We start from the raw sequence: 450,321 nt of genomic DNA, 5'->3' as shown, positions 1-450,321 counted from the left end.
GGGCTACGGCGACCGGCGGTGCAGGCGGGGGCGCGGGGGCGGGAGCCGGGTCCGGCGCGGCCTCGCCGGGTGCGGGCAGCAGCTGCAGCGGGGCATCCTCGCTTGCCTCGGCTTGCGGTGTGACCGGATGCAGGGGGCGGCGGAACACCAGCAGCGTCTGAAACCGGGTCGTCTTGGAGGTCAACCCGCTCCGCTCCTCGCAGGGCAGCGTATCGGCGCGCACATACTCCCAGCCCTCGCTTGCTGCAGTGTTCATCGCCTCGGAAATGGTCACGGCAAATCTATCCTCGACCGTCTTCACGCCCTTGCGTTTGAGAGGCTTGGTCGGAGCCGGAATGGCCTTGTATTCATACATCTCCGCTGTTCCTTTTCTGCGCCGCGGCGGCACGGTATCAGGCCCGTTTCCGAGCGCAAGGGGAGGCGACATTGTCACGCTGCGTCGCCGAATCATCCGCGCGGTTTTCCGCAGATGCACAGCACATGCCGCGGACCTGTCCGCATCAGTCGTGCATCAGTGCAAAACAATGCCAGACCGCCTCGGGAATTGTTCGTGAGCTGGGACGCAGATCTCCCAAAAATTACGCAGTTGTAGAAAATTTGCCCCGATTCCCATTTACACGACGTTAGCAAACTTGTTCGAAACCTCGCGTTAACCTAAAGTGCCCTTAGCAGGTGTGTCACTTGTGAGTAACTAAGAGGGTAACCGATGAACTTAAAACCTTTAGCAGTTGCTGCTTTAGGTCTGGCCTTGCCTGGTGCGGCAAGCGCTCTGACTGAAAGCGGGAACATCAATTCCGGCGATACCGTGGATCTCCTCGCGTCGGGCTATTCCTACAATGCTGTCTTCACTGATGCAGACACGGCAGGCGTTCTGACCTTTACGTTCGAGAACACCTCCATGAGCAACGCGGCATTCGCGCTGAAGTCGACGACGATCAACCAGATCTCGCTGTTCTCCAGCTCTGCCATGTTCATGGGCGGCGTCACCACGACGTTCGGTTCTGACGTTGCAGTGACCGCAGAAGCTCAGTCCGATGACATCGACTTCACGGCCGTTGTGGCTGCGGGCGAAAGCATCACGCTGACCTATACCTATGGCGATCCGGAAATCGTGGGCACTGGCGTTGCGCCGGAGATCGACTTCCTGATCCTGGCAGAGATCGTTCCGATCCCGCTCCCGGCTGGTGGTCTGCTGCTGGGCGGCGCGCTGCTGGGCGCAGGTGCTCTGCGGAGCCGTCGCAAGGCTGCCTAAGCGCAAGCTGCGAAGTATATAAGAATAGAAAGAGGCGGGCCCGAAAGGGCTCCGCCTTTTTTCATGAGCGCGTCGGCGGTTCAGGGAAGGGCGTCCAGATCCGCGAGAATACCGTCGCGCAGACGGGTCGCTTTGCCATAGTGATATGGCGTGTTCTCTGGGGAATAGACCGTGAGCGCGTCCTCCACATGAGAGAGTGCGGCCTCCAAGGCACGCCGCGCGGCATCCCCCGAAAGCAGACGAGACCGAGACCGCTTCGCAATTGCCAAATTTACCGTCGTCATCGCCCATTTTACTGGGAGGGCATCACGTCTAAATACTTCCAACGCGGCCAAATAAGCCAATATCGCGCGGGTTAGGGCCTCTGGGTCGCCTTGCCGCTTCCCTATGACTTGGAGGGCATTCCCGAGATTGTTTTGTGTCGTGGCCCAATCGAAGGGGAGGGTATGGCGTGTTCGAATCTCTAAAGCGGCCTCATAGGCTGAAATCGCACGGGTGATGGCTTCCGGGGCGTCCTGCCGTTCCCCGAGGGTTTGCAGATCTGCGCCGAGATTGTTCTGCGTCGTGGCCCAGCGTCTTGGGAACGCTTCACGCGTAAATACTGTTAGGAGTTCTTCGTTGGCCTCGATTGCCAAGGTCAGATGGTGAGATGATTGCAACCGTTCTGAAAGTATCCCCAGGGCAACGGCTTTGTTTCCGAGGGCCTTGCCACGCTCCTCGTCGCCGCTCGCGCAGTTTTGGAGGGTGTCACCCAAAGCGATGGCAACTTCCAGATCGAAGGCGAGGCCCTTGTCGCAACCCAAGTCCTGCCGTTTTTGACGGATGGTATCGAGGGCATCATAGAGGGCTGCCGGGTCAGATGTCTCAAGCGTGACGCGCTTGACTTCATAAGAGACCGCAAGATCGACATTCCGGGTTAGAACCGCCTGAGCGAGACCTTTGTCATAGAGCCGGGCGAGACCGGCGGACGCGCGCTCTTCTTCGTCTTGCAGGGCGGCGGTGGCCGCCTCGATCTCGCCAGCGTCGTTGAGGGCATCCACGCGGGCGATGATTTCTGTCAGCGCGTCGTCCACATTGCTTGGCAGCCGTCCTTTGGCGCGCGCGTCCGCCGCCACTTTCAATGCGTTGCGCAGACCGGCCATGGCCGCATCGAACTCCGTCGGTGTGCCTTCGGCGTATTCATAGGCGAGGGCAATAACGAGGGCTTCGGAGAGCTTGAGTTGTTCCGCCAGTGCCGCGTTTTCCCGCAAGAGGTGCTCTGCATTGGTCTCGACCTGCTCGTCGATGGCGGTTTTGAGTTGGCGCACCTGATCCCGGCTGATCGAGAGGGTTTCACAGATAGGCATATAGTTGCGCGGTTGAGGGCGATCTACGGTCCCGGATTCAAGCTCACGGATACGTCTTTCTTTTCCCTCGTGATCCTCGAGATCGGGAAAGGATTGTTCCGCCAACTCCCTTTGCGTGAAGCCGCCTGCCTCTCGGCGCTCCTTGATCAGCGCACCGAGGCGTTTTCCGAAAGAAGACACCAATTCCGCCTGTTTCCGCCTGTTGTTCCGCCGGAGGCCGCCTCACGTGGATAAGGCAAAACCTGTCAATCTGATCCCATCGCGATGCCGGAGTAGCCCTCCGGTGGGATCCCGCTCAGCTTAACCGTGGAGAACGGCAATGAAAGAGTGGTTTGAAGATCAGGTGAGGAAAGCCTGCGGTGCCTTGTGGTGTCACCGGGCCGGGTATGTGGGACTGGCGCTGGCCTATGGTGCCGGATGTACCGGGCTGTTGGACAAGGAGGCGGTATCGCAGGTGGTTACGGGCCTCTATGTCGCTATGTCGCGCTCGCGTCGCAGAGGGGGCACTGACCAGAAAAAGAGGGGCTTCTCGGGTTACTCGGCGGCGTGTTGGCGGGCGAGTTGGGTGTCGAGCTTGCGCCGTTCCCGTCGCAGCACGAAAGCGCCGCCGGCGGCGAGGGCCAGGGCGAGCACGGGTATGATGAATTCAAAGAGCGTCATGGATCACGCGTCTCCTTCTTCAGGTACCCTAGTATATAGTGCGAAATGCCGTGCAATACCAGTCCTGCGAGCCCCCACCACAGGCTGGAGGCTGTCATCCCGGCGGAAGCGCCGGTCAGCGGGCGCAGAATGGCAAAGCCGATCAGCCCCAAGGCGAGCGCATTGGTGAAGGTCGCAAAGAGCTTCACCCGCTCGTTATAGACCAGCACCGCATCGCGGTTCGGGCGAGGGCGGCGCAGGCCCATGGGCGGGTTACTGCTGGCTCAGCTTGGCCGAGACGAGCTGGTTCACCGCCTTGGGGTTCGCCTTGCCGCCGGTCGCCTTCATGACCTGACCCACGAACCAGCCCGCGAGCTTGGGGTTCTCCTTGGCCTTGGCGACCTGGGCCGGGTTGGCAGCGATGATCTCGTCCACAGCCGCCTCGATGGCGCCGGTGTCCGTGACCTGCTTCATGCCACGCGCCTCGACGATCTCCGCTGGATCGCCGCCTTCGGTATAGACGATTTCGAACAGGTCCTTGGCGATCTTTCCCGAAATCGCATCGGCCTTGATCAGCTTGATGATCCCGGCGAGCTGCGGCGGAGAGACCGGGCTGTCCGCGATATCGTGATCTTCTTTCTTCAGCCGACCGAAGAGCTCGTTGATCACCCAGTTGGCCGCGAGCTTGCCATCGCCCGCCTCACCGGCCACGGCCTCGAAATAGGCGGCGTTGGTGGTGTCGGCGGTCAACACGCTCGCATCATAATCCGACAGGCCGAACTCCCCCATGAAGCGGGCCTTCTTCGTATCGGGCAGCTCGGGCAGGGCAGAGGCGATGTCATCGACCCAAGCTTGCTCGATCTCCAGGGGCAGAAGGTCGGGATCGGGGAAGTAGCGGTAGTCATGCGCCTCTTCCTTGGAGCGCATGGAGCGCGTCTCGCCCTTATCCGGATCATAGAGCCGGGTCTCCTGATCGACGCTGCCGCCATCCTCGATGATCGCGATCTGGCGGCGGGCCTCGTGCTCAATCGCCTGCTGGATAAAACGCAGGGAGTTCATGTTCTTGATTTCGCAGCGCGTGCCGAGATGGGAGAAATCCTGCGTCGCCTGATACTTCTCGTAGTCGCCGGGCCGACAGACGGAGACGTTCACATCCGCCCGCAGGTTGCCGTTCTGCATGTTGCCGTCACAGGTGCCGAGATAGCGCATGATCTGGCGCAGCTTCGAGACATAGGCGGCAGCCTCTTCGGGGCCGCGAATGTCCGGGCGCGAGACGATCTCCATCAGGGCGACGCCCGTGCGGTTCAGATCCACGAAGGACATGTGCGGGTCCATGTCATGGATCGACTTGCCCGCATCCTGCTCCAGATGGATCCGCTCAATCCGCACCACGCGGGCCGTGCCATCGCCAAGTTCCACCAGCACTTCGCCTTCGCCCACGATCGGGTGGTAGAGCTGGCTGATCTGATAGCCCTGGGGCAGGTCCGGATAGAAGTAGTTCTTGCGGTCAAAGGCCGAGCGGAGATTGATCGCCGCCTTCAGGCCCAGACCCGTGCGCACCGCCTGGGCCACGCATTCCTCGTTGATCACCGGCAGCATCCCCGGCATGCCCGCATCCACGAAGGCCACGTTGGAATTCGGCTCGGCGCCGAACAGGGTCGAGGCCCCGGAGAACAGCTTGGCATTGGTGGCGACCTGGGCGTGGACTTCGAGCCCGATCACCAGTTCCCAATCCTCCCGCGCGCCCGCGATGACCTTGGGCTTCGGGGTGTCATATGTGAGGTCGAGCATGGTTTGTCTCCGCCAGTGAACGCAGCGGTTTTAGGGGAGGCGCGGGGGCGGGGCAAGGCGCATTGCGCGGCTCTGGGCGCGCTGTCGCCTTGCAAGGCGGAGCCCGCCGACCACACCGAGCGCGCCGATCAGCAACCCGCCCCCGGCGGGCAGGGGCACGGGCGCAAGAATGCCGTTGATCGTGAGCGCCGCGCGGGTGGCCGTGCTGTCATTGCCGAGGCCGAAATTGACGATGCTGTCCCGGTTCACCGCCCGCAGGATGTGATCGGCACCATAGAGCGCCAGGAGGTCCAGCTCGACCGTGAAACTGTCGAAATTCGCAGGTCCGCCGAACGGGTTGGAGATGAACTTACCATCGAGGAACAGGCGATCCGTCACCGGGGCGTCGCCACCGGTCTTCGCATCAAGAACCAACGTCGCGGACAGCACCTGGCTGAGCTCGCCTCCGTTCAGTTGCGCGGAGAGGTCATAGGACCAGCTCGTGCCTTCGTCTGTTACATCATTCAGGCGGCTCGGGCCCGGATTGCCCCCGATATCGCTGATCAGGAAATCGCCATTCGTTGTCGTCTCGGCAACCACTTGCGCCGGGTTCGGATCCCCGATCGCCAGACCGGTCAGGGTGATTGGCGTGGCATGGGCGGCGCTGGCCATTGCGGCGCAAAAAAGACAAGAGATCAGGGATGGGAATTTCATAAGGAAAGCTCTCGTTAAGGAAACAGTTCAGTAACCCTAACACAGCTCAGCCAAACCGCCGCGGGAAATCGCGGGTCGAGGGAGGCACCTTTTTCTAACTCTGCTCTAACGCCCTTTCGCTCAGCCTTCCGGACATGGTTTCAGCAAAAGGAGTTTAGCAATGCGATTTCCTCAGATGTTTCACGCACGGACCGGGGCCGTTCTTACCCTTCTCCTCCTCGGCATGCTCTCGCCGCAGCTGGCAATGGCCCAGACCCAGTTGCAGATGCAGGCCCGCCCGGAGGCCTCGACACGCCCCGGGCCGCAATCCTTCGGCACACAGGAGAGGCGGCAGCGGGCCGTCATGGATCTTGATTGCGGGAACAAGACCTATCGGCTGGATACGGGCAACGACACGGGCAGTTGCGGGGCCTACACCAATGAGGCCGGGGTCGTTGTGGTGACCTGCACCGATGGTACCGAGATCCTGGTGGAGGCGAACTGCACGGGCGGCTGCGTGCAGGCCAGCGGCACCGGCTCCTGTACGATCAATCCCTGACGCGGCTGGCCGATCTTTGCCATATCCGCGCTTGGTGCTGGCCTTGTCCCCCGGGATCGGTCAGCTTTGGCGCATAATCGGACAGGGGATCGGATCATGGCTTATCTCGCGCGGCTCTTGGGGCTGATCAGCCTCTGCCTTGTGGCGGCCTGCAGCGGGCGGGCCGAGCGCGGGACCTCGGATCTGCCGGTGACGCAATGGGATTTCCGCCCCGATGCGGAGGTTCTGACCGAGGCGGCGCTGGCCGCGCTCGCCACCCATGGCGCGGCGCTGCCAGCGGGAACCCCGGCGGATGTCCGCGACTGGTGCCCGGCCTATCTGCGCGCAGATACCGAGGATCGCGCAGCCTTCTGGACCGGATTTCTCTCGGCGCTGGCGAAATACGAGAGCACCTGGAACCCGGAGGCCGTGGGCGGGGGCGGGCAGTGGTTCGGCCTGACGCAAATCTCCCCGGCGACGGCGCGGGGCTATGGCTGCCGGGCGACCACGGGTAGCGCCTTGCTCGATGGTCCGGCGAACCTGTCCTGCGCGATCCGCATCATGGCGGTAACCGTGCCGCGCGATGGGGTGATCGCCGAGGGGCGCGGGGGCGTGGCCGCCGATTGGGCGCCGTTGCTGAGCGCCTCCAAGCGCGAGTCCATGCGGGCCTGGACCGCCACGCAACCCTATTGCCGGTAACTGTCCAGAGCGCGTGACACTCTAATGTGATGGACGGCAGACGGGCTTGGGCCTATTTTATTTCCTGCACGGAGCAACTGGGGAGGGGAGCCGCGTGCTGGAGGTGTCCCATAATGGATGGCTGGTGGCCGCGTCCTTGGCGGTCGCGCTCATGGCCGGGTTCACGGGATTGTCCCTGACGAAAGGGGCGTCGTCCCTGCCTGCGGGGCCGCGCAAGACACGGGTCGCCATGGCCGCCGTCGCCTTGGGGGGCGGGATCTGGGCGATGCATTTCGTGGCCATGCTGGGGCTGCAACTGCCGATCCTGTTTTACTACGACCCTCTGATCACCCTGATCTCGGCCTTGGTGGCGATCCTCATTGTCGGGGTGGCGCTGCTGATCCTGCATTTCCTCCCGAGGTCTCGACGAACGATCACCCTGGCCGGGCTCTGCGTCGGGATCGGCATTCCGGTCATGCACTATATCGGCATGTCGGGGATGCGCCTGTGCCAACCGGACTACACCCTGATCGGATTGCTGGAGGCCGGAGCGGCTTCGATCCTGCTCGGGGTGGCCGCGATTTGGATCGCCTATGGGGAGCGGACCTATCGCAACATCCTGCTCGGCACGCTCTTCTTCGGGCTCGCAGTCTTCGCGGTGCATTTCGTGGCCATGTATGGCACCTCCTTCACGGCGATCGAGGGCGCGTCCGCCGGCGGCCCGCTGATCAGCAACGCGACGCTGGCCCTGATCGTGGCGGTGATCGCCTTCGTGATTTGCGGGGCGTTCCTGCTGTCCAGCGTGACGCTCCTCCCAGCGGTGGAGGGGCAGCAGCGCGCGCCCTTGGCAGAGCCGGATCACCCCCTCGAGGAGGAGCCGATCCCCGCACCCGTGGAGGTGACGCAAGACATCAAGTCCGTTCCTTATGAGCTTGATGGCAGGACGCTTTTCGTGGACAGCCAGGACGTCACCGCGATCCGCGCTGAAGGGCATTATACGATCCTCTATCGCGGCGCGCAGAAGCTCTTTTGCCCCTGGTCGATCTCCGATGCGGAGGCACGCCTGCCCAAGGGGCGCTTCGTCCGGGCCCATCGCAGCTACCTCGTGAACCCGGCCCATGTCACCGGATTCGAGCGCAAGAAGGATAATGGCGTCGTGTTTTTCGACGCATCCGGCGCGCTCGAAAAGGTGCCAGTCAGCCGCTCCCGGCTGCAGGATGTGCGCCTCGCCCTCGGCCTCGTCTGACCCCGCGCGGCCCTTTCCTTTCGTCACACCACCGCATCGCAGGTCCGCCCAGACCCGCTTTCGCCTCATGCGCGAGGGCCCTCGCAACTCGTGCGCCATATGCGCAACTCGTGAAATGCGCCTCTCGATCCATGCGTCGGCGGTGGGTCTGCGGCAGGGCGCCGCACTAGCGTCGCAACCCACGGCAGATGGGCGCCCAAGACGCCCCCGACCCAGAGGAGGACCCCCGCGATGATACCATCGGGTTTTGAATACCACCGGCCGACGGACCTGGCCGCAGCGCTCAGCGTGTTGCAGACACATGGTGACGAGGCGCGCTGTCTCGCGGGCGGGCACAGCCTGATCCCGATGATGAAGCTGCGCATGGCCGCGGTTGAGCATCTGGTGGATCTGCAGGACATCGCCGAGCTGCGCGAGATCTCGGTCGAGGGCGCCCGGATCACCATTGGCGCGATGGTCACCCAGCATGCGCTGATCACCTCGGACGCGCTCAACGCTGCGGCACCGCTCCTGCGCGAGGCGGCAGAGCAGATCGCGGATCCGCAGGTGCGCTATATGGGGACCGTGGGCGGGAACGTCGCCAATGGTGATCCGGGCAATGACATGCCCGGCCTGATGCAGGCGCTGGATGCCACTTTCACCCTGTTGGGTCCGGACGGGTCCCGCGAGGTTGCGGCGCGGGAGTTCTTCGAAGGCGCCTATACGACCCTGCGCGAGGACGAAGAAATCCTGACCAAGATCGCCTTTGACGCCCATGCCAAGGGCTTCGCCTATGAAAAACAAAAGCGGAAGATCGGCGACTATGCCACCGCCGCCGCCGCCGTCCTGATCGAGAAGGATGGGATGGTCGCGGGCAAGGTGGATATCGCCATGACGAACCTGAGCGATACGCCGGTCTATTCCGAGGCCGCTGGGGCCGCCCTCTCGGGCACTTGCTGCGATGCGGAGGCGGTGAAGGCCGCTGTGGCTGCGATGCTGAACGATATCGACCCGATGCCCGACAATCGCGGGCCGATCGAGTTTAAACGCCATGTGGCGGGCGTGATCCTTGGCCGGGCGATTGCCCGCGCCTGGTCGCGCGCGTGAGGGAGAGAGACATGAGCAAGATGCACATCAAGATGACCGTGAACGGCAAGCAGGAAGAAATGCTGGCCGAACCGCGCGAGCTGCTGATCTACGTGTTGCGGGAGCGGCTGAACATCACCGGCCCCCATGTCGGGTGCGAGACTTCCCATTGTGGGGCCTGCACGGTGGAGATGGACGGCAAATCCGTCAAAGCCTGCACCGTGTTCGCGGCCCAGGCCAACGGGGCTGACATCACCACGGTGGAGGGGCTGGGCGATCCCGATGACCTCCACGTGCTGCAGCGGATGTTCAAGGAGCATCACGGGCTGCAATGCGGCTACTGCACGCCGGGGATGATCACCCGGGCGCATCGGCTCCTGCAGGAAAACCCGAACCCGACCGAGGAGGAGGTGCGCTTTGGCATGGCCGGTAATCTCTGCCGCTGCACCGGGTACCAGAACATCGTCAAATCCATCCTGGCCGCTGCGTCCGAGATGAATGCCGCGAAGGAGGCTGCAGAATGAATGATATGTCTCCCACCCGCGAGGAGCGGGTCGAAAAGCTCAAGGGTCTCGGGTCTTCGCGCAAGCGGGTCGAGGATGCGCGGTTCACGCAAGGCAAGGGCAACTATGTCGATGACGTGAAGCTGCCCGGCATGTTGCACGGGGATTTCGTGCGCTCCCCCTATGCCCATGCGCGGGTGGTTTCGATCAATATCGAGGCTGCCATGGCGCTGCCCGGCGTGGTCGCGGTGCTGACCGCCAAGGATCTGGAGCCTCTGAGCTTGCACTGGATGCCGACGCTCGCAGGCGACAAGCAGATGGTGCTGGCCGATGGCAAGGTGCTGTTTCAGGGGCAGGAGGTCGCCTTTGTCGTGGCCGAGGACCGCTACATCGCCGCCGATGCGGTGGAGCTGGTGGAGGTCGAGTATGAAGAGCTCGACGTGCTGGTCGATCCGTTCGAAGCGCTGAAATCGGACATCGTCCTGCGCGAGGATCTGGAGCCCGGGGCCGATGGCGCCCATGGCCCCCGCCGTCATCACAACCACATTTTCCTCTGGGAGGAGGGCGACAAGGCCGCCACCGAACAGGTGATCGACAATGCCGAGGTCGTGGCAGAGGAGATGGTCTATTACCACCGGACGCACCCATGTCCGCTGGAGACCTGCGGCTCCGTGGCGAGCATGGACAAGGTGAATGGCAAGCTTACCCTCTGGGGCACGTTCCAGGCCCCCCATGTGGTGCGGACCGTGGCGTCGCTCCTGTCCGGGATCGAAGAGCACAATATCCGCGTGATCTCGCCCGATATCGGTGGCGGGTTCGGCAACAAGGTCGGGGTCTATCCGGGCTATGTCTGCTCCATCGTGGCCTCGATTGTCACCGGCAAGCCGGTGAAGTTCATCGAGGACCGGATGGACAACCTGATGGCCACGGCCTTCGCCCGGGATTACTGGATGAAGGGCAAGATTTCGGCGACCAAAGAGGGCAAGATCACCGGGCTGCACTGCCATGTGACCGCCGACCACGGGGCCTTCGACGCCTGCGCCGACCCCACCAAGTTTCCCGCCGGGTTCTTCCATATCTGCACCGGGTCCTATGACATTCCGGTGGCCTATGTGGGCGTCGACGGGGTCTATACCAACAAGGCCCCGGGGGGCGTGGCCTATCGGTGTTCCTTCCGCGTCACCGAAGCCGCCTATTTCATCGAGCGGATGATCGAAGTGCTGGCGATGGAGCTGGATATGGACGCGGCAGAGCTGCGCCGGATCAACTTTATCAAGACCGATCAGTTCCCCTATCAGTCCGCGCTCGGCTGGGAGTTCGACAGTGGCGACTACCATACCGCCTGGGACAAGGCGCTGGCGGCGGTCGATTACGAAGGGCTTCGCAAGGAGCAGGCCGAGCGGGTCGAGGCCTTCAAGCGCGGCGAGACCCGCAAGCTCTTGGGCATTGGCCTGACCCATTTTACCGAGATCGTCGGCGCGGGGCCGGTGAAGAACTGCGACATCCTCGGGATGGGCATGTTCGACAGCTGCGAGATCCGCATTCACCCGACCGGCTCTGCGGTCGCGCGGCTCGGCACGATCAGTCAGGGGCAGGGGCATGCAACAACCTTTGCTCAGATCCTCGCGTCGGAGACCGGCATCCCCGCCGACAGCATCACCATCGAGGAGGGTGACACCGATACCGCACCTTACGGTCTCGGGACCTACGGCTCTCGCTCGACCCCGGTGGCGGGGGCGGCGACCGCGCTGGCGGGGCGCAAGATCCGCGCCAAGGCGCAGATGATTGCGGCCTATCTGCTCGAGGTTCATGACAACGATGTGGAATGGGACGTGGATCGCTTCGTGGTCAAGGGCGCGTCGGAGCGGTTCAAGACGATCCAGGAGGTCGCCTATGCGGCCTATAATCAGGCCATTCCAGGCGTCGAGCCTGGGCTCGAGGCGGTCAGCTACTACGACCCGCCCAACATGACCTATCCGTTCGGGGCTTATATCTGCGTCATGGAGATCGACGTGGACACGGGCGAGCATGAAATCCGGCAGTTCTATGCGCTGGATGATTGCGGCACCCGGATCAACCCGATGGTCATCGAGGGGCAGGTCCATGGGGGCCTGACCGAGGCGCTCGCCATCGCCATGGGCCAGGAAATTGCCTATGACGATATCGGCAACTGCAAGACCGGGACGTTGATGGATTTCTTCATCCCGACCGCCTGGGAGACGCCGAACTACACCACCGACTTCACCGAGACCCCGAGCCCCCATCACCCGATCGGGGCCAAGGGTGTGGGCGAGAGCCCGAATGTCGGGGGCGTTCCGGCCTTCTCGAACGCGGTGCATGACGCTTTCCGGGCCTTTGGCCTCCGGCAGAGCCACATGCCCCATGACCATTGGCGGATCTGGAAGACCGCCAACGATCTCGGCCTCCACGGCTGAGGAGCGAGGGGACGCGAGGGAGGCGTGCAAGCCGTCCTGCCCTCGCGGACCGTCGGTGATGACATGACCAATTGGACCGACTTGCAAAGGGCCATGGGGGAGACGGGCTATGTGGCCTCGGATGATCTCGCCATGGCCCTGCATATCGCCGGGCGTCTCGGGCGACCCCTCCTGCTGGAGGGGGCGGCGGGCGTTGGCAAGACCGAGGTCGCGCGTGTGCTGGCCGCCGTGCAGGACACGCGCCTGATCCGCCTGCAATGCTATGAAGGGCTCGACGCCTCTCACGCGATCTATGAATGGAACTACCAGCGGCAGCTCTTGGCGATCCGCGCTGCCGCCGAGGATGGGGCGGGCGCGCGCGCTGCGGAAGAGCGCGTCTTTTCCGAGGAGTTCCTGCTGGAACGGCCTCTGCTGGCCGCGATCCGGCAGGAAAAGTCCCCGGTTCTGCTCATCGACGAGATTGACCGGGCGGATGAAGAGTTCGAGGCCTACCTGCTGGAAATCCTGTCCGAGTACCAGATCACCGTGCCCGAGCTCGGCACCCTGAAGGCCGTCACGCGCCCCACGGTGATCCTGACCGCGAACGGGACCCGAGACCTGAGCGATGCGCTGCGCCGGCGCTGCGTCTATGCCTATGTGGACTATCCCAGCCGCGAGACAGAGCTTGAGATCCTCATCGCGCGTTGTCCCGAGATCGCCGACCATCTGGCGGCGCAGATCGTGGGCTTCGTGCAATCCGTGCGGCGCGAGGATCTGGAGAAGAAACCGGGCATCGCCGAGATGCTCGACTTTGCTGCCGCGCTCTCCGGGCTGGGGATCGCTGATCTCAACGATGATCCGCAGGTGCTGGGCGCGACCCTCGCGACCTTGCTGAAAACCCGGACGGATCGCGATGCTCTGCCGCTTGAGGTGGCCCAGCGGCTCGCGGGGAAGGCGGCATGAGCCGCGTCACCCGCTTTGCCGCCCGGGACGAAGGGCCTGCGGCGCGGATGGCCGGGTTCATGGCCCATCTGCGCAGCCATGGCATGACGCTCGGCGTGGGGGCTACCGAGCTGGGGATGGAGGCGCTGTCTTGCGTTGACTGCACCACGCCCCGCACCGCCCGGGCCGCTCTGCGCGCGGTTTGCGCGGGCAATCAGGCGGAGGTCGCGGAGTTCGACGCACTCTTCGACGCCTATTGGCTGAGCGGCGGGCGGGTGCGGGAAAAAGCTGTCCCGAGCCCCAAGGCCCCCACGCCGCAAAACAGTTCCTCGGAGTTTGCCGAAGGACCCCAGTCCGGAGGACGGGGCCGCGCCGAGAGCCCGGAAGACGGGCAGGGCGAGGCCGAGGCCGATGGCGAGGGCAAGCTTGTCGCCTCCGGTATCGAGAACATGATGAAGAAGGATCTGCGCGAGGTCGTCTCGGCTGCGGATATCCGCGCCGCCGAGCGGGTCGCCGAACGCTTGGGGCGAGCCCTGCGCGACCAACGCTCCCGCCGTCGAAAGGCCGCGACCCGTGGCCCGGGCGTGGATTTCCGGCGGACGATCCGCCGGTCTCTGGCCACGGGCGGGGAGCCTTTGCGCCTTGCCCGCCGCCGCCGCCCAGATCGTCCGGTGAAGATTGCAGCACTCTGCGACGTGTCGGGCTCCATGACGGTCTATGCCCGGGTCTTCCTCGCCTTTCTCGCGGGGCTGATGCGGGCCGATCCCGCCTCGGACGCCTATCTCTTTCACACGCGGCTGGTGCGGATCACCGGCGCGCTGCGCGACGACGACCCAATCCGCGCCCTGAACCGGTTGAGCCTGCTGGCGGACGGGTTCGGGGGCGGCTCGAAGATCGGCGCGGCGCTTGACACCTATGCCAGCACCTATGCCCGCCGCTTCGTGGACAACCGGACGGTCGTGCTGATCCTCTCCGATGGCTACGACACCGGCGAGACCGGGCAGACCGGCGCAGCGCTGGCGCGTCTGAAGCGCCGCGGTTGCAAGGTGATCTGGCTGAACCCGTTGAAATCATGGCGGGACTATGCGCCCGTCTCAAGCGCGATGGCGGCGGCCATGCCCCATCTCGATCTCTTCGCACCGGCGGCCACGCTCAGCGATCTGGCCGCGCTTGAATCACATCTGGGAGGGATCTGATGGACGCTCTGGACCGTGAGATCGCAGGGCTGCGCGCGGAGGGCCGCGCCTTCGCTGTCGCCACCGTGGTGCGCACGCTCGAGGCCACCTCGGCCAAGCCCGGGGCCAAGGCGCTGGTCTCAGCCGACGGCGAGATCCTCGCCGGTTGGGTCGGCGGTGGCTGCATCCGGGGTGCCATTGGTCGCGCCGCGCGGGAGGCCGTCGCCGATGGCGAGACCCGCTTTCTGTCCCTGCGCCCCGAAGAAATCCTCGAGGCTGAGGGCGTCGCCCCCGGCGAAGAACGCGCGGGCGTCCGGTTCGCCCGTAATGGCTGCCCTTCCAAAGGGTCGATGGATGTGTTCGTGGAACCTGTCTTGCCGCGACCGGTCCTGCAGATTTGCGGCGCGGGGCCCGTGGCGCGGGCGCTGGCCCGGCTTGGGGCCGGGTTCGATTTCGACCTTGCCCTCGCCGCACCAGGCCTGTCGGCCGAGGAAGCGCCCGAGGGCGTGCGCCTCGCTGACAGCTATGCCTTTGACACGGGCGCCGATGCGGCGCGCTTTCTGGTGATCGCGACCCAGGGGAAGGGCGACGAGGCGGCCCTGCGCGCGGCCCTCGCCGCCGGAGGCAGCTATATCGCCTTTGTCGGCAGCCGCCGGAAATTCGCCACCCTGCGCGCCCGGCTCGAGGCCGATGGCATCGCGCCTGACCTGCTCGACCGGGTCAAGGCGCCCGCCGGGCTCGACATCAAGGCCATCACGCCGGAGGAAATCGCGCTCTCGATTCTCGCGGAGATCGTCGCGGCCCGCCGCAGCCCCCAACGGGAGGCGGGCGCATGAGGGCCCTGCGCCGGTTTCTGGCCCGCTTGCGGCCCACCAAGGCTCAGGCCGATGTGCTGAGCCGCATCAAGTTTCCCTGTTGCTGAGAGGAGCACGCCATGTCCTTGAACCTGATCGATGAGATCGAGATCCCCGCGCCCCGCGCCACGGTCTATGCCGCGCTGAACGACCCGGAGATCCTGCGCGACTGCATCCCGGGATGTGAAGAGCTGATCCAGCATTCGGAAACCGAGCTGGAGGCAAAGGTCGTGCTCAAGATCGGGCCTGTCAAGGCGCGTTTCACGGGCCATGTGACCCTCGATCCCAGCGGCGCGCCGGAGCGGTTCTCGCTCGCGGGCGAGGGCTCGGGCGGGGCGGCGGGGTTTGCCAAGGGTGGCGCGGATGTGGTGCTGGAAGATCGCGGGTCCGAGACCCTGCTCAGCTACACCGCCAAGGCCGAGATCGGTGGCAAGCTGGCGCAGCTCGGCTCGCGTCTGGTGGCGGCCACGGCGAAAAAGCTCTCTGCCAAGTTCTTTGCCAGTTTCAAGGACAAGGTCGCCGAGACGGCCGACGCCTGAGCCCACTCACGGAACCAGGCCCCTCAGGGCGCGCGGGCTGCGCGCCCTTTTTCGTGCTTAGTAGAGCCCGGCGGTTTTGCCACGCAAGGCCACGAGCGACAGCACCGTGTCGATCGTCGGCGTTGGGGTCTCGGTCAGACGCCCGAGCTCCTGCACGGAGGTGACCAGCGCGTCGATCTCCATGGGTCGCCCCTGGTCGAGATCCTGCCACATGGAGGTCCGGTGTGCCCCCACCGCCGCGCCGCCATCGATGCGTTTCTCCACATCGATCGGGAACTTCACGCCCAGCTTCTCAGCGATCTCCTGCGCTTCCAGCATCATGCCCTTGGCCACCGCGCGCGTGCCGGGATCGGTGCAGAGCACATCGAGCGTCGCATGGGTCAGCGCCGAGATCGGGTTGAACGAGAGGTTCCCCCACAGCTTCACCCAGATCTCGTCACGGATCCGTGGCCGCACAGGCGCCTTCAGACCCGCCGAGGACAGCGCCTTGGAAAGCGCCATGGCCCGCTCCGACCGCTCGCCCGAGGGCTCGCCCAGGGAGAACCGATTGCCCTCGATATGGTTGATCACGCCGGGCTCAATCACCTCAGCAGCGGGATAAACCACACAGCCCAGAACCCGGTCGGGGCCGAACCCGTCCCATTGGGCATTGCCCGGATCCACCGAGGCCAGCCGTGTCCCCTCCAGATCCGTGCCGACCTTGTGGAAATACCACCAGGGCACCCCGTTCACCCCTGACACGATGGTCGTCTCCGGCCCGATCAGCGGCTGCATCTTGGGCACAACGGGTGGTACGGAATGGGCCTTGAGCGTGACGATCACATAGTCCTGCGGGCCCAGATCCTCCGGGTTGTCCGAGGCGGTGACCGACACATTGCTGCGCTGGTCGCCCTCCTCGATCAGGGTCAGCCCATTGGCCTGCATCGCCGCCAGATGCGGGCCGCGCGCCACAAGGCTCACATCCGCCCCGGCCTGCGCCAGTTTCACGCCCATATAGCCGCCAATGGCGCCAGCGCCGAATACACAGATCTTCATAGACCTCTCCCACGCCCGCCTGCTCGCGCGCGTTCTTCTTCATTGTTCCTGAAATACTCCCGCCGGAGGCGTCCCGCAGGCGCCACCGGCGTTCCGTTCGGACCAGACGCGGCTCAGGCCGCCTGTTCCACCAGTCCGAGCTTCTCGGCCATCCCGATGCGCTGGATCTTGCCCGTGGCCCCCTTGGGCAACTCATCGAGCAGCACGACCTTGCGCGGCACCTTGAAATCCGCCAGCCGCGAGGCGGCGAAATCGCGGATATCCCGCTCGGTCATCTCGGAGCCTTCGGTCAGCACCACGGCAGCCGCGACCTCCTCGCCGAGCTTGGGGTGGGGCAGGGCGAAGGTGACGACCTGGGCAATCTCCGCGTGGTCCAGTAGGATCGCATCGACCTCGAGCGGCGAGACCTTCTCGCCACCGCGATTGATGATCTCCTTCAGGCGTCCGGTCAGGGACAGATAGCCATCCCCATCAAAGGCCCCCTGATCGCCGGTCCGGAACCAGCGCGCGCCCTCGGCCTCAAAAAAGCTCTTGGCATTGGCGTCCGGATTGCCCTCATAGCCTGGCGTCACATTCGGCCCCGAGATCACGACCTCGCCAATCGTGGCGCTGTCGATCAGAACATCCTCGCTCTCATGGGCGATCCGCACTAGCGGTCCGGCGGGCACACCCACGGATCCGGCCTTCTGCGTGTCAAAGCCCAGCGGGTTGGAGCACATCTGATGGGTCGCCTCGGTCATGCCGTAACCCTCGATCACCGGCGCGCCAAAGGTCTCTTGCAGCTCGGCCATCACGGGCGGGGGCAGGGAGGCGGAAGAAGACCGCAGGAACCTCAGATTGGCGCCCTCGATGATCTCGGCATTGCGGCCCGCGCGGCTCAGGATCGCCTGATGCATGGTCGGCACAGCGGTGTACCAGCTCGGCTTGCAGGTCTCGAGCTGCCCAAAAAAGGCCAGCGCATTGAAGCCCGGCGTACACCAGATCGACGCGCCCGCCTCCAGCGAGGCCGACACCGCCGCGATCAGCCCATGGATATGGAAGAGCGGCATGACATTCATGCAGCGATCCGCCGGGGTCAGCTCCAGCGAGGCGCGGATATTGGCCGCCGAGGCCGCCACATTGGATTGCAAAAGCGGAACGATCTTGGGCCGCGACGTTGTTCCGGACGTGTGCAGGATCAGCGCCACATCGCCCGGCTCGGGCGTCGCAGTATCCGCTGTCCCGGCGTTGCCTTCTGGCGTCAGGGTAAAGGTCCCCGCCGGCTGGGCCGCGTCAAAACTCAACCGGATCACAGTTAGGCCAGAGCTTTGCGCCGCCGCCAGAGCCGGGCCGTCATAACCCTCGGCCAGAACAATTGCCTTGGCGTTCAGATCGCTCAGGTAGAACTCGTACTCTTCCTGCCGGTAGCTCGGGTTCAAGGGCGCGGTGGTCGCCGTCTGGGCGATGGTCACAAAGGCCGAGGCCATCTCGGGACCGTTGGGCAGCACGATCGCCACCCGGTCGCCGCGACCGACCCCTGCGGCGTGCAGCGCATCGCGCGTGGCCGCCGATTGCGCACGCAGCCCGCCATAGCTCAGCCAGTCGCGCTCGGGGGCGCCAATGGCGGGCGCATCCTCCCCATGGGTTGCGATGAGCTCAGAAACCGTCTGTGCCATGAAAACTCCCCTCGTCTTTCTGCGTCGCACACGCGGGCGCCGGGGTTGCTCCGGCGGGTTGGTCCGCGATGGGTCTGAGGGGCCCGCTCCCGAGGGCCCCTGGATTGGGTTCGGCTTACTCCGCCGGAACCTGGTTCTTGCCCGGCTTTCTGACATATTTCAGCAGCGGAAGCAGGAAGAAAATCAGCGCCAGCAGCATGAATGTAGCCGAGAGCGGACGCTCGACAAATGCAAACACATTGCCTTGCTCCATCACCAACGTCTGGCGGAAGCTTTTCTCCATCAGCGGCCCGAGCACCAGCGCCAGCACCAGAGGCGCGAGCGGATAATCCGCCTTGCGCAGGATGTAGCCCGCAATGCCGAAACCTGCGATCAGCCACACATCATGGAGCTTCTGGCTCGGGGCAAAACCGCCCACGATGCAGAGCACGATGACAATGGCGCAGAGCACGGTGAAGGGCATACGCAGGGCCCAGACAAAGAGCGGGATCAGCGCGAGATTAATCAGAACCGCCGCCGCATTGGCCGTATAGAGCGAGCTGATCAGGCCCCAGACGAAATCCGGCTGCTCGATAAAGAGCATCGGTCCGGGCACGAGGCCCCACATCACCATGCCCCCAAGCAGCAGCGCGGTGGTGGGCGAGCCCGGGATGCCCAGGGTCAGCATCGGCAGGAGCGAGCCGGTCGAAGCCGCGTTATTTGCGGTTTCCGGGGCGGCGACGCCCTCGATCTCGCCCTTGCCGAAATTCTTGCCCTTCTTCGAGGTCGTCCGCGCAATCCCATAAGCCATGAGAGAGGCGGGCGTCGCCCCGGCGGCGGGCAGCATCCCCACGAAGAACCCGAGGAAGGAGCCGATGGACATGGTCCTCCATAGCTGGTTCATCCGCGCGAGACCCGCGCGCAGCTCCGAGAATGTGATCTTGGCGGGCGTAACTTGCGGCGCGGATTTCGAGGTCTCGATCGTGTGGAGCACCTCGCCAATCCCATAAACGCCGATGGCCAGCACCAGGAAGGAGATCCCGGCATAAAAGCCCGGCATATCCCCGAAGATCAGGCGCGGCTGGCCGGAAATCAGATCAAGGCCCACGGTGCTCAGCACGAGACCCAGACAGATCATGATCACCGTTTTCAGCGGGTCGTCTCCGCCCAGTCCCACGAAGGTGGTGAAGGCCAGAAGGACGAGCGCGAACTCCTCCGCTGGTCCAAAGGCGAGCGCCAGATCCGCAAGCGGTGCCGCAAAGGCGGTGAACAGGATGACCGAGATCGTACCGCCCACGAAGGAGGCCACGGCCGCCGCGATCAGGGCGAGACCGGCCTGACCCTTTTGCGCCATGGGGCGTCCGTCAAAGGTGGTGGCGACCGCCGTGGATGCGCCGGGGATCCCCAGCAGGATCGAGCTCACCGCGCCGCCATACATGGCGCCATAGTAGATCGCGGCGAGAAAGATGATGGCGGAGGCGGGCGGGACCACGAAGGTCAGGGGCAGCACAATCGCCACCCCGTTCACCGAGCCGAGCCCGGGCATCGCGCCGATGAAGAGGCCCACCGTCACCCCGATGATGACGATGAAAAGGTTGAGCGGGCTCAGGGATGTGGCGAACCCGTCGGCCAACAGAGCAAAGATATCCATGTCCGGGGTCCTTTAGAAAAACGCAGCATAGAGCGGCAGGAACAGCGGTTCCGTCACGCCCTTGGGCAGCAGGATTTTCAGGGTCACTTCGAAAAAGAAGAAGATGAAGACCGGCACGCTGATGGTCAGGATCGCCGTCAGCCGCCAGCCATGGCCGCCAAAGATCCGTAGATACCACAGCATGAAAAGCGGCAGTGCCACATAGGCCCCGACAAAGGGCAGGATCGCGATGGTCAGGATCACCGATGCCGAGACCGCAAAGACCGAGCGGCGGGTTTCGGGGTCAAAGAAGGGCTCTGCGTCGTCGGGCTCTGCCGCGCGCAGGGATTTGACCAGCACGCCCGCCGAGGCGAGCAGCATCACGCCCGAGAGCCAGAAGGGAAACGCCCCGCCCCCGGGGCCCTCATATTCGACCCATCCGATGGGCAAGACCAATGCGTGGATCATGAAATATCCCGACAGACCCATCAGGGCCATCGCGATCAGGCTTTCGGCTTTCAGCATACCCCAACCCCTTGTGAATGCTTGTTCTTATGCGCAAGCGCGGGCCGCCTCCGGGGCCGCCCGCGCTCTGTCCGGCGTAGGGGATCTTACGAGCCGGTTTCACCTTCCATTTCCTTCAGGATCGCGGCGTGCTTGTCGCGCTCCTCGAGGAAATAGGCCTGCAGGGCGTCCCCGGTGAGGAAGTCGGACATGAGCGCCTTCTCCTCGGTATAGGTCTTCCACTCCTCGGTCTGGGCCAGGCCTTCGAACATGGCGGTGTAATAGGCCACGGCCTCGGCGGGCATGTCCTTGGGACCGACGAAGGAGCGCTGCATCCAGTAGACGATGTCATGGCCAAGCTCGGTGGCCGTCGGCACGTCCGGGAAGACCGCGAGACGCTCGGGCGTGAAGGCGGCGATCGGACGGACCTTGCCGGCCTTCCAGAAGCCCATCTGCTCGGACGGGTTGTTCACGGTCGCATCGATATGCCCCCCCACGAGGTTTTTGGCCACGGTGCCGCCCCCCTTGAAGGGCACATAGGTGTGCTTGATGCCGAACTCTTTCTCGAGCATCGCGGTCACAAGGCTGTCCTCTTGCCCGGTGCCGGTGCCTCCCATCTTCCATGTGCCGCCTGCTGCCTGCACGGCGGCGACGTAATCATCGAGGGTCTTGATGTCGCTATCGGCATTGACCCAGAGCACGAAGGTGTCGAGCGCCATGCGCGCCAACGGGGTGTATTCGGAGATGTCGACGCCGATATCCGTGCGGATCGGGGTGGTGTAGTAGCTGTTAAGCGTCGCCATGATGGTGTGGGCGTCACCGGGCTTGTCCTTGAGGTACCGCAGCGCCTCGGCACCGGAGCCACCGCCCTTGTTTACGGGCAGGACGGGCATGGAGGCCAAGTTTTCCTTCTGAATGATCGACTGGAACAGACGCGCGAGGCGGTCCGCACCACCGCCCTGACCGGCCATGATGACCATTTCGATGGGCTTGTTCGGCTTCCAGTCATCATCGGCCACGGCAGGGGCGGCAAGGGATGTCGCGGCGGCGGCGGCAACGGCCATAGCGGCGCGGCGGGTGAAGTTGAATGTCATATGGTGTCCTCCCTGATGACCTTTGAGCGACCCGTGAGGGCCGCGCCCCGTGCTGGGCGTGAGGTGCAACATGGAGCGCTGTTCCGGAGATTTCACTGGATTTCGGGTTGGCGTGTTATATGTCTGAGTAACAGAGCTGATATTTGTAAACTTGTTAGGTTTCGCCATGCGCAAAACCCTGGTGGGCCCCCGGTTGCGGGCCCTGCGGCGTGAACGCAATCAGACACAGGCGGAGATGGCCCAGGCCCTCGGTGTGTCGGCGGCCTATGTGAACCTTCTGGAGAATAACCAGCGCTCGCTCTCGGTTCAGATGCTCATGGCGCTGACCGAGACCTACAACGTTGATTGGCGGGATCTGGTCAAGGACGACGCGGCCACGCAGCTCACGGATCTGCGCCACGCGATGCAGGATCCTGTCTTTGACGATGGGGCGCCGGATCTGACCGAGCTGCGCGCGGCACTGGATCATGCGCCCAAGCTGGTGACCCGGTTCTTACAGCTTCATCAGTCCCATCGCGCGACCCTGGAGAAGGTGATGCGCATGGGCTCCGATGGGGGCTTACCCGATCTTGTGGCGACCTCGCCCGAGACGATCATCCACGACTTTTTTCGCAATCATCGCAATCACTTCGATGAGCTGGAATGCGCGGCCGAAGCTGTTCGCGCTGCCATGCCGGGCGGGCCGGATGATGTCTATTCCGACCTCAAGGAGCGGCTCAACCGGCAGCATGGGATCACCGTCACGCTGGAGCGGATCCATGATATGCCCGACAGTCTGCGGGTCTATGATGAGGAGGCGAAACGGCTGCGCCTGTCCGAAGCGCTGGACCATCCGAACCGGATTTTCCAGCTGGCCCATGTGCTGGGGTTGGTAGAGTTTCCCGAGATTTTTGACAGTCTGACGGCGGGTGCGGGCCTGTCGGAGAAGTCCGGTCTGGCGCGCTGCCGGGTGGAGCTGGCCAACTATTTCGCGGCGGCCCTTTTGATGCCCTATGAGGCGATTCTCGAGTTGGCGGAGCGCACGCGATACGACGTGGACCGGATTGCGGCGGCGTTTTCCGTCGCCTTCGAGCAAGTCTGCCATCGGCTCACCACTTTGCAGCGGGACGGGGCCAAGGGGGTGCCGTTTTTCTTCATGCGGATCGACAAGGCGGGAAATGTTACGAAGCGATTCAACTCCACGTCGTTTCATCTTGCCGAGTATGGCGGGGCCTGTCCGGTCTGGAACATCCACAATACGTTCACCTCGCCCGGCGTGATCCTGCCGCAATTCGTGGAACTGCCCGATGGGGAGCAGTTCTTCACCATCAGCCGGACCACGGATCGCCCGGTCTTCAGCCGCGATACGCAGGAGCGGCGGCTGGCGGTGGCCTTGGGCTGCGAGCTCAGCCATGCGGAGCGGATCGGTTATGCGGCGCCCTATCGGCTGAGCGATGCAAACCTCTTTTGGAAGATCGGGATCAATTGCCAGATGTGCCCGCGCCAGAGCTGCTCCCAGCGCGCGCATCAGCCCTTGCATATGGATTTGCCGCTGGACACGAACCGGCGCGGCAACACCCGTTACGAAAGCTGAATTGGCTTAGCGGAGCCGGGCTCTGCCCGGCACGTGAGGGTTTGCGCCGCGCTCCGCGCGTCGCGGTGGGCGAGAGGGGCCAGCCCCTCTCGCGCTCTCCCCGGGATATTTACAGACTTAAGGAGGTTAGCGCCCGCCCGCCACATCGAGGAGCGCGCCGGTGGTGTAGCTGGCCTCCTCCGAGAGCAGGTGGAGGATGGCGCGGGCGACCTCTTCGGCGCTGCCGGGACGGGCAAGGGGGACAGTGTGGGCGAGATCTGCGGCGCGGTCGGGCAGGCCGCCCTTGGCGTGGATCTCGGTGGTGATGATGCCCGGGCGGACCGCGTTGACGCGGATGCCTTCCCCTGCAACCTCGAGGGCGAGGCCCTTGGTGAAGGTGTCGATCGCGCCTTTGGAGGCGGCGTAGTCGGCGTATTGGTTCGGGGAGCCGAGGCGCGCGGCAGCGGAGGAGAGGTTCACGATGGCGCCGCCGGGTCCGCCATGGCGGGTGGACATGCGGCGCACGGCAGCGCCCGCCACAAGGATCGCGCCCACGGTGTTGACGGCGAACATGCGCGTGACGCGCGCGGCGCTCATCTCATCGACCCGGGCAGGCACATCCACGATCCCGGCATTGTTGATCAGGCCGGTGAGCGGATGGTTCACCGCGTCGATCTCGTCAAAGAGCCGGGTGATCTGGTCCGGATCACCGATATCGGCCGCATGGAGCGATGTGGTGGCGCCCGCCGCCTGACACTCGGCAGCCACAGCCGCCGCGCCCTCGGCATCGGAGCGGTAGTGGAGCGAGAGGTGCAGGCCCGGTCGGGCCGCGAGCCGGGCGCAGGCGGCGCCGATGCCCGCGCTGGCGCCGGTGATGAGGAGATGGGACACGCGGTCCTCCGTCTTTGGCGTTGGGGTCAGGCGGCGAGGATGCGCCCGACCATTTCGGTGACGTCCCGCGACAGGCCCGGGGTGGCGGCGATCCGCTCCAGCTCGATCTTGATCAGGCGCTGGCGCTTCTCGTCATAGCGCGTCCAGCTGTCAAAGGCGCTCGACATGCGGGCGGCGGTTTGCGGATTGAGCGGATCGAGCCGGATCAGCCAATCTGCCAAGAGTTCATAGCCTTCGCCCGTGGCCGTGTGGAAGCCCGCTGTGTTCATGGTGAGTGCGCCGAGGGTGCTGCGGAAGCGGTTCGGGTTTTTCCAGTCGAAATCCTGATGCGCGGTCAGGGCCTTGCAGGCGCGCACGGCCTTGTCGGGGGCGGCAAGCGAGATCTGCAGGGCGAACCATTTGTCCATCACGAGCCGGTCGCCGGACCATTGCTCGTAGAAGGTGCTGACCGCATTGGTGCCCTTGCCGATGCTGAGGAGCGCGCCGAAGGCCGAAAGCTGTTCTGTCATGTTGTCCGCGCCGAGGAACTGCGCCTTGGCCCGCGCGCCGTCATCGGTCTCCGACAGCAGGCGCAGCGCCGTGCCGCGCAGGGCGCGCTGGCCGGCGGCGGTGGCATCCGGGGTATAGGGACCGGGCACGGCCATCTCTTCGTAAAGCTTCGCAAGGGGGGCTTCGCCATGGGTTGCCATAGCCTGAAGCAGGCTCTTGCGGGCAGCATGGATCGCATCCGGGTCCGGGGTGACGCCGCTGCTGTGCAGGGTTTGGGCCAGATCGTCCTCGGAGGGCAGGGCGAGCGCCAAGGCCCGGAAGGCCGGGTCGAGGCTGCCATCCTGGGCGACGGTCATCAGCGCATCGAGAAACGCCTCGGGGGGCGCCGTACCCTTGGTGACCATGGTGATCAACGTATCCTTGGCGAGGCTGCGCCCGGCCTCCCACTTGTTGAAGGGATCCGTGTCATGGGCCAGCAGCAGAAGGCGGTCTTCGCGGCTCATCCCGTGCTGCAGGATCACTGGCGCGGAAAACCCTCGTAGGAGCGACGGGACCGGGCGTTCCGGCAGGCCCTCGAAGCGGAAAGCCTGCGTGCGCTCGCGCAACACGAGGGTCTGGCTCGGCACAAGCTCCGCCCCATCGCGACCCAAAAGGCCCATGGTCACGGGGATCACTTGCGGAGACTTGCCGCTTTGCCCCGGCGTCTCGGGCAGATCCTGGCGCAGGGTGAGCGTGTAGGTGCCGTCGGACCAGGCCTCCGCCACGTCCAGCTTGGGCGTGCCGGCCTGCGCGTACCAGAGGCGGAACTGGCGGAGATCCTCGCCCGTGGCCTCCTCGAAGACCGCGATCCAGTCCTCGATCGTGCAGGCCTCGCCATCATGGCGCTCGAAATAGAGATCGCAGCCCTTGCGATAGGCCTCGGCCCCGATCAGGGTGCGCAGCATCCCGATCACCTCGGCACCCTTTTCGTAAACGGTGGCGGTGTAGAAGTTGTTGATCTCGATATACTCTTCGGGGCGCACCGGGTGCGCGAGCGGCCCCGCATCCTCCCGGAACTGCCGCGCGCGCAGCATTAGCACATCGTCTATCCGCTTGACCGCGTGGGAGCGCATGTCGCCTGAGAACTGCTGATCGCGGAAGACCGTCAAGCCCTCCTTGAGGCAGAGCTGGAACCAGTCGCGGCAGGTGATCCGGTTGCCGGTCCAGTTATGGAAATACTCATGGGCGATGATCCCCTCGATCAGCTCGTAATCGCGATCCGTCGCTGTCTCGGGCGAGGCCAACACGTATTTCGAGTTGAAAATGTTGAGGCCCTTATTCTCCATCGCGCCCATGTTGAAATCATCCACGGCGACGATCTGAAAGATATCGAGGTCGTATTCCCGACCGTATTCCGTCTCGTCCCACCGCATGGAGCGTTTCAGGGCGTCCATCGCATAGGCGCATTTGCCCTCGTCCCCCGGACGGACCCAGATCTTGAGGGCCACGTCGCGACCCGAGGCGGTGGTGAAGCTGTCCTCGACGGCGACAAGTTCCCCGGCCACGAGGGCAAAGAGATAGGCCGGTTTCGGCCAGGGATCGGTCCAGCGGCCATGTCCGCTCGGGTTGCCGTTGGACAACAGAACCGGCGTGCTGCCCTGCTCATCCGCAAAGATCCGCACATCGAACGGCGCCATCACATCCGGGCGGTCCGGGTAGAAGGTGATCTTGCGGAACCCTTCGGCCTCACATTGCGTGCAATACATGCCTTTTGACATGTAAAGCCCTTCAAGCGCTGTGTTTTCCGCCGGGGCGATCTGCACCTCGCATTCCCAAATGAAGGGCGTCTCCGGCAGTTCGGAAGCCGGGACCGTCAGCCCGGTCGCATCCGGTGTCAGGTCGAGCAACCGCCCATCCACCGTCGCCCGGATCAGGCGCAGGTCTTCGCCATCCAGACGCAGATCCGCCCCCGGCTGCAGCGGGGTGATCTTGAGCGTCGCCATGACCCGCGTGCTGAGCGGCGCGAGGCGGAACTCGAGCCCCACATGATCAATGCGAAACGGATAGGGCGTGTAGTCGGCAAGACGGATGGTTTGGGGGGCGGCGTCGCGCATGGCGGGCTCCTGCTGCTGGGCGTCTTTGCAATTTGCGACAGTTTCCCGGGAATGGCCAGTGGCCGCCGGGTGAGAATTGCGCTCTTTCTGCGGGGCGGCTGCGCGCGGCCGGTCGCGAGGCGACGTCGCGCGAAATTGCCGGAAAATCCGGCGCCTGCGGGAGGGTTCGGTGCCCGCAGCCCTTGACCCGGGGCAGGGCGCGCCGATCTCTTGGCCATGACCGATCCCGCTCCGATCCTTGTCTGGTTCAAGCGCGACCTGCGCGTGGCTGATCACCCGGCCCTGACGGCCGCTGCGCGGCTGGGGCCTGTTCTGCCGGTCTATGTGGTTGAGCCGGGCTATTGGGCGCAACCTGAGTGCTCCGCCCGGCAATGGGATTTCACTCGGGAATGTGTGGCGCGCCTGGCCGAGGATCTGGCCCGGCGCGGCGCACCGCTCCGGGTCGAGACTGGGGATGTCGTCGCCGTGTTCGAGCGTTTGCGCGGCGCACACGGCATCACGCAGATGGTCAGCCATGAGGAAACCGGATCGGGCTGGACCTATACCCGCGACCGTGCGGTCGCCGCCTGGGCCCGCGCGCAAGGGGTGCATTGGCAGGAACTGCCGCAATCCGGTGTGGTCCGCCGTCTGGACGGACGGGACGGCTGGGCGCGCAGTCGGGACCGGTTCATGGCGCAGCCGCAGCTTGACACGCCAGCGCTGCGCGGCATTGCCGGGGCAGGCGGCGGCGCGCTCCCAGACGCGGCGACGCTCGGGCTCGCCGAGGATCCCTGTCCGGACCGACAAACAGGCGGGCGGGACGCGGCGCTCTCTCTCCTGGGCGGGTTTCTGACCGAACGGGGTCAGACCTATCGCGCGGCCATGGCCAATCCTCTGGAGGGGGCGACAGCCTGCTCCCGGCTCAGCCCGCATCTGGCGCTCGGCACCCTATCGGGGCGCGAGGCGACCCAAGCCGCAGGCGCTCGCAAGGCAGAGGTCAAGGGCACGCGCGAGGGCTGGATCGGTGCGATGAAGAGCTTCGAGGCCCGTCTCGCCTGGCGCGATCACTTCATGCAGAAGCTGGAGGATGAGCCGAGCCTCGAGCATCGCTGCCTTCATACCGCCTATGAGGACCTGCGCCCCGCCACGCCCGATGCTGCGCGGTTGAATGCCTGGGCCAAGGGGGAGACAGGGCTGCCCTTCGTGGATGCTTGCATGCGGTCCCTGATCGCGACGGGCTGGCTGAACTTCCGGGCCCGGGCGATGCTGGTCGCGGTGGCCTCCTACCATCTCTGGCTGGACTGGCGCGCGTCGGGGGTCATCCTCGGGCGCTACTTCACGGATTTCGAACCGGGGATCCACTGGCCGCAGGTACAGATGCAATCGGGCACGACGGGGATGAACACTGTGCGGATCTACAACCCGGTCAAGCAGGGCCATGACAACGATCCCACAGGCGCGTTCACGCGCCGCTGGCTGCCGGAACTGGCTCCAGTGCCCGATCGCTATCTGCAGGAACCCTGGCGCTGGGAGGGGGCTGGCCAGATCCTCGACCGGAATTACCCCGCGCCCATCGTGGAGCCCAAGGCGGCCGCAGCCGAGGCGCGCCAGAAGGTCTGGGCGATCCGCACAGGCGCGGCTTTCCGCGCCGAGGCCGCGCAAGTGGTCGAGAAACACGCCAGCCGCAAGGATCCCCAGGGCCGGTTTGTGAGTGACCGCGCGCCTCGCAAGGCGAGGCGCGCCACGGCGTCGCGGAAACGCGGCGCAAAATCCCCGCCGGACCAGCTGAGCTTCGATCTCTGATGGGACGTATGCGCAAGAAATCCGACCTGCCCAGCAAGACCTGCGCCACCTGTGGTCTGCCCTTCACCTGGCGCAAGAAATGGGCGCGGGATTGGGAGCAGGTAAAATACTGCTCCGAGCGCTGTCGTCGGAACGCGCGCGACCTAGCTTCTGACCAAGACAGGCTCCCAACCGGGCGCTCTGCTTAACAAAGCTGCGCACCTGCGAAAAACCGTGCGCATTGGTCGGTTTTTCGAACCGATTTAACGAAGCCTTGTTGCCTATCGGAAACTTCTTCCCTAGTTCGTGTACGAACGCATACAATGGGGTACAGGCCCGGGTCTTGGGGACTTGCGGGCCAAAGGAGGACGTAAGGTATGGAACGGGTTGATCGCCAAGGGCTCCGGGTGGCCGCCGATCTGGCGCAGTTTATCGAAACGCAAGCGCTCCCGGGCACCGGTGTCGCGGCCGAGGCGTTCTGGTCTGGCCTCTCGGCGCTGGTCCATGAAGAGGGGCCGACCAATCGCGCCCTGCTGGCCAAGCGGGAGGACCTGCAGGCCAAGATCGACGCCTGGCACGTGGCCCATCGCGGCGCGCCCCATGATGCGGCGGCCTATGAGAGTTTCCTGCGCGAGATCGGCTATCTCGTGCCGGAGCCCGCGGATTTCGCCATCGAGACCGCCAATGTAGACCCGGAGATCGCGACCATTCCCGGCCCGCAGCTTGTCGTGCCCATCACCAATGCGCGCTACGCTTTGAACGCAGCCAATGCGCGCTGGGGGTCGCTCTATGACGCGCTCTACGGCACGGATGCCATGGGCGATGGACCTACGGGCAAGGGCTATGACCCGGAACGCGGTGCCCGTGTGATGGCCTGGGCGCGCCAGCACCTCGATGCGGCTGCACCCCTGGCCGGTGTCTCCTGGGCGGATGTGACCCGGGTGGATGTGGCCGATGGCGCGTTGGAGCTTGTGGCGGGCGATCTGCGCCCGCTCGTCGATCCGGCGCAATTCGTGGGCTACACCACGGGGCCTGCCGGCGATGTCACCTCGGTCCTCTTGCAGAAGAACGGTTTGCACCTGCGGGTCATGATCGACCCGACCAGCCCCATTGGCGCGGCGGACCCGGCGGGGATCTCCGATGTGCTGCTGGAGGCGGCGGTCTCGGCCATCATGGATTGCGAAGACAGCGTCGCCGCCGTGGATAGTGAAGACAAGGTGCAGGCCTATGGCAACTGGCTGGGCCTGATGAAAGGCGATCTGGCCGAGGAGGTCACGAAGGGCGGCAAGACCTTCACCCGCGCGCTCGCCGAGGACGTCACGGCCACGGCGCCCAATGGAGATCCGCTGGTCCTGAAGGGCCGCGCGTTGATGCTGATCCGCAATGTCGGGCATCTGATGACCAATCCGGCCATTCTCGACCGGGACGGGGCGGAAATCGGCGAGGGGCTGATGGACGCCATGGTCACCACGCTGATCGCCATGCATGATCTGGCGCGGGACGGGGGGAACTCGGTCCATGGCTCGGTCTATGTGGTCAAACCCAAGATGCACGGGCCCGAAGAGGTCGCCTTTACCGATGCGATCTTCACGCGTGTCGAGGCAGCGCTCGGCCTGCCGCGCAATACGGTCAAGATCGGCGTCATGGACGAAGAGCGGCGCACATCGGCCAATCTCAAGGCCTGTATCCATTCTGCAAAGGCGCGGGTCGCCTTCATCAACACGGGCTTTCTCGACCGCACGGGAGACGAGATCCACACCTCCATGGAGGCAGGGCCCTTCCTGCCCAAGGGCGATATGAAAGGCACGGCCTGGATCGCCTCCTACGAGGATCGCAATGTGGATATCGGGCTTGCTTGCGGGTTGCAGGGCAAGGCGCAGATCGGCAAGGGCATGTGGGCCATGCCGGACCTGATGGCGGGCATGCTGGAGGCCAAGATCGGCCATCCGCAAGCCGGGGCCAATTGCGCCTGGGTGCCGTCGCCCACGGCGGCGACCTTGCACGCCACGCATTATCATCAGGTCGATGTCTTTGCCCGGCAGGATGAGATTGCAGCAGGCGGGGCGCGGGGCACGCTCGAGGATCTGCTGACCATTCCGCTTCTTGAGGGGCGGAACCTGAGCGATGCGGAGATCGCTGCGGAGATCGAGAACAACGCCCAGGGCATTCTCGGCTATGTGGTGCGCTGGGTCGATCAGGGCGTGGGTTGCTCCAAAGTGCCAGACATTCATGATGTGGGCCTGATGGAGGATCGCGCGACCTGTCGGATCAGCTCGCAGGCACTGGCCAACTGGCTCCACCATGGGGTGGTCTCGAAGGACCAGGTCATGGAGGGGATGCGCAAGATGGCCGCCGTGGTGGATGCGCAGAACGCGTCGGATCCGAGCTATCAGCCCATGGCACCGGGCTTTGACGGGGTAGCCTTTGCCGCGGCCTGCGATCTGGTCTTTGAGGGCCGGGTACAGCCCTCGGGCTACACCGAACCGGTGCTCCATGCCCGGCGGTTGGAGCTGAAAGCCTCCTCCGCGCAGCCCACAAGCCTCAGCGCCTGAGGATCGGGGGCGGCGGGCCCATGCGCCCGCCGCGGACCCGCCTGGCCCAAGCCTTTGGGGCAAGTGCCCCTGTTTCCTTCTTTCCAAGCCCTCGGCGGCGCGCTGCGTCCGCCTCACCATCAGGATCTGTCATGATTTCCATTCGCAAAGCCCGCACCATCATCAAAGCCACCCTCGCCAAGGGGAAAGAGATGGAGCTCAAACCCCTCACCGTCATCGTACTGGACGCGGGCGGTCACCCAATCGCCTTCGAGCGCGAGGATGGCGCCAGCCCGGGCCGGTTCGAGATTGCCCGGGGCAAGGCCTATGGCGCTGTGATGCTCGGCCTGCCGGGCTCTGCCCAGATGGCGCGGGCCGAGAGCCAGGCCTATTTCATGGCTGCCATGAACGGCGCCTTCGAGGGCAAGGTCGTGCCCGTGCCGGGCGGCGTTCTGGTCAAGGACCGCAAGGGCGCGATCATTGGAGCCGTGGGTGTTACCGGTGACACGTCTGAGAATGACGCGGCCGCCGCAACCGCGGCTATCGAGGCCGCTGGCTTCTTCGCCGACGCCTGATCCTCAATGCGCGCACAGGGCTGCACATGCCCTGTGCGGACCTGTGCGCCCCTGTCTCTCGACCCGGTTCGGGAAATGCCATATATCCAGCGCTGTAGCACAGTTTCACAGGATAGGTCATGGCGCGCCCGGTCGTTGGGATTATCGGCAATTCATATCTGATCAACGATCAATACCCGGTCCATGCCGGCGGATCGATGAACTCTTGCGCCATCAGCCATGTGGCGGGCGCGATCCCCTTCATCGTCCCTTCTGACCCCGAGCTTGTGCAGGTCGAAGAGCTGCTGGAGGTCTGTGACGGCTTCGTTCTGACCGGGGCCCGCGCCAATGTGCATCCCGAAGAGTACGGGCATATTCCCACGGAAAAACACGGTGATTTCGACCGGGCCCGGGACCGGATCACCTTGCCGCTCGTGCGGGCCTGCGTGGATCGTGGGCAGCCCTTTCTCGGCATCTGCCGTGGGTTCCAGGAGGTCAATGTCGCCATGGGCGGGACGCTCCACCCGGAGATCCGCGAGATCCCGGGGCGCGAGAACCACCGCATGCCCCCCGACGGGACGCTGGAAGAAAAGTTTGAGATCCGTCAGACCGTCTCGGTCTCGCCCAACGGTCCCTTCGCGCGAGTCTTTGGATCTGCCGAGGTGCGGACCAACACGTTGCATGGCCAAGGCATTATGGAGGCGGGCCCGCGCGTGATCATCGACGGGCACGCGCCCGATGGCACGCCGGAGGCGATCTATATCGCCGATGCGCCGGGCTTCACGCTTTCGGTGCAGTGGCACCCGGAATGGAACGCCGATCAGGACCCGGTCTCGCGCCCGCTCTTCACCGCCTTTGGCGATGCGGTCCGCGCCTGGGCCGATGGACGCCGCCCGGTGCCCGTCGCGATATCTGCCTAAGTTAAAGGGGCGTCGGCGTGCCCTTTCGTTTTGTTCCACTGTTCTCGATGCGCGCGCCGGAGCGGCTGCTCTGCCAACATAGTCTCGCTGCCAGCCTGGCCGGAGTAGCACCCAAGTAAGTCTGTCATTCTTGCTGCTCTGGTTCTGCCACGGATGCCTTCTCAACAAGTAGATGTGTCTTGGAGTTCCCCAATGCACCTGGCTTCGGCTTAGTTGTAAATCCGGCTTTCTCTACATGTTCGATGAGGCAAGCCATGACCTCTTGGTGGGTTGGTTTCACGAGCCCCAATTCTTCGGTGTGCTTTTTCCCTGAATGCGACTGTAAAAAGAGGTATGTTGTTTTGATCCCCTTGAATCTGATGGTTTGAACGGCGAATTCGGACATTGAATTCCAGGGAAACTTTCGGATCTCGGCCTTGGAAAGGAATTTCAAGCCCGTGTAGAAAACCGTCACGCCTTCCAGATCTATGACAAAAGCAGGCCCGCTATCATGGTATTTGGGGATGGTCTTAGCCACGGACAACAAACCGATAGCTGCAAATAGCAGCGCGCACAGCAAGGCTAGAGTGTATTCGGTAGAGGTAACATGTGTACCCGCATTCTTTGCCACGACGACAAAGCCTATTGCTCCTGCAGCGGCGACAGAGCCGTTCTGCAGAAGCTGTAGTCCGAGGCGATACTGATCTCGTTCGACGACCATAGAGCGGTCTCCTGTCGCTATGCTGACGCTGCCAAATTCAGCGTATGTATTTCAGGTGGCAGAGCAACAGGCTGGACATTACATTCACAAAATGGAATGTTTTGGGCAGGAGGAAACACCATGCCCAAATTGCCCAGTCTCTTGGCCTGTGCGGCGATCGCCTTGCCCCTTGCGGCCCATGCCAGCGAGGACATTCCCGATCAGTACCCGCAGAGCCCGCTCTATTCCAAGCCGGTGGAGGTGATCCCCCATGTCTGGTCCGCGATCGGGGCGACGGCGCCGCCGACCTATGAGAATGCCGGGCATAACAACAATCTCAGCTTCATCCTGACGGGCGCCGGGGTTGTGGTCATCAATGGCGGGGCCTCGGCGCAGCTGGCCGAAGCGCTCCATGCGGAGATCCGGACGATCACCGACCAGCCCGTGGTGCTGGTGATCAACGAGAACGGGCAGGGGCACGCGATGCTCGGCAACTCCTATTGGCGCGATCAGGGGGTCGAGATCCTGGCCCATGCGGACGCGGCCCATGAGTTCGAGGAATACGGCGCGCAGATCCTCGAAGGGATGAAGCGCTACAACCGCGACCGGGCCGAGGGCACGCGGCTGGTCGCCCCCGACCGGACCTTTGAAGAGCGCGAGGTGATCGAGCTCGGCGATGTGCGGATCGAGGTGCTCCATCTCGGCCCGGCCCATAGCCCGGGCGACATTCAGGTCTGGCTGCCCGATTGGGACATCGTGATCGCGGGCGATATGGCCTTTCACGAGCGGATGCCGCCGATCTTTGCCGACACGGTGACCTCGGAATGGGTCGAGACCTGGGAGACGGCCTTCGAGCCCCTCGGTGCCACCTATGTCATCCCCGGCCACGGGCACCCGACCAACATGGCGCAGGTCCGGCGTTACACCCGGGACTATCTCGTCTATCTGCGCGGTCAGATCCGCGCGCATATCGATGAGGGCGGGGACCTGAGCGAGGCCTATTACGTGGATCAGTCCCCCTATGCCCATCTCGACACCTATGAGGAGCTCGCCACCAAGAATGCCGGGCGCGTCTTTGAGGAGATGGAGTGGGAGTGAGCCGGGCGCGCAAGGCCGCCTGACGCGGGTTCCCTGCATCGGACGCCGCTCCCGCGCTGCGTGCTGAGTGAAATCCGGGCAAAAACCCGCCGCGCATCTTGACGCAGTGTCATGGCATCGCTTTGCACCGAGCTTGCATCAATTTCGCGCTTGAGATGTGCTGCGGGGCTCGCCTAACTCGGCACGACAAAGCGGCCCGCGCCGCGCAGGAGACCGCCATGAGCAACCCGTTTCGCGACCTGACACTGGACCAGATGCTGGACATCCCGCCGCTCTGGCTGCTGATCTGTGCGCTGCTCGGCTGGGCCCAGGCGGAGTTTCTGCCCATTGGCCCTCCGGGGGGCGCGGTGACGCAACTGCTGGGCGGTGTCCTGGTCGGGGGAGGGATCCTGCTGATCCTTCTGGCCGCTCTGGAATTTCGTAAGCATTCCACAACGATAGTGCCCCATCTTACGCCGGATCACCTGATCACGGAGGGGATTTTCCGGCGCACGCGCAACCCGATCTATCTCGGGGATGTGCTGATCCTGACCGGCCTTTTCCTGCGCTGGGAGGCGTGGATTTCGCTGCCTCTGGTTGTGGCTCTGGTCTATATTATTGACCACCGCTTCATCCGCGGGGAGGAAGAACGGGCCCGCGCGGCCTTTGGTCCGGCCTATGACGCCTATTGTGCACAGACCCGGCGCTGGCTCTGATCCCTGCTGCAATTGTATACGAAGGTATGCTTGTATCGCACAGCAAGCTATGCGCCCATTGCATGGGGGCGTCTCTAACTGGTGGCGCTAACAGCCTGTTGCGGCAAATCAAATCCGAGTGTTAAGAGGCCATTTGAACGAAAAGCCCGCTTGGGTGGAAACGGGAAAGGAAGACACGTGAAGATCGGGGCACCGAAGGAAATCTTTCCTGGCGAAGCACGAGTTGCGATGACGCCAGACTCTGCACTTCAGTTGCAGAAACTTGGATATGAGTGTGCAATCGAGTCCGGCGCGGGGGACGCGGCCGGGTTTGCAGACGCACTTTACGAGGCCAATGGGGTAGAGGTCGTCAAGACCGCCGCCGCGCTGTTCAAGGCGGTGGATATCGTCGCCAAGGTGCGCCCCCCCAGCGAGACCGAAGCCAAGCGTCTGCGCAAAGAGCAGCTGCTGATCAGCTTCTTCTATCCGGCCGCCAATGAGGCGCTGATGGATCTGGCCAAGGACAAGGGCGCGAGCGTCATTGCCATGGACATGGTCCCGCGCATCAGCCGCGCCCAGAAGATGGACGCGCTGTCGTCGATGGCCAATATCGCCGGCTACCGCGCGGTGATCGAGGCAGGCAACAACTTCGGACGCTTCTTCACCGGTCAGATCACGGCGGCTGGTAAAGTGCCGCCCGCCAAGGTGCTGGTTGTGGGCGCCGGTGTGGCCGGTCTGGCCGCGATCGGGACCTCGACTTCGCTGGGTGCGATCACCTATGCGTTCGACGTGCGCCCGGAAGTGGCCGAGCAGGTTGAATCCATGGGCGCCGAATTCGTCTTCCTCGATTTCGAGGAAGAGCAGCAGGATGGCGCGGCCACGGGCGGGTACGCCTCGGTCTCCAGCCCGGAATTCGCCGCGGCCCAGCTCGCCAAGTTCCGCGAACTGGCCCCTGAGATGGACATCGTGATCACCACCGCGTTGATCCCGAACCGCGAAGCCCCGGAGCTTTGGACCAAGGATATGGTCGAAAGCATGAAGCCGGGCTCGGTGATCGTCGATCTCGCGGCGGAAAAGGGCGGCAACTGCAAGCTGACCGTCATGGACGAGAAGATCGTCACCGACAATGGCGTGACCATCATCGGTTATACGGACTTCCCGAGCCGCATGGCCGCCCAGTCCTCGACGCTCTATGCGACCAACATCCGTCACCTGATGACCGATCTGACGCCAGAGAAGGACGGTCAGACCAATCACAACATGGAAGACGACGTGATCCGTGGGGCAACGATCACCCATGCGGGCGAGATCACCTTCCCGCCGCCCCCGCCGAAAGTGGCGGCGATCGCGGCGCAGACCAAGGAAAAGCCCAAGGAGAAGACCCCCGAGGAGATCAAGGCCGAGGAAGCCGCAGCGTTCAAGGCGCAGACCAAGAACCAAGTCACGCTTCTGGCCGTTGGCGCGGCGCTGCTGCTGGGTGTGGGCCTGATTGCCCCCGCCAGCTTCATGCAGCATTTCATCGTCTTCATCCTGTCGGTCTTCATCGGCTTCCAGGTCATCTGGAACGTGGCACACTCGCTGCACACGCCCCTGATGGCGGTGACCAACGCAATTTCGTCGATCATCATTCTCGGCGCGCTGATCCAGATCGGATCGAGCTCGCTTCTGATCACCGTGCTCGCGGCGGCGGGCATCTTCATGGCCTCGGTGAATATCTTCGGCGGCTTCCTCGTGACACGGCGCATGCTCGCCATGTTCCAGAAATCCTAAGGAGCTCCGGACTATGGAATTCGGATTTACGATTGCGGCCTACGCGGTTGCAGCAGTTCTTTTCATCCTGTCCCTGGGTGGTCTGAGCGGACAAGAAAGCGCCAAGCGCGCTGTGTGGTATGGCATCGCGGGCATGGCGCTGGCGGTTGTGGCAACGATCACCGGCCCCGGTCAGGGTCTGGCCTGGGCCTCGATCATCCTGATCGCTTTGGGCGCGGCTGTCGGTTATCAGCTCGCCACCAAGGTCCAGATGACCCAGATGCCCGAGCTTGTGGCCATCATGCACTCGCTCGTCGGTCTGGCTGCGGTCTTTGTGGGCTTCAACGCCGACATCATGATCAACTCGGTTTCCGCCCTTTATGAGGCCAATGGCCAGGTGCTGGGCGCGGTGGGCGCGGATGGCTATACCGCCATCGGTCTGCCCAAGGAGATCACCGACGGTCTCTCGTCCTTCGGCAAGCTCATCGCCAAGAAATCCGGCGTCGAGATCGGCATCCTCCGGGTCGAGCTGGTGCTCGGCATCTGGATCGGTGCGGTGACCTTCACCGGCTCCGTGATCGCCTATGGCAAGCTCGCGGGCAAGGTGAACTCCGCCGCCAAGCAGCTGCCCGGTGGGCATATGCTGAACGCGGCAGCGGCAGCAGGCTCCCTGGTGCTGACGGCCATGTATCTGGGCGGCGCAGGCAGCTGGACGCTGGTTCTGCTGACGCTTCTGGCGCTCTTCATCGGCTATCACCTGATCATGGGGATCGGCGGCGCGGACATGCCCGTGGTGGTCTCGATGCTCAACAGCTATTCCGGCTGGGCCGCTGCTGCGATCGGCTTCTCCCTGGGCAATGACCTCCTGATCGTGGTGGGCGCGCTTGTGGGCTCCTCCGGTGCGATCCTGTCCTACATCATGTGTAAAGCCATGAACCGCGCCTTTGTCAGCGTGATCCTTGGCGGCTTTGGTGGCGCCGGTGGCCCGCAGATGGAGGTCGAGGGCGAGCAGGTGGCCATCGATGCCGACGGCGTTGCGACCGCTCTGAACGAAGCTGACAGCATCATCATCATCCCGGGCTACGGCATGGCCGTGGCACAGGCCCAGCAGACGGTTGCCGAGCTGACCCGCAAGCTGCGTGCCAAGGGCAAGGATGTGCGGTTCGCGATCCACCCGGTTGCCGGTCGTCTGCCGGGGCACATGAACGTGCTTCTGGCTGAGGCGAAAGTGCCCTATGACATCGTGCTGGAGATGGACGAGATCAACGAGGATTTCCCGGATACGGATGTGGCCATCGTGATCGGCTCCAACGACATCGTGAACCCTGCGGCACAAGAGGACCCGAACTCCCCGATTGCCGGGATGCCGGTTCTGGAGTGCTGGAAGGCCAAGCAGGTCTTCGTCTCCAAGCGGGGGCAGGGCACGGGCTACTCGGGCATCGAGAACCCGCTCTTCTACAAGGAGAACACGCGGATGTTCTACGGCGATGCGAAGGCGAGCTTCGACAAGCTCCTGCCGCTCATCGACTGAGAGCTCTGAGATCAGATCTGGAAAAGGCCCGCCTCGCGCGGGCCTTTTTCGTTGCGGCAGGGGGCTCGGCCCAATACCCAAGGGAAACGGCGCAGGCGCTGTGCTGCGGCGCGGTCCACATGTGGACCGCGCTTGGCGGCGGCTGAAAGGGGGAGCCCATGTATCTCGGTCTCGATATCGGCACATCGGCGGTCAAGGCGCTCCTTTGGGATGGGCAGGCGGTCTGTGGCACGGCCAGCGCGCCTCTGCAGGTTGCGACCCCATCTCCCGGAGCGAGCGAGCAAGACCCGGAGGATTGGTGGCGCGCGGTCTGCGCCGCCTGCACAGAGCTTCGGACGCGACCCGGCTGGGACGGGGTCAAGGCCATTGGTCTGTCGGGTCAGATGCATGGCGCGGTCTGTCTTGGGGCCGATGGCGCGGTCCTGCGCCCGGCCATGCTCTGGAACGACAACCGTGCGGAGGCCGAGAGCACAGCCATGACCGCGGCTCTGCCCGGGATCGGCGCCCGCGGGGGTGTGCCGCCGATGCCCGGCTTCACCGCGCCCAAGCTCGCCTGGCTGGCCCGCGCCGAGCCCGAGACGCACCGCGCGACGGCAATGGTGCTCCAGGCCAAGGATTGGCTGGGCTACCGGCTCCATGGCGGGTTCCTCTCCGAGATGTCTGAGGCCGCAGGCACGCTCTGGCTCGATCAGGCGGCACGGGACTGGGACGAGGCGGCTCTTGCCTTCAGCGGGCTCTCCCGCGCTCAGGTGCCGACCCTCGCCGAAGGCACCGAGTTGGCTGGTCCGCTGACCCGCGCCGCAGCTGACACGCTGGGGCTTCGACCTGGCGTGCCAGTGGTCCGTGGGGGCGGGGATGCCATGGCGGGCGCGGTGGGCGTGGGGGTCGTCCGCCCGGGGCAGGCCATGGTCTCGCTCGGCACCTCCGGGCAGTTCCTGCTCGCGAGCGACCGTCACGCACCGAACCCGGAGCGCCTGTTGCACAGTTTCGCCCATTGCCTGCCCGGCGGATACATCCAGATGGCGGCCATGCTCAACGGCGCGGCCCCCATGGCCTGGCTGGCCCGCGCGCTTGGGCAGGAGCTGCCCGCGCTGCTCGCACTGGCTGAGACCGCAGATCCAGTCCACACGCCGCTCTTTCTGCCCTACTTGACCGGGGAGCGGACGCCCCATGGCGACCCTAGCGCCCGGGCGGGGTTCCAGGGGCTCAGCCACGGGACTGGTCCCGGTGAGATGATGCGCGCTGTGATCGATGCCATCGCCTATAGCTTTGTCGATGCGCAGTCAGCGCTCCGCGAGGCCGGGCTCGACACGCCGTCGCCCATCGTAATCGGGGGCGGCGCGCGCAGCGATCTGGTGTTGCAGACCCTCGCGAATGTGCTGGGGATCCCGATGCAGCGCCCCGCCGGGGCGGACCAGGGGCCCGCGCTGGGGGCAGCTAAACTGGCCGCAGTGGGGATCGGCGACCTCTCTGTGGAGGAGCTCGCAGCGCCGCCAGAGATCGGCGCGGTGTTCGCGCCGCGGCAGGAGGGGCGTCACGCGGAACGGTTGCCGCGCTACCGCGCGCTCTATGCGCAGCTCAAAGAGGTCTGCGCGCGGCCCTGAAGGGCCGCGTGAGAGGATCAGGCCGCGCTGACCGCGTTCTGATCGCGCCCGTAATAGAGCCCGACCACATGCTCGGCTTCGGCAAAGAAAAGCCAGCGTGCCACCAGCACCCCCGCGAAATGGGAGATCACGGCGAGCCCGACCACCAGATGCTTGTCATTGAGCAGGATGAGCACCAGCGGCAGCACCGCCATGAGACCCAGGGCAATGACCCGGAGCTTCACCGCGTGCTTGCGACCGACCTCATAGACCATCTCGCGCATCAGGTAGTTGCCGCCCGTATGGGGCGGCTCGAAGGCGCGGACCTGGGCGCCGAGGCCGGTGGCGGTGGAGAGGGACGTTGCGCCGCCTGAGAAGGCCTTGTCGCCGGCCATCCAGGCCCAGAGCTGTACCACTCCGATCGCAGCCAGCAGCCAGAGCGCCGTTGTGATATGACCTGCCAGTAGTGCACCGCCGCCGAGGCTCAGGAGGCCGAAGAGAACGGGCGTAGCGGGCTGATTCCAGCGTGGCACGGTCTTCAACTGGGTGTAGATCATCGCCGTGGCGAGCACGGTCGCGAGGCAGAGTGCTGCGCCCAGAACGCCAAGGAAGGCGGGTTGGTAGCCGAGGAATACCGCCGCAGCCCCGTGGAGGCCCATGATCGTCAGTGCTGCCACGGCCAGTACCGCCTCACGGCTGAGCCAGCTGGTTTTCCACTGGGTGAAGGCGCGCCAGGCGCGCTGCGGATTGCCCAGATGGAAGGTCGAGGCGATGAGCCCGCCCACGGAAAGCGCAAAGGCCAGCGCATAATAGACAAAACCGACCCAGCCCACAGCCTTGGGGATGCCGAGCCCGAGCCAGATCAGGAGGCCAAAGCCGATGCCCGAGAGCGAGGTGAAGAGAATGACAGATTTCGCGGGATGCATGGCTCAGATCCGATCCAGAGTGCGGTCGAGCCAGCCGAGAAAGCCCGTGGGCTCGGTCGCGACCGGTTCGAGATAGGGGGCGAGCACGTCAAACTCCGGCACGTCGTCCTTGGGACGGGGCGGCAGGTATTTGTTGACGGGCTTGGTGCCCTGCTCGGGCATGAGGTCCATGCCGCCGCGCTCGGCGACAAGCTGGCTGACGTCGCTGTCGGGATCGCCGAGATCGCCGAAATGACGCGCGCCTGCGGGACAGGTGCGCACGCAAGCGGGCTGGCGGTCTTCTTCGGGCAGGGCCTCGTTATAGATCCGGTCGACGCAGAGCGTGCATTTCTTCATCACGCCGGCGGCCGCATCCATCTCACGCGCGCCGTATGGGCAGGCCCAGGCGCAGAGGCCGCAGCCGATGCAGGCATCCTCGTTGACCAGCACGATCCCGTCTTCGGAACGCTTGTAACTGGCCCCCGTGGGGCAGACTGTCACGCAAGGCGCGTCCTCGCAATGGAGGCAGGATTTCGGGAAGTGGATCAGCTGGGCCGGGCCTGCCTCGGGCGTGACCTCGTAGCTGTGGACGCGGTTGAGGAAGGTGCCCGTGGGCTCGGCGCCGTAGGGGTCCTGATCGCTGAGCGGGACGCCATAGCCCTGATCGTTCCAGCCTTTGCAGGCGACCACACAGGCATGGCAGCCGACGCAGGTATCGAGATCAATGACGAGGCCGAGCTTCTTTTCGGTGCTGGCGGGAAGCTCGGTCATGGCGTGCTCCTTGGCTGGCGGCAGGATATGGGGGGCCAGCCCCCCAGACCCCCCGGGATATTTGAGGACTTAAGATTGGGGGTCATGACCGGCCTCCGAGCGGCGGGAAGCTGGGCTGGCTTTCGGGTTGGCTGCCGGTTTTGGCGATGTTGACGCGGAGGTCGAACCAGGCGGCTTGGCCCGTGACCGGGTCGGAGTTCGACCAGCGCATCCCGTCGGAGCGGGCCGGGAGCAGCTCGGAGATCAGGTGGTTGAGCAAGAAGCCCTTGGTGGCTTCGGGCGCGTCCTTGTCGAGACCCCAGGCACCCTTGCGCTTGCCGATCGCGTTCCAGGTCCAGACGGTTTTCGGGTTGAGCGCAGCCATCAGGGCGACGGGGATGGTGATCTGGCCGTGCCGCGAGGTGAGCGTGGCCCAATCGCCCTCGGCAAAGCCGTGTTCCTCCCAGACAGCGCTGGGGACATAGAGCGGGTTCACCCCGTGGATCTGGCGCAGCCAGGCGTTTTGCGAGCCCCAGGAGTGGTACATCGCCATCGGGCGCTGGGTCAGGGCGTGGAGGGGGAACTCGTCTGTGCGGGCATCGGTGCTCTCATACCAGATGGGCAGGGGGGTGAGTTTCTCCTTGATCTGGTCACGCAGATGGTCGGGCGGCTGACGCTCCCCATGGCCTTCGGCGGCCAGCTGGAACCGGCGCAGGGGTTCGGACCAGAGGTTGAAGATATAGGGCTGGGGTTTGTCGTAGAAGGCCATCTCGACCGCCCAGTCCTGATAGGCGCTGTTCCAGGGCTTGTAATAGCGGGCCTCTTCGGGGACCTCGGCCTCCCAGAAACCGCCATTGTCGATATAGCGCTGAAGCTGGTCCGGGTTCGGCGCGCCGCGCCCCTCCGCATCGCCATTGCCTCGGAAGCCCGAGAGCGGACCGACGCCCGGGCGGCGCTCATGGTTGACCATGTAGTCGGCGTAATCCGCGTAGAGCTGCTTGCCGTCGGCATCGACAAAACCCGGCAGGCCAAGCCGCGCGCCAAGCTCCACAAGCACCGACTGGAAGCCGCGCACATCGCGGTCCGGCTCCACCACGGGCCAGCGGATCGCATCGGCCACCGCATCGGGTTCGCAGATCGGGCGGTCGAGCAGGGAGATGCAGTCGTGACGCTCCAGATAGGTGGTGTCCGGGAAGATCAGATCCGCATAGGAGACCATCTCGGAATTGTAGCTGTCGGCATAGATGATGCGCGGGATCTTGTACTCGCCGTTCTCATCCGTATCCGTAAGCATCGCCATGGTCTCGGCGGTGTTCATCGACGAGTTCCAGGCCATGTTCGCCATATAGAGGAACAGCGTGTCGACCTTGTAGGGATCCCCCGCATGGGCGTTGGAGATCACCATATGCATCAGCCCATGGGCCGACATCGGGTTGTCCCAAGAGAACGCCTTGTCGATCCGCGCCGGGCTGCCATCGGGTTTGAGGGCCAGATCGTCGGGCCCATGCACGAAGCCCAGATGCGGGCCGTCGAGCGGGGCGCCGGGCGTGACCTTGCAGTGGGGCTTGGGATGGGCCTCGGGCGGTTTGGGGTAGGGCGGCTTGAAGCGGAAGCCACCGGGGACCTCGACCGTGCCGAGCAGGATCTGCAAGAGATGCAGTGCCCGCGCGGTTTGGAAGCCGTTGCCATGGGCGGAGATCCCGCGCATGGAGTGCATCGCGACTGGTCGGCCCTGCATCTTGGCGTGTTTGTTGCCGCGAAAATCGGTCCAGGGGATGTCGAGCTCAAAGGCTTCGTCAAAGGCGGTCTTGGCGAGCTCGGCGGCAAGCCCGCGGATCCGCTCGGCGGAGATCCCGCAGCGCTCGGCCACAGCCTCGGGCGCGTAGTCCTCGCTGAGATATTTCTCGGCGATATGCTGGATCACGGGGCGGTGGCTGACCCCGGCATGGCGGTGGGAGCCTGCGAGATCCGGTTGCACCCCTTGTGTGTCGAAGGGCACGGGCTTGCCCGTGGCGCGGTCGAGGATCAGGAGCTTGCCCGCCTCGTCACGCAGCAAGAGCCCATGCTCGGGGCTCGCCGGGTCCTCATTCACCAGCACGGGCGCGTTGGTGAAGGCCGCAAGATAGTCGAGATCGATCCGACCCGCGCGCAGCAGGCAGTGGATCAGTGACAGGATCAGCAGACCATCGGTGCCCGGTGTGATCCCGTACCAATCGTCCGCCACGGCATTATAGCCCGTGCGGATCGGGTTGATCCCGATCACCTTGGCGCCGCGCTTTTTCAGCTTGCCGAGGCCGATCTTGATCGGGTTGCTGTCATGGTCTTCTGCGACCCCGAAGAGAAGGAACATCTTGGTGTGTTCCCAATCGGGCGAGCCAAACTCCCAGAACGCGCCGCCCATCGTATAGATGCCTGCCGCCGCCATATTCACCGAGCAGAAGCCGCCATGGGCTGCGTAATTCGGGGTGCCGAAGTTTTGCGCGAAGAAGCTGGTGAAGCTTTGCGACTGATCGCGCCCGGTGAAGAAGGCGAGCTTGTCCGGGGCGTCCTTGCGCAGGGGAGCGAGCCAGTCCGTGGCGGTCTGCAGCGCCTCTTCCCAGCTGATCTCTTCGAACTGGCCGGAGCCGCGCGGGCCCACCCGTTTCAGCGGCGCGCGCAGGCGCGAGGGGGCGGTGTGCTGCTTGATGCCCGCGGAGCCCTTGGCGCAGAGCACGCCCTTGTTCACAGGGTGGGCGCGGTTGCCCTCGATATAGGCGACCTTTCCGTCTTTGAGATGCACGTTGATGCCGCAGCGGCAGGCGCACATGTAACAGGTGGTTTGCCGCATCTCGTCGAAACGCGGGGTGGGGATCTCGGGTGCGACATTTTTGTTCATGGGGCCAATTTCCACAGCAGGCCCGCCGGGGGCAAGAGGTCGTCTTCGAAAATACGGGGTTCTGGGGAATAATTTACCACCAGACGACGGGATCCCATGACGCGCTGGCGCACACCCGGGGGCATTTCGGTCGTCGCGACGCCGGCCCGTGCACAAAGATCCCGCAGGATCCGGTCCAGGGCGACCGGGTCGGGCCAGGCCCCAAGGTAGTGCTGATGCTCTGCGCGGAGAAGGATCGGCGCGCCGTCCTCGGTCGTTAGCGCGGTCTCAGCACGTGTCTCGACGGTTTCGATCCAGCGCTCCGCCGAACCTCCGCCCGCGAGGGGACGCCCGGCCCCGGGAGGCAGGCTCTCCACATGGGTGACGGTCACGTCAAGGTCGCACAGCCCAGGACCAAGCGGCAGGGCCATGGTCAGCTCCGGTGTCTTCGAGCCTGCTCTTGGGCCCACCAGCACCTGCGCCGGGGTCTCGGAGAGAAAGCCCGCCATCTCGGGGCTGAGGCTCAGGAGGCCGGGCACCAGCAGGAGGTCATAGCCCGCGAGCCGCGCCGGATCCGCAGGCAGGATATCCACCGACAGGCCCAGCTTGCGCAGCCCGCGATACATCTCGAAACAGAGGGAGAAGTAGTCGAAATCCGCCCCTTGCGGCTGCACCTCCCACGCCCATTGGGACGGGTAGTCAAAGACCAGCGCCACCGGCGCGCGGGTCGCGCGGGTCTCCGGTAGGGTGGCGATTTCCGCGGCGACCTCGCGCGCCTCGGCAAGGCCCGGGGCCTCGACATCATCGGCGCGCAGGAGGCCCGCGTGCATCTGCTCCTGTGCAAAGGGGGCCTGGCGCCAGCGGAAATAGCACACGGCCTCGGCGCCATGGGCAAAGGCCTCATGGGACCAGAGCCGCACCATCCCGGGCAGCGGTGCCGGGTTCCACGGCGCCCAGTTCACCGGGCCTGGCTGCTGCTCGATGATCCACCAGCGCTGATCCTGCCCGACCCCGCGATAGAGATCATGGTGAAAGGCCTGAAAATCCGGATCGCCCTGGCGCAGATAAGTCGCCTTGTGCGCCGCATCCCCCTCGATGCGGTCCATCAGGAACCCCATCGGATAGCTGTCCCAGCTCGCGATCTCGAGATCCGCGCCGAGGTCATGGTGATCGAATTCCGTGACCCGGCCCATGTAGTTGTGGATCAGGGGCGCATCCGTAAGGGGCCGCAGGGCGTAGACCTGGGTGCGGTTGAACGCCACCACCATATCCGAGGCAAAGCGTCGGAACGCCATGGCGTGGGACGGGTTCGGCTCGGTCACGGTCAGGTTCGGCAGATCGATCTGATCGAAGTTGGCATACTCCATGGACCAAAACACATTGCCCCAGGCGCGGTTCAGGGCGTCCGTGGATTGATAGCGCTGCGCCAGCCAGTCGCGGAACTGGTCGCGGGCGGCGGGCGAATAGCTGAGCGTGGTGTCGTGGCAGCCATATTCATTATCTATCTGCCAGGCGACCACGCGCGGGTCGCGGCCATAGCGTTCGCCCATGATGCGGGCGATCCGTGCGGCCTCCGCCCGGTAGCCGAGATGGGCAAAGCAGTAATGGCGGCGCGATCCGAACCCGCGTGGCCTCCCCTCGGCATCTAGGGCCAGCATGTCCGGATGCTTGTCGAGCATCCAGCGCGGCGGGGTGGCCGTGGGCGTGCCCATCACCACCTCGAGCCCGGCCTCGGCCAGCACGGCCACCGCCCGGTCGAGCCAGTCGAATTGCAGGTCTCCCGGGCTGGGCTCCAGCCGGGACCACGCAAACTCGCCGATCCGTACAAGGGTCAGCCCGGCGTCTTTCATCCGCTGCGCATCGCGCGGCCATTGATCCTCGGGCCAGTGCTCGGGGTAGTAGCACACCCCCAGCTTGCGGCTCACAGGATCACCCGCGGTTCCGGGCGGCCCTGAGCGACGGCCTCGGCGGCAAAGACGCAGCCATTCTCGGGGGCCTCCTCCAGCGTCTCGGTGCTGAGCCCTTCGCGCGCTGTGGTGATGAACAATCGGTCAAGCGCCTCACCGCCAAAAGCCGGGCAAGACGCATGCCGCCCTGGACAGTCAACGGCCCGAAGGAACGCGCCCTCGGGACTGTAGCAGGCCACGCGGGACGCGCCCCATTGGGCAATCCACAGATTGCCCTCCTTATCGGTCACCGCCCCGTCCGGGTTCAGCGCGTCGGCGCGCAGATCCACGGCAAGCTCCGCCGCCCCGGCGGGCCAGCCATCGGTACCGAGCGGCAGGCGCATCACCTGCCGCGTGGGCGTGTCGGTGTAATAGGCACAGCCGCGATCCCGGTCGAAACAGATCGCATTGGAGATCGTGATCCCGGGCACAAGCTTCTGCACCTCGCCGTCGAAGTAGCGGTAGATCGCACCGGCCCCGGGCTCCGCCCCCTTGCCCATGGTCCCGATCCAGAACCCGCCCCAAGGGTCCGCCCGTCCGTCATTTGAACGGGTTGCGGGGTTATCCGCCTCCAAAGGCGCGAGAAACTGGCTCTCACCCTCGGTCAGATCAAATGTGGCCAGCGCGGTCTCCGACGCGATCAGCAGCGTGTCGTGATCCACCCAGCCCGCCGCCGAGACCATCTCGTCAAACTGCCATTCCAGCGGCCCGCTCCCATCGCGGGACAGCATCCGCTGCCCGGTGATGTCGAACCAAAAGAGCTGCTGCCGCTCGGGATGCCAAAGCGGCCCCTCGCCAAGCGCGCAGGGTCGGTCGTCATAGAGCGTCGCGGTCACGAGATGGCCGCCCCGTAATGGCGCACGATGCTGAGCGCCTTGAGATAGACCTGCTCATCACTGTCGCCGGGCGCGTAGAGCGAGCTGCCGAGGCCGAACCCTTTTGCGCCCGCCGAGAGCCAGGCCCCGAAATCCGGCCCGTCGATCCCGCCCACGGCATAGATATCCGTGCCCTTGGGCAGGACCGGCACCAGCGCCTTGAGCAGTCCGAGCCCGCCCACGGAGGCCGGGAAGAGCTTCAGCCCCGTCGCCCCCGCACCGAGGGCTGCGAAGCATTCGGTCGGGCTGAAGACGCCGGGAAAGCTCAGCATGTCCCGGGCGCGGGTCTCGCGGATCACCTCGGTATCGGCATTGGGGGAGACGATGATCTGCCCGCCTGCGGCCTTCACATCGCGCACCTCGTCGCGGGTCAGGACCGTGCCCGCCCCGATCAGGGCGCTCTCACCCAGGGCGTCGACCATCGCGGCAATGCTGTCGAGCGCGTCCGGCGAGTTCAGCGGCACCTCGATCCGGTCGATCCCGGCGCTGACAAGGCGCGTGGCCACGGGGACAGCCTCAGGCGGGGTGATGCCGCGCAGAATGGCGATCAGGGGACGGCTCATGCGGTTTCCTTCAAACTGGCATAGGCGGCGGCGAGGCCGGCGCGGACCATCTCGGACCCATCGGCGATCCGGGCGGGGACGGCCTGGGCCTCAAGCGCGGTTTGGTAAGGCGCGGTGACCTTGGGCGCCCCGATCAGGGCGACATTCTGGCCGAGCCAATAGGGGCGGGCGGCCACAAGCTCCGCCCCGATCAACAGGCCCGAAAGCCGGGCGCGGGTGGCATCGGGCGATGTCCCTTCGAGCAGGTCCGCCGCGCGCAGCCCAAAGAGCCGGGCCGCGATCCGTTCGGGCCGCGCCATGCCATCGCGGAGCCCCTCGACAAAGGCCTCCGCCTCCCAGCCCGCATCGGCGAGGGAGTGGCGGAGCACCGAGTGCCGGGCGAGGGTGAAGTAAAGCTCCCCGGTCATGAAGGTCTGGAAGCTCACGACCTCGCCCGCGCTGATATGGGCCCATTTCGTATGGGTGCCGGGCAGGCAGATCACCCCGTCCCAGCCGGGGTTGCGCGCAAGAAAGCCCGCGATCTGGGTCTCTTCCCCGCGCATCACATCGGCCGGCTTGGGCTGCTTGAGCCCGGGGATCACATGGACCCGCAGGCGCGGATCGGCGCAGGCTGCGCGCACGGGCGCGGGGCCCAGGGGCGCGCAGGGCACAGCGGCATAGGGCGCCTCGACCCAGCCTTGCCGCGAGCCGACCATGCCGCAGGCCAGCACATCCGTGGGCCTGTCGAGCCAATCGCCCACAAGCGCCAGAAGTGCGGGCTCGAACCCTGTCCGCTCTAGCGAGCCCATCCCCGCATCGGAGCTCGCCTCGGCCAGCACGGTCTCGCCCGCCATGCGCCAGGCGCGCAGATGCGAGGTACCCCAATCAACTGCGATCCAGTTCTCTGTGCTCATCCCGTCACCACCACGCCACCATCCACGACCATGCATTGCCCGGTCATCATGCGGCTGCTGGCCGATGCAAGAAAGAGGGTCGCGCCAACAATATCCTCGGGAGCGAGATGCTCCTTGAGGCAGGCGCGCTCCAGATGGGCGTCGAGATCCTCGGGGGTGGCCCACATGTCGAGCTGCTTCTGGGTGAGCACCCAGCCCGGGGCGAGCGCGTTGACGCGGATCTTGTCGGGCCCGAACTCGCGAGCGAGGGAGCGCGACATGCCGGTGATCCCCGCATTGGCGGTCGTGTAGGCCGGGTAACCCGCATTGCCCATCATGTAGCTGATCGAGCTGAAATTCACGATGGATCCGCCGCCCGCCGCCGCCATGCCCGGCGCGACCGCCTGGGCGGCAAAGAAATAAGCCTTGAGATTGACCGCTTGCATCCAGTCCCAGAACTCCGGCGTGACCTCTGCCGTGGTATGACGCTTGTCATTGGCGGCATTGTTCACCAGCGCGGTGACAGGCCCATGAGCCTCGACGGACTGCGCGATAGCGGCGCGCAGTCCGTCCGTATCGGTGATGTCGCCCTGGATGAAAAGCGGGGCGCGCCCGTGCTTTTCGGTCATCTCGGCCACGAACTCACTGGCATCGGAGCGGCCGATGAAGGCCACCTGCGCGCCCTGATCCATGAACCCGTCGGTCAGCGCCGCGCCAATGCCGGAGCCGCCGCCGGTGATGAAAACGGAGGCGCCGTCGAGGTCTGAGTATCGCGCGGTCATCAATGGCTTTCCCGTGTTACGGGGCGGGTGTCCTGACCCACCAGAAAATCGAGATCCGCGCCCTGATTGGCCTGCAGGACGTGATCCACATAGAGCTTGGCATAGCCGCGGGTGTAATGGGGCGGGTCAGGGGTCCAGGCCGCGCGGCGTGCCTCCAGCTCCGCCGCATCGACAAGCAGGTCGAGCACGCCGTCCTTGGCCGAGACGCGGATCCGGTCGCCGGTCTTGACCAGCGCCAGCGGGCCGCCTGCCTGCGCCTCGGGCGCCACATGGAGGATCACCGTGCCATAGGCCGTGCCCGACATGCGGGCATCCGAGACCCGGATCATGTCACGCACACCTTCGCGCACGAGCTTGGCTGGGATCGGCATATTGCCCACCTCCGGCATGCCCGGATAGCCCTTGGGGCCGCAGCCTTTGAGGACCAGGATCGTCTCGGGTGTCACCGGCAGGTCGTCGCGGTCGATATTGGCCTTCAGGTCCTCGATACTCTCGAAGACGAAGGCCTCGCCTTCATGTTCCAGCAGGGCATCCGTGGCTGCCGAGGGTTTCACAATGGCCCCGTCCGGGGCGAGCGAGCCCGTGAGCACCCGCAGCCCGGCGGCGGGTTTCACCGGCGTCTCCATGGAGCGGATGACATCGCTGTTGAAACATTCGGCCCCCTCCGCATAGGCGGAGATATCCTTGCCCAATACCGTGGTGGCAGGGCGCAAATGCTCCTTGAGTTCCGACAGCACCACGGGCACGCCGCCCGCATAGGCGAAGTCCTCCATCAGATACTTGCCCGAAGGCATGCAGTTCACGAGAAGCGGGATCTCGCCCCCGATCTCGAAATCCTTGAGGCTGAGATCCACATTCGCCCGGCCCGCCATCGCCAGCAGATGGACAACCGCGTTGGTCGAGCCGCCGACAGCGGCATTGGCGAGGATGGCGTTCTCGAAGGCCTCTTTGGTCAGGATCGCGCTGGGGCGCAGGTCTTCCTCGACCATTTCGACGATGCGCTTGCCGGTCAGATGCGCCAGCGCCATGCGCCGCGCATCCACCGCCGGAAGGGCGGCATTGGTGGGCAGGGACATGCCCATCGCCTCCACCAGCGAGGCCATGGTAGAGGCGGTGCCCATGGTCATGCAGACCCCTGCGGAGCGGGACATGCCCGCCTCGGCATTCATGAAATCCGCTAGTGTCATCTCGCCCGCGCGCACAGCCTCGGAAAACTTCCAGACATCCGTGCCCGAGCCGATATCCTGCCCGCGATACTTGCCGTTGAGCATCGGCCCGGCGGAGACGACGATGGAGGGCAGATCGACCGAAGCCGCGCCCATGAGCTGGCCCGGGGTGGTCTTGTCACACCCGCCCAAGAGGACGACGCCATCCATGCCATAGGCGCGGATGGATTCCTCAACATCCATGGCCAGAAGGTTGCGAAAGAGCATGGCCGTGGGCTTCATCTGGGTCTCGCCCAGGGACATGACCGGGAATTCGACCGGAAAGCCCCCGGCCTCCCAGACGCCGCGCTTCACCCCTTCGGCCAGGGTCCGGAGCCCGTGGTTGCAGGGGGTCAGCTCCGACCATGTGTTGCAGATCCCGATGACCGGACGGCCATCGAAGACATGATCGGGGAACCCCTGGTTTTTCATCCAGGAGCGGTGGATGAACCCGTCCTTGTCGAGCTTGCCATACCAAGCGCGATTGCGGCGTGTGTCGCTCATGGGGCGGACCTTTCGCCGTGAGTATTTTGGGAACAATGAAGGGGGGCGTTGCGCATCAGGCGGCTTTCCTCGGGCGGGCCCAGGCGGGAACCCAGTCGCCATGGGCGGCGAGCAGGTCGGTGACGAGGCTGCGGATCTGGCGCAGGTCCAGCTCGGCGGCGGTGTGCGGGTCCATCATCGCGGCGTGGTAGAGATGCTCGGGGTTCTCATCGAGCAGCGCGCGCACCACCAGTTCCTGCACGTTGATCTGGGTTCGCATCAGCGCCACGAGCTGCGGCGGGATGTCGGTCACCACGCTGGGCTGGACGCCGTTGCTGTCCACGAGGCAGGGGGTTTCCACCACCGCGCCGAGGGGCAGTTGCGGGATCTGGCCCGTGTTCTGCAGGTTGCCATAGATCCGGTAGGGCTGGTCCGTGACCATGGCGTTCATGATCTCGGCGGCGAACTCATGGCTTTTCTCCACCGGGATCTCCGCCGCGCCGGTCAGCCCGGCGGCCTGGGCGCGCCATTCGGCGATCTGCTCGACACAGCGGGTGGGATACTCGTCCAGCGGGACGGCAAATTGCGCGATCAGATCCTCGCGCCCCTCCTTGATGAACCAGGGGACGTATTCGGCGAAATGCTCGGAGCTTTCGGTGCAGAAATACCCCAGATGATCCATCACCTCATAGCGCACCTTGTTGGCGCAGCGCGGCATGAGAAGCGGGTCCTTGGGCAGCGCGCCGCCCGCATAGCCCGCGCGCAACGCCGGATAAAGGTCGCGGCCCTGATGGGTCAGGTCGAGGAAGAAGGCCACATGGTTCACGCCCGCGACGCGGTAGCGGATCTCCTGCTCGGGGATCTCCAGATCATGGGCGAGCTCCTGCACGGTGTTCTGGACCGAGTGGCAGAGCCCGACATTCCGCACATGGGGGTAGCGTTCGGCCAGGGCCCAGGTGTTGATCGCCATGGGGTTCACATATTGCAGCATCACTGCATCGGGGCAGACCTGCGCCATGTCCTCGGCGACGGCCCAGAGATGGGGCACGGTGCGCAGGCCCCGCATGATCCCGCCAATCCCCAGCGTATCGCCAATGGTCTGACGCAGACCGTAAGCCTTGGGGATCTCGAAATCCGTCACGGTGCAGGGCTCGTATCCGCCGATCTGGAAGGCGGTGACCACGAAATCCGCGCCTTCCAGCGCTGCGCGCCGGTCCGTATGGGTGCTCACACTCGCGGCGGTGCCCATGGTGCGGATCATGGCCCGCGCCACCAGCTCGCTCTCGGCCAAGCGCGTGGCATCGATATCCATCAACGCGAAATGGCCATCCCGCAGCGCCTCGAAATGCAGGGCATCTCCGAGGATGTTTTTCATGAAGATTGTCGAGCCCGCCCCGACAAAGGCAATTTTGGTCATTTCACAGCTCCAAGAGTGAGACCAGCGATGAAGTGTTTCTGCATCAGGAAGAACATGGCCACGGGGGGCAGGGCGGCGATGATGCTGCCCGCGCTCATCATGTGATAGGCGGCCGTGTATTGCCCGTTGAAGGAGGTGATCCCGGCAGTCACCGGCTGGGCATCGACCCCTTGGGTCAGCACGACGGCCCAGAAATAGTCATTCCAGATGAAGGTGAAGATCAGCACCGAGAGCGCCGCAATCGCGGGTTTCATCAGCGGCAGCACCACGAACCAGAAGATCCGCCATTCCGCGATCCCTTCGACCCGCGCAGCCTCGATCAGCTCATAGGGCAGGGCGCGGATGAAGTTGCGCATGAAGAGCGTGCAGAACCCGGTCTGGAACGCGATGTGGAAGAGGACGAGCCCGGTCTTGGTGTTGTAGAGGCCCAGATCCAGGGTCAGGTCGCGCACGGGCACCATGAGGATCTGGAAGGGGACGAAATTGCCCGCCACGAACATGAAGAAGATCCACAGATTGGCGCGGAACTTGTAGATACCCAGGGCAAACCCGGTCATGCAGGAGAGTGCCACCGCCCCGATCACCGTGGGCACGGTGATGAAGACCGAGTTGATCAGGTAGCGCGGCATGTCGGATTCCAAAAACACCCGCCCGTAGTTTTCCACAAAGCTGATGGACGAAGGCCAGGTCCAGTAATTGCCCGTGGCGAAATCCCCGGCCGGCTTGATGGAGAACACTGCCACGGCGATCAGCGGCAGCAGCCAGAAGATCAGTGCTACCGGCAGCAGCGTCTTATAGGCGATTTGCTGACCCCGTGGGGCCGTCTCGATGGGGGCTGGAAACATCTCAGGCTCCTTTCCGGGAGGGCAGGCCGTCGCGGACCGATTTCGGCAGCTTCGCGCGGATCAGATCGTAAGAGGTCGTGACCCGGTGGGTGACCTCATCCGGGGCGGCGTCATCGGGCAGCCGCACCCAGCTTTTGTGGAAATAGGGCGCGCGCTCGGCCACCCCGGCCTCGATCAGCATAGTCGCCGTCTCAACCGTGTCGCATTTCACCGCGACGCCCGGGTATTTATGGCCAAAGCAGGCGAACATCTTGCCGCCCACTTTCCAGGACGGGATCTCGTCCTCGGCCAGGGCCAGTTCGGCCCCGGGCAGCTCGGCGCAGATCGCATCGACGCTTTCGCGCAGGAGGGAGGCCGTCCGCATCACCGGGCCCGCTCTTCGCGGTACATGGAGTAGAGGAAGTAGGCGATGAAGCAGAGCATGATGGCAAAGAGCACCACTGCGATCGCAGCCCCATATCCCATGCGGAAGCCGTATTCGCTGAGGGCAACCTCGAACATGTAGAAGGCGAGCACCCGGCTGGAGCCGAAGGGGCCGCCTGCGGTCATCACCGAGATCATGTCGAAAGAACGGAGTGCGCCGATGATTGTCACCACGAAGGCGATGAAGGTGGCCGGGCGCAGCTGCGGGATGATGATGTACCACAGCATCTTCCAGCGCTTGGCCCCGTCCAGACGACCCGCCTCGATCTGCTCGGGGTCCACGGCATTCAGGCCCGTCAGATACAGGATCATGCAATAGGCCGTCTGAGGCCAGAGACCGGCGATGATGATGCCATAGGTCACGTAGCGCTCATCGCCGAGCACGTTGATCGGCGCGATCCCCACGGACCCCAGAAGCGTGTTCAAAAGGCCAAAGGTCGGATCGTAGAACCACGTAAAGACGAGCCCCACGACCACCTGGCTGATCACGAAGGGGAAGAAGAACATGGACTTGTAGAACCGGATGCCCGTTACCGTCTGGTTCAGGAAGAGCGCGATGAAAAGCCCGGCCGGGATCGCCAGCAGGTAGAGCACCAGCCAGATCACGTTGTTCTTCAGCGAGGTGTAGAAGGCGTCGCGATCCACGAACTCCCAGTAGAGATCCTCGTAATTGCGCAGGCCCACATATTCCGGCTGGCCCAGGCCGTCCCACTCGTAAAGCGAGATGTTGAAGGACTGGAAGATCGGAAAGATCACGTAGACCGCGAAGAACAGGATACCCGGGGCCAGGAACAGCCACGGGGTCAGCGCGAACTGGTTGCGGTGAAACCAGGAGCCGCCGCCATTCACGGCGCGAACATCGGAAAGGGCTGTCTCGGACATGGCTAGGTGCTCATTTCTGGGGCAGGGAGGGCGGACCCGCATGGGGTCCGGCCAAGGGGCAAGGGCGCAGATCTCGCGCGGCCGCGAACCTCAGGATGCGGTGACACAGCGCCGGGCGCACCGGGAAGAAGGCTCAAAGGGTCAGGCATTGAGGGCTCCTTTTGGGACTGCGCCGCCGGGCCGGGCCGGTGCGATCGCTTGCTATGGTATGGGCCCGGAACGGGCAGGGGTCTTGGCGCGAGGCCGCCCGGAAAAGCGGGGCAGCTCGGGCCAGGGGCGGGGTCGGAAAGGCTCCGACCGCGCCTGTCTTGGTGCCCCGTTGCCGGGGAGAGTGTCCGCGCCGTCGGGGGACCGACGGCGCTTGGCCTGCTCTTAGTAGATCCGCTTCCGCGCGCGCTCGAGACGGCTCAGGATCCGGTCAATCTCATCCGGCTTGACCATGAATTCCTGCATGCCTTCCATGGCAACCTTCGCCATCTCGGCCGGCGCATCCCTGTCGAAGAACTGCGCCAGGGCATAGGCGTTGTTCAGCAGCTCAAAGCCCTCGACGATGAATTCGTCATCGGACACGGAGGAGTTCTTGTTCACCGGCAGCTGGCCGAGCGTGATATTCGCCTCGGTCTGCTGACCTGCTTCGGTCACGAATTTCAGGAAGGCCTTCGCGGCTTCCTTGTTCTGCGCGCCCGAGGGGATGTGGAACGTATCCGTGGGGGCCTCTTCCGCCATTGGGACGCCCGGCGTGATCTCCGGGAACTGGTGGAAGCCGATCTGGTCATCGCCCAGACCGCCCTGACGATAGAGATCCACGGCAAAGTTGCCCTTCACCATCATCGCGGCATCGCCCTGGGTGAAGAAGGGCACGGATTCCTGCCAGGAATAGGCGGTGTGGTTGTCGATGAAGCCGCCCATATCGATGAGTTCGCGCCAGCGGGCGAAGACATCCTTCACGCGGTCATCGGTCCACTCGATCTCGCCATTTGTGAGCGCCATGTGGAATTCATAGCCGTTCTGGCGCAGGTTCAGGTAGTCGAACCAACCCGCTGCGGTCCAAAGCCATTTGGTCCCGATCGAGTAGCATTTGCGCCCGGAATCCAGCACCGCCTGGCAGTTCGCCTTGAACTCTTCCCAGTTGCTGGGCTCGCTCAGCCCGAGCTCGTTGAAGATGTCCTCGCGGTAATACACGCCCCACTGATAGTAGGTATAGGGCACGCCCCACTGCTTGTCGTCGATGGTCATCGCCAGTTTGGTGGAGGCGAGATTGGCCGACAGCTCCGCATCCCAGACATCGGACACGTCCTCGAAAAGACCCGCCTTCACATAGGGCAGCATCCGGTTGCCCGCATACCAGTTTGCCACGTCGGGCGGGTTGGCGGCGAGGAAGTTGCGGATCTGGGTCTTGTACTCTTCCCGGTTGATGATCGTCAGATCCACCTCGAGGTTCGGATGCATGGCGTCGAAATCGGCGGCGAGCTTCTCCATGGTCGCGCGCGGGGCCGGATCGTGCATGTCCGAGAAGATGACGAGCTTGCCGCTCAGATCCTCGGCAAGGGCTGGCCCGGCCAGAACGGCAGCACAGGCCAGCGTCGCAACGGACGCTTTCAGTGTGGATTGCATGATGTCCTCCCTATGGTCTCATGCGGTTTTTGGTTCCAATATTTGAAACCAAGTTTTATATATTGAAATGATGACCTGACGTCGCCTATGCTGTCAACAGGTTTTCGCCGCCAAGAGCGGAGCCAAGGGAGGAAGAACGCATGACCGGAGATGGTACCGTCGGCAAAGCGCTGGCTGTTCTGGACCAGGTGGCCGCCTATGGCCGCCCGGTCCGCTTCGGCGAGCTGCTCGCGGATAGTGAATTCCCCAAGGCGACGCTTTATCGGTTCGTGCAGACGCTGACCAATCAGGGCATGCTGCAATACGACCCGGACCGGCAGACCTATGCGCCCGGCATGCGCCTTGTACGCTTGGCCCATGCGGCCTGGACGCAAAGCTCTCTGGCGCCCCTGGCACGCCCCCATGTGGATGCGCTCAGCGCGGAGCTCGGCGAGACGGTGCATCTGGCCCAGCTCGACAATGCGCAGGTGCTTTATGTGGACAAGCGCAATGCCGCGAAACCGGTCGAGATGTTCTCACAGGCGGGCAAGGTCGGGCCGGCCTATTGCACGGGTGTGGGCAAGGCGATGCTGGCCTTCCTGCCCGAGGCGGAGCTGGCGCGAATCATCTCGCAGCAATCGTTTCACCGCTTCACCGAGCACACCCATACCAGCGGCGAGAGCCTGCGCGCGGATCTCGCCGAGATCCGGGCCCGCGGCTACGCCTTTGACCGCGAAGAGCATGAACCAGGCATCATCTGCCTCGCCTTGCCGATCCTGGCCGGGGGCGGGCGCGTGCTGGGCGCGCTCTCGATCACAAGCACAACCGCGCGCATGGCGCTGCCAGCCCTTGAGGCACATGCACCGCTGATCCGTCGCGCGGCGGAACATATCGCAACTGACGCGCAGGACTGGCACTTTCCAGGTGCCACGGACGCGTTGCCACATACAGGAACCTGAACGGAGGAGGGGCCGGGCATGTCCGGGATCGTATTGGAGCAAGCCATCAAGCGCTATGGGGACACGCAGGTGATCCATGGCGTGGATCTGACTGTGGAGGATGGTGAGTTTTGTGTCTTTGTTGGCCCGTCCGGCTGTGGCAAGTCCACGCTGTTGCGGATGATCGCCGGTCTGGAAGAGACCAGCGATGGCACGATCTCCATCGGGCCGCGGGATGTGACCCGCATGGATCCGGCGGAGCGGGGCGTGGCCATGGTGTTCCAGACCTATGCGCTCTATCCCCACATGACCGTTGAGGAAAACATGGGGTTCGGCCTCAAGATGAACGGGGTGCCCAAGGACGAGATCAAGCAGAAGGTCTCTGGCGCATCGGAGATCCTGAAGCTTGACCAATACCTCAAGCGCAAGCCCAAGGCGCTTTCCGGTGGGCAGCGGCAGCGGGTTGCCATCGGGCGCGCGATTGTTCGGGGGCCGGAGGTGTTTTTGTTCGACGAGCCGCTCTCGAACCTCGACGCCGAGCTGCGTGTAGAGATGCGGGTGGAGATCGCGCGTCTCCACAAGGAGATCGGCGCGACGATGGTCTATGTGACCCATGATCAGGTCGAGGCGATGACGCTGGCCGACAAGATCGTCGTGCTGCGCGCGGGCAAGATCGAGCAGGTGGGCGCACCGCTGCATCTTTACCGCGATCCGGACAATGTGTTTGTGGCCGGATTTATAGGCTCTCCCGCGATGAACTTCTTGTCGGGGGAGATCCGCGACGGGATGGTCCATGTGGATGGGATCGCCCCCTTGGCCGTGCCTGCCGCCGAGGGGCGGTCCGGTAAGGTGATTGTCGGTGTCCGGCCGCAGCATCTGAAGCTGGATCCGGCAGGGGAGACCCATCTGGTGGATGTGACCGAAGCGCTCGGGGATGTGTCCTATCTCTACCTCAAGGCGGCGGATGGATCGCGTCTGACCGTGGAGGCCGGGGAGGAAGACCCGCTGCCGGAAGGCAGTCGCGCCGGGCTTGTCCTGTCCTCGGACCGGGTCATGCTGTTTGACGCGGAGACGGAAGAGCGCTTGCGCTAGGTGCTGTGGATCGGCGGGGCAGGGCGCCTCGGCGACGCGGCACGCCGCGCCACTCGGCGCCCTGCGGCGCAGCCGGGTCCTGCGGGACCCGTCCGCGCTGGCGCCCGATGCGCGGGGACGGTCAGTGCGGGGAGGGTGGGTCCTCTGCGCGCTGACGGTCTGTTGGTGATCTGTGCTCCGTGCTTTGCGTCGTGCTCCGCAGGACGCTGGAGAGATGGTGGGCCGTGATCAGGCCTGCCAGCAGCAGGGTGCTTTGCAACGCTGTGAGCGTCAGGCTGAGGCAGCTTTCATCGCTGCGCTGTCCCAGCCAAAATTGGACGGGGCCAAGGCGCGTCTGACATTCGAAGACCAGCAGGTCCATTCCACCCTCCCATTCGGTTTTGTTTTGCGGCTGTTCCGCAGAAGACGCTGCCCGCCGAACGCGACAGGAATGGGGCCGTTTCACGTCAGTGATGGGCGCGCGTGTCGATGTCCATCAGGCGGAATCGCCGCGTGGACCTATCCCCCGGGGGAGGATAGGATTGGCGTATGACGGAGCCGCACAGACACACCTCCCACCCGGCCATTGCCAAACGCCTGAAGCGCGCGGAAGGGCATCTGAGATCCATCGGTGGCATGTTGGAAGAGGGCCGCCCCTGCGCCGAGATTGCCCAGCAGCTGCACGCGGTGCAGAAAGCCGTGGAGCAGGCGAAACGGGTTTTGATTCAAGATCATATGGATCATTGCTTAAGCACGCCTGCGCCGGGTCCCAAGGTTCTGCAGGCCGCGCTCGATGAGATGCGCGCGTTGACGAAGTACCTGTGATGACAGACCAGACAGCCCCTCAAACGCGGCTCACCGGGAGGGCAGCATGGATCTGAGCGGGATGATTGCGGCAGGCGGGGCCAACCCCTTGGTGCTCTTTGCTCTGGCGCTTGCGCTGGGCGCGCTGCACGGGCTGGAGCCCGGGCATTCCAAGACCATGATGGCCGCCTATATCATCGCCGCCAAAGGCACGGTGGGGCAGGCGGTGCTGCTCGGGCTCTCGGCGGCGCTGTCCCATTCGCTGATCGTCTGGGTGCTGGCGGGGCTGGCGCTTGCCTATGGGGATGCGCTGATTGGCGAGGCGCTGGAACCTTTCTTCATGATGTTGAGCGGTGGGATCGTGATCGCGATCGGGCTCTGGATGGTGGCCCAGCAAGTGCGCGCGCGAAGGCTTGCAGGACGGCAGGCGGCTGCCGACGATCCTCACGGACACGGACACGGACACGGACACGGACACGGACACGGACACGGACACGGACACGGACACGATCATGCCGACGCTCATACCCGCGCCCATGCGGCCGAGATCGAGGCGCGCCTGGCCGATGGGCGGACCGGAACGTTTCAGACGATCCTCTTTGGGCTGTCTGGCGGGCTCATCCCGTGTCCGGCGGCGATCACGGTTTTCCTGCTTTGCCTGCATCTGGGGCAGGTCGCCTTGGGGATCACTCTGGTCTCGGCCTTCTCGCTGGGTTTGGCTGCGACGCTGGTGCTTGTAGGGGTCGTGGCGGCCACGGGACTGTCCGCCCTGCGCCATCGGAGCGGGCGGTTCGACGCGGTTTTCGCAGCGGCGCCTTACCTTTCGGGCGCGCTGATCTGCCTTGTGGGGCTCGCGATTCTCTGGTCCGGCTATAGCCATCTGAGCCATGCCCATGGCTGAGCGATACTCAAAATGCCGTCAAAACAGGCATTTGGCTCTGGAGGCGCTTTCGGGAAGCGCAGCGCGCGAAAGCCGTTGCAAAAACACTGATTTTGCGCGCGCCAAATTCCACAAAAGTGGACGGACCCTGAACTTGGCGTAATGTGAACTCACAGTGACGATCGGTTGTGTCGCTGTCACAAAGACCTCGTCTGGCAATGCCCGTTTCCGTCGGCCTCCTCCTCCCCTCGACGGCGCGGGCATTGTTCCAGCGGGGCAGCTCTCACCAAGACATCGCTACCAGTGCAAGGGCATGCGCGGCCTCTCGGCCCGGATCGGCGCGTCGCTCATCAAGGCGCTGCCGGAGGCCCGAAGCGGATAGCGTTGGATCAGGTGGAACCAGCCGGTGGCATCCTCGCCCACGAGGCTGAGGCTGCGCAGGTGGAAGGGCCGCGGTAGGTTCGGTTCGATGATTGGGCGCATGGCCGCCGAGAGAGCGACGAGCTCCGCCCGGGGCAAGGGATCGCTCAGTTGAAAGCGGAAGGGCGGCGCTGCGGGGATTGCAGGCGCCGGGGCCACGTCGCCGCGTTCCGCCGGGATCTGCAGGTCGCGAAAGCTCCGGGCGACGATGACGCAGAACCGCTCAAGCGCGGGACTGTGGAGGCGAGGCAGCAGGGCGACTGTCTCGGATTGGGGATCGAGCCGCAAGCCGGAGAGGGTCACCTCGGAGCAATGCTCCGCAATGGCCCGCGCCCGGTGATGCAGATCGAGGGGCGAATGCCCGGCCGCAAGACGGAACGGCGGCACCAGGATCGCCTGACAGCCATAACGCCGGCGGCGCGCCGCGATCTTCGAGAGGGGCAGGGGCAGCCGGTCGATCTTGAGCAGCGGGACCTCCTGTCCCCGCTCGAGATCCCAGCCCAACCAATGCTTGCCCAGCACCGCGAGATCCGTCTCCGGATCCGGTGTGTAGCTGAGCGCAAAGCGGCTGTATCGATGCATCTCCGTCCCCCCAGCGGCGAGATGACCTCCCTATGCTACGTCAGCTTGGCCAGATTTGCAAAAAGCCGTGCGCGTCCCTCGGCAGGGTCTTGTTAAGTTCCATAATTCATGTATTCACGAATTATGGAATTAATGGAAGCCACAGATGCGCTGGACGCGCTGAGCCATCCCGGACGCCTCGGGGTCTTTCGCCTGCTGGTACGGCGGGGCCCCGAAGGGGTGCGCCCGTCCGAGATGGCCGATGCGCTCGCGCTCAAGCCCAATACGCTGTCAGTGTATCTCTCGGCGCTGCAACATGCCGGGCTGATCCGGTCCGAACGCAAGGGGCGGGCGGTCTATTATGCGGCCCAGATGGCCCATATGGGGGCTCTGGTGGACTACCTTGTGGCCGATTGCTGCCGCGGGCGTCCGGATCTTTGCGCGCCCGGTGCGCAACCCGAAGCGCCGCCGATCGCGCAGGACATCCCCTTCCACGTGCTCTTTCTCTGCACCGGCAACTCGGCGCGCTCGATCTTTGCCGAGCGGCTGTTGGCTGATCTGGGCGGCGCGCGCTTCGTGGCCCATTCAGCGGGGTTGGATCCGGCCTCGGGCTTGAACCCCCATGCGGTGGACCTTTTGGAGCGCAACGGCCACAGCCTCGACGGGTTGCGGGCCAAGCCCATCGCAGAGTTTCAGGATGCCGAGGCCCCTCAGATGGACTTCGTCTTCACGGTCTGCGACGCGGCAGCGAATGAAGACTGCGCGCCCTGGCCCGGGCAGCCGATCACGGCCCATTGGGGGCTGCCGGATCCGGTGAAGGTCACCGGAACGCAGGCTGAGAAATCCCTCGCCTTCGCAGAGACCTATGCCCAGATGCGCCGCCGGATCGAGAGCTTTGTCACCCTGCCGTTGCAAGAGTTGGACAGGCTGGGTCTGCAGACACGGCTCGATGAACTTGGCCGTGCAAACTGAGACATTCACCCGAACACGGAAAGACGACGACATGACTTCTTCGCGCCCGAAAATCGCGCTCAACGGCTTGGGACGGATCGGAAAACTGGTGCTGCGGGCCTTCTTCGACGAGGGGCTCGAGGCGGATCTGGTCCTGCTGAACGATCCTGTGGGCACGCCGGAGCAGCATGCGCTGCTTCTGGAGTTTGACACGGTCCATGGCCGCTGGGATGCGGAGATCGGGCATGGTGCAGACAGCCTCACGATCAACGGGCAGGAGATCCGCTTCACCCAGGAAAAAGACCTCGACACGCTGCCGCTCACGGAGCTGGGGATCGACCTTGTGGTTGATTGCACCGGGGTCTTCAAGACCGGGGCCAAGACCGCGCCCTATTTCGACGCGGGCGTCCGCAAGGCCGTCGTCTCGGCCCCGGTCAAGGATGGGGGGGCGGTGAACCTCGTCTACGGGGTCAACCACGACATTTACGAGCCGGACCAGCACAATCTGATCACCGCGGCGAGTTGCACCACCAACTGCCTCGCGCCGGTGGTCAAGGTCCTGCATGAGGGGCTGGGCATCAAGCATGGCTCCATGACGACGATCCATGACGTCACCAACACGCAAACCATCGTGGACAGGCCTGCCAAGGATATGCGCCGGGCGCGCTCGGCCCTGAACTCCCTGATCCCGACCACAACGGGCTCGGCCACGGCGATCACCCTGATCTATCCCGAGCTCAAAGGGCGGCTGAATGGTCACGCAGTGCGGGTGCCGCTGCTCAATGCTTCGCTGACCGATTGCGTTTTCGAGGTGGAGCGCGAAACCAGCGTCGAGGAGGTCAATGCCCTCTTCCAGGTGGCCGCCGAAGGGGAGCTCAAAGGCATTCTCGGCTATGAGACGCGCCCGCTTGTGTCCTGCGACTACACCAACGATCCGCGCTCGGGCATCATCGACGCCCAAAGCACCATGGTGATCAACGGCACGCAGGTGAAGGTCTATGCCTGGTACGACAATGAATGGGGCTATGCGTGGCGTCTGGCGGATGTGACCCGCATGGTTCTGGCCAGCCTATGAACGCCGCGGCCCCCTCTGGCCTGCGCGCCTATCTGGCGGTGACGGCGGCCTATTGGGCCTTCATGCTGACCGATGGGGCGCTGCGGATGCTGGTGCTCCTGCACTTCCATACGCTGGGCTTCACGGCGCTGCAGCTTGCCTATCTCTTTCTGCTCTACGAGTTGATGGGAGTGATCACCAATCTCAGCGCAGGCTGGATCGCGGCGCGGTTCGGGCTGACCTCGACGCTTTATGCCGGGCTCGGCATCCAGATCGCAGCGCTGGTCGCCCTGGCGCAGCTTGATCCGGGCTGGAGCGTGGCGGCCTCGGTCGCCTTCGTCATGGCGGTGCAGGGGGCCTCGGGGGTCGCGAAGGACCTGTCGAAGATGAGCGCGAAATCCGCCGTGAAGGTGCTGGCCCCCTCCGGGGACGGCGCGCTTTTCCGCTGGGTGGCGGCGCTCACAGGGTCGAAAAACGCGGTGAAAGGGCTCGGCTTCTTGCTGGGGGCTGCGCTCTTGGCCGTCGCCGGGTTTGTTCCTGCGATCTGGGCCATGGCGGGGGCGCTGACGCTGGTGCTCGCGGCGGTGGGGCTCTTCATGCCGCCGGGCCTGCCCCAGGGCGCGAAGGGCGCGAAGTTCAAGGATGTCTTCTCCAAGGATCCGCGGATCAACTGGCTGAGCGCCGCGCGCCTGTTCCTGTTCGGTGCGCGAGATGTCTGGTTCGTGGTCGGGATCCCGATCTATTTCTACAGCGTGCTGTCGGATGGCAGTGTCGAGGGCAACCGCGCAGCGTTCTTTCAGATCGGCACCTTCATGGCGCTTTGGATCATTGGCTATGGAGCGGTGCAGGGCTTTGCCCCGGCGCTCCTGAAGGCGCGGGACAAGAGCGATGCGGAGATCACCGGGCTCGCGCGGCTCTGGGTCGGGCTGTTGGCACTGATCCCGGCCGGGCTCGCGCTCCTCGTGGCGCTGGCCGGCGCACCTGCGCCCTGGCTCACGGCGGCGCTGGTCGGGGGGCTCATGCTCTTTGGCGTGGTCTTTGCCCTCAACTCCGCGCTCCATTCCTACCTGATCCTCGCCTTCACCAAGGCCGAGCGGGTCACCATGGATGTGGGTTTCTACTACATGTCCAACGCGGCGGGGCGGCTCGTCGGCACATTGCTCTCGGGGCTCAGCTATCAGCTGGGCGGTCTGCCGCTCTGCCTTGGGACGGCGGCGGCCATGGCGGCGGCAAGCTGGCTGGCGGCCTCGCGCCTGCAGCGGATTTCCCCCGCGCGCCTTGCATAAACCCGCCGAAGGGCCATCTGTTGAAGAGGGCCGCAGGGGCGGTGTTACGGGGTGTGAGCCAGAATGACCGATGCCAGCGTGTCGCCACAGGATGTCGAGGAGGATGACGACTGGTCCATGACCCGCGTCCTCGATTGCGCGATGGATGTGGCCGAGCGGGATGATGTCTCGATCGGGGATCTGATCACGGCCTTCGGGCAGGCAAGTTTCCTGCCGCTTCTGTTGTTGCCGGCGATCACGCTGGTCTCGCCGCTGAGCGGAATTCCCCTGTTTTCAAGCTTTAACGCGCTGATCATCATCCTCGTCGCGGTGCAGATGCTGACCGGGCGCGGCTGCCTCTGGCTGCCCGATTGGGTCAAGCGGCGCGGCATCGCAGGCCACCGCCTGCGTGCGGGGCTGGAGCGGGTCCACCCGGTCGGGCGCTGGTTTGACCGGCATGCCCATCGCCGGGTCGGGATCCTCTTCCGGCGCCCGATCTGGTACGTGCTGCCCCTGAGCTGCATCGCCATGGCGGCACTCATCCCGTTCTTTGAGCTGGTGCCGTTCTCTGCCTCGCTGCTCGGTGCTGCGATTGCACTGATCACCCTGGGCATGCTCACCCGGGACGGGGTCTGGGTGCTTGCAGGCGCCGTGCCATTTCTGGGCGCGATCCTCGTGGTGGCGAAGGTCTTTACCTAAACCCTAGTCATCCGTGGTGATCGGGCCGTCCTTGGCCTTCCAGTCCTTGAACCCGTCCCGCAGGTGTGCGGCGACAAAGCCCATATCCTGCAGCGTGGCCACGGTCAGGGCCGAGCGCCAGCCCGAGGCGCAGTGAAAGACATATCGCTTGTCCTGGGCAAAAACCTCCTTGTGATAGGGGCTGTCCGGATCGACCCAGAACTCGATCATGCCACGCGGGGCATGAACGCTGCCGGGGATATAGCCGTCGCGCTGGCGCTCGCGGATGTCGCGGATATCGACGATCACGACCTCTGGATCACTGGCCATGGCGATCAGCTCTTCGGTGCTGATCTCTTCGATCCGGGCGCGGGCATCGGCGACCATCTGGGCGGCGGTTTTGGTGAGCTGTGGCATGGGGGTCTCCGGTTGCTATGGTGCGCGGGAGGCTGTCATGATCCGCAGGCGCGGGCAATCTGGCCATATGCCCCGCCGCATTCCCCGGGACGGGCGCGCCCGCTTGGCCTATAGAAGAGGCAGAACAGGCGCCGAAACGGCAAAGGGGAGCGCAGCCAATGACATATTCCATCGCCCTGGTGGCCCATGATCAACGCAAGGATGCCATGGTGGCCTGGGCCAAGGAGCATCGCGCGCTGCTGGAGCCCCACGCCCTCTATGCCACGGGCACCACCGGCGGGCGCTTGCGCGAGGAGGCCGGGCTCGACATCACGGCGCTCAAAAGCGGCCCCTTGGGCGGCGATGCGCAGATCGGTGCGATGATTGCCGAGGGCAAGCTCGACGCGCTCGTGTTCTTCATCGATCCGCTCTCGGCGCTGCCTCATGATGTGGATGTGAAATCCCTGCTGCGGCTGGGGATCCTCTACGACACGCTCATGGCCACCAATGCGGCCACGGCATCTGCAATTTTCCGAACCGCTGACACGCCTGCACCGGGCCAGTAATCCGCAACCAGGCGCGGCATTTTCGCGGGCCTCTTGAGCTTCCAGTGGCTGGAAGCCTTATATGGGATCCATCCGAGAATGAGTCCCGCCATGTCTGATCCAGCCCCGCAAAGCTTTGCTCTCTCTCTGACCGGCCTGAACTGCGCCTCCTGCGCGGGCCGGGCGGGGCGTGTTCTGGACGCGTTGCCGAGCGTGTCGGAGAGTGTCGTGAACCTCGCCACCGAAGAGGCGCGCGTGACCCTCGCGGATCCGCAGGCGCTTGGCGATGTGTCCGACGCCTTGGCCAAGGCAGGCTATGCGCCGCGTGTGGCCAGAACGACCCTGACCGTGACCAAGATGTCCTGCGCCTCCTGCGCGGGGCGGGTCGAGCGGCTGCTGCAAGCCCTCCCGGGGGTGCAGGAGGCATCGGTGAACCTCGCCGCAGAGACCGCGACCCTGCGCTATCTCGAAGGGGCCACAAGCCCCGCGCAATTGATGGCGACCGCAACCGAGGCGGGCTTCCCGGCGAGCCTCGCCTCCGGGGACAGCCCGCCTCAGCGCGCCGAGCGGCAAGCCGTCGAGGCGCAGGAGATGGCCCGCCGTACACGCATCGCCGCCGCTCTCGCCCTGCCGGTCTTCGTGCTGGAGATGGGCAGCCATGTCATCCCCGCCTTTCACCATTTTCTCGCCGGAACGATCGGGATCCAGACCTCCTGGATCCTGCAATTCCTGCTGACGACGCTGCTCTTGGCGGGGCCGGGGCGGCTTTTCTTCCTGCGCGGCTGGCAATCCCTGCGCCATGGCGCCCCGGATATGAACGCGCTGGTGGCGCTGGGGACCGGGGCGGCCTGGGGCTTTTCCGTAGTGGCGACCTTCGCGCCGGGCCTGCTGCCCGAGGCGACGCGCGCGGTCTATTTCGAGGCCGCGGCGGTGATCGTCGTGCTGATCCTGTTGGGCCGTTGGCTGGAGGCGCGGGCCAAAGGGCGCACGGGGGCGGCGATCCAGAGCCTTCTGAGCCTGCAGGCGCCCACCGCGCGGCTCCTGCGCGACGGGGTGCCCGTGGAGGTGCCGGTCGAAGCGCTGGGGCGGGGCGATCTCGTCCGCATCCGCCCGGGGGATCGGATCCCCGTGGACGGGATTGTGGCCGAGGGCAGTGGTTTTGTGGATGAGAGCATGATCACCGGCGAGCCGCTGCCGGTGGCGAAAACCGATGGGGATGCGGTCACCGGCGGGACGGTCAACGGCGCCGGCGGCCTATCCGTCCGGGTGAGCCGCACCGGAGCCGACACCACACTCGCTCAGATCATCCGCATGGTCGAGGAGGCGCAAGGCGCCAAACTGCCGATCCAGGGTCTGGTCGATCGGGTCACCCGCTGGTTCGTGCCTGCGGTGCTGGGCATCGCGGTCCTGACCGTGGCGATCTGGCTGGCCGTGGGGCCAGGGCCGGGTCTCGCGCTGGTCGCCGGGGTGTCTGTGCTGATCATTGCCTGCCCCTGCGCCATGGGGCTGGCCACGCCCACCTCGATCATGGTGGGCACCGGACGCGCAGCCGAGATGGGCGTGCTCTTCCGCAAGGGCGACGCGCTGCAGAGCCTCAGCCAGGTGACGGTGATGGCTCTGGACAAGACCGGCACGGTGACGGCGGGGCGGCCCGAACTGACCGATATCGTGGCGCTGCCGGGTATCGAGCGTGCCGCGCTTCTGCGCGATGTGGCGAGTGTCGAGGCCGCCTCCGAGCATCCGATTGCGACCGCGATCCTGCGTGCGGCGGAGGCCGAAGGGGTGACGCTCAGCCCGGTCACCGGGTTCGACAGCGACACGGGTACCGGCGTGCGCGGCGCTGTGGACGGGGTCGCGATCCAGATTGGCACCGGCCGCATGATGGCGCAGGCGGGCATCCCCACCGAAGCCCTCGACGCAGAGGCCGCCCGGCTCGGCGCCGAGGGGCGCTCCGTCGTCTATGTGGCCCGTGACGGCGTGCTTGCCGCGCTCATGGCCGTGGCCGATCGGGTTAAGCCCGGAAGCCTCGAGGCGATTGCCGCCCTGCAAGCCCAAGGCCTGCAGGTGGTCATGATCACCGGGGACAGCCAGGCGGCTGCCGACGCCATCGCGCGAGAGACCGGGATTGACGAGGTCGTGGCCGAGGTTCGGCCCGATGGCAAGGTCGCGGCGCTTGACGCCCTGCGCGCGGCGCGGCCCGGCGCCACGCTCGGCTTTGTCGGGGACGGGATCAACGATGCCCCCGCACTGGCCCATGCGGATGTGGGGATCGCCATCGGCACGGGCACGGATATCGCCATCGAGAGCGCGGATGTGGTCCTGATGTCCGGGGATCTGCGCGGCGTGGTGAATGCCCGCCATATCTCGCAGCAGACCTTGCGCAATATCCGCCAGAATCTCGGCTGGGCCTTTGGCTACAACGCGGCCTTGATCCCGGTGGCGGCCGGTGTGCTCTATCCGGCCATGGGCGTACTGCTTTCGCCGGTTTTTGCCGCCGGAGCCATGGCGCTCTCTTCGGTCTCGGTGCTGAGCAATGCCCTGCGCCTGCGCCGTCTCGCACCGGTCAGCGCGGCCCCGCGCGCCCAGACCGCGCCCACGCGCCCCGCACCGCAACCGGCGGAGTGAGCCGATGAATATCGGAGATGTCGCCGCCCGCGCGGGCCTGCCGCCCAAGACCATCCGCTATTACGAAGAGATCGGCCTGATCCGCCCGGTGCGCAGCGCCAATGGCTACCGGGTCTTTCGCGACAGCGATCTGCACAAGCTCGCCTTTCTGGGGCGGGCGCGCACGCTGGGCTTCTCGATTGAGGATTGCCGGACCCTCCTTGCGCTTTACGAGGATGACCACCGGGCCAGCGCCCAGGTCAAGGCCGTCGCCGAAGAGCACCTGTCGCAGATCGAGGAGAAGATCGCGCAGCTTCGCGCTATGGAGGAGACCCTGCGCAATCTGGTCACGGCTTGCCATGGGGATGACCGCCCCGATTGCCCGATCCTGAACGATCTGGCCGGGCCCGGGCCGTGCAAGGACCCTGACGCGGCTTAAGTGCCACGCTTGCAATCTCGCGCGGGCAGGGCGACACCGGGGCGCGCGCCGCCCCACAGGACCCCCCGCCATGCCCGAGATCTTCGTCCCCGCCTTCATTTCCGTCACGATTGGCCTTCTGGTCTATTTCATCGGGGCGTTCCTGACCCGCAGCGTGGGGATCCTGAAGGACTACAACATTCCCGAACCGGTCTCGGGCGGGCTGGCGGTGGCGCTTCTGACCTGGGCGGTCTTTGCCCTGAGCGGCCGGCAGATCGTCTTTGATCTGGCGGTGCGGGACTACCTGCTGGTTTTGTTCTTCGCCTGTATTGGCCTGAATGCGCGTTTTGCGGACCTCTTGCGGGGCGGGCGGTTGCTGGGCCTTCTGCTGGCGCTGACGCTGGTCTTCATGGTGCTGCAGAACGGGGTCGGCTATCTCGGTGCGCTGCTCTTTGATCTGCCGACACCTGTGGGGGTGCTTCTGGGCTCGGCGGCCCTGATCGGCGGGCATGGGACGGCCATCGCCTGGGGGCCGCAGATCGAGGAGATGACCGGGTTCGCGGCGGCCTCCGAGCTGGGCATTGCCGCAGCCACCCTCGGCCTCGTGCTGGCGGCGACCATCGGCGGGCCGATCGCCAAGCGGCTGATCGACCGGCACGGGCTCCGGGGGGAGGCGGATGCCGCCCCGGTCGTGGGGCTCGAGTTCGAGGATCCCGGCGCGCCCAGCGAGGTGGTCAACCATATCAGCCTGATGCGTTCGATGCTGGCGGCCCATGTGGCGATCCTGCTGGGCTATATCGCCCATGTGATGATCCTTGAGGCCGGGCTCCAGCTGCCGCTCTTTGTGCCCTGCCTCCTGGTGGGGATCGTGATGTCGAACACCATTCCCTATCTGCTGCCGCGGCTGACCTGGCCTGCGGGCAGTCGGGCGCTCGCGGTGGTCTCCGACTATAGCCTGTCGGTGTTTCTGGCCATGTCGCTCATGAGCATGCAGCTCTGGACGCTTGCCGAGCTGGGCGGGCCGATCCTCGGGGTGCTGGTGCTGCAAGTGGCGATGACGACCGCCTTCATCTTCCTCGTGGTGTTCCCGGTGATTGGCCGGACCTTCACCGCCGCCGTGCTCAGCGCCGGGTTTGCGGGCTTTGCCCTCGGCGCCACGCCCACGGCCATCGCCAACATGTCCTCGGTGACGAAACGCTACGGGGCAGCACCGCTGGCCTTCATCGTGCTGCCCCTGGTCTCGGCCTTCTTCGTGGATCTGGCCAATGCGGTCGTGATCCGGATCTTCGTCGGCCTCTAGCCAGCCGCGCCTTCGGTCTCTTCCGCGCGGACGCGGAAGAAGATCGTGTAGAGGGTCGGCACGATGATCAGCGTGAGGATCGTCGCAAAGCTCAGACCGCAGATGATCACCACCGCAAGGGATTTGAAGAACGGATCCCAGAGGAGCGGCACCACCCCGAGCACGGTGGTCAGCACGCCGAGCACCACCGGGCGCACCCGGCTGACCGCCGCATCGACCACGGCGGACATGCGCGCCTTGCCGCCATCGATCTGACTGTCGGTCTCGTCGATCAGAACGATCGCGTTCTTGATCAGCATCCCCGTCAGCGAGAGCACCCCGAGGATTGCCATGAACTCCAGCGGTGTGCCCGTCAGCGCCAGCCCCCAGATCACCCCGATCAGCGCCAGCGGCACAGTGAGCCAGATGATCAGCGGTTGCTTGACCGCATTGAAGAGCAGGATCACCACGAGGATCATCGCCCCGAAGCCCAGAGGCATGGTCGAGGCGAGGCCGGCATTGGCCTCCTGCGAGTTGCCATACTCCCCCTCCCAACTGAGCGTGTAGCCCGGGGGCAGGGGGATCTCTTCAATCGGGCCGCGTACCTGTTCGAAGAGGTCCCCAGACAGCACGCCGGGCGCGTTGTCCGACTGGGCCGTGATGGTGAGCTGCCGGTCCACGCGGCGCAGATTGCCTGCCTCGAAGACCACGTCAAAGCTTTCCACCACTTGCGAGATCGGGATATAGCCGCCGGTCACCTGACTGAAGACCTGCACATTGCGCAAGCCGCCCACATCATTGCGGTCGGATTCCCGCGGGCGCATCACCACATCGAGCAATTCGTCGCCCTCGCGGAACACTCCCAGAGTAATGCCGTTGAGATGGCCGTAGAGCGCGGTGGAGATATCGGCCTGTGACAGGCCCAGCCGCCGGGCGCTGTCCGTGTCGATCCGGGGCTCGATCACCGGGACCTGCTCGCGCCAGTCATCCTTGATCGCGATCGCGCCGTACTCGGCCATGACCTCCTTGGCCTGTTCTGCCAGCGCGCGCAGGGTTGCCGCGTCCGGCCCGCTGAACTGCGCCTCAATCTTCGAGCCGCCCCCGGGTCCGAGGGTGAACTGCCAGACCTTGGCCGTGGCCTCGGGATAGCGCTCGTCGATCCAGCCCTGCAGCTCGTCCACAAGGCCCGAGATCTGATCGAAGCTTTCCACATCCACCAGAACCTGCCCGTAGGAGCTGTCCGGATCTTCGGATTCGTAGATCAGCATGAAGCGCTGGTGTCCGCTGCCCACGGCGGTGTTCGTGCCGGTCACCCCGGCAAGGGTGCGGGCATGGGCGTCGATCTCCAGCACATCCTCGCGGGTGCGGGTGATATCCGTGCCCTTGGGCAGGAAGTAATCCACCACGAATTGCGGCCGGGTCGAGGTCGGAAAGAAGCCCGGCGGCACCTGGCTGAACATGGCGATGGCCGAGGCAAAGAGCGCCACCACCAGCACCACCGTGCCGTAGCGAAAGCGGATCGCCTTGGCGAGCAACGCACGATAGGCGCGCAGGGCCGTGTTCTCGGGCTTGGGGGGCGGGGCCCCGGTGCCGTCTTCGGCGGGGGCAGGCGGCTTCAGCAGAAGCGAGCAGAAATAGGGCGTGAGCCAGATCGCCACGAGCCAGGAAAAGAGGAGCGAGATCGCGATGGTCCAGAACAGGCTGCCCGCATATTCCCCGGTATTGTCGGGCGAAAAACCCACGGGCGAGAAGGCAAGAAAGCCCACCACGGTCCCCCCGAGAAGGGGCCATTTCGTCTGGTTCACCACTGCCACGGCGGCCTTCGCAGTGCTCTCGCCTTTCTGGACGCGCACAAGGGTCCCTTCGACGACCACGATGGCATTGTCGACCAGCATCCCCAGCGCGATGATCAGCGCCCCGAGCGAGATCCGCTGCATATCGAGCCCGTAAAGCAGCATGCCAAAGAGCGTGCCCGCCACGGTGACCAGCAGGATCCCCCCCATCAGGAGGCCCGAGCGCAGGCCCATGAAGATCATCAGCGTGCCGACCACGATCACCAGCGCAAGCACCACGTTGCTCACGAAGTCATCGACCGAGACCTTGACGCTGTCGCTCTGGTCCGAGATCGCCAGCACCTCGATCCCGATGGGCCTTTCCGAGATGTTCTGCGCCATCCGCTCTTTCACGGCGACGCCCATATTCACCACGTTGCCGCCCAGCGTGTTCGAGATTCCGATCCCGATGGCGGGCCGTCCATCGCGGTAGATCAGGCCCGCAGGGGGATCGATCAACCCGCGCGTGACTTCGGCAATATCGCCCAGCCGGAACAGCGCGCCATTCTCCGGGTTGGTGATCACGAGGTTCGAGATCGCTTCGGTTGAGGACACCCCATCGGGCACGCGGATCTCCAGCCGCGTCTGTCCAGCCTGGATCGAACCGCCGGGGATCACAAGGTTCTGCCCCTCGAGGATCTGGGAGACCTGCTCGGAAGTCAGGCCCAGCTCGATCAGCCGCGCGGAGGAGTATTCCACATAGATCACTTCGTCCTGAACCCCGTTCAGAACGACTTTGGACACACCATCCACTGTCACAAGAAGGCGCTGTAACTCCTTGGCATAGTTGTAAAGATCCGTGATCGAGTAACCGTCGCCCACCACCGCGAAATAGAGCGCGTAGACATCGCCGAAATCGTCAAAGACCTGACTGGTCAGCGCATTCGGCGGCAGGTTCGGCTGCGCGTCGTCGATCTTGGCCCGCATCTGCGCGAAGCGTTGATAGAGTGTGTCGTAATCCGGCACGGACGGGATGGTGAACTCCACCATCACATTGCTCAGCCCCGGGGAGGAGACCGAGCGCACCTCCAGCACGCCCTGAAGCTGCTGCAGCGCGTCCTCGATCACCTCGGTGACCTCTTCGGCCACCTCCTCGGCGCCCGCGCCGGGATAGGGGGTGATGATCTGGGCCTGTCGGATGATGAATTCCGGGTCCTCGAACCGCGGCAGGGTCGAATAGGCGTAATAGCCGGCAATCAGGATCAGGATCGTGGAGACCGCTGAAATGATGCGCTTTTTGAGCGCGAAATCTGCGAGATCCACTGGCTCAGCCCCCGATCTTCGTCACGGGGCGGATTTTCATGCCTTCCATGATCTGGCTGACCCCGGCGGCCACGACCGTGTCGCCCGCCGCGAGGCCATCGGCGACCGCGACCTTGTCGCCCTCTGCCTCGCCCAGGGTGATAGGCTGGCGGCGCACGGTGTTGTCCTCCTGCACCTGCCAGACAAAGGGGCTGCCATCGGGGTCGGCGGCGAGGGCTGTCAGCGGGATCAGCAGCTTCTGCCCGTTGCCCGGAGCCGAGGACAGGACCCGGCCCACCATGCCGGGCAGGATCGCCGCGTTCTCCGGCGGAACCACTGCCACGCGCCCGCGATAGGTCTGGGTGGCCGTGTCGGCCTGAACGGAGAATTCGACGATCTCGCCATCGAAAATATCCTCGGGCAGGGCATCAAACGTCACCTTGTTGCGGATGTTCTCCTGCCCATTGGCAGTGAGCGCGGTCACATCCGGCCCCGGCACGTCAAAGAGAAGGTGGACGATCTGCAGGTTCTGCAAAAGCGCCACGCTTTCACCGGCCTGCACGATGGTGAAGCTGTCGATATCGCGCCGGGCGATGATCCCGTCGAACGGCGCGCGCAGGGTGGCGTCGTCAAGCTGGTCCTGGGCGATCTGGATCTCGGTTTCGAGCCCGCGGAGCACGGCCTCCGCCGCTTCGATATCCTCGGGGCGTCCGCCGGATTGGCCGATGGCGAGCTGTTCCTGCTGGGCGCGGAGATTGGCCTGGGCCACGCGCAGGTTTGCCTCATCCCCCTCAAGCTGCGCAGTCGAGGCCACGCCCCGCTCGGTCAGCTGCCGGGTCCGCTCTGCCTGTTCCTGGGCCTGGACGAGCTGCGCCTCGGCAGACGCCACGGCCGCTTGCAGGGCTGCCACTTCCTCAACCCGGGCACCGATCCGCAAGGCATCGAGCTGGGCGGCGGACTGGTCGCGCTGGCTTTCGAGCTGGGCGACCCGTCGTTCGAAATCCCGCGGGTCGATCCGGGCGATCACATCGCCCTTGGCCACGCTGGTCGCCGCCCGGATCGGCAGCTCGACCACCGGCCCGCTGACCCGGAACGAGAGCTCCACCTCGTCGGAGGGCAGCACGATCGCCGGATAGGTCCGTGTGACCTCGCCGGAGGTCTGCTCGACCACGGCCACCTTGGCCGGGCGGGGGATATCGGGGGTGGTGGTTTCTTGCGCCGTCAGGCCCAATGGCATCCCGGTCAGCGCGACCGCCACAAGGGCGCGCGCGATTAGCTGGTTCATCATCCGGGGCTCCATCGCTATACAGTTTCCAATACGCTTGCAGTGTTTCACGCAGCAGTCAAACCGGAAAGGATGCCGATGTCGATGACCGCACAGGTTCTGTTGGGAAGCTGTTTCCTGACGGTTTGCACCCTTGTCCATGTGGGGTTAATGGCGCTGTGTATCCCGCTGATGACACGCGCGCACAAGCAGTTCTCCCATAGCGGAAAAGTGTTTCGTTCCGCGCTCTTACTGTCTCTTGCGCTGATGACGGTGCTGGTGGCGCATACGGTGCAGATCTGGACCTGGGCCTTCGCCTTTCAGAGCGTCGAGGCTTTTGACGACATCGCCACCAGCTTCTACTTCGCGACGGTGACCTACACGACCCTGGGCTACGGGGATCTCACTCTGGGCGAGGGGCTGCAGATCTTTGCAACCTTTGGGGCAATCACCGGGCTTTTGACCTTTGGAATCAGCACGGCGTTTCTGATTGCGATCATCGGACGGCTGCTGCCGCCGGAGGATATCGGGACAAGCCGGCTCTGACGCGGAGCTGAGGGGGCGCAGAGAGGGGGCGCATGAAGGTTCACATTCTCGACGATTGGTTCGATACCCTTCGGGGGCTGCCCTGTTTTGCCAAGCTGGCCGGGCATGAGGTCACGGTCTGGACGGATCACGAGGCAGATCGGGAGGCCCTCGCGGCGCGACTGGCCGAGGCGGAGGCGCTGGTGCTCTTTCGCGAACGCACGGCGATTGATCGGGCGCTTCTGGCGCGCCTGCCGAAACTGCGCCTGATTTCCCAGCGCAGTGCCTATCCCCATATCGACGTGCCCGCCTGCACCGAGCATGGCGTGCTTCTCTGCTCCAAGATGAAGGGCGGGGGCGGGCCGAACTATGCGGCCGCCGAGCTGACCCTGACCCTCATGCTGGCCAGCGCGCGCGATCTGCCGGCGCAGAGCGCGTCTCTGCGGGCGGGGGCCTGGCAATCCGGGGTCGGGCGGACCCTGCGCGGGCGCAAGCTGGGCCTTCTGGGCTATGGACGGATCGCGCAGGCCGTGGCGGGCTATGCCACGGCGCTGGGGATGGAGGTGCAGTGGTGGGCCTCGGAGGCCAGCCGCGCCCGGGCCGAGGCGGACGGCGCGCAAGTTGCCCCGTCGCGCCATGCGTTCTTTGCGACCTCCGATGTGGTGAGCCTGCATCAACGTCTGACCCCGGCCACGCGCGCCGGTGTCACGGCGGAGGATCTGGCGGCCATGTCCCCGGGGAGCCTTCTGGTGAACACCGCGCGGGCGGGGCTGATCGCGCCCGGCGCGCTCGAGGCCGAGATTGCCCGCGGGCGGATCCGCGCGGCTCTGGACGTGTTCGACACCGAACCCCTGACGGATCCGGCCCATCCTCTCCTGACCCATCCCAACGTGATCGCCACGCCTCACATCGGCTTCGTCACCGAAGACGAATACGAGATCCAGTTCAGCGATATCTTCGATCAGGTGGCGGCCTTCGCGGAAGGCGCGCCAATCCACATGATCAACCCGGAGGTTTGGGGCTGAGCCAACGCGCGGCAACCGGAGCTCCGATGATCACCGTGACGATCCGCAGGATGTGGTGGGCAATGACAAAAGCCATATCCGCACCGGTGAGCAGGGCGAGCACCGTCATCTCGGCCTGACCGCCCGGGGCGAAGGTCAGCAGCGCCTCCAGCGGCGGGGCGAGGCCCAGCAGGATCACCGCCTCGGTGAAGATCAGCGCGAGAACCAGCAGCACGATGCAGAACCCCAGGGCGGCAAGCACATCGCGGCGCACTTCCGGCCCGGTCACGCCCGCGTATTTCGCACCCACGGTCATCCCGATGAAGAACTGCGCGGCCCAGATCGCCTCGGCGGGGGGGCGGTATTGCAGGATGCCGAGCATGGCGAGGATCCCCGCGGCGATCATCGGCCCGAGGATCGAGGCGCCAAAGAGCCCCACGCGCCGGGCGACCTGCCAGCCGACAAGGCCTGCGGCCACCATCAGGGCTAGCTGGCTCAGAGGGATGCTCGCCGCCGGCGCGCCGGGCGGGTTCGACAGGTCCAGCGCCCAGCCCCATTCCAGCACGAAAGGCAGGATCGTGACGATCACCATCACCCGCGTCGCGTGGATCAGCGAGAGCGCGCGCACATCGCCGCCCGCCTCCTCACCAAAGACCAGCATGTCCTGCAGCCCGCCTGGCATGGCCGAATAGTAGCTGGTCGCGAAGTCAAAGCCCCAGAGCCGTTGGAAATAGGGCACCCCGATCACCGCCGAGAGGGCGATCAGCACCGGGATCATCATCAGGGTCGGCCACATCGCCGCCATGGAGAGCACCACCGAGAGGCTGAGCGTCGCCCCCACGGCCACGCCGAGCACGGCCCGCATCGCCTCATTGACCGGCTTCAGCCCGCGCAGATCGAGGCCGAGCAGCCCTGCGAGCAGGCAGGCCGCGATGGGCCCGAGCAACCAGGGCAGGGGCAGGTCCAGCCCCGTGAAGACCCCGACCCCGGCGAAAGCGATCAGATATGTGCGCAGCAGGATCATAGATCGCGCATCACGGAGAGGCGGTGGCGCAGGGAGGTTTGCAAATGGGCCTCGGCGGCCGCGCCTGCCTCAGCCGCATCACCTGCGCGAATGGCGGCGATGATCGCGTCATGCTGACGGCAGACCGTCTCGATCCGCGCCTCATCAGCGAGCGTCGTGGGACCGAGCAGGAGAAGCGCGTTGTTCAGGGCCCGCGCGGCCTCCAGCAGGAAGCGGTTGCGCCCGGCGCGGTAGAGCACCTCGTGGAATTGCTGGTTGATCGCGGCGGCGCGCTGGCTGTCCTCGTGGCAGGCGGCGATCTGGGCGTTCAGCGCCTCCAACTCGTCGGCCTGGGCGGGGACGGCGTGCTTGGCCGCAAGCTCCGAGGCCGTGCGTTCCAGCACCAGACGCATCTCGTAGAGCTCGACCACCTCCCCATGGCTCAGCTTGCGGATCACCGCGCCGATCCGGGCACGATGTTCGACAATGCCATCGGCCTCCAGCCGTCGCAGGGCCTCGCGAATGGGGGTGCGCGAGAGGGAGAGACGCTCCGCAATCTCCACCTCGCGCAGGCGGTCGCCGGGGGCGTAGTGCCCCGCGCGAATGGCGTCGAGCAGGGCCGCATAGGCCGCGCCGCCCTGGTTGAGTTCTGGATTGTCCTTGCGGGTCACGTCCCGGTCCTTCAGTATTGTATCCGATTGGATACAAGATTCGTAGCGGATGGAGGAGACGATGTCAAAGCATGTGATCGTGGTGGGGTCGGGAAATGCAGCGCTCTGTGCGGCTATGGCTGCGCTGGAAAAAGGGGCCGAGGTTCTGGTGCTGGAAAAGGCCGACGAAGCCCTCGCAGGCGGCAATACGAAATACACCGCCGGGGCCATGCGGTTTGCCTATGACGGGACGGAGGACCTGTTGCCCCTGATCCGCGATCGCGCCGATCCGCGGCTCGCCCGGACCCGCTTTGGAAGCTATCCACGCGCGCAGTTCGCCGACGATCTGCTGGGCTTCAATGGCGGCAGGCCGCTCTCGCCGGAGCAGACGCGCCTTGTGGACCAGTCCCTCGACACCCTGCATTGGCTCGCCAGCCATGACGTGACCTTCGAGCCGATCTGGTCGCGCCAGAGCTTTGAGCGGGATGGCGAGATCGTGTTCTGGGGTGGGCTGACCCTTGCGGCACAGAACGAAGGGGTGGGGCTCTTCGAGATGGAGCTTGCCGCGGTGGAGCGCATGGGCGGGCGGCTGCGCTGCGGGGCCGGGGTGACCGGGCTTGTGACCGAGGGCGACCGGGTCACCGGGGTGCGGATCGGGGCGGAGACCCTTGCAGCCGATGCGGTGATCCTGGCCTGTGGCGGGTTCGAGGCCAATCCGGATCTGCGCGAGGCCTGGATGGGCGGCAATTGGCGCAAGGCCAAGGTGCGGGGCACACCGCATAACACGGGCGACGGGCTGCGCATGGCGCTCGAGCTCGGCGCCGCCCAGCGCGGGCTCTATGACGGCTGTCACGCCACGCCCATGGACCTGCATATGGCGGATTTCGGCGGGCTGCATCTGCCCCCGGCAGAGCGCAAGAACTTCCGCAAGATCTGCTACTTCCTGGGGGTCATGCTGAACGCGAAGGGCGAGCGCTTCGTGGATGAGGGCAAGACCTTTCGCAACTACACCTATGCCCAGTTCGGGCGGGCCGTGCTCGACCAGCCGGGGCATTTCGCCTGGCAGATCTTTGACGCCAAAGTCGATCCGCTGCTCTATGGCGAATATCATTTCGAAGAGGCGCATTTCGTCGAGGCTGACAGCCTCGTGGCCCTTTGTGCCAAGCTCGAGGGTGTAGACCAGCTCGCAGCCCTTGCGACCCTGAATGCCTTCAACGCGGCGGTCGACCAGGACACGCCCTTTGATCCGACCATCCTCGATGGCAAGGCCGCAACCGGTCTGCCAGTGCCCCGGTCCAACTGGGCGCAGGTGCTCGATACGCCGCCCTTCCGCGCCTATCCGGTGACCGGTGGGATCACCTTCACCTATGGCGGTCTCTCGGTCTCCGATCGCGGTGCGGTTCTGCGCGAGGATGGGACAGAGATCGAAGGGCTCTTCGCCTGTGGCGAGATGGTGGGCGGTGTCTTCTATGAGGGATATCCGGGGGGCTCAGGCCTGACCTCTGGCGCGATCTTCGGGCGGTTGGCAGGCGCTTCTGCGGGGGCGTAGGGTGGTGATCTGACGTGGTCGCGGGACCCGCGCGGCGAGGAGGCGCGGCCTTCGCGCTCTGCGCCGAGTGTCCGAGGCGAAAGCCCAGGGGCCGCTCTCTCCTTGGCCGAAACGCCGACGCCAGCGAGGCAAACGCGGTTGGCTATGCCGGCTTGTGTGTCGCGAGCAAGTCCTCGGTCTGCGCCCTCGGGGCTCGGGGCTCGGGGCTCGGGGCTCTCGCGAAAACGAGGGGCGACCTGGCGAGGACTGCACCGTCAGCCGGCTGCCTGCCGACCCATCTTCATCTTGACCGCAAGACCCGCGCGCCGTCGAATGCGGCTCTGACCCAGAGCGTGGCGTGACGCCTGCGCCGCTGCCGGGCGGAGGAGGGCGGACGGACATGAAGGCAAAACATGTGGAACTGATCGCGGTGGTCGCGGAGGCGGGCAGCCTCGGGGCCGCGGCGCTGATCCTCAAGAAGTCCCAGCCCGCGGTCTCCAAGGCCCTGCAAGCCGCGGAGGCGGAGATCGGCTGTCAGATCTTTCAGCGCAGCCCCACCGGGGCCGTGCCCACGGTGGAGGGGCGCCGCGTGGTCGCCCGGTGCCAGAGCATCCGGCGGGAGCTGGACCTGCTCACCGAGGATGTGGCGCAGATGCAGGGCGAGGTGCGCGGGACGCTGAACCTCGTGGTCTCGCCCCTTGCGGCCACACGGATCGTGCCCCGGGTCCTGACCCGCTATCTGCGCCGCTACCCGGAGGTGCAGGTCCAGATCATCGGCGGCCATGCCCGCGCGGCGTTTCAGCGTCTGCGCGCGCGGGAGGCGGATTACGTGATCGGCCCCGCACCGGAAAAGGGGGAGGAGCTGGGCTTGCGGTCCAAACGCCTGCTGCAGACCGGGCTGACGATCGGGACGGGACGGGGCTCGCGCTATCTTGGCGAGACGGATCCAGAGGTCCTGCAGGCGGCGCCCTGGCTGATGATCGGGCCGCGCAATCGGCGTCCGCTCTATGAGGGCTATTTCAATCGCCATGGGCTCGAAGCGCCGCGTCCACGCATCTGCTCGGATTCGATCCTGACGATCATGTCTCTGTTGGAAGGCTCGGATTACCTCTGCTCCTTCCCTTCCGAACTCTTTCCGGACCTCGCCTCGAAATGGGAGATGGCCGAGCTCACCCTGCCGCTCAATGACGTGGAGATCGCCCTCGCGCTCACCGCCGAGCTGGGCCGTGTGCCGACCCTCGCAGCACTGGCCTTCGAGGACATGGTCGAGGCGGTCACGGCCGATATGTAGCGCGGGCCGGGGCCGGGTTCGGGTCATAACCAGAATTTATGTCTCTAAGAAGCGACCGGTTGCGGGGTTAGGCCCTGCGCGGCTAGCCTGCGAGAACGGCCCATGGGGAGACGGGCCAAGGGAGGGAGGCATCGATGAACATCCTGTTCATCATGTATGACCAGCTGCGCTTCGACTATCTGTCCTGCGCGGGGCATCCACATTTGCACACGCCCAATTTCGACCGCGTCGCGGCGATGGGGGTGCGGTTCACCCGCGCCTATTGCCAGTCGCCGGTCTGTGGGGCGAGCCGGATGAGCTTTTACACCGGGCGATATGCGTCCTCCCACGGGGCGCAGTGGAACGGCTATCCCCTGCGCGTGGGCGAGCACACCATGGGGGACCATCTGCGCAAGGCGGGGATGGCCACATGGCTGATCGGCAAGACCCATATGAAGGCCGATGCGGAGGGGATGGCGCGTCTTGGGCTGGCACCGGACAGCGTGATCGGCGCACGTCAGAGCGAGTGCGGCTTTGACGTCTGGGTCCGGGATGACGGGTTGTGGGGTGAAGGACCGGATGGGTTTTATGACGAGAAAAGATCGCCTTATAACGAATATCTCAAGTCCAGGGGCTATGAGGGGGCGAACCCATGGGCGGATTATGCGAATGCCGGTGTGGCGGCGGGCGAGAAGGCCTCGGGCTGGATGTTCGACAATGCCGACAAGCCCGCCAATATCCGCGAAGAGGATAGCGAGACGCCCTGGCTGACGGATCGGACCCTGGACTTCATTGATCAGGCGACCGGGCCCTGGTGTGCCCATGTCTCCTATATCAAACCCCATTGGCCCTATATCGTACCGGCCCCCTATCACGCGCTCTACGGGCAGAACCATGTGCCCGCTGCGACCCGCGCCGAAAGCGAGCGGGATGGGGCCCATCCGGTCTATGGCGCGTTCATGGGCAACAAGATCGCCCATGCCTTCCAGCAGGAGGAGGTCCGCCGCAAGGTCATCCCCGCCTATATGGGGCTGATCAAGCAATGCGATGATCAGCTGGGCCGGATCCTCGATCATCTGGAGGCACGAGGCAGTCTTTCGGAGACGATGATCGTTCTGACCTCGGATCACGGGGATTATCTCGGCGATCACTGGCTGGGGGAGAAGGACCTTTTCCACGACCCTTCGGTGAAGATCCCGATGATCGTCTATGATCCGCGCGCCGAGGCGGATGCGACCCGGGGTACGACCTGTGACGCGCTGGTAGAGGCCATAGACCTCGTGCCGACCTTCCTGGAGGTCGCGGGCGGTGCACCGGCGGGACACATCCTCGAAGGGCGCAGCCTGCTGCCATGGCTGCGCGGGGAGGACCCCGACTGGCGCGATGCGGTGATCAGCGAATACGACTATTCCGTCACGCCCATGCGCGATGTGCTGGGCATGTCGGATGCGGATGCGCGTCTCTTCATGGTCTTTGACGGCCGCTACAAGCTCATGCATGCGGAGGGCGGGTTCCGCCCCATGCTGTTCGATCTTGAGACCGATCCCGACGAGTTGGATGACCTGGCCCGCCGCGATGGGCACGCAGAGGTCATTGACCGGCTCTATGATCGGCTGGCGCAGTGGGGGCGGCGCATGGCGCAGCGGGTGACCCGCTCCGAGGCGGATATCGCGGCCATGCGCGGGCGGTCGGCCCGGCGCGGGATCCTGCCCTTCCTCAAGGATGGCAGCGAAGTGCCCGCCGCGCTGACGGAGAAGTATCGCGGGCCCGTGGGACAGGTCTATGTGCCCGACACCCCGGCCCGCGAGACGGGATCCGAACGCGATGTCTGAGCGGGCCGACCTGCAGACGCGTCTGGCGGATCTCCTCTGCGTTGTCTTCACGCTGGTGATCCTGCTCTACGCGGCGGGCGGGCCGATCAATGACGCGGTCCGCTGGATCATCGAGAGCACGGCGGCCGATTTCGAGGACCTGTCCCGTCGCGAACAGCGGCTCTTGATGCGCGAGCACTGGCTGGGAGCGTCCTGGCGCGCGGTGGAGCGCGCGATGCTGCAGCCCACGGGGCTGATCCTCGGCTTGCCCATCGCCTTTGGCCTCGTGATCTCGGCGCTGACCCTGCATCGGGCACCAAACCTGCGCTGGGCGAACTGGGCGCTGGCGCTTGCGGCGGGTGGAACGTTGATCTTCTGGATCCTCGGGATCTTTGCCACGGATGCAGGGCTCTTGCCCTCCGCTGATCCGATTGATTTCGTGGTGTTTCCCCTGGCGGCGTTTGTCACGCTCTATCTCACATGGCGGATGTTCGGCGGGTTCATCGCGGGGTTTTGCCTCTTCTGGGTGATCTATCTCTTCGTGCGGGGGGATCTGCCGAGTTGGACCGGGATCCTCCTGGGCTCGGATGCGACCTTCGAGCAGAACCTGCGCGCCATGGTGCAGAATTTCTGGGCCCAGACCGGGGGCATGTTTGGCCAGCCGATCCAGGTCGTGGCGGGCAATGTGCTGATCTTCATCGTCTTTGGTGCCGTGCTCATGGGCTCCGGGGCAGGGGATCTTCTGATGAAGCTCGCCAATCGGCTGACCGGGCGCTTCACGGGCGGGGCCGCCCATGCCTCGGTGGCGAGCTCTGCGCTTTTTGGGACCCTCTCCGGGGCGGCGATTTCCAATGTGGTGTCCACCGGGGTGATGACCATCCCGGTGATCAAGAAGGCCGGGTTCCGGCCCGCCTTTGCCGGCGCCGTGGAGGCTGCGGCCTCCACCGGCGGGCAGGTCATGCCGCCGGTCATGGGGGTGGTCGCTTTCTTCGTCGCGGGGCAGATCGGGCTGGAGTACCGCTACATCGTCGTCGCGGCGATCCTGCCTGCGCTGTTTTACTATCTCGGCACGTTCATGGCGGTCTATTTCGAGGCGCGCCGGGCGGGGATCGGGGCCTTGCCCGCAGAGCAACGCCCGCCCCTGAACCGGGCCGAGTACCGGCAATGCCTCGTGTTCATCATCCCGCTCGGGGTGCTTTCGACCTTTCTGTTCATTCAACCCTCGGTTCCCAAGGCGGGGTTCTACGGCTTTCTCGCGGCCTTCGGGTCGGCCTTCGTGCTCTTTCCCGAGTTTCGCAACCGCTCCCGGATCTGGCGGGCCTTTGTAGAGGCCGGACGCATGTCGGCCTCCATCGTGGTGATCGTGGCGGCGATCGGGTTGATCGTGGGGCTGATCCAGATCTCTGGCTTTGCCGGGCGGCTCTCGCTCCTCTTGGCGCAACTGGCGGATGGTCCGCTCTGGATCGTGCTGGCGGTTGTGGCGCTGGGCTCCATCGTGCTGGGGATGGGGCTGCCACCCGGGGCGACTTATTTCATCATCGTCATCGCGCTGAGCTCGGGCATCGAGGCCGTGGGCATTCCGGAGCTGACCCTGCATCTCTTCGTGGTGTTCTTTGCCGTGATGTCGACGGTGACCCCGCCCGTGGCGCTGGCAGCCTTTGCGGCGGCCCCCATTGCGGGGGCGGATCCGATCCGTACGGGGTTTGCCGCGGCACGGATCGGGCTTGCGGGGTTCCTTATCCCCTTCGTCTTCGCCTACCACCCGGCGGTGCTCTACAAGCTGCAGGCGGTCTTTGCGCTCTTTGGGGCTGAGGTGTCGAACTCGGCCGCGATGATCCATCCGGATGAGATCTCCTGGCTGGCCTTTGGCTGGATCATCCTTGCTTTCACCCTTGCGCTCTGGCTGTTGTCCTCGGCCCTGGCGGGGCAGGACGCGGCACCGCTCTCGCCGGTGCAGCGCGGGTTGCGCGGGTTGGCGGGGCTTCTGGTGCTGGTGCCCCAGACTTTTGTTGCGGGGCCCGCCCTGATCCTCGGGATCGCGCTTCTGGCGCTGAACCGGATCGGGCGACCGCGCTCGGACAATTCACCGGCAGTTTGAGCGCTGCCTGACAACGGGACGAATGGGAGGAGACCGAATGAAACATCTTATGACGGGAGCCGCGCTTCTGGCGCTGGTCTCGGCCGGGCCGGTCAACGCGCAGGACACCCTGCGCATGGCCACCATCGCGCCGAGCCTTGGCCAGGCGATCACCATGGCGACCTTCGCCAATATCGTGAATGACAATCTCGACGATGTCAGCATCGAGGTTGCGGGCGGCGGGGCCGCGACCCTGCACCAGCTTGAGGTCGGGCGTGGCAATCTCGAGATGGCGATGACCTCGCCGGTGATCTACAACTTGATGGCTGCGGGCACGCGCATGTATGCCAAGCAGGAGGACGCGGCCCAGGCGGCTGAGAATGTGCGGCTTCTGATGTGGTTCCCGTACGGCCAGTATCATTTCGCCGTGCGGGGCGAGAGCGACATAGAACTGCTCGACGATATCGAAGGCGCGACGGTGTTTCTCGGCCCCCAGGGGGGCGGCGCCTTCAACGCAGCGCGGGGTTGGATCCAGGCCACCACGGGGCTCGTTGTGGGCGAGGATTATGACGCGATCACCGCCAATTGGCAGACCGGGTTTCAGGCCTTTCTCGATGGCACCATCGACATGTATGTGAATGGCTGTCTCGATCCCTGCCAGCAATTCCTGCAATTTACCGAGACGGAGACCCTGCGCTTCATCGGGCCGGAAAGCCACACGCATGAGGAGGTGGATACCTATCTCGGCGCCTGGCGCTACCGGGCCGAAGTGCCTGCTGGCATGTATGAGGGGCAGCTCAACGATGCGGCGGTGATGTCCTTTGACACTTCGGTCGGGATCGCCGTGCGCGCAGATCTGGACGAAGAGCTGATTTACCAGGTCACCAAGGCATTCTGGGACAATCTGGATCAGGTCACGTCCGATGCGCCTTGGGCGGCGGCGCTCGATGTGGGCTTTGCGGCCCAGCAGCGTGGCAAGATGCAGCTGCATCCGGGTGCTGCGCGCTACTACCGCGAAGCCGGGGTGTTGAACTAGGCCCCGAAACCGCGTCCGCGGCCCTGCACTTCAGGGCGTGGACCACCACCACGGGAGCGAGGGGCCCATGTCCGGTCGAAGTCCTGCTTCGGCCGGGCTAGGCCTTCTCCGCCTGTTTCGCACAATGCAGAAGGTAGTTCCGCGCGCAGGCATTCTCCTGCTGGCGGGCGAGGGCGCGCAGGGCCGCAATCCGCGTGGCGCCCGCCTGTGCCTCCGGCAGATCAAGCCGCAGAACTGCAGCGCAGAGCTTCAGGGTCCAGATCAGATCGCCCGCCTCAAAGGCCCGTGTCGCCGCCGCGTCGAGGGCGCTGGGCCCCCCGGCCAGTGCGGCCAGACGGTCGGCTTCTTCCGCCGGGGGGAGGGAGAACAGCGTCGCGGGATCCCCGTCAAACCACCCCAATGTCCCCGCGAAATAGGCGCGCACGGCCCAGGCCACCGTGCCGTAGTATTCTTGCAGATAGGGCTTTGCGCGGAGCGGCTCGGGCAGGGCGACCGTCTGGACCAACGCATCCGGGGTCAGCCCGGCATTCATCCCCGCGGCGGTCTGCTCGATCACGCTGCGGATCGCGGCCTCGTAATCGGCCAGCGCGGTCTGGATCTCCGCCGCGCCGAGGATCGGGCGCGTGTGCCCCGGAGCCAGCACGGTCGGTTTCAGGGCGGCGAGCTTGGCCAGACTGTCGGCCCATGTGGTGAAGTCGCGATAAGGCGTGCCGCGGATCGCATAGAGGTTGGGAAAGCTGGCGTAAAAGTTGTCGCCGGAGAAGAGCAAACCCTTGGCGGGCAGCTCCACCGCGATCGTGTCGGCGCATTCGCCCGGCGCGAAATGGAAGCGCAGGCGCGTTCCGCAGCGATCCAGCACCTGCCCATCCTCGGTCACCGCGCGCGTCGGCGGCAAAAAGCCCTGACCCATGCCCTTCATGGGACGATCCCCGGGGCCGAGACCGAGATTGATCCGCTCGGTCCCGGCTTCAAGCCCGATCCCGAACTGCCGGGCCGTGCGCTGCAGCAGGATCTTGTTCGGGCCGGGCCGCGTCTCGGCGCCAACAAGATCGCTCTCGAATTCGGGATGGGCGATGATCTCGACCTCTGCACCTTCGGCAAAGACCGTGGCGCCCGAGATATGGTCGCGGTGGGAATGGGTGTAGATGATCGTGCGGACCGGCTTGTCGGTGATCTCGCGAAAACCGGCGAGGATCTGCTCGGCGGCGGCGGTGCTTTCGGTGGTATCCACGATGATCAGCCCATCCGTGCCGATGATCAGCCCCACATTCGAGGCCGCATAGCCCACGGCCAGATAGACATCCGGGGCCAGTGGATAGATCCGCTTTTCGAATTCCACATCATGGGCACGCAGCTTGTCCTCGGGGGTCACGATATCCTCCTGTCTTGGCCCATGCGCGGGGCCAGAGCCGCCTCGTTGGCCGCATTCGGCAGATCCGCGCATTCGGTGAAGATCCGCCGGGTGCAGCTTCGGCAGATCCCGAGATCCAGCTCGGCCATGGTCGCGGCCAGCGCGTCCCCCTTGGAGATATGCAGGTGATCCTCGCCGATCTCGTCGATCACATGGAAGCGGCGCAGGCATTCCAGAAGCGGCGGAAAGAGCGCCACGATGTGGAATTGCCCGCCCGCCGCGCGCACCTCGCGGATCGCCTGGATCAGGAAATCCGCCCCTGAGAGGTCAATCTTGCCGACCCCCTTGAGGTAGAAGATCACGCGCGTCTGGCCGGGGCGCGCGGCGCGCATCCGCTCCCATTCCGCCTCCACATGCTCGACGGACCCGAAATAGAGCGGCCCGTCCAGGCGCACGGTCACGACCTGCGGGCATTCCGGGATGTGGTGCAGGTCGGCATTGCGGAACTTGCGGCGCCCGCTTGCGGTTTCCACCGGGGCCGAGACCCGGAGCGAGGGATGCGCGCTGTCATAGATGAAGACCGAGAAAGAGGCGATCACGCCGATATAGATCGCGAAGTCGAGCTCGATCAGCAGGCCGGAGCCGAGGGTCGCCACGAGGATCAGCGTCTCGGGCCTGCTGGTGGTGAGGATATGGCGCAGCTCCGCCCGATCGATGAGCCGCCAGGCCACATAGAGGATCAGCCCCGCAATCGCCGGCATGGGGATCACCGAAATCCACGGCCCGAAAAGGAGCAGGATCACCGCGAGGGTCACGCTGGCCAGAATGGCCGAAAGCGGCGTGCGCGCCCCGGCTTCGGCATTCACCCCGGAGCGGGTGAAGCTGCCGGAGCCCGCATAGCATTGAAAAAACCCGCCCACCGTATTCGACAACCCTTGTCCAACCATCTCCTGGTTCGGGGCGAAACGCTCCTGTCGACGGACGGCGAAACTGCGCCCGATCGAGATCGCTTCGAGCAGGCCCACCAGCGCGATCGCCGCCGCACTGGGGGCGAGTAGCACCACATCATCGAAGCTGAGGCCCGGGGGCGCAAAGCTCGGCAGGGCGGATCCGATCGGAGGCAGCATGGCAACGCCATGGGCCTCGGCACCCAGAAGGGCAGCCAGCGCACTGCCCGCCATCAGCGCGATGAGGAACCCCGGCGCCCTTGGCGCGCGCCATTGGACCAGCGCCACCGAGGCGAGGGTCACGCCGGCAATGGCCAGCGCTGTAGCATTGGTGGCGCCGAGCTCGGATGCGAGACGGATGACCCGCTCCACCACATTGCCGCCACGCTCGACCGTGATGCCAAGGGCGGCCGGCAGCTGACTGAGCGCGATCAGAATGGCCGCTGCCGCTGTGAAGGCCACGATCACCGAGTGGGAGACAAAGCTCACCAGCCCGCCCAGCCGCGCAAGACCGGCGCCGATCTGAAACAGCCCGACCAGTACCGTCAGCAGCAGCGCGAGCTCGATGAAACGCGCGGAGCCCGGCTCGGTAAATTCCGACAGCGAGGCGAAGACAAGCGCCGAGATCGCCGTGGTCGGCCCAGAGACCATGACCATGGACGAGCCCCAAAGTGCCGCGATGATCGGCACCAGCATGGCCGTATAGAGCCCATATTCCGGGGGCAGCCCGGCGATGATCGCAAAGGCCACGCCCTGGGGCAGGACAATCGCGGCATTTGTGAGCCCGGCCACTGCATCGGAGCGCAGGGAGCTGGCATCCATGCGCGACAGCCAGCGCGCGGCGGGAAAGAGACGCGGAGGGATCTGGGACATGGCGCGCGGGTCAGACCGGGGCAGGGGTGGCGCAGAGGGCGCCAAGCCCGAGCCGATCGGCCATGTTGAACCCGCCCATCCCGCCATCCACGGCCAGATCGATGCCCTTGATCCAGGCGCTCTCTTCCGAGAGCAGGAAAGCCGCGACTTGCGCGATCTCGGCCGGGGTGCCCGCCCGCCCGGCACGCGCCACATTGCGGGTCATCTTGTCGCCAAAGGCCCGGGCGAAATCGTCGAGGATCCCCGTGGCCACGGCACCCGGGCTGACCGAGTTGATCCGCACGCCGCGCCCGATCATCTCGTCCGTAAGGGCGGCGGTCCAGAGGATCACCGCTTCCTTCGAGAGGTTATAGGCTCGGGTCGGGTCCAGTCCTTCGCTGTCCACGAAGGCCTCCAGCGCCGCGCGGTCCCGCACGGCGCCGAGTCGCAGCACCTGCTCGAGGTTCTCAGCCCATTTCGCCCCGGCCCGGGAGGCGATATTGACGACGGACGCCCCGGCACGCAGATGCGGGACCAGCCCTTCGGAGAGGCGGCGCGTGCCAATGAAATTGACCTGCAGCACCTGAGCTGCCATGCCGTCCCGCGGCGGCAGGCCCGCATTGTTGCACAGACCATCCAGCGGGCCATCCAGCGCTGCGATGGCCGCGTCAATGGAACCCGGGTCGTTCAGGTCCAGCGGGATGAATTGGGCGATGTTTTCGGTGGTCGGGCGGATGTCGAACCCGACGACCGTGTCCCCTCGGGCCGTCAGGCGCGCGGCAAGCTCGGCCCCGATCCCGCTGGCCACGCCTGTCACGGCAATTCTGCGTCTCATGCTTGCCTCCCCTCAACCCTGACCGGGTCACCATAGGCCCATGAATCGATAACGGACAGGTGGAGAATGCCGAGGGCCATAATCCGATGTTATGACCCTAAAGGCAGCGCGGGCGCGACACGACGCGGATGCGCTCTAGCTTCTGGAAGCAACAGGGATCTGAGGGAGCCGGTCATGCGATCTGTCATTCTGGCCACGGCCATGGGCCTCACAGTGCTCGGTAGCGCAGCACGGGCGGATTTGCCCGCCGGGACGCTCTCGGCGGCGGAGTCCGATCCGCGCGCGATGGGCTGGATGCAGGGCTTTCCACCGCCCCCGGAGAAGCAGATCACCCAGCCGGATTCGGTGTATTTCAGCTTCCCGCGTCTGCGCTGGTCGGTCTGCCATCTGCGGGAGTTTCTGCCCACTGAAGAGATCAGCCGGGGCCTAGGCGCGCCGCGCCCCTTGCCGGTGCTGGCGCCCGAGGCCCTGAGCGCCAGCATGGCGGAGATCGACGTGCTCAGCTTCCGGCCCATGGGCGATGATGGGCCGATGAGCTTCGATGCGGCCTTTGACATGATTTACACCGACGGCCTTTTGATCCTGCACCGGGGCGAGATCGTCTATGAGCGCTACGCGGGCTGTCTGGCCGAGGATGGCAAACACGCGATCATGTCCATGACCAAGTCGATCACCGGGCTTTTGGGCGAGATCCTCGTGGCCGAGGGCGTTTTGGACGACACCGCCCTTGTGCGCGACATCATCCCCGAGATTGGCGAGAGCGCTTTTGCCTCCGCCACGGTCCGACAGGTCATGGATATGACCACAGGCGTGGCCTATTCCGAGGATTACGCGGATCCGCAGGCCGATATCTGGCTCTACTCCGCGGCGGCCAGCCCCTTGCCGAAACCGGCGGATTACACCGGGCCCAACGGCTATTGGGCGTATCTGCAACAGGTCGCGCCCGAGGGCATCCATGGCGATGCGTTCCACTACAAGACCATCAATTCCGACATGCTGGGCTGGCTGATCAGCCGGGTGACCGGAAAAGCCGTGACGCAGCTTGCCTCCGAGCGGCTCTGGCGCCCCATGGGGGCGGAGCAGGACGCCTATCAGACCGTGGATGGGCTGGGCGTGCCCTTTGCGGGTGGGGGAGTGACGGCGGGGCTGCGGGACCTCGGGCGGCTGGGGCAGTTGATGCTCGACCAGGGACGCGTGGGGGAGGCGCAGCTCTTCCCGCCCCAGGTGGTCGAGGCCATCGCCGCCGGAGGGGATCGGTCAAAGTTCAGCGGGTTCCCGACGCTTGAGGGCGGCAGCTATACGAGCCAGTGGTGGGTGTTCCACAATGACCATGGGGCCTACGCGGCGCGGGGTGTCCATGGGCAGACGATCTATGTGGACCCGACGGCGCAGATGGTGCTGGTGCGGCTGGCCTCCTATCCCCTGGCCCAGAACGGGTTCATCGACCCGACCTCGCTGCCCGCCTACCAAGCGGTGGCCGAGCATCTCATGGCGCGCTAGGGCGCAGGCTCAGAAGATCACGCCCTTGCGCAGGATGAAGCAGCCAAAGGGCCGATCCTCGCTGCATTGTACCACGGCGAAGCTGCCGCCCGCGCGCTGGTAGAACGCCTGTCGCTCGATGCTCTCGAGAATGCCGCCCTCGGGCAGGCGCGGGCGCAACAGGTCCCAGACCGCCTTATGGGCCTCGGAGAGCGTGTCGGGCTGATCGTCGATCTGCATCCGCAGGGCGGAGTGGCTGTGGAAATTGTCGAGCGGCATGAGCTGCGTGATCAGATCCGCCACCTCCAGCGCGTCATGGCCCGGATACTGGATGACATCGGGCTCGATACAGCCCGCCGCGGACCATGTGGCGGGATAATTGCGGTCGGCGATCACGATCTCATCCCCATGGCCCATGCGGGCGAGGGTCGAGATCAGCTCGGGCGTGGTGCGGGGGTCAATTCCGATCAGCATGGCGCACTCCGGTCAAAGGGTCAGGCCCGGTCCCGCGCGGCGCGGATCCGGGCCGAAGGTCAGGGGAGGATCAACGGGCGGGCAGGGGCATCCAGTCTGCCATGGCCACATCCGCATGCTGGAACTGGGGCATCTTTGCGCCGAGATCCTCCATGTTGCGGATATTCTCGTCGTTCAGGAAGCTTTGGGTGATCAGGGTCGGCGGCACGATGACAGACGCGCCCGGATCCTCACCGGCGAGCATCAACGCCAGCGCCCGAACCGAGACCTCGCCCACAACGGCAGGGTTGGTGGCGACAGTGGCCTTCCATGCACTGCCCGGCTCCCGCATCAGCGCGATGTCGGCGGTCGAGATATCGGCGGAGTAGATGCTCATATCGCTGCTCATCCCAAGCTCATCCGTGGCGATCTTCACCCCCTTGGCGAACTCGTTATAGGGCGCGAAAAAGACCGAGATCTTGGGATTGGCCTGCAGGGCCGCGCGGGCCTGATTGGCGTTGGAATTGGCAATCGGGTTGTCGAGCGTGCCGATCCGCGCGGTCTCGGAGATGCCGAGATTGGCGGCTTTCACCTCTTCCCAGGCCACATGGCGACGATCGAGCGGCGCGATCCCGGGCACATAGACATAGCCCGCATCAAATGTATCGCCGTTATCGGAAATGGCCTGCTCCAGGGCGAGCTTGCCCAACAGGTAATCGGACTGCTCGATCTGCGGGATGGCCGGGTTTTCCACGTTCACATCGAAGGCCACGACCTTGATGCCCGCATCCACGGCCCGCTGGGCGGCCTCGCGCATGGATTCCGTCAGCCCGTGCTGGATCACGATCCCGTCCACGCCGAGCGCGATGGCCTGATCGACCATATCCGCTTGGAGGGCCGCATCCTGACGGCTGTCAAAGACCCGCAGGTTCACGCCGAGGGCGGCGGATTGCTTCTCTACTCCCGAGAGATAGGCCTGAAAGAAATCGCCCGTGGACAGGTAGCGCACGAGCGCAATGGTGACGTCCCCGGGATTGTCGAGCGGGGCAGGCGCGGTCTGCGCCGTGGCAGCGCCCGCGCCGAGGGCGAGGCTCGCCGCACCCGTCAGGGCCATGAAGTGACGTCTCAGCATGTTAAATCCTCCCGATCGCTGATGGTCAGTGTCCTGCTCCGCTACGGCGCGAAGACAGGTAGAATGTGAAGACAAGCGCTGCGACCAGCACTGCGCCTTTCACGAAATCCTGTGTGTAATAGGGCGCGTTCATCATGGTCATGCCTTGCAAAAGGATCCCCACAAAGAGCGCGCCGATGGCCGTGCCAAAGGCGTTGGGCCGGGCCGCGCCCAGCACCGCAAAACCGATCAGGGCGGCGGCCACGCTGTCCAGAAGCAGGTTGTTGCCGCTCGCGATGTCTCCGCGTCCGAGCCGGGCTGCGAGCAGGATGCCCCCAATGGAGGCCGTGACGCCCGAGATCATGTAGGCCGCGATCTTGTAGCGGTTGACCGGCGCGCCCACGAGCCCGGCGGCGCGTTCGTTGGAGCCGATTGCGTACATCAGCCGCCCATGTCGGGTGAAGCCGAGAAAGAGCCAGATCAGAACCGCGATCCCGAGAAAGACGACCACGGGCATGGGCAGGAGCCGGTCGATGAAGAGGTCAAACCGGTGCCGCCCGAGCCAGAGAAACGCCGCCGAGAAGGTGCCCTCGGCGAATTTGCCGTCCCCAAGGCTCATGCCCGTGGCGATGGAATTGCCCTGGGTCGGGATCCGCTGCAGCCCGATCAGGAGGAACATCATCCCCAAAGTGGCCAGCAGGTCCGGCACCCGGAATTTCACGATCAACAGCCCGTTGATCAGTCCCACCAACGCCCCCATCCCGAGGCAGAGCGCCACGGCGACAAGGGTTGGATGCTCCAGGATCACCATGGAATAGGCCGAGAGCATCAGGGCCGAAGTCGCCACCGCGCCGATGGACAGATCGAACCCGCCCACCACCAGCGTGCAGGTCACCCCAAGTGCCAGGATCCCCGTGATCGCCACGGATTGCAGCACGAAAGCCGCCGAAAGCGGGCCGAAAAACCCCGGCGCCGCGACGCTGAAATAGACGATCAGCCCCACGAGCAGAATGAGAAAGCCATACCGGATGGCGAAATCGAGAAGTCGGTCGGTCATGGAGCAGAGCCTGATTGAGGGGCGGCGGCCCCCGAGATGTTCGAGACGAGGGCGGCGAGGTCGATATCCTGATTGCGATGCTCGCCGACGATCTCGCTTTCATGGAGGACGACGATCCGGTCGGCGATCTCCAGCGCCTCGTCGATCTCGGCAAGAAAGACGAGCGTGGCACGGCCCTGGGCCGTGGCGCGGATATGGCGGCCGATATCCCGGCGCGCGCCGATATCCACACCTTGGAACGGCTCATCGAGTAGGAGCACGCGCGCGGGCTGCAAGAGCCAGCGGGCGATCATCACCTTCTGTTGGTTGCCGCCCGAGAGCGTGCCGATCCCGTCGCTCACCGATTGGCAGACGATGCCCAGCTGATCGACCATGCTGTCGGCCCGGGCGCGCTGGCGCTTTGCGCTGAGAAAAGACGCGGCGCTGAGGCTGCGCAGGAAGGGCAGGGTCATGTTGTCGGCGATGTCGAAATCCGGGATCACCGCATTGGCGCCGCGATCCTTGGGGGACATGAAGACCCCCTCCGCAATGGCATCGGGGACCGAGCTCGGGCGATAGGGGCTGCCCGCGATCTCCATCTCGCCACGTGCCGGGGGGCTGATACCGAAGAGGATCTCGGCAAGCTTGCTCTTGCCGCTGCCGAGCAGGCCGACAAGCGCCACGACCTCGCCATCGCGAGCCTCCAGCTCGATCGGGGCCGCGCCGGGGGCCAGTTGCAGCCTGCGCAGCTGCAGGATCGGGGCGGTGCCGGGGGCGACCTCCACATCCACCTCGGTCATCCGGTGGCCGAGCATGGCCGTGACAGCGGCCTCGTAATCCAGTGGCGCGGTCTCGAAACTGCCGGAGATCGCGCCGTCGCGCATGACGATGATCCGGTCCGCGAGGCGGCGAATATCGGACATCCGGTGCGAGATATAGAGGATCGCGACCCCTTGATCCCGCAGCCGGTCGATCAGGGCAAAGAGCCGGTCCGCCTCGGTCGCCGAGAGGGATGAAGTCGGCTCATCCAGGATCAGCACCTTGGGCGCCCGCGCCATGGCGCGGGCAATGGCGATCATCTGGCGATCCGCGACAGAGAGGTCCGAGACCCGCGCGCGCAGATTGACCTCGATCCCCATGGCAGAGGCGACCTTCGCGGCCTCCTCCCGCAAACGTTTCTCGCGTACGAACAACCCATGCCCCCGCTCCACCAGCCGGTCGAGCATCAGGTTGTTGGCCACGTCCAGATCTGGGATCACACCGTCATCGATGGATTGGTGCACGGTCACCACGCCCTGGGTGATCGCATCCGCCGCATCCGTGGGGGCAAAGGGCGCCCCGGCGAGCGTCATGGTCCCGCCATCCGCCGCGTGGTGGCCGCAGATGATCTTCACCAGCGTCGACTTGCCCGCGCCATTCGCCCCCATAAGCACGGTCACCGAGCCTGTCCGCAAGGACAGGTCGATCCCCCGGATCACATGGTTCTTGCCGAATGATTTCTGCAAGCCGATCACGTTGAGCGCGTCACCCGCCACCGTCTCCTCCCCCTTGGTGTCGGTCACGGTAGGCGCGGAGAAATACATTTGTCAAACGAATTGACATAAGTATAAATTGAAAGCTACGCAGGAGCTCAGACAGATCAGAGCGAAACGGGGAGGGCGCTGATGAGTACAGGCGCGGCGTATGAGGCGCTGACGGTGGAGACGCTGTCGGACCGGCTCGCAGGGATCGCGGTTCTGGCCGCCAAGGTGGGGCCGGAGGCCAGCGCATGGCAGGTCGAGGAGGTCGGGGACGGCAATCTCAATCTCGTCTTCATCGTTTCGGGCCCGTCGGGAAAAGCCATTGTGAAACAGGCGCTTCCCTATGTGCGGCTGGTCGGGGACAGCTGGCCCCTGCCGCTCTACCGCGCGTTCTACGAGCATCACGCCCTGACCCGGCAAGCCGCGCGCGATCCGGGCTCGGTGCCCGAGATCTACCACTTTGACGAGGCGCAGGCGCTGATCGTGATGGAGTTTCTCGCCCCCCATGTCATCCTGCGCCGCAAGCTCATCGCGGGGGAGCGGGTCGAAGGTCTCGCGGGGTTTCTCGGGCGGTTCTGCGCGCGGACGGCCTTTCGCGGCTCCGAGCTGTCCATGGCGGGCGGGGACAAGAAGGCGGATGTCGCGCTCTTTGCCGGCAATGTGGAGATCCCGGCCATCACCGAGGCGCTGGTCTTCACCGACCCCTATTTCGACGCGGAGATGAACAACCATACCGAGGGGCTCGACCCGGTGGTTGCGCAGTTGCGCGCGGACACGATGCTCAAGGTCAAGGCGCAGCGGGCGCTGCAGCGTTTCGTCTCCAATACCGAGACCATGCTCCATGGCGATCTGCATTCCGGCTCGATCATGTCGACCGACAGCGACAGCCGGGTGATCGACCCGGAATTCGTGCAGTATGGGCCGCTCGGTTTCGACATCGGCATGCTCTGCGCGAACTTCCTCATGGCCTATTTCAGCCAACCCGCCCATCGCGGCGCGGATCTGGACGCCTATCAGGACTGGATCCTCGGGGTGATTGACGAGGTCTGCGCAACCTTCGAGACCGAATTCCGCCATCTTTGGCAGACAGAGCGGACGGGGATCCTCTATCCCAAATCGCTCTTTGAGGATCAGGGGCAGGACAGCATGCCCGCATGCGATGCGGTGCTCGCCGGGATCTGGCAAGACGCTTGGGCGGTCTGCGGGATCGAGATGCATCGCCGCTGCCTCTCGCTCGCCCATAACGCGGATTTCGAAGAGATCGCCGACCCGGCGATCCGCGCCCCGCTTGAGGCGCGCAATCTGACGATGGGGGCGGCGTTGATCCACGCGGCCGATGGCGGGCTGACCGCCGCCGAAGTCTGTGCCATGGCGCAGGAATTCAATGGAAAGGACGTTCTATGAAGATCGACGGCACGCATTACCGATCCCTGTGGTGGAACGCCGAGAAAGGCCTTCTGGAGATCATCGACCAGCGCTGGCTGCCCCATGACTTCCGCGTGGCGCCCGTGGCCAGCATGCAGGATTACGCAGATGCGATTTTCCAGATGCGGGTGCGGGGCGCGCCGCTGATCGGGGCGACGGCAGCGTATGGCATGGCCTTTGCCATGGCCGAGGATCCGTCCGATGCCAATATGGATGCGGCCTGGACCTTTCTGGAAAAGACCCGCCCCACGGCGATCAACCTGCGATGGGCGTTGGATCGGTGCCGTGCTGCCTTGCGGCCTCTGGCCGAAGGGGATCGCGCGGCCGCGGCGCTGAACCTCGCCCATGAGATCGCCGACGAGGATGTGGAGATCAACCGACAGATCGGGCTGAACGGCCTCAAGCTGATCCGCGAGATCGCCGCGAAGAAACCGGCGGGAGAGCCGGTGCGTCTGCTCACCCATTGCAATGCCGGCTGGCTCGCCACGGTGGATTGGGGCACGGCCACGAGCCCCATGTATCACGCCCATGACGCGGGGATCCCGCTCCATGTCTGGGTGGATGAGACGCGGCCCCGAAACCAGGGCGCGTTGACCTCCTGGGAGCTGGGCAAGCATGGCGTGCCGCACACCTACATCACCGACAATGCGGGCGGGCATCTGATGCAGCACGGCATGGTCGATATGGTCATCACCGGCACGGACCGGACCACGCGGCAGGGCGATGTCTGCAACAAGATCGGCACCTATCTCAAGGCGCTGGCGGCCCATGACAACGGCGTGCCCTTCTATGTGGCGCTGCCCTCGCCGACCATCGACTGGACCGTCACGGACGGTGTGGCCGAGATCCCGATCGAGGAGCGGGACAGCCGCGAGATCACCCATATCCAGGGCGTCACCGAGGCGGGGGAGATCGGCGCGGTGCAGGTCACGCCCGATGGCACGCCCGGCGGCAACCCGGCCTTTGACGTGACGCCGAACCGTCTGGTCACCGGGCTGATCACCGAGCGTGGGGTCTGCGCGGCCTCCGCCGAGGGTCTCGCCGGTCTTTTTCCGGATTTCGCGCAGGCGGCGCAGTAACGCGTGCCGGCCCAGGCCCTTCCACCGGCAAAGGCGCGCAGCGGGGCGGATCCCGCCCGGCTCACGCCCCGGGACGATGCGCCCTTCATCGAGGCGGCCTGGCTCTATTACCATGACGGTCTGAACCAGACCGAGATTGCCGAGCGGATGCGGATCAGCCGCGCCTCGGTGGTCAATTACCTCAACGAGGCCCGGGCGCGGGGCTGGGTGCGGCTGCATCTGGACAGCGACGTGTTTCGCGGCCACCGCCTCGCCGCTGAGCTCTGCGCGGCCTATGGGCTCGCCGAAGCGCTGGTCATCCCCGACGATCCGGCGGAGCCCGAGGGGGCCGCCCGCGTGACCGCCGCGGCGGCGGATTGGCTGCCGCGCCTGCTGGAGCCCGGAGATCGGCTCGGCGTGTCCTGGGGGGCGACGGTCTATCAGATGGCGCAAAAGGTGCTGCCCCATCCCATTCCCGACCTGACGGTGATCCAGCTTCTGGGCTCGCGCCCCGCGGCGCTTGGATTTGCCGCCGAGACCTGCACGGCCATGCTGGCCCAAAGGCTGGGCGGGCAATGCATCAACCTCCATGTGCCGCTCATCCTGTCGAACAAGGCCCTGCGCGACGCACTCTGTGACGAGCCCGTGGTGCGCGCGCAGCTTGACGCGCTGGCGGGCTGCAACAAGACCGTGCTGGCCTGCGGGACCTGCGACGCGGATGCCCATGTGGTGCGCGCCGGGATCCTGAGCGCGGAGGCCATCGCGGGCCACCGCGCCAAGGGGGCCACCGGCGTGATCTGCGGGCGGCTGATCGATGGCGCGGGTGCGCCCATGGTCAGCGAGGTCGAGGACCGGATGATCGGCGTCACCCTTGATCAGATGCGCGGCAAGGATATGGCCCTGCTCGTGGCCGCCGGCGCCGGGCGTGCCGCCTCGGCCCGCGCTGCCCTGCGCGGCGGCTTTGTCACCCACCTCGCCACGAGCACCCGCATCGCCCAAGACCTGCTGGAGAGCCAGATATGAGCCCGACCCCCGCCGCCCCGCTGCCGGACACGACCGAGACCCGCCAGGCGCTGATCGATGCCTGCCTGTGGATGAATGCGCGCCACCTCAATCAGGGGACCTCGGGCAATATCTCGGCCCGCATCGAGACGGGCATCCTGATCACGCCCTCTGGTGTTCCTTATGAGGAGCTGACGCCCGAGGCCATGGTCACGATCCCGTTGGAGGGGGAGCCCCCGGCCACGGGCGCGAAGCCGTCTTCGGAATGGCCTTTCCATCAGGGGATGCATCAGGCCCGCCCGGATATGCCCGTGGTCCTCCACGCCCATCCGCCCTATTGCAGCGTGCTCGCGGTGCAGCGCCGGGCGATCCCGCCCTGTCACTACATGATCGCGGCTTTTGGCGGCCATGACGTGCCGCTCGCGGATTACGCGCTCTTCGGCAGCCCGGAGCTTTGCGCGAACATGGCCGAGATCATGGCCGACCGGCATGCTTGCCTGATGGCCAATCATGGCGCGACCGTGCTTGGGGAGACCGTGGCCAAGGCCCGCTGGCGGCTGGAAGAGCTCGAAACGCTTGCGCGGACCTACCTCTTCAGCAGCATGGGCGGCGAGGCCCAGCTTCTGAGCGAGGCAGAGATTGCCGAGGTGCTCGTGGCCTTCCAGAGCTACGGGCCGCGCGACGCATCGGAGACAGCAGACTAGGGGGAGGGGATCATGGAATATCGCACGCTGGGACGGACGGGGCTGAAGATCTCGGTCATCACCATGGGTACATTCACCTTTGGCGGGAAAGGGGCCTTTGGGCGCACGGCCAGTCAGGAAGTGCCCGAGGCCCGCAGGCTGGTCGATACCTGCCTCGATCACGGGGTGAACATGTTCGACACCGCCAACATGTACTCCACGGGCCTGTCCGAAGAGATCCTCGGCGAGATCCTCGAAGGGCGCTATGACGACGTGCTCGTCACTTCCAAGGCACGGATGCCGATCGGGGCGGGGCCCAATGACGAGGGGGTGTCGCGCTGGCATCTGATCCGGGAATGCGAAAGGTCCCTGAAGCGGCTGGGCACGGATCATATCGACCTTTACTACATGCATGAATGGGATGGGCTCACCCCGGTTGAGGAGAAGCTCGCCGCGCTCGACACGCTCATCCAGCAGGGCAAGGTGCGCTATGCGGGGTGCTCGAACTACTCCGGCTGGCAGGTGATGAAATCCCTCGCCGCCGCGCCGAGCCATGCCAGCCGCTTTGTCGCCCAGCAGATCCACTACACGCTTGAGGCGCGGGAGGCGGAGTATGAGCTCCTGCCGCTCTCGGTGGATCAGGGTCTGGGCGTGCAGGTCTGGTCGCCTCTGGCCGCGGGGCTTCTTTCGGGCAAGCATCAGCGGGGCAGCGGACCTGCCGAAGGCTCCCGCCAGGCCCAGGGCTGGGATGAGCCGCCGATCCGCGATATGGAACGGCTCTGGTCCATCGTCGATGAACTGACCGAGATCGGCGAGGTCCATGGGGTCGAGGCTGCGCAGGTCGCCTTGGCCTGGCTCCTGACCCGTCCGGCGGTGGCCTCGCTCGTGGTCGGCGGGCGAAATACGGACCAGTTCGAGCGGAACTTCCGCGCCGTGGATCTGGTGCTGTCGGAGGAGGAACTGACCCGGCTTAACGATGTGAGCCGCTTGCCGCTCCTTTATCCCTATTGGCACCAGCACAATTTCGCGCGGCCCCGGTTCGGCCCGGCGGATCAGGCGCTCCATGCGGATTACCCGGACCGCCATTATGGCGGCGAGGATGGTCTGATCTAGCAGGCCGTCGCGCTATTCGGCGGGCAGGATCTCCAGCCCCACATTCGCGTACCATTCCGCCAGGGCGCGGATCTCTTCATTGCTGAGATCGGCCGAGATCTCGGTCATGATCTCATGCTGGCGCTTGCCGCTGCGAAAGGCCTTGAGCTGCGTGTCGATATAGATGTTCACCTCGCCCGCGAGATTGGGCGCGTCGAGCAGGACCGAGATCCCGTCCGGCCCGTGGCAGGACACACAGGCCGCTGGCGCCTGATCGGCGCTCACCCCTTCGGGCAGGGTCGCCACGACCCGGTGGTTCGCATACCAGGCGGAGACATCCGAAATCTGCTGCGCCGAAAGCCCGGAGGCCACGACGCTCATCATCTCATGTTGCCGTGCCCCGGTCTTGAAGGCCATCAGCTGCGCCTCGAGATACTCCTTGGGCTCGCCCCCGATATGGGGCGCGATGGGGATCGCGGCATAGCCATCCACCCCATGGCAGGTCCGGCACATATTGGCGATCTTGCGCCCCTCCGCCGGATCGCCCCCATGGGCCGGGAGCCCCCCGGCGAGCATCAGCCCGCCGAGAAGCGTGATGGCGACAAACCTCATTGAGCGGCCATGCCCACATAGGCGATCCGCCAGATGGCCCCCGCGAAGTCATCGGAGACCAGCATGGAACCATCGGGCAGGAACTCGATATCCATGGGCCGTCCGCGATACTCGCCGGTCTCTTCATTGAGCCAGCCATCGGCGAAGACCTCGGCCCCGACCGCATCGCCGGTTTCCGGATCGAGTGCGGTGAACATCACGCGCGCGCCCACGGGCGTCGTGCGGTTCCAGGACCCGTGCTGGGCCCAGAAGATGCCGCCGTGATATTGCTCGGGATAGCTGCTGTCATGGTAGAAGCGCATGCCCAGATCCGCCGCATGGGCGGTCAGCTCGAGCTGCGGCTCGACAAAGCTCACGCCTTCGGGGCGCGGGAAGTCATCATCCGAGACGATCTCGACCCGGCTGTTTGTCCAGGGGAAGCCGAAATGCTGGCCCGCCTCGGTTTGCCGGTTCAGCTCGCCCGGCGGGATGTCATCACCCATGCCGTCGACCTGATTGTCCGTCCACCAGAGCTCGCCCGTGGCCGGGTTGAAATCCTGCCCCACGGAGTTCCGCACGCCGCGGGTATAAACCTCGCGCTCGGACCCGTCGGTATTCATGCGGATGATCCCGCCGATCCCGATCTCGTCATAGAGCTCGATCTTGTCCACGGGCTGCACATTGTGCGGCTGGCCGAGGGAGACATAGAGCTTGCCATCCGGGCCGATATCGCAGACCCGCGCGGAGTGGTTGAAGCTCTCTTCCTCCACCGGGATCAGATCGCCCTGGGCGACCACGGTGCCCACGGCGATATCCGGGCTCTCGAAGAAGAACTCGGCCGCCGGGAAGACGAGGATCCGGTTTCGCTCGGCGATATAGAGGAACCCGTCGGGCGAGAAGCAGGGGCCGTTCGGGATGTCGAACGTCACCGAGGGGGCGAAATCCTTGACCTCGTCGGCGACCCGGTTGCGGTCGCGATCCACGATGGACCAGACCTTGTCCTTGCGCGTCCCGGCAAAGAGCACGGTGCCTTGCGGCGCCATGGACATGGAGCGCGCATCGGGCACCACCGCATAAAGGCTCACCTCGAACCCGTCAGGCACATTGATATGCTCGAGGATATTGCGCAGGGATGCGGCCCGGTCTCCGTCCTGATCGACGAAGGTGAAACTCGCGTCGGTCTTCTGCATATTGCTGAGCTTTTCCATGTTGTCCTGGGCCAGCACCGGGCCCGCCAACATGGTGCCGAGCAACAGCCCGGCAACGCCGAATTTATACGTCATAATTTCCTCCCAAAATGGCTCATCGAAGCGCGCCGCTCTCTGTGGTGTGGTCGCGCTCTTTGAGCCTCCATGATCGCTTTACGCAGGGCAATGTGTCAACTTTTTTGAGATTGTTTCTGTCTATAAAGTATTACAATCTCACGTTGAATCCCAAGCGCTTAGACACTTGGAGGGGCAGGTCTGCGCTCAGCCCTTGCCCACAGCGGCCAGAACAATCGCGCGCATGGCGAGCATCCCGGGATCGTCCATGCCGATGCTCTTTTCGCCAAAGATCCGGGCGCGGCCCACGGTGGCTGGCTTGTCGCGGAAGGCGTCCAGCGCCTCCTCCACGGCCTGAGCCGCCGCAGTGGACGGGTCCCCGGCGCCGACGAGCCCCTTTGCCACCGCGTCGAGACTGTCGAGCACGGTCTTGCCGCCGAGTTCCGCCTTGCCGCGCTCCTGCATCTTGTCGCGCGCCCCCGCGATCAGATCCGCCACAGCCTCCGGTGCGAGCTCGGTCTGGCCGCGCAGGGATTTGGCCGCCGCCATGAGCCCCGTGGCCATGAGCGTGCCATAAGAGGAGCCCGAGGATTCGGTGAAGGCCTTGGCGCAGCTCAGCAGCGCCATGCCCAGATCCTCGGGCAGGTCGCCCTTACGTTCGGAAATCGCCCGCATCCCCCGGGTCATGGTCACCCCCAGATCGCCATCCCCGAGCGCCCCATCGGCGCTGTTGAGCATGTCGAAATCCCGCTCCATCGCGGCGGCGATCCGGTCAATGGCCTCCAGAAGCGTCTCCCGGGTGATGGTCATCAGACCCTCCAGAAGGCGCAGTCGCACGGCGCGGTCAGCAAGGCCTCCAGCTCCGCGTCCAGTTTGCACAGGGTGAAGGAGACGCCCGCCATTTCCATCGAGGTGGCGTAGCGTCCGACGAGCGGCATGACGATGCTCGCGCCTGCCTCCTCAAGCCGTGTCTTGACGATGCGGTAGAGGATATAGAGCTCCTCGGGCGGGGTCGCGCCGAGGGAGTTCACCATGATCGAAACCCGGTCGCCCGCCTCGAGCGGCATATCGGCGAGCAGGCGGTCCATCATCTCGGTCGCCACCTGATCGGCGCTGCGCAGCTTGCCGCGCCAGACCCCGGGCTCCCCATGGATGCCCATGCCCATCTCCATCTCGTCCTCGGCGATCTCGAAGGTGGGCTTGCCCGCTTGCGGCACCGTGCAGGGCGAGAGGGCCGCGCCGATGGAGCGGCAGGCATCGGCGGCTTTCTGGGCCACGGCGGTGACGGCGGCCAGATCCTGTCCGGCCTCGGCTGCCGCCCCGGCCATCTTGAAGGCATAGACCATGCCGGCCACGCCCCGGCGTTTTTCATGCTCTTCGGGCGGGGCAGAGGCCACATCATCGGCCAGCAGCACTGTGGTGCATTCGATGTCGTCGAACTCCACCAGATCCCCGGCCATGTCGAAATTCATCACGTCGCCGCCGTAGTTCCCATAGAGCCGCAGCACGCCCGCGCCCGTATCCGCCGCCCGGATCGCATCGGCCATCTGCTCGGCGGAGGGGGAGGCGAAGACATCGCCAATCGCGCAGGCATCGAGCAGCCCGGTGCCCACATAGCCCGTGAACACCGGCAGATGCCCCGAGCCGCCGCCGGTCACGATCCCGACCTTGCCCGCCTTGCCCGGCGTGGCGCGGGCGACGACCTTGCCGCTCTCTCCATGGAGCCGGTAATACTCTGGATGCGCCGCGGTCAGGCCCGCCAGCATCTCATCCACGTAATCCTCGGGTCGGTTGAGTAGCTTTTTCATGTCGTCCTCCTCCCGGTCAGACTGTCTCGCTTATTTGGGGGCCTTGGCGAAGCTGTTGCGCAGGGTGGCCAGGGCGTTGGTGTTGATCACCATCACGAGGATCAGAAGCGCGCCCCAGATCAGCTCGCGCGCGAAGTTCGAGACCTGCAGCATGTTGAGCCCGCTCGACAGGAACTGCATGGACAGCACCGCGAGCACCACGCCGATCACCCGCCCATAGCCGCCATAGGGGTTCACCCCGCCCAGCACCGCGATTAGCACCGCCAGCAACAGGTAGGACGAGCCGTAATCGGCCTTGGCGGAATTTGCGCGGCTCATGATGATCAGCCCGGCCACCGAGGCGAACATGCCCGCGATCACATAGACCTTCAGGAGCATCCGGTTGATGTCGATCGCCGCATAGAGCGCGGCCAACGGGTTCGCACCATACATGGTCACCTTCAGGCCGAACGCCGTGCGCGTCAGGATGAAATGCAGGACCACCGCCAGCAGTGCGAAGAGGATCAGCGGGACGGGGATGCCCATCACCTGCGCGTTGCCGATCAGGGCGACGGTGCCCGGAAAGCCCATCACCGCACTGCCGCCGGTCATGGCGATGGCAAAACCCGTGAAGACGAGGCCCGAGCCCAGGGTCGCGAGGATTGGGGGCAGGCCGAAAAACGCCACGAGGCAGCCATTGGCGAGCCCGGCAATGGCGCCGATGCTGAGCGCGGCCGTGATCGCGAGGGCAAGCCAGAGGGCCGATTGCCCAGCCGCCATTTCGGGGCTGGTGAATTGCGTAAGGATCAGCGCTGCGACCACCGCCGAGAGGTTGGCGATCCCCACAACCGAGAGGTCAATTCCCCCGGTCATCATGGCCAGGGTCATTGCCAGCGCGAGGATCGCGAATTCCGGGAACTGGAACGCCATGGAGGTCAGGTTCTGCGACGACAGAAACCGGTCCGGCGACAGCACCGCCATCAGGCCGAAGACGAAGACCGCGATCACCATGAGCCGGAATTCCGGCGCTGCGGTGAGGGTTGATCTGGAGGCTTGCTTGCTCATGAAATCCTTACCCCGCCCGTGCCGCGGCCCGCTTGGCGCGATATGCGGGAACGCCCGTGCCCAAGAGGATCAGAAGACCGATGGTGACCGATTGCCATGTGGTCGGAATGCCGATGACGATCAGGCTGTTCTGGACGATCACGATGAGCGCCACGCCCAGCAGCGTGCCCGTCAGCGTGCCATAGCCGCCGATCAGCCGCGCGCCGCCCAGCACCACGGCGGCAATGACCGACAGCTCCAGCCCCACGAGCGAGAACGGGTCCGCCATCCGCCCGACCGAGCCATGGATGATCCCCGCCAGACCCGCCAGCGCGCCCACATAGACATAGACGAAGAACTGCGTCCATTTCACGTTGATCCCGATGCGCCGCGCGCTCTCGACCGAGCCGCCAATGGCATAGATCGACCGGCCCAGCATGGTCTTTTGAAGGATGAACCAGGTCAGGATGATCACGCCGACGAGGGCGAGCACGGACCAGGGGATCGAGTAGAAATTCCCGGCCTCCGTCGTGCCCCGGGCCAGCACCCCGCGCGAGAAATCCCGCATGGAGGGGGGCAGGGCCGAGATCCGCTGCGAGCCGACGAATGTCAGCAGGAAGCCGCGAAAGATCGACAGGGTGCCGAGCGTCACGATCAGTGTGGGCAGACCCAGAAAGGCGATGAAAAACCCGTTTATCGCGCCCAGACAGGCGCCGAAGAGCACGGATATGACAAAGATCAAAGGCCAGGGCGCCTCGGGCCAGATGGCGAGAAACACCACAGAAGAGGCATACATCGCAAAAACCGCGATGGCCGTGAAACTCACATCGATCCCGCCGGAGACCAGCACCAGCATGGCGCCCACGGCCAGGATGCCGATGACGATCGAGGCGCGCAGCAGGTCCGAGACCGTGGTGATCGTGAAGAACCGCGGATCCGACAGGGTCGCGATGATGCAGAAGAGCGCGATGACGCCGGCGACGAGCGTTTCGTTCCGGGTCCAGAAATCTTTGGGCAGCCAATTCATCATGAGGCCAGCCTGCGCGCGAGATCATCCTCGGTGGCCACGCGCCCGTCCAGCGCGTCGATGATCCGCCCATCGCGCATCACGAGGATGCGGTGGCAGGTCGCGAGCAACTCAGGCAGGTCGTCCGAGATCACGATGATCCCGATCCCCTGGCTGGCCAGATCGCGGATGATGTCATGGATATCCGCCTTGGAGCCCACATCCACCCCCACGCTCGGCCCATTCAGCACCAGCACCCGGGGCGCGCGCGACAGCCAGCGCGCCAGCGCCACCCGCTGCTGATTGCCGCCTGACAGGGACTGCACCGGCGCGGCCACATCCGGGGCCTTGACCTTGAGCCGTTTCAGCCAGCCCGAAGCCTCCTCCACAAGGCTGCCCATATTCAGGAACCCGTTCGTTGTATGGGCATCGAGCCGCCCGATGGCCACATTGCGCAGGATCGACTGGCTGAGGAACAGTCCCTCGGTCAGCCGGTCTTCGGGCACATAGCCGATCCGCGCCATGGAGGCCGCTTGCGGATCACCCGTCGGCACCTCGCGGTTCTCCACGGAGATCGTGCCTGCATCCGGCGCGACCAGACCAAAGAGCGCCTTGGCCACCGAGGTCCGCCCGCTGCCCAGAAGCCCGGTGATCCCCAGAACCTCGCCCGCGCGCAGCTCGAAATTGATATCCTCGAAAGAGCCTTCCTTGCTCAGCCCGCGCACCTCCATCAGCGCCTCGGCTCCGGCAGCATGGTCGCTGGGCGGCACTTCGGGCACGTCCCGGCCCGTCATGTGATAGGCCAGCGATTGCGTGTCGAATTCCGAGGCAGGCCCCTCGGCCACCTTCTTGCCATTGCGCAGCACGACGACTTTTTCCGACACCTCCAGCACCTCGGCCAGCTTGTGGCTGACAAAGATCACGGCGACGCCTTCCTCCTTCAGCATCCGGATGATGCCCTGTAGGCGGCGGACCTCCTTTTCCGTCAGGGCGGTGGTGGGCTCATCCATGATGATGAGCTGCGCTTCCGAGGCCAGAGCCCGGCAGATCGCGACGAGCTGCTTCTGCGCCACGGGCAGGGTCTCGACCCGGGCGTCGAGGTCGATCTCGACCCCGATCCGGTCCAGCGCCTTGCGCGCGATCTCGCGGCTGGCGCGGGGGTTGAAGAACCGCTGATGGGTCGACAGCTGCGTGGCGAAGGCGATGTTCTCGGCCACGTTGAGGTTCGGAAAGAGCGAGAAATCCTGAAAGATCACCATCACGCCTGCGGCCGCCGAGATGCGCGGGTTGAGATCCGGGTGATCCTCGCCCGCGATGCGCACCATGCCTTCGGTGGCAGGCTCCACGCCGGAGATGATCTTGATCAGGGTCGATTTGCCGGACCCGTTCTCGCCGGCCAGACAGACCGCTTCGCCGGGTTGGACGGTGAAATCGACGGAGTCGAGCGCGGTCACCCCCGCATAGCGTTTGGTAATCGCACGCAGGTCGATAAACGCGGTGTCACGTGTCGGGGACATGAACAACCAACTTCAATGAGGATGTCTTGGAAAAGGCGGGACGGCCCGGAGGCCGCCCCGTCTCGGGAGTGATCAGAACGGGTATTCCGCCATGTTCCCCGCATCCACATTCACCCAGGCCTGGCCATAGATGACCTTGCCGTCGAGGGTGATCTTTTCGTAGCCGGGCAGGCCGAGATCCATGCCATCGGTGACCGTCTCGCCATTCATCACCATGACGGCGAGCTTGTTCATGGCTTCGCCCGCGACCGCCGGATCCCAGAAGCCGATGCCGTCCACGGCGCCGGTCTCAAGATATTGGCCCGCGATGGAGGGCAGGGAGGTGCCGAAGACGCAGGTTGCATCCTCCATCCCACGCTCTTCGATCGCGCGCCCGATCCCGGCCACATCTGTGGAGGCGGACCCTTGCATGCCCTTGATGTTCGGGAAGGCGCGCAGCACCTCCTGCGCCTTCGTGTAGGCCTGCTCTGCATCGTCGAAGGTCTCGTTCTTGTCGCCGACGAGCGTCATGTTCGGGTAGTTGGCCTTCTGATGCGCAATCGCGCCATCGACCCACTGGTTATGGGTCTGGGAGGTCAGCGAGCCCACATAGACCGCATACTCGCCCTCACCGCCCATGCAGGTGGCGAGCTGTTCCATCAGGTTGGCGCCGAAATCCTCGTTCACGAAGGCTTCGAGGTCATAGGCCGTGTTCTGCTGGGCTGCGGCCTCATGGGTGATCACGGCGATGCCTGCCTCCATGGCGCGGCCGAGCACGGGCTCCAGCGCTTCGGGCGACATCGGCACAACGGCGAGCGCGTCCACGCCTTGGGCGATCATGTCCTCGATCAGTGCGACCTGCTGCTGCGGGTCGGCCTGGGCGGGCCCGACCTGGAAGGCGTTCATACCGGATTCACCGGCGAATTTCTGGACGCCTTCCTCCATGCGGTTGAACCACTGGATGCCCGCGATCTTGACCACGGTGGCGATGTCCTTGGAATGACCATCCGCCGCCACCTGCGTGCCCAGAAGAGCTGCCGAAGCAAATGCGGCACTGGCCAGCAATGTAATCTTGGTCTTCATCTATTCCTCCCTAAGCCCGCGGATGCGGGTCCTCCTTCCGTCCGGCGCGTATGGCGCTGGCGCAAAAAAACCTGTGATAAATCAGCGTCCTGTCCATGCTTGAGCATATGTCTCCGGGCGCTTCGATCACACTTGTGCATTGACTGCACGTTTGTGACTATATAAGCACGAAAGCCTCGGTCAAGCCATTTTGTCGCAGGTCGCGGGGAGGCCCCGGAACGCCCATGTTGATGCAGAAACGCCAGGCGGATAACGACATCGCCCAGGCCGCATGGCTTTATTATGTTGGCAATCTCAGCCAGCAGGAGGTCAGCAAACGGCTCGGGATCTCGCGGTTCAAGGTGCTGCGGATGCTGGCGGATGCGCGGGCGCAGGGGCTGGTTCGAATCGCGGTCGAACACCGGACCTCCCGCACACTCGAACTGGCCGACCGGCTGGTTGCGGCCTTCGATCTGCAGGAGGTGCAGGTCGCGCCGATCGGGGCCGAGACCGATGATGAAGCGCTCGCTCGCAACGCGGTCGCGATCCTCGCCAGCAGCTATCTCGCCCGGATCGCGGGGTCGGATCGGCAGGCCACCGTGGGGCTCGGCTGGGGCCGGACGTTGTCGTCCATGGCCGATAATCTGACCGGCGTGCGCAATTCCGGGCTGACCTTCGTGTCGCTCATGGGCTCCGTGACCTATGCCTCGCACACCGCGCCCGGCGATGTTTGCGTCCGGCTCGCGGCTCAGACCGGCGGGCGCGCGATCCTGATGCCTGCGCCCTTTGTGACCGACAGCGCCGAGGCCTGCGAAGGGATCATGTCCCAGCGCCTTGTGCGCGAGGCCATGGATGTGGCGCGCATGGCGGATCATGCGCTGATGAGCGTGGGCGAATGCCGCGAGGGATCGATCCTCTTTGACAGCGACATTTTCAGCGCCGACCAGATCCAGCAGTTGCGCGATGCGGATGTGGTCGGGGATTGCTGCGGAGTGTTCTACAAGGCCGACGGCACCGTGGCGGATATCGAGCTCAACAGCTGCACGCCCTGTGTTCAGCCCGCGGATATGGCCGGAATGGATACGGTGCTGCTGGCGGCGGGGCTCGGCAAGCTCGCCGCCACGATTGCCGTGCTGCGCGCCGGGTTCGTCAAGAAGCTGTTGGTGGACGAGCGGCTGGCCACGCGCCTTGTGGCCGCCAGCAAAAAGGGGGAGGCGTGATGGAAGGCTTCGGGGTGCATACCAGCATGTGGACCATGTCCTGGGACCGGGCGGGCTGCGAACGCGCGGTGGCCAAGGCGCAATCCTATGGCATGGATTTTCTCGAGATCGCGCTACTTGATCCACCCAGCGTGGATGCGGATCACAGCCGTCAGGTGCTCGAGGCCGCCGAGATGCGCTCGGTCTGCTCCCTCGGTCTGCCTCAGGCGGTCTGGGCGTCCCACAATCCGGACGGCGCGGTGGCCTTCCTGACCCAGGCGCTCGACAAGGCCGCGGCCATGGGGTCTGAGGCGCTTTCGGGGGTGGTCTATGGCGGGATCGGGGAGCGTTCGGGCAAGCCGCCCACCCAAGCCGAGCTCGACAATGTAGCCGATGCCCTGACCCGCGCGGCAGCCCATGCGAAATCCCTCGGGCTGCTCTTCGGGATCGAGCCCGTGAACCGTTACGAGACCCATCTGCTCAATACCGGCTGGCAAGCGGTCGAGATGATCGAGCGGATCGGGGCCGAGAACATGTTCGTCCATCTCGACACCTATCACATGAATATCGAGGAGAAGGGCGTCGCTCAGGGCATCATCGATGCGCGCGAGCATCTCCGCTATATCCATCTGTCGGAATCCGACCGGGGCACGCCCGGGGCCGGCACCATCGCCTGGGACGAGATCTTTGGCGCCCTGCGCGCCGTGGGCTTCACTGGCGGGCTCGCCATGGAAAGCTTCATCGACATGCCGCCCGAGATCGCCTTCGGCCTCTCGGTCTGGCGGCCCGTGGCCTCCGGCGAGGCGGAGGTTATGGAAAACGGTCTGCCGTTCCTGCGCAACAAGGCACGGCAATACGGGCTGATCTGACGGGATCCGAGGACAAAACACATATGAAAAACTCAACGCTGCCCGAGCTTTATGCCGAGATGCGCCGCGTGCGCAGCTTTGAAGAGCGCGTGGGCGAGCTCTTTGTGCGCGGCCAGTCGGCGGGCTCCATGCTGCATCTCTCGATCGGCGAGGAAAGTGCCGCCGTCGGCGTCTGTGCGGCCATGGAGACCGGCGATACCTTCACGACCCACCATCGCGGCCACGGGATTTTCCTCGCGCGCGGGGCCGATCCCAACGGGATGATGGCCGAGATCGCGGGCAAGGAGAGCGGCTATTGCCGGGGCAAGGGCGGCTCCATGCATATCGCCGATATGGGGCTCGGTCATCTGGGCGCGAACGCCATCGTCGGCGGCGGCATCCCGGCGGTCGTGGGGGCGGGCCTCTCGGCGCGCCACCAGCAGAGCGGCGCGGTCTCCATCGCCTTCTTTGGCGACGGGGCGACTGGGCAGGGGATCCTCTATGAGAGCATGAACATGGCGGCGCTCTGGTCCCTGCCGGTGGTGTTTGTCTGCATCAACAACCAATACGGCATGGGCACGCGCATCGATCAGGCCACCGCCAATCCGCGCCTCCATGAGCGGGCCGAGGCCTTTGGGCTCGCCGCCCGCACCGTAGATGGGCTCGCGGTCGAAGACGTGGCCGAGGCGGCCGCCGAACTGATCGCCGGGGCCCGCGCGGGCAAGCCCGCCTTTCTCGCGGTGGATTGCTACCGGTTCTACGGTCACGCCCGCAAAGACAAATCCCCCTATCGCGATGCCGCCGAGGAGGAAGAGGGCCGCCAGAAGGACCCGGTCCAGCAAGCCCGCGACAAGCTGATCGCCTCGGGGCAGATGGGGGAGGCCGAGCTCGACGCGCTCGACGCCAAGATCGCCACGGAAATGGACGGGGCGATCGACTTTGCCATCGCCGGGGAGGAGCCGCAAATGGCCTCCATGTTCCGGGATGTCTACGACCCGTCCCAGCCCGAGCCGGAGCCCGTGCGCACCCGTCTCGACCGCGTTCTGGCGCAGGAGTGAGCGGCATGGCGCAGATCGAGACGACCTATCGCGATGCTCTCCGCCTGGCCCTGTCCGAAGCGATGGAGGCCGATGACAGCGTGGTCATCATGGGCGAGGAGGTGGGCCGCTATGGCGGCGCCTATGGCGTGACCAAGGACCTGATCAAGAGTTTCGGCGCCGAGCGGGTGATCGACACCCCGATCTCGGAGGCGGCGATTGTCGGCACGGCCGTGGGGGCCGCCATGACCGGCCTGCGCCCGGTGGCTGAGCTCATGTATGTGGATTTCATCGGCATGACCATGGATCAGCTTGCCAATCAGGCCGCCAAGATCCGCTATATGTTCGGGGGCCAGATCGGGGTGCCCATGGTGCTGCGGACCCAAGGCGGCACGGGTCGCTCAGCAGGGGCGCAGCACAGCCAGAGCCTTGAGGGCTATGTCATGCACACGCCGGGCCTGCGGCTCGCCATGCCCGCCACGGTCGAGGATGCCTATCACCTGCTGCGCCAATCCCTGCAGCAACCCGATCCTGTGGTCTTCATCGAACATAAGGGGCTCTATACTCAAAAAGGCAGCCTCGACCCGGCGGTCGAACCCGCGCCCTGGGGGCGGGCCTCAGTGTTGCGCGAAGGGGGCGATCTGGTGATCGTCACCTATTCGCGGCAGGTCCATCACGCGCTCGCCGCCGCCGAGACCTTGCAGACCGCGCACGGGCTTTCTGTTGCGGTCGTGGATCTGCGCACGCTCAATCCGTTCGATTTCGACACGATCCGCCCACTGGTCGAGGCCGCGGGGCGCGCCATGGTCGTCTCCGAAGGAGTGATGACCTGTGGCGTGGCAGCGGAGCTGAGCGCGCGGATTACCGAGGAATGCTTTGATTTCCTTGAGGATCCCGTTGTGCGCGTGGCGGGCGAAGACATCCCGATCTCGGTCTCGCCTCTGTTGGAGGCGAACTCGGTCCCCACGCCGGATCTGATCGTCGCGACCGCGCGCAGGATGTTCCCATGACCACGCTGGCCAAGCTGACCCTGCCCATGCCGCGTCTGGGCGAGACCATGGAGGAGGCAACGGTCGCCGAATGGCTTGTGGCCCCGGGACAAAGCTTCAAGCGGGGCGATCCGCTGCTGGAAGTCGAGACCGACAAGACCATGGTGGAGTATCCTGCGCTCGGAAACGGAACCTTGCTGGCGATGCTCGTGGCGCCCGGCGATGTGGTCACGGTTGGCACGCCGATTGCCGAGATCGAAACGGCGGATCCCTGGGACGGGATTGAGGGGGAGGCGGATCCTGAGCCCCCCGAACCGGCGCCTGCGATGGCCAGGCCGATAATGGCACCGGTCACCGCAGCCCCCGCCAACCCGGCTCGCCTCCGCGCCACGCCGCTCGCCCGGCGGATCGCGCGGGAGAGCGGGCTCGCCCTCGACGGGATCCCGGGCACGGGGCGGCGCGGTCGGATCGAGGCGGCGGATGTGCGCGCCCTGATCCCGGGCGCGATCCCCCTCGCGGCCCCGCGAAACACCCGCGCGGCGGCCACCGCCCCGGTCTATTGCGTCCACGGCTTTGCAGGCCTCGGCGCGAACTGGGCGGCGCTCCGCGCGGATCTGCAACGCTCCGGCCTCAGCTCCTCGGCGCCGGACCTGCCGGGCCATGGCCGCAACCCGGCGGAGGTGAGCGCAGCGATGGACCTCGTGGACTGGCTGGCGGAGGATCTCGCGCGCCAGCCCGCGCCCGTGCATCTGCTCGGCCATTCCCTCGGCGCCTGGGTGGCGGCCCGGGCCGCGCAACGCGCCCCGGAGCGGGTCGCGCGCCTGACGCTTCTGGCGCCGGCAGGATGCGGGCTCGAGATCCATGGCGGGTTCCTTACCAGCATGGCCGCGGCCCCCGGTCCCGGAGAGCTCGCGCACCTGATGCGGCTCCTCGGTCCCAAGGCGTCGGCCCTCGACAGCGCGGCCCTCAGCGCCATGGCGCAAGAGCTGCGCGGTCAGCGCCTCGCGGCCCTCAGTCGCGACATGGCGCGGGGCGACACGCAACGGATCGACACGCTCGGCCCCCTACGCGCGTTGGCGGGGCAGATGCCGATCACCGCCATCTTCGGGCTTGCCGACCGGATCATCCCGCGCGCCCATGCCTTTCACTTGCCGCCCCATGTCGCCTGCCACATGGTAGAGACCGGGCATATGCCGCATTGGGACGCCACCGCAGATGTGGCGGCCATTCTCGCGGCACCCTGAGACACCACAGACGACCCAAGGGAGGAGGGGAGTATGGCCTATGTCTTGACCGCCGATGGCGGGACCGAAAGCCTGCGCGTCCGCATCTATGATTTGGAGGGGACCTGCGTCGGCTCCCATGCGGAACCCTATGAGACGACCTTCGCGCCCGGCGCCCGGGCCGAACAGAATCCCGAGGATTGGTGGTCCAGCCTGTGCGTGGCGACCCGCGCGAGCCTTGCGGAGGCAGGGATCTCCGGTGATCAGGTCGAGGCGATGGCGTATGCCACCACCTGCTGCACGGTTGTGGCGCTCGACAAGGCCGGAGCCCCCCTGCGCCCGGCGCTCATGTGGATGGATGTCCGCGCCGACAAGGAAGCCGAGGCCGTGCTCGCCACGGGCGATCCGCGGCTGCGACTGAACTCGGACGGGGCCGGGCCGGTCTCGGCGGAATGGATGATCCCCAAGGCGCTCTGGCTCAAACGGCACGAGCCCGAGATCTACGACGCGGCGCACACGATCTGCGAGTATCAGGACTACCTGACCCTGCGCCTGACCGGAGAGCGCTGCGCCTCTCTCAACAATGTCGGCCTGCGTTGGCACTACGCGAACCGCGATGGCGGCTGGGCGTCGAGCCTCGTGACCGCGCTCGGCATGGGCGATCTGGTGGAGAAATGGCCGGGCCGCGTCGCCGCCCCGGGCGAGGTTGTGGGGACACTGACCCCGGAGGCCGCCGAGGCGCTGGGTCTCTCGACTCGCACCAAGCTCGTCCAAGGCGGGGCCGACGCGCTGATCGGGATGATCGGGCTCGGCGTGGCGCAACCCGGGCAGCTCTGCCTGATCACCGGCTCCTCGCATCTGCAATTCGGCGTCACCGAGGCCCCCTTCCACGCGCCGGGCATGTGGGGCGCCTATGCGGATATCGTTTATCCGGATCGCTACATTATCGAAGGCGGCCAGACCTCCACCGGGTCGGTGATCAACTGGCTGCGCCGCTTCGTCGGCGGTGAGCTTGATTTCGACGAGATGAACCGCAAGGCCGCTGCCCTGCCGCCCGGGGCCGAGGGGCTGGTGGTGCAGGACCACTTCCAGGGCAACCGCACGCCCTATACGGATGCGCTTTCCCGCGGGGCGATCACCGGGCTGACCCTGGCCCATGAACCCCACCACGTGTTCCGTGCGATCATGGAGGGGATCTCCATGGGCACCCGCGCGATCCTCGAGGCCTTTGCCAAGGGCGGCTACCAGGGCAGCGAGATGGTGGCCGGGGGCGGGGCGACGAACTCCGAGCTCTTCATGCAGATCCACGCGGATACCGCCGGGATCCCCGTGCGCATCCCGGCCTCCACCGATGGGCCGACGCTGGGCTCGGCGATCCTCGCGGCCCACGGCGCCGGGCACTTTGCCAGCATCGATGAGGGGATCGCGGCTATGGTCAAACCGGGCCGGGTGATCGAGCCAAACCCGCAAGCGGTCGCCGCCTATGACGAGATCTACGCCCGCTACCACGCGCTCTATCCAGCCCTGAAAGACGCGCTGGCGCGCTAGCGCGGCGCACGGCTTGCGTTAAGATCCCGGGGCCAACGCCGAAGAGGGAGGTGCATGCCTTGCAGCGTCGCCACAGGAGCTCGCGTGGCGCGTGTCCGCCCGTAGCAACCGCGCCAAGCAGATATCGAAGAACTGCGATAAGGCACGACGCGTTTAATGCCCTGTGGCGCCAGTCGAGAATTTGAGATCTGGACCGCGGCAAGCGCCCTTGTCGGCATGCAGGCAGTGTGAAGCGGGAGCCGCTTCCCGCCGGCACCGATAATGGACGGGTTCAGCGAGAAATTTTCCAATTCAGAACAGTTGGTTATATCAGATATGTCTGTTCGGTCCGGCAATTCCAAGAAAAGCAATTCTATTTGCCATCGAACAGCAGCTTTGCGGGACGAAACTGCTGTTCGATGATCAGATTTGAATGTCGGCTCTGCGTGCTTTGTTTAGAAACTAGAGTTATTTATCAAAGACAAATGCTACGATACACTAGCGTCGATCAAAGCGAACTGTTTTGAGGCTGCCTCAAGAGCGAACGTTATAGATATGGATACTTTCTCTGTTTGTTTGTCCGGTGAAAAGATTGAAGTGGAAGCGCTTGATCTGACTTTGAAAAGACTTGCCTTGACCGCTTTCCATTTGAAAGGTGAGCCAATTGTTCGACGACCAGGCCATACTTATGCAGAATGTTTAATCGCGTTTGACGCTCCAGGCTTCAGATTATTGGAGTTACTTCAATACCTGCTGAGTGTGAACTACGAGTTAAGAAAACTGGGTGTGCAAGATTTAGAAGTTCATACGCTGATGGAAAGAAGCGACCAGATCAATGGCGAACTAAGTGCCAAGGAGATTGCGATTTTGTCTGAGCTTGGTGCAGATTTCACGTGGTCAGTCATTGCAAGCGACGTTTCGAGAACACTCTAGCGTTGAAATTCAAACCGGCCATTTGGTCACTCGGCAGCATCGGTCGCTATGGGTTCAAAGAAGTCATGCCATAGCAGCGCACGTATCGACCTGTTCGCCCAGACTTGCTAAGGCGGGCCATGGCCCGCAAGCTCGACCACCACGCACGTCTTTCTATCGCCCCCATGATGGACTGGACCGACCGCCACTGCCGGATGTTTCACCGGCAGTTCTCGCGCGAGGTTTTGCTCTATACGGAGATGGTGACTGCCCCGGCGCTGGTGCGGGGGGATGCGACGCATCTGCTCGAGTATACCGCAGCCGAGCATCCGCTGGCCCTGCAGCTTGGCGGCTCGGATCCCGTCGAGTTGGCCAAGGCGGTGCGGATCGCCTGCGGTTTCGGGTATGCGGAGATCAACCTCAATGTGGGTTGCCCCTCGGACCGGGTGCAGTCCGGTTGCTTCGGGGCGATCCTGATGGAGCGCCCGGCGCTTGTCGCCGAGTGCGTTTCGGCGATGATCGCGGCCAGCGACGGGCCCGAGATCACCGTGAAATGCCGGATCGGCGTGGATGATCAGGACCCCGCTCAGGTTTTGCCCGATTTCCTGCAGCAGATCTCCGAGGCGGGAGTGCGGCGCGTGACGATCCATGCCCGCAAGGCCTGGCTGCAGGGGCTCAGCCCCAAGGAGAACCGGGATATCCCGCCCCTCGACTACCCGCTGGTTCACGCCATGAAGGCGGCCTTTCCGGACCTGCACCTGTCGATCAATGGCGGGATCACGGATCTCGATCAGGCCGAGGCCCATCTGGCCGACGGGCTCGATGGCGTGATGATCGGGCGCGCGGCTTATCACGAACCTTCCCGCATCCTGAGTGCGGCCGATCGCCGGATCTATGGCCGGCCCGGCCCGGATGTGAGCGCCGAGGAGGCGGTCGAGGCCATGCGCCCCTATATCGCCGCCTATCTCGCGGCAGGGGGCAAGCTCGCCCAGGTCACGCGGCATATGCTTGGCGCCTTTGCCGGACGGCCCGGTGCCCGAGGCTGGCGGCGCATCCTGTCGGAGCAGGGGCATCGCAGCGGCGCGGGGCTCGAGGTGCTCGACGCTGCCTTGGCGCAGATCGCGGATCCCCATCGCAAGGCTGGCTGAGCCCGGCGCTCAGGCGTCGCGATAAAGGCTGCCCTTGTGGCGCGTCCAGTGATCCTTATGGGTCTGGCCGAGCCCATCGCGGGACATGAAGGCCTCAAGCTCCGGCCCCGGGATTGTGGCGATTTGCGCGAAAGCGGCACGCAGCTTGGCATGGTCATGGGCTGCGGTGACCTCAGCCACCATATCCAGCGACCCGCGCACGTCATGTCCGAAGAACGTTTTGCCCCCAAGTGCTTGCAGCGCATCGAGATAGGCATCGCGCCTCTCGAAATTCCGCAGGAAGAGCACCATACTCATCACGCCGCTGCCCGCAGCAAAGGCGATCTGCTCGCAAGAACGGGCTGCGATATTGCGCCCGTTGATCTCGGCGCAGAGCGACAGGAAGAGATCCTGTGGCGCGCTGGCATAGACAAACCCGTTGAGAAGCATCTCGCAGCCCATCTCCAACGCGGCATCGGTGAAAGGATCCCCGAACGAGGCGCTGAGCGCGGTGATATCGGCGATCAGACCGGATTGCCCCGACGCGTGTACCCGGTCGAGAAGGGGGCGGATCGGTGTGATCTGTGCCCAGTTGGCATCCACATAAAGCCCGCCGCGCACAAGCAGCAGGTGCATCCGCAGGACATCCGATGCCATGGCATAGGGCGCGCAGGTCTCGAAATGCTGGCGCACCTCCGGCCCGCAGCTGCGGTCGAGAAAAGCGCGGGCCTCGGCAAGGCTATAGGGTGTTGCGTGCAGACCGGGATGGGCGTTCCAGCTCGCCATGCAGTCCTGCACTTGCGGCGGAACATCCGTCTGGTACCAAAACAGCGAGACGGGGATGGGCGCGTCGGACGGATCTGCGGACATGGGACCCTGTTAGAGCCAGGGCCTGTCCCGCGCAACCATGAAGGCAGGAGAAGGCATGGCCGTGCAAACCGACCGCGACACCGCGCTGGAGCACCAGGGCTGGCAGGTCTTCGACCCAGAGCCCGCGGTGCTGGACTGGGTCGCACAGATCCGGCCGGTTGCGCTCGGGCTTGCGGCGGATCCCGACTTGCGGGCCCAATGGCTCCGCCATGGCGGGACCTGGTTTGCCGGGGTCAACGCGCTGCCCAATGACGGGGCCGGGCGGGTCGGGGAGGGGCCCGCCTTGTCCGGAGCGGCCCTGGCCGCAGCGCAGGGCATTGCCGGGCCCTTGCCCCTCGATCCGGCGCAGATTTCGGTGACCTATCCGGGCTATCCCCGCCGCGATCCCGGTGAAAGCGAGAGCGCTCATCGCTTCCGGCGCAATAGGGACGCGGCCCATCTGGACGGGCTCTTGCCCATCGGCCCCGAACGGCGCCGCTTTATCGCCGAACCCGCGGCCTTTGTGCTGGGCTATCCGCTCACCGAGGCCGATTCAGGAGCCAGTCCGCTGGTGGTCTGGGAAGGCAGTCACCATCTGCTGCGCGCCGCCTTGCGCCGCGCCATGGCCACCCTGCCTCCGGCAGAGTGGCGGACCCGCGATGTGACCGAGATCTATACGCAAACCCGGCGAGAGGTCTTCGCGCAGTGCAAGCGCGTGCCCCTGCACGCGCCCCCGGGCGGCGCGATCCTGCTGCACCGCTTGATGCTGCACGGCGTGGCGCCCTGGGCCGAGGGTGCGCGCGCGGATCCCGCGGGCCGCGCCATTGCCTATTTCCGACCCGATCTGCCCGGCGGGGCAGAGGCCTGGCTCGCGGAGCCCTGAGCCCGGCCCCTAGAACCGCCGCTCCAGCCCCAGTTGAAACCCCGTCTCCGTATAGCTTAGGGCGTCAACATCGGATTTTGTGCGCTCATAGCTGATCCGGGCGAAAGGGGAGAACCCATCGCCAATGAAGATATCGCTCTTTTGCACCGTCAGTTCGATCCCGATGCCGCGCTCGTTGGGGTTCGCCGTCAGGACCGGGCTCGGCGCATCATAGTCGCGATACCGCGCATAGAGGGTCGGGCTCAGCGTCAGGCCAAAGGCGACATCGATGCTGCCGAAAACCCGGATCTGGCTGTCCTTGTAATCGGCAAAGCTGTCCTCCAGCCGGTTGTCCTCATAGCGGAGAGCCGTACCGATCGAGGCGCGTCCCCCCAGCGAGCGGCGAAATCCCAGTTCTCCGGTGACCACGCGACCGCTGAGCGCGATGGCGCGGGCGCTTTCCAGCTGCGCGACCGAGGCGGAGCCAAACACGGAACCACCGAGCAGGTTGCGCCGCTCAAATGTCAGCCGCAGCCCATAGCGGTCCTCCGCCTTGCGACCTGCGATGTAGCGCGTGCGGCCAAACAGGCTCAGCCCCACGGATGTCCGGTCGCCAAGAAACCGCAAGCCGGTCTGCAGGCCAATGCTCGTATCGTCGAACTTGCTGCCCGGCCCATCCTCGAGGTCCAGCGTCGTCCCGAGAAACGCCACCGTATCCGCATGCGCCATCAGCGAGGTATCAAGCGCCTTGCGATAGGTGGCATCCCCGACCACCCGCAGACCCAGTGCCGTCTCGCCATCGCGTTGGAACGTGAAGGGAACGACGCCGTCGCCGAAATTGAGATCCGCTTGATCCGTATCGAAGTCCCGCCCATCTCCGACCGATGTCAGCCCCACGGACAGGTTCCAGTCGAAACCCCGACGTGCGTCGATCGCGCGGATGAAAGACAGGATCCTGAGGCGCACAGGCTCCGGCAGATCGCCAGAGAGCACCGTGAAAAACTCCTGCCGCGCACGGGCCCAGAGCTCAGCCTCGAAATAGGCCCGCGCCAATTCCAGCCGGACGCGCACAAGCGTGGGATCCGCAGCCAGCAGGTCGAGAAAGAACGGAATGGCGTCATTCGGGCGCCCGGTATTGAGCAGGGCGAGACCGATCAGAAACTGACGTTCCACGGCCATGAGCGCGGCCTCGGAGCCCGCCGCAACGGGCCGGGCGGTGCCAGGCGATGCCGGGCGCTCGGCCCTTTCCTGTGCCAGCGCACCCGTTCCCGCCAAGCCCAGCGTAAGGCACAGGAGGCCACAGCTAACCCGACCCCAGCGCGATACTCGCCGGGCGCGCTTGAGGATCTCCGTCGCTGTCATCCCAGACGCGGATCCTCTGTGCGGACTGACCCGTCGTCTTTTGGGCAAGCGTCTCTACTTGGCACCGAAAGCGCCAATATAGGTGATGGAGTCGGGGCCAGAGAGGCTGAAGGTTCCGCCGACCTCCTCCGCGTTCGGCCCATTGAACACCCCGTCCGCTGTTCCGATGACAACAGGACCGGAAACGAACGCGCTGAATTCGCCATTGATCACAGCGCCGCCACCCGCGAAGTCGAGTTCATTGGCTGCGATCACTTCCGCCGTGCGCAAGTTTACGGCTTCCGTATTCATGCTGGTGATTGAGGCGGTTGAAAAATCCGTGCGGACCTCGATCACGGACAGCGTTGTGTAACCTTCCCCATCGCTGAGCGTGGCAATGCCCGAGGATAGTCCTTCGTAGGTGGCAGTTTGCCCTTGTGGGATGTTTGCGAGCGGGGTGCGCGCACCGTAGATCCCAGCGCCAGCGGTGCCCCGGCCAGATTGCAGCCCTGATACCCAGGAGCCAAAAACCTGGTGCTCAAACGGCTCGAACCCGCCATCCAAGAAAAACGCGATCCGGTCACCGTCTACGCTGGTGAACGCGGCAATCGGGCCCGAACCGCCTACCGTAGAGTCCGTATCAAGATTGAAGACAACTTGGGAGCCGTCGGCCCGATACTCGAGAATGAAGCCGCGCCCGTCATCGCTTGTCACGAAGGCGAAACTGCGACCCGGACCAGAGACATTGGACAGTACCGTGCTTCCATTGCCCGGCGAGAAGCGTACGTCGCTTGTGACCGCTTCGCCTGGGATCTCCACGGTCCCGTCCCCAAACAGCTCGCTGTTGTTGGTGTATGGCGTATTGCCTCCACCGCCACCGCCACCGCCACCGCCACCGCCACCGCCACCGCCGCAGGCGGACAAGAATGCGGTCGTCAGGCAGATGAATATGGGATAAGCGGTATTTCCAAGCATTCTTCTCTCCGGTGTACTTTTTCGCGTGATTTCTTTGGGTGCCCGATTTTGGTGGAAATAAAGGCATGATTGAAGGGTATTAACTGCACCCAAGATCCGTGTAGGCGAAAGAGCAGTGTCTTCGCGTCGTTTTTCTTGATCGCGACCCAATAATCGTTGCACCTCGACAGGTTATGGAAGACATATTGCGTAACCCCATGACTTCCTGGGTTATACTTAATCTGCTCCAAACGCGCCGATATAAATAGCGCCATTTTCTCCTGTGAGTTGGAATGTCCCGCCGACCTCATCTGCGCCGGGGCCGTGGAACGCACCGCTGGCTTCTCCGCTCAGGGTTGCGCTTGTAACGACTGCTTTGAAACGCGAACCGGATACTGGCCCGTTCCCGCTAAAGTCCAGATCGGGCAAGCTTGCTACCGTCCCTGGTTGGAGAGCAATTCTCTGCTCGGTATTCCTGCTATCAATGGTCACTCGACGAAAATCGGTACCCAGCGTGATGTCGGAGACGGTTACGCGCACAACCCCGGTTTCGTCCACACTATAGCCGGTGCTTTTCCCAACGTAAGCAGCTCTTTGACCTATTGGAATGTCGGAGTGAGGCGTCTCAAAGCCATAAGCTCCTGCGCCCAGTATAGCAGTGCTTTCAGTAAGGTTTTCTGCCCAAAACCCAATGGATTGATGCTCAAACCGACCTGTTTCGGTGTTTACGATTGCAAGGTAGGTCCCATCTTCTAGTGACCAATACTCAGAAATGGGAAGAATGTTGGGGGTTGTTGCACCCGCCGACAGATCAATTTCAACGTCTGATCGAAGCGACAAGATAGCGACCTCAACAATCTCGCCGTCCTCCGTGGTCAACTTTACCGAGCTTGCATCCGTCCCAGATAAGTTGAACAGAACAACTTCGTCGCTGTCGAAATCAATCTCAGCGTCAACTGTCACAGCCTGACCTTGCAAAAGAGTTTCGCCGTTTTCAGGCAAATCATTTAGGGAATCCAGACCGCGAGCTGTCGTGCTGCTGCTTCCACTTCCACAGGCCGCAAGCAATAGGCAGATACCGCAAATCTGCATGGCATTTTTTGCGGGCCGTTTCATACGATATCCTTTTGCAACGCGGCCATAGGGAATCGAAGTCGACCCTAGGTGACGCCACTGTGGTAGCACGGCATGCCCCGCAACAAATTGCGATATGACAAGATTTTCGATTTGTCGCAGCTGGTTGATTAACTATGCCAGCGAATTGCGGCAATCTCGCGCGGAATGCAGGATTGTCCGCCCGGCGCGATGACGATCTAAAGCTTCGGCGCGATCCGGGCTGCGCGGCCGCCGCGGCGTTTGGCGAGTTGGGGGCGGCGGTCTTCCAGGGTGTCCATGATCTCGCGCCGTTCCGCGCGGCTCATCCGGGACCAGGATCCGATCTCGTCGATCGTGCGCAGGCAGCCCGTGCAGAGGCGGCTCTCCGGGTGGATCACGCAGATCTTCACGCAGGGGCTTTCGATCTCTGCGCGCTTCCAGACCTCGTCACTCATCGGCGTCCTCTCCGATCATGTGCCCGAACCGGTCGAGCACCCCTTGCAAGATGTAGCCCGCGGCCACGTGGTCGATCACATCCGCCCGTTTGGCCCGCGAGGTGTCCGCCTCCAGAAGCGCGCGCTCGGCGGCCACGGTCGAGAGGCGCTCGTCCCAGAACCCGATCGGCAAGGGACAACGTGCCGCGAAGTTCCGGGCGAAGGCGCGGGTGGATTGCGCCCGCGGCCCCTCGGAGCCGTCCATGTTGCGCGGCAGGCCAAGCACGATTCCGCCCACTTCGCGCGCGGTCAGGATGGCTTCGAGCTTGGTCGCATCCAGACCGAACTTCTTACGCTTGATCGTCTCCAGCGGCGTCGCCACGGACCAGAGCCGATCCGACAGGGCCACGCCAATGGTCGCCGTCCCGAGATCCAGCCCGACCAGAGGCCGCCCCTGGGGCAATACGGCGCGAAATGCCGCCAAATCATCGAAGATCAGATCGCTCATATGGCCCCATATCCCGCGGGCGCCCCAAACGAAAGCCCAGAACGAAGGCCCATAACGAAACCCTGCAACGAAACTCCGTACGACGGCCCCGAATGCGGGTGCACCGCTATCGGCAGTATTCTTCGATGGGCTGAAGGCCCGACAACTCGTCCGAGCAATCATTGGTGTTGCCGGTTGGGCAGTCGCATCCCGGGCGCAACCCCGTGCTCTGACCGCCGGTGGTGGGCGTTGAGAGCCCCGCGGCGATGCCCGTCAGCAGCGCGGTCGCATCCGCGGTGAGTTGCTGGTTGGCGCGCCGCTGCTCTGCGGCTTGGCGGGAGAGCTGCGCACCCTTCTGTGCCGTGTAGATGCGTACCATCTCCTCCCAGACCGATTGCCGGGCACGGGCCTGGGCATCGGTCTGATACCAGATCCCGGCGCGAAACGCGCTTTGCCCGCCCGCTTGAGGGTCGATCAGCGCGCTGGCCGAAACCGTGGCGAGATCCTGTGTGTATTGACCGTTTGGCAGAAACGTCAGGCTCTTACGGCTTCCGTCAAGGGCATCGAACTGGCATTCGAGCACCCGCTGCGTGCGGCCATCCCCGAACCAGCTGCACTCTATGGGCGTTCCCCCATCCACAAAGCTGCAGGCCGAAGCGAAGCTGCCGCAACTCGACGGGAGCGCCAGGCTGAGCTCCCGCGCCGAGCTCTGTGCGGGCGTGGCCCCGGGCTGCAGCTGCTTGAGGATCGCCACGTCGCCGGAGGCGATGATGCCCTCGACCACCGGTGTCTCCGCCGCCTGGGCGTAGGCGCTGCGCTGCGCCGCGGCCTCCACCTGCGAAGACGGGCTCAAGCTCGGGGTCACGCAGGCGCTGAGAGCCATCAGGGCCAGGGACAAAGAAAATACCTGTTTCACGCGGGGACCTTGATCTGAGAAATGCGGCGATCGTAGCTGTGAGCGCCGCGAACCGATAGGCCCTTTGGACCCCGCCTACGCGCCCCATGCCCGGCCAGATCCCCCCCAATGTCGCAAACCGACAGAATGCGGCGGATTTGGTTTTGGCAAACGCCCCGACACTTGCCACAAATGGCACGACCAAGGAGCCCGCATGAAACGCTATTCCGCTTTTGCCATCGTCCGCGAAGCTGTCCGCTACCACCAGGGGTGGGAGCGCGCCTGGGCCGCCCCGGAGCCGCGCAAGCAGTATGACGTGGTCATCGTCGGGGCAGGGGGGCACGGCCTCGCCACCGCCTACCATCTGGGCAAGAACCACGGCATCACCAATGTGGCCGTGATCGAGAAAGGCTGGCTCGGCGGCGGCAATACGGGCCGCAACACCACGATCATCCGCTCGAACTACCTGCAGGACCCCTCGGCCGCGATCTACGAAAAGGCCCGCAGCCTCTACGAGACGCTCTCTCAGGACCTCAACTACAACGTCATGTTCAGCCCCCGCGGCGTGCTGATGCTCGCCCAGACCCATCACGAGGTCCGCGGCTACCTGCGCACGGCCCAGGCCAACGAACTGCAAGGGGTTGCCACCGAATTCGTCGGCCCCGAGCGCGTCAAGAAGCTCTGCCCGATCATCGACATCACCGGGCCGCGCTACCCGGTGCTCGGCGCCCTCTGGCAGCCCCGGGGCGGCACGGCGCGCCACGACGCGGTGGCCTGGGGCTATGCGCGGGCCTGCTCGGATATGGGTATGCATATCCTGCAAAAGACGGAAGTCACCGCGATCCGCTCCGAGAACGGCCAGGTCACCGGGGTCGAGACCAATCGCGGCGAGATCGGCTGCTCCAAGCTCGGCATCGTCGTGGCGGGCCATTCCGGCGTGCTGGCCGAGATGGCGGGCTTCCGCCTGCCGGTGGAAAGCGTGGCGCTCCAGGCGCTCGTCTCCGAGCCGATCAAGCCCTGCATGGATGTGGTCGTCATGGCCAACACCGTCCACGGCTATATGAGCCAGTCCGACAAGGGCGAGATGGTGATTGGCGGGGGTGCTGACGGGTATAACAACTACACCCAGCGCGGCTCCTTCCAGCATATCGAAGAGACGGTCCGCGCCCTGATCGAGACCTTCCCCATGCTCTCGCGCCTCAAGATGCTGCGCCAATGGGGCGGGATCGTGGACATGACCGGCGACCGGTCCCCGATCATCTCGAAAACCCCGCTCGGTGGGTGTTTCATCAATTGCGGCTGGGGTACGGGCGGGTTCAAGGCGATCCCCGGCTCCGGCTGGGCCACCGCCGAGATGATCGCGAACGGAGAGCCCGGCCCGCTTGCCGCCGAGTTCGGCCTCAACCGCTTCCGCGAAGGCCGCTTCATCGACGAGAGCGTCGCGGCAGGGGTGGCGCATTGATGGCTGGAGCGTTCATCGTCGATTGGTGGAGCGCTGTTATTGCGCTGGGTGCTGCCGGTATCGGGGGTCTTTTTACCATGGCGGCAACGCGCACAACACTCAAACAAACCCTTAAGAATGAACGGACGCTGCGAGTTGAACAGGACAATCGTCGAGACGCCGAATACGCGTTTTCCGCGCTTTTAAAGCTCTTCAGCATGGCCAACGAAACCAGCTCGCTCTATGATCACATAGCCCTGCAACTTAAAGAGGCCGAGCAAAAGAACGACGGTCGTCGCTCCTTGACGGAAGATGTTGGCGTAATTTTTTACGATGACTTTCATGGCGAACCGGTGCTTTCGCGTGAGATTTCCTTTCTCGCCCGCGCAGACCGCATAGATCTTCTTCATCAGATCCACTTATTCCAACGCAACTTTGATACAAACCGCGTGTCTTTGCGGCGTTACAACGCTCTTCGAAGTGAGTTGACGCAGCTTATGCGTAGCGAGGCTGAGTATAAGGATTTTCGCTTCGGCGAAGGCGCCAAGGCCGTTTTGACCGGGCAATCCGCACAAGCGGGAAAGCTGATGCTGGCCGAAGCCGACGAATTGTTGAAGACGATTATCCTGGCACTGCAGCGAGAACAAGAACGGGCTGACATGGTCCGTCTGGCGTTCTCGGAAGAAGCCCGCATGTTTTTTGGCGATGCCTTCCCGGTGCTTGATTACGATGCAGTTTAGAACCCCAATCAGAAAACGTCGCAATCTGGTCCTGCAAACCGCGATGCCATCCCTCACCTTGTGCTGTGGGTGGCAGGGTTTGGCAAAGCTTGGCCGACCTGCAACAGGCGTTTTCGCAGACTCCAGCCCAAACCGACCGGGGATTTCCGCTCAGGTTGTTTGGCCGCCCCGGCTCCCCCAGATCTGTCCTCTCATAGTGGAGGACAGTTCATGTCAGACTACGAAAACCGAACCACATCTGCACGTCACGCGGTCGGGCGCGCGCCCGGCGGGGGCAGCAAGGCCATCTTCTGGGTGCTGGGCATCGTCTTGTTGCTCATCTTCAGCATCCTCTTCTTCGCGGGCAGCGAGCCGGGCCCGGCCATCGGACCCGATGGCACACCGGCACCCGCAGCTGTGCCGGACGCGCCGATCGCTCCGGATGTGCCTGGGCAATCGCCCGTCGCACCGCAGTAACCCACACGCACCGTCACCCGCGGCGCATCCCTTCGGGGATGTGCCAGTCGCCGCCAACGCCCCGGCTCGGGCAGGGGGGCGGCCATGATCACCCATTTGCGCAATCGGCTGCCGCGTGCCGTCGCAGTGCTTGGCCTCGCGGTCTATCTCCTCGGCAGCCTGCTCAGCCTGACCTCCGGCCATCCGGAGCTCTTTCAGCGCTTCGGCGCCCTCGGCGTCGCCGCTGCCATCCTCTTCTTTACCGACCGGCTCACCCAGATCGAGCTCACCCGCCAACGCGCGGTGGAGGCGATGCTCCACGAATACGGGCTGCGGTTTGAGGCCATCGCCTCGGGCACCAAACCCGAGGACCTGCCGAACGAGGGCTACACGCTCGACTTCCTCGATGAGGAATCCGCTTTCACCCGTCTGCGCCGCAAGGCCGAGGCGATCAACTCGGGCAATACCGGGCTGCTCTCCGTCGCCACCCTGCAATGGGGCTTTGGCGACCTCGCGGTGGAGGCCCTGCGATGACCGCTCTCTCTCGCGCGCGCCGCCGCCTGATCCTTACCGGGGCGTTACCCCAGCGCGCGCCCGTGCCCGACACTTGCCCGACACTTGTCCGACACCTGTCCGACGGGGCGCCGACGCCCTGCCTGACCCGTTTTCCGCCCCGTTCTCTGGAGGTCCCATGCTCCTTTTGACCTGCCCCAATTGTGGCCTCACCGTCGAGGAAACCGAGCTCGCCCCGGGCGGACAGGCGCATATCTCCCGCGCCGGGCCCGAGGCCGATGACGCCGCCGTCGAGACCTATCTCTTCCATCGCGACAACCCCAAAGGCGTCCATTTCGAACGCTGGCGCCATGCCTATGGCTGCGGGAAGTGGTTCCACGCGGCCCGCTGCACCGTGACCCTCGAGGTGTTCGGCACCTATTCCGCGCAAGTCGCTGAACCGCCTCAGGAAATCCTCGACGCCATCCGCGCCCGCCGCCCCGATTGGAGCCCGAGTTCGTGACCAATCCCCGTCTTCATTGTTCCAAAAATACTCATAACCCGACTCTCTCCACCGGCGCAGGATCCGCATCATGAGCACACGTCTCGCCACAGGCGGCCGCCTGATCGACCGCGCCGCTCCGCTCGAATTTACCTTCAACGGCAAGCGCCTGCGTGGCTATGTGGGCGACACGCTCGCCTCGGCCCTGCTGGGCGCAGGCCAGACGCTCATGGGCCGGTCTTTCAAATACCACCGCCCCCGCGGCGTGGTCGCTTCCGGCGCCGAAGAGCCCAACGCCCTGATGTCATTGGGAAAAGGCGCAACGCTGGAGCCCAATCAGCGGGCCACGACGACCGAGCTCTTTGACGGTCTCGAGGCGCGCAGCCAGAACCACTGGCCCAGTCTCGAATTCGATGTGGGCGCAATCAACTCCAAGCTCTCGAAATACCTGCCTGCCGGGTTCTACTACAAAACCTTCATCCACCCGCGCCCCTTGTGGAAACACCTCTTCGAGCCCGTGATCCGCCACTCCGCCGGGCTTGGTCCGGCCCCGACGGAGCGGGATGTGGACCGCTACGAGCATTTCTACTGGCACACGGATATTTTGATCATCGGGGGTGGCGTGGCCGGGCTGCAAGCGGCCCTGAGCGCTGCCGCGACCGGGGCGCAGGTGACCCTGATTGAACAGACCGCCCATTGGGGCGGGCGCGCGCCCGTGGATGGCGGCACGCTGGATGGCGAGACGCCCGAGGCCTGGATCGCAGCCGCGCTCGACAAGTTGCGCGCGGCGGAAAACGTCACCCTGCAGTCCCGGACCATGGGGGCCGGGGTCTATGACCATGGCTATGCGTTGGCCTACGAACGGATCAAGGACCATGCCCCGGATCCGGATGCGCCACGTCACCGGCTTTGGCGCATCCGAACCAAGCAGATCATCACCGCGACAGGCGCGATCGAGCGGCCTTTGTCCTTTGCTGGCAATGACCTGCCTGGCGTGATGCTGGCCTCCGCCGTGCGGGATTACGCTGTCAATCAGGGGATCAGCCCCGGGGATCGTACGGTGGTTGTGACCAACAATGATGACGCTTACCGCACGGCGCTTGCCCTGCTTGATGCCGGGCTTTCGGTGCCCGCCGTACTGGACGCGCGCGACGAGGCCACGGGCGCGCTGCCCGAGGCGGTACGCGCGCGTGGGGTCCCGATCCATTGCGGCACCGGCATCGCGGCCACCAAGGGCAAGGCCCAGGTCACGGGCGTCACGACTTGCCTCCAGGCGGGCGAGGGCGCAGCGTTGGAAATGATTCCCTGTGATTGCGTGGCCATGTCCGGCGGCTGGTCGCCCGTGGTGCATCTCTGGTCCCATTGCGGTGGTAAGCTTGCCTGGGATGCCGAGCGGCTCTGTTTCAAGCCGGACCCAGCCAAGGCGCCCACTGGCGCCGATGGCTTGCCTTTCGTCCTGCCCGCCGGGGCGGCCTCCGGAATCAGCCACCTGGCGGCGGTCCTGACCGATGCAGCCGAGGCCGGCGCTCTGGCCGCGCAGCGCGTCGGCGCGGAGGACATGTCCTCCGCGCGCCCGCACCCTGTGCCCGAGGTCAGCGCCCCGGAGGAGAACGCGATCGCGCCGGTCTGGCTCATGCCCCAAGGGGCGAGCATCGAAAAACGCGGCAAGATGTGGCTCGACTACCAGAACGACGTGAAGGTTTCCGATGTCCAACTCGCCGCCCGCGAGGGTTTCGAGAGTGTCGAGCATACCAAGCGCTACACCACGCTCGGCATGGCCACGGACCAAGGGAAACTCAGCAATATCAACGGCCTCGCGGTCCTTGCCGGGGCGTTGGACGCGGATATTCCGGATGTGGGCACCACCACCTTCCGTCCGCCCTACACGCCGATCTCCATGGGGGCGATCGCGGGCGAGGCACGGGCCGAGATCTTCCAGCCCCTGCGGCGCACGCCCATGCATGCCTGGAACGATGCCAACGGCGCCGATTGGGAGCCTGTGGGCCAATGGCGGCGGCCCTATTGCTACCTCCAGCCGGGGGAGACCCAGGAGGAGGCCGTGGCGCGCGAGGTGTTGGCCACGCGCAACGCAGTCGGCCTCCTTGATGCCTCGACCCTCGGCAAACTGCTGGTGCGCGGGCCCGATGCGGGCGTTTTCCTCGACCGGCTCTACACCAACATGATGAGCAGCCTGAAACCCGGGCGCTGCCGCTACGGCCTGATGTGCAACGACAATGGCTTCCTGATGGATGACGGCGTGGTGGCGCGGCTCGACGACCAAAGCTTCCTCTGCCACACCACCACGGGCGGGGCGGACCATATCCACCAGCATATGGAAGAGTGGCTGCAGACCGAGTGGTGGGACCTCAAGGTCCATGTGGTCAACCTGACCGAGCAATTCGCCCAGATCGCCGTGGTCGGCCCGCAAGCGCGGCAGGTCCTCAAGGCTCTGGGCGGGCTCGATGTCTCGGCGGAGGCGCTGCCCTTCATGGGCTGGGTCGATGGCACGCTGGCGGGGCACCCGGTGCGGGTCTACCGCATCAGCTTCTCCGGGGAGCTCAGCTATGAGATCGCCGTGCCCGCCGATCAGGGCCGCACGCTTTGGGACAAGATCCTCGAGATCGGCGCGCCCATGGGCATGACACCCTACGGGACCGAAGCGCTCCATGTGCTGCGCGCCGAGAAAGGCTTCATCATGATCGGTGATGAGACCGACGGCACCGTGATCCCCCAGGATCTGGGGCTCGACTGGGCGATCTCGAAGAAGAAGGACGACTTCCTCGGAAAGCGCGCCCAAAGCCGCAGCCACATGGCCGACCCGAACCGCTGGAAGCTCGTGGGGCTCGAAACGCTGGATGCCTCGGTCCTGCCGGACGGTGCCTATGTGCTGGGCGAGGGCAAAAACGCCAATGGCCAGCGGGTAACGATTGGTCGTGTGACCTCGACCTATCGCTCGCCGACCCTGAAGCGGGGCATCGCCATGGGGCTCGTGCTGCACGGGCCGGAGCGGATGGGCGAGATCGTCGAGGTCGGTTTGATCGGACAGGGTCAGGTCAAGGCGCGGATCGTCGATCCGGTCTTCTATGACAAGGCGGGGGAGAAGCAGAATGTCTGAAACCTATGCACCGCAGGTCGCCGAAGTCACGGGGCAAGGGATGATCACCCTGCGGGGGGATTTGACGGCAGCCGAGATCACCACCGCGATCCAGAGCGCCACGGGCCTTGCCGTGCCCGCCCCGCGCCAGATCACCAGCGACGCGGAGCGCGCCCTCGCCTGGATGTCCCCGGATGAGGCGATGCTCTTTTGCCCGCGGGCCGAGGTCGCGGATGTGCTTGCAGCTCTGACGGAGGCCTTTGGGGAGGCTTTTGCCACCTGCGTGGATGTCTCCGATGCACGCCGGATCTACGAGGTCTCGGGCCCCGGGGCGCGGGAATGTCTGGCGAAGATAACCCCGGCGCCCATGGCCCCGGAGCGTTTCGCGCCGGGCGAGATGCGCCGGACGCGGCTCGCGCAGGTCGCCACCGCGCTCTGGATGCCCGCGCCGGATCGGATACGGCTGATCTGCTTTCGCTCCGTCGCGCAATATGTCGAGGATCTGCTTGCGGTCTCGGCCAACCCGGGGGGCGGGCTGCGGGTCTTTGCGGACTGATCGCATGAGGGAGTGGCGGCGAGGTCGGACGGGGGTGGCAAATCCCCCACCGATCCGCCTCCGGCCCTTGACCTTGGGGAGTGAAGGCCTCTTATACCTCCTACACTAATCCAACGTGCGAGAGGGGCCGCCATGGCTTTTGAACTTCCCGATCTTCCCTATGCTCATGACGCGCTCGCGTCCAAAGGCATGTCCGCTGAAACGCTCGAGTACCACCACGACCTGCACCACAAGGCCTATGTGGACAATGGCAACAAGCTGATCGCCGGCACCGAGTGGGAGGGCAAGACCCTCGAAGAGATCATCACCGGCACCTATGCCAAGGACGCTGTGGCCCAGAACGGGATCTTCAACAACATCAGCCAGTTGTGGAACCACAATCAGTTCTGGGAAATGATGGGTCCGGGCGATGCGGGCATGCCCGGCGAGCTGGAAAAAGCGATCACCGAGAGCTTTGGCTCCGTCGATGAGTTCAAGTCGCAGTTCTCCGCCGCAGGCGCAGGCCAGTTCGGGTCCGGCTGGGCCTGGCTGGTGAAGAATGCCGATGGCTCCCTCGCCGTGACCAAGACCGAGAACGGTGTGAACCCGCTCTGCTTTGGTCAGACCGCGCTGCTCGGCTGCGATGTGTGGGAGCATTCCTACTACATCGATTTCCGCAACAAGCGTCCGGCCTACCTGTCGAACTTCCTCGACAATCTGGTGAACTGGGAAAACGTCGCCTCCCGCCTCTGAGCGCGCGCGACATTCCAGACTTACAAGCGCCCCGGTTTCGCCGGGGCGTTTCGCGTTTCAGAAGGGGTTTGGGGTCAGGGGCGCACGCTGCGGGAGTTTGAGTTCGAGTTCACCACGATCCGGTTCACGCCCTGGAGCTGGATATCGCTGATGAACCGTGCCGCCACGATCTCGCGGGAGCGCTCGGTGCCGGGTGGGGTCGGCAGCACCGGCTCGGCCACGCGGAACTCGAAGGTCAGCTCGCCATTGACCGGACCATCCTCGGTGAGGGGCACGAGCTCCGCATCCCAGAAGCCTTGCACATCCGGGCGGCCCACTGCGGTGACCACGATCCCGCCGGGCAGGCGGTCGCGGCGCACGGAGGAGACCGACCGCACCGATTGGCGGCGATCCTCGACAAACACCTCGGGCGCGGGCTCCAGCCGCTCGATCTCGGGCTCGTTGGAAAACAGCTCGGCACATCCGGACAGCGCAAGCGCCATGCCACCCAACATAACAAACGATCGCACGTGGAGCGTCCTTCCCTTGATCCGATCTTCTCTGCCTAGCGGATCGACAGCGCGTTGAAAACCCTGTCCCATTGCGACAATCGGGGCATTTCCGCTGGACGCTCCGCGCGCGGGCTCCTAGGTGGAAAGCACCAGCGACTGACGAGGATCCCATGGCCACTGAAGCTTTTGAAGATATCGCCGAGACCTTCGAGTTTCTCGAGGATTGGGAGGATCGCTATCGCCATGTGATCGATATGGGCAAGGCGATGCCACCGCTGGATGAGGCGTTTCGCGTGCCCGCCACCAAGGTGGATGGCTGTGCCAGCCAGGTTTGGCTCCTGCCGCAGATCGATGGGGCAGGGCCGGGGGCGACCTTCGATTTTCAGGGCGAGAGCGATGCGATGATCGTGCGCGGGCTGATCGCGGTGCTCCACGCGCTTTATGGCGGGCTGCCGGTGAAGGATGTGCTGGCGGTGGATGCGCCCGCTGAGCTTGCCCGGCTCGGCTTGCATGACCACCTTTCGGCGCAGCGCTCGAACGGGGTGCGCGCCATGGTCGAGCGGATCCGCAAGCTGGCCGCCGAGGCGCAGGCCGCCTGATCCTGCGGATCCGGCGGGATTTTGGGCCTCCGGCGGGGATATTTCCGGACTTAAGATGGGGCGCGCTCAGGCCCGTGCGAGGGCTGGGGCGAGATCACCGTACCCGGTGAAGCGTCGCTCGAAGGGCAGGCTGAGCCGCTGGGCGCAAGCCCGTGCCTTTTCCGTAAGGGCGGGATCCTCCGTCTGGGCCTGATAGACGAGCTTGGTGTAATTGCCGAAATACATGTCGCGCAGCTCGGGGTGGCGGTCGAGCCCCATAGGGCGCCAGACAAATGCATCGAACTGCCGCACGAGGAAGTCCGTGAGGAAGAAGGCGGTGAATTCCTCATCCGCGAGCTCGGCGAAACGGTCATTGCCCTCGAAAAAGCTGTAGCAATGGGGGCCTTCGACCATCTCCACGCCGAGGGCGGCGCAGCGCGCCTGCAACAGCCCACCCGTGCCGCAATCGGCATAGACCACGAAGATCCGGGCGTATCTGTCTTTTGCTGCTGTCACCGCGGCCTCGACTGCATCGGGGATCCCCTCCGGGTGGAGGTGCAGCTTGGCGGGCAGGCAGCTGAGCGTCATGTGATCCCAGCCATTGGCCCGTTTGAGCGCGAGGATCTCATGGGCGAGCGCGCCGCAGGCGATCAGCAGGACCTGCCCCGGGCCGACGGGGGCGATCCCCTCTTCGGTCAGAGTGGCGTCGTCGGGGATCATCGCAGGCGCACGGCGGTGCCGTAGAACACCACTTCGGAGGCAGCCTGCTGGATCGTGGAGGTCTCCATCCGAGTGGCGACGATGGCATCGGCGCCAAGCTCATAGGCCTGTTCGATCATGCGGTCATAGGCTTGTTCGCGCGCGCCGGCGAGCAGGCTGGCATATTCCTTGACCTCCCCGCCTACGAGGTTGCGCAGGCTCGCCACGATATCCGAGCCGATATGCTTGGCCCGCACTGTGGAGCCGCGCACGAGGCCGAGCGCGGCCTCGATCTCGCGCCCCGGGACGCCATCGGTGGTCACAACGAGGATGTCACTTTTCGAGGCGATCATATTTGTCATCCTCCGTATTGCGCAGCCGCTGGGCGATCACCCGCCAGAGCACGAAGGCGATCAGACCCACGGGGATCAGCGTTGCCAGACCGAGCCCGGGGGCGTCGAGCGTGGCCAGGCCGAGGCTCGCCACGAAGATGGTGATCCCGGCGGCCGCGATCACGACCACCAGAAGCAGCACGAGTTTCTCAAGGGGCATGGGGACCTCCTGTCCGCTATGTCCCTTTGAATATGGCGATCCCGGTGCCCGGAAAGAAGGGCTCAGCTCGCCGCAAGCTGGTTATGCTTGCGGGAAATGAACTCCTTGGCGGTCTCCACGGCCACGGCTGCATCCCGGCAATAGGCGTCCGCGCCGATGGCTTTGCCGAACTCCTCGTTCAGGGGCGCGCCGCCGACCAGAACGATGTAGTCGTCACGGATACCTTTCTCGACCATCGCGTCGATCACCACCTTCATGTAGGGCATGGTTGTGGTGAGCAGGGCGGACATGCCGACGATATCGGCCTCTTCGCGCTCGGCGGCTTCGAGATAGTTTTCGACCGGGTTGTTGATCCCGAGATCGACCACTTCGAAACCCGCGCCTTCCATCATCATCGACACGAGGTTCTTGCCGATATCGTGGATATCGCCTTTCACGGTGCCGATCACCATCTTGCCCATGCGCGGCGCGCCGGTCTCGGCCAGAAGCGGCTTGAGGATCGCCATCCCGCCCTTCATGGCATTGGCCGCCAGAAGCACCTCGGGCACAAACAGGATCCCGTCGCGGAAGTCGTTCCCGACGATGGTCATGCCCGCCACGAGCGCTTCGGTCAGCACGCGGTAAGGCGCCCAACCCCGCTCGAGCAGGATGTTCACGCCCTCTTCGATTTCCTCCTTGAGGCCATCATAGAGGTCGTCAAACATCTGGAGCACGAGGTCTTCGTCATTGAGCTCGGAGAGGATGATGTCGTCGTCTTGGTCTGCCATGGGATCCTCGGTGGCCAGAAAGTGATGAGAAATCCTGTCCCGATCCGGCCGGGCAGGCTGTTTGAATTGCGACATCGCGCGGACGCGCAACGACGCGCGGGGGGCAGTGAGCCTAGGCGCGGCGGCGCCGGCGGTTCCGTTCCGGACGTTTCGGCGCGCCCTCCTCGGTGCCATCCACAGCGGAAGAGAACCCGCCCAGTGTCTCGGCAATCACCTCGAGCGAGGGGCGCGGCTGGTCGGCGAGGCTCTCATCCAGGGCGGCGCGCATATGGCGCAGATGCTCAAATGTCGTACCGCAACAGCCGCCGATCACCGTGGCGCCGGAGGCGCGGGCGAGCTTGGCATACTCCGCCATCAGCTCAGGCGTGCCGTCATAGTGGATATGGCCGTCGACATATTTCGGGATGCCCGCATTGCCCTTGGCGATCAGGGGGCGCTCAGAGCCCGCCGCGCTGAAGCCCAGCACTGTCCGCAGGAGGTCCGACGCCCCCACGCCGCAATTGGCGCCGTAGGCCACGGGCGGGTGATCCAGGGTCTCGACCATCTGGGCCATCGCCGCCGAGGTCGTGCCCATCATCGTGCGACCCGCCGTGTCGAAGCTCATGGTGCCGCACCAGGGCATGCCAGCCAGCAGGGCGGCTTCGGAGGCGGCCTTGTATTCTTCAGGCGCCGAGATCGTTTCGACCCAGAGGATATCGGCGCCGCCCGCCTTCAAGCCCTCGGCCTGCTCGTGGAACATCTCGACTGCGAGCTCATGGGTGAGCGGACCCATTGGGGCCATGATCTCGCCCGTGGGACCCATGGAGCCTGCGACCAGCACGTCGCGATCCGCTGCATCGGCGACCTCGCGACCGATTTCTGCGGCGCGCTTGTTCAGTTCCGTCACCCGGTCCTGGGCGTCGTGCAGTTTCAGACGCGCGGCGTTGCCGCCAAAGCTGTTGGTGAGAAAGAGGTCGCTGCCTGCTTCAACAGCCCCCTGATAGAGCGCCGTGATCTTCTCCGGCGCATCCGTGTTCCACAGCTCGGGCGCATCCCCGGAAGACAGGCCCATATTGAACAGCGTCGTGCCCGTCGCGCCGTCGGTCAGAAGCACTCCGCGCTCGGCAATCAATCGGGATAGCGGATCGGTGGTCATGGGCGCGGGGCCTTTCGGGCAAAACGGGATGGCATTGGGCGAGGGACTCCCCTCGGGTGCCGGTGTCTCGCATGTCCCGGGTTATGAGGCAATTTCATAATTCTCATAATGGTGTTCAATCCTGCGCATGTTCTTCGCGCCATGCTGCATGCTCTGCGGCCTGGCGCGCGCAGCGGATCGCAGCACTCGGACGGATCTGCTGGACGACGTCGAACATCGCGAGGGTCAGACCCGCAACGCTGGGCGCTGCGATATAGCGGGTCTCCCAACGGGGGTCGAAACAGGCCTTGAACTGGCACAGACCCGGGGCGTTGGCCCGGCGCAGAAGGCTGCTGGCAAAGCGGGCGATCCTTCCATCCGGTGCGTCCGGTGCCAAGCGGAGCGGCACTGCCGCGAGGGAGAAGCGATCGCAGCCTTCGCGTTTTGCGGTTTCAATCGCCTCCAGCACGAGGCGATGGGTGGTGCCGTCGGGTATCTCGCGGGCGGAGCGCACAAGGTCGAGCGCCCAGCCTCTCCGCGTTGTGTTGAAGGTGACGAAGGCGACAAGCGTGCCGTCCTGCCGAGCGGTGAAGATCCGCTGTGCGGAGAGGGGCGCATCCTCGAACCGGCTCATGGAGAATCCGCGCTCGCCACCATTGCGCGCGGCCCAATCGACCGAGAGCGCGGCCATCTCTGCATAAGGCGCCTCTGCGTCGATCTCTTCAAAGGAGAGCCCGGCCGCTTCGGCCTTGCGAAGTTTGCGCCGCAACTGACGGCAGCCGCGGCTGGCCAGGTCGAATGCGTTTGGATTGATCACCGCATCCTCCGCGAGGGCGCGCACGGTGTAGCCTCGGGCCCGGGCTGCGCTGGCGAGACGGGCATCGCATTTATAGAGCACCGGCACCGTGCCATCGCGATGGGCCTCTGCCTCCAGCGCGTCGAGCGCCGCCTCGGGCCGGGCACGGGCGCAGAGCGGATCGAAGAGCGCCACGAGAGCTTGCGGCGTGGGCGCTACCATCCAGCCAGTCTGCGTCTCCGGAGACCAGAGCAGGGATTTGCCCGCCTGATGATGCAATTGCACCTCCGCATGGGGGTTCTGCACTGCCGCGTGTTGTCCGGGGCAGGGGCCGAGCTGGAAGCGCTCGGTTTCAAGCGGTGTAATGTGGCGCCAGATCAACGCGCCACCGGCCAAGGTTGCGGGAAGGGCGTAGTAGACAAGCCGAAAGGCGATACAGGCGGCCAGAAGATCGAGCTCTGCCGAAGCAGGTAGCAGCGTCAGAAGCGTGACCTCGAATGGGCCCACACCCCCCGGCGTGCCCGAGATCAGGGCCGCGCCGAGGGCCAGCAGATAGACCGGCAGCAATGCGACAAAGCCGAGCCCCGTGCCTTCGGGCAAGAGCATCCAGAGCGCTGCGGCCGCGAGGATCGTGTCCACCGCTGTCAGACTGAGGAGCCGGAACATGGCGCGGATGGAGGGCCAGCGTAGGGGAAGTGTGCGAAACCCGGGCTGAAACAGGCTGACGCCCAGCAGGGCGGCAAGTCCCAGCCCTGCCGCGAACGCCCAGAACCCGGACGCGCCGGGCAGAACAGGGGCGAGGCTCAGCGCGGCGAGGGTCACGATCCCCCAGCAGGCGAGAAAGAGCACGGTGACCGTGAGCGTCAATTGCCCGGCGCGCAGCAGGGACATGCGCGGCTCGAACCATTTCCAGCGCACCAGCGCGCCGGTGATCAGGCCAAAGCCGATCGTTTGCCCGATGGCGATGGCCGCGCGCCCGGCATGGGCGGCCTGCCTCGGGTCCTGACCCGTGCGCAGATGACGGTGCAGCACCACGTCATAGCGGCCCACGGCCCAGAAACTCCCGAGCGTGGCCAGGCATGCCACCGCCCAGGCCTGCGCGGGCAGATCGACAATCGCAAGGCGCAGATCGGCCAGGGAGATCGCCTCGCAGCGCAGCCAGACGAGATAGAGACAGAGCCCGCCCAGCAGAAACGGCAGGCCGTGTTTGAGTGCAGAGTGCGGCACCCACCGCCGCACCCCCGATACAGGTTGTCTGGACATGTTTTTCCCTCGCCTCCAGAGCCGCAGGCTAGGAGGGGAGGGTTTAGGATCCGGTTAAACGGGCACGGATCTGTCCGATGCGACCCGCATCCCCGCGCGCCGCGTCTCAGATCCGGACAGGGTGGGCGATCAGACCTCGCTCATCACCTGGTTTTGCGCCTCGACCAGCAGCTCCGCCATCTTGGCGCGGATCGTGGCTTCATCCGCCTTGTCCCCGAGATCGCCGGAGACCTTGCGGAAGACATCCTCATGCCCTGCTTCCTCGAAATCCGACTTGATGACCTCGCGGGCATAGGCTGCGGCGTCCTCGCCGGTCTTGCCCAGAAGCTCTGCCGCCCAGAGGCCGAGCAGCTTGTTGCGCCGGGCATCGGCTTTGAACTGCATCTCCGCATCATGGGCGTATTTTGCCTCGAATGCGTTCTCACGGTCGTCAAATGTAGTCATCTCAGGTCCTCTGGCGCTGAAAACATAGCCCTAAAAGATATGGCGTTGCGCAGTTCGCCCTGCAAGACCCCCGCGCGGGTTTGCGGCGTCTTGCAGCATGGAGAGGCTTGCCCTATAGCGGGCGCACCCTGTCGCAGCGCTTGGACGACCGGGCCCCGATTTCTATCCCGGAGACAGTTCATGGCACGCCGCAAGAAGATTTACGAAGGCAAAGCCAAGATTCTCTATGAAGGCCCCGAGCCGGGCACGATTGTGCAATACTTCAAGGATGATGCGACCGCGTTCAATGCCGAGAAAAAGGCCACGATCGACGGCAAGGGCGTCCTGAACAACCGTCTGAGCGAGTTCTTCATGACCGGTTTGAACGGGATCGGGGTGCCGACTCACTTTCTCAAGCGGCTGAACATGCGCGAGCAGCTGGTCCGCGCGGTGGAGATCATTCCGCTCGAAGTCGTGGTGCGCAACGTGGCCGCAGGCTCGATTTCCAAGCGTTTGGGAATTGCCGAGGGCACGCCGCTGCCGCGTCCGATCGTGGAGTTCTACTACAAGGACGATGATCTGGGCGATCCGATCGTGAGCGAAGAGCATATCATCGCGTTCCAATGGGCGACGCAGCAGGATCTCGACGACATGGTGGCCCTCGCCCTGCGGGTGAATGATTTCATGTCCGGCTGCATGCTCAGCGTCGGGATCAAGCTGGTGGACTTCAAGATCGAAGTTGGCCGGATCTTCGAGGGCGATTACCAGCGCCTGATCGTGGCCGATGAGATCAGCCCCGACAGCTGCCGCCTGTGGGATATCGAGACGGGCCAGAAGCTCGACAAGGATGTCTTCCGGCGGGATCTGGGCAATCTGGCCGATGCCTATACGGAAGTGGCCCAGCGGCTCGGCGTGCTGCCGAAGAACGCCACGCCCATGACCAAGCCGACCCTGATCAACTGATCCGCGGCACCGCTTGGATCCGCACAAAGGCCCGCTGACATCCGGCGGGCTTTTTACTGCCCGGACGGCACAGAATGCCCAACGTCGCAAACGCCCAGAAGGGTTGAGCCCAACGGACCAATGCGCTAACCGGGCGGTGTCATTCAAGAAGGAGCCAGCCCGTGAAAGCCACCGTCCATGTGATGCTGAAAGCCGGCGTGCTTGACCCCCAGGGCGAGGCCGTGCGCCACGCATTGGGATCCCTCGGCTTCGACGGGGTCGAAGGCGTCCGACAGGGCAAGGTGATCGAGCTCGATCTGGCCGAAGGCACCACCGAAGCGCAGGTGACCGAGATGTGCGAGAAGCTGCTCGCCAACACGGTGATCGAAAGCTACCGGGTGGAGATGGCCTGATGCGCGCCGCCGTCCTGCGGGCCTATAACGAAGACCTTGCGCTCGAGGACGTGGCGGATCCGACCTGCCCCGAAGATGGGGTCATTCTCAAGGTTCTGGCGTGCGGCGTGTGCCGCTCGGACTGGCATGGCTGGGTGGGAGAGCATCCCAAGGTGCTGCCCGGCCAAATCGGCGGTCATGAGTATTGCGGCGAGGTGATCGAGGCCGGACCGCGCGCCACCCACAAGGTCGGGGACCGGGTCGTTGCACCCTTCATCCTGGCGTGCGGGGCGTGCCCCTCCTGTCAGGCGGGGGTGCAGAATACCTGTCCGAACCAGCGCTTGCCGGGCTTTGTCGAGCCGGGCGCTTTTGCCGAATACATCGCGGTGCCCTTTGATCACAACCTGTCGCTCCTGCCCGAGGCGCTCTCGCCCACGGTGGCGGCGGGGCTCGGCTGTCGCGTGACGACCGCCTGGCACGCGCTCACGGGCCGCGCTGCATTGCAGGCCTCGGAATGGGTGGCGGTGCATGGCACGGGAGGCATCGGCCTCTCGGCGGTGATCCTCGCCAATGCGCTCGGCGCGCGGGTGATAGCCGTGGATGTGGTCGACGAGAAGCTCACCCATGCGGCTGAGCATGGCGCCGAGCTGACGCTGAATGCCCGCGAGGGCGATGTGGCAGCGAAGATCAAGGAGCTGACCGGCGGCGGGGCCCATGTCTCGATCGAGGCGCTTGGCATCGAAGACACGGTCAATGCCTCGCTGGAATGCCTGCGCCCGCTGGGCCGCCATGTGCAGGTCGGCCTGCCCACGGGCCATACGGCGCGGATGGATGTGAACATGTCCGCGATCTATCAGGGCAACCTCGCTGTCTATGGCACCCGCGGCATGCCGTCCTGGCGCTATCCGAGCCTGCTCAGCCTGATCGAGACAGGCCGCGTGGACATGTCCCCGCTCATCGCGCGCGAGATTGGTCTTTCGGGCACCTCGGAAGAGCTGCGCGCCTTTAACGGGCCCACCCCGCCGGGTGTGGCCGTCATCACCGATTTCCTCAGCTGAAGGACCGATCCCCATGAAAGCTGCCATCATTGTCTTCCCCGGATCCAATTGCGATCGCGACCTGGCCGAGGCTTTTCGCAAGACCACGGGCGTCGACCCGGTGATGGTCTGGCACAAGGACACGGCGCTTCCCGAGGGGATCGACATCGTCGGCGTGCCCGGCGGGTTCTCTTTCGGCGACTACCTGCGCTGCGGCGCGATTGCGGCCCAGTCGCCCATCGCGCAATCGGTCAAGGGCTTTGCCGAGAAGGGCGGGCCGGTGCTCGGGATCTGCAACGGGTTCCAAGTGCTCTGCGAGACCGGGCTCTTGCCCGGGGTTCTGATGCGGAACGCCTCCCTGAAATACATCTGCAAGCCCGTTGGCCTGCGGGTCGAGAGCAGCCAGACCCCCTATACCAGCGCCTATGCGGATGGGGAGGAGATCACCGTCCCCATCGCCCATCATGACGGCAACTACCGGGCCGATGCCGAGACCCTCGACCGGCTCGAAGGGGATGGCCGGGTCGCGTTCCGCTATACCGACAATCCGAACGGGTCGGACCGCGATATCGCGGGGATCCTCTCGGCCAATCGTCGGGTACTCGGCATGATGCCCCATCCGGAGCGAGCCTTCGAGCCGCTCCATGGCGGCACCGATGGCGCGCGGCTCTTCTCGGGCCTTCTGGACGTGCTCAGCCCCGCCTGACAGGGCAGGGCGTCGCCGGGCGCGGCACCCGTGGCAAGCGAGGCCTCGCCTGCGGCGCAGGCAGCCCGCTTGTGACAGATCCGGAACCCGCGTATCCCTAGTTCATGACGGTTACGCCGGACGATCCCTCCAGCTCCCTCAGTCGCGCCTCCAGCGCGGCGCGGGTCGTGGCGCTGCTTCTCGCAGCGGTCGCGGTGGCTGTGGTCTGGATCACGAATATCTGGCTTACGGACCGGTTCACCGAGACCACGCGGGACCGGGCCGAGCTGCGCCTGTCACTCTATTCCAATGCGATCGTGTCCGAGGTGCAGCGGAACTCCGTGGTGCCGCTGCTGCTGTCCCGCGATCCGGTGATCATCAGCGCGCTGGCGCGGGATGACCATCTGGCGACGTCGCAACGTCTGATCAGCCTGCGGGAAGAGATCGGGGCGGCCTCGCTTGAACTGCTCAACGAATCCGGACGCACGGTGGCGGCCACGGACCGAACGCAACTGGGCACCCAACACCGCAATGCGCCTTATTTCGTGGAAGCTCTGCGCTCCAGTGGGACTGTTTTCACGATCACACCCACGGAAAGCGGGCGGTTCGATTTCGCCTATTCCCGGCTGATCGAGTTTGACCAGCGGGTCCTCGGCGTGATGGTGGTGGAGGTGGATCTCCGCAAGCTCGAGGAGCGGTGGTCCGGCGGCTCCGACGCCATTCTGGTCACCGACAGTCAGGGCCGGGTCATCGTCGCCACGGAGCCGCGCTGGCGCGGGCTGAGCGTGGATGACGCGCTGGGGGTGCAATCGGCGCCCTCGGCCATTGCCCGGGCGATCCAGAAGACCGGCGAATGGACCGGGCGTTTCCCGGAGACCTATCTGAGCGGGGAGGCGGTGCTGCGTCTCGACATGCTGGTCCCGTTCCGCGGCTGGCGACTGACCTCTTTCGTGACCTATTCCTCGGTCCGAGAGCGGGTGAACTCGGTCCTCGCGCTCGAGATCATGACCTTCTCGATTCTCATCGCGGTGGTGTTTTACCTCCTCAGTCGGAGGGCGGTGTCGACCTCGGTTTTCTTCCAGCGGGAGTCGGCAGAACTCCGCCAGTTGAACGACCGCCTACAGCAGGAAATTGCCGAACGAGAACGGGTTGAAAAGACACTGGAACAGGCCGAACAGACCCTTGCGCAGAGCCAGAAACTGGCCGCTCTGGGGGAGATGTCGGCGGCGGTGAGCCATGAGTTGAACCAGCCGCTCGCGGCGATGAAAACCTATCTCGCGGGGGCGCGTCTGCTGCTTCAGCGCAAGCGCATGGACGAGTCCCTCAGCTCCTTTGCGCGGATCGATGACCTGATCGACCGGATGGGCAAGATCACCCGCCAGTTGAAGTCCTTTGCCCGCAAGGGAGAGGACGCGTTTCAGCCCGTGGATCTGCGCGAGGCGCTGTCTTCGGCGCTTGCGATCATGGAGCCGCAGCTCAAGCAAGGTCTTGTAAAGATTGAAAGAACCATGCCGAAACAGCCGATCCTCGTCATGGGGGACCGGATCCGGCTGGAGCAGGTGATCGTCAATCTCTTGCGCAATGCGATGGACGCGACCTCCGGCGAGCGCGCCCCGGTGATCGAGCTCGATCTGAGCACGGGAGAGACCGCGCGTCTCTCGGTGCGCGACAATGGTCCGGGGATCACGGATTTCGATCAGCTCTTCGAGCCATTCTACACCACCAAGCAGCCCGGCGATGGGGTCGGCCTCGGCCTCGCGATCTCGTCGGGGATCGTCTCGGATCATGGCGGGCGGCTCATGGCGCGGAACCGCACGGGTAACGGCGCCGTGTTCGAGATGCGTTTGCCCCTCTGGACGGCGGGCAGCCAAGCGGCAGAATAGGCGCCGCAACCAAGGAGAGTCCCATGCCCAAGGCCATGAAGATCGCCATCGTTGATGACGAACAGGATATGCGCCAGTCTATCAGTCAGTGGTTGGCCCTGTCGGGCTATGACACGGAAACCTTCCCGAGCGCTGCGGATGCGTTGAAGGGGATCGAGACCGGGTATCCCGGGATCGTTGTGTCAGACATCAAGATGCCCGGCATGGACGGGATGGCCTTTCTCAAGCGGCTGATGAGCGTCGACAGCGCGCTGCCCGTGATCATGATCACAGGGCATGGGGATGTCCCGATGGCGGTGGAAGCCATGCGTCTGGGCGCGTTCGACTTTCTGGAAAAACCCTTCAACCCGGATCGGATGACCGAGCTTGCCAAGCGCGCCACGGATGCAAGGCGTCTGACGCTGGAGAACCGCGCCCTGCGGCGTGAGCTGGGCGATGGCACGGTCCTGATGCGCAAGCTGATCGGGGCCTCCCCGGCGATGGAGCGGCTGCGCGAGGATATTCTCGATCTGGGTCAGGCCGATGGCCATGTGCTGATCGATGGCGAGACGGGGACGGGCAAGACGCTCGTGGCCCATGCGCTCCATGCGGTGGGGCCGCGGGCCGGGCGGCCGTTTTTGATCCAGAGCTGCGCGGCGACTGAGGAAGATCTCGCGCGCAAGCTCTTTGGTCCGGTGGAGGAGGGGATGCCCCTCCCGTTGGTGGAGCAGGCCCGGGGCGGGACCCTGTGTCTCGAAGATATCGAAGCGCTGCCGCCCGAGGTGCAGACCCGGCTTCTGGGGCAGCTCAATGACAGTGCGGCCGGGATCGAGACGCGGATCATCGCGATCTGCAATCTGGCCGAGGATGGCAAGACGGTCGAGGACACGCTGCGTCCGGATCTGTTTTACCGGCTGGCGGCCATGCGGATCACCCTGCCGCCCTTGCGCCAGCGGGGCGAGGATATCCTGACGCTCTTCTCCCATTACGCGGATCTTTACTGTGAGGAATATGGCTGCGACGCGCCCCAGATCGCCGCGCAGGAGGCCGCGCAGTTGCTGCAAGCGCCGTGGCCCGGCAATGTGCGCCAGTTGATTCATGTGGCCGAGCGGGCAGTGTTGCAGAACCGGCGTGGCTCCGGATCCATCGCGTCGCTATTGATGGCGGATAATGCCGAGATGGGGCCAGCGATTACGACCGAGGGCAAACCGCTCAAGGAGTATGTCGAGGCGTTCGAGCGGATGCTCATCGACAACACCATGCGGCGGCACAAGGGCTCCGTGGCGGCGGTCATGGATGAGCTTTGCCTGCCGCGGCGGACGCTCAACGAGAAGATGGCGAAATACGGGCTGGCGCGCGCCAACTACCTCTGAGGGAACAGGCTCTGAGGGAACAGGCCAGGCGGCGACCACATGTGGTCGCCGCGGACGCGCCCCGAGATGGGTCTCGCGCCGCGCATAACGCTCAGCTTTCATACACAGGCTTGATGCAGAGAGTGTCCTCCGGGTCCGCATGCGGACCCGGCCACGTGCCGGAGACACGATGCCAAAGACCGGGTTCCGGAAACCCAGCCTTTCGCGCACTCTTCGCGTTGTCGCTTAACTGCCGCGCCGATCCGTCGGTAGTGTATCCGGCAGGTTGATCTTCGCCACCTGCTCGGCAATCGGATCCACGTTCAGCGGGTGGGTGTCCTGGCTGTGGCTTTCGGGATCCCCGATCGGCTGCCAATCCCCGTTCTTGTAGATCTCCAGTCCAGAGAACCCGGACTTATAGCCCATCTTCGGGCTGCCGGGCACCCAGTAGCCCAGATAGACGTAAGGCAGACCTGCCTCCCGCGCGATCTCCACATGGTCCATGACCATGAAGGTGCCCATGGAATTCCGATGCAGCACAGGGTCGTAGAAGGAGTAGACCATGGACAACCCGTCATCGAGCACATCCGTCAGGCACACCCCCGCCAACCGCCTCTGCGCGCGGCTGCGCAGATCCTCGGCACCCTCCGTGTGGCGATACTCCACCACGCGCGAGCGCACAGGGGTTTCCTCGATCATCGCGGCGAATTCGAAGATATCCATATCCGCCATCCCGCCCTCGGCATGGCGCGCATCGAGATACTTCCGAAAGAGCGCGTATTGGTCCTCCGTCGCCCAGGGCGAGGTCGCCTCGCGCTGCAGGTTCCGATTGCGGGCAATGGTCTTGCGCTGGCTGCGCGAGGGCTTGAAGGCCGACACATCGATCCGCGCGGACAGGCACGCGGTGCATTCCGCGCAGCTCGGGCGGTAGAGCACATTCTGCGACCGCCGGAATCCTTGCTTGGAGAGCGCGTCATTCAACGTCTCGGCGTAATCGCCTTGCAGAGCCGTGAACAGCTTTCGCTCCATGCGGCCCTCGATATAGGGGCATGGCTGCGGCGCTGTGACATAGAACTGCGGCGCTAGGGGAAGCGTATGGCGCATGGGTACCGATGTGAGTGACGTCCGAGAAAACGGTAGCAAGCTCCGTCCGTCCCGCCAAGACACTTTTGGCCGCGCCCCGGCGTCAGAAGCTTGACCCATTGGTCTTATAAGCGGATCGTCAGCCGGAACTGAGACGAATTGACGACGCCCGGAGAGCTAAGACTGTGAATAATCCCGAGATTTCGAGCTCTTTGTTGCGATTCGGTCCCGGGATTGGCGCAATCTGCCTGACCATCGGCGGACCGGCCCCAGCTCAGGATCTACCGATTGTCGGGGTGCTGGGACGCGCGGTGGAGGAGCAGGCCGCTGAGGCGCTGGCCATCTTCGGACTGATCGCGGTGCCCAATGACGCGGCCTCGACGATCTCGCTGGACGGGGCGGGCGGAGCCACGGACCTCCTGAGCATCCAGACCGGCGGCGGGTTCCGGGTGTCGGAAGAGTTTCCCCTCTATCTCGAAGGCTTCGCCGGGTTCCAGCGCTATGACCCGCGCTTCGTGCTGTCCAACGGCACGGACAGCTCCGAGACCTTCGCGCGCTGGAACGCGGCGGCGGTGACCGGTGGGGCAGGCTGGGAGTTCGATATCAGCGAGCGCTTCGTGATCCGCCCCATGGTCCACCTGACCCTCGGCACGGTGGTCAGCGATCTGGAACTCGGGGCAAAATTCATCGGCAACCAGGTCGACAAGGATCTCGATTTCCTGATCGATGGCAGCCTGACCGCGGGCGGCTATGGCGCCTCGATCAGCGGGGTCTATGAGCTCTTGCGCGAGGATTACGAGTTCGAGTTCAGCGCCCGCCTGTCCCATATGGAGCTTCGGACAATCTCCAGCTCCTCGGATGTGGACGCGTCTTCGGATGTCTCCGTGGCGAGCTTCTGGACCCGCTACCGTCGGCCGATCGACGGCTGGCGCGCCTTTGACCAACCCGTGCGCTGGGTGGTGGATGGCTCCCTCGGGATTTACGAGGGCGGGCCGAATGAGTTTCCCGGCATCGACTGGCTCGCGGGGATCGGCGCGGGGCTGGAGCTGGATGTCTCCGAGACCAAGCTCATCTTCACGGAGCGAGCGCGCCTGATGGCGCGCTACTATTTTGGCGAGAAATATCGAGGCTACGGTCTGGGGATCAGCATCTCGTTCTGAGCCCCGCCGGTCCTAGCCCATCCGGGCGCTGCGGTTCAGGGCCACCGTACCCAGGATGTGGTCGGTCAGACCCTGCTTGCGCTCGCTCATCAGCATCAGCGCGATGGAGACCAACTGCAGCGGGAAGATCGCGATGGACACGTGATAGCCCAGAGTGTGGAAAAACGCGCTCATCATGTCGAGCCGCTGGCCATTGCCCTCGCGGATCTCGATGCTGGCAAAGCGCATCCCCCAGGTCGCGCCATCCCCGCTCAGGGTGACCCAGCGATAGAGAAAGCTGACCATGAGCCACAGGAAGGGAATGTAGAACAGCGCCGTGAAGAGGGTGATCGGCACCAACACCGCAGTGATCGCGGCGATGACCAGAAAGTCCACGCCCCAGGCGATCAGACGCTTGGTGGGCACATCCGCATACATCTCGGCATTCGTGTATGGGTCGGGCAGGGCGGTGGTCATCGGGGTCGGGTCCTTTGTCAGTCTGTACTTGGTATATCGGGAGATAGCCCGGCCCGGACAAGCCGGGCAGGGCGTTTATGCGTCGCGGGCAGGGATCAGGCGTCTGCCGGGGCCTCAGACACGTCAGAGCGCGTCTTGGCGTTCTTCGCGCGTTCGTCCATGAACTGGTCGAACTCGGATTTGTCCTTGGCGGAACGCAGGCGCTCGAGGAAGGCCTCGAAGGCGTCTTGCTCATCCTTCAGGCGCTGCAGCGTCTCGGCCTTATAGGCGTCAAACGCGGTGTTGCCGGAGGATTTGAACCCATGGCTCGCGTGGCGGGTGCGGTGTTTGCAGGACGATTTGAACATTTTTTTACCCCAGATCATGTAGAAGAGAAGCGCGAGGCCGATGGGCCAGAAGAAGATGAAGCCGAGGACCATTGCTGCGATCCAGGCGGGCTTCCCTTTACTGTCAAGCCACGTCTCAGCTTGAGAGGGCCAGGTTGCAACGGTACTCATGTGTGTTTGCTCCATGTTGTGTGTCTATGTGAATTCCTTTCACATCACACCAGATGGGAGCCTCACAGGGCCGTGACAAGGGTCAATGTTAAAAAAGTTTACTTTCCGCGTCGCAGCGCGATCTGGGGTCGTTTTGCGGGTGTGGCCTTGGGCCTAGGCCGTGAAATCCGCAAGCTCAGCCCCGGAGAGGCGGAGCAGATCCGCAGGTGAAATTGGGAAGATATGGCGCGGGGTACCCGCGGCCCCATAGACCAGATCGAATTCCATCAGGCGCGGGTCGCACCAGGCCCGGATCGGGTTGAGATGCCCCACCGGGGAGACGCCGCCAATGGCAAACCCGGTCTGGGCGCGGATCAGACCGGCATCCGCCTTGCCCAGGGGCGCGCCCGCCACCGCGCTCGCCTTGGCCGCATCCACCTGATTGCCGCCCGCCGTGAGGAACAGAACCGCGTCCCCGGCGGTCTCGTCGCGAAAGATGATCGACTTGGCGATCTGGTCCAGCATGCAGCCCGCCGCATCCGCAGCTTGCTGCGCGGTGCGGGTCTCGGTCCCCATCTCGAGCACTGCGCCCTCCATCCCTGCGGCCTGCAAAGCGGCCACGACCCGTTTCAAGCTTTTGCTCATCTGCGCATCCTTTTGTCTTGCCACCGGCATGCCGGAGCGGTCGGGCAATCGCAAGCCTGACCTGCGGCAGGCCCCGGTTGTGGAGCGCAGGCCGCAGACCTGCCGCCAGACCCTTGACCCCGCGCGGCAAGGGGGCTCGACTGACGCCATGCGCAAACCACGCTTCAACCGCGAAGGGAGACCCCATGGCCCAGAGCTATAATCCGCCAAATGTCTGGCGCCCCTTTGGCGCCTTCTCACAGGCCGTGATCACGGGCGCGGGGCAGAGGGTTTACCTCAAGGGGCAGGTCGCCCTATCCGCCGATGGTGAGATCGTCGGCGAAGGGGATATGGCCGCACAGGTGACCCAGATCCTGGCCAATATCTCGGACATCCTGGCCTCCATGGGCGGGCGGATGAGCGATCTGATCTCACTGCAGCAATTCACGACCGATATTCAGGCCTTCATGGCCTGCGGCGAAATCCGGGCGCAAGTCTTCGACGCGCCTTTCCCGGTGACGACCACGCTCGAGGTCTCGGCGCTCTATGACCCCAGGTTGATGGTCGAAATCACCGGGATCGCCGAGATTCCGCCGGAGCGGTTTGTCCGTCCGGAGGACGCGCAGGACATGCACGGGCCCACCTGACCGGTCGCGGTCGCCTGGTATTTCCACCGACTTTGGCGTGGTGCATGAGGCGATCTTGCGTCTCGTGTTCCGCAGCTACCTCCAACAGCACTCTCAGGAGCTGGTCAAAAAGACGGAACCACGCAGTGCCCCCACGCTCTGTGAGCTGGCACATCGTGGTTCCAACCCCGGTCCGCTCGTGTCGCGCCGGAGCAGTGTCGTTCAGACGCGCGAGCTGCGTCGTGCCAGACCCAAACCGCCAAGGCCCGCCAGCAAAAGCCATCCGGCGGCGGGCAAAGGGATCGCGGCAGGCACATCAAAGGACGTTGCCTTGATTTCGCCCGTCAACAACACGTCCGCGATGGTGTCCCCGAGTATCTCGAAAAAGCTCGCATCTGCTGACAAAAAATCGAGCGCAGCGAGCTCGGCGAAACTGGATCCGACCATGCTGTCAAACGCCCATTCGGCAACGACGATGCCCAGGTCCTCACCGGAGGTGATGCGGGTCTCGCCCCCACCGACAAACAGCAGGATATCTGTGTCGCCACTGGCCTTTTTCGTCACGTCGAGGAATGCGCTGTTGCTCGGGGTGATCAGGGAAATCGTCTCGAACCCGACCTCCGCCGTCAGGGCATCGATCGTATAGGAGGTCATGGTCGGGCTGACGAAAACCGGCGGCTCCGAGATCTCGGCCGTGATCCGAAAACTGTCACCGGCGCGAATGCCAGCGCCACCGATCTCGGAGAAAGTGATCGTGCCAAGGACCGTGAGGGTGGCGGCGATGGTCGGAGTCGCCCCAAAAACGAGAAGAAGCGCAATCGCGAGTGATCTGATCATGGAGGGAGGCCTTTTTGCGGGGGAATTCCCAGGGATGAGATGGCGCTTGGTCCAAGCGGGTGCGTGCGGCTGGTAGCTGCGAGACCAAGTTTCAGTTACGCAGCGTCGACGGGGCGGGGCTGTCTGTCAAGCTGCGGGCCTCTCCGCGCGCTGCCCGCAGACAGCCGAGTGCGGGTATGGGCCGCCTGGGGCAACGCCTGCATTTCAGAAAGGGCTACCCGCGCCCGCTGTGTCCGGGCTTGGGTGCAATGTGGCGTCCGCACCGCTTTTCAGCGGGCTCGCGCACGCGTCTGAGGGGAGGGCGTGATAAGGTGGAACGCAGGATGTTCGTGACCACTCAGGCGCGCATCTGCGGCGCGTGGCGGACCGGCGTTGCGTTACACACTCCGTCGCCTTTAAACCTGACTTGTTGCCTATACTTCCCAAAGAACCAGCCAAAGGTTCCCCTGTGACCCAAGAGATTGCCTTCACCCGCCTGACCGAAGTCGCGCCGGAAGAAATTGCTGCACATATGTCGGACCCGCGGGTGGCGGAGCATATGCCGCTTCTGACCGGGGCTTGGGGGCTCAAGGAAGTCGCGGGTTTTGTTGCCCATAAGGAGGCCTGTTGGACGCGGGACGGGCTTGGCCATTGGGCGATCCTGTCAGGCGGGCAGTATGTGGGCTGGGGCGGGTTTCAGAAGGAGGGCACAGAGTGGGACTACGGTCTGGTGTTGCGGCCGGATGCCTTTGGTCTCGGCGCGCGCATCTCCCGCAAGGCGCTGGCCTTCGCGCAGGGGGATGACCGCATTCCCTTTGTGACCTTCCTGTTGCCGCCCTCACGCAAGAACCTTGGCGCTTTGCAGCGCATGGGCGCGGTGCAGATCGGAGAGGTCAATTATGACGGCGCGCGCTTCCTGAAATTTCGGCTCGAGACAGCCTGACGCTCTGCGGTCGGGCCGTGCAGGATGCTGAACCACAAAGCGGCGCCCCGGGCCAATCCCGCGCATAGCCCCGATCCTGCCTGCTATCCGGGCACTGCCCGGCCCGTGGCACAACCGGGACGGGAAAATCTTGAAAAGGGCGTATTGTCCGCTTCCCAAAGCCTTTTTGTGTCCGTATGCCGAGAGAAGTTTGCTCGTACCCCAAGACCTTGCCGCTTTCCATGTCCAAGCCGACCCAGACCCTGAGCCTGCGCCTTGCAGAGCTGTTGTCGCAGATCTATCCCGATCTCAGCGCTGATATCCTGAGCACGCAGGTGCTCGACGCGTTCTTCCCCGAAGACACGCCGCGCCGCAAACGGGCGCGTACGCCCGGCAACAACCTCTGGTCCGAGAATGACGCGGTGCTGATCACCTATGGCAACTCGCTGGTGGACGGGACCCATAAGCCGCTGGATCTCTTGAACGATTTCCTGCTGGAATACCTCAAGGGCGTGGTCAACGGCGTGCATATCCTGCCGTTTTTCCCCTTCACCTCCGATGATGGGTTTGCGGTCACGGATTATCGGGCTGTGAACCCGATGCTGGGGGATTGGCCGGATATCAACCGGATCGCGGATGAGTTCCTGCTGATGTCCGATCTGGTCCTGAACCATGTCTCGAGCCAGGGCGCGTGGTTCAACGCCTACCGCCAGGGGCACGAACCCTATGACCGGTTCTTCTTTGAGGCCTCGCCCGAAGATGACGTCTCGGAAGTCGTCCGCCCGCGCACCACCCCGCTTTTGCAGGAGGTGGAGACCTCCGCCGGGCCGCGCCATGTCTGGTGTACCTTCAGCCATGACCAGATCGATCTGGATTTCCGCAATCCGGAGGTCCTGCTCGAGTTTCTGCGGATCATGCGTCTGCATATCAACAACGGCGTGCGGATCATCCGGCTCGATGCGGTTGCCTTCATCTGGAAGGTGATCGGCACGAAATCGATCCATATGCCGGAGACCCATGCCATCGTCCGGCTGATGCGGCTGCTCTGTGACTTCGCACAAGAGCCGGTGATCCTGCTCACCGAGACCAATGTGCCCAATGCCGAGAACCTGAGCTATTTCGGCAACCGGAACGAGGCCCACGCGGTCTATAACTTCACTCTGCCGCCGCTGGTCCTCCATGCGATGATGTCGGGCAGTGCGGAGTATCTCAATCGCTGGCAGGTGGGCATGCCGCCTGCGCAGCTCGGCTGTGCCTATCTCAACTTCACCGCCTCCCATGATGGGATCGGGATGCGCCCGGCCGAAGGTGTCCTGCCGGAGGAGGAGAAGGCCAAGGTCATCGACACGGTGCGCGATCTCGGCGGGCTCGTCTCCATGCGCGCTCTGCCGGGCGGGGGCGAGAGCCCCTATGAGCTCAACATCACCTTCTTCGAGGCCATGGGCGGCACTTTCAAGGGGCGGGACGATTACCACATCGCGCGCTTTCTGTGCTCCCAGACCATCGTGATGTCGCTGGAGGGGATCCCGGCCTTCTACATCCATTCCATGCTGGCCACGCCAAACGACCATGAGCAGGTGGAGCGCCGGGGCATGAACCGCGCGATCAACCGGCATAACTGGGAGTATCCGACGCTGAAGGAGGAACTCGCGAACCCTGACAGCGTCCATGCCCAGGTGCTGGGGGCGCTCTCGGACCGGCTGCGCCTGCGCTCGGGGCAGAGCGCATTCCACCCGAACGCCACGCAATTCACTCTGCAACTCGACCCGCGGATATTCGGGGTCTGGCGCCAAAGCCTCGACCGCGACCAGTCGATCTTTGCCCTGCACAATGTGAGCGACGAGACCGTCTTCATCTCACCGGGAGCCATCAATCTGATCGAAGGCGCCGACTGGACCGACCTGCTCAGCGGCGAACGCATCCGCTCCGACGGCACCGAAATCCCACTCGCCCCCTACCAATGCCGCTGGATCACGAACCGGGGCCAATCTCGCGATAGGCGTTTGCTGCGTGCTGGCTTCTGGAGACACCGGTAGAGGCAAAATCCAAAGCGACGCGGCTTTCCAGCACGACGAGGTGGGTTTTCTCATTACCTGCTCCTGTGACCTTTTAGGGCTGTCTAAGCTGCGCCGTCCTTCATGGTAGATGGATTTGATCGCGTTGCGTAGCCGGCCGGGTCCAATCTCTTCGTCCTGTGAGCCAATTGTCCGAAGCTCGTATCCCTCGTTGAGGCGTGTCCTGCGTGCGGGCAGAGAAGCTCGCCTCGTGTTCCTGCGAGTTGCGCCAAAGGGTTTAGTCGTCCTAACACTGGAGCTCAGTTTTGGCGCACGGAGCGTAGGTGGAGCGATCAGCACGACGTTGAAAGCCTGTTCTCAGCGTCTGATGCGGTACGCTGCATAGGCCCAGCTGCAAACGATAATGATCACCGCGAATTTTGGTTCGATCACGGTAATGACAATATCAATAGGTGATCTTTCCGCCAGCCATTGTTTAAAAAAGGTGTCGCCTCGCAGAGCAATTCCAAGGACAGCGAATGCGCTGAAAAACAGTGTTGTGACAACAGCGTCTTCGATTTCTTTGCGATTGTCTTGATAAAACGACTGGGGCAACAGCCAGCCAACAGCGATCAGGATTTTGCCGAGTGTCCAAGCGACGAGCCAAACAACGACAACGAACAAAAGGAAGGCAATCCCGGATCTGGGACTGATGGAGAGAGCCAGCAGCCCGGGAATCACCAAAGCGAAGACCAGCCATGCTCTGTAATTGGTGGTGAAACGCTCAATCCTTGCGCTGGCCAGATCTGCTTCTTTTTCAGACAACTCCAAGTCCCACTAGTTTGTTTGATGAGAAGCTGATTGATAGCGCACGATCAGTCAAACCGGCAGTGTGGCGTCAAACCTACTGCGACGCCAATAACCGCAGCTCATGACAGTGCAAACGCGAGGGATTCTGCCCGAATGCAACGACCCTTGGAACACTTGGGCCGGAGCCACTAAGACGATTTGGGGAACCAGTCGCGTGTTCGGTTCGCGAAGGCCACGAGCGACAGCATCACTGGCACTTCCACCAGCACGCCGACCACTGTGGCGAGGGCGGCGCCTGAGCCGAGGCCGAAGACGCTGATCGCGACGGCCACGGCGAGCTCGAAGAAGTTCGAGGTCCCGATCAGGGCGCAGGGGGCCGCGACCTTGTGGGGCACGCGCCAGGCCTTGGCGGCGTAATAGGCGATGAAGAAGACACCGTAGCTCTGGATCAGAAGCGGTGCGGCGATCATGGCGATGACCAGCGGCGTCTCGAGGATGACGCGTCCCTGAAACCCGAAGAGCAGCACCACGGTCAGCAGCAGACCCGCGACGGAGGCGGGCTTGATCCGCGCCTGAAACGCGGCGAGCGCGGGCTCTCCGCCTTGATCCAGCATCCGCTTGCGCACCACCACGCCTGCGGCCAGCGGGATCACCACATAGAGCGCGACCGACAGGAGCAGTGTCTCCCACGGGACCACGATATCGGTCATCCCGAGCAAAAAAGCGACGATGGGAGCAAACGCAAAGACCAGCACCACGTCGTTCACGCTCACCTGTACCAGCGTGTAGGTCGGATCGCCCCGGGTCATGTTCGACCAGACAAAGACCATCGCCGTGCAGGGGGCGGCCCCCAACAGGATCACACCGGCCAGATAGGCCTGCGCATCTTCGGGCGGGATGAAAGGCGCGAAGACATAGTTGAAAAACAGCACTCCGAGGGCCGCCATGGAAAATGGCTTCACGAGCCAGTTCACCACCAGCGTGATGACCAGCCCTTTGGGCCGCGTCGCCACCTGGCCGAGCGCACCGAAATCCACTCCGAGCATCATCGGGAACACCATGGCCCAGATCAGGATCGCCACGGGCAAGTTGACGGAGGCGACCTCAAGCGCCGCAAGCCCGGCGAACACGCCGGGCATCACACTCCCGAGAAGCAGCCCCGCACCGATGGCCAGGGCCACCCAGATCGACAAGAACCGCTCGAACCGCCCCATGGGGCTCGGGGCGGGGGAGGCGGTGTCGCTCATGGGTCCGAGAACTCGGCGACATCCGCGGCTGCGGCCTTGCGGAAATCCTGCAGGAAGGCGGGATCCGCCGCATGGACCCGGTTCCAGGTCGGTATGAAGGGCGTCTCGGACGGGTTGTCGAGGAAGGCCTGACCGGCCCGCATGATATTCTCGGCAAAGAGCTCGATCGATTGCTCTTCCCGGTGCCGGTCAATCGACAGGCCGTTCATCTTGGCGTCGGAGTAGTACGCCTCCAGAAGGTCGAGCGCCGAGCGGTAATAGGTGGCCTTCAGGGTGCGGAAGACATGGGTCGTGAAGACCGTGCCATCAGCGGCCAGCTTGCGGAAGATCGACTTGCAGATATCCGTCGACATGCGGCTGAGCCCGGTGGAGGCGTCCTCTTCGCTGAGGTCTTGGTGTTTGTGATCGTAAGCGTCCGAGATCTCGACCTGACAGACTGCCTTGGGCGCGAGATTGCGCCATGCCTCGGACAGAACCCCGATTTCGAGCCCCCAATCGGACGGGATCCGCAGGTCCGGCAGGATCCCCGTGCGCATGGCGAACTCGCCCGAGAGCGGGTAGCGGAAACTGCGCAGGTAATCGAGGTAGTCGCGATCCCCGATCACCCGTTTCAGGGCGATCAACAGCGGCGAGACCAAGAGGCGCGTGACCCGCCCGTTCATCTTGTCCTCGCCGATCCGCGGATAGTAGCCTTTGGCCACCTGATAGGGGAAGTTCGGGTTGACCACCGGATAAACCAGACGGGCCAACATATCCCGGTCATAGGTCAGGATATCGCAATCATGGATCGCCATCACCGCGCTGTCCTGACAGGCCATGAGATAGCCAAGGCAGGACCAGACATTCTTGCCCTTGCCTGCCTCTTGGGGATAGAGGCCCATCCCCTCCAGCCGGGCGCCCAGCTCCAGCATGCGGGGGCTGTCATTCCAGATGACGATATGCTCCTGCGGCAGACGGCTGAAGAACTGCCGCGCGTGGCGGTATTGCGCCTCATCGGCGCGGTCGAGCCCGATGATGATCCGGTGCAGATAGGGCACCTCAGCGAGCTCATCGAGGATGTTCGGCAGGGCGGGTCCCTCAAGCTCGGAATAGAGCGAGGGCAGGATCAGGCTGATCTTGCGGGTCTGGGCATAGACCGAGAGCTCATAGGTGATCTCATCGACCGAGCGCGTGCGCAGATTGTGCAGCGTCGCGATATTTCCGTTCTGGTGAAAGTCTGCCACGCCTCTAGCCCTTTTTTCTTTGTCTCTTACGCCCCTAAGGAGGAAACTACGGCGCGCACCGCAATGTTCCAACCGGAAGGGCCTGTTTTTTCGGTGCGGCGGATGGGCCCATCGGGGCCGGTCTCGCCGCGCAAGCGGGGCAGGGGGCGGCTATGGGGGTTGGCCACCACGATGCCGATATCTGCGGTCTCCAGCATCTCCACGTCATTCGGGGCATCCCCGAGCGCGAGGGTCAGGCCCGGGCGGTAGGTCGCGATGATCTCGGCCATGCGATCCGCCTTGGTGCCGCCAAAGGACAGGGTCAGGAAGCGCCCGCCGCGCCGGGCCTGGATACTGTGTTCCGCAAGCGCGGCGATGAACGCGTCCTCGCTGGCCGCGTCGCCGTCCCAGAGCCCCGGTTCCGAGAAGGCGCGCTGCCGGGCCAGGGCGGCCTCCGACATGCGGAGGCCGGTGACCCGCGCCACCTCGCTGTCGTCCATGTCCCCAAAGCCCCGGAACCTGCCGCGCAGATCCCCGGGCAGCGCTTCCAGCGCCGCCCTCAGGCGCGCATAGGTTTCCGCATTCGGATCCGGCGCGGCATTCGGGGCGAGCAGGCCCGCACCGTTCTCGACAATTGCCGGGCAGTCCGCGCGTCCCAATGCGGCGCGCAGGGGCGCGATTTCGGCCGCGGTCTTGGAACTGGCCAGCACCAGGGGCGCGCCAATCTCGGTCAGAGCGTCCAGCGCGGGCTGCGCCGCAGCATAGCTGTAGTTGTCGTGGTCCAGCAGGGTGCCGTCGAGATCGGTGAAGACAAGCAAAGGGACAGGCGGCGTCATGCCTCTTGGTTAGCGGCTGCGCGCGGGCCTGCCAACCGCCCGCTTTGCCGCGCTGCAGAGCTGTTGCGCCCGGGGCGCGGCGGTCCCGAGCATACCGCTCGCGCAGGCCCTTGCCATCCGGCAGGGAACTGCGCTAGGAGGCGTCGGACGGGTGATTAGCTCAGTTGGTAGAGCGCTTCGTTTACACCGAAGATGTCGGGAGTTCGAGTCTCTCATCACCCACCATTCCCCTGCATGTCTGGCTGGTTTTCGCGCTCTTGCGTGCCGGGCCGTTGGGCCCAGCCTTGGCTGTGGTACCCAGAGCGGCACCAACGCGTCAGATCGCACACTGCCCATGCGCAGAAACCATCAAACCCCGCCCATCATCGCGCCAAACCGCACCGCCCGCCCCGGTTTCTTCCCAACCCCGCGCCTTGCCCCTTGCTCGCGGAGGTTGCACCGGGCTACCCTTAGGTCACCTTAGTGCCCCGAGGGAAGCCAGGGACCATGACCCGACTGGAAACCTATATGAAGGGCGTTGCCGAGGCTCAAAGCCCGGAGCGGATCTGGGACGCGGTTCTGCCCTTTGCCCAGTCCTTTGGCATCGACAAGGTCAGCTATCACCACAACCGGGCCTTCGGATCCGCACAGCAGCCGGACACGGCGGTCTTCACGCGCGGGTTTCCCAACGAATGGGTCTGCACCTATGTGGATGAAAAGCTCTACGAGGTGGATCCGATCCCGGCCTATGCCAGCCACGCGACCCAGCCTTTTCGGTGGAGCGACATTGGCAAGCTCACCCCCTTGAAGGAGCCCGAGACCGAGTTCCTCAAGCGTCTCATGGCCGAGGGTCTGGGCGATGGGCTGGCCTTGCAGGTCTTTGGTCCCAACATGCGCAACGGCTATGTGGGGGTGGGGTTTTCCAAGCCCAATCCTGATCTCAGCGCGAGCGACATTCGCGAGCTCCAGGCCGCCGCCCAGGCCGCCCATCTGCGCTATTGCACCCTTGTGCCCGATGAAGCCCCCGCGTCCCTGACGCCCCGCGAGGCCGAAGTGCTCACCTGGATCGCCCGGGGCAAGAGCAACTCGGTGATCGCCGACATCCTCGGCGTCTCGCCCCACACGGTCGATACGCTGGTGCGCCGGATCTATGGCAAGCTCGAGGTGGCCGATCGCACCACCGCGGCGATCCACGGCATCGGCGCGGGTCTGATCCAGCCCTCGCGTCTCGCCTGACCGGATTTTGTCACGGACTTACGTGACAGTCATCGCGCACAGCCTGTGGCACACACGGCGCCTTTCCCGGGACCCAACCTGGAGCACATGAAAGGAGTACGCGCCATGGAATCCCCCGATACCAGTCATTTTGTCCGTTTCCACATCCATACCTCCATGGATGCGCTGTCGCTGCTGAGCGAGAGTGAGCGGGCCGAGTTGGCCTTTGATCTCGCTGCGGCTTTGGCCGAGCGGGCCCATGCCTCGATCGAGGCGACCCTCCCTCCGAGCACAAGCCTGCGGATGCTTTCCGCGGTCTCGGATCTACGTGCGGCGAGCCTGTCTGAGCGCAATCGCCGCGAAAGCCTGACCTTCTGCGGGGGCCTCTAGGGCCCGCGCTCTCTATCTGAGGAGCGTGTGCGCCCTCAGGACCCGACGACCGAACTGGCCAGGCTCGTCCCCATCCGAGCCCAGCACGGACTTTCCCCTTTCGATCTGGATCTGTGCATTCTTGCGCAGAATCTGCTTTCCAGCGCGTGATGCATTGCGCGGGTGCACGGTGTAGTCTTCTGTGGAACCGAAACACAGGAGGCCGCCATGAGCTGGAACCCCGCCCTCGATCCCCATTGCCCCCTCGGCGACGAGGTGGACGCCATCGACACATTGATCATCCCCCGCGCCCGGGATCTCGGGGCGTTGGAGGTGCGGCGCGCGCTGCCTGCCCCCAAGCGGCAAATGGTCGGACCCTTCATCTTCTTTGACCAGATGGGCCCGGCGGAGTTTCTGCCGACCAAGGGGCTCGATGTGCGGCCCCATCCCCATATCGGGCTCGCGACGATCAGCTATCTCTATCGCGGGCGCATGCATCATCGAGACAGTCTCGGCACCGATGCCTGGATCGAACCCGGCGCGGTGAACTGGATGGTGGCCGGCCACGGCATCACCCATTCCGAGCGGACCGATGACGAAACACAGACCCAGCCCATGCCGTTCTTCGGCATTCAGACCTGGGTCGCCTTGCCCAAGGATCACGAGGACCGCGCGCCCGAGTTTGAGCACGCGCCCAAAGAGGCGCTGCCCTTCATGGAGGGCGAGGGCAAGGAGGTCCGCTTGATCCTCGGCAATGCCTATGGCGAGCGCGCCCCGGTCAAGACCGCCTCCGAGATGTTCTATGCGGATGCGGTGCTGCAGCCCGGCGCGAAACTGCCGCTGCCCGATGATCACGAGGATCGCGGGATCTATGTGGTCGAAGGCGCGATCACCGTGGCGGGCGACACCTATGAGGCGGGTCAGATGATGGTCTTCCGTCCCGGCGACCGGATCTCGGTCACCGCAGGCGGGCAGGGGGCGCGGCTGATGCTGCTCGGGGGCGAGACCCTCGAAGGGTCGCGTTACATCTGGTGGAATTTCGTCGCTTCCTCGCAGGAGCGGATCGACGAAGCCAAGGAGGCCTGGCGTGCCGGAGACTGGCAGCACGGCCGTTTCCAGCTCCCGCCCGGGGATGATCAGGAGTTCATTCCAGCGCCGGAGCGGTAAGGTCCCGGGCAGATAATATGGGGCCGCCTGTCTTGAGGTGGGCGGTCTACGATCTTGAAAGTCATTTTATAACAGTGGGCTGTGGAGAGAAACTCAAGTTACTTGTGAGCTTTCTCAAAGCTGGTTCTCCGGCTTGACATTGACCCGGTAAATCGAGATATCTCGATATATGGACATCGAATCCGCGCTTGCCGCACTGAATAACCCGACCCGACGGAAGATCCTTGAATGGCTCAAGGACCGCTCCAATTTCCCGCCTGCCTTGCCCGAGCATGCGCAGTTGGACGGGGTCTGTGTGGCCTATATTCAGGAAAAGGCGCAGCTCTCCCAGTCGACCATTTCGACCTATATGGCCGCGCTGAAAAAGGCGGGTTTCGTACGGGCCGAGCGCCATGGGCAATGGACCTTCTACCGCCGGGACGAGGCCGCGATCGCTGCGTTTCTCGAGGCGTTTTCAACCGAACTCCACAAGCCCTAGCGGTCGGATCTCCACTGTTGCGTACCCATTTACACCGAAATATCGAAATATCGCGATGAAAGGATGAAGCATTGATCCATGCCCCCATCTCCCCCGCAGAGATCCTTGGCGCCCCGCTCGAATTGCCCTGCGGCCTGCGGCTCAAGAACCGCCTGATCAAATCCCCCATGTCCGACAGCCTCGGGGACGGGGCGGGCCAGCCGACCGCAGCGCAGACCCGGCTCTATGAGCGATGGGCGGAGGGCGGGACGGCGCTCTCCCTGATCGGTGAGGTGCAGATCTCGCCTGACGGACCGGAAAGCCCGGGCAATCTTGTTCTTGCGCCGGGCGGGGCCGAAGGACCCTGGCGCGCGCTGGCCACCCGGGGCGCCGCCCAGGGCGCGCAGATCTGGCCGCAGCTCGGCCATGGCGGCGCGCTGTCGTATCGCGCGCTCAGCCATCCGCGCGGGCCGTCGCCCCTGACGCTGGACGGGCAGCCCGTCCGGGAGATGACGCAAGCAGAGATCGCCGCGCTGCCCGCTGCCTATGCGGCGGCGGCGCTGCGGGCCAAGCTGCTGGGGTTTCGCGGGGCGCAGATCCATGCGGGTCACGGATTTCTGCTGAGCCAGTTCCTCTCGCCCTTCTTCAACCACCGCAGCGATGGCTATGGCGACTCCCATGCCGGACGCTTCCGGCTGATCGGCGAGATCATCTCCGCCACCCGTCAGGCGGTCGGACCGGGTTTCGCCCTCGGCATCCGGATCAACGCGACGGATCAGCTTGCGGGCGGGGTGCGCGAGGCGGATGCGCGCGAAACCCTCCGCCTGCTTGCGGGCACCAGCATCGACCTGATCGATATCAGCGGCGGCAGCTATGTGCCCGGTGCCGCCGCCAGTTCCGATGGAACCGCGCGGGAGGGGGCCTATTTCGCGACCGTTGCCAAGGCAGCCAAAGAGCTCACGCGCATCCCGATCATGCTGACCGGGGGGCTCAAGACCCGCGCCCAGGCGGCGGGGCTGCTCCGCGATGGGGGCGCGGATGCGATCGGCCTCGCCCGCGCCTTGGTGCTGGATCCGGACCTTCCGCGCAAATGGGTGAGCTCCGCGGGTGGAGATCCGGCCTTCCCGCGCTTCGAGACCGCCCCGCCGGGCGGCATCACGGCGTGGTACACAACGCGTCTGGCCGCTCTGGCCAAGGAGGAGGAGGGGACCTACGAGCTCGATCTCACCGAGGCACTGGCGGCGGTGGCATCTCGCGACGCCGCCCGGGTGCCACAGTGGCATGCGCGCTTCGGTCCCCCCCGCTGAGCGCTAGCTGGCCCGGGCCCGCGCCTCACTGACCAGCCGCGCGTTTTCCAGCGCGATCACGCTTTGATCGGCAAACATCCGGGCCAGTCGCAAACTGTCCTCGGAGAAGGGGCGCACGGTCTGACGATAGATCGTGAAGGCCCCGACCAGCCGATCCGCCGCCAGCATCGGAATCGCCACGAAGCTGCGCGCGCCGCCAAGATCCGCCGTGGCAAAGCGCAGGGGATCGTCGCTCTGGTAAAGCGGCTCGCTTTTGACATCGATGATATGGATCACATCCCGCTGCGGCACCATCCGTCCCAGCCCAGTCTGCGGGCCGACCGGGAACACGCCGCGCGCTGCGAGCCAGCTTTGGAACGGGGCGGGGATCCCCTTGGAGAACCGCGCGCCAAACCGGCTATTCCCATGATACTCAAAGAGGATCCCGAACTCCGCATCGCAAAGGTCGAGCGCGTAGTTCAGGATCGATGGTACCACCTGATCCAGATCCCCCTGGGCGGCGGAGATGATCCGCAACACCTCGCTCAACGCCTTCTCCCGGGCCAGCGCCTCCTCAAGGCTGAGGGCCAGTTCCGAGATCACTGAGCTCAGCTCCGGCTGGGTCTTGGGGTCGGGGGCCGGGCCTTCGAGCCGCGACATCAGTTCCAGCTTCGACGAGACCTGCAGCTTGCGATAGATCGCCGCCAGATGGGTCCGCACGGTGGAGGGCGCAAGACACAGGCTCTCGGCGATCTGCTGATAGGTATCGCCCCCCGCATAGGCGCGGGCGATCTGCTCTTCCCTGGGGCTGAGACCTGAGCTGGCCTGCATGGGAGCTGTCCTCCGTCTCGCACCGGACCCGGTGCTGGCGATCGTGATGCCTGGGGCACAGGCGGTGTATCCTGCAAATGCAGTACGAAATTACAGCAGAACCGCGGCGGATTTACAGCATCTGCCGGATGTTGGTTCAGGATACCACGGAGTAGCCTGTCCCTCCACCACCACGGAGACGCGCCCGCCATGACACCCGCCGATGCCCTTTGCACCCTATTTTCGGTGCAGGCGTTCGGCACGGGGCGGGCGTCCTGCCAGCGCGGTCGTGCCCGGACGACCCCTTCCGCCCGCGAGGGGGCGGAGGTGACCGGGAGGATCTCGCGGCAGGCCTCTGTGCCGGTGCGCGCGGCCCGGGACCGCTGATGCGCTGGCGCATCCTTGCGCTTCTGTTTCTTGCGCGCATCGGGCTGGGCCTGCAGTTTCAGACCATGGGATCGGTGGGCGATCACCTCATCGTCGCATTCGGGTTCGACTGGGCTGAGATCGGCCTGCTCATTGGCCTCTTCATGGCGCCGGGTCTCGTGCTGGCGCTCCCTGCGGGGTATTGGGGCCGCTTTGTTTCGGATCGGGTGATGGTCGGCACGGGGCTCGGCGTGCTGGCGCTTGGCAGCGTGCTGTGTGCTCTTGCTGCGGGGCCCTGGACCCTGGGCGCGGGCCGCGTGTTGAGCGGGGTCGGGTTCCTTTTTACCACGCTCTACTTCACAAAGATGGTCGCCGACTGGTTCGACGGGCGCGAGATCGCCACGGCCATGAGCATTCTGGTGATGTCCTGGCCCCTCGGCATCGCCATGGGGCAGGTGGGCCATGCTTGGCTGGCGGCGCTTTGGGGGTGGCAGAGCGCTTTTGTCGCCGCCTCGATCTATACGGCTCTGGCGGGGGCGGCGGTCTTGCTGCTCTACCGTGAGCCGCCCGATCAGGCCCGGCCTGCGCGCGGGACGCGGCCCAAGCTTTCCACCATGGAATGGCGGCTGATCTTTTGCGCCGCCGGGGCTTGGGCGCTCTTCAATGCAGCTTACGTCGTCTACCTTTCCTTCGGGCCCCAGATGCTGGAGGCCCAGGGCCAGACCACCTTGGCAGCCGCGGGCGTGATCAGCCTGGCGAGCTGGCTGATGATCTTTTCGGGCGCGGCCTGCGGACAGCTGGTGGACCGGTTCGGGCGGCGCAGCCTTGTGCTGAGCTGTTGCATGGTAGCGGCCATCGCGGCGGTGCTCTGGCTTGGCGCGCCGGCGGGCGGGCCGGGCGGTGGCGTGGGGGCGAGCCTGCTGTTCGGACTTGTGGGGATGGCGCCCGCCGGAGTGATCATGGCCCTCGCCGGGCAGGCCCTGCGCCCAGAAAACCGCGCCTTCGGGATGGGGGTGTTCTTCACCATCTACTACGCGCTGATGATGGTCACACCACCGGTCGCGGGCGCGCTCTTCGACCTCACCGGCGCGGCGGAGGCGCCGCTCTGGCTCGCGGCGGTTCTCTTCGCGCTGGTCGTGCCTCTCGGGTTCGGGTTCGAGCACTTCAAGACCGCCCGGGTCCGACCCGCCCAACCCAGCGGCTGACACCCGGCTGGCACTGGGCCGGGCTTTGGGACAAGGTGGCGCCATCCGCACCCCATTCCCCCCAGGAAAGCCCCCATGCGCCGCCTGAAGCTCGACCATCTCCAGACCTTCCTCGCCGTCGCCCAGTATCACAGCGTCAGCAAGGCCGCCGATGCGCTGCATCTGACCCAGCCTGCGGTTACATCGCGGATCAAGGCGCTGGAGGAGACCCTGGGCACCGAGCTATTTGAGCGCAACGCAAAAGGCATGCGCCTGACCCAGCGGGGCGACCTGCTGGTCCATTACGCGCAGCAGTTCCAGCATCTGACCAATCTCGTGGAGGAGCGCGTGGTCGATGCCCATGCGGTGGAGCAGCTTTTGCGCCTTGGGGTCTCGGAAACCATCGCCCAAAGCTGGCTACCGGATTTCGTCGGCGCCCTGCGCAGCACCTATCCCAAGCTGCGGGTCGAGATCTCGGTCGATATCTCTCTGAACCTGCGCCAGCAGTTGATGGGCCGCGAGATTGACCTTGCGATCCTGCTTGGTCCGATTTCGGATTACACGGTGGACAATGCGGTTCTGCCCGACGTGCCGCTGTCCTGGTTCCGCGCCCCGGGGGCAGATCCGGACCCCGCGGCCCCGGTGGATCTCGCCCAGATCCCGATCGCAACCTATGCGAAAAACACGCGCCCTTACAGGGAGTTGCGCGAGGCGATGTTCGAACGCTTCGGCCCCGAAGTCTCGCTCTTTCCTTCCTCGTCGCTCTCCTCCTGTTTCCGGCTGGTCGAAGCCGGGCTCTGCGTTGGCGCGTTGCCCGTGTCCCTGGCCGCATCCTCTCTCGCAGAGGGGCGGCTGGTGCAGTTCGACCCGGGCTGGGTGCCGGCGCCTTTGCGCTTTTCCGCCTCCTATCTGAGCGAGCCGCGCAACCATCTGGTGGAGGCCGCTGCCGGCATGGCGCAGCAGATCGCGCGGGCAGAGATATAAAAAATCTCTATGGATTGATCCAAAATATTTGGATTTGATTTTATGAGACCTTGCGCGGATCGTAGCCGGAACCATGAGGATTCGACCGTGCCGCAAGATTTTGAACCCCTGAAATCGGTAACAACCGCGCAGATGCGCGCCCAGATCCGGACCTGTGCCTATCGCGGGCACACGGCCGGATTGGGGGGCAAGACCCTGCAGGCGAACCTTGCGATCCTGCCCGAGGCGCTCGCGCTGGACTTCATGCGGTTTTGCCAGCGCAACCCGAAACCCTGCCCGCTGGTGGGGGTGTCGGATACGGGCAATCCGATGCTGACAACCCTGGGCGCGGATATCGATGTGCGCACGGATGTGCCCGCCTATTACGTCTATCGCGACGGGGGGCTCGCCGAGACGGTCCATGACCTGAACGCCCATTGGCGGGACGATTTCGTGACCTTCGCCTTGGGGTGTTCCTTCACCTTCGAGCATGCGCTGCAGGAGGCGGGCTTCGACCTCTGGCACATCGCGCAGAACACCACCGTTCCGATGTTTGCCAGCAATATCCAGACCGTCCCGGCGGGCCCGTTCCAAGGCCCCATGGTGGTCAGCATGCGCCGGATCCCAAACGACCGGCTGGACGAGGTGGTCGCGATCTCGCGCCGCTTCCCGCTGGCCCATGGCGGCCCGGTCCATATGGGCGATCCCGCCGAGATCGGCATCGCCGATCTCTCCCGCCCTGACTGGGGCGATCCGGCCCCGGAGGCGCCCGGCACCACGCCGGTCTTCTGGGCCTGCGGGGTCACGCCTCAGGCCGCGATCATGCATGCCCGCCCCGAGATCTGCATCACCCACAAACCCGGGCATATGCTCATCACCGATATCGCCGATGACGCCGAGACCCCGATTTTCTCGGCCCAACCCTGACACCCAAACAAAAATCCAACAGGAGACAGACCCCATGAAAACACTTGCAACAACCCTTGGCGCCCTGGCCCTCACCGCCAGCGCAGCCATGGCCGACAGCCCCGTGGTCCTCAATGCCGTGGGCACCTGGTCCAGCCTGACGAATTACCAGAAACACGAAGAGCCCTTCTTCAACCAGCGCCTCAACGAAGCTTCGGGCGGCAATATCGTCGGCAAGATCCAGTCCCAGTCCGGGCTTGGCCTGAAAGGGTTCGAGATCATGCGTCTGGTCAAGAACGGTGTCTTTGATTTCGCCTTCGGCCTGCCGGGCTATGTGGCCGCCGAGAACGCGATCTTCGAGGGGGCGGATCTGTCTTCCCTGACGCAGGATATCGACACCCAGCGTAAGGTCTCCGACGCCTATTTCCCGACGCTCGAGGCAGCCTTCGCGGATATCTACAACGCCAAGCTGCTGATGCTCTATCCGTTCCCGAGCCAAACGCTCTGGTGCAATGGCGAGGTGAACGGCATCGCCGATCTCGATGGCAAGAAGATCCGCGTCTATTCCACCACGCTGGGCGATTTCGTCGAGGGTGTCGGCGGGACCTCCGTGACCGTGGCCTTCTCCGAAGTGATCCCGGCGCTGGAAAAGGGCGTTGTGGATTGCGCGATCACCGGGACCATGTCCGCCTACACGGCCAAGTGGAATCAGGTCGCGACCCATGCCTATACCCTGCGCGTGGGCTGGGGACTCGCCTTTGGGGCGATGAACATGGACAAGTGGAACAGCCTCTCGGCGGATCAGCAGGCCCTGCTGCAGACCGAGATCGCGACGCTGACGGACGCGATGTGGGCCGAGACCGCCACCGAGGATGACGTGGCCATCTCCTGCATCACCGGCGGGGCCTGCGACGTGGGTGAGCCGGGCGCCATGACCCTGGTTGAGCCCTCGGCTGAGGATCTCGCCCTGCGCGACACGATTGCCACGGATGTGGTGCTGGCCCGCTGGGCCGAGCGCTGTGGCGAGGATTGCGCTGCCAATTGGAACGAGACCGTGGGTCCGATCCTCGGCCTGACCGCCGCCGCCAAGTAAGCCCATCGCCCGGGGCGGGTCGCACCGCCCCGGGACCGATCCGAAGGAATTCCCCCATGCTTGATACGCTTCTTAACGGCACACGCAGGCTGAGCCTCGTGCTGACCTGGATCGGCGGATCGCTGATCGTGCTCTCGGCCTTTCTGGTCACGCTGGAGGTCTTCCTGCGCAAGCTCTTCAATGTCTCCCTCGGAGGCGCGGATGAGATCTCGGGCTATGCCTTCGGGGTGGCCACGGCCCTCGCGCTGTCCTTTGCCCTCTTCGAGCGCGCCCATATCCGTGTCGATGCCCTCTTGGGGGTGATCCCCAAGGTGCTGCATCCGCTGATCAACCTGCTGGGGCTACTCCTGCTCACGGGCTTCGCGCTTGTGGTTGTGGTGATGGTCTGGAGCATGGTGGGCGACACGCTCGACAACGGCTCCCGCTCGATCACGCCCATGCGCGTGCCCCTCGCGATCCCGCAGATCCCCTGGATGCTCGGCTGGATGTTCTTTGTCTTCTCCGGTCTGCTGATCGCCCTTGTGGCCATCCGTCAGTACTTTCTCGGCGACGAGGCCGGGGTGCAGGAACTGATCGGCGTGAAATCCCTCGACGAACAAATCGAAGACGAAACGGTCTGACCCGATGCTCCTGAAAACGCTTCTTATCCTGCTGGCCCTCATTGGGTTGGCCGTCCCCATTGCGGCTTCGCTGGGCTGGCTTGGCCTGATCCTGCAATGGACCGACAGTCCCATGCCACTGCACCGGGCGATCTCGGACATGGCCTGGCAGACCTCTACCGACTTCCTGCTGGTCGCCATCCCGATGTTCGTCATGATGGGGGAGATCCTGCTCCGCGCCGGCATCACCGAACGGATGTATGACGGCATCGTCAAATGGCTGGGCTGGCTGCCCGGGGGGCTGATGCACTCCAATATCGGCAGCTCCGCGCTCTTTGCGGCGACCTCCGGCTCCTCCGTGGCCACGGCGGCCACGATTGGCACTGTCGCTGTCCCGCAAATCAAGAAGCGCGGCTATAATGAGAGCCTCTTTCTCGGCACCGTCGCGGCCGGGGGCACGCTGGGCATCCTGATCCCGCCCTCGATCAACCTGATCCTCTATGGGCTGCTGACCAACACCTCCGTGCCCGAGCTCTACCTCGCGGGGTTCCTGCCGGGCTTCCTTCTGGCGCTGCTCTTCATGGCCACCGTGGTCGTGGCCTGCATGATCAAGCCCGAATGGGGCGGTGAGAAACTGCGCCACACATGGGCCGAGCGGTTCCGGGCCCTTCCGGCGCTCATCCCGCCTCTGGGGATCTTCATGGTGGTGGTCGGCTCGATCTATGCCGGGCTTGCCACCCCGACCGAGGCGGCCGCGTTGGGCGTGGTGGCGGCCATGGTGCTCGCGGCCTTCAACCGCAAGCTCAGCCTCGACATGATGCGCCAGGCCATCGAGGGGACCATGCGGACCACGGCCATGATCATGCTGATCATCATCGCGGCGGTTTTCCTCAACTTCGTCCTGTCGATCATCGGCCTCACCCAGGCGCTGACGGATTTCGTCACCGGCCTCGGCTGGAGCCCGATGCAGACCATGCTGATGATCGTCGCGGTTCTGATCCTGATCGGCTGCTTCATGGAAACACTGTCGATGCTGCTCACCATGGCGCCGCTGATCACGCCCATCGTGGTGGCGCTGGGCTTTGATCCGGTCTGGTTCGGGATCCTGCTGATGGTCCTCTTGGAGACCGCGCTGATCACACCGCCCATCGGGATCAACCTTTACGTGGTGCAGGGGATCCGCAAGGCCGGGCCGATGATCGATGTGATCCGGGGGGCGCTGCCCTTCGTGGTGACCATGTTCGTCATGCTCGCGCTCTTGCTCTTGTTCCCGCAATTGGCCCTGTGGTTGCCGTCACTCGTCTACTGACGCAGCGCAACCCTTTTCACACTTCAACACGGAATGACTGCCGGCGCTGCCGGCACATAGAGGAGCTTTGCCATGTGGCAGTTTTGGGTGGACCGGGGGGGAACCTTCACCGATATCGTGGCGCGCCGCCCGGATGGAGCGCTGCAGACGCATAAACTGCTCTCCGAAAACCCGGAGCGCTATGCGGACGCCGCCGTCCAGGGGGTGCGCGAGCTCATGGGGCTCGGTGCAGAGGATCCGATCCCCGAGGGGGCGATCCAGGCGGTGAAGATGGGCACGACCGTGGCCACCAACGCTCTGTTGGAGCGGAAGGGCGAGCGCACGCTTCTCTTGATCACCAAGGGTCTGCGGGATCTCTTGCGGATCGGGTATCAAAACCGGCCCCGGCTCTTTGATCTGCAGATCACGCTGCCCGAGTTGCTCTATGATGACGTGATCGAGGTTGAGGAGCGCATTGGCGCCGAGGGGGAGGTCATCACCCCGCTCGATACGGACGCCACCCGTGCCGCGCTGGCGCAGGCCCACGGGGAAGGCTACCGCTCCGTCGCGGTGGCGCTCATGCACAGCTATCGCCATCCGGACCATGAGAAGGCCATCGGCGAGATCGCCCGGGATATCGGCTTCCCCCAGGTCTCCCTCAGTCATGAGGTCAGCCCCCTGATCAAGCTTGTGGGACGTGGCGATACCGCTGTGGTCGATGCCTATCTCTCGCCGATCCTGCGCCGCTATGTGGATCAGGTCGCAGGCGCGCTGGGCGCGGGCAGCGACGGGGCGGCGCAGCTCATGTTCATGCAATCGAATGGAGGCCTGACCGATGCGGCGCTCTTTCAGGGGCGCGACGCGATCCTGTCGGGCCCTGCCGGGGGTGTGGTCGGCATGGTACGGACGGCGGCGGCCTGCGGCTATGACAAGCTGATCGGCTTTGACATGGGCGGGACCTCCACGGATGTCTGCCACTACGCGGGGGCCTATGAGCGGTCCTTTGAGACCGAAGTCGCGGGCGTGCGGATGCGCGCGCCGATGATGTCGATCCATACGGTCGCCGCCGGGGGTGGGTCCATCCTCAGCTACCGGGACGGAAGGATGCAGGTCGGCCCGGAAAGCGCGGGCGCCAACCCAGGACCCGCCGCCTACCGCCGGGGCGGGCCGCTCACCGTGACCGATTGCAACGTGCTGCTCGGCAAGTTGCAGCCCGATCACTTCCCCCCGGTCTTTGGCCCGAACGGGGACCAGCCCCTGGACCGGGACGTGGTGCGCGCCAAGTTCATGGCACTCGCCGCCGAGATCGGCACTGACAAGAGTGTCGAGGAGCTTGCCGAGGGCTTCCTGCGCATCGCGGTCGAGAACATGGCCAACGCGATCAAGAAGATCAGCGTGCAGCGCGGCTATGATGTGACCCAGTACACGATGAACTGCTTTGGCGGGGCCGGGGGACAGCATGCCTGCCTCGTGGCCGACGCACTGGGGATGGAGCGGATCTTCATCCATCCCTATGCCGGGGTGCTCTCCGCCTTCGGGATGGGGCTCGCCGATATCTCCGCCATGCGGGAGCATCAGTTTCAGGGGGCGCTCAGCGACCCGGAGGCGGTCGCGCGCATCGCCGCGCTCTCGGAGGCTGCCCGGGCGGAAGTTGCCGCTCAGGGCGTGTCCGGGGACGAGATCCATGTGGTCTCCACCGCCCATATCCGACCCGCCGACGCGCAGCAGAGCCTCGCCGTGCCCTTCGGGCCGCCGGAGGGGATGCGTACGGCCTTCACCCAGGCCCATCAGCAACGTTTTGGCTTTGCGCCGGAGACCTCGGATCTGATCATCGAGATGCTGGTGGTCGAGGCTGTGGGCAAGACCGGCGAAGACGTGACCCTGCCGGACGCCGCTCCCATGCCCCTCAACGAAATACACGTGCCGCTCTATACCGAAGGCGCCCGCCGGGACGTGCCGCTGGTGGACCGCACACGCCTCCGCCCGGGCCAAAGCGTCACCGGCCCCGCGATCCTCACCGAGCCCACGGGCACGAACATGGTCGAGCCCGGTTGGACCGCGACCTGTCTCGCCGGGGGCAATCTGGTCCTGACCCGCGAGGTGCCGCTGGCCCGGGCCGAAGCCATCGGCACGTCCGTCGATCCGGTGATGCTTGAAGTCTTCAACAACCTCTTCATGTCCATCGCCGAGCAGATGGGCGCGACCCTCGCCAACACCGCCTATTCGGTGAACATCAAGGAGCGCTTCGACTTCTCCTGCGCGATCTTCGACCAAAACGGCGATCTGGTGGCCAACGCCCCCCATGTGCCCGTGCATCTCGGCTCCATGTCTGAAAGCGTCCGCACGATCCTGCGCCAGAATGCAGGGCGGATCCGGCCCAGCGACGTGTTCATGATGAACAACCCCTATAACGGCGGGACCCATTTGCCGGACGTGACAGTGATCACCCCGGTCTTTGACGCGGCCGGGGCCGAGATCCTCTATACGGTCGCCTCCCGCGGGCACCACGCGGATATCGGCGGCAAGACCCCGGGCTCCGCCCCGCCCGACAGCCGCCATATCTCCGAGGAAGGCGTGCTCATCGAAAATGTCCGCCTCGTGGATCAGGGCGTCTTGCAGGAGAAGGCCGTCCGGACCCTGCTGGCCTCCGGCCCCTATCCCTGCCGCAACGTGGATCAGAACATGGCCGATCTCGCCGCCCAGATCGCCGCCAACGAGACCGGCGCGTCCGAGCTGCGCAAGATCACGGGGCAGTTCGGCCTCCAGACCGTGCAGGCCTATATGGGCCATGTGCAGGACAATGCCGAAGAGAGCGTCCGCCGTGTCCTCGATGTCCTGCGGGACTGCGAGTTCACCTATCCGCTCGATGGCGGTGCGCAGATCCAGGTGGCAATCTCCGTCGACCACGCGGCGCGGTCCGCGCTGATCGACTTCACCGGCACCTCGGACCAGTCGCCCCTGAACTATAACGCGCCGCTGGCGATCTGCCGGGCCGTGGTCCTCTATGTCTTCCGCACCCTGGTGGGCAGCGACATCCCGATGAACGAGGGCTGCCTGAAACCCCTGCGCCTGATCGTGCCCGAAGGCTCCATGATCAATCCGCGCGCGCCCGCCGCCGTGATCTCCGGCAATACGGAGGTCAGCCAGGCGATTGCCGATGCGCTCTATGGCGCGCTGGGCGTGGTGGCCGGATCGCAGGGCACCATGAACAATTTCGTCTACGGCAATGCGCGCTTCCAGAACTACGAGACGATCTGCGGCGGCACCGGCGCCGGGGCGGGCTTTGACGGCACGAGTGCGGTGCACAGCCATATGACCAACACCCGCATGACCGACCCGGAGGTGCTCGAAACCCGCTTCCCCGTGCGGCTCGAGGAGTTCTCGATCCGCCGCGGCTCCGGCGGGGCGGGGACCCATCGCGGCGGGGACGGGATCTGCCGTCAGCTGCGTTTTCTTGAGGAGGCGACGGTTACTGTCCTGTCCTCCCACCGCGAAACGGCCCCCCATGGCGCGCGCGGCGGCAGCGCAGGACAGGTGGGTCAGAACGCGGTGAAACGCGCAGATGGTCAGCACGTCGCGCTGGGCGGGAACGATCAGGCAGTGCTGCAACCGGGCGACATCTTCGCAATGTGCACGCCCGGGGGCGGCGGTTTCGGCACGCCCTAGGGATCGGTGGCGCCCCTAAGGGAGGGGCGCCTGTCTCGCGGGGCGAGAGACAGCGCGCGCCGCACCAGCCAGCCCATTCCGAGAGGGCCTCAGCAGACCCCGCGCCCAGCCGCGAAGCCCGGAGGGCAGGGCCCAAGGCCCTGCCTGCACGCGGTGCGTTCGAGCGGCAGACCCTCCGAGCAGAGAAAATGCGACTTCTGCAATTATCCGCCCCCGATCCGCTTGACGTCCCCGACGCGCCTGCCTAAACACACCGTCACGCGCGGTTGTAGCTCAGTTGGTTAGAGTACCGGCCTGTCACGCCGGGGGTCGCGGGTTCGAGCCCCGTCAACCGCGCCACTTCTCCTCCTTCGACCCTTGACCGGACAAAGCGACGCGACTGCCATAGGCTGTTTGCCCTCGCTAAAGCAACGTCCCGCCCGGCCCTTTGGGACCCAGCACCGTCGTCAAAAGGTCCCGAACCCAGGAGATGAATGCACTGCCCCAGCCCTGCGCAGCGGTCCAGATCGCATCTTTGTTGGCGCTGATCCAATCAGCCGCCCATTGATACCCATCCGCGCCCGCTTGGTTCAAACTGCCGACCACCAGAGCGCCCACGCCCGCCACGAGCCCCTGCACAAACAGCTTTCGCGCCTGCGACAGCCGCCCTTTCGACTGCGAGGCGGTCAGAGCCCCGGCCACCTGCTGCGCAGTGTCAGTTGCAGGAACCTGCGCATCGGCAACCGTCCGGGCCAAACGGCGTTCGCTTTCTGCCTCCACCTCCGGCACAGGCTTGCCGGCAAACTCGGCATTGCGGGCCTCCATCAAAACGACTTCCGGATGCCCCACGGTGATCCCCGGCCCATGGCGGAGCACCTGTCCGATGGCTAGGCGGCAATCGGGATCCATTTGCTCCGCCTTGGGGCGGTTGGCATCTTCTGCGCGAATTTCCTCCAGCGCGGAGAGTTGTAGGTGGATGCCGAGAATACTCGCGGTCTCGAAAGGACCAGAGGTCAACTCCCGCAGTGCCCGCGCTGGGTGCGACAGCTCTGGATACCGGTTGCCCTTTTGAAGCAACGCCTCCGCAAAGCCGCCCAACTGCGCATAAAGCTGCGCCTTGATCGGATCCGACAGGTCCGCTTCAGTCGTCGAGCCCGGCGCGACATCGACACCCTCCGGACTGACCCGGACCTCGGGAACGCCCGGCACATCCGGCGGATCAGGCAGCGGTGACGGAGCGGCTTTCTCCGGCGCCCGCCATGGCAAAGGCTCCGGCAGTGGCGGCAAGCTGTGCAAATAGGCCAAGGTCTCCGCGGTCCGCTTCCGTGCATTTCCCACGGCCGCAAGACGGCGCAGCTCCGGGTCCATATCCGTCGCCGCAGTGCCTGCAAATCGAAGGCCTAAATACGAAGTCGCGCCCTCTTTCGGGATCAAAAATTGGTGTCCCGCAAGCACCCGCAAGTCGCTGACTTGCGTTTTGTCGAGGGCGAGGCTCTGCAGCCCGGTGGTCCCGGCGAGCGGCGCGATGTCAGCAACCTGCGTGCTCATGAGGTAGAGGTTCTGCAGCCCGGTGATCTCGGCGAGGGGATCGATGTCTGCGACCCGCGTGCCGCTGAGGAGGAGGGTTTTCAACCCGGTGATCCCGGCGAGGGAAGCGATGTCCGCAACCTGTGTGTAGCGGAGGTCGAGGTTCCGCAGCCCGGTGATCCCGGCGAAGGGGGAGATGTCCGCGACCTGCGTGTTGCTGAGGTCAAGACGTCGAAGGTTGCGGACCTCAGTGATCTCCTCGGGGATCTCCCGTAACGCGCGGAACCGGTCATTGTTAAAGTCGAGTTCTGTTTCCTCGGCAGCAATGACGCGGGCGATCTCGATCTTGGCGGCGGCGAAGGCGCGGGCGGCGTCGTTGGTCTCGCTCAAGTGGCACGTGGCTCCTTGGCGCGGCTTGGGGGAGTGTGCCCGTAAATCCGCGTAGATGCCAAGGGGCTTCCGGCCGTGCAGAGCGCGCAAAAGCTTAACGGAGCGTACGCAGGTGCCCGACACTTGCCCGACAGATGTCCGACAAAACGCCGACAGTTGGCAGACCGGGGAAATACGGGTGCAGATCGGTGTTTTTTGCCATTGACGCCCCGCGCCAAACCCCCTAGATCCGCCGCTACGCGCGGTTGTAGCTCAGTTGGTTAGAGTACCGGCCTGTCACGCCGGGGGTCGCGGGTTCGAGCCCCGTCAACCGCGCCACTTTCCCCCCGTCCGATCTTCTTGCGCCCGGCAGAAATGTCCGGGTACAGCGCCCGGGTGCGGCACGCCATTTCCCGCCAAGGGCTGGCTGCGACATGACCGAGTCGGTGACGGACATGCGCGGATCCGACGGATTCGCTACGTGATGAGAAACACGCTCTAAGGCTTTGCTATGATACAGGTTTTCCGCTCCTCTTGGGCGCTTCTCTTTGGGATTTTCCTCCTGATGGGGGGCAACGGGATCATTGCGACCGTGCTCGGTCTGCGCGGCGCGTTGGAGGGGTTCTCCGCCCTGCAGATGTCCGTGGTCATGACCGGCTACTTCGCGGGGTTTCTGGGTGGATCCTCCATGACCCCGGCGATGATCCGGCGGGTGGGACATGTGCGGGTTTTCGCCGCCCTGGGCTCGTTCATCTCCGCGGCGCTCATCCTCTTTCCGGTCTTCACCGACCCGTGGATCTGGACCGCGCTGCGGGTGCTGGTCGGGTTCTGTTTCGCTGGGGTTTATGTGACCGCCGAAAGCTGGCTCAACAACGCCTCGACCAATGAGACGCGGGGCAGCGCGATGGCGATCTATGGCGTGATCCTGACTGCGGGGATCGTGGCGGCCCAGTGGTTCGTGAGCCTTGGGGATCCGTCTGGTTTCCTGCTCTTCATCCTGCCGTCGATCCTCGTGTCGATCTCCTTTGCTCCGATCCTTCTCACGGTGACGCCGGCGCCGGCCTTCGAGACCGCCAAGCCCATGAGCTTTGTCGAGGTGTTTCGCGCCTCGCCCCTGGGGCTGGTGGGGATGGTGATGATGGGCGGCATCTACTCCGCGCTCTTCGGCATGGCCTCGGTCTATGGCACCGAGGCCGGGCTGACCATCGGGCAGATCTCGACCTTCGTGGCCGCCGTATATCTCGGTGGGATGGTCCTGCAATTCCCCATCGGCTGGATCTCGGACCGGGCGGATCGGCGGCTGTTGATCCTGCTGGTTTCGGCCTTCGGGGCCGGGGGCGCTGTGCTCGCGGCCTTGGGGATTGGCGGGTATTACGGCCTCCTGGCGGCGAGCTTCCTGATCGGGGGCACGGCCAATCCGCTCTACGCGCTCTTGATCGCTTACACCAACGATTACCTCGATGCCGCGGACATGCCCGCCGCCGCCGGACGACTGGTCTTTGCCAATGGCCTCGGCGCGGTGGCGGGACCGCTCTTCACCGGTTGGCTCATGGGGCAGGTTGGGCCCGAGGGGTTCTTCGTTTTCATCTTCGGGCTCATGGCCGCACTGGCCGCCTATGCGGCCTGGCGCATGACCCGCCGTCCGGCTGGCTCGGTCGAGGACTCCGGCGTTTACCTTGCAGCAGTGCCCGCAGCCTCCCCGGTTTCGGTCGCCGTCTTCCAGGAGGCGGCCGCCGAAGCCGCCGAGGAAGCGGCGGAAGAGGCTGCCGAAGACAGTGCCATGGCCGCAAGCTGATCCGGTATCTCGCCCCCGATCCGCGCATGTGGATTGAATCCGTTGGAGTTTCCCCTCACTAATAGGGGGCGCAGTCCGATCGGGGGAGGGATCGATGCAGACACCGAAGGCGGTTTTGGATTTCTGGCTGACCACGGTCGGCGAGGCGGGCTGGTACAAGGTCGACCCCGAGCTGGACGCGCAGATCACGGCGAAGTTTCAAACCAGCTGGGAGGCCGCCGAGCAGGGCGGTCTGACCGATTGGTGCGTAACCCCGCGCGGCACGCTGGCTTACCTGTTTCTGACGGACCAGTTCCCGCGCAACATGTTTCGCGGCGATGCGCGGTCCTTTGCGACCGATGCGATCGCGGTGAGGGCGGCGAAAAAAGCGGTGGAGCGGTCCTGGGATCTCCGGATCCCGGAGCCGGAGCGGCAGTTCTTTTACCTGCCGATGATGCACGCGGAATCCCTGCCGGATCAGGAGCGGAGTGTGCGCCTGATTGCCGAACGGATGCCCGAATGTGGTGCTTCCAACCTGCTCCATGCGCGGGCCCATCGTCGGGTGATCCGCCAGTTTGGCCGGTTTCCCTATCGCAACGAAGCGCTCGGGCGTGAAACCACGCGGCGCGAAGCCAGCTATCTCGACGAGGGGGGCTATGGCAGCACCGTGCGCGCGATCGAGGCCGAGGATGCGGCAGCGGCCCAGTAACAGCCAAGACATAAAGACTAGCACAACGTCGCCGCAGGACAGCGGCAAGGCGCTTGGGGGGATAAAATGGCAGATGATGCATTCGACCTAGTGGTGATCGGCGCCGGACCGGGGGGCTATGTGGCCGCCATTCGCGCGGCCCAGCTCGGATTGCGCACGGCGATTGTCGAGCGTGAGCATATGGGCGGGATTTGCCTGAACTGGGGCTGCATTCCGACCAAGGCCATGTTGCGCTCCTCGGAGGTGTTCCACCTCATGCACCGCGCCAAGGAGTTCGGGCTGAAGGCAGACGGGATCGGCTACGACCTCGAGGCTGTGGTCAAGCGCAGCCGGGGCATCGCAAAGCAGCTCAATTCCGGCGTCAGCCATCTGATGAAGAAGAACAAGGTCACCGTCGTGATGGGAGCGGCGAAGATCGCGGCCAAGGGGCGGGTCGAGGTTGCCACCGAGAGCGGCACCCGCACACTGAGCGCGCCCAACATCGTGCTGGCCACGGGCGCACGGGCGCGCGAGCTGCCGGGGCTGGAGGCCGATGGCGATCTGGTCTGGACCTACAAACACGCGCTTACCCCGCCGCGCATGCCCAAGAAGCTGCTGGTGATCGGCTCCGGCGCGATCGGGATCGAATTTGCGAGCTTTTACAACACGCTGGGGTGCGAGACGACTGTGGTCGAGGTGATGGACCGCATCCTGCCCGTGGAGGATGCCGAGATCAGCGCCTTCGCCAAGAAGCAGTTCAAGGCTCAGGGCATGACCATCCTCGAGAAGGCCAAAGTCGCCAAGCTCGACCGTGGCAAGGGCAGCGTTACCGCCCATATCGAGCAGGGCGGCAAGACCAGCCAGAGCCAGTTCGACACGGTGATCTCCGCTGTGGGCATCGTCGGGAATACCGAGGATCTGGGGCTCGAGGCGCTCGGGGTGAAGATCGACCGCAGCCATGTGGTGACCGACCCCTATTGCCGGACCGGGGTGGACGGCATCTATGCAATCGGTGACGTGGCCGGGGCGCCCTGGCTCGCCCACAAGGCCAGCCATGAAGGCGTGATGGTGGCCGAGCTGATCGCGGGCGCGGCGGATGTGCATCCGGTCAGCCCCGAGAGCATCGCAGGCTGTACCTATTGCCATCCGCAGATCGCCAGTGTCGGCCTGACCGAGGCCAAGGCCCGCGAAGCCGGGCATGACATCAAGGTCGGGCGCTTTCCCTTCATCGGCAATGGCAAGGCCATCGCCCTGGGGGAGCCTGAGGGGATGATCAAAACCGTGTTCGATGCCAAGACCGGTGAACTTCTGGGGGCGCATATGGTCGGCGCCGAGGTGACCGAGCTCATCCAGGGCTATGTGGTCGGGCGGCAGCTCGAGACCACCGAGGCGGACCTGATGGCGACGGTCTTCCCCCATCCGACGCTCAGCGAAATGATGCACGAATCGGTACTCGACGCCTATGGGCGCGCTTTGCATTTCTGAGGATTGGTTCCGCAGCGTGATCGCTGTGATGCGAAGACGGAAACTGTTTTCACGCAGGCGCGTCTCAGCGGGCTGTGCCTGCTTTGCTTGACGGATGCGCTCCCCTGTTCAAGAATTCACCAGTTTTTGAACGATGGAGGTTGTCACGTGTCCCTTTATAAGTACGCCTTTGCCGCGCTGCTTTTGCTCCTTTCCGCGCTGCAGGCCCAAGCCGTTTCTGTGACCAATGGGGGGTTTGAAGACCCGAAAACCACCGTGAATGTCTATTCCGTTCCGGCCAATCCGATGCCGGGCTGGACTGTGACCTCGGGCAATGTCGAGATCATCCGTAGCCCCACCTGGGCGCCCTCCGAGGGCGAGCAGAGCCTGGACCTCAACGGCGTGCGGCCTGGCACCATTCAGCAGACTGTGGACGGGTTCACGGTCGGCAATGACTATGAGTTGATCTTCGATATGGGCGGCAACTTCTTTGTCGGGGGCTCTACGAGGTCGGCGAATGTGGCGATCGGCCAGACCACGGACAGCTTTACCTATACGCGGGTCGCGGGTGAGAGCGCCTCGGCCTTCACCTGGGAGGAGAAGAAGCTGTCTTTCACGGCAGAGGCGGAGTCCCTGCTCCTGAGCTTTTCTGACACCTCTGGGGCAGCGGCCGCCGGTGCTGCGCTGGATAATATCCGGATCGTGGATCTGGGCGGTATGACGCCGATCCCGCTTCCGGCCGGGGGGCTCTTGCTGCTGACCGGGCTCGTCGCTCTGGGTTTCAAGCGCAGGTCGTAAGCCAGCGACACCGAGCGTGTTGAACGACAGGGCGCGGACCACCCGCGCCCTTTTTCCTGCCGCGATCTGATCCAGCGGCGTTTCGCGCTTGCGATGGCCGGTCCCGCGCGATAGCGCCCCCCTATGTCCCAACCAAGCGCACAGACAAACTGGCCTCTGGTCTTTCTGCTTTGGGCCGCCGGTCTCGGTGCCGCGGCGCAATATGGCAAGGTCAGCGTCGTCTTCGACCAACTGCCGCAGCTTTTCCCGGAGGCTGGCGCCTTACTCGGCTGGGCGGTGTCGCTGGTGGGCAGTGTGGGCATCGTGCTGGGCGTGACCGCGGGCGTGGTCGTGGCGCGTCTGACCGTGCGGCGGGCGCTGGTCTGGGGGCTCTGGCTCGGGGCGGCGGTCTCCCTCCTGCAGGCGCTGGCACCCCCGCTCTGGCTGTTCCTCGTGAGCCGGGTCTTCGAAGGCCTATCCCATCTGGCCATTGTTGTTGCCGCACCGACCCTGATCGCGAGCCTCAGCGCCACGAAAGATCGCGGCGTGACGCTGACCCTTTGGGGGACGTTTTTCGGCGTGGCCTTCGCCATTCTGACCTGGCTGGGACTGCCGCTGGTCGCCCGGTTCGGCGTGCCATCGCTCTTTGCGGCGCATGGGCTCGTCATGGCGGCGGCGGCGCTGGCCATCGGGCTGGCCGTCCCGAAAGAGCCGGTTGCGGACGGGCCGCTCTGGCGGCGGCCGGATTTCGGCGCGCTCTGGGCCAAGCACCTGCAAATCTACCGCAGCCCGCGCCTCGGGGCTCCGGCGGCGGGGTGGCTCTTTTATACCTTCTGTTTCGTGAGCCTTCTGACGCTGCTCCCGCCCTATCTCGACCCGGCGCAGCGCACCTTCCTGATCGGGGCCATGCCGCTCGTGAGCATCATCGCCTCGCTCAGCCTCGGTGTCTGGCTGCTGCGGCGTCTCTCGCCGGTTTCGGTCATCCAGATCGGCTTTGTCAGCTCCGCGCTCTGCGCAGTCTCTCTGATCCTTTTTCCCGGCGATCCTGTCCTCTGTCTGATCTTTGCCGCCTGCCTCGGGCTGGTGCAGGGCGCCAGCTTTGCCTCGGTTCCGGACCTGAACCCGAGTGCGGAGGGACGGATCCTGTCCAATGGGGCGATGGCGCAGACCGGCAATATCGGCAACACGCTGGGCACGCCGGTCCTCTTCGCAATCTCGACCGCCTTCGGCTACTCCGCCATGCTGATCACGCTTGGCGTGGTGCTGTGTTTCGGGGCAACGGCCCATGGGCTGCTCGCTTTGCGGCGGCGGGCGGAGGGCTGATCCGCCCCGTCTTCGCCTGTTCCCCCTTCGTTCGCTTTTTTCGGTTGGAGACTCAGCCCCGAGCGCCTATCTCTTACGGAGCGGTTAACAAGAGGCCCCCATGCCCGAGCTGAAGAAGATCGAGGTGCGCGGCGCGCGCGAGCACAATCTGAAATCCATCGATGTGGATATCCCCCGGGATGAGCTGGTCGTCATCACCGGTCTGTCGGGATCGGGCAAGTCGAGCCTGGCCTTTGACACGATCTATGCCGAGGGCCAGCGCCGCTACGTGGAGAGCCTGAGCGCCTATGCGCGCCAGTTTCTCGACATGATGGAAAAGCCGGATGTGGATCACATCTCGGGGCTCAGCCCGGCGATCTCCATCGAGCAGAAGACCACCTCGAAAAACCCGCGTTCGACCGTCGGCACGGTGACCGAGATTTATGACTATATGCGTCTGCTCTTCGCGCGCGTCGGGACGCCCTATAGCCCCGCCACTGGGCTGCCCATCGAGGCACAGCAGGTGCAGGACATGGTCGACCGGATCATGACCCTAGAGGAGGGGACGCGGGCCTATCTGCTGGCGCCCATCGTGCGGGACCGCAAGGGCGAGTACCGCAAGGAATTCCTTGAGCTGCGCAAGCAGGGGTTCCAGCGGGTGAAGGTCGATGGGGAGTTCCACGACCTCGACACCCCGCCGACCCTGGACAAGAAGTTCCGCCATGATATCGACGTGGTGGTCGATCGGATCGTGGTGAAAGAGGGGATCGAGACCCGGCTGGCCGACAGCCTGCGCACGGCGCTCGATCTGGCCGATGGGATCGCGGTTCTGGAGACTGCGCCGAAAGAGGGCGATCCGGAGCGGCATACCTTCTCCGAAAAATTCGCCTGCCCGGTTTCTGGTTTCACGATCCCCGAGATCGAGCCGCGCCTGTTTTCCTTCAACGCGCCCTTTGGGGCTTGTCCGTCTTGCGATGGTCTTGGTGTGGAGCTCTTCTTTGACGAGCGGCTCGTGGTGCCCGACGCCACGCTCAAGCTCGCCGATGGGGCGCTGGCACCATGGCGCAAGGGGAAGTCGCCCTATTTCCTGCAGACCATCGATGCCATCGCCAAGCATTACGATTTCGATCCCAAGACCCCGTGGAAGGACCTGCCCGTCAAGGTGCAATCGGTCTTCCTGCGCGGCTCGGGAGATGAGGAGATCGCGTTCCGCTATGACGAAGGGGGTCGTGTCTATCAGGTCTCGCGCACCTTTGAGGGCGTGATCCCGAATATGGAGCGGCGCTATCGCGAGACAGATTCCAGCTGGATCCGCGAGGAGTTCGAGCGCTACCAGAACAACCGCTCCTGCGGGGATTGCGGCGGCTACCGCCTGCGGCCCGAAGCGCTGGCGGTCAAGATCGCCGGGCTCCACGTGGGGCAGGTGGTCGAGATGTCGATCCGCGAGGCCTATGAGTGGTGCCAATCGGTGCCCGAGACTCTGACGACGCAGAAGAACGAGATTGCCCGCGCGATCCTGAAAGAGATCCGCGAGCGGCTTGGCTTCCTCAACAACGTGGGCCTCGAATACCTGACGCTCAGCCGGAATGCCGGGACGCTCTCTGGGGGCGAAAGCCAACGGATCCGGCTCGCGAGCCAGATCGGCTCGGGCCTGACCGGGGTGCTCTATGTGCTCGACGAGCCGTCGATCGGCCTGCACCAGCGGGACAATGACCGGCTGCTGACCACGCTGAAGAACCTGCGCGATCAGGGGAACACGGTGATCGTGGTCGAGCATGATGAAGAGGCCGTGCGCGAGGCCGACTACGTCTTCGATATCGGCCCCGGCGCGGGCGTCCATGGCGGGCAGGTTGTGGCCCATGGCACCCCGGCGGAGATCATGGCGAACCCGGCCTCGGTGACCGGTGATTATCTGGCCGGGCGGCGCGAGATCGCCGTCCCCGCCACGCGCCGCAAGGGCAACAAGAAGAAGGTCACCGTCCGCAAGGCGACGGGCAACAACCTGCAGAACGTCACGGTGGATTTCCCGCTCGGCAAGTTTGTCTGCGTGACCGGGGTGTCGGGCGGGGGCAAGTCGACCCTGACCATCGAGACCCTGTTCAAGACCGCCTCCATGCGCCTGAACGGGGCGCGCCAGACGCCCGCGCCTTGCGAGACGATCAAGGGGCTGGAGCATCTGGACAAGGTGATCGACATTGATCAACGCCCGATTGGACGGACGCCGCGCTCGAACCCGGCGACCTATACCGGGGCCTTCACCCCGATCCGTGACTGGTTCGCGGGCCTGCCCGAGGCCAAGACCCGGGGCTACAAGCCCGGCCGGTTCTCGTTCAACGTCAAGGGCGGGCGCTGCGAGGCGTGCCAGGGCGACGGGGTCATCAAGATCGAGATGCACTTCCTGCCGGACGTCTATGTGGAGTGCGAGACCTGCAAGGGCGCGCGTTACAACCGCGAAACTCTGGAGATCAAGTTCAAGGGCAAGTCCATTGCCGATGTGCTCGATATGACGGTGGAGGACGCGCAGGAGTTCTTCAAGGCGGTGCCGAGTATCCGCGAGAAGATGGATGCGCTCATGCGGGTCGGGCTCGGCTATATCAAGGTGGGACAGCAGGCGACCACGCTCTCGGGCGGGGAGGCGCAGCGGGTGAAGCTCAGTAAGGAGCTGGCCAAACGCTCCACGGGTCGGACGCTCTATATCCTCGACGAGCCGACGACGGGTTTGCATTTCGAGGATGTGCGCAAGCTGCTCGAAGTGCTCCATGAGCTGGTGGAGCAGGGCAATACGGTGGTTGTGATCGAGCACAATCTCGACGTGATCAAGACCGCCGACTGGATCATCGATATCGGCCCGGAAGGGGGCGATGGCGGCGGCACGGTTGTGGCCACTGGCACACCCGAGCAGGTGGCCGAGGTGGCGGAGAGCCATACGGGGCGCTACCTCAAGCCGATGCTGAACCCCAAGCGGGTCGCGGCAGAGTAAGCACGCCCTCCGGTGATCCAAGAGCGGTGACCCAATAGCGCGCCTGCGGCGCATTCGGTTTTTGTGAAAGAGGGGGCTCTGCCCCCGTCGCCTGTCGGCGACACCCCCGGAGTATTGTCGGAACAATGAGGGGGAGCGGGCCGATCCGGAGACCGGCCCGCCTGTGTTGAGGGCTTAGCCCTTATGCTCTTTGATCTCGCCGGAGGCGAGGCGCGCCAGGTAGGAGGCGAGTTCGGCCTTCACGATGGGCATCAGCACATAGAGGGCCGCGATGTTGACCACCGCCATGGCGAAGATCGCCGCGTCGGAGAAGTCGATCACCGGGCCGAGGCTGGCCGCCGCGCCGATCACCACGAAGATGCAGAAGATGATCTTGAAGACCAGTTCCTTGGTCTCGCCTTCGCCGAAGAGATAGGTCCAGGCTTTCAGGCCATAGTAGGACCAGGAGATCATGGTCGAGAAGGCGAAGAGGATCACCGCAATCGCGAGGACATAGGGGAACCAGGAGAAGCCGGTCGCAAAGGCCGCCGAGGTCAGGGCCACGCCGGAATTGCCATCCACGGTCATGATCGTGCCGTTCTCGACCATATAGAGGCCGGTTTCGGGGTTGATCATCAGCTGACCGGAGATGGTGATCACCAGCGCGGTCATGGTGCAGATCACCACCGTGTCGATGAAGGGTTCCAGCAGGGAGACATAGCCCTCGGTGATCGGCTCCTTGGTTTTCACCGCGGAGTGCGCGATCGCGGCAGAGCCCACGCCTGCTTCGTTCGAGAAGGCGGCGCGCTTGAAGCCCTGGATCAGGGCGCCGACCATACCGCCGGCCACGCCCAGTCCGGTAAAGGCCCCGGCGAAGATCTGGCCAAAGGCCCAACCGATCTGGTCAAAGTTCACCAGCAGGATGATCAGGGCCACGGCCACATACATCACGCCCATGAAGGGCACGACTTTCTCGGTCACCTTGGCGATGGATTTGATCCCGCCGACGATCACTGCGAAGACGACGCCCGCGAAGATGATGCCGGTGATCCAGCCCGGATAGTCGCCAACAATGCCGGAGATCTGGGCATGGGCCTGGTTGGCCTGGAACATGTTCCCGCCGCCAAGCGCACCGAGGATACAGAAGATCGAGAAGAGCACGGCGAGGAACTTGCCCCCCGGCACGCCTTTCTCGGCAAAGCCCTTGGAGATGTAGTACATCGGGCCGCCGGAGACCGATCCATCCGGGTATTCGTTCCGGTATTTCACCCCGAGCGTGCATTCGGTGAATTTCGAGGCCATGCCGAGCAAGCCGGCCATGATCATCCAGAAGGTCGCGCCGGGACCGCCGATGCCGACAGCTACCGCCACACCGGCGATGTTGCCGAGACCCACCGTGCCCGAGAGGGCCGTGGCCAGGGCTTGGAAGTGACTGACTTCGCCGGCATCATCGGGATCGGAGTAGTCGCCCTTCACCAGCTTGATCGAATGGACGAAGCCCTTGAGCTGGATGAAGCCGAAATAGACCGTGAAAATGGTCGCGGCGATCACAAGCCACATCACGATCCAGGGGAAACTGGTGCCCGGGAAGGGCGCGAAGATCAAACTCACAAAGGGACCAGTGACGGCTGCGAAGGCCTCGTTCACGGTCTGGTCAATGGATTTTGCCTCTTGCGCAAACGCGGCCGTGGAGCCGAGCGCAAGGGCCAATGGGGCAAGAATAGGTGTCTTCATGATGGGGTTCCTCACGGGACGACAGTGACAGGGACGGAGGCGTGGAGGACGAGGTTCACGGTGGAGGTGCCGAAGACCCGGTTGACGAAGCCGCCTTCCGAGCTGCGGGCGACGACGATCTGCTCGGCGCCCTCTGCCTTGGCGACCTTGTCGAGCAGGTCTGCCACATCTCCATGTTTCACGACGCCCTTCGCGGCAAAGCCTGCATCGCTAAGCGTGGCGACAGCCGGGTCAACCACCCGGGTTTGCGCAGTCGTGATCTCTTCCTCGCGGCGTTTGTGCCGCTGCGCGTTTTCCTCTGCTGTCTGAAAGGTGTAAGGCGACCATTCGATGATGAAAGCCACGATGATCTCGCAACTCTCCAGACGTCCAGCCAAGCCCTGGGCATAGGCGAGCGCGCGCTCCCCAGAGCTGCTGCCGTCCAATCCGACGACGATTTTGCTAGTCATATCTGTCCCTGAGACTCCGTTTTTTCGTTATTGGGGGCCGAAAGCAGGCGCGCCTGCTCCCACGAACAATCCCGACTTCGGAATTGCGCCGGGTCAAGCGCCACCCCACGGATGAGCGCGCGGAACCCGACTGTTCAAGCCGTAGCACCAATTGCGATCTCTGTGGCCTATTTTTTAACCGTTTTTTTACGAATTCTCTTTTGCGTCTTGGGGAATGTCACAAAACAGAAAGGGCCGCCCCGAAGGACGGCCCTGAGATCTTGGCGATTTCCGCTGGATCAGCGGTTTTCGACATCCACATAGTCGCGCAGGGTTTCACCCTTGTAGAGCTGACGCGGACGGCCAATTTTGAAGGCCGGGTCGGTGATCATCTCTTTCCACTGGGCGATCCAGCCCACGGTCCGCGACAGGGCGAAGATCGGCGTGAACATCGAGGTCGGGAAACCCATGGCCTCGAGGATGATGCCGGAATAGAAATCCACATTCGGGAAGAGCTTCTTGTCGGCGAAATACGGATCGGCGAGGGCCGCGGCCTCGAGCTCCTTGGCGACCTGCAGAACCGGGTTGTTTTCGACACCCAGCAGCTCCAGCACTTCGTCTGCGGATTGCTTCATCACCTTCGCGCGCGGGTCGAAGTTTTTGTAGACCCGGTGGCCAAAGCCCATCAGGCGGAAGGGATCGTCCTTGTCCTTGGCGCGGGCGATGAACTCGGGGATCCGGTCGACGGAGCCGATCTCGCGCAGCATTTCGAGGCAGGCCTGGTTCGCACCGCCATGGGCCGGGCCCCAGAGACAGGCAATGCCCGCCGCGATACAGGCGAACGGGTTCGCACCCGAGGAGGAGGCGAGACGCACGGTCGAGGTGGAGGCGTTCTGCTCGTGATCCGCATGGAGGGTAAAGATCCGGTCCATGGCGCGGCTGAGCACCGGGTCGACCACATAGTCTTCGGTGGGCACGGCAAAGCACATGCGCAGGAAGTTCGACGCATAGTCCAGATCGTTGCGCGGATACACAAACGGCTGACCGATCGAATACTTGTAGGCCCAGGCGGCGATGGTCGGCATCTTGGCGATCAGGCGGATCGAGGCGACCTCGCGCTGCCAAGGATCGGAGATGTCGGTGCTGTCATGGTAGAAGGCAGACATCGCGCCCACGACACCGGTCATGATCGCCATCGGATGGGCGTCACGACGGAAGCCGCGGAAGAAGTTCATCATCTGCTCGTGCAGCATCGTGTGATTGGTCACACGGCTTTCGAAATCTTCGAGCTGGGCCGCGGTCGGCAGCTCCCCATAGAGCAGCAGGTAGCACACCTCGAGGTAATGCGACTGGGAGGCCAGCTGATCGATCGGATAGCCGCGATGGAGCAGCTCGCCCTTGGCGCCGTCGATGAAGGTGATGGTGCTGTCACAGGCAGCGGTGGACGTGAAGCCCGGGTCGTAGGTGAACACATCGCCCTGAGCATAGAGCTTGCGGATATCGAGCACATCCGGTCCCGCCGTGGGCGAGTAGATCGGCAGCTCGATGTTCTTGCCATCAAAGCTCAGGGTCGCGGTTTTCTGTTCAGCCATGTCTGTCCCTCTTTATAACGTCCGTGTCCGGGGTCCGGCGCGGTCGTGGCATGGTCGGTCTTGCGACCGGCGTGTCGGGTGCGCGAGCAGAACGACCTTACGGCTGTGTCCCCCTCACGCTGCTGCGTCGGACAGGCGCGCGAGGGTTTCCTCACGCCCCAGAACGAGCATCATGTCAAAAACGCTGGGCGTCGCAGAACGCCCGGCCAGCGCGCTTCGCAAGGGGGCAGCAATTTTGCCAAGACCCAGTCCATGGGCCTCTGCCACGCCTCCCACGGCGCCCTCCAGCATGTCGCGGGTCCAGCTAGCATTTTGCAGCTGCGGCGTCAATTCAGCCAGTATACCACGGGATACAGTGTCGAGGTTTTTCGCGGCTTTTTCATCCGGGGCAATCGGCCGCGATGTCAGAATAAAGTGAGCTTTATCAAGAAGGTCCGGGAATTTCTTGGCCCGGTCCTTGAGGCAATACATCGCACGCGACAAACCCTCGGATTGCGCCTCGGACAGGGGATCGACCCCGGTTGCACTGCGGTATCCTTGTGCACCTGCGACAATCGCGTCATCGGGCATCGCGGCAATGTGTTGCCCGGATAGGTTGTCGAGCTTTTTGAGGTCCAAACGCGCCGGAGATTTGCCGATGCCGCCAAAGTCGAACCAGGCCTGCGCCTGGGCATCATCGAAGAATTCATCATCCCCGTGAGACCAGCCCAGACGGGCGAGGTAATTCCGCATGGCCGCCGCCGGATAGCCCATGGCCTCGTATTCCTCGACGCCGAGCGCTCCGTGGCGCTTGCTGAGCTTCTTGCCATCGGGCCCGTGGATCAGCGGGATATGGGCCCAGACCGGCACGTCCCAGCCCATGGCCTCATAGATCATCATCTGCCGCGCCGCGTTGTTCAGGTGGTCATCCCCGCGGATCACGTGGGTCACGCCCATATCATGGTCATCAACCACCACGGCGAGCATATAGACCGGCGTGCCATCCGAGCGCAGCAGGATCATGTCGTCGAGCTGGCTGTTGCGGATGGTCACATCGCCCTGCACCTGATCGCGAATGACAGTCTCGCCCTCTTGCGGCGCCTTGATGCGCACCACGAAGGGCGCATCCGGATGGGTCGCTGGATCCGCATCGCGCCAGGGCGAGCGGAAGAGGGTCGAGCGGCCCTCGGCCTTGGCGGCCTCGCGGAAGGCTGCGATCTCCTCCTGGGTCGAGAAGCACTTATAGGCCTTGCCCTCGGCCAGAAGCTGCAGCGCGACCTCCGCATGGCGTGCGGCCCCTTCGAACTGGCTGGTGGCATCGCCATCCCAATCGAGGCCGAGCCAGCGCAGCCCGGCAAAGATCGCATCCGTCGCCTCCTGCGTGGAGCGCGCCCGGTCCGTATCTTCGATCCGCAACAGGAACTTGCCGCCGCGCCCGCGCGCATAGAGCCAGTTGAAGAGCGCCGTGCGCGCGCCGCCGATATGGAGGAACCCGGTGGGCGAGGGGGCAAAACGGGTGACGACGGGGGTCGTTGAGGTCGAGGTCATCGGGGTGGTCTCCTGCGCCTGGTCTCCGGCGCGGGATCCCGCGGGATTAACCAATTGGCAACCAAGGTTTCGATAAAGTTGCGCAGGACTTACCCAACGCGGCAAGGCAGGACAAGTGACCGACTTCGCAGAGCTGCGCCACGCCCTCTTTCCCTGGGCCCCGGTCGTTCTTGGCTGCGGGGCGCTGGCCTATTTTGGTGCCGGATCCGAACCGTCAGAGGGCTTGCTCATGGTCATCTGGGCCCTGACGGGCGCGGGGCTGCTTGCGGGGCTCTTTGCGCCGTGGTCCTTGCGCCCCCTGGGCTGGGCGCTGGCCTTTGCCGCCGGAGGCTATGCGCTCGCGGCTTGGCGCACGGCGGATGTGGCCGCGCCGGTCCTGTCCTTCCGCTACTATGGCCCCATTGAGGGCCGGGTGGTCGCGATCGATTCCTCCTATGCGGGGGCCATGCGCCTGACGCTGGATCAGGTCCGCTTGCAAGGCATCGCCCCGGAGAAACGGCCCGAGCGTGTGCGCCTCTCGCTCCATGGCCCGCCGCCCGAGATCGCACCGGCCCCGGGTCAGATCGTGATGACCACCGGGCATCTGTCGCCGCCCTCTTCGCCGACCGAGCCCGGTGGGTTTGATTTTCGCCGCCATGCCTGGTTCATGGGATTGGGCGCGGTGGGCTACACACGAGTGCCGGTTCTGCTGTGGTCCGAGCCTGAGGTTCTGACCTGGCGGGAGCGGGTCTATAGCTTGCGCCTCGCGCTGTCCCAGGCGATCCGCGACCGCATTCCCGGGCAGCCCGGGGCCTTTGCTGCGGCGATCATCACTGGCGACCGGGCTGCGATTGATCGCGCCTATGTGGAGGATCTGCGCGGCTCGAACCTTGCGCATTTGCTGGCGATCTCGGGGCTGCATATGGGACTGCTGACGGGGACCGTGTTCCTTGGTCTCAGGACGCTCTTTTCCTTCTGGCCCTGGCTCGCCTTGCGGGTGCCGGTCAAGAAATTTGCGGCGCTGGCGGCGCTCGTGGCAGCTGCGGTCTACTTGGTGATCTCCGGGATGAGCGTGGCGACCGAGCGGGCTTTCATCATGGTTGCCATGATCCTGATCGGCGTCTGTTTCGACAGGCGCGCGCTCTCGGTCCGATCCGTGGCCTGGGCGGCCCTCGTCGTTCTGGCCCTCAGGCCCGAGGCGGTGATGGGGCCGGGGTTCCAGATGTCCTTTGCCGCCACCACCGCGCTGGTCATCACCTATGGGGCGCTGCGCGATGTAAAATGGTGGTATGCCTTGCCGCGCTGGTCCAAGGGGCCGGCCTCGCTGCTGCTGTCATCCTTCGTGGCCGGCGCGGCGACCGCGCCGATTGCGGCGGCCCATTTCAACATCATCGCCCATTACGGGCTGATCGCGAACCTCGCCTCGGTGCCGGTCATGGGCACGCTCGTGATGCCCGGCGCTCTGGTGGCGCTCGCGGGCGCGCCGCTGGGTCTCGAAGGGATCGGCCTCTACGGGATGGAGATCGGGATCCGCTGGATCCTCTGGGTCGCGGGCACCGTCTCCGGTCTTGAAGGCGCGGTTGGGCATGTTCTGCGTCCCATGCCCGGGGTTTTGGGGTTGATCGTGGCCGGGGCCTTGATCGTGGCCCTCACCCCGTTCCGCGCCCGCTGGGTCGGGGTGGCCCCCTGTCTCGTGGCGCTGGTCCTCTGGGCCCAGACCGAGCGACCCGCCTTGCTCGTGTCCGGCAGCGGAGGGCTCTTGGGCGTGCTGACACCAGAGGGGCGGAGCCTCAGCAAGGAGCGCGGCGACGGGTTCTCGGCGCGCAGCTGGCTCGAGAATGACGGCGATGGCGTGGCGCAGGACGAGGCCTATGGCCGGGACGGGATCCTGCATGGCAAGGGCCGGGTGGATGTGGATCTTGGCCCTCACCGGGTGACCCAACTGCGCGGTAAGACCGGGGCGGCGCAGTTTAATGCCGCTTGTGCCGAGGCCGACCTGATCGTGGGCAATGTGGATCTGCCGCGCAGCACGGCCTGCGAGGTGATAGATGCCCGCGCGTTCCGGCGGACCGGGGCCTTGGCGGTCTCGGTCGGGGAGGACGGGCTCGAGATTGTCACAGCTCAGGAGGCACAGCCCGCCCGACCCTGGCAGGGGGCGCCCCCTCGATCGGATGCGCGTTTGCTGGCGCGTCTTCTGGGCGAATAGGGCGGGGTTTCCACGAAAAAGGGCCGCGCAGGTTTTGCACGGCCCGTGGACTTGGCTGCGTCTCGGCGTGCGTTCAGTAGGAGCGGATCAGCCCCACCAGTTTGCCTTGCACCCGGACCATCTCCGCCGGGTAGACGCGGGTTTCATAGGCCGGGTTCGCGGCCTCGAGCGCAATCGCGTTGCCGCGCTTGCGCAAGGTCTTGAGCGTCGCTTCATGGCCATCAACCAGCGCGACCACGATATCGCCGCTCTCAGCTGCATTGGTCTCGCGGATCACGACGATATCGCCGCTGTTGATGCCCGCATTGATCATGGAGTCGCCTTTGACCTCCAACGCGTAATGCTCCGCATCTTGGCGCATCATTTGGCCGGGCACGGCCACCGTGTGGGAGACTTCGCTGATCGCCTCGATCGGCGTACCGGCGGCGATCTTGCCCATCACCGGCAGCTCGACCGCATGGATCTCTGCCACGGGCATGGCGCCCTTGGGGGGATCCGCACGATCCCCGTCGATCACTTTGGGGGCGAACCCGGTGGATTGCGACATCAGCGCCTCCGGCAATTTGACGATCTCGATGGCGCGCGCCTTGTGGGCGAGCCGACGGATGAAGCCGCGCTCTTCCAGCGCCGTGATCAAACGGTGAATCCCGGATTTCGACCGCAGGTCGAGCGCATCCTTCATCTCGTCGAACGAAGGCGGTACACCGTCGCGCTGCAGACGCTTGTGGATGAATTCCAGCAACTCGATTTGCTTCTTGGTCAGCATATCTGCTCTCCCTCTTCGGGCACCTGTCGCCCGGCACCGCTCGCAGAGTTGCTAAAACCGGTAAACAAGGTCTTAACCGGCTGCGAGTTCTTAGAGTGTTCTAAACCTGTTCCTGATTTGTGTCAATGAGGCTGACAATCAGTGCATCAACAGCAGGGCGCGGGGCGGGTTAGAGGGGAATATAGGCAACATCCGAGCCTGGTTCGGCGGGCTCCGCATGGGGCGCGCGCACCAGCAGGCAGTCGGCGGAGGCGAGCACGGACATCAGGCCGCTATCCTGACGTGGGGCCGGGTCGATCCAGGCGATCCCGTCGCGCAAGGTGAGCTGCGCGCGCATGTAGTGCTCCCGCGGGCCGTTCTTGCCGAGACCACGCGCGAGCTTGCCCGCATGACGCGGTTGGGCTTGTGCGGGCAGCCCCTGCATAACCCGCAACGCAGGCACCACGAAGAGCGTGCCGCACACCATGGACGACACCGGGTTGCCCGGCAGCCCGATCAGCAGTGCAGCGCCGAGACGGCCACACATGAGCGGTTTGCCCGGGCGCATGGCGATCTTGTAGAAGGCGCGCTCAAGCCCGAGCTCTCCGGCCACCTTGGCCACGAGGTCATGATCGCCCACAGATGCGCCGCCAATGGTCACAACCAGATCCGCATCCCCGGCCAGAGCGAGGACTGCTGCGAGCCCCTCGGACGTGTCCGGCGCGATGGGCAGAAGGCGCACATCCGCGCCTGCGGCTTCGAACATGGCCTTCAGCCCAAAACTGTTGGAGGCGATGATCTGATCCGGGGCTGGGGTCTCGCCGGGCATCACAAGTTCGTCCCCGGTGGCGATCACCGCGACCCGCGGGCGGCGATGGACCGTCAACACGGGCAGGTTCATGGAAGCCGCGAGCGCCACATCCGCGGGGCTGAGCAGGCGCGGGGCCGAGATCCGGTCGCCCGCTTTGAAGTCATTCCCCTCGGGGCGGATGTTCGCGCCCGGGTCCGTGCCCTCGACCAGCGTGATGCGGTCAGCCTCCCGTGTGACATCCTCCTGGATCACGACGGTCCCAGCACCCTCGGGCACGGGCGCGCCGGTGAAGATCCGGACCGCCTGTCCGGGCGCCACGCGCCCCGACCAGCCATGGCCCGCCGCGCTTTCGCCGACGATCTCGAGCGTCAGACCCGCCGCGCCATCATCACCTCGGACCGCGTAGCCATCCATGGCGGAGGCCGCGAAAGGCGGTTGGGTGCGTGCGGCCACGGCGTCGCGGGCCAGGACCCGCCCGGCAGCGGCTGTCAGCGGAACCTCTTCGGTTTCCAGCGGTGCAACTAGGGCGAAGAGCGCGTCGAGCGCCTCCGCCACGGGCACGAGGTTACTCATCGGCCGTGAACCGTCCCGACTTGCCGCCATCCTTGAAGACCAGCCGCGTATCGGTGATCTGCATGCGCTTATCCACGGCCTTGACCATGTCATAGATCGTCAGCCCGGCGACGGAGACCGCCGTCAGCGCCTCCATCTCGACGCCGGTCTGGCCCGAGGTCTTGACCGTGGCCTCGATCTGCACACCGGGCAGATCCGCATCCGGCGTCAGCTCCAGCGCGACCTTGGTGATCGGCAGCGGGTGGCAGAGCGGGATCAGATCCGCGGTCTTCTTGGCCCCCATGATCCCGGCGAGGCGCGCCACGGCGAGCACATCGCCCTTCTTGGCAGTGCCCCCGGTGATCATCGCCAAGGTCTCGGGCGCCATGCGCACAGCACCCCGGGCAATGGCCATACGGTCCGTGACCTCCTTGCCGGAGACATCGACCATATGGGCTGCGCCCTCGGCGTCGAAATGGGTCAGCTCGCTCATGCGGCGCCCTCCATCGGGACAGGGTTTGCCAGCAAGTCGCGGGTGGCGGCGGCCACATCGTCCTTCCGCATCAGGCTCTCGCCGATCAGGAAGCTGCGCGCGCCGTAGCCTGCGAGATCGGCGAGCTCTGCCGGACCGCTCAGACCGGATTCCGCGACGATCAGCCGGTCGGCGGGGATGCGCGGGGCGAGCGTGCGCGTGGTGTCGAGCGTCGTCTCAAAGGTCTTGAGGTTGCGATTGTTGATGCCCATCAGCGGGGATTTCAGCCGCAAAGCCCGGTCCAACTCGGGTCCGTCATGGACCTCGATCAGCGCATCCATGCCCCAGCCAAAGGCCGCATCCTCCAGCTCGGCAGCCTGCGCGTCGGAAACGCTGGCCATGATGATCAGGATGCAATCCGCGCCCATGGCCCGGGCCTCGGCCACCTGATAGGGGTCGTACATGAAATCCTTGCGCAGCACCGGCAGGTCGCAGGCCGCGCGGGCCGCGATCAGGTACTCCTCATGGCCCTGAAAGCTGGGCGCGTCGGTCAGAACCGAGAGGCAGGTTGCACCGCCCTTTGCATAGGCACTGGCAATGGCGGGCGGGTCGAAATCCGGGCGGATCAACCCTTTGGAGGGGCTGGCCTTCTTGACCTCCGCGATCAGGGCATAGCCCGTCTGGGCCGCTGTCGTCAGGGCCTCGGCGAAGGGGCGGACCGGGCTCGCGGCCTTGGCATCGGCCTCAACCTCCGCCAGGGGGCGCGCGGCCTTGCGGGCGGCGACCTCCTCCAGCTTATAGGCTTTGATCTTGTCGAGAATGGTGGTGCTCATGCCGCCTCCGATGTGATCTTTGCAAGGCCCTGAACCTTGGCGAGCGCCGCGCCGCTATCGAGGCTCTCGGCCGCCAGCGCCGCGCCCTCGGGCAGGGTGTCCACCTTGCCCGAAACCTTCAGGGCGGCGGCTGCGTTCAGCAGAACTGCGTCGCGATAGGCCGAGGCCTCTCCGGCGAGAAGCGCGCGGAAGGCCACGCCGTTCTCCTCAGGCGTGCCGCCGAGAATGGCCTCGAACGGGTGGACCGGCAGGCCAGCTTCCTCCGGGTGAATTTCGAACTCGCTCACCGCGCCGTTTTCCAGCCCGACCACCCAGGAGGTGCCGGTGATCGTCAGCTCATCGGTGCCGTCCGAGCCATGGACGAGCCAGGCCCGGTCACTGCCCAGAGCCGCCAGCGTCTCGGCCATGGGACGGATGAGATCCCGGGAGAAGGCCCCGGTCAGCTGGTACTTGACGCCCGCCGGGTTCGTGAGCGGCCCCAGAATGTTGAACATGGTCCGTGTGCCAAGCTCGGCCCGGGTCGGCATCACGTGGCGGATCGCCGGGTGGTGCATGGGCGCCATCATGAAGGCGATCCCGATTTCCGACAGGGCGCGTTCGACCACATCGGGGCCGACCATGACATTCACGCCCATCTGACCGAGCGCATCCGCCGCGCCGGATTTCGAGCTGAGATTGCGGTTGCCATGCTTGGCCACGGCCACGCCCGCGCCCGCGACCACAAAAGCTGTGGCGGTGGAGATGTTCAGCGTCCCCTTGCCGTCGCCCCCGGTGCCAACGATGTCCATTGCCCCCTCGGGCGCAGTCACCGCATTGCATTTGGCGCGCATCACGGCAGCGGCGGCGGCGTATTCCTCGACCGTCTCGCCCCGGGTGCGCAGGGCCATCAAGAGCCCGCCCATCTGCGAGGGCGTCGCTTCGCCCTCAAAGAGGATCTCGAAGGCGGCTTCGGCCTCGGCGCGGGTCAGGGCGCGGTCGGCTGCCGCCCCAATCAGGGGTTTCAGCGCGTCACTCATGCGGTCACCGGAACAGTATCAAGGAAGTTTTGCAGCATCTTGTGCCCATGTTCGGAGGCGATGGATTCCGGGTGGAACTGCACGCCATGGATCGGCAGGCTGCGATGCTGGAGGGCCATGATCGTGCCATCCTCGAGCCAGGCCGTGACCTCCAACTCATCCGGAAGGCTGTCACGATCCACCACTAGCGAGTGATAGCGCGTCGCCTTGAACGGAGAGGGCAGACCGGCAAAGAGCCCCGTGCCTGTGTGATGCATCAGCCCCATCTTGCCATGGACGATATCCGAATGGCGCTGGACCTTGCCGCCAAAGCTTTGCCCGATGGTCTGATGACCCAGGCACACCCCGATCAGCGGCGTCCCGGTCTCGGCGGCCGCCTCGGTCAGCGCAAGACAGATCCCCGCCTGATCCGGATCCGCCGGGCCCGGGCTCAGCATGATCGCATCCGGCCGCAGGGCCATGGCCTCCTGCACATTCAGCGCATCATTGCGGTGCACCTGCACATCGGCGCCCAGCTCGCCCAGGTAATGGACCAGATTATAGGTGAAACTGTCGTAATTATCGATCAGGAGCAGCATGTCTCGAGCCTTTGTTTCCCGGCCACGGGCCGCTTCATCGGAACTGCCCCTTGATCCCCCAGCGTGGGAGGAGGGTCAAGGGCTGGTCCGGTCGCAAAGATGCGCGGTGGGGCGCGATCCGGGGGCTGGGCCGCGGGATCCGCTTGCAATCGCGGCGGGGCGCGCGATGATCAGGGCAAGACGCATCGCGCGACAGGCCGCGCAGACGTTGGTTTGGCAAGACAAGAGCGGATCACATGGGCAAGGGTCTTTTATCAGGGCTGTTCTGGGGCGGAGCGGCGAGCATGATCCTGCTCGTGGCGGCCTCGCTCTATTTCCCGCTGCGCGATTTGAATGATGCCATGGCGCGGGGGCCGGTCTCGGGCGAGCGGGCCTTGCTCGCTGATCCGCCACAGGCACAGCCCGGCGCCGAGCTGCAGGAGGCAGCACCAGATCTCGCTGAGGCGCCGGAGGCCGGTGCCGATGATGCCGGGCAGTCCCAACGGGTCGCTGGAGCGGTGCCGGAAACTGTGCCACCCAAAGCGCCGGGTCTGCGGCAGGTGGTGGATACCGCGCCCGAAGGGGTGGATCCGCTCCCGAGCCGGACCGAAGACCTGACCGTGGCGAGCCAAGCCCCGGTTGAACCCGAGCCTGTGGCGCAGCCGCCCGCTGAGCCGGAACTGACAGCGCGAACGCCCGCGCCGGTCACTGGCGCGCCGGGGGCCGTGCCGCCGGTTCTCCGTCAGCCTGTTTCGGGGCCGGATGCTGGGCCCGTGGCTCTGCCGTCACCGCCTGCTGCGCAGCCTCAGGTGGAGGCTGCGGCGCCCGAAGCTGTGGCGAGCGCGGGGCCTGCCAGTGCCGAGGATCTTCGCGTGCCAGCGCTGCGTGCGGCGGGTCCCGACACGGCGCTGCCCGCCAGTATCGGAGACGCGCCGCAGGATGGCGTCGCGCCTCTGGCGCCTGAGGCTCCTCCGCGTGCCGCGCCGCAGATTGGTCCGGCACCGGAGACACCGCGCCTTGCCACGCAGGCAGAGGCGGCCCCCGCATTGCGCTTGGCCCAGAGCGGGCCGCCGCGTCCGGATCTTGCCCCGGCGGACCTGCCCTTGCCGCCCGTTGCCCCGAATGCCATTGCCGCGCCAGGGCCGCCGCCGGACAGCGCGCCGCCTATGCCGGAGCCTGCTGCGGAACCCCCGGCTGCGACCCCCGCCACCTTGCCCAGACGGCTGGTTCTGGACGGGGCGGAGCGCTTTGCCATGGCCGGGCCGGGGATCTCGGGGCGCATGCCGCGAATTGGTGATCCGCTGCCGTCATTGCCCCCCGAGAGCGCCACGCCGCGCGCAGAGGATGCGGCACCGGTGGGGGCGCTGACACGCAATGCGCAGCAATTCGCCTCCCCGGAGAATGCCTCTCTCCTGTCGATCGTGGTGGAGGCGCCTCGAACCGGCGCCCTCGATACCGAGGCGCTGGCCGCCAGTCGCTTGCCGCTGAGCATCGCCGTGGATCCGACCCTGCCCGAGGCCCCGGATCTGACCGCAGAGCTGCGGGGTGCCGGACATGACGTGCTGATCACGCTCACGGGCCTGCCGAGCGCGCCCGAGCCACGGGATATCGATGTGGCGCTGGGGGCGCATATCGCGCGGCTGCCCGAGGCGGTCGGGATCTGGTTGCCTGCGGACAGCCCGGTGCTGCAGGACCGTCTTCTGCTGCGGCATCTCTCCGAAGTTCTGGCAGAAACCGGGCATGGCCTGCTGGCGCCGGGCGATGGGCTCGACGCGGCGGTGCAGGAGGCGCGGCGCGCAGGCGTGCCAGCGGCTGCGAGCTTTGCCGAAGTGACCTTGCAGGACCCGCTTGTGCTGCGCCGCAATCTCGACCGGATTGCATTGCGTGCCCGTTCAGGCGAGGGCGGGGTGGTACAAGCCACGCTGACGCCCGAGATCCTCACGACGCTGAGAGGCTGGAGCGCGGGGCTGCCGCAAGCGGATGTCGCGGTCGCGCCGGTCTCGGCCTACCTGCAGCGCAGCGCGCCCTGACACGTCTCAGCTATTGCCGCCCGCCCCGCCGGCAAAGAGGCCGGCTTGTTCCGCAGCGGTGCGGATCGCTTTGGATTTGTTGACGGTTTCCTGGAACTCGGCCTCGGGGTCGCTGTCAAAGACGACGCCGCCCCCGGCCTGGATATAGAGCTTTTCGTCTTTCACCACCGCCGTGCGCAGGGCGATGCACATATCCATATCACCATTGGCCGCGAAATACCCGCAGCCGCCGCCATAGACACCGCGCTTTTCAGGCTCCAGCTCATCGATGATCTCCATCGCGCGGACCTTGGGCGCGCCGGAGACCGTCCCGGCAGGCAGACCGGCGAGCAGGGCCGAGAGCGCGTCGTGATCCTCTCTCAGCTCGCCCACCACGTTGGAGACGATATGCATCACGTGGGAATAGCGCTCGATGATGAACTCCTCGGTCGGGCGCACGGTGCCGATCTTGCTGACCCGACCCGTATCGTTGCGTCCCAAATCGAGCAGCATCAGATGCTCTGCCAGCTCCTTGGCATCGGCCAGCAGATCCTCTTCGAGGGCCTTGTCCTCGGCGGGCGTCTTGCCGCGCGGACGGGTGCCTGCGATGGGACGGATCGTGACCTCGCGCCCGAAAACCCGCACGAGGATCTCGGGCGAGGCGCCGACGATCTGAAATCCGCCGAAATTGAAATAGAACATGAAAGGCGACGGGTTCGTGCGCCGCAAGCTGCGATAGAGCGCGAAAGGCGGCAGGGGGAACTCCTGCGTCCAGCGCTGGGAAGGCACGACCTGAAAGATGTCGCCCGCGCGGATGTATTCCTTGGCCTGCTCGACCGCATCCAGATAGCCCTGATGGGTGAAGTTCGACACGGGCGTGCCCAGCTCGGCGGTCTCGCCGAAATCGCGGCTCTCGCTGCTGGCGGCGCGTTCCAGATCGCGCACAGCGTCCATCACGCGTTCGGCCGCCTGGGCATAGGCGGCGCGGGCCGATTGGCCGGAATTGGCCCAGACCGGCGAGACCACGGTGACTTCGCCCTTCACCCCGTCGAGCACCGCGACCACCGAGGGCCGCACCAGCACCGCATCGGGCAGGCCAAGCGGGTCGGGGTTCACATTGGGCAGATGCTCCACCAGCCGGATCATGTCATAGCCGAGATAGCCAAATAGCCCCGCCGCAATCGGCGGCAGGTCATCGGGCATCTCGATCCGGCTCTCGGCAATGAGGCTGCGCAGGGCTGTGAGCGGGTCCTCGGCCAAGGTTTCGAAGGCGTCCGCATCAAACCGGGCCGAGCGGTTGATCCGCGCTGTTTCCCCCCGGCACTCCCAGATCACATCCGGCTTCAACCCGACCACCGAGTAGCGCCCGCGCACCTCGCCGCCGGTCACGGATTCCAGCATGAAGCTGTCCTTGCGCGCCCCGGCGAGCTTGAGCATGAGCGACACGGGCGTGTCGAGATCGGCGGCGAGCCGGGTATAGACGACCTGATTGCGGCCCGCGGCAAAGGCGGCCTCGAAAGCATCATAGTCAGGGATCAGGGCCATGGCGCGGTCTCGTTCTGGCTGGGTCTCGGGCGGTCAGCGGGCAGGCCCGCCGTCTGGATCAGGGGAACTGGGCCTGAACCGCGTCGATGGCGCTTTGATTGATGGTGATGCCCGCTTCGAGTTGAAGCGCGGTGGCATAGGCGGTGAAGATATCCTCAGCAAGGCCCTGGCTGATGGTCTGGCTCAGAACGCCTTGCAGGAACTCCGCATCGGGATCTTCGCTATCGGGGGGCAGAATGCCGTCGAGCTGGGCGATATAGACCTCGCCATTGCCGGGCACGAGGGTCACGTCTCCGTCGGCTTCGAGCGCGAAGACTTCCGTCACAAGGCTCGGCGGGGTGCCATCGATGAAGGACTCGCGGGTCAGAGCGTCCTCCACACGGGGGGAGAGATCCGTCGCGGCAAAGCTTTCGCCTGCGCGCAGGCGATCCGCGAGGGCTTCGGCCTCGGCCATGAGTGCGTCGTCGATTTGGGCTGCGCGCCAATGCTCGGCCACTGTATCGCGGATCTCCTCCAGCGGCTGAAGGCGCGGCGCGGTGATGCCATCGAGGCGCAGGGCAAAGACGCCGCCATCCTCAAGGATCGAGATTTCGGGGAAATCGCCATCGCGCAGGGTGCGCACGGCTTCCTGCACTTCCGGATAGGCGGCGATGCCATCGGTGCTGCCCGCAGCGAGCGAGAGCGTGCCGAGCTCGGCTGGCGTGTCGGCGGCCAGCTCCTCGAGCGTTGCGCCGCCAGCGAGCAGATCGTCGAGCGCTTCGATTTCATCGGCCACTGCGCGCCGGGCGGCATCCCCGGCGAGTGCTGCGGTCAGCTCCTCGCGGGCGTCCTCGAAACTGGTGACTTGCGCGGCCAGCAAGGCATTCACCCGGTAGAGCGCCGGGCCAAGCGGCGAGGGCAGGGGGCCGACGACGCCTGTCTGCGGAAAGGCAAAGACCCCTTGGGCAATTTCGGCATCGAGATCGTCCCGTGTCACCTCGCCCTGGTCTACATCGTCGAGGGTGAGGCCGCGCGCCTCAAGCAGGGCGTCAAATGTGGTTGCACCGCTGGTGATCTGGGCGAGGGCGGCCTCAGCCTCCCCGGTCGAGTTGAAGACAAGACGGTCGAGCAGACGCCGCTCGGGGCGTTGATAGATGCTGGCCGCAGCGTCATAGGCCTGACGCAGGTCCTCCTCGCTGGGCGCGACCTGATCAAGCATCATCTCCGGGCTGAGGAGCACATAGGTGATCTCGCGCGTTTCCGGCAGGGTGAAGGCGGCAGCATTGGCCTCGTGATGGGCTTGCAGGTCCGCATCGCCCGGCGCGGGGATGTCCAGCGTGATGTCGCCCGCGCTCAACACGGCCCAGGTGAAGTCCCGGCGCGCGCCGATGAAGGAAAAGAGTGTATCGGTATAGCCCTCGGGCACGCGCAGACCGCCGATCACGGCCCCTTGCAGCAGATTGCGCGCGGCTTCCTTGCGGACGCGGTCCTCGAATTGCTCGGGTGTCAGGCCGCTCGATTGCAGGGTGAAGGTGTAGGCCTCGCGATCAAAGGCGCCGTTCAGTCCGGCAAAGGCGGGAATTTGTCGGATCTGTTCGGCCACCCGCTCATCGCCGACGGAAAGACCCATCAGCGCGGCCTCATTGTCGATGGCGGCGGTGTTCACAAGCTGCGCGAGGACCTGCCGGTCAAGGCCGATCTGGCGCGCCTCGGCCATGGGCACGGCCCGGCCCGATTGCTGGGCGGCGGTGCGCAGCTGGTTCTGCAGGGCCCGGCCGTAATCGGTGACGGTGATTTCCGCATCGCCCACGCTGGCCACCTGCGAGTTGGAGCCGCCAAAGCTGGAGACGCCGAAGCCCGCAAGGCCGAGGATCAGGAGGCCCATCAGAATGAACATGAAGATGTTGGAGGTTTTGCCCTTCATGGCGTTGATCTCTCCTCGAGCGGATCCGGTGGGTTTCGGCGCAGATATCTTGGTGCGATGTGTTTAGGGGGTTGCGCCGATGGCGGCAAGCGGATGGCGGGGCGGGACGACCAATTCCGCAACTCGCGCGCCTTCGTGGGTTGGATTGGGGGCCAGCCCCCAAACCCCCGGGATATTTCCGGACTTAAGAAGGTGTGTAGGTTCCGAGCCTTTCGGCGAGCTCCCGGATGCCGGTTTCGTCGATATTGGCGAAGGCAAAGCGCATTTCCTCGGCGCCGCGGGGCGCACCCTTGGGGGCGAACATGGTGCCGGGCAGGGCCAGCACGCCGATCTCGGAGACCATGCGCTCGGCGAGCTGGTCCGAGGGGAGGCCGAGCCGGTGGCGGGCGTAGCCGAAATAGGCGCCGCAGCCCAGAAGCTCCCATCCCGGGAGGCGTTGGAAGGCGGTTTCCATGGCGGTACGGCGGGCGAGGATCTCGTCGCGTTGTCCGGCGAGCCAGTCCTCCAGGTGTTTGAGGCCCCAGAGGGCCGCCCGTTGTCCCAGTTGCGGGGCGCAGATCTGCACCGTGTCGAGGAACTTCTCCACCTGGGCGAGGCGCGCGGGCGAGGTGGCGATGGCGCCGACCCGGTGGCCCGTGAGCCGGTAGGCCTTGGAGAAGGAGTAGAGGGAGATGACCGTGTCGTCCCAATCCGGGTCCTGCAGGAGGCTGTGGGGCGCGCCGGAGCGGCTGTCGAAATCGCGGTAGGTTTCGTCCACGATCAGGGCGAGCCCGCGGGCGCGTGCAAGGTCGCGAAAGGCTGAGATCAGCGCATCGGGATATTCGACCCCGCAGGGATTGTTCGGGCTGACCAGCACGATGGCGCGGGTGCGTGCATCGATGAGGGCCGCGGCCGCCTCCGGATCCGGCAGGAGCGACGGGCCGGTGTCGAGGGCGCGGGGCTCCACCCCCGTCATTTGCAACCACATCTGGTGGTTGAAGTACCAGGGCACGGGCAGGATCACATTGTCACCGGGAGCGGCCAGGGTCGACATGACCGCCGCAAAGGCCTGGTTGCAGCCGGAGGTGATGGCGATCTGGCTGTCTTTCACTGCGCCGCCATAGCGGCCCGTCATGGAGTTCGCGAGGGTCTCGCGCAGCTCCGGCAGGCCCAGCACGGGGCCGTAAAGATGGCTGCCATCGTCCTCTTCAATCGCGGCGATCATGGCCGCGCGCAGGGGCGGCGGGGGCGGTGCGACGGGGGCCGCCTGGCTGACATTCAGAAGCTCCAGCCCCTCGGGCAGGGTGGCGGCGGCCAGCCAGCGGCGGGCCTCCATGACCGGCGGGGACTGGGTTGCGGTCATGGTCGGGGCGAGATGTTGGCTCATTGGTGCGAAGGTCCGCCTTGGGGGTTTGGCAGGGTCAGTCCGGGATCAATCCGGGCCAGGCGGCAAAGCAGCTTGAATCCGGCAAGATAGTAAAGCCCGCCACTGCGATGGAAGCCCGCGGCCACGAGAAGCGCGCTTGGCCAGACCACCAGCCCATAGAAGCAGAGGATCGCGGCCCGCAGGGCGCGGCCCTCGCCGTTTTCCAGGAGCGTGTTCGAAGCCTGGATATAGGCGTCCACCACATCGCGCCGCTCCGGGAAGCGGGCGCGCAGTTTGCGCATCTGGGTCAGCTCGAAGCAATCATCGGGCCGCCCCAAGAGATCAACCGCAGCGGAGGTTATGACGCAGAGGGGTTTGCACCCGCCTGCGGCCACCGCTTGCGTCGCGTATTCCGTGGCCTTTTCACGCGCGATGGGGATGGTTGGGGACAGGTGGCGAATGTCAAAGAGGGCGCGCATCTCGAACTCGGCGATCGCGACCTGCAGCTCCATGGCCGAGCCGTCCATCAGGTGGGTCCCCGCATTCGGCAGCGCGATGCCGCTGCGGCCATGGCGCATGGAGACCGCGATGTCGCGCGCGGGGCCGCCATCGATCTTCAGCGTCGCGGGGACGGTCCCATCGAGGGCAGCCCGTCTCTCGGACATCTCTTCGGATGTGCCGAAGGGCCAGGTGATCACCAGCCGATCTGGCCTGGTAGCATCTGGCGCGAACTCATAGGTGAGTGTCGCATCGCTGATCCCGGCCTCGGAGGGACGCCCATCGACGTAAAACGCCTTCTCAACACTGTCGCGGCGCAGGGAATACTGGGCCAGACGGGGCTTGCGGAGGATGTCCGTGTCATTCTTGTCGCCGGTGAGGGAAAACTCGGCGACAGTTTCGGGCGTGCCTGCAGGCAGCTCCGGGTGGAGCCATGTCGAGATCACATAGAGATTGCTGCAGTCGGGATACTCTTTCTCCGCCCCCAGAGCTGGCCCCGCCACCGTTGCGGCAGCGGCCGTCTGGAGCATCTGTCGTCGGGAATAGGGGGCCATGGCGTCCGGTGCCTCGTCTCTTCTACGGCGTGCTAGCCGTTGCGGTAGGGCTCAACGTATTGCAAAGCCATGTCCCATGGGAAGAAAATCCAGGTGTCCTGACTGACCCCGGTGATAAAGGTGTCGACCATGGGCTCGCCCTTGGGCTTGGCATAGACGGTGGCGAAATGCGCCTTGGGGTAGAGGCCGCGCACCACTTCGAGGGTGCGACCGCTGTCGACCAGATCGTCGATGACGAGCACGCCGGTGCCGTCGCCCATGAGCTCCGGATCCGGTTGGTTGAGGATCGTGGTCTGGCCCTGGGTCTGGTGGTGATAGGATTGCACCGAGATCGTGCCGACCTGCCGGATGTCGAGCTCGCGCGCCACGATCATCGCGGGCGCCATGCCGCCGCGGGTGATGGCAAGGATCATCCGCCAGGCGCCTTCTTCTCCGGGCCCGCGCTTGTCCAGCCGCCAGGCCAGCGCCCGGCTGTCCCGGTGGATCTGGTCCCAGCTGACGTGAAACCCTTTTTCATGCGGCAGTTGGTCGGTCATATCCCTCTCCGTCCCCTATGGTTTGATCCTGTCTCTATGACAGGTTGCGCGAAGTTGCCAATGCTGATCGCCAAGCGCTGGCCTCAGGTCAGGGCGATGCGCGCACCGACCCCGGCCAATGCGACGCTCAGCACCCGGTCTGAGACGCATTTCATCCGCAGATAGAGCGCACGGGGCGCTGGCAAGGAAAAGAGCCGCGCCACGATCACGTACCAGCCGCTCTCGACCACGAAGACCGAGAGGAGCACCAGCGCCATCTCGAGCACTGTGGCGTCCGCGGGCAGGATGCCGATGAAGACCGCTCCGAAAAAGACGGGCACTTTGGGATTCGAGAGTTGCGTGACAAGCCCGAAGCGAAAGACCGACCAGAGGGAGCGGGTGCGCCCGCTCGACACCGCCGGCAGCGGGTCGGGCGCGTGGCGCCACATCATGAAGGCCACAAAAAGGAGGAAGCCCGCGCCGGCGAACTTCAGCACGGTCAGGAGGACGGGCATGACCTGGAACACGAGGGCCAGACCGAACAGCGCGGTACCCGCCCAGATCATCGCACCCGCGCCAAAGGCGACAGCAAGGGCAAGGGCAGGCTTCAAACCCTCGGCGGCGGCCACGCGTGTGATCACCACGAAAGAGAGGCCGGGACTGATTGCGGCCATCAGATGGATTACTGCGATGGAGGCAAAGGCCGCCAGTGTCACGGGGTGCGATCCAGCAAAAGGCGCAGGCCAAGCCCGCCCAGCACCGCAGCGGTCAGCCGGTCGAGATGGGTTTTCGCGGTCAGATAGGCGCGTTTTGCGGCGGGACGGCTCAGGGCCACCGCCAGAAGGGTGTAAACCATGATCTCTACCCCGAAATGGTTCGCGACCACCAAGGCGATCTGCGCGGCGCTCAGATCTGGCGGGAAGATCACGATCAGCACCCCGGCGGCGAAGAGCGCGGATTTCGGGTTCGCGAGATTGACCATCACCCCGCGGCGGAACGCGCGGCCCGGGGCGATCCGTGGCGCCTTGGCGAGTGGGTTGCGCGCGGCCCTCCACGTGCCCCAGGCGATCCAGATCAGGTAAAGCGCGCCGAGCGTCTTCAGGATCAGATAGGCCGCCGGGAAAAGCTCGAACAGCAGCTCGAGCCCGAGCAGAGCGGACAGCGTCCAGAGCGCGGCCATGCTGGCCAGACCCAGTCCGGTCCAGATCGCGCTGCGCCGGTCAATGGAAATCGCGGTCTGCGTCAGGATGAGAAGGGCTGGCCCCGGGCTCGCCAAGGCGACCAGAAGGGCCGCGTTGAAGGCGAGAATCTGGGCCAGCTCCATGGCTTACTTCCGGCCAGTGACCGCGTCGATATCCGGGGCGTCCACGGCCTTCATACCGACCACGTGATAGCCCGCATCCACGTGATGAACCTCGCCGGTCACAGCGCTCGACAGATCCGACAGGAAATAGAGCGCGGATTTGCCGACCTCGTCCTGGGTCACGGTCCGGCGCAGCGGCGCGTTCAGCTCGTTCCACTTCATGATGTAACGGAAATCGCCAATGCCCGAGGCGGCCAGCGTTTTGATCGTGCCCGCGCTGATGGCGTTGACGCGGATGTTCTGCTTGCCGAGATCCTCGGCCAGATACTGTACGCTGGTCTCCAGCGCGGATTTCGCAATCCCCATGACATTATAATGGGGCATGACCTTCTCGGCGCCGTAATAGGTCAGCGTCAGAAGCGAACCCCCATCGGTCATCAGCTTCTCCGCGCGCTGGCAGACGGCGGTGAAGGAATAGACCGAGATATCCATGGTCATGCGGAAATTGTCGGCGCTGGTGTCCACATAGCGCCCGCGCAACTCGGATTTGTCCGAAAAGCCGATGGCATGGACCACGAAGTCCAGCTTGCCCCAGCGCTCCGCCAGACCGTCAAACACCGCGTCGAGCGAGGCCGGATCGCTCACATCGCAGTCAAAGAGCTCGGTCACGCCCAGCTCCGCCGCCAGGGGTTCCGCCCGCTTGCGGAACGCCTCGCCCTGATAGGTGAAGGCCATCTCGGCCCCTTGCTCCGCCAGGGCTTTCGCAATGCCCCAGGCGATCGATTTGTCATTGGCCAGCCCCATGATGAGGCCGCGTTTTCCGTGCATCAATCCCGTTGACATCTGTCGTTCCTTGTCCGCCGTATGCAGTTCGGCACCGTTTAGGCGATCAGGTTCTTTGCTTCAAGGGAACGCTGTGCCACATAGCAGCGGATGATCGCAGCAAGGCAACAGAGGCGGATATGGCGGAACGCAGTGGGATATTTGCAGGCGAGGATCCGTTCGCCCTGGCACGCGCCTGGTTGACCGAGGCCGAGGCGCGCGAACCCAATGATCCCAACGCGATCGCGCTGGCGACCGTGGATGCGTCGGGCCTGCCGAATGTGCGGATGGTGCTGCTGAAGGAGATCGAGGCGGATGCCTTCGTCTTCTATACCAACTATGGATCCGCCAAGGCGCAGGAGCTCGACAGTGCGGGCCAGGCGGCCTTTGTTCTCCATTGGAAGAGCCTGCGGCGGCAAATCCGGGTGCGCGGCGAGATCAGCCGCGAGGACGGGCCCCAGGCAGACGCCTATTATAATAGTCGCTCCCTCCAGAGCCGGATCGGTGCCTGGGCCTCGGAGCAGTCCCAACCCCTCGACAGCCGTGCGAGCCTTATGGCGAAAGTCGCGAAAATCGGTCTGGAAAAGGGACTTTCTCCGGAACGCCCTCCTTTCTGGGGCGGGTATCGCCTGCGCCCGGTGGAAATGGAGTTTTGGGCCGATGGCGATTTTCGATTGCATGATCGTTTTCGGTGGGTTCGCGCGAAAGATGAAAAAACTTGGAAAATCAACCGCTTGAACCCGTGATCTGGGCGCAAGCTCCGGGCCAAGCCCTTTAAAAGACAAAGTTTTTCTTGCACGTATCGTTAACAAATGTGACCATTAACAAATCAGGACCACTCCCTGAGTTAACCATGCGTAACCCGGATTACTGCCGTGCAGAAACCTATGACTAGCAGTCCAGTAGTGTACGGGACCGTCAAATGGTTTGACCCCAAGAAGGGGTTCGGCTTCGTCGTGGGTGAAACCGACGGACCGGATATTCTGCTGCATGCCAATGTGTTACGGAATTTCGGCCAGAGCTCGGTCGCCGATGGGGCGCAGATCCAGATCCGTGTTCAGGAGACCCCCCGCGGCGTTCAGGCCGTGGAAGTGGTCGCGATAACACCGCCGGAAATCGACGAAGAGATGTCGGGCCCCTTGGGCGCACCGCAGAACTTCGACGATGTGCCCATGGTACCGGGGCGGGTGAAATGGTTCGACAAGGTCAAAGGCTTCGGCTTTCTCAACGTCTTTGGCGGCGATGAGGATATCTTCGTCCATATGGATGTGCTGCGCCGCTGCGGGTTCTCGGATCTGCAGGCCGGTGAGGCCGTTGCCGTGCGCATCGGCGAAAGCGAGCGCGGAAGCCTCGCCCTCGAAGTGCTGAGCTGGGACGCCGCGCAGTCCGAATGACGGTGCCCAGATCTTTGCTATGCCAGGTTGGCGCCGCTTTGCGGAACTCTGTCCGTGGGACTCTGGGCGCAATCTGTCTGACAGGCGCGGCCAGTGCGGCCTGCGCACCTGATGTTGTCTCGCTTCAAGGTCCCTGGGGGCAAGCGCAGTTCACGATTGAGCTCGCGGATGATGATGCGGAGCGGGGCCGGGGCCTGATGTTCCGGGAGAGCCTTCCGCAGAGAGCGGGCATGCTCTTTGTCTACGATCGCCCGCAATCGGTGTCCTTTTGGATGCGGAACACGCTCATCCCCCTCGACATGATCTTCGCGGATGAGACCGGGCTTGTGCGCCGCGTGCACTCCAACGCGATCCCGCTGGATGAAACGCCGATCTTTGGTGGGAGCCAAATTCTCGCCGTGCTGGAGATCAATGGCGGGCTTGCAGAGCAATTCGGCATCTCAGCGGGGACCCTCCTGCAGCATCCGGCCTTTGATCAAAGCACCGCTGCCTGGCCCTGCGACGAGTGAGCGGCGAAATCGCGCTTTTCAATCCCGATCAACGGGGCTAAGGACAGCGACATCGGGGCGTAGCGCAGCCTGGTAGCGCGACGGTTTTGGGTACCGTAGGTCGCAAGTTCGAATCTTGCCGTCCCGACCACTTCCTACAAGTCAGACCACCAAACCTCTGGGTCAGGCAGGCCTTGAGACGCGCCGCGCAGATCTTGCGGGCGGTAAGAGCGCGGTCTCGAGGGGATCAGGCAGTCCGGCGTTTCGACCAGGCCAGACCACCGATCGCCGAGAGGAGCAGCAAAAGCGCGGGCGGCAGGGGCACCGAGGGAACCTGCGGTGTCGGCGGCTCGCTCTGTCTGGGCGGCTCCGGAAGGTCGTCGAAGGGCGGGAAGGTGGGGGGCTCCGTCGCCGGAGGCTCGGGGGCGGGCATGATCGTGTCAGCAACACTGCTGCTGTCATCATCGCCGCCATCGAGCACAAGCACGGCCAGAAGGATGCCGGCGAGAATTGCAATCACCACGGGATCGATGGCCGGCACAGCCGGCGCGGCAGGCAGCGGTGCCGTCACCGGAACCGGGGCCGGGGCCCGCGCCGCAACCGGGAAGCCGAACTTGCCCCCCAGATACGCATCCTTGGTGACCGCAAGATAAGCTCCCTGCGCGTCATAGGCGATTACCGCAGCAGAGCCTGGACTGGCCAGGGCACACATCGCCATGACCGCCAGTGGGCGGATTGGGTTAAGAGTCATCAAACAGTCTCACTCGTTACAAAACCGAGGCCGTGAGAACCAAAGCACGGCGCTCCATCATCGGGATTTAGTAAAACTTTGTGTTTTTTTTAAGGTACTAGTTCACACAACTCCGGTGACGTTGCGTTTTTTTTGGGCGATTTGCGAACAACCAAGGAAAAAGTCACGATCTCGCCCTTTTCGGCGGCGTATCGCCCGTGGCGACGATTCGAGCCTGTTGCCCCTCTGACCCCCAAGGATTCGCGCGCAACCTGTGGATAAATCAAGCAGATCGGTTAACCTGTGTGAAGAATGTATGAATATTCTCCCTGTGTTCTGATTAACCTTTTTGAGCTCCTTTCGAGCACCCCCAAACGAATCTAGGTTAATCCACCGTCAATAGTGTTTTGTCGTGGAAACGTCACAAAATGTAGTTGACCGTCCCCCTCCACCTACGCCAGTTTGTGTTTGCGGAGGAGGCGAACACCACATTTGGTGTCACCTTCAAGACAGACCCAAGATCCAACACACGACCCCGGGGCGCAGCGCGGTTCCGAGGCCAGGGACAGGTTTGCTTGATCCTCCTTCGCACGAACACATCACCGGCACGGCGGAACAACCGCATGGCCGACACTCAAATGGCCAGCATGGGGCAGACATGAAAATCGAACGCCATTTCACCACAGACGGACAAGACGCATATGCAGGGATCGAGTTCTCGATCACGGCTTCGGAGATCCGCAATCCTGACGGCACGGTCGTCTTCCGGCTTGACGAAGTGGAGGTGCCGAGCTCCTGGAGCCAGGTGGCGTCCGACGTCATTGCCCAGAAGTATTTCCGCAAGGCTGGTGTGCCGGCCGCGTTGAAACCGGTGCGCGAGAAGGGCGTGCCGTCCTTCCTGTGGCGCTCTGTGGCGGATGACAAGGCACTCGCGAAGATGCCCGAGGACAAGCGCTATGGTGGTGAGACCTCCTCCAAGCAGGTCTTCCGTCGTTTGGCCGGCGCCTGGGCCTATTGGGGCTGGAAGGGGGGCTACTTCACCTCCGAGGCCGATGCCCGCGCCTATTTCGATGAGATGCAGCTGATGCTGGCCAAGCAGATGGCCGCGCCGAACTCGCCCCAGTGGTTCAATACCGGCCTGCATTGGGCTTACGGCATCGATGGTCCGGCCCAGGGTCACTACTATGTGGACCACGCGACCGGCAAACTCACCAAATCCACCTCGTCTTACGAGCACCCGCAGCCCCATGCCTGCTTCATCCAGTCCGTCGCGGACGATCTGGTGAATGACGGTGGCATCATGGACCTCTGGGTCCGCGAGGCGCGGCTCTTCAAATACGGTTCCGGCACGGGCACCAACTTCTCCTCCCTCCGTGCCGAGGGGGAAGCCCTGTCAGGCGGCGGCAAGTCGTCGGGCCTGATGGGCTTCCTCAAAATTGGCGATCGGGCTGCGGGCGCGATCAAGTCGGGCGGCACCACGCGCCGCGCGGCCAAGATGGTGATTTGCGATGCGGACCACCCGGATATCGAAGAGTTCGTGAACTGGAAGGTGAAGGAAGAGCAGAAGGTTGCCTCCATCGTCGCCGGCTCCAAGATGCACGAGGCCAAGCTGAACGAGATCTTCGCGGCCATCGGCGAATGGGACGGCCTGGGCGAGGATGCGGTGGATCCGGCCAAGAACGCGGCGCTGAAGACCGCGATCCGGGGCGCCAAGAAAGTGTCGATCCCCGAGACCTATATCAAGCGCGTGCTCGACTATGCCAAGCAGGGCTACGCTGCGATCGAGTTTCCGACCTATGACACGGATTGGGACAGCGAGGCCTATAACTCGGTCTCCGGCCAGAACTCCAACAACTCCGTCCGGGTGACCGATGCCTTCCTGAAGGCGGTCAAGGATGATGCGGATTGGGAACTGCTGCGCCGTACCGATGGCAAGGTTGCCAAGACCATCAAGGCCCGCGAGCTGTGGGAGAAGATTGGTCATGCGGCCTGGGCCTGTGCCGATCCCGGTATCCAGTTCCACGACACGGTGAATGACTGGCATACCTGCCCCGAAGACGGGCAGATCCGCGGCTCCAACCCGTGCTCGGAATACATGTTCCTGGACGACACGGCCTGTAACCTCGCCTCCATGAACCTGCTGACCTTCTACAAGAACGGCAAGTTCGACGCCGAAGGCTACATGCATGCGGCCCGCCTCTGGACCCTGACGCTGGAGATTTCGGTGCTCATGGCGCAGTTCCCCTCCAAGGAAATCGCGCAGCGCTCCTATGACTTCCGCACCCTGGGTCTTGGCTATGCCAATATCGGCGGTCTGCTGATGAACATGGGCTACGGCTATGACAGCGACGAGGGCCGGGCGCTCTGTGGGGCGCTGACCGCGATCATGACCGGGGTGAGCTATGCCACCTCCGCCGAGATCGCCTCGGAAGTCGGGACCTTCCCGGGCTACGCCAAGAACGCTGATCACATGCTCCGCGTGATCCGCAACCACCGCACTGCGGCCTATGGCAAGACCGATGGGTATGATGCGCTGGCGACCAAGCCGGTGGCGCTTGATCACGCAAGCTGCCCGGATCAGACCCTTGTCGAGCTGGCGAAATCCGCGTGGGATGAGGCGCTGGAGCTGGGCGCGCAGCATGGCTACCGCAATGCGCAAGCCACGGTGATCGCGCCGACCGGGACCATCGGTCTCGTAATGGATTGCGACACGACCGGGATCGAGCCGGACTTCGCGCTGGTGAAGTTCAAGAAGCTCGCGGGCGGCGGCTACTTCAAGATCATCAACCGCTCTGTGCCCGCAGCACTCGAGACGCTCGGCTACAGCTCGGCTCAGATCGAAGAGATCATTGCCTATGCGGTGGGTCACGGCACCCTCGGCAATGCGCCGGGCGTGAACCACACAGCACTGATCGGCCACGGCTTCGGCGCAGAGCAGATCGAGAAGATCGAGGCGGCCCTGCCATCGGCCTTCGACATCCGCTTCGTGTTCAACCAGTGGACACTGGGCGAAGAGTTCTGCACTCAGTCTCTCGGCATCCCCGCCGAAAAGCTGAACGACCCGACCTTTGACCTGCTGCGCCATCTGGGCTTCCCCAAGGCGGATATCGACGCGGCCAACAACCATGTCTGCGGGACCATGACGCTGGAAGGCGCGCCCTTCCTGAAGACCGAGCACTACAAGGTCTTTGACTGCGCCAACCCATGCGGCAAGACCGGCAAGCGCTTCCTCAGCGTGGACAGCCATATCCGCATGATGGCTGCGGCCCAGTCCTTCATCTCGGGCGCGATCTCCAAGACGATCAACATGCCCAATGACGCCACCATCGAGGACTGCCAGAAGGCCTATGAGCTGAGCTGGTCGCTCGGCACCAAGGCCAACGCGCTCTATCGCGACGGCTCCAAGCTCAGCCAGCCGCTGGCCGCGGCCCTGGTCGAGGATGATGAAGAGGCCGCCGAGGTGCTCGAGACCGGCAACACCATGGAGAAAGCCCAGGTGGTCGCCGAGAAGATCATCGAGAAGGTTGTCGTCAAGGAGATCATCCGCTCGCATCGCGAGAAGATGCCCGAGCGCCGCAAGGGCTACACCCAGAAGGCGGTTGTCGGGGGCCACAAGGTCTATCTGCGGACGGGCGAGTACTCCGACGGCAATCTCGGTGAGATCTTCATCGACATGCACAAGGAAGGCGCGGGCTTCCGGGCGATGATGAACAACTTCGCCATCGCGGTCTCGGTGGGCCTACAATACGGGGTACCGCTGGAGGAGTTCGTGGACGCCTTCACCTTCACCAAGTTCGAGCCGGCCGGCATGGTTCAAGGCAATGACAGCATCAAGAATGCGACCTCGATCCTCGACTATATCTTCCGCGAACTGGCGGTGAGCTATCTGGACCGGACCGATCTGGCCCATGTCCAGCCCACCGGTGCCAGCTTCGACGATCTGGGTCGCGGCGAGGAAGAGGGTGTCTCCAACGTCAAGCAGATGTCCGACAACGCGGCGAGCAAGTCCCTCGAAGTGCTCAAGCAGATCAGCTCGACCGGCTACCTGCGCAAGCGCATGCCACAGGAACTGGTCGTGTTGCAGGGCGGCGGACAGCCTGCGGTCGCTGAGATCCCGGTGACCGGCACGATCGGCGGCGGCGAAGTGGCCACCATGACGGCCGTGCGTGCGGAAACCTCGGTCTCCACCGGGATGGATGCTCGGGCCAAGGCCAAGATGCAAGGCTATGAGGGCGAAGCTTGCGGCGAGTGCGGCAACTATACGCTGGTGCGCAACGGTACCTGCATGAAGTGCAACACCTGCGGCGCCACTTCGGGCTGCAGCTGATGAGAATCGGGTCGGGGATCCTGTGATCCCCGGTCCGCTTGGGTGACCCGGAGGGAGATTGTTCGACCTCCTCCCCGGGGCGCTCTGTGACCCACCCCCATGGGTCACAAAAGTTCCAAGGCGGGTGCGCTCGCCTTTGACGCGGTCAGGCCGCAGGCAGAAAACACGGGCGGTAATAACGACGAGCCTGACTTGCGAAACTCAATAGGCGGCCTTCGGGTCGCCTTTTTTCTTTCCCTGCGGCAATGAGGCCGGTTTATATTTTGAATTGAGTGGGCAGAGTGGGAATTCCCTATGGAGGCCTATTTCCGTTTCAGCGAAATAGACGCCATTCAATTGAGGTAGATCAATGAAAAAAACCTTCGCCTGTCTTACGGGGGCATTCGCCGTTTCGGCAATGCTCGGATCAGCGGCTTTTGCGCAAAAGATAGACCAAACATATAGTTACGTGGGTCTCGGTGGGAGCAGCTATGGCGACATGGTGATCGGCGTGAAAGCCATTAACAATAACGGCAAGGTCGCGGTCTGCGGAATCGGCTGGGTCGAACCTTTCAAAGATGGGCGCTATAGCGCATCCTCTTTGAACGATCTGAGAGAGATTTCTTCTAAAATTCGATACAGTCTGGCGGGGAAATCCCTTCGGTTCTCAACTGTAAAGTTCCCATTCGTGAAAGGCGCTGAGGAAGCGAGCAAGACCGATGTCACCTGTGTCGCCACACGAGTGGATTGGACCAGTGCCATGGACGGGGAGCGGATCGAGATGAAGGTTGGGACGATCAAGATCCGGAAGTAGCAGAGGGATAGTGGATCCCCGCTGCCAGTCAGCGGGGCCCACCGATATGAGGGGTTTTTGGGGCTTGGAAAGGGGCATCCATGGGCGCCAACTCGCGTCTTGGAGTGCGCTTCACAACCTCAGGTTGATAAGTCGGGTTCACTCCACACGCTCACGGTGAGCGCCTGCAGAAACAATCTGCTGCGTCGCAGCGCAATCGTCATGACGACAGGGCCGGAATCCCGCGCAAAGCGCTCAAAAACAGAGCATTTTTCGACTCCGAACGCCAAAAACCCCAATAAAATAAAAGCTTTCGTTGAGCTCACGTATTGGTTAATAAATGGTGAGGTGCGGGCGCTGTGGGGGACCATGGTGTCCGTACGTGTTACTATCCAGTAGGACTACCATGAAACTACTCTCTGTACTCGCAACGGTGGTTGGGTTGTTGTTGTCGCAACCTGCACTTGCCAAAACCTATTCGTTTTATGTTGGCGGCGCGACCGTCGGCGTCGGCGGGACTATCTCGTCCGACGGAACGATTGGGCTCGCGAAAGCAACGGACTCCGTCGAAGAATTTACGCTGGGGTTTGTGTTCTTTGGTCAGCCCGCGGGTCCCGGCCTGAGCTTCGACAGCAGCGCTGTCGCAGCGATTTTCGGCGACACGACCTTCCTCTACACCGAGGACGCGATTTTTATCGCAGCACCTAACAACGGCTCGCCCGCACCTTTCGCGGACGCGTCGGACGCTGAGAATGACTACTACCTAGTTGGTCAGGCTCTCACCGTCGCCCCGGTTCCTCTGCCTGCGTCGCTCCCGCTGCTTGCGGTCGCTGTGGGTGGTTTGGCAGTGGCACGCCGCCGCAGACAACAGGCGTTGGCGTAGTCTACGAACCACATGACTTAAGGCGCACCGCACGGGGATAATCCTGCGCGGTGCGTTTTTCTTTCTGGGGGTTGCGCAATCAGGTTGCGGAACGGCCCCTTCTAAAAATCCCCATCACACTGTCGCGGCAGGAGGCTGCTGGCCTCGGCCCCATCGCTCAACTCGCAAAGCGTGCGGAGTTTCGCGCGCGCGCGGGCCAGACGGGAGAGGACGGTGCCCTGCGCCACGCCCAGGCTGGCGGCGACCTCCGCAGGCTCCTGACCTTCGATCACCACAGCCGTCAAGGCGCCGCGCTGTTCCGGGGGGAGGGCCGCGATCGCCTGCATCACATCCGTGAAGGCCACGCGTCTTGGGCCGGTCTCGGCGGTCTCATTGACCCAGTCGGTCTCGATCAGGGCATCGGTCGCCGGAAGCCGTCCGCGCCGCCGCGTGGCATTGCGCAGAGTTGCCCGCGCATAGGCGGGCAGGGCGTCGATCTCGGCCCCGGCACGCTGTTGGCTCCAGACCTGGAGCAGGGCTTCCTGCACCAGGTCTTCGGCATCACTGCGCGACGGCACGAGCGCCCGGGCGGCGCGGGTCAGTCCGGGGATCAGGGCCACGAGGGCGGCCTCGGTGGTGGCGGGGGGAGGGGTGCTTGCCTGTGTCATGGCCTAAAGCTGCGCCTTGACCCGCCCTCTCTCAATACGAGGAAACCTGCCGAGCGGAGTTCTGCAGGGCTTGATCGGCAGAGATCTGCGCGCGCCTCTCAGCGGATTGGGCGGTGCCATGCTGAAACGCGCTGCGCGCTGTCCGGGCCCGGATAAAGGCAGGCGTTCCTGGCTCTAGGCATATGAAGGGCGCGGCGAACGCGGTCTTCGACAACTGATCTCAAGGAGACACACACAATGAAATCCATGTTCCTCGGACTGATCGCCTCGTCGGCTCTGATTGCGACGGCAACTGCCGTGAGCGCGAGCACAGAGATGGATACGGATGGCGACGGGATGTATTCCTTCGCTGAACTGCTGGTTGGCTTCCCGACGCTCACGGAAGAGACCTACACCACCATGGACGCCAATGCGGATGGTGCGGTCGACGCTGAAGAGCTGGTCGCAGCCCAGGAAGGCGGGCTCTACCCGGCCGGCGGCTAAGCCCCGCAGACTCACGGGACCTCTTGCACCGGGCGTTGAGGGCTAGACCTCGGCTCCCAACGCCACCAGCCGCGCCCGCAAGGGCGCGGCTTCTTTCGCGCCGCTCTCCAGGGCATAGACATAGGCGTGGGTCAAAAAGAACGCCGCCGCCTCAGGCCGCCGCGCCGCCGCCGCCGCATAGAGCGCAATCAGCATTTTCTTGTCGGACCGGGCATGGGCCGATTGCAACGCGGCATCGAGCGCCGGGTCCGACGGGACGGCCGGCTCACTCAGCGGCATGGCGTGGCGCCTCCTGCAATGCGGCCGCCGCCCAGGCATGGAAGCAATGGGTCGGGCCATCCATGGCGGGCGAGAAGGCGCCGCCATCAAAGCCACTGGCCATCCGCCCGCGCTGCATGCCTTCGACGACGAAGATGTCCTCTTCGAACACGGCTTTCCATTGCACGGCATTGGCACCGCGCAAGGTTGGGTCAGTTTCGGCAGAGGCATAGGACAGATGCACGCGCTCGGTGGTGCGGCTGCAGCTCTCCGGGGTCAGCACGATGGAGAAGACATGATCGCGATGCACGCCCAGAAGCACATTGGGATAGACCGCAATATACTCCGCCGCCGTGTCCCATTTGGGGGTCAGGCTCTCGAAATCCGGAAAGGCCGCCGTGCCATCATCCGCGCGGAACTGCTGATAGACCTCAGTGCCCTGTCCCGAGAACGCCCCCGGCTGCTCGATATTGTAGTGATCCTCCAGCCGCGAGATGGCATTCAACCCGGGATGGACCCAGGGCAGGTGATAGCTCTCGCAGTAATTCTCAACCGCGAGCTTCCAGTTGCAATCCACCTCCAGTGTGAACTGGCTCTCGGGTCCGCCGGGGACGAGCGGCTGGTCAAACTCCTGCCAACGGGCGAGCAGATCGCGATGCACCTCCGCGAAGGGGGCTGCATCCTCGCTCAGATTGACGAAGACCACCCCCATCCAGATATGGCTCGGCACCTCGATCAGGCCCAGCAGATTGCGGTCGATCGCGTCATGGGTGTTCTGCCCGGGGCCGCCCACATGGGGTGTGGTCACGAGGCGCCCATCCGTGCCGTAGCACCAGGAGTGATAGGGGCAGCGGATCGCGCCTTCGATCTTGCGCGGCGCATCCACGAGGATCATGCCCCGGTGGCGGCAGACATTCTGAAAGACGCGCACCTTGCCGGTCTTGTCGCGGATCAGCAGCAAGGGTTGCCCGCAGAAACTCAAAGGCACCGCATCGCCCTTCTCGGGCACATCCGCGGCGACCGCAAGCCCGGCCCAGTTCCGCGCAAGAAGGACGTCGCTCTCTCGCGCGAAGAGGGCGGCATCGGTGTAATGGGCGTTGGGCAGGCCCCGCGCCGAAGTGATCGGCTGACACACCGCGCGCAAAGCTTCAGACATGGGGCAGCTCCTCTCCAAACCTGAGACGAGCTTAGGGGGCCAAAAGGGCCGATTTCGCGTGGATTCCCGACTTGGGTTTTCTCACAGCGACATGTTCCGCGAGGAAGCGCCGCTATGAGTGGCCGGACTTACTCCGGAAGAGGGGTGCCTCGGGAGAGGGCTGCGACGCCTGTTCGAGCGATCTCGCTCAACCCCAGGGGGCGCATCAGATCGCCAAAGGCGTCGACCTTGGCCGGGGTGCCGGTGATCTCGAACACGAAGCTTTCGAGAGTGCTGTCCACCACATTGGCGCGAAAGATCTCGGCCAGACGCAGGGCCTCGATCCGCTTGTCGCCCGTGCCCGCAACCTTGAAGAGCGCCAGTTCACGCTCGACACTCGCGCCTTCGACAGTCAGGTCATGGACCTCATGGACTGGCACCATACGCGCGAGCTGCGCCTTGATCTGTTCGATCACCTGCGGCGTGCCCGTGGTCACGATGGTGATACGCGAGCGGTGCCCCTCATGGTCGATCTCGGCCACGGTGAGGCTCTCGATATTGTAGCCCCGCCCGGAAAACAGCCCGATCACCCGCGCAAGAACCCCCGCCTCGTTGTCGACAACGACGGCCAGCGTGTGGGTCTCCTGATGGTCCCCAAAGGTGGAGCGCAGGTCATAGGCGGAATGCTTCGAGGAGCCTTGTTCAATCTTCAGCGGGGACATGGGTTTGCTTTCGTTTCAGCGCGTGGCGCTGGTCTTTTCTAATACTCGAAACGGCGTGTGAATGCGGGAGCAGGGCGCTCCCGCATAGGGATCACACCAGAACGGCGCCCTTGGTGCCGATGACGCCCTGGGTTTCGGCCTCGCCCAGCAGCATCTCGTTATGGGGCGCGCCGGACGGGATCATCGGGAAGCAGTTCTCGTGCTTCTCAACGAGGCAGTCGAAGAGGACCGGCCCGTCATACTCGAGCATCTCCATGATCGCGTCGTCCAGATCCTTGGGATCCTTGCAGAGGATGCCCTTGGCGCCAAAGGCCTCGGCCAGCTTCACGAAATCGGGCAGGGCGTCGGACCAGGAATGGCTGTAGCGCTCCCCATGGAGGAGCTCCTGCCACTGGCGCACCATGCCCAGACGCTCGTTGTTGAGGATGAACTGCTTGACCGGCAGCCGGTACTGGATCGCGGTGCCCATCTCCTGCATGTTCATTAGCCAGCTGGCCTCGCCGGCCACGTTGATCACGAGCGCGTCCGGATGGGCCACCTGCACCCCGATCGAGGCCGGGAAGCCATAGCCCATGGTGCCCAGACCGCCCGACGTCATCCAGCGGTTCGGCTCGTCGAAGCCGAGATACTGCGCGGCCCACATCTGATGCTGGCCCACTTCGGTCGCCACATAGCGCTTGGGGTGGTCCTTGGTCAGGGCCTCCAGACGCTGCAGGGCGTATTGCGGCTTGATCGTGGTCTCGGAGTTCTTGAAGTCCAGGCAACGGATCTTGCGCCATTCCTCGATCTGCGCCCACCATTTCTGCAGCCCGGCCTTGTTGGTCTTGCGACCGCGGGCCTTCCAGATCCGCAGGGCGTCTTCGAGCACATGGCCGATATCGCCGATGATCGGCACATCCGTGCGGATGACCTTGTTGATCGAGGATGGATCAATATCCACATGCACCTTCTTGGAATTCGGCGAGAAATCCGCAACGCGCCCGGTGATCCGGTCGTCAAAGCGGGCGCCGATATTCAGCATCAGGTCACAGCCATGCATGGCCAGATTGGCCTCATAGAGCCCATGCATCCCCAGCATGCCGACCCAGTTCTCACCCGAGGCCGGGTAGGAGCCAAGTCCCATCAGGGTCGAGGTGATCGGAAAGCCGGTTTCGGCCACGAACTCGCGCAGGAGCTGGCTCGCTGCCGGGCCCGAGTTGATCACGCCGCCGCCGGTATAGAAGATCGGGCGCTCGGCCGTCTCCATCAGCTCCACCATGGCAGTGATCGCCTCGATATCGCCCTTCACGCGGGGCTGATAATGGCGGGTATCGGCCTTGGTCGGCGGCACATAGGTGCCCTCGGCAAACTGCACATCCTTGGGAATGTCCACCAGCACCGGGCCGGGGCGCCCATTGGTCGCCACATGGAAGGCCTGGTGGATCGTGTCCGACAACATGTCCGTCTCTTTCACCAGCCAGTTATGCTTGGTGCAGGGGCGGGTGATGCCCACGGTATCGGCTTCCTGGAAGGCGTCATTGCCGATCATGAAGGTCGGCACCTGACCCGACAGAACCACCATGGGGATGCTGTCCATCAGCGCGTCGGTGATGCCGGTCACGGCATTGGTCGCGCCCGGGCCGGAGGTCACCAGCACAACGCCCGGCTTGCCGGTCGCGCGGGCATAGCCCTCGGCGGCGTGGGTCGCTGCCTGCTCGTGGCGCACCAGAATGTGCTTGATGTCGGACTGCTGAAAAAGCTCGTCGTAAATCGGAAGGACAGCCCCGCCCGGATAGCCGAATACTGTGTCGACACCCTGATCTCTCAGGGCTTGAACCACCATCTGTGCGCCGGTCATCTGCGTGCTCATCGTCTTTTCCTTTGCTTCACGCGGGCCTTAGGGCCTTGGGTTCGTGCGGGTCGGGCATAAAAAAACCCCCGGTCTTACTCGGGGGCGCAAGGGGATCGGTAGGGTTTCCGTTACCGGCCCATGCGCCAAATTCCTACAAGTACGACAATCGCGGGCATTTCCTGCGTCCTTTCCGTCCGTGCGCGGGACATTAGGTCCCGAGTCCCGGGGCGTCAACCGCCAAATCCTGAATAAAGTGACCCGAACGCCGGTTTCTGCGACGTTTTCTTTCGCGGGGGCTGGGTTTCGCGAAAGATTTGCGTGAAAAAAGGCGGCGGAAGGCCCGCCGCCCGATGTTTTAAGCCGTTTTGCGGGCGCGCATGACGCCCAGACCGCCCAGACCCAGCAGCAAGAGCGGCAGGGCCGCCGGAAGTGGGATCACAGCCGGGGGCACCCGGTCGAGACCGAACTGCACTTCGGTGATGAAGCGTGCTGTGCCCACGGACCCTGCGCCATATTCCAGTACCACCCGGTCAAAGGCGCTCATCGAGGAAAACCCGATGAATTGATCGGAATCATCGTTGCCATTTGCCGTGACCGTAACGCTTCCGAGAGATGCGGCCCCAGCGAAAGCCTCAAGGGTCACATCGAATGTCGCGATATTGTTGGGGTCGTTTGACGTAAATTGGTCATTGCCAAAGGTCATGCCGACTTCGAAGGCTGCGATGTCAGTGAACTCAATCGGTCCCCCGCTCGGGTCGCCGCGGACGCCGGGCTCCGCGTTGTTAAGCACGGAAATGGTGTTGGAGGAAAAATCCGTGGAGGTCTCGATGTCCCCTCCAACAGCACCGACGACATTGACGGAAACGAAGTCTGAATAATCGGTATAGGGTGTCACTGCGGCCAAACCTGGCGTCGCAATAAGGAGCGCCGCAAGTGTGACGCCTATGCGTGAAATGGTCATAATTACTCCTCCCAATCTCTACACAATGCCTCGATTGTCGCCGATTTTGGTTAATCTGCCAAGGGAGGAGGCCGCTTGGGATCGCGGAGAGGAGAGGTCGCGTCGGGCAAATCGCCCGCTTTTACAGGGCGCGTCGTGCCCCATGGCGGGTGCCGAACAGGGTAGGCCGATGATATTTGGGAAAAACCGCGCCGCCCAGCAGGTTCATGGCGGCGCGGAGGTACTCGTGACGAAAAAACGCGATCAGGCGCGGCGGCGACGCAAAAGACCGAGCCCGCCCAGCCCCGCAAGGAGGAGCGGCAGCCCTGCGGGCAACGGGATGGGGGCCACCGGGTCGAGGCCGAACTGAACCTCGGTGATGAAGCGGGCGAGCCCACGGGACGCGGTCCCTTCATAGTCCAGCTCCACCCGGTCGAAGGGTGTCGTGCTGCCAAAGCCGATGAACTGGTCCGAGAGGTCGTTGCCGTTGGACACCACGGTGACGCTGCCCACGAAATCCGTGCCGCTATAGGCGCGCAGCACCACGTCGAAGATGCCGGTATATTGTGTGCCCGGCGCGCTCTGGTCGTTGCCGAAAGTCATGCCGACCTCGTAGGCCAGCACTTTGGTGAAGACCATCGGGTCGGTGGAGACGGGGAAGGTGCCGACCCCTTCCTCGCTGATCGGGCCATTGAACCCGCCTGCGGCATTGGAGGTGAAATCGGTCGAGTCGTCGATGTCCCGACCGGTCGCTCCGACAATCGTGAGCGAGGTGAAATCCGCGTAATCCGCGTATTGCGTGATCGCGGCGGAGGCTGGAGCGGCGAAGTTGAGCGCGAGGAGGCCTGCGGCGAGGAGGGGTCTGATCATCTGTGGTTCCTTCAGTGTTGGCGGGACGGGCAAGAAGGACACCCTGTCCGGTTCTGAGGAAGGTTTAGGAGGTTCCGCACCACCGAGCTTGAGCGTTCCATGAGGAGTTCATGAAGATCGCCGCATGTCCGGCGACGAAAGCCGCGGGCTGCATATGGTCAGGCGGGTGACAGCGCCTTCGGAGGCAGGGGCGGAGCGTCGCGCTCCGACTGCCCCTCCATCTCGGCCTTGAGACCTGCGATTTCGGCGCCCAGCACATCATCGAGCCAGAGGCGCAGCACTTCGCCCAGGGGGATCCCCGTCTGATACAGCCCGATCTCCAGCAGCACGCCCTGGCCCGTTGGGCGCAGACGCAGGTCGTAGATCCCCGCCGCGCGTGTGGTCTGCGCGCTGTCGGGCTTGACCGCGAAGCGGCAGCGCCAGGGCCGTTCGAGCAGGATGACGGTCGTGGTTTCCGGCGGATGCTGCCAGAGGCTGGGGACGTCTTGCACCAAGGTGGGCGAGGATTGGGCGGGTTCCGCCGGAGTGGCATCCCGGCCCGAGACGGATGCGGGCGCAATCTCGTGCCAGACCTGCTCGGGCGGGGCCTTGATCTGGATCTTGTGGCGCGCGCCAAAGGCAAAGAGCGCCGGAACCCGCTCCAGAAGCCGCCCGTAGAAGATCAGGTAAAGCAGCGCGATTGCGGTGGCCGCGATGGCGAGGCGCAGGACCGGGTTTGACAGCGCGCGGTTTGCCTCCGGGAGGATCCAGATGAAGAGCGTCTCGAACAGGGTAAAGAGGGCCACGACTTCGCAAAGACGGCGGAGCTGGGGCAGGGCCGCCACCAGCCCGGCCACCGCCAGCGCGCAGAGCCCGAAGAACAGCAGCGTCGCCACGGGCGGCGCCCAGAACGGCACATGGGCCAGCGCCCGTCCATCCGTCATGGTTCCGATCAGGGCCGTTAAGGTAAAGGCGGTCGCGCAGACGAGAATGCGCCTGCGCTGACGGTAAACTCTGTGCAACATCTGCTTCCCCTCGCGCGATAGGGGATGGCGCGGGCGCGGCGTTGGACAGGCGCAAACCGGGCGGAAAAGGGGCAAATCGGGAAAAACTGCAAAGAATTGCTCGTATCGAGCCCGGATTCCGCGAAACTCGGGGGATATCCACAGCTTCTGGGCGATCGGGCCCCTTGCGCCGCTTGCAGGTGCCGAGAGGGGGGTGCATGCTCTGACCCACGACCTGAGTCGCCAGGGCGGTGTCCCCCCTCAGCCTTGGCAGAAGACCTTCGCCGGACGGCGTGCGCATTGAAAAGCTGCGCAGGCTGCCCCACGTAAGGAAGCCAGATCAGGAGACGCCTTACGGTTGCCGTCAGGGACCCGGGCTGTCTGCCCAATATAAGGACCGAGCATGTCTGAATCACTCACGCAAAGTTACCCGGTATTGCCGCTGCGCGATATTGTGGTCTTCCCCCACATGATTGTTCCGCTCTTTGTCGGACGCGAGAAATCCGTCCGCGCGCTGGAAGAGGTCATGAAGGACGACAAGCAGATCCTGCTGTCGAGCCAGATCGATCCGAGCGTGGACGACCCGACCCCCGAAGGCATCTTCACCTTTGGTGTGCTGGCCAATGTGCTGCAGCTGCTGAAACTGCCCGATGGCACGGTCAAAGTGCTGGTCGAGGGCCGTCAGCGGGTCGAGATCACCGAATACACCGATAATGACGACTTCTTCGAGGCCAACGCCGTGCTTCTGGAGGAGGACGCGGGCGACGCGGATACCCTGCGCGCGCTGGTCGGTTCGGTCAGTGCCGAATTCGAGCGCTATGCCAAGATCAAGAAGAACGTTCCCGAAGAAGCCCTGACGGCTGTTGCCGACAGCACCGAGCCTGCCAAGCTCGCGGATATGGTGTCTGGCCATCTCGGGATCGAGGTCGCGCAGAAGCAGGAGCTTCTGGAGACCCTGAGCGTCGCCGAGCGTCTGGAGAAGGTCTATGGCCTGATGCAGGGCGAGATGAGCGTTCTGCAGGTCGAGAAGAAGATCAAATCTCGCGTCAAAAGCCAGATGGAGCGGACCCAGCGCGAGTACTATCTGAATGAGCAGATGAAGGCCATTCAGAAGGAGCTCGGCGATGGCGAGGACGGCGCCAATGAGGTGGCCGAACTCGAAGGCCGGATTGCCGAGACCAAGCTGAGCAAGGAAGCCCGCGAAAAGGCCGATGGCGAGATCAAGAAGCTCAAGAACATGAGCCCGATGTCCGCCGAAGCCACCGTGGTGCGGAACTATCTCGACTGGATGCTGTCCATTCCGTGGGGCACGAAATCCCGCGTGAAGAAGGATCTGAGCCGGGCGCAGGATGTGCTCGACGCCGATCACTACGGGCTGGAAAAGGTCAAGGAGCGGATCGTCGAGTATCTCGCGGTGCAGCAGCGCTCGAAGAAGCTCAAGGGGCCGATCCTCTGCCTTGTGGGCCCTCCGGGCGTGGGCAAGACTTCGCTCGGCAAGTCGGTGGCCAAGGCCACGGGTCGTGAGTTCATCCGGATTTCCCTGGGTGGGGTGCGCGACGAGTCCGAGATCCGCGGTCACCGCCGGACCTATATCGGCTCCATGCCGGGCAAGATCATCCAGGCGCTGAAAAAGGCCAAGACCACGAACCCGCTCATCCTGCTCGATGAGATCGACAAGATGGGCCAGGATTTCCGGGGCGACCCGGCCAGCGCCATGCTGGAGGTTCTGGACCCGGAGCAGAACGGCACCTTTGTCGATCACTATCTGGAGGTCGAGTATGACCTCTCGAACGTGATGTTCCTGACCACGGCGAACTCCTACAACATGCCGGGCCCGCTTCTGGACCGGATGGAGATCATCTCGCTCGCGGGCTACACTGAGGACGAGAAGGCCGAGATCGCCAAGCAGCACCTGATCTCCAAGCAGGTGAAGAACCATGGGCTGAAGAAGGACGAGTTCTCTCTGTCCGACGAGGCCCTGCAGGAAATCATCCGCCGCTATACCCGCGAGGCGGGCGTGCGGAACCTGGAGCGTGAGATTGCCAAGCTCGCCCGGAAGGCCGTGACGAAGATCGTCAAGAAGGAGGCCAAGACGGTCGAGGTCACCGAGGAGAGCCTCGAGGACATGCTGGGCGTCAAGCGGTTCAAATACGGGCTCGCCGAAGAGAAGGATCAGGTCGGTGTGGTCACCGGGCTGGCCTGGACATCCGTGGGCGGCGACTTGCTGAGCATCGAGGCCCTGCGTCTGCCGGGCAAGGGGCGGATGAAGACCACCGGCAAGCTGGGCGACGTGATGAAGGAGAGCATCGACGCGGCGTCCTCCTATGTCCGCTCGATCAGCCCGCAGATCGGGGTGAAGCCGCCGCGCTTTGACAAGTGGGACATCCACGTCCATGTGCCGGAAGGGGCGACCCCGAAGGACGGTCCGAGCGCAGGCATCGCCATGGTGACTTCCATCGTGTCGGTTCTCACGCAGATCCCGGTCAAGAAGGACATCGCCATGACCGGCGAGGTGACCTTGCGCGGGAATGTGCTGCCGATCGGTGGCCTGAAGGAGAAGCTGCTCGCGGCCCTGCGCGGGGGGATCACCACGGTGCTCATCCCGCAGGAAAACGAGAAGGACCTGCCGGAGATCCCGGACAATGTGAAAGATGGGCTGACCATCATTCCCGTGTCCCATGTTTCCGAAGTGCTGAAGCATGCGCTGGTCGCGACGCCGGAAGCCATCGAATGGGATGAGGAGGCCGAGGAGGCCGCCGCCGCCCAAAAGGCCATGGCCGAGAAAGAAGGGCAGGGCGCGGTCGCCCATTAAGCCCTGAGCCAGACACAGAGAAACCGCCTTTCGGGAACCCGAGGGGCGGTTTTTCTTTGCGGCGTTGCACTCGTTTCGACAACTGGGTTTCACGCTGCGGGAAGGCGGCGTGCGGTTTCGGTCTGCCTCCTGACGCGTCTGCCCTACAAAAAGGAGCGCAGGCCGCCATGCGACCCACGCTCCCGCCTGGTACAAGTTGAAAGGGTTAGCTTTTGCGCTTGCGCGCGTAGCCCAGGGCGCCGAGGCCCAGAAGCATCAAGGGCAGGGCTGCGGGCAGCGGGATCGGGGCCACGACGGAGTATTCCACGATATAGGCGTTCTTGTTGCCGGCGGAGATGTCGTTCCAATCCTTGGCGCCCCCGAACCAGCCTTCGACATAGTCTTCGCCGGAGCCCCAGTCATTGGGCTCGCCCGGGTTCCAGTTGGCATAGGTCTGGGTGCCACCGCTTGTGGTGTAGAAGACCGTGCCTGCCTCGGGCCCGGTGATCCAGGCAAAGACGCCCTCCTGATCCGTATCCGAGGCGCCGATCCAAGCCTCGACCTGACCGGTGTTTAGAGTGTCGAGAAAGGCCTGCTCCTCGGCGGAGGTGATGGTCACGATATGCCCGCTCACCCCGGCAAAGCTGGAGGCTTGCGCCGCGGCGGAGGCATCCGCGAAGTTTTCCTTCGTGGTGATCAGCTCGTAGTAGTGGCCGTTGCCACCATCGGCGACGGTCCACTGCACCGGAGCAGCGTTTGCGGCGAGGGGGAGCCCTGCGATCAGGGCGGCAGTCAGTGCGATACGTGTCATGGCGGTCACTCGGAAAAAACTTGCGATGAATTTGATCTATCCAGCGCGCGTGGCCAAATCGTGGCGGGTCAGGGGCGGTCGCGCGGCTTTCGCCAAAACGCGCCGGGTTTTGCGGTTCGACCTGCATAGCGCCGTGGTCTTCCCGGCTGGTAAAGATCCTGCCGGCGCCGTCGTGGGCGCTGGCTTCGTGCGCGCGTCGCCAGCGCAAAACCCCTGTTCCAAAACGGATCGCGCCAGACGCCTCTCGCCACTCCAACAGTTTTGCCGAAGGTGCATTTGTGCGCTTGCGCAGCCCGCGCAGTCTCGCTAAACCCACGCCCACGGGTGATTAGCTCAGTGGTAGAGCGCTTCGTTCACATCGAAGATGTCAGGAGTTCGAATCTCTTATCACCCACCATTTTCCTTTCTGATTGCGCGCATCGACCCGGCTTGACGGCTGCCCTCGGCACCCTCAGGGTCGCGCCATGAGTATCGACGCCCGGATCACCCGCGTTCCCCTGGCCTATGACCTCGACCGAGGGCAGGAGGCCGTGGCCCGCCACATGCCGGACGCAACCGGTGCGCTGCGCGAGGCGTTGGTCGGGATGGCGGGATCGAGCCCCTATCTCGAGACGCTGCTCGCCAAGGAGGCGGATTGGCTGGCCCCAGCGCTCGAAGACCCTGAAGCCGCGCGCGACGCCCTGATTGCCGGGCTCGGCACCGGGCCGATTGACGAGGTGAAGGTCGCGCTCCGCTGTGCCAAGCGGCGGATTGCCCTGCTGATCGGGCTTGCGGATCTGACCGGTGTCTGGTCCCTCGAAGAGGTCACCGGCGCGCTCACGGAGTTTGCTGACCATGCGCTCGGGGCCGCCTTGCGCAGTTGTCTTTTGCCCGAATTGCGCCGAGGCAAGGTGCCCGGGCAGGACGAGGGCGCGCTCGAGAGCGCTGCGGGGCTGGTCATGCTCGCCATGGGCAAGATGGGCGCCCATGAGTTGAACTATTCCTCGGATATCGACCTGATTTGCCTCTTCGATGAGACGCGGTTCGATCCGTCGGATTATGCCGAGGCGCGCGCGGCCTTTGTGCGGGTCACGCGCAAAACCGTGGCGCTCATGTCCGACCATACTGGCGATGGCTACGTGTTCCGCACGGATCTGCGGCTGCGGCCCGACCCTTCGGTGACACCCGTTTGCATCGCTATGGAGGCGGCGGAGCGGTACTACGAATCCCTGGGTCGCACATGGGAGCGTGCCGCCCATATCAAGGCGCGGCCCTCCGCGGGGGATCTGGTCGCGGGCGCACGCTATCTTGACCACCTGACCCCGTTCATCTGGCGCAAGCATCTGGACTTCGCCGCGATCGAAGACGCCCATGACATGCGGATGCGGATCCGCGCCCATAAGGGCCTGCATGGGGCGCGCGATGGTGGGATCGTGTTGGAAGGCCATGACATGAAGCTGGGGCGTGGCGGGATCCGGGACATCGAGTTCTTCACCCAGACACGGCAGATCATCTCGGGTGGGCGGGATCCGGACCTGCGGGTGCGCGGGACGGTCGAAGGCCTGGAGGTGCTGGCGGCCAAGGGCTGGGTCTCGCCTCAGGACGCACTCTTGCTGAAGGAGCGTTACCGGGATCACCGGGAGGTTGAGCATCGGGTGCAAATGGTCCTCGATTCCCAGACCCATGCCCTGCCCAAGGATGCGGATGGGTTCCGACGTCTCGCCTGCCTGATGGGCGAGGGGGATGTGGAGGCCCTGCGCGCACGTCTCACCGCGCGCCTGGACGAAGTGGCCGCGCTGACCGAGCCGTTCTTTGCGCCCGAGCGGAGCGGTGCGGCCAGCCCGGCGGAGCCGCAGATCGCGCCCGAGACCCAGGATATTCTGGACCGCTGGCCGAGTTATCCGGCCCTGCGTTCGCCGCGCGCGGTGGAGATCTTTAACCGGCTGCGCCCCGAGATCCTGTCGCGTTTGGGAGTTGCCGCGCGCCCGGATGAAGCCTTGTCGAATTTCGACAGCTTTCTCAAGGGCCTGCCCGCAGGTGTTCAGGTTTTTTCCCTCTTTGAGGCCAACCCTTCCCTGATCGATCTGATCGTGGATATCTGCACCACTGCGCCGCTTCTATCACGGTATCTGGCGTCCAACTCCTCGGTGCTGGATGCGGTGATCGGCGGCCCGTTCTTCGAGGATTGGCCCGGGCGCGATGCGCTGATGGCAGAGCTCAGGGGGCGGCTCGACCAGGCGCGGGACTATGAGAGCCAGCTCGACACCGCCCGGCGCTGGCAGAAAGAGTGGCATTTCCGGATCGGGGTGCACCACTTGCGCGGCTTGATCGCCGAGCCAGTGGTGGCACATCAATACACGGATTTGTCTGAAGTGATCCTTGCCTGCCTCTGGCCCCGTGTGACCGAGGAGGTGGCACGCCGTCACGGAGAGCCGCCCGGACGGGGCGCGGTTCTGGTGGGGATGGGCTCGCTGGGGGCTCGGACCCTGACGGCGCAGTCGGATCTGGATGTCATCGTGATTTATGACGGCGAAGGGCAGGAGATGTCCGAAGGGCCGCGCCCGCTTGCCCCCGGGCCCTATTACGCCAAGCTGACCAAGGCGATGATCACCGCGCTCTCGGCGCCCATGTCCGAGGGGCGGCTTTACGAGATCGATATGCGGCTGCGCCCCTCCGGGCGACAGGGGCCCGTGGCCACATCCTGGAATGCGTTTCAGAGTTATCAAGATCGCGACGCCTGGACCTGGGAGCATCTGGCGCTGACCCGGGCGCGTGTGGTGGCGCAGGCGGGGGATCACCCGGGCTCGCTCGCCACGGATTTCGAGACCTTTCGCTGCGCACTCCTGCAGCAGAAGGGGCCTGGACGTGAGGCAGAAATATCTCAGGATGTCAGTGATATGCGGGCGCGACTTGAAGCGGCCAAGCCCGCCGAAGGGGCGTTTGAGGCCAAGCTCGGGCCGGGCCGTTTGCAGGACATCGAATTGCTGGCGCAGACCGTGGCTCTCGTCGCTGGATCGCCCGGTGCGGAGACAGCGGCGCAACTGGCAGCGGGGGCCGCAGCGGGGCTTTTGACCGAAGCGGAGGCGGCTTGTCTGACCGGGCAGATCGCGCGTCTGCGGCAGGTGCAACAGGCCACGCGCCTTCTGAGCGACCGGGCGCTCGACCCGGAGGTTGTGGGCGCTGGCGGGCGCGATTTCGTCCTGCGCCAGACCGCGGATCCGGATATGGACGCTCTGGCCGAAGCCCTGGCCGAGGGAGCCACCCAGAGCGCCGATGTAGTCGCATCGGTGCTGAACCGTCTTGCCGCCACGTCCCCCATGCCTAAATCGGATCCAGAGACAGCGGAGGAGCCGAGCCCGTGACCCATTCCGACGACCAAACGCCCGCAGAGGCCCCGCAAAGCCCTGCTGTCTTTGACCCGGCGGTTCTGGCAGAGCTCGACCCGCGCCACCTGATCCGGGAGGCTTACCGGATCGAGGGGATCACCATCTGGGATTGCCGCTCGGTCTTCCTCGACTGGGCGCTCGGCTCGAAATCGCCCTCGGATCCGCGGGAGGATGTCTCGATCCTTCTGGCCCATTACGGCCCGGACGCACCGCAGCACCCCATGACGGCCGTGCTCAGCGCCGCGATGGAGGAGCCGCCCGCGCCTCGGCGGCGGGGCGGGCGCGCGGGTCGCACCGAACGCGGCGCCAGCTGAGCCACTTGTTGCGGGCGCGGCCCACCCCATATCTAGTCCATGTTGAAACTCACCCCTCTGCTGCTGGCGATTTTCTATGGGCTTGGGCTCTATCTGATCGGGGCCAAGCGTACGGCGCGCGAGCTCGACAAACGCTCGACCCCTCTGCGCGACCGGGAGCTGGGAAAGCTCACGGCCCGCATGGCGGAGGCGCTCGATCTCAAGGAGATCAAGGTGAACATCTACGAGGTCGATCCCGTAAACGGGCTGGCCGCGCCCGATGGCCGGATCTTCATCACGCGTGGCTTTTTCCGCAAGTACCAGACCGGTGAGGTCACGGCGGACGAGATGGCCTCGGTCATCGCCCATGAGCTGGGCCATGTGGCCCTGGGGCATTCGCGGCGGCGGATGATCGATTTCTCGGGCCAGAACGCGATCCGCGTGGCGCTGGCGACGGTGCTCGGGCGGTTCATCCCCTTTGTCGGGGTGCCAATTGCGAATATGCTGGTGTCTCTGTTGGCGGCGCGCCTGTCGCGCGGGGATGAGTATGAGGCGGATGCCTATGCGTCGGCCCTTCTGACCAAGGCCGGGATCGGGACCGAGCCGCAGAAGTCGCTCTTCCGCAAGCTGGAGGGGCTGACCACCGGGGCAGGGCGCGCCCAAGCGCCGGCATGGCTCATGAGCCACCCCAAGACCGAACAGCGCATCCGCGCCATCGAGGCGCTCGAAGAACGCTGGGTCGTGCCGACCTAGTAGCCGAGCTGCTTGGCGAGCCGCGACAGGCGGGATTTCTTCAGAATGGCCTTCGGGCTTTGGCCCAGCTGTGCGGCCGCAGCCTCGATGGGCACGGTGAGGGTCTCGCCGAGGTCATGCTCCGCGACGAGATCGCAAAAGAACCCATCCGGCGCATAGCGCAGCAGGCCATGGCGGCTGAGCGTCCGGGTCGGAAAATCCTTCAGATTGGCGGTCAGAAGCGCGCTGGCCTGCCCGGTCAGGGCGGCGGCCAGAACATGGCGGTCTTCCGGGTCCGGGAGGAACAGGTTTTCGATCAGGGCGTCGTCGGGAGGGACGGTCGCGTCTGGGAAAGCCGCGCGCATCAGCGCGATTTCCGACCCGACGATCTCGGCCTCAACCGGGCCCGAGCGCGCGGCGGCATGGCGCCATTCCTCGAGGATGCGCGGGGACCAGAGCGGCGTATAGGCCCCCGTCCGGGCCGCCGCGAGCAACATCTGACGCATGAGCGTCGGGTAGAGCACACAGGTGTCGAGCAGGATCCGCGCGCTCATGGCAGGAGGCGGAAGAGGATCGCCTTGAGATAGCCCGTCTCGCCCAGTTGCGCATGGAGCGGGTGGTCCGGTCCGGCCCCGCCCGTATAGAGGATCTGGGCGCTGCGCCCGGCGCGCCCGATCCCGCGCAGACAAGACGCGCGGAATTTCGGCAGCTCCGCCGCATGGGAGCAGGAGCAGAGCATCAGCGCACCGCCGGGGGCCACCAGTGGCGCTGCGAGCCGGGCGACGCGCTCATAGGCGCGCAAGCCCTGCTGCAGCGCCGGTTTGGAGGGGGCAAAGGCGGGCGGGTCGCAGATCACCAGATCAAATTGCGCCCCTTCGGCATTCATCGCATCGAGCGCGGCAAAGGCGTCGGATTTTCGGGTCTCGAACCGCTCGGCAACCCCCATGGCCTCCGCCCCGGCACGGGCCAGATCCAACGCCGCGGCAGAGCCATCCACTGCCAGGGCGCTCTTGGCGCCCGCGGCGAGGGCCGCGAGGCCGAACCCGCCCACATGGCTGAACACATCGAGCACCGTGCCCCCATGGCCCAGCTTGGCCGCGAAGGCATGATTGGGCCGTTGGTCGAAGAAGAGCCCGGTTTTCTGCCCTTCGGCCAGATCGGCGATATAGATCGCGCCGTTCATCGGCACCTCGATCCGGTCCGGCGGTGTGCCGAGCAGCGGCAGGCTCACATCGTCCAGCCCCTCGAGCTTGCGGGTCCGGCCCGAGGCCGATTTCAGGATATGGCGCACACCGGTCACGGCCTGCAGCGCGGCGGTCAGATCCTCCAACCGGGTCTCTAGCCAGGCGGCGTTGGGCTGCAACACGCAGGTATCGCCGAACCGGTCGATAATCAGACCGGGCAGGCCATCGCCCTCGGCGTGGACGAGACGATAGAAAGGGTTGCTGTAAAGCTGCTCGCGCAGGCGCAGGGCTGCGCTGAGCCGGGCCGTGAACCAGGCACGGTCGATCTGCGCGTCGAGATCGCGATCGAGCATGCGCGCGATGATCTTGGAGCCCGGCGAGATTGCGGCGAGCCCCAAAGGCGTGCGCTCGGCATCCTCAAGGATCGCGACACTGCCCGGGGCGAGCGCCTTGGTGCGGCGGTCTGTGACCAGATCGTCAGCATAGACCCAAGGGGCGCCATGGCGCAGGGCGCGGGCATCGGCTTTGGGCTTGAGGCGAATGCGGGGCAGGGGAGCAGTCTCGGACATGCGCTTCCCTACCGCGCCTCACCGGTCTGGGAAAGGGCGCAGACGCCGTTTCCCTTCGTCTTTGTCGCGCGGGTCGCCGCGCCGACCGGATCAGCTTGCGCTGGGGCTCTTGCCGAAATGCAGGTGATCGCCGAGCCAGGTCCAGGCGCTGCGGAAGGCAGCGGCAGTGGCTTGGGCGCGCAGATCATGGGCCTGACGCTCGACAGCGGTCAGATCAACGGATTCACGGTGGGCAACAACAGTTTTCATATCATCTACTCCGGCTTGGTTGACCCTGATCTACGCTGCACTGCCGCAAAGGAGTAGGGGTCCTTCTTGCATGCCCGCTATGGCGTTCGTGCAAGGGCTGGGCCGTGGGCCCGGGATGCGGTCGTTGCACGCGGCTTCTGGGGCGCTATCTTTGCTCGGAGCCTTATGGGCATTGCGAAGTTAGCGCTAACGCTCTAAGACGCGCCTCATGGTCGCGCGATGCGGAGGGAAGACATCCATGGCACTCCTTAACACAGTTCACGAGGTCACAGCCCGCATTGAGGCGCGCAGCGCCGAGGCGCGTGCTACCTATCTCGAGCGGATGCGCCGCGCTGCCGAAGACGGGCCGCGCCGGGCGCATCTGAGCTGCGGGAACCAGGCCCATGCCTATGCGGCGATGGGCGGGGACAAGGATGCGCTCGTGGCCGAGCGGAGTGCCAATATCGGGATCGTCACCGCTTACAACGACATGCTCAGCGCGCATCAGCCGTTTCAGACCTATCCGGACCGGATCAAGGATGCCGCCCGGCGGGTCGGGGCCACAGCCCAGGTTGCGGGCGGGGTGCCGGCCATGTGCGATGGGGTCACGCAGGGCCAGATCGGGATGGAGCTCAGCCTCTTTTCCCGGGATGTGATCGCCCTGGCGACGGGCGTGGCGCTCAGCCACAACACGTTTGACGCCGCCGCCTATCTCGGCGTGTGCGACAAGATCGTGCCGGGCCTCGTGATCGCGGCAGCGACCTTTGGCTATCTACCCGGCGTGTTCATACCCGCCGGGCCCATGGTCAGCGGCCTGCCCAATGACGAGAAGGCCAAGGTGCGCCAGCAATTCGCCACGGGCGAGGTGGGCCGCGACAAGCTGATGGAGGCCGAGATGGCCTCCTATCACGGGCCGGGCACCTGCACCTTCTATGGCACGGCCAATTCCAACCAGATGCTGATGGAGTTCATGGGGCTGCACCTGCCGGGCGCGTCCTTCGTCAATCCGGGCACGCCCCTGCGCGAAGCGCTGACGGACGCCGCGACGGAGCGTCTGGCCGCGGTGACGATGCTGGGCAATGACTATCGCCCGGTCTGCGATGTGCTCGATGCCAAGGCCTTCGTGAACGGGATCGTGGGGCTGATGGCCACCGGCGGGTCGACGAACCTCGTGATCCATCTGCCGGCCATGGCACGCGCCGCGGGCGTCTTGCTCGATCTGCAGGATTTCGCGGATCTGTCGGAAGTGACTCCGCTCATGGCGCGGGTCTATCCGAACGGGCTCGCGGATGTGAACCATTTCCACGCGGCGGGCGGGCTGTCCTACATGATCGGCGAGTTGCTTGAGGCGGGGCTGCTGCATCCCGATACCAAGACCATCGCCGGAGACGGTCTGGCCGACTATGCCCGCGAGCCGAAGCTGATTGACGGTCAGATCCGCTATGAGGATGGGCCGGGCGAGAGCCTGAACGCCAAGATCCTGCGCCCGGCGGCGGATGGGTTTGCGGCAAGCGGCGGGCTCAAGGAGTTGAAGGGCAATCTCGGGCGCGGTGTGATGAAGGTCTCCGCCGTGGCCCCGGAGCGGCATCTGATCGAGGCCCGCGCGCGTGTCTTCGAGAGCCAGGATGCGGTGAAAGCGGCCTTCAAGGCGGGCGAGTTCACCGAAGATACGGTGGTGATCGTGCGCTTCCAGGGGCCCAAGGCCAATGGCATGCCCGAGCTGCACGCGCTGACGCCGGTACTGGCGGTGCTGCAGGATCGCGGGCTGAAGGTGGCGCTTGTGACCGATGGCCGGATGTCCGGTGCCTCGGGCAAGGTGCCTGCGGCGATCCATGTGGCGCCCGAAGCGCTTGATGGCGGACTGATGGCCAAGGTGCAGACGGGTGATCTGGTGCGGGTGGACGCGGCGAACGGCGTGCTTGAGGTGCTCGAGCCCGGGATCGAAGACCGCGCCCCGGCAACCCCGGATCTGAGCGCGAATTCCAATGGGATCGGGCGTGAGCTGTTCGAGGTGTTCCGCGGCAGTGTCGGCCCAGCCAGCAGCGGCGCTGGCGTGGTGGTTTAAGGAGAGCGAAATGACCCCGAGCGAAGCAAGCGCCCAGGCGCGTGAAATCTGCGGGCTGGCCCCGGTCATTCCTGTTCTGGTGATCCATGAACTGGCCCATGCACGGCCCCTGGCCGAGGCGCTGGTGGCGGGGGGGCTCCCTGCGCTGGAAGTCACCTTGCGCACGCCCGTGGCGCTCGAGGCGATTGCCGAGATGGCAAAGGTCGAGGGCGGGGTCGTCGGGGCAGGGACGCTCCTGACCCCGGCGGATGTGGCAGCGGCCAAGGCTGCCGGAGCGCTCTTTGGGGTCTCTCCCGGCGCGACGCCAACCTTGCTCGATGCAGCTGAAGCGGCGGATCTGCCGATGCTGCCCGGGGCGGCGACCTCCACCGAGGTGATGGCGCTCTTGGAGCGGGGCTATACGGTTCAGAAGTTCTTCCCGGCCGAAGCCAATGGCGGCGCGCCCGCGCTAAAATCGATCGGCGCGCCCCTGCCGCAAGTGTCGTTCTGCCCGACCGGCGGGGTGTCTTTGGCCAATGCGCCCACCTATCTGGGCCTGTCGAACACGCTCTGCGTCGGGGGGTCCTGGGTGGCGCCTGCGGCTCTGATGGAGGCCGGAGACTGGGACGGCATCACGAAATTGGCCGCAGAAGCGGCAGAATTGTCACGCTGACCTCTGGCGTTGACTGCGACAAATGCGCTGAAAGCGGCGGATCCGCGCCGCCTTCATAAAAAAGTCGTTTTGCACTCACGGAACGTTAACGGGGCTCTGTCATGACAACGGGGCAGATCAGTGGTTACGGTGCGTTTCGTTGCCCGAGGCTCTTTCATGTGTGTTCCCGCCTCGCTTACTAGTGTGCCACTGATCTGTAATGCGGCCCGACGCGCTGTCAGTCGGCCAAGTCCTCCGTCAGACAGGCTTTGAGCTCCTCCAGATCCGCGCAGACCGTGATCATCTCCCGCAGGCTGTGATTGGCAAAGCCCTGGGCGATCACATGATCGACCAGCGCGAGGAGCGGCCCCCAATAGTCCTGAATGTTCAGCAGATACAGCGGCTTGGCGTGCAGGCCCAGCTGGCGCCAGGTGAGCACCTCGAAAAATTCGTCCAGAGATCCGGCGCCACCGGGCAGCACGACAATGGCGTTCGAGTTGGTGAACATCACCTTCTTGCGCTCATGCATGGTCTCGGTCACGACAAAGCGGCTGAGATCGGTTTTGCCCACCTCCATCTCCAGCAGATGGGTGGGAATGACCCCGAACGTGTCGCCTCCGGCCTCCTGACAGGCGCGGGCCACATGGCCCATCAGACCCACATCTCCGGCCCCATAGACCAGCTGATGCCCGGCTTGCGCGAGCCACGTGCCGAGCGCGGTTGCAGCCCCTTCATAGGCAGGATCGAGGCCCGGTCGGGCCCCGCAAAACACACATATCGAGGCCATGTTTTCCATCTCCGGGGTTGCCCACACTGTTACACGCCTGTGTGATTGACCCTTTCCCCTTTGTAAACATGTGGATAAGGTACCTCATCTCGCACATGTCAGGATGTTGACCGGCCATCACCCGGCGCGACCTGCCAAAACGGGGAGCGGAGATGGGCAGAAGCCATTCACGGACAGGAGGAAGCGGCGGCCTGAGTCAGATCCTGTCTGGCGGGCTCACAGCGGCTGTTCTCGTGCTGGCTGGCCTCCTTGCCTGGGGTGTGCTGAGCCCGGATGAGGCGCCGGAGACGGCGGCACTCGATCCCACCCCGGCACCAAGCACGACCCCTGCACCTGCAGCCGTCGAGGAGACGCCCCCGCAAGCGACCGCGCCCGCCGATCCCGCGCCCGAGGTGGCAGCGCCTGCGCCGGTGGAGCAAACCGCCGTCGCGCCCGCGGAGACCGTGGAGACTGCGCCCGAACCCGCGCCCATTCCGGATGCAACGCTGCAAGAGGCTGAGACATCGGCCCCCGCTGAGGAGCCGAGCCAAGCTCCCATCGAGATTGCTGAGCCAGAGGCGACCCCGGAGGACGTGCCGGCCTTCGACGTGATCCGTGTCGATCCCAGCGGCGGAGCCGTGGTCGCCGGGAGTGCCGCGCCCGGAGAAACCGTGCGCGTCCTGGTGGATGGGGAAACCGTTGCGGAGACGACCGCAGACCGTCGTGGCAATTTCGTGGCGCTGTTCGATCTCGCCCCCTCACAGACTGCGCGCTCCATGACGTTGGAGGCGGAATGGACCTCTGGCGCGGTGATCGCCTCGCGCGAAACCGCACTGGTGTCGCCCTTTGCGGGATCCGCTGCCCGAGCGCCTGCGGCTCCGCAGGCGATCCTGCGCGCGGATGCCACGCTGCCCCCATCCGCCGAGACCGAGCGTCCTCCGGCGGCGGAGCAGGGCGCGTCCGCGCTGTCCGACCCGGACAGCGCCACCACACCAGAGGCCACGCCGGAGGAGCCCGTCATCGCCGCAGCCCCGCAAGTCGTGATCGTCTCTGATGCAGGTGTTGCGCGGCCAGCGGCGCCGAGCGCCCAGCCTGAGCGCCCGGGCGTGCCGCAATCGCGCAACGTGGTGATCGATACGATCTCCTATGATGCGGGCGGGGAGGTCATTCTCCTGGGCCGGGCAGTGCCGGGGCGCGAGGTGCGGATCTATCTCAACAATGCGCTCGCCCATCGGGCTGCTGTCGCGGAAGCCGGGATCTGGCAGGCACGCGTGACCGGGATCAAGAGCGGCCTCTATACTCTGCGCGCCGATGAGGTGGATGAGAGCGGCACCGTGGTGTCGCGCTTCGAAACCCCGTTCGAGCGCGCGATCCCCGAAGACGCTGTCCGTGCTGCTGCGGCCACGCAGGCCGCCGAGCCCCAGTCCGACACGACAGGGACCGAAACACTCTCCGAGGCTGAGACCGTAGAGCGTGACGCCGCACAAGGTGCGCGTTCAGTCGCCGGGATCGTGACCGTTCAGCCGGGCTTCACCCTGTGGCAGATCGCGCGCGAGAATTACGGCGAGGGCACGCAGTTTGTTCGCGTCTTTGACGCCAATCGAGACCGGATCCGCAACCCGGACCTGATCTACCCCGGTCAGGTGTTTGTGGTGCCGGACCAGTAAGCCCTCTGGCCTTCCGGACAGGCTCTGTCTAGGGTGCCGGCCATGCGCGGTGCCCGACTTTCTGACGATCCCAGTGACAGCGAAACACGACGTTCCGGTTGGATGGTGATCCGCCGCGTGGCGCCCTATCTCTGGCCCGATGACATGCCTTGGGTGAAGCGCAGGGTGGTGCTGGCCATGGCCGCGCTCTTCATGGCCAAGCTCATCGCGGTGGGCACGCCGTTTTTCTACAAGCTCGCCGTGGATGCGCTCGCAGGGGACGCGCCGTCGGACACCATGCTGCTGGCGGTGGGGGCCGTGGGGCTGACCGTGGCCTATGGCATGGCGCGGCTGATGACAGTGGGGTTCCAGCAGCTCCGCGATGTGATCTTTGCCAAGGTCGGGCAGAGGGCGCTCCGCACCCTTGCACTGGAGACTTTCACCCATATCCATCGCCTCTCCATGCGCTATCACATCACGCGCAAGACCGGCGGGCTCAGCCGGATCATCGAGCGGGGGGTGAAGGGAGTCGAGTTCCTCCTGCGGTTCATGCTCTTTTCCATCGGGCCGCTCATCCTCGAGCTTTCGCTGATCTCGATCATTCTCTTTGTCTATTTCGATGCGAGCTACCTGCTGGTGGTAGCCGCGACCATCGCGCTCTACGTGACGTTTACGTTCAAGGTCACCGAGTGGCGCGTGCGGATCCGCCGCGAGATGAACCGGCAGGACACGGATGCGAACCAGAAGGCCATCGACAGCCTTCTGAACTTCGAGACGGTCAAATATTTCGGGGCCGAACGGCGCGAGGCGGAGCGGTATGACAGCGCGATGGAGGGCTATGAGGCCGCCGCCCTGCGCACGAGCTACACCCTCGGGTTTCTGAATTTCGGACAGTCGGTGCTGATCACCTCGGGGCTGGTGGGGGTGATGGTGCTGGCGGCGCTTGGCGTGCAGCGGGGCGATCTGACCGTGGGCGATTTCGTCATGGTCAACGCCTATATGCTGCAGATCACCCAGCCCCTGAACTTCCTCGGCACGGTCTATCGCGAGATCCGGCAGGCCCTGATCGATATGGGGGATATGTTCCATCTGCTTGAGCAGCCCGCCGAAGTGCAGGACAAGCCGGATGCGCCAGAGATCCGTGTGACTGGCGGCGAAGTTGTGCTCGACGATGTGGTCTTCGGCTATGACGCGGCGCGTCCGATCCTCAAAGGGGTGAGCCTGCGGGTGGGCGCAGGACAGACCGTGGCGATTGTGGGGCCCTCGGGCTCGGGGAAGTCGACCATCGGGCGGCTGCTCTTCCGGTTCTACGATGTCTCCGAGGGCGCGCTGCGGATTGACGGGCAGGATGTGCGCGACATCACGCAGGAAAGCCTGCATGCGCAGATCGGCGTGGTGCCGCAGGACACGGTGCTCTTCAACGACACGATCCTCTATAACATCGCCTATGGCCGCCCCGCCGCCAGCCGGTCCGAGATCGAGGCCGCGGCCAAGGCGGCCAAGATCCACGACTTCATCCAAAGCCTGCCCGAGGGCTACGAGACCAAGGTGGGCGAGCGCGGGCTGAAGCTTTCGGGTGGTGAGAAACAACGGGTCGGCATCGCGCGCACCTTGCTGAAGGACCCACCGATCCTGCTGCTGGATGAGGCGACCTCGGCGCTGGATAGCGAGACGGAACGGGACATTCAGGACAGTCTCGCCGCCATGGGGCAGGGGCGCAGTGTGATCACCATTGCCCACCGTCTGTCCACGGTGGTGGAGGCGGATCTGATCATCGTGCTGGAGAACGGTGTGGTGGTGGAGCAGGGCACCCATGAGGTGCTTGTCGGAAATGGCGGGCGCTACGCTGCGATGTGGACCCGGCAGCTTTCCGAACCCGATGCGGATGCAGCGTAGGGGCGGCCGCTTGCGTCTCGAAACGGGCCAATCGTGCGATCACCCGCAGGGAGCAGCCCTATGGGGCTTGCATCTCGGAACGGTATCGGGTTGAGAAACCGGCAAAAAAAAGGGCCGAGCATAAGCTCGGCCTAAGTCCAACAGGGAGGTATAGAACAACATGCCGTTGTCCTATGCACATCAGATAGGACGCGCCTCATTTTCGATCAAGAATGAAAAATGCCGCAGGTGCGCAATTCCGCTATGACGGAAACGCATAGCTACTCGTCGACGTCACGTTTTGCGCGGCGATAGGCGATGACTTCCTCGGCCACGAAGTCGCGGAAGGCCTCAATCCTCTTGGAGTGACGCAGCTCCTCGGGATAGGCGAGGAAGACGGGGACATCGCTGCTCTCGAAATCGGGGATGACCTGTTCGAGCTGCGGGAAATCCGTGACGAGATAGTCCGGCAGCACCCCGATGCCGAGATCGTTGATCACTGCCTGCAGCACACCGAAATAGTTGTTCACCATCAGCGAGTGCGTAACGTCATTGTTGAAGATCTCGCGCACCAAGAGCCCGCCGGCACTGACCTGCGCGCTGTCGCTGTTCTGGCAGATGATCCGGTGATCCGAGATATCGCTGATCTTCGACGGGCGGCCATTACGCGCCAGATAGCTGGGCGATGCATAAAGACGCATGCGGATTGTCATCAGCTTTCTGCGAATGAGGTCTGCCTGGCTCGGCTCCTTCATGCGGATCGCCACATCGGCCTCGCGCATGGGCAGGTCCAGCACGCGCTCCTCGAGCATCAGGTCAACGTTCAGGTCCGGGTAGCGCTCATAGAGCCGCGAGAGGCGCGGCGCGAGCCAGAGGGAGCCGAAGCCGATCGTGGTCGTCACACGGAGCTGGCCGAACACCTCCTCCTCGCTGTCACGGATCCGGGCCGAGGCTGCTTCGAGCCGTTTCGACATGGCGGCGGTGGCATCAAACAGGAGCTCTCCCTGTTCGGTCAGGATCAGCCCGCGGGCATGGCGGTGGAACAGGATCGTGTTGAGGCTTTCCTCAAGCGCGCGGATCTGTCGGCTGACGGCTGACTGGCTCAAATGCAGGGAATCGCCCGCATGTGTCAGGCTGCCCGCATCCGCGACCGCGTGGAAGATCCGCAGTTTGTCCCAGTCCATGGTCCGATAATGTCCCTGTAGGTTGTATTTTGCGCTAACAGTTACCCGCAAGGGGCCTCTGCGCGCAATGAAGTCTTTGGCGCGAAATTGATTTTGTAGGTCAGGAAATTTGACCTATATTGGGATCAGCTTTGACCGTCTGGGAGGGATCGCGATGAGTTTGCTCGATGTAAATCTGTCTGATCGGCTGGATCTGGAGGCGTCTCCGGTCCTTTTGAATGGCACGCAGGCGCTGGTGCGTCTGACTTTGATGCAGGCGGCACGGGACAAGGCGGCGGGGCTCGACACCGCTGGATATGTCACCGGATATCGCGGCTCGCCGCTTGGGGCGGTGGATCAGCAGATGGGGCAAAACATTGACACCCTGCGGGCCGCAGGGGTCGAGTTCGAACCCGGTCTCAACGAGGATCTGGCGGCGACCGCGCTCTGGGGCACCCAGCAAGCCGAGCTGCGGGGCGAAGGGCGCCATGATGGCGTCTTTGGCATGTGGTATGGCAAGGGCCCGGGCGTCGATCGCACGGGCGATGTGATGAAACATGCCAATCTCGCCGGGACCTCCCCCCATGGTGGCGTGATCTTCGTGATGGGCGATGACCACACGGGCGAAAGCTCGACCACTTGCCATCAGTCGGAATTCGCCTTGCTCGACGCCTATATGCCGGTCCTCTCCCCGGCGGGCGTGCAGGAGATCCTTGACTACGGGCTCTTTGGCTGGGCGCTCAGCCGCTATGCCGGGGTCTGGGTCGGGCTGAAGGCGATGAAGGACACGGTGGAGGCCACGGCGGTCGTGGATGGCCGTGCGGATCGCATGAGTTTCGTGACACCGGATTTCGTCTTGCCCGAGGGTGGTCTGAACATCCGTCTCGTGGACAGCTGGATCCCCCAGGAAGAGCGCCTGATCGGTCAGAAACGCTACGCTGCCGAGGCGTTCGGCCATGCCAACAAGATCGACAAGCGGGTCTATGGCAAGCCCGGGGCCAAGATCGGCTTTCTCGCGGCGGGCAAGAACTGGCTGGATCTGAGCCATGCGCTCGACCTCTTGGGCATCGACGCGGAGCGGGCTGAGGCGCTCGGGATCACCACCTACAAGGTCGGGATGACCTGGCCGCTGGACCGGACCGGGTTTCTTGATTGGGCCGAGGGGCTCGACCTGATCGTTGTGGTCGAGGAGAAGCGCAAACTGCTTGAGGTGCAGGTCAAGGAGACGATCTTCAACGACCGGCGCGGACGGCGGGTCTATGGCGGCGAGAAAGCCCCGGGCGAGGTGCTCTTCCCGGCCTATGGGGCGCTCGATCCGGTGACGATCGCGCAGACGCTGGGCGAGGTGCTGATCGAGGAGGGGCGCGGATCCGAGGCGCTGGAGGCGGCGGTCGCGCGGCTGAACGAGGCCAAGCGGGCGGATAATGCCGAGGATCTGGCCAAACGCACCGCCTATTTCTGTTCGGGTTGTCCCCATAACACCTCCACCAAGGTGCCCGAGGGGGCCCATGCCTTTGCCGGGATCGGGTGTCATTACATGGCGCTTTGGATGGATCGGGATACGGCGGGCTTCACCCATATGGGCGGCGAGGGAGCCAATTGGATCGGGGAGGGCAAGTTCTCCACCCGGGATCACGTCTTCCAGAATATCGGCGACGGGACCTACAATCATTCGGGCATTCAGGCGATCCGCGCGGCCCATGCGGCACACGCAAATATCACCTACAAGATCCTCTTTAATGACGCCGTGGCCATGACCGGCGGGCAGACCAATGATGGTGGGCTCGACGCAGCGCGCATCGCATGGGAGCTCAAGGGGATCGGGCTGCGCAATATCCGTATTGTCTATGACGAAAAGGAGGAGATTGATTTCTCCGCCTTTCCTGGCGATCTGCCGCGCAGCGGGCGGGACAGTCTCATGCAGGTGCAGGAGGAGCTGGCCAAGACCTCCGGCGTCTCGGCGATCCTCTATATCCAGACCTGCGCTGCCGAAAAGCGCCGCCGCCGCAAGCGCGGGCTCTTTCCGGATCCGGACAAGCGGGTCTTCATCAACACGGATGTCTGCGAGGGCTGCGGCGATTGCGGTGTGCAATCGAACTGCGTCTCCATTGTCCCTGCCGAGACCGAGCTCGGTCGCAAGCGCGCGGTGGATCAATCCGCCTGCAACAAGGACTTCAGCTGCCTCAAGGGCTTCTGCCCGTCTTTCGTGACCGTGGAGGGTGGCAAGCTGCGCAAGGCTGCCACGGCGGAGGTCGAGACCGGCGCGCTGCCGGAGCCGGACCTGCCCGCGATTTCGGGGACCCATAACCTGCTGATCACCGGTGTGGGCGGCATGGGCGTGGTCACCATCGGCGCGACCCTGGCCATGGCCGCGCGGCTGGAGGGCAAAGGCGTCGGCATGATGGAGATGGCCGGTCTCGCCCAGAAGGGCGGCGCGGTGCAGATCCATTGCCGGATCGCCGAACGCCCCGAAGATATCAGCGCCGTGCGGGTCTCGGTCGGCGAGGCCGATGGGGTGATCGGAGGCGATCTGGTGGTGACAGCGAGCAGCGGCATTCAGGGCATGATGACCCAGGGTCGCACGCGCGCGGTGGTCAACAGCCACGAGATTGTGACCGGTGATTTCACCCGTGATCGGGAGTTCCGGATCCCGGGATCGGACCTGCAGGTTTCGCTGCAGGCGCGGCTCGGCGCGGACGGGGTAGCCTTCCTCGACAGCTCGGAGCTCGCGCGCAAGCTTCTGGGCGACTCAATCTTTTCCAACATGCTGGTCACCGGGGCGGCCTGGCAGCAGGGGCTCATCCCGCTCAGTCAGGAGGCGATCCTGCGGGCGATCGAGCTGAACGGCGCCGCCGTGGAGCGCAACAAGCGTGCGTTCGAGTTTGGACGCTGGGCCGTGCTCAACCTGGAGGCGGCGGGGCGGCTCCTGTCTGCCGAGGTGGTGGAGCGCCCCAAGACGCTTGAGGAGAAGATCGCCTTCCGGGAGGATCATTTGCGCAAGTACCAATCCGCCCGTCTGGCGAAGAAGTACCGCCGCGCGGTGGAGGCCGTGGAGGACCCGGTGCTCAAGGAAGCCGTCGCGCTGAACTACCACAAGGTTCTGAGTTACAAGGATGAATACGAAGTCGCGCGCCTCCTGCGGGACACAGCTTCGAAAGCGGCGGAGAGCTTCGATGGCGATCTGAAGCTGACCTATCATCTGGCGCCGCCGCTCCTGTCGCGGACTGGCGCGGATGGTCGCCCGGTCAAGCGCGCCTTCGGGGCGTGGATCGAAAAGCTCTATGGGCCGCTCGCGGCGATGAAGGTTCTGCGAGGCACGCCGCTCGACCCGTTCGGCTACACAGCCGAGCGGCGGCGGGAGCGGGCCTTGATCAAGCTCTATGAGGCGGACCTCGCCAAGGTGCAGGCCGGTCTCAATACGACGCGCCGGGACGCCGCCGCAGCTCTGCTCGCTTGGCCGGACATGGTGCGCGGCTTCGGGCCGGTCAAAGCACAGGCCGAGGAGACCATGCACCGCCGCCGGGCAGAGCTGTGGACCGCCTTTGACAGGGCCGAAGCGGGCCTTGCGCGGGCTGCGGAATAGACTTGGAGCTGTAGCCCCAGTTGCGCTAAAGGGAACGACAGATCCAGTGGAGCGCCCTATGTCCACATCCCGCGAAGTGGCTCGTGAAATCAGCTATGCGTCCTCCGCCCAGTCCAAGATGGGCCGGGCACTGATCCGTGTGACCGAGAACGCCACCGGTCGCCTGCGTCTGATCGAACAGGCCGCAGGCTATGAGCATGAGGTCGCGGCGGGGCGGAACTTCTGGGATGTGATGGCGGAGCGCTATCGTCTGTCTCTCGAGGTGATCGGCGGCAGCCTCAGCAACATTCCCTGCGAGGGCCCGCTCGTTCTGATCGCGAACCACCCTTACGGGATTCTTGACGGCTTGATCCTCGGGCAGATCCTCAGCCACCGGCGGGATGCTTACCGGATCCTCGCCCATCAAGTGTTCCGTAAGGCGCGGGACCTTGAAGAGATCATCCTGCCGATCAGCTTTGACGAGACCAAGGAAGCCGTCGCGCTCAACATCGCCACCCGGAAAGAGGCGCTCGGCTTTCTTGATCAAGGCGGGGCCATCGGGATCTTCCCCGGGGGCACGGTGAGCACTTCGGCCACGCCCTTTGGCTATCCGATGGATCCGGGCTGGCGCAGCTTCACCGCGCGGATGATCGCGAAATCCGAGGCGACGGTCGTGCCGATCTTCTTCGAGGGGCATAACTCGCGGCTTTTCCAGCTGGCGAGCCATCTCCATGCGAATTTGCGCACCGCGCTCCTGATCAAGGAGTTCAAATCCCGCGTCGGAGGCCCGGTCCGGATCGTTGTGGGGGAGCCTCTGGGGCGCGACGCCCTGGCGCCCTACTTGGCAAATCCCAAGGGAATGATGGACTTTCTGCGCGAGGAGACCTATCGCTTGTCGCCACAGCCGTTGCTGGAGCACGGCTATGGGCATGAATTCGAAGACAAGCACAGGATCTGATGGCAGTCGGTGTATTCGATAGCGGCCTTGGAGGGCTGACGGTGCTGGACGCCGTGTCCCGGCGTCTGCCGGAGGTGCCGTTTGTCTATTTCGGCGACAACCGGCATGCGCCTTATGGTGTGCGCGATGCGGAGAATGTCTATGACCTGACCACCCATGCGGTGGAGCAGCTTTGGGACGAAGGCTGTGATCTGGTCATTCTGGCCTGCAACACGGCCTCGGCGGCGGCTCTGCGGCGGATGCAGGAGAGCTGGATCCCCGAGGATAAACGCGTGCTGGGGGTTTTTGTGCCCCTGATCGAGGCCCTGACCGAGCGGCAATGGGGCGACAACTCCCCGCCGCGCGAAGTGGCGGTGAAGCATGTGGCGCTTTTTGCGACGCCCGCGACCGTGTCGAGCCGGGCGTTCCAGCGGGAGCTGGCCTTCCGCGCCATCGGCGTGGATGTGGAGGCGCAGCCCTGCGGCGGTGTCGTGGATGCCATCGAAGAGGGCGATATGATCCTCGCCGAGGCGCTGGTCCGGTCCCATGTGGAGGCGCTCAAACGGCGCATGCCTCATCCGGAGGCGGCGATCCTTGGCTGCACCCATTACCCCTTGATGGAAGACATCTTTCAGGACGCGCTCGGCTCGGATGTGAAGGTCTATAGTCAGGCCAGCCTTGTGGCCGAGAGCCTCGCTGATTACCTGAAGCGGCGGCCCGAGATGCTGGGCTCCGGGACGTCCTCCGGCTTCCTGACCACGGGCGACACCCAATCGGTGTCGAACAAAGCCACACAATTCCTCCGACGCAAGATCGAGTTTCGCGCGGCTGAGCCCGCATCCTCCATCTAAGTCCTATCGTCAGTCAGAGACCACCCATGTTCAATATCGCTATCCTCGGGGCGTCCGGATACACCGGCGCCGAGCTCGTTCGGTTGATCGCCACCCATCCGCAAATGCGCATCACGGCCCTGTCCGCGGACCGCAAGGCGGGGCAGGAAATGGGGGCGGTCTTTCCCCATCTGCGCCATCTGGATCTGCCCAAGCTGGTCAAGATCGACCAGATCGATTTTGCGGCCGTGGATCTGGTCTTCTGCGCGCTGCCCCATGCCACGAGCCAGGCGGTGATCGCCAAGCTGCCCGGCAACGTAAAGATCGTGGATCTCTCGGCGGATTTCCGGCTGCGGGATCCGGAGGCCTACGAGAAATGGTATGGCGGCGCCCATGACGCGCTCGACCTGCAAAAGGAAGCGGTCTATGGGCTGACCGAGTTCTACCGGTCCCAGATCCGCGACGCGCGGCTTGTGGCGGGCACGGGATGCAACGCGGCGACTGGCCAATACGCCCTGCGACCCCTTATCGCGGCTGGGGTGATCGACCTGGATGAGATCATCATCGACCTGAAAACCGGGGTCTCCGGGGCCGGGCGGTCGCTGAAGGAGAACCTCCTTCATGCGGAGCTGTCGGAGGGGTCCCATGCCTATGCGGTGGGGGGCACGCACCGCCATCTGGGCGAGTTTGATCAGGAGTTTTCCGAGATCGCCGGGCGTCCTGTGCATGTACAGTTTACGCCGCATTTGTTGCCTGCAAACAGGGGGATAATTGCCACTGTTTATGTGAAAGGTGAGGCGTCCGAGGTCTATGATGCGCTGGCGGATGCCTATGAAGACGAGCCCTTCGTCATCGTGCTGCCCGAGGGCGAGCATCCGTCCACGCGCCATGTGCGCGGCTCGAATTTCGTGCATATCGGCGTGGTCGCGGACCGGCTGCCCGGGCGCGCCATTGTGATCGCGGCCCTCGACAACCTGACCAAGGGCAGCTCGGGCCAAGCGTTGCAGAACGCCAACCTGATGTTAGATATTGAGGAGACGACGGGCCTCATGCTGGCGCCTGTCTTTCCTTGACGCGCCCCTGAGCAGCGGAGGCCACGATGCGTGGGTTGAAGAAGAAACGCCGGATCCAAATTCTCGCGATTGCCGCGGTGGCCCTTGCGGTCTCCACGGCGCTGATCGGTTATGCGATGCGCGACGGGATCAACTTCTTTCGCTCCCCCAGCCAGGTGGCCGAAGCGCCGCCACCCGAGAGCGAGGTCTTTCGCATCGGCGGGCTGGTCGAGATTGGCACACTGGTGCGCGGCACTTCCGAGACGATCACCTTCAATGTGACCGATGGCGGCGCCTCGGTCCCGGTGAGCTACACGGGCGTGTTGCCGGATCTCTTTGGCGAGAACGAGGGGACTGTGGCCACGGGCTCTCTCAAGAACGGGGTGTTCGTGGCGACCGAGGTGTTGGCGCGTCATGACGAGACCTATATGCCCAAAGAGGTGATTGACGCGCTGAAGGAGCAGGGGGTCTATCAGGACCCCAGCGCCAGCAGCGGAGATGCCTACGGATCGACCAGCGGATCCTGAGCCTACCCCCGTGCAACGGCCAACGCACGTAGAGGTTTATAGAAATTAACCAAAACCCCTGAGTCTTCCTGCAAGTTTTAACAAGTGCAGGAGGGCATGCTGTGCGCGATGTCCAACAACTCGCCCGCGAGATCGTGGCGCGCGAAGGCGGCTATGTGAACGACCCGGATGATCCCGGTGGGGCGACGAATTTCGGGGTCACGATCCATACCATGCGCCGCCTCGGGCTCGACCTGGATGGCGATGGCGCGGTGACCTCCCGCGACGTGCGCGCCCTGAGCCAGGCGCAGGCGATCGAGATCTTCATCACCCGGTATTTCAACGCACCGAAGCTGGGGCTTTTGCCCGAAGCGCTCCATGCGACCGTGTTCGACATGTATGTCAACGCGGGCAGCAACGCGATCAAGATCCTCCAGCGGCTTCTGCGGGATATGGGTCTGGACGTGGCGGTGGATGGTGTCATGGGGCCGCAGACCGCCAAGGCGGCCCATGCGGCCCATGACGCGGCCCCGGCCCATCTGGTCGATGCCTATGGGATCGCCCGTCGGAACTACTACTACCGGATCGGTGACCGTCGTGCGGCCTCGCGGAAATACGCGCGCCGTCGGGATGGCGGCAAGGGTGGCTGGATCACCCGGGCCGAAGAATTCATCTCGCCGCGCTTTCATCTTACGGAGGCCGAGCATCGCGCTCGGGTCGCGGCATGGGCCTGATCGCGAAGCTGTTCGGCTTTGTCTTCGGCGATGGCAACAAGGCCGTCAAAGAGACGATTGAGATCTTTCGCGAGAATGCCGAGGCCGGGGCGGAGCGCGAGCATCAGCTCACCACCGGTGCGCTCGCGCAATTCGCCGCAGAGTTCGCTCACAGCCATAGCAGCCGGTTTGACAGGGTGATCGACGGGCTCAATCGGGTGCCGCGCCCGGCGCTGGCCTTCGGGACGCTGGGGCTCTTCATCTCGGCCATGGCGGATCCGGCCTGGTTTGCGGCGCGCATGGAGGGCATGGCGCTGGTGCCCGAGCCGCTCTGGTGGCTCCTGGGCGCGATCGTGTCCTTCTATTTCGGCGCGCGGCACCAGTCGAAGTCTCAGGATTTCCAGAAATCCATCACCAAGACCGTGGCCCTGGCCAAGGCGGCGCGTCCGCCCGCGACGGTGGCGCCGGATCCCGCCGAAGAGGTCGCGTCGGAGAGCAATCCGGCCCTTGCAGAGTGGAAGGCCCAATCATGAACGAGGATTGGGCACGCAGCATCGAGAACCGGCTGAACATCCTCGAGACCCGCAATGCGGTCGAAGAGGTGCATCGCATCAATGTGGAAAGCCGCCTCACGGCCATAGAGGACACGCTGAAATGGCTGGTGCGGCTGATCATCGGCGCGTTCCTCCTGGCTCTGCTGGCCTATGCGCTGAAAGGAGGGTTCCTCCATGGCTAAGAGCTTGATGGCCGTGTTCTTCGGCATGCTGTTTCTCTTCGCGAGCTATTTCGGCGGGCAGATCGAGGGTCGTTTCTTCCCTGTGATCGACAAGACCGTCGTGACCCATGTGGAGCGGGACATCGAGAACCGCAGCCTCGTCTGGGGCCATGCGATGCAGCTGCGGGACTGCTCTTTCGTGCGGCTCGAATGGCGGATCGGGACACCGGCCCATTACGCGGCGATCGACGTGGTCTTCCTCGATGTGGCGGAGCTGCGGCCGGATGGGGTGTTCGATTTCGGGCCATGGAAGTTGCATGCGACCCCGGACCAGGTCATGAAGCGCAGCTTTGCGACGGTGGTCCATCGCTGCCACCCGCTCTGGAATACCGAAACGGTCTTCTGGCCCATGGCCGAGTGACCCAAAGCGGGGCGCGGGTGAAAAAATGACCCAGCGTCCCGCTTCCCCGTGCTGCTCGGGCTGATACTCTGCGCCGCGACAGAGAGCCTTTGAGGAGCCCGGCATGACCTATCAGACCATCGAGTTGACCGTGGAGGACGGGATCGGGGTGCTGACCCTGAACCGGCCCGATCTGATGAACGCGCTGAATTCGCAGATGCGGGCCGAGATCACCGATGCGGTCAAGCTCGCCGGAGAGGAGGCGCGGGTGCTGGTGCTGACCGGCGCGGGCAAGGCGTTCTGCTCGGGGCAGGATCTGGGTGACCGGGCCACGGCGGCCAATCTCGATCTGGAGCGTACCTTGCGGGACGAATACGTGCCCATGCTGCGCGCGATTTTTGATTGCCCGGTGCCGACGATCTCGGCGGTGAACGGGCCTGCGGCGGGGGCAGGGGCCAATCTCGCGCTCTCGGCGGATGTGGTGATTGCGACCGAGTCGGCGGTGTTCCTGCAGGCCTTCACGCGGATCGGGCTGATCCCCGATGCGGGCGGGACCTATTGGCTGCCGCGTCAGATGGGCTTTGCCAAGGCCATGGGGGCGGCGCTTTTCGCCGACAAGATCACTGCACAGCAGGCCGATGATTGGGGCATGATCTGGGAGGCGGTGGCCGATGACGAATTCGACGCCGTCTGGCGCGGGCGCGCGGCCCATCTCGCCAAGGGGCCGACCGCAGCCTACGCGGCGGTGAAGGAGGCCTTGCGGGACAGCTTCAACAACGACCTTGAGGGGCAGCTCGCGCTGGAGGCGCGGTTGCAGGGCAAGATGGGCCATACCCGCGACTTCCGCGAAGGGGTTCTGGCCTTTCTCGAAAAGCGCCCGGCATCTTTCGAAGGGCGCTGAGTGGCGTCTGCGCCCCCGGTTGCGGGGGCGCGTCCGGGTCCGGTGGCGCGGCTCAGTCGCGCCCCTTGCCGGCAAAACGTGGCAGCATGGCGGAAAAATCCTTGTCCCCCATACCCTCTACCTCGGCAAAGGCTTCGTAGAGCTTGGTGGCAACGGCACCCATGGGCGTATCGGCATCCGCATCCTCGGCGGCTTGCTGGCTCAGGCGCAGGTCCTTGAGCATCAGTGCCGCGGCAAAGCCGGGCGCATAGTCGCGATCCGCCGGGCTTTCCGGCCCGACGCCCGGGGCCGGGCAATAGGCGTTCATCGACCAGCTATACCCCGATGAAGTCGAGACCACGTCGAACATCGCCTGCCGGTCGAGCCCCAGCTTGTCGGCCAGCGCAAAGGCCTCGCAAGTGGCAATCATGGTCACGCCGAGGATCATGTTGTTGCAGATCTTGGCCGCCTGACCATTGCCCGCCGCCCCGCAATGCACGGCCTTCTGGCCCATGATGTCAAAGAGCGGTGTGGCCGTGGCAAAAGCCGCCGCGTCACCGCCCACCATGAAGGTCAGGGTCCCGGCGCTCGCCCCGCCCGTGCCGCCCGAAACCGGCGCGTCGAGCGCGCCGAGCCCGGCCGCTGCCGCTTCTGCCGCCACGGCGCGGGCCGAGGCCACATCCACAGTCGAGCAATCGAGCAGCACTGCGCCCTTGGTCATGGCGGGCAGGATTTCGGCGGCCACCGCGCGCAGGATCGCCCCATTGGGCAGCATGGTGATCACGACATCCGCGCTGGTCGCGGCCTCGGCGGCCGTGCTCGCCGCGCTCAGCCCCTCGGGCACCGTTCCGGTAACGTCAAACCCCGCTACCGCGTGGCCTGCGGCGGCGAGGTTCTGGGCCATGGGCGCGCCCATATTGCCGAGGCCGATAAATCCGATCTTCATGGGGTCTCTCCGTCAAATGTGAGCTCGTTTGCGCCGAGCGGGGCGATCATGGCGGCGACGCGGTCCGGGGACACGGCGTCGAGATCTGCGTGTTGCCAGCGCGGCTTGCGGTCCTTGTCGATCACTTGCGCGCGGATGCCTTCGAGGAAATCGCCTTCCTCCGCCGCGCGCCAGGTCCAGCGGTACTCGGACTGGAGCGCGGCCCGAAGGTCGCCGCTCTTTGCCGCGCGGATCAGCGCGAGTGCGCAGGCTGCCGAGAGGGGGGCCGCGCGTCCCAGCCCGAGCAGGGCGTTCTGGGCAAACTCCGTGCCTTGCGCGCGCAGAGCTGCGGCCACGGCGGCGCCACTTTCCTGATCGAAGGCCGCGTCGATCTCGGCCTGAAAAGGCGCGATCCGCGGCTCAGGCGGCGGGTCGCAAGCGGCCACAAGCGCCGCCACATCGCCGCTGGCCACGAGCGCGGCCTTGGCGGCCTCCCAGTCGGCTTCGGGCATGTAATGGGATGCGAACCCGGTCAGGATCGCGTCCCCGGGCCCCATGCGCGCGCCGGTCATGCCGTAATAGGCGCCCAGTTGGCCCGGTGCGCGGGCCAGCAGATAGGTCCCACCCACATCCGGGATCAGCCCGATGCCGCATTCGGGCATGGCGATCTGGCTGCTCTCGCCGACGATCCGGTGACTGCCATGGCAGCCGACGCCCACGCCGCCGCCCATGGTAAAGCCCTGCAGGAAGGAGACTACCGGTTTGGGATATTCCGCGATCCGCGCATTCATCCGGTACTCGTCGCGCCAGAACGTGCGGCCATAGCTGAAATCGCCCTTGGTCCCGGTCTCATACATCTCGACGATGTCGCCCCCGGCGGAGAAGGCCTTGGGGCCGTCCCCCTCGATCAGGATCACCCAGACCTCCGGATCCGCCTGCCAGTCCAGAAGGGCTGCGTCGATCGCGCGGCACATGTCATAGGTCAGCGCGTTCAGAGCCTGCGGGCGTTGCAAGGTGATCCGTCCGGCGACCCCGTCCGTGCGGATGGAGATATCGCTCATGCCCGGGCCGACAGCAGCGCGCGGGCCACGAGAACGCGCATGATTTCATTGGTCCCTTCGAGGATCTGGTGGACCCGCAGGTCGCGCACCAGCTTCTCGATCCCGTAATCGGCCAGATAGCCATAGCCACCATGGAGCTGCAGGCATTGATCCACGATCTTGCTGCCGCATTCGGTCACGAATTTCTTGGCCATGGCGCAATGGGTCGAGGCGTCGGGCGCGCCGGTGTCGAGCTTCCACGCGGCTTGGCGCAGGAAGACGCGGGCGGCTTGCAGCTCGATCTCCATATCCGCGAGGCGGAACTGAAGCCCCTGAAACTGGTCGATCGAGGTGCCGAAGGCCTTGCGCTCGCCCATATAGGCCAGCGTCGCGTCCAGTGCTGCCTGCGCGGCCCCGAGCGAGCAGGCCGCGATGTTCAGCCGCCCGCCATCGAGCCCCATCATGGCATAGCGAAAGCCCTGACCCTCTTCGCCGAGCAGGTGGTCGGCGGGGATCGGGCAATCGTCCATCTGCACCTGTCGCGTGGGCTGGGAGCGCCAGCCCATCTTGTCCTCAAGCCCGCCAAAGGAGAGCCCCACTGTCCCATCCTCGATCACCAGCGCCGAGATCCCCTTGGGTCCCGCATCGCCCGTGCGCGCCATGACGATATAGGCGTCCGAATAGCCGCCGCCAGAGATGAAAGCCTTGGTCCCGGTCATCCGGTAGCCCTCATTCGTGCGCTCGGCCCGAGTCTTCAGCGCGGCGGCATCCGAGCCCGAGCCAGGCTCGGTCAGGCAGTAGGAAAAGAATGTCTCCATGGTGAGCGCGCGGGGCAGGAATTTCTCCTTCACCGGGTCCGCGCCGAACTTGTCGAGCATGGCCGCGCACATGTTGTGGATCGACAGGAAGGCCGCAACCGAGGGGCAGGCCATGCTGAGCGCCTCGAACACCAGGGTCGCATCCAGCCGGGTCAGCCCCGCGCCGCCGCTTTCCTCCGAGACATAGAGCCCGCCGAACCCAAGTTGCGCCAGTTCGGGCCAAAGCTCCTTGGGGATCGTGCCGTCCTTCTCCCAGGCCAGGGCGTTGGGCGCGATCCGGTCACTGCCGAAATCGCGGGCCATGTCAAAGATCGCGGATTGCTCTTCGCTGAGTGAAAAATCCATCCGGTCCTCCCCGACCCACTGGAATTGAACGTGCGTTTAGTTTTCACGGAGGCGGGCCCGGATGCAAGCTTTATCCGCGTGCCTGCGCGCTTGCGTCCGGGGGGCAAGGATCAGAGGTCCCGGTGGAATTCCTCGATCAGATGGCGGGTGACGGCATCCATGGCCTCGGCATCGCTGGCGCCGGTGTCGCGCGCGCTCTGGCGCACGGCGCGCTGCCGGTCCGCGCTGGAGCCGTCCCGGGCAATCTCGCGCAGGCGTTCAACCTCCGCCAGCGCGCCGAGCGCCTCGGCATCGGCGCCGACAAGCTCGATCATCTCTTCGACAAGGTCGCGGCTCTCGACCACGGTGCCACGGCCGAAATCAATGAGGCTGCCCATGGCGCCATAGCGCTGCGCGCGCCAGCGGTTCTCGGCGATCAGGAAGCGGTCATAGGCCCGCCAGCGCATGTTGCGGGTCTTGAGCCCCCAGAGCATCCGCATCAGGGCCTGGGTCGCGGCGGCGATGCTCAGCGTGTCCTCGAGCCGGGGGCAGACATCGCAGATCCGGCTCTCCAGCGTTGGGAAACGGTGGGAGGGGCGCAGATCCCACCAGATCTTGGTGCTGTCCTCGATCAGGCCGAGATTGACCAGAACCTGTACCGCGCGCTGGTATTCTGCCCAGGAGTTGAAGACCGGTGGCAGGCCCGTGCGGGGCAGGTTGTCAAACACCGTCAGCCGGTAGGACGCGAGCCCCGTATCGCGCCCTTTCCAGAAGGGCGAGGAGGCCGAGAGCGCCAGCAGATGCGGCAGGAAATAGGAAAACTGCGGGAGGAGGTCGATGCGCGTGTCATCGCTCTCGATGCCCACATGCACATGCATCCCGCAGATCAGCAACCGTTGGGCCACGCCGCCCAGATCCCTTTGCAGCGTCTTGTAGCGCTCCTTGTCCGTGTGATGCTGTTCGGCCCAATCGGCACTGGGATGGCAGGAGGCGGCAATCGGCGCGAGGTTGAACCGCGCGGCCTCCTCGGCCACGGTGCTGCGCAGGCGGCGCAGGTCGTCCCGTGCCTCGGCGATGGTCGCGCAAACCCCCGTGCCGATCTCGATCTGGCATTGCAGGAACTCCGGGCTCACCTGGCCCTCAAGCTTGGCGCTGCAGGCTTCCATCAGGGCTTCGGGGGCCTCCGCGAGGCGCAGGCTGTCGCGATCCACGAGCAGGTATTCCTCCTCGATCCCCAGCGAGAATTGCGGGGTGTCGGTGGTGCCGGATGTGGAGCTGGACATGGGGTGGGCCTCCTCGCGGACCGGGGCGCGTGGGGCGGGCCGGGGTCGTTCAATGTCTTGTGCAAACTTCGCTCAGACTGTCCTGCCACGGCCCGGACATCAAGAAATTAAGGGCGCTGGGGTGAGTCTCTGCTGCGGGAGAATCACCTCTCGACCACAGCCAGAGGTGGTGCGACACACCCGCACGCCGGAGAATTCTTCGTAGAGCGCTCAGAGTTTAAGCTGTTGTTAGCTATGCATTAAGCAAACCCGCGCTAGACGCGGTTTCGCATGGGTTACGTAAGGTCATTTTTACACAAATGACGCGTTACACGTGGCATAATAAGAGCACGCACACTTTTTAAGGGTATTGGGGTATGTTCAAAACGTCTCTATGCACAGGGGCCGCACTGGCCTTTGCCGCGATGGCCGCGCCTGCCGCTGCCTCGACGGTGATCAATTTGACCGGTGGGGAGGTCCTCGGGATCGGCTCCAAAACCGGGACATTCGATAACGGGACCGTCTCCGGAACGGTCGAGGCCTTCACCGCCGGATTTTGCGGGGCGCTGTGCGACCCGGTCCTGACACAGGACGCGTCAGAAGGCATCGGGATTGCACGCAACCCGTTCGATGATCCGTCCATCGACGCCCTGCAAGCCGAGGCGATCACCTTTGTCTTCGACGAGGAAGTGATCTTCGAAGCCGTGGATTTCGGCTTTGTGGACGCGGATGACGACTGGTCCATCACGGTGGACGGCGACACGCTCGTGGATATCAGCAACGAAGATCCGTTCATCTCCTTTGGCGGCGTCACGGGCACGACCCTGACGATCAGCGCCTTCTTCGAGTTCCCCGAGGATCTCGTGCTGGGCGAGTTTGACGACTTCAACATCCAGAGCATCACGGTCTCGCTGATCGATGATCCGACCATCGTGCCGCTCCCGGCATCGGCTGGCCTGCTGCTGGCAGGGCTTGGCGGTCTGACCCTGGCGCGGCGCCGGCGTCAGCGCTGAGCGCGGACCTCTCCGACCTCATGAAAAGCAGCCTCCGGGCTGTTTTTTTCTTGTCCGCGATCCGGGGCGGGCAAAACGAAAAAGGGCAGCCCCGCAGAGCTGCCCTGATCCGGTAGCGTGGTCTCCGATCACTCCATCACGGGGATCGAAAACTCGCCGCCTTCCTTGATGCCCGAGGGCCAGCGGGCGGTGACGGTCTTGGTCCGGGTATAGAAGCGGAACGCGTCCGGCCCGTGCTGGTTCAGATCGCCGAAGCCGGATTTTTTCCAGCCACCGAAGGTGTGATAGGCCAGCGGCACGGGGATCGGCACGTTGATCCCGACCATCCCGATATTGATCCGGTTGGCGAAGTCGCGCGCGGCGTCCCCGTCGCGGGTGAAGATCGCGGTGCCATTGCCGTATTCGTGGTCCATGGCGAGGCCAAGCGCCTCCTCATAGGATTGCGCGCGGACGGTCGAGAGAACCGGGCCAAAGATCTCCTGCCGGTAAATGTCCATGTCCTTGGTGACGTGGTCGAAGAGATGCGGTCCCACGAAGAACCCGTCCTCATAGCCTTGCAGGCTGAAATTGCGGCCATCAACCACCAGCTTGGCGCCTTGGTCGACGCCGGACTGCACGAGCCGCTCGATATTGGCCTTGGCGGCGGCGGTGACCACAGGGCCATAATCCACATCCGTCCCCGCAGTGTAAGGGCCAACCTTGAGCGCCTCGATCCGCGGCACAAGCTTCTCGATCAGCCGGTCGGCGGTCTCGTCACCCACAGGCACGGCCACGGAAATCGCCATGCAACGTTCGCCCGCCGCCCCGTAGCCCGCACCGACCAGCGCATCGGCGGCCTGATCCATATCCGCGTCGGGCATGATGATCATGTGGTTCTTGGCACCGCCAAAGCACTGCACGCGTTTGCCGTTCGCGCAGCCCCGGGAATAGATGTATTCCGCGATCGGGGTCGAGCCGACAAAGCCCACGGCCTGGATCGTGTCATGGTCGAGGATGGCGTCCACGGCCTCCTTATCGCCATTCACCACCTGCAAGAGCCCGTCGGGCAGACCGGCCTCAGTGAGCAGTTCCGCCAGCATCAGCGGCACGGAGGGGTCCCGCTCTGACGGCTTCAGGATGAACGCGTTCCCGCAGGCGAGGGCGGGCGCCATTTTCCACATGGGGATCATGGCGGGGAAGTTGAACGGCGTGATCCCGGCCACGACGCCGAGGGCCTGGCGCATGGAATACATGTCGATCCCCGGACCTGCGCTGTCGGTGAATTCGCCCTTCAAGAGATGCGGCGCAGCGATGCAGAACTCGACCACTTCGAGCCCGCGTACCACGTCACCCTTTGCATCGGGCAGGGTCTTGCCATGCTCGCGGCTCAGGGCCTCGGCGAGCTTGTCCATATCGCGGTTCAGCAGGCGCACGAATTCCATCAGGACCCGAGCGCGGCGTTGGGGGTTGGTCGCGGCCCAGGCCGGTTGCGCGGCGGCGGCAGCCTGCACGGCGGCGTCGAGCTCGGCCGTGCTGGCCAGCGGCACCTTGGCCTGCACCTCGCCCGTGGCGGGGTTCATTACATCGGCGAACCGACCAGAGGTTCCGGCCACCCGGGCCCCGTTGATATAGTGGCTCAGCTCTTCCATAATGCTCTCCCATTTCCGATTGGCCCCATCATAGCTTGCATTTTTGCCCGCAGAAGCGGCAGATTGCCAAATAGGTTTTGCATTTTTGTAGGTATGTGATGGCGTTGAACTGGGATGATCTGCGGATTTTCCTGCATGTGGCCCGGGGGGAGGGGCTGACAGCGGCAGGGCGCTCCCTGCGGCTGGATCCAGCGACCGTGGGGCGGCGCGTCGCGCGGCTTGAGGCGGAGCTGGACGCGGTGCTCTTCGTGAAATCCCCTCAGGGCTATCAGCTGACCGAGGCCGGCGCACGCTATCTGCCCCATGCCGAGGCGGCGGAGCGCGCGGCCCGGGCCATGGGCGACGCGCTTGGCGGGCAGGGGGAGGATCTGGCCGGTCCCGTGCGGATCGGTGCGCCCGATGGCTGTGCCAACTACCTGCTGCCCGCGGTCTGCGCGCGCATGCTGGAGCAGCACCCGAGGCTCGAGCTGCAGATCATCGCGCTGCCCCGGGTGATCAACCTGTCAAAGCGCGAAGCGGATTTCGCGGTCACGGTCTCCCCGCCCGAGGCTGGGCGCCTCACGGTGCAGAAGCTGAGCGATTACCGGCTGCATCTGATGGGACATCGCGACTTGCTGGCCCGTGCGCCCGTCGCGATCCCCGAGGATCTGAGGGCCCACCGCATCGTGGGCTATATCCCGGATATGGTCTTTGACCGGGAGCTTGATTACCTCGCCGAAGTGGGGCTCGACCGTCCGGATCTCGGCTCGAACTCCGTGGCCGTGCAGCTCAACCTCCTGAAGGCGGGCACCGGGCTCGGGATCGTCCACGACTTCGCCACGCCCGCCGCCCCGGAGCTGGTCCGGGTCCTGCCCGAGCGCATCTCCCTGACCCGGAGTTTCTACCTCGTGCGCCATGCGGATGACCAAAAAGTCGTAGCTTTGCAGCGCATCGCACGTATTTTCGCGGGTTTTTTCCGCGACGAACTCGCCCGACTTGAGCGCAGCGCTTGACAGAGCGCCGTGCCCCCGGCGACCCTCAAGCAAAGAAGTTTGGAGGAGCGCTCATGCTGGTACATCAAATCCTGAAGTCCAAGGCCAGTTCGGAGGTCGTGACCATTGCCCCGGATGCGAGCGTCACCGAGGCGGCGAAGACCCTGTCGGCGCGCAAGATCGGGACCCTGGTGGTCTCCAGCGACGGCAAGACAGCCGAAGGGGTTCTGTCCGAGCGCGACATCGTGCGCGAACTGGGCGCCCGCGGGGCAACCTGCATGGACGACACTGTGGGTCAGATGATGACCAAGGACCCGGTGACCTGCGAGCCGGAGGACAGCGCCGACACCGTACTGCGCAAAATGACCGAAGGGCGGTTCCGCCACATGCCTGTGGTGCAGGACGGCGCTATGGTGGGCGTGATCACTCTGGGCGATGCTGTGAAGGCACGCCTGCAGGAGGTGAGCATGGAAAAAGAAGCGCTCGAAGGCATGATCATGGGCTTCTAGCCCTTGCGATTGCAAACTCACGCATAGCGATCTATCCCGGGCACATCTGCTGGCCCGGGCGGTCATTTTCTAAGGAGACAGCCATGCGTATCGGTCTTTATCCCGGGACGTTCGACCCGGTGACGCTTGGTCATCTGGATATCATCCGCCGCGCGGCAACCCTTGTGGATCGCCTCGTGATCGGCGTTGCCATCAACCGCGACAAGGGCCCGATGTTCTCGCTCGATGAGCGGGTCGCCATGCTCGAGGCGGAATGCGCGGAAGTGTCCAAGGATCTCGGGATCGAGATCGTGGCCCATCCCTTTGAAAACCTGCTGATCGATTGCGCCCGCGATGTGGGGGCGACCATGATCATTCGCGGCCTGCGGGCCGTGGCGGATTTCGAGTACGAATTTCAGATGGTGGGGATGAACCGGCGGCTCGACGATTCCATCGAGACCGTGTTCCTCATGGCCGAAGCCGAGCATCAGGCGATCGCCTCGAAACTGGTCAAGGAGATCGCCCGATTGGGCGGAGACGTCACGCCGTTTGTGACGTCCCCGGTTAAGGCTGCGTTGCTGGACCGTTTCGGGTCCAAGATGATGCGGGCCGCTCAGTAACCGTAGACGGTCTTGCGAGCGATGGCGCGCGCGTTTGTGCGGTCGATATCCAGGTCGTGGGCAGTTTCCCACGGCATCGCTTCAATCTCCGAAACCGTGCGGGCATAAGCCATACGCTTGGCGGCGGCGGAGCGGATCGTGTGCAGAATGTTGGTCATAGAGACACTCCAGGGAGAGAGGGGTTAAGTGCAAGCGTTAGCGCTCACAACGCATAAATGGGCTATGCCGCGCTGCAGAACAACGCACATTTCGGACTGTCCGTTATGCGTTTTATGCAAGGTGATTCACAGGGCGTTTACCCTTTGCTGCGGGTGCACATTTTCCGGTCATTTCGCCGCGCGGAGACAGGTCGCATGAGCCAGCCGGACGGCTTCACCGATATCCCGCCGGGCAAGGTTGCCGCGATTGTCACCCAACTGGAAATGACGGCGCGGCCGGCGCTCCATCCGGCCCCGGATCTCGGTGATTTGACGCTCACCCATGTGCCGAGCCCCGAGCTCGCGGCCTATCGCGATCTCTTCTACCGGGTCGGGGGCGCGGGCTGGCTTTGGTGCTCGCGGCTGTTGATGTCGGACGCGGAGTTGTCCGGTATCCTTCACGACCCCAAGGTGCAGATCCATGAGTTGCGCGAAAGCGCCCGCGCCGTCGGGCTCTTGGAGTTGGATTTCCGGGAGGAGGGGGCCTGCGAACTCGCCTTTCTGGGGCTCGAGGCGGGGATGACCGGGCGGGGCCTGGGCACCGCCCTGATCAATCAGGGGATCGAGATCGCGTGGTCAGAGCCGATCGCCCGGATGCATGTCCATACCTGCACTTTCGACCATCCTGGCGCTTTGGCGCTCTACCGGCGCTCCGGGTTTCGCCCCGTGCGCCAGCAGGTGGAGGTGTTCGACGATCCGCGCCTGACCGGAGTGCTGCCGCGCGAGGCGGCCCCACATATCCCGATCATTGCGCCTGAGGCTTAGAGGAACTTCGCCATTTCCTTGGCCGTGTCGACCATGCGGTTCGAGAAGCCCCATTCGTTGTCGTACCAGCTCAGGACCCGGCACATGGTGCCCTCGAGCACCTTGGTCTGGTCTGTGGCAAAGATCGACGAGCGCGGATCGTGGTTGAAATCCATGGAGACGAGCTTGTCATCGGTCACGCCGAGCACGCCGGCCAGGCGGCCTTCGGAGGCGGATTTCATGGCGGCGTTGATCTCCTCGGCGGTGGTTTCGCGCGCGGCCTCGAAGGTCAGGTCCACGACCGAAACATTCGGCGTGGGCACGCGGATCGCGACCCCGTCGAGCTTGCCGTCAAGCTCAGGCAGCACCAGCCCCACGGCGCGCGCGGCCCCGGTGGAAGTGGGGATCATGTTCATCGCCGCCGCCCGGGCGCGGTAGAGATCCTTGTGCATCGTGTCCAGCGTCGGCTGATCGCCCGTATAGCTGTGGATCGTGGTCATAAAACCTTTGACGATCCCAATCTCCTCTTGCAGGACCGAAGCCACGGGCGCGAGGCAGTTCGTGGTGCAGGAGGCGTTGGAGACGACAATATCCGATCCCGAGAGCGTCTTGTGGTTCACGCCATAGACGATGGTGTTATCGGCGCCCGAAGCCGGGGCCGAGACCAGCACGCGCTTGGCGCCGTTTTCCAGATGCAGTGCGGCCTTGTCGCGGGCGGTGAAGATGCCGGTGCATTCCAGCACGATGTCCACATGGCCCCAGGGCAGGTCCTTGGGCTCGCGGATCGCGGTCACCTCGATCGGGCCGGAGCCCACATCGATGGAGCTGCCAGAGACGGTCACCTCGCCGGGAAACCGGCCATGGACGGAATCGTAGCGCAAGAGATGCGCATTGGTTTCCACCGGTCCCAGATCATTGATCGCGACGACCTCGACATCGGTATCGCTGGATTCCTGGATCGCCCGCAGGACATTCCGTCCGATTCGACCAAACCCGTTAATCGCCACTTGCACAGCCATCTGCGTCCCCCGTTTGCTGAAGTTCCCTCGCCATGCGGGGGTCGCGCGAATGGTACCGCTAACATTTGGCGGTTGCAAGCGGCTGACGCAGGGGGCACAGGCCCTCGGCGGGGCCGTGACCGGCCTGCATCAGCCGCGCAGAGGCGCAAAGGCGGCGGCAACGGAAAAGGGCGCCCCGGTGGAGCGCCCTTCAGCAGGCTGACTTGTCTCAAAGAGGGGTCAGATCAGGCGACCGATCGCAGCGGCGGTATCGGCCATACGGCAGGAGAAGCCCCACTCATTGTCGTACCACGCCATCACACGCACGGTCCGCCCGCCGATGACCTTGGTCTGGTCCGGTGCGAAGATCGAAGAATGCGTTGTGTGGTTGAAGTCGATGGAGACCTTGGGCTCCGGATCATAGGCGAGCACGGCACCCATATGGCCCTGTGCAGCTTCGCGCACGATCTCGTTCACGTCTTCGACGGTTACGTCCTTGCCCGCCTCGAAGGTCAGGTCCACGGCGGAGACATTCGGCGTCGGCACGCGCAGGGCGGTGCCGTCGAGCTTGCCGGACAGCTCCGGGATCACTTCGCCAATGGCTTTGGCCGCCCCGGTGGAGGTCGGGATCATCGCCATGGCCGCGGCGCGGGCGCGGTAGAGATCGCTGTGGCGGCGATCCAGGGTCGGCTGGTCGCCCGTATAGCTGTGGATCGTGGTCATGATCCCGCGCTCGATGCCGATCGCGTCGTTCAGCACCTTGGCGAGCGGTGCGAGGCCGTTCGTGGTGCAGGAGGCGTTGGAGACCACATGGTCATCCGTGGTCAGGCTGCGGTGGTTCACGCCATAAACGATGGTCTTGTCGGCGTTCTTGGCAGGGGCCGAGACCAGCACGCGCTTGGCGCCGTGGTCGAGATGGACCGCCGCCTTGTCGCGGGCATTGAACTTGCCGGAGCATTCCAGAACCACATCCACCCCGGACCAGTCGAGCTCGGTCGGGTCATAGGTCGAGAAGACCTTCATCGGGCCGCGGCCCAGATCCAGATTGTCACCATCCACTTTCACGGTGCCGCCAAAGCGGCCATGGATGCTGTCATATTTCAGAAGATGCGCGTTGGTCTCGATCGGCCCGGTGGCGTTGATCTTGACGACCTGCACATCGTTGCGCGCGCTCTCTGCGATATGCGCCAGCGTGCAGCGTCCGATGCGGCCAAATCCGTTGATCCCTACAGTAATCGTCATCTCACACGCTCCTTAAGCATTGGCGACCCTGTTCCAGGCGGTGCGCGCCGGTCTGGTCGCGTGGGCCCGGGGGATGTGGGCCACGGTATTCCGTCGTATTCTGCCATTGACCTAGCCTGTTGCAGGTGCAGAAAAAAGAGAGAAAATGTCGCTACATTAATATGTTAGCGAAAACATAAGCTGTTGGCGCTAACGCCTTGGCGGAATTTCGCAACTCCCCTGTGCGGAATGCGTTAACAAGAGGCAGGTAGGAGAGAACCATGAGCGGATTGATAGCATTGCTGGATGACGTGGCGGCCCTGGCGAAGGTGGCGGCGGCCTCTCTGGACGATGTGGTGGCCCAGGCGGGCAAGGCGGGCGCCAAAGCGGCGGGGGCGGTGATCGACGACGCGGCGGTGACGCCCAAATACGTCCAAGGCTTTGAGGCGTCGCGGGAATTGCCCATCGTCTGGCGGATCGCCAAGGGCTCGATCAAGAACAAGCTGCTGATCCTGCTGCCCGTGGCGCTCCTTCTGGCGTCTTTTGCGCCGTGGATGATTCCCCCGCTTCTGATGCTGGGGGGCGCTTACCTCTGTTTTGAGGGGGCGGAGAAGATCCTCCACGTCTTCTTTCCCAGCCATCACGGCCCCGAGGAAGAGACAGGCCCGCCCGTCACCGCCGCCCATCTGGAGGAGGCCAAAGTCTCGGGCGCGATCAAGACCGACTTCATCCTCTCGGCTGAGATCATGACCATTGCCCTGGCGGCCCTGCCACCGAACAGCGTGGTATTTCAGGCCGTGGCCCTGGCGCTGGTGGCCGTGGGGATCACGGTGCTGGTCTATGGCAGTGTCGCGCTGATCGTGAAGGCCGATGATGTGGGGCTACATCTGGCGAAGGAAGGCAGCTTGTCGGCGACCCGGGCCCTCGGGCGGGGGATCGTGACCTGGATGCCTGCCTTCATGAAGCTTCTGACCATCGTCGGCACCGCAGCCATGCTCTGGGTTGGCGGGTCGATCATCCTGCACAGTCTCGAGGAGCTGGGCGTCGGAGGCCCGGCCCATCTGATCCACGGTATCGCGGCCGGGGTGGCCCACGCTCTGGGGGTGGCGCAGGGCTTTGTGGAATGGCTGGTCACCGCGACCCTGGACGGCATTTTCGGCTTGGTGCTGGGGCTGGCCATTGTGCCGGTTGTGACCCGGGCCACGGCCTTGGTGCATCGCCTCAAGAGCTGAGACGCGCAAACGCAAACCGCCCGCCGGGTCTCTCCGACGGGCGGTGGTCTGCGGGCTGACCGGATGGGGTCAGAGCATTTCCTTGACCTTGGCGGCGGTCGCCTCGGCCGTAATCTCGAAATGCGCATAAAGCTCGCCCGCCGGGGCGGAAGCGCCGAAATCATGCATCCCGACAAATCCGCCCTTTTCACGCTTGCCGCGCTCGCCATAGAGCCAGCGGTCCCAGCCGAAGCGTATCGCGGCCTCGACCGCCACACGCACCGGCCCTGCGGGCAGGACACGGCGGCGATAGGCGTCGGGCTGCTCTTCAAAGAGCTCCCAGCAGGGCATGGAGACCACGCGCGTGCCGATCCCCTCGGCCTGCAGCAGATCCCGCGCCGCCATGGCGATGGAGACCTCGGAGCCCGTGGCCATCAGGATCGCCTGACGCTTGCCCTCGGCCTCGGCCAGCACGTAGCCGCCCTGCGCCGTCAGGTTCTTGGTCTTGTGCTCGGTCCGCACCGTGGGCAGACCCTGACGCGACAGGGCGAGCACCGAGGGCGTCTCGGTCTGTTGCAGCGCCAGCTCCCAGGCCTCGGCGGTCTCCACCGCGTCGGCGGGGCGGAAGACCAGCGTGTTGGGCGTGGCACGCAGCATGGCCAGATGCTCCACCGGCTGGTGGGTCGGACCGTCTTCGCCCAGACCGATCGAGTCGTGGGTCATCACATAGACCACCGGCTGCTTCATAAGCGCCGAGAGACGCATGGCCCCGCGTGCATAATCGGTGAAGCACATGAAGGTCCCGCCATAGGGGCGCAGCCCGCCATGGAGGCTGAGGCCGTTCATCGCCGCGGCCATGCCGTGCTCGCGGATGCCGTAGTAGACGTAGCGGCCATCGCGGCTCTCGGGCATGAAGGTGCCGAGATCGGCGGTCTTGGTGTTGTTTGACCCCGTCAGGTCCGCCGAGCCGCCTACGGTTTCAGGCATGATCGGGTTGATCACGCCAAGCGCCAACTCCGAGGCCTTGCGGGTCGCCACTTTGGGCGCGTCCTCGGAGGTTTGCTTTTTCAGCGCCTTGATCGTCGCGCTGAGCTTCTTGGGCAGCTCGCGCGAGAAGGTGCGGGCAAACTCGGTCTGCTTGGCGCCGGAGAGCTTTGCAAAGCGCGCCTCCCAGGCGGCTTTCTCGGCGGCACCGCGCGCCCCGATGGCCTCCCACTGGGATTTCACATCCGCCGGAACCTCGAAGGCGGCGCCGGACCAGCCCCAGGCGTCCTTGGCGGCGGCGTTCTGGTCGCCATCGGTCAGCGCGCCATGGCCTTTGGACGTGTCCTGAGCCGCGTGGCCGAGGGCGATATGGGTCTTGCAGGCGATCATCGCCGGGCGGGCGCTGGCCTTGGCCTCGGTGATGGCGCGGTCGATATCGGCGGGGTCATGCCCATCGCAGGAGAAGACGTCCCAGCCGGAGGCGGCAAACCGCGCAAGCTGATCGGTGCGGTCCGACAGGTCGACCTTGCCGTCGATGGTGATGCCATTGTCGTCCCAGAGCACGATGAGCTTGCTCAGCTCCTGACGCCCGGCGAAGGCAATCGCCTCCTGGCTGACACCTTCCATCAGGCAGCCATCGCCCGCGATCACCCAGGTGTGGTGATCCATGATCTTGGCACCCCAGCGCGCGCGCAGGATTTCTTCGGCCATGGCAAAGCCCACGGCGGTCGCGATCCCCTGGCCAAGCGGGCCGGTGGTCGTCTCGATCCCGGCGGCGTGACCAAATTCCGGGTGCCCGGCGGTCGAAGCGCCAAGCTGCCGGAAATTCTTGATTTCCGACAGGGGCATGGATTCGTAGCCGGTGAGATAGAGCAGCGAATAGAGCAGCATCGAGCCATGGCCCGCCGACAGGATAAACCGGTCGCGGTCCGCCCAGTCCGGGGCGCTCGCATCAAATTTCATGTGCTTTTCAAACAGCACGGTGGCCACATCGGCCATCCCGATCGGCATCCCCGAATGCCCCGAATTCGCGGCAGCCACCGCGTCGAGGGTCAGGCTCCGGATCGCGGTCGCTTTCATCCAGTGTTCAGGGTGCGCAGAGCGCAGGGCAGCTATATCCACGGAGGCTTCGTCCTTCTCGGCTCGTATTTCAACGGGTCGGCGCGACGCCGTGGGCCGCTCTTTAACCATCGGCGGGCAAAGTGCAACCTTTGCGGGCAGATCTGGGACGATGGAAGGGGGCGGGGGCGCGCCTCCCCCCGAAATGGGGGGGCGCATTTGCGCGATCTGCTTGGTAACGTGCGCACGCCGATCCCATCGAATCGCCCGGCGCCGGGCATCTGGGGTATTGGCGCGGCAGGTCCGAAAGGTGCGAGGCATCCAGGTCAGGATCGTACAGCCGCGGGAACACATGACCGAGCACGAGAAAAAAAGAGACGAACAGGAGAGGCGCGTCATGAGCGACATCCCTCAGTTGGAGCAGCGTATCGCCGTTGCTCTGGAACGCATACGCACAGGTGTCGATGCGCTAGCAGCCCCCCAGGACAACTCCGAACTGGTCGCGGCCGAGGCGCGGGCGGACGCGCTGGCGGCGGAGCTGGCCGGGATCCAGGCGCAGCTGAGCGCCGCCAAGGAGGTTGAGGCCGAGGTTCTGGCCCTGCGCACCAAGCTGGCCGAGGCGGATGCGGAGAAGGGGGACCTCCTCTCGACGATCCAGTCCCTGCAAGGGGTGAATGCGGATCTGCGGGCGGCTGCGGCGGAGGGGCTGTCGGATCCGGATGTGATCAACAAGGCGCTGGTCGCCGATCTCGAGGCGCTGCAAACCGCCCGTGCGGCGGATCTGCGCGATATCGAAACCCTTCTGGCCGAGCTGGCCCCGATCGCGCAGGAGGCCTGAGCATGCCCGAAGTCACCATTTCCATCGGGGGTCGGAACTTCGCCGTGGCCTGTCAGCCAGGGGAAGAGCCTTTTCTGCAATCGGCGGCCGAGATGCTCAATGCCGAGGCCTCGGTCCTGTCGGACCAGTTGGGCCGGATGCCGGAATCGCGCATGCTGCTCATGGCCGGGCTGATGCTTGCGGACAAGACGGCGGCCATGGAAGACAAGGCCAATGCCGCCGAAGCCAAGCTCGCCGAGGCCATGGGCGCGCTCGAAGCTCTGCGCAACGCCCCTGCGCCTGAGCCCGAACGCATCGAAGTGCCGATGATCCCGCCCAGCGTGGCCGAGGGCATGGCCGAGCTCGCCGCCCGGGCCGAGGCTGTGGCCGATGCGGTCGAGGCGCAGGCCGCCGAGCGCGCGGGCCCGGCCTGATCCATGGCGCTCGAGGACGCGTCGGGCGAGGTCGACAACGCTTTCACACGTCGCGACGCACGGGGTCTCAGCTATGAGGCGGCCTATGGCGGCGCGCTGAGCTTTCTGCGGCGGCGCTACACCAAGGACCTGACCGGGGTGGATGTGGCCGTCACAGGCGTGCCCTTCGATCTGTCGGTGACGAACCGGCCCGGCTGTCGTCTTGGGCCGCGGGCGATCCGCGAGGCCTCTAGCCTGCAACCCTTCGATCCGCCCTATGGCTGGGGCTTTGACCCGATGACCGAGGTGTCGGTGGTGGATTACGGGGATCTGGCCTTCGATTATGGCAAGGCGGCGGGCTTTCCGGCCGCACTCACTGCGCATATCGCAGGGATCCTTGCGGCGGGGGCGGCGCCCCTGACCATGGGTGGGGACCACTACATCACCTATCCGATCCTGCGCGCCATGGTCGAGAAACACGGACCTCTGTCGCTTTTGCAGTTCGACGCCCATTCCGACACCTGGCCGGATGATGATTTCGACCGGCTCGACCATGGCACGATGTTCTACAAGGCGGTCAAGGAGGGGCTGATCGACCCGAGCCGCTCGGTGCAGGTAGGGATCCGCACGACCAATGAGACTGATCTCGGGTTTCACGTGATCGACGCACGCGAGGTGCATGAGGCAGGCCCCGTGGCCGCAGCTGCAAAAATTCGTGCAATTCTAGGGACTCACAAGACATACCTCACCTTCGACATTGACTGTCTCGACCCGGGCACGGCCCCGGGCACGGGCACGCCGGTCTGGGGCGGGCTCAGCGCAGGACAGGCGGCGATCCTGCTGCGTGATCTGGCGGGGATCCATCTGGTCGGGGGCGATGTGGTCGAGGTCTCGCCGCCCTATGACCCGTCCGGGGCGACAGCGGTGGCCGGGGCCCATGTGCTCACAGAGATCCTCTGCCTCTGGGCCTGGACGCGGCGGGGCTGACCGCTCTTGCGTTGAGCGAGGGACCCCTTACCTCAGGGGGGCGGAGCAAGAAAGGGAACCTTGGGATGGGCAATTGGATAGGCGTGCTGATCATCGTGGCGATGTTCGCTGTGGTCGGGGTGATGGGGTATTTTCGTCTGGCACCCACGGAGGCTGAGGCCTGGCATGTGGACCCCACGGATCTGAGCCTGAGCGACGGGAAGGGCTCGGCGCTGGTGCGCTCCGATGGCGCGCTAAACAGTCCGACCTTCGCGGAGACGCCCGAGGCGCTCCTTGCGCGGGTCGATGCCATCGCGCTGGCGACCCCGCGGACGCGCCGGATCGCCGGCAGCGTCGCGGAGGGCCGCGTCACCTACATGACCCGGTCCCTGATCTTCGGCTTTCCCGATTTCACCTCCGTCACCACGATCCCTTCCGGCGACGGGGCGGAGCTTGTTGCCTATGGGCGCCTGCGCTTTGGCAGCTCGGATATGGGCGTGAATGCGGAGCGGCTCGAGGGCTGGCTCGCGCAGCTCAGCCCCTAAGAGCGCACGCGCGGTCGCTGGGGGCTCTTGACCCCGGACGGGCCGGGCGGCACAACCCGCGCCATGGTTCCCACGGATAAACTCGCCCAGATCACCGAGCGTTTCGAATATATCGAGGCGCGCATGGCCTCTGGTGCGGCGGGCGAGGATATCGCCGCGCTGGGGCGCGAATATGCCGAGCTGAAGCCGGTGGTCGAGGAAATCTCCGCCTATCACAAGGCGTTGGAGGATCTGGCCGAGGCCGAGGCCATGATGGATGATCCCGAAATGCGCGCCCTGGCCGAAGAGGAACTGCCAGAGCTGAAGGCCCGGATCCCGGAGATGGAGCACGCCCTGCGGCTGGCGCTTCTGCCCAAGGATGCCGCCGATGCGCGCCCTGCGATGATCGAGATCCGCCCGGGGACCGGCGGTGAGGAAGCCGCGCTCTTTGCTGGGGATCTCCTGCGGATGTACCAGCGCTATGCCGAAGGGCAGGGCTGGCGCTTCCAGATCGTGGAGGAAAACCACACGGAGCTGGGCGGTATCAAGGAAGTCATTGCCAATGTGGCCGGACCGGGCGTTTTCGCGCGGCTAAAATATGAGAGCGGCGTGCACCGGGTGCAGCGCGTGCCGGTGACCGAAAGCGGCGGGCGGATCCACACCTCCGCCGCGACGGTCGCGGTCCTGCCCGAGGCGGAGGAGGTCGATCTCGACATCCCGGCCAGCGATCTGCGCATCGACACCATGCGCGCCAGCGGGGCGGGCGGGCAGCATGTGAACACCACCGACTCGGCGGTGCGGATCACCCATCTGCCCACGGGGATCATCGTGGTCAGCTCCGAAAAGTCCCAGCACCGCAACCGCGAGATCGCCATGCAGGTCATGCGTGCGCGGCTCTATGATCTGGAACGTCAGCGCGCCGATGCAGAGCGCTCGGCGGAGCGTAAGGGGCAGGTCGGCTCCGGCGATCGATCCGAACGGATCCGGACGTATAATTTCCCCCAGGGGCGGATGACGGATCATCGGATCAACCTGACGCTCTACAAGCTCGATCAGGTGATGCAGGGCGATCTGACCGAGGTGATCGACGCGCTCATCGCAGATGATCAGGCGCGGCTACTGGCGGAAGTGGACGGATGATCCCGGGGCAGGCAGAGGCCATTCGCGCCATGACCGAGGCCGGGGTGGCGGATCCGACCGGGGACTACCGGCGCCTCTATGACTGGGCCTATGGCAAGGGGGAGGAAGACCCCGAGCCTCAGACCCGCGAGGCGCCGAATGACTGGACGCTTTACCTTTTGAAGGATGCCGTTGATGCACGTGTGGCCCGTCAGCCGGTGTCGCAGATCATCGGAACCCGCGCCTTTTGGGAGCACGCGTTCGAGGTCACGCCCGATGTGCTCGACCCGCGCCCGGATACGGAAACCCTCGTCGAGGCGGCCCTTTCGCGCCCGTTCGACCATGTGCTCGATATCGGCACGGGCTCGGGCTGTATCCTGCTGTCGCTGCTGGCGGCGCGTCCGACGGCACGCGGTATTGGCGTGGATATCTCGGAGCCTGCTCTCGCTGTGGCGCGCCGGAACGCGGCCACGCTGGACCTGACCGATCGAAGTGAGTTCCGCCGCTCGGATTGGCTGGCAGAAGTGCCGGAGCAGTTCGACCTGATCGTCTCCAACCCACCTTATATCGATGCGGCGACCTATGCGTCCCTTGCCCCGGAGGTCCAACACTGGGAGCCTCGCAGCGCGTTGGAGGCCGGGGAAGACGGGCTCGACGCCTATCGCGCGATTGCGGCACAGGCCCCAAGGGCCCTGAAAGCCGGCGGGCGGCTTCTGCTGGAGATCGGCCATGATCAAGGACAATCCGTTCCAAAACTTCTGGCCGGTGCCGGAATTGAAACGGTGAATGTCTTAAAGGATCTTAACGGCAAAGACCGTGTCGTCATTGCGAACTTGATCTGAATCGCATTCGCACGGGGAAATCGCGCTTCCCCAAAAGATTGGTGTAAAAAGCGCCGTTTTTTGCTTGCCCCACGCGCGCGCACATGCTTACTGAACGGCACGGGTAGCGCGACCTCGCACGGCGAGGGCCGCTCGTATAACCCAAATCATCACCGATATCCGTGGCGCAGGCAGAAGCTTCGCTGCAATGACGGATAAAGCTGGATAGGCCCCTTGGGCGGTATCTCCGACTGCCACAAAGGCGGAAAAACCTGATATGAGATCATCTAAATCCCGGTCGCGGAATAAGAATAATCGGCGCAGCGTTGGCAATATCGTCAATCGCGTCTTTGACAGTTCTGGTCCCGAAGGCAAGGTGCGCGGCACGCCGCAGCAAATCATCGACAAGTACCAGACCCTTGCGCGGGATGCGCAGCTGGCCAATGACCGCGTGGCGGTCGAGAACTTCCAGCAGCATGCCGAGCACTATACCCGCATGCTGAGCGAAGCGATGCGCGAGCAGGAAGCCCGCCGCGAGCAGCAGGAACAGCAGCAGCAACAGCGCAACAATCAGCGCAATGCGGACCGGGCGGAGCGCTCTGACCGGGGCGGTGATCGGGGTCAGGATCAGGCACGCGCCCAGGATCCCGGCGAGGCACCGCAGCCCGAGGCGGCGCCCCAACCCAAGCCTCAGGCGCAAAGCGACAGTTCCGCCTCCGATGTCATCGACCTGAATGCCGGGTCTGACGCGGATACCGGGCTTGTCGAGACGCCCGAGAGCAAACCGGCCCGCAAGCCGCGCACCCGCTCGCGCCGCAAGAAGACCGATGACGCGCCCGCAGCGGCCCCGGCGGAGGCGGCCGCAGACGCGCCTGAGCCGAAGAAGGCTGAGAAAGCCGCGGATGCACCTGCCGAAGCACCCACGTCGGACACGCCCGCCGCCGAGTGAGGTGGCGCGGCCTGTCAGGGTCGCGTGTCATGGGGGATAGGGCCAGCCCAAGGGGTGGCCCGGAGCGATCACATCGAGAAACTGGTCCCGCAGCCGCAGCTCGAGCTGGCATTCGGGTTGTCGATTGTGAAACGCGCGCCGATCAATTCCTCGGTGAAATCGATCACGGCATTCTCGAGAAAGGGCAGGGACACCGCGTCCACGACCACTTTCTGGCCGTTCCCTTCGAGGATCAGATCATCCTCCGCCGGATCGTCGAGCTTGATCTCATATTGAAAGCCAGAGCAACCGCCGCCTTCAACCGCCACGCGCAGGGCCTTCACAGCGTCCCCGTCAGCATTGATCTCGGCAAGCCGCGCAAAGGCGCGCTCGGTCACGGTGGGGGGCAGGGTCAGATCCATGGCTTTGCTTCATCTGTTCTTGAGGGTCTTTTCGTCATATAAGATGCAGCAAAACTGAGAACAAGAACAGGCAGATCATATGAGAGCGCCCTTTGCGTGCGATCCGGATGGCTCGCGCGGACGGCTCCATGGGGAACCCGAAAGCGATTTTCGCTCCTGCTTTCAGCGGGATCGCGACAGGATCATCCATGCCAGCGCGTTCCGGCGCCTCAAGCACAAAACCCAGGTCTTTGTGGAGCATGAGGGCGATTTCTTTCGCACGCGGCTGACCCATTCCATTGAGGTGGCCCAGGTGGCGCGCACGATTTCCGGCGCGTTGGGTCTGAACGAGGAACTGACCGAGGCGGTCGCGCTCGCCCATGATCTGGGCCACACGCCCTTTGGTCATACGGGCGAGGATGCTCTGGACGCGCTCATGGCGCCCTATGGCGGGTTCGATCACAACGCTCAGGCGCTCAAGATCGTCACGGATCTCGAACGTCACTATGCCGAGTTCAACGGGCTCAACCTCACATGGGAGACGCTGGAGGGGATCGCGAAACACAATGGCCCCGTGACCGGCGAGTTGCCCCATTCCCTGGGGCAATATGTGCTGCGCCATGATCTGGAGCTTGGCACCCATGCCAGTGCGGAGGCGCAGGTCGCGGCCCTCGCCGATGACATCGCCTATAACAACCATGATCTGCAGGATGGCCTGCGGGCCGGGCTGTTTTCCCAGGCCGATATTCTCGATCTGCCCCTTGTGGGGCCCGCCTATGCGGAGGTCGACGCGAAATGGCCGGGGCTCGAGCCCTCGCGCCGCAAACATGAGGCCCTGCGCCGGGTCTTTGGCATGATGGTCGGCGACGTGATCGCGACCAGCAAGGCCGGGCTGGCCGAGGCCGCGCCGAAGGATGCGCAGGCCGTGCGCGAACTGGGTCGTGCGATCATCCGTTTCTCGCCCGAAATGTGGCAGAGCCTGACCGAGATCCGCGCCTTTCTGTTCTCGCGCATGTACCGCGCGCCCAGCGTCATGGCAAAGCGGGCAGAGGTGACCTGCGTGGTCAATGACCTCTTCCCGGCCTATCTGGCGGATCCGTCCCTGCTGCCGGCGCGGTGGCAGCCGGATATCCTTGCGACCCGCACGCGCACGGATCTGGCGCGGATCGTGGCGGACTACCTCGCGGGTATGACTGACCGCTACGCCCTGCAGGCCCATGCCAAGCTTGGCGAAATGAGGGGCGAGGCGCGCGCCGCCTTGTGATTTCGGTTGGACCCGGCGGGGCTTGTTGTTACACCGCAGCCGATCCTAATCCGAGACCGACCATGAACCTGTTTACCGATCTGCGCGCGGGCGTTCTGTCCGCGCTGAGCGAGATGCAAGCCGAGGGCGTGCTGCCCGAGGGGCTGGACTTTGCCAATGTGGCGGTGGAGCCGCCGCGCGATGCGGCCCATGGGGACATGGCCACGAATGCAGCGATGGTGCTGGCCAAGCCCGCCAAGATGAAGCCGCGCGACATTGCCGATGCACTGGCGGTCAAGCTTTCCGCCGACCCGCGCGTGGCGAGTGCCGAGGTGGCCGGGCCGGGCTTTCTAAACCTGCGGCTCGCGCCGGAGATCTGGCAGGGGTTGGTGCGTGCGGTGCTCGAGACGGGCACGGGCTTTGGCCGCTCGGATATGGGGCAGGGCAAGCGGGTCAATGTGGAATATGTCTCCGCCAACCCGACCGGTCCGCTTCATGTGGGGCATACGCGGGGCGCGGTCTTTGGCGACGCGTTGGCGAGCCTCTTGGACTTCGCGGGCTATGAGGTCACGCGGGAATACTACATCAATGATGGCGGCGCGCAGGTCGATGTCCTCGCGCGCTCGGTCTATCTGCGTTACCTCGAAGCCCACGGGCAGGAGGTCGCCTTTGAGGATGGCACCTATCCCGGGGACTACCTGATTGCCGTGGGCGAAGCGCTCAAGGCCAAGGTCGGCGACGCTTTTGTCGACAAGGGCGAGCAGTTCTGGCTGCAAGAGGTTCGGGACTTCGCCACCGACGCGATGATGGACTTGATCCGGTCGGATCTGGCGAGCCTCGGCGTCAAGATGGACGCGTTCTTTTCGGAAAAGAGCCTCTATGGCACGGGACGGATCGAGGCGGCGATCGCCAATCTCGATGAAAAAGGTCTGATCTATCGCGGCACGCTGGAGCCGCCCAAGGGCAAGGTGCCCGAGGATTGGGAGCCGCGGGAGCAGACGCTCTTCCGGTCCACCTCCCACGGGGATGACGTGGATCGCCCGATCAAGAAATCCGACGGCAGCTGGACCTATTTCGCGCCTGACATTGCCTACCATTTCGACAAGGTGGAGCGGGGCTATGACGCGCTGATCGATGTGTTCGGCGCGGATCATGGAGGCTATGTGAAGCGGATGAAGGCGGCGGTCTCGGCCCTGTCCGAGGGGCAGACGCCGCTCGACATCAAGCTGACGCAGCTCGTGCGGCTCTTCAAGAACGGCGAGCCCTTCAAGATGTCCAAGCGCGCCGGGACCTTCGTGACCCTGGCCGATGTGGTCGAGCAAGTGGGTCCGGATGTGACCCGCTTCGTGATGCTGACCCGGAAGAACGACGCGCCGCTCGATTTCGATTTCGACAAGGTGCTGGAGCAATCGCGCGAAAACCCGGTGTTCTACGTGCAGTATGCCCATGCCCGGGTCTGCTCTGTGATCCGCAAGGCGCGCGAGGCCGGGATCGATGTCGACGACCCGACCCTTGCAAGCGCGGACCTCTCTGGGATGAGCGATCCGGCGGAGCTGGCGCTGGCCAAATCCCTCGCGGAATGGCCGCGTCTGGTGCAGATCGCGGCGCGGACGAACGAGCCTCACCGAATCTCCTTCGCGCTCTACGACATCGCGTCCGACCTCCACGCGCTCTATAACAAGGGCAATGACGCGCCGGAGCTGCGCTTCTTCCAAGAGGGTGACCCAGAGGCAACACAGTCGAAAATCGCGCTCGCGCGGGCCTGCGCCGTTGTTATTTCGACCGGTCTTGGTATCCTTGGGGTGGCTCCTGTGGAAGAGATGCGCTGACCAAAAACCAAGCGCGCCGCCTCGGGATCTGAGCAGTCGACGACCCTCCTGCGCTGCGGAGGGATGTGAGAGGCAGGACAATGACCGTGTACGAGAGCGACGCCTACGGGGCGTATGATGGGCGCGAGTCCGTCGATGGGCCGGCCCCTCTGGGCCGCGCAATGGGTCCGCTTGTGACCAGCATGGGGGCGGTGGCGTCCCTGGCGCTGGTCGCGGGGCTCGGCATGTGGGGCTACGATCTGGCCATGCGCGATGTGGCCGGTGTGCCGGTGATCCGCGCACTCGAGGGACCCATGCGGGTGCAGCCCGATGATCCGGGTGGCCGACAGGCCGAGCATCAGGGCCTCGCCGTGAATGCCGTGCAAGCCGAGGGCGTGGCCGAAGCGCCCCCCAACCAGATCATTCTCGCACCGGCGCCCATCGATCTGAGCACCGCGACCCCCGCGCTGCCCGAGGGGCAAGCCGTGGCCGCGCAACCCATCGATGTGGCCCAACCCGCAGGTGCGGACGCCGAAGTTCCGGCGACGAACACGACGGGGCTGGCGGTGGATAACCTGATCCGCGACCTCGTGGCTGAGGAAGAGGCGAACCGCCTGCAGCTCGTGCCCGCGAGCCAGCCGGGCATCGCGCGCTCTCCGCGCCCTGTGGCCCGACCGGCCGTGGTGGCCTTTGCCAGCCGTGCCGGGGCCGGTGTCGATTTCACGGCGACCTCTGCGACCGTGCCCGCGAGCTTTGTCGAGCCTGACACGATCGCGCTCGGCACGCGCATGGTGCAGTTCGGCGCCTTTGACGATGACGCCACCGCCCGCGCCGAATGGGAGCGGATCTTGGCCCAGTTCTCCGACTACCTTGTGGGCAAGGCCCCGGTGATTCAGCAGGCCGAGCGTGCGGGGCAGGAGTTCTACCGGCTGCGCGCCACGGGGTTCGAGGATCTCGCCGATGCGCGTCAGTTCTGCTCGCTCTTTCTGGCCGAGAACATGGCCTGTATCCCGGTGGTCTATAAGTGACACAACCAGGCGCGCCGCGCCCGACCGCGGTGATCTTCGGCTGCGCGGGGCTTGAGCTGACCGAGGCGGAGGCAGCGCTCTTCGCGACCTGCCAGCCTTGGGGGTTCATCCTTTTTGCGCGCAACATCCGGGACCGGGCGCAGATTGCCAAGCTGACGGCGGACCTGCGGGCGGCGGTGGGTTGGAATGCCCCGATCATGATCGATCAGGAGGGTGGGCGCGTGGCGCGCATGGCCCCTCCCACATGGCGCGGCTTTCCCCCAGCGCTGGATCAGGCCGCAGCCCCCGACGCCGAGCGGGCCTTCTGGCTGCGCGGACGGGCCATCGCGCTCGATCTCGCCGAGGTCGGCATCGATGTGAACTGCGCGCCGCTTGCGGATATCGCGCTGGACGAGACCCATGCGGTGCTGCGCAACCGTTGTTATGGCACGGATGTGGCGGAGGTTGTTGCCAATGCCCGGGCCATGGCGGAAGGCATGCGCGCGGGTGGTGTGCTACCAGTGCTCAAGCATCTGCCGGGATACGGGCGCGGTACGGTGGACAGTCATCTCGATCTGCCCCGGGTTTCCGCCGATGCGGCTGACCTGCGCGCCACGGATTTCGCGCCCTTCGTCGCCTTGAACGACATGGAAATGGGCATGACCGCCCACCTTGTGTTCGAGGCATTTGATGCGGAGCGTCCGGCCACCGTCTCGCCCATCATGATGGATCTCATCCGCAATGAGATCGGCTTTGACGGGCTTTTGATGACCGATGACATCTCCATGGAAGCGCTGTCCGGTGATTTGCCCTGGCGGGCCCTGGCCGCACTTGAGGCGGGTTGTGACCTGGTGCTTCACTGCAATGGCGATCTGGCCGAGATGGTGCGTCTGCACAAGGCGCTGCCCCCCATGACCGAGGCCGCCTGTCGCCGGGCCGCGCGGGCTCTGGCCGAGCGCCAGCCCCCTGCGCCCGTTGACATCCCGGCCTTGGACGCCGAACGTATGGCCCTGGAGCCGTCCTGAGCGCGCTGAGGGCCGAAAGAGCCGATGACAGACCCCCAAGGTGAGATTTCCCTGGCCCCGGCCAGTGTCGAGGATCGGCTCGCGGCCGAGGCCCTGATCGTGGATGTGGACGGGTTCGAGGGGCCGCTTGACCTGCTTCTCTCACTGTCGCGCACGCAAAAGGTGGACCTGCGCAAGGTTTCCGTCATGGCGCTGGCCGAGCAGTATTTGACCTTCATCGAGAAGGCCAAGGAGCTGCGGATCGAACTCGCGGCGGACTACCTCGTCATGGCGGCTTGGCTCGCGTTTCTGAAATCCCGGCTCCTTCTGCCACCGGACCCGGCGGATGAGGGGCCTTCGGGCGAGGACCTCGCGGCGCATCTGGCCTTCCAGCTCGAGCGGCTCGAGGCCATGCGCGAGGCCGCGGCCAAGCTCATGGCGCGGGACCGGCTGGGCAAGGATTTCTTCGCCCGCGGCATCCCCGAGCAGGTGACCCGCTCTCGCCGCGTGACCTATTCCGCGACGCTCATGGACCTGATGCAGGCCTATGCGCGGATCCGGACCAAGGATGATTTCCGCCCCTTTGTCTTTGACCGCGACTCGGTGTTGACCATGGAACAGGCGCTTGACCGGATGAAGACCATGGTGCGGTTTGCCGGAGACTGGACCGACCTGTCGGCCTATCTGCCCGAGGGCTGGGTGATGGACCCAAAACGGCGGCGCTCGGCCACGGCGGCGACCTTTGCGGCCTCGCTGGAGCTGACCAAGGCGGGCAAGATCGAGCTGCGGCAGGGCGATACCTTCGCCCCGATCCAGATCAAGCGAAAGCCGGAGGCGTGATGCAGGACGACAGCGCAGAGGCGCCGAAAATGGCCCCGGACGGCCCGGAGGAGAGCCTCTTTGAAGCCCCGCCCATGGGCGATCAGGAGCGTATGGTCGAGGCCATCCTCTTTGCCACGGCCGAGCCCATGACCGTGCGCGGCTTGCAGGCGCGCATGCCCCATGGCTGTGACGCGGCTGAGGCGCTGACCCATTTGCGCAAGCGCTATGAAGGGCGCGGCGTTCATGTGGTGCGCGTCGGCGATGCCTGGGCCATGCGAACCGCGCCGGATCTCGGATTTCTGATGCAGAACGAGGTGGTTGAGACCCGCAAACTCAGCCGGGCCGCCATCGAAACGCTGGCGATCATCGCCTATCATCAGCCTGTGACTCGCGCCGAGATCGAAGAGATCCGTGGCGTTTCGGTCAGTCGCGGCACGCTGGATCAGCTGATCGAGCTCGAATGGGTCCGGTTTGGCCGCCGCCGTATGACGCCCGGGCGCCCGACGACCTTTGTCGCCACCCAGAGCTTCCTCGATCATTTCGGGCTGGAGAATGCCCGGGACCTGCCGGGCCTCTCGGATCTGCGCGCGGCGGGACTTCTGGAGAGCCGCCCGCTGCCCGGCGGCGATGCGGAGGACGAGCCGGGCGAGGGCGACGACGGTCAGGACGACATGTTCGAGGACTAGGCGCGCCGCCGCAGCGCCTCGAGTGTCATGGCCGCCAGGAGGGCCGCCGCGAGCAGGGGCAGGGCACTGAACCCGGCGTTCTCGAAAACACGCCGTCCGAGGCTGGCGCCACCAAACACCGCGAGATAGGTCACCGCACTGCTGAGCCCGAGGATTGCGCCCCGCTGGCCCGGGTCCAGCGCGGTCAAACGGCCTACGGCGAGGTTCAGACCCAGATGCTGGGTCAATCCCCAGAGGAACGCGACCGCAAGCAGGGCGTGGTAGTCTGCCGCCGCCCAAGCCATGCCGAGATAGAGCAGGACGGTCACCGCAAAGAGCGGGATCGCCGCCCGGCGCGGACCCAGCCGATCCAGCAGCGGGTCGGCCAAGGTCACAAGCCCGAAGCCCGTCCCATAGCTGAGCGCCACAAGACCCGCCGCACTGGTCGAACGCCCGAGCGTCTCGGTCACATGGGCACCGATGAAGGTGTAGCACAGGTAGAAGGCGAGCATGAGCGCGCCCATGGACAGCAGCGCCGTAAGGATGCCGGGGACTTGCAGCGCGCTGAGCGGGCTTGTTGCTGCGCCCCGCCTGGGCGGGCTCGGCAGAGCACGCAAGGCCCGGATCAGGCAGAGCGTTGCAAGCGCCATCGCGCCGTAGACCCACCGCCAGCCCACCAGATCCGCGATCAAGGCGGCAAGGGTCACGCCCACCACAAGGCTCAGGGTCCAGCCCGCCAGGACCCGCCCCATGGTCCGCGCCTCCGCCCCCTTGGGGGCAATCTGCGCTGCCAACCCGTAGGAAGAGGGCAAGGCGACCCCAGTGGCCAGCCCGCACAGTGCTTGCGCCAGCCATATCATCCAGAGCGTGGGCGCCAGCGCGCTAAGCCCCGCGCCCAAGGCCAAAGCCCATAGCGCCCATCGCAAGGCGCGATCGGCGCCGATCCGGTCCGCTTGCGGTGCGAGCGCCAGGGCCGAGGCTGCGGTGGCCAGCCCGTAGCTTGCCGAGGCCAGCAACACGTCATCCACCGTCACAGCCAGATCCGCAGCAATCGCACTCGCGATGGGGGAGAGGAGGAGGCCATTGGCCCCGATCACCCCGACCGACGCCATGAGCGTCAGAACCGCAGGAAGGGGGGCGGGGCGGGTCATGTCGGTGCAGCGCGCGGCAGGGCGCCTAGCGCGCAGGCGTGGCGAAATGCTTGGACAGTTTCAGGCCCTGACCCTGGTAGTTCGAGGCAATGCCTGCGCCATAGAGCTCGGTCGGCACCTCCGCCATGCGCTCATAGACCAGACGTCCGACGATCTGCCCGTGTTCCAGCACGAAGGGCGCCTCGTGACAGCGCACCTCCAGCACCCCGCGGGAGCCCGCGCCTCCGGCGGCCGCATGGCCGAAACCCGGATCGAAGAAGCCCGCATAATGGACGCGGAACTCGCCGACCATGGCGAGGAAGGGCGCCATCTCGGCGGCGCAATCAGGGGGGATATGGACGGCCTCGCGGCTTACGAGGATATAGAACGCGCCCGGATCGAGAATGATGCGGCCCTGATCGCTATGGACCTCTTCCCAGTATTCCGCCGGCGGATAATGCCCGATCTTCTCCAGGTCGATCACGCCCGTATGGGGTTTGGCGCGGTAGCCGACCAGCGTCCCGGAGGTCGGGCGGAGATCCACGGAAAACCCGAGCCCCTGATCGATATGGGCGGGGCCGGAGACAAGGGGCGTCTCCGCATGGCGCGCTCGCAGATCCGCATCATCGAGCACGGCTTGCCCGGTGCGGAACCGGATCTGGTTCAGCCGCATCCCCGGACGTACCAGCACCGAGAAGGAGCGGGGGCAAATTTCGGCATAGAGCGGCCCGGCATACCCTGCCGGGATCCGGTCGAACTCGGTGCCGCCATCGGAAATCGTCCGCGTGAGCAGGTCGAGCCGACCGGTTGAGCTCTTGGCATTGGCGACGGCCTGCACGGTGTCGGGCAGGTCCAGATGCTCCATCAAGGGCACCACATAGACGCAGCCCTTTTCCAGAACCGCACCCTCATCGAGGGAGATCCGATGCATCTCGAAATCCGCGAGCCGCTCGGCCACGGTGGCGCCTTCGCCCGCGAGGAACGAAGCGCGCACGCGGTAAGCCACCGTCCCGAGCCGGAGATCGAGGCTCGCGGGCTGCACCTGACCATCGGCAATGGCAGGTGATGCTGAGATCGCACCGGCAGCTATCATCTCGGACAGGGTCTGGCAGGGTAGGACGCCCGGGCTGGGCAGGGTCGGCACGGACATGGTCGCCTCCGTCGCAGCGTCCTGCGGCGGACGGCGCGCGCCGGAGCAGTGTCGAAATGGTCGGGCTAGCAGGACTCGAACCTGCGACCTTCCGTCCCCCAGACGGACGCGCTACCAGGCTGCGCCATAGCCCGACACTCCCGCGTGTTTACCCGTTTGAGCGCCGGGGGCAACCCGTATTTCGCGGCTTTCGGCGCAAGTTTTTCGGTGTTGCGACGCGCAGCCGGGTGTCAGCCGGTCTCGGCATCCGCGCGGCTCTCGGTCAGGCGCGCCTTGAGGGCCAAGAGAGCAGAAACCGATTGCTGGGCCTGTTCTCGCGAGACGGCTTTGGCCGTGGGCGGTGCCGCGCGCAGCTGGGCTGCGACCTTGCTGAGCCCGGATGGCGTCTGCGGACTTGCGCCCGGCAGGGTCGGTTTCGGCGCGGGGGCTGCGGCGCGCGAGGAAAAGAGCGGCAAAGGCGCGCTTTCGGCCTCGGGCGCCGGAGCGTCCTGTCCGCCGGTGAAGGTACTGGCGGACAGCTCAACCACGGTGTCATCTGGGGGCGCTGCGGCCTCTACAGGTGGTTCCGGTGCGACGGGGGCCTCGGTCAGGCTGCGGTCGCACATCTCGGCCACATGCTTGGCACCTTTTTCGCGCAGAAGCTTCTGCACGCCGCGAATGGTCATGCCGTCATCATGCAACAGCACCCGGATCCCGGCGAGCAGGGCCATGTCATTGGGTCGGTAATACCGGCGTCCGCCGGCGCGCTTGACGGGTTTGACCTGAGAGAATTTGCTCTCCCAGAACCGCAGCACATGGGTCGGGACGCCGAGCCAGTCGGCGACCTCGCTAATGGTCCGAAACGCGTCGGCAGATTTCTCCATCATCCCTCCGAGGTGCCGCCAGTCCAGACCATGCCGCGCTTAGCTGGCCCGGTTTCCATTCGCGACACGCTCTTTCATCAAGTGAGACGGGCGAAAGGTCAGAACCCGGCGGGGATGGATCGGCACTTCCTCCCCGGTTTTGGGGTTGCGACCGATTCGGGCGGACTTGTCGCGGACACTGAATGTGCCGAAAGACGAGATCTTGACGCTCTCTCCGCGCACCAGCGCATCTGACATATGCGTGAGGATGCTTTCGACCAATTGGGCGGATTCGTTGCGCGACAGACCCACTTCGCGGAACACCGCGTCGCTTAGGTCCATGCGTGTCAGTGTCTTGTCGGTCATACGTCCCCCCATCCATCTCGGTACGAGCAGTATGCCCGGCGCGGTTTTCGAGTCAATATCAAGGGGTTGCAGAATGGCCTTGAGAACCCGTTAAAACCGGGCCGCAAAGTGCGTTACCAGCGAAGAACCACCGATCCCCAGGCCAGACCGCCGCCGATCGCCTCGGTCACGACGATATCGCCCTTCGTGATCTGGCCGTTGGCCACGCCGACCGAAAGCGCAAGGGGGATTGACGCGGCCGATGTATTGCCATGCTCCTGCACGGTCACGACGACCCGGTCCATCCCCACGCCCATCTTGCGCGCGGTCGAGGCGATGATCCGCAGGTTGGCCTGATGGGGCACGACCCAGTTCACATCGCCGGTCCCGAGCCCGGCTTTCTCCAGCGCGGTCTCCGCGGTCTGGGCAAGCTTTTCGATCGCGTGGCGGAAGACCTCCTTGCCCTCCATCCGCAGATAGCCCGTGGTCTGGGAGGCTGAGACCCCGCCATCCACATAGAGGATATCCTTGTGACGCCCGTCGGAGTTCAGATCCGTGGCGAGGATGCCGCGATCAGCGGAGGTTCCGGCACCGTCCTGCGCCTCGAGGATCACCGCGCCGGCACCATCGCCGAAGAGCACGCAGGTGCTTCGATCCGTCCAATCCATGATCCGGCTGAAGGTCTCGGCGCCGATCACCAGCACCCGGCGGGCCTGCTCGGACACGATCAGCGCGTTCGCATTGGACAGGGCAAAGACGAAGCCGGCGCAGACCGCCTGCACATCAAAGGCATAGCCCTTGGTCATGCCAAGCCGCGCCTGCACCATGGTGGCCACGGAAGGAAAGGTCAGGTCCGGGGTCGAGGTTGCCACGATGATCGCGTCAATGCTGTCGGGCTCGATACCGGCCATGGCAATGGCGGCTTCGGCCGCGTGGGTCGCGAGATCGGAGGTCTTTTCCCCTTCGGCCGCGAAATGCCGCTGTTCGATGCCAGAGCGTGTGCGGATCCACTCATCCGTGGTGTCGACCGTCTTTTCCAGCTCGGTATTGGTCACGATACGTTCCGGCAGATAATGCCCGACGCCAATCACTACTGCGCGTTTACCCATTCGCGGACCCTGAAACCTCTTTACGCTCAATCTGTTCAGTGTCGCGCGCGCGGCCCGCGGAGGCAACCCGTGCGGCAAGACGTTCCGTGAACCCTGACTGAGCAAGGATGAAGGCCAGTTTAATGGCCGCTGCGACACCCGTGGCATCGGCGGAGCCGTGCGATTTCACCACGGTGCCGTTAAGGCCCAGGAACACGCCGCCATTCACCCGCCGCGGGTCGATCCGTTTGGAAAGACGCCGGAGAGAGGTATAGGCGAGCAGCGCCGCGATCTGCGACCAGGGGGTCTTCTTGAAGGCCTCGGTCAGGAAATCGCGGATCAGCGCTGCTGTGCCCTCGGCGGTCTTCAGGGCCACATTGCCCGTAAAGCCGTCGGTGACGATCACGTCCACGCGGTCCGACGGAATATCCCCGCCCTCGACAAAGCCCACAAACTCGAACCGGTTGTCCTCAGCCGCATCCGAGATCAGGTCATGGGCAGCCTTCAGCTCGGCGCGGCCCTTATGCTCCTCGGTGCCCACATTCAGCAGGCCGATGCGCGGGAAGGGCAGGCCGAGGCCGTTGCGGGCATAGGAGGCGCCCATAAGCGCATAGGCCAGCAGGTCCTGTTCATCGGCTTTGATATCCGCGCCCACATCCAGCATCACATTGAAGCCGGAGGCCGCGCGGGAGGGCCAGAGGCAGGCGATCGCCGGGCGGTTAACCCCGGGTGCCTTGCGCAGACGCACCATGCTCAGCGCCATCAGCGCGCCGGTATTACCGCAGGAGACACAGACCGTCGCCTCGCCATTGCGGACCGCGTCAATCGCGCTCCACATGGAGGTGGCCTTGCCGTTGCGCATCACCTGGCTCGGCTTGTCGTCCATGGTGACGACATCCTCGGTGGCGCGAATCACGACACGGTTAAGAAGCTCCTTGCGCTTGGCGACAAGGGGCGTGAGCACATCGGCATTGCCGTGCAGGAGAAACGCGATGTCGGGATTCTTGTCGGCTGCGATCGACAGGCCGGCGACGATGGCCGCCGGTCCCTGATCGCCACCCATAGCATCCACGGAGATGACGGTGCCCGTCAGCCCATGGGGGGCCGGGTCCGCTTGGCCCCCTGTCTCAGCGGGCGTTCTGCCCTGCGAGGTCCCTGAGGCCATGCGCTCTTACCCCGGTTTGCGCATTTCGTCCGCTTATGCCGCGTCGTCGTCGAGATCGATTTCGTCGGCCTGCGCGATGACTTCGCGCTCTGCATAGTGGCCGCAGGACGCGCAGACGTGATGCGGACGCTTCAGCTCACCACAATTCGGGCACTCGTTCGGGTTACCGGCGACGAGCGCATCGTGGGACCGTCGCTGACCGCGACGGGATTTTGTGATCTTATTCTGAGGGACTGCCATGTCTCAACCTCGGGTTCTGGGGGCAGTGCCCCGGTGTTCTTGGGTGGCGCGCTGCGCCGTGCGATCCGCTCGCGCGTCGGGTGTTCAGCGCAAGCTCAGAGCGAGGCGCGGAACATACTGTGATTCCGATAGGGCGCAAGTGTTTTGTGCGCCGCGTTTAAACCGTGACACGGGGGTGTCGCAAGCCTATTTCGCGCCGCTCTGGCGCTGCAGGGGGCTTATTCCTCCGCGCTGTCGGATTTCGACACCACGCGCAGGCCCTGCAGGGCCGCAAACGGGTGCGCATCGCGGTCGGTCATCGCGGCCTTTCCGGGCTCTGTGAAGACCGCTTCGCCCAGTTCAACGCCGTCCGCGCGCGGATAGAGCGGCAGGGACAGGGCCAGCTCCTCGGCCAGCAGCGCCGAAAGATCGAGGGTCGCGGGCACGGGACCGGCATTGTCATCCTCGGGCATCTCGATCTCGGCGCCGTCGGGCTCTGCCCAATCCGACAGGTAACGGCGCTCAACCATTTCCTCGATCCGGGTACTCACGGGGGCAAGCGTCACGCTGCAGGGCTGGACCACCGTCGCGCCAAGTTCGGCCTGCAGGATCCAGTCGGCTTTGCCCATGGGCTGCAACGCGCCTTCAAAGCGCACCTTGCGCAGATCGCTGAGCCCCATCTCCTGGGTCAGGGTGGCGAGCGCTGTCTCATCCGGCGTTACGGAAAACCGCGTCGGCTTGCGCGTCGAGAGATCCGCGAGACGCAGCACGGTCGGCGCGCTTTGCGGGCTGTCGGTCACCGGAGTGGGGGCAGGATGCGGACGCTCTGTCATCGGGGGCTCCTTTCGGTGGGGCGGTGGGTCAGGTTGGCGCGGGCCCGTCGCGCGCCTGTCTCGCGCGCGAGGGCAAGGGCCAGCTCACGGCCCGGTAAACTTCTGGGCGGATCGCCTCCCGCCGGGGGAGGAGCGCTTGATCCAGCGGGCAGAGTTCGGTATCGCACGAGGGCTGCTTGTAACATCTGCTCAGGGTTGTTGACGCGATTTGCACATGGGGACGTGCCAGAACACCAGATATGTCGGCTCTCGGCTCGGCAAAAGCCTTGCGGGAGTGATTCTCGTTCTGTCCCTTGTGGGCTGTTCCGCGACCTATCGCAACTCGGGCTATGTGCCCACCGAGGATGAATTGGCGGAAATCGCCGTGGGTGTGGATGATCGCAGCTCTGTCGAAGAGACTGTGGGGCGCCCTGTCTCCCAAGGCGTGATTGCCGATCAGGCCTGGTATTTCGTGGGCACACGGTGGGAGTATTTCGCCTATCGCGCGCCGCAGCAGATCGACCGGCAGGTCGTGGCGATCTCCTTCGATGATGGTGGCACGGTCGAGAATATCGAACGCTTTACCCTGGCCGATGGCGAGGTCATCCCGCTCAACCGCCGTGTGACCGACAGCAATATCGAGGGCGTGTCCTTGATTCGTCAGCTCCTCGGCAATATCGGCAATTTCGACGCGGGCAACTTCCTGAACTAAGGGGTCTGGCTCGGGCTGGTGCCCAGCTGTGCTGTGAAGGACGCGTCGAAACGCGCTCGCAGGAAGGCGTATTGCGGGGCGAAGACCTCCTGGAAATGAGCTGTGACGGCCTCGGGCACATCCATCGGCTCGCTCACATGGACCTTGCGGCGGAGGCCCCAGGGATCCTCACGCTCCAGCCCGGCGAACCGCTCGATCTCGCGCATGACGCCCTCGGGATCCGCGCCGATCTGGCCATAGGGCAGATAGAGCAGGCGACGGTCGTCGAACTGCGCGTCCCAGCGGGGGATATAGGTCTTGTAGTCGCCGCGGTTCAGGATGGCGGGGTCCTTGGCGTGGCGCATCCAGGCGCGCTCGGATTGCGGGGTGATCTTGCGACGCGAGAGGTTCATGCGCAGTTGTGAGAGCGCGCGCGCCACCGGATCGCGCAGGATGTAGAGGAAGCGGGCCTCGCGCAGAAACTTGGCGAGGAAGTCCACGCCGTCTTCGGGCAGGGTCGAGTATTCCGGGGTCACATCGAGGCAAAGCTGCCGGGCCGGGGCGCGCGAAAAGACCGCTTTGTACCACGTGCCGTTATGGGTCGGCTGGGTGATCAGCCGGTCGAGATAGGCGATGTAATCCGGATCCTGCTCAGGCTGGTTCTTGGTATGGCGCCGGATCGCGGCGTCGACACCGCGCACGAGGCCAGCCCGGATCCAGCTGCGGTTCTCGGGGCAGAATTTGTAGTCGAAGAAATGGACTTCCTTGAAGGGCGGCACCCAGATGTCTGAACGCGCCTGACAGACCCGGTAAAGCCAGCTCGTGGCGGCTTTTTGCGCGCCGATGCAGACGAGGTCGGGTTTGCGGCCGATCATGCGGGGCTCCGGATGGGACGGGGGCAGGTTACCCGTCCCGGGCCGGAGGACAAGTGGGGGCTAGCCGCCTGCGCGCTCTTCGAGCTCGAGCCACTCGTCCTCGGCGGCTTGCAGGGCAGCCTGGCGCTCGACCAGCGCTTCGGTGGCCTTTTGAAACTTCACCGGCTCGCGTGTGTAGAGGTCGGGGGCGGCGAGGAATTCTTCGAGCTTGGCGATCTCGGCGCTCAGCCGGTCAATCTCACCCGGTAGCGCGTCGAGACGGTGACGCTCGGTGAACGAAAGCCCCGTCTTTGACGGGGCGGACGCGCCCGGCGCCTCGGCCTTTGGCTGGGGTTTGGCCGCTGGTTTGGTCTGGGCGGGTCCTGCCGAAGCGGGGACTGCTTCGGCCCGCTGGCTGAGGTAATCCGACCAGCCGCCCGCATAGGCCGTGGCGCGCCCATCGCCCTCCATGGCGATGGTGGTGGTGGCGACCCGATCGAGAAAGTCCCGGTCGTGGCTGACCAGCAGAACCGTGCCGGGATAATCCGACAGGATTTCCTGCAGAAGATCCAGCGTTTCAATGTCGAGATCATTGGTCGGCTCGTCGAGCACCAGCAGGTTGCTCTCCCGCGCCATGATTCGCGCCAGGAGCAGCCGAGCCCGTTCCCCGCCCGAGAGCGCGCGCACGGGGCTGCGGGCCTGATCATCGGTGAAGAGGAATTCCTTGAGATAGCCCACCACATGGCGCGGGGTGCCGCGCACCATCACCTGATCGGCGCGGCCCGAGACGCGCATTTCCTTGTCGCCGGTCAGGTTCTCCCAAAGCGAGGCATCCGGGTCGAGCCCCTCGCGACGCTGATCGAAGACGGCGGTCTCGAGATTGGTGCCGAGGGTCACCGTCCCGGCATCCGGGGCAAGCTCCCCGGTCAGCATCTTCAGAAGCGTCGTCTTGCCTGCGCCATTGGGGCCGACAAAGGCGATCCGGTCCCCGCGCAGCACGCGCAGATCGAATGGGCGCAGGATGGTCTTGTCGCCAAAGCTCTTGGCGATGCCGCGCGCCTCGATCACCCGCTTGCCCGAGGCCTTGCCTGCCTCCAGCGCCATCTCGGCCGTGCCCTGGCGGCGGATCATCTCGGCGCGCTCCTTGCGCAGGTCTCCAAGCGCGCGGACCCGGCCCTGGTTGCGCTTGCGCCGAGCGGAGATGCCTTCCACGGCCCAGCGGGCCTCCGCCTTGATCTTGCGGTCCAGCTTGTGGCGGGCGAGGTCCTCCTCTTCCCAGGTCTTGTCGCGCCAGGCCTCGAAATCGGAAAAACCGCGTTCCTGGCGTCGCACCACGCCGCGATCGATCCAAAGGGTGGCGCGGGTCAGGGCGGTCAGGAAGGCCCGGTCGTGGGAGATCAGCACAAAAGCGGCGCGGATGCTGCGCAGATGGTCTTCGAGCCAGGCGATGGCCTGGATGTCGAGATGGTTCGTGGGCTCGTCGAGAAGCATGAGATCCGGCGCCTCGGCCAGAAGTCGTGCCAGCGCCGCGCGCCGCCGCTCACCGCCCGAGGCGGCCTCGGTCTCGATCTCGAGATCCAGTTTCAGCCCCTCGGCGGCAATATCGATGCGATAGGCCTCCGACGGATCCAGTGTCGCGCGGGCAAAATCGCCCAGCGTGGCGAAGCCCGAAAGGTCCGGGTCCTGCTCCATATACCCCACGGAGGTGCCCGGAGCGGCGGTAATCGTGCCGGTATCGGCCTCGACCTGACCGGCCATGACCTTCATCAGGGTGGATTTGCCGGAGCCGTTGCGGCCCACGAGCGCCACGCGGTCGCCCGGCTGGACCACCAGATCGAGCCCCGCGAAGACCGGGTTGCCGCCATAGCCCAGACGGATGTCGTTGAGTTGGAGAAGGGGGGGACGTGCCATGGCGCGGAGGTATGGGGACCGGGGCGCGGGGTCAATGGGGATCGTGGTTTGGAGGGGATCAGCGCGCGGCGCCTGTGGCAGAGTGCGGGAGCCTCCGGCGGGGATATTTGGAGACTTAAGTTGGCCATATGCGCGCAATTTGTGCCTTTGCGGCGGCTCGGACGTGAAGGCGGGCCATGCCCCCTTTCCCCTCCGCGCGGCTTGGACTAAGACGCGCGCAGTCCGAAACCGGAGGATTGCGCCCATGACTGCCCCTATCTCAGAGCCTGCGATAACCCCTGATCTGATTGCGGCCCATGGCCTGTCGCCAGAGGAATATGATCGCATCCTCGAGATCATCGGGCGGGCGCCCAGTTTCACCGAGCTCGGGATCTTCTCGGCCATGTGGAACGAGCATTGCTCCTACAAGTCGTCAAAGAAATGGCTGCGCACCTTGCCGACCGAAGGGCCGCAGGTGATCTGCGGGCCCGGCGAGAATGCGGGTGTGGTCGATATCGGTGACGGGCAAGCGGTGGTCTTCAAGATGGAGAGCCACAATCACCCGTCCTATATCGAGCCCTATCAGGGGGCGGCGACCGGGGTCGGGGGCATTTTGCGCGATGTGTTCACCATGGGCGCGCGGCCCGTGGCGGCGATGAATGCGCTGAGCTTTGGCGAAACAAGCCACCCGAAGACCAAATCTCTCGTGGCCGGCGTGGTCGAGGGGATTGGCGGCTACGGGAATTGCTTCGGCGTGCCGACCGTGGGCGGCGAGGTGCGGTTCCACGCAGCCTATAACGGCAATTGCCTGGTGAATGCCTTTGCGGCCGGGCTCGCGGATGCGGACAAGATCTTTTACTCGGCGGCCTCCGGTGTGGGCATGCCGGTCGTCTATCTCGGGGCGAAGACTGGGCGCGACGGGGTCGGCGGGGCCACCATGGCCAGTGCCGAGTTCGACGACACGATCGAGGAAAAACGTCCCACGGTGCAGGTCGGTGACCCCTTCACCGAAAAGCGCCTGATGGAGGCGACGCTGGAGCTGATGAAGACCGGGGCCGTGATCTCAATCCAGGATATGGGGGCTGCGGGCCTGACCTGTTCCGCCGTGGAGATGGGCGATAAGGGCGGCCTTGGCATTCGGCTGGATCTGGAGCGCGTGCCCGTGCGCGAGGCCGCCATGAGCGCCTATGAGATGATGCTCAGCGAGAGCCAGGAGCGGATGCTCATGGTGTTGAACCCGGAGCTGGAGGCGGAGGCCAAGGCGGTCTTCGACAAATGGGATCTGGATTTCGCCATTGTCGGCGAGACGATCGCCGAGGACCGGTTCCTGATCGTGCTGAATGGTGAGACCAAGGCGGACCTGCCGCTCTCGAAGCTTGCTTCCAGCGCGCCGGAATATGACCGCCCCTGGGTGCCGACCCCGGACGCGGGCGAGATGGACCCGGTCCCTGCGGTGGATCCGATTGACGGGCTCAAGGCGCTGCTGGCCAGCCCGAACTACGCCCGCAAGCACTGGGTCTGGGAGCAATATGACACGCAGGTCATGGCCGATACCCTGCGTACGCCCGGTCTGGGCGCCGGGGTGATCCGGGTCCATGGGACCGACAAGGCGCTGGCCTTCACGAGCGACGTGACCCCGCGCTATGTGCGCGCCAACCCGGTGCAGGGCGGGCGACAGGCCGTGGCCGAGGCCTATCGCAACCTGATTTCCGTGGGCGCGACCCCGCTGGCGACGACCGACAACCTCAATTTCGGCAACCCGGAGAAACCCGAGATCATGGGCCAGTTCGTGGGCGCGATCCAGGGGATTGGTGAGGCTTGCGCGGCGCTCGACATGCCGATCGTGTCGGGCAATGTCAGCCTTTATAACGAGACAGACGGGCAGGGGATCCTGCCCACGCCGACCATCGGCGCGGTCGGTCTGATCGCCGAGACCGAGCAGGCGATTGCGGGGCAGCCCGCTGGCGGTGAGCTCGCGCTGCTCGTTGGGGCCACCGAGGGGCATCTGGGCCAGTCCGCGTTGCTTGCCGAGGTGTTCCATCGCGAAGATGGCGATGCGCCGGCAGTGGATCTCGAGGCCGAGCGCGCAGCGGGGCAGTTCATCCTCGACAATCGCGGATGGATTTCGGCTTGTACGGATCTCGCCGATGGTGGGCTTGCCCTGGCCGCGTTCGAGATGGCCGAGGCCGCGGGGCTGGGCCTGACGCTGGACGCTTCGGACATGGGCGCGCTCTTTGGCGAGGATCAGGGTCGCTACCTGATCGCCTGCAGCTACGATGCAGCAGAGGCCCTGATGGTCGCCGCCGGTCAGGCCGGTGTCCCGATCGAAACCGTGGGCCGGTTCGGCGGGGAGGACGTCACGCTTGGCGGGTCCAAAGCACCGCTGGCGGAGTTGAGCGCGCTCTATCGCGGGGCTTTTGCCGAGGCGGTTGCCTGATCAAATCGACCTTTCGGCCTGCTTATCCCGTGGGCCGGGACAGAAATTCGCGCCACAGTGCGGCTGCACAAGCAACCGCCACTGGACGCACAGGCCCTGACCTTGCAGGATCAGGGTCAGCACCTTAATATACATGTACGAAAAAATCAGGATTAAGCCCATGCCGATGCTTGCCGACGAGATCGAAGCGCTCCTGCGGGAAACCTTTCCAGATGCGCAAATCGACGTTCAGGGCGATGATGGCGTCCATATGTCCGCGATGGTTGTCGATGAGAGCTTTCGCGGCAAGAACCGGGTCCAGCAGCAACGCGCGGTCTATGCGGCGCTGAAGGGCAAGATGGACGGCTCCTCCGGCGAGCTGCATGCGCTGGCCCTGACCACCAAAGCGCCTGGATGATGTTTGAGTTTGCCTGGACAACGCCGATCGTTGTCTTGTCGGGCCTGCTTGCGGGGGTGCTCCTGATCCGTGCGATCTGGGTGGTGCGCTCCGAAGAGCTCGACCCGCCGGAGCGCGGCACGGAACCAGGCAAGGGCTATACCGAAATCGAAGCGAGTTATCATTCTGGCGGACCGGGAGGGGGGCACTCCTCCATCATCCGGGTGCCCAGAGACCCACAGGAATATGCACGATCCTTCGTGCCTCACCATGCCAAAGGACAAAATGATGAGTGACGCAAACGAGCGCATCAAAGAGACCGTGACCGGGAACGACGTGGTTCTCTTCATGAAGGGCACGAAATCCATGCCGCAATGCGGTTTCTCCAGCCGCGTGGCCGGGGTGCTGAACTTCATGGGGGTGGAGTACACGGATGTGAACGTGCTCGCCGATGAAGAGATCCGCCAGGGCATCAAGGACTTCTCCGACTGGCCCACCATCCCGCAGCTCTATGTGAAGGGCGAGTTCGTGGGTGGATGCGATATCATCACCGAGATGACTCTGTCGGGCGAGCTGGACACGATGTTCGATGACAACGAAGTGGCCTATAACAAGGACGCTGCCGACAAGATCCGCGAAGCCAACGCGTAAGGCTGCGCCAGAAATCTCAAAGGGGCGTCCGTTTGGGCGCCTTTTTTTGTTGGGCCGGTGCCGGGACCGGACCTGACGCATTGTGGTGGACCGCAGCGGGGCTAGACTGGGTGCATGATCATTCTTGCCGAGAGCAACGCGCGGATCCTCGCCCCGGTCCCGGAGCTCGACTATTTCGATGTGCAGACCGCACCTCTCTGCCGGGAGGTGACGCCGCTGGCCGCGTGGAATGCCATGGTGGAAGACCCGCAACCCTTTCTGGCCTGGGCCTTCTGGGTGCGAGACCGGGTGTCGGTCCTGTTTGGGGTCAAAGCGATCGGGGGCTTCAGCGGCGAAGCGGTTCAGGAGGTTTCGCCCGGCGACCGTCTGGATTTTTTCCTTGTAGAACATGTGGATGACGAGTCATTGGTCCTGACCGAGCGCGATCGCCACCTGGACGTGATGACCTGCATCTCCATGGACGGTCCGCAGATTTCTGTGACCTCCTCGGTCCGCGTTCATAACAGGTTCGGACACGCCTATATGCTGCCGGTCGGAATTGCCCATCGCTGGATCGTCCGCGGCATGTTGAAACGGCTTCAGGGCAAGCTCGCTGGGTGATCCAGAAGCGCCTGGACGTTGAACCGCTCATGCTGCCGGGAAGGGCGCACAGGATCACGCCCTCTGCCATTGCGCTTCTAGGCGTTTGCCGTCGCGCGCAACAGCCGGGCCCGGGCCGGCGGGATTGCCCCGATCTCGAGCCCCGTAAAGACATGCAGCGTGTTGAGGTCGCGGTCCACCACTGCGTGATCGCTGACCCAACCGCCCATGAGCAGATAGGTCCGCAGGAGCGGTGGCATCGCCTGCATCGCCCGTTTCAGGTCCGGTTTGACCCGCGCGAGACCCGTGGCGAAGGGGAAGATCCGCGGTGCCTTGACCCGGGGTAGCCAGCGTTTTGGCGCCAGATGCTTCTCCGTCAGCAGCGCGAAGGCATCGGTGTATTGCGCGCTATCGGTGCCCTGAAAGGAGGAGCAGCCAAAGAGCAGCTTCACATCATGGGCATCCACATAGGCGGTCAAGGCCCCCCAGGCGATGCGCAGAATGTCCGGATCCGTGTGATCGGGATGGATGCAGAAGCGCCCAAGCTCGATGATCGGGCCCTCGAAGCTCTCCAATGCCGAAAGCTCGTAGAACTGCGCGGAATAGCTCTGCGCGATCTCGCCCCCATCGGCGAGGGGCAGGATCCTGAAGCAGCAGACCAGCTGCCCGGTTGCGCGCTCCTCCACCATGATGTGGTGGCAGGCCGTATCGAACGCATCGCGATCATAGCCCTCGGAGCGGGCCACAGCGCCCGTGCCTGCCACAAAGCTCAGGTGACGCAAGCGCTGACAGGCCGCGATTTCCTCCGCGGTTTCAGCGTGCCGCGCGGCGTAGCGGCCTTTGGTCAATCGCAACATCGTCACCTCATGGGGCCTTGGCGGTCGCGCTCCAGACTATATCTATGGTCGAAAGCTTCAATCCCGGTTGCGCGCTGCAATGGCTCTGGAACGTGACCCTATGATGAATGGACAGGAGGACCGATGGAAAAAGTTGTCAAAAGCGAAGACGAGTGGCGCGCGCAGCTGAGCGATCTGGCCTATAAGGTGACGCGCAAGCACGGCACGGAACGCGCGGGCTCCCATGAGGATTTTCCCAAGGATCCGGGCACCTATCGCTGTGTCTGTTGCGATGCGCCGCTCTTTGACCAATCCCATAAATTCGATAGCGGAACAGGCTGGCCGTCCTTCTTCAAACCGCTGGATGAGGAGATGGTGGGCGAGAGCGTCGACAAGAGCTGGTTCATGACCCGGACCGAGGTGCATTGCAATCGCTGCGAGGCCCATCTGGGCCATGTCTTTCCGGACGGGCCGCAGCCCACAGGGCTGCGCTACTGCATCAACGGAGTGGCCCTGACCTTCGATCCGGAGGCCTGAGGCCCCAAGGCCCGCCACAGAGCGGGTCCGCGCCGGGCATATATGTCCGGCGCTTCGACGTCTGCCTCAGGGCATGCGCAGGGCACCGTCCAGACGGATGGTCGTGCCGTTCAGATAGCCGCAGGTTAGGATGAAGGCCACGAGCCGTGCATACTCCACCGGATCGCCGAGGCGCTTGGGGAAGGTGACATCGGCGGCCAGCGCATCCATCACCTCTTCACCGAGCCCGATCAGCATCGGGGTTTTGAAGATCCCCGGCGCGATGGACATGGTCCGGATCCCTTCGCGCGCCAGATCGCGCGCCATGGGGAGGGCGAGCCCCGCGACCCCGGCCTTGGAGGCCGCATAGGCCGCCTGACCCTTCTGACCGTCAAAGGCGGCGATGGAGGCCGTGGTCACGATCACGCCCCGGGCGCCATCCGCATCGGGCGCATTGCGCGCCATCTCGGCGGCGGCGAGACGGGCGATGTTGAAGGTGCCGACCAGATTGATGTCGATGGTGCGCTGGAACGCATCCAGCGGGTGGGGGCCCTCGCGTCCGATCGTCTTCACGCTGGTGGCGATCCCCGCGCAGGTCACACAGGCGCTGAGCCCGCCCAGCCCGGCACTGGCCGCCGCGACTGCGGCGGCGGCACTGTCCTCATCGGTCACATCAACCTCAACAAAGAGGGCACCGGTCTCTGCCGCGAGCTGATGCCCCCGCGCGGCATCCCGATCCAGAACGGCCACCCGAGCGCCCTGTGCGGCCAGATGCCGGGCCGTGGCCTCCCCAAGGCCGGAGGCCCCACCGGTGACGAGCACTTTGTGTTCTTGAATGTCCATGGGTCTCTCCGGGATCTGAACGAGTGTTCAATTCATTCCTGATCTCACGGGCGCTGTCCAGCCTTGTCTTGCATCGGTGGATCCCCGCCTGCGCCGCGGAATGTGATCGCGTCGTGAAGGAACCGGCGGGAAGCCGCTGAAAAAGCGCCGTTATTCGGTCCCGCGTCAGCCAGAATTGGCCGATCCCTTCACGAAGTCTTGGCCGCTCTTGGAACGGCACGCAGGGCTGCCTAGCTCGACGAACAGACCGGGCATTGGGACCCGGAGAGGCAAAGGAGACTTGCATGAAACCGCAGTATTCATCGCCCGCGCTGATCAGCGCTCTGGTGATCGGGATGGGCAGCGCGCCCGCCCTCGCAGGCAGCCTGGAGGATCCGGTGATCGCGCCGCCGCCGCTGCCACCCGTTGTGACCGCGCCCGGCACGGATTGGACCGGCTTTTATGGCGGTGTGCAGCTGGGCTACGGCGATGTGGACACATCCGCCTCCGGCGTGGATGGTGATGGGGCCATCGGCGGCCTGATCCTTGGCTACGACTATGACTTCGGATCCTATGTCGTCGGGGCCGGGATCGACTATGACATCGCCGATATCGATCTGGGCTCGGCGGCCACACTTGAAGACGTGCTGCGGCTCAAGCTGCGCGCGGGTGTCGAGGCCGGTCCCGCCCTGATCTATGCCACGGGCGGCTATGCCCGGGCGGGTACGGATGACCTCGGTAGCGACGATGGCTATTTCATCGGCGCGGGTGTGGATTACCCGATCACCGAAGCCTGGACCCTGGGTGGGGAGCTTCTCTACCACGAGTTCGATGATTTCGACGGGTCCGGCGTCGATGTGGACGCCACCACATTGCAGGCACGCTTGTCCTTCCGGTTCTGAGCGACCCTCGCGTTTCGAAACGGAGGACGTTTCTCCTCCAGTGTGCTGCATGGAGCGGGCCCTTCGGGGCCCGTTTTCCTGTCCTGGTTCCTGTGCCGGTTCCTGTGTCGGGCCTGATTTCCTGCGGCCAGGCGCGTCGCGAAGGCGGGTCTTCTATTCCAACCGGAGTGCGGAGTTGCTAAAGCCCTCGCAGCCGGGCGCGCCCGGCGTAGCCCCTCGGGAAGGAAGGCAGCAATCGTGACGGCTCTGCAACTGACGAACACCAAGACACGCCGGAAAGAGGCGTTTGTCCCGCTCGATCCCTCGAATGTGCGGATGTATGTCTGTGGGCCGACCGTCTATGACCGGGCGCATCTGGGCAATGCCCGCCCGGCCGTGGTGTTCGATATGCTGTTCCGCGTGCTGCGCGAGGTCTATGGGCCCGATCACGTGACCTATGCGCGCAACATCACGGATGTGGAAGACAAGATCAACGCGCGCGCCGCCGAGACCGGTCGATCGATCAAGGAGATTACCGACGAGACCAGCCAGTGGTATCTCGATGACATGGCCGCCCTCGGTACGTTGGAGCCGACCCATATTCCGCGGGCGACGCAATACATCCGCCAGATGGTTGAGATGATCGAGACGTTGATCGCGCGGGGCCATGCCTATGCCGCCGAGGGCCATGTGCTCTTTGATGTGCGCAGCTATGACGCCTATGGCGCGCTCTCGGGCCGGTCGGTGGATGACATGATCGCCGGCGCGCGGGTTGAGGTGGCGCCCTATAAGCGCGATCCGATGGATTTCGTGCTCTGGAAGCCCTCCGATGCCGCAACCCCGGGTTGGGACAGCCCCTGGGGCCGGGGGCGTCCGGGTTGGCATATCGAATGCTCGGCCATGAGCCGTGACCTGCTTGGGGACAGTTTTGACATTCACGGGGGTGGGAATGATCTGCAGTTCCCGCACCATGAAAATGAGATCGCCCAGAGCTGCTGCGCCCATCCGGAGGGGGAGTTCGCGAAGGTCTGGATGCATAACGAGATGCTGCAGGTCGAAGGCAAGAAGATGTCCAAGTCTCTGGGCAATTTCTTCACCGTGCGGGATCTGCTGGATAATGGGATTCCGGGCGAGGTGATCCGGCTCGTGTTTCTTGGCACCCACTATTCCAAGCCCATGGATTGGACAGCGGCCAAGCGCGATGAGGCGATGGGTGTCTTGCGGAAATGGCGAGCGGCGGTTGCGGGCATCGAGCCCGCGCCCGCCGCGTCCCCGTCCGTCATGGCGCCGCTGGTGGATGATCTCAACACGCCGGGCGCCCTTGCGGCCTTGCACCAGCTTTTCCGGGACGGGGACCTGCCCGGATTGCTGGCCTCGGCGCAGGTGATGGGCCTATTGACCGACGCCATGGGCGCCTGGGCCGACGCGCCGGACGTGGACCTGTCGGGTTTTGCCACGCGGCTTGCCTCGGCCCGTGAGGCCGCCATGGCCAGCAAGGATTTCGCAGAGGTGGATCGCCTGAAGACCGCGTTGATCGCGGCGGGGGTGGAGGTGCGCATGAGCAAGGCCGGGGTTGAACTGGTCCCCGGGCCGGGCTTTGACCCGGCCAAGCTGGAGGCGGTGGCATGACCCGGGAGCGTCTCTACCTTTATGACACCACTCTGCGCGATGGGCAGCAGACGCAAGGCGTGCAGTTCGCCACCGCTGAGAAGCAGCAGATTGCCGCCGCGCTCGACGCGCTCGGGATCGACTATATCGAAGGCGGCTGGCCCGGCGCGAACCCGACGGATTCCGAGTTCTTTGCCACCAAGCCCGCCTTTGCCCATGCGCGCTTCGCCGCCTTTGGCATGACCAAGCGTGCGGGGTTCTCGGCGGAGAATGATGACGTGCTGGCCGCCGTGCTGAACGCAGGCACGCCCTCGGTTTGTCTCGTGGGTAAATCGCACGAGTACCACGTGACCAAGGCGCTCGGCATTGAGCTCTCGGAGAACACCGACAATATCCGCCGCTCGGTCGCCCATATCTGCTCTCAAGGGCGCGAGGCGCTGTTTGATGCGGAGCATTTCTTTGACGGCTATCTCGCCAACCCGGATTACGCGATGGAGACGCTGCATGCGGCGCTCGACGCGGGCGCGCGCTGGGTTGTGCTGTGCGACACGAATGGCGGGCGGCTGCCGGCAGAGATCGCCGAGATCACCTCGGCGGTGATTGCCAGCGGTGTGCCCGGGGACCATCTGGGCATCCACACCCATAACGACACGGGCAACGCGGTGGCCAATTCCCTGGCCGCCATCGATGCCGGCGCCCGGCAAATCCAGGGCACGCTGAACGGGCTTGGCGAGCGCTGCGGCAATGCCAATCTGGTCACGCTCTTGCCGACGCTCCTGCTCAAGGAGCCCTATCGCAGCAAGTTCGAGACCGGGGTCACGGAAGCCGCCCTGACCGATCTGGTCCGCGTCTCGCGCACTCTGGATGATATCCTCAACCGGGTGCCCACCAAGAGCGCGCCCTATGTGGGCGCCTCCGCCTTTGCCCATAAGGCGGGCCTGCATGCCTCGGCGATCCTGAAGGATCCCAGCACCTACGAGCATATTGCGCCGGAGGCTGTGGGGAATGCCCGCGTCATCCCCATGTCGAACCAGGCCGGGCAGTCCAACCTGCGCAAGCGGCTGGCGGATGCGGGGATCGAGATCGCCAAGGGAGATCCGCGGCTCGGCGGACTTCTCGACGAGGTCAAGCGGCGCGAGGATATGGGCTATGCCTTTGACAGCGCGCAGGCCAGTTTCGAGCTGCTGGCGCGCCGCCATCTGGAGGGGCTGCCGGAGTTCTTCGAGGTCAAGCGCTACCGGGTGACGGTGGAGCGGCGCAAGAACAAGTACAACCAGATGGTCAGCCTGTCGGAGGCGGTAGTGGTCCTCAAGATCGGCGATCAGAAGATGCTCTCCGTGTCGGAATCCATGGATGAGACCGGCCGAGATCGCGGCCCGGTGAACGCGCTGGCCAAGGCGCTCGGCAAGGATCTGGGGCCCTATACGCGCTTTATCGAGGATCTGAAGCTCGTGGATTTCAAGGTGCGCATCACCAATGGCGGCACCGAAGCCGTGACCCGTGTCCTGATCGACAGCGAGGACGGGCAGGGGCGGCGCTGGTCCACTGTGGGAGTGTCCGCGAACATCGTGGATGCAAGCTTCGAGGCGCTGGTCGAGGCGATCCAGTGGAAGCTGATCCGCGATGGGGCCACGTCTCAGGCGCTGGCCGCAGAATGACGCTCAACGCCTGTGCTGCGCTGGTCGAGCGGGGGGATCCGGATCGGTTTGCCTCCGTCATGGCATCGCCCGTGGCGGCGCGCGCGGTGCTCTTCCCGGTCTATGCCTTCAATCTGGAGGTCAGCCGCGCGCCCTGGGTGACCGAGGAGGCGATGATCGCCGAGATGCGCCTGCAATGGTGGCGTGACACGCTGGAAGAGATCGGGCAAGGGGCTGAGCCGCGCGCCCATGAGGTGGTCGCCCCGCTGAACGCTGTGCTGGATGCCGAGGCGACCGAGGTGCTCGACAAGCTGATCGTTGCCCGTCGTTGGGAGATCTATCGCGACCCGTTCGAAGATGCCGCGGCGTTGAACACCTATCTCGAAGACACCGGGGCCGGGCTGGTCTGGACCATCGGGCGGCTTTTGGGCGCAGGGCCCGAGGCCGAGGCGCCCTTGCGCGCCCAAGGCTGGGCGGCCGCCCTCGCGAGGTACTTGCAGGCCGTGCCGGAGCTCGAGGCGCGCAATCGGATCCCCCTTGTGGATGGGCGCAGCGCGGCTGTGGCCGATCTGGCACGGGCGGGATTGGCGCGGCTGGCCGAGGCGCGCAAGGCGCGTCGGGACGTGCCCAAACCCGCGCTGCCCGCGCTTTTGGCCGGATGGCAGGCGGAGGCGATCCTGCAGCAAGCCGCCGCAGAGCCTGAGGCGGTTGCGGCGGGCGATCTGGGCGGGTCGGAGTTTGGAAAACGTGCGCGGTTGGCCTGGATCAGCAGCACGGGCCGCTGGTAGGGCCCTCGACCGACAGCCCCCCGACCCGTTGCGGCTCAGATCGCCGGTTTCGGCTTCAACACCAGCCAGATCAACGCGCCGCCCGCCAGCGCCAGGAGCGGCGCCATGGCGAGGTTCACCGCCGTCCAGCCCGCCACCACATCGCCGCCCGAACAGTTCATCAGCCCGCCCGAGGCCAGCGAGGCCACGGTCACGCAACCAAAGACGATCGCATCATTCAGGCCCTGGATCCGGCCCCGCTCTTCCGCGCTATGGGCGGAGGCGAGCATCGTAGTCGCGCCGATAAAGCCGAAATTCCAACCCACGCCCAACAGGGCCAGCGCGATGAAGAAGTTCCCGAGCGCCACACCCGAGAGCGCAACGGCCCCGCCCGCGCCGAGGATCAGGAGGCCTGCGGCCACGACCCGCTCCACGCCGAAGCGGTTGATCAGATGCCCGGTGAAAAAGCTCGGCGCGAACATGGCGATCACATGGAGGCTGACCACATCCGCCGCGTTCCCGGTGGTAAAGCCGCAGCCAACCACCGCCAGCGGGGTCGAGGTCATCACCAGGTTCATGAGCGCATAGGCGACCATGGCGCATATGATGGCGGTGACGATCACCGGGTCGCGCAGCATCTGGCGGCGCGTCCGCCCGCCTTCGGGGCCTTTCTTGGCCGCAGCGGGCTTCGGGATGTCGAGGAAGAAGAAGAGCCCGATTCCAATCAGGTTGATCGCGAGCGCCACCAGGTAGGTGCCGAGAAACGGCACCACGAAGAGATCCGTGGTGACCTTCACCAGCTGCGGCCCGATCAGGGCTGAGATCAACCCGCCCGCCATCACGTAGGAGATCGCCTTGGGCCGGAACCCCTCGCTCGCCGTATCGGCGGCGGCGAAGCGGTAGAAACCTTGCGCGCTCATATAGCTGCCGGTCAGGAAGGAGCCGAGCAGGAAGATCCAGAAATTGCCGGTCGCGAGACCCACCGCGCCGATCACGCTGCCCAACGCGCCGCCAAGCGCGCCGATCACAAAGCCCGTGCGCCGCCCATAGCGCTGCATGACCGTCGAGAGCCAGGGCGCCGTGGTCATGGAGCCGAACACGATCAGCGAGATCGGCAGGGTTGCGAGGCAGGGATGCGGCGTCAGCATCTGACCGGCCAGCCCGCCGATCACGAAGATCATCGTGATCTGGCTGCCAAGAAAGGCCTGCGCCGCCACGAGGACCGCCACATTGCGCTTGGCGCGGGCATCATCCATTGGGGCCGTATCGGTGAGCATGGTCATGGGGCAGTGCTATCTGGTTGGGCGGAGCGGGGGAAGCGGCCTTTCGGTCGCGCTCAGGCGGTTGCGACGGGGGTAGGGGCGATCAGATGGGCAAAGCTGCCCGCGACCGATCCTTCGCGCAGGCCCATCTCGGGCAGGGCTGTGCCCGCGGCATCTTGCGCTGCAAAGAGCGGCGCGCCTTCTGCGCGCAGGGTGCGGGCATAGTGGAACTCATGCCCGCTCATCGCGGTGTCGAACAGGCCGCCCAGCGGGGTGAGCTGGCGATATCCCAGATGCAGCTTGCGCTTGGCAAAGGAGGTCTCGAGACGCAGGAGCCCGGCCATGGCATGTCTCGCGCCGTCGACATCCTCCAGACCCTCGCCCAGCACCATATAGCCGCCGCACTCCCCATAGATCCGCGTTCCCGCCTTGGCCGCCGTGCGCAGGCTGTCGAGGAATGCTGTCGCGCTGGCGAGCCGACCGGCATGCAGCTCCGGGTAGCCTCCGGGCAGGAAGATGGCATCTGCGCCCGCCGGAACCGGATCATTCGCAAGCGGCGAGAATTCCAGCAAATCGGCTCCAGCGGCGCGCCAGGCCGCGAGCAGATGCGGGTAGGCAAAGGCGAAGGCCTCATCCCGCGCCACTCCGATCCTCTGGCCCAGGGGTGGGATATGTGTGGCTGGGTTCGGAGTGGGCAGGGGCGCGGTCAGAGCTAGCAGGGCGTCGAGATCAACGGCCTCAGCCACGCGGGATCCGGCGCGGTCGAGAAACTCCCGCAGATCGCGGCGTTCCTCGGCTTGCACCAATCCAAGATGGCGCGACGGAGTGCCCAGAGACGCGTCCCGGTGGAGCGCCCCGAGCACGGGGACCCCAAGCGGGGTGAGCGCGCCGCGCAACAGCGCTTCGTGCCGGGGCGAGCCGACTTTGTTCAGGATCACTCCGGCGATGCGGAGCTGCGGGTCATGGTGCGCGAAGCCCGCGACCAGTGGCGCAACGGAATGGGCCATGCGCGCCGCATCCACCACCAGCACGACCGGCAGGTTCAGAGCCCGCGCGAGATCCGCGCAGGAGCCCCGCCCAGTGGCGCTGCCATCGGCGGCCCCGTCAAAAAGCCCCATCGCCCCTTCGAGGATCAGGGTCCCCGGACCAGCGGCGAGGCTGCGGATCATCTCCGGCGCCATGGCCCAGGCGTCGAGATTGACACAAGGGCGCCCGGTGGCGGCTGCGTGGAATTGCGGGTCGATATAGTCGGGGCCGGATTTCGCGCCGCGCACCGCTTCGCCACGCGCGGTCAGGGCGGCGAGAATGCCCAAGGTGACCGTGGTTTTGCCCGCGCCGGAGCTCGGCGCCGCGAGGATCAACCCGCGCCCCGGTGTTCCGGTCATCCAGCCTCCGCCGGACGGCCCCGGCCCAGCGGGTCGAGATCGCGCGCGGCGGCCCCGGCGGCCATGGCCTGCCAATCGAGCACCTGCCGCATGAGCACTGCGCGCCCGATGCAGATGATCGCGGGCGGGGTCAGGCCGCTCTCGGCGATGTCCTCGGCCACGCGGCCCAGGGTCGTCTCCAGCACCTGTTGGTGCTCCGTTGCGGCGGAGGTCACAACCGCGACCGGTTCATCCGCGGCGCGGCCACCCGCCATCAGCGCGGCGGAGATCCGGGCAATATGCTTCATCCCCATATAGATCACGATGACCTGACTGCCCCGGGCGATCCCCTCCCAGTCAAGGGTCGAGGGGGTCGCGCCGCTCTGGTCATGGCCGGTCACGAAGGTCACAGACTGGTTAACATCGCGGTGGGTTACCGGCACGCCCGCATAGGCCAGCCCGCCGATCCCGGCGGAGATGCCGGGGATGATGCGGATCGGGATGCCATGCTGCACAAGGCTCTGGGCTTCCTCGCCGCCGCGGCCAAAGACGAACGGATCACCGCCCTTGAGGCGCAGCACCCGCCGCCCCTCCCGCGCCAGGGCCACCAGCCGCAGGGAGATGTCCCGCTGCTTGGCCGAGGGCTTGCCGCCGCGCTTGCCCGCATAGATCTTTTCCGCTGCCGGATTGGCCCAATCTAGGATCCGATCATCGACCAGCGCGTCATAGACGATCACATCCGCCTGACGCAGCGCGTTGACCGCGTGCAGGGTCAAGAGCCCCGGATCCCCCGGGCCCGCGCCGCAAAGCCAGACCCAGCCCGGTTCGAGCTCGGGCAGGTGTGAGAAAAGAGAGTCGCTCATGGCGCTGTTATGGCAGGGCAAATCCGAGCCGCAAAGAGGCCAAGCGACGCAATAGAGCCTGTTTGCGCAGCCCGAGCGGGGGCGTATAGTCGCGCCGATGACACGCATGCCCGATCCTGAGCAGACATTGCGCCGTGGCTGGACGACCGGGGCCTGCGCGACGGCGGCCACGAAGGCCGCGTTGATCGCGCTGTGGGAGGGGGCGTTCCCGGTGGAGGTGACGATCACGCTGCCCAAGGGCGAGACGCCGGTCTTTCCGCTGGTCCATCAGGCGCGCGGCGACGGCTGGGCCGAGGTCGGGATCACCAAGGATGCGGGCGACGATCCGGACGTGACCCATGGCGCGCTGGTGATCGCGCGGGTGCGCGCCAGCGCCGGGGGCGTGCAGTTCCGCGCGGGGGAGGGGGTTGGCCATGTAACCAAGGCGGGGCTGCCTATCGTGGTGGGAGAGCCCGCGATCAACCCGGTGCCGCGCGCGATGATGACCGAGGTGGTCGCGTCGCTGGCTTCGGCCCACGGGCGTGCGGCGGATGTGGAAATCACGGTCTCGATCCCCGGCGGTGCGGAGCTCGCCGCCAAGACCTGGAACCCGCGCCTCGGGATCAAGGGCGGGTTGTCGATCCTCGGCACCACGGGTGTCGTGCGCCCGTTTTCCTGCGCGGCTTGGATCGCCTCGATCCATCGCGGGATCGATGTGGCCCGCGCCGACGGGCTGACCCATGTGGCCGGTACCACCGGGGCGACGTCGGAGGCGACGGTGCAGAGGCTCCACGCGTTACCGGATCACGCCATGCTGGATATGGGCGATTTCGTGGGCGGTATGGTGAAATACCTGCGCAAGCACCCGGTGCCGCGCCTGACCGTGGGGGGCGGGATCGGCAAGATGACGAAGCTCGCCCAAGGGGCGGTGGATCTCCATTCCAAGCGCTCCCAGGTTGATCTCGCGGCGCTGGCGCAGAGCATGGGCGACCCAAGGCTCGCCACCTGCAACACTGCGCTCGAAGCGCTGGAAATCGCGGGGGAGCCTCTGGCCGTGCATGTGGCCGAGATCGCCTGCGCGCGGCTCCGCGACCTGGTTGGGCCAGAGATCACCGTGGACACCGTGGTGATCGACCGGAAGGGCGCGATATGGGGGCGCGCGGAATGAGGCGTGTTCTCCTGCTGGGCGGAACCAGCGAGGCGCGGGATCTCGCACGGGCCCTCGCAGGGCACGTGGCGTTGACGGTGTCGCTGGCCGGGCGGACCCGCGCGCCGGAGCTGGACGGGGTCGCGACGCGGATCGGAGGGTTTGGCGGGGCAGAGGGCTTTGCGCGGTATCTGGATGACGCCGGGATCCAAGCCATTCTCGATGCCACGCACCCCTTTGCCGCCGCCATGTCCCGACGCAGCGCGGAGGTCGCGGCGCGCGCGGGCGTACCCTACGTCATGCTGCGCCGTCCGGGCTGGCAGGCGGCGGAAGGGGATGACTGGATCCGGGTCCCGGACACGGCCCAAGCTGCGCTCATCCCGGGGCCCGAGGATCGCGTCTTTCTCGCCACCGGACGGCAGACGCTGCTGGACTTCGCCCCGATGCAGGCGGCCTGGTGCTGGTGTCGACAGATCGATCCGCCGGAAGAGGTGTTCCCTTTTCCCAAGGGGGAGTTTCTGGTCGGGCGTCCGCCTTTTCCCGAAACCGAAGAAATCGCGCTTTTCCAGCGGCTTGGTGTGACTTTACTGGTCGTGAAAGACGCAGGTGGCGCGGCCAGCCGCAGCAAACTGGATGCGGCGCGCGCGCTCGGGATCCGGGTGATCATGATTGACCGGCCGGACCTGTCGGACCTGCCGCAAGTTGCCAGCGTGCCGGACGCGCTGGCTTGGATAGAGGACCAGTTATGTCCGTCGGACGCATAATCGAAACCCCGGGCTGCGTGGCCGAAGGCTGCGCCTATCTCGCTGAGATCGAGCCGCGGTTTGCCACGGTATTCGAGGCAACCGGGCCCTTGCCCTTGCGGCGCAAACCGGACGGGTTCGAGGCGCTCCTCTCGGCCATTGTCAGCCAGCAGGTCTCGGTCGCCTCGGCCAATGCGATCTGGGGGCGGCTCAAGGCGGCTAAGTTGACGGGGCCGCGCAAGGTGCTCTGGGCAAGCGAGGCGGAGCTGCGGGCCTGCGGTCTCTCGCGCCAGAAGGTGCGCTATGCCAAGGCCTTGGCCGAGGCCCGGATCCGCTTTCCCGACCTGCGGGACGCGCCGGATGAAGAGGTGATCGCCACGCTGATCGAGGTGCCGGGGATCGGGCGCTGGACCGCCGAGATCTATGCCATGTTCTCGCTCGGACGCGCGGATGTCTTTGCCCCCGCCGATCTGGCCTTGCAGGAATCGGCCCGGGTGCTCTTCGACCTGTCGGACCGGCCCAGCGAGAAGGCCCTGCGGGAGATGGCCGCGGCCTGGTCCCCTTGGCGAGCGGTTGCGGCCCGCGGGCTCTGGGCCTACTACCATGTGGCCAAGAACCGGGAGGGCATTCGATGACGCGTATTCTGGACATGGGCCGCAAGGGTCCTGCACAAGGCACCGCCAAGCGGGTGGTTGTGCTGCTCCATGGCTATGGCGCCGATGGCAATGACCTGCTGGGGCTGGCCGATCCGCTCTCGCCGCATATGCCGGATACCGCTTTTGTCGCGCCGAACGCGCCGGAGGTTTGCGTCAACAACCCCATGGGATTCCAGTGGTTTCCGATCCCCTGGCTCGATGGCTCTTCCGAAGAAGAAGCCGCAACGAGCATGGAGCGGGCGGTTGAAGACCTGAACGCGTTCCTGGATTCCGTGCTTGAGGATGAGGGGATAACCCCAGACAATCTCATGCTTTTGGGGTTCTCGCAGGGCACGATGATGAGCCTCCACGTGGCACCGCGCCGAGATGAGGCCGTGGCCGGGGTTGTGGGCTTTTCCGGGCGCTTGCTCGGGCCCGAACGGCTCGAGGACGAGATGAAGGTCAAGATGCCGATCCTGCTGATCCATGGGGACCAGGACGATATGGTGCCGCCATCATCCCTGCCGGAGGCGGGCAATGCGCTCACTTCCGCGGGCTTCGAGGTCTATGCCCATGTCTCCAAAGGCACGGGCCACGGGATCGCGCCGGATGGCCTCTCGGTGGCGCTGGCCTTCATGCGCGACAAGCTCGGTCTCGAGGAGAGCTGAGCACCGTCACACCCCCGTCATACTCTGCCCGTAGCACTTGCAGGCAAGCACCGTATTTGCGGGGCTTGTCAGGTGGCGAACGCCATATATAGTGACAGCAAGCGAACGGGGCGGGGTGTCCCGCCTTGGTCCAAACCTGGATAGACGAGGCGGAGACGGAGTCCCATGAGTGAGACGATCGAGCGCGAGTTTCGAACGAGTTTTGTCCGAGATCCCCAAAGCCTCCGCCACAATCCGGCCCTTGTCCTGAACGCCGATTACCGGCCACTCTCTTACTACCCGCTGTCGCTCTGGACATGGCAGGAGGCGGTGAAGGCGGCCTTCCTCGACAGGGTGACGATCCTCGCGGAATACGAGGATGTGGTCCGCAGCCCTACCACCGAGATACGGGTCCCCTCGGTTGTCGTCCTCAAAGACTATGTGAAACCTCAAAAGCGCGTGGCCTTCACGCGCTTTAATTTGTTTTTGAGGGACCAGTTCTGCTGCCAGTATTGCGGGGCGAAGGGGGATCTGACCTTTGACCACGTGGTGCCCCGGGCCAGCGGCGGCGTGACGAGCTGGGAAAACGTGGTGGCGGCCTGCTCGAAATGCAATCTCAAGAAGGGGTCGAAATCCCTGCGCGCCTCGGGCATGTCCCTGCGCCAGACCCCGCGCCAGCCGGCGGCTGAGCAATTGCGGAATATGGGCCGGAAGTTCCCGCCCAACTACCTCCATGAGAGCTGGATGGACTTCCTTTACTGGGATGCCGAGCTGGAGGCCTGAGGCCGTGTCGGGCTTTGTGGCCGTAACGTCCCGTCACGGGCCGATTCACCGTTGATTTTGGCGTCCGGCTTGGCCTAAGGACGCGCAACGCAGGGCTGCGGCGCTGCGGGTGCTTTTCCTGTTTTCCGACTTCCTCACCGGCGTCCCGATCCGCGGGCGCAGTTTTCTATTGCTGTTTGTTGGGGCCCGCCCGTGAAGCTCAAGATCGATGTGTCGATGAATTACCAGTTGGACCCGTCTCGCCGGGTGCTTCTGACGCTGGAGGCGGCGGAAACCGAGGAGCAGGTCGTCCATCGCAGCCATCTCGACATTGATCATGCGTGGATCCGCCGGGTCGAGGGGGCCGGGCGCGTGGGGCAGCGCAGCTGGGCCCATATCGGGATCGATCAGATGTGGCTGGGCTATACGGCAGAAGTCGAAGTGCAGCGCCCGCAGGTGGATCTGGCCAGCCTGCGACCCACAGCGCTCCATGATCTGCCGGGCGAGGCGCTTTGTGCGCTGCGGCCCTCGCGCTTCTGCCAATCCGACAAGTTCACGGCCTTCGTAGACCGTCGCTTCGGAGGGTTGGAAGGCGGGGCGAAACTCGCCGCGATTCTCGACTGGATCGATGAGGAGATGATCTATGTCCCCGCGAGCTCCGACGCGGAAACCACGGTGATGGAGACCTTTGTCGACCGCCAAGGCGTCTGCCGCGACTATGCGCATATGGTCTGCGCCCTGTGCCGGGCGGCGGATATTCCGGCGCGCTATGCCTCGGTCTATGGCCTTGGGGTGGTGCCGCAGGATTTCCATGCCGTGGCGCAGGTCTGGCTCGATGGAGCCTGGCGTTTGGTGGATGCCACGCGCATGTGCGCGCCGCATCAGATGGTGCTGATCGCCGTGGGGCGGGATGCCTGCGACGTGGCTTTCATGGAGACAGAAGGCTTTGCCAGCATGATCACTCAGCAGGTGACGGTTACGCCGCTCTGAGCCGCCGGATCAGGCCGAGCAGCTCGCCCCGCCCAGCACGCAGAACTTGGCGCAATGGGGATGGTTGAGCTGGACGGAGCCCTCCGCCTCCTCAAGGGTGGTGCCGAGCTCGAATTCCGGGCTGTAGGGTAGCAGGGTGCAGGCCAGCACCGACGGGCTCTCAGCCCCGCGCCGCTTGACCACCATGCGCGAGGAGGCGCACATCACATCATCCGGGGATTTGTTGAGGATCCCCCAGCAGGCCGTTGTAATCTCCGGCACTTCTGCGGTCTCATCCATCTCCGGGAAGAGCACGGTCTGCCCCGGATTGGTGGCGTCGATCTGATAGCCGCGCGCCTCAAAGAGGGCCGCATAGCCCTGGCGGCTTTCGGCATCGGTCTCGCCCCAAACGGTGCGCCCGGCCACGGCCATCTGGATCCCGTTGTCGCGCAGCCAGTCCATCCCTTCGAGGGTTTTGACGAAGCTGTTCTTGCCGCGCTCCTCGTCATGACGGGCCTCGGACCAGTGATCGACGCTGATCCGCAGGGTCAGCTTCGCGCCATGGGCCTCTTGCAGTTCCAGAAGTCCGGCGCGCACGGATTTGCGCATCATCGGACGCATGGCATTGGTCAGGATCAGAACCTCGTAGCCGCGCTCCAGACAGTCGCGGGCCATCTCGATCATGTCGGGGTTCATGAAGGGCTCGCCGCCCGTGAACCCGATCTCGCGCACATTCCAGTTCCGCGCGTCAAGCTGGTCCAGATACTCCCGCACCTCGGCTGCGGTGATATAGACCAGCCGGTCATTGGTGGGGGAGCTCTCAATGTAGCAATTCACGCATTCGATGTTGCACAGCGTCCCGGTGTTGAACCACAGCGTGTCAGGGTTCGTCAGGGCCACCGAGGCCCGCTGATCGCCCGCAGCTGTCACAAAGGGGTCCTGGAATTTACCGGCGTTGGCTGCGAGGTCTTTCATCGTCGTCTCCGTGTTATCCCCTAGAGTTACGCTGCATCCGCGAAAGAGAAAAGTCATCAGGCTTGTGGTGACGCTGTTGTGAAGGCATCCTTTTCTGAATGCGTGCTGGACAGGCACGCGCGCGCCACGTAATTAGGCGGCGTTAGCGCTAACGAAGGGGCGTTTGCGCAACCCGACAAGTCTTGTGGAGAGAGCGGTATGGTCACACGCGTAATTCCGGTCGATGTGTTTGATCTTGTGGTCTTTGGGGGCACCGGGGATCTGGCGCGGCGCAAGATCCTGCCTGGACTTTTCCGGCGCCATCTGGCCGGGCAGATCCCGGAGGATGCCAGGATCATCGGGGCGGCGCGCTCTGATATGGACGCGGCAGCCTATCGGGCGTTTACCCGCGAGGCCCTGCATGAATTCGCACCGAAATCCTGCGAGGATGAGGCGCGGGTGGATGAGTTTCTCGCCATGCTCGAATACGTCGCCATCGACGCGCGAGGCGAGGGGGGCTGGGCCGATCTCGCCGGGCTGATGCGCGAGGGCAAGGTGCAGGCCTTCTACTTCTCTGTGGCGCCGGCGCTTTTCGGGGACCTGGCGGAGCGGCTGCATCTGCACAAGATCGCCACCAAGGAGGCGCGGATCGTGGTCGAGAAGCCCTTTGGCCGGGATCTCGCCACGGCCAAGGCGCTGAACGCTGGGCTCGCGACCTTCTTTGACGAGGACCAGATTTACCGGATCGACCATTATCTCGGCAAAGAGACGGTGCAGAACCTCATGGCGGTGCGCTTTGGCAATGTGCTCTTTGAGCCGCTCTGGAACGCGCAATTCGTGGATCATATCCAGATCACCGTGGCCGAGACCGTCGGCGTCGGCGGGCGCGGCGAGTATTACGACAAGTCCGGTGCGATGCGGGATATGGTGCAGAACCACCTGATGCAGCTTCTGTGTCTGATCGCCATGGAGCCGCCCAGTCATTTCGACCCGGACGCGGTGCGCGACGAGAAGTTGAAGGTGATCCGCGCGCTCGACCCGGTGGAACCCGATGATCTGGTGCGCGGGCAGTATCGCGACGGGGATGACGGGCCGAGCTATCTGGAGGAGGTGGGCGATCCGAACTCCACCACCGAGAGCTTCGTGGCCATCAAGGCCCATGTGGCCAACTGGCGCTGGAATGGCACGCCGTTTTACATGCGCACGGGCAAGCGGTTGCGGGCGCGGATGTCCGAGATCGTGGTGGTGTTCAAGGAAACGCCGCACTCGATTTTCGGGGCCGATGCCGGGCGCAGCGCAAATATCCTGACCATCCGGCTGCAGCCCGATGAGGGTATGACCCTGCAGGTCACCATCAAGGAGCCGGGCCCGGGCGGGATGCGGCTCATCGATGTGCCGCTCGACATGAGTTTCGCCGATGCCCTGGGGGAGAGCGGAAATGAGATGCCGGACGCCTATGAACGGCTTATCATGGACGTGGTCCGGGGCAACCAGACCCTGTTCATGCGGGGCGACGAGGTGGAAGCGGCCTGGGCTTGGACCGACCCGCTGATCGCTGGGTGGGAGGCACGCCGCGACCGCCCGCAAAGCTATCATCCGGGCACGAACGGACCCGAGGACAGCCTGATGTTGCTGCACCGGGATGGACGTCGCTGGCGCGACTTGGAGGCGTAATGCAGCTTGAAACCTATCCCGATCGGGACCTGCTGATGATGCGGTTGGCGGACCGGATTTCCGCCGACCTGAAGGAATGTCTGTTGACCCATGAGCGCGCGACGCTCTGCGTGCCCGGGGGGACCACGCCCGGGCCGGTTTTCGACATCCTGAGCGCGGTGGACCTGGATTGGGAGCGGGTGAATGTCCTGCTCAATGACGAACGCTGGGTGCCCGAAAGCTCGGATCGCTCAAACACGGCCCTGCTGCGCGAGCGGCTCCTGACCGGGCGTGCGGCCAAGGCGCGGCTGATCCCTCTGGTCTCAGACGCGGCCACCCCGGAGGAGGGGCTCGGCGCCCTCACCGAAGGGCTGGACGGTGTGCTGCCGATCTCCGTCCTGCTTCTGGGGATGGGCGAGGATATGCACACCGCCTCGCTCTTTCCCGAGGCGGATCAGCTCGATCTCGCGCTCAGCGATGACGCGCCGCCCCTCGTGGCCATGCGCGCCCCCGGAGCGCCTGAACCGCGCATCACACTCAGCGCGCCTATCCTGAAACAGGCCATGAAAACCCATATCCTGATTGTCGGGCCCGGCAAGAAAGCGGCGCTGGATCAAGCCGCAAGCTCCGGCCCGGTCGAAGATGCCCCGGTGCGTTCCGTATTGCCAAATGCGATGGTGCACTGGGCCGAATAACTCCCAACGCTTTTCAAGGAATACATCATGTCCGTCTGGCAACGTCTCTCCTTCCACCATGACCAGACCAGGGACCGCAAGATCCTCGATCTCTTCGAGGATCCGGACCGCGCGGGCGCGTTTTCGGCGCGGCTCAGCGATATGGTCTTCGACTACTCCAAGACGAATATCGATCTGGCTGGGCGTGACCTGCTGGTCTCGCTCGCCGAAGGGGCTCATCTGGCCGCGCGTCGCGATGCGATGTTCGCGGGCGTGGCGATCAACGAGACCGAGGGCCGCGCGGTACTGCATACGGCGCTGCGGAACCTGGACGGATCGGTGGTGGTGGACGGTGTCGATGTGATGCCAGAGGTCCGCGCGACCTATGACCGGATGGCGGCGTTTTGCGAGGATGTGCGCGGCGGGACCTTTACCGGGGCCGGTGGCAAGATCACCGATGTGGTCAATATCGGGATCGGTGGCTCCGATCTGGGCCCGGCCATGGCGGCGATTGCGCTCTCGCCCTTTGCGGACGGGCCGCGCACTCATTTCGTCTCAAACGTGGACGGGGCGCAGATTGCCGAGACCCTCGCGCCGCTCGACCCGACTACGACGCTGGTGATCGTGGCCTCCAAGACCTTCACCACCATCGAGACCATGACCAATGCCGAGACCGCCCGGGCTTGGATGGCCAAGGCGGTGGCGGACCCCGCGGCACAGTTCGCGGCCGTGTCCACCAGCGCGGAGAAGACCGCAGCCTTCGGCATCGCGCCGGAGCGGGTGTTCGGATTTGAGGACTGGGTCGGGGGGCGCTATTCCATGTGGGGGCCGATCGGGCTGAGCCTGATGATGGCTGTGGGGCCGCAGGATTTCTGCGCCTTCCTCGATGGCGGGGCGGCGATGGACGCCCATTTCCGCGAGGCGCCCCTGGCCGAGAACATGCCCGTTCTGCTGGCCCTTGTGGGGATCTGGCATCACCAGATCTGCGGTCACGGGACGCGGGCGGTTCTGCCCTATGACCAGCGCCTTGCGCGGCTGCCCGCGTACCTCCAGCAGCTGGAGATGGAGAGCAACGGCAAGCGTGTGGCCATGGATGGCACCACGCTGCAGCGGACCGCGGGCCCTGTTGTCTGGGGGGAGCCAGGCACCAATGGCCAGCACGCGTTCTATCAGCTGATCCATCAGGGGCAGCAGGTGGTGCCTTGTGAGTTCCTGCTGGCAGCCAAGGGGCACGAGCCGGATCTGGCCCATCAGCACCGGCTGCTCGTGGCGAATTGCCTGGCGCAGTCTGAGGCCCTTCTGCGCGGACGCAGCCTGGAGGTTGCGACCGAGATGATGGCCGCCAAGGGGCTGACAGGATCCGAGCTCGACCGGCAGGCCCGCCACCGGGTCTTCCCGGGCAACCGGCCGTCGACCACACTCGTCTATCCGCAGCTCACGCCCTTCATCCTCGGCCAGATCATCGCGCTTTATGAGCACCGGGTCTTTGTCGAAGGGGTCATCCTCGGCATCAACTCCTATGACCAATGGGGCGTCGAGCTGGGCAAGGAGCTGGCCACGGCACTGGGGCCGGTTGTCGCGGGCGAGGCCTCGGCCGAGGGCAAGGATGGCTCAACCCAGGCGCTGGTCGGCTTCGTGCGCGCTCACGCCTGACGGGGCTGAGCGCCGTCGCGCGCTGTGAAGATGGCGCGCTGCTCCGCGCTCAAGGGGACGCCGGTCTTGCCATCGGCGTCCAAAAGGACGATCGCGGCGTGGCCCTCGGCGCGCAACTGGCCCTCGACGAAGACGCCATACTCCATCTGAAAACTCGTCCGTCCCAGCACGACGGTACGGCCCGTGGTGATATAGGTCTCTCCCAGATGGAGCGGCGCGTGATAGGTCACACCCACCGCCCGCATCACCAGAAGCGGCTCGCCGGGGATATAGTCATAGACGCCGTATTCCGCGAGATAGGCGACGCGCAGGCTCTCGAACCAGCTCAGATAAACCGCGTTGTTGACATGGTTCAGGGCGTCCAGCTCATGAAACCGAACCCGGTCCGCCATCCCGAATTGCCAGGGCTCCGGCACGCCGTGATCGCGCAGGACAGGGCCAAGCAGCGGTGTCAGAACGGGCGGAGTTTTCGGCATGGTCATGTCAGGACTTGGAGCGGGTAACGGGAATCGAACCCGTAACTTAAGCTTGGGAAGCTCGCGTGATACCTTTTCACCATACCCGCGCTGTGACGGTTGGCATAGCCAAGGTGCCTGATGCCGTCAATCGCATTTATCCCCGTCGGCGGCGTCTTCTGCCGCCGCTCTCGCCGCTGCCGCCGGTGTTGAAGCTCACATCCGGCAGGGTCACGATCTGCGACAGCTCCGGGAAAGGGGCGGTGGCATGGGGGATCGCGTTGGCGGCGACGAAATGCTCCTGAAAGCGCGGCTCGATGGCGGTCTCGATCTTGGTGATCCGGGCGACCGTGCCCTCGATCTCGGCCCGCGCGGACCGGCTGCAAAGCGCCATGCGCGCGCCGGTGCCCGCCGCATTGCCCGCCGATTGCACCTTGTCCAGTGGCGCATCCGGGATCATGCCGAGCACCATGGCATGCTTGGGTGAAATATGGGCGCCAAAGGCCCCGGCGAGGGTCACGCGATCGACGCGCTCGACCCCCATCTCATCCATCAAGAGCCGCGCTCCGGCATAGAGCGCGGATTTCGCAAGCTGGATCGCGCGGATATCGCCCTGGGTCACAGTGACGAGCGGTCCACCCTCGGCCCGGCCATCATAAAGCGTATAGGCAAAGGTGCGGCCTTCGGGGATGCTGCGGGGTGTGCCGGTCTGCTCCGGCCCGCCGATCAGGCCGGACGGGTCCAAAAGGCCCGCGATGCGCATTTCGGCCACGGCCTCGATGATGCCGGAGCCGCAGATGCCGGTGACGCCCGTGACAGCGATCTCGGTGGCAAATTCCGGGTCGTCGGACCAACGCTCGGACCCGATGACGCGAAAGCGCGGCTCCTTGGTGACGGGGTCGATCTCGACCCGCTCGATGGCACCCGGGGCCGCGCGCTGCCCTGAGCTGATCTGCGCGCCTTCAAATGCAGGGCCCGTGGGGGAGGAGCAGGCAAAGACCCGGTCGCGATTGCCCAGCAGGATCTCGGCATTGGTGCCCACATCGACGATCAGAACGAGGTCCTCGGATTTGTCCGGCGCCTCCGACAGAGCGACCGCCGCCGCATCCGCGCCCACGTGACCCGCAATACAGGGCAGAAGATAGGCGCGCGCCGCGGGGTTGGCGGCGGTCAGCCCCATCTCGGAGGCCGGGAGTTCCAGCGCGCCGGATGTGGCGAGTGCGAAGGGCGCCTGTCCCAATTCCACCGGGTCGATGCCCAAGAGCAGATGATGCATCACCGGGTTGCTGACAAAGACAAGCTCAAGCACATCGCTTGGCGGGACCCCCGCCTCGGCGCAGATCTCGGTCGTCAGGGTGTCGAGCGCCTCGCGCACGGCTTTGGTCATCGCCTCGGCGCCATCCGCGTTCATCATCGCGTAGGAGACGCGGGACATCAGGTCTTCGCCAAAGCGGATCTGCGGGTTCATCAACCCAGAGGAGGCCGCGACCTCCCCGGTGGTCAGATCGCAGAGATGTCCGGCGATGGTCGTGGAGCCGAGATCCACAGCGAGGCCCCAGACCGGCCCTTCATGATAACCGGGCCAGATTTCCACCAGAGAGGGCTGGGCGCTGGCGGTGTTGACCGCGACCGTGACCTGCCACGCGCCCTTGCGGAGGGCAGGTTGAAGCTTGCGAAGGACGCTTAGGGGCGCCGTCAGATCGGGAAGATCCCACTGTGCTGCGAGCGCCTCTTTCAACCGTTCGAAATCGCCGGAGGGCTCATCCATATCCGGTTGCGCCACCTCGACGAAGTAGAGTCGGGTCGCGGGATCCATGGCCATGGCGCGCGTGCTTGCGGCCTTGCGAACGACCTGGCGGTGGACCTGGCTCGAGGCGGGGACATCGATGACCATGTCGCCTTGAATGCAGGCCTGGCATCCCAGACGGCGCCCCTGGGTGAGACCACGCTTTTCGTCATAGCGCGCTTCAACGGCGTTCCAGGGCGAAAGCGCATCCTCCGCAACCTCGAGCCCGAATTTCGGAAAGCTGCCAAAGGACGGAGTGATCTGGCATTTGGAGCAGATCCCGCGCCCGCCGCACACACTGTCGAGATCTACGCCCAGCTGACGGGCCGCATCCAGCACGCTGGTGCCCTTGGCGACGTGACCACGCTGGCCCGACGGGGTGAAGACCACCATGGCCTCTCCGGTCTCATCGGAAACTGCGGAGCCCACGAGATCCTGGGCGGAGGGGGTATCATTGGCCATTGGGCGCGCCTTTGACGGTTTCACCTCTTGATATGTAAACCGTCCACCGCAGGGCTAAAGCGCAAAGCCGACACCAGAAGGATCATTCTCGTCACAATGATCATGAAGAGCCTTCAACAGGGCCGCAAACAGCCCCTATCGACCGACCCGCGCAAACTCCGAGCGCATATCGGGACCGATGCCCAGATAGCCCGCCGTGACCTTGGCAATGTGATCCGTGATGCGCACTTTCTGGGTGATGCCCTGAGCCTCCGCCTCCAGAGCCTGATCGCCGACAAGGGCCACGAGATCCGCCTGGATCGTCTCCGCATCGGTCAGGGCCGCGCCGCTCCGCATGTCAAATACCTGCATGGCATAGGTGATGTTGTGCACGCCGGAACTGCTCAGCCCATAGCGGGCGATTTCGGTCAGGGCATGGAAGGTCCCGACCGTCACCTTGATCCGCACCGGCGTAGACCCCGACAGGCCCGATGCCCCGCGTGTCACAGCCGTCTCAATGATCTCGGCAACCTGCGCGTAGCGCGAGCTGTCACCCAGCGGATCCTCGCGCCAGACGATATCGGCGTCGGGCAGATAGACGTTGTCCTCGCTCACGGTCAGGGTTTCGGGCACGGTCACGACCACATCCCCAAGCCGCCAGTTTTGCGACGTCTCCACCGGGACGGGGGCGTCGTAGCTGGTCTGCCACGACGAACAGGCAGACAGGAGCACAAGGCTCAGAAACAGGCTCAGGATCGCTTTCATGGCAACTCTCTTTCGCGGTGCGTTTCCCGCGCATAGCAGCCGATAGGTAAAGAAATCGGCAAGATCCGCTATTTTCGACGGGAAGGGGCGCAGGTTGTCAACTCTCCCTCCGGTTGTTTTTGCCGCGTCGGCGGTGGCTTGCGCGCGCGCCTTAGGAGCCGAGGATGCCGGGGCCGAGGATCCAGACCGCGAAGGGCACCGGAGCCGCCGCACAAGCGATCGTCAAGAGCGTCGCGCGCGGCCCATAGAGACGGCTCAGCCCGGCGATCAGGCAAAGCCCGCCGCCGCCGCCGATCACCGCATTGCCCGGCAGGTTGAGCGCCGCAGCCAAGGCCAGATACCGGTATTTCACCACGTAAGGACCAAGCCAGCTCGGCAGACGGTTGCGCAGCAGGGCGAGCCGCCGCTCCGGGCTCAGAAGCGCGATCTGGTCGAGCAGGGCGCAGGCCTTGCGCAGGCGCAGATCCTGAAACACCCCGTGGAGCCAGGCATAGGGCAGGGCGCGTCCGGCCATGAACGCGACGCCGAGCCCGAGCACCGTGGCACCATAGACAAAGGGCGCGATCGTGGCCCCTTGCAGCACGAGCAAGGTCACACCGATCTCGATCCCCGGCACGAAGGGCACCGCGATGAGCAGGGCGTAAAGGGTCAGCGCGAGCACCAGAACCGAGATCTGCACCGGCCCGCGCGTGGCCTCGGGCAGGGTGTCGGCGGTCTCCATCACTTGCATGATCAGGGCCTGAGCGGCAAACGCGATGGCCAGAACAACCAGTCCGCGCAACGCCAGCCGGAGGAGGGTTTTGCCCAGCCCGGGCGGGGCATAGCCCAGATGTACGGGCGGTTTGGAAGGGGCTTTCGGGACCACCGTTGGAGGGTGGCCCCGATGAGCGCGCAAAGCAAGCGCGGCCTGCGGTCCTGGCGTCGCAGCCGCCTCAGCTTGCGCGGCGGCGTCCGCCCCGGCGTCCCCCGCGCCCGGCGGAGCCCGCGGCGGCGGCCTTGGCGGCCTCGGGGAAGGGGGTGCCTGCCTTATGCGCCTCGAGCACGCGGGCGAAATTGATCCACTGCCCGCCATTGGGGTCATGGTTCATCAGGAAGTTGGCGGCGTGGATCGCCTCCATCTCCTGGGCGCGGATCGGGTTCATGATGGCGCTGGTCATGCCTGCGGCAATGGCCATGGGCAGAAAGGCCGCGCCGAGACCATGCCGGTTGGGCAGGCCGAAGCTGATATTGGAGGCACCGCAGGTGGTGTTCACACCCAGTTCATCACGCAGCCGCGCCACCAGCGTAAACACCTGTCGCCCGGCTGTCGCCATGGCGCCCACGGGCATCACCAGCGGGTCCACGACGATATCATGGGCCGGAATGCCGAAATCCGCCGCACGCTCAACGATCTTCTTGGCCACGGCAAAGCGCACATCCGGGTCCTCGGAGATGCCCGTGTCGTCATTGGAGATCGCCACCACGGGCACATTGTATTTCTTGACAAGGGGCAGGATGACCTCCAGCCGCTCCTCCTCGCCGGTGACGGAGTTCAGGAGCGGACGGCCCTCGGCCATCTCCAGCCCGTTTTCCAGCGCGCCGGGCACCGAGCTGTCGATGCAAAGCGGCACATCGACCAGCGCCTGCACGCGGCTGACGAGTTCCTTCATGAGCATGGGCTCAACGAAGTTGTTGTCCGCATAGCGCGGGTCTTCGGCCATCTTGTTGGTGAAAACCGCACCGGAATTCACATCCAGCACCATGGCGCCGCAGGCGACCTGCTCCAGCGCGTCCTTCTCGACCGTGCTGAAGTCGCCCGCCTCAAGCTCGGCGGCGAGCTTCTTGCGGCCCGTGGGGTTGATCCGCTCGCCGATCACGCAGAACGGCTCGTCAAAGCCGATGGTGACGGTCTTGGTCTTGGATTCGATGACAGTGCGCGTCATGCGGCGGCTCCTGATTGGCGGTCGAGCAGGGGCCCGAGCGCAGGGTCTGTGAAGTCGGAGAAGGTGGCCGTGGCGCCCGCGCCCCGAAGCGTGGCGTCATCGAGCGTCGAGCGGATGCCGAGGGTCAGGATGCCGGCGGCGGCGGCGGCGCGGATCCCCGAGGGGCTGTCCTCAAACGCGATGGCGGTCTCTGCCGTGGCGCCCACGCGGCGCAATCCTTCGAGATAGGGGGCCGGGTCGGGTTTGCCCGCCGCGCATTCATCGCTGACCACCAGCGTGTCGAAGCGATGCGCAACCCCGATGGATGAGAGCATGAACTCCGCATTGATCCGGGGCGCGTTGGTCACGACGGCCTTGGCCCAGCCTGCCTGATCCGCGCGGTCGAGCAGGGCGACGAGCCCGGGCATGGGGGGCGAGTCCGGCCCCAGAAGCACGCGGAAGGCGGCCTCCTTTTCCTCGGCCATGGCCTCCCCATCCTCATCCGGGAAGAACTCGGCAAAGATCTCGGCATTCAGGCGCCCATGAATGCGGGTATTGTAGAAGGCCTCGTCGATCTCGCGCCCATGTTCGGCGAACTGATCCACGAAAGCCTGCGCATGGAGCGGGTCCGAGGCAAGCAGGGTCCCGTCGAGATCGAAGAGCAAAGCTGTAATCATTCCGGAGGGTTATCCCTGCTGGCTGGCGGTTGCGGCGCCACCGGATTGCTCGGCAATCCAGGTCGCGGAGGTCTTGATGCCGCCCAGCGGGAAGACATGCACCTGCTCGATGAGGCTGGCGGGGTTGGCGGCCTTGTAGGCCACCAGATCGCGCAGCACCTCGTCGGGGGTGTAGGGCAGCACCAGCTTGGTGACATCCATGGCACGCTTCTGCAGCACTTTGAGCGAGGGACCCACGCCGCAGGCGATGGCGAACTTGATCAAGGTTTGCAGCTTGGCAGGACCAGCGATCCCGAGATGGACGGGCATGGTGATGCCCTGCGCCTGCAGCCCCTCGGCCCAGGCGGCAATCGGAGCCATTTCAAAGGCGAACTGTGTGGCAATTGCCATGCTCGCATCGGTCTGCTCCGAGAAGCCCTGTTTCCAGGCCAGCGCTGCATCGACCTCTGCCGTGCCGCCCTTGGGGTCGATGTCGCGATTGCCCTCGGGGTGTCCGGCCACATGGAGATGGGTGAAACCCGCCTTGTCGAAGAGGCCCGTCTCCAGCAGCTGCATGGAGCTGTCGAAATCGCCCAGAGGATCGGGGCGGCCCCCGGCGAGGATCAGGCCTTGCCGGACATCCGCCTCGCCCTGATAGCGCGCGATCCAGTCGCCCAGCGTGGCCGCATTCGCAATCGAGCGCGCCGGGAAATGGGGCATCACCTCGAACCCGTCGGCTGCGAGCCGGGCCGCAGTGCGGACCATGTCCTCGATGGGGGTGCCGTCGATATGGGCGATATAGACCCTTGTGCCCTGGGGGAGCAGGGCCGTGAAATCGGCGACCTTCTCGGCGGTCCGGGGCATGACCTCAATCGAATAGCCCGCGAGGATTCCGGCGAGGGTCCCGTCCGAACCGGCGGTGCGGCCGGGGCGCTTGAACTGCAAAAGTGCCATCACGGCCTCCGATATGCGGCGGGGGATCAGGCCCAACCGTCCTTTTCGATCAGCGCCTTGATCGCGGCGGTGTCGAATTCGGCCTCGATCCGGGCCGCTTCGGCCTCGGCAATCTCGGCCTGATCACCATCCACGGGATAGGGCGCTGCTTTCCTCCATTCAGCCAGATAAGCATCGGTCCCCGCCGCGCCCACCTTCATCGCACAGCGATCGATCGCTTGCTCGAAGCGCTCGCTCAGTTGCTTCTTGGCGCCGCGTCGCCCCTTGCCCACGATGACCTGGGCTGGGATGTCGCGCCAATAGACGATGGTCACATCGGGCATTCCCGACCTCCTCTCCGGCTAGGTCCTGTATGACGCGGGCGTTGCCCCCGGTGCGGTGCATTTTCGACATGCGCCGCGACAAGACCGACCATTTGCAGTGGTTTCCCCTTCTAGGAGGCCCGGGGCCGCGGGGCCAGAGCGGCGCATCGGAAAAATTCTCATGGTTTTTATGAGCCGGGACGGGCCCGGGGCCGTCTTGCTCTAAACCCTCCGATTCTATATGGTTTTAGACAACCAAGGATTGTACCGATGTCGAAAAGATCCCGGAGACGGGCCAGACCCCATCTTCGTGCCGTGCCGGATCCTGCCGAGCCGGGACAGGCGGCGGTGCAGGGGATCGCGCCCGCTTCGGCCCGGCGCCCGGGAACAGGCCCGGCCAAGAGCCCTGCGCAAGACGGCAAGCCCGATCCGGCGGACCTTTATGCGGCGCTCGATCTGGGGACGAATTCCTGCCGGATGCTGATCGCGCAACCCAAGGGCAACCAGTTCCATGTGGTGGACAGTTTCTCGAAATCCGTGCAGCTCGGCCATGGGCTGGAGGCCTCCGGTCGGCTCAGCCGCGCGTCCATGGCGCGCACGGTGGGGGCGCTCAAGATCTGCCAGCGCAAGCTGACCACCCACAATGTGCAACGGATGCGGCTTGTGGCGACCGAGGCCTGCCGCCGGGCCACCAACGCGCCGGAATTTATCTCGCTTGTGCAACGGGATACCGGGCTCGCACTCGAGATCATCGAACCGGAGCAGGAGGCGCGCCTCGCCGTGGTCTCCTGTGCGCCGCTCGTGTCCACCAAGACCGAGCAACTGCTGGTGGTGGATATCGGCGGCGGCTCCACGGAGCTTGTCTGGATCGATCTGAGCGGGGTGCCTCGGCTCGAGCGTCCCAGTGCGATCATGCGGCTCCATGCGGGGTTTGATGAGGTCACGCCGGGGCTCGCGCCTGCGCGGGTGGTGGACTGGATCTCCGTGCCGCTCGGTGTGGCCACTCTCAAGGACCAGTTCAGCGATGTGGATGATGATGCCGCGCGCTTTGCGCTTATGAGCTGGTTCTTCGAGGAAAACCTCGCGGATTTCTCGCCCTATAACGAGACCGATCAGGTGCGCGAAGGCTTCCAGATCATTGGCACCTCGGGCACGGTCACCACTGTGGCGGCGAGCCATCTGAACCTGCGGCGCTATGATCGCAACAAGGTGGACGGGCTGCGTATGACCTCGGATCAGATCGATACGGTGATCCAGACCTATCTCGCCATGGGCCCCGAGGGCCGCCGCAAGGATCCGCGGATCGGCCGGGATCGGCATTCGCTGATCATGTCCGGATCGGCGATCCTGCAGGCGCTTCTGCGGGTCTGGCCCACGGACCGGCTCTCGGTCGCGGATCGGGGGCTGCGCGAGGGGCTGCTTTATGCCCAGATGAGCGCGGATGGCGTGCTCGAAGACGGACCCTACTGACGGATCGGATCAGATGCCAAAGAAAGCCGGAAATTCAGGCCGCGGACAGCGGGACCTGCGGGTGCGGGTCAAGAGCGCCCGGGGCCGCAAGCTGAGCTCGACCCGTTGGCTCGAACGCCAGCTCAACGACCCCTATGTCCAGCGCGCCAAGCGCGAGGGCTATCGCGGGCGCGCGGCGTTCAAGATCCTCGAGATTGATGACAAGTACCGCTTCCTCGTGCCGGGCGCCCGGATCGTCGATCTTGGCTGCGCCCCCGGGGGCTGGTGCCAGGTCGCGGTGAAGCGGGTCAATGCGCTCGGCGAGAGGGCCGGGAAAGCGCAAGGCAAGGTGCTCGGCGTCGATCTGCAGGAGGTGGAGCATATCCCGGGCGCCGAGACCCATGTGCTCGACTTCATGGCCGATGGGGCCGATGAACAGGTCAAGGCCTGGCTCGGCGGACGTGCGGATGTGGTCATGTCGGACATGGCTGCGGCCAGTTCCGGGCACAAGCAGACGGACCATTTGCGGATCATGGCGCTGTGCGAGGCGGCGGCCTATCTCGCCTTCGACGTGCTGGAAGAGGGCGGGACCTTTGTCGCCAAGGTGCTTGCGGGCGGGGCAGAAGCGGATCTGCAGCGGCTGCTGAAGCAGTCCTTCAAGAAGGTCGCGAATGTGAAACCCGGGGCGAGCCGGTCGGACAGCTCCGAGAAGTTTGTCGTGGCCACCGGGTTCAAAGGCGTGAACCCCGTAGCGCGGGACTAGCTGGCGACGCGCAAGCCGGGCGCCTTTGCGGCGGCGGATTTCGGGTTCCGCACAAAGAGGATCGCCGGATTGGTGATCCCAGCGCTGGCCAGATCCCCTTCGAGTGTCCCAAGGGTCGACTGCAGGCAGGTCTCGCTCGCATGGCCGACGCTGGCGACCACATCCACCGCGCAGCTGTCGCGATGGCCATGCGCCAGAAGGTTCTCGCGAATCTCGGGCGCGCTGCCCACGCCCATATAGATCGCAATCGCCGTGCCCAGTTTCAGGTGACTGCCCCAATCGGGGCTGCGGTCGCCCTCGCGCAGTTGACCAGAGACGAAGGTCACGCTGTCGATCTCGCCGCGCTGGGTCAGTCCGGTCTCCAGCCGCGCGGAGGCGGCGGAGGCGGCGGTGATGCCCGGCACGATCTCCACCTCGAGACCGGCGCCCTTGATCGCGGCGACCTCTTCTTCGAGACGGCCAAAGACGACCGGGTCGCCGCATTTCAGGCGAACGACGGTTTTGCCTTCTTTCGCGGCCTGCACCATGACCTGATTGATCCGATCCTGAGGCCAGCTTTCGGCACCGGGGGTCTTGCCCACAAGCACGCGCTCCGCATCCCGGCGGGCAAGCTCCAGCACGCCTGGATCCACCAGACGGTCATAGAAGATAATGTCAGCCTCTTGCAGGCGCTGCACCCCGCGCAGGGTCATCAGGTCCGCGCCCCCCGGACCCGCGCCCACGAGCGCGATCCGTCCGGCATCGGCGGCGGGCGCGCCGCCCTGGGCGATGGCATCCTTGATCAGGCGCGCGGCCTCGCGCTCAGCCCCGGATTTATGGGTCGCGCGCGGCGCACCGTTGAAGACCCAGCGCCAGAGATCCCGGCGCTTGCGCGGTTGCAACCGCGCCGCCGCCGCCGGGCGCAGACGCCCCGCAAGCGCGGCGAGACCGCCGAGCCCGGGCTCCAGCAGTTCTTCCATCCGTGACTTGATCTGGCGGGCCAGCACCGGGGCGGTGCCCTCGGTGCCGATGGCCACCACCACCGGATCGCGGTCGACGATCGAGGGGGTATAGGCCTCGCAGAGATCCGGCTGGTCGACCACATTCACGAGTACCCGCGCCGCCTCTGCGAGCCCGTGCAGGCTCGCATCGGTTCCGGGGCAGCCCGTGGCGATGAAGCAAAGCGACACCGGCTTCAGATCCGTAACGCTCGGGATCTCGCGCTGCCACTGGATCTTGCCGCTCTTGGCGAGCTCGGCCAGCTCCGGGTCCAGCTCGGGCCAATAGAGCGTCACCCGCGCCTCGGATTTCAGGATCAGGCGGCATTTCTGCGCGGCCTGCTCACCACCGCCGAGGATCGCCACATCGCGATCACGCATCCGAACGAACATGGGGAAGGTCTTCATGGTCGTGTCTCCTGTCAGTCGCGGATCAGGCCGCGTGGCGGGTTTGCCGCGCGCTCCAGAGGGTGGCTGCCTTGGCTTCCGCCTCGGCCAGGGTTTGCGTCGCCCCGAGGGTCCAGAGCGCCAGCGCGGCGGTGCCCAGAACCGTGGCCGTGGCGAAGGGATGGTGCCAGCTGCCCTCCCAAAGGGCGGCGAGATGGGCGGGATCATCCGTCACCTCGGTCAGGCGGCGGGTGTCGTCGAGGATCGCGGGGGCGTCGGACCACGCGCCTTGCGGGCCGAAGCCGTGGCAGACCACGGGCTTGCCCGGGTAACGTTCAAACTCGCCGCCACCGCCCTTGATGATCATCGCGGCACTGTCGCCCAACCGTTGGCAGGCGGCCTCCTGCAGCTCGCGATAGGGCGGGTGGAAGACGCCCTGCACGGTGACCGGCGCCGCGGCGGGGTTGGCCACGCGCAAACAGGTGTTCACGCAGGACCGCAGACCCAGATGATCGCGCAGGGCCAGCAGATCCGTCGCCCGGGCCGAGAGCGCCTCCAGCGGGATATAGGCGATGCCGGTATCCTCGAGCGCGGCTGCTGCCTCGGTCGGCGTGAGCGACATGGACAGACCCAGTGGGCCAAGATGGGCACGCAGGGCCGCATCCGAGCCGTTCCGCCCATGGAGCACGATGCGGTACCCCGCCGCCGCCACAAGCCGCGCGCTCAGCAGGAACCAGGGGAGACCGCGCGTGCGCCCGGCCGAGTAGCTCGACCAATCGAGATCCGCGTCGAGCTTGGACCAGCGGCGCAGGTGATCGCGAAAGGCGGCGGAAAACCCTGTGATCTCATCCGCTGTCTCGCCCCGCAGGCGCAGGGTCATCAGCAGGGCGCCCACGGCCTCTGGCGCGCCGGTGCCGTCGAGCACATGGGTCATCGCCTCCTGCGCTTCGGTCTGGGTCAGCGGGCGGGCCCGCCCGGGACCGCGCGCCACCGTGGCGATATAGGGCGCGAGGCTCATTACTCGGCCGCGAGCTTCAAGGCCGGGGTGCTGGCAATCAGGGCTTGCAGCTCCGGTCGGCAGGAGCCGCAATTGGTCCCGGCTTGCGTGCAAGCGCCAAGGGCTTCGACCGTGTTGGCCCCGTCCTGGATCGCGCGGCGCAGGTCGTTCACGCCCACATCGAAACAGGCGCAAACCGTCGCCCCGGCATCCGGGCGATCCGCACCGGGAATGCCCGCAAGGGCGCGGAAGGGATCCTCTGTCGCGCCGATCAGGGCAACCGCATGGCTGCGCGATAGAGCGACCGGGCTGGGGGCCGCGAAGAAGAGACCGATGATCGTGTCGCCCTCGGTGATCGCCACCCGGGCTGTTCCGCGTGCGGGATCCTCGATGACCGAGGCCGTGCCTGTGCTCAACCCCAGAACACTGCGGGCCTCGGCCTCCCAATCGCTTGGGCGTTTGATCCCGGCCACCTCGGCGCGCGTGCCGGTCTTTGTCCGGGCAATCGCGGCATAGGGCCGGGTCGGGGTCATGGCCTCGGTGCTGGCGGCAAAGCCGTACCAGCCCGCGGCAAAGCGCTCGAGCGCCACAGGCGTGCCCTTGGAGGCAGGCTGGCCAGAGAATGGGTCCGTGACCGGTGCGATGACCGCGTTGATCCGCCCGGTCGTCGAGACGATATCGGTCCAGTGCATGGGCACGAACACCGCGCCGGTCTGCACCCGGTCGGTCACCAGCACCCGCAAGGTCGCCGCGCCATAGGGCGAGGACACCGTGACCAGCTCCGCATCGCCCATCCCGGCCTCTTCGGCGTCCTGGGGATGGATCTCCAGATAGGGCTCTGCCATATGCGCGCCGAGGCGCGGGGCCTTACCGGTCCGGGTCATCGTATGCCAATGGTCGCGCACCCGGCCCGTATTGAGCCGCACCGGGAAGCCAACCTGGGTCACCGGCGCTGCGGGCGGCGTGATCGGCAGCATCTTGGCCTTGCCATCCGCGTGGTAGAACCCGCCCTTGGCAAAGAACCGACCGCCGGCTGCGCCCTCGGCCGGCACAGGCCAAACCGTGGGAGAGAGCGCGTCATAGGCGCTGTCTGTGAGGTTCGCGAGGCCAGAGATGTCGAAATCCCTGGCAAAGCGCGGCCCCAGAGCGGACAGAGCCGCATATTCGCGGAACACCTCCGCCTCCGAGCGATAGTCGAACGCTTCGGTCCAGCCCATGCGACGGCCCACATCGGCGATGATGTCCCAATCCGGGCGCGCCTCGCCGGGGGCGGCGAGAAACTTGCGCTGGCGCGAGATGCACCGTTCGGAGTTGGTGACCGTACCGGACTTCTCGCCCCAACCCGTGGCAGGGAGCAGAACATCGACGCAGCGGCCCGTATCCGTATCGGCGATGATGTCGGTCATCACGGTGAAGGGCACCACGCGGATTGCGGCAGCAACCTTGTCCGCATCGGGCAGCGAGACGACCGGGTTCGTGGACATGATCCAGAGCGCCTTGATCCGCCCATCGGCGCAGGCGTCAAAGAGGTCCACCGCCTTGAGCCCTGGCTTGGTCGCCATGGTGGGGGAGGACCACATCTCCTGCACCGCGTCGCGGTGATCGGCGTTCTCGATATCTAGATGGCAAGCGAGCATGTTGGCGAGCCCACCGACCTCGCGCCCACCCATGGCATTGGGCTGCCCGGTCATGGAGAACGGCCCCATCCCCGCGCGCCCGATCCGGCCCGTGGCCAGATGGCAGTTCAGGATGGCATTGACCTTGTCGGTCCCGCAGGAGGATTGGTTCACCCCTTGGGAATAGAGCGTGACGACCTTCTCGGTGCTGCACCACATCTCAAGGAAGGCGTTGAGCTCTGCTGCGGTCAAACCCGTCTCGGTGGTTTCGGTCTGCTGGGCGGTTGCCAGTGCCGCGTCATAGCCGTTGACGCCTTGCGCTACAAAGGCCTCGTCGGTCAGCCCCCGTTTGGCGATCTCCGCCAGCAGCAGGTTGAAGACCGCAGCATCCCCATCCGGTCGGATCGACAGATGCAGATCCGCGAGGTTCGAGGTGGCCGTGCGGCGCGGATCGATGACCACGACCTTCAGCTCCGGACGAGCCTGCTTGGCAGCCTGCAGGCGCTGGAAGAGCACCGGGTGACACCAGGCGAGGTTCGAGCCTACGAGCACTACGAGATCGGCTGTCTCGAAATCCGTGTACTGGCCGGGAACCGTATCCGTGCCGAAGGCGCGCTTGTGTCCGGCCACGGAGGAGGCCATGCAAAGTCTTGAATTCGTGTCGATATTCGCCGAACCCATATAGCCCTTCATGAGCTTGTTGGCGACGTAGTAATCCTCGGTCAGCAACTGCCCCGAGACATAGAAAGCGACGCTATCCGGCCCATGCTCGGCGATCGCGGCCTTGAACCGGTCTGCCACCAGATCGAGTGCTTCGTCCCAGCCCGCGCGGCGACCGCCGATCTGCGGGGCGAGAAGACGACCCTCGAGATCGAGGGTCTCGCCGAGCGCCGAGCCCTTGGAGCAGAGCCGCCCCAGATTGGCCGGGTGATCGGGATCCCCGGCAATGCTGCCATCCGCTCCGGCCAGAACGCCGCAGCCGACGCCGCAATAGGGGCAGGTGGTGCAGGTCGGGCTCGGAGCGTCCTGTGTCATTCGGCGGCCATCCGGGATTGCAGGAACTGCGTCTCCAGCAGGATCCGACCGGCCTCGACCCGCGCCGGGTAGGTGGGCACCGTGCCTTCATCGGCCCCTTGCGCCTCGCCGGTCTCCAGGCTGAACACCCAATTGTGCAGCGGACAGGTCACCTTGTTGCCATGGACGATCCCCTCGGAAAGCGGCCCACCCTTATGGGGGCAGGAATTTTCCAACGCATAGACCTCATCCGATCCCGTCCGGAACACGGCAACACAGCCCATGGCGGTCTTCACCACCCGCGCGCCGCGGGTGGGAATGTCCTCGAGGGCCCCAATGTCAATCCAGTCGCTCATTCCGCGGCCTCCAGTTTGAAATCAGCGATCGGCTGATAATTGTCCGCATTCTCGGCGGCTTCCGCGGCCCAGGGGTCTTTCTGATAGATGGTCTGGGACAGCTCGAACCGCTCGATCAGACCCTGGCGCGTGGCCGCGTCGAAGACCTGCTCCTTGACCCAGTCGAGCCCGACCTTCGCGACCCATTTATAGGGCCGGTCCAGATACTTGGCGTTCTCGCGGAAGAGCTGCATGAAGGCGGTGACATAGTCGATCGCCTCCTGCTCGGTGGCGACATCGGCCAGACGCTCGGTCTCTTTCACATCCATGCCCGCAGCCCCGGCAACGCCGATCTGATAGCCGCTATCGACACAGACGATCCCAATGTCTTTGCAGGTCGCCTCGGCACAGTTGCGCGGACAGCCAGAGACACCCAGCTTCACCTTATGGGGCGTCCAGGAGCCCCAGAGCTTCTTCTCGAGCTTGATGCCCAGGCCCGTGCTGTCCTGGGTGCCGAACCGGCAGTGGTCCTTGCCGACACAGGTTTTCACCGTGCGCAGACCCTTGGCATAGGCATGGCCCGAAACCATCCCCGCATCATTGAGATCCTTCCAGATCGCAGGCAGGTCTTCGCCCTTCACACCCAGCAGGTCGATCCGCTGACCGCCGGTCACATGGACCGTCGGCACGTTATACTTGTCGGCGGCATCGGCAATCGCGCGCAGCTCGTCCGGCGTGGTCATCCCGCCCCACATGCGCGGCACGACGGAATAGGTGCCGTCCTTCTGGATATTCGCATGGCGCCGTTCGTTGATGAAACGGCTCTGCGGGTCGTCCTGATACTCCACCGGCCAATCGGCCAAGAGGTAGAAGTTCAACGCCGGGCGGCAGACATGGCAGCCGCAGCTGGTCTTCCAGCCGAGCTCCTGCCAGACGGCCGCCATGGATTTGAGCTCCTGGCTCTTGATCATGCGCCGCACGTCTTCATGGGTCAGATCTGTGCAGCCGCACATGGAGGCCGCGGCGGGGATGACGAAATCATCGCCCAGGGTCACGCCGAGTACCTGCTCGACCAGACCCGTGCAGGTCCCGCAGGAGCCTGAGGCCTTGGTCACCGCCCGCACGGCCCCCAGATCCGTAGCGCCGCCCTCGATGGCCGCCACGATGTCGCCCTTGGATACGCCGTTACAGCCACAGATTTCCGCATCAAGCGGTAAGGCTGCAACGGCCGCCATAGGGTCCAGTGCGGCCCCCCCCTGGTAAGCCGGGCCAAAGATCAGCGTGTCGCGCATCTCGGAGATGTCTTCGCCGGACTGGATCAGGCCGAAGAACCAGTTGCTGTCGGCGGTGTCGCCGTAGAACACGGCGCCCACGACTTTGTTTTCTTCGATCACGAGGCGCTTGTAGACGCCGCGCGCGGGGTCGCGGAAGACAATGTCCTCGCGGCCCTCGCCATCGGCGAAATCACCGGCGGAGAAGAGATCACAGCCCGTCACCTTCAGCTTGGTCGAGAGAGACTTCTGAACAAACGTTGCCTCTTCGCCCAGCAGGGTCTTGGCCAGAACCTTTGCCTGATCATAGAGCGGGGCGACAAGGCCGAAGATCGCGCCGTCATGTTCGACGCATTCCCCCACAGCGAAGATCGCCGGATCGGAGGTTAGCATCTGGTCATCCACATGGATGCCCTTGCCCACCGCCAGACCGGCCTCTTGCGCCAGCTTTACATTCGGGCGGATGCCCACGGCCATGACCAGCAGGTCACAGGGCAGCTCGGTGCCATCATCCAGCAGCAGGGCCTTCACATGCCCATCTTCGCCGAGGATTTCCTTGGAATTGGCCGAGCATTTCACGGTGATGTTCTTGTCGGTCAGCGCCTTGCGCAGCAGGTATCCGGCGGCTTCGTCCAGCTGACGTTCCATCAGGTGACCCATGATGTGGATCACGGTGACATCGACGCCGCGCGCGGCCATGCCGGCTGCCGCCTCAAGGCCCAGCAGACCGCCACCGATGACCACGACCTTGTTGTCGGGGCCCATGGCCATCATCCGCTCGGTGTCTTCCAGGTCGCGATAGGCAATCACGCCTTCCAGATCATGGCCGGGCAGGGGGATGATAAACGGGTTGGAGCCAGTGCCGAAGATCAGCTTGTCATAGGCCACCTCGTCGCCGGTCTCGGAGACGACGACCTTGCGTTCCCGGTCGATCTTGGCGACGCGCTCGCCAAAGCGGCAGGTGACGCCGTTCTCTTCATACCACTCGGCGGTATGGGTGACGATCTCGTCATAGGTCTTCTCGCCCGACAGGACCGGGCTGAGCATGATGCGGTTGTAGTTCCCGCGCGGCTCTGCATTGAAGAGTGTTACCTCATAGGCGTCCGGATCTGCCTCCAGCAGAGATTCCAGGGCACGGCCAGAGGCCATACCTGCGCCAATGATGACGAGTTTTTGCGTCATGGGCTCCCTCCAATCAGGAAGGTCGGTGGGCGCCCCGACGCACGGGGTCAGCCGACCAACAAGGGTTTCAGGTCGTTAACTCCACCCCCGGAGACGCTCCGGCGGCAGCATTGATCATGGTTGTGGACAAGCGGTCATAGGCATTGCGCCAGGCCGCCTCGGTGGACGCATCGAACGCGTCGCCCAGGGTTTCGCTCAGGGACCAGATCAGGGCCTCGCCCATCTTCTGGTAATGCTGTTCGGTCACCCCGTAGCGCCCGTGGCGTGCAGCCATTTCGAGTGCTTTCGGCGGCAGGGCGCCATCAGTGCGCAGCCCGCGCACGATCAGGGCCAGAGCCTGCATGAGCATCTCGGATTGCCGGGCGATGCTCGTGGAGAACATGCCCTTGATCACGGGATCCATTTCAAACAGGCGGGTGTAGAACATCATTCCGAACTTGGCTTTGAGGGGGAACACTTTGGCAAAGGACGTCTGGATCAGGCGAATTTCGGCAGGGGTCATAGCGGATGCTCCATTTCTGCGTGAAGATTCTGTCAGTTGATCAGATTTCCCTTATGATCCGGTGTGTTCCCTCCTTCAGATTTGTGAAATTTCTTAAGGCTTTTAGGCGTTAACCTTAGGCCCAGATCTTCCACCAGGGTTTCTTCGGGGTGTTGGCAGGCGCGGCCGTTTCGATCGTCTCCGAGGGGTAGGCCGCGGCGATCATCACGCCCGAAAGCGTGGTGTAGGCACCGAGCCAGGCCTCTTTCAGTTCCGGGGTGAATTCATCGCCCAGACCCTTGTCGAGCGTGTAGATCAGCGCTTCGCCCACGGGGGTGTAGTGCTCGGCCTTGACGCCGTAATCCACATGCTTGACGGCGAGCTGCTCGGCCACGGGGACGATCTTGTCCAGATCCCGCAGACCATTCACCACCACACCGAGGGTCGCCATCAGCTTGCTGCCCTGTTGCTTCATGTCGCCCTTGAAGAAAGGCTTCACTTGAGGGGCGATTTCGAACAGGCGCGTGTAGAAGATCTCGGCGGCTGCGTCGCTGATCGGGGCAACTTTCTTGAAGCTATCCTGAATGAGGGTGATTTGGTCCGGGGTCATTGTGGCTCACTCCGCTGCAATGGGTTTCGGGGCCGGAGCGGGCTTTTTGGGCTTCGCACCGTGTTCATATTCTTCAAGGAAATCCAACACTTCCTGACGGTAGGTGTAGTAATCCGGATGCTCGAGCAACGCCTTGCGGGTGCGCGGGCGGGGCAGATCCACATTGGTGATCTTGCCGATCGTGGCGCGCGGGCCGTTGGTCATCATGACCACGCGGTCGGCCAGAAGGATCGCTTCATCCACATCATGGGTCACGCAGATCGCGGTCACCTTGGTACGGGACCAGACCTCCATCAGCACTTCCTGCAGCTCCCAGCGGGTCAGGCTGTCGAGCATCCCGAAGGGCTCATCGAGCAGCAGAAGCTTGGGGCTGAGGGCGAAGGCCCGGGCGATGCCGACCCGCTGCTTCATGCCGTTGGAAAGGTCCGAGGCGGCTTTGTCCATGCTGTCGGCGAGGCCCACACGCTCGAGATAATACTCGACCACGTCTTGCCGCTCGGCCGCAGAAGCGCGGGGATACACCCGGTCCACACCGACGCTGACATTCTCTTTAGCGGTCAGCCAGGGGAAGAGGCTCGGCGACTGGAACACCACCGCGCGCTCGGGATCGGCGCCTTCCACATGGCGGCCATCGAGCTTGATTGCGCCCTTGGAAATCTCGTTGAGACCGGCGGCCATTGTCAGAACTGTCGATTTGCCGCAGCCCGAATGCCCGATCAGGGAGATGAACTCGCCCTTGTTGAGCTTGAGATTGAAATCCTCGACCACGGTCAGCGGCCCCTTGGGTGTCGGATAGATCTTGTGGAGCTGGCTGAAGTCGAGGAAGCGCTCTTCGATCATGCCGGCCTGAGCCTTGGCGACCGCTGCGGGCACACCATGGATCGGCGTGACATCGGGCAGGATCTTGGTGCCTTCGGCCTTGGCGTCGATGCCCACATCCATCAGGTACTTGGTCACGTCCGCGCGCAGCTTCTTGAAGCCCGCATGGTGGTTCATCTCAACCCGATCCCGGGGGCGGGGGATGTTCACGGTGAACGCATCGCCCAGGGTTCCGTCGGGGTTCAGGGCGATGATGCGGTCGGCGAGCACGATGGCCTCGTCCACATCATTGGTGATCAGAACGCAGGTCTTCTTCTCTTCTTCCCAGATCCCCTCGATCTCGTCAGCGAGATTGGCGCGGGTCAGGGCGTCGAGGGCCGAAAGCGGCTCGTCCAGCAGCAGAACCTCGGGGTTCATGGCGAGCGCCCGGGCGACGTTCACCCGCTGGCGCATCCCACCCGACAACTCCGCCGGGCGGCGCGTGGTGGCGTGGCTCAGCCCGACCATCTTGACATAGTGGTCGACCTTGGCCTGACGCTCCGCCTTGCTGAGGCCGGGGAACATGGTGTCCACCGCGAGGCGCACATTGCCGTTCACCGTCAGCCAGGGCATCAGCGAATAGTTCTGGAAGATCACGCCGCGTTCCGGGCCGGGGCCGGTGACCGGCTTGCCCTTGAAGGTGACCTCGCCCTTGGTGGGCTGCTCGAGCCCGGCCATGAGGTTGATCAGCGTGGTCTTGCCGGTTCCGGAGAAGCCGAGGAGCACGAGGAACTCGCCCTCCCTGACTGTCAGGTTGATGTCCTTGAGCACGTCCGCGCGGTTGGCGCCTTCACCGAAGCTCTTGGAGACGTTCTTGAATTCAATCGCGGTCATTTGGGATCACCGGTTGTTCGTGAAGGTGAAGAGCGACTGGATGGTGAACATCAGGCGGTCGAGCAGGAAGCCGATGATGCCGATGGTCAGAACCGCAACCATGATCTTGGCGAGCGAGTTGGAGGAGCCGTTCTGGAACTCATCCCACACGAACTTGCCGAGGCCGGGGTTCTGGGCGAGCATTTCCGCGGCGATCAGAACCATCCATCCCACACCGAGCGACAGGCGCAGACCGGTGAAGATCAGGGGCAGGGCCGAGGGCAGCACCAGCTTGGTGATCTTGGTATAGGTGTTCATCTTCAGAACCTTGGAGACGTTCACCAGGTCCTTGTCGATGGAGGCCACACCCAGCGAGGTGTTGATCAGCGTCGGCCAGAGCGAGCAGAGGGTCACCGTGATGGCGGAGACAAGGAAGGATTTCGCGAAGAGGCCGTCATTGGTCGTGTAGACCGCCGAGACGACCATGGTCACGATGGGCAGCCATGCGAGCGGCGAGACCGGCTTGAAGATCTGGATGATCGGGTTCAGGGCCGCGTTCGCGGTGACCGACAGGCCCGCAGAGATGCCGAGCGGCACGGCGAAAACCGTTGCAATCAGGAAGCCGAAGAACACGGTCTGGATCGAGGTCCAGATCTGGTCGTAATAGGAGGGCGCGCCCGTATAGGCGATGTTCTTGACCTCATCGGCGCGACCCGCATCGATCAGGCGCTGGTTGCGCTGTTCAACACGTTCGTTGAAGACGCGCTCGCTCTCGGCCTTGGCGGCGGCATCCTGGTGCAGGGCGACGGCCTGCTCCCAGACCTGGGCCGGGCCGGGCACGGCACCGAGAGAGGTTTGCACCTTGGGGGCCAGGGTGCCCCAAGCGGTCAGGAAGAGCACGATCGCAAGGATCGGCACGCAGAAGAGCTGCCAGATGTCCTTCATCTGCGCTTTGGGATTGTCGCCCGCAGCGGCCTTCACCATCGGGGTGATCCAGCCAAGGCCGAGCACCTTGAGCCAGGCATCGGCCTTGTTGATACGGGTAAAGAGGTGTTCGCGGCGGGCCTCTTTGGCTTCTTTCGCAGCGAAATCAGGATCGACGGTGGTCATCGGGTCTGCTCCGGATAGGGGCGGCGCAATCTGCAAAAGGGAGGCGCGCGCGGGAAGGGCGGGTCGGTTGTGTCTGGGGTGGCCTCCGCGGCCACAAAACCGCGGAGGTCAGGGTCGCGCCCGGGAGAGGGGCGCCGGTTGTGTGCGGGATTAACCCTGGACTTCAGAGCCCACGACGATCTGCTCGCCTTTCAGGCCGATGGACAGGCTGTCCAGATAGGCGTTGGGCGCTTTGCCGTCATAGGCGATGCCGTCGATGATATCTTCGGCCGGGGTCGGGGCTTTGTAGCCATCGCTGTCCCAGGGGAAGTCCGCTTCGTTGGCGAGGCCTTCGTCCACCAGCAGGCGGGCCGCTTCGAGATAGATCTCGGGCTTGTAGACCATCTTGGCGACTTCATCATACCAGCTGTCTGACTTCGGCTCGGCGATCTGACCCCAGCGGCGCATCTGGGTCAGGTACCAGACAGCGTCGGAATAGAACGGGTAGGTGGCGTTGTAGCGGAAGAACACGTTGAAATCCGGGATCTCGCGCTTGTCGCCCTTCTCGAATTCGAAGGTGCCGGTCATGGAGTTCGCGATCACGTCGTAATCGGCGCCCACATAGTTCGGACGGCTCAGGATCTCGACCGCTGCCGGACGGTTGGCGTTGTCGTTCTCATCGAGCCAGATCGCGGCGCGGATCAGCGCCTTGGTGATGGCCAGGGTGGTGTTCGGGTTCTGCTCGGTGAACTCGGCGGTCAGGCCAAAGACCTTCTCGGGGTTGTTCTTCCAGATCTGGTAGTCGGTGATTACCGGAACGCCGATGCCTTTGAACACGGCCTGCTGGTTCCAGGGCTCACCCACGCAGTAGCCATAGATGGTGCCGGCTTCGAGGGTCGCGGGCATCTGCGGCGGAGGCGTCACGGAGAGGAACGCGTCGGCGCCGATCTGGCCGGTCACGTCCTCGGGGGAATAGAAGCCCGGGTGAATGCCGCCCGCGGCGAGCCAGTAGCGCAGCTCGTAATTGTGGGTGGAGACCGGGAACACCATCCCCATGTTGAAGGGCTTACCTTCGGAGTTGTACTTGTCCACGATCGGCTTGAGCGCAGAAGCAGAGATCGGGTGCTGCGGACGACCGTCATCCATGGTCGGGATATTCGGCTTCATCTGCTCCCAGATCTCGTTCGACACGGTGATGCCGTTGCCGTTCAGGTCCATGGAGAAGGGGGTCACGATATGGGCTTCGGTGCCAAAGCCGATGGTTGCTGCCAGAGGCTGACCCGCCAGCATGTGCGCGCCGTCGAGCTGACCCGAGATCACGCCGTCGAGCAGCACTTTCCAGTTGGCCTGGGCTTCCAGCGTCACGAAGAGGCCTTCGTCGAAGAAATAACCGTTCTCATAGGCCACGGCGAGGGGCGCCATGTCGGTCAGCTTGATGAAGCCAAACTTCAGCTCGTCTTTTTCCAGCGGCAGCATCTCGGCCATGGCGGGCGAGAGCATCGCGGAAGTTGCAAGCAGGGCAGCAAACGTTTTTTTCATCTCGTTTCCTTAGGTTGATCCCCGGGGAGGATGTCGGGGGTAAAACGCAAAAAAGCCGCGCGAACCTGCCTTGAGACGTGAGTCACAAGTGGTCGAGCGGCTTTGCTCCGGAGGGTCCCCATCCGCGGGGCAAGTGCAGGGCGCGGACGTCCTTGTCCGGCGCGGCTGATGTCTTATTGCCGTGAGTCGCCCGTCGATTGAACTATTATTTCTGTCGCACCCGGCGAAAATCCGCGGCCATGCTGCAGTTGCACAATAATTGATCAGCCCTGAGGGGATGGATCAAAAACAGTGCCGTCAAAAAACGCATCCGGACCCAGAATGATCGATCCCTTGGCCGAGGCGACGGCGGTGGGTTCGCTCAAAGCGCCCTCCATTTTCGCCGAGGCGCCGGGCATATCGATGCCCAGATCCGCCAGATTGGCGCGGTAGAGATCGCTGCGGAAACAGCCCATGGCCGTGCGCATGGCTTCGGTCCGGTCCAGCCCGACGCGCGCTGCGATATTGCTTGCGATCCAGGCCGCCTGACTGCGCCAGGGGAAGTTCGCGGCACTGGAATAGAACTCCAGAAAGCGCGGCGTATGGAGCGAGAGCGCGCGGGACTTCATGATCAGATGGCCCGAGAGTGCCCGGTCGAGCACCCCGTCCGGCACATCGATCAGACCGGGCTCGGACAGCACCTCGGAGGCCATGAGCCTGTTCTCCGGCGCGCCCAGCCATTGAGAGGCCCCGACCACGGCCCGCATCAGGGCACGGGTCTCGCCCGGATGCTCCTCGATCCAGTCCCGGCGCGCGCCGAGGACCTTTTCCGGGGCAAAGGCCCAAATCGCATTGGCCGGCAGGACCAGCTCGCCCGTGCCATTTTCCACCGCGATGGAGCCCCAGGGCTCGCCCACGCAAAACGCGTCGATCTCGTCTGCGGCGATCGCGTCGGACATCAGGGGCGGCGGAATGGTGTGCACGTCGAGCTCGCCCGGCGTCTTCAGACCCAGCGCGCCCAACCAGTAGAACACCAGCTCCGCATGCATGGAGAAGGGGAAGGGCACCCCGATCCGCAAGCGTCGTCCGGTCGCGCGGATCAGGTGGTTGCCCGTGCCCAGCGGATCGCGGAAGCTTTCCTGCCAGCCCCCGGCACGCATCTTGGCCGCGATCTCGTTCGACACCCCGATCACGTTGCCATTCACGGACATCACCATGAGCGCGTCCATGGGCGTCGGCAGGCCGCCGAGACCGAGGGACATGGCGACGGGCAGGGGGCTCAGCATCTGAGCCGCATCGAGCGACCCCAGCGCGACCCCGTCCCGCAAGGCGGACCAGGACGGCTGCTTGTGCAGGTTCAGCGACAGGCCCTCCGCCTCCGCAAATCCCATCTTCTGGGCCACCACCAAAGGGGCGGCGTCGACCAGCGGCAAATAGCCGATCTCAAGAATACTCCGGCTCATCGCAACAAATCCGAGGCTGTGACCAGGGCTTCGGCGACTTCCGAGACCTTGCGGCCCTGATCCATCGCGGTCTTGCGCAGGATGGCATAGGCCTGATCCTCGCTGATCCCCTTGGCCGTCATCAATAGGCCCTTGGCCCGTTCAATCGTCTTGCGCTCGGCCAGGGCGGTCTTGGCCGCCGCCAGCTCCGTGCGCAGTTTGGCAAACATGTTGAAGCGCGCGATGGCCGCATCGAGCACCGGCTTGATCCGGTCCTTGTGCAGGCCATCGACCACATAGGCGCTCACCCCGGCCTCGATGGCCGCGCGGGTGGTGGCATCATCGGTCTGATCCACGAACATCGCCACCGGCCGGTCATTGAAGCCCGAGGCAACGCTGAGCGCCTCCAAAGTGTCCCTTGACGGGTTCGACATGGCGATCAGCACCACATCCGGCGCGATCTCGGCCATGCGTCGGGCCAGACCCGTGGCACTGCCCAGCACGGTCACATCGACATTCCCGGCCTCGGCCAGACCATCCATGATCATGCGGGCCCGCGGCTCGTCGGGTTCGACCACCAGAATCTTCAAAGCTTCAGCCATGGCGCAGATGTCTTGCCTTTTTCCGCATACGGCAAGTCTCGGACCGGGGGTCGCGGCCAAAAACCACATTTCTGCCGGTTATTTAGGCAGAACGCAAAAAACACCCCGGAACCCGCTTGCCATTTTGCAAAGATGCTGGGCTTTCGGCACCACAAGGCCTTATTCGCTTGCGGCAAATCAGCTTCGCGCCGCGCGATGCTTGATCCAAATCAAAGACAGGTCCTACACTCCACTTAACCCTCGCCTACGTGCGAATGCCCCGGAAAGGAACGAGGTTCCATGCGCTTAACGACCCGAACAAACCTTGCCATGCGAACCCTGATGTATTGCGCGGTGAACACTGGCCGCAATATCCGGACCTCGGAAGTGGCCAAAGCGACCAATGCCTCCGAGAACCATCTCGGGCAGGTGATCAACATGCTGGGCCAGACCGGGTTCATCGAAACCGTGCGCGGGCGCGGGGGCGGCATTCGACTGGCGCGCGGCGCCGAGGACATCACGGTCGGCGGCGTCTTCCGCGTCTTCGAGGCGGGTGCCCCCTTCGCCGAGTGCTTCAATGCCGAGGAATGCACCTGTCCGCTGGTGTCGGTTTGCCGCCTGAAAGGCGCGCTAGGCGAGGCGCTCGCGGCCTTCTACCGGTCCCTCGACACCATCACGCTGGAGAGCCTGGTGAAGGACAATAACGGTCTTGAGAAGCTGCTGGGCAACACGCCAGTCACGGCCTGACCTGAAAATAATCTCATGATTTCAGTTGCTAACTGTGTCATGAGATTTTCTGTATTTACTTTTTGCAAATCATTCTCATATTCATTCCAAGTGGATTTAACCTCTCAAGGGAGAGTTCGGATGCTTGGAAGAACGACGGCCATGCTGGCGTTGGTGGCGACAGTGGCCCTGCCCAGCGGGGCCATGGCCGACAAGCTCAAGGCCGTGACCACCTTCACCGTGATCGCGGATATGGCGCAGAACGTGGCCGGGGATGCGGCCGAGGTTGTGTCGATCACCAAGCCGGGGGCGGAGATCCATGGCTACCAGCCCACGCCCCGCGATCTGGTTCGGGCGCAGGGGGCCGATGTCATCCTGTGGAACGGGATGAATCTCGAGCTGTGGTTCGAGCAGTTCCTCGCAAACCTGCGCGATGTGCCGTCCGCCACGTTGACCGAGGGGATCGATCCGGTTTCCATCGCGTCGGGCAGCTATGAGGGCAAGCCGAACCCCCATGCCTGGATGTCGCTCGATAACGCGCTGATCTACGTGGATAATATCCGCGACGCTTTCTCCGAGCATGATCCGGAGAATGCCGAGATCTATGCCGCCAATGCCGAACGCTACAAGCAGGAGATCAGTGCCACGATCGCGCCGCTGCGCGAACGCGTGCAGGAGGTTCCGGCCTCCCAGCGCTGGCTTGTGTCCTGCGAGGGCGCGTTCAGCTATCTCGCGCGGGATTTCGGGATGAAGGAGCTTTATCTCTGGCCGATGAACGCGGATCAGACCGGCACGCCGCAGCAGGTGCGCAAGGTCATCGATGGCGTGCGCGAGCACAATATCCCCGCGGTTTTCTGCGAAAGCACGGTGAACAATGACCCGGCCGAACAGGTGGCGCGCGAAACCGGCGCGACTTTTGGCGGGGTGCTCTATGTAGACAGCCTGACCGAGGCGGATGGCCCGGTGCCAACTTATCTCGACCTGCTCAGGGTCACCTCCGAAACCCTGGCTGAGGGTCTGACCACGCCGCTGAATTAAGGCACCACGCCTCAGGATTAGACCCCAAGGAATAGACCATGCGCCCATCGGCCCCGGATGGACAAACGAACAGCCCCGGTCTCTGCGCCCGCAATGTGACCGTGACCTATCGCAACGGATTGACCGCGCTCAATGATGCGAGCTTCGACATCCCGCGCGGTACGATCACCGCGCTGGTCGGGGTGAACGGGGCCGGAAAATCCACGCTTTTCAAGGCGATCATGGGGTTTGTTCCCACGGCGCGGGGCGAGATCCAGGTGCTCGGCGGCACGGTCACCGAGGCGCTCAAGGCCAACAAGATCGCCTATGTCCCTCAGAATGAAGAGGTCGACTGGTCCTTCCCGGTGCTGGTCGAGGATGTGGTGATGATGGGGCGTTACGGCCATATGGGCTTTCTACGCAGGCCCGGGGCGAAGGACCGGCAGGCCGTGACCGACGCCCTGAGCCGTGTGGGCATGCTGGAGTTCCGCACGCGCCAGATCGGGGAACTGTCCGGCGGTCAACGCAAGCGGGTCTTCCTTGCCCGGGCGCTGGCCCAGAACGGGCAGGTGATCCTGCTTGACGAGCCCTTCACCGGTGTGGATGTGCAGACCGAGGATGCGATCATCGCGCTGCTGCGCGATCTGCGCGATGAGGGGCGGGTCATGCTGGTCTCGACCCATAATCTCGGCTCCGTGCCGGAGTTTTGCGACCGGACGATCCTCGTCAAAGGGACCGTGCTTGGCTTTGGCCCCACGGAGACGACCTTTACCCAGGCCAATTTGGAGCGTGCCTTTGGCGGCGTGCTGCGCCATTTCGTGCTCGAGGGCGAAGACCTGCATGATGACGATGATGCGCGCAAGGTCATGATCTTTACCGATGATGAGCGCCCGCTCGTCACCTATGACGAGAAGACCCGCACTCTGGGAACCCCCGAGGCAGACGCGGAGGCTGAGGCGGAGGAGGAGGTCCGGTGATCGAAACGCTGCTCGCCCCCTTTGCCTATGGCTACATGACCAACGCGATCTGGGTGAGCGCGCTGGTCGGGGCGGTGTGCGCGTTTCTGTCGGCCTATCTGATGCTCAAGGGATGGTCCCTGATCGGCGATGCGCTTAGCCATGCGATCGTGCCGGGTGTGGCGGGGGCCTATATGCTTGGGCTGCCCTTTGCCCTCGGCGCGTTCCTGTCCGGCGGGTTGGCGGCAGGGGCGATGCTCTTTCTCAACCAACGCTCGGGCCTCAAGGAAGATGCCATTATCGGCCTCATCTTCACCTCGTTTTTCGGGCTGGGGCTCTTCATGATCTCGATCTCGCCCACCTCCGTTGACATCCAGACCATCATGCTGGGAAACATCCTCGCGATCACGCCTGCGGACACGCTGCAACTGGTGCTGATCGGAGGGGTTTCGCTCGGCCTTCTCCTGCTCAAATGGAAGGACCTGATGGTCACTTTCTTTGACGAGAACCACGCGCGCTCCATTGGGCTGCATCCGGTGCGGCTGAAATTCATGTTCTTCGTGCTGCTTTCGGCCTGCACGGTCGCAGCACTTCAGACTGTGGGCGCGTTTCTCGTGATCGCCATGGTGGTGACGCCGGGGGCCACGGCCTATCTGCTGACGGACCGCTTCCAGCGGCTGCTGGTGATCTCGGTCAGCATCGGGGCGGGCACTGCGGCGGTCGGGGCCTATGCGAGCTATTTCCTCGATGGGGCTACGGGCGGGATCATCATCACCCTGCAGACCATCCTGTTTTTGCTGGCCTTCTTCCTCGCGCCGAAACACGGCTACCGTGCTGCCCGCCGGCGCGCGGCTGAGGCGCTTCTGCGCAGTCCGACCCCGTCTCCGGAGCCCATCAAGCGGATGGAGGCCGCCGAGTGATGGAGACGATCCTCGCACCTTTCCTTTTTCCCTTCATGCAGAGCGCCTTTCTGATCGCCGCGATCATTGCGGTGCCGACGGCCATCCTGTCCTGTTTCGTCGTCCTCAAGGGCTGGAGCCTCATGGGCGACGCGATCAGCCATGCGGTGCTGCCGGGCATCGTGCTGGCCTATGTGGCGGGGATCCCGCTGATCATCGGGGCTTTTGCGGCGGGCATGACCTGCGCGCTGGCCACCGGGTATCTGCAGGCGAATAGTCGGATCAAGCAGGACACGGTCATGGGCGTGGTCTTCTCGGGCATGTTTGGGATCGGGCTGGTGATCTACACCAAGATCGAGACGGAGATGCATCTCGACCATATCCTCTTTGGCAACATGCTGGGGATCGGTGCGGGGGATCTCTGGACAGCCGGTCTGATCTCTCTGTTCGTCGCGGGTGTGCTGCTGGTCAAATGGCGGGATTTCCTGCTCCATGCGTTTGACCCGGCTCAGGCCCGGGCGGTGGGGCTGCCGGTGTCCTGGCTCCATTACGGTATGCTGGCGCTGATCTCGCTGACCATCGTCGCGGTGCTCAAGGCCGTGGGGATCATCCTCGCCATTGGGCTTCTGATCGCGCCGGGGGCCATCGCGTTCCTGATCACGAACCGGTTTGACCGGATGCTCTGGATCGCGGTGTCCGTGACGGTTCTGGCCTCGGTCGCCGGGGTCTATGCCAGCTTCTGGCTCGACAGTGCACCGGCGCCGACGATCATCCTGATCCTGACCGGGGTGTTCCTTCTGGCCTTTGTCGCGCGCCTGTGGCGGAACGCGAAAACCGCGCAACGCACCGGCGAGACAGTGACTGGCTAGGCGGCGCGCCGTTCTTCGAGATAGCTCGCGCAACCGATCAGGGCGGCAAAATCATCCTCGACCAGCCAGATCGGGAAATCTCGCATGAAATCGGCGAAACGGCCTTTATTCGCAAAGGCTTCGGCGAAGCCCATGGGGCCCAGATAGGGCGCGATATGGCGCGAGACGCCGCCCACCAGATAGACGCCACCAAAGGGCAGGTGGATCAGGCTGAGATTGCCCGCCACGGTCCCGAGCATCCCGACAAAGAGCTCCAGCGCGTCGAGCGCCTGCCGCTCGCCAGCCTCGGCGGCTGCCATGACCTCGGCGGCCGACAGGCGCGGGGTCTGATCCGGCGTGGGGCCGAGAAAGCTATAGACCCGCTCCAGCCCACGACCCGACAGCACGTCCTCGACCGCCGGGAAGCCATGGGCCGTCTCGACGAACCGGCAAAGACGCAGTTCCTGATCCGTGCGTACGGGCAGGTTCGAATGCCCGGCCTCGGAGGGGGTGACCAGCCGCCCGCCGGGCGCATGGAGCACGCTGGCCGCGTTGAAGCCGGTCCCAAGCCCGATCATCAGACAGGTCTCTGTCGCCGCCACGGCGGGGCGCGTGACGATGGGACGGATCAGGTTCGGATTCATATGGGGCAGGGCATAGCCCTGAGCCACAAGGTCGTTCAGCAGCGCCACATGGGGGGCACCCGTCGCCGCCGATAGCAGCGCTTCATCCATGCGCCATTCCAGGTTGGTCAGCCCGCCAACCCCGTTGCGCACCGGCCCGGCCAGCGCAATGCAGGCGCCGCTGCAGTCCGGCTGGCCTTGCTCGGCGAGATAAAGCCGCAGCACTTCGTCCAGCGAGCCGTGATCCGCGTTGCGGAATTTCTTCACCGTCTCCGCGCGCAGGATCGCGCCATCCGCCAGAGCGACGCGCGTATTGGTACCGCCGATATCGGCGACGAGAGCGGGGCCAAGAGTGGTCGAAGACATGATGTGTCGGGCTCCACAGATTCGGAGAAACGGAATGGTAGCGCTAACGCCTTAACCCAGATGCCAGCTCGCGGTAAGAGTCTTTCGGGGTGCGTTTGAGGGTTTCGAAGTCCACATGGACCAATCCAAAGCGTTTTTCATAGCCCAAAGCCCACTCGTAATTGTCCATCAGCGACCAGATGAAATAGCCCTGAAGCGGCACGCCTTCGGCGATGGCGCGACGGGCCTGGGCCAGATGCGCGTCGAGGTATTCGATCCGGTCCGCATCCGCGAAAGGGATCTCCGAAGCCATGCCGTTCTCGGTCACATAGAGGGGGAGGTCGCCCGTGTAGCGCTCTTTCATCATGGTCAGGAGCTGGTAGAGGCCCTCGGGATAAATCTCCCATCCCATCTGGGTCTTGGGAAGGGGGCCGCCGATCTCACGATGATGGGGCCAGGGGCCGTCCTCCGGCGCGATGATCTTGCGGGTGTAGTAGTTCAGCCCGACCCAATCCAAGGGGGCGCTGATCACGTCGAAATCATCCTGCCAGCCTGTGGGCAGGTGCGGCTCGATCCCGGCCAGAACCACCTCGGGGTAGCGCTTGTGGAACATGCCCGACAGGAAGAACTGGTTGTAGATCCCGTCATAGAGCGCCGCGTCGCTGCCATCGGTTCCGGCGGCGGGCTCGGCATATTCCATGTTGCACACGGCGCCGAGGTTCGACATGCCCAGATCCCGCATGACCTCGATCGCCGTTCCATGGGCCAGAAGGATATGGTGCATGGCGCGGGAAGCCGCGCGGATGTCCCGCAGACCGGGCGCATGATGCCCTTGAAAATGGCTTAGCCAGCCGACGCACCAGGGCTCGTTGATCGGCGCGGTCGACCAGACCCGGTCGCCAATCCGGCCCATGATGGTGGCGGTGAAGTCCCCGAACCAGCTGGCGATATCGCGGTTCCGCCAACCGCCCAGATCTGCGAGGGGCGAGGGCAGCTCCCAGTGATAAAGGGTGGCGGCGGGCTTGATGCCCCGCTCCAACAGCCCGTCTACCAGCCGGTCGTAGAAATCGAGGCCCTCGGCATTGGGCGTGCCGCGCCCCTCGGGCAGGACACGAGCCCAACTGGTTGAAAACCGGTAACTATCCACGTTGAGATCGCGGATCAGGTCGAGGTCTTCCTCCATCCGGTCATAGTGGTCACAGGCCAGCTCACCATGCTCGGCGCGGACCACATTGCCCGGACCGGCGGCGAAATCATCCCAATGGGTGCGGCCCGCGCCGCCCTTGGCATGGCCCTCGATCTGATAGGCCGAGGTCGCCACCCCAAACAGGAAGTCCTTGGGATAGTCGGAACGGATCAGGGACATTGGCGGGTTCTTTCGCGGCTCAGTTGGGGGCAGGGCCTGTGGACTGGCCGAGGGTCAGCTCCACATCCCAGAGCTCCTGTATCGGAGGCGTCGAGGGTTGCGCAATCCGTTGCAGCAAGATCTCTCCGGCCCGCCGCCCGGCCGCCCGGACGGAGGAGCGCGTCGCGGTAAAGAGCGGCTCGCGGTCGCCATTGCGCAGATAGCTGATCTCGTCATCATGGATCACGACCGAGACATCGCGGCCCAGCACCAGGCCGCGCGCCCCAATGGCCCGGCGTACCCCGATGGCGGTGATGATCGAGGAGACGAGGAAGGCCGTGGGCGGGTTGGGACCGTCGAGCATCCGATTGGCGGCGTTGAAGCCCACACCCTCGGTCATTTCATCGGCGACCATATGATCCGCCCGCGGAGTGAGTCCCGCAGCCTCCATCGCGGCGGTGTAGCCCGTGCGACGTCGCTGGGCGAAATCCATGCTCTCCTGCCCGTTGATCAGGGCGATCCGGCTATGGCCAAGGTCGATGAGCAGCTGTGCCGCACGCTGAAAGGCCCGCCGGTTGTTGATGTCGAGCCAGGAGTAGCTGTCATCGGCCACGGGCGCGCGCCCATGGACCACGAAGGGCAGGTTCAGCTCTTTCAGCAGCGCGATGCGCGGGTCATCGGCGCGGGGGCCATGGACGATGACGCCATCGACGCTGCGCTTGGCGGCGAAGTCCCGATAGGCCTGCAACTCGTTCTCGGCACGCACGGCCGACAGCATGATGTCATAGCCCGAAGCGGCATAGGTCTCGCCCGCACCGGCCAGGAAGTCCCCGAAGATCGGGTTCACCATCTCGGAATTTGCATCGGTTGGGATAACATGACCAATGGCCATGGACCGGCCCGTCGCAAGCGATTTGGCCCGCGTGCTGGGATAGTAGTTATACTGTTTGGCCGCGGCCTGGATCCGTTGGCGGGTGGTCTCAGAGACCTCGGGATAGCCGTTCAACGCCCGGCTGACCGTGGTCGGTGAGAGGCCCAGTTTCTCGGAAAGCTGTTTTAGATTCATGGTCTGACTGTCGTCTCGCGTGGCCCGTTCTTGCACCGTAAGCGTGTAAATGGACATTCGTCAAAAGCTTAAATTTCAATCTTGCTTTTCGAAACGGGCTGCGCACAGGATGAAATTATTCGCGTGTTCAGGTTTTCAAAGATTGACAGGATGGGGACAACGCGAGATGTCTGGCGCATTCAAAGCGCTTTGGGTGCGATTCTAGCGCTAACTGAAGCATGGGGCGTGCGACGCGCACGCTGGTCTGGGAGGACTGACATGAAATTCACCTTGTACGCGAGTGCCGCAGCGCTCGCCCTGTCGGCGGGTCTGGCGCAAGCCGGCGGTCATCTGGCCTTCACGCCGGGCGAGGGCGAGTTCAACTGGGAAAGCTATGAGGCTTTTGCCGCGGGCACGGACCTGTCCGGACAGGACCTGTCGATCTTTGGTCCGTGGCTGGCTGGCGAGGCAGATGCCTTCTCGAACCTCGTGGCCTTCTTCAATGAAGCGACCGGCGCCAATGCGAGCTATGTGGGCTCCGACAGCCTCGAGCAGCAGATCGTCATCGACGCCGAGGCAGGCTCTGCTCCCGATCTGACCGTCTTCCCGCAACCGGGTCTGGCCACCACCATGGCCGAGCGCGGCTTCCTTACGCCACTGCCCGCAGGCTCCGATGAGTGGATCCGCGAGAACTACGCCGCCGGGCAGTCCTGGATCGATCTGGGCACCTATGCGGATGGGTCGGGCACCGAGCAGCTCTATGGCTTCTTCTTCAATGTGAACGTGAAGTCGCTGGTCTGGTATATCCCCGAGAATTTCGAGGATTTCGAGTATGACGTCCCCGAGACCATGGAAGAATTCAAGGCGCTGATGGACCAGATGGTCGCCGATGGCCAGACGCCGCTCTGCGTTGGCCTCGGCTCTGGCGGCGCCACCGGTTGGCCCGCGACCGACTGGGTCGAGGATCTGATGCTGCGCACGCAGTCGCCGGAGACCTATGACGCCTGGGTTGCCAACGAGATCCCCTTCGACGACCCCAAGGTCGTTGCCGCGATCGAGGAATATGGCACCTTCACGCGCAACGACGACTACGTGGTCGGCAACGCGAATGACACTGCTTCGGTCGACTTCCGTGAAAGCCCGCTCGGCCTCTTTGCCTCACCGCCCTCCTGCATGATGCATCGTCAGGCGAGCTTCATTCCGGCCTATTTCCCTGAAGGCACCGAGCTCGGTGAAGATGCCGACTTCTTCTACTTCCCGGCTTTTGAGGAAAAAGACCTCGGGCGTCCGGTGCTGGGGGCAGGGACGCTCTTTGCGATCACCAACGAGAACCCGGCCGCGAGCGCCTTCATCGAATTCCTGAAGACGCCTTTCGCCCATGAGGTGATGATGGCCCAGGATGGCTTCCTGACCCCGTTCAAGGCGGCCAATCCGGACGCCTATGCCAGCGACACCCTGCGTGGCCAGGGTGAGATCCTGACCAATGCCACCACCTTCCGCTTTGACGGCTCTGACCTGATGCCGGGCGGTGTGGGCGCGGGCACCTTCTGGACCGGCATGGTGGATTACTCCTCCGGTGCGAAATCGGCGGCAGAGGTTGCGTCCGAGATCCAGTCCTCCTGGGACGCGCTGAAGTAAGCGCAGGCAAGACAGGCGGGTCGTCCCAAGGGACGGCCTGCAACCCCACGGCATTTCAGGAACAGGGGGAGCGGCCATGCATCCGGCCTTTCAGGGACTTTTCACGATCATTATCGGCGTTGGCGGCTGTGTCGGCTATTTCTACTTTGCCAATCAGTTCCTCGACAAAGTGCTCTACCCTGCCAAGGGGGAGAATGCGGGGCGCAATATCAACCGCGCCAATCAGATCCGGCCCTGGATCTTCCTGTTCCCAGCTTTGTTCGTGCTGGCCCTCTATCTCGGCTACCCGGTGGTCGAGACCCTGCGGCTCTCTCTGCTCGAAAGGGTACCCGGCGGCGGCTACAACTGGGTCGGGCTCGACAATTACGCCCAGATGGCCTCGGAGCCGAAATTCTGGGAAGCCATGCGGAACAACATGTTCTGGCTCATCGTGGTGCCCGCGCTCTCGACCGCTTTCGGTCTGATCGCAGCGCAGCTCACGGACCGGATCAAATGGGGCAACATCGCCAAATCGATCATCTTCATGCCCATGGCGATCAGCTTTGTCGGCGCCTCGGTGATCTGGAAGCTGGTCTATGATGGTCGCCCGATCGAGCAGGAGCAGATCGGCATCCTCAATGCGATGATCGTGGGCCTCGGGGGCGATCCCGTGACCTTCCTGACGATCCCGTTCTGGAACAACTTCTTCCTGATGATCGTGCTCGTGTGGGTGCAGACCGGGTTTGCCATGGTGATCCTCTCGGCGGCCTTGCGCGGCATCCCCGAAGAGACCATCGAGGCCGCGATCATCGACGGCGCCTCGCCCTGGCAGATCTTCTTCAAGATCAAGGTGCCGCAGATCATGCCCACGGTGGTGGTGGTCTGGACGACGATCACGCTCGTGGTGCTCAAGGTCTTCGACATCGTGTTTGCGATGACCAACGGGCAATGGGAGACGCAGGTTCTCGCCAATTACATGTTCGACAAGCTGTTCCGCGCCAACGATTGGGGCGTGGGCTCGGCCAGCGCGATGGTGATCATGCTTCTGGTGACGCCGATCCTGATCTGGAACATCCATAGCGCGCGCAAGGAAATGCGCTGAGGCGCGGGGGGGGATTATGGACAATATCGCTGGAACCAAATCCTCGCTCACCTGGGCCGTGCATATCTCGGTCGTGGCCCTCGTGGTGCTGTGGCTCTTGCCGACCTTCGGCCTTTTCGTGTCGTCCTTCCGGACCGTGGAACAGATCTCGTCGAGCGGCTGGTGGAAATCCATGTTCGCGTCGGAGCAGAACATCACTCTGCGCGCAGCGGATCCGGATGATTTCCGGGTCCAGCAGGGGGATCTCTATGTGGTGGAGGGCAACCTCTTTGCCGATGAAGGCATCACCGATGCGGTGATCAGCGTCTGGGGCACGTCGAGCCGCAACATCGCCGCCTATACGGCGGGCGATACGGCAGATCTGGGCGAGGGCGAGACCATCACCGTGCAATCGGATGGCGCTTATGTCTGGTCGGGCAATGATGACCAGATGGGCGGGCGCGGGCAGCGGGTCTTTGTGACCGCGACCACGCCGCCGGAATTCACACTCGACAACTATCACAACATGCTTCTGGACCCGAGCAACTCCGAGGGCATGGCGCGGGCCTTCTTCAACACGCTGACGGTGACGATCCCGGCGACGATCATCCCGATCCTCGTGGCGGCCTTCGCGGCCTATGCCCTGGCCTGGATGGAGTTTCCGGGACGCGCGCTCCTGATTGCGATCATCGTGGGGCTCTTGGTGGTGCCGCTGCAACTGGCGCTCATCCCGCTCCTGACCCTGCACAACAATATCGGGATCGGGAAAGGCTATCTGGGGACATGGCTCGCCCATACAGGCTTTGGCATGCCGCTGGCGATCTATCTCTTGCGGAACTACATGGTGGGCCTGCCACGGGACATCATCGAAAACGCCAAGGTGGACGGGGCCACGGATTTCCAGATCTTCACCAAGATCGTTCTGCCGCTGAGCTTCCCGGCGCTGGCCTCCTTCGCGATCTTCCAGTTCCTCTGGACCTGGAATGACCTTCTGGTGGCCAAGGTGTTCCTGATCGACGCCACGGGCCAGACCACGGTCATGACCAACCAGATCGTCGAGCTTCTGGGCACCAGAGGCGGCAATTGGGAGATCCTCGCGACAGCGGCCTTCGTGTCGATTGCGGTCCCGCTTCTGGTCTTCTTCTCCATGCAACGTTTCCTCGTGCGCGGCCTCCTCGCCGGCTCGGTCAAGTAAGGAACAACTCTCGATGAATGCAGTGGCACAAATGCGCGCGGCCAAGGGCCTTGCCGCCGACGCCGACTGGTGGCGCGGGGCGGTCATCTATCAGATCTATCCGCGCAGTTTTCAGGACAGCAATGGCGACGGGATCGGGGACCTTCTCGGCATCGTCGAGCGGATGCCCTATATCGCCTCGCTCGGGGTGGATGCGATCTGGATCAGCCCGTTCTTCACCTCGCCGATGAAGGATTTCGGCTATGATGTGAGCGATTACTGCGATGTGGATCCGATGTTCGGCACCCTCGCGGATTTCGATGCGCTGATCGAGACGGCCCATATCTATGGGCTGCGGGTCATGATCGACTTGGTGCTGAGCCATACCAGCGACCAGCATCCCTGGTTCGCCGAGAGCCGCGCGAGCCGCGACAATGACAAGGCCGATTGGTATGTCTGGGCCGATCCCAAGCCCGATGGCACGCCCCCGAACAACTGGCTGTCGATCTTTGGCGGCTCGGGCTGGCAATGGGATGCCCGGCGCTGCCAGTATTACCTGCACAACTTCCTGACTTCGCAGCCGGACCTGAACTTCCACTGCCGGGCGGTGCAGGATGCGCTCTTGGATGTGGGCCGGTTCTGGCTGGATCGCGGGGTGGACGGGTTCCGCCTCGACACAATCAACTTCTACACACATGACGCAGAGCTGCGAGACAACCCGCCGCTGCCCCCCGAGGATCGCAATGACACGATCGCGCCCGCGGTGAACCCCTATAACCACCAGCGTCACCTCTATTCCAAGAACCAGCCGGAGAACCTCGAGTTCCTTGCCCGGTTCCGCGGGATGATGGAGGAGTATCCCGCCATCGCCGCCGTGGGCGAGGTGGGCGATGCGCAATACGGGCTGGAGATTCTGGGCCAGTACACCGCCGGAGAGACCGGCGTGCATATGTGCTACGCCTTCGAGTTCCTGTCGAAAGAGGCGCTCACCGCCACGCGTGTCTCCGAGGTGCTGACCAAGGTCGCCGATGTTGCCGCAGACGGTTGGGCCTGCTGGGCATTTTCCAACCATGACGTTATGCGCCATGTGACCCGTTGGGACCTGACCCCGGGGGCGCAGCGTGGGATCCTGACCCTGCTCATGTGCCTACGCGGCTCGGTTTGCCTTTATCAGGGCGAAGAGCTCGGTCTGCCCGAGGCGGATGTGGCCTTTGACGATCTGCAGGACCCTTACGGCATCGAATTCTGGCCTGAGTTCAAGGGCCGCGACGGTTGCCGCACGCCGATGGTCTGGCAGTCTGACAATCAGACGGGCGGCTTCTCGGCTGCGCGGCCCTGGCTGCCGGTCTCGTCCGAGCATCTGAACATGGCCGTCTCCGCGCAGGAGCAGGCGCCGGACGCGGTTCTGCACCATTACCGCAAGGCGCTCGCTTTCCGCCGCAATCACAAGGTCTTTGCCAAGGGCACGCTGTCCGGGCTGAAGGCCGAGGGCGATGTGCTGAGCTTTGTGCGCGAGGGGGCCGGTGAGACGGTGTTTTACGCTCTGAACATGAGCGACACGCCCGGCGTGGTCGATCTGCCTGCGGGCAATTGGACCCAGATCGGAGCGGAGCTGAATTCCGCGGGCACCAGCCCGGATGGACGCGTGCATCTGGGGCCCTGGCAGCCCTGCATCGCGTTGAAGACAGCATAATCCAGCGCGGCTGAGATTTGAGAGGGAGGGGAGAATGGCAGATTTGAAGCTGACGGGCGTCGCCAAGGCTTATGGGGACGTCAAGGTTCTGAGCGACATCAATCTGGACGTGCAGCAGGGCGAATTGATCGTCTTTGTCGGGCCCTCGGGCTGCGGAAAGTCGACGCTTTTGCGGATGATCGCCGGTCTGGAGAAGATCACCGGCGGCACGCTGGAGATCGACAACACGGTGGTCAATGACGTGCCTCCGGCCCAGCGGGGCATCGCCATGGTGTTCCAGTCCTATGCGCTCTACCCGCATATGACCGTGCGCGAGAACATGTCCTTTGCTCTCAAGATCGCGAAGATGCCTCAGGAGGAGATTGACCGCGCGGTGGAGGCCGCTGCCGAGAAGTTGCAGCTGGGCCAGTATCTCGACCGCCTGCCTAAGGCGCTCTCCGGTGGGCAGCGTCAGCGGGTCGCCATTGGCCGCTCGATTGTACGGGACCCCAAGGTCTATCTCTTTGACGAGCCGCTCTCGAACCTCGATGCTGCCCTGCGTGTGGCCACACGGCTCGAGATCGCGCAGCTCAAGGAGGCCATGCCCGAGAGCACGATGATCTATGTGACCCATGACCAGGTGGAGGCGATGACGCTCGCGTCTCGCATCGTGGTGCTGGCCGGAGGCGGGATCGCGCAGGTGGGCTCGCCGCTGGAGCTCTATGAGAAGCCCGAAAACGAGTTCGTGGCCCAGTTCATCGGCAGCCCCAAGATGAACCTGCTTCCGGGCAAGATCACCGGGACCGGCGATCAGACTACCGTCGAGATGGCGGGCGGCGGTGTGGCCGTCTCCCACTACCCCTCCGATGCGAGCCTGATGGGCGCATCGGTGAATGTGGGCGTGCGGCCCGAGGATATGGTCGAGGCCACGGACAGCTATCTCTTTGAAGGCAAGGTCGCGATCACCGAGGCGCTTGGCGAGGTTACGCTGCTCTATTTCGAGGCGCCCGCGGGGCAGGAGGCGAGCATCGCCAAGTTGCAAGGCATCCATAAGGACCTGAAGGGGCAGGTGACGCGCATGACCGCGGATCCAACCAAGGTGCATGTGTTCAAGGACGGGGTCTCGCTGCTCTATCCCGACGGGCATCATGTGACCTTCGCGCCCCATTGATCGGGTTGGCCCGGCGCGGGCGGGGCCGTTCGATTTGTGCAGGATCGTCCCGCCATGGTGCGGTTGCTGCCCCATTCCTGCCATAGCGGATCCTCAGGCTCGCGCCCATCTGGTGTGAGGCGAGGATCCCGGCATGAAAAAGGTAACCATGGCGCTGGTCTGTACGGCGCTGGCTGTGAGCGGCTGTGCGACGCCGCCCGAAAAGGTGCAGCGGAGCTTCATCTCCCCCAATGTCTATGCGAGCTATAGCTGTCACGCGCTGACCGCCGAACGGACGGCGATCGAGGGCCATGTGCAGGAGCTGACGGCCCATCAGCGCAGCAAGGCCAATACGGATACGGCAGTGATGACCGTGGGGCTTGTGCTCTTCTGGCCCGCGCTCTTTGCGCTCTCGGCGGGGCGGGATTACGAGGCGGATTTGTCGGTAGCGAAGGGCAAGCATGATGCTGTTCTGGAGGCGGGGCAGGCCAAGGGTTGCTTCACGCCCTATTCCGGTCAGACGGAGCTGCCGCCGACCCTGATGCAGCGCCTGCCGGCGCGTACGGGGGGCTTCCCGCCGCTCTGACTTTTCTGGGGCGGTTATCCAAAGGAAAAGCCCCGCTTTCGCGGGGCTTTGTTTTTACCCTTCAGGGGGCGTTGCCCCCACCGCGCCTGGAGGGCGCGGTTCCCCCGGCCCAGCGGCGCGGTCAGAGCAGGCTGGGCAGCCAGAGCACAATGCCCGGGAAGGCGATGAGCACCGCGACCGTGATCACGTCCGCCACAAAGAAGGGGGAGGCGCCGCGGAACACGTCCTGGACCGAGATCGGCAGTTTGTTGTCCTGGGCGACCCCGGCCACCACGAAGCAATTGAGGCCAATGGGCGGCGTGATCAAACAGAGCTCCGCCATTTTCACCACGATGATCCCGAACCAGATTGCGCATTCCTCCGCGGTCATGCCGAGGGCTGCGGCCTCGCGGGTCACGTCCGGCCCGCCATTCAGGGCAATCACCGCCGGGAAGGTCACCGGCAGGGTCAGGATCAGCATCCCGATCGCGTCCATGAACATGCCGAGGATCACATAAGCGCCGAGGATCATCAGAAGGATCAGATAGGGTGATTGGTCGAGCGATCCGATCCAGTCGGCGAAGGTCTCGGGCAGTTTCGCGAAGCCGAGAAAGCGCACATAGATCAGCACGCCCCAGATCATGGCGAAAATCATCACCGTGAGCTTGGCGGCCTCCATCAGCGCGCCCTTGAGCTGTCCCCAGCGCAGGCCTTGCCAGAGCGCCATGAGGAGGACGACGAAGGCGCCGAGCGCTCCGGCTTCGGTGGGTGTCGCCCAGCCGAAATAGATCGAGTAGACGATGATGAAAACGACAAAGAGGATCGGCAGCGCGCCGGGCAGGGCCGAGAAGCGTTCGCCCCAGGTGAAGCCGCTGACCGGGGGGCCGAGATCCTTGCGGTAGCGCGCGAGACCGATGACCAGACCCGCATAGATCATCGCCGAGACCGCGCCGGGCAGGAAACCGGCAAGCAGGAGCTTGCCCACGGATTGCTCCACGATGATGGCGTAGATCACAAGGATCGCCGAGGGCGGGATTAGGGAAGCGAGCGTGCCACCGGCGGCGACGACGCCCGCGGCGAAGCGCTTGTCATAGCCGATCTTCAGCATCTCCGGGATCGCGATGCGGGCAAAAACGGCTGAGGTGGCCACAGAGGCGCCGGAGACCGCCGCGAAGCCCGCGGTGGCGAAGACCGTCGCGACGCCCAGACCTCCGGGGAGCCAGCCGACCCAGCGTTTGGCCGCCTCAAAAAGGAAACGCGTCAGACCTGCATAATAGGCAAGATACCCGATCAGGATGAAAGTCGGGATCAAAGACAGGCTGTAGGTCGTTGATTTTGAGTGTGGAACTTGTCCCGCGAGTTTCATCGCGGTTACGAGGCCACGGTCAAACCCCTGCTTCTCCATGAAGAAAATGCAGAGGCCAATGAACCCGATAAAGGCGGTGGCGAAGGCGACGCGCACCCCGATCAACACCAGAACAACCAGAAGCCCGCTCAGCCACAGAGATACGTTGAAGATATCAATGCCGTCGAGCAGCTCTTTCATGTCAATGAGGTTATCCATCGACGGTTTTCGCTTCTTTATTGGCTTGCGTGAAGGCGTCTTCGATCAGGGGGACGGCGACGGGGTAGCGCTCATTCCGGCGGAACGCCCGCGCGAAGCCCCAGATTTGCAGAACCAACCGGCACCAGAGCAGCGCCAGCGAGATCGGCACTAGCAGTTTGGCGGGCCAGAGCGGTAAGGCGATGTCGATGGAGCTGTCCCGGCTCCAGAGCGGGGCGGCGAAATCGAAGCTGCGCTCGAAATGGAACCAGGTGCCATAGATCAGCGCTGTGGTGAGAAGCAGCATGAAGATGCAGGATAAACACTCCGCAAACCAAAGGGTTCGCCCGCGAAGTTGACCCACCACGATATCCATGCGGATATGCCCGCCCTCGCGCTGACAGAAGGCCAGGCCGAGAAAGGCGAAGGTGGCCATGAACTGCTCGGTCCAGTCCACATAGCCGGGCACCGGCGCGCCAAAGAACTTGCGTCCGAGCACGTTATAGACGGCGAGCACCACCAGCGCGAAGATCACGATCCCGCCCAGCAGGTTCATGACGGATTCCAGCCGCAACAGCGTGCGATCCGCACGGGACAGGCCGGTTTCGTCGGTTAAGACGGAACTTGAAGACATGGGGGCAACTTTCGAAAAAGGCTCCGGAAATCCCGGAGCCTTTCAGGTCAGATGGAGGTCAGTTGGACATCCGCTTCTTCTCGAGTGTGCTCAGCACCAGATCATAGAGCTCCTGTCCCGGAATGCCCTGATCGGTCATGGTCTGGATCCACTCCTGATGGAGCGGCAGCGCCACTTCGCGGAACTTGGCGATTTCGGCCTCATCCACGGTGATCTTCTGGACCTCTTTCTCGGCCAGAACCTCTTCCCACTTGTTCAGAAGCTCGCCGTAATTGGCCAGATAGTGATCAATCGCCCCGGCCACGGAGTCGTCGAGGATCGCGCGATGCTCATCGCTCAGGTCCGCATAGGCGTCCGTATTGACCACCACCGGGCAGTTCACGGTGCCGGGGTTCAGGTTCTCAGTCCACCAATCGGCGATATCGATGGTGCGGAAGGACAGGTGTGCGTGCTGTGCGAAGGCCACCGTGTCGACCACGCCGGATTCCATGGCGTTATAGGCCTCGGATGAGGTTACCGAGGTTGGCACTGCGCCGACCTTTTCAAAGGCCTGACCGAGGCCGCCCGTGGCGCGCACCCGCATGCCGTCGAAATCTGCCAGCTTATCTCGTGCGTTTCCGGTGCCGGCAATGTTGTATTGCGGCATGGGCGACGTCATCAGCAGCTTGGCGTTCCAGCGGCCGAGATCGGCTTGCACCGCCGGGTGGTCATAGACCGCATGGCTGACTGCGACCTCCTCGTCGAGGTTCGCCACCCCGAGGAAGGGCAGTTCCAGCACGGTGATGGTCGGGTTCTTGTCCCGGTGATAGCCCGCGCAGAACTGCGCCATCTCGAAGGCGCCGATGGAGATCCCGTCCAGGTTCTCGCGGTTCTTCGACAGGCCGCCATAGCTGATATTCATGGTGAACTCGCCGCCGGACTTCTCTTCGACCAACTCGGCAAGCTTGTGAATATGCTCGGTAAAGGCGCGGCGCGTACCCCAGACGGACACGTTCCACTCGGTTGCCAGAGCCTCGCCCACAAAGGTCAGCGACAGCCCCGCGATCACGGTGCTTTTCAAAAGCGTTTTCATGTTTTCTCTCCCTGGGTGCAAATCTAAGGTTTGCTGGCACAGACCGTAGCCGTCCGAGCGGCGAGGTCCAACACAAAATGCCGGGAGGGGATATGGCGGCGCCAGAGAATGGGTTGAAGGCGGCATTGTTGCGGGGCGAGACGCAAATCGGGCTCTGGCTCGGCTTTGGCTCGCCGACTGTGGCGGAACTCGCAGCGGGCTGCGGGTTTGACTGGTGTCTGGTGGATGGGGAGCATTCGCCCAATGATCCCGGAGACATGATCGCGCAGTTCCGCGCCTTGGCCAGTGGCGGGAATAGCCACGCCATCGCCCGGGTGCCCGTGGGGGAGGAATGGGTGCTCAAGCGCGTCCTCGATCTCGGTGTGCAGACGGTGATGGTTCCCATGGTCGAAAGTGCCGCGCAGGCCCGGCAGGTGGCCGAGGCCATGCGCTATCCCCCTGACGGCGTGCGCGGCAATGGGGCGGCGCTGGCCCGCGCCTCGGGGTATTCGCTGACGCCGGACTATGTGCAGACTGCCAATGCGCAGATCTGCACCATCGCCCAGATCGAGAGCCGGGCTGCCGTGGCCGCGATCCCCGAGATTGCCGCCGTGGAGGGGATCGATGTGCTCTTCATCGGTCCCGCCGATCTTGCGGCGGATATGGGCTATACGGGCCAGTCTGGCGTGCCGGAGGTCGAGGCGGTGATGGAAGAGGCGTTGGCCGCGATCGCGGCGGCGGGCAAAGTGCCCGGGATCCTCTCCTTCGATCCGGAAGGTGTGGCCCGATATGCAGCCCTTGGTGCACGCTTCATTGGGGTCGGCGCGGATGTAACGTCGCTCGCCGGGGCGTTGCGCAGCCTCTCGGCCGAAACCCGCGCGCTTTTGCCCAAAGCCTGAGCGCCCGGGACGCGCGCGCCCTGCGACAGGGCGCGCCCCTTGTCCCCCGGGCCGATCCATGCGAGGGGGACGTGCCTAACGAAGCCCCCGACAGGAGTGTGTGATGGAGATTCGCGAGGCCCTCACTTTCGACGATGTGCTGCTGGTACCCGGCGCCAGCTCCGTGCTGCCCTCAGAGGCGGACACGCGCACCCAGGTGACCAAGTCCATTGCCCTGAACATTCCGCTGCTGAGCTCGGCCATGGATACGGTGACCGAGGCCCGCATGGCGATCGCCATGGCGCAGGTGGGCGGCATGGGGGTGCTGCACCGGAACCTCAGCGTGGATGAACAGCAGAGCCAGGTCCGTCAGGTCAAACGTTTTGAGTCCGGCGTGGTCTATAACCCCGTGACGCTGCGCCCGGATCAGACGCTTGCCGATGCCAAGGCGCTGATGGAGCGTTACAAGATCACCGGTTTCCCCGTGGTGGATGACGCCCGGCGTGTGCTGGGGATCGTCACAAACCGGGACATGCGCTTTGCCAGCGATGACAACACGCCGGTCTCGGTGATGATGACGTCTGACAATCTGGCAATCCTGCGCGAGCCTGCGGATCTGGCCGAGGCCAAATCGCTGATGCATGCCCGCCGGATCGAGAAGCTCTTGGTGCTCGACGGCGACGGCAAGCTCACCGGGCTTCTGACCATCAAGGATATCGAGCAGGCGGTGCTGAACCCTAATGCCTGCAAGGATGAGCTGGGACGTCTGCGCGTGGCGGCCGCCACGACCGTGGGCGATGCCGGGTTTGAGCGCTCGCAGGCGCTGGTCGAAGCGGGCGTGGATCTGATCATCATCGACACGGCGCACGGCCATTCTGCGGGCGTGGCCAAGGCGGTGGAGCGGGCCAAGACCCTGTCGAACTCCGTGCAGGTGGTGGCTGGCAATGTGGCCACGGGCGAGGCGACCCGCGCTCTGATCGACGCGGGCGCGGATGCAGTGAAGGTCGGGATCGGCCCGGGCTCGATCTGCACAACGCGGATCGTCGCCGGGGTCGGCGTGCCGCAGCTCACCGCGATCATGGATTGCGCCAAGGCCGCCGAGGCTTCGGGCACGCCGGTCATCGCCGATGGCGGCATCAAGTTCTCCGGCGATTTCGCCAAGGCGATTGCGGCGGGCGCCCATTGCGCGATGGTCGGCAGCATGATCGCCGGCACCGATGAGAGCCCAGGCGAGGTGATCCTTTATCAGGGGCGGTCCTTCAAATCCTATCGCGGGATGGGGTCGCTCGGCGCCATGGCGCGGGGGTCGGCGGATCGCTACTTCCAGAAGGACGCGGCCTCCGACAAGCTCGTACCCGAAGGGATCGAGGGGCAGGTGCCTTACAAGGGCTCTGCCGGTGCGGTCGTGCATCAGCTGGTCGGAGGTCTGCGCGCGGCCATGGGCTACACAGGCGCCGCCACCGTGGCCGAGATGCGGACCCAGGCGCAGTTCGTGCGGATCACGGGCTCGGGCCTCAAGGAAAGCCATGTCCATGATGTGCAGATCACCCGGGAAAGCCCGAACTACCGGATGGGCTAGGCCATGACGCCTGCGGCTCGGGTTGCGGCGGCGATTGAAGTGCTGGACGCGGTGCTGGACGGCCAGCCCGCTGAACAGGCGCTGAGCCAATGGGGCCGCGCGCACCGGTTCGCGGGGTCCAAGGATCGCGCAGCCTTGCGCGATCTGGTCTTTGATGCGCTGCGGAGACGGCGCAGCTACGCGGCGATGGGCGGGGGGCTCACCGGGCGCGGGTTGATGATCGGACACGCGCTTGGATCAGGGACCTTGGACACCGTATTTACCGGTGAAGGCTATGCGCCCGCCGCTTTGACGGAGGACGAGAGCGCGCTGCTGTTGGCCCCCGAGGCTCTCACCCGGGCCGTGGCGCTGGATATGCCGGATTGGATCCTGGCCGCGCTGGAGGATGGACATGGCGCCGGGGCTGAGGAGATCTGCGCCGCGCTCCGGACACGCGCGCCGCTCGATTTGCGCGTGAATGTGCGCAAATCGGATGCGGCAGACGCGAAGACGGCGCTTGCCAAGGACGGGATCACAGCCGTCCCTGTGCCCGATGTGGATGGTGCGCTGCGGGTGACCGAGGGCGCGCGCCGGGTCGCGCAAAGCGCTGCGTACAAGGCTGGTCTGGTTGAGATTCAGGATGCGGCCTCCCAGACCGCTGTGCTGGCCGCGCCACTCCCTGCGTCCGGGCGTGTGCTGGACTATTGCGCCGGTGGCGGCGGCAAGGCGCTGGCCTTGGCTGCGCGTACCGAGGCGCAGGTTTTTGTCCATGATATTGCGCCCGCGCGCATGAAAGACATCCCCGCCCGTGCCGCGCGCGCAGGCGTCACGCTGCCCCATTGGCAGGACGGGCAGGGCGGGTTTGATCTGGTCTTTTGCGATGCTCCCTGCAGCGGTAGCGGCACTTGGCGCCGTACACCCGAAGCGAAATGGGCGCTGACCCCGGCGCGTCTCGCCGACTATGTCGCAGCGCAGCGGGATGTCCTGCGCGCCGCCCTGCCGCTGGTCCGTGCCGGCGGTGTTCTGGTCTATGCGACTTGCTCGGTTCTGCCCGCAGAAAATGCAGAGCAGCTGGCCTGGATGGCTGAGGCGATGCCCCAAGCGCGGCTCAGAACTCAGCATCAACTGTTGCCCAACGCGCCCGGAGATGGGTTTTTCTACGCCATATTTGATGTTTGAATCGTGGTGTAAACAACCAAAGGTTGAAACTGTTTCGGTGTTAAGCCAAGCTTAAGTCCACGTGATCAAGACTGTGCGTAAAGGTGATCCGGAGGACAGGGTGAGCGATCAGACGCTGGAAAGTCAGAGATTTGCGGGCGAAACCTCGTCGGCAATCCGGGAGGCTGCGGTCCTTTTGGGCGCGGCGGTCGTGACCTCCGGGCTGGCGGTGATCCTGCAGGATCCGACGGTAAAGCTGTCCTTGGCTGTTTCCGCTGTGACGCTGGTCGCACTTCTGATCCTCTTGCAGGTGCGGCGCCGGATGAGCCGGACACGGCTTGATCCCAAGCTTGTCGGGCTTTTTGCCTTTCTCGAAGGGGATTCCAGCCCGTCGGTCGTCCTGGATGAGCACCAACAGATCCTTTGGATGAATGGCGCCGCGAAGGCCTATTTCCCCAATGCCAGCGAGCTTGGGCTGGTCTCCGCGTTGCAGGCCACCGTGCCGGAAAGCGCTGCGCTGGTGCGGCGGCTCCGTCGGGGGCTCGATCAAGCGGCGATGAGCGTTGAGGATGCAGTGACTCGGCGCGGTCACGCCCGGTTTGTGCTGCGCAAATACGCTTATGGCCAGATGCTCTTCCGGGTGGAGGCTTTGGCGTCCCGCGACGGTGCGACCTCTGGCTCTGTCTCGATCCCGATCCTGTCCGTGTCCAAATCCGGCACGGTTTTGTCCATGAACGAGGCTCTGCGCCGGATGATTGGCGGTCGTGCACGCGATCTGAACGCGGTCTTCGTGGTGCCGCCCGCCGGGGATGTCAGCACGGCCGAGGTGATCACGCCCGACGGGCAAGTGCCGGTTTATCTTCATCAAACCGAGCTCACCGCCGGACGCCGCGAGATCGCGCTCCTGCCGATGCAGCGCCTGACCAGCACCCATGATATGAATATGGGGCTCGAGGAGTTGCCGGTGGCGGTGATGAAGCTCGGTCCGCAAGGGGAGCTTCTGCAAGCCAATGCCCATGCAAGGGCGCTCTTGAACATCGAAGAGAAGATCGACGATATCAATTTTGTTGATCTGGTTACCGGGCTCGGCCGGTCCGTTCGGTCCTGGATCGAGGAAGCGCTGCACGCGCCGCATTCTCTCCAGCCAGAGGTCTTGCGCGTCAAGGAAGGGACAGAAGAGAGCTTTCTGCAGGTCACGCTCATGCGCTCGCAAAGCGCCGAAGGGCCGATCCTGACCGCTGTGTTGCATGATGCGACCGAGCTCAAGACGCTTGAGGCGCAATTTGTCCAAAGCCAAAAGATGCAGGCGATTGGCCAACTGGCTGGCGGCGTCGCCCATGATTTCAACAACTTGCTGACGGCAATCTCTGGACACTGCGATCTGCTTTTGCTGCGCCATGACCAAGGTGATCCGGAATACGGTGACTTGGTACAGATCAACCAAAATGCCAACCGGGCAGCGAGCCTCGTCGGCCAATTGCTCGCCTTTTCTCGCAAGCAGACTCTGCAGCCGGAACTGATCGATCTGCGCGATACGCTCTCGGATCTCACCCATCTCCTCAATCGCTTGGTTGGTGAGAAGGTCACGCTCACTTTGATGAACGAGCCGGATCTCAGTCCCATGCGCGCGGACAAGCGCCAGCTGGAACAGGTTCTAATGAACCTTGTGGTGAATGCGCGGGACGCTATGCCGGATGGCGGCGAAATCACGATTGAGGCGCGGGCCGTAGAGCTTGAGACCCCCATGATGCGCGGGCGCGTGACCCTTCCCGCGGGCGACTATGCCTGTGTGACTGTGACGGATCAGGGGGTCGGTATTCCGCAGGACAAGCTCAGCAAGATCTTTGAGCCTTTCTACACGACCAAGCGCACGGGGGAGGGCACAGGGCTCGGCCTCTCCACGGCCTACGGTATCGTCAAGCAATCCGGTGGGTTCATTTTCGCCGAGAGCGTGGTCGGCAAAGGAACCGCCTTTGAGATCTATTTCCCGGCGTACCATGGGCAGGCACTGCCTGACGCTGAAACTGCAGTTGCTGCGCCTGATCGTCCCTCGGCGACCGGTGACGGCATTGTCCTCCTGGTGGAGGATGAGGCCCCGGTACGCGCCTTTGCCGCCCGCGCGTTGCGGCTCAACGGGTTCACAGTTCTCGAAGCGGAATGTGCGGAAGCGGCGCTGGAACTGCTCGAGAACCCTGCACTCGAGGTGGACCTTTTTGTCACGGATGTCATCATGCCGGGCCTTGATGGCCCCAGCTGGGTGCGCCGCGCGCTCGAAGATCGACCCGGCATACCGGTTGTCTTTGTGTCGGGCTATGCAGAAGATCTCCTCTCCGATGATGAGGAGCGAATCCCCAATTCGGTATTCCTGCCAAAGCCGTTCTCCCTGAAGCAACTGATCGCAACCGTTCAGGCGCAGTTCGATGCGCCGACCTTGGCCGAGCCGCTGAAAGACGCCGTCTAGGGGCGCTCCGTCTCTGCTTACGCCCGACAGGGCAACCTTTTCTTAACCAAATTCCGAAATTCTTGGATGGTTAAGATTTGCCTTGAAATGTTCCTACTTCGATCTCATATTGCGAGAACAAGGCAAGAACAAAGCAGAGATTGCTGCCCGAAAGGCGGTATGTGATAAGGGGCGACACCATGGCCACTGCGAGTCTTCTGGACGTGACCGATAAACGCGATTCCGAAAAGAAAAAGGCGCTGGACAGCGCCCTGGCCCAGATCGAACGGCAGTTCGGCAAGGGGTCTATTATGAAACTCGGGGCTGACAGCCCTGTTGCCGAGATTGAAGCGACCTCCACAGGCTCCATCGGTCTCGATATTGCTCTCGGGATTGGCGGTATTCCCAAAGGCCGCATCATTGAGATTTACGGACCGGAAAGCTCCGGCAAGACGACGTTGACGCTTCATTGCGTTGCTGAAGAGCAGAAAAAAGGCGGCGTTTGCGCCTTTGTCGATGCAGAGCACGCGCTCGACCCGCAATATGCCCGCCGTCTTGGCGTAGACTTGGACGAATTGCTGATCTCGCAGCCGGACACCGGCGAGCAGGCGCTGGAGATTACGGAAACCCTGGTTCGGTCTGGGGCGGTGAGCATGGTCATTGTCGACTCTGTTGCTGCTCTTACGCCGAAGTCCGAGCTCGAAGGAGACATGGGGGATGCGCAGGTTGGCGCGCAGGCGCGGCTGATGAGCCAGGCCATGCGCAAACTCACCGGCGCGATCTCTCGCTCGAACTGCACGGTGATCTTCATCAACCAGATCCGCATGAAGATCGGTGTGATGTTTGGGTCGCCCGAGACGACCACCGGCGGCAATGCGCTGAAATTCTACTCTTCCGTGCGCCTTGATATCCGCCGTATCGGCTCGATCAAGGACCGGGACGAAGTTGTGGGCAACACCACGAAAGTCAAAGTGGTCAAGAACAAGGTGGCTCCGCCCTTCAAGCAGGTGGAATTCGACATCATGTATGGCGAAGGCATCTCCAAGATGGGCGAACTGATTGATCTGGGCGTGAAGGCTGGTGTCGTGCAGAAATCCGGCTCCTGGTTCTCCTATGGGGATGAGCGCATCGGGCAAGGTCGCGAGAACGCCAAGCAGTTCCTGCGCGACAACAAATCCATGGCGCTGGCGATTGAGGACAAGATCCGTGCGGCCCACGGGCTAGACTTCGAAATGCCCGAGGAAGAGACCTCCGTTCTCGACGAGTGAGCGCCCCGCAGCACCCAAGTTCAAGGCGGCCTGTCAAGGCCGCCTTTTTGCTGTTTGCGCCCTGCGGTTTTCTGATGGTGGACAGGCTCCGGTCGCAGCGATAAACCTGCGAGACCATTCCAATCCGGGACGCCCAGATGCCTAGCCTGAACGACATTCGCAGCACCTTCCTCAACTATTTCGGCACGCAGGATCACGCGATCATCGACAGCTCGCCCCTGGTGCCGCGCAACGATCCCACGCTCATGTTTACGAATGCGGGGATGGTGCAGTTCAAGAACGTCTTCACCGGGTTGGAACAGCGCGACTATTCCCGCGCCACGACCAGCCAGAAATGCGTGCGCGCCGGCGGCAAGCACAACGACCTGGACAATGTCGGCTATACCGCGCGCCACCATACCTTCTTTGAAATGCTGGGGAATTTCAGCTTCGGGGATTACTTCAAGCAAGACGCGATCCCCTTTGCCTGGGACCTGATCACCAAGGAATTCGGGATCGACAAGTCGCGCCTGCTCGTCACGGTCTACCACACAGATGACGAGGCGGCCGAGATCTGGAAGAAGCATGCGGGTCTCAGTGATGACCGCATCATCCGCATCCCGACGAATGACAATTTCTGGATGATGGGCCCGACCGGCCCCTGCGGACCCTGCACCGAGATCTTCTACGACCATGGCGCTCACATCTGGGGTGGCCCTCCGGGCAGCCCCGAGGAAGACGGGGATCGTTTTATCGAGATCTGGAACCTCGTCTTCATGCAGTTCGAGCAGTTCGAAGACGGCTCGCGGCAGGACTTGCCGTCGCCCTCGATCGATACGGGCATGGGGCTCGAGCGGATCGCGGCGTTGTTGCAGGGCAGCCATGACAACTACGACACGGATCTCTTCAAGGCGTTGATCGAGGCTTCGGCCCATGCCACGGGTGTCGATCCTTACGGCGATCGCAATGTGCATCACCGGGTGATCGCGGATCACTTGCGGTCCACGTCTTTCCTGATCGCCGATGGCGTTATGCCGTCCAATGAGGGTCGCGGCTATGTTCTGCGCCGGATCATGCGGCGCGCGATGCGGCATGCGCATCTGCTCGGGGCGCAGGATCCCGTGATGCATCGGCTGGTGCCCGCGTTGGTCGCGCAGATGGGCCAAGCCTTCCCGGAGCTCGGGCGCGCACAGGCCCTGATCGAAGAAACCCTGAACCTTGAGGAAACCCGCTTCCGTCAGACCCTGGATCGCGGGTTGCGACTGCTGGATGATGCGGTCGACGGGCTCGAGGATGGCGCGGCCCTGCCGGGCGAGACGGCATTCAAGCTCTATGACACCTACGGCTTCCCGCTTGACCTGACGCAGGACGCCCTGCGTGAGAAGGGCCGGGAGGTGGAGACCGATGGGTTCGATTCTGCCATGGCGGAGCAGAAGGCGAAGGCCCGCGCGGCCTGGTCCGGATCCGGTGAGAGCGCTGATGAAACCGTCTGGTTCGAGCTGGCCGACACCCATGGCAGTACGGAGTTCCTCGGCTATGACACAGAGATCGCCGAGGGGCAGGTGCTGGCCCTCGTGCAGGACGGCGCGAGCGTCGAGACGATTGCCGCAGGCAGCACCGGCTGGGCCATTCTGAACCAGACGCCGTTTTATGCGGAATCCGGTGGTCAGGTCGGGGACACCGGCAGCTATCTGAAAAGCGATGGGGCCGGGGCGATCTCGGACACGCAGAAGAAATCGGGCCTCTTTGTTCATAAGGTGACACCCGACACCGTGGCCCTGTCCGTGAGCGATGTGCTTGAGATGCGGGTGGATCCGGCGCGGCGGAGCGCGATCCGCGCAAACCACTCGGCGACGCACCTGTTGCACGAGGCCCTGCGTGAGGCCCTCGGAGATCACGTGGCGCAGCGCGGCTCGCTCAATGCGGCCGACCGGCTGCGGTTTGACTTCAGCCATTCCAAGGCGCTCAGTGCCGAGGAACTGGCCAAGGTCGAGACAGATGTGAATGCCTATATCCGCCAGAATGCGCCGGTGGAGACGCGGATCATGACGCCTGATGCGGCGCGCGATCTGGGCGCGCAAGCGCTCTTTGGCGAGAAATACGGCGATGAGGTCCGCGTGGTGTCCATGGGTCATCAGGCCGGGTCGGGCAAGGGCGTGTCGGGCGAGACCTATTCGCTCGAACTGTGCGGCGGCACCCATGTGCGCCAGACCGGTGATATCGGCGTCTTCGTGGCGCTCGGGGATACGGCGTCGTCCTCCGGTGTGCGCCGGATCGAGGCGCTGACCGGGGAGGAGGCGTTTGCCTATCTCAGCGCCCAGGATCGCCGGATCGCCGAGACCGCGCTGGCCCTCAAGGCCCAGGCGGCGGATGTGCCGGACCGGGTGCGTGCTCTGCTGGAGGAACGCAAGGCACTGCAGAACGAGGTGGCGCAGCTGCGTCGGGATCTGGCGATGGCCGGGGGCGCGCAAGCCGATGCGCCGGCCCAACCCAAGGAGATCGGCGGCGTGCCATTCCTCGCCCAGACCCTGCAAGGGGTGTCGGGTCGAGACCTGCCGCCCCTGATGGACGAGCACAAGGCGCGGATTGGCTCCGGCGCGATCCTTTTGATCGCGGACGCGGATGGCAAGGCCGCCGTGGCTGCCGGGGTGACCCCAGATCTGACTGACAAGGTCTCGGCTGTGGATCTGGTCAAGGCCGCTGTGGCAGCGCTCGGCGGCAAGGGCGGCGGTGGTCGCCCGGACATGGCCCAGGGCGGCGGCAAGGATCCGAGCCAGGCCGAAGCCGCCATTGCCGCGGTCGAAGCTGTGATTGGAGGAGAATGAGATGGCAGCGTTCTGGATTGCCCATGTGCATGTGACCGACCCCGAGCGCTATGGCGAATATGCCAAGCGCGCCACGGTGGCGATTGCCGATCATGGCGGTGTCTTTCTGGCGCGGGGGGGCGGCTGCACGCAGCTCGAAGGGCCTGAGCGCGCGCGCAATGTGGTCGTCCGGTTTGAGAGCCGTGAGGATGCGGTGGCCTGCTACAACTCACCGGCCTATCAGGAGGCGCTCAGCTATGCGCGCGGCGCCTCCCAGCGAGAGCTTGTGGTCGTCGACGCGTTGGACGACGTCTGACGCCTAGCGCAAGCGCGGCCGGGACGGGCGCGCGGGCAGGGGCTTGGGTTTGTGGATCGGCGGGCGCACTTGCGGCGGCTTGGCGACAGGCGGCCGTGAGGGTCGATCGACATCAATGTCGATATCCACATCGCGGTCATGGTAGTAATGGTTCCAGTAGAACGGATCCGAGTAGCCATAGCCGTAGCTGACACCGACCGCGGTTTGACAGCCTGCAAGCCCTCCGATCAGCCCGACACAGAGCGCGGCACGCAAAAGAAAACGAGGCGTCATGATCCGGCCCTCATGCTGGCGAATACGCGGTTGATCTCATCAATCAGGGCGGGGGCGGCGGTGGTTTCCGCCACGGCGGCGGCGATGGCGACGCGCGCGCCCGGCAGGTCGACCACGGCGATCGTATAGGCGATGTCCGAGCCATCGCGACGGCCCGTGCCCTTGATGATCCGGGCGGCCATCCCAGCCACTTGTCCCTTGGAGATCGAGGTGATCTCCGGCTCGGCGGCCATGAATTTCTCGATCTCGCTCAGATAGTCGAGCCCGCCTTCCAGCGTGCTGATGCCCGGGGGCGAAAAGAACCCCATCCAGACATCGGGCTCCACCGTGGGGCGCAGGGTGACGATCTGCGGCACGGGCAGGGCGGCCTCCTCACCCGGGGGAGAGATGGCGCGCGCGCCGCCGGTCTCGATGGACCAGAAATCGGGAACGGCCACGGAAAACAGGGGGCGGTCTCCGTCAGCATAGCTGATCCGAAGATCCGCGCTGGCCGGGGAGGCCAGGGCGAGGGCGGCGAAAAGCAGGGCGTGTTTCAACATACCCCGAGTGTCAGAGCAAAGCGCCCGAGGCGTCAAGCGCTTAGCGCGCGGGCCTAGTGCGTGGCGGTTTCGGAAAAGAGGTTGATGATCAGGATCCCCGCGAGGATCAGGATCAGCCCGAGGATCGCGGGCAGATCGAGCCTTTGTCCAAAGATCAGCCAGCCGATCCCCGCCACCAGCATCAGCCCCATGCCCGACCAGACCGCGTAAACGATCCCGAGCGGCATGACCTTGAGCGTCAGGGACAAGAGGTAAAAGCTGATCCCATAGCCGATGACCACAGTGATCGATGGGCCGATCCGGGTGAATTGCTGGCTGGCCTGCAGGGCGGAGGTGGCGACCACCTCGGCGATGATGGCTCCGATCAGGATGACGTAATGCATCAGGCTCTCCGTGCTGGCGCGGTCAGGTGGCGATATAGCGGCGTTTGTTGTGATTGAACGCGATCACGCCGTTGAGCACCAGTGCGCCGAGCAGGGAATAGGCCACGATGGAGAGCGGGAAGAGCAGAGCTGCGACGGCAAAGAGCACCAGATCGAAGAGGATCTGAACATAGCCCGCCTTGAACCCGGTCTTGTCCTGCACGATCAGCGCGATGACCCCAAGCCCGCCGAGGCTGCCGCCATGGCGAAAGACCGCGAGCAGGCCAAGCCCGGTGGCCGCGCCGAAGATTACCGCGCCGAGGGCGGGATTGAGCGTCTCGATCCGAAAGCCCAGGGGCAGGATCTCGGTCGAGAGCGACAGGGCCGTGACGCAGCCGATGGACTTCAGCGTGAATTCGAGCCCGAGCTTGCGATAGGCGACCCAGTAGAAGGGCAGGTTGACCACGAAGAACACCGCCCCGAAGGACAGGCCCGTGACATAGGAGAGGATCAGCGCAAGCCCTGCGGTCTGGCCTGTCACCAGCCCCAGATGGCTGAGAAAGGTCAGTCCCACCGCGCAGAGCAACACGCCGAGCGAGAGGCCCTGGGCGTCATCCAGCGGCGTGTGTTCGAGGTCTTCGGGGCGGGGAATGGGCAGGGGCGCGGGCATGGCTCTTGCTACCGCGCGGGGCAGGGGCCGGGCCAGCCGAAAAAGCTGCCCCAGCCCGGGTTTCTCCGCTGGCGCGAGGCGCTTGCCTATCCGGCGAGCGCTGCGTTCAAACGTTCATCAAGCACGTTGAGGAAGCCCATGGTGGTCAGCCATTTCTGGTCCGGCCCCACCAACAGCGCGAGGTCTTTGGTCATGTGGCCCGCCTCGACGGTTTCGACGATCACCCGCTCCAGCGTTTCGGCGAAATTCGTCAGGGCGGCGTTGTCGTCGAGCTTGGCGCGGTGCTTCAACCCGCCGGTCCAGGCGTAGATCGAGGCGATGGAGTTGGTCGAGGTCTCCTTGCCCTCCTGATGCTGGCGGTAGTGCCGGGTGACGGTGCCATGGGCGGCCTCGGCCTCCACGATCTTGCCGTCGGGGGTCATGAGCTGCGAGGTCATCAGCCCGAGGGAGCCGAACCCCTGGGCCACAGTGTCCGACTGCACATCCCCATCGTAGTTCTTGCAGGCCCAGACAAAGCCGCCATTCCACTTCATCGCGCAGGCGACCATGTCGTCGATCAGGCGGTGCTCGTACCAGATGCCCGCCTCCTTGAACGCTGCTTCGAACTCTTCTTCATAGACCTTCTGGAAGAGCTCAAGAAAGCGGCCATCATATTGTTTCAGAATGGTGTTTTTGGTGGAGAGGTAGACCGGCCAGCCGAGCTTGAGCCCGTAATTCAGCGACGCCCTGGCGAAATCGATGATTGAGGCGTCGAGGTTATACATCCCCATGAACACCCCGGCGGAGGGGGCGTCGAACACCTCCCGCTCATCCACGGTCCCGTCCTCGCCGACGAATTTCATGGTCAGCTTGCCCGGCCCGGGGAACTTCATATCCGTGGCCTTGTACTGGTCACCAAAAGCGTGGCGCCCGATCACGATGGGCTGTGTCCAGCCGGGTACAAGGCGCGGCACGTTGCGGCAGATGATCGGCTGGCGGAAAACCACGCCGCCCAGGATGTTGCGGATCGTGCCATTGGGGCTGCGCCACATCTGTTTCAGGCCGAATTCCTCGACCCGCGCCTCATCCGGCGTGATCGTGGCGCATTTGACCGCGACGCCGACCTCCTTGGTCTTTTCCGCGGCGTCGATGGTGATTTGGTCTTCGGTGCGGTCCCGCTCCTCGATGCCGAGATCGTAGTAGAGCAGATCCACGTCCAGATAGGGCAGGATCAGCTTGGTCTTGATGAAATCCCAGATGATCCGGGTCATCTCGTCGCCATCCATTTCGACGATCGGGTTTTCGACTTTGATTTTGGTCATGGGGGCCTCGCTGGCAGGAATTGGGCACTGGCGCTGCGCTGCTCATTGCATTGTATGCGATGGTATACAAGTGTTGCGCGCTCACCTGCGACACCCTGCGTCAGGCGGGCGAATGCAGTGCGGCATGCCTGTGCATCCCGCCTTGGATGCGGGCAGATGGCGGACCTTCGGGCTCAGCCACCGCCCGAATGGCCGGGTAGGTGAGACTCGAGGAACCTGCGCGCCCGCGCCTCCGCCTGCCGGACGCGGATATAGGTTTGATAGGCCTCTTCCATGGTGGAGGAACTCGCGCCCAATTGCTTTCCCACCTCAGTAATCAGCTGGTCATCGCCCAGCTGCGCGGCCGCCTCGAGCGTGTCGCGGGCGAGCGCGTCGGCCAAGCTTTCGATGATCTGGCTCATGAGACGGGGTCCTGTGGGAAGAAACTCCGCGCAGGTTAGTCCCGAAAGGTTTTCAGACCCTTTCCCGCCCGCCAGATCGTCCGCCGGACAGGTAGGTTGCGAAAGGGCGCCTTGAAGGCCTCTCGATCGGCGCGGGGCAGGGCGAGATAGGCCTTGCCGCCCTCGACCGCTCGGGCGAGGGTCTGACGCTTGCCCGCGCGGGTGGCCTCGGCGCTCCCTGTTTTTGTTAGGAACCCCGCGAGCCCGTCCTGTCGGGCGACCAAACCCGGGGCGATGTCGATCTCGCAGCGGTTCAGGCTCCGGGGCAGCACATCGTAGCCGTGCCGGTTGGTCTTGAACGCGCCATCTTCGGTCGGATTGCCCCGGCGCAGGAAGGCGAGATATTCGACCCGGCTGCGGAACATGTGATGGACAATCACCGCGTCCCCGGGGGCGCTGGGGCTGTCTGCGAGGCGGGAGGTGCCGGGATCCAGCGGGACGCCGGCGAGAAAGACCGTGCGGCTCTCACCCTTGGCCCAGGCGAAATGCGGGTTGAACCGGTCGAGCTCCAGATCCGCGCGCCAAATCGACTTCACCTGCCGCATGAGGCGCCCGGAGAGGGTCGGCTTCAGGGGCGGGGCGAAGAGCGTCTGATCCGCATCTGGCACAAACCAGCTCGCCACCACCACATCCGGATGATCCAGTGCGGCCAGATGCGCTTGCACAGTCTCTGTCCCATCGAGCGGGGCCCAGAACTCATCTACATCGAGGAGCGCAAGGTAGTCGCCGGGCCCAAGCTCCGCCCGGATCGTCTCCAGCGCGGCGCGATAGGCGACCATCTGGAAGTCTTTGGGCGGATGCTGCTGCCAGATCCAGTCGCCGTCATAGCGCCGGATCCGGGGGTCGGCACGCATCACAGCCTCGGTCACGGCGACCGTGCTGTCAGTGCAGTTATTCGTCACCACGACAATGGGTGCAAAGCCCATCGCCAGATGGTGATGCAGGAATTCGGCAAGATAGGCGCCCTCGTTGCTCGCGACCACCAGCAATGCGACGGTCGCGGGCACGATTTAGCGGGTGGTTTCGGTCAGACGCCGCCGCACATAGCCATCGACCGTATCGATCATGGTCTCCATATGCGGATCCTCAAAGAAGTGGCCCGCCTCGGGGACTTCCTCATGGGTGATGGTGATGCCCTTTTGCTCATGGAGCTTGTTCACCAGCGAAACCGTATCGGCGGGTGCTGCCACGCGGTCCGCCGAGCCGTTGATGATCAGGCCGGAGGAGGGGCAGGGCGCCAGGAAGCTGAAATCATAGGTGTTGGCGGGCGGGGCAACGGAGATGAACCCGGTGATCTCGGGCCGCCGCATCAGAAGCTGCATCCCGATCCAGGCGCCAAAGGAGAAGCCCGCGACCCAGCAATGCTTGGAGTTCGGGTTCATCGATTGCAGGTAATCGAGCGCGCTGGCCGCATCGGAGAGCTCGCCCACACCCTGATCATACTCGCCCTGACTGCGCCCCACACCGCGGAAATTGAACCGCAGCACGGTGAAGCCCATGTTGTAGAACGCGTAATGCAGGTTGTAGACCACGCGATTGTTCATCGTCCCGCCAAATTGCGGGTGCGGATGCAGAACAATTGCGATGGGTGCGTCTTTTTCCTTTTGCGGATGATATCGGCCTTCCAGTCGCCCTTCGGGCCCCGGAAAAATCACTTCGGGCATTCGTGCCTGTCCTCTCGCCGCCTCAGGGCCCGGGCCGCGCCGCCATGAACTTGACGACTTCGCTCGGGCATTCTAGAACCATTCTAAACCAAATGTGTGCACACTGGTTCTGTGCAATTAAGGAAAGCCGGCGCGCAGGTCAATGTGCACTGGGGCCATCGGGGGGCGCGAGATCCGTGAAACTGAGCACCAAGGGCCGATATGCCATGGTCGCGATGGCCGATCTGGCCGAAGCGCCCGAGAACAAGCTGGTGACGCTCTCTGAGATCTCGGAGCGGCAGAACATCTCGCTGACCTATCTCGAACAGCTTTTCGTCAAGCTGCGCCGGGCGGAGCTGGTGAGCTCCGTGCGCGGGCCGGGCGGCGGCTACCGTCTGGCGCGGTCGCCGGATGCGATCCGTGTGGCGGATGTGCTGCAGGCCGTGGATGAAACCGTGAGCGCTATGCATACCGGGGCCGGGGCGTCGGGGGCGAAATCGGGCTCCCGCGCGCAATCCATGACGAACCGGCTCTGGGAAGGCCTGAGTGCCCATGTCTATGTGTTCCTGCATCAGACGCGCCTGTCGGATGTGGTGGCGAACCAGCTGACCCCGTGCCCGGCCGTGCCTACCCTTTTCACCGTCGTGGATGAAGGCGAGACCGTGTCGTGAGAGGGCGTTTGCGTGGCTGACCGGGTTTATCTCGACCATAACGCGACCGCTCCCCTGCGCCCCGAGGCGCGGGCCGCCATGGGCGCGGCCATGGATCTGGTGGGCAATCCGTCCTCCGTCCATGCGGAGGGGCGGGCCGCCAAGGGTCTGATGGAGCGGGCGCGGGCCGAGATCCTGACGGCGCTTGGGGCCGAGGATTGCGATCTGGTCTTTGTCTCCGGCGCGACCGAGGGCGCGGCTTTGGCCTGCGCGGGGCAGGATTTGCACTGCGCCGAAGTGGAGCATGATGCGATCACCGCCTGGTGTCAGAGCGATCTGCCCGTGGATGGGCGCGGTGCGGTGACCGTCGACGCGCCCGAGCACACGGCGCTGCAATCGGCGAATTCGGAAACGGGGGTCCTGCAGGTCCTGCCAGAGGGGCTCGCGCTGGCCGATCTGACCCAGAGTTTTGGGAAAATGCCCCTGGCTTTTTCCTGGCTTGGCGCGCGGGTCGGGCTGGTCTCGGCCCACAAGATCGGTGGCCCCAAGGGGGTCGGCGCGCTCGTGATGCGGCGCGGCACGGATCTCGCCGCCCAAATCAAGGGCGGCGGGCAGGAGATGGGCTGGCGCTCGGGGACGGAAAATATCATTGGAATTGCGGGGTTTGCGGCTGCCGCGACCGCGGCACAGCGCGATCTGGCGGATGGGCGTTGGGATCGGGTTGCGGAAATTAGAAATATTCTAGAAATAAGTCTTCACTCCGGCGCATCGGAGACTATTTTTGTCGGGAAAGAAGCTGCGCGACTCGCCAACACCGTCTGCGCCGTGACACCCGGATGGAAAGGCGAGACCCAGGTGATGCAGATGGATCTGGCCGGTTTTGCCGTCAGCGCGGGGTCCGCTTGCTCCAGCGGCAAGGTGAAACCCAGCCGGGTTTTGCGCGCCATGGGGTTCGACGAGAGCGATGCGGCCTGCGCCTTGCGCGTGTCCATCGGGCTCGAGACGACAGAAGAGGATGTGCTGCGCTTCTCCGAGGCGTGGCTGAAAGCAAGAAACCGGCATATGGCCCGCGCGGCGTGACCGGTTCGACAGATAACCGCCCCGCGGGGCTGAAGAGGATGACCAGATGAACGCACTGACAGAAGTTGAAGTCCGTGAAGGCGTGGACCGGGAAACGGTCGAGGCAGTGCAGTCGGTCGGCGAACGCTACAAGTACGGCTGGGAAACCGAGATCGAGATGGAATACGCGCCGAAGGGCCTCAGCGAGGACATCGTGCGTCTCATCTCGGAGAAGAATGACGAGCCGGAATGGATGACCGAGTGGCGTCTGGCCGCCTATGCGCGCTGGAAAGAGCTGAGCGAGCCGAAATGGGCGATGGTCGATTATCCGGAAATCGACTTCCAGGATCAGTATTACTACGCCCGACCCAAGAGCATGGTTGAAAAGCCCAAGTCTCTGGATGAGGTCGATCCCAAGCTGCTCGAGACCTATAACAAGCTCGGCATTCCGCTCAAGGAACAGGCCCTGCTGGCCGGGGTCGAGGTGCCGGAAGAGGAGCGCAAGGTTGCCGTGGACGCGGTCTTTGACAGCGTTTCCGTGGGCACGACCTTTCAGGAAGAGCTGAAGAAAGCGGGCGTGATCTTCTGTTCGATCTCCGAGGCGATCAAGGAGCATCCGGAGCTGGTGAAGAAGTATCTGGGCTCGGTCGTGCCGGTCTCGGACAACTACTACGCGACGCTGAATTCGGCGGTCTTCTCGGACGGCTCGTTTGTCTATGTGCCGCCGGGCGTGAAATGCCCCATGGAGCTGAGCACCTATTTCCGCATCAACGCGGAAAATACCGGCCAGTTCGAGCGCACGCTGATCATCGCGGACAAGGGCTCTTACGTGTCCTATCTCGAGGGCTGCACCGCGCCCCAGCGCGACATCGCCCAGCTGCACGCGGCTGTGGTCGAGATCGTGCTGCTTGAGGACGCCGAGGTGAAGTACTCCACCGTCCAGAACTGGTATCCGGGCGACGAAGAGGGCAAGGGCGGCATCTATAACTTCGTGACCAAGCGCGCCGATTGCCGGGGGGACCGCTCCAAGGTGATGTGGACCCAGGTCGAGACCGGCTCTGCGGTGACCTGGAAATATCCGTCCTGCATCCTGCGCGGCGATGACACCCAAGGCGAGTTCTACTCGATCGCCATCGCCAACAACATGCAGCAGGCCGATACCGGCACCAAGATGGTCCATCTGGGCAAGAACACCAAGTCGCGCATCGTCTCCAAGGGGATCAGCGCGGGCAAGGCTCAGAACACCTATCGCGGGCTCGTCTCGATGCACCCGAAGGCCAAGAACGGCCGGAACTATACCCAGTGCGACAGCCTTCTGATCGGCGATAAATGCGGGGCCCACACGGTGCCTTATATCGAGGTGAAGAACAACTCGAGCCGGGTCGAACATGAGGCCACAACCTCGAAGGTGGATGACGATCAGCTCTTCTACTGCCGCCAGCGCGGCATGGATGAGGAAGAGGCCGTCGCCCTTGTCGTCAACGGGTTCTGCAAGGACGTGCTGCAGGCGCTGCCCATGGAGTTCGCCATGGAAGCCCAGCAGCTGGTTGCGATCTCGCTTGAAGGATCGGTGGGCTAAGGCCCGCCAAGCGACCGGACAGAGCCAATGACAGAGCAGCCTGACCAGCGACCCGGATCCGGGTCGTCTCGCCCCAAATGGTTCGGACCCGGCGTTTTTGCCGTGGCTTTCGTGTTGTCCTATCTGGGCTCCGAGGGCTACGGGCCGATTGGCGCGGTGCTGGGCTTGGCCGTCGGGCTCGGGATCGGCTGGGCGGCGGGAAAGTATGTCTTCCCTGCGGCGCCGAAATCTGAGGGGCCGGGTGAATGAAGCCGATCTTGCTCACGGCCTCTGTGGCGGGCGTGTTCTGCGCGCTCTTTGCTCTGACCGTGGATGCGGTCACTGATGCGCTCAGCATGGCGCAGGCCTTGGCTTTGGCGGGTTTGTCCGGATTTCTGGGCAGCCTCGTTGGTCAGCTTGTCTGCCGGAGGAACGAGAAATGAACTGGAAATGGCTCCTGAGCGCGGGTCATCCGCGCGGACCCTGGGCGGTTATGACGGCCCTGATGACTTTTGGCCTGATGGTCGTGACGGCGCCCTTCTGGCAAGCGGGTGGCCCCCTTGTGGCCGCGGTCGCCGCGGCCTTCGCGGTCGGGCTTTCCTCGGTGCTGTCGAAGGTGGTGCTCGAGATGCGGAAATAAGCGCGCCCGGCGCGCGCGACGGATTGGCTTTCGGACCTGCCCCGGACCGAAGCCGTTCACAGGTGCCTTTGCACCACAACACCCGGCGATCAGGGACGGCGCCGACCAACGGAGAGGGAGTATCCCCATGAACTGGCTTTATCGGGGCGGTTACATCGCAGGTTTGGTCCTGCTTTTCATTCTGTGCTTTTTCGCACCGCAGGTTTTCGGCATGTCGACCGAAAATTTCGGACCGCTGAAAAAGTTCATCTGGTCTGGCGGCCTGATCGGCATCGTCTGGTTCGGCCATGAGATGCACTACGCAAACAAGAAAGACACGACTGCATGATTGTCACCACCACGAACTCGGTCGAAGGACATAAGATAACCGCATATCACGGGGTCGTGGTGGGCGAAGCAATCATGGGCGCAAATGTGGTGCGGGATTTCTTTGCCGGCATCACCGATATCGTCGGCGGGCGTTCTGGGGCCTATGAGGCTAAATTGCAGGACGCCCGTGACGTGGCGATGCGCGAGCTGGAAGAGCGCGCGGCCCGTGCAGGCGGCAATGCCGTCGTCGGTGTCGATCTGGATTATGAAGTTGTCGGTGACAGCATGCTGATGGTCTCAGCATCGGGCACCGCCGTGACACTGGGATAAGGTGGGATAGAGAAAAATGCTGGAAATCAAAAACCTGCACGTGAAACTTGAAGAAGAAGACAAGCAGATCCTCAAGGGTGTTGACCTGACGGTCGAGCCGGGCAAGGTCCATGCGATCATGGGGCCGAACGGGTCGGGCAAGTCGACCCTGTCCTATGTCCTGTCGGGTCGCGATGGCTATGAGGTGACCGAGGGCGAGGCATCGCTGGCCGGTGAGGATGTGCTTGAGCTGGAGCCCGAAGAGCGTGCTGCGGCGGGTCTCTTCCTCGCATTCCAGTACCCGGTTGAGATCCCCGGTGTCGGCAACATGACCTTCCTGCGCACGGCGGTGAACGCGCAGCGCAAGGCCCGCGGCGAAGAAGAGCTGTCGGCAGCCGATTTCCTCAAGGAAGTGCGCGCCAAGGCCAAGAGCCTCAAGATCGACGCGGATATGCTCAAGCGCCCGGTCAATGTGGGCTTCTCCGGTGGTGAGAAAAAGCGCAACGAGATCCTGCAGATGGCGATGCTCGAGCCCAAGATGTGCATCCTCGACGAGACGGATTCCGGTCTCGATGTGGACGCGATGAAGCTGGTGGCCGAGGGCGTGAATGCTCTGCGCTCCGAAGGGCGCTCCTTCCTCGTGATCACCCACTACCAGCGCCTGCTGGACCACATCAAACCGGATGTCGTGCACATCATGGCCGATGGCAAGATCATCAAGAGCGGCGGCCCCGAGCTCGCGCTTGAGGTGGAAAACAACGGCTATGCCGATCTGCTGGCCGAGGTGGCGTAATGGCACTGCCGCAAGCAAAGCAAACCGCGACGGAGGCCCGACTGGCGGGCCTCACGCTGCCCGAAGGCGGAGCCTGGGCCAGTGAGGCGCGCAAATCCGCTCTGGCCCGGGTTGAAGCCATGGGCCTGCCCGGACGCCGGGACGAGTATTGGAAATACACGGACCCAACCCGTCTGGTCTCGGCTGATGCACCTTCTGCTTCCCTGTTCGAGCCCGGTGAGACGCCGATTTTTGACGCGCTGGACCGGATCAAGCTGGTCTTCGTGGATGGTGTTTTCGATGCCGCCGCCTCGGATGACCTCGCAGGCGAGAATGTCGAGATCGAGCGTTTGGCCGAGGCGCAGGCCACGGATATCCACTGGGCCAAGGACGTCTATGGCGTGCTCGAGACCCGGGGCCAGGATCCGGTGCAGCGTCCGCTCGCGGCGCTCAACACCGCCTTTGCCAGCGACGGCATCCTGATCCGTGCCACGGGCATGGTCGCCAAGCCGATCTCGCTGATTTATCTGCATGAGGACGAGTCCTCGGACGCGATCCTGCACCATGTGGTCAAGGTCGAAAGCGGGGCCTCGGTCACCGTGCTTGAGAACGGGCCGGCCGCCGCGCGGTTCAACAAATGCATGGAAGTCGAAATCGCCGATGGCGGCGCGTTCCATCATGTGCGCACGCAAGGCCGGGATCACGAGCGTCAGGCCGCGACCCATATCTTCACCCGTCTGGGCACGGAATCGGTCTTCAAATCCTTCACCATGACCGCGAACGGGGTTTTGACCCGCAACGAGGTGGTGATCGAGCTGACTGGCGATGATGGCGTGGCCCATGTGGCGGGCTGCTGTGTTGGCGATGGCGATTTCCACCATGATGACACGGTGTTCGTGACCCACGACGCCCTGAACTGCGAAAGCCGCCAGGTCTTCAAGAAGGTTCTGCGCAACGGCGCGACCGGCGTGTTCCAGGGCAAGATCCTCGTCAAGGAAGGCGCCCAGAAGACCGATGGCTACCAGATCAGCCAGTCCCTTCTGCTGGATGATGACAGCCAGTTCCTCGCCAAGCCCGAGCTGGAGATCTATGCCGATGACGTGGCCTGCTCTCACGGTTCGACTTCCGGCGCGATCGATGAGGAGGGGCTTTTCTACCTGCGCTCGCGCGGGATCCCCGAAGGCCCGGCCACGGATCTGATGACCCTGGCCTTCCTTGCGGAAGCCATCGAAGAGATCGAGGATGACGATCTCGCCGGGGAAGTCATCGAGCGTCTCGAAAACTGGCTGGCCCGTCGCCGCTGATGGCCATCTCGACCGAGATCTTACGCTCCTACAGGGCGCCGCGGGAGGTTCTGCGGCGCCAACTGGACAGCCCCGCAAGCGAGGGGCGCGCGCTGATCTACCTGACGGTGGCGTGCCTCTTGTTCTTCGTGGCGCAATGGCCGCGCCTGTCGCGCGAGGCCTTTCTCGACCCGAGCATTCCGCTCGACGCCCGTCTTGGCGGGGCGCTCATGGGCTGGATGTTCATCGCCCCTCTGGCCTTTTACGCGATCGGCGCGCTGACCCATCTGGTCGCTCGGCTCTTTGGCGGCAAGGGCAGTTTCTATGGCGCGCGTCTTGCGCTGTTCTGGAGCTTGCTGGCCATCGCGCCTGTCGCGCTGCTTCTGGGGCTCGTCTCCGGTTTTATCGGGCAAGGTCCCGCACAAAACGTCACGGGTCTGTTGCTTCTCTTTGCATTCCTCTACATCTGGATGAGCGGGATCTGGGAGGCTGAGCGCCGCCCGGATCAGCCCGCCTGAAGGATGTCCGGCGCGCACCAGAGGCACAGTATGACTTTCACTCCGAACACGGTCCTGAACCTTGTCGTTCAGACGATCAAGGCTCCGCAGGAAGGGGCCTCCACGATCCTGTCCATGGGGCTGACGCGGGATGTGCTGGCGCAGCTTCTGTGCTTTGTCGTCGTGGTCTCGGTCCTGACCGGCCAGCTCGGCGTGTTCGCCATGGGCGGCGGCTTGCAGGACGGCGCCATGACCGGTCCCTTCCTCATGAGCCCGCTGGTCGCAACCTTCGTGCAGTTTGCGCTGCTGATCGTGCTGATCACCTCGGTCCATGTGATCGGGCGCGCGCTCGGCGGGCGCGGATCCTTCGAGGAATCCCTCGCGCTCGTCACATGGTTGCAGTTCATCCTGCTCAGCCTGCAGGTCGTGCAGATCGTGGCCCTGCTGCTCTTTCCGTTGCTGGGCGGTCTGATCGGGCTGCTGAGCATTGGTCTCTTCCTCTGGCTGCTGGTCAACTTCATCGCTGTGATCCACGGGTTCACCTCGCTGGGTCTCGTGCTCGTGGGCGTGATCATCTCCGCCTTCGGGATCCTCTTCGCCATGAGCCTCATTCTGGCCATGCTTGGCCTGTCCTTCCCCGGGAGCCTTTGAATGTACGACGTCGACGCAATCCGCGCACAGTTCCCCATCCTGTCGCGCGAGGTGAACGGCAAGCCGCTCGTCTATCTGGACAATGGCGCTTCGGCCCAGAAGCCGCAGGTGGTGATCGATGCGGTCACGCGGGGTTATGCCGAGGAATACGCCAATGTTCACCGGGGCTTGCATTACTTGAGCAATCTCGCCACCGAGAAATATGAGAGCGTCCGCGGCACCGTTGCGCGCTTCCTCAACGTCGCCGATGAGACCCAGATCGTGCTGAATTCGGGCACCACGGAGGGGATCAATCTCGTGGCCTATGGCTGGGCCATGCCGCGCTTTGAGCCCGGCGATGAGATCGTCCTGTCGATCATGGAGCATCACGCCAACATCGTGCCCTGGCACTTCCTGCGCGAACGGCAGGGCGCGGTTCTGAAATGGGTCGATGTGGACAGCACCGGCGCGCTCGACACCCAAAAGGTGATCGACGCCATCGGGCCGCGCACCAAGCTCGTGGCGATCAGCCAGCTCTCGAATGTTCTGGGCTGCAAGGTCGACGTGAAGGCCATCACCGAGGCCGCCCATGCCAAGGGCGTCGCCGTGCTGGTGGATGGCAGCCAGGCCGCCGTGCATATGCCCGTGGATGTGGATGATATCGGCTGCGATTTCTACGCGATCACCGGGCACAAGCTATACGGGCCCTCTGGCTCCGGCGCGATCTTCATCAAGTCCGAGCGGATGGCCGAGATGCGGCCTTTCATCGGCGGTGGCGACATGATCCGCGAGGTCTCGCGCGATGTGGTGACCTATAATGACCCGCCCATGAAGTTCGAGGCCGGCACCCCCGGCATCGTGCAGACGATCGGTCTGGGCGTGGCGCTCGACTATATGATGGATCTGGGCATGAGCAATATCGCTGCCCATGAGGACCGCCTGCGTGACTATGCCCGCACCCGGCTCGATGGGCTCAACTGGCTCAATGTGCAGGGGCAAACAGCGGATAAGGCGGCGATCTTCTCTTTCACGCTGGAAGGGGCGGCCCATGCCCATGACATCTCGACGGTGCTCGACAAGAAGGGCGTGGCCGTGCGCGCGGGTCATCATTGTGCCCAACCCTTGATGGACCACATGGGTGTGCCCGCGACCTGCCGTGCCTCCTTCGGGCTCTATAACACCGAAGCGGAAGTGGATGTGCTGGTCGACGCGCTGGAGCTCTGCCACGAGCTCTTTGGCTGAGGACACGGCGTTCTGCGCAGGGGTATGAGAAGGGGCAAGAGAACTCGCCCCGAGAGCCCGAATAGCCATTGCGGCAGGCATGGGGTTTCACTATAGACTGCTCGCAACGCACCTGTAGCTCAGCTGGATAGAGCGCTGCCCTCCGAAGGCAGAGGCCAGAGGTTCGAATCCTCTCAGGTGCGCCATCTCCAAATTTCCACTGCAAATATCCCCTAACATCTTGAATGGTAAGGATATTTCTGGTGTTCGAAAACCGCTTTCGCGGTCATACGCCAGTTGATCCGCAAACGCGAGTTTCAGCACCGTTTGACGGTGCTCAATGCTGCCATTTTCCCAAATTTTCCAAGGGTTTGCCAGAAACGTCATCGAGTGTTCGAACGTCTCCTCATAGGTAGCCAGTGGTGTGCCGCATTTTTCGATCCGCTCGCGGATAATCATGCGATCCGTTTCTAGATCACCGATGCGCTTTTCGTAGGCTCGGATAACGGATTCGCTGTCAGCTTCCACAAGCCGATCCATAAGCTGAGCGATCTTGCGCTCGATCTGCGAAAGCTCGGCCTTCACCGACTTGCCTTGTTCTTTCATCGTCTTGGCACGCTGCTCCCACAGATCACGGAACAAAGACGAAGCCCACTCGAAAAGCTCTGCTGATGGTCTGAGCGCCTTTAGAAGCGCTTCAAACTCTTCTTCAACAAGCTCGCGGCGTATCGACTTGCCCTTCGCTGCACAGTCCTTTTGGCGGCAGAGATAGTAAGGGTAGTGAGCGGCCTTTCCCTTTGACCAGTTCGCAGTAAGGGGCGTCCCGCAGCAGCCGCATAGGACGAAACCGCGAAGCGGAAAATCTTGGCTTATGTCTTTGCGCGCAGGAACACGGGCGGTGCCGTTCATACGGTTCTGAATGGCCTTGAATGTTTCAAGACTGATAAGCCCTTCGTGCTTTGCAGGACGGAATGAAACATCCCACTTCGGGAGCTCCAAGTAGCCCGCGTAGAGCGGCTGCGTCAGAAAATCATTGACCCGTTGGTTCGTGACCTCGCCGCGCGGTGTCTTTGGAAACTCGGGTTGCGCTTCGAGAAAGCGTTTCACTTCAGCCTGCGTCGAGAAACGCTCGCAGGCGTAACCCTCCAAAGCCTCTCTCAGGATTGATGCGTAAGGCTCGTCGGGAAGCAGAACCTTCCCTTGTCCACTGATACGCTCGTACTTGTATCCAACTGGGGCATGGAAGACCCAGTAACCGTTAAGCGCCCGCGCTCGCATGCGGTTGAGAGTTTGTTCGCCGTTCTTCTGGCGCTGGTGCTGCGAAACGCTAGCGAGCAGGTTTTCAATGAGCTGGCTGTCACTGTCTTCGCCGAAATCGAGTGTCGGAGATTCAAGGATGCCGCCCGCTTTGCTGATCGCTGCACGAAGTTCGAGATGGGCTTGAATGCCACGGGCTAGGCGGCTGATATCGTCGATGATCACAACATGCGGCTGGCGACGGTTCTGACGCAGAAACGACAGCATAGCTTGCATGCCTGGGCGATTGATCAGGCCGCCGGATGCGTCGTCGGTAAACACCTGAACAACGTCATGGCCACGGAAGGAGGCATACTCTCGGCACCGTGTTTCCTGAGAGTGCAAGCCAGTGCCGCGCGTGGTCTGTTTGGTGTCTGACACACGACAATAAATTACGGCTTTGCTGCTTCCATTCTTGCCTTTCATCGAATCCATCATCCTTCCGTCAGCGGCGCTGCGGTTTCTTCTTCGCCACGTTGTTTTTGCTTTGTTCTCAGCTTATCACACTGAGCCTTTGGGAGAAGGACTTTCTTACCCTCTGTTTTCGTTCCTAACTGAGCAGGATGGACTCCCCAAGCGGCATCTATGAATGCATTCATGATCGCCGAAACTCTGTGGATAACATCATCGGCTTGCTCTTTAGAGTAACCAAGCTTCGTCACAGCATCGCGATGCTTTTTGATTATATCTTTCATGAGGGCAAACTCCCCTCCCTTCAGCAATGCACTGCATGCTGATCAGTTTCATTTCCTTTTCGGACAATAAATTAGCTCTTCACCCCATCAGGGGTGATTAGCGCAGATATTTCTGCGCGAGCTGAATATATACTTTAATTGTACCTTACCTGTGTCCTGAAACGCAAACTCAGCAAGGGTTTCGGGCAAAAGAAGGCCCGATCCTGTTGCTAGGGATCGGGCCATATCAAAGAGTAATCTCCCTTCCTAATTCCGCTATCGTTCGTTCTTAAATCGCGCTTTCGCGTATCCGCTGAGCCGCGCAAACGTGTGCTGAGCTTCCAGCCTACTCTGAGCGCTGGCGAGTGCGTTTCGCAGCCTTGCTATGCGAGAGTGCCTCTCTTCATTGCCTTGTCGTCTCACCTCGTTTCCAAGGTGGCCGTCGAGATCAAGGGTAGCGGCGCACGCGGGCTTGCTGCTCTCGCGCAATCGCCTCAACAGCTCCTGCTTGGTGCAGATCGAAGAATGAGCATCTTTCGACGACATCCGTGCTATCGCTCCCGATTGTCTCGGCTTCTTTTACGGTTTCCGGTCCGCGCTTCCGACAGCCTGTCGCCGTTGCTTTGTTCGTTACGCCTTTTTTGCGCAAGGCGCTCTTCTTGGCGAAGCGCCCGCGACTGCTGATAGGCCTCCTGTGCCAGGGCAGAGACTTTCAGAAGGTCGGCCCCTGAAAACGCGTTCGTATCACGCAGATCGCCTGACTGCTCGTCGCGGTAGGTGCGGCTGAAAGACGTGGTGAAGTAGTCACCATTCTCGCCAGCGTTCCGCCATGTCGTTGCTTTGATCGACCCATCGCGGATCGTAAATTCAGGTTTGTCGCTCATAATCATTCACCTTTCTCTATGAAGGACGAAAGCCTTCAACGTAGGACCACATGCCGTTCGAATATTGCGGATAGTCCGAGAATTGCTGCGGCACGCGCTCAAAGATGACCCTCGCACGACGGCGACCCCATCTTGAGGGGATAAGCACGGAGTCGTGGGGAGGATGAAACGGATTGGGCAGAAAGCGCCCAGCAAAGTCTGACCGTTCGTAGTAGGGATGCTTTTCGGCGAAGATGGGTTTGAGGTTCTTGCCCGAGATGAAGAGCAGTTGCCTGTCCTCTGGCATCGACAAGATTTCTTCAGGCATCATGAGTGCGCGCGCCTGTTTGGTGCGATGCTCTTCGGCATAGGCGTGATATTTCATGTCCGCGTATGCCGAGAACGGATCGCTGCCGTTCATGATGCTCATGGCGGCGTTCATCTTTTGGCGCTTTGCGTCCGCCTGCCTCAGACTGTCGTCATATTCGAGCGTTTCGGTGCCCAGCATGGAGGACACCATCTGCGCTGTCTGATAGTCGCGCACACCGAAGAACTGGCGTAACGCGGATGACCCCATGAAGCCTTGAAGGGCGGGTGCGCCGAAGTTACGGACGATCTGGCCGACATCCTGAAACAGCGCCCAGACCTGAACGCCAGCGCCGCGACCAAAGGTAAACGCGCGTAGCAGGGCTTCAAAATTTCCGAGCTGGCCCGCTTCATCGATGATCATCGTGATGCGTGGTGCGGAAGGCGCTCGCGATTTGTAGAGCATCTGCACGGTGAACATTGTGCGCAGGATCGGAGACCACAGACCTACGTATTCTATGGGTACGTTGATCGCCCAGCTCGTAGGCTGGCCCGAATTGCAGGTATCGGCCAACGAGGCATCGGCCCCATCTAGCGCGGCCTGAAGCATCGGATCATCAAGGAAGTTCAGATGCGCGTAGATTTCGCCGAGAATGCTTCCGAACTCTTTTTCGCTTTCCTGTTGCTTTGCCAGCATCTCGCTTGCAGTTCGTCTTACACTGTCCATCGAGGAGCCAAGCATGGCTTCGAGGCAATCTGCCCAGGCATTCGAGTCAGCTTCGATCCAGTTGATGACGCGGTAGAGCGCGGGGAAGCTCACCTTGCCGTCCCGCTCGACAAGCATCTTGATGATGTTCTCGATCCACTCGCGGGCGCGCAGCTCGAAATATCGACCGTTGGATGCGCCGCTTGTCGGGAGCAGGCTTTCGGCGATGAACTTGCAGTCCGCATGAAAGTGCGGATCGTTCAGGCGAAGGATATCGAGCGGGTTCATGCGATGCTGCGGGAGGCCACGCATCCCCGTCGGGTTCCAGCAATAAAGGTAGCTCCTATTGAGAGCGAAGTTCACCATTGTAACAGCGGCGATCTCGCCGCGTGGGTCGAGGATGAAATTTCGGTTGCCTGCATTCCGTGCCACTGCAAGCGCGAGAAGGTCGCGCATTTTGCCTGATCCAGCGCCTGCGACCGTGATAATCGGCGCATCGGTTTCAAGGCAGATCGATTTGTTCGCGTTATAGCCGATCTGAAGACCGCGAGCGCTTAGCAGTCCGGCTCGCCTTAGTTCGCTCTCGTCAGACCAAGATGCTGATCCGAACCGATACTCTTCGTTGTTCATCATGATTACTTTCCTTTGAAAATACGGTCATGTGTCGCCATGACTTTTGTCTTTTCGGGAATCGTGAGGACGTGCGTGCCCGCATCAGGATGGAAGCACTTGATGAAATGTGAGCGGATTTCGCGGGGTTTCACAGTCGGGTGAAACGCGTTGATCATCCGTATCCAGACGCAAATCTTGATGTCGGAGGGAATATCCGACATCTCGGATTGCGGCGAGAAGAGCAGCTTGAAGCGTTCAAAGATCGGTTTCATCTCCGCTTCTTTGAAGTCGATTTGAAGGTTGTCCATTGTACACTCGCAAAAGAATGGCCGTTGTTTCCAACGGCCATTCTAGTTCTTGCATTGCGCGAGTTCGGGGGGTTAGCCGCCAAGCGATCCGAGGATCGCCAAAACAACCACCACCCAGAAAATTGCGCCAAGGACTGCTGACCAGTCCGTTTTGTTCTGGGTCACCAGACCTTTCACAACACGCTTTTTGAACATAAGGGTGTTCCTTTCATTGATTACAGGAAGCGAACAATGATCGACCCGAACACCATGGTGATGAGAACTGCGACAGATGCTTGTGCGACATAGTAGACAACAGCTCCGCACAAGCACCCCCAGCCAAACGACACGATACCTTGGAGACCGTAACCATAGTTGCTGGCCACAAAATTCTGTGCCCAGCCAATAGTCCAATCGTAGAGGTACGGACCAAGCAGAAACGCGAGAAAGATCGCCGCTACATTTGCTATACCGTCAATAGCCTTTAGCGCTTTCGCTTTTCCCGCTTCTCTTGGCCCTCTCATCATCGCTCTTTTCTCCATTTGCTCGAACGACCTGTTCGCAATGCCAACATGCCAAAGTGAGTGCGCAGCTATGGGGGAGTAAGTCGAAGTTTTTCATTTCAGCGCTCAGCGGACGGAGGTCTATTGTCGTTTGCCGCCCGCACTCCCCACAACTCTGCTTCGAACGCGAAGCGTGTTGAGAGGATCGTTCCCAGGAGTCTGATGCGCTCGCGACTTTCTTCTCGCAGTCTGGGGCGAACTCCGTCAGGCACGGGTGCGCAGGCCCAGTCGCGAAACCATTCACGTATGCTGTCCGTCTCGAACTCTTCGGTGTTCAGAAACACCTCGTTGCCGTTCGAGACGATCCGCCCTCTATAGTCCCTGTACAAGTTCAACAGATAGTCGAGGAAGTGGTCAGCACTGATCTCCAAACTCGCAGCAAAGTTGCGCAGGTCGCGTAGGTATTCTGGGTTTTCCAGTTGCGCATCACGAACGAGCTGGCGTGTGCTGTTCTTGCAGTAGCCCAAGGAAAGGCAATGCACGCAAAGGGAATGCTTCATGATCTTCGCTCCTGTCACTTCAGCCCGTGTTGTCATCGCTGCGTTCGATTGACGACGGGGCGGGTTCCGCCGAGACTGTCGAAAGGCATATTTCAGACGAACCCTCCGGCAGACGCGGTATGTGTGACGATAGTGAAACGAATGATCAGAACTTGCAGGGCAATGTGTTGCCGCTGTTTCCTAGAGATGCGTTCAAAAATAGCGGCAAGGAATTTGCCGCAAATCGAAAACCAGAACCTGATAATACTTTGGAGATGCGCGCCGTTAGATATTATCCAGATGCTCAGAAGGAATACGCCCGTAATTTGCTCCGACGCTTGATGTCGGAAAAGGCGCTTTCTCCACAAGCTCTGCGCGATGAAATTATGGAGCGCGAAGACGCTGCGTTGATTGAGGCTTCAGGCTGGAAACCGCAACGGAAGAACGCCGCTCCCCCACGGGAGGACCGTTTGCTTTCTCGTGCCGATCTGAAAAACTGGCTTGGGGAAAACGCAACGCACCAAATAGGCGATGATAAGTTCTACTTTGTAGATCGGTTCATCGAGACAAAGATTCCTGTGGAGCAACGTCAGGCGCTCGATGCTTCGATCAGGGATTCGAAGCGTCAATATCAGCTTCAAGCGTTTCGTGACTTCGCCAGCCATAGCAAAACTACGGATACAGCATGGCAGCGGGCCGAAATATCAAACTCAGTATGGCTTTGCATTCGAGATGATTTTCACACCAGTAAGGATGATCCAACGCTGGGCTACCATTTTCTTCTCTTGATCGAGGAGTTCAAGCAGGGTGTAGCACCCATCACGCTGGTCTTTGGGAGTAGAGCTTACGCCGATCAACTTATCGATCATGAGTTTGCCGACGGTGATACTTTGCCTGCGGAATTATTGAAGCGATATGATTGGCAAAGAGACAAGCTCAGCACGTTTGTTACGGGATATGCGTTTCAAACGTCCTGCTACATCGAAGACCTCGATGACGAACTCGATGCCATGAACTGGTCCTTCAGCATCGTTGCTCGTCGAGATCATCGTACTATTAAGGAGTCCCTACCACTCGTTTTCGAGCAGCCGATAAAGGGTATTTATCTCATACTTTGGTCTCAGCCTTTTCGCAAAGGGGAGACGCCTCGCATGTCTAGTGGTGAAATTGGTATGTTCAACCATCATCAAATCCAAAACGAAGAGCACTCGATAATACGCACAGATATCGACCCCTCGGAGATCGCAAAGTTTGTAAGGGGATACAGTTTTGGGTAAAATAAAAGATGTAATGCCGAACGATAAATCGGGCACAGAACATGTGCCGCCAGATATATTTCGTGCTGCTGAAAACAATGATCTAGAGGAGTTGGCGTTTGCGCTGCAAAGCGGACAACGATTAGACCATCAGCGAGAGCCAGATAAGATGACGCCCGTGCACGTGGCGGCGGCGTTGGGCCACGCTGACTTCGTTCGGGTATCCATGGAGATACATCCCCAAGTCGCATGGATACGAGATGAGATGGACCGACGACCCATCGAACACGCAAATGCCCGCAATGATCAGGTTATCGCAGGGTATCTGAAGGAGGCGATGTTTCAGCCCCCAGAGAACGCCCTCTGAGCAACAGTCCCAAGCACGCCACAAATCACTCCTTCCGCATCGACCACATCGAAACACCTTTTTTCCCAATTTTATCAATAAGTCCGACCCGCAAGATGTGCGGTGTACTACACCGCAATCTTGGCAAGGGAGCCCGCTGCGCGCTCCCGTTGCATCCCTCCGGCCTTGGCTCTTCCTGGGCATTGAACCCATCCAGAGCCATCAGAACGTTTCGCCGTTCCATCACTCGCGGGAGACTTCGCTCTCCCTGCACCCATCGATCAAAGGGGCTATCGCGCCCCTTGTGAAATCCACTCGTCAGGGTGATGGCCCCCGACACCTGCCAATCAGGGGAGCGTTCCTGCTCCCACCGATACCCCCATGACCATTTCATGGAGACCAACCCTGCGCGGATTGGATGCCGATCAGGTCTGTCGCGACCCGATACCTACGACCAAGAGCCTACCCGTGCTCTTTGGATACATGGGCCAACCTTGCGCAGGTTGGATATGCGCCAGCATTTCGCCGCTGGACTACGACCAAGGAAACGCCCTTGGATGCGGGTGTAGTCTGTGGAGGAATCCTCGAAATACCGTTGGCACATTGTGTATCCAACGGCTACACTCATCGCATGAAAGACTCAGGACTGCGCATCAGGGTCGAGCGTCAGCTCCGCGAGAAGTTCCTTGAACTTTGCCGCGAGCAGGACAGGCCCGCATCCCAAGTGATCCGAGAGTTCATGCGTGAGTATATCGAGCGCAACGAGCAGACCATAGCCAACGATAAAAACAAAGGACGAAACCTTGAACGCCGTTGAGATCGAAGAGGCCATATCCAAGCTTGCCGAGCAGCCGTTCGACGCGGGAGAGTTCCCCTTCGCGTTCTTGGAGGCGTTCGGCAACAAGGCCACGACGATCAAGCGCCTGCGGTCCGGCGCGTCCAACAAATCGGATGTCGGCGGTGTTCTTCAAACCAACAACATCCACCTCAAGGTCACTGAAGACGGCGCGGTCGCGGAGGCTCTTGCGTCGCTCAAGGCCAGCCCCGCGACGACGAAAGCCCGTGCAAAATTCATTCTCGCAACTGATGGGAGAGAGTTTCAGGCCGAAGACCTGAACAGCGGTGAGGTCATCGTTTGCGACTACCCCGACTTCCCCGACCATTTTGGCTTTTTCCTTCCGCTCGCGGGCATCAGCACCGTCAAGCAAATCCGCGAAAGCGCCTTCGACATCAAGGCGACGGGCCGTCTCAACCGTCTCTATGTCGAGCTTCTGAAGGACAACCCTGAATGGGGCACGGCGGATCGCCGTCACGACATGAACCACTTCATGGCGCGGCTGATCTTCTGCTTCTTTGCGGAGGACACAGACATCTTCACGGAGGCCGATCAGTTCACGGCCACCATCGAACGGATGAGCGAGAAGGACAGCTCGAACACGCATGAGATCATCAGCGAGCTGTTCCGATCCATGAACACGAAGGTTGCTGATCGTGAGAAGGAAGGCATTGCCCGCTGGGCAAACAACTTCCCCTACGTGAACGGCGGGCTCTTCTCTGAGAGCGTTGACGTCCCGCGCTTCAGCAAGATCGCACGGTCCTACCTCCTGCATATTGGCAATCTCGACTGGAAGAAGATCAATCCTGACATCTTCGGATCGATGATCCAGGCCGTCGCCGATGATGAAGAGCGCGGCGCGCTGGGTATGCACTACACCAGCGTTCCGAACATCCTGAAGGTCCTTAATCCGCTGTTTCTGGACGACCTACGCGAAAAGCTTGAGGATGCGGGGGACAATGCCCGCAAGCTTCTCAATCTGCGGAACCGCATGTCCAAGATTAGGGTTTTCGATCCCGCCTGCGGATCGGGCAACTTTCTCGTCATCGCGTACAAGGAAATGCGCGCCATCGAGGCCGAGATCAATGAACGGCGCAATGAGACCGACCATCGATCCGAAATTCCGCTGACAAATTTTCGTGGAATCGAGCTGCGCGATTTCCCAGCCGAGATCGCCCGCCTCGCGCTCATCATCGCTGAATATCAGTGCGACGTGCTTTATCGCGGTCAACGGGAAGCCCTTCGAGACTTCCTGCCACTCGATGCCATGAACTGGATTACCTGTGGGAATGCCCTGCGGGTTGATTGGTTATCCGTTTGTCCACCTACCGGAACTGGTGTGCGAATGCACGGAGATGACCTATTCAGCACACCGCTCGACCAAGCAGAAATCGACTTTGAGAATGAAGGCGGAGAAACGTATATCTGCGGGAATCCACCCTATGTTTGGTCCAATGATCAAAGCCCCGAGCAGAAAGCCGATCTAGAGCGGGTCTTTTCTCCTTATGCGAAAACATGGAAAAGCTTGAACTTGGTAGCATGTTGGTTCGTTCGCGCTGCGGAGTATGCCAACCATACAAAATGTGAAAGCGCGTTTGTAAGTATCAACACGGTCTGCCAGGGAACTAGCGTTGGCATTCTGTGGCCAATAATTTTCAAACTTGGGCGGGAAATCTCCTTCGCACATACGTCTTTTAAATGGAATAATCTTGCAAGCAAAAATGCAGGGGTGACTGTAGTAATTGTTGGACTTTCGGAGAAAGGTGCTCACACAAAGCGCCTTTTTTCGGAAGAGCCCGATGGGGCACCTATTGAGAAAGTGTCAAGAAACATAAATGCCTATCTCATTGATGGCATGGACGTAATTGTTCAAAAGTCGAATAAGCCCTTATGTGATCTGCCGGAAATGAAATTTGGTAATAAACCAGTAGATGGCGGATTTTTGCTCCTAACTCGATCGGAGTTAGAGGCATTGAATTTAACCAAAGATGCTCAAAGTCGTATTATCAAAAACATCATTGGAGCGTCAGAGCTAGTTAGCGGTGTCGAGAGATATTGCCTTTGGATCGAAGATAAGAATTTGGATTTTGCTCATTCCTATGAAGGTGTTGTCAATAGGATCGAGCAGGTCCGACAGAAGAGACTGTCGAGCAGAGACAGGGGGGCGCAAGGTATGGCCGAAACCCCTCATCAATTCAGAGAGATGAATATAGGATATAGAAATACGATCTGTATTCCAGCTGTTTCATCTGAAGGTAGGGAGTATCTTCCAATATCTCTGGTCTCGAATGCGACCGTTATCAGCAATCGCTGTTATGGCATCTATGACGCCGATATATTTAATTTTTCCCTCTTAGCGTCGCGTATTCACTTAATTTGGATTGGAGCCGTGTGCGGTCGGTTAGAGTTGCGCTTCTCGTACACTAGTTCGCTAGGTTGGAACACCTTCCCAGTTCCGAAGCTCACTGAGAAAAACAAGGAAGACCTTTCTCGTTGCGCTGAGGACATCCTGCTGGCACGGGAGGCGCACTTCCCAGCAACCATCGCTGATCTCTACGATCCAGAGAAGATGCCCGAGGACCTTCGCGCCGCGCATGATCGGAACGACGAGGTGCTTGAGCGCATCTACATCGGTCGTCGCTTCAAGAACGATACCGAACGCCTAGAGAAGCTGTTCGAGCTATACACGAAGATGACCACGGCGAACAATTTGAAGAAAACGAATTCACGAATGAAAGCATAATCGATGAGCAGCAAGGAAACCGCCCCCTCCGTATCCGTCACCTACGCCCAGAACGGCAATTCGACCAAATCGAACGAGCTGGGCATGCGACCGATGCAGGAGCGCGCCTACGAGAAGCGCGGTGAACAGTATCTTCTGATCAAGTCCCCGCCCGCATCGGGCAAGAGCCGCGCACTGATGTTCGTGGCGCTGGACAAGCTGCACAATCAAGGCCTGCGCAAGGCCATCATCACCGTCCCCGAGAAGTCCATCGGATCGAGCTTTGCGGACGAGCCGCTATCCAAATTCGGTTTCTGGACCGACTGGCATGTCGAGCCGAAGTGGAACCTTTGCAATGCGCCAGGATCGGATGGCAGCAAGGCTGACTCGGTTGGTTCGTTCCTCAAGGGCGAGGATCAAGTGCTCGTCTGTCCACATGCGACGTTCCGAAACGCCGTCGAAAAGTTCGGCATTGAAGCGTTCGACGATTGCCTCGTCGCCGTCGATGAGTTCCATCACGTTTCCGCCAACCCCGAGAACAAACTTGGCGCGCAGCTCGCCGAGTTGATCGCGCGGGACAAGGTTCATGTCGTTGCGATGACGGGCTCCTATTTCCGAGGCGATGCCGAGCCTGTGCTCATGCCGCACGACGAGGCCAAATTCGATACAGTTACCTACACCTACTATGAGCAGCTCAACGGCTACAAATATCTGAAGCAGCTCGATATCGGCTATTTCTTCTATTCGGGCGCGTATGCGGATGACATCCTCAAGGTTCTTGACCCGAACGAGAAGACCATCATCCACATCCCGAGTGTGAACTCCCGCGAGAGCACCAAGGACAAGCATCGGGAAGTCGAGCACATCATCGACGAATTGGGTGACTGGCAAGGCACGGACCCCGCGACGGGCTTCCAGTTGGTCAAGACATCTGACGGGCGCGTCTTGCGGATTGCTGATCTGGTCGATGACGAAGCTGCAAAAAGGGACAAGGTTTCAGCGGCGCTCAAAGACCCCGCCGAGAAGAACAACCGCGACCACGTAGATATCATCATTGCCCTTGGCATGGCCAAAGAGGGCTTCGATTGGGTCTGGTGCGAGCATGCGCTGACGGTTGGATATCGTGCCAGCCTGACCGAGATCGTGCAGATAATCGGACGTGCAACACGCGACGCGCCAGGAAAGAGCCGCGCCCGTTTCACAAACCTGATCGCCGAACCTGACGCATCGGAAGATGCTGTCACCGAAGCTGTGAACGATACGCTCAAGGCCATCGCGGCAAGCCTGTTGATGGAACAGGTTCTCGCGCCTCGTTTCAACTTCACCCCGAAGCGCCCTGACAGCGGTCCTGTCGAGGGCTTCGACTATGGCGAAGGTGGCTACAAGGAAGGCGAATGCAATGTCGGCTTCAACGAAGAGAGTGGCCAGTTCCAGATCGAGATCAAAGGCCTGACTGAGCCGAAGAGCAAGGAAGCCGAGCGCATCTGTCAGGAGGACCTGAATGAAGTGATCGCCGCCTTCGTACAGGACAAGCCGACTGTGGAACGGGGCATGTTCGATGAAGAGCTTGTCCCCGAAGAGCTGACGCAAGTGCGCATGGGCAAGATCATCAAGGACAAATACCCCGAGCTGGATGACGAAGATCAGGAAGCCGTACGCCAGCACGCCATCGCCGCTCTTAACCTGACCCAGAAGGCCAAAGAGGCGGCGCTCAAGGATGACGACGGCGAGGATAAAGCCAACACGGCTCTGATCGATGGTGTACGGAAGTTCGCGATGGACGTTCGGGAACTCGACATCGATCTGATCGACCGCATCAATCCGTTCAGTGAGGCTTACGCGATCCTGGCCAAGACGATGAGCGAGGAAAGCCTGAAACAGGTCGCGGCAATCATCTCCGCGAAGAAAGTCCAACTTACGCCCGAAGAGGCGCGTGATCTGGCCAAGCGGGCGCTAAAGTTCAAACAGGAACGCGGCAGGCTGCCGTCAATCACCTCCCCAGATGCGTGGGAGAAGCGCATGGCCGAAGGTGTAGCCTATTTGGCTCGCATGAAATCCGAGGCTGCTGATGGCTAAGCAGTTTACTGAAGAAGACGATGCGCTGCTTGCCGAACTCGGGGTCGAGGTCGAGGCCAAGAAGGTTTCCGCGAGAACGCCACAGGAGGAGCGTGTCATCGCGGGGTTTGAAGAAATTCAACGGTTCGTCGAAGAGCACGGTCATCCACCGCAGCACGGCGAAGACAAGGACATCTTCGAACGGCTCTACGCGGTTCGTCTTGATCGGTTGAGAGAGCTTGGTGAGTTCAGGCAGCTTCTCGAACCGATTGACAAAGACGGTTTGCTTGACGCTAGCGACCCAGTCGCGGCTTCTATCGGCGACGATATGGATGACGAAGCGCTTCTGGCCGAACTCGGCGTCGAAGCTGAAACTTCGGACATCACCGAACTACGCCATGTGAGGTCCAGCGCTGAAAAGAAGGCGGCGGAAGAGATTGCCAATCGCCAGAAGTGTGAAGACTTCGAACGGTTCAAGCCATTGTTCGAGCAGGTTCAGAACGAAATTGATACAGGCATGCGAACGACACGGCCCTTTGAACGCAAGGCCGAGATCGCGCCAGGACGTTTCTTCATTGTAGGAGGACAAAAGGCCTATGTTGCCGAGATGGACGAAGCGTTCCTGACGGCACAAGGCATGACGGATGCCCGTCTGCGCGTGATCTTCGACAACGGAACCGAGAGCAATATGCTCATGCGCTCCCTACAGAGAGCGCTTCACAAGGATGATGCAGGCCGTCGAATTACGGACTCCTCAGCAGGACCGCTCTTCGCCGACCAAACGGCTGATGGCGATGAGGCAAGCGGCACAATCTATGTACTCCGCAGCAAGTCTGACCTTCCGATAGTGAAGGAACATCGCAACGTGCTCCACAAGATCGGCGTAACAAGTGGAAAGGTCGAACGGCGCATCGCCAATGCAAAGATTGACGCCACATTCTTGCTCGCTGACGTCGAGGTCGTTGCGACCTATGAACTCTACAATATCAACCGAACAAAGCTCGAAAACCTGATTCACCGCATCTTCGATCCAGCCCGTCTCGACATCGAGATCAAGGATCGCTTTGGCAATCCTGTTGTCCCTCGCGAGTGGTTTCTTGTGCCGTTCAATGTGGTTGATGAAGCCGTCGAGCGGATCAAAGACGGTAGCATCAAGGGCTACGTGTACGATCCGCAGCAAGCCCGTCTTGTGGAAAGGAAGGCGGGATGAGTAACGAGAGCAATAGATTTGGTTCACTTTGGCGCCGTTGGGATCTTCATCTGCATGCACCTGGCACAAAGCTAGCGAACAGTTTCGGTGAAGCCAATGAGGCCAATTTAAAGTCTTATGTCGAAACTCTCGAATCTTCGGATGTTCAGGTATTTGGCATTACGGACTACTTCTCTTTCGATTGCTATTTTTCTGTTGCGAGAGCCTATCAAGATGCTTTCCCTGAAGGTAAAAAGCTCTTTATTCCCAACATAGAATTTCGCCTGACCGAGACAATCAGTAAGGACGCGCGACATGTTCATACGCATGTTCTGATTGATCCGAAAGCAGCTACGGAAGCTAAATTGGCGACCTTGCTGAGTGATCTACTAACGCACATTACACGGGACGGTGCGCGCGTGCGATGTGGTGAACTCGCTTCGAGAACTGACTACGAGCAGGCTACCGTTAGCATAACGGAGCTACGAAAAGCGCTTGAAGCGGTCTTTCCCGACCGTACTGCTTACATGATTGTTACCGCAGCCAACAACGATGGCTTGAGAGGCGCGGATACAAATTCTCCTAGAAGCCTCTCCATATCCGATGAACTTGATAAGGCGAGTGATGCCTTTTTCGGATCATCAAAGAACACGGACTATTTCCTGAGAGAGGATCGGTACGAGGACAGTACACGCTCCGAGCCAAAGCCTGTCTTCTCGGGGTCTGACGCTCATTCGTTCGATGAGCTTACGAGATTGTCAGGGGATGAAGCTGGCTACGAGGCAACTTGGATCAAGGCCGACCTAACATTTCGTGGGCTAAGACAAACTCTCTTCGAACCGAAGGGGCGCGTTCATATCGGCGAGCAGCCGACCGTTCTTCAACGGCAGGATCAAGATGCAACACGGTTCATTACAGAACTTCGGATCGATCACGTGGCTGGCTATAAAGGAAATAACGGTTCATGGTTCGAGGACGTTCTCATACCATTCAATCCCGAACTGACCGCAATCATCGGCAACAAAGGAAGCGGCAAGAGCGCCGTTGCCGACATCTTAGGTCTGCTTGGGGAGTCTCGGCAATCTGAGCATTTTTCATTTCTAACAGACAAAACACAGAACCGAAAATTTCGTCAGAAGGGTTTCGCCGAGAACTTTCTCGGTACGCTGACCTGGGCCAGCGGCGCGAAGCCCGAGAAGCGACTTGATCAGGATGTCGATCTACGAAAACCCGAGGTCGTGAAATATCTCCCTCAGAACTACTTTGAGAGTCTGACCAACGAAATAGAGGTGAAAGCGTTTAGGGAAGAGATTGAGGAAGTCGTCTTCTCACATGTTGAAGAGTCGGATCGAATGGGGAGATCGACCTTTTCTGAACTAGAGGAACTAAAAACCGCACAAAGCAAAAGCGATATAAGCTCATTAAAGGTCCGTCTTCGTGAGCTGAACATAGAAATCGTGGAACTAGAAGAACAGGCCAATCCAACGACAAAGGCGGCGCTCGAAGAGCAGCTTAAGCAAAAGAAAGAAGAGTACCGCGTCCTAGAGGCGTCAAAGCCTTCTGAAGTTGCTAAGCCCGAAGGTGAATCTGATGAACAAAAGGCGATTGCAGACCAGATCGAAAAAGTCAGGCAGAGCCAATCGGAGCTAGAACTCCGAGGTAAGGATGCTGTCGAGCGGCTGTCGTCTTTCAAGAGTGATCTTGTTGGCTTAAGCGATATTAAAGAGACAGTTACAGGGCTCGATTCGCAGATAAAGAATTCGAAGGAAGAACTGCGGGCTTCCTGCAAGCGCTTTGGTCTGGATGTAGATGCAATCGTCACGCATCAAATCAATACAACTACGATAGATGAAAAAATCACGGCGACGTCTTCGGCGATCAAAAAACTTGAGGCAGACAACAACTTAACGATCACGGATGAAACAGACCTTACATCGTTGGTCTCCGTTCCCGACCTCCGCCGCGCTCATCAGTTCCTCTCTGAAAAATTGAAGGGATTACAGGAAACGCTATCTGCACCGCAACGCCGTTATCAGCGCTATGTTCAGGCGCTATCTGATCTGACCGCTAAGATGACTGCGGTCATGGGAGAGGACGAGAGTCCCAAACCTGGAACCATAAAGGATATCGAGAACCGCATACGTTATATTGAGAACGATCTTGCAGCTAGGCTTGATGCAAAACGCGCGGATCGAGATGATATTGCCCGTTCGATCTTTGAGGCAAAAACTAAGGTGCGGGCATTCTATGAAGCGCTGAAATCCAGTGTTGAGGAGCGACTGGAAACTGTTCGGTCTGATGAATTCGAAGTGACCATAGATGCTTCGTTTGTTTCAATGCACGAATTCCCCGAGCGGTTTTTTGAGCTTGTAAACCAGGCTTCGAGCGGTCCGTTTCGCGGAACGGCCCAAGGTGAGGCCGAACTAGAGTCGCGGATGGCGGATACGGACTGGAACGATGTTGAAAGCGTTCTTGTCTTCGCCAAGGGCATCATCGAAGCCTTACGAACTGAAGATGTCGGCAAGCAAGTCAAAGACATTAAGCGCTTATATGATCTACTGTTTTCTTTAGAATATTTTGATGCGCGGTATGAATTGCGACTGGGCGGCAAAAATCTAAATCAGTTATCTCCTGGCGAGAAAGGCCTGCTCCTTTTGGTGTTTTATCTTCATCTAGATAAGGAGAAGACACCGCTTATCATAGACCAGCCCGAGGATAATCTCGACAACGACAGCATTTTCAGCGTTCTCGCTAGATGCATTAGGCAGGCGAAAAAGAGCCGTCAGGTCATATTGGTGACACATAATCCGAACCTTGCCGTTGGCGCGGATGCTGAGCAAATCCTTTACGTTTCATTAGATAAGGCTGCTGGCTACAAATTCTCGTATGAATCGGGATCGATTGAAAATCCAAGAATCAATGACGTCATAGTCAAGATTCTTGAAGGATCAAAACCTGCTTTTGTACAGAGACGCCTGAAATACCAAATCAAGTAAATTGGCGCATCCTGACGGATCGGGCTCTCGTAAACCGAGCCAGCAGGCTGTCTCGGCCATTCGGCTTCGATCCCTTGCGCATCATCTGACAGCCCTCGCGGGCTGACCTCTTCCTTTTCGTTTCGAGGGCCTGCGGCCCCGTCCTCCGTCAAGACCAAGCCCTTCGCTATGGCTTCGGGCGAAAGCCATGGCCCGTGGCTCGGCTGCGCCTGCGCCCGCACCTCTTCCATGGTTTTCGGTCTGGACGGCCGTCCCCCCGCTCATTGGCGCGGGCCTAGTCCGGTTGCATGCGCAACCGACTACCCAAGAAAGGGGACGAAGATGAAAACCGATATTTATGAAAGGGTTACCAACAAGATCATTGCCGACCTTGAGCAAAGCGAGCTGACATGGCTGAAGCCATGGAGCGCGGGCAACATGGAAGGCAAAATCACCAAGCCGCTCCGCCATAACGGCATGCCCTATAGCGGCATCAATATCCTGATGCTTTGGGGTGCGAGCATCGAGGCAGGCTTTCTGTCTCCTTACTGGATGACCTTCAAACAGGCGAAAGAACTAGGCGCGCATGTTCGCAAGGGCGAGCGCGGTAATCTGGTCGTCTATGCGAACACGATCACCAAAACGGAAGAGCAGGACGATGGCAGCGAGGAGGAGCGCAAAATCCCCTTCATGAAGGGATACAGCGTCTTCAATGTCGAGCAGATCGAGGGCTTGCCCGAGCACTACTACACCAAGCCGAAAGCGATCATCGACCCCGCGCGCCGCATTGAGCACGCTGAAGAGTTTTTTGCGAGCACGGGCGCGGACATTCGCCACGGCGGCAACTCTGCCCATTACAGCGGCGGCAGTGATCATGTGCAGATGCCGTGCTTTGAAACCTTCAGGAGTCCCGAGGCTTACTATGCGACTTTGGCGCACGAACTGACCCACTGGACCAAACACCCCAAGCGTCTTGACCGCGAATTCGGGCGCAAGCGGTGGGGCGATGAAGGCTATGCGCGCGAAGAGCTTGTCGCCGAACTTGGCGCAGCATTTTTGTGCGCTGATCTTGAACTCGCGCCCGAACCGCGTGCCGATCATGCGGCCTACATCCAGAGCTGGCTCAAGGTTCTTCAAAACGACAAGCGGGCGATATTCAGCGCCGCCGCCCATGCCCAGCGTGCCGCCGATTTTCTGCACGGGCTTCAGCCTATCGTCGAAGAAGTGAGCAACGTTGCGTGATCATCGGGAAAAATTCGCGGCTGGCCTTCAGGCCAGCCGCGTTGATGGCCTCATAGACCTGGCGGGCGGACCGCCAGTTCGGCCTCGATATTGTGCAGCGATGCAAGAGCATTGCTGCGTTCAATCGATCCGCGAGGAGCGGAAGCATAGGCGTTGAAAGCCTCGCGTAAGAGGGCATGCAGTTCGGCTGTGCTGCGCGATGCTGCATCGAAGCGTGTGATGAGTCTCATCGTCACCTCCTGTTGATTGTAAGGAGGCCCCGAACCGTTCAGGGCCTTTCGGCCCTCGCACACATCATCCATGGCCCAGTGAAGGCGCTGATGGATCGGGGTAACGCACTAGAAATCAATCGGACGGAGGCGCTGAGGAACGCGTGAATAAGCATTCGGTGCCGGCAGTTAGCGCAGCATGAACGGACCTTTGCCCGCGCACGGCTTGCAGCAATTCGCCTTTCCCCTGACCGAACGCGGATCGCGCATCAATATCCTGCCCGCACCAATTCGGCGGAGGCCTCACCCGTGTTGGACATGACGCGGCGATCCTTTGCCTTCGGTCTCATCGGGGGGCGTTAGCAAGCCAACCCGAACAAAGGAGATCAATCATGGCACGCAACAACACCCAAACCGCGCAAGAGCGCACACGCGAGTTCCGCGCACCCGAGTTTCTGGCGTGGCACGTCACTCAGAAAGGCGACAAATCCTTCTGGAATAAAGTTGGCGCAGCCTGGATGCACAAGGACGCTAAAGGCTACACACTACAGCTCGAATCCCTGCCTGTCGGCGGTCGGATCGTCTTGCGCGAGCCGCTGGAAGACACGGCTTCACCTGCAAACGACGCGGGGCGCTCATGAGCGCCCCAGTCACCAGTCAAATCGACTGGCGTGGTGTCGCGATAAGCATCAGCTATCACCGACACCAGTGGTCGGAGTTCGACCACATCGAAGTCAACGTTATCGGCGATGGGATAATACCCATCACCGAGACAGGCTATCGCTCGCACTATCTGCACAGCGATGTCACGGACGAATATGGCGGTGCCGTCGCTTATGTTCTCGCATGGCTTGAGCACGAAGCGCAGACCCCGCAATGGAAGAAGCGCGAAGAAGCCGCGCGTCAGCTTTCATTGTTCTAGCGATTTCTATCGGTCGAGATCAGGACCGTCATAGGACGGTCCTTCTCTTTTTTGCTCGCGCAGTTTGCGCAAGCGATCTTGCGCCGACGTGGTGGAACGTGTCTGACGCTCGGGCTTGCGCTCTTTGAGCTTGTCGAAACGAGGACGTTCCGGCTGCTTTTTCGGTTCGGCTCGCAGCGTATCCAAACGCTCGAAGGCGGTCTTTGCCTTGGGCTCTTCACCACGACGCATCAGGCGATAGTTGGCAGCATCGTGATGCAGGGCGCGCAAGGCTTGCGCATGTTTGGTACGCGCGGCGTTGATTTCCTTTTGCAGCTCACCGCGCTCGCGCAGTTGCGCGTTGATTGTCATTTGCCGCTGATCCTGATCGCGGCGCAGCGCCCACATCACTTCAAGTTGGTTCTGCTTTTCGAGCTGAGCCCGCTTGCCTGTCAGACGATCCCATAGGCCCATCATGCCTTTGCGGAAGCGATCCGCTCTTGTGCGGGCTTCTGCTTCAAACCGCGCCTTCTGGCCTGCGTCCAGTTTGGCGCGTTCCGCGGCATGCGCCTTTGCCATTTCCATGCGGCGCGCATTCAGTTGATCGAGTTCGGCACGGGCGGACGCGCGTGCTTCATCGACATGCGACTTGATGCGCGGGAGAATATCTTTAGCAATGCGCTTGCGGGTCTCCTCAACGCTTCTCAATGCGTCGGTCTTTCCAAGACGGGCGTGCAGCTCTTTCGATTTCTTGCCCGTCGCCCGTGAGATCGAAATGACTTCACCTTCGAAGGTGACAGCAACATGGCCGCGCCGATCCCCGCGCGCCAAATAGAAGCCGCGTTCTTCAAGAGCGTGCGCGAAGGTGCGCGCTGAGTCCGAGGTCGCCCAGGCTTCCTGTATCAGTTCTTTCAATTCGCCCGCATGGCGTCCGATCCGCTTGGCCTGCTGCCATTCATCAAGCGAGAAGTTGCGGGGATCGCGGTCCTTCGGATCGATCAGGCCGCGCGGCATCTGCCAGCCGTTCTCAAGATAGAGCTGGCGCGAGACCTCCCGCAGCTTGTTCTTGTAGAACGACATTGGCTTGGCGGTCATTTTCTCGGGGTCGATTCGGCTCCATACCGCATGACAGTGCCGCCGACCTTCCTTCTCGTGGAAAACAACGACGCGCGGCTGGCCTGTCAGGCCGTTTTTCTCTTCGATGGCTTCCAGTGCTTTTTCGAAGGTTCGAACGTGGACACGCTCGTTCTCGGGCGGATTCAGAGACACCGAAAACATGAACTGTCGGCACTTTGTGCCTTTTGCGATGGCTTCGGCTTCGCGGAGCGCGCCAACGACATCATCGGACATGAAGCCGCGAATATCGTGCAGCTCGACATGCTCGTTTTCTTCGGTCTTGAGGAGATGCAGCCCGAGCTGCTTTGCGCCGCTTCGTTGTGATCCTTTCAGGATCATGACGGCTCCACATCGGTACGATGGCCGAGCGCGCGAAGAAGCTCCCGCCGCATCAGCGCCACGTCGGCGCATGCACGCCGAATGTCGCGTTCCGTATCGGGGAGAACGGGAAGCGTACCGAGATTTGCCATCTTGGCGAGCTGGTTCAGATTATTGGCGATCCTCGATTGGCCAAGCATGGCCAGTACCTGCGCCAGCTTCTGCTCATCCTTGATCGGGCGGCGAGAACGAGCCCGTGCACGTTTCTTCTTGAGCCCCTGACCGTCGAAGACCTTGCGGCGGATATACGCCCCAAGCGGCATGTCGCCAGCCAGCTCTTCAAGCCTAGCGCGTTCTTCAAAAGTCAGTCTGAGGGAAAAGGGAGGTGTCTTTGTCGTCATCGCGCCACCCCGCAAATGTCCCGTTCGGGGGCATTTGCAGGGATTTGGATTGCGCTAAGCACCTGATTCCATTGGGCGAGAATATCGAACAGGGTGTTCGAACTTTCTCCTCCTAGGTGCGCCATTTCCTACTGGTCTAGCCGTTTCAAGCGACCTTCGCCGCGTCGAGGAAACCTCGCCATCCGCCGAAGCGGGTGATGTCTTCCGCGCCTGCGAGACCTGCCGCCTCGACGAGGAAGCCGTGGCTTGTGCGGCCGTCAGCGAGCTCTATCGTGCCGATGGAGAGCGGGCTTGGGATGCCAGCCAAGAAGCTGCCCATCTGGTCAAGAGGCAGAGCCCATAGCTCAAGCGCGATTTCTGTTCCGCCCTTGGTCCGCAACAGGCCCGGTCGCGCTGGGGGACCGCCCGCAAGCGCATAGAGTGTGTAGTCCGGCGAGGTTGTTGTCGCCTCGAGGAAGCGGGCGCCTCGGCTTGTCAGTTCACCGTTCAGGGGAAGACCCGACATATGGGCGCCGCAGACGGCGAGGATGATCTCGTTGCTCTCGACGGCCTGCGGCGCGGCTGCGCGGCGCGCGTTCGTCTCGCCACCCTCCAAGGCGCGGGCGAGCCCGGCGATGGCGCCATCCTGACCCGACGCGGCCAAAAGGGTCACAGAGCCCGGCAGCCCATCGCTCCGCGCGGCGGTCGGCACGGCGATGCCGCACATATCCAGCAAGTTCACGAAATTCGTGTAGGTCCCAAGGTTGGAGTTCGGCGTGACCGGATCGGCCTCCAGATCCGCAAGCGTGTAGAAAGTCGGGATCGTCGGCACGCAGAGCATGTCGATCCCGTCGAGGCTCTCTTCGGCCAGCCGGGAAAGGTCCTTCAGCCGGTAAAGGCCTCGGAACGCGTCCGCGGCGGACAGCCCGGTCGCAGCGCCGATGATCTTGGCGGTGGTCGGGTGCAGGGCGTCCGGATCCTCGGCCATCAGCGCCTCAACCACGGTGTAGCGCTCCGCCACCCAGGCCCCTTCATAAAGCATTTCCGCCACATCATAGAGCGGGGTGAAATCCACCTCCCGGATCTCGGCCCCGAGCGCGCGCAGCTGGTCGAGCGCGGCGTCGAACATCTCTGCCTGTGCAGCATCGTCAAAGAAGATCCGCGTTGCCGCATTGGGCACGCCGACGGTCAAACCCGCAGCGGGCGGGAGGAGGGCGGTGGCAGGCAAGGGTTTCGAATAGGCATCCGCCGCGTCATAGGCGCGGGCCACATCAAAGACTGCATAGGCATCGCTGACCGTCGCTGCAAAGATCGAGATCGTGTCGAGGGTTCGGCAGGCAGGCACAACGCCACTGGCCGAGAGCGCGCCGAGGGAGGGTTTCAGCCCGACGATGTTGTTCAGCGCCGCCGGGGTGCGGCCCGACCCGGCGGTGTCCGTGCCGAGGGAGAACGTCACCAACCCGTGGCCCACGGCAACGCCGGAGCCGCTCGACGAGCCGCCGGGTACCAGGCTCGGGTCGACCGAGTTACGCGGCACGCCGTAGGGGGATCGCACGCCCACGAGACCCGTGGCGAACTGGTCGAGATTGGTCTTCCCGATCACCAGCGCCCCCGCCGCGCGCAGGCGCGCGACCACAAAGGCATCCTTCTCTGGCGTATAGGCATAGGCCGGGCAGGCGGCGGTCGTTGGCACCCCGGCCACATCGATGTTGTCCTTGACCACAAAGGGCACGCCCCAGAGCGGCCGCGTCTCGTCCCGGGCGGGCAGGGCGCGCGCCTCGGCCAGCACGGCCTCCTTGGCGCGCAAATGCAGAAACAGCGCCGGGTCGTCCACCTCGGCAATCCGGCGATAGACTTCCTCGATCACAGCGTCGGGGCTGATCCCATCGGCATAGGCCGTATCCAGCGCGGGCAGGGTGAGCGAGAGCGTATGAAGCATGGGTCGTCCTTACTATTGCAGCCCTTAGGCCGCGTCTTTGGCCGGTGGCTGCGGGGCGGCAGTCACCAGGGCTTTGGTATAGGCGTGGCTGGGCTGAGACATGATCTGCGCGGCGGGGCCCTGGTCGATGACCTCGCCGGATTTCATCACCAACACCTCGTCACAGAGAAGGCGCACCACGTTCAGGTCATGGCTGACGAAAAGGTAGGACATGCCAAGCTGCGCGCGCAGATCCACCAGTAGGTTCAGCACCACCGCCTGGATCGAAACGTCGAGCGCGGCGGTGGGCTCATCGAGGATCAGAAGCTTCGGCTCCAACGCGATCGCCCGGGCAATACCAATCCGCGCCTTTTGCCCACCTGAGAGCTGATGGGGAAACCGGCTGAGCAGGGGCTGCGGTAGGCCGACAAGATGCGCGAGTTCTTCAACCCGCGTCCGGGCCTTGGCCCCACGCAGCCCGGCGATCCGTTTCAGGGGCTCGGCAATGGCCGAAGCGGCGGTGTCGCGAGGGTTCAGGCTGTCCGTGGCGTCCTGAAACACCATCTGGATATCGCGCCGTACGGGGTGGGTGGCGAAGCGCGCCGAGGGTGTGCTGGCGATGTTCTGACCGTCAAACAGGATCTCGCCGCTGGTCGGGTCCTGCAGCCGGACGATCATCTCCGAGGTGGTGGATTTCCCGCTCCCGGATTCGCCCACAAGGCCCACGGATTGCCCGTCCTTGATCGTGAAGGAGATGTCCTTGACCGCCTGCACCGGCCCGGCCTTGCCCGGATAGGTCTTCACGAGGTTGCGCACCTCCAGCAGGGGGCGGTCATGGACCTTGTGGCGCGGCTCGGCTGTGCGGGCCTCGGGCGGCAGCAGTCCGCGGATCGAGGCGCCGAGCCGGGGCGTCGCATCCACCAGTTTGCGCGTATAGGCGTGGCGCGGCGCGGTGAAAAGGCGCTGGGGCGCGCCCTCCTCAACAATCACGCCATCCTTCATCACCACGATCCGGTCGCAATATTGCGAGGCGAGGCCGAGGTCATGGGTGATCAGAATGCCGGTCATGCCCCGGCTGCGCGTCAGATCAGCGACCAGATCCATCACCGCCTTTTGCGTGGTGATGTCGAGCCCGGTGGTCGGCTCATCCGCGATGAGCAATTGCGGGTCGCAGGCCAGCGCAATGGCGATCACCACCCGCTGACACATCCCGCCCGAAAGCTCGAAGGGATAGGCCTCATAGCGCGCCGCGGCATCGTTGATCCGCACCGCCTCCAGCGCGGCGATGGCCTTGGCGCGGGCGTCCTGCCGCGTGGCCTTGGCATGCTGGATCAGCACATCCTCGATCTGATGCCCGACCCGGCGGATCGGGTTCAGGGCCGCGCGCGGGTTCTGAAAGATCATCGAGATTTCGCGCCCGCGAATGTCGCGCATGTCCCGCTCCGAGGCGCGACGCAGATCCATCCCCCCATAGGTGACCTCGCCCGCGCGGATCGACCCGCCCGCATCGAGGATCCGCATCAGCGCATAGGAGGTGACGGATTTGCCCGACCCGCTCTCGCCGACAATGCCCAGGGTCTCGCCCTTGGCCACGTCGAAGGAGATGCCGCGCACAGCCTCCACCTCGCCCTTGCGGGTGCGAAACCCGACCGCCAGATCCTTGATCGACAGCATGGCTCAGGTCCTCTTGCGCGGGTCGACAATATCGCGAAGCCCGTCGCCCAGAAGGTTGAAGGTAAAGACCGCCAGCATCAGCCAGAGCCCGGGGAAGACCGCCAGCCACCACTCACCGGAGACGATGAAATTCGCGCCCTCGGCCACCATGATCCCCCATTCCGGGGTGGGCGGCGTGACCCCAAGCCCGATGAACGAGAGGCCCGCCGCATTCAGGATCGCCCAGCCGAGATTGAGGGAGATCTGCACCATCATCGGCGGCAGGGCGTTGGGAAAGATATGCAGCGACAGCACCCGCAGATCGCTGTTCCCGGCGAGCTTCGCGGCCTGGGCGAAGCCTGCATTGCGGCGGATATTCACTTCGGCGCGCACGAGGCGCGCATAGAAGGGGATGTTGATAATCGCGGTGGCGATGATGATGTTCTCGACCGTGTTTCCGAGGGCCGCGACCACGCCCATGGCCAGCACGAAAAGCGGGAAGGCCATGATCGTGTCGAGAAACCGGTTCAGCACCGCATCAAGCCAGCCGCCCCAATAGCCCGCAACCGCGCCCAGCACCGAGCCGATCACGAAGCTGATCGCGACTGCAGCGACCGAGATCGTCAGGTCGAGCCGCGTGGCCACGATCACCCGGCTGAAGACGTCCCGGCCCAGATTGTCCGTGCCGAACCAGTGATCCCAGCTTGGCGGCTCCAGCGCGCGCGCCGCATTTGTCGTCAACGGGTCATAGGGCACCAGGCTTGGACCCAGCAGGGCGCAGCCGAGGAAGAAGGCCAGCATCCCGAAGGCCAGCAGGGTCACCGGGTTGTCCCGCAGCACATAGGCGATATGCCCCAGCGTGGTGTCGCCCTTGCGGCGGGTCGGGGGCAGGGTGGTGATATCAGCCATCAGGAGAACCCGATCCGCGGATCAATCAGCGCATAGGCGATGTCAATAATCAGGTTGAGCAGCACGAAGAGGAGCGCCATGGCGAGGACAAAACCCTGCACGGCGGCGTAGTCCGACACGACCAGCGCCTCCACCGCGTAGGAGCCGATACCCGGCCAGGCAAAGACCTTCTCCACCAGCACATTCGCGCCCAGGGTGAAGGAGAACACCATGCCCAGGGTCGTGATCACCGGGAGGAGCGCGTTGCGAAATGCATAGCCATAGAGGATCTTGCCGCGCCCCAGCCCGGAAGCGCGCGCGGTGCGGATGAAATCCGCGGAAAGTGCGGAGAGCATCGCCGCCCGGGTCATCCGCGCGATGGGCGCCAGCGTGAAAAGCGCAAGCGTCGCTGCAGGCAGCACGAGCTGTTTCAACGCGCCGACCCAGGTGAACCAGTCGCCCACAAGTGCGGCGTCGATCAGGTAGAATCCGGTCACATGGGGCGGCGAGAGATAGATGAAATCGAGCCGTCCGAGCGGCGCGGGCGAGAGCCCCGTCAGGTAGTAAAACACGTAGATCAGCACGATACCGGTGAAGAAGGTCGGCATTGAGACTCCCGCCGTCACCACCACCCGGCAAAGGTGATCGACCCATGTCCCCGGGCGCGTGGCGGCCAGGATTCCCAGCGGGATCGCAATCGCGCAGGACAGGATCAGCGCCACAAGCGTCAATTCGAGCGAGGCTGGCAGACGTGCAGCGAGGTCGGCGCGTACGGGCTGCCCGGTGGAGATGGCTGTGCCCAGATCTCCGCGCATGAGATCGCCCGCATAGAGGAAAAACTGTTGGATCAGAGGCTTGTCCAGCCCCAAAGCTTCGCGCACCTGGGCGATCGAGGCTGCGTCGGCGGCGGGCCCGGCGAAATAGACCGCCGGATCCCCGGGCAGGGCGCGGGTGAGCAGAAAGGAGATCACCACAACGCCCACCACCACCGGGATCGTCTGGGCCACCCGGCCCAGGATCATTTTTGTGCGGTCGGACATCAGGCTGACGGGGCCGAGAGCGGTCGGATGTCGAGCTGCCGGTGGAACCAGAACTCGTAATCGGTCGCGCCATTCATCGCCACGTTCAGCGCTGGCTGCCAGAGCGGGATGCGCGGCAAATCCTCGAAGGCGATCTCGAACATCCGCTTGATATTGGGCGCATAGGCCGGGTCATCCACGGGGATGTGCAGCGTGTCATCCACCAGTTTCTCGATTTCCTCGTTGAGGTAGTTCGAGGAGTTGAAGAGATGCCCGTTCTTGTAGGCCCAGAAGAAGTAGTAATCCGGCGTGTTCAGCCAGCCGCCGAAATTCTCCAGATGGAGCGGCAGGCGCTTTTCGACCAGAGCCGCCGTGCGCCAGTTCGCGCCGGGGATCTTTTCGATGGTGGCCTTGATGCCGATCTGCCCGAAGGCCTCCTGCAGCAGGAGCGCGGTGGGCTCCATCCAGTCCGCGAGCCCGAGACTGATCGAGAGCGGCACCTCAAAGCCCGAGGCATATCCCGACGCGGCCATCAGCTCCTTGGCCTTGGCCATGTCGGTCATATAGGGCGATTTGCGCGGCCATGCGATATCTGTGATTTCGGCCTCACCGCCCCACATGGGCGCGCCACGACCGTAAGCCGCCGTCTGGAAGATCGCCTCATAGGGGATGGCATAGGCCAGCGCCTTGCGGACATTGGCATCCTGGAACGGCTCGAAGCTGAAATTCGGGCAGAGGCAGTGGATGCAGTTCTCGATCGGGGTTGAGTAGACATCCACTCCGTCCATGGCGTCGAGCTCGGAGGCGTCCTTGTTCGGGATGTTGAAGGACATCTGCACATCGCCGCGCTCGATCAGGGCACGCCTTGTGGCGGGGCTCGGCACTTCGCGGACGATCACGCGCTTGAAGGCGGGCTGGGGGCCGCCAACCCAGGCGTCGTTGCGCTCATAGACGAGCTGCTGACCCTGTTGCCAGGCGGCGACCTTGTAGGCGCCGGACCCCGCGGGGGTCATATGGAGGTATTCCATCGCCCACGGATCTTCTTCGGTGGCATTGGCCTTGGCGACCTCGGCATTGATGATGAAGGGCACCGGCACGGCGAGATCGGGCAGGGTGAGCTTGGAGGGCCGGTCGAGAGTGATCACGAAGGTCTCGTCATCCAGCGCCTCGAACTGCTCGGGCCTCTCCAGCCCGCCCGCGCGCATCTGCACCGAGGGGAAGCCTCCGACGGACACCGCGCGATCAAAGGACCATTTCACATCCGCCGCCGTCACCTTGCGCCCGTCCCAGAAGGTCGCATCGGGCTTGAGCTTGAAGGTCATGGTCAGACCATCATCCGAGATCGTCCAGCTTTCGGCGAGCTCCGGCTCGATCACGTCGTAATCATAGGACAGGCCACCGCCCGGCGCGGGCTTGGTCCCGAAACTCACCAGCCGGTCATAGACATTCACCGCCACCTGATAGGAGGCGCGGTTCGTGCCCGTCCGGTGCAGGTCAAGCGAGTTGATCGTCTGGCCAGTGACGGCCACCAGCACATCGCCCGCTGCCGCCTGGGCCGGGAGGGTTTTCAGGAAGGGGAGCATCGCGGCACCAACCGTGCCGCCGGTCAGCTTCAGAAAGTCTCTGCGGGTCGCAACCATGGGATACCTTTCGGTGAGAGGGGGATCGTTAACGCGGACCGTCGCATTGCGATGCGTTGCGCTCAAATGCTATATACGCACCGCACTGATGCAAAAAATGCAGCGCTTGATGCGAGGTCCCCATGCGGCATTTGCTGATCTACGAGATGATCGAGGCGGTCCACCGCTCGGGTTCGATCCGCAAGGCGGCGGAGGACACGAATATCACGGCCTCCGCCCTGAACCGGCGCATTCAGGCCTTTGAGGAGGAGTTCGGCTCCGAGATCTTCGAGCGGCTCCCCCGGGGCATGCGCCTCAATCCGGCGGGGGAGCTTTTGCTCCACCACATCCGCAGCCAGCGGCAGGATATGGCCCGGGTCTCGTCCCAGGTCGCCGACCTGTCCGGCGTGCGGCGGGGCCATGTGAAGATCGCCTGTTCCCAGGCGTTGCTACCCTATTTCCTGCCGGAGCAGATCTCGCGCTACAGGGCGAATTTCCCGGGCGTGACATTCTCGGTGAATGTGCGCGACCGGATCCAGGCGGAGCGGGATCTGGTGAGTTTCGAAAGCGATCTGGCACTGGTCTTCGAGCCCGCGCATCTGGTGGATTTCGAGATCCTCCATGCGGTGCCCCAGCCGGTCATGGCGGTGATGTCGCGCAGCCATCCTCTGGCGATCCGTCCGGTTCTGCGTCTCAGGGACTGTCTCGAATACGATCTGGTGCTGCCGGGGCCGCAATACGGGGTGCGCGCGCTGCTCGATTTGGCCGCGGCCAAAAGCGGGCAGCAGCTGCGCGCGGTGGTCGAGACGGAATCCTTCGAGATGGTGCGCCACTATGCAGGGTTCGCTCAGGCGATCGGGTTTCAGATCCCCGTGGGGCTCAGTTCCATCGCGCGCCCGGAAATGGCCTTTATCCCGATCTCCGACAAGGATGTGGCGGGGGGGGAGCTGCTGCTGGGGCATTTGCGCGGGCGCACCTTGCCCGTCGCCGCCCTGAAATTCGCGCGCCAGATCGCGACCGCGCTTGGCTAGGGGCTAGTCCCCGCGCGGGTAGCGGCGGTCGCCTTCGAGATCGTTGAGGTCCAGATGGTTGCGCATGTAGCGTTCCGACGCCTTCTGCAGCGGTTGGAAATCCCATGGGAAGTAGCCGCCCTGCCGCAAGGCGTCATACACCACCAGACGCCGCGCCTGACTTTCCCGGACTGCCGCATCGAAGACGGCGAGATCCCAGCGCGCCTCGGACTTCGTCCGCAGGCTGTTGCGCGTGCCCTGATGGGCCGGATCCTCGGCCAGATTGCGTAGCTCATGGGGATCCGCCTCCAGATCAAAGAGCTGGTCGGGATCGAGTGCGCAGCGCGTGTACTTCCACTTGCCGTAACGCAGGGCGACCATGGGCGCGTAAGAGGCCTCCGCCGCGTATTCAATGGCCACGGGCGCGGTCCGATCGCCCCCCTGACCGAGCGGCAGGAGGCTTTCGCCCTGGATCCAAGGGGCAATCTCGGTCAGATCGACCCCCGCCAGATCACAAAGCGTCGGACAGACATCGATGGTGGAGACCGGCGCCGTCACGCAACCCGGTGCCATGCCGGGGGCGGAGATCATCAAGGGGACCCGGGCCGAGCCCTCAAAGAAGGACATCTTGAACCACAGCCCCCGCGCGCCCAGCATATCGCCGTGATCGGACACGAAGAGGACAATCGCCTCCTGCTCCATATCCTCCAGCGTGCGGAGGATCTCGCCAATCTTATCGTCGAGATAGCTCAGATTGGCGAAGTAAGCGCGGCGGGCCCGGCGGACATCCTCCTCGGTGATGTCGTAGTTGCGCCAGTCATTGGCGTCGAAGACCCGCTGGGAATGGGGGTCGTGATCCGCGTAATCCATGGCCGGAACCTCCGGCAGCAGATGCTCGCAATCCTCATAGAGATCCCAGTATTTGCGCCGCGCCACATAGGGGTCATGGGGGTGGGTGAAGCTCACGGTCAGGCACCAGGGGCGCCCGTCTTTGCTGCGCGCATAGTCCTGGATCTTGCGGGTCGCGTGAAAAGCAACTTCGTCGTCATATTCAAGCTGATTGGTGATCTCGGCCACGCCCGCGCCGGTGACCGAGCTCATATTATGATACCACCAGTCGATCCGCTCACCCGGCTTGCGATAATCGGGGGTCCAGCCGAAATCCGGCGGATAAATATCCGTGGTCAGACGCTCCTCATAGCCGTGGAGCTGATCGGGGCCGACGAAATGCATCTTGCCGCTCAGGCAGGTCTGATACCCCGCCCGGCGCAGATGGTGCGCGAAGGTTGGCACGGCGGAGGGGAACTCGGCCGCATTGTCATAGACCCCCGTGGCCGAGGGCAATTGCCCGGACATGAAGGCCGCCCGGCCCGGCGCGCAAAGTGGCGAGCCCGTATAGGCATTGGCGAACCGGGTGGAGCGCGCCGCCAGCGCCTTGAGGTTGGGCAGGTGCAGCCACTCCGCCGGACCGTCCGGGAAGAGCGTCCCGTTGAGCTGGTCCACCATCAGGATCAGGATGTTCGGCTGCGGGGCGTCGGCGGACATGGGCGGCTCCTTGGGGCTCAGCGTTGGCAGGTCTGCCAGTTCGGGTTGATCCAGGGTTCAGCGTTTTCCGGGGGCAGGGGCGCGCGCCCGAGGATGTGGTCGGCGGCCTTCTCGCCCACCATGGTCGAGGGCGCGTTGAGATTGCCATTGGGCACTCGCGGGAAGATCGAGCTGTCGGCGAGGCGCAGCCCCTCCACCCCGATCACCCGGCATTCTGGGTCGACCACGGCCATGGGATCGTCGCGCCGCCCCATCCGGGCCGTGCCGCAGGGGTGATAGGCGCTCTCCACATGCTCGCGAATGAAGGCGTTCAGATCCTCATCCGATTGCACATCCACGCCGGGCTGGATCTCATGCTTCGTGAAAGGCTTGAAGGCGTCCTGGGCAAAGATCTCGCGCGTCAGACGGATGCAGCGCCGGAAATCCTCCCAATCCTGATCGGTGCTCATGTAGTTGAAGAGGATCTTCGGGGCGTCCGTCGGGTCCGCCGAGCGCAGAGTGACCTCCCCGCGCGAGGGGGAGCGCATGGGCCCCACATGGGCCTGAAACCCGTGCCCCTCGGCCGCCGCTTGCCCGTCATAGCGCACGGCGATGGGCAGGAAGTGATACTGGATATCCGGGTATTCAACCCCCGGTTGGCTACGGATAAAGGCGCAGCTTTCAAACTGGTTCGAGGCGCCCGGCCCCGAGCGGGTGAAGAGCCAGCGTGCCCCCACATAGGCTTTGCCCAAGAGGTTCCAGTAGGAATAGAGGCTCACCGGCTGGCTCGCCGCCATCTGCAGATAGAGTTCCAGATGGTCTTGCAGGTTCTGGCCGACGCCCGCCCGATCCGCGATGAGCGGGATGCCGTGTTTCGCCAGATGGGAGGCCGGGCCGATCCCCGACAGCATCAGGAGCTTGGGTGAATTGAAGGCCGACGCCGCAAGGATCACCTCCTCGCGGGCGCGGATCGTCTCGATCTTGTCGCCGCGCGCGATCTCGACCCCTGTGGCGCGACCATTCTGGATGGTGATCTTGCGCGCCAGACCCCGGATCAGGTCGCAATTCTCGCGCTTCAGAGCCGGGCGCAGATAGGCATTGGCCCCGGACCAGCGTTGTCCCTTGTGGACGGTCATGTCGAAGGGGCTGAAGCCTTCCTGCTGCTGGCCGTTGTAATCCGCGCTGACCGGATAACCGGCCTCGCGCCCAGCCTCAATGAAGGCGCGGGTCAGGGGGTTCGACAGGCTCCCGCGCTGCACATGCAGAGGCCCGTCCTTGCCGCGCCAGCCCGGATCGCCGCCATGGCCGCGGGCATCCCAAGCCTCCATCCGTTTGTAATAGGGCAGCACATCCGCATAGCCCCAGCCATCCGCGCCACTGTCGCGCCAATGGTCAAAATCCTTCGCATGGCCGCGCACATAGACCATCCCGTTGATCGAGGAGGATCCGCCGATCACCTTGCCCCGCGGCGCGGCCAGCCGCCGCCCGCCCAGATGGGGCTCCGGCTCGGTCTGGTAGCCCCAATCGTAGCGCGGCATGTTCATGGGATAGCTCAGCGCGCCGGGCATCTGGATCAGCGGCCCCGCATCGGTCCCGCCATGCTCGATCACCAGAACCGAGCGCCCGGCCTCGGCCAGCCGGTAGGCCATGGCGCAGCCCGCGCTGCCGGCGCCCACGATGACGTAATCGGCTTCCATCAATAGGGCGCCTCCACATCGCCCATGCGGACATAGACGGATTTGAGCTGCGAATAATGCTCGATCGCGGCCTTGGCGTTCTCGCGGCCCACACCGGATTGCTTGGCCCCGCCAAAGGGCATCTCCACCGGCGCGTCATTATAGGAGTTGATGAAGCAGGTCCCGGCTTCGAGCCTCGCAATCATCCGGTGCGCGCGGGAGATATCGCGGGTAAAGACCCCGGCCGAGAGGCCAAACTCCGTCGCGTTAGCCCGCGCCAGCACCTCGGCCTCGTCGTCGAAATCAAGTACGGCCATGACAGGGCCAAAGATCTCTTCCCGGGCGATGGTCATCCCGTCGGTGACATCGGCGAAGACCGTGGGCGGCAGGAAGAAACCCGGACGGTCCTCCGGCGAGCCGCCACAGACCAGTCGCGCACCTTCGGCTTCGCCCTTGGCAATATAGCCCAGCACGATCTCGCGCTGCGCGGCGCTGACCATGGGGCCGAAATTTACCTCCGGGTCTTGCGGGTCGCCCATCACCACGCCCTTGAGGCGTTCATTGAGGCGGGCGAGAAACGCCTCCTTGATGCCACGCTGGACGAAGACGCGCGTCCCGTTGGAGCAGATCTGCCCGGAGGAGTAGAAATTCCCGAGGATTGCACCGCCCACGGCGTTGTCGAGATCCGCATCGTCAAAGATGATCAGGGGCGACTTGCCGCCCAGCTCCATGGTGACATGGCGGATCCCCTCGGCGGCAGCGGCATAGACCTTGCGTCCCGTGGGCACCGAGCCCGTCAGGGTGACCTTGTCCACGCGCGGGTCCGAGACCAGCGCCGCGCCGGTCGCACCCGCGCCATTGACCACGTTGAAAACACCCGGGGGTAGCCCGGCTTTCACCAGGATCTCTGCGATCTTCAGGGCGCAGAGCGGTGTGGTTTCCGACGGTTTGAAGACCAGCGCATTGCCGCAGGCCAGGGCAGGGGCCGCTTTCCAGCAGGCGATCTGGGTTGGGTAGTTCCACGCCCCGATCCCGACACAGAGCCCGAGGGGCTCGCGCCGCGTATAGGCCCAGTCATGCCCGAGCTGGATATGCTCACCCGTCAGGCTTCCTGCGAGGCCGCCGAAATACTCCAGCGCATCGGCCCCACTGGTGGCATCGGCCACGCTGGTCTCCTGGATCGGCTTGCCGGTGTCATAGGTCTCCAGCACGCTGAGCGCGTCGTTCCGCGCCCGGATGAGATCCGCGGCCCGGCGCAGCACGCGCCCGCGCTCGCTCCCGGTCAGGGCCGCCCATTCGGCCTGCGCGGCCTTGGCGGAGGCCAGGGCCTGTTCGATGATCGCAGGTGTCGCCGCATGGACGCGCCCGATCACCGCGCCTGTAGCGGGGTAGATCACGTCGATGGGCGTGCCCTCGGTATCCTCCACATAGGCGCCATTGATGAAATGGCTGGCGGTGGGCTGGGTGTCGTAACTCATTTTGGGTCTCCGAGCATGGACTCGACAACGGACAGGACGATTTCGGACCCTTCGGTCGAGAGCTGCTGCCCATCGAAGGCTGCGCGCAGGTAGATGCCGTCGATCGTGGCGGCGGTGGCCTCGGCCACGCGCACAGGATCCTCGGTCAGGGGGCGCAGGGCGTGCACAAGGTTCGAATGCAGCCGCTTTTGGTAGAGCCGCAAAAGCCGCGCGGCCTCGGGCGAGGACTGGGCCTGCGCATAGAAGAACATCCAGGCATTGACCGTCGGCTGGGTGAAACAGCTTTGGGCGAAATTGGCCACGATGATCGCGGTGAGACGTGCGCGCGGGCTTTGCGCCTCTGCCAGCGCGTTGCACACCTCGCGGTGATATTCCTGCAGGATATGGCGCATGGCGGCCAGAAACATCTGGTCCTTCTTGCCGAAGTAATGATGGGCCAGAGCGCTCGACATGCCCGCCCGGGCCGCGATCCGGCTCACCGGCACGTCCAGAGAGCCAGAGGCGCCGATCTCGTCGATGATCGCCTGCACCAATGCCTCGCGGCGGATCGGTTCCATTCCCAGTTTCGGCACGCGCGCCTCTTTCCCGTTCTGCGGAGTTTTTTTGTTGACTGACTGATCAAGAACCCCTCTTTATTGATTAGTCAATCAAGAAAAACACCCTGGGAGATCCCGCATCATGAAACTCGCCTCCGCCATTTCGGCGCTCGCCCTTTGCAGCGCCATGCCCGCCTTTGCCGCCTGCAGCTCCGTGAGCTTCTCGGATGTGGGCTGGACCGATATCACCGCGACCACGGCGGCCACGACGGAGCTGCTCGAAGTGCTCGGCTATGACACCGAGATCAAGGTTCTCTCGGTCCCGGTGACCTACACGGCCATGGCCGAGGGTGATATCGATGTGTTCCTCGGCAACTGGATGCCGACGATGGAGGGCGATATCGCGCCTTACCGCGAGGCGGGCACCGTCGACACCGTGCGCGAGAACCTCGATGGCGCGAAGTATACGCTGGCGGTGAATGACGCGGCCATGGCCCTCGGGATCAAGGACTTCGCGGATATCGCGGCCCATGAGGACGCGCTGGACGGCAAGATCTATGGCATCGAGCCCGGTAATGACGGCAACCGCCTGATCCAGTCCATGATTGACGCGAACGCCTTTGGCCTTGAGGAGTTCGAAGTGGTCGAAAGCTCCGAGCAGGGGATGCTGGCGCAGGTGGCGCGCGAGACCCGGGGCGGCGATCCGATCGTCTTCCTCGGCTGGGAGCCGCACCCGATGAATGCCAATTTCGAGATGGGTTACCTGACCGGGGGCGATGACTTTTTCGGTCCGAATCTGGGCGGGGCGACGGTCTATACCAACACCCGCGCAGGCTATGTCGCCGAATGCCCGAATGTGGGAGCGCTGCTTGGTAACCTGAAATTCTCGCTGGCCATGGAGAACGAGATCATGGGCGCGATCCTCAATGACGGAGAGGATCCGGCAGATGCGGCCATGGACTGGATGAAGGCCAACCCGGACATGGTGCTGAGCTGGCTTGACGGTGTGACCACGGCCGATGGCGGGGATGCCATGGCTGCGGTGAAAGCCGCGCTGGGTCTCTGACCACTGCGCAGGGGCGCCGCGCAGTGCGTGACGCCCCAAAAGCGGGCCCAAAGCTGGTCTAGTGCGGGCCAGGACAAGCAAGAGCGAGGGACAGGGTGGACTGGCTGACGGAAACGAAGATCCCGGTGGGCAAGACGGCGCAAGTGGTCTTCGACTGGCTCCAGGTGACGGCCGCGCCGGTCTTTGACTGGATCTCGGATGTGATGGAAGGTCTGATCGACGGGATGCTCTGGGTCTTCCAGACCCCGCACCCCCTGATCGTCATCGCGGCCTTCGCGGCCATCGCCTGGTATCTGCAGCGCTCGCGCGCGACCACGGCGATGGTGGTGCTCGGCTTTCTGTTCATCCTCAATCAAGGTTACTGGGAGGAGACGACCGAGAGCCTGACGCTCGTGCTGGCCTCCTGCCTCGTCTGTATGGTGATCGGGGTCCCGATCGGGATTGCCGCCGCCCATCGACCCTGGCTTTACCGGGCGATGCGGCCCTTGCTCGACCTGATGCAGACCCTTCCGACCTTCGTCTATCTCATTCCGGCGATTATCTTTTTCGGGATCGGCATGGTGCCGGGCCTGATCGCGACGGTGATCTTCGTGGTCCCGGCGCCGATCCGACTGACCCATCTGGGTGTCTCCTCAACCCCCGCGCCGCTCTTGGAGGCCGCGCGCGCCTTCGGCGCCACCCCGCGGCAGGTGCTGTGGAAGGTGGAGCTGCCCTATGCGTTGCCGCAGATCATGACCGGGCTCAATCAGACGATCATGCTGTCGCTGTCCATGGTGGTGATCGCCGCCCTTGTGGGGGCCGACGGGCTGGGCGTGCCCGTGGTGCGCGCGCTCAATCAGGTGAACACGGCCCTCGGCTTTGAGAGCGGCTTCGTGATCGTGGTCGTCGCGATCCTTCTGGACCGCGTGCTGCGGGTGGAACGCAAATGACCGACACAGCCGTTTCCTTCGACAATGTCTCGATCGTCTTCGGGGCCGAGCCGAAATCCGCCCTGCCGCTGATGGATGCGGGGCAGGACCGGGCCGAGATCCAGCGCGAGACCGGGCAGGTGCTCGGCGTTCATAACTGCGCGCTGGAGGTGAAATCGGGTGAGATCCTCGTGCTCATGGGGCTTTCGGGCTCGGGCAAATCCACGCTCTTGCGGGCGGTGAACGGGCTCAACCCGGTGGTGCGCGGGGCGGTCCATGTGAATGACGGCGCGGGCATGGTCGATGTCACCCATGCGGATGACGCGACCCTGCGGCGGCTGCGGGCCCAGCATGTGGCCATGGTGTTCCAGCAGTTTGGCCTGCTGCCTTGGCGGAGCGTGCGGGAGAATGTCGGGCTGGGGCTTGAGCTTGCCGGGATCTCCGCCGCCGAGCGCGCGCCGCGCGTGGATGCGCAGCTGGCGCTGGTGGGGCTGTCGGACTGGGCCGAGCGCAAGGTCGAGGAGCTGTCGGGCGGGATGCAGCAGCGGGTGGGCCTCGCGCGGGCCTTTGTCACCGAGGCGCCGATCCTGCTCATGGATGAGCCTTTCTCGGCGCTCGATCCGCTGATCCGCACGAAGCTGCAGGACGAGCTCCTTGAGCTGCAACAGAAGCTTCAACGCACCATCATCTTTGTCAGTCATGACCTCGACGAGGCCTTCAAGATCGGCAATCGCATTGCCATCATGGAGGGCGGTCGGATCGTGCAATGCGGCACCCCGCAGGAGATTTTCTCAAACCCGGCAACGGATTACGTGGCGGAGTTCGTGGCGCATATGAACCCGCTCGGCGTGCTCTGCGCCCGTGACGTGATGCAGCCGAGCACCGGGGAACACAGCGTGCAGGTGTCTCCGGATGCGGATATCCGGGCGGTGATGGAGGCGGCGCGAGGGTCCGACACCCCCACAAGCGTGGTCGAGAATGGCGCAGTGGTGGGGGAGATCACCAGCGCGTCGATCCTCGGCAAACTGCTTGATCCGCGCAGTTGATCCGCGCAACTGGTCCGCTATCCCTTTTGCGCAGCGGATTTTGAGAAAAGATGGGGCTCGTCATCGGCCCGCCCGCGGCAATGGGCGGTCGTAGGTTCTCGTCGCGTTTCATGGGCGCCCTGCCAATGAAAGCTCCGGCACAGGTCTTCGTGCCTGGCCAGGATCCGATGCGGTTCCGCAAGCGCTGCTCCTGCACCAAAGCCTTTGGACGCGCCTGTGAAGGAACCTGTGCACCGGTGTCTGCACCCGACCCGAAGCCCGCAGTCCCGAGCCTAACTTGACGTATGGGAAAGGTGCGACACATCGTGCAGGCTTCGCTTGACGGGCTTTGTGAATTGGGCTCATTCTTTTGGCATAAGCACAAGTATCCAACGGGAGTAGTCATGAAACAGTATATGACGGCAGCGGTTGTCGCGGCCGCCACAGCCATTGGTGGTGGCGTCGCCTCTGCGCAAGAATCCTTTATCTCCATCGGCACGGGCGGTGTGACGGGCGTTTACTACCCGACGGGCGGTGCGATCTGCCGTCTGGTGAACCGTGGCCGCAAGGAGCATGGGATCCGCTGCGGTGTGGAATCGACCGGTGGGTCGGTGTTCAACATCAACGCGATCCGCGGCGGCGAGCTCGAGTTCGGCGTGGCTCAGTCCGACTGGCAGTTCCACGCGTTCAACGGCACGTCCCGCTTCGAGGAGCAGGGCCCGTTCGAAGGCCTGCGCGCGATCTTCTCTGTCCACCCGGAGCCCTTCACGGTTGTGGCCCGCGCCGATGCGGGCATCTCGACCTTCGAGGATCTCAAGGGCAAGCGCGTGAATGTGGGCAACCCGGGCTCCGGTCAGCGCGGCACGATGGAAGTGCTCATGGGCGCCATGGGCTGGACCATGGATGACTTCACTGTCGCATCCGAGCTGCAGGCCGCAGAGCAGTCCCAGGCGCTTTGCGACAACAATATCGACGCGATGATCTACACCGTGGGTCACCCCTCGGGCTCCATCCAGGAGGCGACCACCGCCTGTGACAGCGTGCTCGTGACCGTGGCCAATGACGCGGTGGATCAGCTGGTCGCTGACAACCCGTTCTATCGCACGGCCACCATTCCTGGCGGCATGTATCGCGGCTCGGACGCGGATGTCATGACCTTCGGTGTGGGCGCGACCTTTGTCAGCTCCACGGATGTGCCGGATGAAGTCGCCTATGAGGTCGTCAAGGCGGTCTTCGAGAACATCGACCAGTTCCGCGGCTTGCACCCGGCCTTTGCCAATCTCGACCCGCAGCAGATGGCGACCGCTGGTCTCTCCGCGCCGCTGCACCCGGGTGCCGAGAAGTATTTCAAGGAAGCCGGCCTGATCGACTAAGTCAGTCCGTTTCAAGATTGGTTGCTCCGGGTCGCTGACCCGGGGCGCCCCTTTTCAGTCCCCGATTTTTATGAGGCCGCACGATGGCAGAGAAACCCCCGCAGTCCGAGTCCGGCCGCCAGTTCACCGATGAGGAACTGCAGGATCTCGTCGCCTCCACCGATAGCGGTGCCCGTAACCCGACAAATCGCAATGTCGCGCTCCTGATCGCGGGGCTGGCGCTGGTCTGGTCGCTGTTCCAGCTCTGGATCGCGCAGCCGCAGCTCTGGTTTGCGGAATACGTCAAGGTGCTGAACTCGTCCCAGACACGGCCCTTGCACCTGACCTTTGCCATCGTTCTGGCGTTTCTGGCCTATCCGGCCTTCAAGAGCTCGCCCCGAGACCGCATCCCGATCTTTGACTGGGTGCTGATCGTCGTCGGGGGCTTTTGCTCGTTTTATATCTTCTGGGCGGCGGACACGCTGGCCCTGACGGCGCGCTCGGGTCTGCCGACACAGACGCAGATCATCATCGGCGCGATCGGTCTTCTGACCTTGCTGGAGGCCAGCCGTCGTGCGCTCGGTCCGGCGCTGACCATCGTCGGATCGCTCTTTCTGCTCTACGCCTATATGGGGCAGGGCTGGCTGATCCCGAACCTGATCGAGCATGAGGGGCTGTCCTTTACCGCCCTGATGAACGCGCAATGGCTGGACACGGCGGGGGTCTTCGGCATCCCGCTCGGGGTCTCCACGGCCTTCGTGTTCCTCTTCGTGCTCTTTGGCTCGCTGCTCGATAAGGCGGGCGCGGGGAACTATTTCATCAAGCTCGCCTTCGCGGGGCTCGGGCATCTGCGCGGTGGCCCGGCCAAGGCGGCCGTGGTCGGCTCGGCCATGACCGGTCTGATCTCCGGCTCGTCCATCGCGAATGTGGTGACCACGGGCACCTTCACCATCCCGCTGATGAAGCGGGTGGGCTTTTCCGCCGAACAGGCCGGGTCGGTCGAGGTGGCGTCCTCGGTGAACGGGCAGATCATGCCGCCCGTGATGGGGGCTGCGGCCTTCCTCATGGTGGAGTTCATCGGGATTTCTTACGTCGAGGTGATCAAGCACGCCTTTATCCCGGCGGTGATTTCCTACATCGCGCTTGTCTATATCGTGCATCTCGAAGCTCTGAAAAAGGACATGCCGGCGCTCGGCGAGGCCAAGAGCTTTGTCGGGATGATCGTCAAGTTCTTCGTGGGCTTTGCCATTGCAGGCGTTGCCTTCACCGTCCTGATCTACGCGGTCGGCGCGCTGAAGGCCGTCGCCCCGGCGCTGACCGGGCCGCTCATGGCGGTGGTTCTGCTGGCGGTCTATGTCTGGCTCGTGGCGATTGCGTCGCGTCGCCCGGACCTGGAGGTCGATGACCCCAACGCCACCGAGATCAAGCTTCCCGAGGTGAAGGACGTCTACGCCACGGGTCTGCATTATGTGCTGCCCATCGTGGTGCTCGTGTGGTTCCTCATGGTGGAGCGTCAGAGCCCGGCGAAGTCGGCCTTCTACGCGACCTCGCTGATGATTTTCATCATCCTCACCCAGCGCCCGCTCAAGGCGATGTTCCGCGGGCTCGCGGATCAGGCCTCGGCCGAGTTCAAGGGCGGGTTCCAGGATCTGATCGACGGTCTGATCGCGGGCGCGCGGAACATGATCGGGATCGGTGTCGCCACGGCGGCGGCGGGCATCATCGTGGCCACGGTCACCAAGACGCCTATCGGGACCGAGCTTGCCGGGCTGGTCGAGCAGCTCTCCGGCGGGGTGCTGATCATCATGCTGATCCTCGTGGGGCTCTTCTCGCTCATCCTCGGGATGGGGCTGCCGACCACGGCGAACTACATCGTGGTCTCGTCGCTCATGGCCTCGGTCGTGGTCTCGCTCGGCGCGCAGGAAGGGCTGATCGTTCCGCTGATCGCGGCGCATCTCTTCGTGTTCTATTTCGGGATCATGGCGGATGTGACGCCACCGGTGGGGCTTGCGAGTTTCGCGGCCGCGGCGGTCTCGGGCGGGGATCCGATCAAGACCGGGTTCACGGCCTTCTTCTACAGCCTGCGGACCGTGGCGCTGCCCTTCCTCTTCATCTTCAACCCGACGCTGATCCTCTTCGGGGTCGATCTGGGCACCTGGCAGGGGGTGGTGCAGGCCATCGGGGTCTTTATCGTGGCGACCTTTGCCATGCTGCTCTTCGCGGCGGCGACCCAGGGCTATTTCCTCGCCAAGTCGAAGATCCATGAAAGCCTGGCGCTGCTGCTCGTGGCCTTCACGCTCTTTGTGCCGAATGTCTGGCTCAACATGGTGCAGCCGCCCTTCCGCGATGCACCGCCGGCGGAGTTCGAGCAGGTGGTCGAGGCCGCCCAATCGGGTGACGCGCTCAGGCTGTTGATCCGGGGGCCGGATTTCAACACCGGGGAGGTCGCCGAGACGACCCTTCTGATGGAGATTGGCGATGGCTCGCTGGCCGAGCGGATCAACGCCTCCGGCCTGCTTCTGATCCCAGAGGGCGAGACCGTGCGCCTGGACGAGCCGTCCTTTGGCACGGAGACCGCCGAGATCCTCGCGGATTTCGACTTCTACGCGGATGAGCCCGTGGAGATCGCCTCGATCCAGGTGCCCCAGCGGCAGCTGCCCGAGCAGGTCTTCTACATTCCGGCGCTCCTGCTTCTGGGGGGCGTGATCGCCCTGCAGCGGCGGCGTCAGACCAAGCCGGCCTTTTGAGAGGAGCCTCCCATGTTCAAGACTTTGCTTTTGCCCGTGGACCTCTCCAGCCCGCAAAGCTGGACCGGGGCGCTGCCCGCTGCCTTGCGTCTCAGTGACCCCGACAGCGTGCTGCATGTGGTCACCGTGGTCCCGGATTTCGGCCTCTCGGTCGTGGGCAGCTTCTTTGAGGACGGGTTCGAGAAGCGCGTCCTCCATGATGTGGGTGAGAAGCTGACCGCCTGGGTCGAAGAGAACGTCCCGGCGGAGGTCACCGTGCAGCCCCATGTGATGCATGGCCGGGTCTATGACGAGATCATCCGCGCCGCCGACCGGCTGGACGTGGATGCGATTGTCATCGGTTCGCACAGGCCCGATCTGGCGGATTACCTGCTTGGTCCGAATGCGGCCCGCGTGGTGCGCCATGCCAAGCAGTCGGTCTTTGTGGTGCGCGGAGACGGATAGACCCCATGGCAGGCCATGTTTTCGGGCGCAGCACCGCCGCGCTGCCCACCGCTGTGGCGGGGGCGGGGTGCTATATCATCGATGCGGAAGGGCGGCGTTACCTGGATGGCTCGGGCGGGGCGGCGGTGTCCTGTCTCGGTCATGACCACCCGGCGGTGCGCGCGGCACTCCATGCGCAGATCGACAAGATCGCCTTTGCCCATACGGGGTTTTTCACCTCCGAGCCTGCCGAAGGGCTTGCCGATGCGCTCATCGATTGCGCACCTCCGGGGATCGAGCGGGTCTATCTGCTCTCGGGCGGGTCCGAATGCGTGGAGGCCGCGCTCAAGCTTGCGCGGCAATACTATCTCGAGATCGGGGAGCCCCAGCGCCACCGCATCATCGCCCGGCGTCAGAGCTATCATGGCAACACGTTGGGCGCGCTGGCCGCAGGCGGCAATGCCTGGCGGCGGGAGAAATACGCACCGCTTCTGGTCGAAACGACCCATATCCCGCCTTGCTATGCTTACCGCGAGCAGGCGGAGGGCGAGAGTCCCGAGGCCTACGGGATCCGCGCCGCCGAAGCCCTGCGGGCGGAGATCGAGCGGCTGGGCCCCGAAACAGTCATGGCCTTCGTGGCAGAGCCGGTTGTGGGGGCCACCGCCGGCGCCGTGCCGCCCGCGCCGGGCTATTTCCAGCGGATCCGCGAGATCTGCGACGAGTTCGGGGTGCTGCTAATCCTCGATGAAGTCATGTGCGGCATGGGGCGCACGGGCACAATCTTTGCCTGCGAGCAGGACGGGATCAGCCCCGATATCGTCACGGTCGCCAAGGGTCTGGGCGCGGGCTATGCGCCGATTGGGGCAATGCTCGCCTCGGGCAAGATCTATGACGCCATCGCGGCGGGCTCCGGCAGTTTCCAGCATGGCCACACCTATCACGGTCACCCGCTGGCGGCGGCGGCGGGCGGGGCCGTGCTCGACACTCTGCGCGCGCCGGGCATGATGGAGGGGGTGCGCGAGAAGGGCGCCAGCCTGCAGCGCCATCTGGAGGCGCGGCTTGGCCAGCACCCCCATGTGGGAGATTTGCGGGGGCGGGGCCTTTTTCGCGGGGTTGAGCTGGTGGCGGATCGCGAGACGAAAGCGCCGCTCGATCCGAACCGCAAGCTCGGAGCGAAGATCAAGAAGGCGGCCATGGCGCGCGGTCTGATCTGCTATCCCGGGGGCGGAACCATCGACGGCAAGCTGGGCGATCACATCCTGCTGGCACCGCCCTTCATCATCGAAGAGATCCAGATCGAAGCGCTTGTGGAGATGCTGTCCGGGGCGATCGACGACGCGCTGGCTGCCTGAGGCGAGCTGCCGCCCGGGTGTCGGGACGCGCAGGCTGCGATCGGGGACAACGGGACGCCCCGCTGACCCCGACCAAAGCTGCGCCTCAGGGGCCGACCAGTGTCGCAGCGCTGTCCACCCTATCAGCCCGTGGGCCGGGAACCTATCACATTCCTGTAGAACGACTTGGCCTGTGGAGCGTTTTGGAGCCTTTGGGGTCCGTCCCTTCTGGACGGCCCGTGGCGGAGAGACAGGGATTCGAACCCTGGGTGGGCTTGCACCCACAACGGTTTTCGAGACCGCCCCGTTCGACCACTCCGGCACCTCTCCGCGAAGGGTCTGTGGCGGCTCGTTTAGCGGCGCGGCGGGGCGGGTGCAAGAGGGAATGGACCATCCACGCCAGCGGGTTCACGCAATTGCGCAAATCCCGCATTGGAAACCCGCGCGCGGCTACATATTTCTTGGGGAGCACCCGAATGGAGGTCCCATGCTGCGTCACGCCATCGCCCTGAGCGCCTGTCTGTCCCTTGCCCCACTGGCCGCGCTGGCCTCGCCCCGGATCGACGCGCTGCTGAACGCAGCCGGGATGGAGCGGATGCTGGAGCTGATGCGCGAAGAGGGCCTGGTATATGGCGATGACCTGGCTCAGGATTTCCTGGGCGGGTCCGGGGGCAGTTCCTGGGAGGCGGCGGTGAGCGCGGTCTATGACACGGAGCGCATGCGCGAGACCTTGAAGACCGGGTTCGCCGACAGTTTTGATGAGGACATGCTCACCCCGCTGGAGGAGTTCTATGGCTCCGACACCGGGGCGGAAATCGTCGCGCTGGAGATAGCCGCGCGGGAGGCGTTTCTCGACCGGGATCTCGAAGAGGCGACCAAGGCCCAGATCCCCGAATTGCAGGCCAGCAACCCCGAAGCCTATGAGCAGGTCACCGCCTTTATCGAGATCAACGATCTGGTGGATCAGAACGTGGTGGGCGCGCTCAACTCGAACTACGCCTTCTACATCGGCCTGATGGAGGGGGGCGGCTTTCCCAGTGATCTCAGCGAGACCGATATCCTGGCGGATGTCTGGGGGCAGGAGGGCGAGATCCGCGAGAACACGACCGAATGGCTCTATGCGTTCCTGCTGACCGCCTATCTGCCGCTGGAGGCGGACCGGATGGAGGCCTATCTGGATCTGTCGCGCTCCGATGCGGGACAGGCCTTTACCCGCGCGCTCTTTGCCGGGTTTGACGAGATGTTCATCGAGGTGTCGCGGGGCTTGGGGGCTGCGGCCTCTCGCTTCATGGCGAGCGAGGAGCTCTGACGCCTAGGGACCAGACACCATGAGCGCCACGACGAGCGCCTCCTGGTCCGCCTCATAGAGTGCGATATCCTCGGCAAAGCGCGCTGTGACCTCCGCGCGTGAGGCTGCTGGGACCCTGGCCAGATCAAACGCCTCGGACAGGGTGGTCCCGCCAGAGGCGCGGATTTCGTCCAGAAGCGCGGGGTAGTTGGCCGCGACGAAGCTGGAGACCTCCGCGCGGCGGGCCGAATAGACGGCTTCCTCCACCGCCGAGACAGGCAGGGTGACGGGCCAGAGCAAGGGGTTGCCCAGATGGTTGGCCTCGGTCCCGCAGGCCCCAAGGGCGACAAGGCAGAAAAGCACGCGCATGGCGGGATAGAGGCCCTGAAACGCCTTGACTTGCAAGGGCATGTCGAGGATAAGCCGCCATCCGTGCTGGGCCTGTCCCGGTGGCGGAGCTTTGAATGACGCCAAAGACAAGGCGCGCTGTTCGCGGCGATCCGGGGGACCGGATCACAAACACCGGGCATCCGGGGCCACAGGACGCGGTAGAAAATGAAGGAAGTTCATATGTTTGCGGTCCTCAAGACCGGCGGCAAGCAGTACAAGGTTTCCAGCGGAGATATCCTCCGTGTTGAGAAACTTGCCGCTGAAGCTGGTGAAACAGTCCAGTTCAACGAGATTCTCATGGTTGACGGCACCGTCGGTGCGCCCCTTGTCGAGGGCGCCGGGGTGCAGGCCGAAGTGATCGAACAGATCAAAGGCAAGAAAGTCATCCACTTCGTCAAGCGCCGCCGGAAGCACAGCTCCAAGCGGACCAAGGGTCACCGTCAGCAGCTGACGCTGCTGCGCGTCACCGACATCCTCGCCTCCGGTGCCGACGCCTCTGGCGTCAAGGCCGCGATCGGCGCGGGCTCGGTGTCCGGCGCAGCTGTCGCAGCCGCCGCACCGGCCCCCAAGAAAAAAGCCGCTGCCCCCAAGGCAGAGGCGGTTGAGGCCCCCGCAGGTGCGGATGACCTCAAGAAGCTCTCGGGCGTGGGCCCGGCGCTGGAAAAGAAACTGCTCGAAGCGGGTGTGACCACCTTCGCGCAGATTGCAGCATGGACCGAAGAGGACGTGGCTGCTATGGACGAGAAACTGTCGTTCAAGGGCCGGATCGAGCGCGAAGGCTGGATCGCACAGGCTCAGGAACTGGCAAACAGCTGATAGGAGGCACACGGTATGGCTCATAAAAAAGCAGGCGGCTCATCCCGCAACGGCCGCGACTCCGCTGGCCGCCGTCTTGGCGTCAAGAAGTTCGGTGGCGAAGTCGTCATTCCCGGCAACATCATCCTGCGTCAGCGCGGCACCAAGTGGTGGCCGGGCGACAATGTTGGCATGGGCAAGGATCACACCCTCTTCGCGACCGCGGAAGGCAATGTCTCCTTCAAGAAAGGCTTCAAAGGCCGCACCTTTGTCTCCGTTCTCCCAGTCGCAGAGGCCGCTGAGTAAGCCGCTCCCAATTCAGGACCCAGGTTCCTGACGGACCGGCCTCCCAGGCCGGTCTTTTTCGTTTTACGACCCGCGTTTTCAACCGCAGCACCGCGCTGCCCCATCAAGGTCCGAGGATATGAGTGTCGCCATAGGCAGCTTCCTCGTTTTCGCCGCCAGTCAGGTCGGAACCCCCGGCCCGGCAAACATGGCGTTGATGACCACCGGCGCCCGGTTCGGGCTGCGCCGGGCGCTGCCCTTTGTGGCGGGCGTGATCGCCGGCAAGCAGCTGATCATCTGGCCCATGGGATTTGGTCTTCTGGCGCTGGGGACCCAGCACCCGTGGATCTTTGAGACCCTGAAATGGATCTCGGCCGCCTATATCTGCTGGCTCGCCTGGCGGGTGACGCAGATCCGGCTGCAGCCGGGCACGCGGGGCGAGGATGTGGCAGCACCCGGTTTTGCCGCGGGGCTCATCGTGCACCCGCTCAACCCCAAAGCCTGGGCGATGATCACGGCGGGGTTCACGAGCTTTACCGACCCTGGAACCCCCGCGTTCCAGGCAACTCTGGCGATCGCGCTTTGCCTGATCTCCTGCCAGATCCTGTTGCAGCCGCTTTGGGCCTGGGGAGGGTCCGCATTGGCGGCAAAGGTCGCTGGAACACCTGCCGAGCGCGGCCTGATGTATGCGCTCGCAGGACTGACACTGGCCAGTGTGCTGTATGTTTTGTTCGGAGGAGGACAAGCATGACCATGGACGTGACCGCGCCCGAGAGCGTGCAGACCATCACCGCAGAGCGCTTTGTTCTGCGCCCGATCCGCCCCTCGGATGCGGGTCTCATGACGCTCTTTGCCAGCGACAAACGGGTGGCGGAGGCGACGACCTCGATCCCCCATCCCTTGCCCCCCGGGGCGGCGGAGGCCTTCGTCGCGCGTGTCTGTGCGCCCGATACCGACGAGGTGGTCTGGGTGATCGATGCCTCGGATTTCGGCGGCGGGGAGCTGCTGGGCCTGATCTCGCTTGAGCGTATGGATCGCGGCCAGTCCGAGATCGGCTATTGGGTCGCGCCAGCCTATTGGAATGCAGGTTTCGCGAGCGAGGCCGTGGCGGCTCTGGTCGCGGCGAACCCCCTGGCGAACAAGACGATCTTTGGCTCGGTCTTTCAGGACAACCCGGTCTCCGCGCGTGTGCTGACAAATGCGGGGTTCGATTATCTTGGCGATGCCGAGGCCTTCTCCGTGGCGCGCAACGCCAAGGTCCGAACCTGGACCTATCTCAAACGGGTGGACTGACCTCATGCAGGAGCCGGGCCATCTTTTGACCACGCCCCGGCTCCGTCTGCGCCCCGTCACGGAGGCGGATGCCGAGGCGATCGTCACTGCGATCAATGATTATGAGGTTGTGCGCTGGCTCTCCCGCGCGCCCTTTCCCTATACCCGTGCGGATGCGTTGGCGTTCATCGCCAAGAATACCGAGAATGCCGGGCAGGTCTGGATGATCGAGGATGCCAGCGGCTTGGTCGGCTGTATCGGGCGCAAGCGCGAGTTTGGCTACTGGCTGGCCCATTCGGCTTGGGGGCAGGGCTATGGCACCGAGGCCGGGCGGGCCGTGCTTGACTGGCATTTTGCCGATCCGGAGGCGCCTGGGCTGCTCTCGGGCTATCACGAGGGCAATGGCCGTTCCGCCCATGTGCTGGAGAAGCTGGGCTTTGTGCCTTGCGCGGATCGCAAGATCCACGCGCTGGCTCTCGACTGCGATGTGACGATCAAAGGCATGTGGATGGACCGGGCGGAATATGACCGTGCAATCTGTGGAGGGCGCCATGACTGACCAGAGCTTGCCGAACCTGCGGACGGCGCGGTTGCGCCTGCGCTCGCTCGAGATGGGGGATGCGCCCGATCTCGCCCGGATCGCCGGGGATCCGCGCGTGGCGCCCAACATCTTCGTGGCCACCGTGCCCTGGCCCCTGGCCGAGGTCGAAGCCCTGATCGCGCGCGATGTCTGGCAGGGCAAACTTGGGTTTCGCCTCGCGGTTCTGACCGAAGCCGGGCGCTTCATCGGTTCCATCGGTGTGAGCGCGCAGCCCCATATCTTTTACTTCTTCGACCCGGACAGCTGGGGACAGGGCTATGCCCGCGAGGCCGTTGGCGCCGTTGCTGATGCGGTGATGGATCACTTCGATCTGCCGCGCCTCGGGGCCGAGGTCTTCACCGACAACCCGGGCTCGGGCAAGGTGCTCGAGGCGTGCGGCTTTGCCCATGTGGGGCAGGGGATCGCGACCTCCCGCGCCCGGCTTGAGCCCGCAGACGTGTTCCTGTACGAGCGGCGGCAACCCACAAAGGCAACATCATGAAATTCCTCGATCTCGCCAAAGTCTATATCCGCTCCGGTGGCGGCGGGGCCGGCTGCATCAGCTTCCGGCGCGAGAAGTATATCGCCCAGGGCGGCCCCGATGGCGGCAATGGCGGGCGCGGCGGCGATGTCTGGGCCGAGGCGGTCGAGGGGCTGAACACGCTCATCGATTTCCGCTATCAGCAGCATTTCTTTGCCAAATCCGGCCAGCACGGCATGGGCCGTCAGCGCACAGGCAAGGATGGCGATGACATCGTGCTGCGCGTGCCCGTGGGGACCGAGATCCTCGAGGAGGATGAGGAGACCGTGATCGCCGACATGACCGCGGTCGGTCAGCGCGTGCTGCTCGCCAAAGGCGGGAATGGCGGGTTCGGCAACCTGCATTTCAAGTCCTCCACCAATCAGGCGCCGCGCCGGGCCAATCCCGGGCAGGAAGCGGTGGAGCGCACGCTTTGGCTGCGGCTCAAGCTGATCGCGGATGCGGGGCTCTTGGGCCTGCCCAATGCGGGCAAGTCGACCTTTCTCGCCGCGACCTCCAACGCCCGGCCCAAGATCGCGGATTACCCGTTCACGACCCTGCATCCGAACCTTGGCGTCGTCGGGGTCGACGGGGCGGAGTTCGTCATGGCGGATATCCCCGGCCTGATCGAGGGCGCCCATGAAGGGCGTGGGATCGGCGACCGGTTTCTGGGCCATGTGGAGCGTTGCGCGGTCCTTCTGCATCTGATCGACGGCACCTCCGAGGATGTGGCCGCCGATTACCAGACCATCATCCATGAGCTGGAGGCCTATGGTGGCGCGCTGGCCGACAAGCCCCGCGTGACGGCGCTGAACAAGATCGATGCACTGGACGCTGAGGAGCGCGCCGAGAAGGCCGCCGCCTTGCAAGCGGCCAGTGGTTTCCCTGTGTTGCAGCTGTCGGGGGTGACAGGCGAAGGGGTGCAGGATGTGCTGCGCGCCGTGCGGCGCCGGATCGAGGGATCGCGGCAGGCTGAGATCGCCGCCAAGCAGGAGCCTGAGGCATGGCAGCCCTAGAGACCGCGCGCTGCCTTGTCGTCAAGATCGGCTCGGCGCTTTTGGTGGATCAGACAAGCGGTGCCCTGCGCCAGGATTGGCTCAAGGGCCTCGCGCAGGACGTGGCCGAGGCCCGGGCGCGCGGCTCGGATGTGATTCTGGTGTCTTCGGGCTCCATCGCGCTCGGGCGTCGGGTGCTCGGGCTCGGGACCGGTCCGCTGCCGCTGGAACAGGCCCAGGCCGCCGCTGCCGTCGGACAAATCCGGCTTGCCCGCGCCTATGAGGAGGTGCTCGCCCCCCATGGCCGCACCACGGCGCAGGTGCTCGTGACGCTGGAGGACAGCACGGATCGCCGCCGCTATCTGAACACCCGTGCGACGCTGGGCACGCTCCTGAGCCTCGGTGTCACGCCCATCGTCAACGAGAATGACACGATCGCCACGGATGAGATCCGCTATGGCGACAATGACCGGCTGGCCGCACAGGTTGCCGTCATGGCCGGGGCGGATCAACTCGTGCTGCTCTCGGATGTGGACGGGTTCTACAGCGCCAATCCCGCCATTGACCCCGCCGCGCGCCGCTTTGACGTGATCGAGGAGATCACGCCCGAGATCGAGGCGATGGCGGGCGATGCGGTCTCTGGCATCTCCAAGGGCGGAATGAAGACCAAGCTTCTGGCGGCGCGGACGGCGACCGATGCGGGCTGTGCCATGGCGATCACAGAAGGCTCGCGCCTGCGCCCGCTCCAAGGATTGATCGACGGCGCGCCGGTGACCTGGTTCCTGCCGCGCACGGATCCGCTGGCCGCGCGCAAGCACTGGATTGCCGCGATGAAGCCGCGCGGCGAAATCACCGTGGATCCGGGCGCCCATGCCGCGCTCAGCCGGGGCAAGAGCCTGCTGCCTGCGGGCATCACCGATGTCTCGGGCCAGTTCGGGCGCGGCGATCCCGTGGCGATCCTCGGCCCCGAGGGCCAGGCGCTCGGCAAGGGGCTGACCCGCTATACCGCCGCCGAGGCCCGCGCCATTCGCGGCAAACGCAGCGCCGAGATCGCCGATGTGCTGGGCTATCCAGGCCGCGCCGTGCTGGTGCATCGGGACGATATGGTCCTGTAAGCCAGCCCTTCCAAGGGGCCGGACCAAGCGCCGGTCTTGCCCGTTCCGGGATTTCCCCGTATCTCGAATGTCCAAACCAACCCCAGAGGGTCTGTCATGAAAGACTTTGCCGATATCCCCGCCCTGATGACTGAAATCGGGTCCGCAGCCAAGCTGGCCGCGGCGGAGTTGGCATTTGCCCCAGCCGAGCAGCGGGCCGAGGCGCTGACCCGGGCCGCCGATGCGGTCTGGGCCCGACGGGATGAGATCATCGCGGCCAATGCCAAGGATCTGGAGTTTGGCCGCAACAAGGGTCTGAGCCCGGCTATGATGGACCGTCTCGCGCTCGATGAGGGGCGGATCGATGGGATCGTGCAGGGCTTGCGGGCCGTGGCGGCCCAGGAAGACCCGGTCGGGGCTGTGACCTCGGCCTGGGATCGGCCCACGGGGCTCAAGATCCGCCGGGTGCGCACGCCGCTCGGCGTGATTGGCGTGATCTATGAAAGCCGTCCGAATGTGACCGCCGATGCCGGGGCGCTTTGCCTGAAATCCGGCAATGCGGTGATCCTGCGCGGCGGCTCCGAGAGCTTCCATTCCTCATCCCTGATCCATGCCTGTCTTGTGGACGGGCTGCGCGCCGCAGGCCTGCCCGAGGCGGCGATCCAGCTTGTGCCGACCCGCGACCGCGCGGCGGTTGGCGAAATGCTGACCATGACCGACACGATCGACGTGATCATTCCGCGTGGCGGCAAGGGGCTTGTGGGCCGGGTGCAGGCGGAGGCGCGGGTGCCGGTCTTTGCCCATCTCGAGGGGATCTGCCACATCTATCTCGACAAAGATGCAGATGCCGAGAAGGCCCGCGCCGTGATCCTGAACGCCAAGACCCGCCGGACAGGAATCTGCGGGGCTGCGGAATGCGTGCTGATCGACAAGGCCTGGTTCGAAGCGCAGGGCGCGCAGGTTCTGACCGATCTGATCGAGGCCGGTGTGGAGGTGCGCGCCGACGAGACGCTGCAAGGGGTGCCGGGTACCGTGCCGGCCGCAGCGGACGATTATGGGCGCGAGTTTCTCGACATGATCATCGCGGCGCGGGTCGTCGATGGCGTGGATGGGGCGATTGCCCATATCCGCGACTATGGCTCGCAGCACACGGATTGCATCCTGACCGAGAACGACGCCACCGCGGATCGCTTCTTTCAGCGGCTCGACAGTGCGATCCTGATGCGGAACGCCTCCACACAGTTCGCCGATGGTGGCGAGTTTGGAATGGGCGCGGAGATCGGCATTGCGACCGGCAAAATGCATGCGCGCGGCCCGGTTGGCGCCGAGCAGCTGACCTCCTTCAAGTATCTTGTCGAAGGGGATGGCACGATCCGGAGCTGACCGGATCGCGCATGTGTCATGTGTGGACCGTCAGCGTACGCTCGTCGGTCCGCGCCACCCGGATCGGCCGACCGCTTGACTGGCCCATCTCGCGCAGCAGGGCGAATTGCACCTGTGCGGGACGTAAGCCATCAAGCGGCGCTGTTCCCGCCAACCCGTTCCAAAGCATTTCATCAAAGGCAAAGCGCTCCGCCGTGCCGGTAAAGACGAACTCGCCCGGACGCCCGGCGACCTGCACGCTGCCGCCATAGGGCATGGCCGTCTCCAGACATTGCAGGGTGAGGAACGCCTTTTTCGCGTCCGAGCGCAGCATATCCTCGGGCTGCCAGTTGATCACGAGACGGCTGCCCTGATAGCTGCCATGGAGCGCGCCGCGCAGCTCGGCCCCTTTGATCATCTGGTTTGTCTGAGCATCCCCAAAGGCGATGCGGAAAAAGCGGATGCGCGCATTCGCGCTTTCAACACTTTCGGCGATCAGGGCCATCTCTGGCCCTTCGCTCGCGCCGGACATCTGCAAGAGCTCCAGCCCATTGCCGATGGCGCCAAGCGGGCTAATAAGATCATGACAGATCCTGGATCCGATCAGCGCGCTCAGATCCTGCGCTTGGCCCGTCTGTCCGGGATCACTCATAACCGCCTCCAACGAAAGGATGCACTGCCATGTCAGAGATGAACGCGCTTCTGGAACCGGGCATGTTCGTGCGCAACCCGAGCCAACCCGAGTGGGGGGTGGGGCAGGTGCAGTCAAACATAAACAGTCGCATCACGGTCAATTTCGAGAATGAGGGCAAAGTCGTGCTGGATGCCACGCGCATTGCATTGGATCGGCTTTTTGACATGGAGTGACTTTCCTAAACCGACAACTTCTTAACGGTACCAACAACCTATGGTTGTGTCAACGCAGCAAGACGCCGATCCGTTGCAAGTTCGCGGGAATGCGTTAAAGAGCGTGCCATGTTGACCCATACGCCTCGCTTTGACGTCACCTTGGCCGAGACTCCGGCGGATCTGCGCGCGGCTCAGCGGCTGCGCTATGACGTCTTTGTGGCGGAGCTCGGTGGCTCGGGCGCTTTGGTGGATCATGACGCCCGGCTCGAGCGGGATGAGTATGACGCAATCTGCGAGCATCTCCTGCTGCGGGATCTGGACCGGCCTGCGGATGATCTGGACCGTGTGGTCGGGGTCTACCGACTGTTGCAGGGCAAGCGTCTGCCGCAGGATCGGTCGTTTTATTCCGAGGCTGAGTACAACCTCGATCCCTTGCGCAATTCGGGGCGTAACCTGTTGGAACTAGGTCGCTCTTGCGTCCATGCGGAGTATCGCAGCGGATTGGCGATGATGGCGCTCTGGTCTGGCCTCGCCGCTTATGTGGAGGAGAACGGGGTCGAGGTACTCTTTGGCGTGGCCAGTTTTCACGGCACGGATATCGAGGCGCTGCGCGCGCCGCTGTCGCTCCTGCATCACCGGCATCTGGCTCCTGCATCCCTGCGGGTGACCGCGCAGCCCGCCCATTTCCAGCCCATGGATCTGATCCCGGCGGAGGAGCTTGACGCGGCCGCAGCCAGCCGGGCCATTCCGCCGCTGATCAAGGCCTATCTGCGGCTCGGGGGCGGGATCGGTGAGGGGGCCTTCATCGACCATGCCTTCAACACCACCGATGTCTGTCTGGTGATGGATACGGCCCGCATGTCCGACCGGCGCAAGGCGTTCCACACCCACCGCGCCTCATGAGTACCTGGTATGATGGGGGCGCGCCGCCCGCCTCGCGCCGTTTTGGTCTCGCGGATTGGGCGCGGATCCTGCTGCGCGGGCTGCCCATGGCGCTGGTCGTGTTCGGCGGGCTCCTGCTGCTGTTGACCCTGCGGCTGGTGGAGCGTCCGCTTTTTGGTCTCCACCGTCCGATCACGCCCCATATCACGACGCAGGTCTGCCGTGTGTCGCTCTGGCTCATGGGGGTGCGGCGCGAGGTGCGCGGCATGCCCATGCGGGGGCAGGGGGCACAGGTCGCCAACCATGCGAGCTGGCTCGATATCTTTGTGCTGAACGCCTGCCAGCAGGTCTATTTCGTCTCGAAATCCGAAGTGGCCGGATGGCCCGGGATCGGCTGGCTGGCACGCGCCACGGGCACGCTCTTCATCCGGCGCGACCGCAGCGCCACGGCGGATCAGGCGCAGGCCTTTCACGCGCGGATCCTCGCGGGCCACCGCTTGCTGCTCTTCCCCGAGGGCACCAGCAGTGACAGCCGCCGGGTGCTGCCCTTCAAATCCTCGCTCTTTTCAGCCTTCTTCCAGCCCGATCTGCGGGAGCGGAGCGCCGTGCAGCCGGTGACGGTCGTCTATCACCCGCCCGAGGGGGCAGATCCGCGCTTCTATGGCTGGTGGGGCGATATGGAGTTCGGGGGGCATCTCCTGCTGATGCTGGCTCAGCCGCGCCATGGCCATGTGCGCGTGCGGTTTCACGACCCGATCCCGGTGACCGATTGCGCGGATCGCAAGGCGCTTGCCAAAGCCTGTGAGGCGGTGATCCGCGCCGATCACCCTTGCGGGTCGGACCAGAGCGCACGGACCTCCGCCACCGAAAGCCCGGCAGCGCGATAGGCCGCAAGGGCGCGCGCATCATCACGCTTTGCCAGCCGCTTGCCCGCCGCGTCGCGGATCAGCCGGTGATGGTGATAGATCGGCACGGGCAGTCCGAGCAAAGCTTGCAGCACCACATGGATCGCGGTCGCCTCGAAGAGATCCCGCCCGCGCACCACATGCGTGATGTCTTGCGCCGCGTCATCCACCACCACCGAGAGGTGATAGGAGGTGGCCATATCCCGTCGGCAGAGCACCACATCCCCGACCCGTTCCACGAGACCTGAGGGGGAAAGAGTGATCTCCCCATGCTCCCCGGCCAGACCCGCGCCGGTCTCAACAAAGCGCAGCGCGTCCGGCGCGCAGCGCGCGACCGCCGCTGTCATATCGAGCCGCAAAACGGCTTCCTTTGGCCGGGGTCCGCTGCGATCCCGCCCACGACAGGTGCCGGGATAGATCAGACCATCCGGACCCAGCAGCGGCGTGTCCTCCTGCGGGGCGCGCGTGGCCTCGGCGATGTCCCGGCGGGTGCAGGTGCAGGGATAGAGCAGGCCTTCGGCCCAAAGCTGGTCCAGCGCAGCATCATAGGCCGTCTGCCGCTCCGATTGCCGCATGACCGGGCGAGGCCAGCTCAGGCCCAGCCACGTCAGATCCTCCGCGATCAGCGCCTCCCATTCCGGGCGCGCGCGGCTCTGGTCAATATCCTCGATCCGCAAAAGCAAAGTGCCGCCCGCCGCTTCGGCCATCGCCGCCGCCGTGCAGGCCGAGAACCCATGCCCGAGATGGAGCGGGCCGGTGGGCGAAGGGGCGAAGCGCGTTCTCATCGGCTCTCGGGGTGCGTCCGGATCACTCCGCCGCGAGCGGTTGCCCGAGCCAATCCATCCAGGCGGATTTGGCGCGATCCGTGTAGCCCTTGTAGCGCTCCTTGCGGCCACGCCGCCCGCCGCGCACACCGTCCAGCGGCGGGAAGAGCCCGAAATTCACGTTCATCGGCTGGAATGTCTTGGCCTCGGCGCCGCCTGTGATGTGATGGATGAGCGCGCCCATGGCGGTTTCCTGCGGCGGGCCTTCCACGGGCTGACCGAGGATTTCGGCAGCCGCCATCCGCCCCGCAAGCAGGCCCATGGCGGCGCTTTCCACATAGCCCTCAACCCCGGTGATCTGCCCGGCAAAGCGCAAATGGGGCTTGGACCGCAGGCGCATCTGCGCGTCGAGCAGGGTCGGCGAGTTGATGAAGGTGTTCCGGTGGATCCCTCCGAGCCGCGCAAAGCGGGCCTCCTCCAGCCCCGGGATCATGCGGAGCACTTCGGTCTGGGCGCCGTATTTCATTTTCGTCTGGAAGCCGACGATGTTGTAGAGCGTGCCGAGCGCGTTGTCCCGGCGCAGCTGCACCACCGCATGGGCCTTGATGTCAGGCTGGTGCGGGTTCGTCAGGCCCACGGGCTTCATCGGCCCATGGCGCAGGGTCTCGCGACCCCGCTCAGCCATCACCTCAATCGGCAGGCAGCCGTCAAAATAGCCCGCCGTCTCACCCGGCTTGAACTCGGTCTTCTCGGCGGCCAGCAGGGCGTCGATGAAACCCTCATACTGGTCGCGATCCATGGGGCAGTTGAGATAGGCGGTCCGCTCCTCCTCGGTCTCGCCCTTGTCATAGCGCGACTGCATCCAGGCCTTGGACATGTCGATACTGTCGAAATAGAGGATCGGCGCGATGGCATCGAAGAAGGCGAGGCTTTCCTGTCCGGTCTCGGCGGCAATCGCCTCGGCAAGCGCGCCAGAGGTCAGGGGACCGGTCGCTATGATCCAATAGCCCTCCTCGGGCAGGGCGGTGATCTCATCGCCATCCAAAGTGATATTCGGGTGGGCCAGCAGCCGCTCGGTGACCGAGGCCGCGAACGGGTCGCGATCTACCGCCAGCGCGCCGCCAGCGGGCAGGGCGTGGCGATCCGCCATCTCCATGATCAGGCCGCCCGCCGCGCGCATCTCCCAGTGCAGCAGGCCCACGGCATTCTGCTCATCGTCATCGGAGCGGAAGGAGTTCGAACACACCATCTCTGCCAGATGCCCGGTCTTGTGGGCGAAGGTTTCGACCTTGGGCCGCATCTCGTGGATGACGACGTTGACGCCCATCTGGACAGCCTGCCAGGCGGCTTCGGACCCGGCCATGCCGCCGCCGACGATGTGGAGTGTGTGATCTGCTGTGCTCATGAGCCTCGATATAGAGGCTCACAAGCGGGATGGAAATGTCGGATCGTCACCCGAGGACGCGGTGGCTCAGCCTTCCTCGGCGCCATCTTCCTCGCCCTGATCGGCGATATAGGCGACGGAGACGACCTGTTCGCCCGGGGCGGTGTTGAACACCTTCACGCCGCCCGCCGCGCGGGAGCGGAAGCTGATCCCGTCCACAGGACAGCGGATCGATTGGCCGGTGGAGGTCGCAAGCATGATCTGATCGTCGAGCTCCACAGGGAAGCAGGCCACGAGCGGGCCGCCCCGCATGGCCTTGTCCATCGCCGTCACACCCTGACCGCCGCGTCCGCGGACCGGGTAGTCATGGCTCGAGCTGATCTTGCCCGTCCCGCCGGAGGTAATTGTCAGTATCAGGTCCTCGGCCGCCGACATCTCGGCATAGCGCTCTGGGCTGAGCTGCCCGGCCTCGACCGCGTCCTCATCATCGCTCTCGGCGTCATCGGATAGCCCGGCCACCGCGCGGCGCATCTTGAGATAGGCGGCGCGCTCCTGCGGGTCGGCGACGAAATGGCGGATCACGGCCATGGAGACGACCTCATCCCCCTCCGCAAGTCGCACGCCGCGCACGCCGGTGCTGTCGCGGCCCTTGAAGACCCGGACATCCGTGGTGCGGAAACGGATCGCGCGTCCCGAGGCGGTGATCAGCATCACGTCATCCTCCTCGGAGCAGATCCGCGCTTTCACGAGGCTCACCCCCTCGGGCAGCTTCATGGCGATCTTGCCGTTAGATTTCACATTCGTGAAGTCTGACAAGGCGTTACGGCGCACATCTCCAGCAGAGGTTGAAAAGACGATCTGCAGGTCGGACCAGTCTTCCTCGTCCCGGTCCACGGGCATGATCGCCGCGATGGAGGTCCCGGTCGAGATCGGCAATACGTTGACGATGGCCTTTCCGCGGGCGTTGCGGCCACCCGAGGGCAGACGCCAGGTTTTGAGCTTGTAGACCATTCCATCCGTCGTGAAGACCAGAAGCGGCGTGTGGGTGTTTGCCACGAACAGCGTCGTGACCACGTCGTCTTCCTTGGTGTTCATCCCCGACAGGCCCTTGCCACCGCGTTTCTGGGCGCGGAATTCGACCAGCGGGGTGCGCTTGATATAGCCGCCCGAGGTGACCGTCACGACCATATCTTCGCGCTCGATCAGGTCCTCGTCTTCCATGTCGCCGGACCATTCGGCGATCTCGGTGCGGCGGGGCACGGCGAATTGCTCGCGCACCTCGCGCAGCTCGTCGGAGATGATCGCCATGATCCGCGCGCGGGAGCGGAGAATATCAAGGTATTCCTGAATCTTACCGGCCAGCTCTTGCAGCTCGTCGGTGACTTCCTTGACGCCCAGCTGGGTCAGACGCTGCAGACGCAGCTCAAGGATCGCGCGGGCCTGGGTCTCCGAGAGGTTATAGGTCCCGTCCTCGTTCATCGTATGGGTCGGATCGTCGATCAGACGGATGTAACCGGCGATCTCCTCGGCGGGCCAGCGCCGGGTCATCAGCTTCTCTCGGGCTTCTGCCGCATCGGCGGAGGCGCGGATGGTGGCGACGACCTCATCCACATTGGAGACGGCGACGGCGAGACCGCAGAGGATGTGGCTTCGCTCTCGGGCCTTGCGCAGGTCAAACGCCGTGCGGCGCGCCACAACTTCCTCGCGGAAGGTGATGAAACTGCTGAGGAAATCCTTGAGCGTCAATTGCTCGGGACGTCCGCCATTCAGCGCCAGCATGTTGCATCCGAACGAGGTCTGCATGGGCGTGAAGCGGTAGAGCTGGTTCAACACCACCTCGGGCGTTGCGTCGCGCTTCAGCTCGACCACCACACGGACCCCGATCCGGTCGCTTTCGTCCTGTACATGGGCAATGCCCTCGATCCGCTTGTCGCGGACAAGCTCAGCGATCTTCTCGATCATCGAGGCTTTGTTGACCTGATAAGGGATCTCGTCGAGCACGATGGCGTAACGGTCCTTGCGCAGCTCCTCGATCCGGGTCTTGGCGCGGATGATGACCGAGCCGCGTCCCTCCAGATAGGCCTTACGCGCGCCGGACCGTCCGAGGATCTGCCCGCCCGTCGGGAAATCCGGGGCGGGGACGTATTGCATCAGGTCCTCAACCTCGAGATCCGGAGTCTCGATCAGGGCCAGCGTCGCGTCGATCACCTCGCCCAGATTATGGGGCGGGATATTCGTGGCCATACCGACCGCGATGCCGCCGGCGCCATTGACGAGCATGTTCGGGAACCGCGCCGGAAGGACCGTCGGCTCCTGATCCTTGCCATCGTAATTGTCTTGGAAATCAACGGTTTCCTTCTCAATATCTGCGAGAAGGGCGGCAGCGGGCTTGTCCATCCGCACTTCGGTATAGCGCATGGCGGCGGGGTTATCGCCATCCATGGACCCGAAATTGCCCTGACCATCCAGAAGCGGCAGGGACATGGAGAAATCCTGCGCCATGCGCACCAGCGCGTCATAGATCGCGCCATCCCCATGGGGGTGGTATTTGCCCATGACATCGCCCACGGGCCGCGCCGATTTGCGATAGGCCTTGTCATGGGAGTTCCCGGTCTCATGCATGGCATAGAGGATGCGCCGGTGCACGGGCTTGAGCCCATCGCGCAGATCCGGGATCGCCCGACTGACGATCACGCTCATGGCATAATCGAGATAGGAGCTCTTCATCTCCTCCGCGATGGAGATGGTCGGCCCCGTATAGTCGGACCCGCCGCCGGGGGTTTCGTCCATGTTTTCAGGGGGTTCCGGGGTGTCGGTCACGTGGGCCGAACTCCTTTGTCAGAGGCACAATATTTAGTCCCTTGGAGTATAACAGAACCTTCATCTTGCGCACAAGTTGTGCATGAGATTTACGAGCAGCCCCCGGAGGGGGGTGCTAACATGCTGTTCTTATTGCTTTATTAATCCTGATATGGCTCGATATCCCCATGGGACAAGAACGGAGACGCATATGGCAGGCCAGGAAACCGAATTGATGCTGCGCGGATACGGGTTGACCACGGCGGAGATGTATTACCGCATGCCCGACCATCCGAGCGTTCTGAACACCTTCATCTGGCAGGACTATGACCTGGCACCAGACTATCCGGCGCTGTTCAAATTCATTGAATTCTGGCAGGCCGAGATTGAGGGCGCGCTGCATTCCGTGCGCTTCGCCCATCGCAAGATGATCTCGCCCGGAGAGTGGCGGCACGTCACCCATGAGTTGCCTCTGCACTAGGTCTGAGGGCCCGCCCGACGGGGTCGGCGCGCCGTCTGCCTCCTGTCGGACATGTGTCGGGCAAGTGTCGGGCACGGGCGCACGGTGGTGCAGGCATGTGTTAACCCGCGCGCTCCGCTCTGTGGTTCGAGAATGCCCTGTGGCGCGGGAATGCCGCTGAGCCCGGCTCAGGCCCGCGCTTGACGGAGCAGCGCCAGCGCCCAGAGCGCGGCAAGGCCCAGACTGATCACCATGTTCCAGCTCGCCATGGAGAGGCCCAGCATCTCCCACGCGACCTCGTCACAGCGCACGAGCGGGGCCTCCATGATCGAGGCGAGCAGGTCTTCGGGGCTCATGCCCGTGATATCGCCGGAGGTGCAGGTGGTCGGGCCCTCCCACCAGCCACGCTCGACGCCCGTATGGTAGCCGCCGATCCCCGCTGTGGTCAGCGCTCCGCCGAGCCCCAGCCAGGCCGCGAGGGGGGAGACAAGGCTGAGCCCGCCCGCCAGCACCGCCACCGCATGGGGCCAACGCTGCCAGAGGCACATGGCACAGGGGGCGAGACCGCCGAGATGTTGAAAGCCGAAGGCGCCCAGGAGCATCGCGAGAGACCCGCCAGCGGCGAGCAGTGCGAGCATGCGGGGATTATCGAGCATCGAAACCTCTGAGACCGGCGGATGGGATGGGCGTTCATCGCCCATGTCCCGGGGCGCTGCAAGGCCCTCGCGGATCACAATCAGAGGCCGATCCAGGATTTCAGCAGGCTGATCACCGTGGCCCCGGCAAAGAGCAGAGTGCCGATCCAGGCTGTGCCGAGAATGGTGCCGAGGATCACGAGGATCCCGTCCCGCTGCAGCAATCCCATGGCCACGATCACCACGGCAAAGCCCGGCACGGTGTTGGTCGAGGGCAGCGGCACGAGGATCGAGGCGCTGAAGAGGACCAGAGCCAGACCGACAAGGCGGTCGGCGGGCGCGCGGGTCAGGGCCGAGAGCCGGGGGCGGCTGATGCCTTCGATCCGGTGCAGCCAGGGCTCGGCGCGGGTGGCCAGGCTCGACAGGCCCTCGGTCTTGACCTCGCGCGCGCTCAGGCGCTCCGGCAGCCAGGGGGTCTGGCGCCCGATCAGGATCTGGGCCGAAACGAACATGAGCGGCAGCGCCACCACCTGCGGGATGCCGTAGAGAAAAGGGATGCAGCAGGGCAGGGCGAGGATCAGCAGGAACAGTCCGAAGGCCTGCTCGTGGAGGCGCGACATCACCCAGCCCAGGGTCACCGAGGGGCCCTCGGCCTCCTCCACCAATTGGTGGAGACGCTGGGAGATTGCGAAATCCTCGGTCTGCGCGGGCATCCCATCCGGGTCCTGATTGAGCTGCGCTTCAGACATAGGATCGCGCGCAGCTGGGTCCGAATGTGCCGGACGGGGGTGTGGCGCGGGCTTGTGCCCGGTCAGTCAGGGTGCGGATCATCGGGGCCTCATAGGTCATGGGCTCATGCACCATGGGGACCGCGCGGGGTCAATCCCCGGCGGCGGCGATGGGGCGCCTTGGCCCTGAATTGGCCCCGAATTGGCGCAGAACGCGCGCGGTTTGCTGGGTTGCGAGCGCCTTTGGAATTGCGGGCGGCGGTATGTCTGACGCCGTGCGATATGCCGCTCGTTGCAGATGCAACAAACCTCTGGCGCTTTTGCGTGGTCCGGCTACACTCACCGCAGCCGGGGCCGCGATGGCATCAGACCGATCCGCCCCGGGCGATATGTGATTGCAGTCGTTCCAGGGAGGGAACACCATGAACAGCCTTATGAAGACCGTCCTCACGGGGGCGGTGGCCCTGACGCTTGGTGCGGGCGCCGTGGCGGCCCAGGAGGTCACGCTCCGCTGTCAGCATTTCCTGAGCCCGCAAGGGTCGGTGCCCAAATTCTTCATCACGCCCTGGGCGGAGAAGATCGAGGCGGAATCCAAGGGGCGGATCAAGGTCGAGATCTATCCGGCGATGCAGCTCGGGGGGAAGCCGCCCGCGCTTTATGACCAGATCCGCGATGGGGTCATCGATTGCGGCTGGGCCTTGCCGGCCTATACGCCTGGACGCTTCCCGGAAAGCGAGGCGTTCGAGCTTCCCTTCATGACGACCATGTCCGCAGAGGCGTCGTCCCGCGCGGCCTGGGAGTTCACCGAGAAATACCTGATGGAGCGGATGGGCGATATCCACCTGATGGCGGTCCATGTGCATGGGCCCGGCGTGATCCACAAGAAGGGTGATCCGATCATGGGCACCGCGGATTTCGACGGGCTGAAGCTGCGTGGGCCGTCGCGTCAGGCCAACAAGCTGCTGGAGACGCTGGGCGCCACGCCCGTGGGGATGCCGGTGCCTGCCTTTCCGGAATCCCTGTCCAAGGGGATCGTTGATGGGGGCGTGATCCCGTGGGAGATCGTGCCGCCGCTGAAGGTGCATGAGCTGGCTGACAGCCATACGCAGATCGGCGGGGACCGGGCGCTCTACAATACGTTCTTTGTCTGGGGGATGAACAAGGCCAGCTATGACCGGCTGCCCGATGACCTCAAGGCGGTGATCGACGCCAACTCCGGGCTGGAGGCTTCGGCCTGGGCCGGGCGCGCCATGGATCAGGGCGATGAGCTTGGGGAGGGGGTCGTTGCGGGCACCGATAACAAGATCCACGTTCTCGATGACGGGACGGTCGCCGAGCTGCGCAAGATCGGCGATGATCTGACCGCAGCCTGGGCCGCGGAGATGGAGAGCAAGGGCCTGCCTGGCGCGGCCATGGTCGAAGATGCCAAGATGTTCGTGACCAAGCACGAAAACGGCGGCAGCTGAGCGCGTCCGCAGGTCCCGCATGCGGGACCTGCCACCTCTCCGGCGGATGGGGATGTTCCCGTGGCGCGACACGCATGCGCGTCGCGCGGACCCGCCCAGCCCGGATCCCGTCCGCAACACGGCAGACGTTCTGCCCCTTGCGTCCCTGACCCAGCGCGGTACATCAAGGGCCGACCCGAGGGGACGGCTCTGACCCATCCCTGCCTGCCAGAGTAAGAGACACGCTCACATGATCGCACCGACCCTGGAGGCCCGGACGGGCCGCGTGCTCGAGGCGCTGGCGCGCTGGCTGGCCTATGGCGGCGGGCTTGTCCTCGTGGCGATCGCGCTTCTGACCGTGGCCTCGATCACCGGACGGGCCCTGATCGGGCTGGGGCTCTGTCCCATCACCGGCGATTTCGAGCTGGTGGAGGCGGGCTGCGCAGTAGCGATTTTCGCCTTTCTGCCCTGGTGCCAGCTCAAGCGGGGCCATGTCACCGTGGACATCTTCGTGGATCGCTTTCCGGCGCGGCTGAAGGCGTTCACGGGCCTCATTGGCGACACGCTGATCGCGTTGGTCGCGTGCGTGATCTTCTGGCGGCTCTGGCTCGGGTTTGGCGAAAAGTTCCCCTATGGCTCCGAGGCCCTGCGCGAGACGCTTTCCATGGGCTACAAACCCTTCTTCCCGGAAACCACCTATGAGCTCGAGCTGCCGGTCTGGATCCCCTACGCCATGGCGGTGACCGGGGCTGCGATTTTCGTGCTGGTGGCGCTCTATACGGTCTGGCGCAGCCTCAATTGGGTGCTCGCGGGGCGGGAGGGCGCGCTATGAGCGGGATCGAGCTGGCCCTGACGGCTTTTGCCCTGATGCTCGGGGCGATCTTCCTGCGGGTGCCGATTGCGGTGGCCATGGGCCTGACCGGGTTTTTCGGAACATGGATCGTGCTGGGACATCCGAACGCGACCCTGAGCCAGCTCAAGACCCTGAGCTACGACACCTTCTCGAGCTATTCGCTCTCGATCGTGCCGCTTTTCCTGCTCATGGGGCAGTTTGCCACGAAATCCGGCATGTCCGCCGCCCTGTTCCAAGCCGCCTCGGACTGGCTCGGGCACCGCAAGGGCGGGGTGGCCATGGCCGCTGTGGGCGCCTGCGCGGGGTTCGGGGCGGTTTGCGGATCCTCGCTCGCCACGGCCTCGACCATGGGGCAGGTGGCCCTTCCGGAAATGCGCAAGCGTGGCTATTCCGACAGTTTGAGTACCGGGGTGCTGGCCGCAGGCGGCACGCTTGGGATCCTCATCCCGCCCTCGGTGATCCTCGTGATCTACGCGATCCTGACCCAGCAGAATATCGTCAAGATGTTCATCGCCGCGCTCATCCCGGGCATTATCGCAGCGCTGGGATATATGCTGACCGTGGCGATCTACGTGCGGCTGCGTCCGGATGCGGCGAGCACCGCCCCGCGTATCCCCGTGGCCGAGCGGATGCGGACGCTCTGGCGGATCTGGCCGGTAGTGCTGATCTTTGGCCTCGTGATGGGCGGGATTGCCGGGGACTGGAACTGGACGCAGGACGGGGTGCAGGCGCTCTTCACGCCGACCGAAGGGGCGGCCGTGGGGGCGGTCGCCACCGGGCTCTATGGCTGGGCGACGGGCGGGCTAACCTGGCGCGGGTTGCTTGACTCGATCCTGCAAACCGCGAGCGCTTCGGCGATGATCTTTTTCATCGTGCTGGGCGCGCAGCTCTTCAACTCTTTCCTCGCCTTCACCCAGGCGCCGCAGCAGCTGGCCGAGTGGGTCACGACCCAGGGCTTTGCGCCGCTCATGGTGCTTTCGGCGATGCTGCTCTGCTATCTGATTTTCGGCTGTGTCATGGACAGCCTGTCGATGATCCTGCTGACGATTCCGATCTTCTTTCCCATTGTGCAGGCGCTGGATTTCGGCCTGACACCAGAGGAGGCGGCGATCTGGTTCGGGATCCTCGCGCTCATCGTGGTGGAGGTTGGGCTGATCACACCGCCCGTGGGGATGAACCTCTTCATCATCAACTCCATGGCGCGGGATGTGCCCATGGGCCGGACCTATCGCGGGGTCGCGCCCTTCGTGGCCTCGGACCTGATCCGGGTGGTGATCCTCGTGGCCTTCCCGGGCCTCACGCTCTGGCTGGTCGGGGTGATGTTCTAGACGTTTTGCTCTGGACGTCGTTCGCCGGGAGCGGTAGCAGAAGCACCGTGCCCGAGTGGCGGAATTGGTAGACGCAGGGGATTCAAAATCCCCCGATGGCAACATCTTGTCGGTTCGAGTCCGACCTCGGGTACCAAGGCACGTATAGGTCTGACGGTTGATCGAGTAGACACTGGTTCGCCGGTGAGCCTCGAGCCCTACCGTTGCTTTCGCTGCCCTTTGGAATTGCTGTGAATGCAAAGACCCTCAGCGCTTACATCGGTTATGGCAAAGGACATGGTCTTTGGTCACTCTGAGCAAGCGCAGAGTTGGGATGGTTGCTGGAACTTGATCAAGAGAACGAGTTCTGCAGGTAACTTAGCTTGCGAGCCCACGCGATGAGGTGCCGTCGCCTGTGGGGCTTCTCTGTGGAGTGTTCGGAGGTCGCTCCGGGCCAAGGAGCAGAATGGCTGCAAACCCAGTGCTGATTGAACAATGAGGCGCCATCTCTTTTCTGGCCACCTTCAGAATTCCAAAGAACAGCCTAATGCTGCGCGGTAGGTATCTACGCTCGTTGAAACCTATCGATCTAAGAAATAGTTCTCTCTTCTTGCATTCTCGCAATGCTATAGGCTGTATCTTTACTTGTTGCCTGGCACATGCTGGTCATTGCTTGGCACAACGCGCAATTCTTTGACCGCCAAGTGCAGGCTTCTTTGCATAGTGTTGGGCACGCCAACTCTCTGGGTTGGTTTGAGTCTTCTTCGCATTGTGCGATACTTCAAGCACATCTACCGTGTTTTGAAGAGTGCGCTTGTCAGCGAGAAAGGGGTCTGGAAATGGCAAAAGACACAGGATGGGCGCTTGTCTCTGCCTATTATAGCGCTCTTGTCCGTGAGAATGGCCTAGTTAGGGTCATCGTTATTTATCTGCTGGTTTTGGTGGTGGTGCTTGCAGCGCCAATACTTGAGTATCTGGAACACCCAACTTACTTGCAAAGCCGGTATCGCCTTCCTGTGATTATGAACTCTGCTGCTCTTTTGATTATTTTTCCAATCGACTTATTCATGAGGATAAGGAGATTCAAAAGAAACGATCATCAAATGGAGAAATAGGTGATCGGGTGAAAGGGCTTGAATAGGTACAGGCCTAAACGCTCCTGCAATCGTTCTCTTTAGACGTACCGGGAACATATCTTGAGATTTTTGATGCAATTGATGGTCGTGGCTCAGCGTTCTGCCAAACCGTTCCTTTTTCCATCGTGAGTTGAGGCTGCAGCTAACGTAAACAGCTTTGTCACTTGAGTTGTCAGACCGTCATTGGGGGGCGGGGCTTCACGGCTGTGAGGATTTCTGTCGCCGAGAGGAGATAGACTCTGTGATAGTGCGGTTCCTATGCTCCTGCCTCGAAAGGAACACGGCGGCCTCTTGTCTTTGACCGCAAGACCTGAGCGGAGCATTCTAGCGGCCTGCTGTGCAGAGCTCGGCGCGCCCTGCCTCACAGATACGCGCTTGAGAGCGGAGGAACGGCGGTCTTTGACACAGGGAGGCTCTGCTTCTCTGGTCCAGAAGCAATGGATTCATTGGAAAGCGCCTCTGGTTGTAAAGGGCCGGGGCGCTATGGGCCCGAACCGGGCGCGATGTAGTGGCGTACGACCGGGCCGGTGTCGCGTTGGTCGAAGGCTCGGACTGTTGCCTGAAGGTCCGCGTCGTGTTGGGTCACCCGTTTATGCTGCTCGAGATGCTCGGCCCAGCTGGGCAGGTGGAAGCTCTCGATCCAGAGCCCGGCTTGCTCCACATTCTGGTGCAGATGCCAGGCCGTGGCGCCGTCGCGATACCTCTCCTTGGCGAAACCGGTCATGGCTGCGAGGAAGGCGGCGCGATCCTCTTCGGCGATCTGGTATTCGACCGTGACCATGGCGGGCTGCGCGGCGATTGCCGGGCCATCGAGGGCAGGGGCCTCGGGCCAGGCGGAAGCGGGAGAGAGGTCGAGGGCTTCTCCCTGACCGACCTTGAAGCCCCGCGTTGCGAGCAGACCGAGCCCCAGACCGGCGGCCGCGATCAGCAAGGCGGCTGGCACGGCGGTTGCATGGGCGATCTGGCCCCAGATGACGGAGCCGAACGCCATGGAGCCGAAGAACACCATGAGAAACACGGCAAGCCCCCGGGCGCGCACCCAATCCGGCAGGGCCATTTGCGCCGACACGTTGAAGGAGGTCAGCACGGCGATCCAGCTCAGTCCCCCGAGAAAGGCCGCGATCATCAGGACCGCCGGGCTCGCGGACAGGGCGAGGATCAGGAGTGCCAGGGCCGTCCCGATCGTCCCTGCCTGCACCGTCTGATCCGAGGTGAGCCGCCCGCCAAGCCGCGGCAGGAGCAGCGCGCCGGTCACCGCCCCGGTGCCGATCAGGGCCATGAGCGCCCCATAAAGCTGGGAGCCGCCACCCTCAGCGCCCCGCGCAATCAGAGGCAGCAGGGACCAGTAGGCCGACGCAAAGAGGAAGAAGGCCAAGGCGCGCACCAAGGTTGCGACCATGGGCGGGTTGTGACGCACATGGCGCAGCCCTGTGGCCATCTCCGACAGGATGGGGCCGTGATAAGCCGGCGCGGGGCGTGGCTCCGGTCGCCAGAGCACGAGGGCCAGGATGATCGCCAGATGGCTGATCGCATTGAGCGCAAAGGGCGCTGCCAGACCCACGGTGGCGATCAGGATGCCGGCCAGGGCGGGGCCGATGGCGCGGCTGATATTGATCCCCATGGAATTCAGGGCGATGGCGGGTTTCAGCGTGTCGCGCGGCACAAGCTGGGGCACCACGGCTTGCCAGGCGGGGGCCATGAAGGCAGCGCCGGTTCCGATCACAAGGGTGAAGAGCACCAGCAGGGTCGGCGTCATGCGCTCCTGCCAGACCAGTATGGTCAGCACCGTGATCACCGCCGTCAGCGCGATATTGATGAGGATCAGCATCCGGCGCTTGTCCAACCGGTCGGCCAGCGCGCCGGCCAGAAGGGCAAAGAGAAAGACGGGCAGGGTGGTGGCCGCCTGCACCAGTGTGACCACCGAGGGGCTCGGGTTCAGGGTTGTCATCAGCCAGCCCGCCCCGACATCATGCATCCAGGTGCCGATATTCGAGATCAGCGTGGCCGTCCAGAGCAGCGCGAAGGCGCGATGACCAAAGGGCGCGAAAGCCCCGGGTTTAGGCGGCGATGACATCGGCCGTCTCCTCCTTGTGGCGGGCCACATAGCTGCGAAAGAACGGACAGATCGGCACGATCTTGTGGCCGACGGCCCGGGCATCGGCGATCACTCGCGCGGCCAGCAGGTTTGCCACCCCCATGCCGCGCATGCTCTCGGGGACCTCGGTGTGATCCACGCTGAACTCGGTCGCCGTGCGTTGGGTGAAGACCATCTGCGCGACCCCGTCGACACCCTCGGCCTGGGCGAGATAGCGGCCCTTTGTGCCCTGCAAGTCGCGGCGGATCTGGAAATCTGGCATGTGACGTGTCCTTCTGGCGTGCTCTTGAAGCGCGATCAAAGCCCGGGGCGCGGGGCGGCCCCCGGCGCGCCGAAGACCGGCAGCGGCGACCAGTCGGGCAGGGCATCGAGCGGCGGAGGGGCTAGATCGGAAAACGCGTCCTTGGCAAAGACGATCTTGCCGCCCAGCAGCGTCAGATCCGCCTCGATATTGATGATGTCATCTTCCGCGACGGTGAAATAGTCCCGGTCGAGCACGGCGAAATCCGCGAATTGCCCGGGCTTGATCTGACCCTTCTTGCCTTGCTCGCGGCTGAACCATGCGCCCTCTGCCGTCCAGTGGCGCAGGGCGTCATGGCGGTCGATCCGGTTCTGGGGATCCCAGATCACATCGCCGCCGCGCCCCTTGCCCGAGACCGCCCAATGGATGGCCAGCCACGGGTTGTAGGAGGACACCCGCGTCGCATCCGTACCCGCCGCCAGCGGGACGCCCGAGGCCATCATCTTCTTCACGGGCATCACCTCGCGCAGGGCGTCGGTGCCGTAGCGGGTCTCATAGGCACGGGTCTGGAAGGCGATCCGGTTCTGATAACTGATCCCGCCGCCGAGCCGCGCGACCCAGTCCATGGTCTCGGTCGAGATCGTCTCGCCATGGTCGAAGATCCAATTGAGCTCCTCGAGGCCCTGGCCCTGTCCGACCTCTTCGACGAGGCTCAGCAGGCGATGGGCGCTTTCCTCATAGGTGCAGTGGAAGCGGATCGGCCACCGGTTCTCGAAAAGAAACTCGAGCACGGGGCGGAGGTCGCTCTCCATCCGCTTGGCAAGGGTCGGGCGGGGATAGGAGAAATCCTCGAAATCGTAAGCGGAGGCAACGAGCATTTCGCCCGCGCCCACGCATTTGAGATAGTCGTCGCCTTCATCGGGCTTCACGAGGTCATGCCAGGCCTTGAAGTCGTCGAGCTCCAGCCCCGGGCGTTGGGCAAAGAGCTGATAGCCGATGCGCACGGTCTGCTCGCCGCGGGTGTTCAGGGCCGAGATCACGCCGTAATCGTCCGGGTAGTTCAGAAACCCGCCCGCGCAATCGAGG

The 450,321-nt window shown here is 64.1% G+C and carries 425 protein-coding genes, 10 tRNA genes and 1 pseudogene (2 of these 436 cut by a window edge); 235 read left to right on the top strand and 201 right to left on the bottom strand.

Features of this window, described 5'->3' with window-relative positions:
* On the bottom strand, nt 1-355 hold the 5' portion of the coding sequence (locus ACP153_RS08755; RefSeq protein WP_424970598.1) for a DUF4177 domain-containing protein. Its footprint begins 260 nt before the window's first position; 355 of the gene's 615 nt are visible here — the first part of the coding sequence; it begins with the start codon at nt 353-355; its stop codon lies beyond the left edge, outside the window.
* Between the two features lie 351 nt (nt 356-706).
* Here ACP153_RS08755 and ACP153_RS08750 point away from each other — a divergent pair, with 351 nt between their 5' ends.
* A complete protein-coding gene (locus ACP153_RS08750) occupies nt 707-1,252 on the top strand; it encodes a hypothetical protein (protein ID WP_424970597.1) in 546 nt (181 codons plus the stop codon).
* Between the two features lie 80 nt (nt 1,253-1,332).
* On the opposite strand, the gene ACP153_RS08745 is transcribed toward ACP153_RS08750, so the two are convergent.
* From ACP153_RS08745 to ACP153_RS08725, 5 genes are all read right to left on the bottom strand, one after another.
* Complete coding sequence (locus ACP153_RS08745) at nt 1,333-2,778, bottom strand: hypothetical protein (RefSeq protein WP_424970596.1); 1,446 nt, start codon at nt 2,776-2,778, stop codon at nt 1,333-1,335.
* A 354-nt stretch (nt 2,779-3,132) separates the two neighbouring features.
* Nucleotides 3,133-3,258, bottom strand: a complete 126-nt coding sequence (locus ACP153_RS08740; protein WP_424970595.1) for a hypothetical protein — start codon at nt 3,256-3,258, stop codon at nt 3,133-3,135.
* On the bottom strand, nt 3,255-3,503 hold the full coding sequence (locus ACP153_RS08735) for a hypothetical protein (RefSeq protein WP_424970594.1): 249 nt from the start codon (nt 3,501-3,503) through the stop codon (nt 3,255-3,257). Before ACP153_RS08735 ends, ACP153_RS08740 begins: the two co-directional genes overlap by 4 nt.
* A gap of 7 nt (nt 3,504-3,510) precedes the next feature.
* Nucleotides 3,511-5,028: an Asp-tRNA(Asn)/Glu-tRNA(Gln) amidotransferase subunit GatB gene (gene gatB, locus ACP153_RS08730; RefSeq protein ID WP_424970593.1), complete on the bottom strand. Its 1,518-nt coding sequence runs from the start codon at nt 5,026-5,028 to the stop codon at nt 3,511-3,513.
* Nucleotides 5,029-5,058: 30 nt separating this feature from the next.
* A complete protein-coding gene (locus ACP153_RS08725) occupies nt 5,059-5,679 on the bottom strand; it encodes a hypothetical protein (protein WP_424970592.1) in 621 nt (206 codons plus the stop codon).
* A 202-nt stretch (nt 5,680-5,881) separates the two neighbouring features.
* On the opposite strand from ACP153_RS08725, the gene ACP153_RS08720 reads away from it, so the two are divergent.
* The 10 genes from ACP153_RS08720 to ACP153_RS08675 all read left to right on the top strand — a co-directional run bounded on the left by ACP153_RS08720 (nt 5,882) and on the right by ACP153_RS08675 (nt 15,654).
* Nucleotides 5,882-6,259 (top strand): hypothetical protein, encoded by a 378-nt coding sequence (locus tag ACP153_RS08720; RefSeq protein WP_424970591.1) that lies wholly within the window; start codon nt 5,882-5,884, stop codon nt 6,257-6,259.
* Between the two features lie 96 nt (nt 6,260-6,355).
* Nucleotides 6,356-6,937 (top strand): transglycosylase SLT domain-containing protein, encoded by a 582-nt coding sequence (locus tag ACP153_RS08715; protein WP_424970590.1) that lies wholly within the window; start codon nt 6,356-6,358, stop codon nt 6,935-6,937.
* A gap of 94 nt (nt 6,938-7,031) precedes the next feature.
* Nucleotides 7,032-8,162 (top strand): MHYT domain-containing protein, encoded by a 1,131-nt coding sequence (locus ACP153_RS08710; protein ID WP_424970589.1) that lies wholly within the window; start codon nt 7,032-7,034, stop codon nt 8,160-8,162.
* Nucleotides 8,163-8,393: 231 nt separating this feature from the next.
* Nucleotides 8,394-9,248, top strand: a complete 855-nt coding sequence (locus ACP153_RS08705; protein WP_424970588.1) for an FAD binding domain-containing protein — start codon at nt 8,394-8,396, stop codon at nt 9,246-9,248.
* Nucleotides 9,249-9,259: 11 nt separating this feature from the next.
* Nucleotides 9,260-9,751 carry a (2Fe-2S)-binding protein gene (locus tag ACP153_RS08700; protein WP_424970587.1) on the top strand — a complete coding sequence of 164 codons (492 nt, stop codon included), beginning with the start codon at nt 9,260-9,262 and terminating at the stop codon, nt 9,749-9,751.
* A complete protein-coding gene (locus ACP153_RS08695; RefSeq protein WP_424970586.1) occupies nt 9,748-12,165 on the top strand; it encodes an aerobic carbon-monoxide dehydrogenase large subunit in 2,418 nt (805 codons plus the stop codon). Before ACP153_RS08700 ends, ACP153_RS08695 begins: the two co-directional genes overlap by 4 nt.
* Before the next feature lie 63 nt (nt 12,166-12,228).
* Complete coding sequence (locus ACP153_RS08690) at nt 12,229-13,107, top strand: AAA family ATPase (RefSeq protein ID WP_424970585.1); 879 nt, start codon at nt 12,229-12,231, stop codon at nt 13,105-13,107.
* Complete coding sequence (locus ACP153_RS08685) at nt 13,104-14,282, top strand: vWA domain-containing protein (protein ID WP_424970584.1); 1,179 nt, start codon at nt 13,104-13,106, stop codon at nt 14,280-14,282. Before ACP153_RS08690 ends, ACP153_RS08685 begins: the two co-directional genes overlap by 4 nt.
* On the top strand, nt 14,282-15,097 hold the full coding sequence (locus ACP153_RS08680) for an XdhC family protein (RefSeq protein WP_424970583.1): 816 nt from the start codon (nt 14,282-14,284) through the stop codon (nt 15,095-15,097). The genes ACP153_RS08685 and ACP153_RS08680 overlap by 1 nt, the downstream gene beginning before the upstream one ends.
* Nucleotides 15,098-15,201: 104 nt before the next feature.
* A complete protein-coding gene (locus ACP153_RS08675; protein ID WP_424970768.1) occupies nt 15,202-15,654 on the top strand; it encodes a CoxG family protein in 453 nt (150 codons plus the stop codon).
* A 57-nt stretch (nt 15,655-15,711) separates the two neighbouring features.
* On the opposite strand, the gene ACP153_RS08670 is transcribed toward ACP153_RS08675, so the two are convergent.
* From ACP153_RS08670 to ACP153_RS08650, 5 genes are all read right to left on the bottom strand, one after another.
* A complete protein-coding gene (locus ACP153_RS08670; RefSeq protein ID WP_424970582.1) occupies nt 15,712-16,689 on the bottom strand; it encodes a 2-dehydropantoate 2-reductase in 978 nt (325 codons plus the stop codon).
* 113 nt (nt 16,690-16,802) lie between these two features.
* Nucleotides 16,803-18,344 carry an acyl--CoA ligase gene (locus ACP153_RS08665; protein WP_424970581.1) on the bottom strand — a complete coding sequence of 514 codons (1,542 nt, stop codon included), beginning with the start codon at nt 18,342-18,344 and terminating at the stop codon, nt 16,803-16,805.
* A 115-nt stretch (nt 18,345-18,459) separates the two neighbouring features.
* A complete protein-coding gene (locus ACP153_RS08660; RefSeq protein WP_424970580.1) occupies nt 18,460-19,974 on the bottom strand; it encodes a tripartite tricarboxylate transporter permease in 1,515 nt (504 codons plus the stop codon).
* Nucleotides 19,975-19,986: 12 nt separating this feature from the next.
* The gene (locus ACP153_RS08655; protein WP_424970579.1) at nt 19,987-20,478 is read right to left on the bottom strand and encodes a tripartite tricarboxylate transporter TctB family protein; all 492 of its coding nucleotides are present in this window, start codon (nt 20,476-20,478) and stop codon (nt 19,987-19,989) included.
* An 86-nt stretch (nt 20,479-20,564) separates the two neighbouring features.
* Complete coding sequence (locus ACP153_RS08650) at nt 20,565-21,551, bottom strand: tripartite tricarboxylate transporter substrate binding protein (RefSeq protein WP_424970578.1); 987 nt, start codon at nt 21,549-21,551, stop codon at nt 20,565-20,567.
* A gap of 166 nt (nt 21,552-21,717) precedes the next feature.
* Here ACP153_RS08650 and ACP153_RS08645 point away from each other — a divergent pair, with 166 nt between their 5' ends.
* Nucleotides 21,718-23,124: a helix-turn-helix domain-containing protein gene (locus ACP153_RS08645; protein ID WP_424970577.1), complete on the top strand. Its 1,407-nt coding sequence runs from the start codon at nt 21,718-21,720 to the stop codon at nt 23,122-23,124.
* Between the two features lie 126 nt (nt 23,125-23,250).
* On the opposite strand, the gene ACP153_RS08640 is transcribed toward ACP153_RS08645, so the two are convergent.
* Together ACP153_RS08640 and pepN are read right to left on the bottom strand one after the other, a co-directional pair.
* On the bottom strand, nt 23,251-23,994 hold the full coding sequence (locus ACP153_RS08640) for an SDR family oxidoreductase (RefSeq protein WP_424970576.1): 744 nt from the start codon (nt 23,992-23,994) through the stop codon (nt 23,251-23,253).
* Nucleotides 23,995-24,020: 26 nt separating this feature from the next.
* A complete protein-coding gene (gene pepN, locus ACP153_RS08635; RefSeq protein ID WP_424970575.1) occupies nt 24,021-26,576 on the bottom strand; it encodes an aminopeptidase N in 2,556 nt (851 codons plus the stop codon).
* Between the two features lie 216 nt (nt 26,577-26,792).
* On the opposite strand from pepN, the gene ACP153_RS08630 reads away from it, so the two are divergent.
* From ACP153_RS08630 to ACP153_RS08610, 5 genes are all read left to right on the top strand, one after another.
* A complete protein-coding gene (locus ACP153_RS08630) occupies nt 26,793-28,358 on the top strand; it encodes an FAD-binding domain-containing protein (protein WP_424970574.1) in 1,566 nt (521 codons plus the stop codon).
* Complete coding sequence (locus tag ACP153_RS08625) at nt 28,358-28,546, top strand: DUF2256 domain-containing protein (RefSeq protein WP_424970573.1); 189 nt, start codon at nt 28,358-28,360, stop codon at nt 28,544-28,546. Before ACP153_RS08630 ends, ACP153_RS08625 begins: the two co-directional genes overlap by 1 nt.
* Nucleotides 28,547-28,714: 168 nt before the next feature.
* Nucleotides 28,715-30,889 carry a malate synthase G gene (locus ACP153_RS08620; RefSeq protein WP_424970572.1) on the top strand — a complete coding sequence of 725 codons (2,175 nt, stop codon included), beginning with the start codon at nt 28,715-28,717 and terminating at the stop codon, nt 30,887-30,889.
* 131 nt (nt 30,890-31,020) lie between these two features.
* On the top strand, nt 31,021-31,443 hold the full coding sequence (locus tag ACP153_RS08615) for a GlcG/HbpS family heme-binding protein (RefSeq protein ID WP_424970571.1): 423 nt from the start codon (nt 31,021-31,023) through the stop codon (nt 31,441-31,443).
* Nucleotides 31,444-31,562: 119 nt separating this feature from the next.
* Nucleotides 31,563-32,342 carry a gamma-glutamyl-gamma-aminobutyrate hydrolase family protein gene (locus ACP153_RS08610; protein WP_424970570.1) on the top strand — a complete coding sequence of 260 codons (780 nt, stop codon included), beginning with the start codon at nt 31,563-31,565 and terminating at the stop codon, nt 32,340-32,342.
* 124 nt (nt 32,343-32,466) lie between these two features.
* On the opposite strand, the gene ACP153_RS08605 is transcribed toward ACP153_RS08610, so the two are convergent.
* The gene (locus tag ACP153_RS08605; protein WP_424970569.1) at nt 32,467-33,042 is read right to left on the bottom strand and encodes a hypothetical protein; all 576 of its coding nucleotides are present in this window, start codon (nt 33,040-33,042) and stop codon (nt 32,467-32,469) included.
* 120 nt (nt 33,043-33,162) lie between these two features.
* Here ACP153_RS08605 and ACP153_RS08600 point away from each other — a divergent pair, with 120 nt between their 5' ends.
* From ACP153_RS08600 to xylB, 5 genes are all read left to right on the top strand, one after another.
* Complete coding sequence (locus tag ACP153_RS08600; RefSeq protein ID WP_424970568.1) at nt 33,163-34,119, top strand: MBL fold metallo-hydrolase; 957 nt, start codon at nt 33,163-33,165, stop codon at nt 34,117-34,119.
* A 218-nt stretch (nt 34,120-34,337) separates the two neighbouring features.
* The gene (locus ACP153_RS08595) at nt 34,338-34,814 is read left to right on the top strand and encodes a methyltransferase family protein (protein WP_424970567.1); all 477 of its coding nucleotides are present in this window, start codon (nt 34,338-34,340) and stop codon (nt 34,812-34,814) included.
* Between the two features lie 177 nt (nt 34,815-34,991).
* Nucleotides 34,992-36,563 carry a Re/Si-specific NAD(P)(+) transhydrogenase subunit alpha gene (locus ACP153_RS08590; RefSeq protein WP_424970566.1) on the top strand — a complete coding sequence of 524 codons (1,572 nt, stop codon included), beginning with the start codon at nt 34,992-34,994 and terminating at the stop codon, nt 36,561-36,563.
* A gap of 13 nt (nt 36,564-36,576) precedes the next feature.
* Nucleotides 36,577-38,073 (top strand): NAD(P)(+) transhydrogenase (Re/Si-specific) subunit beta, encoded by a 1,497-nt coding sequence (locus ACP153_RS08585; protein WP_424970565.1) that lies wholly within the window; start codon nt 36,577-36,579, stop codon nt 38,071-38,073.
* Between the two features lie 158 nt (nt 38,074-38,231).
* Nucleotides 38,232-39,677 carry a xylulokinase gene (gene xylB, locus ACP153_RS08580; RefSeq protein WP_424970564.1) on the top strand — a complete coding sequence of 482 codons (1,446 nt, stop codon included), beginning with the start codon at nt 38,232-38,234 and terminating at the stop codon, nt 39,675-39,677.
* Between the two features lie 17 nt (nt 39,678-39,694).
* Here xylB and ACP153_RS08575 read toward each other — a convergent pair whose 3' ends face one another.
* The 14 genes from ACP153_RS08575 to ACP153_RS08510 all read right to left on the bottom strand — a co-directional run bounded on the left by ACP153_RS08575 (nt 39,695) and on the right by ACP153_RS08510 (nt 56,072).
* Nucleotides 39,695-40,582, bottom strand: coding sequence for a dimethyl sulfoxide reductase anchor subunit family protein (locus ACP153_RS08575; RefSeq protein WP_424970563.1), 888 nt, complete (start codon nt 40,580-40,582; stop codon nt 39,695-39,697).
* Nucleotides 40,583-40,585: 3 nt separating this feature from the next.
* Nucleotides 40,586-41,332, bottom strand: coding sequence for a 4Fe-4S dicluster domain-containing protein (locus ACP153_RS08570; protein ID WP_424970562.1), 747 nt, complete (start codon nt 41,330-41,332; stop codon nt 40,586-40,588).
* Nucleotides 41,333-41,414: 82 nt separating this feature from the next.
* Nucleotides 41,415-44,186, bottom strand: a complete 2,772-nt coding sequence (locus tag ACP153_RS08565; protein WP_424970561.1) for a molybdopterin oxidoreductase family protein — start codon at nt 44,184-44,186, stop codon at nt 41,415-41,417.
* On the bottom strand, nt 44,183-46,090 hold the full coding sequence (locus ACP153_RS08560) for a beta-galactosidase (protein WP_424970560.1): 1,908 nt from the start codon (nt 46,088-46,090) through the stop codon (nt 44,183-44,185). The genes ACP153_RS08565 and ACP153_RS08560 overlap by 4 nt, the downstream gene beginning before the upstream one ends.
* A complete protein-coding gene (locus ACP153_RS08555) occupies nt 46,087-46,947 on the bottom strand; it encodes an SMP-30/gluconolactonase/LRE family protein (RefSeq protein ID WP_424970559.1) in 861 nt (286 codons plus the stop codon). Before ACP153_RS08555 ends, ACP153_RS08560 begins: the two co-directional genes overlap by 4 nt.
* A complete protein-coding gene (locus tag ACP153_RS08550) occupies nt 46,944-47,549 on the bottom strand; it encodes a 2-dehydro-3-deoxy-6-phosphogalactonate aldolase (protein ID WP_424970558.1) in 606 nt (201 codons plus the stop codon). The genes ACP153_RS08555 and ACP153_RS08550 overlap by 4 nt, the downstream gene beginning before the upstream one ends.
* A complete protein-coding gene (locus tag ACP153_RS08545) occupies nt 47,546-48,442 on the bottom strand; it encodes a 2-dehydro-3-deoxygalactonokinase (RefSeq protein WP_424970557.1) in 897 nt (298 codons plus the stop codon). The genes ACP153_RS08550 and ACP153_RS08545 overlap by 4 nt, the downstream gene beginning before the upstream one ends.
* The gene (locus tag ACP153_RS08540; RefSeq protein ID WP_424970556.1) at nt 48,439-49,203 is read right to left on the bottom strand and encodes an SDR family NAD(P)-dependent oxidoreductase; all 765 of its coding nucleotides are present in this window, start codon (nt 49,201-49,203) and stop codon (nt 48,439-48,441) included. The genes ACP153_RS08545 and ACP153_RS08540 overlap by 4 nt, the downstream gene beginning before the upstream one ends.
* Nucleotides 49,203-50,912: an IlvD/Edd family dehydratase gene (locus ACP153_RS08535; RefSeq protein ID WP_424970555.1), complete on the bottom strand. Its 1,710-nt coding sequence runs from the start codon at nt 50,910-50,912 to the stop codon at nt 49,203-49,205. Before ACP153_RS08535 ends, ACP153_RS08540 begins: the two co-directional genes overlap by 1 nt.
* A 55-nt stretch (nt 50,913-50,967) precedes the next feature.
* On the bottom strand, nt 50,968-52,308 hold the full coding sequence (locus tag ACP153_RS08530) for an alpha-glucosidase/alpha-galactosidase (protein ID WP_424970554.1): 1,341 nt from the start codon (nt 52,306-52,308) through the stop codon (nt 50,968-50,970).
* A complete protein-coding gene (locus ACP153_RS08525) occupies nt 52,305-53,153 on the bottom strand; it encodes a carbohydrate ABC transporter permease (RefSeq protein ID WP_424970553.1) in 849 nt (282 codons plus the stop codon). Before ACP153_RS08525 ends, ACP153_RS08530 begins: the two co-directional genes overlap by 4 nt.
* A gap of 1 nt (nt 53,154) precedes the next feature.
* A complete protein-coding gene (locus ACP153_RS08520; RefSeq protein WP_424970552.1) occupies nt 53,155-53,517 on the bottom strand; it encodes an MmcQ/YjbR family DNA-binding protein in 363 nt (120 codons plus the stop codon).
* Nucleotides 53,517-54,458: a carbohydrate ABC transporter permease gene (locus ACP153_RS08515; protein WP_424970551.1), complete on the bottom strand. Its 942-nt coding sequence runs from the start codon at nt 54,456-54,458 to the stop codon at nt 53,517-53,519. The genes ACP153_RS08520 and ACP153_RS08515 overlap by 1 nt, the downstream gene beginning before the upstream one ends.
* Nucleotides 54,459-54,830: 372 nt before the next feature.
* Entirely contained in the window at nt 54,831-56,072 is a 1,242-nt protein-coding gene (locus ACP153_RS08510) for an ABC transporter substrate-binding protein (protein WP_424970550.1), read from the bottom strand.
* 140 nt (nt 56,073-56,212) lie between these two features.
* Between ACP153_RS08510 and ACP153_RS08505 the strand changes: the two genes are divergently transcribed.
* The 4 genes from ACP153_RS08505 (at nt 56,213) to ACP153_RS08490 (ending at nt 59,765) form a co-directional block, all read left to right on the top strand.
* Complete coding sequence (locus ACP153_RS08505; RefSeq protein ID WP_424970549.1) at nt 56,213-57,010, top strand: IclR family transcriptional regulator; 798 nt, start codon at nt 56,213-56,215, stop codon at nt 57,008-57,010.
* 18 nt (nt 57,011-57,028) lie between these two features.
* Nucleotides 57,029-58,081, top strand: a complete 1,053-nt coding sequence (locus ACP153_RS08500; protein ID WP_424970548.1) for an ABC transporter ATP-binding protein — start codon at nt 57,029-57,031, stop codon at nt 58,079-58,081.
* 528 nt (nt 58,082-58,609) lie between these two features.
* A complete protein-coding gene (locus ACP153_RS08495; RefSeq protein WP_424970547.1) occupies nt 58,610-58,885 on the top strand; it encodes a metal-sensing transcriptional repressor in 276 nt (91 codons plus the stop codon).
* Between the two features lie 46 nt (nt 58,886-58,931).
* Complete coding sequence (locus ACP153_RS08490) at nt 58,932-59,765, top strand: nickel/cobalt efflux transporter (RefSeq protein WP_424970546.1); 834 nt, start codon at nt 58,932-58,934, stop codon at nt 59,763-59,765.
* Nucleotides 59,766-60,041: 276 nt separating this feature from the next.
* Here the strand turns inward: ACP153_RS08490 and ACP153_RS08485 are convergent, their stop codons facing one another.
* Nucleotides 60,042-60,746, bottom strand: a complete 705-nt coding sequence (locus tag ACP153_RS08485) for a DUF1045 domain-containing protein (RefSeq protein WP_424970545.1) — start codon at nt 60,744-60,746, stop codon at nt 60,042-60,044.
* Between the two features lie 123 nt (nt 60,747-60,869).
* Here ACP153_RS08485 and ACP153_RS08480 point away from each other — a divergent pair, with 123 nt between their 5' ends.
* From ACP153_RS08480 to ACP153_RS08465, 4 genes are all read left to right on the top strand, one after another.
* Entirely contained in the window at nt 60,870-61,697 is an 828-nt protein-coding gene (locus ACP153_RS08480) for a helix-turn-helix domain-containing protein (RefSeq protein ID WP_424970544.1), read from the top strand.
* Between the two features lie 31 nt (nt 61,698-61,728).
* Nucleotides 61,729-62,751, top strand: a complete 1,023-nt coding sequence (locus ACP153_RS08475) for an ArsJ-associated glyceraldehyde-3-phosphate dehydrogenase (RefSeq protein ID WP_424970543.1) — start codon at nt 61,729-61,731, stop codon at nt 62,749-62,751.
* Complete coding sequence (gene arsJ / locus ACP153_RS08470; protein WP_424970542.1) at nt 62,748-64,016, top strand: organoarsenical effux MFS transporter ArsJ; 1,269 nt, start codon at nt 62,748-62,750, stop codon at nt 64,014-64,016. Before ACP153_RS08475 ends, arsJ begins: the two co-directional genes overlap by 4 nt.
* A 63-nt stretch (nt 64,017-64,079) precedes the next feature.
* Nucleotides 64,080-64,694 carry an exopolysaccharide biosynthesis protein gene (locus ACP153_RS08465; protein WP_424970541.1) on the top strand — a complete coding sequence of 205 codons (615 nt, stop codon included), beginning with the start codon at nt 64,080-64,082 and terminating at the stop codon, nt 64,692-64,694.
* A gap of 3 nt (nt 64,695-64,697) precedes the next feature.
* On the opposite strand, the gene ACP153_RS08460 is transcribed toward ACP153_RS08465, so the two are convergent.
* Nucleotides 64,698-65,090 carry a rhodanese-like domain-containing protein gene (locus tag ACP153_RS08460; protein ID WP_424970540.1) on the bottom strand — a complete coding sequence of 131 codons (393 nt, stop codon included), beginning with the start codon at nt 65,088-65,090 and terminating at the stop codon, nt 64,698-64,700.
* Nucleotides 65,091-65,248: 158 nt separating this feature from the next.
* On the opposite strand from ACP153_RS08460, the gene ACP153_RS08455 reads away from it, so the two are divergent.
* The 4 genes from ACP153_RS08455 (at nt 65,249) to gltS (ending at nt 69,936) form a co-directional block, all read left to right on the top strand.
* On the top strand, nt 65,249-65,635 hold the full coding sequence (locus tag ACP153_RS08455) for a methylglyoxal synthase (protein ID WP_424970539.1): 387 nt from the start codon (nt 65,249-65,251) through the stop codon (nt 65,633-65,635).
* 90 nt (nt 65,636-65,725) lie between these two features.
* Entirely contained in the window at nt 65,726-68,239 is a 2,514-nt protein-coding gene (locus tag ACP153_RS08450; protein WP_424970538.1) for a heavy metal translocating P-type ATPase, read from the top strand.
* A gap of 4 nt (nt 68,240-68,243) precedes the next feature.
* On the top strand, nt 68,244-68,657 hold the full coding sequence (cueR, locus tag ACP153_RS08445) for a Cu(I)-responsive transcriptional regulator (RefSeq protein ID WP_424970537.1): 414 nt from the start codon (nt 68,244-68,246) through the stop codon (nt 68,655-68,657).
* Between the two features lie 70 nt (nt 68,658-68,727).
* Nucleotides 68,728-69,936, top strand: coding sequence for a sodium/glutamate symporter (gltS, locus tag ACP153_RS08440; RefSeq protein WP_424970536.1), 1,209 nt, complete (start codon nt 68,728-68,730; stop codon nt 69,934-69,936).
* Here the strand turns inward: gltS and ACP153_RS08435 are convergent.
* Nucleotides 69,933-73,010 (bottom strand): efflux RND transporter permease subunit, encoded by a 3,078-nt coding sequence (locus ACP153_RS08435; protein ID WP_424970535.1) that lies wholly within the window; start codon nt 73,008-73,010, stop codon nt 69,933-69,935. The genes gltS and ACP153_RS08435 overlap by 4 nt on opposite strands.
* Before the next feature lie 4 nt (nt 73,011-73,014).
* Nucleotides 73,015-74,277, bottom strand: coding sequence for an efflux RND transporter periplasmic adaptor subunit (locus ACP153_RS08430; protein WP_424970534.1), 1,263 nt, complete (start codon nt 74,275-74,277; stop codon nt 73,015-73,017).
* 69 nt (nt 74,278-74,346) lie between these two features.
* On the opposite strand from ACP153_RS08430, the gene ACP153_RS08425 reads away from it, so the two are divergent.
* Together ACP153_RS08425 and ACP153_RS08420 are read left to right on the top strand one after the other, a co-directional pair.
* The gene (locus tag ACP153_RS08425) at nt 74,347-74,799 is read left to right on the top strand and encodes an ion channel (RefSeq protein ID WP_424970533.1); all 453 of its coding nucleotides are present in this window, start codon (nt 74,347-74,349) and stop codon (nt 74,797-74,799) included.
* A 32-nt stretch (nt 74,800-74,831) separates the two neighbouring features.
* A complete protein-coding gene (locus tag ACP153_RS08420) occupies nt 74,832-75,803 on the top strand; it encodes a D-2-hydroxyacid dehydrogenase family protein (protein ID WP_424970532.1) in 972 nt (323 codons plus the stop codon).
* On the opposite strand, the gene ACP153_RS08415 is transcribed toward ACP153_RS08420, so the two are convergent.
* Complete coding sequence (locus ACP153_RS08415) at nt 75,781-76,806, bottom strand: AbrB family transcriptional regulator (protein WP_424970531.1); 1,026 nt, start codon at nt 76,804-76,806, stop codon at nt 75,781-75,783. The genes ACP153_RS08420 and ACP153_RS08415 overlap by 23 nt on opposite strands.
* On the bottom strand, nt 76,803-77,456 hold the full coding sequence (locus tag ACP153_RS08410; RefSeq protein WP_424970530.1) for a GntR family transcriptional regulator: 654 nt from the start codon (nt 77,454-77,456) through the stop codon (nt 76,803-76,805). The genes ACP153_RS08415 and ACP153_RS08410 overlap by 4 nt, the downstream gene beginning before the upstream one ends.
* Before the next feature lie 61 nt (nt 77,457-77,517).
* On the opposite strand from ACP153_RS08410, the gene tcuA reads away from it, so the two are divergent.
* The 5 genes from tcuA to ACP153_RS08385 all read left to right on the top strand — a co-directional run bounded on the left by tcuA (nt 77,518) and on the right by ACP153_RS08385 (nt 85,157).
* Nucleotides 77,518-78,984 carry an FAD-dependent tricarballylate dehydrogenase TcuA gene (gene tcuA / locus ACP153_RS08405; protein WP_424970529.1) on the top strand — a complete coding sequence of 489 codons (1,467 nt, stop codon included), beginning with the start codon at nt 77,518-77,520 and terminating at the stop codon, nt 78,982-78,984.
* A gap of 379 nt (nt 78,985-79,363) precedes the next feature.
* Nucleotides 79,364-80,254, top strand: coding sequence for a LysR family transcriptional regulator (locus tag ACP153_RS08400; RefSeq protein WP_424970528.1), 891 nt, complete (start codon nt 79,364-79,366; stop codon nt 80,252-80,254).
* 134 nt (nt 80,255-80,388) lie between these two features.
* Complete coding sequence (locus ACP153_RS08395; protein ID WP_424970527.1) at nt 80,389-82,065, top strand: sulfatase-like hydrolase/transferase; 1,677 nt, start codon at nt 80,389-80,391, stop codon at nt 82,063-82,065.
* Nucleotides 82,058-84,142: a TRAP transporter permease gene (locus ACP153_RS08390; RefSeq protein ID WP_424970526.1), complete on the top strand. Its 2,085-nt coding sequence runs from the start codon at nt 82,058-82,060 to the stop codon at nt 84,140-84,142. The genes ACP153_RS08395 and ACP153_RS08390 overlap by 8 nt, the downstream gene beginning before the upstream one ends.
* 37 nt (nt 84,143-84,179) lie before the next feature.
* Entirely contained in the window at nt 84,180-85,157 is a 978-nt protein-coding gene (locus ACP153_RS08385; protein ID WP_424970525.1) for a TAXI family TRAP transporter solute-binding subunit, read from the top strand.
* Nucleotides 85,158-85,254: 97 nt separating this feature from the next.
* On the opposite strand, the gene ACP153_RS08380 is transcribed toward ACP153_RS08385, so the two are convergent.
* Genes ACP153_RS08380 through ACP153_RS08370 form a run of 3 tightly spaced genes read right to left on the bottom strand, consistent with a single transcriptional unit; the run spans nt 85,255 to nt 89,142 of the window.
* Nucleotides 85,255-86,529: an alkyl sulfatase dimerization domain-containing protein gene (locus tag ACP153_RS08380; protein WP_424970524.1), complete on the bottom strand. Its 1,275-nt coding sequence runs from the start codon at nt 86,527-86,529 to the stop codon at nt 85,255-85,257.
* A complete protein-coding gene (locus tag ACP153_RS08375; protein ID WP_424970523.1) occupies nt 86,526-88,328 on the bottom strand; it encodes a SulP family inorganic anion transporter in 1,803 nt (600 codons plus the stop codon). Before ACP153_RS08375 ends, ACP153_RS08380 begins: the two co-directional genes overlap by 4 nt.
* A 10-nt stretch (nt 88,329-88,338) precedes the next feature.
* Nucleotides 88,339-89,142: a coniferyl-alcohol dehydrogenase gene (locus ACP153_RS08370; protein ID WP_424970522.1), complete on the bottom strand. Its 804-nt coding sequence runs from the start codon at nt 89,140-89,142 to the stop codon at nt 88,339-88,341.
* Between the two features lie 174 nt (nt 89,143-89,316).
* Between ACP153_RS08370 and ACP153_RS08365 the strand changes: the two genes are divergently transcribed.
* Nucleotides 89,317-90,642, top strand: coding sequence for a serine hydrolase domain-containing protein (locus ACP153_RS08365; protein ID WP_424970521.1), 1,326 nt, complete (start codon nt 89,317-89,319; stop codon nt 90,640-90,642).
* Nucleotides 90,643-90,651: 9 nt separating this feature from the next.
* Here ACP153_RS08365 and ACP153_RS08360 read toward each other — a convergent pair whose 3' ends face one another.
* The 4 genes from ACP153_RS08360 to ACP153_RS08345 form a co-directional block, all read right to left on the bottom strand.
* Nucleotides 90,652-91,095, bottom strand: coding sequence for an RbsD/FucU family protein (locus ACP153_RS08360; RefSeq protein WP_424970520.1), 444 nt, complete (start codon nt 91,093-91,095; stop codon nt 90,652-90,654).
* 70 nt (nt 91,096-91,165) lie between these two features.
* Nucleotides 91,166-92,206, bottom strand: coding sequence for a substrate-binding domain-containing protein (locus ACP153_RS08355; protein ID WP_424970519.1), 1,041 nt, complete (start codon nt 92,204-92,206; stop codon nt 91,166-91,168).
* Nucleotides 92,207-92,231: 25 nt separating this feature from the next.
* Nucleotides 92,232-93,242, bottom strand: coding sequence for an ABC transporter permease (locus ACP153_RS08350; RefSeq protein WP_424970518.1), 1,011 nt, complete (start codon nt 93,240-93,242; stop codon nt 92,232-92,234).
* On the bottom strand, nt 93,239-94,783 hold the full coding sequence (locus ACP153_RS08345) for a sugar ABC transporter ATP-binding protein (protein WP_424970517.1): 1,545 nt from the start codon (nt 94,781-94,783) through the stop codon (nt 93,239-93,241). Before ACP153_RS08345 ends, ACP153_RS08350 begins: the two co-directional genes overlap by 4 nt.
* A gap of 102 nt (nt 94,784-94,885) precedes the next feature.
* Between ACP153_RS08345 and mtnK the strand changes: the two genes are divergently transcribed.
* Genes mtnK through ACP153_RS08320 form a run of 5 tightly spaced genes read left to right on the top strand, consistent with a single transcriptional unit; the run spans nt 94,886 to nt 100,022 of the window.
* Entirely contained in the window at nt 94,886-96,145 is a 1,260-nt protein-coding gene (gene mtnK, locus ACP153_RS08340; RefSeq protein ID WP_424970516.1) for an S-methyl-5-thioribose kinase, read from the top strand.
* Nucleotides 96,142-97,245, top strand: a complete 1,104-nt coding sequence (gene mtnA / locus ACP153_RS08335; RefSeq protein WP_424970515.1) for an S-methyl-5-thioribose-1-phosphate isomerase — start codon at nt 96,142-96,144, stop codon at nt 97,243-97,245. The genes mtnK and mtnA overlap by 4 nt, the downstream gene beginning before the upstream one ends.
* Before the next feature lie 3 nt (nt 97,246-97,248).
* Nucleotides 97,249-98,247: a sugar-binding transcriptional regulator gene (locus ACP153_RS08330; protein ID WP_424970514.1), complete on the top strand. Its 999-nt coding sequence runs from the start codon at nt 97,249-97,251 to the stop codon at nt 98,245-98,247.
* Nucleotides 98,244-98,930: a class II aldolase/adducin family protein gene (locus ACP153_RS08325; protein ID WP_424970513.1), complete on the top strand. Its 687-nt coding sequence runs from the start codon at nt 98,244-98,246 to the stop codon at nt 98,928-98,930. The genes ACP153_RS08330 and ACP153_RS08325 overlap by 4 nt, the downstream gene beginning before the upstream one ends.
* Before the next feature lie 12 nt (nt 98,931-98,942).
* Nucleotides 98,943-100,022 carry an aldo/keto reductase gene (locus ACP153_RS08320; RefSeq protein WP_424970512.1) on the top strand — a complete coding sequence of 360 codons (1,080 nt, stop codon included), beginning with the start codon at nt 98,943-98,945 and terminating at the stop codon, nt 100,020-100,022.
* Nucleotides 100,023-100,034: 12 nt separating this feature from the next.
* On the opposite strand, the gene ACP153_RS08315 is transcribed toward ACP153_RS08320, so the two are convergent.
* From ACP153_RS08315 to ACP153_RS08280, 8 genes are all read right to left on the bottom strand, one after another.
* Nucleotides 100,035-100,613 (bottom strand): c-type cytochrome, encoded by a 579-nt coding sequence (locus ACP153_RS08315; RefSeq protein WP_424970511.1) that lies wholly within the window; start codon nt 100,611-100,613, stop codon nt 100,035-100,037.
* Nucleotides 100,610-101,875: a PQQ-dependent sugar dehydrogenase gene (locus tag ACP153_RS08310; RefSeq protein ID WP_424970510.1), complete on the bottom strand. Its 1,266-nt coding sequence runs from the start codon at nt 101,873-101,875 to the stop codon at nt 100,610-100,612. Before ACP153_RS08310 ends, ACP153_RS08315 begins: the two co-directional genes overlap by 4 nt.
* Nucleotides 101,876-102,061: 186 nt before the next feature.
* On the bottom strand, nt 102,062-102,664 hold the full coding sequence (locus ACP153_RS08305; RefSeq protein ID WP_424970509.1) for a dihydroxyacetone kinase subunit L: 603 nt from the start codon (nt 102,662-102,664) through the stop codon (nt 102,062-102,064).
* Complete coding sequence (locus ACP153_RS08300; RefSeq protein ID WP_424970508.1) at nt 102,664-103,662, bottom strand: dihydroxyacetone kinase subunit DhaK; 999 nt, start codon at nt 103,660-103,662, stop codon at nt 102,664-102,666. The genes ACP153_RS08305 and ACP153_RS08300 overlap by 1 nt, the downstream gene beginning before the upstream one ends.
* Nucleotides 103,663-103,692: 30 nt before the next feature.
* A complete protein-coding gene (locus tag ACP153_RS08295; RefSeq protein WP_424970507.1) occupies nt 103,693-104,706 on the bottom strand; it encodes an ABC transporter permease in 1,014 nt (337 codons plus the stop codon).
* Nucleotides 104,707-104,713: 7 nt separating this feature from the next.
* The gene (locus ACP153_RS08290) at nt 104,714-105,715 is read right to left on the bottom strand and encodes an ABC transporter permease (RefSeq protein WP_424970506.1); all 1,002 of its coding nucleotides are present in this window, start codon (nt 105,713-105,715) and stop codon (nt 104,714-104,716) included.
* Nucleotides 105,712-107,208 (bottom strand): sugar ABC transporter ATP-binding protein, encoded by a 1,497-nt coding sequence (locus ACP153_RS08285; protein WP_424970505.1) that lies wholly within the window; start codon nt 107,206-107,208, stop codon nt 105,712-105,714. Before ACP153_RS08285 ends, ACP153_RS08290 begins: the two co-directional genes overlap by 4 nt.
* A 72-nt stretch (nt 107,209-107,280) precedes the next feature.
* Nucleotides 107,281-108,270, bottom strand: coding sequence for an autoinducer 2 ABC transporter substrate-binding protein (locus ACP153_RS08280; protein ID WP_424970504.1), 990 nt, complete (start codon nt 108,268-108,270; stop codon nt 107,281-107,283).
* A 224-nt stretch (nt 108,271-108,494) separates the two neighbouring features.
* On the opposite strand from ACP153_RS08280, the gene ACP153_RS08275 reads away from it, so the two are divergent.
* From ACP153_RS08275 to dusA, 8 genes are all read left to right on the top strand, one after another.
* On the top strand, nt 108,495-109,469 hold the full coding sequence (locus ACP153_RS08275; RefSeq protein WP_424970503.1) for a sugar-binding transcriptional regulator: 975 nt from the start codon (nt 108,495-108,497) through the stop codon (nt 109,467-109,469).
* Nucleotides 109,469-110,317, top strand: a complete 849-nt coding sequence (locus ACP153_RS08270; protein WP_424970502.1) for a sugar phosphate isomerase/epimerase family protein — start codon at nt 109,469-109,471, stop codon at nt 110,315-110,317. The genes ACP153_RS08275 and ACP153_RS08270 overlap by 1 nt, the downstream gene beginning before the upstream one ends.
* Nucleotides 110,318-110,340: 23 nt before the next feature.
* The gene (locus ACP153_RS08265; RefSeq protein ID WP_424970501.1) at nt 110,341-111,354 is read left to right on the top strand and encodes a thiamine pyrophosphate-dependent dehydrogenase E1 component subunit alpha; all 1,014 of its coding nucleotides are present in this window, start codon (nt 110,341-110,343) and stop codon (nt 111,352-111,354) included.
* A 5-nt stretch (nt 111,355-111,359) separates the two neighbouring features.
* Nucleotides 111,360-112,343 (top strand): alpha-ketoacid dehydrogenase subunit beta, encoded by a 984-nt coding sequence (locus ACP153_RS08260; protein ID WP_424970500.1) that lies wholly within the window; start codon nt 111,360-111,362, stop codon nt 112,341-112,343.
* Nucleotides 112,340-113,566 carry an acetoin dehydrogenase dihydrolipoyllysine-residue acetyltransferase subunit gene (locus ACP153_RS08255; RefSeq protein WP_424970499.1) on the top strand — a complete coding sequence of 409 codons (1,227 nt, stop codon included), beginning with the start codon at nt 112,340-112,342 and terminating at the stop codon, nt 113,564-113,566. The genes ACP153_RS08260 and ACP153_RS08255 overlap by 4 nt, the downstream gene beginning before the upstream one ends.
* A 33-nt stretch (nt 113,567-113,599) precedes the next feature.
* Nucleotides 113,600-115,093: an FGGY-family carbohydrate kinase gene (locus ACP153_RS08250; protein WP_424970498.1), complete on the top strand. Its 1,494-nt coding sequence runs from the start codon at nt 113,600-113,602 to the stop codon at nt 115,091-115,093.
* Between the two features lie 534 nt (nt 115,094-115,627).
* Complete coding sequence (locus ACP153_RS08245) at nt 115,628-116,005, top strand: hypothetical protein (RefSeq protein ID WP_424970497.1); 378 nt, start codon at nt 115,628-115,630, stop codon at nt 116,003-116,005.
* Nucleotides 116,006-116,124: 119 nt separating this feature from the next.
* Nucleotides 116,125-117,132, top strand: a complete 1,008-nt coding sequence (gene dusA, locus ACP153_RS08240; RefSeq protein WP_424970496.1) for a tRNA dihydrouridine(20/20a) synthase DusA — start codon at nt 116,125-116,127, stop codon at nt 117,130-117,132.
* A gap of 9 nt (nt 117,133-117,141) precedes the next feature.
* Here the strand turns inward: dusA and ACP153_RS08235 are convergent, their stop codons facing one another.
* Complete coding sequence (locus ACP153_RS08235) at nt 117,142-117,981, bottom strand: hypothetical protein (RefSeq protein WP_424970495.1); 840 nt, start codon at nt 117,979-117,981, stop codon at nt 117,142-117,144.
* A gap of 55 nt (nt 117,982-118,036) precedes the next feature.
* On the opposite strand from ACP153_RS08235, the gene ACP153_RS08230 reads away from it, so the two are divergent.
* Complete coding sequence (locus tag ACP153_RS08230) at nt 118,037-118,843, top strand: hypothetical protein (RefSeq protein WP_424970494.1); 807 nt, start codon at nt 118,037-118,039, stop codon at nt 118,841-118,843.
* Nucleotides 118,844-118,852: 9 nt separating this feature from the next.
* On the opposite strand, the gene ACP153_RS08225 is transcribed toward ACP153_RS08230, so the two are convergent.
* From ACP153_RS08225 to ACP153_RS08200, 6 genes are all read right to left on the bottom strand, one after another.
* A complete protein-coding gene (locus ACP153_RS08225; protein WP_424970493.1) occupies nt 118,853-120,097 on the bottom strand; it encodes a tetratricopeptide repeat protein in 1,245 nt (414 codons plus the stop codon).
* Nucleotides 120,098-120,238: 141 nt separating this feature from the next.
* The gene (locus ACP153_RS08220; protein WP_424970492.1) at nt 120,239-121,138 is read right to left on the bottom strand and encodes a hypothetical protein; all 900 of its coding nucleotides are present in this window, start codon (nt 121,136-121,138) and stop codon (nt 120,239-120,241) included.
* Nucleotides 121,139-121,354: 216 nt separating this feature from the next.
* Complete coding sequence (locus ACP153_RS08215) at nt 121,355-122,233, bottom strand: transferrin-binding protein-like solute binding protein (protein WP_424970491.1); 879 nt, start codon at nt 122,231-122,233, stop codon at nt 121,355-121,357.
* Nucleotides 122,234-122,430: 197 nt separating this feature from the next.
* On the bottom strand, nt 122,431-122,667 hold the full coding sequence (locus tag ACP153_RS08210) for a DUF1289 domain-containing protein (RefSeq protein ID WP_424970490.1): 237 nt from the start codon (nt 122,665-122,667) through the stop codon (nt 122,431-122,433).
* The gene (gene ruvX, locus ACP153_RS08205; RefSeq protein ID WP_424970767.1) at nt 122,660-123,145 is read right to left on the bottom strand and encodes a Holliday junction resolvase RuvX; all 486 of its coding nucleotides are present in this window, start codon (nt 123,143-123,145) and stop codon (nt 122,660-122,662) included. Before ruvX ends, ACP153_RS08210 begins: the two co-directional genes overlap by 8 nt.
* 115 nt (nt 123,146-123,260) lie before the next feature.
* Complete coding sequence (locus ACP153_RS08200; protein WP_424970489.1) at nt 123,261-124,049, bottom strand: hypothetical protein; 789 nt, start codon at nt 124,047-124,049, stop codon at nt 123,261-123,263.
* Between the two features lie 193 nt (nt 124,050-124,242).
* On the opposite strand from ACP153_RS08200, the gene ACP153_RS08195 reads away from it, so the two are divergent.
* The 8 genes from ACP153_RS08195 to ACP153_RS08160 all read left to right on the top strand — a co-directional run bounded on the left by ACP153_RS08195 (nt 124,243) and on the right by ACP153_RS08160 (nt 132,020).
* Nucleotides 124,243-125,490 (top strand): sarcosine oxidase subunit beta family protein, encoded by a 1,248-nt coding sequence (locus ACP153_RS08195; RefSeq protein ID WP_424970488.1) that lies wholly within the window; start codon nt 124,243-124,245, stop codon nt 125,488-125,490.
* Nucleotides 125,490-126,209 carry a hypothetical protein gene (locus tag ACP153_RS08190; protein WP_424970487.1) on the top strand — a complete coding sequence of 240 codons (720 nt, stop codon included), beginning with the start codon at nt 125,490-125,492 and terminating at the stop codon, nt 126,207-126,209. Before ACP153_RS08195 ends, ACP153_RS08190 begins: the two co-directional genes overlap by 1 nt.
* 210 nt (nt 126,210-126,419) lie before the next feature.
* Nucleotides 126,420-126,665, top strand: coding sequence for a hypothetical protein (locus ACP153_RS08185; RefSeq protein WP_424970486.1), 246 nt, complete (start codon nt 126,420-126,422; stop codon nt 126,663-126,665).
* An 84-nt stretch (nt 126,666-126,749) separates the two neighbouring features.
* Entirely contained in the window at nt 126,750-127,178 is a 429-nt protein-coding gene (locus tag ACP153_RS08180; RefSeq protein ID WP_424970485.1) for a hypothetical protein, read from the top strand.
* Between the two features lie 157 nt (nt 127,179-127,335).
* Nucleotides 127,336-127,659 (top strand): sarcosine oxidase subunit delta, encoded by a 324-nt coding sequence (locus ACP153_RS08175; protein ID WP_424970484.1) that lies wholly within the window; start codon nt 127,336-127,338, stop codon nt 127,657-127,659.
* A 70-nt stretch (nt 127,660-127,729) separates the two neighbouring features.
* Entirely contained in the window at nt 127,730-130,753 is a 3,024-nt protein-coding gene (locus ACP153_RS08170) for a sarcosine oxidase subunit alpha family protein (protein WP_424970483.1), read from the top strand.
* Nucleotides 130,746-131,288: a sarcosine oxidase subunit gamma gene (locus ACP153_RS08165; RefSeq protein WP_424970482.1), complete on the top strand. Its 543-nt coding sequence runs from the start codon at nt 130,746-130,748 to the stop codon at nt 131,286-131,288. Before ACP153_RS08170 ends, ACP153_RS08165 begins: the two co-directional genes overlap by 8 nt.
* A gap of 132 nt (nt 131,289-131,420) precedes the next feature.
* Nucleotides 131,421-132,020 (top strand): superoxide dismutase, encoded by a 600-nt coding sequence (locus ACP153_RS08160; RefSeq protein ID WP_424970481.1) that lies wholly within the window; start codon nt 131,421-131,423, stop codon nt 132,018-132,020.
* Between the two features lie 74 nt (nt 132,021-132,094).
* Here ACP153_RS08160 and ACP153_RS08155 read toward each other — a convergent pair whose 3' ends face one another.
* Nucleotides 132,095-132,529 (bottom strand): hypothetical protein, encoded by a 435-nt coding sequence (locus ACP153_RS08155; RefSeq protein ID WP_424970480.1) that lies wholly within the window; start codon nt 132,527-132,529, stop codon nt 132,095-132,097.
* A 152-nt stretch (nt 132,530-132,681) separates the two neighbouring features.
* On the opposite strand from ACP153_RS08155, the gene ACP153_RS08150 reads away from it, so the two are divergent.
* On the top strand, nt 132,682-133,110 hold the full coding sequence (locus ACP153_RS08150) for a SufE family protein (protein WP_424970479.1): 429 nt from the start codon (nt 132,682-132,684) through the stop codon (nt 133,108-133,110).
* A 66-nt stretch (nt 133,111-133,176) separates the two neighbouring features.
* Here the strand turns inward: ACP153_RS08150 and ACP153_RS08145 are convergent, their stop codons facing one another.
* From ACP153_RS08145 to ACP153_RS08115, 7 genes are all read right to left on the bottom strand, one after another.
* The gene (locus tag ACP153_RS08145) at nt 133,177-133,809 is read right to left on the bottom strand and encodes a DUF1638 domain-containing protein (RefSeq protein WP_424970478.1); all 633 of its coding nucleotides are present in this window, start codon (nt 133,807-133,809) and stop codon (nt 133,177-133,179) included.
* Nucleotides 133,806-134,141 carry a YbjQ family protein gene (locus tag ACP153_RS08140; protein ID WP_424970477.1) on the bottom strand — a complete coding sequence of 112 codons (336 nt, stop codon included), beginning with the start codon at nt 134,139-134,141 and terminating at the stop codon, nt 133,806-133,808. The genes ACP153_RS08145 and ACP153_RS08140 overlap by 4 nt, the downstream gene beginning before the upstream one ends.
* Nucleotides 134,122-134,340, bottom strand: a complete 219-nt coding sequence (locus ACP153_RS08135) for a hypothetical protein (protein ID WP_424970476.1) — start codon at nt 134,338-134,340, stop codon at nt 134,122-134,124. The genes ACP153_RS08140 and ACP153_RS08135 overlap by 20 nt, the downstream gene beginning before the upstream one ends.
* A gap of 62 nt (nt 134,341-134,402) precedes the next feature.
* Nucleotides 134,403-135,107, bottom strand: coding sequence for a corrinoid protein (locus ACP153_RS08130; protein WP_424970475.1), 705 nt, complete (start codon nt 135,105-135,107; stop codon nt 134,403-134,405).
* 112 nt (nt 135,108-135,219) lie between these two features.
* Nucleotides 135,220-136,242: a betaine--homocysteine S-methyltransferase gene (bmt, locus tag ACP153_RS08125; protein WP_424970474.1), complete on the bottom strand. Its 1,023-nt coding sequence runs from the start codon at nt 136,240-136,242 to the stop codon at nt 135,220-135,222.
* A gap of 115 nt (nt 136,243-136,357) precedes the next feature.
* Entirely contained in the window at nt 136,358-138,244 is a 1,887-nt protein-coding gene (locus tag ACP153_RS08120) for a phosphatidylglycerol lysyltransferase domain-containing protein (protein ID WP_424970473.1), read from the bottom strand.
* 165 nt (nt 138,245-138,409) lie between these two features.
* Nucleotides 138,410-138,724 carry a DUF1476 domain-containing protein gene (locus tag ACP153_RS08115; protein WP_424970472.1) on the bottom strand — a complete coding sequence of 105 codons (315 nt, stop codon included), beginning with the start codon at nt 138,722-138,724 and terminating at the stop codon, nt 138,410-138,412.
* Nucleotides 138,725-138,904: 180 nt separating this feature from the next.
* Between ACP153_RS08115 and purC the strand changes: the two genes are divergently transcribed.
* The 6 genes from purC to ACP153_RS08085 all read left to right on the top strand — a co-directional run bounded on the left by purC (nt 138,905) and on the right by ACP153_RS08085 (nt 144,994).
* Complete coding sequence (gene purC / locus ACP153_RS08110; RefSeq protein WP_424970471.1) at nt 138,905-139,666, top strand: phosphoribosylaminoimidazolesuccinocarboxamide synthase; 762 nt, start codon at nt 138,905-138,907, stop codon at nt 139,664-139,666.
* A 161-nt stretch (nt 139,667-139,827) separates the two neighbouring features.
* On the top strand, nt 139,828-140,058 hold the full coding sequence (gene purS / locus ACP153_RS08105) for a phosphoribosylformylglycinamidine synthase subunit PurS (protein ID WP_424970470.1): 231 nt from the start codon (nt 139,828-139,830) through the stop codon (nt 140,056-140,058).
* Nucleotides 140,058-141,095, top strand: coding sequence for a zinc-dependent alcohol dehydrogenase family protein (locus ACP153_RS08100; RefSeq protein ID WP_424970469.1), 1,038 nt, complete (start codon nt 140,058-140,060; stop codon nt 141,093-141,095). The genes purS and ACP153_RS08100 overlap by 1 nt, the downstream gene beginning before the upstream one ends.
* A 13-nt stretch (nt 141,096-141,108) precedes the next feature.
* Nucleotides 141,109-141,780: a phosphoribosylformylglycinamidine synthase subunit PurQ gene (gene purQ, locus ACP153_RS08095; RefSeq protein WP_424970468.1), complete on the top strand. Its 672-nt coding sequence runs from the start codon at nt 141,109-141,111 to the stop codon at nt 141,778-141,780.
* A gap of 104 nt (nt 141,781-141,884) precedes the next feature.
* Nucleotides 141,885-143,642, top strand: coding sequence for a sensor histidine kinase (locus ACP153_RS08090; RefSeq protein ID WP_424970467.1), 1,758 nt, complete (start codon nt 141,885-141,887; stop codon nt 143,640-143,642).
* Between the two features lie 23 nt (nt 143,643-143,665).
* The gene (locus tag ACP153_RS08085) at nt 143,666-144,994 is read left to right on the top strand and encodes a sigma-54-dependent transcriptional regulator (protein WP_424970466.1); all 1,329 of its coding nucleotides are present in this window, start codon (nt 143,666-143,668) and stop codon (nt 144,992-144,994) included.
* Between the two features lie 225 nt (nt 144,995-145,219).
* On the opposite strand, the gene ACP153_RS08080 is transcribed toward ACP153_RS08085, so the two are convergent.
* On the bottom strand, nt 145,220-146,077 hold the full coding sequence (locus ACP153_RS08080; protein ID WP_424970465.1) for an arginyltransferase: 858 nt from the start codon (nt 146,075-146,077) through the stop codon (nt 145,220-145,222).
* Between the two features lie 194 nt (nt 146,078-146,271).
* Here ACP153_RS08080 and ACP153_RS08075 point away from each other — a divergent pair, with 194 nt between their 5' ends.
* Entirely contained in the window at nt 146,272-147,216 is a 945-nt protein-coding gene (locus ACP153_RS08075; protein WP_424970464.1) for an autotransporter outer membrane beta-barrel domain-containing protein, read from the top strand.
* A 12-nt stretch (nt 147,217-147,228) separates the two neighbouring features.
* Here the strand turns inward: ACP153_RS08075 and ACP153_RS08070 are convergent, their stop codons facing one another.
* The 3 genes from ACP153_RS08070 to ACP153_RS08060 all read right to left on the bottom strand — a co-directional run bounded on the left by ACP153_RS08070 (nt 147,229) and on the right by ACP153_RS08060 (nt 148,793).
* The gene (locus ACP153_RS08070) at nt 147,229-147,672 is read right to left on the bottom strand and encodes an RDD family protein (protein WP_424970463.1); all 444 of its coding nucleotides are present in this window, start codon (nt 147,670-147,672) and stop codon (nt 147,229-147,231) included.
* Nucleotides 147,673-147,767: 95 nt separating this feature from the next.
* Nucleotides 147,768-148,169 carry a DUF2852 domain-containing protein gene (locus ACP153_RS08065; RefSeq protein ID WP_424970462.1) on the bottom strand — a complete coding sequence of 134 codons (402 nt, stop codon included), beginning with the start codon at nt 148,167-148,169 and terminating at the stop codon, nt 147,768-147,770.
* A gap of 153 nt (nt 148,170-148,322) precedes the next feature.
* Complete coding sequence (locus ACP153_RS08060; protein ID WP_424970461.1) at nt 148,323-148,793, bottom strand: YbaK/EbsC family protein; 471 nt, start codon at nt 148,791-148,793, stop codon at nt 148,323-148,325.
* A 185-nt stretch (nt 148,794-148,978) separates the two neighbouring features.
* Here ACP153_RS08060 and ACP153_RS08055 point away from each other — a divergent pair, with 185 nt between their 5' ends.
* A complete protein-coding gene (locus ACP153_RS08055) occupies nt 148,979-149,419 on the top strand; it encodes a RidA family protein (protein ID WP_424970460.1) in 441 nt (146 codons plus the stop codon).
* Nucleotides 149,420-149,620: 201 nt separating this feature from the next.
* On the opposite strand, the gene ACP153_RS08050 is transcribed toward ACP153_RS08055, so the two are convergent.
* Complete coding sequence (locus ACP153_RS08050; RefSeq protein WP_424970459.1) at nt 149,621-150,235, bottom strand: VPLPA-CTERM sorting domain-containing protein; 615 nt, start codon at nt 150,233-150,235, stop codon at nt 149,621-149,623.
* A 448-nt stretch (nt 150,236-150,683) separates the two neighbouring features.
* On the opposite strand from ACP153_RS08050, the gene ACP153_RS08045 reads away from it, so the two are divergent.
* Nucleotides 150,684-151,157 carry a GNAT family N-acetyltransferase gene (locus tag ACP153_RS08045; RefSeq protein ID WP_424970458.1) on the top strand — a complete coding sequence of 158 codons (474 nt, stop codon included), beginning with the start codon at nt 150,684-150,686 and terminating at the stop codon, nt 151,155-151,157.
* A 221-nt stretch (nt 151,158-151,378) separates the two neighbouring features.
* Nucleotides 151,379-153,172 carry a sugar phosphorylase gene (locus ACP153_RS08040; RefSeq protein WP_424970457.1) on the top strand — a complete coding sequence of 598 codons (1,794 nt, stop codon included), beginning with the start codon at nt 151,379-151,381 and terminating at the stop codon, nt 153,170-153,172.
* A 336-nt stretch (nt 153,173-153,508) separates the two neighbouring features.
* Here ACP153_RS08040 and ACP153_RS08035 read toward each other — a convergent pair whose 3' ends face one another.
* The 4 genes from ACP153_RS08035 to ACP153_RS08020 form a co-directional block, all read right to left on the bottom strand.
* The gene (locus ACP153_RS08035) at nt 153,509-153,955 is read right to left on the bottom strand and encodes a hypothetical protein (RefSeq protein WP_424970456.1); all 447 of its coding nucleotides are present in this window, start codon (nt 153,953-153,955) and stop codon (nt 153,509-153,511) included.
* 173 nt (nt 153,956-154,128) lie between these two features.
* Complete coding sequence (gene arsB / locus ACP153_RS08030) at nt 154,129-155,187, bottom strand: ACR3 family arsenite efflux transporter (RefSeq protein WP_424970455.1); 1,059 nt, start codon at nt 155,185-155,187, stop codon at nt 154,129-154,131.
* Nucleotides 155,184-156,410, bottom strand: coding sequence for a glycosyl transferase (locus ACP153_RS08025; protein ID WP_424970454.1), 1,227 nt, complete (start codon nt 156,408-156,410; stop codon nt 155,184-155,186). Before ACP153_RS08025 ends, arsB begins: the two co-directional genes overlap by 4 nt.
* Nucleotides 156,411-156,436: 26 nt before the next feature.
* On the bottom strand, nt 156,437-157,225 hold the full coding sequence (locus tag ACP153_RS08020) for an HAD-IIB family hydrolase (RefSeq protein ID WP_424970453.1): 789 nt from the start codon (nt 157,223-157,225) through the stop codon (nt 156,437-156,439).
* A gap of 149 nt (nt 157,226-157,374) precedes the next feature.
* On the opposite strand from ACP153_RS08020, the gene ACP153_RS08015 reads away from it, so the two are divergent.
* The 6 genes from ACP153_RS08015 to ACP153_RS07990 all read left to right on the top strand — a co-directional run bounded on the left by ACP153_RS08015 (nt 157,375) and on the right by ACP153_RS07990 (nt 161,719).
* Nucleotides 157,375-157,450: transfer RNA gene (locus tag ACP153_RS08015), tRNA-Val, on the top strand.
* A gap of 261 nt (nt 157,451-157,711) precedes the next feature.
* Nucleotides 157,712-158,440: a helix-turn-helix transcriptional regulator gene (locus tag ACP153_RS08010; RefSeq protein ID WP_424970452.1), complete on the top strand. Its 729-nt coding sequence runs from the start codon at nt 157,712-157,714 to the stop codon at nt 158,438-158,440.
* Nucleotides 158,441-158,545: 105 nt separating this feature from the next.
* Nucleotides 158,546-158,809: a hypothetical protein gene (locus tag ACP153_RS08005; protein WP_424970451.1), complete on the top strand. Its 264-nt coding sequence runs from the start codon at nt 158,546-158,548 to the stop codon at nt 158,807-158,809.
* 207 nt (nt 158,810-159,016) lie between these two features.
* Entirely contained in the window at nt 159,017-159,955 is a 939-nt protein-coding gene (locus ACP153_RS08000) for a pirin family protein (RefSeq protein WP_424970450.1), read from the top strand.
* 169 nt (nt 159,956-160,124) lie between these two features.
* Nucleotides 160,125-160,433, top strand: a complete 309-nt coding sequence (locus ACP153_RS07995; protein ID WP_424970449.1) for an ArsR/SmtB family transcription factor — start codon at nt 160,125-160,127, stop codon at nt 160,431-160,433.
* A 71-nt stretch (nt 160,434-160,504) separates the two neighbouring features.
* Nucleotides 160,505-161,719, top strand: a complete 1,215-nt coding sequence (locus tag ACP153_RS07990) for an oxidoreductase (RefSeq protein WP_424970448.1) — start codon at nt 160,505-160,507, stop codon at nt 161,717-161,719.
* A gap of 3 nt (nt 161,720-161,722) precedes the next feature.
* Here the strand turns inward: ACP153_RS07990 and ACP153_RS07985 are convergent, their stop codons facing one another.
* The gene (locus tag ACP153_RS07985) at nt 161,723-162,529 is read right to left on the bottom strand and encodes a LuxR C-terminal-related transcriptional regulator (RefSeq protein ID WP_424970447.1); all 807 of its coding nucleotides are present in this window, start codon (nt 162,527-162,529) and stop codon (nt 161,723-161,725) included.
* A gap of 365 nt (nt 162,530-162,894) precedes the next feature.
* On the opposite strand from ACP153_RS07985, the gene ACP153_RS07980 reads away from it, so the two are divergent.
* The 8 genes from ACP153_RS07980 (at nt 162,895) to ACP153_RS07945 (ending at nt 172,912) form a co-directional block, all read left to right on the top strand.
* Nucleotides 162,895-164,079: a CynX/NimT family MFS transporter gene (locus ACP153_RS07980; RefSeq protein WP_424970446.1), complete on the top strand. Its 1,185-nt coding sequence runs from the start codon at nt 162,895-162,897 to the stop codon at nt 164,077-164,079.
* A gap of 75 nt (nt 164,080-164,154) precedes the next feature.
* Complete coding sequence (locus tag ACP153_RS07975; protein WP_424970445.1) at nt 164,155-165,042, top strand: LysR family transcriptional regulator; 888 nt, start codon at nt 164,155-164,157, stop codon at nt 165,040-165,042.
* A gap of 87 nt (nt 165,043-165,129) precedes the next feature.
* The gene (locus ACP153_RS07970; RefSeq protein WP_424970444.1) at nt 165,130-165,948 is read left to right on the top strand and encodes a putative hydro-lyase; all 819 of its coding nucleotides are present in this window, start codon (nt 165,130-165,132) and stop codon (nt 165,946-165,948) included.
* A gap of 34 nt (nt 165,949-165,982) precedes the next feature.
* Nucleotides 165,983-167,020 (top strand): TRAP transporter substrate-binding protein, encoded by a 1,038-nt coding sequence (locus ACP153_RS07965; protein ID WP_424970443.1) that lies wholly within the window; start codon nt 165,983-165,985, stop codon nt 167,018-167,020.
* 56 nt (nt 167,021-167,076) lie between these two features.
* Nucleotides 167,077-167,640 carry a TRAP transporter small permease subunit gene (locus tag ACP153_RS07960; RefSeq protein WP_424970442.1) on the top strand — a complete coding sequence of 188 codons (564 nt, stop codon included), beginning with the start codon at nt 167,077-167,079 and terminating at the stop codon, nt 167,638-167,640.
* 4 nt (nt 167,641-167,644) lie between these two features.
* The gene (locus ACP153_RS07955) at nt 167,645-168,928 is read left to right on the top strand and encodes a TRAP transporter large permease (protein ID WP_424970441.1); all 1,284 of its coding nucleotides are present in this window, start codon (nt 167,645-167,647) and stop codon (nt 168,926-168,928) included.
* Nucleotides 168,929-169,000: 72 nt separating this feature from the next.
* Nucleotides 169,001-172,573, top strand: a complete 3,573-nt coding sequence (locus tag ACP153_RS07950; RefSeq protein WP_424970440.1) for a hydantoinase B/oxoprolinase family protein — start codon at nt 169,001-169,003, stop codon at nt 172,571-172,573.
* Between the two features lie 262 nt (nt 172,574-172,835).
* Nucleotides 172,836-172,912 (top strand) — tRNA-Asp (locus ACP153_RS07945).
* A gap of 63 nt (nt 172,913-172,975) precedes the next feature.
* Here ACP153_RS07945 and ACP153_RS07940 read toward each other — a convergent pair.
* A complete protein-coding gene (locus tag ACP153_RS07940) occupies nt 172,976-174,559 on the bottom strand; it encodes a leucine-rich repeat domain-containing protein (protein WP_424970439.1) in 1,584 nt (527 codons plus the stop codon).
* A gap of 151 nt (nt 174,560-174,710) precedes the next feature.
* On the opposite strand from ACP153_RS07940, the gene ACP153_RS07935 reads away from it, so the two are divergent.
* From ACP153_RS07935 to uvrA, 7 genes are all read left to right on the top strand, one after another.
* Nucleotides 174,711-174,787 (top strand) — tRNA-Asp (locus tag ACP153_RS07935).
* 172 nt (nt 174,788-174,959) lie between these two features.
* Nucleotides 174,960-176,243: an MFS transporter gene (locus tag ACP153_RS07930; RefSeq protein ID WP_424970438.1), complete on the top strand. Its 1,284-nt coding sequence runs from the start codon at nt 174,960-174,962 to the stop codon at nt 176,241-176,243.
* A gap of 94 nt (nt 176,244-176,337) precedes the next feature.
* On the top strand, nt 176,338-176,931 hold the full coding sequence (locus tag ACP153_RS07925) for a DUF924 family protein (RefSeq protein ID WP_424970437.1): 594 nt from the start codon (nt 176,338-176,340) through the stop codon (nt 176,929-176,931).
* Between the two features lie 66 nt (nt 176,932-176,997).
* Nucleotides 176,998-178,395 (top strand): dihydrolipoyl dehydrogenase, encoded by a 1,398-nt coding sequence (gene lpdA, locus ACP153_RS07920; RefSeq protein ID WP_424970435.1) that lies wholly within the window; start codon nt 176,998-177,000, stop codon nt 178,393-178,395.
* Nucleotides 178,396-178,542: 147 nt separating this feature from the next.
* Complete coding sequence (locus ACP153_RS07915; protein WP_424970434.1) at nt 178,543-179,172, top strand: choice-of-anchor C family protein; 630 nt, start codon at nt 178,543-178,545, stop codon at nt 179,170-179,172.
* A 123-nt stretch (nt 179,173-179,295) separates the two neighbouring features.
* The gene (locus ACP153_RS07910) at nt 179,296-180,474 is read left to right on the top strand and encodes an MFS transporter (protein ID WP_424970433.1); all 1,179 of its coding nucleotides are present in this window, start codon (nt 179,296-179,298) and stop codon (nt 180,472-180,474) included.
* Nucleotides 180,475-180,574: 100 nt separating this feature from the next.
* Nucleotides 180,575-183,433 (top strand): excinuclease ABC subunit UvrA, encoded by a 2,859-nt coding sequence (gene uvrA, locus ACP153_RS07905; RefSeq protein WP_424970432.1) that lies wholly within the window; start codon nt 180,575-180,577, stop codon nt 183,431-183,433.
* A 174-nt stretch (nt 183,434-183,607) separates the two neighbouring features.
* Here the strand turns inward: uvrA and ACP153_RS07900 are convergent, their stop codons facing one another.
* From ACP153_RS07900 to gltX, 4 genes are all read right to left on the bottom strand, one after another.
* Entirely contained in the window at nt 183,608-185,146 is a 1,539-nt protein-coding gene (locus ACP153_RS07900; protein WP_424970431.1) for an alanine/glycine:cation symporter family protein, read from the bottom strand.
* Nucleotides 185,147-185,157: 11 nt separating this feature from the next.
* Nucleotides 185,158-185,595: a universal stress protein gene (locus ACP153_RS07895; RefSeq protein ID WP_424970430.1), complete on the bottom strand. Its 438-nt coding sequence runs from the start codon at nt 185,593-185,595 to the stop codon at nt 185,158-185,160.
* Between the two features lie 278 nt (nt 185,596-185,873).
* Nucleotides 185,874-187,166 (bottom strand): citrate synthase, encoded by a 1,293-nt coding sequence (gene gltA, locus ACP153_RS07890; protein WP_424970429.1) that lies wholly within the window; start codon nt 187,164-187,166, stop codon nt 185,874-185,876.
* Between the two features lie 114 nt (nt 187,167-187,280).
* Nucleotides 187,281-188,693, bottom strand: coding sequence for a glutamate--tRNA ligase (gltX, locus tag ACP153_RS07885; protein ID WP_424970428.1), 1,413 nt, complete (start codon nt 188,691-188,693; stop codon nt 187,281-187,283).
* Between the two features lie 115 nt (nt 188,694-188,808).
* Between gltX and ACP153_RS07880 the strand changes: the two genes are divergently transcribed.
* A complete protein-coding gene (locus ACP153_RS07880; RefSeq protein WP_424970427.1) occupies nt 188,809-190,878 on the top strand; it encodes a ComEC/Rec2 family competence protein in 2,070 nt (689 codons plus the stop codon).
* Between the two features lie 73 nt (nt 190,879-190,951).
* On the opposite strand, the gene lexA is transcribed toward ACP153_RS07880, so the two are convergent.
* From lexA to ACP153_RS07850, 6 genes are all read right to left on the bottom strand, one after another.
* Entirely contained in the window at nt 190,952-191,644 is a 693-nt protein-coding gene (gene lexA / locus ACP153_RS07875) for a transcriptional repressor LexA (RefSeq protein ID WP_424970426.1), read from the bottom strand.
* Between the two features lie 169 nt (nt 191,645-191,813).
* Nucleotides 191,814-193,007, bottom strand: a complete 1,194-nt coding sequence (glp, locus tag ACP153_RS07870) for a gephyrin-like molybdotransferase Glp (protein ID WP_424970425.1) — start codon at nt 193,005-193,007, stop codon at nt 191,814-191,816.
* Nucleotides 193,000-193,479, bottom strand: a complete 480-nt coding sequence (gene moaC / locus ACP153_RS07865) for a cyclic pyranopterin monophosphate synthase MoaC (RefSeq protein ID WP_424970423.1) — start codon at nt 193,477-193,479, stop codon at nt 193,000-193,002. The genes glp and moaC overlap by 8 nt, the downstream gene beginning before the upstream one ends.
* The gene (trpC, locus tag ACP153_RS07860; RefSeq protein WP_424970422.1) at nt 193,476-194,291 is read right to left on the bottom strand and encodes an indole-3-glycerol phosphate synthase TrpC; all 816 of its coding nucleotides are present in this window, start codon (nt 194,289-194,291) and stop codon (nt 193,476-193,478) included. The genes moaC and trpC overlap by 4 nt, the downstream gene beginning before the upstream one ends.
* The gene (gene trpD / locus ACP153_RS07855; RefSeq protein WP_424970421.1) at nt 194,288-195,307 is read right to left on the bottom strand and encodes an anthranilate phosphoribosyltransferase; all 1,020 of its coding nucleotides are present in this window, start codon (nt 195,305-195,307) and stop codon (nt 194,288-194,290) included. Before trpD ends, trpC begins: the two co-directional genes overlap by 4 nt.
* Nucleotides 195,304-195,885 carry an anthranilate synthase component II gene (locus ACP153_RS07850; protein WP_424970420.1) on the bottom strand — a complete coding sequence of 194 codons (582 nt, stop codon included), beginning with the start codon at nt 195,883-195,885 and terminating at the stop codon, nt 195,304-195,306. Before ACP153_RS07850 ends, trpD begins: the two co-directional genes overlap by 4 nt.
* Before the next feature lie 284 nt (nt 195,886-196,169).
* Here ACP153_RS07850 and ACP153_RS07845 point away from each other — a divergent pair, with 284 nt between their 5' ends.
* Nucleotides 196,170-197,894 (top strand): divergent polysaccharide deacetylase family protein, encoded by a 1,725-nt coding sequence (locus tag ACP153_RS07845; protein ID WP_424970419.1) that lies wholly within the window; start codon nt 196,170-196,172, stop codon nt 197,892-197,894.
* Nucleotides 197,895-197,900: 6 nt separating this feature from the next.
* Here the strand turns inward: ACP153_RS07845 and trpE are convergent, their stop codons facing one another.
* The 8 genes from trpE to fabI all read right to left on the bottom strand — a co-directional run bounded on the left by trpE (nt 197,901) and on the right by fabI (nt 206,379).
* A complete protein-coding gene (trpE, locus tag ACP153_RS07840) occupies nt 197,901-199,418 on the bottom strand; it encodes an anthranilate synthase component I (RefSeq protein WP_424970418.1) in 1,518 nt (505 codons plus the stop codon).
* Between the two features lie 58 nt (nt 199,419-199,476).
* Nucleotides 199,477-201,321: a SurA N-terminal domain-containing protein gene (locus ACP153_RS07835; protein ID WP_424970417.1), complete on the bottom strand. Its 1,845-nt coding sequence runs from the start codon at nt 201,319-201,321 to the stop codon at nt 199,477-199,479.
* Nucleotides 201,322-201,505: 184 nt separating this feature from the next.
* Nucleotides 201,506-202,687 carry an aminotransferase gene (locus tag ACP153_RS07830; RefSeq protein WP_424970416.1) on the bottom strand — a complete coding sequence of 394 codons (1,182 nt, stop codon included), beginning with the start codon at nt 202,685-202,687 and terminating at the stop codon, nt 201,506-201,508.
* Entirely contained in the window at nt 202,684-203,718 is a 1,035-nt protein-coding gene (locus ACP153_RS07825) for a hypothetical protein (protein WP_424970415.1), read from the bottom strand. The genes ACP153_RS07830 and ACP153_RS07825 overlap by 4 nt, the downstream gene beginning before the upstream one ends.
* Before the next feature lie 32 nt (nt 203,719-203,750).
* Nucleotides 203,751-204,254 (bottom strand): xanthine phosphoribosyltransferase, encoded by a 504-nt coding sequence (gene gpt / locus ACP153_RS07820; protein ID WP_424970414.1) that lies wholly within the window; start codon nt 204,252-204,254, stop codon nt 203,751-203,753.
* Between the two features lie 83 nt (nt 204,255-204,337).
* Entirely contained in the window at nt 204,338-204,949 is a 612-nt protein-coding gene (locus ACP153_RS07815) for a LysE family translocator (RefSeq protein WP_424970413.1), read from the bottom strand.
* A complete protein-coding gene (locus ACP153_RS07810; protein ID WP_424970412.1) occupies nt 204,946-205,557 on the bottom strand; it encodes a LysE family translocator in 612 nt (203 codons plus the stop codon). Before ACP153_RS07810 ends, ACP153_RS07815 begins: the two co-directional genes overlap by 4 nt.
* 3 nt (nt 205,558-205,560) lie before the next feature.
* Nucleotides 205,561-206,379 (bottom strand): enoyl-ACP reductase FabI, encoded by an 819-nt coding sequence (fabI, locus tag ACP153_RS07805; protein WP_424970411.1) that lies wholly within the window; start codon nt 206,377-206,379, stop codon nt 205,561-205,563.
* A 119-nt stretch (nt 206,380-206,498) separates the two neighbouring features.
* Here fabI and pdxH point away from each other — a divergent pair, with 119 nt between their 5' ends.
* From pdxH to ACP153_RS07785, 4 genes are all read left to right on the top strand, one after another.
* Complete coding sequence (gene pdxH / locus ACP153_RS07800) at nt 206,499-207,104, top strand: pyridoxamine 5'-phosphate oxidase (RefSeq protein WP_424970766.1); 606 nt, start codon at nt 206,499-206,501, stop codon at nt 207,102-207,104.
* 141 nt (nt 207,105-207,245) lie between these two features.
* Nucleotides 207,246-207,752 carry a cold-shock protein gene (locus tag ACP153_RS07795; RefSeq protein ID WP_424970410.1) on the top strand — a complete coding sequence of 169 codons (507 nt, stop codon included), beginning with the start codon at nt 207,246-207,248 and terminating at the stop codon, nt 207,750-207,752.
* Nucleotides 207,749-208,261, top strand: coding sequence for a DUF192 domain-containing protein (locus ACP153_RS07790; protein ID WP_424970409.1), 513 nt, complete (start codon nt 207,749-207,751; stop codon nt 208,259-208,261). The genes ACP153_RS07795 and ACP153_RS07790 overlap by 4 nt, the downstream gene beginning before the upstream one ends.
* Nucleotides 208,262-208,314: 53 nt before the next feature.
* Nucleotides 208,315-208,391 (top strand) — tRNA-Pro (locus tag ACP153_RS07785).
* 96 nt (nt 208,392-208,487) lie between these two features.
* On the opposite strand, the gene ACP153_RS07780 is transcribed toward ACP153_RS07785, so the two are convergent.
* Nucleotides 208,488-208,958 (bottom strand): hypothetical protein, encoded by a 471-nt coding sequence (locus tag ACP153_RS07780; protein ID WP_424970408.1) that lies wholly within the window; start codon nt 208,956-208,958, stop codon nt 208,488-208,490.
* Between the two features lie 670 nt (nt 208,959-209,628).
* On the opposite strand from ACP153_RS07780, the gene ACP153_RS07775 reads away from it, so the two are divergent.
* The 3 genes from ACP153_RS07775 (at nt 209,629) to ACP153_RS07765 (ending at nt 214,952) form a co-directional block, all read left to right on the top strand.
* On the top strand, nt 209,629-213,297 hold the full coding sequence (locus ACP153_RS07775; RefSeq protein ID WP_424970407.1) for a vitamin B12-dependent ribonucleotide reductase: 3,669 nt from the start codon (nt 209,629-209,631) through the stop codon (nt 213,295-213,297).
* 349 nt (nt 213,298-213,646) lie between these two features.
* On the top strand, nt 213,647-214,090 hold the full coding sequence (locus ACP153_RS07770) for a hypothetical protein (RefSeq protein WP_424970406.1): 444 nt from the start codon (nt 213,647-213,649) through the stop codon (nt 214,088-214,090).
* 385 nt (nt 214,091-214,475) lie between these two features.
* Nucleotides 214,476-214,952 carry a VPLPA-CTERM sorting domain-containing protein gene (locus tag ACP153_RS07765; RefSeq protein ID WP_424970405.1) on the top strand — a complete coding sequence of 159 codons (477 nt, stop codon included), beginning with the start codon at nt 214,476-214,478 and terminating at the stop codon, nt 214,950-214,952.
* A gap of 101 nt (nt 214,953-215,053) precedes the next feature.
* Here ACP153_RS07765 and ACP153_RS07760 read toward each other — a convergent pair whose 3' ends face one another.
* A complete protein-coding gene (locus ACP153_RS07760; RefSeq protein WP_424970404.1) occupies nt 215,054-215,599 on the bottom strand; it encodes an RNA polymerase sigma factor in 546 nt (181 codons plus the stop codon).
* Between the two features lie 237 nt (nt 215,600-215,836).
* Here ACP153_RS07760 and ACP153_RS07755 point away from each other — a divergent pair, with 237 nt between their 5' ends.
* Nucleotides 215,837-216,082, top strand: coding sequence for an EF-hand domain-containing protein (locus ACP153_RS07755; RefSeq protein ID WP_424970403.1), 246 nt, complete (start codon nt 215,837-215,839; stop codon nt 216,080-216,082).
* A 42-nt stretch (nt 216,083-216,124) separates the two neighbouring features.
* Here the strand turns inward: ACP153_RS07755 and ACP153_RS07750 are convergent, their stop codons facing one another.
* From ACP153_RS07750 to ACP153_RS07720, 7 genes are all read right to left on the bottom strand, one after another.
* Nucleotides 216,125-216,361: a hypothetical protein gene (locus ACP153_RS07750; protein ID WP_424970402.1), complete on the bottom strand. Its 237-nt coding sequence runs from the start codon at nt 216,359-216,361 to the stop codon at nt 216,125-216,127.
* On the bottom strand, nt 216,348-217,496 hold the full coding sequence (locus ACP153_RS07745) for an aromatic ring-hydroxylating oxygenase subunit alpha (RefSeq protein ID WP_424970401.1): 1,149 nt from the start codon (nt 217,494-217,496) through the stop codon (nt 216,348-216,350). The genes ACP153_RS07750 and ACP153_RS07745 overlap by 14 nt, the downstream gene beginning before the upstream one ends.
* A 128-nt stretch (nt 217,497-217,624) precedes the next feature.
* Entirely contained in the window at nt 217,625-218,197 is a 573-nt protein-coding gene (gene ilvN / locus ACP153_RS07740; RefSeq protein WP_424970400.1) for an acetolactate synthase small subunit, read from the bottom strand.
* 91 nt (nt 218,198-218,288) lie between these two features.
* A complete protein-coding gene (locus ACP153_RS07735) occupies nt 218,289-220,046 on the bottom strand; it encodes an acetolactate synthase 3 large subunit (RefSeq protein WP_424970399.1) in 1,758 nt (585 codons plus the stop codon).
* Between the two features lie 337 nt (nt 220,047-220,383).
* Complete coding sequence (locus ACP153_RS07730) at nt 220,384-220,989, bottom strand: VPLPA-CTERM sorting domain-containing protein (RefSeq protein WP_424970398.1); 606 nt, start codon at nt 220,987-220,989, stop codon at nt 220,384-220,386.
* A 243-nt stretch (nt 220,990-221,232) separates the two neighbouring features.
* Nucleotides 221,233-221,838, bottom strand: a complete 606-nt coding sequence (locus tag ACP153_RS07725; RefSeq protein WP_424970397.1) for a VPLPA-CTERM sorting domain-containing protein — start codon at nt 221,836-221,838, stop codon at nt 221,233-221,235.
* Nucleotides 221,839-221,996: 158 nt separating this feature from the next.
* Nucleotides 221,997-222,842, bottom strand: a complete 846-nt coding sequence (locus ACP153_RS07720) for a hypothetical protein (protein ID WP_424970396.1) — start codon at nt 222,840-222,842, stop codon at nt 221,997-221,999.
* 382 nt (nt 222,843-223,224) lie between these two features.
* Here ACP153_RS07720 and lon point away from each other — a divergent pair, with 382 nt between their 5' ends.
* The gene (lon, locus tag ACP153_RS07715; RefSeq protein ID WP_424970395.1) at nt 223,225-225,633 is read left to right on the top strand and encodes an endopeptidase La; all 2,409 of its coding nucleotides are present in this window, start codon (nt 223,225-223,227) and stop codon (nt 225,631-225,633) included.
* A gap of 205 nt (nt 225,634-225,838) precedes the next feature.
* Here the strand turns inward: lon and ACP153_RS07710 are convergent, their stop codons facing one another.
* Nucleotides 225,839-226,423, bottom strand: coding sequence for a lectin-like protein (locus ACP153_RS07710; protein WP_424970394.1), 585 nt, complete (start codon nt 226,421-226,423; stop codon nt 225,839-225,841).
* Between the two features lie 322 nt (nt 226,424-226,745).
* Here ACP153_RS07710 and ACP153_RS07705 point away from each other — a divergent pair.
* From ACP153_RS07705 to ACP153_RS07690, 4 genes are all read left to right on the top strand, one after another.
* Nucleotides 226,746-226,820: transfer RNA gene (locus tag ACP153_RS07705), tRNA-Val, on the top strand.
* Nucleotides 226,821-226,887: 67 nt separating this feature from the next.
* Complete coding sequence (locus ACP153_RS07700) at nt 226,888-229,764, top strand: glutamine-synthetase adenylyltransferase (protein WP_424970393.1); 2,877 nt, start codon at nt 226,888-226,890, stop codon at nt 229,762-229,764.
* A complete protein-coding gene (locus ACP153_RS07695) occupies nt 229,761-230,102 on the top strand; it encodes a hypothetical protein (RefSeq protein ID WP_424970392.1) in 342 nt (113 codons plus the stop codon). Before ACP153_RS07700 ends, ACP153_RS07695 begins: the two co-directional genes overlap by 4 nt.
* A gap of 39 nt (nt 230,103-230,141) precedes the next feature.
* Nucleotides 230,142-230,834: a M48 family metallopeptidase gene (locus ACP153_RS07690; protein ID WP_424970391.1), complete on the top strand. Its 693-nt coding sequence runs from the start codon at nt 230,142-230,144 to the stop codon at nt 230,832-230,834.
* On the opposite strand, the gene ACP153_RS07685 is transcribed toward ACP153_RS07690, so the two are convergent.
* The 3 genes from ACP153_RS07685 to ACP153_RS07675 form a co-directional block, all read right to left on the bottom strand.
* On the bottom strand, nt 230,831-231,367 hold the full coding sequence (locus ACP153_RS07685; protein ID WP_424970390.1) for an RSP_2648 family PIN domain-containing protein: 537 nt from the start codon (nt 231,365-231,367) through the stop codon (nt 230,831-230,833). The two genes, ACP153_RS07690 and ACP153_RS07685, sit on opposite strands and share 4 nt — an antisense overlap.
* The gene (locus ACP153_RS07680; RefSeq protein WP_424970389.1) at nt 231,364-232,566 is read right to left on the bottom strand and encodes an RSP_2647 family RNA methyltransferase; all 1,203 of its coding nucleotides are present in this window, start codon (nt 232,564-232,566) and stop codon (nt 231,364-231,366) included. Before ACP153_RS07680 ends, ACP153_RS07685 begins: the two co-directional genes overlap by 4 nt.
* A gap of 90 nt (nt 232,567-232,656) precedes the next feature.
* The gene (locus ACP153_RS07675; protein ID WP_424970388.1) at nt 232,657-232,815 is read right to left on the bottom strand and encodes an RSP_7527 family protein; all 159 of its coding nucleotides are present in this window, start codon (nt 232,813-232,815) and stop codon (nt 232,657-232,659) included.
* Nucleotides 232,816-233,053: 238 nt separating this feature from the next.
* Between ACP153_RS07675 and edd the strand changes: the two genes are divergently transcribed.
* Complete coding sequence (gene edd / locus ACP153_RS07670) at nt 233,054-234,859, top strand: phosphogluconate dehydratase (protein WP_424970387.1); 1,806 nt, start codon at nt 233,054-233,056, stop codon at nt 234,857-234,859.
* 10 nt (nt 234,860-234,869) lie between these two features.
* Nucleotides 234,870-235,511, top strand: coding sequence for a bifunctional 4-hydroxy-2-oxoglutarate aldolase/2-dehydro-3-deoxy-phosphogluconate aldolase (gene eda, locus ACP153_RS07665; protein WP_424970386.1), 642 nt, complete (start codon nt 234,870-234,872; stop codon nt 235,509-235,511).
* A gap of 217 nt (nt 235,512-235,728) precedes the next feature.
* Here the strand turns inward: eda and ACP153_RS07660 are convergent, their stop codons facing one another.
* Nucleotides 235,729-236,277, bottom strand: coding sequence for a TIGR00730 family Rossman fold protein (locus ACP153_RS07660; RefSeq protein WP_424970385.1), 549 nt, complete (start codon nt 236,275-236,277; stop codon nt 235,729-235,731).
* A 233-nt stretch (nt 236,278-236,510) separates the two neighbouring features.
* On the opposite strand from ACP153_RS07660, the gene ACP153_RS07655 reads away from it, so the two are divergent.
* Both ACP153_RS07655 and ACP153_RS07650 read left to right on the top strand, forming a co-directional pair.
* Nucleotides 236,511-237,923, top strand: a complete 1,413-nt coding sequence (locus ACP153_RS07655) for a LysM peptidoglycan-binding domain-containing protein (protein ID WP_424970384.1) — start codon at nt 236,511-236,513, stop codon at nt 237,921-237,923.
* Nucleotides 237,924-237,965: 42 nt separating this feature from the next.
* A complete protein-coding gene (locus tag ACP153_RS07650) occupies nt 237,966-239,798 on the top strand; it encodes an ABCB family ABC transporter ATP-binding protein/permease (RefSeq protein WP_424970383.1) in 1,833 nt (610 codons plus the stop codon).
* A 260-nt stretch (nt 239,799-240,058) separates the two neighbouring features.
* On the opposite strand, the gene ACP153_RS07645 is transcribed toward ACP153_RS07650, so the two are convergent.
* Nucleotides 240,059-240,961, bottom strand: a complete 903-nt coding sequence (locus ACP153_RS07645) for a LysR family transcriptional regulator (protein ID WP_424970382.1) — start codon at nt 240,959-240,961, stop codon at nt 240,059-240,061.
* Nucleotides 240,962-241,115: 154 nt separating this feature from the next.
* Here ACP153_RS07645 and ACP153_RS07640 point away from each other — a divergent pair, with 154 nt between their 5' ends.
* The 10 genes from ACP153_RS07640 (at nt 241,116) to ACP153_RS07595 (ending at nt 250,556) form a co-directional block, all read left to right on the top strand.
* Nucleotides 241,116-244,523, top strand: a complete 3,408-nt coding sequence (locus ACP153_RS07640) for an indolepyruvate ferredoxin oxidoreductase family protein (protein ID WP_424970381.1) — start codon at nt 241,116-241,118, stop codon at nt 244,521-244,523.
* Between the two features lie 58 nt (nt 244,524-244,581).
* The gene (locus tag ACP153_RS07635; RefSeq protein WP_424970380.1) at nt 244,582-245,460 is read left to right on the top strand and encodes a lysophospholipid acyltransferase family protein; all 879 of its coding nucleotides are present in this window, start codon (nt 244,582-244,584) and stop codon (nt 245,458-245,460) included.
* Nucleotides 245,460-246,290 (top strand): glutamate racemase, encoded by an 831-nt coding sequence (murI, locus tag ACP153_RS07630; RefSeq protein WP_424970379.1) that lies wholly within the window; start codon nt 245,460-245,462, stop codon nt 246,288-246,290. Before ACP153_RS07635 ends, murI begins: the two co-directional genes overlap by 1 nt.
* A 26-nt stretch (nt 246,291-246,316) precedes the next feature.
* Nucleotides 246,317-247,342: an N-acetyl-gamma-glutamyl-phosphate reductase gene (gene argC / locus ACP153_RS07625; protein ID WP_424970378.1), complete on the top strand. Its 1,026-nt coding sequence runs from the start codon at nt 246,317-246,319 to the stop codon at nt 247,340-247,342.
* A 26-nt stretch (nt 247,343-247,368) separates the two neighbouring features.
* Nucleotides 247,369-247,848 (top strand): cytochrome c maturation protein CcmE, encoded by a 480-nt coding sequence (gene ccmE / locus ACP153_RS07620; protein ID WP_424970377.1) that lies wholly within the window; start codon nt 247,369-247,371, stop codon nt 247,846-247,848.
* Between the two features lie 101 nt (nt 247,849-247,949).
* Complete coding sequence (locus tag ACP153_RS07615; protein ID WP_424970376.1) at nt 247,950-248,561, top strand: holin-associated N-acetylmuramidase; 612 nt, start codon at nt 247,950-247,952, stop codon at nt 248,559-248,561.
* Nucleotides 248,552-249,073 carry a holin family protein gene (locus ACP153_RS07610; protein WP_424970375.1) on the top strand — a complete coding sequence of 174 codons (522 nt, stop codon included), beginning with the start codon at nt 248,552-248,554 and terminating at the stop codon, nt 249,071-249,073. Before ACP153_RS07615 ends, ACP153_RS07610 begins: the two co-directional genes overlap by 10 nt.
* Nucleotides 249,070-249,276, top strand: a complete 207-nt coding sequence (locus ACP153_RS07605) for a hemolysin XhlA family protein (RefSeq protein WP_424967581.1) — start codon at nt 249,070-249,072, stop codon at nt 249,274-249,276. Before ACP153_RS07610 ends, ACP153_RS07605 begins: the two co-directional genes overlap by 4 nt.
* Nucleotides 249,269-249,676, top strand: coding sequence for a hypothetical protein (locus ACP153_RS07600; protein WP_424970374.1), 408 nt, complete (start codon nt 249,269-249,271; stop codon nt 249,674-249,676). Before ACP153_RS07605 ends, ACP153_RS07600 begins: the two co-directional genes overlap by 8 nt.
* 103 nt (nt 249,677-249,779) lie before the next feature.
* Entirely contained in the window at nt 249,780-250,556 is a 777-nt protein-coding gene (locus tag ACP153_RS07595) for an enoyl-CoA hydratase-related protein (protein ID WP_424970373.1), read from the top strand.
* Between the two features lie 52 nt (nt 250,557-250,608).
* Here the strand turns inward: ACP153_RS07595 and mmsB are convergent, their stop codons facing one another.
* From mmsB to ACP153_RS07575, 4 genes are all read right to left on the bottom strand, one after another.
* A complete protein-coding gene (gene mmsB / locus ACP153_RS07590) occupies nt 250,609-251,481 on the bottom strand; it encodes a 3-hydroxyisobutyrate dehydrogenase (RefSeq protein ID WP_424970372.1) in 873 nt (290 codons plus the stop codon).
* On the bottom strand, nt 251,478-252,521 hold the full coding sequence (locus tag ACP153_RS07585; protein WP_424970371.1) for an enoyl-CoA hydratase/isomerase family protein: 1,044 nt from the start codon (nt 252,519-252,521) through the stop codon (nt 251,478-251,480). The genes mmsB and ACP153_RS07585 overlap by 4 nt, the downstream gene beginning before the upstream one ends.
* Entirely contained in the window at nt 252,518-253,663 is a 1,146-nt protein-coding gene (locus ACP153_RS07580) for an acyl-CoA dehydrogenase family protein (protein WP_424970370.1), read from the bottom strand. The genes ACP153_RS07585 and ACP153_RS07580 overlap by 4 nt, the downstream gene beginning before the upstream one ends.
* 110 nt (nt 253,664-253,773) lie before the next feature.
* Nucleotides 253,774-254,925 carry a carboxylate-amine ligase gene (locus ACP153_RS07575; RefSeq protein WP_424970369.1) on the bottom strand — a complete coding sequence of 384 codons (1,152 nt, stop codon included), beginning with the start codon at nt 254,923-254,925 and terminating at the stop codon, nt 253,774-253,776.
* Between the two features lie 356 nt (nt 254,926-255,281).
* Here ACP153_RS07575 and ACP153_RS07570 point away from each other — a divergent pair, with 356 nt between their 5' ends.
* Nucleotides 255,282-255,917: a VPLPA-CTERM sorting domain-containing protein gene (locus tag ACP153_RS07570; protein ID WP_424970368.1), complete on the top strand. Its 636-nt coding sequence runs from the start codon at nt 255,282-255,284 to the stop codon at nt 255,915-255,917.
* A gap of 128 nt (nt 255,918-256,045) precedes the next feature.
* On the opposite strand, the gene ACP153_RS07565 is transcribed toward ACP153_RS07570, so the two are convergent.
* The gene (locus ACP153_RS07565) at nt 256,046-257,545 is read right to left on the bottom strand and encodes a CoA-acylating methylmalonate-semialdehyde dehydrogenase (RefSeq protein ID WP_424970367.1); all 1,500 of its coding nucleotides are present in this window, start codon (nt 257,543-257,545) and stop codon (nt 256,046-256,048) included.
* Nucleotides 257,546-257,643: 98 nt separating this feature from the next.
* Here ACP153_RS07565 and ACP153_RS07560 point away from each other — a divergent pair, with 98 nt between their 5' ends.
* From ACP153_RS07560 to coaD, 3 genes are all read left to right on the top strand, one after another.
* Nucleotides 257,644-258,537: a LysR family transcriptional regulator gene (locus ACP153_RS07560; protein ID WP_424970366.1), complete on the top strand. Its 894-nt coding sequence runs from the start codon at nt 257,644-257,646 to the stop codon at nt 258,535-258,537.
* Nucleotides 258,538-258,590: 53 nt separating this feature from the next.
* Nucleotides 258,591-259,025: a CBS domain-containing protein gene (locus ACP153_RS07555; RefSeq protein WP_424970365.1), complete on the top strand. Its 435-nt coding sequence runs from the start codon at nt 258,591-258,593 to the stop codon at nt 259,023-259,025.
* An 83-nt stretch (nt 259,026-259,108) separates the two neighbouring features.
* Nucleotides 259,109-259,624, top strand: a complete 516-nt coding sequence (coaD, locus tag ACP153_RS07550) for a pantetheine-phosphate adenylyltransferase (protein ID WP_424970364.1) — start codon at nt 259,109-259,111, stop codon at nt 259,622-259,624.
* Here coaD and ACP153_RS07545 read toward each other — a convergent pair.
* Nucleotides 259,618-259,782: a hypothetical protein gene (locus ACP153_RS07545; protein ID WP_424970363.1), complete on the bottom strand. Its 165-nt coding sequence runs from the start codon at nt 259,780-259,782 to the stop codon at nt 259,618-259,620. The genes coaD and ACP153_RS07545 overlap by 7 nt on opposite strands.
* 195 nt (nt 259,783-259,977) lie before the next feature.
* On the opposite strand from ACP153_RS07545, the gene ACP153_RS07540 reads away from it, so the two are divergent.
* Nucleotides 259,978-260,586 (top strand): GNAT family N-acetyltransferase, encoded by a 609-nt coding sequence (locus ACP153_RS07540; protein ID WP_424970362.1) that lies wholly within the window; start codon nt 259,978-259,980, stop codon nt 260,584-260,586.
* On the opposite strand, the gene gap (ACP153_RS07535) is transcribed toward ACP153_RS07540, so the two are convergent.
* Both gap (ACP153_RS07535) and gap (ACP153_RS07530) read right to left on the bottom strand, forming a co-directional pair.
* Nucleotides 260,583-261,584: a type I glyceraldehyde-3-phosphate dehydrogenase gene (gene gap, locus ACP153_RS07535; protein WP_424970361.1), complete on the bottom strand. Its 1,002-nt coding sequence runs from the start codon at nt 261,582-261,584 to the stop codon at nt 260,583-260,585. The genes ACP153_RS07540 and gap (ACP153_RS07535) overlap by 4 nt on opposite strands.
* A 219-nt stretch (nt 261,585-261,803) precedes the next feature.
* Nucleotides 261,804-262,805, bottom strand: a complete 1,002-nt coding sequence (gene gap / locus ACP153_RS07530; protein ID WP_424970360.1) for a type I glyceraldehyde-3-phosphate dehydrogenase — start codon at nt 262,803-262,805, stop codon at nt 261,804-261,806.
* Nucleotides 262,806-263,065: 260 nt separating this feature from the next.
* On the opposite strand from gap (ACP153_RS07530), the gene ACP153_RS07525 reads away from it, so the two are divergent.
* Nucleotides 263,066-264,016, top strand: a complete 951-nt coding sequence (locus ACP153_RS07525) for a DUF808 domain-containing protein (RefSeq protein WP_424970359.1) — start codon at nt 263,066-263,068, stop codon at nt 264,014-264,016.
* Between the two features lie 69 nt (nt 264,017-264,085).
* Here the strand turns inward: ACP153_RS07525 and tkt are convergent, their stop codons facing one another.
* The gene (gene tkt, locus ACP153_RS07520) at nt 264,086-266,101 is read right to left on the bottom strand and encodes a transketolase (protein WP_424970358.1); all 2,016 of its coding nucleotides are present in this window, start codon (nt 266,099-266,101) and stop codon (nt 264,086-264,088) included.
* A gap of 334 nt (nt 266,102-266,435) precedes the next feature.
* Here tkt and ACP153_RS07515 point away from each other — a divergent pair, with 334 nt between their 5' ends.
* The 7 genes from ACP153_RS07515 to ACP153_RS07485 all read left to right on the top strand — a co-directional run bounded on the left by ACP153_RS07515 (nt 266,436) and on the right by ACP153_RS07485 (nt 271,647).
* Complete coding sequence (locus tag ACP153_RS07515) at nt 266,436-266,876, top strand: hypothetical protein (protein ID WP_424970357.1); 441 nt, start codon at nt 266,436-266,438, stop codon at nt 266,874-266,876.
* Nucleotides 266,877-266,878: 2 nt separating this feature from the next.
* Entirely contained in the window at nt 266,879-267,289 is a 411-nt protein-coding gene (locus ACP153_RS07510; protein ID WP_424970356.1) for a cell division protein ZapA, read from the top strand.
* A gap of 3 nt (nt 267,290-267,292) precedes the next feature.
* The gene (gene speB, locus ACP153_RS07505; protein WP_424970355.1) at nt 267,293-268,255 is read left to right on the top strand and encodes an agmatinase; all 963 of its coding nucleotides are present in this window, start codon (nt 267,293-267,295) and stop codon (nt 268,253-268,255) included.
* Between the two features lie 65 nt (nt 268,256-268,320).
* On the top strand, nt 268,321-268,779 hold the full coding sequence (locus tag ACP153_RS07500) for a DUF1499 domain-containing protein (RefSeq protein WP_424970354.1): 459 nt from the start codon (nt 268,321-268,323) through the stop codon (nt 268,777-268,779).
* Nucleotides 268,780-268,842: 63 nt separating this feature from the next.
* Nucleotides 268,843-269,898: a peptide chain release factor 1 gene (gene prfA, locus ACP153_RS07495; protein WP_424970353.1), complete on the top strand. Its 1,056-nt coding sequence runs from the start codon at nt 268,843-268,845 to the stop codon at nt 269,896-269,898.
* Nucleotides 269,895-270,719, top strand: coding sequence for a peptide chain release factor N(5)-glutamine methyltransferase (prmC, locus tag ACP153_RS07490; RefSeq protein WP_424970352.1), 825 nt, complete (start codon nt 269,895-269,897; stop codon nt 270,717-270,719). The genes prfA and prmC overlap by 4 nt, the downstream gene beginning before the upstream one ends.
* Nucleotides 270,720-270,975: 256 nt before the next feature.
* Nucleotides 270,976-271,647 (top strand): DUF4167 domain-containing protein, encoded by a 672-nt coding sequence (locus ACP153_RS07485; protein WP_424970351.1) that lies wholly within the window; start codon nt 270,976-270,978, stop codon nt 271,645-271,647.
* Nucleotides 271,648-271,715: 68 nt separating this feature from the next.
* Here ACP153_RS07485 and ACP153_RS07480 read toward each other — a convergent pair whose 3' ends face one another.
* On the bottom strand, nt 271,716-272,042 hold the full coding sequence (locus ACP153_RS07480; protein ID WP_424970765.1) for a HesB/IscA family protein: 327 nt from the start codon (nt 272,040-272,042) through the stop codon (nt 271,716-271,718).
* An 85-nt stretch (nt 272,043-272,127) separates the two neighbouring features.
* On the opposite strand from ACP153_RS07480, the gene ACP153_RS07475 reads away from it, so the two are divergent.
* The 6 genes from ACP153_RS07475 (at nt 272,128) to scpB (ending at nt 278,597) form a co-directional block, all read left to right on the top strand.
* Nucleotides 272,128-273,291: a deoxyguanosinetriphosphate triphosphohydrolase gene (locus ACP153_RS07475; RefSeq protein ID WP_424970350.1), complete on the top strand. Its 1,164-nt coding sequence runs from the start codon at nt 272,128-272,130 to the stop codon at nt 273,289-273,291.
* A 62-nt stretch (nt 273,292-273,353) separates the two neighbouring features.
* A complete protein-coding gene (argS, locus tag ACP153_RS07470) occupies nt 273,354-275,099 on the top strand; it encodes an arginine--tRNA ligase (RefSeq protein WP_424970349.1) in 1,746 nt (581 codons plus the stop codon).
* A gap of 80 nt (nt 275,100-275,179) precedes the next feature.
* The gene (locus ACP153_RS07465; RefSeq protein ID WP_424970348.1) at nt 275,180-276,106 is read left to right on the top strand and encodes an SPOR domain-containing protein; all 927 of its coding nucleotides are present in this window, start codon (nt 275,180-275,182) and stop codon (nt 276,104-276,106) included.
* Nucleotides 276,103-277,110, top strand: a complete 1,008-nt coding sequence (locus ACP153_RS07460; protein ID WP_424970347.1) for a glycoside hydrolase family 3 N-terminal domain-containing protein — start codon at nt 276,103-276,105, stop codon at nt 277,108-277,110. Before ACP153_RS07465 ends, ACP153_RS07460 begins: the two co-directional genes overlap by 4 nt.
* Before the next feature lie 24 nt (nt 277,111-277,134).
* Nucleotides 277,135-277,929: a segregation and condensation protein A gene (locus ACP153_RS07455; RefSeq protein ID WP_424970346.1), complete on the top strand. Its 795-nt coding sequence runs from the start codon at nt 277,135-277,137 to the stop codon at nt 277,927-277,929.
* On the top strand, nt 277,929-278,597 hold the full coding sequence (scpB, locus tag ACP153_RS07450; protein ID WP_424970345.1) for an SMC-Scp complex subunit ScpB: 669 nt from the start codon (nt 277,929-277,931) through the stop codon (nt 278,595-278,597). Before ACP153_RS07455 ends, scpB begins: the two co-directional genes overlap by 1 nt.
* Here scpB and ACP153_RS07445 read toward each other — a convergent pair.
* The 9 genes from ACP153_RS07445 to ACP153_RS07405 all read right to left on the bottom strand — a co-directional run bounded on the left by ACP153_RS07445 (nt 278,594) and on the right by ACP153_RS07405 (nt 285,348).
* Nucleotides 278,594-279,727: an MFS transporter gene (locus ACP153_RS07445; protein WP_424970344.1), complete on the bottom strand. Its 1,134-nt coding sequence runs from the start codon at nt 279,725-279,727 to the stop codon at nt 278,594-278,596. The genes scpB and ACP153_RS07445 overlap by 4 nt on opposite strands.
* A gap of 25 nt (nt 279,728-279,752) precedes the next feature.
* Nucleotides 279,753-280,856, bottom strand: coding sequence for a 2'-deoxycytidine 5'-triphosphate deaminase (locus ACP153_RS07440; protein ID WP_424970343.1), 1,104 nt, complete (start codon nt 280,854-280,856; stop codon nt 279,753-279,755).
* A 57-nt stretch (nt 280,857-280,913) separates the two neighbouring features.
* Nucleotides 280,914-280,990: transfer RNA gene (locus ACP153_RS07435), tRNA-Pro, on the bottom strand.
* A gap of 96 nt (nt 280,991-281,086) precedes the next feature.
* Nucleotides 281,087-281,719, bottom strand: a complete 633-nt coding sequence (locus ACP153_RS07430) for a MerR family transcriptional regulator (protein ID WP_424970342.1) — start codon at nt 281,717-281,719, stop codon at nt 281,087-281,089.
* Between the two features lie 39 nt (nt 281,720-281,758).
* The gene (gene ihfA / locus ACP153_RS07425) at nt 281,759-282,064 is read right to left on the bottom strand and encodes an integration host factor subunit alpha (protein WP_424967617.1); all 306 of its coding nucleotides are present in this window, start codon (nt 282,062-282,064) and stop codon (nt 281,759-281,761) included.
* A gap of 113 nt (nt 282,065-282,177) precedes the next feature.
* Nucleotides 282,178-283,152, bottom strand: coding sequence for a beta-ketoacyl-ACP synthase III (locus tag ACP153_RS07420; RefSeq protein WP_424970341.1), 975 nt, complete (start codon nt 283,150-283,152; stop codon nt 282,178-282,180).
* Nucleotides 283,145-284,296, bottom strand: coding sequence for a phosphate acyltransferase PlsX (gene plsX, locus ACP153_RS07415; protein WP_424970340.1), 1,152 nt, complete (start codon nt 284,294-284,296; stop codon nt 283,145-283,147). The genes ACP153_RS07420 and plsX overlap by 8 nt, the downstream gene beginning before the upstream one ends.
* Nucleotides 284,297-284,329: 33 nt before the next feature.
* Nucleotides 284,330-284,536, bottom strand: a complete 207-nt coding sequence (rpmF, locus tag ACP153_RS07410) for a 50S ribosomal protein L32 (protein ID WP_424967620.1) — start codon at nt 284,534-284,536, stop codon at nt 284,330-284,332.
* Nucleotides 284,537-284,754: 218 nt separating this feature from the next.
* Complete coding sequence (locus ACP153_RS07405) at nt 284,755-285,348, bottom strand: YceD family protein (RefSeq protein WP_424970339.1); 594 nt, start codon at nt 285,346-285,348, stop codon at nt 284,755-284,757.
* 274 nt (nt 285,349-285,622) lie between these two features.
* On the opposite strand from ACP153_RS07405, the gene ACP153_RS07400 reads away from it, so the two are divergent.
* On the top strand, nt 285,623-286,039 hold the full coding sequence (locus ACP153_RS07400) for an outer membrane protein assembly factor BamE (protein ID WP_424970338.1): 417 nt from the start codon (nt 285,623-285,625) through the stop codon (nt 286,037-286,039).
* Here ACP153_RS07400 and ACP153_RS07395 read toward each other — a convergent pair.
* Both ACP153_RS07395 and ACP153_RS07390 read right to left on the bottom strand, forming a co-directional pair.
* Nucleotides 286,036-286,893: a sulfotransferase family protein gene (locus tag ACP153_RS07395; RefSeq protein ID WP_424970337.1), complete on the bottom strand. Its 858-nt coding sequence runs from the start codon at nt 286,891-286,893 to the stop codon at nt 286,036-286,038. The two genes, ACP153_RS07400 and ACP153_RS07395, sit on opposite strands and share 4 nt — an antisense overlap.
* A gap of 60 nt (nt 286,894-286,953) precedes the next feature.
* Nucleotides 286,954-288,783 (bottom strand): ABC-F family ATP-binding cassette domain-containing protein, encoded by a 1,830-nt coding sequence (locus ACP153_RS07390; protein WP_424970336.1) that lies wholly within the window; start codon nt 288,781-288,783, stop codon nt 286,954-286,956.
* A gap of 256 nt (nt 288,784-289,039) precedes the next feature.
* Between ACP153_RS07390 and purL the strand changes: the two genes are divergently transcribed.
* The 5 genes from purL (at nt 289,040) to ACP153_RS07365 (ending at nt 292,826) form a co-directional block, all read left to right on the top strand.
* The gene (gene purL / locus ACP153_RS07385) at nt 289,040-291,199 is read left to right on the top strand and encodes a phosphoribosylformylglycinamidine synthase subunit PurL (protein ID WP_424970764.1); all 2,160 of its coding nucleotides are present in this window, start codon (nt 289,040-289,042) and stop codon (nt 291,197-291,199) included.
* 160 nt (nt 291,200-291,359) lie between these two features.
* Nucleotides 291,360-291,596, top strand: a complete 237-nt coding sequence (locus tag ACP153_RS07380) for a BolA/IbaG family iron-sulfur metabolism protein (RefSeq protein WP_424970335.1) — start codon at nt 291,360-291,362, stop codon at nt 291,594-291,596.
* A complete protein-coding gene (locus ACP153_RS07375) occupies nt 291,593-291,871 on the top strand; it encodes a hypothetical protein (protein WP_424970334.1) in 279 nt (92 codons plus the stop codon). Before ACP153_RS07380 ends, ACP153_RS07375 begins: the two co-directional genes overlap by 4 nt.
* Complete coding sequence (gene grxD / locus ACP153_RS07370; RefSeq protein ID WP_424970333.1) at nt 291,864-292,226, top strand: Grx4 family monothiol glutaredoxin; 363 nt, start codon at nt 291,864-291,866, stop codon at nt 292,224-292,226. The genes ACP153_RS07375 and grxD overlap by 8 nt, the downstream gene beginning before the upstream one ends.
* Nucleotides 292,227-292,340: 114 nt before the next feature.
* Complete coding sequence (locus ACP153_RS07365; protein ID WP_424970332.1) at nt 292,341-292,826, top strand: DUF2867 domain-containing protein; 486 nt, start codon at nt 292,341-292,343, stop codon at nt 292,824-292,826.
* 77 nt (nt 292,827-292,903) lie between these two features.
* On the opposite strand, the gene ACP153_RS07360 is transcribed toward ACP153_RS07365, so the two are convergent.
* The gene (locus ACP153_RS07360; RefSeq protein ID WP_424970331.1) at nt 292,904-293,662 is read right to left on the bottom strand and encodes a GNAT family N-acetyltransferase; all 759 of its coding nucleotides are present in this window, start codon (nt 293,660-293,662) and stop codon (nt 292,904-292,906) included.
* 123 nt (nt 293,663-293,785) lie between these two features.
* Between ACP153_RS07360 and msrB the strand changes: the two genes are divergently transcribed.
* Nucleotides 293,786-294,178, top strand: coding sequence for a peptide-methionine (R)-S-oxide reductase MsrB (gene msrB, locus ACP153_RS07355; RefSeq protein ID WP_424970330.1), 393 nt, complete (start codon nt 293,786-293,788; stop codon nt 294,176-294,178).
* A 66-nt stretch (nt 294,179-294,244) separates the two neighbouring features.
* Here the strand turns inward: msrB and ACP153_RS07350 are convergent, their stop codons facing one another.
* Nucleotides 294,245-295,000 carry an SDR family NAD(P)-dependent oxidoreductase gene (locus tag ACP153_RS07350; protein WP_424970329.1) on the bottom strand — a complete coding sequence of 252 codons (756 nt, stop codon included), beginning with the start codon at nt 294,998-295,000 and terminating at the stop codon, nt 294,245-294,247.
* Nucleotides 295,001-295,284: 284 nt separating this feature from the next.
* On the opposite strand from ACP153_RS07350, the gene ACP153_RS07345 reads away from it, so the two are divergent.
* From ACP153_RS07345 to ACP153_RS07330, 4 genes are all read left to right on the top strand, one after another.
* On the top strand, nt 295,285-295,881 hold the full coding sequence (locus tag ACP153_RS07345) for an outer membrane protein (protein WP_424970328.1): 597 nt from the start codon (nt 295,285-295,287) through the stop codon (nt 295,879-295,881).
* A gap of 237 nt (nt 295,882-296,118) precedes the next feature.
* Nucleotides 296,119-297,489 (top strand): cysteine--tRNA ligase, encoded by a 1,371-nt coding sequence (gene cysS / locus ACP153_RS07340; protein ID WP_424970327.1) that lies wholly within the window; start codon nt 296,119-296,121, stop codon nt 297,487-297,489.
* The gene (gene cimA / locus ACP153_RS07335) at nt 297,486-299,126 is read left to right on the top strand and encodes a citramalate synthase (RefSeq protein ID WP_424970326.1); all 1,641 of its coding nucleotides are present in this window, start codon (nt 297,486-297,488) and stop codon (nt 299,124-299,126) included. Before cysS ends, cimA begins: the two co-directional genes overlap by 4 nt.
* On the top strand, nt 299,123-299,893 hold the full coding sequence (locus tag ACP153_RS07330) for a squalene/phytoene synthase family protein (protein WP_424970325.1): 771 nt from the start codon (nt 299,123-299,125) through the stop codon (nt 299,891-299,893). The genes cimA and ACP153_RS07330 overlap by 4 nt, the downstream gene beginning before the upstream one ends.
* A 35-nt stretch (nt 299,894-299,928) precedes the next feature.
* On the opposite strand, the gene ACP153_RS07325 is transcribed toward ACP153_RS07330, so the two are convergent.
* The 3 genes from ACP153_RS07325 to cobA are packed head-to-tail and all read right to left on the bottom strand — an operon-like array spanning nt 299,929 to nt 303,361.
* A complete protein-coding gene (locus ACP153_RS07325; protein WP_424970324.1) occupies nt 299,929-301,155 on the bottom strand; it encodes an MFS transporter in 1,227 nt (408 codons plus the stop codon).
* Between the two features lie 53 nt (nt 301,156-301,208).
* Nucleotides 301,209-302,519, bottom strand: a complete 1,311-nt coding sequence (locus ACP153_RS07320) for a cobyrinate a,c-diamide synthase (RefSeq protein ID WP_424970323.1) — start codon at nt 302,517-302,519, stop codon at nt 301,209-301,211.
* A complete protein-coding gene (gene cobA, locus ACP153_RS07315; protein WP_424970322.1) occupies nt 302,516-303,361 on the bottom strand; it encodes a uroporphyrinogen-III C-methyltransferase in 846 nt (281 codons plus the stop codon). Before cobA ends, ACP153_RS07320 begins: the two co-directional genes overlap by 4 nt.
* A 97-nt stretch (nt 303,362-303,458) precedes the next feature.
* Here cobA and ACP153_RS07310 point away from each other — a divergent pair, with 97 nt between their 5' ends.
* From ACP153_RS07310 to ACP153_RS07285, 6 genes are all read left to right on the top strand, one after another.
* Nucleotides 303,459-304,508, top strand: coding sequence for a cobalt-precorrin-5B (C(1))-methyltransferase (locus ACP153_RS07310; protein ID WP_424970321.1), 1,050 nt, complete (start codon nt 303,459-303,461; stop codon nt 304,506-304,508).
* On the top strand, nt 304,505-305,251 hold the full coding sequence (locus ACP153_RS07305) for a cobalt-precorrin-6A reductase (protein ID WP_424970320.1): 747 nt from the start codon (nt 304,505-304,507) through the stop codon (nt 305,249-305,251). Before ACP153_RS07310 ends, ACP153_RS07305 begins: the two co-directional genes overlap by 4 nt.
* Nucleotides 305,233-305,865 carry a DNA-3-methyladenine glycosylase family protein gene (locus ACP153_RS07300; protein WP_424970319.1) on the top strand — a complete coding sequence of 211 codons (633 nt, stop codon included), beginning with the start codon at nt 305,233-305,235 and terminating at the stop codon, nt 305,863-305,865. The genes ACP153_RS07305 and ACP153_RS07300 overlap by 19 nt, the downstream gene beginning before the upstream one ends.
* Entirely contained in the window at nt 305,862-306,533 is a 672-nt protein-coding gene (locus tag ACP153_RS07295; protein ID WP_424970318.1) for an alpha/beta hydrolase, read from the top strand. Before ACP153_RS07300 ends, ACP153_RS07295 begins: the two co-directional genes overlap by 4 nt.
* Nucleotides 306,534-306,698: 165 nt before the next feature.
* Nucleotides 306,699-307,295: an HNH endonuclease gene (locus ACP153_RS07290; protein ID WP_424970317.1), complete on the top strand. Its 597-nt coding sequence runs from the start codon at nt 306,699-306,701 to the stop codon at nt 307,293-307,295.
* Nucleotides 307,296-307,487: 192 nt separating this feature from the next.
* On the top strand, nt 307,488-308,264 hold the full coding sequence (locus ACP153_RS07285) for a transglutaminase-like domain-containing protein (RefSeq protein WP_424970316.1): 777 nt from the start codon (nt 307,488-307,490) through the stop codon (nt 308,262-308,264).
* A gap of 9 nt (nt 308,265-308,273) precedes the next feature.
* Here the strand turns inward: ACP153_RS07285 and ACP153_RS07280 are convergent, their stop codons facing one another.
* Nucleotides 308,274-309,218 (bottom strand): radical SAM protein, encoded by a 945-nt coding sequence (locus tag ACP153_RS07280; RefSeq protein ID WP_424970315.1) that lies wholly within the window; start codon nt 309,216-309,218, stop codon nt 308,274-308,276.
* A 198-nt stretch (nt 309,219-309,416) separates the two neighbouring features.
* On the opposite strand from ACP153_RS07280, the gene zwf reads away from it, so the two are divergent.
* Genes zwf through pgi form a run of 3 tightly spaced genes read left to right on the top strand, consistent with a single transcriptional unit; the run spans nt 309,417 to nt 313,177 of the window.
* Nucleotides 309,417-310,871: a glucose-6-phosphate dehydrogenase gene (gene zwf / locus ACP153_RS07275; RefSeq protein WP_424970314.1), complete on the top strand. Its 1,455-nt coding sequence runs from the start codon at nt 309,417-309,419 to the stop codon at nt 310,869-310,871.
* Complete coding sequence (gene pgl / locus ACP153_RS07270) at nt 310,871-311,545, top strand: 6-phosphogluconolactonase (protein WP_424970313.1); 675 nt, start codon at nt 310,871-310,873, stop codon at nt 311,543-311,545. The genes zwf and pgl overlap by 1 nt, the downstream gene beginning before the upstream one ends.
* Nucleotides 311,546-311,572: 27 nt before the next feature.
* The gene (gene pgi, locus ACP153_RS07265) at nt 311,573-313,177 is read left to right on the top strand and encodes a glucose-6-phosphate isomerase (RefSeq protein WP_424970312.1); all 1,605 of its coding nucleotides are present in this window, start codon (nt 311,573-311,575) and stop codon (nt 313,175-313,177) included.
* Here pgi and ACP153_RS07260 read toward each other — a convergent pair.
* The 9 genes from ACP153_RS07260 to ACP153_RS07220 form a co-directional block, all read right to left on the bottom strand.
* The gene (locus ACP153_RS07260; RefSeq protein WP_424970311.1) at nt 313,168-313,653 is read right to left on the bottom strand and encodes an acyl-CoA thioesterase; all 486 of its coding nucleotides are present in this window, start codon (nt 313,651-313,653) and stop codon (nt 313,168-313,170) included. The two genes, pgi and ACP153_RS07260, sit on opposite strands and share 10 nt — an antisense overlap.
* A 15-nt stretch (nt 313,654-313,668) precedes the next feature.
* Nucleotides 313,669-313,742 (bottom strand) — tRNA-Gly (locus ACP153_RS07255).
* A 47-nt stretch (nt 313,743-313,789) separates the two neighbouring features.
* The gene (locus ACP153_RS07250; RefSeq protein WP_424970310.1) at nt 313,790-315,880 is read right to left on the bottom strand and encodes an ASKHA domain-containing protein; all 2,091 of its coding nucleotides are present in this window, start codon (nt 315,878-315,880) and stop codon (nt 313,790-313,792) included.
* 135 nt (nt 315,881-316,015) lie between these two features.
* On the bottom strand, nt 316,016-316,624 hold the full coding sequence (locus ACP153_RS07245) for a DUF6778 family protein (protein WP_424970309.1): 609 nt from the start codon (nt 316,622-316,624) through the stop codon (nt 316,016-316,018).
* Nucleotides 316,625-316,775: 151 nt separating this feature from the next.
* Nucleotides 316,776-317,489, bottom strand: coding sequence for a hypothetical protein (locus tag ACP153_RS07240; RefSeq protein WP_424970308.1), 714 nt, complete (start codon nt 317,487-317,489; stop codon nt 316,776-316,778).
* A gap of 67 nt (nt 317,490-317,556) precedes the next feature.
* Nucleotides 317,557-318,546, bottom strand: coding sequence for a methyltetrahydrofolate cobalamin methyltransferase (locus ACP153_RS07235; protein WP_424970307.1), 990 nt, complete (start codon nt 318,544-318,546; stop codon nt 317,557-317,559).
* Nucleotides 318,543-319,202 (bottom strand): HAD family hydrolase, encoded by a 660-nt coding sequence (locus ACP153_RS07230; RefSeq protein ID WP_424970306.1) that lies wholly within the window; start codon nt 319,200-319,202, stop codon nt 318,543-318,545. Before ACP153_RS07230 ends, ACP153_RS07235 begins: the two co-directional genes overlap by 4 nt.
* Before the next feature lie 9 nt (nt 319,203-319,211).
* Nucleotides 319,212-320,135, bottom strand: coding sequence for a methylenetetrahydrofolate reductase (locus tag ACP153_RS07225; protein WP_424970305.1), 924 nt, complete (start codon nt 320,133-320,135; stop codon nt 319,212-319,214).
* Nucleotides 320,136-320,161: 26 nt separating this feature from the next.
* Nucleotides 320,162-320,458: a virulence factor gene (locus ACP153_RS07220; protein WP_424970304.1), complete on the bottom strand. Its 297-nt coding sequence runs from the start codon at nt 320,456-320,458 to the stop codon at nt 320,162-320,164.
* A 249-nt stretch (nt 320,459-320,707) separates the two neighbouring features.
* Between ACP153_RS07220 and ACP153_RS07215 the strand changes: the two genes are divergently transcribed.
* The gene (locus ACP153_RS07215; RefSeq protein WP_424970303.1) at nt 320,708-321,907 is read left to right on the top strand and encodes a Ppx/GppA phosphatase family protein; all 1,200 of its coding nucleotides are present in this window, start codon (nt 320,708-320,710) and stop codon (nt 321,905-321,907) included.
* Between the two features lie 13 nt (nt 321,908-321,920).
* Nucleotides 321,921-322,649, top strand: coding sequence for an RlmE family RNA methyltransferase (locus ACP153_RS07210; protein ID WP_424970302.1), 729 nt, complete (start codon nt 321,921-321,923; stop codon nt 322,647-322,649).
* Here ACP153_RS07210 and cysG read toward each other — a convergent pair.
* The 12 genes from cysG to ACP153_RS07150 all read right to left on the bottom strand — a co-directional run bounded on the left by cysG (nt 322,646) and on the right by ACP153_RS07150 (nt 337,841).
* Nucleotides 322,646-324,034 carry a siroheme synthase CysG gene (gene cysG, locus ACP153_RS07205; protein WP_424970301.1) on the bottom strand — a complete coding sequence of 463 codons (1,389 nt, stop codon included), beginning with the start codon at nt 324,032-324,034 and terminating at the stop codon, nt 322,646-322,648. The genes ACP153_RS07210 and cysG overlap by 4 nt on opposite strands.
* 25 nt (nt 324,035-324,059) lie before the next feature.
* On the bottom strand, nt 324,060-325,031 hold the full coding sequence (locus tag ACP153_RS07200) for a glycosyl transferase family protein (protein ID WP_424970300.1): 972 nt from the start codon (nt 325,029-325,031) through the stop codon (nt 324,060-324,062).
* On the bottom strand, nt 325,031-327,661 hold the full coding sequence (locus tag ACP153_RS07195) for a molybdopterin-dependent oxidoreductase (RefSeq protein ID WP_424970299.1): 2,631 nt from the start codon (nt 327,659-327,661) through the stop codon (nt 325,031-325,033). Before ACP153_RS07195 ends, ACP153_RS07200 begins: the two co-directional genes overlap by 1 nt.
* On the bottom strand, nt 327,658-327,996 hold the full coding sequence (gene nirD, locus ACP153_RS07190) for a nitrite reductase small subunit NirD (protein ID WP_424967661.1): 339 nt from the start codon (nt 327,994-327,996) through the stop codon (nt 327,658-327,660). Before nirD ends, ACP153_RS07195 begins: the two co-directional genes overlap by 4 nt.
* The gene (gene nirB, locus ACP153_RS07185) at nt 327,993-330,428 is read right to left on the bottom strand and encodes a nitrite reductase large subunit NirB (RefSeq protein ID WP_424970298.1); all 2,436 of its coding nucleotides are present in this window, start codon (nt 330,426-330,428) and stop codon (nt 327,993-327,995) included. The genes nirD and nirB overlap by 4 nt, the downstream gene beginning before the upstream one ends.
* 67 nt (nt 330,429-330,495) lie before the next feature.
* Nucleotides 330,496-330,930: a globin domain-containing protein gene (locus ACP153_RS07180; RefSeq protein WP_424970297.1), complete on the bottom strand. Its 435-nt coding sequence runs from the start codon at nt 330,928-330,930 to the stop codon at nt 330,496-330,498.
* 115 nt (nt 330,931-331,045) lie between these two features.
* Nucleotides 331,046-331,519, bottom strand: a complete 474-nt coding sequence (locus ACP153_RS07175) for a globin family protein (protein WP_424970296.1) — start codon at nt 331,517-331,519, stop codon at nt 331,046-331,048.
* A gap of 6 nt (nt 331,520-331,525) precedes the next feature.
* Nucleotides 331,526-333,211, bottom strand: coding sequence for an ABC transporter ATP-binding protein (locus tag ACP153_RS07170; RefSeq protein ID WP_424970295.1), 1,686 nt, complete (start codon nt 333,209-333,211; stop codon nt 331,526-331,528).
* A 6-nt stretch (nt 333,212-333,217) separates the two neighbouring features.
* Complete coding sequence (locus tag ACP153_RS07165) at nt 333,218-334,300, bottom strand: ABC transporter permease (protein ID WP_424970294.1); 1,083 nt, start codon at nt 334,298-334,300, stop codon at nt 333,218-333,220.
* Between the two features lie 150 nt (nt 334,301-334,450).
* The gene (locus ACP153_RS07160; protein WP_424970293.1) at nt 334,451-335,818 is read right to left on the bottom strand and encodes a CmpA/NrtA family ABC transporter substrate-binding protein; all 1,368 of its coding nucleotides are present in this window, start codon (nt 335,816-335,818) and stop codon (nt 334,451-334,453) included.
* Nucleotides 335,819-336,081: 263 nt separating this feature from the next.
* Nucleotides 336,082-337,260 (bottom strand): CmpA/NrtA family ABC transporter substrate-binding protein, encoded by a 1,179-nt coding sequence (locus ACP153_RS07155; RefSeq protein WP_424970292.1) that lies wholly within the window; start codon nt 337,258-337,260, stop codon nt 336,082-336,084.
* Nucleotides 337,257-337,841, bottom strand: a complete 585-nt coding sequence (locus tag ACP153_RS07150) for an ANTAR domain-containing response regulator (RefSeq protein ID WP_424970291.1) — start codon at nt 337,839-337,841, stop codon at nt 337,257-337,259. Before ACP153_RS07150 ends, ACP153_RS07155 begins: the two co-directional genes overlap by 4 nt.
* A gap of 279 nt (nt 337,842-338,120) precedes the next feature.
* On the opposite strand from ACP153_RS07150, the gene ACP153_RS07145 reads away from it, so the two are divergent.
* The 5 genes from ACP153_RS07145 to ACP153_RS07125 all read left to right on the top strand — a co-directional run bounded on the left by ACP153_RS07145 (nt 338,121) and on the right by ACP153_RS07125 (nt 342,287).
* The gene (locus tag ACP153_RS07145) at nt 338,121-338,567 is read left to right on the top strand and encodes an Rrf2 family transcriptional regulator (protein ID WP_424970290.1); all 447 of its coding nucleotides are present in this window, start codon (nt 338,121-338,123) and stop codon (nt 338,565-338,567) included.
* A 120-nt stretch (nt 338,568-338,687) separates the two neighbouring features.
* Nucleotides 338,688-339,584 (top strand): metal ABC transporter substrate-binding protein, encoded by an 897-nt coding sequence (locus ACP153_RS07140; RefSeq protein ID WP_424970289.1) that lies wholly within the window; start codon nt 338,688-338,690, stop codon nt 339,582-339,584.
* A 38-nt stretch (nt 339,585-339,622) separates the two neighbouring features.
* Nucleotides 339,623-340,540: a manganese/iron ABC transporter ATP-binding protein gene (locus ACP153_RS07135; RefSeq protein WP_424970288.1), complete on the top strand. Its 918-nt coding sequence runs from the start codon at nt 339,623-339,625 to the stop codon at nt 340,538-340,540.
* Nucleotides 340,537-341,439: a metal ABC transporter permease gene (locus tag ACP153_RS07130; RefSeq protein ID WP_424970287.1), complete on the top strand. Its 903-nt coding sequence runs from the start codon at nt 340,537-340,539 to the stop codon at nt 341,437-341,439. Before ACP153_RS07135 ends, ACP153_RS07130 begins: the two co-directional genes overlap by 4 nt.
* On the top strand, nt 341,439-342,287 hold the full coding sequence (locus ACP153_RS07125) for a metal ABC transporter permease (protein ID WP_424970763.1): 849 nt from the start codon (nt 341,439-341,441) through the stop codon (nt 342,285-342,287). Before ACP153_RS07130 ends, ACP153_RS07125 begins: the two co-directional genes overlap by 1 nt.
* Here the strand turns inward: ACP153_RS07125 and ACP153_RS07120 are convergent.
* Genes ACP153_RS07120 through ACP153_RS07110 form a run of 3 tightly spaced genes read right to left on the bottom strand, consistent with a single transcriptional unit; the run spans nt 342,284 to nt 345,702 of the window.
* Entirely contained in the window at nt 342,284-343,255 is a 972-nt protein-coding gene (locus ACP153_RS07120) for an ROK family protein (protein ID WP_424970286.1), read from the bottom strand. The two genes, ACP153_RS07125 and ACP153_RS07120, sit on opposite strands and share 4 nt — an antisense overlap.
* 43 nt (nt 343,256-343,298) lie before the next feature.
* The gene (locus tag ACP153_RS07115; RefSeq protein ID WP_424970285.1) at nt 343,299-344,600 is read right to left on the bottom strand and encodes a GH1 family beta-glucosidase; all 1,302 of its coding nucleotides are present in this window, start codon (nt 344,598-344,600) and stop codon (nt 343,299-343,301) included.
* Nucleotides 344,601-344,619: 19 nt separating this feature from the next.
* Nucleotides 344,620-345,702: a substrate-binding domain-containing protein gene (locus tag ACP153_RS07110; protein ID WP_424970284.1), complete on the bottom strand. Its 1,083-nt coding sequence runs from the start codon at nt 345,700-345,702 to the stop codon at nt 344,620-344,622.
* 201 nt (nt 345,703-345,903) lie between these two features.
* On the opposite strand from ACP153_RS07110, the gene ACP153_RS07105 reads away from it, so the two are divergent.
* The 6 genes from ACP153_RS07105 to ACP153_RS07080 all read left to right on the top strand — a co-directional run bounded on the left by ACP153_RS07105 (nt 345,904) and on the right by ACP153_RS07080 (nt 352,904).
* Entirely contained in the window at nt 345,904-347,262 is a 1,359-nt protein-coding gene (locus ACP153_RS07105; protein ID WP_424970283.1) for an ABC transporter substrate-binding protein, read from the top strand.
* A gap of 76 nt (nt 347,263-347,338) precedes the next feature.
* On the top strand, nt 347,339-348,343 hold the full coding sequence (locus tag ACP153_RS07100) for a carbohydrate ABC transporter permease (protein ID WP_424970282.1): 1,005 nt from the start codon (nt 347,339-347,341) through the stop codon (nt 348,341-348,343).
* 16 nt (nt 348,344-348,359) lie between these two features.
* Nucleotides 348,360-349,517, top strand: coding sequence for a carbohydrate ABC transporter permease (locus ACP153_RS07095; RefSeq protein WP_424970281.1), 1,158 nt, complete (start codon nt 348,360-348,362; stop codon nt 349,515-349,517).
* A gap of 13 nt (nt 349,518-349,530) precedes the next feature.
* Complete coding sequence (locus tag ACP153_RS07090; RefSeq protein WP_424970280.1) at nt 349,531-351,189, top strand: alpha-amylase family glycosyl hydrolase; 1,659 nt, start codon at nt 349,531-349,533, stop codon at nt 351,187-351,189.
* A 34-nt stretch (nt 351,190-351,223) separates the two neighbouring features.
* Nucleotides 351,224-352,339 carry an ABC transporter ATP-binding protein gene (locus tag ACP153_RS07085; protein WP_424970279.1) on the top strand — a complete coding sequence of 372 codons (1,116 nt, stop codon included), beginning with the start codon at nt 351,224-351,226 and terminating at the stop codon, nt 352,337-352,339.
* Nucleotides 352,340-352,472: 133 nt separating this feature from the next.
* Nucleotides 352,473-352,904 carry a hypothetical protein gene (locus tag ACP153_RS07080; RefSeq protein ID WP_424970278.1) on the top strand — a complete coding sequence of 144 codons (432 nt, stop codon included), beginning with the start codon at nt 352,473-352,475 and terminating at the stop codon, nt 352,902-352,904.
* Nucleotides 352,905-353,025: 121 nt separating this feature from the next.
* Here ACP153_RS07080 and ACP153_RS07075 read toward each other — a convergent pair whose 3' ends face one another.
* Genes ACP153_RS07075 through ACP153_RS07065 form a run of 3 tightly spaced genes read right to left on the bottom strand, consistent with a single transcriptional unit; the run spans nt 353,026 to nt 356,132 of the window.
* Nucleotides 353,026-354,408 carry a TRAP transporter large permease gene (locus ACP153_RS07075; protein WP_424970762.1) on the bottom strand — a complete coding sequence of 461 codons (1,383 nt, stop codon included), beginning with the start codon at nt 354,406-354,408 and terminating at the stop codon, nt 353,026-353,028.
* A gap of 31 nt (nt 354,409-354,439) precedes the next feature.
* The gene (locus ACP153_RS07070) at nt 354,440-355,060 is read right to left on the bottom strand and encodes a TRAP transporter small permease subunit (protein ID WP_424970277.1); all 621 of its coding nucleotides are present in this window, start codon (nt 355,058-355,060) and stop codon (nt 354,440-354,442) included.
* A 58-nt stretch (nt 355,061-355,118) separates the two neighbouring features.
* The gene (locus ACP153_RS07065) at nt 355,119-356,132 is read right to left on the bottom strand and encodes a C4-dicarboxylate TRAP transporter substrate-binding protein (protein ID WP_424970276.1); all 1,014 of its coding nucleotides are present in this window, start codon (nt 356,130-356,132) and stop codon (nt 355,119-355,121) included.
* 92 nt (nt 356,133-356,224) lie between these two features.
* On the opposite strand from ACP153_RS07065, the gene ACP153_RS07060 reads away from it, so the two are divergent.
* From ACP153_RS07060 to ACP153_RS07030, 7 genes are all read left to right on the top strand, one after another.
* A complete protein-coding gene (locus ACP153_RS07060; RefSeq protein WP_424970275.1) occupies nt 356,225-357,010 on the top strand; it encodes an HpcH/HpaI aldolase family protein in 786 nt (261 codons plus the stop codon).
* Between the two features lie 103 nt (nt 357,011-357,113).
* On the top strand, nt 357,114-358,568 hold the full coding sequence (gene guaB / locus ACP153_RS07055; RefSeq protein ID WP_424970274.1) for an IMP dehydrogenase: 1,455 nt from the start codon (nt 357,114-357,116) through the stop codon (nt 358,566-358,568).
* Nucleotides 358,569-358,571: 3 nt separating this feature from the next.
* On the top strand, nt 358,572-359,726 hold the full coding sequence (locus ACP153_RS07050) for an RsmB/NOP family class I SAM-dependent RNA methyltransferase (RefSeq protein WP_424970273.1): 1,155 nt from the start codon (nt 358,572-358,574) through the stop codon (nt 359,724-359,726).
* Nucleotides 359,727-359,826: 100 nt separating this feature from the next.
* The gene (locus ACP153_RS07045) at nt 359,827-362,166 is read left to right on the top strand and encodes an ATP-binding protein (RefSeq protein WP_424970272.1); all 2,340 of its coding nucleotides are present in this window, start codon (nt 359,827-359,829) and stop codon (nt 362,164-362,166) included.
* A gap of 179 nt (nt 362,167-362,345) precedes the next feature.
* Nucleotides 362,346-363,413: a recombinase RecA gene (gene recA / locus ACP153_RS07040; RefSeq protein ID WP_424970271.1), complete on the top strand. Its 1,068-nt coding sequence runs from the start codon at nt 362,346-362,348 to the stop codon at nt 363,411-363,413.
* Between the two features lie 137 nt (nt 363,414-363,550).
* The gene (alaS, locus tag ACP153_RS07035) at nt 363,551-366,217 is read left to right on the top strand and encodes an alanine--tRNA ligase (RefSeq protein ID WP_424970270.1); all 2,667 of its coding nucleotides are present in this window, start codon (nt 363,551-363,553) and stop codon (nt 366,215-366,217) included.
* Between the two features lies 1 nt (nt 366,218).
* Nucleotides 366,219-366,512, top strand: coding sequence for a DUF1330 domain-containing protein (locus ACP153_RS07030; protein WP_424970269.1), 294 nt, complete (start codon nt 366,219-366,221; stop codon nt 366,510-366,512).
* A 3-nt stretch (nt 366,513-366,515) separates the two neighbouring features.
* On the opposite strand, the gene ACP153_RS07025 is transcribed toward ACP153_RS07030, so the two are convergent.
* The 8 genes from ACP153_RS07025 to ACP153_RS06990 all read right to left on the bottom strand — a co-directional run bounded on the left by ACP153_RS07025 (nt 366,516) and on the right by ACP153_RS06990 (nt 371,761).
* On the bottom strand, nt 366,516-366,785 hold the full coding sequence (locus ACP153_RS07025) for a hypothetical protein (protein ID WP_424970268.1): 270 nt from the start codon (nt 366,783-366,785) through the stop codon (nt 366,516-366,518).
* A complete protein-coding gene (locus ACP153_RS07020; protein WP_424970267.1) occupies nt 366,782-367,324 on the bottom strand; it encodes a hypothetical protein in 543 nt (180 codons plus the stop codon). Before ACP153_RS07020 ends, ACP153_RS07025 begins: the two co-directional genes overlap by 4 nt.
* A gap of 53 nt (nt 367,325-367,377) precedes the next feature.
* Nucleotides 367,378-367,707, bottom strand: coding sequence for a DMT family transporter (locus ACP153_RS07015; RefSeq protein WP_424970266.1), 330 nt, complete (start codon nt 367,705-367,707; stop codon nt 367,378-367,380).
* 22 nt (nt 367,708-367,729) lie between these two features.
* Entirely contained in the window at nt 367,730-368,356 is a 627-nt protein-coding gene (locus ACP153_RS07010; RefSeq protein ID WP_424970265.1) for a YitT family protein, read from the bottom strand.
* A gap of 86 nt (nt 368,357-368,442) precedes the next feature.
* Nucleotides 368,443-369,657, bottom strand: a complete 1,215-nt coding sequence (locus ACP153_RS07005) for an NADP-dependent isocitrate dehydrogenase (protein ID WP_424970264.1) — start codon at nt 369,655-369,657, stop codon at nt 368,443-368,445.
* Nucleotides 369,658-369,830: 173 nt separating this feature from the next.
* The gene (locus ACP153_RS07000) at nt 369,831-370,058 is read right to left on the bottom strand and encodes a hypothetical protein (RefSeq protein ID WP_424970263.1); all 228 of its coding nucleotides are present in this window, start codon (nt 370,056-370,058) and stop codon (nt 369,831-369,833) included.
* A gap of 35 nt (nt 370,059-370,093) precedes the next feature.
* Entirely contained in the window at nt 370,094-371,104 is a 1,011-nt protein-coding gene (locus ACP153_RS06995; RefSeq protein WP_424970262.1) for a glycosyltransferase family 2 protein, read from the bottom strand.
* Between the two features lie 3 nt (nt 371,105-371,107).
* Complete coding sequence (locus tag ACP153_RS06990) at nt 371,108-371,761, bottom strand: alpha/beta hydrolase (RefSeq protein WP_424970261.1); 654 nt, start codon at nt 371,759-371,761, stop codon at nt 371,108-371,110.
* Nucleotides 371,762-371,937: 176 nt separating this feature from the next.
* Between ACP153_RS06990 and ACP153_RS06985 the strand changes: the two genes are divergently transcribed.
* The 14 genes from ACP153_RS06985 (at nt 371,938) to ACP153_RS06920 (ending at nt 380,874) form a co-directional block, all read left to right on the top strand.
* A complete protein-coding gene (locus ACP153_RS06985; protein WP_424970260.1) occupies nt 371,938-372,411 on the top strand; it encodes an Rrf2 family transcriptional regulator in 474 nt (157 codons plus the stop codon).
* Nucleotides 372,412-372,423: 12 nt separating this feature from the next.
* Nucleotides 372,424-373,470, top strand: a complete 1,047-nt coding sequence (locus ACP153_RS06980) for a cysteine desulfurase family protein (RefSeq protein WP_424970259.1) — start codon at nt 372,424-372,426, stop codon at nt 373,468-373,470.
* 46 nt (nt 373,471-373,516) lie between these two features.
* A complete protein-coding gene (sufB, locus tag ACP153_RS06975) occupies nt 373,517-375,028 on the top strand; it encodes a Fe-S cluster assembly protein SufB (RefSeq protein ID WP_424970258.1) in 1,512 nt (503 codons plus the stop codon).
* Nucleotides 375,029-375,055: 27 nt separating this feature from the next.
* Nucleotides 375,056-375,277, top strand: coding sequence for a hypothetical protein (locus ACP153_RS06970; protein WP_424970257.1), 222 nt, complete (start codon nt 375,056-375,058; stop codon nt 375,275-375,277).
* On the top strand, nt 375,274-375,450 hold the full coding sequence (locus tag ACP153_RS06965; protein ID WP_424970256.1) for a hypothetical protein: 177 nt from the start codon (nt 375,274-375,276) through the stop codon (nt 375,448-375,450). The genes ACP153_RS06970 and ACP153_RS06965 overlap by 4 nt, the downstream gene beginning before the upstream one ends.
* Complete coding sequence (locus tag ACP153_RS06960) at nt 375,447-375,647, top strand: hypothetical protein (RefSeq protein ID WP_424970255.1); 201 nt, start codon at nt 375,447-375,449, stop codon at nt 375,645-375,647. The genes ACP153_RS06965 and ACP153_RS06960 overlap by 4 nt, the downstream gene beginning before the upstream one ends.
* Before the next feature lie 127 nt (nt 375,648-375,774).
* The gene (locus ACP153_RS06955) at nt 375,775-375,975 is read left to right on the top strand and encodes a hypothetical protein (protein WP_424970254.1); all 201 of its coding nucleotides are present in this window, start codon (nt 375,775-375,777) and stop codon (nt 375,973-375,975) included.
* Nucleotides 375,972-376,286 (top strand): heavy metal-binding domain-containing protein, encoded by a 315-nt coding sequence (locus tag ACP153_RS06950; RefSeq protein WP_424970253.1) that lies wholly within the window; start codon nt 375,972-375,974, stop codon nt 376,284-376,286. Before ACP153_RS06955 ends, ACP153_RS06950 begins: the two co-directional genes overlap by 4 nt.
* A 16-nt stretch (nt 376,287-376,302) precedes the next feature.
* Nucleotides 376,303-377,058 carry a Fe-S cluster assembly ATPase SufC gene (gene sufC / locus ACP153_RS06945; RefSeq protein ID WP_424970252.1) on the top strand — a complete coding sequence of 252 codons (756 nt, stop codon included), beginning with the start codon at nt 376,303-376,305 and terminating at the stop codon, nt 377,056-377,058.
* The gene (locus tag ACP153_RS06940) at nt 377,058-378,341 is read left to right on the top strand and encodes a SufB/SufD family protein (protein ID WP_424970251.1); all 1,284 of its coding nucleotides are present in this window, start codon (nt 377,058-377,060) and stop codon (nt 378,339-378,341) included. The genes sufC and ACP153_RS06940 overlap by 1 nt, the downstream gene beginning before the upstream one ends.
* Complete coding sequence (locus tag ACP153_RS06935) at nt 378,341-378,838, top strand: Yip1 family protein (protein WP_424970250.1); 498 nt, start codon at nt 378,341-378,343, stop codon at nt 378,836-378,838. The genes ACP153_RS06940 and ACP153_RS06935 overlap by 1 nt, the downstream gene beginning before the upstream one ends.
* A gap of 30 nt (nt 378,839-378,868) precedes the next feature.
* The gene (locus ACP153_RS06930) at nt 378,869-379,468 is read left to right on the top strand and encodes a YIP1 family protein (protein ID WP_424970249.1); all 600 of its coding nucleotides are present in this window, start codon (nt 378,869-378,871) and stop codon (nt 379,466-379,468) included.
* Nucleotides 379,469-380,689: a cysteine desulfurase gene (locus ACP153_RS06925; RefSeq protein WP_424970248.1), complete on the top strand. Its 1,221-nt coding sequence runs from the start codon at nt 379,469-379,471 to the stop codon at nt 380,687-380,689. It begins immediately after the preceding gene.
* A gap of 108 nt (nt 380,690-380,797) precedes the next feature.
* Nucleotides 380,798-380,874, top strand: a tRNA-Arg gene (locus ACP153_RS06920).
* Nucleotides 380,875-381,367: 493 nt separating this feature from the next.
* Here ACP153_RS06920 and ACP153_RS06915 read toward each other — a convergent pair.
* The 8 genes and pseudogenes from ACP153_RS06915 to ACP153_RS06880 all read right to left on the bottom strand — a co-directional run.
* Nucleotides 381,368-382,390: pseudogene (locus ACP153_RS06915) on the bottom strand (recombinase family protein); the annotation flags it as partial.
* 8 nt (nt 382,391-382,398) lie between these two features.
* Nucleotides 382,399-382,659 carry a hypothetical protein gene (locus tag ACP153_RS06910; RefSeq protein WP_424970247.1) on the bottom strand — a complete coding sequence of 87 codons (261 nt, stop codon included), beginning with the start codon at nt 382,657-382,659 and terminating at the stop codon, nt 382,399-382,401.
* A gap of 530 nt (nt 382,660-383,189) precedes the next feature.
* Entirely contained in the window at nt 383,190-383,522 is a 333-nt protein-coding gene (locus ACP153_RS06905) for a hypothetical protein (protein WP_424970246.1), read from the bottom strand.
* Nucleotides 383,523-383,538: 16 nt separating this feature from the next.
* A complete protein-coding gene (locus ACP153_RS06900) occupies nt 383,539-385,146 on the bottom strand; it encodes a type IV secretory system conjugative DNA transfer family protein (protein ID WP_424970245.1) in 1,608 nt (535 codons plus the stop codon).
* A 2-nt stretch (nt 385,147-385,148) separates the two neighbouring features.
* Nucleotides 385,149-385,433, bottom strand: coding sequence for a hypothetical protein (locus tag ACP153_RS06895; protein ID WP_424970244.1), 285 nt, complete (start codon nt 385,431-385,433; stop codon nt 385,149-385,151).
* Nucleotides 385,434-385,505: 72 nt separating this feature from the next.
* Nucleotides 385,506-385,628, bottom strand: coding sequence for a hypothetical protein (locus tag ACP153_RS06890; protein WP_424970243.1), 123 nt, complete (start codon nt 385,626-385,628; stop codon nt 385,506-385,508).
* 20 nt (nt 385,629-385,648) lie between these two features.
* Nucleotides 385,649-385,954: a hypothetical protein gene (locus ACP153_RS06885; protein ID WP_424970242.1), complete on the bottom strand. Its 306-nt coding sequence runs from the start codon at nt 385,952-385,954 to the stop codon at nt 385,649-385,651.
* Between the two features lie 80 nt (nt 385,955-386,034).
* Entirely contained in the window at nt 386,035-386,475 is a 441-nt protein-coding gene (locus tag ACP153_RS06880; protein ID WP_424970241.1) for a hypothetical protein, read from the bottom strand.
* A gap of 26 nt (nt 386,476-386,501) precedes the next feature.
* On the opposite strand from ACP153_RS06880, the gene ACP153_RS06875 reads away from it, so the two are divergent.
* From ACP153_RS06875 to ACP153_RS06840, 8 genes are all read left to right on the top strand, one after another.
* Nucleotides 386,502-387,731 carry a hypothetical protein gene (locus ACP153_RS06875; RefSeq protein WP_424970240.1) on the top strand — a complete coding sequence of 410 codons (1,230 nt, stop codon included), beginning with the start codon at nt 386,502-386,504 and terminating at the stop codon, nt 387,729-387,731.
* A gap of 13 nt (nt 387,732-387,744) precedes the next feature.
* A complete protein-coding gene (locus ACP153_RS06870) occupies nt 387,745-388,077 on the top strand; it encodes an ankyrin repeat domain-containing protein (protein ID WP_424970239.1) in 333 nt (110 codons plus the stop codon).
* Between the two features lie 610 nt (nt 388,078-388,687).
* A complete protein-coding gene (locus tag ACP153_RS06865) occupies nt 388,688-388,873 on the top strand; it encodes a plasmid-related protein (protein WP_300424421.1) in 186 nt (61 codons plus the stop codon).
* Entirely contained in the window at nt 388,860-391,634 is a 2,775-nt protein-coding gene (locus ACP153_RS06860) for a class I SAM-dependent DNA methyltransferase (RefSeq protein WP_424970238.1), read from the top strand. Before ACP153_RS06865 ends, ACP153_RS06860 begins: the two co-directional genes overlap by 14 nt.
* 3 nt (nt 391,635-391,637) lie before the next feature.
* Complete coding sequence (locus ACP153_RS06855) at nt 391,638-393,689, top strand: DEAD/DEAH box helicase (protein WP_424970237.1); 2,052 nt, start codon at nt 391,638-391,640, stop codon at nt 393,687-393,689.
* Nucleotides 393,682-394,878: a GIY-YIG nuclease family protein gene (locus ACP153_RS06850; protein ID WP_424970236.1), complete on the top strand. Its 1,197-nt coding sequence runs from the start codon at nt 393,682-393,684 to the stop codon at nt 394,876-394,878. The genes ACP153_RS06855 and ACP153_RS06850 overlap by 8 nt, the downstream gene beginning before the upstream one ends.
* The gene (locus ACP153_RS06845; protein WP_424970235.1) at nt 394,875-397,853 is read left to right on the top strand and encodes a TrlF family AAA-like ATPase; all 2,979 of its coding nucleotides are present in this window, start codon (nt 394,875-394,877) and stop codon (nt 397,851-397,853) included. Before ACP153_RS06850 ends, ACP153_RS06845 begins: the two co-directional genes overlap by 4 nt.
* A gap of 321 nt (nt 397,854-398,174) precedes the next feature.
* On the top strand, nt 398,175-399,074 hold the full coding sequence (locus tag ACP153_RS06840; RefSeq protein WP_424970234.1) for an ArdC family protein: 900 nt from the start codon (nt 398,175-398,177) through the stop codon (nt 399,072-399,074).
* Between the two features lie 50 nt (nt 399,075-399,124).
* Here ACP153_RS06840 and ACP153_RS06835 read toward each other — a convergent pair whose 3' ends face one another.
* Complete coding sequence (locus ACP153_RS06835; RefSeq protein ID WP_424970233.1) at nt 399,125-399,304, bottom strand: hypothetical protein; 180 nt, start codon at nt 399,302-399,304, stop codon at nt 399,125-399,127.
* 371 nt (nt 399,305-399,675) lie between these two features.
* Between ACP153_RS06835 and ACP153_RS06830 the strand changes: the two genes are divergently transcribed.
* Both ACP153_RS06830 and ACP153_RS06825 read left to right on the top strand, forming a co-directional pair.
* The gene (locus tag ACP153_RS06830) at nt 399,676-399,924 is read left to right on the top strand and encodes a hypothetical protein (protein WP_283644618.1); all 249 of its coding nucleotides are present in this window, start codon (nt 399,676-399,678) and stop codon (nt 399,922-399,924) included.
* Nucleotides 399,921-400,205, top strand: a complete 285-nt coding sequence (locus tag ACP153_RS06825) for a hypothetical protein (protein ID WP_424970232.1) — start codon at nt 399,921-399,923, stop codon at nt 400,203-400,205. The genes ACP153_RS06830 and ACP153_RS06825 overlap by 4 nt, the downstream gene beginning before the upstream one ends.
* A gap of 6 nt (nt 400,206-400,211) precedes the next feature.
* Here the strand turns inward: ACP153_RS06825 and ACP153_RS06820 are convergent, their stop codons facing one another.
* The 7 genes from ACP153_RS06820 to ACP153_RS06790 all read right to left on the bottom strand — a co-directional run bounded on the left by ACP153_RS06820 (nt 400,212) and on the right by ACP153_RS06790 (nt 409,116).
* Nucleotides 400,212-401,639 carry a relaxase/mobilization nuclease domain-containing protein gene (locus tag ACP153_RS06820; RefSeq protein WP_424970231.1) on the bottom strand — a complete coding sequence of 476 codons (1,428 nt, stop codon included), beginning with the start codon at nt 401,637-401,639 and terminating at the stop codon, nt 400,212-400,214.
* The gene (gene mobC / locus ACP153_RS06815; RefSeq protein WP_293948682.1) at nt 401,636-402,019 is read right to left on the bottom strand and encodes a plasmid mobilization relaxosome protein MobC; all 384 of its coding nucleotides are present in this window, start codon (nt 402,017-402,019) and stop codon (nt 401,636-401,638) included. Before mobC ends, ACP153_RS06820 begins: the two co-directional genes overlap by 4 nt.
* A gap of 145 nt (nt 402,020-402,164) precedes the next feature.
* Nucleotides 402,165-403,937 carry an allophanate hydrolase gene (gene atzF / locus ACP153_RS06810; protein WP_424970229.1) on the bottom strand — a complete coding sequence of 591 codons (1,773 nt, stop codon included), beginning with the start codon at nt 403,935-403,937 and terminating at the stop codon, nt 402,165-402,167.
* 24 nt (nt 403,938-403,961) lie between these two features.
* Nucleotides 403,962-405,590 carry a dipeptide ABC transporter ATP-binding protein gene (locus ACP153_RS06805; protein ID WP_424970228.1) on the bottom strand — a complete coding sequence of 543 codons (1,629 nt, stop codon included), beginning with the start codon at nt 405,588-405,590 and terminating at the stop codon, nt 403,962-403,964.
* Nucleotides 405,591-405,593: 3 nt separating this feature from the next.
* Nucleotides 405,594-406,478 carry an ABC transporter permease gene (locus ACP153_RS06800; RefSeq protein ID WP_424970227.1) on the bottom strand — a complete coding sequence of 295 codons (885 nt, stop codon included), beginning with the start codon at nt 406,476-406,478 and terminating at the stop codon, nt 405,594-405,596.
* Nucleotides 406,478-407,497, bottom strand: a complete 1,020-nt coding sequence (locus ACP153_RS06795) for an ABC transporter permease (protein ID WP_424970226.1) — start codon at nt 407,495-407,497, stop codon at nt 406,478-406,480. Before ACP153_RS06795 ends, ACP153_RS06800 begins: the two co-directional genes overlap by 1 nt.
* Nucleotides 407,497-409,116 (bottom strand): ABC transporter substrate-binding protein, encoded by a 1,620-nt coding sequence (locus ACP153_RS06790; protein WP_424970225.1) that lies wholly within the window; start codon nt 409,114-409,116, stop codon nt 407,497-407,499. Before ACP153_RS06790 ends, ACP153_RS06795 begins: the two co-directional genes overlap by 1 nt.
* A gap of 122 nt (nt 409,117-409,238) precedes the next feature.
* On the opposite strand from ACP153_RS06790, the gene ACP153_RS06785 reads away from it, so the two are divergent.
* The gene (locus tag ACP153_RS06785) at nt 409,239-410,126 is read left to right on the top strand and encodes a LysR family transcriptional regulator (protein WP_424970224.1); all 888 of its coding nucleotides are present in this window, start codon (nt 409,239-409,241) and stop codon (nt 410,124-410,126) included.
* Between the two features lie 3 nt (nt 410,127-410,129).
* Here ACP153_RS06785 and betC read toward each other — a convergent pair whose 3' ends face one another.
* The 4 genes from betC to betI are packed head-to-tail and all read right to left on the bottom strand — an operon-like array spanning nt 410,130 to nt 415,355.
* Complete coding sequence (betC, locus tag ACP153_RS06780) at nt 410,130-411,650, bottom strand: choline-sulfatase (RefSeq protein WP_424970223.1); 1,521 nt, start codon at nt 411,648-411,650, stop codon at nt 410,130-410,132.
* Between the two features lie 17 nt (nt 411,651-411,667).
* On the bottom strand, nt 411,668-413,326 hold the full coding sequence (betA, locus tag ACP153_RS06775; RefSeq protein ID WP_424970222.1) for a choline dehydrogenase: 1,659 nt from the start codon (nt 413,324-413,326) through the stop codon (nt 411,668-411,670).
* On the bottom strand, nt 413,326-414,783 hold the full coding sequence (betB, locus tag ACP153_RS06770) for a betaine-aldehyde dehydrogenase (protein ID WP_424970221.1): 1,458 nt from the start codon (nt 414,781-414,783) through the stop codon (nt 413,326-413,328). Before betB ends, betA begins: the two co-directional genes overlap by 1 nt.
* A complete protein-coding gene (gene betI / locus ACP153_RS06765; RefSeq protein WP_424970220.1) occupies nt 414,780-415,355 on the bottom strand; it encodes a choline-binding transcriptional repressor BetI in 576 nt (191 codons plus the stop codon). Before betI ends, betB begins: the two co-directional genes overlap by 4 nt.
* A gap of 106 nt (nt 415,356-415,461) precedes the next feature.
* On the opposite strand from betI, the gene choX reads away from it, so the two are divergent.
* The 7 genes from choX (at nt 415,462) to ACP153_RS06730 (ending at nt 424,192) form a co-directional block, all read left to right on the top strand.
* Nucleotides 415,462-416,385 (top strand): choline ABC transporter substrate-binding protein, encoded by a 924-nt coding sequence (gene choX, locus ACP153_RS06760; protein WP_424970219.1) that lies wholly within the window; start codon nt 415,462-415,464, stop codon nt 416,383-416,385.
* Nucleotides 416,386-416,480: 95 nt separating this feature from the next.
* Complete coding sequence (gene choW / locus ACP153_RS06755) at nt 416,481-417,314, top strand: choline ABC transporter permease subunit (RefSeq protein WP_424970218.1); 834 nt, start codon at nt 416,481-416,483, stop codon at nt 417,312-417,314.
* A complete protein-coding gene (gene choV / locus ACP153_RS06750) occupies nt 417,311-418,339 on the top strand; it encodes a choline ABC transporter ATP-binding protein (protein WP_424970217.1) in 1,029 nt (342 codons plus the stop codon). Before choW ends, choV begins: the two co-directional genes overlap by 4 nt.
* 383 nt (nt 418,340-418,722) lie before the next feature.
* On the top strand, nt 418,723-419,691 hold the full coding sequence (locus ACP153_RS06745; RefSeq protein ID WP_424970216.1) for a TAXI family TRAP transporter solute-binding subunit: 969 nt from the start codon (nt 418,723-418,725) through the stop codon (nt 419,689-419,691).
* A gap of 83 nt (nt 419,692-419,774) precedes the next feature.
* Complete coding sequence (locus ACP153_RS06740) at nt 419,775-422,417, top strand: TRAP transporter permease (protein WP_424970215.1); 2,643 nt, start codon at nt 419,775-419,777, stop codon at nt 422,415-422,417.
* Between the two features lie 12 nt (nt 422,418-422,429).
* On the top strand, nt 422,430-422,861 hold the full coding sequence (locus ACP153_RS06735) for a universal stress protein (RefSeq protein WP_424970214.1): 432 nt from the start codon (nt 422,430-422,432) through the stop codon (nt 422,859-422,861).
* Nucleotides 422,862-422,866: 5 nt separating this feature from the next.
* Entirely contained in the window at nt 422,867-424,192 is a 1,326-nt protein-coding gene (locus tag ACP153_RS06730) for an aspartate aminotransferase family protein (RefSeq protein ID WP_424970213.1), read from the top strand.
* A 219-nt stretch (nt 424,193-424,411) separates the two neighbouring features.
* Here the strand turns inward: ACP153_RS06730 and ACP153_RS06725 are convergent.
* Nucleotides 424,412-424,501: transfer RNA gene (locus tag ACP153_RS06725), tRNA-Ser, on the bottom strand.
* Nucleotides 424,502-424,658: 157 nt separating this feature from the next.
* On the opposite strand from ACP153_RS06725, the gene ACP153_RS06720 reads away from it, so the two are divergent.
* Nucleotides 424,659-425,480, top strand: coding sequence for a DUF2059 domain-containing protein (locus ACP153_RS06720; RefSeq protein ID WP_424970212.1), 822 nt, complete (start codon nt 424,659-424,661; stop codon nt 425,478-425,480).
* Nucleotides 425,481-425,483: 3 nt separating this feature from the next.
* Here the strand turns inward: ACP153_RS06720 and ACP153_RS06715 are convergent, their stop codons facing one another.
* Nucleotides 425,484-425,870: a hypothetical protein gene (locus tag ACP153_RS06715; protein WP_424970211.1), complete on the bottom strand. Its 387-nt coding sequence runs from the start codon at nt 425,868-425,870 to the stop codon at nt 425,484-425,486.
* A gap of 159 nt (nt 425,871-426,029) precedes the next feature.
* On the opposite strand from ACP153_RS06715, the gene ACP153_RS06710 reads away from it, so the two are divergent.
* From ACP153_RS06710 to ACP153_RS06670, 9 genes are all read left to right on the top strand, one after another.
* Nucleotides 426,030-426,665 carry a 50S ribosomal protein L21 gene (locus ACP153_RS06710; protein ID WP_424970210.1) on the top strand — a complete coding sequence of 212 codons (636 nt, stop codon included), beginning with the start codon at nt 426,030-426,032 and terminating at the stop codon, nt 426,663-426,665.
* A 15-nt stretch (nt 426,666-426,680) separates the two neighbouring features.
* Nucleotides 426,681-426,950: a 50S ribosomal protein L27 gene (gene rpmA, locus ACP153_RS06705; RefSeq protein ID WP_424970208.1), complete on the top strand. Its 270-nt coding sequence runs from the start codon at nt 426,681-426,683 to the stop codon at nt 426,948-426,950.
* 118 nt (nt 426,951-427,068) lie between these two features.
* The gene (locus tag ACP153_RS06700) at nt 427,069-427,680 is read left to right on the top strand and encodes a LysE family translocator (RefSeq protein ID WP_424970206.1); all 612 of its coding nucleotides are present in this window, start codon (nt 427,069-427,071) and stop codon (nt 427,678-427,680) included.
* Nucleotides 427,677-428,222 carry a GNAT family N-acetyltransferase gene (locus ACP153_RS06695; protein WP_424970205.1) on the top strand — a complete coding sequence of 182 codons (546 nt, stop codon included), beginning with the start codon at nt 427,677-427,679 and terminating at the stop codon, nt 428,220-428,222. Before ACP153_RS06700 ends, ACP153_RS06695 begins: the two co-directional genes overlap by 4 nt.
* A 4-nt stretch (nt 428,223-428,226) precedes the next feature.
* Nucleotides 428,227-428,760 carry a GNAT family N-acetyltransferase gene (locus ACP153_RS06690; protein WP_424970204.1) on the top strand — a complete coding sequence of 178 codons (534 nt, stop codon included), beginning with the start codon at nt 428,227-428,229 and terminating at the stop codon, nt 428,758-428,760.
* Complete coding sequence (locus tag ACP153_RS06685) at nt 428,753-429,283, top strand: GNAT family N-acetyltransferase (RefSeq protein WP_424970203.1); 531 nt, start codon at nt 428,753-428,755, stop codon at nt 429,281-429,283. Before ACP153_RS06690 ends, ACP153_RS06685 begins: the two co-directional genes overlap by 8 nt.
* The gene (gene obgE / locus ACP153_RS06680; RefSeq protein ID WP_424970202.1) at nt 429,280-430,317 is read left to right on the top strand and encodes a GTPase ObgE; all 1,038 of its coding nucleotides are present in this window, start codon (nt 429,280-429,282) and stop codon (nt 430,315-430,317) included. Before ACP153_RS06685 ends, obgE begins: the two co-directional genes overlap by 4 nt.
* A complete protein-coding gene (gene proB / locus ACP153_RS06675; RefSeq protein WP_424970201.1) occupies nt 430,305-431,411 on the top strand; it encodes a glutamate 5-kinase in 1,107 nt (368 codons plus the stop codon). Before obgE ends, proB begins: the two co-directional genes overlap by 13 nt.
* Before the next feature lie 96 nt (nt 431,412-431,507).
* Nucleotides 431,508-432,773, top strand: coding sequence for a glutamate-5-semialdehyde dehydrogenase (locus ACP153_RS06670; RefSeq protein ID WP_424970200.1), 1,266 nt, complete (start codon nt 431,508-431,510; stop codon nt 432,771-432,773).
* A 16-nt stretch (nt 432,774-432,789) separates the two neighbouring features.
* Here the strand turns inward: ACP153_RS06670 and ACP153_RS06665 are convergent, their stop codons facing one another.
* A complete protein-coding gene (locus ACP153_RS06665; protein WP_424970199.1) occupies nt 432,790-433,404 on the bottom strand; it encodes a histidine phosphotransferase family protein in 615 nt (204 codons plus the stop codon).
* Nucleotides 433,405-433,433: 29 nt separating this feature from the next.
* Between ACP153_RS06665 and ACP153_RS06660 the strand changes: the two genes are divergently transcribed.
* The 3 genes from ACP153_RS06660 (at nt 433,434) to ACP153_RS06650 (ending at nt 435,370) form a co-directional block, all read left to right on the top strand.
* The gene (locus tag ACP153_RS06660) at nt 433,434-433,619 is read left to right on the top strand and encodes a DUF3553 domain-containing protein (protein WP_424970198.1); all 186 of its coding nucleotides are present in this window, start codon (nt 433,434-433,436) and stop codon (nt 433,617-433,619) included.
* A 108-nt stretch (nt 433,620-433,727) separates the two neighbouring features.
* Entirely contained in the window at nt 433,728-434,504 is a 777-nt protein-coding gene (locus ACP153_RS06655; protein ID WP_424970197.1) for a GNAT family N-acetyltransferase, read from the top strand.
* The gene (locus ACP153_RS06650; protein WP_424970196.1) at nt 434,501-435,370 is read left to right on the top strand and encodes a lysophospholipid acyltransferase family protein; all 870 of its coding nucleotides are present in this window, start codon (nt 434,501-434,503) and stop codon (nt 435,368-435,370) included. Before ACP153_RS06655 ends, ACP153_RS06650 begins: the two co-directional genes overlap by 4 nt.
* Here the strand turns inward: ACP153_RS06650 and gluQRS are convergent.
* The 3 genes from gluQRS to gyrA form a co-directional block, all read right to left on the bottom strand.
* Nucleotides 435,307-436,173 (bottom strand): tRNA glutamyl-Q(34) synthetase GluQRS, encoded by an 867-nt coding sequence (gene gluQRS / locus ACP153_RS06645; protein ID WP_424970195.1) that lies wholly within the window; start codon nt 436,171-436,173, stop codon nt 435,307-435,309. The two genes, ACP153_RS06650 and gluQRS, sit on opposite strands and share 64 nt — an antisense overlap.
* A gap of 22 nt (nt 436,174-436,195) precedes the next feature.
* A complete protein-coding gene (trmFO, locus tag ACP153_RS06640) occupies nt 436,196-437,557 on the bottom strand; it encodes a methylenetetrahydrofolate--tRNA-(uracil(54)-C(5))-methyltransferase (FADH(2)-oxidizing) TrmFO (protein ID WP_424970194.1) in 1,362 nt (453 codons plus the stop codon).
* A 66-nt stretch (nt 437,558-437,623) separates the two neighbouring features.
* Nucleotides 437,624-440,356 (bottom strand): DNA gyrase subunit A, encoded by a 2,733-nt coding sequence (gene gyrA / locus ACP153_RS06635; protein WP_424970193.1) that lies wholly within the window; start codon nt 440,354-440,356, stop codon nt 437,624-437,626.
* 190 nt (nt 440,357-440,546) lie between these two features.
* Between gyrA and ACP153_RS06630 the strand changes: the two genes are divergently transcribed.
* Complete coding sequence (locus tag ACP153_RS06630; protein ID WP_424970192.1) at nt 440,547-440,816, top strand: usg protein; 270 nt, start codon at nt 440,547-440,549, stop codon at nt 440,814-440,816.
* A 167-nt stretch (nt 440,817-440,983) separates the two neighbouring features.
* Here ACP153_RS06630 and ACP153_RS06625 read toward each other — a convergent pair whose 3' ends face one another.
* Both ACP153_RS06625 and ACP153_RS06620 read right to left on the bottom strand, forming a co-directional pair.
* Complete coding sequence (locus ACP153_RS06625; protein ID WP_424970761.1) at nt 440,984-441,451, bottom strand: disulfide bond formation protein B; 468 nt, start codon at nt 441,449-441,451, stop codon at nt 440,984-440,986.
* Between the two features lie 80 nt (nt 441,452-441,531).
* Nucleotides 441,532-442,179 carry an exopolysaccharide biosynthesis protein gene (locus ACP153_RS06620; protein ID WP_424970191.1) on the bottom strand — a complete coding sequence of 216 codons (648 nt, stop codon included), beginning with the start codon at nt 442,177-442,179 and terminating at the stop codon, nt 441,532-441,534.
* A gap of 401 nt (nt 442,180-442,580) precedes the next feature.
* Here ACP153_RS06620 and ACP153_RS06615 point away from each other — a divergent pair, with 401 nt between their 5' ends.
* From ACP153_RS06615 to ACP153_RS06595, 5 genes are all read left to right on the top strand, one after another.
* Nucleotides 442,581-443,624 (top strand): TRAP transporter substrate-binding protein, encoded by a 1,044-nt coding sequence (locus ACP153_RS06615; protein ID WP_424970190.1) that lies wholly within the window; start codon nt 442,581-442,583, stop codon nt 443,622-443,624.
* A gap of 229 nt (nt 443,625-443,853) precedes the next feature.
* Nucleotides 443,854-444,435 (top strand): TRAP transporter small permease, encoded by a 582-nt coding sequence (locus ACP153_RS06610; RefSeq protein ID WP_424970189.1) that lies wholly within the window; start codon nt 443,854-443,856, stop codon nt 444,433-444,435.
* Nucleotides 444,432-445,784, top strand: coding sequence for a TRAP transporter large permease (locus ACP153_RS06605; protein WP_424970188.1), 1,353 nt, complete (start codon nt 444,432-444,434; stop codon nt 445,782-445,784). Before ACP153_RS06610 ends, ACP153_RS06605 begins: the two co-directional genes overlap by 4 nt.
* Before the next feature lie 49 nt (nt 445,785-445,833).
* Nucleotides 445,834-445,920, top strand: a tRNA-Leu gene (locus ACP153_RS06600).
* Nucleotides 445,921-446,422: 502 nt separating this feature from the next.
* Nucleotides 446,423-446,878: a hypothetical protein gene (locus ACP153_RS06595; RefSeq protein ID WP_424970187.1), complete on the top strand. Its 456-nt coding sequence runs from the start codon at nt 446,423-446,425 to the stop codon at nt 446,876-446,878.
* A gap of 502 nt (nt 446,879-447,380) precedes the next feature.
* Here ACP153_RS06595 and ACP153_RS06590 read toward each other — a convergent pair.
* The 3 genes in view from ACP153_RS06590 to ACP153_RS06580 are tightly spaced (at most 35 nt apart) and all read right to left on the bottom strand, a layout consistent with a single transcriptional unit that may run on beyond the window.
* Nucleotides 447,381-448,973: an MFS transporter gene (locus ACP153_RS06590; protein WP_424970186.1), complete on the bottom strand. Its 1,593-nt coding sequence runs from the start codon at nt 448,971-448,973 to the stop codon at nt 447,381-447,383.
* The gene (locus tag ACP153_RS06585; protein ID WP_424970185.1) at nt 448,957-449,256 is read right to left on the bottom strand and encodes a GNAT family N-acetyltransferase; all 300 of its coding nucleotides are present in this window, start codon (nt 449,254-449,256) and stop codon (nt 448,957-448,959) included. The genes ACP153_RS06590 and ACP153_RS06585 overlap by 17 nt, the downstream gene beginning before the upstream one ends.
* A gap of 35 nt (nt 449,257-449,291) precedes the next feature.
* A protein-coding gene (locus ACP153_RS06580) for an amidohydrolase (protein ID WP_424970184.1) crosses the window boundary here: on the bottom strand, nt 449,292-450,321 show its 3' portion. It continues 689 nt past the right edge of the window; 1,030 of the gene's 1,719 nt are visible here — the last part of the coding sequence; its start codon lies beyond the right edge, outside the window — the gene reads right to left on this strand; it ends in the stop codon at nt 449,292-449,294.

The sequence above is a fragment of the Dinoroseobacter sp. S76 genome (assembly GCF_049801095.1).
Taxonomy (GTDB): Bacteria; Pseudomonadota; Alphaproteobacteria; order Rhodobacterales; family Rhodobacteraceae; genus Dinoroseobacter.
This window is presented reverse-complemented; position numbering and strand designations above follow the sequence as displayed.

What these genes read in the sequence shown, in the direction of transcription:
- ACP153_RS08750 (WP_424970597.1), top strand. Translation starts at nt 707, where the DNA reads ATGAACTTAAAACCTTTAGCAGTTGCTGCTTTAGGTCTGGCCTTGCCT.
- ACP153_RS08740 (WP_424970595.1), bottom strand. Translation starts at nt 3,258, where the DNA reads ATGACGCTCTTTGAATTCATCATACCCGTGCTCGCCCTGGCCCTCGCC.
- ACP153_RS08735 (WP_424970594.1), bottom strand. Translation starts at nt 3,503, where the DNA reads ATGGGCCTGCGCCGCCCTCGCCCGAACCGCGATGCGGTGCTGGTCTAT.
- gatB (WP_424970593.1), bottom strand. Translation starts at nt 5,028, where the DNA reads ATGCTCGACCTCACATATGACACCCCGAAGCCCAAGGTCATCGCGGGC.
- ACP153_RS08725 (WP_424970592.1), bottom strand. Translation starts at nt 5,679, where the DNA reads ATGGCCAGCGCCGCCCATGCCACGCCAATCACCCTGACCGGTCTGGCG.
- ACP153_RS08720 (WP_424970591.1), top strand. Translation starts at nt 5,882, where the DNA reads ATGCGATTTCCTCAGATGTTTCACGCACGGACCGGGGCCGTTCTTACC.
- ACP153_RS08715 (WP_424970590.1), top strand. Translation starts at nt 6,356, where the DNA reads ATGGCTTATCTCGCGCGGCTCTTGGGGCTGATCAGCCTCTGCCTTGTG.
- ACP153_RS08705 (WP_424970588.1), top strand. Translation starts at nt 8,394, where the DNA reads ATGATACCATCGGGTTTTGAATACCACCGGCCGACGGACCTGGCCGCA.
- ACP153_RS08700 (WP_424970587.1), top strand. Translation starts at nt 9,260, where the DNA reads ATGAGCAAGATGCACATCAAGATGACCGTGAACGGCAAGCAGGAAGAA.
- ACP153_RS08695 (WP_424970586.1), top strand. Translation starts at nt 9,748, where the DNA reads ATGAATGATATGTCTCCCACCCGCGAGGAGCGGGTCGAAAAGCTCAAG.
- ACP153_RS08690 (WP_424970585.1), top strand. Translation starts at nt 12,229, where the DNA reads ATGACCAATTGGACCGACTTGCAAAGGGCCATGGGGGAGACGGGCTAT.
- ACP153_RS08685 (WP_424970584.1), top strand. Translation starts at nt 13,104, where the DNA reads ATGAGCCGCGTCACCCGCTTTGCCGCCCGGGACGAAGGGCCTGCGGCG.
- ACP153_RS08680 (WP_424970583.1), top strand. Translation starts at nt 14,282, where the DNA reads ATGGACGCTCTGGACCGTGAGATCGCAGGGCTGCGCGCGGAGGGCCGC.
- ACP153_RS08670 (WP_424970582.1), bottom strand. Translation starts at nt 16,689, where the DNA reads ATGAAGATCTGTGTATTCGGCGCTGGCGCCATTGGCGGCTATATGGGC.
- ACP153_RS08665 (WP_424970581.1), bottom strand. Translation starts at nt 18,344, where the DNA reads ATGGCACAGACGGTTTCTGAGCTCATCGCAACCCATGGGGAGGATGCG.
- ACP153_RS08660 (WP_424970580.1), bottom strand. Translation starts at nt 19,974, where the DNA reads ATGGATATCTTTGCTCTGTTGGCCGACGGGTTCGCCACATCCCTGAGC.
- ACP153_RS08655 (WP_424970579.1), bottom strand. Translation starts at nt 20,478, where the DNA reads ATGCTGAAAGCCGAAAGCCTGATCGCGATGGCCCTGATGGGTCTGTCG.
- ACP153_RS08650 (WP_424970578.1), bottom strand. Translation starts at nt 21,551, where the DNA reads ATGACATTCAACTTCACCCGCCGCGCCGCTATGGCCGTTGCCGCCGCC.
- ACP153_RS08645 (WP_424970577.1), top strand. Translation starts at nt 21,718, where the DNA reads ATGCGCAAAACCCTGGTGGGCCCCCGGTTGCGGGCCCTGCGGCGTGAA.
- pepN (WP_424970575.1), bottom strand. Translation starts at nt 26,576, where the DNA reads ATGCGCGACGCCGCCCCCCAAACCATCCGTCTTGCCGACTACACGCCC.
- ACP153_RS08630 (WP_424970574.1), top strand. Translation starts at nt 26,793, where the DNA reads ATGACCGATCCCGCTCCGATCCTTGTCTGGTTCAAGCGCGACCTGCGC.
- ACP153_RS08625 (WP_424970573.1), top strand. Translation starts at nt 28,358, where the DNA reads ATGGGACGTATGCGCAAGAAATCCGACCTGCCCAGCAAGACCTGCGCC.
- ACP153_RS08620 (WP_424970572.1), top strand. Translation starts at nt 28,715, where the DNA reads ATGGAACGGGTTGATCGCCAAGGGCTCCGGGTGGCCGCCGATCTGGCG.
- ACP153_RS08615 (WP_424970571.1), top strand. Translation starts at nt 31,021, where the DNA reads ATGATTTCCATTCGCAAAGCCCGCACCATCATCAAAGCCACCCTCGCC.
- ACP153_RS08610 (WP_424970570.1), top strand. Translation starts at nt 31,563, where the DNA reads ATGGCGCGCCCGGTCGTTGGGATTATCGGCAATTCATATCTGATCAAC.
- ACP153_RS08605 (WP_424970569.1), bottom strand. Translation starts at nt 33,042, where the DNA reads ATGGTCGTCGAACGAGATCAGTATCGCCTCGGACTACAGCTTCTGCAG.
- ACP153_RS08600 (WP_424970568.1), top strand. Translation starts at nt 33,163, where the DNA reads ATGCCCAAATTGCCCAGTCTCTTGGCCTGTGCGGCGATCGCCTTGCCC.
- ACP153_RS08595 (WP_424970567.1), top strand. Translation starts at nt 34,338, where the DNA reads ATGAGCAACCCGTTTCGCGACCTGACACTGGACCAGATGCTGGACATC.
- ACP153_RS08585 (WP_424970565.1), top strand. Translation starts at nt 36,577, where the DNA reads ATGGAATTCGGATTTACGATTGCGGCCTACGCGGTTGCAGCAGTTCTT.
- xylB (WP_424970564.1), top strand. Translation starts at nt 38,232, where the DNA reads ATGTATCTCGGTCTCGATATCGGCACATCGGCGGTCAAGGCGCTCCTT.
- ACP153_RS08575 (WP_424970563.1), bottom strand. Translation starts at nt 40,582, where the DNA reads ATGCATCCCGCGAAATCTGTCATTCTCTTCACCTCGCTCTCGGGCATC.
- ACP153_RS08570 (WP_424970562.1), bottom strand. Translation starts at nt 41,332, where the DNA reads ATGACCGAGCTTCCCGCCAGCACCGAAAAGAAGCTCGGCCTCGTCATT.
- ACP153_RS08565 (WP_424970561.1), bottom strand. Translation starts at nt 44,186, where the DNA reads ATGAACAAAAATGTCGCACCCGAGATCCCCACCCCGCGTTTCGACGAG.
- ACP153_RS08550 (WP_424970558.1), bottom strand. Translation starts at nt 47,549, where the DNA reads ATGAGCCGTCCCCTGATCGCCATTCTGCGCGGCATCACCCCGCCTGAG.
- ACP153_RS08545 (WP_424970557.1), bottom strand. Translation starts at nt 48,442, where the DNA reads ATGAGCACAGAGAACTGGATCGCAGTTGATTGGGGTACCTCGCATCTG.
- ACP153_RS08540 (WP_424970556.1), bottom strand. Translation starts at nt 49,203, where the DNA reads ATGACCGCGCGATACTCAGACCTCGACGGCGCCTCCGTTTTCATCACC.
- ACP153_RS08535 (WP_424970555.1), bottom strand. Translation starts at nt 50,912, where the DNA reads ATGAGCGACACACGCCGCAATCGCGCTTGGTATGGCAAGCTCGACAAG.
- ACP153_RS08530 (WP_424970554.1), bottom strand. Translation starts at nt 52,308, where the DNA reads ATGACCAAAATTGCCTTTGTCGGGGCGGGCTCGACAATCTTCATGAAA.
- ACP153_RS08525 (WP_424970553.1), bottom strand. Translation starts at nt 53,153, where the DNA reads ATGTTTCCAGCCCCCATCGAGACGGCCCCACGGGGTCAGCAAATCGCC.
- ACP153_RS08520 (WP_424970552.1), bottom strand. Translation starts at nt 53,517, where the DNA reads ATGCGGACGGCCTCCCTCCTGCGCGAAAGCGTCGATGCGATCTGCGCC.
- ACP153_RS08515 (WP_424970551.1), bottom strand. Translation starts at nt 54,458, where the DNA reads ATGTCCGAGACAGCCCTTTCCGATGTTCGCGCCGTGAATGGCGGCGGC.
- ACP153_RS08510 (WP_424970550.1), bottom strand. Translation starts at nt 56,072, where the DNA reads ATGCAATCCACACTGAAAGCGTCCGTTGCGACGCTGGCCTGTGCTGCC.
- ACP153_RS08505 (WP_424970549.1), top strand. Translation starts at nt 56,213, where the DNA reads ATGACCGGAGATGGTACCGTCGGCAAAGCGCTGGCTGTTCTGGACCAG.
- ACP153_RS08500 (WP_424970548.1), top strand. Translation starts at nt 57,029, where the DNA reads ATGTCCGGGATCGTATTGGAGCAAGCCATCAAGCGCTATGGGGACACG.
- ACP153_RS08495 (WP_424970547.1), top strand. Translation starts at nt 58,610, where the DNA reads ATGACGGAGCCGCACAGACACACCTCCCACCCGGCCATTGCCAAACGC.
- ACP153_RS08490 (WP_424970546.1), top strand. Translation starts at nt 58,932, where the DNA reads ATGGATCTGAGCGGGATGATTGCGGCAGGCGGGGCCAACCCCTTGGTG.
- ACP153_RS08485 (WP_424970545.1), bottom strand. Translation starts at nt 60,746, where the DNA reads ATGCATCGATACAGCCGCTTTGCGCTCAGCTACACACCGGATCCGGAG.
- ACP153_RS08480 (WP_424970544.1), top strand. Translation starts at nt 60,870, where the DNA reads ATGGAATTAATGGAAGCCACAGATGCGCTGGACGCGCTGAGCCATCCC.
- ACP153_RS08475 (WP_424970543.1), top strand. Translation starts at nt 61,729, where the DNA reads ATGACTTCTTCGCGCCCGAAAATCGCGCTCAACGGCTTGGGACGGATC.
- arsJ (WP_424970542.1), top strand. Translation starts at nt 62,748, where the DNA reads ATGAACGCCGCGGCCCCCTCTGGCCTGCGCGCCTATCTGGCGGTGACG.
- ACP153_RS08465 (WP_424970541.1), top strand. Translation starts at nt 64,080, where the DNA reads ATGACCGATGCCAGCGTGTCGCCACAGGATGTCGAGGAGGATGACGAC.
- ACP153_RS08460 (WP_424970540.1), bottom strand. Translation starts at nt 65,090, where the DNA reads ATGCCACAGCTCACCAAAACCGCCGCCCAGATGGTCGCCGATGCCCGC.
- ACP153_RS08455 (WP_424970539.1), top strand. Translation starts at nt 65,249, where the DNA reads ATGACATATTCCATCGCCCTGGTGGCCCATGATCAACGCAAGGATGCC.
- ACP153_RS08450 (WP_424970538.1), top strand. Translation starts at nt 65,726, where the DNA reads ATGTCTGATCCAGCCCCGCAAAGCTTTGCTCTCTCTCTGACCGGCCTG.
- cueR (WP_424970537.1), top strand. Translation starts at nt 68,244, where the DNA reads ATGAATATCGGAGATGTCGCCGCCCGCGCGGGCCTGCCGCCCAAGACC.
- gltS (WP_424970536.1), top strand. Translation starts at nt 68,728, where the DNA reads ATGCCCGAGATCTTCGTCCCCGCCTTCATTTCCGTCACGATTGGCCTT.
- ACP153_RS08430 (WP_424970534.1), bottom strand. Translation starts at nt 74,277, where the DNA reads ATGATGAACCAGCTAATCGCGCGCGCCCTTGTGGCGGTCGCGCTGACC.
- ACP153_RS08425 (WP_424970533.1), top strand. Translation starts at nt 74,347, where the DNA reads ATGCCGATGTCGATGACCGCACAGGTTCTGTTGGGAAGCTGTTTCCTG.
- ACP153_RS08420 (WP_424970532.1), top strand. Translation starts at nt 74,832, where the DNA reads ATGAAGGTTCACATTCTCGACGATTGGTTCGATACCCTTCGGGGGCTG.
- ACP153_RS08415 (WP_424970531.1), bottom strand. Translation starts at nt 76,806, where the DNA reads ATGATCCTGCTGCGCACATATCTGATCGCTTTCGCCGGGGTCGGGGTC.
- tcuA (WP_424970529.1), top strand. Translation starts at nt 77,518, where the DNA reads ATGTCAAAGCATGTGATCGTGGTGGGGTCGGGAAATGCAGCGCTCTGT.
- ACP153_RS08400 (WP_424970528.1), top strand. Translation starts at nt 79,364, where the DNA reads ATGAAGGCAAAACATGTGGAACTGATCGCGGTGGTCGCGGAGGCGGGC.
- ACP153_RS08395 (WP_424970527.1), top strand. Translation starts at nt 80,389, where the DNA reads ATGAACATCCTGTTCATCATGTATGACCAGCTGCGCTTCGACTATCTG.
- ACP153_RS08390 (WP_424970526.1), top strand. Translation starts at nt 82,058, where the DNA reads ATGTCTGAGCGGGCCGACCTGCAGACGCGTCTGGCGGATCTCCTCTGC.
- ACP153_RS08385 (WP_424970525.1), top strand. Translation starts at nt 84,180, where the DNA reads ATGAAACATCTTATGACGGGAGCCGCGCTTCTGGCGCTGGTCTCGGCC.
- ACP153_RS08375 (WP_424970523.1), bottom strand. Translation starts at nt 88,328, where the DNA reads ATGTCCCAGATCCCTCCGCGTCTCTTTCCCGCCGCGCGCTGGCTGTCG.
- ACP153_RS08370 (WP_424970522.1), bottom strand. Translation starts at nt 89,142, where the DNA reads ATGAGACGCAGAATTGCCGTGACAGGCGTGGCCAGCGGGATCGGGGCC.
- ACP153_RS08365 (WP_424970521.1), top strand. Translation starts at nt 89,317, where the DNA reads ATGCGATCTGTCATTCTGGCCACGGCCATGGGCCTCACAGTGCTCGGT.
- ACP153_RS08360 (WP_424970520.1), bottom strand. Translation starts at nt 91,095, where the DNA reads ATGCTGATCGGAATTGACCCCCGCACCACGCCCGAGCTGATCTCGACC.
- ACP153_RS08355 (WP_424970519.1), bottom strand. Translation starts at nt 92,206, where the DNA reads ATGCTGAGACGTCACTTCATGGCCCTGACGGGTGCGGCGAGCCTCGCC.
- ACP153_RS08350 (WP_424970518.1), bottom strand. Translation starts at nt 93,242, where the DNA reads ATGACCGACCGACTTCTCGATTTCGCCATCCGGTATGGCTTTCTCATT.
- mtnK (WP_424970516.1), top strand. Translation starts at nt 94,886, where the DNA reads ATGAGTACAGGCGCGGCGTATGAGGCGCTGACGGTGGAGACGCTGTCG.
- mtnA (WP_424970515.1), top strand. Translation starts at nt 96,142, where the DNA reads ATGAAGATCGACGGCACGCATTACCGATCCCTGTGGTGGAACGCCGAG.
- ACP153_RS08325 (WP_424970513.1), top strand. Translation starts at nt 98,244, where the DNA reads ATGAGCCCGACCCCCGCCGCCCCGCTGCCGGACACGACCGAGACCCGC.
- ACP153_RS08320 (WP_424970512.1), top strand. Translation starts at nt 98,943, where the DNA reads ATGGAATATCGCACGCTGGGACGGACGGGGCTGAAGATCTCGGTCATC.
- ACP153_RS08315 (WP_424970511.1), bottom strand. Translation starts at nt 100,613, where the DNA reads ATGAGGTTTGTCGCCATCACGCTTCTCGGCGGGCTGATGCTCGCCGGG.
- ACP153_RS08310 (WP_424970510.1), bottom strand. Translation starts at nt 101,875, where the DNA reads ATGACGTATAAATTCGGCGTTGCCGGGCTGTTGCTCGGCACCATGTTG.
- ACP153_RS08305 (WP_424970509.1), bottom strand. Translation starts at nt 102,664, where the DNA reads ATGACCATCACCCGGGAGACGCTTCTGGAGGCCATTGACCGGATCGCC.
- ACP153_RS08300 (WP_424970508.1), bottom strand. Translation starts at nt 103,662, where the DNA reads ATGAAAAAGCTACTCAACCGACCCGAGGATTACGTGGATGAGATGCTG.
- ACP153_RS08295 (WP_424970507.1), bottom strand. Translation starts at nt 104,706, where the DNA reads ATGAGCAAGCAAGCCTCCAGATCAACCCTCACCGCAGCGCCGGAATTC.
- ACP153_RS08290 (WP_424970506.1), bottom strand. Translation starts at nt 105,715, where the DNA reads ATGATGAATTGGCTGCCCAAAGATTTCTGGACCCGGAACGAAACGCTC.
- ACP153_RS08285 (WP_424970505.1), bottom strand. Translation starts at nt 107,208, where the DNA reads ATGTCCCCGACACGTGACACCGCGTTTATCGACCTGCGTGCGATTACC.
- ACP153_RS08280 (WP_424970504.1), bottom strand. Translation starts at nt 108,270, where the DNA reads ATGAAGACCAAGATTACATTGCTGGCCAGTGCCGCATTTGCTTCGGCA.
- ACP153_RS08275 (WP_424970503.1), top strand. Translation starts at nt 108,495, where the DNA reads ATGTTGATGCAGAAACGCCAGGCGGATAACGACATCGCCCAGGCCGCA.
- ACP153_RS08270 (WP_424970502.1), top strand. Translation starts at nt 109,469, where the DNA reads ATGGAAGGCTTCGGGGTGCATACCAGCATGTGGACCATGTCCTGGGAC.
- ACP153_RS08265 (WP_424970501.1), top strand. Translation starts at nt 110,341, where the DNA reads ATGAAAAACTCAACGCTGCCCGAGCTTTATGCCGAGATGCGCCGCGTG.
- ACP153_RS08260 (WP_424970500.1), top strand. Translation starts at nt 111,360, where the DNA reads ATGGCGCAGATCGAGACGACCTATCGCGATGCTCTCCGCCTGGCCCTG.
- ACP153_RS08255 (WP_424970499.1), top strand. Translation starts at nt 112,340, where the DNA reads ATGACCACGCTGGCCAAGCTGACCCTGCCCATGCCGCGTCTGGGCGAG.
- ACP153_RS08250 (WP_424970498.1), top strand. Translation starts at nt 113,600, where the DNA reads ATGGCCTATGTCTTGACCGCCGATGGCGGGACCGAAAGCCTGCGCGTC.
- ACP153_RS08245 (WP_424970497.1), top strand. Translation starts at nt 115,628, where the DNA reads ATGGATACTTTCTCTGTTTGTTTGTCCGGTGAAAAGATTGAAGTGGAA.
- dusA (WP_424970496.1), top strand. Translation starts at nt 116,125, where the DNA reads ATGGCCCGCAAGCTCGACCACCACGCACGTCTTTCTATCGCCCCCATG.
- ACP153_RS08235 (WP_424970495.1), bottom strand. Translation starts at nt 117,981, where the DNA reads ATGTCCGCAGATCCGTCCGACGCGCCCATCCCCGTCTCGCTGTTTTGG.
- ACP153_RS08230 (WP_424970494.1), top strand. Translation starts at nt 118,037, where the DNA reads ATGGCCGTGCAAACCGACCGCGACACCGCGCTGGAGCACCAGGGCTGG.
- ACP153_RS08220 (WP_424970492.1), bottom strand. Translation starts at nt 121,138, where the DNA reads ATGCTTGGAAATACCGCTTATCCCATATTCATCTGCCTGACGACCGCA.
- ACP153_RS08215 (WP_424970491.1), bottom strand. Translation starts at nt 122,233, where the DNA reads ATGAAACGGCCCGCAAAAAATGCCATGCAGATTTGCGGTATCTGCCTA.
- ACP153_RS08210 (WP_424970490.1), bottom strand. Translation starts at nt 122,667, where the DNA reads ATGAGTGACGAGGTCTGGAAGCGCGCAGAGATCGAAAGCCCCTGCGTG.
- ACP153_RS08195 (WP_424970488.1), top strand. Translation starts at nt 124,243, where the DNA reads ATGAAACGCTATTCCGCTTTTGCCATCGTCCGCGAAGCTGTCCGCTAC.
- ACP153_RS08190 (WP_424970487.1), top strand. Translation starts at nt 125,490, where the DNA reads ATGGCTGGAGCGTTCATCGTCGATTGGTGGAGCGCTGTTATTGCGCTG.
- ACP153_RS08185 (WP_424970486.1), top strand. Translation starts at nt 126,420, where the DNA reads ATGTCAGACTACGAAAACCGAACCACATCTGCACGTCACGCGGTCGGG.
- ACP153_RS08180 (WP_424970485.1), top strand. Translation starts at nt 126,750, where the DNA reads ATGATCACCCATTTGCGCAATCGGCTGCCGCGTGCCGTCGCAGTGCTT.
- ACP153_RS08175 (WP_424970484.1), top strand. Translation starts at nt 127,336, where the DNA reads ATGCTCCTTTTGACCTGCCCCAATTGTGGCCTCACCGTCGAGGAAACC.
- ACP153_RS08170 (WP_424970483.1), top strand. Translation starts at nt 127,730, where the DNA reads ATGAGCACACGTCTCGCCACAGGCGGCCGCCTGATCGACCGCGCCGCT.
- ACP153_RS08165 (WP_424970482.1), top strand. Translation starts at nt 130,746, where the DNA reads ATGTCTGAAACCTATGCACCGCAGGTCGCCGAAGTCACGGGGCAAGGG.
- ACP153_RS08160 (WP_424970481.1), top strand. Translation starts at nt 131,421, where the DNA reads ATGGCTTTTGAACTTCCCGATCTTCCCTATGCTCATGACGCGCTCGCG.
- ACP153_RS08150 (WP_424970479.1), top strand. Translation starts at nt 132,682, where the DNA reads ATGGCCACTGAAGCTTTTGAAGATATCGCCGAGACCTTCGAGTTTCTC.
- ACP153_RS08145 (WP_424970478.1), bottom strand. Translation starts at nt 133,809, where the DNA reads ATGATCCCCGACGACGCCACTCTGACCGAAGAGGGGATCGCCCCCGTC.
- ACP153_RS08140 (WP_424970477.1), bottom strand. Translation starts at nt 134,141, where the DNA reads ATGATCGCCTCGAAAAGTGACATCCTCGTTGTGACCACCGATGGCGTC.
- ACP153_RS08135 (WP_424970476.1), bottom strand. Translation starts at nt 134,340, where the DNA reads ATGCCCCTTGAGAAACTCGTGCTGCTTCTGGTGGTCGTGATCGCGGCC.
- ACP153_RS08130 (WP_424970475.1), bottom strand. Translation starts at nt 135,107, where the DNA reads ATGGCAGACCAAGACGACGACATCATCCTCTCCGAGCTCAATGACGAA.
- bmt (WP_424970474.1), bottom strand. Translation starts at nt 136,242, where the DNA reads ATGACCACCGATCCGCTATCCCGATTGATTGCCGAGCGCGGAGTGCTT.
- ACP153_RS08115 (WP_424970472.1), bottom strand. Translation starts at nt 138,724, where the DNA reads ATGACTACATTTGACGACCGTGAGAACGCATTCGAGGCAAAATACGCC.
- purC (WP_424970471.1), top strand. Translation starts at nt 138,905, where the DNA reads ATGGCACGCCGCAAGAAGATTTACGAAGGCAAAGCCAAGATTCTCTAT.
- ACP153_RS08100 (WP_424970469.1), top strand. Translation starts at nt 140,058, where the DNA reads ATGCGCGCCGCCGTCCTGCGGGCCTATAACGAAGACCTTGCGCTCGAG.
- purQ (WP_424970468.1), top strand. Translation starts at nt 141,109, where the DNA reads ATGAAAGCTGCCATCATTGTCTTCCCCGGATCCAATTGCGATCGCGAC.
- ACP153_RS08090 (WP_424970467.1), top strand. Translation starts at nt 141,885, where the DNA reads ATGACGGTTACGCCGGACGATCCCTCCAGCTCCCTCAGTCGCGCCTCC.
- ACP153_RS08085 (WP_424970466.1), top strand. Translation starts at nt 143,666, where the DNA reads ATGCCCAAGGCCATGAAGATCGCCATCGTTGATGACGAACAGGATATG.
- ACP153_RS08080 (WP_424970465.1), bottom strand. Translation starts at nt 146,077, where the DNA reads ATGCGCCATACGCTTCCCCTAGCGCCGCAGTTCTATGTCACAGCGCCG.
- ACP153_RS08070 (WP_424970463.1), bottom strand. Translation starts at nt 147,672, where the DNA reads ATGACCACCGCCCTGCCCGACCCATACACGAATGCCGAGATGTATGCG.
- ACP153_RS08065 (WP_424970462.1), bottom strand. Translation starts at nt 148,169, where the DNA reads ATGAGTACCGTTGCAACCTGGCCCTCTCAAGCTGAGACGTGGCTTGAC.
- ACP153_RS08060 (WP_424970461.1), bottom strand. Translation starts at nt 148,793, where the DNA reads ATGAGCAAAAGCTTGAAACGGGTCGTGGCCGCTTTGCAGGCCGCAGGG.
- ACP153_RS08055 (WP_424970460.1), top strand. Translation starts at nt 148,979, where the DNA reads ATGGCCCAGAGCTATAATCCGCCAAATGTCTGGCGCCCCTTTGGCGCC.
- ACP153_RS08050 (WP_424970459.1), bottom strand. Translation starts at nt 150,235, where the DNA reads ATGATCAGATCACTCGCGATTGCGCTTCTTCTCGTTTTTGGGGCGACT.
- ACP153_RS08040 (WP_424970457.1), top strand. Translation starts at nt 151,379, where the DNA reads ATGTCCAAGCCGACCCAGACCCTGAGCCTGCGCCTTGCAGAGCTGTTG.
- arsB (WP_424970455.1), bottom strand. Translation starts at nt 155,187, where the DNA reads ATGAGCGACACCGCCTCCCCCGCCCCGAGCCCCATGGGGCGGTTCGAG.
- ACP153_RS08020 (WP_424970453.1), bottom strand. Translation starts at nt 157,225, where the DNA reads ATGACGCCGCCTGTCCCTTTGCTTGTCTTCACCGATCTCGACGGCACC.
- ACP153_RS08010 (WP_424970452.1), top strand. Translation starts at nt 157,712, where the DNA reads ATGACCCGACTGGAAACCTATATGAAGGGCGTTGCCGAGGCTCAAAGC.
- ACP153_RS08005 (WP_424970451.1), top strand. Translation starts at nt 158,546, where the DNA reads ATGGAATCCCCCGATACCAGTCATTTTGTCCGTTTCCACATCCATACC.
- ACP153_RS08000 (WP_424970450.1), top strand. Translation starts at nt 159,017, where the DNA reads ATGAGCTGGAACCCCGCCCTCGATCCCCATTGCCCCCTCGGCGACGAG.
- ACP153_RS07995 (WP_424970449.1), top strand. Translation starts at nt 160,125, where the DNA reads ATGGACATCGAATCCGCGCTTGCCGCACTGAATAACCCGACCCGACGG.
- ACP153_RS07985 (WP_424970447.1), bottom strand. Translation starts at nt 162,529, where the DNA reads ATGCAGGCCAGCTCAGGTCTCAGCCCCAGGGAAGAGCAGATCGCCCGC.
- ACP153_RS07980 (WP_424970446.1), top strand. Translation starts at nt 162,895, where the DNA reads ATGCGCTGGCGCATCCTTGCGCTTCTGTTTCTTGCGCGCATCGGGCTG.
- ACP153_RS07975 (WP_424970445.1), top strand. Translation starts at nt 164,155, where the DNA reads ATGCGCCGCCTGAAGCTCGACCATCTCCAGACCTTCCTCGCCGTCGCC.
- ACP153_RS07965 (WP_424970443.1), top strand. Translation starts at nt 165,983, where the DNA reads ATGAAAACACTTGCAACAACCCTTGGCGCCCTGGCCCTCACCGCCAGC.
- ACP153_RS07960 (WP_424970442.1), top strand. Translation starts at nt 167,077, where the DNA reads ATGCTTGATACGCTTCTTAACGGCACACGCAGGCTGAGCCTCGTGCTG.
- ACP153_RS07955 (WP_424970441.1), top strand. Translation starts at nt 167,645, where the DNA reads ATGCTCCTGAAAACGCTTCTTATCCTGCTGGCCCTCATTGGGTTGGCC.
- ACP153_RS07950 (WP_424970440.1), top strand. Translation starts at nt 169,001, where the DNA reads ATGTGGCAGTTTTGGGTGGACCGGGGGGGAACCTTCACCGATATCGTG.
- ACP153_RS07930 (WP_424970438.1), top strand. Translation starts at nt 174,960, where the DNA reads ATGATACAGGTTTTCCGCTCCTCTTGGGCGCTTCTCTTTGGGATTTTC.
- ACP153_RS07925 (WP_424970437.1), top strand. Translation starts at nt 176,338, where the DNA reads ATGCAGACACCGAAGGCGGTTTTGGATTTCTGGCTGACCACGGTCGGC.
- lpdA (WP_424970435.1), top strand. Translation starts at nt 176,998, where the DNA reads ATGGCAGATGATGCATTCGACCTAGTGGTGATCGGCGCCGGACCGGGG.
- ACP153_RS07910 (WP_424970433.1), top strand. Translation starts at nt 179,296, where the DNA reads ATGTCCCAACCAAGCGCACAGACAAACTGGCCTCTGGTCTTTCTGCTT.
- uvrA (WP_424970432.1), top strand. Translation starts at nt 180,575, where the DNA reads ATGCCCGAGCTGAAGAAGATCGAGGTGCGCGGCGCGCGCGAGCACAAT.
- ACP153_RS07900 (WP_424970431.1), bottom strand. Translation starts at nt 185,146, where the DNA reads ATGAAGACACCTATTCTTGCCCCATTGGCCCTTGCGCTCGGCTCCACG.
- ACP153_RS07895 (WP_424970430.1), bottom strand. Translation starts at nt 185,595, where the DNA reads ATGACTAGCAAAATCGTCGTCGGATTGGACGGCAGCAGCTCTGGGGAG.
- gltA (WP_424970429.1), bottom strand. Translation starts at nt 187,166, where the DNA reads ATGGCTGAACAGAAAACCGCGACCCTGAGCTTTGATGGCAAGAACATC.
- gltX (WP_424970428.1), bottom strand. Translation starts at nt 188,693, where the DNA reads ATGACCTCGACCTCAACGACCCCCGTCGTCACCCGTTTTGCCCCCTCG.
- lexA (WP_424970426.1), bottom strand. Translation starts at nt 191,644, where the DNA reads ATGCTGACCAAGAAGCAAATCGAGTTGCTGGAATTCATCCACAAGCGT.
- glp (WP_424970425.1), bottom strand. Translation starts at nt 193,007, where the DNA reads ATGAGTAACCTCGTGCCCGTGGCGGAGGCGCTCGACGCGCTCTTCGCC.
- moaC (WP_424970423.1), bottom strand. Translation starts at nt 193,479, where the DNA reads ATGAGCGAGCTGACCCATTTCGACGCCGAGGGCGCAGCCCATATGGTC.
- trpC (WP_424970422.1), bottom strand. Translation starts at nt 194,291, where the DNA reads ATGAGCACCACCATTCTCGACAAGATCAAAGCCTATAAGCTGGAGGAG.
- trpD (WP_424970421.1), bottom strand. Translation starts at nt 195,307, where the DNA reads ATGAGTGACGCGCTGAAACCCCTGATTGGGGCGGCAGCCGACCGCGCC.
- ACP153_RS07850 (WP_424970420.1), bottom strand. Translation starts at nt 195,885, where the DNA reads ATGCTGCTCCTGATCGATAATTACGACAGTTTCACCTATAATCTGGTC.
- ACP153_RS07845 (WP_424970419.1), top strand. Translation starts at nt 196,170, where the DNA reads ATGATCCTGCTCGTGGCGGCCTCGCTCTATTTCCCGCTGCGCGATTTG.
- trpE (WP_424970418.1), bottom strand. Translation starts at nt 199,418, where the DNA reads ATGGCCCTGATCCCTGACTATGATGCTTTCGAGGCCGCCTTTGCCGCG.
- ACP153_RS07835 (WP_424970417.1), bottom strand. Translation starts at nt 201,321, where the DNA reads ATGAAGGGCAAAACCTCCAACATCTTCATGTTCATTCTGATGGGCCTC.
- ACP153_RS07830 (WP_424970416.1), bottom strand. Translation starts at nt 202,687, where the DNA reads ATGAGCCAACATCTCGCCCCGACCATGACCGCAACCCAGTCCCCGCCG.
- ACP153_RS07825 (WP_424970415.1), bottom strand. Translation starts at nt 203,718, where the DNA reads ATGGCCCCCTATTCCCGACGACAGATGCTCCAGACGGCCGCTGCCGCA.
- gpt (WP_424970414.1), bottom strand. Translation starts at nt 204,254, where the DNA reads ATGACCGACCAACTGCCGCATGAAAAAGGGTTTCACGTCAGCTGGGAC.
- ACP153_RS07810 (WP_424970412.1), bottom strand. Translation starts at nt 205,557, where the DNA reads ATGGAGCTGGCCCAGATTCTCGCCTTCAACGCGGCCCTTCTGGTCGCC.
- fabI (WP_424970411.1), bottom strand. Translation starts at nt 206,379, where the DNA reads ATGTCAACGGGATTGATGCACGGAAAACGCGGCCTCATCATGGGGCTG.
- pdxH (WP_424970766.1), top strand. Translation starts at nt 206,499, where the DNA reads ATGGCGGAACGCAGTGGGATATTTGCAGGCGAGGATCCGTTCGCCCTG.
- ACP153_RS07795 (WP_424970410.1), top strand. Translation starts at nt 207,246, where the DNA reads ATGACTAGCAGTCCAGTAGTGTACGGGACCGTCAAATGGTTTGACCCC.
- ACP153_RS07790 (WP_424970409.1), top strand. Translation starts at nt 207,749, where the DNA reads ATGACGGTGCCCAGATCTTTGCTATGCCAGGTTGGCGCCGCTTTGCGG.
- ACP153_RS07780 (WP_424970408.1), bottom strand. Translation starts at nt 208,958, where the DNA reads ATGGCGATGTGTGCCCTGGCCAGTCCAGGCTCTGCTGCGGTAATCGCC.
- ACP153_RS07775 (WP_424970407.1), top strand. Translation starts at nt 209,629, where the DNA reads ATGAAAATCGAACGCCATTTCACCACAGACGGACAAGACGCATATGCA.
- ACP153_RS07770 (WP_424970406.1), top strand. Translation starts at nt 213,647, where the DNA reads ATGAAAAAAACCTTCGCCTGTCTTACGGGGGCATTCGCCGTTTCGGCA.
- ACP153_RS07765 (WP_424970405.1), top strand. Translation starts at nt 214,476, where the DNA reads ATGAAACTACTCTCTGTACTCGCAACGGTGGTTGGGTTGTTGTTGTCG.
- ACP153_RS07760 (WP_424970404.1), bottom strand. Translation starts at nt 215,599, where the DNA reads ATGACACAGGCAAGCACCCCTCCCCCCGCCACCACCGAGGCCGCCCTC.
- ACP153_RS07755 (WP_424970403.1), top strand. Translation starts at nt 215,837, where the DNA reads ATGAAATCCATGTTCCTCGGACTGATCGCCTCGTCGGCTCTGATTGCG.
- ACP153_RS07750 (WP_424970402.1), bottom strand. Translation starts at nt 216,361, where the DNA reads ATGCCGCTGAGTGAGCCGGCCGTCCCGTCGGACCCGGCGCTCGATGCC.
- ACP153_RS07745 (WP_424970401.1), bottom strand. Translation starts at nt 217,496, where the DNA reads ATGTCTGAAGCTTTGCGCGCGGTGTGTCAGCCGATCACTTCGGCGCGG.
- ilvN (WP_424970400.1), bottom strand. Translation starts at nt 218,197, where the DNA reads ATGTCCCCGCTGAAGATTGAACAAGGCTCCTCGAAGCATTCCGCCTAT.
- ACP153_RS07735 (WP_424970399.1), bottom strand. Translation starts at nt 220,046, where the DNA reads ATGAGCACGCAGATGACCGGCGCACAGATGGTGGTTCAAGCCCTGAGA.
- ACP153_RS07730 (WP_424970398.1), bottom strand. Translation starts at nt 220,989, where the DNA reads ATGACCATTTCACGCATAGGCGTCACACTTGCGGCGCTCCTTATTGCG.
- ACP153_RS07725 (WP_424970397.1), bottom strand. Translation starts at nt 221,838, where the DNA reads ATGATCAGACCCCTCCTCGCCGCAGGCCTCCTCGCGCTCAACTTCGCC.
- ACP153_RS07720 (WP_424970396.1), bottom strand. Translation starts at nt 222,842, where the DNA reads ATGTTGCACAGAGTTTACCGTCAGCGCAGGCGCATTCTCGTCTGCGCG.
- lon (WP_424970395.1), top strand. Translation starts at nt 223,225, where the DNA reads ATGTCTGAATCACTCACGCAAAGTTACCCGGTATTGCCGCTGCGCGAT.
- ACP153_RS07710 (WP_424970394.1), bottom strand. Translation starts at nt 226,423, where the DNA reads ATGACACGTATCGCACTGACTGCCGCCCTGATCGCAGGGCTCCCCCTC.
- ACP153_RS07700 (WP_424970393.1), top strand. Translation starts at nt 226,888, where the DNA reads ATGAGTATCGACGCCCGGATCACCCGCGTTCCCCTGGCCTATGACCTC.
- ACP153_RS07690 (WP_424970391.1), top strand. Translation starts at nt 230,142, where the DNA reads ATGTTGAAACTCACCCCTCTGCTGCTGGCGATTTTCTATGGGCTTGGG.
- ACP153_RS07685 (WP_424970390.1), bottom strand. Translation starts at nt 231,367, where the DNA reads ATGAGCGCGCGGATCCTGCTCGACACCTGTGTGCTCTACCCGACGCTC.
- ACP153_RS07680 (WP_424970389.1), bottom strand. Translation starts at nt 232,566, where the DNA reads ATGTCCGAGACTGCTCCCCTGCCCCGCATTCGCCTCAAGCCCAAAGCC.
- ACP153_RS07675 (WP_424970388.1), bottom strand. Translation starts at nt 232,815, where the DNA reads ATGAAAACTGTTGTTGCCCACCGTGAATCCGTTGATCTGACCGCTGTC.
- edd (WP_424970387.1), top strand. Translation starts at nt 233,054, where the DNA reads ATGGCACTCCTTAACACAGTTCACGAGGTCACAGCCCGCATTGAGGCG.
- eda (WP_424970386.1), top strand. Translation starts at nt 234,870, where the DNA reads ATGACCCCGAGCGAAGCAAGCGCCCAGGCGCGTGAAATCTGCGGGCTG.
- ACP153_RS07660 (WP_424970385.1), bottom strand. Translation starts at nt 236,277, where the DNA reads ATGGCCTCGATATGTGTGTTTTGCGGGGCCCGACCGGGCCTCGATCCT.
- ACP153_RS07650 (WP_424970383.1), top strand. Translation starts at nt 237,966, where the DNA reads ATGCGCGGTGCCCGACTTTCTGACGATCCCAGTGACAGCGAAACACGA.
- ACP153_RS07645 (WP_424970382.1), bottom strand. Translation starts at nt 240,961, where the DNA reads ATGGACTGGGACAAACTGCGGATCTTCCACGCGGTCGCGGATGCGGGC.
- ACP153_RS07640 (WP_424970381.1), top strand. Translation starts at nt 241,116, where the DNA reads ATGAGTTTGCTCGATGTAAATCTGTCTGATCGGCTGGATCTGGAGGCG.
- ACP153_RS07635 (WP_424970380.1), top strand. Translation starts at nt 244,582, where the DNA reads ATGTCCACATCCCGCGAAGTGGCTCGTGAAATCAGCTATGCGTCCTCC.
- murI (WP_424970379.1), top strand. Translation starts at nt 245,460, where the DNA reads ATGGCAGTCGGTGTATTCGATAGCGGCCTTGGAGGGCTGACGGTGCTG.
- argC (WP_424970378.1), top strand. Translation starts at nt 246,317, where the DNA reads ATGTTCAATATCGCTATCCTCGGGGCGTCCGGATACACCGGCGCCGAG.
- ccmE (WP_424970377.1), top strand. Translation starts at nt 247,369, where the DNA reads ATGCGTGGGTTGAAGAAGAAACGCCGGATCCAAATTCTCGCGATTGCC.
- ACP153_RS07610 (WP_424970375.1), top strand. Translation starts at nt 248,552, where the DNA reads ATGGGCCTGATCGCGAAGCTGTTCGGCTTTGTCTTCGGCGATGGCAAC.
- ACP153_RS07605 (WP_424967581.1), top strand. Translation starts at nt 249,070, where the DNA reads ATGAACGAGGATTGGGCACGCAGCATCGAGAACCGGCTGAACATCCTC.
- ACP153_RS07600 (WP_424970374.1), top strand. Translation starts at nt 249,269, where the DNA reads ATGGCTAAGAGCTTGATGGCCGTGTTCTTCGGCATGCTGTTTCTCTTC.
- ACP153_RS07595 (WP_424970373.1), top strand. Translation starts at nt 249,780, where the DNA reads ATGACCTATCAGACCATCGAGTTGACCGTGGAGGACGGGATCGGGGTG.
- mmsB (WP_424970372.1), bottom strand. Translation starts at nt 251,481, where the DNA reads ATGAAGATCGGATTTATCGGCCTCGGCAATATGGGCGCGCCCATGGCC.
- ACP153_RS07585 (WP_424970371.1), bottom strand. Translation starts at nt 252,521, where the DNA reads ATGAGCGATATCTCCATCCGCACGGACGGGGTCGCCGGACGGATCACC.
- ACP153_RS07580 (WP_424970370.1), bottom strand. Translation starts at nt 253,663, where the DNA reads ATGGATTTTTCACTCAGCGAAGAGCAATCCGCGATCTTTGACATGGCC.
- ACP153_RS07575 (WP_424970369.1), bottom strand. Translation starts at nt 254,925, where the DNA reads ATGTCCAGCTCCACATCCGGCACCACCGACACCCCGCAATTCTCGCTG.
- ACP153_RS07570 (WP_424970368.1), top strand. Translation starts at nt 255,282, where the DNA reads ATGTTCAAAACGTCTCTATGCACAGGGGCCGCACTGGCCTTTGCCGCG.
- ACP153_RS07565 (WP_424970367.1), bottom strand. Translation starts at nt 257,545, where the DNA reads ATGGAAGAGCTGAGCCACTATATCAACGGGGCCCGGGTGGCCGGAACC.
- ACP153_RS07560 (WP_424970366.1), top strand. Translation starts at nt 257,644, where the DNA reads ATGGCGTTGAACTGGGATGATCTGCGGATTTTCCTGCATGTGGCCCGG.
- ACP153_RS07555 (WP_424970365.1), top strand. Translation starts at nt 258,591, where the DNA reads ATGCTGGTACATCAAATCCTGAAGTCCAAGGCCAGTTCGGAGGTCGTG.
- coaD (WP_424970364.1), top strand. Translation starts at nt 259,109, where the DNA reads ATGCGTATCGGTCTTTATCCCGGGACGTTCGACCCGGTGACGCTTGGT.
- ACP153_RS07545 (WP_424970363.1), bottom strand. Translation starts at nt 259,782, where the DNA reads ATGACCAACATTCTGCACACGATCCGCTCCGCCGCCGCCAAGCGTATG.
- ACP153_RS07540 (WP_424970362.1), top strand. Translation starts at nt 259,978, where the DNA reads ATGAGCCAGCCGGACGGCTTCACCGATATCCCGCCGGGCAAGGTTGCC.
- gap (WP_424970361.1), bottom strand. Translation starts at nt 261,584, where the DNA reads ATGGCTGTGCAAGTGGCGATTAACGGGTTTGGTCGAATCGGACGGAAT.
- gap (WP_424970360.1), bottom strand. Translation starts at nt 262,805, where the DNA reads ATGACGATTACTGTAGGGATCAACGGATTTGGCCGCATCGGACGCTGC.
- ACP153_RS07525 (WP_424970359.1), top strand. Translation starts at nt 263,066, where the DNA reads ATGAGCGGATTGATAGCATTGCTGGATGACGTGGCGGCCCTGGCGAAG.
- ACP153_RS07515 (WP_424970357.1), top strand. Translation starts at nt 266,436, where the DNA reads ATGAGCGACATCCCTCAGTTGGAGCAGCGTATCGCCGTTGCTCTGGAA.
- ACP153_RS07510 (WP_424970356.1), top strand. Translation starts at nt 266,879, where the DNA reads ATGCCCGAAGTCACCATTTCCATCGGGGGTCGGAACTTCGCCGTGGCC.
- speB (WP_424970355.1), top strand. Translation starts at nt 267,293, where the DNA reads ATGGCGCTCGAGGACGCGTCGGGCGAGGTCGACAACGCTTTCACACGT.
- ACP153_RS07500 (WP_424970354.1), top strand. Translation starts at nt 268,321, where the DNA reads ATGGGCAATTGGATAGGCGTGCTGATCATCGTGGCGATGTTCGCTGTG.
- prfA (WP_424970353.1), top strand. Translation starts at nt 268,843, where the DNA reads ATGGTTCCCACGGATAAACTCGCCCAGATCACCGAGCGTTTCGAATAT.
- prmC (WP_424970352.1), top strand. Translation starts at nt 269,895, where the DNA reads ATGATCCCGGGGCAGGCAGAGGCCATTCGCGCCATGACCGAGGCCGGG.
- ACP153_RS07485 (WP_424970351.1), top strand. Translation starts at nt 270,976, where the DNA reads ATGAGATCATCTAAATCCCGGTCGCGGAATAAGAATAATCGGCGCAGC.
- ACP153_RS07475 (WP_424970350.1), top strand. Translation starts at nt 272,128, where the DNA reads ATGAGAGCGCCCTTTGCGTGCGATCCGGATGGCTCGCGCGGACGGCTC.
- argS (WP_424970349.1), top strand. Translation starts at nt 273,354, where the DNA reads ATGAACCTGTTTACCGATCTGCGCGCGGGCGTTCTGTCCGCGCTGAGC.
- ACP153_RS07465 (WP_424970348.1), top strand. Translation starts at nt 275,180, where the DNA reads ATGACCGTGTACGAGAGCGACGCCTACGGGGCGTATGATGGGCGCGAG.
- ACP153_RS07455 (WP_424970346.1), top strand. Translation starts at nt 277,135, where the DNA reads ATGACAGACCCCCAAGGTGAGATTTCCCTGGCCCCGGCCAGTGTCGAG.
- scpB (WP_424970345.1), top strand. Translation starts at nt 277,929, where the DNA reads ATGCAGGACGACAGCGCAGAGGCGCCGAAAATGGCCCCGGACGGCCCG.
- ACP153_RS07445 (WP_424970344.1), bottom strand. Translation starts at nt 279,727, where the DNA reads ATGACCCGCCCCGCCCCCCTTCCTGCGGTTCTGACGCTCATGGCGTCG.
- ACP153_RS07440 (WP_424970343.1), bottom strand. Translation starts at nt 280,856, where the DNA reads ATGTCCGTGCCGACCCTGCCCAGCCCGGGCGTCCTACCCTGCCAGACC.
- ACP153_RS07430 (WP_424970342.1), bottom strand. Translation starts at nt 281,719, where the DNA reads ATGGAGAAATCTGCCGACGCGTTTCGGACCATTAGCGAGGTCGCCGAC.
- ihfA (WP_424967617.1), bottom strand. Translation starts at nt 282,064, where the DNA reads ATGACCGACAAGACACTGACACGCATGGACCTAAGCGACGCGGTGTTC.
- ACP153_RS07420 (WP_424970341.1), bottom strand. Translation starts at nt 283,152, where the DNA reads ATGGGTAAACGCGCAGTAGTGATTGGCGTCGGGCATTATCTGCCGGAA.
- plsX (WP_424970340.1), bottom strand. Translation starts at nt 284,296, where the DNA reads ATGGCCTCAGGGACCTCGCAGGGCAGAACGCCCGCTGAGACAGGGGGC.
- rpmF (WP_424967620.1), bottom strand. Translation starts at nt 284,536, where the DNA reads ATGGCAGTCCCTCAGAATAAGATCACAAAATCCCGTCGCGGTCAGCGA.
- ACP153_RS07405 (WP_424970339.1), bottom strand. Translation starts at nt 285,348, where the DNA reads ATGACAGAGCGTCCGCATCCTGCCCCCACTCCGGTGACCGACAGCCCG.
- ACP153_RS07395 (WP_424970337.1), bottom strand. Translation starts at nt 286,893, where the DNA reads ATGATCGGCCGCAAACCCGACCTCGTCTGCATCGGCGCGCAAAAAGCC.
- ACP153_RS07390 (WP_424970336.1), bottom strand. Translation starts at nt 288,783, where the DNA reads ATGGCACGTCCCCCCCTTCTCCAACTCAACGACATCCGTCTGGGCTAT.
- ACP153_RS07380 (WP_424970335.1), top strand. Translation starts at nt 291,360, where the DNA reads ATGCCGATGCTTGCCGACGAGATCGAAGCGCTCCTGCGGGAAACCTTT.
- ACP153_RS07375 (WP_424970334.1), top strand. Translation starts at nt 291,593, where the DNA reads ATGATGTTTGAGTTTGCCTGGACAACGCCGATCGTTGTCTTGTCGGGC.
- grxD (WP_424970333.1), top strand. Translation starts at nt 291,864, where the DNA reads ATGAGTGACGCAAACGAGCGCATCAAAGAGACCGTGACCGGGAACGAC.
- ACP153_RS07365 (WP_424970332.1), top strand. Translation starts at nt 292,341, where the DNA reads ATGATCATTCTTGCCGAGAGCAACGCGCGGATCCTCGCCCCGGTCCCG.
- ACP153_RS07360 (WP_424970331.1), bottom strand. Translation starts at nt 293,662, where the DNA reads ATGTTGCGATTGACCAAAGGCCGCTACGCCGCGCGGCACGCTGAAACC.
- msrB (WP_424970330.1), top strand. Translation starts at nt 293,786, where the DNA reads ATGGAAAAAGTTGTCAAAAGCGAAGACGAGTGGCGCGCGCAGCTGAGC.
- ACP153_RS07350 (WP_424970329.1), bottom strand. Translation starts at nt 295,000, where the DNA reads ATGGACATTCAAGAACACAAAGTGCTCGTCACCGGTGGGGCCTCCGGC.
- ACP153_RS07345 (WP_424970328.1), top strand. Translation starts at nt 295,285, where the DNA reads ATGAAACCGCAGTATTCATCGCCCGCGCTGATCAGCGCTCTGGTGATC.
- cimA (WP_424970326.1), top strand. Translation starts at nt 297,486, where the DNA reads ATGACCCGGGAGCGTCTCTACCTTTATGACACCACTCTGCGCGATGGG.
- ACP153_RS07330 (WP_424970325.1), top strand. Translation starts at nt 299,123, where the DNA reads ATGACGCTCAACGCCTGTGCTGCGCTGGTCGAGCGGGGGGATCCGGAT.
- ACP153_RS07325 (WP_424970324.1), bottom strand. Translation starts at nt 301,155, where the DNA reads ATGACCATGCTCACCGATACGGCCCCAATGGATGATGCCCGCGCCAAG.
- ACP153_RS07320 (WP_424970323.1), bottom strand. Translation starts at nt 302,519, where the DNA reads ATGACCGGAACACCGGGGCGCGGGTTGATCCTCGCGGCGCCGAGCTCC.
- cobA (WP_424970322.1), bottom strand. Translation starts at nt 303,361, where the DNA reads ATGAGCGACTCTCTTTTCTCACACCTGCCCGAGCTCGAACCGGGCTGG.
- ACP153_RS07310 (WP_424970321.1), top strand. Translation starts at nt 303,459, where the DNA reads ATGACACGCATGCCCGATCCTGAGCAGACATTGCGCCGTGGCTGGACG.
- ACP153_RS07305 (WP_424970320.1), top strand. Translation starts at nt 304,505, where the DNA reads ATGAGGCGTGTTCTCCTGCTGGGCGGAACCAGCGAGGCGCGGGATCTC.
- ACP153_RS07300 (WP_424970319.1), top strand. Translation starts at nt 305,233, where the DNA reads ATGTCCGTCGGACGCATAATCGAAACCCCGGGCTGCGTGGCCGAAGGC.
- ACP153_RS07295 (WP_424970318.1), top strand. Translation starts at nt 305,862, where the DNA reads ATGACGCGTATTCTGGACATGGGCCGCAAGGGTCCTGCACAAGGCACC.
- ACP153_RS07290 (WP_424970317.1), top strand. Translation starts at nt 306,699, where the DNA reads ATGAGTGAGACGATCGAGCGCGAGTTTCGAACGAGTTTTGTCCGAGAT.
- ACP153_RS07280 (WP_424970315.1), bottom strand. Translation starts at nt 309,218, where the DNA reads ATGAAAGACCTCGCAGCCAACGCCGGTAAATTCCAGGACCCCTTTGTG.
- zwf (WP_424970314.1), top strand. Translation starts at nt 309,417, where the DNA reads ATGGTCACACGCGTAATTCCGGTCGATGTGTTTGATCTTGTGGTCTTT.
- pgl (WP_424970313.1), top strand. Translation starts at nt 310,871, where the DNA reads ATGCAGCTTGAAACCTATCCCGATCGGGACCTGCTGATGATGCGGTTG.
- pgi (WP_424970312.1), top strand. Translation starts at nt 311,573, where the DNA reads ATGTCCGTCTGGCAACGTCTCTCCTTCCACCATGACCAGACCAGGGAC.
- ACP153_RS07260 (WP_424970311.1), bottom strand. Translation starts at nt 313,653, where the DNA reads ATGCCGAAAACTCCGCCCGTTCTGACACCGCTGCTTGGCCCTGTCCTG.
- ACP153_RS07250 (WP_424970310.1), bottom strand. Translation starts at nt 315,880, where the DNA reads ATGGCCAATGATACCCCCTCCGCCCAGGATCTCGTGGGCTCCGCAGTT.
- ACP153_RS07245 (WP_424970309.1), bottom strand. Translation starts at nt 316,624, where the DNA reads ATGAAAGCGATCCTGAGCCTGTTTCTGAGCCTTGTGCTCCTGTCTGCC.
- ACP153_RS07235 (WP_424970307.1), bottom strand. Translation starts at nt 318,546, where the DNA reads ATGACGCGCACTGTCATCGAATCCAAGACCAAGACCGTCACCATCGGC.
- ACP153_RS07230 (WP_424970306.1), bottom strand. Translation starts at nt 319,202, where the DNA reads ATGATTACAGCTTTGCTCTTCGATCTCGACGGGACCCTGCTTGCCTCG.
- ACP153_RS07225 (WP_424970305.1), bottom strand. Translation starts at nt 320,135, where the DNA reads ATGGCACTTTTGCAGTTCAAGCGCCCCGGCCGCACCGCCGGTTCGGAC.
- ACP153_RS07220 (WP_424970304.1), bottom strand. Translation starts at nt 320,458, where the DNA reads ATGCCCGATGTGACCATCGTCTATTGGCGCGACATCCCAGCCCAGGTC.
- ACP153_RS07215 (WP_424970303.1), top strand. Translation starts at nt 320,708, where the DNA reads ATGTCGAAAAGATCCCGGAGACGGGCCAGACCCCATCTTCGTGCCGTG.
- ACP153_RS07210 (WP_424970302.1), top strand. Translation starts at nt 321,921, where the DNA reads ATGCCAAAGAAAGCCGGAAATTCAGGCCGCGGACAGCGGGACCTGCGG.
- cysG (WP_424970301.1), bottom strand. Translation starts at nt 324,034, where the DNA reads ATGAAGACCTTCCCCATGTTCGTTCGGATGCGTGATCGCGATGTGGCG.
- ACP153_RS07200 (WP_424970300.1), bottom strand. Translation starts at nt 325,031, where the DNA reads ATGAGCCTCGCGCCCTATATCGCCACGGTGGCGCGCGGTCCCGGGCGG.
- ACP153_RS07195 (WP_424970299.1), bottom strand. Translation starts at nt 327,661, where the DNA reads ATGACACAGGACGCTCCGAGCCCGACCTGCACCACCTGCCCCTATTGC.
- nirD (WP_424967661.1), bottom strand. Translation starts at nt 327,996, where the DNA reads ATGAGCGACTGGATTGACATTGGGGCCCTCGAGGACATTCCCACCCGC.
- nirB (WP_424970298.1), bottom strand. Translation starts at nt 330,428, where the DNA reads ATGACGCAAAAACTCGTCATCATTGGCGCAGGTATGGCCTCTGGCCGT.
- ACP153_RS07180 (WP_424970297.1), bottom strand. Translation starts at nt 330,930, where the DNA reads ATGACCCCTGCCGAAATTCGCCTGATCCAGACGTCCTTTGCCAAAGTG.
- ACP153_RS07175 (WP_424970296.1), bottom strand. Translation starts at nt 331,519, where the DNA reads ATGACCCCGGACCAAATCACCCTCATTCAGGATAGCTTCAAGAAAGTT.
- ACP153_RS07170 (WP_424970295.1), bottom strand. Translation starts at nt 333,211, where the DNA reads ATGACCGCGATTGAATTCAAGAACGTCTCCAAGAGCTTCGGTGAAGGC.
- ACP153_RS07165 (WP_424970294.1), bottom strand. Translation starts at nt 334,300, where the DNA reads ATGACCACCGTCGATCCTGATTTCGCTGCGAAAGAAGCCAAAGAGGCC.
- ACP153_RS07160 (WP_424970293.1), bottom strand. Translation starts at nt 335,818, where the DNA reads ATGAAAAAAACGTTTGCTGCCCTGCTTGCAACTTCCGCGATGCTCTCG.
- ACP153_RS07155 (WP_424970292.1), bottom strand. Translation starts at nt 337,260, where the DNA reads ATGAGCCGGAGTATTCTTGAGATCGGCTATTTGCCGCTGGTCGACGCC.
- ACP153_RS07150 (WP_424970291.1), bottom strand. Translation starts at nt 337,841, where the DNA reads ATGGCTGAAGCTTTGAAGATTCTGGTGGTCGAACCCGACGAGCCGCGG.
- ACP153_RS07145 (WP_424970290.1), top strand. Translation starts at nt 338,121, where the DNA reads ATGCGCTTAACGACCCGAACAAACCTTGCCATGCGAACCCTGATGTAT.
- ACP153_RS07140 (WP_424970289.1), top strand. Translation starts at nt 338,688, where the DNA reads ATGCTTGGAAGAACGACGGCCATGCTGGCGTTGGTGGCGACAGTGGCC.
- ACP153_RS07135 (WP_424970288.1), top strand. Translation starts at nt 339,623, where the DNA reads ATGCGCCCATCGGCCCCGGATGGACAAACGAACAGCCCCGGTCTCTGC.
- ACP153_RS07125 (WP_424970763.1), top strand. Translation starts at nt 341,439, where the DNA reads ATGGAGACGATCCTCGCACCTTTCCTTTTTCCCTTCATGCAGAGCGCC.
- ACP153_RS07120 (WP_424970286.1), bottom strand. Translation starts at nt 343,255, where the DNA reads ATGTCTTCGACCACTCTTGGCCCCGCTCTCGTCGCCGATATCGGCGGT.
- ACP153_RS07115 (WP_424970285.1), bottom strand. Translation starts at nt 344,600, where the DNA reads ATGTCCCTGATCCGTTCCGACTATCCCAAGGACTTCCTGTTTGGGGTG.
- ACP153_RS07110 (WP_424970284.1), bottom strand. Translation starts at nt 345,702, where the DNA reads ATGTCCATTTACACGCTTACGGTGCAAGAACGGGCCACGCGAGACGAC.
- ACP153_RS07105 (WP_424970283.1), top strand. Translation starts at nt 345,904, where the DNA reads ATGAAATTCACCTTGTACGCGAGTGCCGCAGCGCTCGCCCTGTCGGCG.
- ACP153_RS07100 (WP_424970282.1), top strand. Translation starts at nt 347,339, where the DNA reads ATGCATCCGGCCTTTCAGGGACTTTTCACGATCATTATCGGCGTTGGC.
- ACP153_RS07095 (WP_424970281.1), top strand. Translation starts at nt 348,360, where the DNA reads ATGGACAATATCGCTGGAACCAAATCCTCGCTCACCTGGGCCGTGCAT.
- ACP153_RS07090 (WP_424970280.1), top strand. Translation starts at nt 349,531, where the DNA reads ATGAATGCAGTGGCACAAATGCGCGCGGCCAAGGGCCTTGCCGCCGAC.
- ACP153_RS07085 (WP_424970279.1), top strand. Translation starts at nt 351,224, where the DNA reads ATGGCAGATTTGAAGCTGACGGGCGTCGCCAAGGCTTATGGGGACGTC.
- ACP153_RS07080 (WP_424970278.1), top strand. Translation starts at nt 352,473, where the DNA reads ATGAAAAAGGTAACCATGGCGCTGGTCTGTACGGCGCTGGCTGTGAGC.
- ACP153_RS07070 (WP_424970277.1), bottom strand. Translation starts at nt 355,060, where the DNA reads ATGTCTTCAAGTTCCGTCTTAACCGACGAAACCGGCCTGTCCCGTGCG.
- ACP153_RS07065 (WP_424970276.1), bottom strand. Translation starts at nt 356,132, where the DNA reads ATGAAAACGCTTTTGAAAAGCACCGTGATCGCGGGGCTGTCGCTGACC.
- ACP153_RS07060 (WP_424970275.1), top strand. Translation starts at nt 356,225, where the DNA reads ATGGCGGCGCCAGAGAATGGGTTGAAGGCGGCATTGTTGCGGGGCGAG.
- guaB (WP_424970274.1), top strand. Translation starts at nt 357,114, where the DNA reads ATGGAGATTCGCGAGGCCCTCACTTTCGACGATGTGCTGCTGGTACCC.
- ACP153_RS07050 (WP_424970273.1), top strand. Translation starts at nt 358,572, where the DNA reads ATGACGCCTGCGGCTCGGGTTGCGGCGGCGATTGAAGTGCTGGACGCG.
- recA (WP_424970271.1), top strand. Translation starts at nt 362,346, where the DNA reads ATGGCCACTGCGAGTCTTCTGGACGTGACCGATAAACGCGATTCCGAA.
- alaS (WP_424970270.1), top strand. Translation starts at nt 363,551, where the DNA reads ATGCCTAGCCTGAACGACATTCGCAGCACCTTCCTCAACTATTTCGGC.
- ACP153_RS07030 (WP_424970269.1), top strand. Translation starts at nt 366,219, where the DNA reads ATGGCAGCGTTCTGGATTGCCCATGTGCATGTGACCGACCCCGAGCGC.
- ACP153_RS07025 (WP_424970268.1), bottom strand. Translation starts at nt 366,785, where the DNA reads ATGACGCCTCGTTTTCTTTTGCGTGCCGCGCTCTGTGTCGGGCTGATC.
- ACP153_RS07020 (WP_424970267.1), bottom strand. Translation starts at nt 367,324, where the DNA reads ATGTTGAAACACGCCCTGCTTTTCGCCGCCCTCGCCCTGGCCTCCCCG.
- ACP153_RS07015 (WP_424970266.1), bottom strand. Translation starts at nt 367,707, where the DNA reads ATGCATTACGTCATCCTGATCGGAGCCATCATCGCCGAGGTGGTCGCC.
- ACP153_RS07010 (WP_424970265.1), bottom strand. Translation starts at nt 368,356, where the DNA reads ATGCCCGCGCCCCTGCCCATTCCCCGCCCCGAAGACCTCGAACACACG.
- ACP153_RS07005 (WP_424970264.1), bottom strand. Translation starts at nt 369,657, where the DNA reads ATGACCAAAATCAAAGTCGAAAACCCGATCGTCGAAATGGATGGCGAC.
- ACP153_RS07000 (WP_424970263.1), bottom strand. Translation starts at nt 370,058, where the DNA reads ATGAGCCAGATCATCGAAAGCTTGGCCGACGCGCTCGCCCGCGACACG.
- ACP153_RS06990 (WP_424970261.1), bottom strand. Translation starts at nt 371,761, where the DNA reads ATGCCCGAAGTGATTTTTCCGGGGCCCGAAGGGCGACTGGAAGGCCGA.
- sufB (WP_424970258.1), top strand. Translation starts at nt 373,517, where the DNA reads ATGAACGCACTGACAGAAGTTGAAGTCCGTGAAGGCGTGGACCGGGAA.
- ACP153_RS06970 (WP_424970257.1), top strand. Translation starts at nt 375,056, where the DNA reads ATGACAGAGCAGCCTGACCAGCGACCCGGATCCGGGTCGTCTCGCCCC.
- ACP153_RS06965 (WP_424970256.1), top strand. Translation starts at nt 375,274, where the DNA reads ATGAAGCCGATCTTGCTCACGGCCTCTGTGGCGGGCGTGTTCTGCGCG.
- ACP153_RS06960 (WP_424970255.1), top strand. Translation starts at nt 375,447, where the DNA reads ATGAACTGGAAATGGCTCCTGAGCGCGGGTCATCCGCGCGGACCCTGG.
- ACP153_RS06955 (WP_424970254.1), top strand. Translation starts at nt 375,775, where the DNA reads ATGAACTGGCTTTATCGGGGCGGTTACATCGCAGGTTTGGTCCTGCTT.
- ACP153_RS06950 (WP_424970253.1), top strand. Translation starts at nt 375,972, where the DNA reads ATGATTGTCACCACCACGAACTCGGTCGAAGGACATAAGATAACCGCA.
- sufC (WP_424970252.1), top strand. Translation starts at nt 376,303, where the DNA reads ATGCTGGAAATCAAAAACCTGCACGTGAAACTTGAAGAAGAAGACAAG.
- ACP153_RS06940 (WP_424970251.1), top strand. Translation starts at nt 377,058, where the DNA reads ATGGCACTGCCGCAAGCAAAGCAAACCGCGACGGAGGCCCGACTGGCG.
- ACP153_RS06935 (WP_424970250.1), top strand. Translation starts at nt 378,341, where the DNA reads ATGGCCATCTCGACCGAGATCTTACGCTCCTACAGGGCGCCGCGGGAG.
- ACP153_RS06930 (WP_424970249.1), top strand. Translation starts at nt 378,869, where the DNA reads ATGACTTTCACTCCGAACACGGTCCTGAACCTTGTCGTTCAGACGATC.
- ACP153_RS06925 (WP_424970248.1), top strand. Translation starts at nt 379,469, where the DNA reads ATGTACGACGTCGACGCAATCCGCGCACAGTTCCCCATCCTGTCGCGC.
- ACP153_RS06910 (WP_424970247.1), bottom strand. Translation starts at nt 382,659, where the DNA reads ATGAAAGATATAATCAAAAAGCATCGCGATGCTGTGACGAAGCTTGGT.
- ACP153_RS06905 (WP_424970246.1), bottom strand. Translation starts at nt 383,522, where the DNA reads ATGAGCGACAAACCTGAATTTACGATCCGCGATGGGTCGATCAAAGCA.
- ACP153_RS06900 (WP_424970245.1), bottom strand. Translation starts at nt 385,146, where the DNA reads ATGATGAACAACGAAGAGTATCGGTTCGGATCAGCATCTTGGTCTGAC.
- ACP153_RS06895 (WP_424970244.1), bottom strand. Translation starts at nt 385,433, where the DNA reads ATGGACAACCTTCAAATCGACTTCAAAGAAGCGGAGATGAAACCGATC.
- ACP153_RS06890 (WP_424970243.1), bottom strand. Translation starts at nt 385,628, where the DNA reads ATGTTCAAAAAGCGTGTTGTGAAAGGTCTGGTGACCCAGAACAAAACG.
- ACP153_RS06885 (WP_424970242.1), bottom strand. Translation starts at nt 385,954, where the DNA reads ATGGAGAAAAGAGCGATGATGAGAGGGCCAAGAGAAGCGGGAAAAGCG.
- ACP153_RS06880 (WP_424970241.1), bottom strand. Translation starts at nt 386,475, where the DNA reads ATGAAGCATTCCCTTTGCGTGCATTGCCTTTCCTTGGGCTACTGCAAG.
- ACP153_RS06870 (WP_424970239.1), top strand. Translation starts at nt 387,745, where the DNA reads ATGCCGAACGATAAATCGGGCACAGAACATGTGCCGCCAGATATATTT.
- ACP153_RS06865 (WP_300424421.1), top strand. Translation starts at nt 388,688, where the DNA reads ATGAAAGACTCAGGACTGCGCATCAGGGTCGAGCGTCAGCTCCGCGAG.
- ACP153_RS06855 (WP_424970237.1), top strand. Translation starts at nt 391,638, where the DNA reads ATGAGCAGCAAGGAAACCGCCCCCTCCGTATCCGTCACCTACGCCCAG.
- ACP153_RS06850 (WP_424970236.1), top strand. Translation starts at nt 393,682, where the DNA reads ATGGCTAAGCAGTTTACTGAAGAAGACGATGCGCTGCTTGCCGAACTC.
- ACP153_RS06845 (WP_424970235.1), top strand. Translation starts at nt 394,875, where the DNA reads ATGAGTAACGAGAGCAATAGATTTGGTTCACTTTGGCGCCGTTGGGAT.
- ACP153_RS06840 (WP_424970234.1), top strand. Translation starts at nt 398,175, where the DNA reads ATGAAAACCGATATTTATGAAAGGGTTACCAACAAGATCATTGCCGAC.
- ACP153_RS06835 (WP_424970233.1), bottom strand. Translation starts at nt 399,304, where the DNA reads ATGAGACTCATCACACGCTTCGATGCAGCATCGCGCAGCACAGCCGAA.
- ACP153_RS06830 (WP_283644618.1), top strand. Translation starts at nt 399,676, where the DNA reads ATGGCACGCAACAACACCCAAACCGCGCAAGAGCGCACACGCGAGTTC.
- ACP153_RS06825 (WP_424970232.1), top strand. Translation starts at nt 399,921, where the DNA reads ATGAGCGCCCCAGTCACCAGTCAAATCGACTGGCGTGGTGTCGCGATA.
- ACP153_RS06820 (WP_424970231.1), bottom strand. Translation starts at nt 401,639, where the DNA reads ATGATCCTGAAAGGATCACAACGAAGCGGCGCAAAGCAGCTCGGGCTG.
- mobC (WP_293948682.1), bottom strand. Translation starts at nt 402,019, where the DNA reads ATGACGACAAAGACACCTCCCTTTTCCCTCAGACTGACTTTTGAAGAA.
- atzF (WP_424970229.1), bottom strand. Translation starts at nt 403,937, where the DNA reads ATGCTTCATACGCTCTCGCTCACCCTGCCCGCGCTGGATACGGCCTAT.
- ACP153_RS06805 (WP_424970228.1), bottom strand. Translation starts at nt 405,590, where the DNA reads ATGCTGTCGATCAAGGATCTGGCGGTCGGGTTTCGCACCCGCAAGGGC.
- ACP153_RS06800 (WP_424970227.1), bottom strand. Translation starts at nt 406,478, where the DNA reads ATGGCTGATATCACCACCCTGCCCCCGACCCGCCGCAAGGGCGACACC.
- ACP153_RS06795 (WP_424970226.1), bottom strand. Translation starts at nt 407,497, where the DNA reads ATGTCCGACCGCACAAAAATGATCCTGGGCCGGGTGGCCCAGACGATC.
- ACP153_RS06790 (WP_424970225.1), bottom strand. Translation starts at nt 409,116, where the DNA reads ATGGTTGCGACCCGCAGAGACTTTCTGAAGCTGACCGGCGGCACGGTT.
- ACP153_RS06785 (WP_424970224.1), top strand. Translation starts at nt 409,239, where the DNA reads ATGCGGCATTTGCTGATCTACGAGATGATCGAGGCGGTCCACCGCTCG.
- betC (WP_424970223.1), bottom strand. Translation starts at nt 411,650, where the DNA reads ATGTCCGCCGACGCCCCGCAGCCGAACATCCTGATCCTGATGGTGGAC.
- betA (WP_424970222.1), bottom strand. Translation starts at nt 413,326, where the DNA reads ATGGAAGCCGATTACGTCATCGTGGGCGCCGGCAGCGCGGGCTGCGCC.
- betB (WP_424970221.1), bottom strand. Translation starts at nt 414,783, where the DNA reads ATGAGTTACGACACCCAGCCCACCGCCAGCCATTTCATCAATGGCGCC.
- choX (WP_424970219.1), top strand. Translation starts at nt 415,462, where the DNA reads ATGAAACTCGCCTCCGCCATTTCGGCGCTCGCCCTTTGCAGCGCCATG.
- choV (WP_424970217.1), top strand. Translation starts at nt 417,311, where the DNA reads ATGACCGACACAGCCGTTTCCTTCGACAATGTCTCGATCGTCTTCGGG.
- ACP153_RS06745 (WP_424970216.1), top strand. Translation starts at nt 418,723, where the DNA reads ATGAAACAGTATATGACGGCAGCGGTTGTCGCGGCCGCCACAGCCATT.
- ACP153_RS06740 (WP_424970215.1), top strand. Translation starts at nt 419,775, where the DNA reads ATGGCAGAGAAACCCCCGCAGTCCGAGTCCGGCCGCCAGTTCACCGAT.
- ACP153_RS06735 (WP_424970214.1), top strand. Translation starts at nt 422,430, where the DNA reads ATGTTCAAGACTTTGCTTTTGCCCGTGGACCTCTCCAGCCCGCAAAGC.
- ACP153_RS06730 (WP_424970213.1), top strand. Translation starts at nt 422,867, where the DNA reads ATGGCAGGCCATGTTTTCGGGCGCAGCACCGCCGCGCTGCCCACCGCT.
- ACP153_RS06720 (WP_424970212.1), top strand. Translation starts at nt 424,659, where the DNA reads ATGCTGCGTCACGCCATCGCCCTGAGCGCCTGTCTGTCCCTTGCCCCA.
- ACP153_RS06715 (WP_424970211.1), bottom strand. Translation starts at nt 425,870, where the DNA reads ATGCCCTTGCAAGTCAAGGCGTTTCAGGGCCTCTATCCCGCCATGCGC.
- ACP153_RS06710 (WP_424970210.1), top strand. Translation starts at nt 426,030, where the DNA reads ATGTTTGCGGTCCTCAAGACCGGCGGCAAGCAGTACAAGGTTTCCAGC.
- rpmA (WP_424970208.1), top strand. Translation starts at nt 426,681, where the DNA reads ATGGCTCATAAAAAAGCAGGCGGCTCATCCCGCAACGGCCGCGACTCC.
- ACP153_RS06700 (WP_424970206.1), top strand. Translation starts at nt 427,069, where the DNA reads ATGAGTGTCGCCATAGGCAGCTTCCTCGTTTTCGCCGCCAGTCAGGTC.
- ACP153_RS06695 (WP_424970205.1), top strand. Translation starts at nt 427,677, where the DNA reads ATGACCATGGACGTGACCGCGCCCGAGAGCGTGCAGACCATCACCGCA.
- ACP153_RS06690 (WP_424970204.1), top strand. Translation starts at nt 428,227, where the DNA reads ATGCAGGAGCCGGGCCATCTTTTGACCACGCCCCGGCTCCGTCTGCGC.
- ACP153_RS06685 (WP_424970203.1), top strand. Translation starts at nt 428,753, where the DNA reads ATGACTGACCAGAGCTTGCCGAACCTGCGGACGGCGCGGTTGCGCCTG.
- obgE (WP_424970202.1), top strand. Translation starts at nt 429,280, where the DNA reads ATGAAATTCCTCGATCTCGCCAAAGTCTATATCCGCTCCGGTGGCGGC.
- proB (WP_424970201.1), top strand. Translation starts at nt 430,305, where the DNA reads ATGGCAGCCCTAGAGACCGCGCGCTGCCTTGTCGTCAAGATCGGCTCG.
- ACP153_RS06670 (WP_424970200.1), top strand. Translation starts at nt 431,508, where the DNA reads ATGAAAGACTTTGCCGATATCCCCGCCCTGATGACTGAAATCGGGTCC.
- ACP153_RS06665 (WP_424970199.1), bottom strand. Translation starts at nt 433,404, where the DNA reads ATGAGTGATCCCGGACAGACGGGCCAAGCGCAGGATCTGAGCGCGCTG.
- ACP153_RS06660 (WP_424970198.1), top strand. Translation starts at nt 433,434, where the DNA reads ATGTCAGAGATGAACGCGCTTCTGGAACCGGGCATGTTCGTGCGCAAC.
- ACP153_RS06655 (WP_424970197.1), top strand. Translation starts at nt 433,728, where the DNA reads ATGTTGACCCATACGCCTCGCTTTGACGTCACCTTGGCCGAGACTCCG.
- ACP153_RS06650 (WP_424970196.1), top strand. Translation starts at nt 434,501, where the DNA reads ATGAGTACCTGGTATGATGGGGGCGCGCCGCCCGCCTCGCGCCGTTTT.
- gluQRS (WP_424970195.1), bottom strand. Translation starts at nt 436,173, where the DNA reads ATGAGAACGCGCTTCGCCCCTTCGCCCACCGGCCCGCTCCATCTCGGG.
- trmFO (WP_424970194.1), bottom strand. Translation starts at nt 437,557, where the DNA reads ATGAGCACAGCAGATCACACACTCCACATCGTCGGCGGCGGCATGGCC.
- ACP153_RS06630 (WP_424970192.1), top strand. Translation starts at nt 440,547, where the DNA reads ATGGCAGGCCAGGAAACCGAATTGATGCTGCGCGGATACGGGTTGACC.
- ACP153_RS06625 (WP_424970761.1), bottom strand. Translation starts at nt 441,451, where the DNA reads ATGCTCGATAATCCCCGCATGCTCGCACTGCTCGCCGCTGGCGGGTCT.
- ACP153_RS06620 (WP_424970191.1), bottom strand. Translation starts at nt 442,179, where the DNA reads ATGTCTGAAGCGCAGCTCAATCAGGACCCGGATGGGATGCCCGCGCAG.
- ACP153_RS06615 (WP_424970190.1), top strand. Translation starts at nt 442,581, where the DNA reads ATGAACAGCCTTATGAAGACCGTCCTCACGGGGGCGGTGGCCCTGACG.
- ACP153_RS06610 (WP_424970189.1), top strand. Translation starts at nt 443,854, where the DNA reads ATGATCGCACCGACCCTGGAGGCCCGGACGGGCCGCGTGCTCGAGGCG.
- ACP153_RS06605 (WP_424970188.1), top strand. Translation starts at nt 444,432, where the DNA reads ATGAGCGGGATCGAGCTGGCCCTGACGGCTTTTGCCCTGATGCTCGGG.
- ACP153_RS06595 (WP_424970187.1), top strand. Translation starts at nt 446,423, where the DNA reads ATGCTGGTCATTGCTTGGCACAACGCGCAATTCTTTGACCGCCAAGTG.
- ACP153_RS06590 (WP_424970186.1), bottom strand. Translation starts at nt 448,973, where the DNA reads ATGTCATCGCCGCCTAAACCCGGGGCTTTCGCGCCCTTTGGTCATCGC.
- ACP153_RS06585 (WP_424970185.1), bottom strand. Translation starts at nt 449,256, where the DNA reads ATGCCAGATTTCCAGATCCGCCGCGACTTGCAGGGCACAAAGGGCCGC.